The sequence below is a fragment of the Burkholderia vietnamiensis LMG 10929 genome (assembly GCF_000959445.1).
GTDB classification, from domain to species: domain Bacteria; phylum Pseudomonadota; class Gammaproteobacteria; order Burkholderiales; family Burkholderiaceae; genus Burkholderia; species Burkholderia vietnamiensis.
On sequence record NZ_CP009631.1, the window covers coordinates 1,079,341 to 1,530,491 of the forward strand.

420 protein-coding genes, 2 tRNA genes, 3 pseudogenes and 1 riboswitch (2 of these 426 only partly in view) are annotated in these 451,151 nt (G+C 67.9%); of the genes and pseudogenes, 248 read left to right on the plus strand and 177 right to left on the minus strand.

Annotated features, from left to right (window positions below; genetic code table 11):
- The 5 genes from AK36_RS14895 to rfaE2 all read left to right on the plus strand — a co-directional run.
- Positions 1–192 carry the end of an enoyl-CoA hydratase/isomerase family protein gene (locus tag AK36_RS14895; RefSeq protein WP_045578741.1) on the plus strand. The gene continues 636 nt to the left of window position 1, outside the view, so the window shows 192 of its 828 coding nt (coding positions 637–828); its start codon lies off the left edge, out of view; the stop codon is at positions 190–192.
- Between the two features lie 76 nt (positions 193–268).
- A complete protein-coding gene (locus AK36_RS14900; RefSeq protein ID WP_011886159.1) occupies positions 269–1,030 on the plus strand; it encodes a PhaM family polyhydroxyalkanoate granule multifunctional regulatory protein in 762 nt (253 codons plus the stop codon).
- Between the two features lie 28 nt (positions 1,031–1,058).
- Positions 1,059–2,285 carry a patatin-like phospholipase family protein gene (locus tag AK36_RS14905; RefSeq protein WP_011886158.1) on the plus strand — a complete coding sequence of 409 codons (1,227 nt, stop codon included), beginning with the start codon at positions 1,059–1,061 and terminating at the stop codon, positions 2,283–2,285.
- Positions 2,286–2,843: 558 nt separating this feature from the next.
- Positions 2,844–3,722: a ferritin family protein gene (locus tag AK36_RS14910; RefSeq protein WP_011886157.1), complete on the plus strand. Its 879-nt coding sequence runs from the start codon at positions 2,844–2,846 to the stop codon at positions 3,720–3,722.
- A gap of 159 nt (positions 3,723–3,881) precedes the next feature.
- Positions 3,882–4,367 (plus strand): D-glycero-beta-D-manno-heptose 1-phosphate adenylyltransferase, encoded by a 486-nt coding sequence (gene rfaE2, locus AK36_RS14915; RefSeq protein WP_011886156.1) that lies wholly within the window; start codon positions 3,882–3,884, stop codon positions 4,365–4,367.
- A gap of 19 nt (positions 4,368–4,386) precedes the next feature.
- Here the strand turns inward: rfaE2 and AK36_RS14920 are convergent, their stop codons facing one another.
- The 5 genes from AK36_RS14920 to AK36_RS14940 all read right to left on the minus strand — a co-directional run bounded on the left by AK36_RS14920 (position 4,387) and on the right by AK36_RS14940 (position 9,419).
- Positions 4,387–4,629: a hypothetical protein gene (locus AK36_RS14920; RefSeq protein WP_011886155.1), complete on the minus strand. Its 243-nt coding sequence runs from the start codon at positions 4,627–4,629 to the stop codon at positions 4,387–4,389.
- A gap of 63 nt (positions 4,630–4,692) precedes the next feature.
- Positions 4,693–5,481, minus strand: a complete 789-nt coding sequence (locus tag AK36_RS14925; RefSeq protein WP_045578742.1) for a type III pantothenate kinase — start codon at positions 5,479–5,481, stop codon at positions 4,693–4,695.
- Entirely contained in the window at positions 5,478–6,398 is a 921-nt protein-coding gene (locus AK36_RS14930) for a biotin--[acetyl-CoA-carboxylase] ligase (RefSeq protein ID WP_045578743.1), read from the minus strand. The genes AK36_RS14925 and AK36_RS14930 overlap by 4 nt, the downstream gene beginning before the upstream one ends.
- Positions 6,399–6,492: 94 nt before the next feature.
- The gene (locus AK36_RS14935) at positions 6,493–7,338 is read right to left on the minus strand and encodes a tetratricopeptide repeat protein (RefSeq protein ID WP_034192575.1); all 846 of its coding nucleotides are present in this window, start codon (positions 7,336–7,338) and stop codon (positions 6,493–6,495) included.
- 14 nt (positions 7,339–7,352) lie between these two features.
- Positions 7,353–9,419, minus strand: coding sequence for a bifunctional 2',3'-cyclic-nucleotide 2'-phosphodiesterase/3'-nucleotidase (locus AK36_RS14940; RefSeq protein WP_045578744.1), 2,067 nt, complete (start codon positions 9,417–9,419; stop codon positions 7,353–7,355).
- A gap of 283 nt (positions 9,420–9,702) precedes the next feature.
- Between AK36_RS14940 and AK36_RS14945 the strand changes: the two genes are divergently transcribed.
- The 10 genes from AK36_RS14945 (at position 9,703) to AK36_RS14990 (ending at position 19,129) form a co-directional block, all read left to right on the plus strand.
- A complete protein-coding gene (locus tag AK36_RS14945; protein ID WP_011886150.1) occupies positions 9,703–10,827 on the plus strand; it encodes an MlaE family lipid ABC transporter permease subunit in 1,125 nt (374 codons plus the stop codon).
- Positions 10,824–11,732 (plus strand): ABC transporter ATP-binding protein, encoded by a 909-nt coding sequence (locus tag AK36_RS14950; RefSeq protein WP_011886149.1) that lies wholly within the window; start codon positions 10,824–10,826, stop codon positions 11,730–11,732. Before AK36_RS14945 ends, AK36_RS14950 begins: the two co-directional genes overlap by 4 nt.
- A 28-nt stretch (positions 11,733–11,760) precedes the next feature.
- Complete coding sequence (locus AK36_RS14955; RefSeq protein WP_011886148.1) at positions 11,761–12,690, plus strand: MlaD family protein; 930 nt, start codon at positions 11,761–11,763, stop codon at positions 12,688–12,690.
- Between the two features lie 121 nt (positions 12,691–12,811).
- Entirely contained in the window at positions 12,812–13,435 is a 624-nt protein-coding gene (locus AK36_RS14960; RefSeq protein ID WP_011886147.1) for an ABC-type transport auxiliary lipoprotein family protein, read from the plus strand.
- Positions 13,436–13,454: 19 nt separating this feature from the next.
- Positions 13,455–14,606, plus strand: a complete 1,152-nt coding sequence (locus AK36_RS14965; protein WP_045578745.1) for a VanZ family protein — start codon at positions 13,455–13,457, stop codon at positions 14,604–14,606.
- A 210-nt stretch (positions 14,607–14,816) separates the two neighbouring features.
- Complete coding sequence (locus AK36_RS14970) at positions 14,817–15,134, plus strand: (2Fe-2S) ferredoxin domain-containing protein (RefSeq protein ID WP_011886145.1); 318 nt, start codon at positions 14,817–14,819, stop codon at positions 15,132–15,134.
- A gap of 13 nt (positions 15,135–15,147) precedes the next feature.
- A complete protein-coding gene (locus AK36_RS14975) occupies positions 15,148–15,792 on the plus strand; it encodes an alpha/beta hydrolase (protein WP_011886144.1) in 645 nt (214 codons plus the stop codon).
- A 740-nt stretch (positions 15,793–16,532) separates the two neighbouring features.
- Entirely contained in the window at positions 16,533–17,846 is a 1,314-nt protein-coding gene (locus AK36_RS14980) for a D-alanyl-D-alanine carboxypeptidase family protein (RefSeq protein WP_045578746.1), read from the plus strand.
- 48 nt (positions 17,847–17,894) lie between these two features.
- Complete coding sequence (locus tag AK36_RS14985) at positions 17,895–18,821, plus strand: D-amino acid aminotransferase (protein WP_045578747.1); 927 nt, start codon at positions 17,895–17,897, stop codon at positions 18,819–18,821.
- Positions 18,821–19,129, plus strand: a complete 309-nt coding sequence (locus tag AK36_RS14990; protein WP_011886141.1) for an HP0495 family protein — start codon at positions 18,821–18,823, stop codon at positions 19,127–19,129. Before AK36_RS14985 ends, AK36_RS14990 begins: the two co-directional genes overlap by 1 nt.
- Positions 19,130–19,160: 31 nt before the next feature.
- On the opposite strand, the gene AK36_RS14995 is transcribed toward AK36_RS14990, so the two are convergent.
- Complete coding sequence (locus AK36_RS14995; RefSeq protein ID WP_011886140.1) at positions 19,161–20,132, minus strand: transcriptional regulator GcvA; 972 nt, start codon at positions 20,130–20,132, stop codon at positions 19,161–19,163.
- A gap of 102 nt (positions 20,133–20,234) precedes the next feature.
- On the opposite strand from AK36_RS14995, the gene AK36_RS15000 reads away from it, so the two are divergent.
- The 7 genes from AK36_RS15000 (at position 20,235) to AK36_RS15030 (ending at position 26,309) form a co-directional block, all read left to right on the plus strand.
- Entirely contained in the window at positions 20,235–20,561 is a 327-nt protein-coding gene (locus AK36_RS15000; RefSeq protein ID WP_011886139.1) for a DUF2917 domain-containing protein, read from the plus strand.
- A gap of 83 nt (positions 20,562–20,644) precedes the next feature.
- Positions 20,645–21,400, plus strand: coding sequence for a lipoyl(octanoyl) transferase LipB (gene lipB, locus AK36_RS15005; protein ID WP_034192532.1), 756 nt, complete (start codon positions 20,645–20,647; stop codon positions 21,398–21,400).
- The gene (gene lipA / locus AK36_RS15010; protein ID WP_011886137.1) at positions 21,393–22,385 is read left to right on the plus strand and encodes a lipoyl synthase; all 993 of its coding nucleotides are present in this window, start codon (positions 21,393–21,395) and stop codon (positions 22,383–22,385) included. The genes lipB and lipA overlap by 8 nt, the downstream gene beginning before the upstream one ends.
- A gap of 283 nt (positions 22,386–22,668) precedes the next feature.
- A complete protein-coding gene (gene tauA, locus AK36_RS15015) occupies positions 22,669–23,685 on the plus strand; it encodes a taurine ABC transporter substrate-binding protein (RefSeq protein ID WP_011886136.1) in 1,017 nt (338 codons plus the stop codon).
- Between the two features lie 39 nt (positions 23,686–23,724).
- The gene (locus AK36_RS15020; RefSeq protein WP_045578748.1) at positions 23,725–24,522 is read left to right on the plus strand and encodes a taurine ABC transporter ATP-binding protein; all 798 of its coding nucleotides are present in this window, start codon (positions 23,725–23,727) and stop codon (positions 24,520–24,522) included.
- Positions 24,522–25,484 (plus strand): ABC transporter permease subunit, encoded by a 963-nt coding sequence (locus AK36_RS15025; RefSeq protein ID WP_045578749.1) that lies wholly within the window; start codon positions 24,522–24,524, stop codon positions 25,482–25,484. Before AK36_RS15020 ends, AK36_RS15025 begins: the two co-directional genes overlap by 1 nt.
- Positions 25,485–25,577: 93 nt before the next feature.
- Entirely contained in the window at positions 25,578–26,309 is a 732-nt protein-coding gene (locus AK36_RS15030) for a UPF0149 family protein (RefSeq protein WP_045578750.1), read from the plus strand.
- A 60-nt stretch (positions 26,310–26,369) separates the two neighbouring features.
- Here the strand turns inward: AK36_RS15030 and ggt are convergent, their stop codons facing one another.
- A complete protein-coding gene (gene ggt, locus AK36_RS15035; protein ID WP_045578751.1) occupies positions 26,370–28,262 on the minus strand; it encodes a gamma-glutamyltransferase in 1,893 nt (630 codons plus the stop codon).
- 228 nt (positions 28,263–28,490) lie between these two features.
- On the minus strand, positions 28,491–29,453 hold the full coding sequence (locus AK36_RS15040) for a LysR family transcriptional regulator (protein ID WP_014723717.1): 963 nt from the start codon (positions 29,451–29,453) through the stop codon (positions 28,491–28,493).
- 260 nt (positions 29,454–29,713) lie between these two features.
- Here AK36_RS15040 and AK36_RS15045 point away from each other — a divergent pair, with 260 nt between their 5' ends.
- From AK36_RS15045 to AK36_RS15070, 6 genes are all read left to right on the plus strand, one after another.
- On the plus strand, positions 29,714–31,849 hold the full coding sequence (locus tag AK36_RS15045; protein ID WP_045578752.1) for a 3-hydroxyacyl-CoA dehydrogenase NAD-binding domain-containing protein: 2,136 nt from the start codon (positions 29,714–29,716) through the stop codon (positions 31,847–31,849).
- Between the two features lie 29 nt (positions 31,850–31,878).
- Positions 31,879–33,075: an acyl-CoA dehydrogenase family protein gene (locus tag AK36_RS15050; protein WP_045578753.1), complete on the plus strand. Its 1,197-nt coding sequence runs from the start codon at positions 31,879–31,881 to the stop codon at positions 33,073–33,075.
- A gap of 14 nt (positions 33,076–33,089) precedes the next feature.
- Positions 33,090–34,250 (plus strand): acyl-CoA dehydrogenase family protein, encoded by a 1,161-nt coding sequence (locus AK36_RS15055; RefSeq protein ID WP_045578754.1) that lies wholly within the window; start codon positions 33,090–33,092, stop codon positions 34,248–34,250.
- Positions 34,251–34,722: 472 nt separating this feature from the next.
- Positions 34,723–36,012, plus strand: coding sequence for a dicarboxylate/amino acid:cation symporter (locus AK36_RS15060; protein WP_014723711.1), 1,290 nt, complete (start codon positions 34,723–34,725; stop codon positions 36,010–36,012).
- A 4-nt stretch (positions 36,013–36,016) separates the two neighbouring features.
- Positions 36,017–38,050 carry a sensor histidine kinase gene (locus AK36_RS15065; RefSeq protein WP_014723710.1) on the plus strand — a complete coding sequence of 678 codons (2,034 nt, stop codon included), beginning with the start codon at positions 36,017–36,019 and terminating at the stop codon, positions 38,048–38,050.
- Positions 38,051–38,117: 67 nt separating this feature from the next.
- Positions 38,118–39,473, plus strand: coding sequence for a sigma-54-dependent transcriptional regulator (locus tag AK36_RS15070; protein ID WP_011886125.1), 1,356 nt, complete (start codon positions 38,118–38,120; stop codon positions 39,471–39,473).
- A gap of 103 nt (positions 39,474–39,576) precedes the next feature.
- Here the strand turns inward: AK36_RS15070 and AK36_RS15075 are convergent, their stop codons facing one another.
- On the minus strand, positions 39,577–40,113 hold the full coding sequence (locus AK36_RS15075; protein WP_011886124.1) for a peroxiredoxin family protein: 537 nt from the start codon (positions 40,111–40,113) through the stop codon (positions 39,577–39,579).
- A gap of 162 nt (positions 40,114–40,275) precedes the next feature.
- On the opposite strand from AK36_RS15075, the gene AK36_RS15080 reads away from it, so the two are divergent.
- Positions 40,276–40,848 (plus strand): hypothetical protein, encoded by a 573-nt coding sequence (locus AK36_RS15080; RefSeq protein WP_014723708.1) that lies wholly within the window; start codon positions 40,276–40,278, stop codon positions 40,846–40,848.
- Between the two features lie 322 nt (positions 40,849–41,170).
- Here the strand turns inward: AK36_RS15080 and AK36_RS15085 are convergent, their stop codons facing one another.
- Positions 41,171–42,889: a YifB family Mg chelatase-like AAA ATPase gene (locus tag AK36_RS15085; RefSeq protein WP_045578755.1), complete on the minus strand. Its 1,719-nt coding sequence runs from the start codon at positions 42,887–42,889 to the stop codon at positions 41,171–41,173.
- 419 nt (positions 42,890–43,308) lie between these two features.
- Complete coding sequence (locus AK36_RS15090) at positions 43,309–43,560, minus strand: accessory factor UbiK family protein (protein WP_011886121.1); 252 nt, start codon at positions 43,558–43,560, stop codon at positions 43,309–43,311.
- Positions 43,561–43,918: 358 nt separating this feature from the next.
- Between AK36_RS15090 and AK36_RS15095 the strand changes: the two genes are divergently transcribed.
- The 7 genes from AK36_RS15095 to ptsP (AK36_RS15125) all read left to right on the plus strand — a co-directional run bounded on the left by AK36_RS15095 (position 43,919) and on the right by ptsP (AK36_RS15125) (position 51,339).
- Entirely contained in the window at positions 43,919–44,257 is a 339-nt protein-coding gene (locus tag AK36_RS15095) for a P-II family nitrogen regulator (protein WP_006398175.1), read from the plus strand.
- A gap of 33 nt (positions 44,258–44,290) precedes the next feature.
- Positions 44,291–45,805 carry an ammonium transporter gene (locus AK36_RS15100; RefSeq protein WP_014723706.1) on the plus strand — a complete coding sequence of 505 codons (1,515 nt, stop codon included), beginning with the start codon at positions 44,291–44,293 and terminating at the stop codon, positions 45,803–45,805.
- Positions 45,806–46,048: 243 nt separating this feature from the next.
- Entirely contained in the window at positions 46,049–47,338 is a 1,290-nt protein-coding gene (gene gshA / locus AK36_RS15105) for a glutamate--cysteine ligase (RefSeq protein ID WP_011886119.1), read from the plus strand.
- Between the two features lie 25 nt (positions 47,339–47,363).
- Positions 47,364–48,320, plus strand: a complete 957-nt coding sequence (gene gshB / locus AK36_RS15110) for a glutathione synthase (RefSeq protein ID WP_045578756.1) — start codon at positions 47,364–47,366, stop codon at positions 48,318–48,320.
- Positions 48,321–48,551: 231 nt separating this feature from the next.
- Complete coding sequence (locus AK36_RS15115; RefSeq protein WP_011886117.1) at positions 48,552–49,022, plus strand: PTS sugar transporter subunit IIA; 471 nt, start codon at positions 48,552–48,554, stop codon at positions 49,020–49,022.
- Positions 49,023–49,097: 75 nt separating this feature from the next.
- Complete coding sequence (locus AK36_RS15120) at positions 49,098–49,367, plus strand: HPr family phosphocarrier protein (RefSeq protein WP_006477716.1); 270 nt, start codon at positions 49,098–49,100, stop codon at positions 49,365–49,367.
- Positions 49,368–49,566: 199 nt separating this feature from the next.
- Positions 49,567–51,339 carry a phosphoenolpyruvate--protein phosphotransferase gene (gene ptsP / locus AK36_RS15125; protein WP_014723702.1) on the plus strand — a complete coding sequence of 591 codons (1,773 nt, stop codon included), beginning with the start codon at positions 49,567–49,569 and terminating at the stop codon, positions 51,337–51,339.
- A 71-nt stretch (positions 51,340–51,410) separates the two neighbouring features.
- Here the strand turns inward: ptsP (AK36_RS15125) and AK36_RS15130 are convergent, their stop codons facing one another.
- From AK36_RS15130 to gpmA, 3 genes are all read right to left on the minus strand, one after another.
- Positions 51,411–52,163 carry a HesA/MoeB/ThiF family protein gene (locus AK36_RS15130; protein ID WP_011886115.1) on the minus strand — a complete coding sequence of 251 codons (753 nt, stop codon included), beginning with the start codon at positions 52,161–52,163 and terminating at the stop codon, positions 51,411–51,413.
- A 127-nt stretch (positions 52,164–52,290) separates the two neighbouring features.
- Entirely contained in the window at positions 52,291–53,832 is a 1,542-nt protein-coding gene (locus AK36_RS15135; protein ID WP_011886114.1) for a S41 family peptidase, read from the minus strand.
- 248 nt (positions 53,833–54,080) lie between these two features.
- Positions 54,081–54,827 carry a 2,3-diphosphoglycerate-dependent phosphoglycerate mutase gene (gene gpmA / locus AK36_RS15140; RefSeq protein ID WP_011886113.1) on the minus strand — a complete coding sequence of 249 codons (747 nt, stop codon included), beginning with the start codon at positions 54,825–54,827 and terminating at the stop codon, positions 54,081–54,083.
- A 145-nt stretch (positions 54,828–54,972) separates the two neighbouring features.
- Here gpmA and AK36_RS15145 point away from each other — a divergent pair, with 145 nt between their 5' ends.
- From AK36_RS15145 to AK36_RS15165, 5 genes and pseudogenes are all read left to right on the plus strand, one after another.
- Positions 54,973–55,395 carry a rhodanese-like domain-containing protein gene (locus AK36_RS15145; RefSeq protein ID WP_011886112.1) on the plus strand — a complete coding sequence of 141 codons (423 nt, stop codon included), beginning with the start codon at positions 54,973–54,975 and terminating at the stop codon, positions 55,393–55,395.
- Positions 55,392–55,652: a glutaredoxin 3 gene (grxC, locus tag AK36_RS15150; RefSeq protein WP_011886111.1), complete on the plus strand. Its 261-nt coding sequence runs from the start codon at positions 55,392–55,394 to the stop codon at positions 55,650–55,652. The genes AK36_RS15145 and grxC overlap by 4 nt, the downstream gene beginning before the upstream one ends.
- 108 nt (positions 55,653–55,760) lie before the next feature.
- Positions 55,761–56,240 (plus strand): protein-export chaperone SecB, encoded by a 480-nt coding sequence (secB, locus tag AK36_RS15155; protein ID WP_011658008.1) that lies wholly within the window; start codon positions 55,761–55,763, stop codon positions 56,238–56,240.
- Between the two features lie 26 nt (positions 56,241–56,266).
- The gene (locus AK36_RS15160) at positions 56,267–57,265 is read left to right on the plus strand and encodes an NAD(P)H-dependent glycerol-3-phosphate dehydrogenase (protein WP_034192543.1); all 999 of its coding nucleotides are present in this window, start codon (positions 56,267–56,269) and stop codon (positions 57,263–57,265) included.
- Positions 57,266–57,386: 121 nt separating this feature from the next.
- A pseudogene (locus AK36_RS15165) lies at positions 57,387–57,946 on the plus strand (O-acetyl-ADP-ribose deacetylase).
- Here the strand turns inward: AK36_RS15165 and trmL are convergent.
- Positions 57,919–58,389: a tRNA (uridine(34)/cytosine(34)/5-carboxymethylaminomethyluridine(34)-2'-O)-methyltransferase TrmL gene (gene trmL, locus AK36_RS15170; RefSeq protein ID WP_014723697.1), complete on the minus strand. Its 471-nt coding sequence runs from the start codon at positions 58,387–58,389 to the stop codon at positions 57,919–57,921. The pseudogene AK36_RS15165 and the gene trmL sit on opposite strands and share 28 nt — an antisense overlap.
- A 117-nt stretch (positions 58,390–58,506) precedes the next feature.
- A complete protein-coding gene (locus AK36_RS15175) occupies positions 58,507–59,319 on the minus strand; it encodes a ComF family protein (protein ID WP_045578757.1) in 813 nt (270 codons plus the stop codon).
- An 82-nt stretch (positions 59,320–59,401) separates the two neighbouring features.
- On the opposite strand from AK36_RS15175, the gene AK36_RS15180 reads away from it, so the two are divergent.
- The 8 genes from AK36_RS15180 to AK36_RS15215 all read left to right on the plus strand — a co-directional run bounded on the left by AK36_RS15180 (position 59,402) and on the right by AK36_RS15215 (position 66,469).
- Positions 59,402–60,367 carry a methyltransferase domain-containing protein gene (locus AK36_RS15180; protein WP_045578758.1) on the plus strand — a complete coding sequence of 322 codons (966 nt, stop codon included), beginning with the start codon at positions 59,402–59,404 and terminating at the stop codon, positions 60,365–60,367.
- A gap of 195 nt (positions 60,368–60,562) precedes the next feature.
- Positions 60,563–61,087 carry a DUF2244 domain-containing protein gene (locus AK36_RS15185; protein ID WP_045578759.1) on the plus strand — a complete coding sequence of 175 codons (525 nt, stop codon included), beginning with the start codon at positions 60,563–60,565 and terminating at the stop codon, positions 61,085–61,087.
- 53 nt (positions 61,088–61,140) lie between these two features.
- The gene (coxB, locus tag AK36_RS15190; protein WP_011886104.1) at positions 61,141–62,727 is read left to right on the plus strand and encodes a cytochrome c oxidase subunit II; all 1,587 of its coding nucleotides are present in this window, start codon (positions 61,141–61,143) and stop codon (positions 62,725–62,727) included.
- A 43-nt stretch (positions 62,728–62,770) separates the two neighbouring features.
- Complete coding sequence (gene ctaD / locus AK36_RS15195; protein ID WP_011886103.1) at positions 62,771–64,378, plus strand: cytochrome c oxidase subunit I; 1,608 nt, start codon at positions 62,771–62,773, stop codon at positions 64,376–64,378.
- 92 nt (positions 64,379–64,470) lie between these two features.
- On the plus strand, positions 64,471–64,611 hold the full coding sequence (locus tag AK36_RS33975) for a cytochrome oxidase small assembly protein (protein WP_006760728.1): 141 nt from the start codon (positions 64,471–64,473) through the stop codon (positions 64,609–64,611).
- A 35-nt stretch (positions 64,612–64,646) separates the two neighbouring features.
- A complete protein-coding gene (locus AK36_RS15205; protein WP_011886102.1) occupies positions 64,647–65,255 on the plus strand; it encodes a cytochrome c oxidase assembly protein in 609 nt (202 codons plus the stop codon).
- Between the two features lie 16 nt (positions 65,256–65,271).
- Positions 65,272–65,472: a DUF2970 domain-containing protein gene (locus AK36_RS15210; RefSeq protein ID WP_011886101.1), complete on the plus strand. Its 201-nt coding sequence runs from the start codon at positions 65,272–65,274 to the stop codon at positions 65,470–65,472.
- Between the two features lie 139 nt (positions 65,473–65,611).
- Entirely contained in the window at positions 65,612–66,469 is an 858-nt protein-coding gene (locus AK36_RS15215; RefSeq protein WP_011886100.1) for a cytochrome c oxidase subunit 3, read from the plus strand.
- A gap of 238 nt (positions 66,470–66,707) precedes the next feature.
- On the opposite strand, the gene AK36_RS15220 is transcribed toward AK36_RS15215, so the two are convergent.
- A complete protein-coding gene (locus AK36_RS15220; protein ID WP_011886099.1) occupies positions 66,708–66,917 on the minus strand; it encodes a twin transmembrane helix small protein in 210 nt (69 codons plus the stop codon).
- A gap of 84 nt (positions 66,918–67,001) precedes the next feature.
- On the opposite strand from AK36_RS15220, the gene AK36_RS15225 reads away from it, so the two are divergent.
- The 5 genes from AK36_RS15225 to AK36_RS15245 are packed head-to-tail and all read left to right on the plus strand — an operon-like array spanning position 67,002 to position 71,084.
- Entirely contained in the window at positions 67,002–67,712 is a 711-nt protein-coding gene (locus tag AK36_RS15225) for an SURF1 family protein (protein ID WP_011886098.1), read from the plus strand.
- A gap of 60 nt (positions 67,713–67,772) precedes the next feature.
- Positions 67,773–68,399, plus strand: coding sequence for an SCO family protein (locus AK36_RS15230; RefSeq protein WP_014723691.1), 627 nt, complete (start codon positions 67,773–67,775; stop codon positions 68,397–68,399).
- Between the two features lie 25 nt (positions 68,400–68,424).
- Complete coding sequence (locus tag AK36_RS15235; RefSeq protein WP_014723690.1) at positions 68,425–69,537, plus strand: COX15/CtaA family protein; 1,113 nt, start codon at positions 68,425–68,427, stop codon at positions 69,535–69,537.
- Positions 69,538–69,545: 8 nt separating this feature from the next.
- Positions 69,546–70,448: a heme o synthase gene (cyoE, locus tag AK36_RS15240; protein WP_011886095.1), complete on the plus strand. Its 903-nt coding sequence runs from the start codon at positions 69,546–69,548 to the stop codon at positions 70,446–70,448.
- A gap of 18 nt (positions 70,449–70,466) precedes the next feature.
- On the plus strand, positions 70,467–71,084 hold the full coding sequence (locus tag AK36_RS15245; protein WP_014723689.1) for an SCO family protein: 618 nt from the start codon (positions 70,467–70,469) through the stop codon (positions 71,082–71,084).
- Between the two features lie 161 nt (positions 71,085–71,245).
- Here AK36_RS15245 and AK36_RS15250 read toward each other — a convergent pair whose 3' ends face one another.
- Positions 71,246–71,536: a YciI family protein gene (locus tag AK36_RS15250; RefSeq protein ID WP_011886093.1), complete on the minus strand. Its 291-nt coding sequence runs from the start codon at positions 71,534–71,536 to the stop codon at positions 71,246–71,248.
- Between the two features lie 200 nt (positions 71,537–71,736).
- Between AK36_RS15250 and AK36_RS15255 the strand changes: the two genes are divergently transcribed.
- From AK36_RS15255 to nagE, 10 genes are all read left to right on the plus strand, one after another.
- A complete protein-coding gene (locus AK36_RS15255; protein ID WP_045578760.1) occupies positions 71,737–73,305 on the plus strand; it encodes a methyl-accepting chemotaxis protein in 1,569 nt (522 codons plus the stop codon).
- Between the two features lie 184 nt (positions 73,306–73,489).
- Entirely contained in the window at positions 73,490–74,305 is an 816-nt protein-coding gene (locus AK36_RS15260; protein WP_011886091.1) for a MetQ/NlpA family ABC transporter substrate-binding protein, read from the plus strand.
- Positions 74,306–74,509: 204 nt separating this feature from the next.
- A complete protein-coding gene (gene imuA / locus AK36_RS15265) occupies positions 74,510–75,217 on the plus strand; it encodes a translesion DNA synthesis-associated protein ImuA (RefSeq protein ID WP_011886090.1) in 708 nt (235 codons plus the stop codon).
- Positions 75,150–76,637: a Y-family DNA polymerase gene (locus AK36_RS15270; RefSeq protein WP_045578761.1), complete on the plus strand. Its 1,488-nt coding sequence runs from the start codon at positions 75,150–75,152 to the stop codon at positions 76,635–76,637. Before imuA ends, AK36_RS15270 begins: the two co-directional genes overlap by 68 nt.
- A 6-nt stretch (positions 76,638–76,643) precedes the next feature.
- Positions 76,644–79,859: an error-prone DNA polymerase gene (locus AK36_RS15275; RefSeq protein WP_011886088.1), complete on the plus strand. Its 3,216-nt coding sequence runs from the start codon at positions 76,644–76,646 to the stop codon at positions 79,857–79,859.
- Between the two features lie 403 nt (positions 79,860–80,262).
- Positions 80,263–80,997: a GntR family transcriptional regulator gene (locus AK36_RS15280; RefSeq protein WP_011886087.1), complete on the plus strand. Its 735-nt coding sequence runs from the start codon at positions 80,263–80,265 to the stop codon at positions 80,995–80,997.
- A 134-nt stretch (positions 80,998–81,131) separates the two neighbouring features.
- Positions 81,132–82,235 carry an N-acetylglucosamine-6-phosphate deacetylase gene (gene nagA, locus AK36_RS15285; protein WP_011886086.1) on the plus strand — a complete coding sequence of 368 codons (1,104 nt, stop codon included), beginning with the start codon at positions 81,132–81,134 and terminating at the stop codon, positions 82,233–82,235.
- The gene (locus AK36_RS15290) at positions 82,228–83,235 is read left to right on the plus strand and encodes an SIS domain-containing protein (protein WP_045578762.1); all 1,008 of its coding nucleotides are present in this window, start codon (positions 82,228–82,230) and stop codon (positions 83,233–83,235) included. Before nagA ends, AK36_RS15290 begins: the two co-directional genes overlap by 8 nt.
- A 15-nt stretch (positions 83,236–83,250) precedes the next feature.
- Positions 83,251–85,863: a phosphoenolpyruvate--protein phosphotransferase gene (gene ptsP, locus AK36_RS15295; RefSeq protein ID WP_045578763.1), complete on the plus strand. Its 2,613-nt coding sequence runs from the start codon at positions 83,251–83,253 to the stop codon at positions 85,861–85,863.
- Positions 85,864–85,951: 88 nt separating this feature from the next.
- Positions 85,952–87,727 (plus strand): N-acetylglucosamine-specific PTS transporter subunit IIBC, encoded by a 1,776-nt coding sequence (gene nagE, locus AK36_RS15300; protein WP_045578764.1) that lies wholly within the window; start codon positions 85,952–85,954, stop codon positions 87,725–87,727.
- A gap of 183 nt (positions 87,728–87,910) precedes the next feature.
- On the opposite strand, the gene AK36_RS15305 is transcribed toward nagE, so the two are convergent.
- From AK36_RS15305 to rpoH, 6 genes are all read right to left on the minus strand, one after another.
- Positions 87,911–90,418 (minus strand): family 20 glycosylhydrolase, encoded by a 2,508-nt coding sequence (locus AK36_RS15305; protein ID WP_045578765.1) that lies wholly within the window; start codon positions 90,416–90,418, stop codon positions 87,911–87,913.
- Between the two features lie 563 nt (positions 90,419–90,981).
- Positions 90,982–91,104: a cytochrome bd-I oxidase subunit CydX gene (gene cydX, locus AK36_RS31190; RefSeq protein ID WP_014723679.1), complete on the minus strand. Its 123-nt coding sequence runs from the start codon at positions 91,102–91,104 to the stop codon at positions 90,982–90,984.
- A 54-nt stretch (positions 91,105–91,158) separates the two neighbouring features.
- A complete protein-coding gene (cydB, locus tag AK36_RS15315; protein ID WP_011886081.1) occupies positions 91,159–92,295 on the minus strand; it encodes a cytochrome d ubiquinol oxidase subunit II in 1,137 nt (378 codons plus the stop codon).
- A 31-nt stretch (positions 92,296–92,326) separates the two neighbouring features.
- Entirely contained in the window at positions 92,327–93,907 is a 1,581-nt protein-coding gene (locus AK36_RS15320; RefSeq protein WP_011886080.1) for a cytochrome ubiquinol oxidase subunit I, read from the minus strand.
- Positions 93,897–94,175 (minus strand): cytochrome oxidase putative small subunit CydP, encoded by a 279-nt coding sequence (gene cydP / locus AK36_RS15325; RefSeq protein ID WP_011886079.1) that lies wholly within the window; start codon positions 94,173–94,175, stop codon positions 93,897–93,899. The genes AK36_RS15320 and cydP overlap by 11 nt, the downstream gene beginning before the upstream one ends.
- Positions 94,176–94,514: 339 nt before the next feature.
- Positions 94,515–95,450: an RNA polymerase sigma factor RpoH gene (gene rpoH, locus AK36_RS15330; RefSeq protein ID WP_014723678.1), complete on the minus strand. Its 936-nt coding sequence runs from the start codon at positions 95,448–95,450 to the stop codon at positions 94,515–94,517.
- 360 nt (positions 95,451–95,810) lie between these two features.
- On the opposite strand from rpoH, the gene AK36_RS15335 reads away from it, so the two are divergent.
- Together AK36_RS15335 and AK36_RS15340 are read left to right on the plus strand one after the other, a co-directional pair.
- Positions 95,811–96,380, plus strand: a complete 570-nt coding sequence (locus AK36_RS15335; protein WP_011886077.1) for an acyloxyacyl hydrolase — start codon at positions 95,811–95,813, stop codon at positions 96,378–96,380.
- A gap of 45 nt (positions 96,381–96,425) precedes the next feature.
- Complete coding sequence (locus AK36_RS15340) at positions 96,426–96,809, plus strand: nuclear transport factor 2 family protein (protein ID WP_011886076.1); 384 nt, start codon at positions 96,426–96,428, stop codon at positions 96,807–96,809.
- A 140-nt stretch (positions 96,810–96,949) separates the two neighbouring features.
- Here the strand turns inward: AK36_RS15340 and leuA are convergent, their stop codons facing one another.
- Both leuA and ybiB read right to left on the minus strand, forming a co-directional pair.
- A complete protein-coding gene (leuA, locus tag AK36_RS15345; protein ID WP_045578766.1) occupies positions 96,950–98,596 on the minus strand; it encodes a 2-isopropylmalate synthase in 1,647 nt (548 codons plus the stop codon).
- Positions 98,597–99,044: 448 nt separating this feature from the next.
- On the minus strand, positions 99,045–100,022 hold the full coding sequence (gene ybiB / locus AK36_RS15350; RefSeq protein ID WP_011886074.1) for a DNA-binding protein YbiB: 978 nt from the start codon (positions 100,020–100,022) through the stop codon (positions 99,045–99,047).
- A 194-nt stretch (positions 100,023–100,216) separates the two neighbouring features.
- On the opposite strand from ybiB, the gene maiA reads away from it, so the two are divergent.
- Positions 100,217–100,861 (plus strand): maleylacetoacetate isomerase, encoded by a 645-nt coding sequence (gene maiA / locus AK36_RS15355; protein WP_011886073.1) that lies wholly within the window; start codon positions 100,217–100,219, stop codon positions 100,859–100,861.
- Positions 100,862–100,945: 84 nt separating this feature from the next.
- On the opposite strand, the gene ftsY is transcribed toward maiA, so the two are convergent.
- Positions 100,946–102,079, minus strand: a complete 1,134-nt coding sequence (ftsY, locus tag AK36_RS15360) for a signal recognition particle-docking protein FtsY (RefSeq protein ID WP_011886072.1) — start codon at positions 102,077–102,079, stop codon at positions 100,946–100,948.
- Between the two features lie 201 nt (positions 102,080–102,280).
- On the opposite strand from ftsY, the gene rsmD reads away from it, so the two are divergent.
- The 3 genes from rsmD (at position 102,281) to AK36_RS15375 (ending at position 103,830) form a co-directional block, all read left to right on the plus strand.
- A complete protein-coding gene (gene rsmD / locus AK36_RS15365; protein ID WP_011886071.1) occupies positions 102,281–102,895 on the plus strand; it encodes a 16S rRNA (guanine(966)-N(2))-methyltransferase RsmD in 615 nt (204 codons plus the stop codon).
- A 111-nt stretch (positions 102,896–103,006) separates the two neighbouring features.
- Positions 103,007–103,504 (plus strand): pantetheine-phosphate adenylyltransferase, encoded by a 498-nt coding sequence (coaD, locus tag AK36_RS15370; RefSeq protein ID WP_006398238.1) that lies wholly within the window; start codon positions 103,007–103,009, stop codon positions 103,502–103,504.
- Between the two features lie 59 nt (positions 103,505–103,563).
- Positions 103,564–103,830, plus strand: coding sequence for a YfhL family 4Fe-4S dicluster ferredoxin (locus AK36_RS15375; RefSeq protein WP_011886070.1), 267 nt, complete (start codon positions 103,564–103,566; stop codon positions 103,828–103,830).
- A 70-nt stretch (positions 103,831–103,900) separates the two neighbouring features.
- Here AK36_RS15375 and hisC read toward each other — a convergent pair whose 3' ends face one another.
- From hisC to AK36_RS15415, 8 genes are all read right to left on the minus strand, one after another.
- The gene (gene hisC, locus AK36_RS15380; RefSeq protein WP_045578767.1) at positions 103,901–104,968 is read right to left on the minus strand and encodes a histidinol-phosphate transaminase; all 1,068 of its coding nucleotides are present in this window, start codon (positions 104,966–104,968) and stop codon (positions 103,901–103,903) included.
- A gap of 133 nt (positions 104,969–105,101) precedes the next feature.
- Positions 105,102–105,701, minus strand: a complete 600-nt coding sequence (gene pth, locus AK36_RS15385) for an aminoacyl-tRNA hydrolase (RefSeq protein ID WP_045578768.1) — start codon at positions 105,699–105,701, stop codon at positions 105,102–105,104.
- A 117-nt stretch (positions 105,702–105,818) separates the two neighbouring features.
- On the minus strand, positions 105,819–106,424 hold the full coding sequence (locus tag AK36_RS15390) for a 50S ribosomal protein L25/general stress protein Ctc (RefSeq protein ID WP_011886067.1): 606 nt from the start codon (positions 106,422–106,424) through the stop codon (positions 105,819–105,821).
- 161 nt (positions 106,425–106,585) lie between these two features.
- Entirely contained in the window at positions 106,586–107,548 is a 963-nt protein-coding gene (locus AK36_RS15395) for a ribose-phosphate pyrophosphokinase (protein ID WP_011886066.1), read from the minus strand.
- Positions 107,549–107,592: 44 nt separating this feature from the next.
- Positions 107,593–107,669 (minus strand) — tRNA-Gln (locus tag AK36_RS15400).
- A 53-nt stretch (positions 107,670–107,722) separates the two neighbouring features.
- Positions 107,723–108,604, minus strand: coding sequence for a 4-(cytidine 5'-diphospho)-2-C-methyl-D-erythritol kinase (gene ispE, locus AK36_RS15405; protein ID WP_045578769.1), 882 nt, complete (start codon positions 108,602–108,604; stop codon positions 107,723–107,725).
- A gap of 27 nt (positions 108,605–108,631) precedes the next feature.
- Complete coding sequence (gene lolB, locus AK36_RS15410) at positions 108,632–109,252, minus strand: lipoprotein insertase outer membrane protein LolB (RefSeq protein ID WP_011886064.1); 621 nt, start codon at positions 109,250–109,252, stop codon at positions 108,632–108,634.
- The gene (locus AK36_RS15415; protein WP_045578770.1) at positions 109,252–111,075 is read right to left on the minus strand and encodes a tetratricopeptide repeat protein; all 1,824 of its coding nucleotides are present in this window, start codon (positions 111,073–111,075) and stop codon (positions 109,252–109,254) included. The genes lolB and AK36_RS15415 overlap by 1 nt, the downstream gene beginning before the upstream one ends.
- An 86-nt stretch (positions 111,076–111,161) precedes the next feature.
- Here AK36_RS15415 and mutM point away from each other — a divergent pair, with 86 nt between their 5' ends.
- Positions 111,162–111,989, plus strand: coding sequence for a bifunctional DNA-formamidopyrimidine glycosylase/DNA-(apurinic or apyrimidinic site) lyase (gene mutM, locus AK36_RS15420; RefSeq protein WP_045578771.1), 828 nt, complete (start codon positions 111,162–111,164; stop codon positions 111,987–111,989).
- A gap of 37 nt (positions 111,990–112,026) precedes the next feature.
- Positions 112,027–113,133, plus strand: coding sequence for an A/G-specific adenine glycosylase (mutY, locus tag AK36_RS15425; RefSeq protein ID WP_011886061.1), 1,107 nt, complete (start codon positions 112,027–112,029; stop codon positions 113,131–113,133).
- A gap of 117 nt (positions 113,134–113,250) precedes the next feature.
- Here mutY and AK36_RS15430 read toward each other — a convergent pair whose 3' ends face one another.
- From AK36_RS15430 to kdsD, 11 genes are all read right to left on the minus strand, one after another.
- On the minus strand, positions 113,251–113,889 hold the full coding sequence (locus AK36_RS15430; RefSeq protein WP_011886060.1) for an LON peptidase substrate-binding domain-containing protein: 639 nt from the start codon (positions 113,887–113,889) through the stop codon (positions 113,251–113,253).
- Positions 113,890–113,916: 27 nt separating this feature from the next.
- Positions 113,917–114,825, minus strand: a complete 909-nt coding sequence (gene rapZ / locus AK36_RS15435) for an RNase adapter RapZ (protein ID WP_034192566.1) — start codon at positions 114,823–114,825, stop codon at positions 113,917–113,919.
- 75 nt (positions 114,826–114,900) lie between these two features.
- Positions 114,901–115,869 (minus strand): HPr(Ser) kinase/phosphatase, encoded by a 969-nt coding sequence (gene hprK / locus AK36_RS15440; RefSeq protein ID WP_006483133.1) that lies wholly within the window; start codon positions 115,867–115,869, stop codon positions 114,901–114,903.
- Between the two features lie 129 nt (positions 115,870–115,998).
- The gene (locus AK36_RS15445; RefSeq protein ID WP_011886058.1) at positions 115,999–116,511 is read right to left on the minus strand and encodes a PTS sugar transporter subunit IIA; all 513 of its coding nucleotides are present in this window, start codon (positions 116,509–116,511) and stop codon (positions 115,999–116,001) included.
- 194 nt (positions 116,512–116,705) lie between these two features.
- A complete protein-coding gene (gene hpf, locus AK36_RS15450) occupies positions 116,706–117,065 on the minus strand; it encodes a ribosome hibernation-promoting factor, HPF/YfiA family (protein ID WP_011886057.1) in 360 nt (119 codons plus the stop codon).
- Positions 117,066–117,223: 158 nt separating this feature from the next.
- Positions 117,224–118,729, minus strand: a complete 1,506-nt coding sequence (locus AK36_RS15455; RefSeq protein WP_045578772.1) for an RNA polymerase factor sigma-54 — start codon at positions 118,727–118,729, stop codon at positions 117,224–117,226.
- Positions 118,730–118,891: 162 nt separating this feature from the next.
- Complete coding sequence (lptB, locus tag AK36_RS15460; RefSeq protein ID WP_011886055.1) at positions 118,892–119,668, minus strand: LPS export ABC transporter ATP-binding protein; 777 nt, start codon at positions 119,666–119,668, stop codon at positions 118,892–118,894.
- Positions 119,665–120,330 carry a lipopolysaccharide transport periplasmic protein LptA gene (gene lptA, locus AK36_RS15465; RefSeq protein WP_011886054.1) on the minus strand — a complete coding sequence of 222 codons (666 nt, stop codon included), beginning with the start codon at positions 120,328–120,330 and terminating at the stop codon, positions 119,665–119,667. The genes lptB and lptA overlap by 4 nt, the downstream gene beginning before the upstream one ends.
- Before the next feature lie 20 nt (positions 120,331–120,350).
- Positions 120,351–120,965: an LPS export ABC transporter periplasmic protein LptC gene (lptC, locus tag AK36_RS15470; RefSeq protein ID WP_011886053.1), complete on the minus strand. Its 615-nt coding sequence runs from the start codon at positions 120,963–120,965 to the stop codon at positions 120,351–120,353.
- Between the two features lie 3 nt (positions 120,966–120,968).
- Positions 120,969–121,505 (minus strand): KdsC family phosphatase, encoded by a 537-nt coding sequence (locus tag AK36_RS15475; protein ID WP_011886052.1) that lies wholly within the window; start codon positions 121,503–121,505, stop codon positions 120,969–120,971.
- On the minus strand, positions 121,505–122,488 hold the full coding sequence (gene kdsD, locus AK36_RS15480) for an arabinose 5-phosphate isomerase KdsD (RefSeq protein WP_014723665.1): 984 nt from the start codon (positions 122,486–122,488) through the stop codon (positions 121,505–121,507). The genes AK36_RS15475 and kdsD overlap by 1 nt, the downstream gene beginning before the upstream one ends.
- Before the next feature lie 125 nt (positions 122,489–122,613).
- Between kdsD and AK36_RS15485 the strand changes: the two genes are divergently transcribed.
- The 5 genes from AK36_RS15485 to purU all read left to right on the plus strand — a co-directional run bounded on the left by AK36_RS15485 (position 122,614) and on the right by purU (position 127,805).
- The gene (locus AK36_RS15485) at positions 122,614–124,620 is read left to right on the plus strand and encodes a monovalent cation:proton antiporter family protein (protein ID WP_045578773.1); all 2,007 of its coding nucleotides are present in this window, start codon (positions 122,614–122,616) and stop codon (positions 124,618–124,620) included.
- A 118-nt stretch (positions 124,621–124,738) separates the two neighbouring features.
- Complete coding sequence (locus tag AK36_RS15490; protein ID WP_011886049.1) at positions 124,739–125,305, plus strand: adenine phosphoribosyltransferase; 567 nt, start codon at positions 124,739–124,741, stop codon at positions 125,303–125,305.
- A 34-nt stretch (positions 125,306–125,339) separates the two neighbouring features.
- Positions 125,340–125,954, plus strand: coding sequence for a LysE family translocator (locus AK36_RS15495; RefSeq protein WP_011886048.1), 615 nt, complete (start codon positions 125,340–125,342; stop codon positions 125,952–125,954).
- Positions 125,955–125,959: 5 nt separating this feature from the next.
- Positions 125,960–126,817 (plus strand): NUDIX hydrolase, encoded by an 858-nt coding sequence (locus AK36_RS15500; RefSeq protein ID WP_014723663.1) that lies wholly within the window; start codon positions 125,960–125,962, stop codon positions 126,815–126,817.
- Positions 126,818–126,920: 103 nt separating this feature from the next.
- Positions 126,921–127,805 (plus strand): formyltetrahydrofolate deformylase, encoded by an 885-nt coding sequence (purU, locus tag AK36_RS15505; RefSeq protein ID WP_045578774.1) that lies wholly within the window; start codon positions 126,921–126,923, stop codon positions 127,803–127,805.
- A gap of 101 nt (positions 127,806–127,906) precedes the next feature.
- Here the strand turns inward: purU and AK36_RS15510 are convergent, their stop codons facing one another.
- Entirely contained in the window at positions 127,907–128,989 is a 1,083-nt protein-coding gene (locus AK36_RS15510) for an AI-2E family transporter (RefSeq protein ID WP_014723662.1), read from the minus strand.
- A gap of 257 nt (positions 128,990–129,246) precedes the next feature.
- Positions 129,247–132,132, minus strand: a complete 2,886-nt coding sequence (gene uvrA, locus AK36_RS15515; protein WP_011886044.1) for an excinuclease ABC subunit UvrA — start codon at positions 132,130–132,132, stop codon at positions 129,247–129,249.
- Positions 132,133–132,394: 262 nt separating this feature from the next.
- Between uvrA and AK36_RS15520 the strand changes: the two genes are divergently transcribed.
- The 7 genes from AK36_RS15520 (at position 132,395) to AK36_RS15550 (ending at position 139,019) form a co-directional block, all read left to right on the plus strand.
- Positions 132,395–133,582: an MFS transporter gene (locus AK36_RS15520; protein ID WP_014723660.1), complete on the plus strand. Its 1,188-nt coding sequence runs from the start codon at positions 132,395–132,397 to the stop codon at positions 133,580–133,582.
- A gap of 103 nt (positions 133,583–133,685) precedes the next feature.
- Positions 133,686–134,237, plus strand: a complete 552-nt coding sequence (locus AK36_RS15525; protein ID WP_011886042.1) for a single-stranded DNA-binding protein — start codon at positions 133,686–133,688, stop codon at positions 134,235–134,237.
- A gap of 225 nt (positions 134,238–134,462) precedes the next feature.
- Complete coding sequence (locus tag AK36_RS15530) at positions 134,463–135,227, plus strand: ParA family protein (RefSeq protein ID WP_011886041.1); 765 nt, start codon at positions 134,463–134,465, stop codon at positions 135,225–135,227.
- Positions 135,228–135,678: 451 nt separating this feature from the next.
- On the plus strand, positions 135,679–136,260 hold the full coding sequence (phaP, locus tag AK36_RS15535) for a TIGR01841 family phasin (protein ID WP_011886040.1): 582 nt from the start codon (positions 135,679–135,681) through the stop codon (positions 136,258–136,260).
- Between the two features lie 307 nt (positions 136,261–136,567).
- The gene (locus AK36_RS15540) at positions 136,568–137,749 is read left to right on the plus strand and encodes an acetyl-CoA C-acetyltransferase (protein WP_041493836.1); all 1,182 of its coding nucleotides are present in this window, start codon (positions 136,568–136,570) and stop codon (positions 137,747–137,749) included.
- Between the two features lie 226 nt (positions 137,750–137,975).
- Positions 137,976–138,719, plus strand: a complete 744-nt coding sequence (gene phbB, locus AK36_RS15545) for an acetoacetyl-CoA reductase (RefSeq protein ID WP_011886039.1) — start codon at positions 137,976–137,978, stop codon at positions 138,717–138,719.
- A gap of 99 nt (positions 138,720–138,818) precedes the next feature.
- Positions 138,819–139,019, plus strand: coding sequence for a hypothetical protein (locus AK36_RS15550; protein WP_011886038.1), 201 nt, complete (start codon positions 138,819–138,821; stop codon positions 139,017–139,019).
- 255 nt (positions 139,020–139,274) lie between these two features.
- Here the strand turns inward: AK36_RS15550 and AK36_RS15555 are convergent, their stop codons facing one another.
- From AK36_RS15555 to AK36_RS15600, 10 genes are all read right to left on the minus strand, one after another.
- Positions 139,275–139,595, minus strand: coding sequence for a hypothetical protein (locus tag AK36_RS15555; protein ID WP_011886037.1), 321 nt, complete (start codon positions 139,593–139,595; stop codon positions 139,275–139,277).
- Complete coding sequence (locus tag AK36_RS15560; protein ID WP_045578775.1) at positions 139,592–140,119, minus strand: hotdog family protein; 528 nt, start codon at positions 140,117–140,119, stop codon at positions 139,592–139,594. Before AK36_RS15560 ends, AK36_RS15555 begins: the two co-directional genes overlap by 4 nt.
- Entirely contained in the window at positions 140,116–140,934 is an 819-nt protein-coding gene (locus AK36_RS15565; RefSeq protein ID WP_045578776.1) for a beta-ketoacyl synthase chain length factor, read from the minus strand. The genes AK36_RS15560 and AK36_RS15565 overlap by 4 nt, the downstream gene beginning before the upstream one ends.
- Positions 140,931–142,160 (minus strand): beta-ketoacyl-[acyl-carrier-protein] synthase family protein, encoded by a 1,230-nt coding sequence (locus tag AK36_RS15570; protein WP_041493988.1) that lies wholly within the window; start codon positions 142,158–142,160, stop codon positions 140,931–140,933. Before AK36_RS15570 ends, AK36_RS15565 begins: the two co-directional genes overlap by 4 nt.
- A 63-nt stretch (positions 142,161–142,223) precedes the next feature.
- Positions 142,224–143,117 (minus strand): polysaccharide deacetylase family protein, encoded by an 894-nt coding sequence (locus tag AK36_RS15575; protein ID WP_045578777.1) that lies wholly within the window; start codon positions 143,115–143,117, stop codon positions 142,224–142,226.
- Positions 143,114–145,648, minus strand: a complete 2,535-nt coding sequence (locus AK36_RS15580) for an MMPL family transporter (protein ID WP_041493890.1) — start codon at positions 145,646–145,648, stop codon at positions 143,114–143,116. The genes AK36_RS15575 and AK36_RS15580 overlap by 4 nt, the downstream gene beginning before the upstream one ends.
- A complete protein-coding gene (locus AK36_RS15585) occupies positions 145,645–146,307 on the minus strand; it encodes an outer membrane lipoprotein carrier protein LolA (RefSeq protein WP_045579427.1) in 663 nt (220 codons plus the stop codon). The genes AK36_RS15580 and AK36_RS15585 overlap by 4 nt, the downstream gene beginning before the upstream one ends.
- Positions 146,308–146,336: 29 nt before the next feature.
- Positions 146,337–147,311, minus strand: coding sequence for an LpxL/LpxP family acyltransferase (locus tag AK36_RS15590; RefSeq protein WP_045578778.1), 975 nt, complete (start codon positions 147,309–147,311; stop codon positions 146,337–146,339).
- Positions 147,308–149,086: an AMP-binding protein gene (locus tag AK36_RS15595; RefSeq protein WP_045578779.1), complete on the minus strand. Its 1,779-nt coding sequence runs from the start codon at positions 149,084–149,086 to the stop codon at positions 147,308–147,310. Before AK36_RS15595 ends, AK36_RS15590 begins: the two co-directional genes overlap by 4 nt.
- A 52-nt stretch (positions 149,087–149,138) precedes the next feature.
- Entirely contained in the window at positions 149,139–149,783 is a 645-nt protein-coding gene (locus tag AK36_RS15600; protein ID WP_014723648.1) for a COG4648 family protein, read from the minus strand.
- A gap of 603 nt (positions 149,784–150,386) precedes the next feature.
- Between AK36_RS15600 and AK36_RS15605 the strand changes: the two genes are divergently transcribed.
- From AK36_RS15605 to loiP, 5 genes are all read left to right on the plus strand, one after another.
- On the plus strand, positions 150,387–150,647 hold the full coding sequence (locus AK36_RS15605) for a phosphopantetheine-binding protein (protein WP_011886027.1): 261 nt from the start codon (positions 150,387–150,389) through the stop codon (positions 150,645–150,647).
- Between the two features lie 108 nt (positions 150,648–150,755).
- The gene (gene fabG, locus AK36_RS15610) at positions 150,756–151,472 is read left to right on the plus strand and encodes a 3-oxoacyl-ACP reductase FabG (protein WP_045578780.1); all 717 of its coding nucleotides are present in this window, start codon (positions 150,756–150,758) and stop codon (positions 151,470–151,472) included.
- Between the two features lie 158 nt (positions 151,473–151,630).
- Positions 151,631–151,867 carry a hypothetical protein gene (locus AK36_RS15615; protein ID WP_034194786.1) on the plus strand — a complete coding sequence of 79 codons (237 nt, stop codon included), beginning with the start codon at positions 151,631–151,633 and terminating at the stop codon, positions 151,865–151,867.
- A 116-nt stretch (positions 151,868–151,983) separates the two neighbouring features.
- The gene (locus tag AK36_RS15620) at positions 151,984–152,799 is read left to right on the plus strand and encodes a glycosyltransferase family 2 protein (protein ID WP_034194787.1); all 816 of its coding nucleotides are present in this window, start codon (positions 151,984–151,986) and stop codon (positions 152,797–152,799) included.
- A 137-nt stretch (positions 152,800–152,936) separates the two neighbouring features.
- Positions 152,937–153,698, plus strand: a complete 762-nt coding sequence (gene loiP, locus AK36_RS15625; RefSeq protein WP_011886023.1) for a metalloprotease LoiP — start codon at positions 152,937–152,939, stop codon at positions 153,696–153,698.
- Between the two features lie 111 nt (positions 153,699–153,809).
- Here the strand turns inward: loiP and AK36_RS15630 are convergent, their stop codons facing one another.
- Genes AK36_RS15630 through AK36_RS15645 form a run of 4 tightly spaced genes read right to left on the minus strand, consistent with a single transcriptional unit; the run spans position 153,810 to position 158,523 of the window.
- A complete protein-coding gene (locus AK36_RS15630; RefSeq protein ID WP_034194788.1) occupies positions 153,810–155,510 on the minus strand; it encodes a lactate permease LctP family transporter in 1,701 nt (566 codons plus the stop codon).
- A gap of 48 nt (positions 155,511–155,558) precedes the next feature.
- On the minus strand, positions 155,559–157,004 hold the full coding sequence (locus AK36_RS15635) for a LutB/LldF family L-lactate oxidation iron-sulfur protein (protein WP_045578781.1): 1,446 nt from the start codon (positions 157,002–157,004) through the stop codon (positions 155,559–155,561).
- The gene (locus tag AK36_RS15640; protein WP_011886020.1) at positions 157,001–157,726 is read right to left on the minus strand and encodes a LutC/YkgG family protein; all 726 of its coding nucleotides are present in this window, start codon (positions 157,724–157,726) and stop codon (positions 157,001–157,003) included. The genes AK36_RS15635 and AK36_RS15640 overlap by 4 nt, the downstream gene beginning before the upstream one ends.
- Positions 157,723–158,523, minus strand: a complete 801-nt coding sequence (locus tag AK36_RS15645) for a (Fe-S)-binding protein (protein WP_041493889.1) — start codon at positions 158,521–158,523, stop codon at positions 157,723–157,725. The genes AK36_RS15640 and AK36_RS15645 overlap by 4 nt, the downstream gene beginning before the upstream one ends.
- A 133-nt stretch (positions 158,524–158,656) precedes the next feature.
- Between AK36_RS15645 and AK36_RS15650 the strand changes: the two genes are divergently transcribed.
- The 4 genes from AK36_RS15650 (at position 158,657) to AK36_RS15665 (ending at position 163,002) form a co-directional block, all read left to right on the plus strand.
- Positions 158,657–159,373, plus strand: a complete 717-nt coding sequence (locus AK36_RS15650) for a FadR/GntR family transcriptional regulator (protein WP_011886018.1) — start codon at positions 158,657–158,659, stop codon at positions 159,371–159,373.
- A 314-nt stretch (positions 159,374–159,687) separates the two neighbouring features.
- On the plus strand, positions 159,688–161,310 hold the full coding sequence (locus AK36_RS15655) for a phospholipase D family protein (protein ID WP_034194792.1): 1,623 nt from the start codon (positions 159,688–159,690) through the stop codon (positions 161,308–161,310).
- A gap of 151 nt (positions 161,311–161,461) precedes the next feature.
- Positions 161,462–162,235 (plus strand): class II aldolase/adducin family protein, encoded by a 774-nt coding sequence (locus tag AK36_RS15660; RefSeq protein WP_045578782.1) that lies wholly within the window; start codon positions 161,462–161,464, stop codon positions 162,233–162,235.
- A 332-nt stretch (positions 162,236–162,567) separates the two neighbouring features.
- Positions 162,568–163,002: a CHRD domain-containing protein gene (locus tag AK36_RS15665; RefSeq protein ID WP_011886015.1), complete on the plus strand. Its 435-nt coding sequence runs from the start codon at positions 162,568–162,570 to the stop codon at positions 163,000–163,002.
- 373 nt (positions 163,003–163,375) lie between these two features.
- Here AK36_RS15665 and AK36_RS15670 read toward each other — a convergent pair whose 3' ends face one another.
- Positions 163,376–164,218, minus strand: coding sequence for an EcsC family protein (locus AK36_RS15670; RefSeq protein WP_011886014.1), 843 nt, complete (start codon positions 164,216–164,218; stop codon positions 163,376–163,378).
- 104 nt (positions 164,219–164,322) lie between these two features.
- Here AK36_RS15670 and AK36_RS15675 point away from each other — a divergent pair, with 104 nt between their 5' ends.
- Together AK36_RS15675 and AK36_RS15680 are read left to right on the plus strand one after the other, a co-directional pair.
- On the plus strand, positions 164,323–165,918 hold the full coding sequence (locus AK36_RS15675; protein WP_011886013.1) for an MFS transporter: 1,596 nt from the start codon (positions 164,323–164,325) through the stop codon (positions 165,916–165,918).
- A gap of 35 nt (positions 165,919–165,953) precedes the next feature.
- Positions 165,954–166,400 carry a MarR family winged helix-turn-helix transcriptional regulator gene (locus AK36_RS15680; protein ID WP_014723633.1) on the plus strand — a complete coding sequence of 149 codons (447 nt, stop codon included), beginning with the start codon at positions 165,954–165,956 and terminating at the stop codon, positions 166,398–166,400.
- 106 nt (positions 166,401–166,506) lie between these two features.
- On the opposite strand, the gene AK36_RS15685 is transcribed toward AK36_RS15680, so the two are convergent.
- Both AK36_RS15685 and AK36_RS15690 read right to left on the minus strand, forming a co-directional pair.
- Entirely contained in the window at positions 166,507–167,088 is a 582-nt protein-coding gene (locus tag AK36_RS15685; RefSeq protein ID WP_045578783.1) for a DJ-1/PfpI family protein, read from the minus strand.
- Positions 167,089–167,253: 165 nt separating this feature from the next.
- Positions 167,254–168,534, minus strand: coding sequence for an amino acid deaminase (locus tag AK36_RS15690; RefSeq protein WP_045579428.1), 1,281 nt, complete (start codon positions 168,532–168,534; stop codon positions 167,254–167,256).
- 119 nt (positions 168,535–168,653) lie between these two features.
- On the opposite strand from AK36_RS15690, the gene AK36_RS15695 reads away from it, so the two are divergent.
- The 3 genes from AK36_RS15695 (at position 168,654) to AK36_RS15705 (ending at position 171,558) form a co-directional block, all read left to right on the plus strand.
- Positions 168,654–169,592 (plus strand): MurR/RpiR family transcriptional regulator, encoded by a 939-nt coding sequence (locus tag AK36_RS15695; protein WP_014723631.1) that lies wholly within the window; start codon positions 168,654–168,656, stop codon positions 169,590–169,592.
- Between the two features lie 2 nt (positions 169,593–169,594).
- Positions 169,595–171,076: an N-acyl-D-amino-acid deacylase family protein gene (locus AK36_RS15700; protein ID WP_014723630.1), complete on the plus strand. Its 1,482-nt coding sequence runs from the start codon at positions 169,595–169,597 to the stop codon at positions 171,074–171,076.
- A gap of 95 nt (positions 171,077–171,171) precedes the next feature.
- Positions 171,172–171,558 (plus strand): RidA family protein, encoded by a 387-nt coding sequence (locus tag AK36_RS15705; protein WP_045578784.1) that lies wholly within the window; start codon positions 171,172–171,174, stop codon positions 171,556–171,558.
- Positions 171,559–171,652: 94 nt separating this feature from the next.
- On the opposite strand, the gene queF is transcribed toward AK36_RS15705, so the two are convergent.
- Entirely contained in the window at positions 171,653–172,477 is an 825-nt protein-coding gene (queF, locus tag AK36_RS15710) for an NADPH-dependent 7-cyano-7-deazaguanine reductase QueF (RefSeq protein WP_011886006.1), read from the minus strand.
- 12 nt (positions 172,478–172,489) lie between these two features.
- On the minus strand, positions 172,490–174,013 hold the full coding sequence (ilvA, locus tag AK36_RS15715) for a threonine ammonia-lyase, biosynthetic (RefSeq protein ID WP_045578785.1): 1,524 nt from the start codon (positions 174,011–174,013) through the stop codon (positions 172,490–172,492).
- 599 nt (positions 174,014–174,612) lie between these two features.
- Between ilvA and AK36_RS15720 the strand changes: the two genes are divergently transcribed.
- The 23 genes from AK36_RS15720 to AK36_RS15830 all read left to right on the plus strand — a co-directional run bounded on the left by AK36_RS15720 (position 174,613) and on the right by AK36_RS15830 (position 202,228).
- Entirely contained in the window at positions 174,613–178,632 is a 4,020-nt protein-coding gene (locus AK36_RS15720; RefSeq protein ID WP_011886004.1) for a DUF3683 domain-containing protein, read from the plus strand.
- Positions 178,633–178,697: 65 nt separating this feature from the next.
- Positions 178,698–179,141 carry an HIT family protein gene (locus AK36_RS15725; protein ID WP_011886003.1) on the plus strand — a complete coding sequence of 148 codons (444 nt, stop codon included), beginning with the start codon at positions 178,698–178,700 and terminating at the stop codon, positions 179,139–179,141.
- Positions 179,138–179,551, plus strand: coding sequence for a gamma-butyrobetaine hydroxylase family protein (locus AK36_RS15730; protein WP_011886002.1), 414 nt, complete (start codon positions 179,138–179,140; stop codon positions 179,549–179,551). The genes AK36_RS15725 and AK36_RS15730 overlap by 4 nt, the downstream gene beginning before the upstream one ends.
- Before the next feature lie 52 nt (positions 179,552–179,603).
- Positions 179,604–180,335: a bifunctional demethylmenaquinone methyltransferase/2-methoxy-6-polyprenyl-1,4-benzoquinol methylase UbiE gene (ubiE, locus tag AK36_RS15735; protein WP_011886001.1), complete on the plus strand. Its 732-nt coding sequence runs from the start codon at positions 179,604–179,606 to the stop codon at positions 180,333–180,335.
- 50 nt (positions 180,336–180,385) lie between these two features.
- On the plus strand, positions 180,386–181,411 hold the full coding sequence (locus AK36_RS15740) for a Tim44 domain-containing protein (RefSeq protein WP_011886000.1): 1,026 nt from the start codon (positions 180,386–180,388) through the stop codon (positions 181,409–181,411).
- A 161-nt stretch (positions 181,412–181,572) separates the two neighbouring features.
- Positions 181,573–182,199, plus strand: a complete 627-nt coding sequence (locus tag AK36_RS15745; protein WP_011885999.1) for a ubiquinone biosynthesis accessory factor UbiJ — start codon at positions 181,573–181,575, stop codon at positions 182,197–182,199.
- Between the two features lie 12 nt (positions 182,200–182,211).
- Positions 182,212–183,789: a ubiquinone biosynthesis regulatory protein kinase UbiB gene (gene ubiB, locus AK36_RS15750; protein ID WP_011885998.1), complete on the plus strand. Its 1,578-nt coding sequence runs from the start codon at positions 182,212–182,214 to the stop codon at positions 183,787–183,789.
- 17 nt (positions 183,790–183,806) lie between these two features.
- Positions 183,807–184,433, plus strand: a complete 627-nt coding sequence (locus AK36_RS15755) for a class I SAM-dependent methyltransferase (RefSeq protein ID WP_045578786.1) — start codon at positions 183,807–183,809, stop codon at positions 184,431–184,433.
- A gap of 95 nt (positions 184,434–184,528) precedes the next feature.
- Positions 184,529–184,870 (plus strand): FmdB family zinc ribbon protein, encoded by a 342-nt coding sequence (locus AK36_RS15760; RefSeq protein ID WP_014723622.1) that lies wholly within the window; start codon positions 184,529–184,531, stop codon positions 184,868–184,870.
- A 61-nt stretch (positions 184,871–184,931) separates the two neighbouring features.
- Positions 184,932–185,582 carry a DUF502 domain-containing protein gene (locus AK36_RS15765; RefSeq protein ID WP_011885995.1) on the plus strand — a complete coding sequence of 217 codons (651 nt, stop codon included), beginning with the start codon at positions 184,932–184,934 and terminating at the stop codon, positions 185,580–185,582.
- A gap of 67 nt (positions 185,583–185,649) precedes the next feature.
- Complete coding sequence (gene aspS / locus AK36_RS15770) at positions 185,650–187,452, plus strand: aspartate--tRNA ligase (protein WP_014723620.1); 1,803 nt, start codon at positions 185,650–185,652, stop codon at positions 187,450–187,452.
- A gap of 157 nt (positions 187,453–187,609) precedes the next feature.
- Complete coding sequence (nudB, locus tag AK36_RS15775; protein ID WP_045578787.1) at positions 187,610–188,104, plus strand: dihydroneopterin triphosphate diphosphatase; 495 nt, start codon at positions 187,610–187,612, stop codon at positions 188,102–188,104.
- Positions 188,101–189,375, plus strand: coding sequence for a cardiolipin synthase ClsB (clsB, locus tag AK36_RS15780; protein WP_045578788.1), 1,275 nt, complete (start codon positions 188,101–188,103; stop codon positions 189,373–189,375). Before nudB ends, clsB begins: the two co-directional genes overlap by 4 nt.
- Before the next feature lie 189 nt (positions 189,376–189,564).
- A complete protein-coding gene (locus AK36_RS15785; RefSeq protein WP_011885991.1) occupies positions 189,565–190,164 on the plus strand; it encodes a TetR/AcrR family transcriptional regulator in 600 nt (199 codons plus the stop codon).
- A gap of 57 nt (positions 190,165–190,221) precedes the next feature.
- The gene (locus AK36_RS15790; protein ID WP_034192699.1) at positions 190,222–192,009 is read left to right on the plus strand and encodes an acyl-CoA dehydrogenase C-terminal domain-containing protein; all 1,788 of its coding nucleotides are present in this window, start codon (positions 190,222–190,224) and stop codon (positions 192,007–192,009) included.
- A gap of 113 nt (positions 192,010–192,122) precedes the next feature.
- The gene (locus AK36_RS15795) at positions 192,123–194,558 is read left to right on the plus strand and encodes a 3-hydroxyacyl-CoA dehydrogenase/enoyl-CoA hydratase family protein (protein ID WP_045578789.1); all 2,436 of its coding nucleotides are present in this window, start codon (positions 192,123–192,125) and stop codon (positions 194,556–194,558) included.
- 26 nt (positions 194,559–194,584) lie between these two features.
- A complete protein-coding gene (locus AK36_RS15800; protein ID WP_011885988.1) occupies positions 194,585–195,784 on the plus strand; it encodes an acetyl-CoA C-acyltransferase in 1,200 nt (399 codons plus the stop codon).
- A gap of 91 nt (positions 195,785–195,875) precedes the next feature.
- Positions 195,876–196,643, plus strand: a complete 768-nt coding sequence (locus AK36_RS15805; RefSeq protein WP_034192697.1) for an enoyl-CoA hydratase — start codon at positions 195,876–195,878, stop codon at positions 196,641–196,643.
- A 515-nt stretch (positions 196,644–197,158) separates the two neighbouring features.
- A complete protein-coding gene (cyoA, locus tag AK36_RS15810) occupies positions 197,159–198,049 on the plus strand; it encodes a ubiquinol oxidase subunit II (protein WP_014723614.1) in 891 nt (296 codons plus the stop codon).
- A 3-nt stretch (positions 198,050–198,052) separates the two neighbouring features.
- A complete protein-coding gene (gene cyoB, locus AK36_RS15815; RefSeq protein ID WP_011885985.1) occupies positions 198,053–200,065 on the plus strand; it encodes a cytochrome o ubiquinol oxidase subunit I in 2,013 nt (670 codons plus the stop codon).
- The gene (gene cyoC, locus AK36_RS15820; RefSeq protein ID WP_011885984.1) at positions 200,065–200,676 is read left to right on the plus strand and encodes a cytochrome o ubiquinol oxidase subunit III; all 612 of its coding nucleotides are present in this window, start codon (positions 200,065–200,067) and stop codon (positions 200,674–200,676) included. The genes cyoB and cyoC overlap by 1 nt, the downstream gene beginning before the upstream one ends.
- A complete protein-coding gene (cyoD, locus tag AK36_RS15825; protein ID WP_011885983.1) occupies positions 200,677–201,009 on the plus strand; it encodes a cytochrome o ubiquinol oxidase subunit IV in 333 nt (110 codons plus the stop codon).
- 52 nt (positions 201,010–201,061) lie between these two features.
- Entirely contained in the window at positions 201,062–202,228 is a 1,167-nt protein-coding gene (locus AK36_RS15830) for a fatty acid desaturase (RefSeq protein WP_011885982.1), read from the plus strand.
- Here the strand turns inward: AK36_RS15830 and fdhD are convergent.
- Positions 202,213–203,076: a formate dehydrogenase accessory sulfurtransferase FdhD gene (gene fdhD, locus AK36_RS15835; RefSeq protein WP_232356056.1), complete on the minus strand. Its 864-nt coding sequence runs from the start codon at positions 203,074–203,076 to the stop codon at positions 202,213–202,215. The two genes, AK36_RS15830 and fdhD, sit on opposite strands and share 16 nt — an antisense overlap.
- Positions 203,077–203,155: 79 nt before the next feature.
- Between fdhD and AK36_RS15840 the strand changes: the two genes are divergently transcribed.
- The gene (locus AK36_RS15840) at positions 203,156–203,638 is read left to right on the plus strand and encodes a nitrate reductase associated protein (protein WP_045578790.1); all 483 of its coding nucleotides are present in this window, start codon (positions 203,156–203,158) and stop codon (positions 203,636–203,638) included.
- A 34-nt stretch (positions 203,639–203,672) separates the two neighbouring features.
- On the opposite strand, the gene AK36_RS15845 is transcribed toward AK36_RS15840, so the two are convergent.
- Positions 203,673–204,068: an acyl-CoA thioesterase gene (locus tag AK36_RS15845; protein WP_014723611.1), complete on the minus strand. Its 396-nt coding sequence runs from the start codon at positions 204,066–204,068 to the stop codon at positions 203,673–203,675.
- A 172-nt stretch (positions 204,069–204,240) separates the two neighbouring features.
- On the opposite strand from AK36_RS15845, the gene AK36_RS15850 reads away from it, so the two are divergent.
- Positions 204,241–206,112 carry an ABCB family ABC transporter ATP-binding protein/permease gene (locus AK36_RS15850; protein WP_045579429.1) on the plus strand — a complete coding sequence of 624 codons (1,872 nt, stop codon included), beginning with the start codon at positions 204,241–204,243 and terminating at the stop codon, positions 206,110–206,112.
- Between the two features lie 249 nt (positions 206,113–206,361).
- On the opposite strand, the gene murU is transcribed toward AK36_RS15850, so the two are convergent.
- Both murU and AK36_RS15860 read right to left on the minus strand, forming a co-directional pair.
- Positions 206,362–207,081 carry an N-acetylmuramate alpha-1-phosphate uridylyltransferase MurU gene (gene murU / locus AK36_RS15855; RefSeq protein ID WP_045578791.1) on the minus strand — a complete coding sequence of 240 codons (720 nt, stop codon included), beginning with the start codon at positions 207,079–207,081 and terminating at the stop codon, positions 206,362–206,364.
- A gap of 22 nt (positions 207,082–207,103) precedes the next feature.
- Positions 207,104–208,153, minus strand: a complete 1,050-nt coding sequence (locus tag AK36_RS15860) for an aminoglycoside phosphotransferase family protein (RefSeq protein WP_011885976.1) — start codon at positions 208,151–208,153, stop codon at positions 207,104–207,106.
- Between the two features lie 223 nt (positions 208,154–208,376).
- On the opposite strand from AK36_RS15860, the gene AK36_RS15865 reads away from it, so the two are divergent.
- The 4 genes from AK36_RS15865 to rsmA are packed head-to-tail and all read left to right on the plus strand — an operon-like array spanning position 208,377 to position 214,024.
- The gene (locus tag AK36_RS15865; RefSeq protein WP_034192694.1) at positions 208,377–210,737 is read left to right on the plus strand and encodes an LPS-assembly protein LptD; all 2,361 of its coding nucleotides are present in this window, start codon (positions 208,377–208,379) and stop codon (positions 210,735–210,737) included.
- Between the two features lie 51 nt (positions 210,738–210,788).
- Positions 210,789–212,147 (plus strand): peptidylprolyl isomerase, encoded by a 1,359-nt coding sequence (locus AK36_RS15870; RefSeq protein ID WP_011885974.1) that lies wholly within the window; start codon positions 210,789–210,791, stop codon positions 212,145–212,147.
- 11 nt (positions 212,148–212,158) lie between these two features.
- The gene (gene pdxA, locus AK36_RS15875) at positions 212,159–213,145 is read left to right on the plus strand and encodes a 4-hydroxythreonine-4-phosphate dehydrogenase PdxA (protein WP_011885973.1); all 987 of its coding nucleotides are present in this window, start codon (positions 212,159–212,161) and stop codon (positions 213,143–213,145) included.
- A 48-nt stretch (positions 213,146–213,193) separates the two neighbouring features.
- The gene (gene rsmA / locus AK36_RS15880; RefSeq protein ID WP_034192693.1) at positions 213,194–214,024 is read left to right on the plus strand and encodes a 16S rRNA (adenine(1518)-N(6)/adenine(1519)-N(6))-dimethyltransferase RsmA; all 831 of its coding nucleotides are present in this window, start codon (positions 213,194–213,196) and stop codon (positions 214,022–214,024) included.
- A gap of 324 nt (positions 214,025–214,348) precedes the next feature.
- On the opposite strand, the gene AK36_RS15885 is transcribed toward rsmA, so the two are convergent.
- Positions 214,349–215,284, minus strand: a complete 936-nt coding sequence (locus AK36_RS15885) for a DMT family transporter (protein ID WP_011885971.1) — start codon at positions 215,282–215,284, stop codon at positions 214,349–214,351.
- Positions 215,285–215,700: 416 nt separating this feature from the next.
- Here AK36_RS15885 and gloA point away from each other — a divergent pair, with 416 nt between their 5' ends.
- Positions 215,701–216,090, plus strand: a complete 390-nt coding sequence (gloA, locus tag AK36_RS15890) for a lactoylglutathione lyase (protein WP_011885970.1) — start codon at positions 215,701–215,703, stop codon at positions 216,088–216,090.
- Between the two features lie 86 nt (positions 216,091–216,176).
- Here gloA and AK36_RS15895 read toward each other — a convergent pair whose 3' ends face one another.
- From AK36_RS15895 to glyQ, 5 genes are read right to left on the minus strand one after another with little or no spacing between them, the layout of a single operon-like run.
- Positions 216,177–217,064 (minus strand): M48 family metallopeptidase, encoded by an 888-nt coding sequence (locus tag AK36_RS15895; RefSeq protein ID WP_045579430.1) that lies wholly within the window; start codon positions 217,062–217,064, stop codon positions 216,177–216,179.
- Positions 217,065–217,110: 46 nt separating this feature from the next.
- Positions 217,111–217,875, minus strand: a complete 765-nt coding sequence (locus AK36_RS15900) for a lysophospholipid acyltransferase family protein (RefSeq protein ID WP_011885968.1) — start codon at positions 217,873–217,875, stop codon at positions 217,111–217,113.
- A gap of 43 nt (positions 217,876–217,918) precedes the next feature.
- On the minus strand, positions 217,919–218,482 hold the full coding sequence (gene gmhB / locus AK36_RS15905; RefSeq protein WP_011885967.1) for a D-glycero-beta-D-manno-heptose 1,7-bisphosphate 7-phosphatase: 564 nt from the start codon (positions 218,480–218,482) through the stop codon (positions 217,919–217,921).
- Positions 218,483–218,491: 9 nt separating this feature from the next.
- Complete coding sequence (gene glyS / locus AK36_RS15910) at positions 218,492–220,591, minus strand: glycine--tRNA ligase subunit beta (protein WP_034192691.1); 2,100 nt, start codon at positions 220,589–220,591, stop codon at positions 218,492–218,494.
- Between the two features lie 22 nt (positions 220,592–220,613).
- A complete protein-coding gene (glyQ, locus tag AK36_RS15915) occupies positions 220,614–221,618 on the minus strand; it encodes a glycine--tRNA ligase subunit alpha (RefSeq protein ID WP_011885965.1) in 1,005 nt (334 codons plus the stop codon).
- Between the two features lie 355 nt (positions 221,619–221,973).
- Between glyQ and AK36_RS15920 the strand changes: the two genes are divergently transcribed.
- A complete protein-coding gene (locus tag AK36_RS15920) occupies positions 221,974–223,602 on the plus strand; it encodes a tetratricopeptide repeat protein (protein WP_034192690.1) in 1,629 nt (542 codons plus the stop codon).
- Positions 223,603–223,718: 116 nt separating this feature from the next.
- Here the strand turns inward: AK36_RS15920 and lnt are convergent, their stop codons facing one another.
- The 7 genes from lnt to miaB form a co-directional block, all read right to left on the minus strand.
- The gene (lnt, locus tag AK36_RS15925; protein WP_045578792.1) at positions 223,719–225,419 is read right to left on the minus strand and encodes an apolipoprotein N-acyltransferase; all 1,701 of its coding nucleotides are present in this window, start codon (positions 225,417–225,419) and stop codon (positions 223,719–223,721) included.
- A 56-nt stretch (positions 225,420–225,475) separates the two neighbouring features.
- Positions 225,476–226,363: an HlyC/CorC family transporter gene (locus tag AK36_RS15930; protein WP_011885962.1), complete on the minus strand. Its 888-nt coding sequence runs from the start codon at positions 226,361–226,363 to the stop codon at positions 225,476–225,478.
- Between the two features lie 312 nt (positions 226,364–226,675).
- The gene (locus tag AK36_RS33980) at positions 226,676–226,825 is read right to left on the minus strand and encodes a hypothetical protein (RefSeq protein ID WP_164716012.1); all 150 of its coding nucleotides are present in this window, start codon (positions 226,823–226,825) and stop codon (positions 226,676–226,678) included.
- Positions 226,826–226,895: 70 nt separating this feature from the next.
- Complete coding sequence (locus AK36_RS15935; protein ID WP_011885961.1) at positions 226,896–227,528, minus strand: gamma-glutamylcyclotransferase; 633 nt, start codon at positions 227,526–227,528, stop codon at positions 226,896–226,898.
- Positions 227,529–227,542: 14 nt separating this feature from the next.
- A complete protein-coding gene (ybeY, locus tag AK36_RS15940; RefSeq protein ID WP_041493888.1) occupies positions 227,543–228,319 on the minus strand; it encodes an rRNA maturation RNase YbeY in 777 nt (258 codons plus the stop codon).
- A 172-nt stretch (positions 228,320–228,491) separates the two neighbouring features.
- Positions 228,492–229,538 carry a PhoH family protein gene (locus tag AK36_RS15945; RefSeq protein WP_011885959.1) on the minus strand — a complete coding sequence of 349 codons (1,047 nt, stop codon included), beginning with the start codon at positions 229,536–229,538 and terminating at the stop codon, positions 228,492–228,494.
- Between the two features lie 33 nt (positions 229,539–229,571).
- On the minus strand, positions 229,572–230,945 hold the full coding sequence (gene miaB, locus AK36_RS15950; RefSeq protein WP_011885958.1) for a tRNA (N6-isopentenyl adenosine(37)-C2)-methylthiotransferase MiaB: 1,374 nt from the start codon (positions 230,943–230,945) through the stop codon (positions 229,572–229,574).
- Between the two features lie 404 nt (positions 230,946–231,349).
- On the opposite strand from miaB, the gene AK36_RS15955 reads away from it, so the two are divergent.
- Together AK36_RS15955 and ribB are read left to right on the plus strand one after the other, a co-directional pair.
- Positions 231,350–232,042, plus strand: coding sequence for a helix-turn-helix domain-containing protein (locus tag AK36_RS15955; protein WP_011885957.1), 693 nt, complete (start codon positions 231,350–231,352; stop codon positions 232,040–232,042).
- A 164-nt stretch (positions 232,043–232,206) separates the two neighbouring features.
- Positions 232,207–232,355, plus strand: a riboswitch (FMN riboswitch).
- 118 nt (positions 232,356–232,473) lie between these two features.
- Positions 232,474–233,184, plus strand: a complete 711-nt coding sequence (gene ribB / locus AK36_RS15960) for a 3,4-dihydroxy-2-butanone-4-phosphate synthase (RefSeq protein WP_011885956.1) — start codon at positions 232,474–232,476, stop codon at positions 233,182–233,184.
- Between the two features lie 88 nt (positions 233,185–233,272).
- On the opposite strand, the gene AK36_RS15965 is transcribed toward ribB, so the two are convergent.
- From AK36_RS15965 to glpD, 4 genes are all read right to left on the minus strand, one after another.
- Positions 233,273–233,959: an HAD family hydrolase gene (locus tag AK36_RS15965; RefSeq protein ID WP_011885955.1), complete on the minus strand. Its 687-nt coding sequence runs from the start codon at positions 233,957–233,959 to the stop codon at positions 233,273–233,275.
- 533 nt (positions 233,960–234,492) lie between these two features.
- Entirely contained in the window at positions 234,493–235,209 is a 717-nt protein-coding gene (locus AK36_RS15970) for an MIP/aquaporin family protein (protein ID WP_011885954.1), read from the minus strand.
- Between the two features lie 92 nt (positions 235,210–235,301).
- Positions 235,302–236,804, minus strand: coding sequence for a glycerol kinase GlpK (gene glpK, locus AK36_RS15975; RefSeq protein ID WP_011885953.1), 1,503 nt, complete (start codon positions 236,802–236,804; stop codon positions 235,302–235,304).
- Between the two features lie 118 nt (positions 236,805–236,922).
- Positions 236,923–238,446 carry a glycerol-3-phosphate dehydrogenase gene (gene glpD / locus AK36_RS15980; RefSeq protein ID WP_045578793.1) on the minus strand — a complete coding sequence of 508 codons (1,524 nt, stop codon included), beginning with the start codon at positions 238,444–238,446 and terminating at the stop codon, positions 236,923–236,925.
- Positions 238,447–238,607: 161 nt separating this feature from the next.
- Here glpD and AK36_RS15985 point away from each other — a divergent pair, with 161 nt between their 5' ends.
- Complete coding sequence (locus AK36_RS15985; RefSeq protein WP_045578794.1) at positions 238,608–238,976, plus strand: hypothetical protein; 369 nt, start codon at positions 238,608–238,610, stop codon at positions 238,974–238,976.
- Positions 238,977–239,074: 98 nt separating this feature from the next.
- Here the strand turns inward: AK36_RS15985 and AK36_RS15990 are convergent, their stop codons facing one another.
- Both AK36_RS15990 and AK36_RS15995 read right to left on the minus strand, forming a co-directional pair.
- On the minus strand, positions 239,075–239,272 hold the full coding sequence (locus AK36_RS15990) for a hypothetical protein (protein ID WP_011885950.1): 198 nt from the start codon (positions 239,270–239,272) through the stop codon (positions 239,075–239,077).
- Positions 239,273–239,572: 300 nt separating this feature from the next.
- The gene (locus tag AK36_RS15995) at positions 239,573–240,352 is read right to left on the minus strand and encodes a DeoR/GlpR family DNA-binding transcription regulator (protein ID WP_011885949.1); all 780 of its coding nucleotides are present in this window, start codon (positions 240,350–240,352) and stop codon (positions 239,573–239,575) included.
- A 301-nt stretch (positions 240,353–240,653) separates the two neighbouring features.
- Here AK36_RS15995 and AK36_RS16000 point away from each other — a divergent pair, with 301 nt between their 5' ends.
- From AK36_RS16000 to AK36_RS16010, 3 genes are all read left to right on the plus strand, one after another.
- Positions 240,654–242,294, plus strand: a complete 1,641-nt coding sequence (locus AK36_RS16000; RefSeq protein WP_011885948.1) for a gamma-glutamyltransferase family protein — start codon at positions 240,654–240,656, stop codon at positions 242,292–242,294.
- 390 nt (positions 242,295–242,684) lie between these two features.
- The gene (locus tag AK36_RS16005) at positions 242,685–243,512 is read left to right on the plus strand and encodes a ferritin-like domain-containing protein (protein ID WP_045579431.1); all 828 of its coding nucleotides are present in this window, start codon (positions 242,685–242,687) and stop codon (positions 243,510–243,512) included.
- Between the two features lie 67 nt (positions 243,513–243,579).
- The gene (locus tag AK36_RS16010; RefSeq protein ID WP_043291532.1) at positions 243,580–244,089 is read left to right on the plus strand and encodes a hypothetical protein; all 510 of its coding nucleotides are present in this window, start codon (positions 243,580–243,582) and stop codon (positions 244,087–244,089) included.
- On the opposite strand, the gene AK36_RS16015 is transcribed toward AK36_RS16010, so the two are convergent.
- The 3 genes from AK36_RS16015 to AK36_RS16025 all read right to left on the minus strand — a co-directional run bounded on the left by AK36_RS16015 (position 244,083) and on the right by AK36_RS16025 (position 247,755).
- Positions 244,083–245,543: a DEAD/DEAH box helicase gene (locus AK36_RS16015; RefSeq protein ID WP_045578795.1), complete on the minus strand. Its 1,461-nt coding sequence runs from the start codon at positions 245,541–245,543 to the stop codon at positions 244,083–244,085. The two genes, AK36_RS16010 and AK36_RS16015, sit on opposite strands and share 7 nt — an antisense overlap.
- A 129-nt stretch (positions 245,544–245,672) precedes the next feature.
- On the minus strand, positions 245,673–246,971 hold the full coding sequence (locus AK36_RS16020; RefSeq protein WP_014723593.1) for a c-type cytochrome: 1,299 nt from the start codon (positions 246,969–246,971) through the stop codon (positions 245,673–245,675).
- Positions 246,972–246,990: 19 nt separating this feature from the next.
- Positions 246,991–247,755 (minus strand): c-type cytochrome, encoded by a 765-nt coding sequence (locus tag AK36_RS16025; protein WP_034192684.1) that lies wholly within the window; start codon positions 247,753–247,755, stop codon positions 246,991–246,993.
- Positions 247,756–248,129: 374 nt separating this feature from the next.
- Here AK36_RS16025 and AK36_RS16030 point away from each other — a divergent pair, with 374 nt between their 5' ends.
- On the plus strand, positions 248,130–249,065 hold the full coding sequence (locus tag AK36_RS16030) for a copper resistance D family protein (RefSeq protein ID WP_014723592.1): 936 nt from the start codon (positions 248,130–248,132) through the stop codon (positions 249,063–249,065).
- A 126-nt stretch (positions 249,066–249,191) separates the two neighbouring features.
- Here AK36_RS16030 and dgoD read toward each other — a convergent pair whose 3' ends face one another.
- Positions 249,192–250,340 carry a galactonate dehydratase gene (dgoD, locus tag AK36_RS16035; RefSeq protein WP_011885941.1) on the minus strand — a complete coding sequence of 383 codons (1,149 nt, stop codon included), beginning with the start codon at positions 250,338–250,340 and terminating at the stop codon, positions 249,192–249,194.
- 134 nt (positions 250,341–250,474) lie between these two features.
- On the opposite strand from dgoD, the gene AK36_RS16040 reads away from it, so the two are divergent.
- The gene (locus AK36_RS16040; protein WP_011885940.1) at positions 250,475–251,179 is read left to right on the plus strand and encodes a FadR/GntR family transcriptional regulator; all 705 of its coding nucleotides are present in this window, start codon (positions 250,475–250,477) and stop codon (positions 251,177–251,179) included.
- A gap of 251 nt (positions 251,180–251,430) precedes the next feature.
- Positions 251,431–251,778, plus strand: coding sequence for a GFA family protein (locus AK36_RS16045; RefSeq protein ID WP_014723591.1), 348 nt, complete (start codon positions 251,431–251,433; stop codon positions 251,776–251,778).
- Between the two features lie 45 nt (positions 251,779–251,823).
- Here the strand turns inward: AK36_RS16045 and AK36_RS16050 are convergent, their stop codons facing one another.
- The gene (locus tag AK36_RS16050; RefSeq protein ID WP_045578796.1) at positions 251,824–254,916 is read right to left on the minus strand and encodes a transglycosylase domain-containing protein; all 3,093 of its coding nucleotides are present in this window, start codon (positions 254,914–254,916) and stop codon (positions 251,824–251,826) included.
- A 304-nt stretch (positions 254,917–255,220) separates the two neighbouring features.
- On the opposite strand from AK36_RS16050, the gene AK36_RS16055 reads away from it, so the two are divergent.
- The gene (locus AK36_RS16055) at positions 255,221–255,613 is read left to right on the plus strand and encodes an MAPEG family protein (protein ID WP_011885937.1); all 393 of its coding nucleotides are present in this window, start codon (positions 255,221–255,223) and stop codon (positions 255,611–255,613) included.
- Positions 255,614–255,770: 157 nt separating this feature from the next.
- Here AK36_RS16055 and AK36_RS16060 read toward each other — a convergent pair whose 3' ends face one another.
- Positions 255,771–256,082 carry a cupin domain-containing protein gene (locus tag AK36_RS16060; protein WP_034192682.1) on the minus strand — a complete coding sequence of 104 codons (312 nt, stop codon included), beginning with the start codon at positions 256,080–256,082 and terminating at the stop codon, positions 255,771–255,773.
- 90 nt (positions 256,083–256,172) lie between these two features.
- Positions 256,173–256,856 carry a DJ-1/PfpI family protein gene (locus AK36_RS16065; RefSeq protein WP_034192681.1) on the minus strand — a complete coding sequence of 228 codons (684 nt, stop codon included), beginning with the start codon at positions 256,854–256,856 and terminating at the stop codon, positions 256,173–256,175.
- A gap of 117 nt (positions 256,857–256,973) precedes the next feature.
- On the opposite strand from AK36_RS16065, the gene AK36_RS16070 reads away from it, so the two are divergent.
- The 3 genes and pseudogenes from AK36_RS16070 to AK36_RS34305 form a co-directional block, all read left to right on the plus strand.
- Complete coding sequence (locus tag AK36_RS16070) at positions 256,974–257,942, plus strand: GlxA family transcriptional regulator (RefSeq protein WP_011885934.1); 969 nt, start codon at positions 256,974–256,976, stop codon at positions 257,940–257,942.
- Between the two features lie 196 nt (positions 257,943–258,138).
- Positions 258,139–259,113, plus strand: coding sequence for a LysR family transcriptional regulator (locus tag AK36_RS16075; protein ID WP_045578797.1), 975 nt, complete (start codon positions 258,139–258,141; stop codon positions 259,111–259,113).
- Between the two features lie 61 nt (positions 259,114–259,174).
- A pseudogene (locus tag AK36_RS34305) lies at positions 259,175–259,325 on the plus strand (IS256 family transposase); the annotation flags it as partial.
- A 30-nt stretch (positions 259,326–259,355) separates the two neighbouring features.
- Here AK36_RS34305 and AK36_RS16080 read toward each other — a convergent pair.
- On the minus strand, positions 259,356–259,934 hold the full coding sequence (locus tag AK36_RS16080; RefSeq protein ID WP_045578798.1) for a hypothetical protein: 579 nt from the start codon (positions 259,932–259,934) through the stop codon (positions 259,356–259,358).
- 414 nt (positions 259,935–260,348) lie between these two features.
- On the opposite strand from AK36_RS16080, the gene AK36_RS16085 reads away from it, so the two are divergent.
- The 19 genes from AK36_RS16085 to AK36_RS16165 all read left to right on the plus strand — a co-directional run bounded on the left by AK36_RS16085 (position 260,349) and on the right by AK36_RS16165 (position 272,972).
- Positions 260,349–260,717, plus strand: a complete 369-nt coding sequence (locus AK36_RS16085; RefSeq protein ID WP_045578799.1) for a hypothetical protein — start codon at positions 260,349–260,351, stop codon at positions 260,715–260,717.
- A 15-nt stretch (positions 260,718–260,732) separates the two neighbouring features.
- Positions 260,733–261,164, plus strand: a complete 432-nt coding sequence (locus tag AK36_RS16090) for an STM2901 family protein (protein ID WP_045578800.1) — start codon at positions 260,733–260,735, stop codon at positions 261,162–261,164.
- Entirely contained in the window at positions 261,164–261,538 is a 375-nt protein-coding gene (locus tag AK36_RS16095; RefSeq protein ID WP_045578801.1) for a DUF1493 family protein, read from the plus strand. The genes AK36_RS16090 and AK36_RS16095 overlap by 1 nt, the downstream gene beginning before the upstream one ends.
- A gap of 603 nt (positions 261,539–262,141) precedes the next feature.
- A complete protein-coding gene (locus tag AK36_RS16100; RefSeq protein WP_045578802.1) occupies positions 262,142–262,459 on the plus strand; it encodes a hypothetical protein in 318 nt (105 codons plus the stop codon).
- Between the two features lie 82 nt (positions 262,460–262,541).
- The gene (locus AK36_RS16105; RefSeq protein ID WP_045578803.1) at positions 262,542–262,721 is read left to right on the plus strand and encodes a hypothetical protein; all 180 of its coding nucleotides are present in this window, start codon (positions 262,542–262,544) and stop codon (positions 262,719–262,721) included.
- A 29-nt stretch (positions 262,722–262,750) separates the two neighbouring features.
- The gene (locus AK36_RS16110) at positions 262,751–262,972 is read left to right on the plus strand and encodes a major capsid protein (protein WP_045578804.1); all 222 of its coding nucleotides are present in this window, start codon (positions 262,751–262,753) and stop codon (positions 262,970–262,972) included.
- Between the two features lie 74 nt (positions 262,973–263,046).
- The gene (locus tag AK36_RS32985) at positions 263,047–263,310 is read left to right on the plus strand and encodes a hypothetical protein (protein ID WP_144410646.1); all 264 of its coding nucleotides are present in this window, start codon (positions 263,047–263,049) and stop codon (positions 263,308–263,310) included.
- 338 nt (positions 263,311–263,648) lie between these two features.
- Positions 263,649–265,145, plus strand: coding sequence for a virulence factor TspB C-terminal domain-related protein (locus AK36_RS32990; protein WP_106919323.1), 1,497 nt, complete (start codon positions 263,649–263,651; stop codon positions 265,143–265,145).
- 118 nt (positions 265,146–265,263) lie between these two features.
- Positions 265,264–265,542 (plus strand): DUF2523 domain-containing protein, encoded by a 279-nt coding sequence (locus AK36_RS16115; protein ID WP_045578805.1) that lies wholly within the window; start codon positions 265,264–265,266, stop codon positions 265,540–265,542.
- Positions 265,539–266,447, plus strand: a complete 909-nt coding sequence (locus AK36_RS31205; protein WP_080938679.1) for a zonular occludens toxin domain-containing protein — start codon at positions 265,539–265,541, stop codon at positions 266,445–266,447. Before AK36_RS16115 ends, AK36_RS31205 begins: the two co-directional genes overlap by 4 nt.
- On the plus strand, positions 266,444–267,886 hold the full coding sequence (locus AK36_RS16125) for a type II secretion system protein GspD (RefSeq protein ID WP_167343727.1): 1,443 nt from the start codon (positions 266,444–266,446) through the stop codon (positions 267,884–267,886). Before AK36_RS31205 ends, AK36_RS16125 begins: the two co-directional genes overlap by 4 nt.
- Before the next feature lie 286 nt (positions 267,887–268,172).
- Positions 268,173–268,532 (plus strand): hypothetical protein, encoded by a 360-nt coding sequence (locus AK36_RS16130; protein WP_144410647.1) that lies wholly within the window; start codon positions 268,173–268,175, stop codon positions 268,530–268,532.
- Positions 268,533–268,548: 16 nt separating this feature from the next.
- The gene (locus AK36_RS16135) at positions 268,549–268,890 is read left to right on the plus strand and encodes a hypothetical protein (protein WP_045578809.1); all 342 of its coding nucleotides are present in this window, start codon (positions 268,549–268,551) and stop codon (positions 268,888–268,890) included.
- Between the two features lie 74 nt (positions 268,891–268,964).
- Positions 268,965–269,744, plus strand: a complete 780-nt coding sequence (locus AK36_RS16140) for a rolling circle replication-associated protein (protein ID WP_045578810.1) — start codon at positions 268,965–268,967, stop codon at positions 269,742–269,744.
- A complete protein-coding gene (locus tag AK36_RS16145) occupies positions 269,744–269,962 on the plus strand; it encodes a DUF4224 domain-containing protein (RefSeq protein ID WP_045578811.1) in 219 nt (72 codons plus the stop codon). The genes AK36_RS16140 and AK36_RS16145 overlap by 1 nt, the downstream gene beginning before the upstream one ends.
- Positions 269,963–270,191: 229 nt before the next feature.
- Entirely contained in the window at positions 270,192–271,043 is an 852-nt protein-coding gene (locus AK36_RS16150) for a tyrosine-type recombinase/integrase (protein ID WP_230943446.1), read from the plus strand.
- 7 nt (positions 271,044–271,050) lie between these two features.
- Positions 271,051–271,257 carry an antitoxin VbhA family protein gene (locus AK36_RS16155; RefSeq protein ID WP_045578813.1) on the plus strand — a complete coding sequence of 69 codons (207 nt, stop codon included), beginning with the start codon at positions 271,051–271,053 and terminating at the stop codon, positions 271,255–271,257.
- A gap of 541 nt (positions 271,258–271,798) precedes the next feature.
- Positions 271,799–272,107, plus strand: a complete 309-nt coding sequence (locus tag AK36_RS16160) for a helix-turn-helix transcriptional regulator (RefSeq protein ID WP_009910420.1) — start codon at positions 271,799–271,801, stop codon at positions 272,105–272,107.
- Positions 272,085–272,972 (plus strand): reverse transcriptase family protein, encoded by an 888-nt coding sequence (locus AK36_RS16165; RefSeq protein ID WP_224383366.1) that lies wholly within the window; start codon positions 272,085–272,087, stop codon positions 272,970–272,972. The genes AK36_RS16160 and AK36_RS16165 overlap by 23 nt, the downstream gene beginning before the upstream one ends.
- A gap of 104 nt (positions 272,973–273,076) precedes the next feature.
- Here the strand turns inward: AK36_RS16165 and AK36_RS16170 are convergent.
- From AK36_RS16170 to AK36_RS16185, 4 genes are all read right to left on the minus strand, one after another.
- Positions 273,077–273,153, minus strand: a tRNA-Met gene (locus AK36_RS16170).
- 128 nt (positions 273,154–273,281) lie between these two features.
- On the minus strand, positions 273,282–274,940 hold the full coding sequence (locus tag AK36_RS16175; protein ID WP_011885931.1) for an MFS transporter: 1,659 nt from the start codon (positions 274,938–274,940) through the stop codon (positions 273,282–273,284).
- A gap of 216 nt (positions 274,941–275,156) precedes the next feature.
- Positions 275,157–276,704 (minus strand): sensor histidine kinase, encoded by a 1,548-nt coding sequence (locus AK36_RS16180; protein WP_045578814.1) that lies wholly within the window; start codon positions 276,702–276,704, stop codon positions 275,157–275,159.
- A gap of 17 nt (positions 276,705–276,721) precedes the next feature.
- Positions 276,722–277,453, minus strand: a complete 732-nt coding sequence (locus AK36_RS16185; RefSeq protein WP_011885929.1) for a response regulator transcription factor — start codon at positions 277,451–277,453, stop codon at positions 276,722–276,724.
- A 188-nt stretch (positions 277,454–277,641) separates the two neighbouring features.
- Here AK36_RS16185 and recA point away from each other — a divergent pair, with 188 nt between their 5' ends.
- From recA to AK36_RS16230, 9 genes are all read left to right on the plus strand, one after another.
- Positions 277,642–278,712, plus strand: a complete 1,071-nt coding sequence (recA, locus tag AK36_RS16190; RefSeq protein ID WP_011885928.1) for a recombinase RecA — start codon at positions 277,642–277,644, stop codon at positions 278,710–278,712.
- On the plus strand, positions 278,712–279,569 hold the full coding sequence (gene recX, locus AK36_RS16195) for a recombination regulator RecX (RefSeq protein WP_045578815.1): 858 nt from the start codon (positions 278,712–278,714) through the stop codon (positions 279,567–279,569). Before recA ends, recX begins: the two co-directional genes overlap by 1 nt.
- Before the next feature lie 146 nt (positions 279,570–279,715).
- Positions 279,716–280,324, plus strand: coding sequence for a DUF2889 domain-containing protein (locus AK36_RS16200; RefSeq protein ID WP_011885926.1), 609 nt, complete (start codon positions 279,716–279,718; stop codon positions 280,322–280,324).
- Between the two features lie 68 nt (positions 280,325–280,392).
- Complete coding sequence (sucC, locus tag AK36_RS16205) at positions 280,393–281,559, plus strand: ADP-forming succinate--CoA ligase subunit beta (RefSeq protein ID WP_011885925.1); 1,167 nt, start codon at positions 280,393–280,395, stop codon at positions 281,557–281,559.
- 68 nt (positions 281,560–281,627) lie between these two features.
- A complete protein-coding gene (gene sucD, locus AK36_RS16210) occupies positions 281,628–282,509 on the plus strand; it encodes a succinate--CoA ligase subunit alpha (protein WP_011885924.1) in 882 nt (293 codons plus the stop codon).
- Between the two features lie 159 nt (positions 282,510–282,668).
- A complete protein-coding gene (locus AK36_RS16215; protein WP_011885923.1) occupies positions 282,669–283,373 on the plus strand; it encodes a TerC family protein in 705 nt (234 codons plus the stop codon).
- Between the two features lie 98 nt (positions 283,374–283,471).
- Positions 283,472–284,068, plus strand: a complete 597-nt coding sequence (locus AK36_RS16220; RefSeq protein WP_011885922.1) for a pilin — start codon at positions 283,472–283,474, stop codon at positions 284,066–284,068.
- Between the two features lie 153 nt (positions 284,069–284,221).
- Entirely contained in the window at positions 284,222–286,000 is a 1,779-nt protein-coding gene (locus tag AK36_RS16225) for a PglL family O-oligosaccharyltransferase (protein ID WP_043291527.1), read from the plus strand.
- Between the two features lie 407 nt (positions 286,001–286,407).
- Positions 286,408–286,758: a TonB family protein gene (locus tag AK36_RS16230; protein ID WP_041493884.1), complete on the plus strand. Its 351-nt coding sequence runs from the start codon at positions 286,408–286,410 to the stop codon at positions 286,756–286,758.
- 170 nt (positions 286,759–286,928) lie between these two features.
- On the opposite strand, the gene AK36_RS16235 is transcribed toward AK36_RS16230, so the two are convergent.
- The 4 genes from AK36_RS16235 to moaC form a co-directional block, all read right to left on the minus strand.
- On the minus strand, positions 286,929–288,095 hold the full coding sequence (locus AK36_RS16235; RefSeq protein WP_045578816.1) for a WD40/YVTN/BNR-like repeat-containing protein: 1,167 nt from the start codon (positions 288,093–288,095) through the stop codon (positions 286,929–286,931).
- 79 nt (positions 288,096–288,174) lie between these two features.
- Positions 288,175–289,122 carry a hypothetical protein gene (locus AK36_RS16240; protein ID WP_034192670.1) on the minus strand — a complete coding sequence of 316 codons (948 nt, stop codon included), beginning with the start codon at positions 289,120–289,122 and terminating at the stop codon, positions 288,175–288,177.
- Complete coding sequence (locus tag AK36_RS16245; protein WP_045578817.1) at positions 289,115–291,802, minus strand: type VI secretion system Vgr family protein; 2,688 nt, start codon at positions 291,800–291,802, stop codon at positions 289,115–289,117. The genes AK36_RS16240 and AK36_RS16245 overlap by 8 nt, the downstream gene beginning before the upstream one ends.
- 117 nt (positions 291,803–291,919) lie before the next feature.
- The gene (gene moaC, locus AK36_RS16250; protein ID WP_034192668.1) at positions 291,920–292,408 is read right to left on the minus strand and encodes a cyclic pyranopterin monophosphate synthase MoaC; all 489 of its coding nucleotides are present in this window, start codon (positions 292,406–292,408) and stop codon (positions 291,920–291,922) included.
- A 324-nt stretch (positions 292,409–292,732) separates the two neighbouring features.
- On the opposite strand from moaC, the gene AK36_RS16255 reads away from it, so the two are divergent.
- Positions 292,733–294,427, plus strand: coding sequence for a M48 family metalloprotease (locus tag AK36_RS16255; protein ID WP_045578818.1), 1,695 nt, complete (start codon positions 292,733–292,735; stop codon positions 294,425–294,427).
- 30 nt (positions 294,428–294,457) lie between these two features.
- On the opposite strand, the gene AK36_RS16260 is transcribed toward AK36_RS16255, so the two are convergent.
- From AK36_RS16260 to AK36_RS16285, 6 genes are all read right to left on the minus strand, one after another.
- Positions 294,458–295,081, minus strand: a complete 624-nt coding sequence (locus tag AK36_RS16260; RefSeq protein WP_045578819.1) for a DUF2946 family protein — start codon at positions 295,079–295,081, stop codon at positions 294,458–294,460.
- Positions 295,074–296,111 carry a hydrolase gene (locus AK36_RS16265; protein ID WP_011885915.1) on the minus strand — a complete coding sequence of 346 codons (1,038 nt, stop codon included), beginning with the start codon at positions 296,109–296,111 and terminating at the stop codon, positions 295,074–295,076. The genes AK36_RS16260 and AK36_RS16265 overlap by 8 nt, the downstream gene beginning before the upstream one ends.
- Before the next feature lie 34 nt (positions 296,112–296,145).
- The gene (locus AK36_RS16270; RefSeq protein ID WP_006749968.1) at positions 296,146–296,592 is read right to left on the minus strand and encodes a nuclear transport factor 2 family protein; all 447 of its coding nucleotides are present in this window, start codon (positions 296,590–296,592) and stop codon (positions 296,146–296,148) included.
- A gap of 115 nt (positions 296,593–296,707) precedes the next feature.
- Complete coding sequence (gene waaF / locus AK36_RS16275; RefSeq protein ID WP_045578820.1) at positions 296,708–297,745, minus strand: lipopolysaccharide heptosyltransferase II; 1,038 nt, start codon at positions 297,743–297,745, stop codon at positions 296,708–296,710.
- Between the two features lie 139 nt (positions 297,746–297,884).
- Complete coding sequence (locus tag AK36_RS16280) at positions 297,885–298,079, minus strand: zinc-finger domain-containing protein (protein ID WP_006749970.1); 195 nt, start codon at positions 298,077–298,079, stop codon at positions 297,885–297,887.
- Between the two features lie 50 nt (positions 298,080–298,129).
- Positions 298,130–299,053 carry a branched-chain amino acid transaminase gene (locus AK36_RS16285; protein ID WP_034192665.1) on the minus strand — a complete coding sequence of 308 codons (924 nt, stop codon included), beginning with the start codon at positions 299,051–299,053 and terminating at the stop codon, positions 298,130–298,132.
- Positions 299,054–299,260: 207 nt separating this feature from the next.
- On the opposite strand from AK36_RS16285, the gene AK36_RS16290 reads away from it, so the two are divergent.
- The 3 genes from AK36_RS16290 to AK36_RS16300 all read left to right on the plus strand — a co-directional run bounded on the left by AK36_RS16290 (position 299,261) and on the right by AK36_RS16300 (position 301,812).
- Entirely contained in the window at positions 299,261–300,016 is a 756-nt protein-coding gene (locus AK36_RS16290) for an AzlC family ABC transporter permease (protein WP_011885912.1), read from the plus strand.
- Positions 300,013–300,336 carry an AzlD domain-containing protein gene (locus AK36_RS16295; RefSeq protein WP_011885911.1) on the plus strand — a complete coding sequence of 108 codons (324 nt, stop codon included), beginning with the start codon at positions 300,013–300,015 and terminating at the stop codon, positions 300,334–300,336. The genes AK36_RS16290 and AK36_RS16295 overlap by 4 nt, the downstream gene beginning before the upstream one ends.
- A 279-nt stretch (positions 300,337–300,615) precedes the next feature.
- Positions 300,616–301,812: a phosphoglycerate kinase gene (locus AK36_RS16300; protein ID WP_011885910.1), complete on the plus strand. Its 1,197-nt coding sequence runs from the start codon at positions 300,616–300,618 to the stop codon at positions 301,810–301,812.
- Between the two features lie 157 nt (positions 301,813–301,969).
- Here the strand turns inward: AK36_RS16300 and AK36_RS34565 are convergent, their stop codons facing one another.
- Positions 301,970–302,098 carry a hypothetical protein gene (locus AK36_RS34565; RefSeq protein ID WP_257785811.1) on the minus strand — a complete coding sequence of 43 codons (129 nt, stop codon included), beginning with the start codon at positions 302,096–302,098 and terminating at the stop codon, positions 301,970–301,972.
- Here AK36_RS34565 and pyk point away from each other — a divergent pair.
- The 6 genes from pyk to AK36_RS16330 all read left to right on the plus strand — a co-directional run bounded on the left by pyk (position 302,097) and on the right by AK36_RS16330 (position 308,874).
- Positions 302,097–303,533: a pyruvate kinase gene (pyk, locus tag AK36_RS16305; RefSeq protein WP_011885909.1), complete on the plus strand. Its 1,437-nt coding sequence runs from the start codon at positions 302,097–302,099 to the stop codon at positions 303,531–303,533. The two genes, AK36_RS34565 and pyk, sit on opposite strands and share 2 nt — an antisense overlap.
- Before the next feature lie 297 nt (positions 303,534–303,830).
- Positions 303,831–304,895, plus strand: a complete 1,065-nt coding sequence (gene fba / locus AK36_RS16310) for a class II fructose-bisphosphate aldolase (protein ID WP_014723568.1) — start codon at positions 303,831–303,833, stop codon at positions 304,893–304,895.
- A 229-nt stretch (positions 304,896–305,124) separates the two neighbouring features.
- Entirely contained in the window at positions 305,125–306,015 is an 891-nt protein-coding gene (locus AK36_RS16315) for a phosphoribosylaminoimidazolesuccinocarboxamide synthase (RefSeq protein ID WP_014723567.1), read from the plus strand.
- Between the two features lie 16 nt (positions 306,016–306,031).
- Complete coding sequence (purE, locus tag AK36_RS16320; RefSeq protein WP_011885906.1) at positions 306,032–306,553, plus strand: 5-(carboxyamino)imidazole ribonucleotide mutase; 522 nt, start codon at positions 306,032–306,034, stop codon at positions 306,551–306,553.
- 75 nt (positions 306,554–306,628) lie between these two features.
- A complete protein-coding gene (locus tag AK36_RS16325) occupies positions 306,629–307,825 on the plus strand; it encodes a 5-(carboxyamino)imidazole ribonucleotide synthase (protein ID WP_045578821.1) in 1,197 nt (398 codons plus the stop codon).
- Positions 307,826–307,836: 11 nt separating this feature from the next.
- A complete protein-coding gene (locus tag AK36_RS16330; RefSeq protein WP_011885904.1) occupies positions 307,837–308,874 on the plus strand; it encodes an L-threonylcarbamoyladenylate synthase in 1,038 nt (345 codons plus the stop codon).
- Between the two features lie 99 nt (positions 308,875–308,973).
- Here AK36_RS16330 and AK36_RS16335 read toward each other — a convergent pair whose 3' ends face one another.
- From AK36_RS16335 to dacB, 3 genes are all read right to left on the minus strand, one after another.
- Complete coding sequence (locus tag AK36_RS16335) at positions 308,974–310,110, minus strand: SGNH/GDSL hydrolase family protein (RefSeq protein ID WP_045578822.1); 1,137 nt, start codon at positions 310,108–310,110, stop codon at positions 308,974–308,976.
- Between the two features lie 95 nt (positions 310,111–310,205).
- A complete protein-coding gene (locus AK36_RS16340) occupies positions 310,206–311,120 on the minus strand; it encodes a sterol desaturase family protein (protein WP_011885902.1) in 915 nt (304 codons plus the stop codon).
- A gap of 576 nt (positions 311,121–311,696) precedes the next feature.
- Complete coding sequence (dacB, locus tag AK36_RS16345; RefSeq protein ID WP_045578823.1) at positions 311,697–313,238, minus strand: D-alanyl-D-alanine carboxypeptidase/D-alanyl-D-alanine endopeptidase; 1,542 nt, start codon at positions 313,236–313,238, stop codon at positions 311,697–311,699.
- A gap of 183 nt (positions 313,239–313,421) precedes the next feature.
- Between dacB and AK36_RS16350 the strand changes: the two genes are divergently transcribed.
- The 7 genes from AK36_RS16350 (at position 313,422) to AK36_RS16380 (ending at position 319,159) form a co-directional block, all read left to right on the plus strand.
- Positions 313,422–314,084 carry a response regulator gene (locus AK36_RS16350; RefSeq protein WP_011885900.1) on the plus strand — a complete coding sequence of 221 codons (663 nt, stop codon included), beginning with the start codon at positions 313,422–313,424 and terminating at the stop codon, positions 314,082–314,084.
- A gap of 3 nt (positions 314,085–314,087) precedes the next feature.
- Positions 314,088–315,428: an ATP-binding protein gene (locus AK36_RS16355; RefSeq protein ID WP_045578824.1), complete on the plus strand. Its 1,341-nt coding sequence runs from the start codon at positions 314,088–314,090 to the stop codon at positions 315,426–315,428.
- Between the two features lie 100 nt (positions 315,429–315,528).
- A complete protein-coding gene (locus tag AK36_RS16360) occupies positions 315,529–317,013 on the plus strand; it encodes a DegQ family serine endoprotease (protein WP_011885898.1) in 1,485 nt (494 codons plus the stop codon).
- A gap of 108 nt (positions 317,014–317,121) precedes the next feature.
- Positions 317,122–317,559: a carboxypeptidase-like regulatory domain-containing protein gene (locus tag AK36_RS16365; protein ID WP_011885897.1), complete on the plus strand. Its 438-nt coding sequence runs from the start codon at positions 317,122–317,124 to the stop codon at positions 317,557–317,559.
- Positions 317,560–317,688: 129 nt separating this feature from the next.
- Complete coding sequence (locus AK36_RS16370) at positions 317,689–318,048, plus strand: DUF427 domain-containing protein (RefSeq protein ID WP_011885896.1); 360 nt, start codon at positions 317,689–317,691, stop codon at positions 318,046–318,048.
- 28 nt (positions 318,049–318,076) lie between these two features.
- Complete coding sequence (locus tag AK36_RS16375) at positions 318,077–318,769, plus strand: SRPBCC family protein (protein WP_045578825.1); 693 nt, start codon at positions 318,077–318,079, stop codon at positions 318,767–318,769.
- A gap of 126 nt (positions 318,770–318,895) precedes the next feature.
- Positions 318,896–319,159, plus strand: coding sequence for a tyrosine-protein kinase Wzc (locus tag AK36_RS16380; RefSeq protein WP_014723560.1), 264 nt, complete (start codon positions 318,896–318,898; stop codon positions 319,157–319,159).
- Here the strand turns inward: AK36_RS16380 and AK36_RS16385 are convergent.
- Positions 319,114–320,115, minus strand: a complete 1,002-nt coding sequence (locus AK36_RS16385; RefSeq protein ID WP_011885893.1) for a helix-turn-helix domain-containing protein — start codon at positions 320,113–320,115, stop codon at positions 319,114–319,116. The two genes, AK36_RS16380 and AK36_RS16385, sit on opposite strands and share 46 nt — an antisense overlap.
- 152 nt (positions 320,116–320,267) lie before the next feature.
- Between AK36_RS16385 and AK36_RS16390 the strand changes: the two genes are divergently transcribed.
- The gene (locus AK36_RS16390) at positions 320,268–320,933 is read left to right on the plus strand and encodes a cysteine hydrolase family protein (protein WP_045578826.1); all 666 of its coding nucleotides are present in this window, start codon (positions 320,268–320,270) and stop codon (positions 320,931–320,933) included.
- Positions 320,934–321,040: 107 nt separating this feature from the next.
- Here the strand turns inward: AK36_RS16390 and AK36_RS16395 are convergent, their stop codons facing one another.
- On the minus strand, positions 321,041–321,682 hold the full coding sequence (locus tag AK36_RS16395; RefSeq protein ID WP_011885891.1) for a TetR family transcriptional regulator: 642 nt from the start codon (positions 321,680–321,682) through the stop codon (positions 321,041–321,043).
- Positions 321,683–322,088: 406 nt separating this feature from the next.
- On the opposite strand from AK36_RS16395, the gene AK36_RS16400 reads away from it, so the two are divergent.
- Genes AK36_RS16400 through AK36_RS16410 form a run of 3 tightly spaced genes read left to right on the plus strand, consistent with a single transcriptional unit; the run spans position 322,089 to position 328,084 of the window.
- Positions 322,089–323,345: an efflux RND transporter periplasmic adaptor subunit gene (locus AK36_RS16400; protein ID WP_011885890.1), complete on the plus strand. Its 1,257-nt coding sequence runs from the start codon at positions 322,089–322,091 to the stop codon at positions 323,343–323,345.
- A gap of 15 nt (positions 323,346–323,360) precedes the next feature.
- Positions 323,361–326,561, plus strand: coding sequence for an efflux RND transporter permease BpeB (gene bpeB, locus AK36_RS16405; RefSeq protein WP_011885889.1), 3,201 nt, complete (start codon positions 323,361–323,363; stop codon positions 326,559–326,561).
- On the plus strand, positions 326,561–328,084 hold the full coding sequence (locus tag AK36_RS16410) for an efflux transporter outer membrane subunit (protein WP_011885888.1): 1,524 nt from the start codon (positions 326,561–326,563) through the stop codon (positions 328,082–328,084). Before bpeB ends, AK36_RS16410 begins: the two co-directional genes overlap by 1 nt.
- A 242-nt stretch (positions 328,085–328,326) precedes the next feature.
- Here the strand turns inward: AK36_RS16410 and AK36_RS16415 are convergent, their stop codons facing one another.
- Positions 328,327–329,703 carry a nucleobase:cation symporter-2 family protein gene (locus tag AK36_RS16415; protein WP_011885887.1) on the minus strand — a complete coding sequence of 459 codons (1,377 nt, stop codon included), beginning with the start codon at positions 329,701–329,703 and terminating at the stop codon, positions 328,327–328,329.
- A gap of 461 nt (positions 329,704–330,164) precedes the next feature.
- Here AK36_RS16415 and AK36_RS16420 point away from each other — a divergent pair, with 461 nt between their 5' ends.
- Positions 330,165–331,601, plus strand: coding sequence for a xylulokinase (locus AK36_RS16420; RefSeq protein ID WP_045578827.1), 1,437 nt, complete (start codon positions 330,165–330,167; stop codon positions 331,599–331,601).
- Positions 331,602–331,882: 281 nt separating this feature from the next.
- Positions 331,883–332,731, plus strand: coding sequence for an S-formylglutathione hydrolase (gene fghA, locus AK36_RS16425; RefSeq protein WP_034192657.1), 849 nt, complete (start codon positions 331,883–331,885; stop codon positions 332,729–332,731).
- A 117-nt stretch (positions 332,732–332,848) separates the two neighbouring features.
- On the opposite strand, the gene AK36_RS16430 is transcribed toward fghA, so the two are convergent.
- Genes AK36_RS16430 through AK36_RS16445 form a run of 4 tightly spaced genes read right to left on the minus strand, consistent with a single transcriptional unit; the run spans position 332,849 to position 335,949 of the window.
- Positions 332,849–333,631, minus strand: a complete 783-nt coding sequence (locus AK36_RS16430) for a metal ABC transporter permease (protein ID WP_014723551.1) — start codon at positions 333,629–333,631, stop codon at positions 332,849–332,851.
- Positions 333,624–334,511, minus strand: coding sequence for an ABC transporter ATP-binding protein (locus AK36_RS16435; protein WP_045579432.1), 888 nt, complete (start codon positions 334,509–334,511; stop codon positions 333,624–333,626). The genes AK36_RS16430 and AK36_RS16435 overlap by 8 nt, the downstream gene beginning before the upstream one ends.
- Before the next feature lie 13 nt (positions 334,512–334,524).
- Positions 334,525–335,439 (minus strand): metal ABC transporter solute-binding protein, Zn/Mn family, encoded by a 915-nt coding sequence (locus AK36_RS16440; protein WP_011885881.1) that lies wholly within the window; start codon positions 335,437–335,439, stop codon positions 334,525–334,527.
- Between the two features lie 48 nt (positions 335,440–335,487).
- The gene (locus tag AK36_RS16445) at positions 335,488–335,949 is read right to left on the minus strand and encodes a Fur family transcriptional regulator (protein ID WP_045578828.1); all 462 of its coding nucleotides are present in this window, start codon (positions 335,947–335,949) and stop codon (positions 335,488–335,490) included.
- A 327-nt stretch (positions 335,950–336,276) separates the two neighbouring features.
- On the opposite strand from AK36_RS16445, the gene AK36_RS16450 reads away from it, so the two are divergent.
- The 8 genes from AK36_RS16450 (at position 336,277) to AK36_RS16485 (ending at position 344,639) form a co-directional block, all read left to right on the plus strand.
- Positions 336,277–337,053 carry an L-iditol 2-dehydrogenase gene (locus tag AK36_RS16450; RefSeq protein WP_045578829.1) on the plus strand — a complete coding sequence of 259 codons (777 nt, stop codon included), beginning with the start codon at positions 336,277–336,279 and terminating at the stop codon, positions 337,051–337,053.
- A gap of 72 nt (positions 337,054–337,125) precedes the next feature.
- Positions 337,126–338,082, plus strand: a complete 957-nt coding sequence (locus AK36_RS16455; protein ID WP_045578830.1) for a sugar kinase — start codon at positions 337,126–337,128, stop codon at positions 338,080–338,082.
- A complete protein-coding gene (locus tag AK36_RS16460) occupies positions 338,070–339,428 on the plus strand; it encodes a D-tagatose-bisphosphate aldolase, class II, non-catalytic subunit (RefSeq protein ID WP_045578831.1) in 1,359 nt (452 codons plus the stop codon). Before AK36_RS16455 ends, AK36_RS16460 begins: the two co-directional genes overlap by 13 nt.
- 117 nt (positions 339,429–339,545) lie before the next feature.
- Positions 339,546–340,871, plus strand: coding sequence for an ABC transporter substrate-binding protein (locus tag AK36_RS16465; protein ID WP_011885876.1), 1,326 nt, complete (start codon positions 339,546–339,548; stop codon positions 340,869–340,871).
- Between the two features lie 112 nt (positions 340,872–340,983).
- Positions 340,984–341,931: a carbohydrate ABC transporter permease gene (locus AK36_RS16470; RefSeq protein ID WP_045578832.1), complete on the plus strand. Its 948-nt coding sequence runs from the start codon at positions 340,984–340,986 to the stop codon at positions 341,929–341,931.
- Positions 341,928–342,779, plus strand: a complete 852-nt coding sequence (locus AK36_RS16475) for a carbohydrate ABC transporter permease (RefSeq protein WP_014723543.1) — start codon at positions 341,928–341,930, stop codon at positions 342,777–342,779. Before AK36_RS16470 ends, AK36_RS16475 begins: the two co-directional genes overlap by 4 nt.
- Positions 342,776–343,474 carry an HAD family hydrolase gene (locus tag AK36_RS16480; RefSeq protein WP_011885873.1) on the plus strand — a complete coding sequence of 233 codons (699 nt, stop codon included), beginning with the start codon at positions 342,776–342,778 and terminating at the stop codon, positions 343,472–343,474. The genes AK36_RS16475 and AK36_RS16480 overlap by 4 nt, the downstream gene beginning before the upstream one ends.
- A 55-nt stretch (positions 343,475–343,529) precedes the next feature.
- The gene (locus tag AK36_RS16485) at positions 343,530–344,639 is read left to right on the plus strand and encodes an ABC transporter ATP-binding protein (RefSeq protein ID WP_045578833.1); all 1,110 of its coding nucleotides are present in this window, start codon (positions 343,530–343,532) and stop codon (positions 344,637–344,639) included.
- A 201-nt stretch (positions 344,640–344,840) separates the two neighbouring features.
- Here AK36_RS16485 and AK36_RS16490 read toward each other — a convergent pair whose 3' ends face one another.
- The 6 genes from AK36_RS16490 to kynB form a co-directional block, all read right to left on the minus strand.
- On the minus strand, positions 344,841–345,839 hold the full coding sequence (locus tag AK36_RS16490; RefSeq protein ID WP_174479786.1) for a sugar-binding transcriptional regulator: 999 nt from the start codon (positions 345,837–345,839) through the stop codon (positions 344,841–344,843).
- A 36-nt stretch (positions 345,840–345,875) separates the two neighbouring features.
- Positions 345,876–347,357, minus strand: a complete 1,482-nt coding sequence (gene xylB / locus AK36_RS16495) for a xylulokinase (RefSeq protein ID WP_014723539.1) — start codon at positions 347,355–347,357, stop codon at positions 345,876–345,878.
- A 140-nt stretch (positions 347,358–347,497) separates the two neighbouring features.
- Positions 347,498–348,892, minus strand: coding sequence for a D-arabinitol 4-dehydrogenase (dalD, locus tag AK36_RS16500; RefSeq protein WP_011885869.1), 1,395 nt, complete (start codon positions 348,890–348,892; stop codon positions 347,498–347,500).
- Between the two features lie 396 nt (positions 348,893–349,288).
- Entirely contained in the window at positions 349,289–350,206 is a 918-nt protein-coding gene (kynA, locus tag AK36_RS16505) for a tryptophan 2,3-dioxygenase (RefSeq protein WP_011885868.1), read from the minus strand.
- A 65-nt stretch (positions 350,207–350,271) separates the two neighbouring features.
- On the minus strand, positions 350,272–351,522 hold the full coding sequence (gene kynU / locus AK36_RS16510; RefSeq protein ID WP_085954491.1) for a kynureninase: 1,251 nt from the start codon (positions 351,520–351,522) through the stop codon (positions 350,272–350,274).
- A 26-nt stretch (positions 351,523–351,548) separates the two neighbouring features.
- Positions 351,549–352,190, minus strand: a complete 642-nt coding sequence (gene kynB, locus AK36_RS16515; protein ID WP_045578834.1) for an arylformamidase — start codon at positions 352,188–352,190, stop codon at positions 351,549–351,551.
- Between the two features lie 130 nt (positions 352,191–352,320).
- Here kynB and AK36_RS16520 point away from each other — a divergent pair, with 130 nt between their 5' ends.
- Positions 352,321–352,821, plus strand: a complete 501-nt coding sequence (locus AK36_RS16520; RefSeq protein ID WP_006477992.1) for an Lrp/AsnC family transcriptional regulator — start codon at positions 352,321–352,323, stop codon at positions 352,819–352,821.
- Here the strand turns inward: AK36_RS16520 and AK36_RS16525 are convergent.
- The 4 genes from AK36_RS16525 to AK36_RS33720 form a co-directional block, all read right to left on the minus strand.
- Complete coding sequence (locus AK36_RS16525; protein ID WP_011885865.1) at positions 352,808–353,317, minus strand: flavin reductase family protein; 510 nt, start codon at positions 353,315–353,317, stop codon at positions 352,808–352,810. The genes AK36_RS16520 and AK36_RS16525 overlap by 14 nt on opposite strands.
- Positions 353,318–353,731: 414 nt before the next feature.
- A complete protein-coding gene (locus AK36_RS16530) occupies positions 353,732–354,397 on the minus strand; it encodes a hypothetical protein (RefSeq protein ID WP_014723533.1) in 666 nt (221 codons plus the stop codon).
- The gene (locus AK36_RS16535) at positions 354,394–355,800 is read right to left on the minus strand and encodes a selenium-binding protein SBP56-related protein (RefSeq protein ID WP_045578835.1); all 1,407 of its coding nucleotides are present in this window, start codon (positions 355,798–355,800) and stop codon (positions 354,394–354,396) included. The genes AK36_RS16530 and AK36_RS16535 overlap by 4 nt, the downstream gene beginning before the upstream one ends.
- Before the next feature lie 110 nt (positions 355,801–355,910).
- Entirely contained in the window at positions 355,911–356,105 is a 195-nt protein-coding gene (locus AK36_RS33720) for a hypothetical protein (protein WP_126220429.1), read from the minus strand.
- A 236-nt stretch (positions 356,106–356,341) separates the two neighbouring features.
- On the opposite strand from AK36_RS33720, the gene msrA reads away from it, so the two are divergent.
- On the plus strand, positions 356,342–356,902 hold the full coding sequence (msrA, locus tag AK36_RS16540) for a peptide-methionine (S)-S-oxide reductase MsrA (RefSeq protein WP_045579433.1): 561 nt from the start codon (positions 356,342–356,344) through the stop codon (positions 356,900–356,902).
- 66 nt (positions 356,903–356,968) lie between these two features.
- On the opposite strand, the gene AK36_RS16545 is transcribed toward msrA, so the two are convergent.
- The 3 genes from AK36_RS16545 to pdxH all read right to left on the minus strand — a co-directional run bounded on the left by AK36_RS16545 (position 356,969) and on the right by pdxH (position 360,283).
- Positions 356,969–358,267, minus strand: a complete 1,299-nt coding sequence (locus tag AK36_RS16545) for a DUF72 domain-containing protein (protein ID WP_045578836.1) — start codon at positions 358,265–358,267, stop codon at positions 356,969–356,971.
- A 23-nt stretch (positions 358,268–358,290) separates the two neighbouring features.
- Positions 358,291–359,511, minus strand: coding sequence for an SAM-dependent methyltransferase (locus AK36_RS16550; protein ID WP_014723528.1), 1,221 nt, complete (start codon positions 359,509–359,511; stop codon positions 358,291–358,293).
- A gap of 127 nt (positions 359,512–359,638) precedes the next feature.
- The gene (gene pdxH / locus AK36_RS16555) at positions 359,639–360,283 is read right to left on the minus strand and encodes a pyridoxamine 5'-phosphate oxidase (RefSeq protein ID WP_014723527.1); all 645 of its coding nucleotides are present in this window, start codon (positions 360,281–360,283) and stop codon (positions 359,639–359,641) included.
- Positions 360,284–360,412: 129 nt separating this feature from the next.
- Here pdxH and tcdA point away from each other — a divergent pair, with 129 nt between their 5' ends.
- Positions 360,413–361,270 carry a tRNA cyclic N6-threonylcarbamoyladenosine(37) synthase TcdA gene (tcdA, locus tag AK36_RS16560; RefSeq protein ID WP_034192646.1) on the plus strand — a complete coding sequence of 286 codons (858 nt, stop codon included), beginning with the start codon at positions 360,413–360,415 and terminating at the stop codon, positions 361,268–361,270.
- Positions 361,271–361,301: 31 nt separating this feature from the next.
- Here tcdA and trxA read toward each other — a convergent pair whose 3' ends face one another.
- Both trxA and AK36_RS16570 read right to left on the minus strand, forming a co-directional pair.
- A complete protein-coding gene (gene trxA, locus AK36_RS16565; protein ID WP_034192645.1) occupies positions 361,302–362,147 on the minus strand; it encodes a thioredoxin in 846 nt (281 codons plus the stop codon).
- A 52-nt stretch (positions 362,148–362,199) separates the two neighbouring features.
- Positions 362,200–363,081, minus strand: a complete 882-nt coding sequence (locus AK36_RS16570) for a pirin family protein (protein ID WP_045578837.1) — start codon at positions 363,079–363,081, stop codon at positions 362,200–362,202.
- A 513-nt stretch (positions 363,082–363,594) separates the two neighbouring features.
- Here AK36_RS16570 and AK36_RS16575 point away from each other — a divergent pair.
- A complete protein-coding gene (locus tag AK36_RS16575) occupies positions 363,595–364,473 on the plus strand; it encodes an EamA family transporter (RefSeq protein ID WP_174479792.1) in 879 nt (292 codons plus the stop codon).
- 115 nt (positions 364,474–364,588) lie between these two features.
- Here AK36_RS16575 and AK36_RS16580 read toward each other — a convergent pair whose 3' ends face one another.
- Together AK36_RS16580 and AK36_RS16585 are read right to left on the minus strand one after the other, a co-directional pair.
- Complete coding sequence (locus AK36_RS16580) at positions 364,589–366,106, minus strand: N-acetylmuramoyl-L-alanine amidase (protein ID WP_011885826.1); 1,518 nt, start codon at positions 366,104–366,106, stop codon at positions 364,589–364,591.
- A complete protein-coding gene (locus tag AK36_RS16585; protein WP_014723523.1) occupies positions 366,088–366,639 on the minus strand; it encodes a bifunctional tRNA (adenosine(37)-N6)-threonylcarbamoyltransferase complex ATPase subunit type 1 TsaE/phosphotransferase in 552 nt (183 codons plus the stop codon). The genes AK36_RS16580 and AK36_RS16585 overlap by 19 nt, the downstream gene beginning before the upstream one ends.
- Positions 366,640–366,656: 17 nt before the next feature.
- Here AK36_RS16585 and queG point away from each other — a divergent pair, with 17 nt between their 5' ends.
- The 3 genes from queG to xerD are packed head-to-tail and all read left to right on the plus strand — an operon-like array spanning position 366,657 to position 369,371.
- Entirely contained in the window at positions 366,657–367,883 is a 1,227-nt protein-coding gene (queG, locus tag AK36_RS16590) for a tRNA epoxyqueuosine(34) reductase QueG (protein ID WP_034192642.1), read from the plus strand.
- A gap of 58 nt (positions 367,884–367,941) precedes the next feature.
- Positions 367,942–368,412 (plus strand): methylated-DNA--[protein]-cysteine S-methyltransferase, encoded by a 471-nt coding sequence (locus tag AK36_RS16595; protein ID WP_011885823.1) that lies wholly within the window; start codon positions 367,942–367,944, stop codon positions 368,410–368,412.
- Positions 368,409–369,371 carry a site-specific tyrosine recombinase XerD gene (gene xerD, locus AK36_RS16600; protein ID WP_011885822.1) on the plus strand — a complete coding sequence of 321 codons (963 nt, stop codon included), beginning with the start codon at positions 368,409–368,411 and terminating at the stop codon, positions 369,369–369,371. Before AK36_RS16595 ends, xerD begins: the two co-directional genes overlap by 4 nt.
- A 15-nt stretch (positions 369,372–369,386) precedes the next feature.
- On the opposite strand, the gene AK36_RS16605 is transcribed toward xerD, so the two are convergent.
- On the minus strand, positions 369,387–370,949 hold the full coding sequence (locus AK36_RS16605; protein ID WP_011885821.1) for a class I adenylate-forming enzyme family protein: 1,563 nt from the start codon (positions 370,947–370,949) through the stop codon (positions 369,387–369,389).
- Between the two features lie 244 nt (positions 370,950–371,193).
- Here AK36_RS16605 and ybaK point away from each other — a divergent pair, with 244 nt between their 5' ends.
- Both ybaK and plsY read left to right on the plus strand, forming a co-directional pair.
- Positions 371,194–371,685: a Cys-tRNA(Pro) deacylase gene (gene ybaK / locus AK36_RS16610; RefSeq protein ID WP_011885820.1), complete on the plus strand. Its 492-nt coding sequence runs from the start codon at positions 371,194–371,196 to the stop codon at positions 371,683–371,685.
- 176 nt (positions 371,686–371,861) lie between these two features.
- Positions 371,862–372,500 carry a glycerol-3-phosphate 1-O-acyltransferase PlsY gene (gene plsY, locus AK36_RS16615; protein ID WP_045578839.1) on the plus strand — a complete coding sequence of 213 codons (639 nt, stop codon included), beginning with the start codon at positions 371,862–371,864 and terminating at the stop codon, positions 372,498–372,500.
- 84 nt (positions 372,501–372,584) lie between these two features.
- Here plsY and AK36_RS16620 read toward each other — a convergent pair whose 3' ends face one another.
- Positions 372,585–373,070, minus strand: coding sequence for a YajQ family cyclic di-GMP-binding protein (locus AK36_RS16620; RefSeq protein WP_011885818.1), 486 nt, complete (start codon positions 373,068–373,070; stop codon positions 372,585–372,587).
- A gap of 134 nt (positions 373,071–373,204) precedes the next feature.
- Between AK36_RS16620 and murB the strand changes: the two genes are divergently transcribed.
- Positions 373,205–374,254: a UDP-N-acetylmuramate dehydrogenase gene (murB, locus tag AK36_RS16625; protein ID WP_045578840.1), complete on the plus strand. Its 1,050-nt coding sequence runs from the start codon at positions 373,205–373,207 to the stop codon at positions 374,252–374,254.
- A 114-nt stretch (positions 374,255–374,368) separates the two neighbouring features.
- Here the strand turns inward: murB and argF are convergent, their stop codons facing one another.
- The gene (argF, locus tag AK36_RS16630; RefSeq protein ID WP_011885816.1) at positions 374,369–375,298 is read right to left on the minus strand and encodes an ornithine carbamoyltransferase; all 930 of its coding nucleotides are present in this window, start codon (positions 375,296–375,298) and stop codon (positions 374,369–374,371) included.
- A 414-nt stretch (positions 375,299–375,712) separates the two neighbouring features.
- On the opposite strand from argF, the gene AK36_RS16635 reads away from it, so the two are divergent.
- Complete coding sequence (locus tag AK36_RS16635) at positions 375,713–376,033, plus strand: DUF3579 domain-containing protein (protein ID WP_011885815.1); 321 nt, start codon at positions 375,713–375,715, stop codon at positions 376,031–376,033.
- 140 nt (positions 376,034–376,173) lie between these two features.
- Here the strand turns inward: AK36_RS16635 and rpsT are convergent, their stop codons facing one another.
- Positions 376,174–376,446 (minus strand): 30S ribosomal protein S20, encoded by a 273-nt coding sequence (gene rpsT / locus AK36_RS16640; RefSeq protein WP_006482211.1) that lies wholly within the window; start codon positions 376,444–376,446, stop codon positions 376,174–376,176.
- Between the two features lie 304 nt (positions 376,447–376,750).
- On the opposite strand from rpsT, the gene murJ reads away from it, so the two are divergent.
- Entirely contained in the window at positions 376,751–378,301 is a 1,551-nt protein-coding gene (gene murJ / locus AK36_RS16645) for a murein biosynthesis integral membrane protein MurJ (RefSeq protein WP_011885814.1), read from the plus strand.
- Positions 378,302–378,309: 8 nt separating this feature from the next.
- Positions 378,310–379,152, plus strand: a complete 843-nt coding sequence (locus AK36_RS16650) for a SirB1 family protein (RefSeq protein WP_011885813.1) — start codon at positions 378,310–378,312, stop codon at positions 379,150–379,152.
- 150 nt (positions 379,153–379,302) lie between these two features.
- On the opposite strand, the gene adk is transcribed toward AK36_RS16650, so the two are convergent.
- From adk to lpxK, 4 genes are all read right to left on the minus strand, one after another.
- Positions 379,303–379,965: an adenylate kinase gene (adk, locus tag AK36_RS16655; protein ID WP_014723515.1), complete on the minus strand. Its 663-nt coding sequence runs from the start codon at positions 379,963–379,965 to the stop codon at positions 379,303–379,305.
- 207 nt (positions 379,966–380,172) lie between these two features.
- On the minus strand, positions 380,173–380,964 hold the full coding sequence (kdsB, locus tag AK36_RS16660; protein WP_014723514.1) for a 3-deoxy-manno-octulosonate cytidylyltransferase: 792 nt from the start codon (positions 380,962–380,964) through the stop codon (positions 380,173–380,175).
- A gap of 111 nt (positions 380,965–381,075) precedes the next feature.
- The gene (locus AK36_RS16665) at positions 381,076–381,279 is read right to left on the minus strand and encodes a Trm112 family protein (RefSeq protein ID WP_006750935.1); all 204 of its coding nucleotides are present in this window, start codon (positions 381,277–381,279) and stop codon (positions 381,076–381,078) included.
- Positions 381,260–382,288, minus strand: a complete 1,029-nt coding sequence (gene lpxK / locus AK36_RS16670) for a tetraacyldisaccharide 4'-kinase (RefSeq protein ID WP_011885810.1) — start codon at positions 382,286–382,288, stop codon at positions 381,260–381,262. The genes AK36_RS16665 and lpxK overlap by 20 nt, the downstream gene beginning before the upstream one ends.
- Positions 382,289–382,738: 450 nt before the next feature.
- Between lpxK and xseA the strand changes: the two genes are divergently transcribed.
- A complete protein-coding gene (gene xseA, locus AK36_RS16675; RefSeq protein WP_011885809.1) occupies positions 382,739–384,121 on the plus strand; it encodes an exodeoxyribonuclease VII large subunit in 1,383 nt (460 codons plus the stop codon).
- A gap of 239 nt (positions 384,122–384,360) precedes the next feature.
- A complete protein-coding gene (gene sodB / locus AK36_RS16680) occupies positions 384,361–384,939 on the plus strand; it encodes a superoxide dismutase [Fe] (RefSeq protein WP_014723511.1) in 579 nt (192 codons plus the stop codon).
- Between the two features lie 118 nt (positions 384,940–385,057).
- Here the strand turns inward: sodB and chrA are convergent, their stop codons facing one another.
- Complete coding sequence (gene chrA / locus AK36_RS16685; RefSeq protein ID WP_045578841.1) at positions 385,058–386,275, minus strand: chromate efflux transporter; 1,218 nt, start codon at positions 386,273–386,275, stop codon at positions 385,058–385,060.
- Positions 386,276–386,399: 124 nt separating this feature from the next.
- Complete coding sequence (locus AK36_RS16690) at positions 386,400–387,107, minus strand: Crp/Fnr family transcriptional regulator (protein ID WP_011885797.1); 708 nt, start codon at positions 387,105–387,107, stop codon at positions 386,400–386,402.
- An 81-nt stretch (positions 387,108–387,188) separates the two neighbouring features.
- On the opposite strand from AK36_RS16690, the gene AK36_RS16695 reads away from it, so the two are divergent.
- Both AK36_RS16695 and AK36_RS16700 read left to right on the plus strand, forming a co-directional pair.
- Complete coding sequence (locus AK36_RS16695; protein WP_011885796.1) at positions 387,189–387,713, plus strand: Mpo1 family 2-hydroxy fatty acid dioxygenase; 525 nt, start codon at positions 387,189–387,191, stop codon at positions 387,711–387,713.
- A 135-nt stretch (positions 387,714–387,848) separates the two neighbouring features.
- On the plus strand, positions 387,849–388,451 hold the full coding sequence (locus AK36_RS16700; RefSeq protein ID WP_034192636.1) for a class I SAM-dependent methyltransferase: 603 nt from the start codon (positions 387,849–387,851) through the stop codon (positions 388,449–388,451).
- Positions 388,452–388,466: 15 nt separating this feature from the next.
- On the opposite strand, the gene AK36_RS16705 is transcribed toward AK36_RS16700, so the two are convergent.
- Entirely contained in the window at positions 388,467–389,741 is a 1,275-nt protein-coding gene (locus tag AK36_RS16705) for an EAL domain-containing protein (protein ID WP_011885794.1), read from the minus strand.
- A 222-nt stretch (positions 389,742–389,963) separates the two neighbouring features.
- Positions 389,964–391,403, minus strand: a complete 1,440-nt coding sequence (gene mdtD, locus AK36_RS16710) for a multidrug transporter subunit MdtD (RefSeq protein WP_045578842.1) — start codon at positions 391,401–391,403, stop codon at positions 389,964–389,966.
- A gap of 211 nt (positions 391,404–391,614) precedes the next feature.
- Between mdtD and AK36_RS16715 the strand changes: the two genes are divergently transcribed.
- The gene (locus tag AK36_RS16715) at positions 391,615–391,938 is read left to right on the plus strand and encodes a DUF2917 domain-containing protein (RefSeq protein WP_014723505.1); all 324 of its coding nucleotides are present in this window, start codon (positions 391,615–391,617) and stop codon (positions 391,936–391,938) included.
- Here the strand turns inward: AK36_RS16715 and AK36_RS16720 are convergent.
- A complete protein-coding gene (locus AK36_RS16720) occupies positions 391,911–393,143 on the minus strand; it encodes a citrate/2-methylcitrate synthase (protein ID WP_045578843.1) in 1,233 nt (410 codons plus the stop codon). The genes AK36_RS16715 and AK36_RS16720 overlap by 28 nt on opposite strands.
- A 138-nt stretch (positions 393,144–393,281) precedes the next feature.
- Between AK36_RS16720 and AK36_RS16725 the strand changes: the two genes are divergently transcribed.
- A complete protein-coding gene (locus AK36_RS16725; protein ID WP_045578844.1) occupies positions 393,282–394,673 on the plus strand; it encodes a CoA transferase in 1,392 nt (463 codons plus the stop codon).
- A gap of 21 nt (positions 394,674–394,694) precedes the next feature.
- Here AK36_RS16725 and AK36_RS16730 read toward each other — a convergent pair whose 3' ends face one another.
- The gene (locus AK36_RS16730; protein ID WP_034192708.1) at positions 394,695–395,441 is read right to left on the minus strand and encodes a GntR family transcriptional regulator; all 747 of its coding nucleotides are present in this window, start codon (positions 395,439–395,441) and stop codon (positions 394,695–394,697) included.
- A 157-nt stretch (positions 395,442–395,598) separates the two neighbouring features.
- On the opposite strand from AK36_RS16730, the gene AK36_RS16735 reads away from it, so the two are divergent.
- Complete coding sequence (locus AK36_RS16735; protein ID WP_011885789.1) at positions 395,599–396,444, plus strand: aldo/keto reductase; 846 nt, start codon at positions 395,599–395,601, stop codon at positions 396,442–396,444.
- A 202-nt stretch (positions 396,445–396,646) separates the two neighbouring features.
- Here the strand turns inward: AK36_RS16735 and AK36_RS16740 are convergent, their stop codons facing one another.
- From AK36_RS16740 to AK36_RS16755, 5 genes are all read right to left on the minus strand, one after another.
- A complete protein-coding gene (locus AK36_RS16740; protein WP_045579434.1) occupies positions 396,647–397,669 on the minus strand; it encodes a HoxN/HupN/NixA family nickel/cobalt transporter in 1,023 nt (340 codons plus the stop codon).
- 183 nt (positions 397,670–397,852) lie between these two features.
- The gene (fusA, locus tag AK36_RS16745) at positions 397,853–399,964 is read right to left on the minus strand and encodes an elongation factor G (protein WP_034192633.1); all 2,112 of its coding nucleotides are present in this window, start codon (positions 399,962–399,964) and stop codon (positions 397,853–397,855) included.
- Between the two features lie 217 nt (positions 399,965–400,181).
- Positions 400,182–400,682, minus strand: coding sequence for a DUF192 domain-containing protein (locus tag AK36_RS16750; RefSeq protein WP_014723499.1), 501 nt, complete (start codon positions 400,680–400,682; stop codon positions 400,182–400,184).
- Positions 400,683–400,841: 159 nt separating this feature from the next.
- Positions 400,842–401,054 carry a hypothetical protein gene (locus AK36_RS31225; protein ID WP_072465376.1) on the minus strand — a complete coding sequence of 71 codons (213 nt, stop codon included), beginning with the start codon at positions 401,052–401,054 and terminating at the stop codon, positions 400,842–400,844.
- A 301-nt stretch (positions 401,055–401,355) separates the two neighbouring features.
- Positions 401,356–401,934 (minus strand): pseudouridine synthase, encoded by a 579-nt coding sequence (locus AK36_RS16755; protein WP_011885785.1) that lies wholly within the window; start codon positions 401,932–401,934, stop codon positions 401,356–401,358.
- A gap of 284 nt (positions 401,935–402,218) precedes the next feature.
- Here AK36_RS16755 and icd point away from each other — a divergent pair, with 284 nt between their 5' ends.
- Together icd and AK36_RS16765 are read left to right on the plus strand one after the other, a co-directional pair.
- Complete coding sequence (gene icd, locus AK36_RS16760) at positions 402,219–403,475, plus strand: NADP-dependent isocitrate dehydrogenase (RefSeq protein WP_011885784.1); 1,257 nt, start codon at positions 402,219–402,221, stop codon at positions 403,473–403,475.
- A 280-nt stretch (positions 403,476–403,755) separates the two neighbouring features.
- A complete protein-coding gene (locus tag AK36_RS16765; RefSeq protein ID WP_014723497.1) occupies positions 403,756–405,984 on the plus strand; it encodes an NADP-dependent isocitrate dehydrogenase in 2,229 nt (742 codons plus the stop codon).
- A 105-nt stretch (positions 405,985–406,089) separates the two neighbouring features.
- Here the strand turns inward: AK36_RS16765 and AK36_RS16770 are convergent, their stop codons facing one another.
- Complete coding sequence (locus AK36_RS16770) at positions 406,090–406,314, minus strand: hypothetical protein (RefSeq protein ID WP_011885782.1); 225 nt, start codon at positions 406,312–406,314, stop codon at positions 406,090–406,092.
- Positions 406,315–407,010: 696 nt separating this feature from the next.
- Between AK36_RS16770 and AK36_RS16775 the strand changes: the two genes are divergently transcribed.
- On the plus strand, positions 407,011–408,609 hold the full coding sequence (locus AK36_RS16775; RefSeq protein WP_045578845.1) for a multicopper oxidase family protein: 1,599 nt from the start codon (positions 407,011–407,013) through the stop codon (positions 408,607–408,609).
- A gap of 178 nt (positions 408,610–408,787) precedes the next feature.
- Here AK36_RS16775 and AK36_RS16780 read toward each other — a convergent pair whose 3' ends face one another.
- Positions 408,788–408,991 (minus strand): cold-shock protein, encoded by a 204-nt coding sequence (locus AK36_RS16780; RefSeq protein WP_004196460.1) that lies wholly within the window; start codon positions 408,989–408,991, stop codon positions 408,788–408,790.
- 546 nt (positions 408,992–409,537) lie between these two features.
- On the opposite strand from AK36_RS16780, the gene clpS reads away from it, so the two are divergent.
- The 4 genes from clpS to AK36_RS16800 all read left to right on the plus strand — a co-directional run bounded on the left by clpS (position 409,538) and on the right by AK36_RS16800 (position 414,533).
- Positions 409,538–409,852 carry an ATP-dependent Clp protease adapter ClpS gene (clpS, locus tag AK36_RS16785; protein WP_006398529.1) on the plus strand — a complete coding sequence of 105 codons (315 nt, stop codon included), beginning with the start codon at positions 409,538–409,540 and terminating at the stop codon, positions 409,850–409,852.
- Positions 409,849–412,149: an ATP-dependent Clp protease ATP-binding subunit ClpA gene (gene clpA / locus AK36_RS16790; protein WP_011885780.1), complete on the plus strand. Its 2,301-nt coding sequence runs from the start codon at positions 409,849–409,851 to the stop codon at positions 412,147–412,149. The genes clpS and clpA overlap by 4 nt, the downstream gene beginning before the upstream one ends.
- Positions 412,150–412,252: 103 nt before the next feature.
- Positions 412,253–413,632 carry an amino acid permease gene (locus AK36_RS16795; protein WP_045578846.1) on the plus strand — a complete coding sequence of 460 codons (1,380 nt, stop codon included), beginning with the start codon at positions 412,253–412,255 and terminating at the stop codon, positions 413,630–413,632.
- Positions 413,633–413,762: 130 nt separating this feature from the next.
- Positions 413,763–414,533 carry a COG4705 family protein gene (locus tag AK36_RS16800; protein WP_011885778.1) on the plus strand — a complete coding sequence of 257 codons (771 nt, stop codon included), beginning with the start codon at positions 413,763–413,765 and terminating at the stop codon, positions 414,531–414,533.
- Between the two features lie 55 nt (positions 414,534–414,588).
- On the opposite strand, the gene dut is transcribed toward AK36_RS16800, so the two are convergent.
- The 5 genes from dut to AK36_RS16825 all read right to left on the minus strand — a co-directional run bounded on the left by dut (position 414,589) and on the right by AK36_RS16825 (position 420,804).
- Positions 414,589–415,035, minus strand: coding sequence for a dUTP diphosphatase (gene dut, locus AK36_RS16805; RefSeq protein WP_011885777.1), 447 nt, complete (start codon positions 415,033–415,035; stop codon positions 414,589–414,591).
- A 54-nt stretch (positions 415,036–415,089) separates the two neighbouring features.
- Positions 415,090–416,301, minus strand: a complete 1,212-nt coding sequence (gene coaBC / locus AK36_RS16810; protein WP_011885776.1) for a bifunctional phosphopantothenoylcysteine decarboxylase/phosphopantothenate--cysteine ligase CoaBC — start codon at positions 416,299–416,301, stop codon at positions 415,090–415,092.
- A gap of 67 nt (positions 416,302–416,368) precedes the next feature.
- Complete coding sequence (gene lspA, locus AK36_RS16815; protein WP_011885775.1) at positions 416,369–416,869, minus strand: signal peptidase II; 501 nt, start codon at positions 416,867–416,869, stop codon at positions 416,369–416,371.
- Positions 416,870–416,871: 2 nt separating this feature from the next.
- Positions 416,872–419,709 carry an isoleucine--tRNA ligase gene (gene ileS / locus AK36_RS16820; RefSeq protein WP_011885774.1) on the minus strand — a complete coding sequence of 946 codons (2,838 nt, stop codon included), beginning with the start codon at positions 419,707–419,709 and terminating at the stop codon, positions 416,872–416,874.
- A gap of 102 nt (positions 419,710–419,811) precedes the next feature.
- On the minus strand, positions 419,812–420,804 hold the full coding sequence (locus tag AK36_RS16825; RefSeq protein WP_011885773.1) for a bifunctional riboflavin kinase/FAD synthetase: 993 nt from the start codon (positions 420,802–420,804) through the stop codon (positions 419,812–419,814).
- Between the two features lie 122 nt (positions 420,805–420,926).
- Here AK36_RS16825 and purN point away from each other — a divergent pair, with 122 nt between their 5' ends.
- The 6 genes from purN to nadC all read left to right on the plus strand — a co-directional run bounded on the left by purN (position 420,927) and on the right by nadC (position 428,021).
- Positions 420,927–421,589 carry a phosphoribosylglycinamide formyltransferase gene (purN, locus tag AK36_RS16830; RefSeq protein WP_011885772.1) on the plus strand — a complete coding sequence of 221 codons (663 nt, stop codon included), beginning with the start codon at positions 420,927–420,929 and terminating at the stop codon, positions 421,587–421,589.
- The gene (locus AK36_RS16835) at positions 421,586–422,848 is read left to right on the plus strand and encodes an RsmB/NOP family class I SAM-dependent RNA methyltransferase (protein ID WP_011885771.1); all 1,263 of its coding nucleotides are present in this window, start codon (positions 421,586–421,588) and stop codon (positions 422,846–422,848) included. The genes purN and AK36_RS16835 overlap by 4 nt, the downstream gene beginning before the upstream one ends.
- A gap of 18 nt (positions 422,849–422,866) precedes the next feature.
- Complete coding sequence (locus AK36_RS16840; protein ID WP_011885770.1) at positions 422,867–424,258, plus strand: mechanosensitive ion channel family protein; 1,392 nt, start codon at positions 422,867–422,869, stop codon at positions 424,256–424,258.
- Positions 424,259–424,478: 220 nt separating this feature from the next.
- A complete protein-coding gene (locus AK36_RS16845; RefSeq protein WP_011885769.1) occupies positions 424,479–425,675 on the plus strand; it encodes a DesA family fatty acid desaturase in 1,197 nt (398 codons plus the stop codon).
- 331 nt (positions 425,676–426,006) lie between these two features.
- Positions 426,007–427,143 carry a quinolinate synthase NadA gene (gene nadA / locus AK36_RS16850; protein ID WP_034192626.1) on the plus strand — a complete coding sequence of 379 codons (1,137 nt, stop codon included), beginning with the start codon at positions 426,007–426,009 and terminating at the stop codon, positions 427,141–427,143.
- A complete protein-coding gene (gene nadC / locus AK36_RS16855; protein WP_045578847.1) occupies positions 427,140–428,021 on the plus strand; it encodes a carboxylating nicotinate-nucleotide diphosphorylase in 882 nt (293 codons plus the stop codon). Before nadA ends, nadC begins: the two co-directional genes overlap by 4 nt.
- A gap of 78 nt (positions 428,022–428,099) precedes the next feature.
- Here nadC and nadB read toward each other — a convergent pair whose 3' ends face one another.
- The 4 genes from nadB to radC form a co-directional block, all read right to left on the minus strand.
- Complete coding sequence (gene nadB, locus AK36_RS16860; protein ID WP_011885766.1) at positions 428,100–429,686, minus strand: L-aspartate oxidase; 1,587 nt, start codon at positions 429,684–429,686, stop codon at positions 428,100–428,102.
- A gap of 172 nt (positions 429,687–429,858) precedes the next feature.
- Positions 429,859–430,026: a 50S ribosomal protein L33 gene (gene rpmG / locus AK36_RS16865; RefSeq protein WP_006478046.1), complete on the minus strand. Its 168-nt coding sequence runs from the start codon at positions 430,024–430,026 to the stop codon at positions 429,859–429,861.
- 17 nt (positions 430,027–430,043) lie between these two features.
- The gene (rpmB, locus tag AK36_RS16870) at positions 430,044–430,277 is read right to left on the minus strand and encodes a 50S ribosomal protein L28 (RefSeq protein ID WP_004186391.1); all 234 of its coding nucleotides are present in this window, start codon (positions 430,275–430,277) and stop codon (positions 430,044–430,046) included.
- Positions 430,278–430,516: 239 nt separating this feature from the next.
- On the minus strand, positions 430,517–431,293 hold the full coding sequence (gene radC, locus AK36_RS16875; protein WP_011885765.1) for a RadC family protein: 777 nt from the start codon (positions 431,291–431,293) through the stop codon (positions 430,517–430,519).
- Between the two features lie 135 nt (positions 431,294–431,428).
- Here radC and AK36_RS16880 point away from each other — a divergent pair, with 135 nt between their 5' ends.
- The 8 genes from AK36_RS16880 (at position 431,429) to AK36_RS16915 (ending at position 438,752) form a co-directional block, all read left to right on the plus strand.
- Entirely contained in the window at positions 431,429–431,884 is a 456-nt protein-coding gene (locus AK36_RS16880) for an FKBP-type peptidyl-prolyl cis-trans isomerase (RefSeq protein WP_011885764.1), read from the plus strand.
- A gap of 2 nt (positions 431,885–431,886) precedes the next feature.
- Positions 431,887–432,867 carry a 4-hydroxy-3-methylbut-2-enyl diphosphate reductase gene (gene ispH, locus AK36_RS16885; RefSeq protein ID WP_011885763.1) on the plus strand — a complete coding sequence of 327 codons (981 nt, stop codon included), beginning with the start codon at positions 431,887–431,889 and terminating at the stop codon, positions 432,865–432,867.
- 270 nt (positions 432,868–433,137) lie between these two features.
- Positions 433,138–433,971 (plus strand): hypothetical protein, encoded by an 834-nt coding sequence (locus AK36_RS16890; RefSeq protein ID WP_011885762.1) that lies wholly within the window; start codon positions 433,138–433,140, stop codon positions 433,969–433,971.
- Between the two features lie 211 nt (positions 433,972–434,182).
- A complete protein-coding gene (locus AK36_RS16895; protein ID WP_011885761.1) occupies positions 434,183–435,133 on the plus strand; it encodes a branched-chain amino acid ABC transporter permease in 951 nt (316 codons plus the stop codon).
- 19 nt (positions 435,134–435,152) lie between these two features.
- The gene (locus AK36_RS16900; RefSeq protein WP_011885760.1) at positions 435,153–436,322 is read left to right on the plus strand and encodes an ABC transporter permease subunit; all 1,170 of its coding nucleotides are present in this window, start codon (positions 435,153–435,155) and stop codon (positions 436,320–436,322) included.
- 24 nt (positions 436,323–436,346) lie between these two features.
- Positions 436,347–437,123, plus strand: coding sequence for an ABC transporter ATP-binding protein (locus AK36_RS16905; protein WP_011885759.1), 777 nt, complete (start codon positions 436,347–436,349; stop codon positions 437,121–437,123).
- The gene (locus AK36_RS16910) at positions 437,123–437,839 is read left to right on the plus strand and encodes an ABC transporter ATP-binding protein (RefSeq protein WP_011885758.1); all 717 of its coding nucleotides are present in this window, start codon (positions 437,123–437,125) and stop codon (positions 437,837–437,839) included. The genes AK36_RS16905 and AK36_RS16910 overlap by 1 nt, the downstream gene beginning before the upstream one ends.
- Positions 437,840–438,080: 241 nt before the next feature.
- The gene (locus tag AK36_RS16915; RefSeq protein WP_011885757.1) at positions 438,081–438,752 is read left to right on the plus strand and encodes a DUF2278 family protein; all 672 of its coding nucleotides are present in this window, start codon (positions 438,081–438,083) and stop codon (positions 438,750–438,752) included.
- A 29-nt stretch (positions 438,753–438,781) separates the two neighbouring features.
- On the opposite strand, the gene AK36_RS16920 is transcribed toward AK36_RS16915, so the two are convergent.
- The 3 genes from AK36_RS16920 to AK36_RS16930 form a co-directional block, all read right to left on the minus strand.
- Positions 438,782–439,237 carry a GNAT family acetyltransferase gene (locus AK36_RS16920; RefSeq protein ID WP_011885756.1) on the minus strand — a complete coding sequence of 152 codons (456 nt, stop codon included), beginning with the start codon at positions 439,235–439,237 and terminating at the stop codon, positions 438,782–438,784.
- A gap of 13 nt (positions 439,238–439,250) precedes the next feature.
- On the minus strand, positions 439,251–440,435 hold the full coding sequence (locus AK36_RS16925; RefSeq protein WP_011885755.1) for an acetylornithine transaminase: 1,185 nt from the start codon (positions 440,433–440,435) through the stop codon (positions 439,251–439,253).
- Positions 440,436–440,727: 292 nt separating this feature from the next.
- Positions 440,728–441,759 carry a CDP-6-deoxy-delta-3,4-glucoseen reductase gene (locus AK36_RS16930; protein ID WP_045578848.1) on the minus strand — a complete coding sequence of 344 codons (1,032 nt, stop codon included), beginning with the start codon at positions 441,757–441,759 and terminating at the stop codon, positions 440,728–440,730.
- 106 nt (positions 441,760–441,865) lie between these two features.
- Between AK36_RS16930 and AK36_RS16935 the strand changes: the two genes are divergently transcribed.
- The gene (locus AK36_RS16935) at positions 441,866–442,903 is read left to right on the plus strand and encodes an NAD-dependent epimerase/dehydratase family protein (RefSeq protein ID WP_045578849.1); all 1,038 of its coding nucleotides are present in this window, start codon (positions 441,866–441,868) and stop codon (positions 442,901–442,903) included.
- Here the strand turns inward: AK36_RS16935 and AK36_RS16940 are convergent.
- A complete protein-coding gene (locus AK36_RS16940) occupies positions 442,886–443,074 on the minus strand; it encodes a hypothetical protein (protein ID WP_011885752.1) in 189 nt (62 codons plus the stop codon). The genes AK36_RS16935 and AK36_RS16940 overlap by 18 nt on opposite strands.
- Before the next feature lie 105 nt (positions 443,075–443,179).
- Positions 443,180–443,896 carry a pseudouridine synthase gene (locus AK36_RS16945; protein ID WP_045578850.1) on the minus strand — a complete coding sequence of 239 codons (717 nt, stop codon included), beginning with the start codon at positions 443,894–443,896 and terminating at the stop codon, positions 443,180–443,182.
- Positions 443,897–444,002: 106 nt separating this feature from the next.
- Here AK36_RS16945 and AK36_RS31230 point away from each other — a divergent pair.
- Positions 444,003–444,119, plus strand: a pseudogene (locus tag AK36_RS31230) (DinB family protein); the annotation flags it as partial.
- Positions 444,120–444,229: 110 nt separating this feature from the next.
- On the opposite strand, the gene AK36_RS16950 reads toward AK36_RS31230, so the two are convergent.
- Entirely contained in the window at positions 444,230–445,129 is a 900-nt protein-coding gene (locus tag AK36_RS16950) for an SDR family oxidoreductase (RefSeq protein ID WP_045578851.1), read from the minus strand.
- A 44-nt stretch (positions 445,130–445,173) separates the two neighbouring features.
- A complete protein-coding gene (locus AK36_RS16955; RefSeq protein ID WP_045578852.1) occupies positions 445,174–445,911 on the minus strand; it encodes an SDR family oxidoreductase in 738 nt (245 codons plus the stop codon).
- 120 nt (positions 445,912–446,031) lie between these two features.
- Here AK36_RS16955 and AK36_RS16960 point away from each other — a divergent pair, with 120 nt between their 5' ends.
- The 4 genes from AK36_RS16960 to AK36_RS16975 all read left to right on the plus strand — a co-directional run.
- Positions 446,032–446,934: a LysR family transcriptional regulator gene (locus tag AK36_RS16960; RefSeq protein WP_011885748.1), complete on the plus strand. Its 903-nt coding sequence runs from the start codon at positions 446,032–446,034 to the stop codon at positions 446,932–446,934.
- Positions 446,935–447,111: 177 nt separating this feature from the next.
- On the plus strand, positions 447,112–448,140 hold the full coding sequence (gene istA / locus AK36_RS16965) for an IS21 family transposase (RefSeq protein ID WP_041494180.1): 1,029 nt from the start codon (positions 447,112–447,114) through the stop codon (positions 448,138–448,140).
- Positions 448,137–448,910, plus strand: coding sequence for an IS21-like element ISBcen13 family helper ATPase IstB (gene istB / locus AK36_RS16970; protein WP_011881749.1), 774 nt, complete (start codon positions 448,137–448,139; stop codon positions 448,908–448,910). Before istA ends, istB begins: the two co-directional genes overlap by 4 nt.
- A gap of 1,230 nt (positions 448,911–450,140) precedes the next feature.
- Positions 450,141–451,151, plus strand: the 5' portion of a protein-coding gene (locus AK36_RS16975) for a hypothetical protein (protein WP_045578853.1). The gene runs 330 nt beyond the window's last position; only the first 1,011 of its 1,341 coding nucleotides appear in the window; its start codon is at positions 450,141–450,143; its stop codon lies beyond the right edge, outside the window.

Sequence of the window (451,151 nt, forward strand, 5' to 3'; positions counted from 1 at the left end):
GCGCACGGCTCGCAGTCGGCGATCCGCTGGACCAAGTACGCGCTGAACAACTGGCTGCGCAGCGCCGGGCCGACCTTCGATTCGTCGCTCGCGCTCGAATTCATGGGTTTTTCCGGGCCGGACGTGCAGGAAGGCATCCGTTCGCTGCGCGAGCGGCGCGCACCCGATTTCTCCCCGGACGCGCCGTTCTGACGCGCGCTATGATCGAATCACACGCGGCGCGGCCCGTGCCGGCCGCTTCGCTCACCCAGTCAACCAGGATGCCCGTATGACGACCGATGCCCCCGGCTCCAATCCTTTCGCCGGCTTCGCCGGCTTCAAGCCCGCCGACATGCTCGACCGGATGTGGGACATGATGCGGATGTCGCCGTTCGGCGGGATGGCGTCGTTTCCCGGCGCCGCGTCGGGGCTGCCGCCGTCGCTGTCGAGCATGTCCGACATGATGACGCCGCTCACGAGCGTCGAGGAGCTCGACAAGCGGATCACCGATCTGCGCGCGGTCGAGCAGTGGCTCAAGCTCAATCTCGGCATGCTGCAATCGGCGATCCAGGCGCTCGAGGTGCAACGCGCGACGCTCGCGACGCTGCGCGCGTTCGGCGCGTTCGCGCAAAGCTCGATGTCGGCCGCCGAGGAAGCCGCGGTCGCGGCGGCGCAGGCCGCGTCCGCGCCGCGCGCCGAGGCGAGCCAGCCGGCGCCGGACGCCGACGCGCCCGCGGCCGGCGACGCCGCGCAGCAGCCGTTCGATCCGGCCGGCTGGTGGAACCTGCTGCAGACGCAGTTCAACCAGCTCGCGAGTCTCGCGATGGCGCAGCCGGGCGCGCAGCCCGGGGCGCCGGCCGACGCGGCGCCCGAGCCGGCCGCGGGTGCGCCGGCACCGGCGGCGGCTGCGGCACCGGCTGGGTCGGCGGGCGCGGGCGCAGCCGCGCCACGCAAGCCGGCCGCGAAGCGGGCGAAGCCGGCCGGCTCGGCGGCCGCGCGCGCGGCCGCGGCGTCGTCGCCGGAAACGCGTCCGCCGAAGCGCTCGACGTGACGCTTCGCACCTAGCCTGCAGGCCGACCATGCGACTCGCGCTCGTGCTGATGGGCGGCGGCGCACGCGCCGCGTATCAGGTCGGCGTGCTCAAGGCGCTGGCCGAGATCGCGCGCGAGGCCGATCCGCTCCGGCATACGACGCCGTTCGCGGTGGTCTGCGGGTCGTCGGCCGGCGCGATCAATGCGACGTCGATCGCGAGCCACGCCGACGATTTCTCGCACGGCGTGCGGCGCCTGCTCGAGTTCTGGGAGCCGCTGCGCGCCGACTACGTGTATCGCACCGACTGGCTCGGCATCGCGGCGGCGGGCGCGCGCTGGCTCGCGACGATGACGTTCGGCTGGGCGGCGCGCCGCTCGCCGCGCGGGCTGCTCGACAACGCGCCGCTCGCGCACCTGCTGCAGCGCGAGCTGAGCTTCCACCGGATCGAGCAGATGCTCGAGAGCCGGCTGCTGCATGCGCTGTCGATCACCGCGCTGAGCTACTCGAGCGGCCGCCATCTGACCTTCTACCAGGCCGCCGAGCCGATCCAGGCATGGCGGCGCGCGCAGCGCACCGCGCGACTCGTCGATCTGTCGGCGTCGCACCTGCTCGCGTCGTCGGCGATTCCGTTCGTGTTCCCCGCGGTGCCGCTCGTGCTCGACGGCCAGATCGAATACTTCGGCGACGGTTCGATCCGGCAGGTCGCGCCGCTGTCGCCGGCGATCCACTTCGGCGCGGACCGGATCGTCGTGATCGGCGCGGCGGATCCGCGGCCGGAAATCCCGGCGCCGAACGGCTCGGGGCTGGTGCGCGGCTATCCGACGCTCGCGCAGATCGGCCAGCAGGTGCTCGCCAGCGTGTTTCTCGACTCGATCGGCTCGGACATCGAACGCATCGAGCACATCAACCGGATGATCGAACACCTGCCGCACCAGGTCGAACTGGACAGCGGCTGGCGGCACGTCGACGTGCTCGCGATCGCGCCGTCCGAGCGCATCGAGCTGATCGCCGCGAAGCACCTGAAGCAGATGCCGGTGACGATGCGCGGGCTGCTCGGCGCGGTCGGCGGCAGCCAGCCGGCCGGCGCGTCGTTCGCGAGCTATCTGCTGTTCGAGGAGGCGTTCACGCGCGAACTGATCGAACTCGGCTACCGCGACGGCCGCGCGCAGCGCGACACGCTGGCCGCATGGATCGCGGGCGCCGACGGCGGCAGCGCGGCGGTGCCCGGCGCCCGGTCCGAAGACGGTCGGCCGGCTGGTGAAATGCGGGTCTGATGCGATGTCGCGCGGCTCGACGCGGCGCGACCGCGCGAGGCCGGTGACGTCGAGCACAGTCGCCCCACCGTTTTCCAGCTGCGCGGCGACTGCGAGCAGTGCGCCGGCGCAGGCGCCCGTTGTGTTTCGCGACGCGCGCCCCGCGACCGTTCGTCGCACCGCCATTGGCGGCGCGCGACCGGGCGGGCGTCTCGGAACCGTCATGCCCGCGTGCTATCATGGCCGCCGCCGTATACACCATATCGAGCAGTCTGCTTGCCGGCCGCTGTGCGCGATTCCGCCTGGAGCCGCGTCGCGCCGGGCAGGTTCGCCAACGGGCCGGCTTGCGCCGGCCACCACATCGGGCACGCGCAGCCGGTTCCGTTCGAACGGAGCGGGGCCGCGGCGTGCTTCAGGGCGGCAGCGCGGCCGCCCGGCTGCCGGACGTGGAATCTGCGTCCGGGGGCCGGTTTCCCGCGTAAAATTAGAGTCTTGGCTGCAAAAAGCGCGTTCGCGCGCCGCTGCGGCAACAGTCACGTTTAGAGAAGTCGCATTGCGCAGAACAGGGGTGGGACCATCATGAACACCATGCTTTATCCGGAACTTTACAGGTCGCTCGAGGCAGTCCGCTGGGACATGGAGAAGGACATTCCGTGGGACAAGTTCGACGCATCGCTGCTCACCGACGAGCAGGCGAAGACGATCAAGATGAACGCGATCACCGAATGGTCGGCGCTGCCCGCGACCGAAATGTTCCTGCGCGACAACCAGCACGACAGCGATTTTTCCGCATTCATGAGCGTGTGGTTCTTCGAAGAGCAGAAGCATTCGCTGGTGCTGATGGAATACCTGCGCCGCTTCCGGCCGGAAATGGTGCCGACCGAAGAGGAACTGCACGCGGTGCGCTTCGAGTTCGATCCGGCGCCGCCGCTCGAAACATTGATGCTGCACTTCTGCGGCGAGATCCGCCTGAATCACTGGTATCGCTGCGCGGCCGACTGGCACACCGAGCCGGTGATCAAGCACATCTACGAAACGATCTCGCGCGATGAAGCGCGCCACGGCGGCGCGTATCTGCGCTACATGAAGAAGGCGCTGAACAACTGCGGCGACGTCGCGCGCGCGGCGTTCGCGAAGATCGGCGTGCTGATGGCGTCGGCGCGCCGCACCGAGAAGCCGCTGCACCCGACCAACCTGCACGTGAACCAGGCGCTGTTCCCGCGCGACACCGTGCAGTCGCGCCTGCCCGATCCGGAATGGCTCGAGCGCTGGCTCGACGAGCAGATCCGCTTCGACGGCGAGTGGGAAAAGAAGGTCGTCGACCGCATCCTGCACAACCTGTCGATCCTGTTCGAGCGCACCTTCGCGACCGCGCAGGAGCTGAACCGCTATCGCAAGGAAGTCACGAACCGCCTGCAAGCCGAAAGCGGCCCGTCGTCGGCCGCGCAGCCGGCCTGAGGCCGCGCGGCGTCGCAGCCGGCGCGATGCTGCGCCGGCCGCGTTCGCCGTCGTTCGACGCATGAAGCCCGCCCGGTGGTCCGGCGGGCTTTTTATCTGGCGCCGCCGCGTTGCGTCGCGACGCGCAGCGTGTGCCGCCCACGCCATCCGACCTTCATCATGCCCGCTACTTTCGAACGCAAGCTGATCACCCGCGACGCGCTGGTCGCCCTGCGCGCCTCGCTGCCTTCGCCCGTCGTCTTCACCAACGGTGTGTTCGACATCCTGCATCGCGGCCACGTCACGTATCTCGCCGATGCGAAGGCGCTCGGCGCCTGCCTGATCGTCGGCGTGAACAGCGATGCGTCGGTGCGCATGCTCGGCAAGGGCGACGATCGCCCGATCAATCGCGACGACGACCGGATGGCGCTGCTCGCGGCGCTGGAGAGCGTCGACTGGGTCGTGAAGTTCGAGGAGAAGACGCCGGTGTCGCTGATCGAGGCCGTCCGTCCGGACATCCTCGTGAAGGGCGGCGACTACGACATGGACGCGCTGCCGGAGTCGGCGCTCGTGCGCGGCTGGGGCGGGCGCGCGCTCGCGATTCCGTTCGAGCACGATCGGTCGACCACGGCGTTGCTGAAGAAGGTGCGCGCGCAGCAGCCTTGAGCCGCCGCGCACCGCACCGTCACGGCGCCGAGGCCGGCAACGGCTCCGCAGTGACGGCCGGCGCGGCGATCGGCGCGCCGATCACCGGCTGATCGGTCGCCTGCGCGAGCGGCGTTGCCCGCAACACCTCCGGATGCACCTGCCGCTCCAGCACGCCCGGTTCGCGCGGGCCGGCCGCCGGCAGCGGCCCGAACACGCCGCGCACCGCGACGAACGCGAGCATGTTGGCGAGAAAGAGAACAGCGATCAGCCAGCGCAGCATCGTCGACACTCCTCTTCATGGTTCAGTCGTTCCGCCGTCCGGCGCAATGCCGTCCGGGGTGCGTCAGTCCCGCGCCGCGCCCTCCGCGGCAATCAGCGCGAGCCCGGACAGAATCAGCCCGTCGTGCCGCGTATGCGGCAGCGTCAGCGCGCGCGCGACGTCGTCCGCCGCGCCGCCCGCCAGCACGAGCCGCACCGGCGCCTGCCACGCGGCGGCGAGATCGCGGCACGCGCGTTCGATCAAACCCGCCTGCGCGTACAGGCAGCCGGCCGACAGCGAGCGCGGCGTGTCGATCTGAAACGGTTCGGCGCGCGCGTCGGCGAGCAGCCCGCTCGCGATGTCGGTGCTCAGCGTCGGCAACTGTGCGGTGTGCGTGCCGAGCGCGCGCATCATCAGCGCCCAGCCGGGCGCGATCAGCCCGCCGGTGAAGCGGCCGTCCGCGCGCAACGCTTCGAGCGTCGTCGCGGTGCCGAACGTCGCGATCAGCAGGTGCTCGTCCGGGAACGCCGCATGGGCGCCGATCAGGCCGGCCCAGCGATCGCTGCCGAGCTGCTCGGGCGACGTATAGCCGTTCGTCACGCCGCACTGCGCGGCGCGCGCGCGGATCGTCGTGCGCGGCAGCGCCGGCCACTGCGCGTCGAGCAACGCGTCGAGGCGGGCGGCCACGTCGGCGCCCGCGACGTTCGAGATCCACGCGCCTTGCGGATGCGGCAGCGCCGACCAGTCGGGATCGGCGCCGCCGTCGCGCGTATGGCCGAACGCGCCGCTCGCGACGAGCGTGCGCTGCGCGTCGGCGAGCGCCCATTTGATCCGGCTGTTGCCGGCGTCGATCAGCAGATGCGGTGCGCTCATTGCGCTTCGCGCAGCGACACGTCGCCGGCGGCGATCGCCTGCACGCCGTCCGGCGTGTCAAGCAGCAGGCGGCCGGTCGCGTCGATGCCCGTCGCGATGCCGCGCGCGCGCTCGACGCCCTGTTCGAGCAGCACGACCTCGCGTCCCGCATAGGCGTGCAGCGCGTGCCAGCGCGGCACGAATGGCGCCAGCCCGTCGCTCGCGAACTGGGCGAGCGCCGGCGTGAGCGCGTTCAGCGCCGCAGCGAGCGTGTCGGTGAGATTCGCCGATGCGCAAGCCGCGGACAGCGCGGCCGGCGGCAACCCGCTCGCGAGCGCCGCGTCGCGCGCGCGCAGCGCATCGACCTGCGCGGCGACCGCTTGCGCGCCGCGCACGTTGATGCCGAAGCCGATCACGACCGCGGTGGCGTCGTCGGTGTTCCACACCGTCTCGATCAGGATGCCGGCGAGCTTGCCGGCGATGCGCGTGGTGTCTCCTTCGGTGCTGGTCAGCAGCAGGTCGTTCGGCCATTTGAGCGCGACGCGCGTGCCGCCGTCGAGCGGCAGCGTCGCGAGCCCTTCCGCGAGCGCGACGCCGATCGCGATGCTCAGGCCGCCGAGCGCGTCGACGGGGCGCGGCACGATGCAGCCGACCGAGCACAGCAGCGCGTTGCCGGGCTGCGCGAACCATGGACGGCCTTGCCGGCCGCGGCCGGCCGTCTGCTCGAACGCGACGCGCACGAGCGGCGCGGGCAGCGCGTTCGCGGTGCGCGGCAGCGCCTTCAGGCGGTTTGCCAGGTCGGCGTTGGTCGAGCCGGTGGCGGCGACGATGTCGAGCGGCCACGCGCGCGGCGCGGCGTCCAGATGGGCGTCGAGCCGGTTGCGCGCGATGTGCGCGTCGCCGGCTTCGGGCTTGTCGGAGGAGGTCGGGGCGTTCATGGCGCCTATTGTAGCGACAGGGCGCGGCCGCGCGTGCCGGGCGGCGCGTCGGGCGGGAGCGTGCGATCGGCGGTCGCACGCTCCCGCCCCGCCGTCACGGCGCGATCACCGGATGTTTCAATGCATGCGCGGTTTCGATCCACTGCGCGTGGAACTCGGTCGCGTCGGGCCGCAGCCCCAACTCGCCGTTGCGATACGCCATCGCGAGCGTCTGCACGGCTTCCGGCAGTTCATGCTCCGCCGCGCGGCGATACAGCGCGAGCGCGCGCGCTTCGTCGCGCGGCACGCCGCTGCCGTCGCGGTATGCGTTCGCGAGCATGAAGTCCGCGGCCGGGATGTCGGCGCGCGCGGCGCGCTCGAACCACTGCGCGGCCCGCGCGGGATCGGCCGCGGTGCCGTAGCCGCTGCGGTAGATCAGCCCGAGGTAGTACGCGGCCGCCGCTTCGCCGTGGCCGGCCGCTTCGCCGAGCAGCGCGCGTGCGCGCGCGTAGTCCTTCGGCAGGTCGCCGCTGCCGAGCAGCAGTGCCTTGCCGAGCGCGAGCTGCGCCCGTCGTGCGGCCGGTGCGTCGGCTTGCCCGTCGGCCCGTGCCGCGGTTTCGAGCCAGTTGCGCCCCTCGTCGCGCAGCCCCGCCTCGCGCGCGTCGACTAGCGCGATGCCGAGCGCAGCCTGCGCGTCGGCCGAGCCGCGGCGCGCGAGCGTGCGCAATTGCGCGAGCGCGTGCGGCTCGACGGCCTGCGCGACCATCGCCTGCCACTCGTCGATCTGCGCGGCGCTCGGCGCCGGGCCGGCCGCGCGCCAGCCGGTCGCCGCGACCACCGCCGCGACGGTCACGGCCGCCGCCGCCAGCAACGCGGCCGGCGGCAGCTTCGCGCGCACGAGACGCCGCACGGCGGCGGGGAAACCGGCCTCGGCCGGCCGCATGGTGCGGATCGGTTGCATCGTGGCTCGCGTCGTCATTGCGTGAGGTCGATCTCGTAGATGGCGAGGTTCTTGCCCGAGCCGTCGTCGGCGGCGACCTGCGTGAGGCCGGTCAGGCCGGCGGCCGTCGCGTCGGCGAGCCGGTTCGGCGCCGACGTGAACCGCACGTGCGCGAGCGAGCTGGCGAGCTTCGTGAAGCGCCAGCTGCGCTGCGCGCCGTCCGCCGCGCGCGTGATCGTGCCGCGCTTCTTGATGAACGCGATCAGCACGTCGCGGTTCGCGTCGGGCGACGCGAAGATCGTCTTGCTGCCGTCGAGGCCCGGGAAGTTGCCGCCGCCGCTCGCACGGTAGTTGTTGGTCGCGACGATGAACTGCGCGTTCGGGTCGAGCGGCGCGCCCTTGTACGTCAGGTTGCGAATGCGGCTGCCGACCGGCTGAGTGACGTCGATCTCGTAGGCGAGGTCGGCCGACGTGAACATGTCGAAGTTGTAGCCGGGGAAGCTGCTGACGAGCGGCTGCACGGTCGCCTTGGTCGGGTCGATCGTGTTGAAGCGCCTGGCGGCCGTCTCGAGCCAGTTCTTCACGTCGGCGCCGCTCACCTTCACCGCATACACGGTGTTCGGATACAGGTACAGGTCGGCCGCGTTGTTGATCGCGAGCGCGCCCGGCGCGACGTCGGTGTAGTCGCTGCCGCCGCCGAAGCCGCTCTTGAACGGCGCGCTCACCGACAGCACCGGCAGCGACGCGTACTGCGGCAGGTTCGCCTGCACGTAGGTCTTCACGTAGTCGGCCTGCGCCTCGTTGACGATCTGGATCGCGCCCGGATCGCCGACGTCCGCGAAGTACGAGTTCATCCGGTAGTCGGTCGAGCCGATCGGCGTCTTCACGTAGTCGATGGTCGCCTGGTGCTCGGCCGCGATCGCCGCGGACACCGACGGATCGGCCGCGACGTAGCTCTTGTCGGCGTTCTGGATCGGCCGCGCCTCGACGGTGGTCTGCGACTTGTCGACGCTCCAGGTCTTGCCGTCGAACTTCAGCCCGAGCTTGATCACGCCCAGATGCTTGCCCCAGTAGTTCGCCATCACGGTCGGCACGCCGTTGACGGTGCCCTTCACCTTGTCGACGCCCGGCAGGTTGAACTGCGCGACCGTGCTGTTCGCGTCGGGGAACACCTGGTGCGAATGGCCGATCAGCATCGCGTCGATGCCCGGCACGGTCGACAGCCACCAGCTGCCGTTTTCCATCGTCGGCGAATACGCCGTGTTGTCGAGCCCGCCGTGCGAGATCGCCACGACCAGATCGGCGCCCTTCGCGCGCATCTCGGGGATGTACTTCTCCGCCGCTTCCTTCAGGCCGGTCGTATAGACCTTGCCGTCGAGCCAGCGTTTGTCCCAGCTCATGATCGCGGGCGGCGTGAAGCCGATGATGCCGACCTTCACCGGCGCGCTGACCGTCTTGCCGTCGGGCGTGACGGCCGTGACCGTGCGCGTGAGGATCGTGTACGGCGTGAACAGCGGCGCGTTGGTCTTCGCGCTGATCACGTTGGCGAGCACCTGCGGGAAGTTCGGCCCCGCGCACTTCTTCTGCTGCGCGGGGGCCGGCAGCCCGTCGACGTCGAACGTGTTGCCGGTGACCTGCGACAGGTACGGCAGCCCGTAGTTGAATTCGTGGTTGCCGATCCCGCCGCCGTCGAATCTGGCGGCGTTCATCACCTTGTAGATCGCGAGCGTCTGGTCGCAGCCGAGCGGCTTCACGAGCGCCTGGTAGTCGGCCAGCGCGGTGCCCTGGATCGTGTCGCCGTTGTCGAGCAGCAGCGAGTTCGGATACTGCGCGCGCGCCTGCGCGATCAGCGTCGACACGCGCTCGAAGCCGAGCGAGTTGTCGGCGGCGAGCTTGAAATAGTCGTACGACAGCACGTTGGTGTGCAGGTCGGTCGTTTCGAGCAGCGCGAGCGTCGCCGTCGTGCCGGCGGGCGCCTGGGCCTGCGTTTGCGGCGCCGAAGCGGTGACGTCGTCGCCGCCGCAACCGGCGAGCGCGAACGCGAGGGAGGCGAGCGCGGCGGCGGTGCGCACGCGGCGGCGGGAAAGCGGGGGGAGACGCATCGATTGTCCTGTTCGGGTTCTGTTCTATGGGTCACGCGGTGCGCGGCGCGATGGCGGCGCGGGTGCCGACGGCCTGATGTGCGGCGCGTGAGAGTATCGAAAGGAAACATGACGGAAGAATGAAAGGTGGCGCGCCGCAGGCAGCGCAGGCACCGAAGGCACCTCAGGCGCCATTCGCCGCGGCAATGCGCCGCCGCACGGGCGTGGGATGGGCATCGTCACGTCGCGGCGCCGGGCGGTTCGATACAATGGGCGCTGACATTTTTTTGCAAACAACCCGCCCTTGGACATCGACACTCCTCCCGGGCTGTCCGTCGACGCCGGCGAACAGGGCCAGACGGTGCGCCTGTACGGCCAGTGGACCGCGCTCGCGCTCGCCCGCAATCGCGGCGCCATCACGCGCCGCGTCGCGGGCCTCGCGTCCGCGCGCCCGCGCGAATGGGATCTGTCGGGCATCGAGCGGCTCGACCACGTCGGCGGCCAGGCGCTGTGGCGCGTATGGGGCCGCAAGCTGCCGGCCGGCGTCGAGCTGAGCGACACGCAGCGCACCATCTTCGAGCGCATCGAGCGTCTCGACAGCCAGCGCGAGGCGCCCGAGCGCGTCGTGCGATTCGATCCGGTCACGCGCCTCGGGCTGGCGATCTTCACGTTCGGCGAGCATCTGCAGGGCGGCATCGCGATGTTCGGCCGCGTGATCCTCGACGCGCTGTCGGTGCTGCGCCGGCCGCAGACGATGCCGTGGAAGGAAACCTCGGCGAACATCTACAGCGCCGGCGCGCAGGCGCTGCCGATCACCGCGCTGGTCGCGTTCCTGATCGGCATCGTGCTCAGCTATCTGTCCGCGCAGCAGCTGCAGATGTTCGGCGCGAACCGCTACATCGTGAACATCCTCGGGCTGTCGGTGATCCGCGAGCTCGGCCCCGTGTTGTCGGCGATCCTGGTCGCGGGCCGCTCGGGCTCGGCGATCACCGCGCGGATCGGCGTGATGCGCGTGACCGAGGAGCTCGACGCGATGCGCGTGATGGGCATCCCGCACGGGCTGCGGCTGGTGCTGCCGCGCGTGCTGGCGCTCGGCGTCGCGATGCCGCTGCTGGTGATGTGGACCAACATCATCGCGCTGACCGGCGGCGCGCTCGCCGCGAAGTTCGTGCTCGCGATCGACTTCAACTATTTCGTGCGTTCGCTGCCGGGCGTCGTGCCGATCGCGAACCTGTACATCGGCGTCGGCAAGGGCGTCGTGTTCGGGATGCTGATCGCGCTGGTCGCCTGTCATTTCGGCTTCCGGATCAAGGCGAACTCGCAGAGCCTCGGCGAAGGCACGACGACGTCGGTCGTCACGTCGATCACGGTCGTGATCCTCGCCGACGCGGTGTTCGCGATCCTGTTTCAGAACGTGGGGCTCGGATGAGCACGTCTGACCATCCCGCCGCGCAGCCCGCGGCAGCCGGCGCGGGCGCGGCCGGCGCCGCACCTGGCGCGCCCGGCGGCGAGCTCGTGATCGAGGTGCGCAACCTCACCAAGCGCTACGGGCGCAACATCGTCCACCAAAAGCTCGACTTCGACGTACGGCGCGGCGAGATCGTCGCGATCGTCGGCGGCTCCGGCTCGGGCAAGACGACGCTGGTGCGGCAGATCCTCGGCCTCGAGCGGCCGACGTCGGGCACGATCAAGGTGTTCGGCGAGGATACGTCGACGATCGACGAAGCGAGCGCGCGGCTGATGCGCACGCGCTCGGGGATGCTGTTCCAGCAAGGCGCGCTGTTCTCGTCGATGACGGTGTTCGACAACATCGCGCAGCCGCTGCGCGAGCTCGGCCGCGTGCCGGCCGACCTGCTGCACGACATCGTGATGCTCAAGCTCGAGATGGTCGGGCTGCCGGGCAAGCATGCGTCGAAGATGCCGGCCGCGCTGTCGGGCGGGATGGTCAAGCGCGTCGGCATCGCGCGCGCGATCGCGCTCGAGCCCGAGCTGCTGTTCCTCGACGAGCCGACGGCCGGCCTCGACCCGCAGGCCTCCGACGAATTCGTCGAGCTGATCGGGACGCTGCACCGCACGCTCGGGCTGACCGTCGTGATGGTTACGCACGACCTCGACACGATGGTCGCGCTGTCGACGCGCGTCGCGGTGCTGGCCGATCGCAAGGTGCTGGTCGCGGCGCCGGTCGAGGAGGCCGCGGGCGTCGACCATCCGTTCATCCACGAATATTTCCTGGGGCTGCGCGGGCGCCGCGCATTGCAGGCGCTGCCGCCCGAGCGGCGCGCGAAGCTGCCGAAGGCGGCCCTCGAACCGGCGCTGTCGAGCGTCGAGCTGTAGACGAACGCATCAAGCAAGGAACCCGCGAATGGAAAACAAATCACACGCGTTCTGGGCCGGCCTGTTCACGATCGCGCTGACGCTGGCGATCGCGGGCACCGTGTTCTGGTTCAACGTCGACCGCACCGTGCGCGTGCCGTACGACCTGCTCGCGCGCACCAACGTGACGGGCCTGTTCCCCGATGCGGCCGTGCGCTTTCGCGGGCTCGACGTCGGCAAGGTGCAGTCGATCGGCTTCGACCGTACCCATCCGGGCCAGATCCGCATCCGGATTCTCGTCGACCACGACGCGCCGATCACGCAGTCCACTTACGGCAGCCTGGGCTTCCAGGGCGTCACGGGCATCGCGTTCGTGCAGCTCGAGGACACCGGCCGCGACCTCGCGCCGCTGCCGTCGTCGTCGAAGTCGATCGCGCAGATTCCGATGCGGCCGAGCCTGTTCGACCAGATCCAGGAGCGCGGCGACGTGCTGCTGCGGCAGCTCGAACAGGCGGCCAAAAGCGCGAACGAGCTGATGTCGCCGGAGATGCGCGCGCAGCTGCTCGCGACGGCCGCGAGCCTGCAGCACGCGGCGGACGGCGCGGCGGCCCTGTCGAAGCAGCTCGAGCCGGCGGTGGCCGCGCTGCCCGACACGATGCATCAGGTCGATCGCGCGATGGCGTCCGCGAACACGCTGCTGCAGCCGAACGGCCCGCTCGTCGCGAACCTGAACAAGGCCGGCTCGGCGGCCGAGCAGGTCGGCGTCGCGCTGAACGACCTGAACGCACGCGTGCAGTACGACACGCTGCCGCGCTTCAACGCGCTGGCGGGCAGCGTCGGCGATGCGTCGCGGCAATTGAAGGACGTCGCGGGTGAACTCGGCCGCAATCCGAGCAGTCTGTTGTTCGGCTCGCCCGGCCCCGCGCCGGGCCCCGGCGAGGCGGGCTTCGTCTGGCCGGGTACGACGGCCGCGAAGTAGCGCGCCGCCATGCGCTGCCGCCCGCTGTAACCCGCCGCCGCCGCGGCCGCCGTCGGTCGGCGGGCCGCGACGCCCGCGCGACGACGTCATCGAAACCGGAAACCTCATGCAGGAACATGCCATGCCACGAATCCTCGAACGCGCGCTGCGCCCGGCCGCGACCGCGCTCGCGCTGCTGACGCTCGCCCTCGCCGCCGGCTGCGCCGGCAACAGTGCGGCGCTGTCGAACGTCCGCTACGACCTCGGGCCGGCCGCGACGGTCGGCTCGACCGGCACGGGCTCGGCGCTGAAGGTGCTCGACATCGCCGCGCCCGACGCGCTCGACTCCGACAAGTTCGTCTACCGCCTCGCGTATGCGGACGCGCAGCGCACGGCCGTCTATCGCGACAGCCGCTGGACCGCGCCGCCCGCGCAACTGCTCACGCAGCGCCTGCGCGCGGCGTTGTCGTCGCGCGGCGCGGTGCTCGAAGGCTCCGACGGCGTGCGCGCGCCGACGCTGAAGGTCGACCTGACCGAGTTCGAGCAGGTGTTCGACGGGCAATCGCAGAGTCACGGCGCCGTCACCGCGCGCGCGACGTTGATGCAGGACGGCAAGGTGCTCGGTCAGCACACGTTCGTCTCGCGCGCGCCGTCGAGCACGCCCGATGCGGCCGGCGGCGCGAGCGCGCTGGCCGCCGCGAGCGATGAGCTGGTCGCGCAGATCGCCGCGTGGGTCGGCGTGCAGGCGTACGCGGGCACGCCGTGACGCGCGCCGCGCCGCCGCGATGAACGCGATACGCATGCCGCGCGCCTCGTCGCTCGCGCTGCAGGCGTTCGCCGCGTACGCGGCGCTCGTCGTCTATGCGTCGCTGTATCCGTTCGAAGGCTGGGTGTCGCTCGGCATCGGGCCGTTCGACTATCTGTTCGCGCCGCTGCAGCGTTACGTGACCGTGTTCGACGTGGCCACCAACGTGCTCGGCTACATGCCGTTCGGCGCGCTCGGCGTGCTCGCGCTGCATCCGCGCTGGCGCGGCGTCGCCGCGACGCTGGTGGTGACGGGGCTCGGCGTGCTGCTGTCGGGGACGATGGAGGCGCTGCAGACCTATCTGCCGACGCGCGTCGCGTCCAATCTCGATCTCGGCGCCAACGCGCTCGGCGCGCTGCTCGGCGCGTCGCTCGCGGCGCCGGCCACCGGCGCGCTGCTCGATCGCGGCGCGTTGCGGCGGCTGCGCTTCGCGTGGTTCGAGGCCAACGGCGCGACGCCGCTGCTGCTCGGCGCGCTGTGGCCGTTCGCGATCCTGTTTCCGTCGCCGTTCCTGTTCGGCATCGGCGACTGGCCGGCCGCGCTGTGGGAGCGCGCGGACCGGTCGATGCAGGACGCGCTGCTCGCCTGGCTGCCGGCCGCATGGCACGTGAGCGAATGGCCCGAGCGCGTGGACGGCTGGCTGTCCGATTCCGGATGGGAAGCCGCGCTCGGCGCGCTGATGCTGTTCGCGGCGCTCGCGATCGCGTCGCTGCCGATGCGCCCGAGCGCGCCCCGCGTGCGGCTGCTGATCGCGTTCGTCGCGGCCACGCTCGCGCTGAAGGCGGCCGCGACCTTCATGCAGTCGAGCACCGGCCTCGTCGTCGTGTGGGCGACGCCCGGCGCGCGGCTCGGCATCGAGCTCGGCTTCGCGGCGGCGCTCGTCGCGCTGCGCGTGCCGCCCGCGTGGCGGGCGCTGCTGGCGGCCGTCGCGCTGCTGGCGGGCGTCGCGCTCGTGAACCTGCTGCCGGTGAACCCGTTCTTCGACTTCACGCTGTCGGGCTGGCGGCAGGGCCGCTACGTGCACTTCAACAGCCTCGCGCGCTGGCTCGCATGGATCTGGCCGTACGCGGCGCTGCTCTGGCTCGGCCAGCGCGTCGAGCATGCGTGGCTGCCGGGGCGGGGGCGGCGCTGATCGGTGCTGACCGGTGCTGACCGGTCCTGACCGGAGCTTGACCGGAGCCGGGTTGGTGCTGCGCCCGGGCGGCGCCGGCTCGCCGCCCGGCGTTCCGGCCGCCGACGTTGCCGCGCGCCGGTCGCTATAATCGAGCGCACCTCCGTTGCACCTGCGACGGCTCTCGCCCCTCTTTGCGTCCGGCATCGCGCCGGGCCGCTCGTCACCATCATGGATTCCTACTACCAGCACCACGTCTTCTTCTGCCTGAACCAGCGCGAACCGGGCGCCGAGCGTCCGAGCTGCGCGCAATGCGACGCGCAGACCATGCAGGAATACGCGAAAAAGCGCGTGAAGGAACTGGGCCTCGCGGGGCCCGGCAAGGTTCGCATCAACAAGGCCGGCTGCCTCGACCGCTGCGAGGAGGGGCCGGTGATGGTCGTGTATCCGGAAGGCACCTGGTACACGTACGTCGATCAGGCGGACATCGACGAGATCGTCGAATCGCACCTGCGCGACGGCAAGGTCGTCGAGCGCCTGAAGATCTGAGCGGGCGGCCCGGATGAACGTTCATACGCAGAAATCGCTGATCGCCGGCCCGGTCGGCCAGATCGAAATCGCGGTCGACCTGCCCGACGCCGTGCGCGAGCGCAGCGCCGCGCCGCGCGGCATCGCGCTCGTCGCGCACCCGCATCCGCTGTTCGGCGGCACGATGGACAACAAGGTCGCGCAGACGCTCGCGCGCACGCTGGTCCAGCTGAACTACGTGGTGTACCGGTCGAACTTCCGCGGCGTCGGCGCGACCGAGGGCGTGCACGACAACGGCATCGGCGAGGCCGACGACCTGCTCGCGGTGCTCGCGCACATGCGCGCGCAGCCGGGCCTCGCGGAGCTGCCGCTGGTGCTCGCCGGGTTCTCGTTCGGCACCTTCGTGCTGTCGCATGTCGGCAAGCGGCTGCGCGACGCGGGCGAGGCGATCGAGCGGATGGTGTTCGTCGGCACCGCGGCGAGCCGCTGGCAGGTGGCCGAGGTGCCGGAAAACACGCTCGTGATCCACGGCGAAACCGACGACACCGTGCCGATCGGATCGGTCTACGACTGGGCGCGGCCGCAGGAGCTGCCGGTCGTCGTGATCCCCGGCGCCGAGCATTTCTTCCATCGCAAGCTGCACGTGCTCAAGCGCATCATCGTCGACGCGTGGCGTTGAGCGGTTGAACCGAACCGGCCGCGATGTCTCGCGGCTGGGTTGTCGGGTTCTTGGGTTGCCGTCCGACGGATCGACTGCCCGGTAGTCTTGCGGCTCGACAGAGCGATGGGCAGCCGTACAGTCGTACAGCCGTACAGAGCGAGAGTCCGATAGCTCGATGGCTCGATGGATCGACGGATCGACGGCTTGTCAGATCGACAGATCGACAGATCGACGGCTCGCCCGACCGACAGGGCGACAGCCGGGCAGGGCAATAGAACGACCGCCCGTCTACGAGCCCGCCCCCGCACATCCCCATCCCGCACACCCCCGCCCCGCACCACCCACCCCCGCCGCCACGCTTCGAAATCCGAACGGCCGCGCAACTTGCACGCCGCCTGCACGCGCCTTTCGCGCGGCTTCGACGACGCTTGCCCGCTACGCAGCCGCGCTATCCTGCGCGAGCCGATGTGCGCCGACTTGCCGCCCGACTCGACGCCCGGTTCGCGAAAACGCCGTTCGCGGCCACGTATAATGGCCGCATTTCGCGTCGCCGGCGGCCCGGCTGGCCCATGCGGCGCTCGTTTCTCCGCCGCTGCGCCCGCTCGCGCGCGGCCGCGAACCGAACGCGTCCGCACGAGTCCAACCGCCGCGTTTCGCGCCGTCCGACGCAGTCGGGCGCATGCCCGGAACGCCCGCCGCCTTGCCGTTCAACCGTGCGCATTTCGCGCCGCACTTTCTGCCATCAGCCTGAATCGATCATGCGTCTGTCTTCCCAAGGCCTCAAGTCTCTCGCTTCTTCCATCGCCTTCGGCACCGCCGCGCGCAACGTCGCGCTGGGCGTGATGCTGCCCGTCGCGCTCGCGTCGACGATCGTCGTCGCCGAGGCGAAGCCGGCCGCCAAGGCCCGTGCCGCGCATGCCGCGCCGGCCGCCGCCGAGCAGTCCACCGGCGCGCCCGCGACCTTCATGCCGGGCGCGGTGCCGCCGCCGGGCGTGAACGCGCGCTCGTGGGTGCTCGTCGATGCGACCAGCAACACGGTGCTGGCATCCGGCAACGCCGACGAACGCGTCGAGCCCGCATCGCTCACCAAGCTGATGACGGCCTACCTCGTGTTCGAAGCGCTCGACAAGAAGAAGATCTCGATGGAGCAGATCGTCACGCCGAGCGAGGCGGTACGCCGCGTCGGCCGCGACGAGTCGCGCATGTTCATCGAGGCGAACAAGCCGGTGTCGGTGCACGACCTCGTCTACGGGATGATCATCCAGTCGGGCAACGACGCGGCGATCGCGCTGGCCGAACTGGTCGGCGGCAGCGAAGGGCAGTTCGTCACGCTGATGAACGACGAGGCGCAGCGCCTCGGCATGAAGGGCACGCACTTCGCCGACGTGAACGGCATGCCCGACCCGAACCACTACACGACGGCCGGCGACCTCGCGAAGCTGTCCGCGCACCTGATCCGCGATTTTCCGCAGTACTACGGGATCTTCTCGGAGAAGGAATTCAAGTACAACAACATCCGCCAGGGCAACCGCAACCGCCTGCTGTGGCTCGACCCGACCGTCGACGGCCTGAAGACCGGCCATACGCAAGCGGCCGGCTACTGCCTGATCGCGTCGGCCAAGCGCGCGATTCCGGGCGTCGACGGCCAGCGCCGCCTCGTGTCGGTGATGATGGGCGAGCCGAAGGAGGGCGACCGCACCGCCGACAGCATGAAGATGCTGAACTACGGCTATAGCGCGTTCGACTCGGTGCGTCTGTTCAAGGGCGGCCAGGCGATGTCGACGCCGCGCATCTACAAGGGCAAGGCCAACACCGTGCAGGTCGGCGTGAAGGGCGACCAGTGGGTGACGGTGCCGCGCGGCTTCGGCGACAAGGTGAAGACGGAAGTCGACGTCAACGCGCCGCTGATCGCGCCGCTCGCCGAAGGCCAGCAGGTCGGCACGGTGAAGATCGTCGCCGACGGCAAGGCGCTGTCGGAATTCCCGATCGTCGCGCTGCAGGCGGTGCCGGAAGCCGGCATCTTCGGCCGCATCTGGGACTCGATCCTGCTGATGTTCAGCAAGAAGAAGTAAGCGCGACGGGCCTTTGTTTCCACGACTTCATCCCCATCTGATATCGCCATGAGCCAAGCCGAATTCGAACCGATCGTGTACCTCAGCGTGTCGTCGCAGGAGGAGCTGGTGCCGCTGTCGCAAGCGCGCGTGCCGGTGCTCGACCGCGGGTTCATCTTCGGCGACGGCGTGTATGAAGTCGTGCCCGTCTACGCGCACGACGGCGCGCACGTGCCGTTCCGGATCGATCAGCATCTGGAGCGGCTCGCGCGCAGCCTGAAGAAGATCGGCATCGACGATCCGCACGACGCGCCCGGCTGGCGCGCGCTGATCGAGCGCGTGGTCGAGGCGAACGCGCCCGGCCTCGGCGACGGCCATGCGCTCGTCTACCTGCAGGTCACGCGCGGCGTCGCGAAGCGCGGCCATGCGTTCCCGGCGCACGCGGTGCCCACCGTGTTCGCGATGACGAGCCCGCTGCGCCTGCCGTCGGCGGACGAGCGCGCGCGCGGCGTGCGCTGCGTGACGGCCGAGGATCGCCGCTGGCTGCATTGCGACATCAAGTCGATCTCGCTGCTCGGCAACGTGCTGATGGCGCAGCATGCGGCGGAGCGCGACGCGTTCGAGACGATTCAGTTGCGCGACGGCAACGTGACCGAAGGATCGTCGTCGAACGTCTGGATCGTGAAGAACGGCGAGCTGTTCGCGCCGCCGCGCAGCAACAGGATTCTCGAAGGCATCCGCTACGCGCTGCTCGAGCAGCTGGCCGACGAATGCGAAGTGCGGTTCGTCGCGCGCGAGATCAGCGAGGTCGAGCTGCGCGCGGCGGACGAGATCATGCTCACGTCGGCCACGAAGGAAATCCTGCCCGTCACGTCGCTCGACGACCTGCCGGTCCACGGCGGCACGCCTGGGCCGGTATTCGCGGCGTTGTACGACGCGTACCAGCGCGCGAAGGCGCGCGAGTTTGAACAGTTTGACCTAACCCGGAGAAAGTGATGAGCGAACCGACCAAAACCATCGAGGTAACCGGCGCGATCGATGCGCGGAAGGAGTCGCTGCTCGAGTTTCCGTGCGATTTCCCGATCAAGATCATGGGCAAGGCGCACCCGGAGTTCAAGGACACGATCTTCAAGGTCGTGTCCGTGCATGACAACGAGATCGACGTCGAGAAGATCGAGGAGCGCGCATCGAGCGGCGGCAACTACACGGGCCTGACGATCACCGTGCGCGCCACGAGCCAGGCGCAGCTCGACGACATCTACCGTGCGCTGACCGGCCATCCGATGGTCAAGGTCGTGCTGTGACGATGCGCGTGCGCATTCTCGTTCGCGCGCCCTAAGCGCTGCCCGTCCTTTCCTGCGCGCGCGCGGCGGGGAGCGCACTCGCCGCGTGCCGCGCGTCCAGTTCGTCGCAGCGCCGCCGGTATTCGGCGACTTCCTGCAGCAGCCACGCCCTGAACGCCTGCACGCGCGGCGTGGCGATCAGCGGCGGCGGACACACGAAAAAGTAGTGCCACGGGCTCGGCCCGGCGATGTCGAACAGCCGCACCAGCCGCCCGGCGAGCAGATCGTCCACCGCGAGCGAACGGCGCACCAGCGCGATGCCCTGGCCCTCGATCGCGGCCAGCAGCAGGTTCGACGAATCCTGATACAGAATTCCCCGCTTCGGCTCGGTCAGCGTATCGAGCCCGGCCGCGTTGAACCACGGCCGCCACAGCTCGTCGTCCGAGCGCAGCAGCCGGTAGTGCGCGAGATCGGCGGGCGTCTGCGGCAGCTTGCCGCCGTTCAGCGTCGGCGAGCATGCGGGAAAAAACACCTCTTCGAACAGCGGCTCGACATGCAACCCCGGATAGTTGCCGGAGCCGAAGCGGATCGCGAGATCGACGTCGTCGCGCGCGAAATCGGTCAGCGAGTTGGTCGACTGCAGCTCGACGTCGATTTCCGGATGCCGCTCGATGAACGTGCCGATGCGCGGCGTGATGAAGCGCGCGGCGAACGACGACAGCATCGACACCACCAGCCGCCGTCCGCGGTCGCTCGCGCGCACGTCGCGGGTCGCGTCGGCGATCACCATCAGCGCGGCGCGCACCTGCTGCGCATAGCGCATCCCGGCGTCGGTCAGGCACAGCCGCTTGCCGTTGCGCGTGAACAACTGCACGCCGAGCTCGTCCTCGAGCGCGCGCACCTGGTGGCTGACCGCGCCGTGCGTGACGTACAGCTCGTCGGCGGCGCGGGAGAAATTCTCGTGACGGGCGGCGGCTTCGAACGCGCGGATCGCGTTCAGCGCGGGCAGCTGGCGGAGGTCCATTTGCTAATTTTCCTCACATCGACGTGAAAATTGGTCGTTTGGTCGGGCGCCCCTGGATGACTACGATTGTAGCCATCGAAGCATTTATTGGCGGAGACGATCATGCAAGAAATTTCCTCAAGCATCACGTTCGAAATCCCCGCGGGCGAAACCGTGCCGATGAAGGTGCAACGCAGCACGCGCCTGACGGTGCAGCGCGGGCCGTTGTGGGCGACGCGCAGCAACGACGTCGAAGACTACTTCCTGGTGGACGGCGAGACGCTGCGGCTGCGCCGCGGCGAGCGCCTGTGGCTGAGCGCGGAAAGCGCGCAGGGCGCGTACGTCGCGTTCTCGGTGTCGCGCCCGGCGGCCGAGGTCGCGCGCGGTGCGCTCGCGCGGCTGCGCGAGCGCGTGAGCGCGTTGCTCCACGACGGCTGGCGCACCGTCTGACGCGGCTTTCGTCGGACGGATGCGTGCGATCCGTCCCCTTCCGCTGCCGGCGGGACCGGTGGGTTTTCGGTAAACTACCGTCCATGTCCGTCTCGCCGGTTGCCATCGTGTCCACGCCCGTCGCTGTTTCCGCATCGCCCGCCGGCTCGCCGGCTCAGCACGACGCGCCGCTCACCGTGCGCTGGCGCGGCACCGAGGCATACCAGACCAGCTTCGACGCGATGCGCGCGTTCACCGATGCACGCACCGCCGAGACCCCCGACGAGATCTGGATCGTCGAGCATCCGCCCGTCTACACGCTCGGCCAGGCCGGCGACCCGGCCCATCTGCTGGTGGCCGACAGCGGCGTGCCGCTCGTGAAGGTCGACCGCGGCGGGCAAATCACCTATCACGGCCCCGGCCAGATCGTCGCCTACCTGCTGCTCGACTTGCGCCGGCGCAAGCTGATGGTCCGCACGCTGGTGACGCGGATCGAAGAGGCCGTGATCGAAACCCTCGCGGCGTATAATCTCGCTTCGGTCCGCAAGGCGGGCGCGCCCGGCATCTACGTGGCATCCGGCGTGCACGAGGGCGCGAAGATCGCGGCCCTCGGCCTGAAGATCCGCAACGGCTGCAGCTATCACGGGCTGAGCCTGAACGTGAAGATGGATCTGCGCCCGTTTCTCGCGATCAACCCGTGCGGCTATGCCGGACTGGAAACCGTCGACATGGCGAGCCTCGAGGTTGCCGCCGACTGGAACGACGTCGCCCGCACGCTGGTCGGGCGCCTGATCGCCAACCTCGACGGCGCATCCGCGGCCGCCGACAAGCCGCACGCACTGGAACATTCGAATGACTGACGTTACCGCTTCCCCCGCCCCGGCCGATCCGGCCGCGACCCCTGCCTACGATCCCACCGCCAAGCAGAAGGCGCAGGCGAAGACGGCGCGCATCCCGATCAAGGTCATTCCGATCGAGAAGCTGAAGAAGCCCGAGTGGATCCGCGTGAAGGCGGCCACCGGCAGCTCGCGCTTCAACGAGATCAAGACGATCCTGCGCGAGCACAACCTGCATACCGTGTGCGAGGAAGCGAGCTGCCCGAACATCGGCGAATGCTTCGGCAAGGGCACCGCGACGTTCATGATCATGGGCGACAAGTGCACGCGCCGCTGCCCGTTCTGCGACGTCGGCCACGGCCGTCCCGATCCGCTCGACGCTGATGAGCCGAAGAACCTCGCCCGCACGATCGCCGCGCTCAAGCTCAAGTACGTGGTGATCACGAGCGTCGACCGCGACGACCTGCGCGACGGCGGCGCCGCCCACTTCGTCGAGTGCATCCGCGAAACGCGAGCGCAGTCGCCGGACACGCGCATCGAGATCCTGACGCCGGACTTCCGCGGCCGTCTCGATCGCGCGATCTCGATCCTGAACGCCGCACCGCCCGACGTGATGAACCACAACCTCGAAACGGTGCCGCGCCTGTACAAGGAAGCGCGCCCGGGCTCGGACTACGCGCATTCGCTGAAGCTGCTGAAGGACTTCAAGGCGCTGCATCCGGACGTCGCGACCAAGTCGGGCCTGATGGTCGGCCTCGGCGAGACCGAAGAGGAAATCCTGCAGGTGATGCGCGACCTGCGCGCGCACGACGTCGACATGCTGACGATCGGCCAGTATCTGCAGCCGTCGGAGCACCATCTGCCGGTGCGTGCATACGTGCACCCGGATACCTTCAAGATGTACGAGGAAGAAGCGTACAAGATGGGCTTCACGCACGCGGCCGTCGGCGCGATGGTGCGCTCGAGCTATCACGCCGATCTGCAGGCGCATGGGGCCGGCGTGGTCTGAGCGTCGCGTCTTCGCATCATGCGGGCGCCGCAGGTGTGCGCCGCCCGTCATGCAGTCAAAGCAAGCCCGCAGCGATGCGGGCTTGTTCGTTTTGGGGTGCGTTACAGGCACCGGCTGTCCGCGCACGCCGATCGTCGCCCGTGCGGATGCGCGATCCAATCGAACGTGCAAAGCAAAGCTGAAACGCCGTCGATAGCTTCGCAGGATAAGTTCGCTCCCGCCGCGCGCAAAGCTCGTAAAGTCGGCTCTCCCGCAGCAATGCCCGTATTCGAAGGAGAGCCGCATGTCCCGTTTCAGCTTCATCCGCCGCGCCGTCGTCGCGCTGACCGCCTTTGCCGCGCTCGGCGCGGCGCACGCCGAATCGCGCGAAGTCGTGATCGCGTACCAGGACATGGTCGTGCCGTGGCGCTACGCGCAGGCGAGCGGTGAAGTCGAGAAGGCGACCGGCTACAAGGTCACGTTCCGCAAGCTCGACAGCGGCGCCGACGTGATCCGCGCGCTCGCGTCGGGCTCCGTGCAGCTCGGCGAGGCCGGCTCGAGCCCGATCGCGGCCGGTCTGTCGCAAGGGCTCGACATTTCGTTGTTTTGGGTGCTCGACAACATCAACGACGCCGAGGCGCTGGTCGCGCGCAACGGCTCCGGCGTGACCAGCATCGCCGCGCTGAAGGGCCGGAAGATCGGCGTGCCGTTCGTGTCGACGTCGCACTTTCATACGCTGGTCGCGCTGCAGGCCGCCGGCGTGAACCCGAACGACGTGAAGATCGTCAACCTGCGTCCGCCGGAAGTCGCGGCCGCGTGGGCGCGCGGCGACATCGACGCGACCTACATCTGGGATCCGGTGCTCGCGAAGGTCAAGCAGTCGGGCACCGTGCTGACGACCTCGGGCCAGGTCGCGAAGCAAAGCGGCAAGGCGACCTTCGACGGCTTCGTCGTGAGCCGCAAGTTCGCGCGCGAGAACCCCGAGTTCGTCGCGCGTTTCGTGAAGGTGCTCGCCGCCGCCGATGCCGATTACCGCGCCCATGCGGCCGCGTGGAAGGTCGGCTCGCCGCAGGTCGCGGCGGTCGCGAAGGTGTCCGGCGCGAACGCGCAGGACGTGCCGGCCAGCCTCGCGCTGTACGCGTTCCCGACGCCTGCCGAGCAGGCGTCGCCGACGTGGCTCGGCGGCGGCGCGCAGTCGGGCGCCGCGAAGTCGCTCGCGGCCACCGCCGCATTCCTCAAGACACAGGGCACGATCCAGACGGTGCTGGCCGATTATTCGGTCGGCGTCGATCCGCAGTTCGTGCAGAAGGCGGCGCGCTGAGCGCCGCCGCGCCGGCGCACCCTCGCGGAGGCTTCGATCATGAGCACGCTGGAAGTTCGGCAGTTGTCGGTCGCCTATCCGGGCGAACGCGGTCGGCCGACCACGCACGCGCTTGCGCGCGTCGACCTGCAGATCGACAGCGGTGAATTCGTCGTCGCGCTCGGCGCGTCCGGATGCGGAAAGACGACGCTGCTGAACTGCATGGCCGGTTTCGTCGCGCCCACGACGGGCGAGGTGCGCGTCGACGGCGTGCCGGTCCGCGGCCCCGGCGCCGATCGCGGCGTCGTGTTCCAGAAATATGCGCTGCTGCCGTGGCTCGACGTGCTCGGGAACGTCGCGCTCGGGCTGCGCTTCGCGCGCATGCCGAAGGCCGAGCGCGAAGCGCGCGCGCGCGAGATGCTCGCGCTCGTCGGCCTCGAGCGCCATGCGCATGCGCGCGTCTACGAGCTGTCGGGCGGCATGCAGCAGCGCGTCGGCATCGCGCGGGCGCTCGCGAGCGAGCCGCGCGTGCTGCTGATGGACGAGCCGATGGGCGCGCTCGACGCGATGACGCGCGGCACGATGCAGGCGCTCGTGCTCGACGTGTGGGCGCGCACCGGCAAGACGGTGTTCTTCATCACGCACGACGTCGAGGAGGCGCTGTTCCTCGCGACGCGCCTCGTCGTGATGACGCCCGGCCCCGGCCGCATCGCGCAGACCTTCGAGCTGCCGTTCGCGCGACGTTACGTCGCGTCGCGCGATGCGCGCGCGGTGAAGTCGTCGCAGGAATTCATCGCATGGCGCGAGCGGCTGATCGCCTATCTGCACCGCGACGACGCCGTCGCGCCGGCCGCGTGATGCAGGAGCTCGCGCGGCACGGCGCGTCCGTCGGGCGCGTGCGCATCGCCACATTGGACAGGCAGGACGACATGAGTATGCAGGATTCGTGGGCGGCCGATCGAGCGGCCGATCGAGCGGCCGCCGACTTCGACGGGAACCGGCCGGCGCCGCAGCGGCGCGTGCGCGCGTCGCATCGCTACCGGCTGCCGGGGCAAGGCAACACGTCGGCGCTGAGCGCTGCGACGCTCGCTGCGCTGGCCGCACTGTGGTGGATCGCGACGCATCGGCAATGGCTGCCGCCGCTGTTCCTGCCGGCGCCGGAGGCGGTGTGGCGCGCGTTCGTCGACGCGGCGCACGGCCGCATCCAGGGCGGGCTGCCGTTGTCCGAGCATCTGATGTGGAGCGCCGCGCGCGTGTTCGGCGCGTTCGCGTTCGCGACGGCGATCGGCGTGCCGGCCGGCATCCTGATGGGCGTGAGCCGGATCGCGCGCGGCGTGCTGGATCCACTGCTGGAGTTCTACCGGCCGCTGCCGCCGCTGGCTTATCTGCCGCTCGTCGTGATCTGGTTCGGCATCGACGAGACGGCGAAGCTCGTCGTGATCTTCCTCGCCTGCTTCGCGCCGATCGCGATGGCCGCCCGTGCGGGCGTGCGCGCCGCGACGGTCGAGCAGATCAACGCCGCGTATTCGCTCGGCGGCAACTTTGCGCAGATCGTGCGCCACGTCGTGCTGCCCGCCGCGCTGCCGGAGATCCTCACCGGGCTGCGCATCGCGATCGGCTTCGGCTGGACGACGCTCGTCGCCGCCGAGATGGTCGCCGCGACGGCCGGGCTCGGGCAGATGGTGCTCAACGCGTCGAGCTTTCTGCGCACCGATATCGTCGTGATGGGCATCCTGATCATCGGCGCGATCGCGTGGCTGTTCGATCTCGCGATGCGGTGGGTGGAGCGGCGTGCGGTGCCGTGGAAGGGGCGCGGGTGAGGCGTCGCACGGCCGTGCCGGAGCCGCCTTCGCGAGCATGATGAGCGGGCGGGGCGGGTTGCCCGCCGCCGCCTGCTGTCATACGATGCCGACATGATGAAATCCCTCACGCCAGCCGAACTCGACGAACTCGGCACATTCCTGATCTCCGATGTCGCGTCGGAAGAAACGCTGACGCTCGCCGGGCTCGACGGCTACTTGACCGCGATCGCGGCCGGCCCTGTCACGCTGCTGCCGAGCCAATGGCTGGGCGGCATATGGGGGCCGACGGACGACGACGCACCGAATTTCGAGACGATGGAGCAGGCGCAGCGCGTGCTGGGTCTGCTGATGCGACATTACAACGGCATTATCGGCAGCCTGGAGCGCAATCCCGACGCGTTTCGGCCGGTGTTCGACACGGTCGTCTATGCCGACGACGCGCGTGAATATCGCGATGCCGAGGCCTGGGCATTCGGCTTCATGCAGGCGATCGCTCTGTCCCGGGAATACTGGCAGCCGCTCTTCGACGATCCGCAAGGCCAGGCATGGATGCGGCCGCTTCGCCTGCTCGGCGGGGACGAAGGGGCCGCCGACGAAGTTGCGCCCGCCGACGCGCAGCTGATGCTCGATCCGTCCGGGCGGGAAACTCTGGCCGACCGGATTCCCGCGGCCGTCGCCGGCATCTATCGTTACTGGTTGCCGTATCGCCGCGCCGTGCACGAGCGGCGCGTTGCCGCGACAGCGCAGCGTTCGGAACCGAAAATCGGGCGCAACGATCCCTGTCCGTGCGGCAGCGGCAAGAAGTTCAAGAAATGCTGCGGCGCGGCCGCCACGCTGCACTAAGCGCGCGCCTTACTTCACGCATCCACGCAGCCGACGGCAGGCGCTGACCGGCGTCAGCCGTCATTCCCCCAGCGCGACGCCTTCGCGCCGCGGGTCGGCGCCGCCGAACCACACCGTCTGCCCTTGCACGTTCAGCCGCTGGATGCCCTGCAGCCCCGAGTTCATCTCGACGACGCGCACGTCGTGGCCGCGCCCTTTCAGCCCGTCGACGAGCGCCTCCGACACGCGGCCGCGCTCCAGTTGCGTCGGCCCGTTCATCGACCCGAAGTTCGGCAGCGCGATCGCCTGCTGCATCGTCATTCCCCAGTCCATCACGCCGATCAGCGTCTTCGCGACGTGATTGATGATCGCGGGGCCGCCGGCCGAACCGACGATCATCGTCACCTGCCTGGTCTTCCGGTCGAACACGAGCTCCGGCGACATCGCCGAGCGCGGCCGCTTGCCCGGCTGCACGCGGTTCGCGACCGGGCGCCCGTGCTCGCTCGGCACGAACGAGAAGTCGGTCAGCTGGTTGTTCAGCATGAAGCCGCGCACCATCAGCCGCGAACCGAACGCATCTTCGACGCTGGTCGTCATCGACAGCGCGTGGCCGTAGCGGTCGATGATCGCGATGTCGGACGTGGACGGCAGTTCGGCGCTTCGATCGTCGGCGAGCGCGAGCGTCGCGCCCTGCGGCGTGCCGGGCTGCGCGACGCCCATGCTGGTCTCGCCGACCAGCCGCGCGCGCTGCGCGAGATACGCCTTGTCGGTGAGGCTCGCCCAGCTGCCGCCCGGCAGCGGCGCGAAATCGGGATCGGCGACGTAGCGCGCGCGATCCGCGTACGCGAGGCGCCCGGCTTCGCTGAACAGATGCGCGGCGAACGGCGTCGGCTCGTAGCCGACGTCGTTGCGAACCGGCTTCTGCGCGCCGATCTGCTGCCAGTCGGGCATTGCTTCCAGGATGCCCAGCATCTGCGCGATCGCGAGGCCGCCCGACGACGGCGGCGGCATCCCGCACACCACCGAGCGCCGGTAGTCGGTACACAGCGGCGCACGCACCTTCGCCTTGTAGCGCGCGAGATCCTGCAGCGTCAGCAGGCCGGGGTTGGTCGGATGCCGGCGCACCTTCGCGACGATGTCGCGCGCGATCGGCCCGGTGTAGAGCGCGTTCGCGCCGCGCTCGGCGATCTGGCGCAGCACGGCCGCGAGCGCCGGGTTCTTCAGCACGGTGCCGGCCGCCTTCGGCGTGCCGTCCGGGTTGTAGAAGTACGCGCGAGCGGTCGGGTCGTTCATCAGGTACTTGTCGTTCGCGATCAGCATCGCGAGGCGCGGGCTGATCGTGAAGCCGCGCTCCGCGAGCCGGATCGCGGGCTGGAACAGCCGCCGCCACGGCAGCTTGCCGTGCGCGCGGTGCGCGGCGTCGAGCATCCGCAGCACGCCCGGCGTGCCGACCGAGCGCCCGCCGACGACACCGTCGTAGAAGCTCAGCGGCTGGCCCGTCGGGCCGTAGAACAGCCGCTCGGTCGCGGCGGCCGGCGCGGTCTCGCGGCCGTCGTACGCCTGCGTCGCGTTGCCGTCGAAGTACAGCATGAACGCGCCGCCGCCGAGCCCGGACGACTGCGGCTCGACGAGCCCGAGCACCATCTGCGTCGCGATCGCCGCGTCGATCGCGGTGCCGCCGGCCTTCAGCATGTCGTAGCCGGCTTGCGCCGCGAGCGGGTTCGCGGCCGCGATCATGAAGTGCTGCGCGGTCCAGCCCGGCTTGTCGGTCCAGCCGGACGACGGCTCGGGTGCCTGGACGCCCGGCAGCGGCACCGCGCCGCCCGACGCCGCGGCGACCGGGACGACCGCGCCCGACGATGCGGACGGCGACGTGCAGCCGGCGCTGAACGCGACCAGCGCGACGAAGGCGAGGCCCGCGAGCGCGGCAACGGGCGTCCGGGGACGCGAAGGCGGACGAATCGGGGCGGACATTGAACCCTCGGCAACGTTGAATTCGAAGGACGTGTGGGTGTGGGGGCATGCACGCGGGGCACGGCGCACGGCGCACGGCACACGGCACACGGCACACGGCACACGGCACACGGCACGCGCGCTGCAATGCGCCGCACGGCGCACACAGCACACACGCGAAACGCATCCAGCATGCCAAGCGCATGCGACATCCGACACGCGCGCGCCCATCCCACACCGAACGGCGCGCTATTTTCGCCGCGCGCCCGGCCGCTTGTCATCAGACAGGAAACCCTGACGAATCGCGCCGGGCCCGCGCCGGCCGGCCTTGCCGGCCTGTTCGAGGATGAACTCTATGAAGGTCGCGGTCGCGCGCGTGTGGTGGCGGTTCGGCATGTACAGCATGTACATGTGCGTGCCGAAGATGCTCAAGCGGTACGCGTCGAGCGACGTGACTACCGCGCCGCGCCGCAGGTCGTCCTGCACCACGTAGTCGGGCACGATGCCGACGCCGATCCCCGCGAGGATCGCCTGGCGCAGGAACAGGAAGTTCTCGGAGATCAGCGTAGGTTCGAGCAGCACCTCGTGGCGCTCGTCGCCGAGATACGCGGCGATCCGCAGTTGCCGCCCGAGCACCGTCGCGGTGACGACCGGCGCGGCGCTCAGCGCGTCGAGGCTCGCCGGCATCCCGTGCGCAGCGGCGAACGCGGGCGATGCGCAGGCGACGTAGCGCACGGCGCCCATGTCGCGCGCGACGAGGTTCTGCGGCGGCTCGGACATCACGCGGATCGCGATGTCGACCTCGTCGCGCATCAGATCCTCGACGCGATTCTCGAACACCACGTCCAGCACGATGCCGGGATGCAGCCGCTTGAACGCGAGCAGCCAGTCGGACATCACCATCTGCCCATAGCCGCTCGGCACCGACAGCCGCACGCGGCCCTGCAGGTCCTGGCCGAGCGTCGTCACCGATTCCTGCGCGGCCAGCAACTCGTTGCGGATGCGCCGGCCGTGCTCGTACAGCTTCAAGCCGATCTCGGTCGGCTCGATGCGGCGCGTCGTGCGGCGCACGAGCTGCTGGCCGATCGAGCGTTCGAGCTGGTTCAGCCGGTAGCTGACGTTCGCGCGGCTCATCTTGAGCCGCTGCGCGGCCTTGCTCAGATTGCCCGCATCGAGGATCTCGACGAGCAGCGTCAGCGCATTCAGGTCCATCCGCGAGGTCTCCCGGTCCGTCCCGTGCGACGGTTCGAACGCATTCAATGTCAAGTCGGACTTGACAGCTTGTAAAGGCATGAGGGAATTGTCAATGAATCTCGATCAATCGAGAATCCAGTGATGCCCGGCCGTCGCAGCGGATCGCTTGCGCTGCGCGGCATGAACGGCATGCACGCGATGCCCGTCGCGCGAACCTGCGCCGCCGTCCGGCCCGGGGAAACGTTCCGGCACACCGCGCGCACCGAACCGGAGACACGATGAATTCAACCGCTTCCCCCGCACCGGCCCGCGCCGGTTGCGTCACGCACGAGCGCCGCGACGCGCTGCTCGTCGTCACGATCGACCATCCGCCCGTCAACGCGCTGTCCGCCGACGTGCGGCGCGGCCTGGCCGATGCGCTCGACGCCGCGCAGGCCGATCACGCAGTCCGCGCGGTGCTGATCGTCGGCGCCGGCCGCAACTTCATCGCGGGCGCCGACATCCGCGAATTCGGCAAGCCGCCCGTGCCGCCGTCGCTGCCCGACGTGTGCGAGCGGATCGAGTCGAGCGCGAAGCCGGTGGTGGTCGCGCTGCACGGCGCGACGCTTGGCGGCGGCCTCGAGGTCGCGCTCGCCGCGCATTACCGGCTCGCGTTGCCCGGCGCGAAGCTCGGGCTGCCCGAAGTCACGCTCGGCCTGCTGCCCGGCGCGGGCGGCACGCAGCGCACGCCGCGCCTGATCGGCGCGAAGGCCGCGCTCGACCTGATGCTGACCGGGCGCCACGCAAGCGCGGAAGAAGCGCGCGCGCTCGGCCTCGTCGATCGCGTCGCGCGCAGCGACGACACGCTCGCCGAAGGTCTCGCGTATGCGCAGGAGCTCGTGTCGCTCGGCGCGCCCGTGCGGCGCACGCGCGATGCGCAGGGGCTCGCCGAGCGCACGGCCGCGCAGGCGGCGCTCGATGCCGCGCGCGCCGAGCTGCCGAAGAAGTCCCGCGGGCTGTTCTCGCCGGCGAAGATCGTCGACGCGGTCGAGGCCGCGCTCACGCTGTCGTTCGACGCGGGAATGAAGCTCGAGCGCAGCCTGTTCCTGCAATGCCTCGACAGCCCGCAGCGCGCGGGCCTCGTGCATGCGTTCTTCGCGGAACGCGAGGCCGCGAAGGCGCCCGAGGCGCGCCGCGCGAGCGCGCGTGCCGTCGAGCGGGTCGGCGTGGTCGGCGGCGGCACGATGGGCGCCGGGATCGCGGTCGCGGCGCTCGACGCGGGCCTGCCGGTGACGATGATCGAACGCGACGACGCGTCGCTCGCACGCGGGCGCGCGCACGTCGAAAAGGTGTACGACGCGCTCGTCGCGAAGGGCCGCATGACGCCGGACGCACGCGCGGCGCGCGTCGCGCGCTTCGACGGCAGCACGCGTTACGACGCGCTCGCGCAGGCCGACGTCGTGATCGAGGCCGTGTTCGAGGACATGGCCGTGAAGCAGGCGGTGTTCGCCGAGCTTGCGCGCGTGTGCAAGCCCGGCGCGGTGCTCGCGACCAACACGTCGTATCTCGACATCGACGCGCTCGCCGCCGGCATCGACCGGCCGGCCGACGTGATCGGCCTGCATTTCTTCTCGCCGGCCAACGTGATGAAGCTGCTCGAGATCGTCGTGCCGAAGCGCGTCAGCGCGGAGGTCGTCGCGACCGCGTTCGCGCTGGCGAAGCAACTGAAGAAGACGCCGGTGCGCGCCGGCGTGTGCGACGGCTTCATCGGCAACCGGATCCTCGCCGTCTATCGGACCGCGGCCGACTACCTGATGGAGGACGGCGCGTCGCCGTACCAGATCGATCGCGCGGTGCGCGGTTTCGGCTTCCCGATGGGGCCGTTCCAGGTCGTCGATCTCGCGGGCGGCGACATCGGCTGGGCCACGCGCAAGCGCCGCGCGGCGACGCGCGATCCGCGCGCGCGCTACGTGGAGATCTCCGACCGGCTGTGCGAGCGCGGCTGGTTCGGCCAGAAGAGCGGCCGTGGCTATTACCTGTATCCGGACGGCGCGCGCGTCGGCACGCCGGACCCGGAGGTCGACGCGATCGTCGCCGCCGAGCGCGCGAAGAAGGGCATCGTGCCGCGCAGCTTCAGCGACGACGAGATCCTGCGCCGCTACCTCGCCGCGATGATCAACGAAGGCGCGAACGTCGTGCACGAGCGGATCGCGCTGCGCCCGCTCGACGTCGATGCGGTGTTCCTGTACGGCTACGGCTTTCCGCGCCATCGCGGCGGCCCGATGCACTACGCGGACACGGTCGGCCTCGCGAACGTGCTCGCCGACATCCGCGCGTTCGCGAACGAGGATCCGCTGTTCTGGAGGCCGTCGCCGCTGCTCGTCGAGCTGGTCGAGCGCGGCGCGGATTTCGCGAGCCTGAACCGCATCGACTGAACGCCCACCGCATCTGCCACGGACCGAACATGGACCTCAATTTCACTCCCGAAGAGGAAACCTTCCGCACGCAAGTGCAGCGCTTCCTGCAAGCCGAGCTGCCGGCGCGCCTCGCGCGCAAGGTGAAGGGCGGCCTGCACCTGACGCGCGACGACATGCGCGAATGGCACGCGATACTGAACGCACGCGGCTGGCTGGCGAGCCACTGGCCGCGCGAATACGGCGGCCCCGGCTGGAGCGTCGCGCAGAAGTTCCTGTTCGACAACGAATGCGCGCTCGCCGGCGCGCCGCGCATCGTGCCGTTCGGCGTGAACATGCTCGGCCCGGTGCTCATCAAGTACGGCAGCGAGGCGCAGAAGCGCCACTGGCTGCCGCGCATTCTCGACGGCACCGACTGGTGGTGCCAGGGCTATTCGGAGCCGGGCGCCGGATCCGACCTCGCGTCGGTGAAGACGAGCGCGGTGCGCGACGGCGCGCACTACGTCGTGAACGGCCAGAAGACCTGGACCACGCTCGGCCACTACGCGAACATGATCTTCTGCCTGGTGCGCACCGCGACCGACGTGCGCAAGCAGGAAGGCATCAGCTTCCTGCTGATCGACATGAACGCGCCGGGCGTCGACGTGCGTCCGATCATCACGCTCGACGGCGAGCACGAGGTGAACGAGGTGTTCTTCACCGACGTGCGCGTGCCGGTGGAAAACCGCGTCGGTGAAGAGAACCGCGGCTGGACCTACGCGAAATACCTGCTCACCTACGAACGAACCAACATTGCCGGCGTCGGCTTTTCGACGGCCGCGCTCGAGCGGCTGCGCAGCGTCGCCGCAAAGCTGACGAAGAATGGCCGGCCGCTCGCCGACGATCCGCTCTTCGCGGCGCGCGTCGCGCGCGTCGAGATCGAGCTCGAGAACATGCGGACGACCAACCTGCGCGTGCTCGCGGCGGTCGCGGGCGGCGGCGTGCCGGGCGCGGAAAGCTCGATGCTGAAGATCCGCGGCACGCAGATCCGCCAGGAGATCACCGCGCTGATGCGCCGCGCGATGGGGCCGTACGCGCAGCCGTTCGTCGAGGAGGCGCTCGACGCCGAGCACGACGGCGCGGCCGTCGGTCCTGACGAAGCGGCGAGCGCCGCGCAGCAGTACTTCAACAATCGCAAGCTGTCGATCTTCGGCGGCTCGAACGAGATCCAGAAGAACATCATCGCGAAGATGATGCTCGGGCTGTAACGAGGAACGCGACGATGGATTTTCAGCACACGGAAGACCGGCGGATGCTGGCGGACACGTTGAACCGCTTCATCGCCGAACAGTATGCGTTCCCGGTGCGCGACCGCATCGCGCGGTCGCCGCAAGGGTGCGACCGCGCGATGTGGCGGCGCTTCGCCGAACTGGGCGCGGTCGGCGCGCTGTTTCCGGAGGCGGACGGCGGCTTCGGCGGCGCGGGTTTCGATATCGCGGTGGTGTTCGAATGCCTCGGCCGCGGGCTCGTCGTCGAGCCGTTTCTCGGCGCGCTGCTCGCGGGCCGCGCGCTGCTGCTGGGCGGTGGCGGCGGCGGCGCGCAGCGCGAACGGCTCGCGCAGTTGATCGACGGCCGCGCGTGCGCCGCGTTCGCGCACGACGAACCGAGCTCGCACTACGAACTGACGACCGTGCGCACGCGCGCCGAGCGCAGCGGCGACGGCTGGGTGCTGACCGGTGCGAAGGGCGTCGTCGACCAGGCCGCGCAGGCGTCGTTCTTCGTCGTCAGCGCGCGCACGGCCGGCCGCGACGACGACGCGCACGGCATCGGCCTGTTCGTCGTGCCGGCCGATGCGCCTGGCGTGTCGTGGCGCGACTACCGGAAGATCGACGGCGGCCGCGCGGCCGAAGTGCGCTTCGAACGCGTCGCGCTGCGCGGCGATGCGGCGCTGGTCGACACGCACGACGCGGCCGCCGGCGACGACGGGCAGGGCGCCGCGCTGCTCGAACGCGTGCTCGGCTACGGGCTGCTCGCGCTGTCGGCCGAGGCGCTCGGCGCGATGGACGTCGCGAAGGAGGCGACGCTCGACTATCTGCGCACGCGCCGGCAGTTCGGGATGCCGATCGGCAGCTTCCAGGCGCTGCAGCACCGGATGGCCGACCTGCTGCTCGAAGTCGAGCAGGCGCGCTCGGCGGTGATCAACGCGGCCGCGCAGCTCGACGCGCCGCGCACGGTGCGCGAACGCGCGCTCGCGGCGGCCAAGTACAGCATCGGCCGGATCGGCACGCTGGTCGCGGAGGAGAGCATCCAGCTGCACGGCGGGATCGGGATGACGTGGGAGCTGCCGCTGTCGCATTACGCGAAGCGGCTGGTGATGATCGATCACCAGCTCGGCGACGAGGACCATCATCTGGCGCGCTACATCGCGCTGTCGAAACGATGACGGCACGGCGCGTGGATCGAGACGACGGGCAGCCAGGCGAAGCGCGCGCTGCCGCTCGCCGGCCTGAAGGTGCACGATCTTCCGCGCGTGCTCGCGGGCCTCGCCGCCCGGCACTGAATCGTCGGACGAAACCGGAAATCCGTCCGGATCGCCGGACGGATGTTTTCCGGAAATCCGGAATGCCGGATTTCCTCGCCTTCCGAATTATGAGAAATACAATAAAAACAATGGCTTGACGGCTTGCGGAAAGCTGGCATCGACCTTGCAATATGGAATGCACGGCCGTCCACCGGCCCGACTATTACATCAAGGAGACAATCGATGACCACTGCCTTCCACCCCCTTCGGATGTTCTGAGGCATCGCTTGTTGCGGCACGGCAGCCGCGCGGGCGAATGGCCTTATCCCCTGAGACATTCGCCTGCGCGCGTGACGCCGTTTCCACCGGCTCATCTACACCAGCAGGAACCATCGTGAAGAAGAAACCCTTCTACAAAGTGCTTTATGTGCAGGTGATCTTCGCCATCATCGTCGGCGTGATCCTCGGCCACTTCTATCCGGCGCTCGCCACCGACATGAAACCGCTCGGCGACGGCTTCATCAAGCTGATCAAGATGGTGATCGGCCCGATCATCTTCTGTACGGTCGTCACCGGCATCGCCGGCATGGAGGACATGAAGAAGGTGGGCCGCGTCGGCGGCAAGGCGCTGCTGTACTTCGAAATCGTGTCGACCTTCGCGCTGCTGCTGGGCCTCGCGGCCACGCACCTGCTGCGTCCGGGCGTCGGCTTCAACATCGATCCGGCGACGCTCGACGGCAAGGCCGTCGCGTCATACGCGGCGAAGGCGCACGGCCAGTCGACGGTCGACTTCCTGATGCACATCATCCCGAACACGATGGTCGACGCGTTCGCGCAGGGCGAAATCCTGCAGATCCTGCTGATCGCGCTGCTGTTCGGCAGCGTGCTCGCGCACCTCGGCGAGCGCGGCAAGATCGTCACCGACTTCATCGACGGGCTCACGCGCGTGCTGTTCGGCATCGTGCACATCGTCACGAAGCTGGCGCCGATCGGCGCGTTCGGCGCGATGGCGTTCACGATCGGCAAGTACGGCGTCGGCTCGCTGGTGCCGCTGCTCAAGCTGATCGGCACGTTCTACCTGACGTCGATCGTCTTCGTGCTGGTCGTGCTCGGCACGATCGCGCGCTTCACGGGCTTCTCGATCGTCCGCTTCGTGTCGTACATCAAGGAGGAACTGCTGATCGTGCTCGGCACCAGCTCGTCGGAAGCCGCGCTGCCGCAGCTGATGGAAAAGCTCGAGAAGGCCGGCTGCTCGCGCTCGGTCGTCGGCCTGGTCGTGCCGACCGGCTATTCGTTCAACCTCGACGGCACCAACATCTACATGACGATGGCCGTGCTGTTCATCGCGCAGGCCACCAACATCGAACTCACGTGGATGCAGCAGCTCACGCTGCTGGCGGTCGCGATGCTGACGTCGAAGGGCGCGAGCGGCGTCACCGGCGCGGGCTTCATCACGCTCGCCGCGACGCTCGCCGTCGTGCCGACCATCCCGCTGTCGGGCATGGTGCTGATCCTCGGCATCGACCGCTTCATGAGCGAATGCCGTGCGCTGACCAACATCGTCGGCAACGGTGTCGCGACGGTCGTCGTGTCCGCGTGGGAGAAGGAGCTCGACCGCAACAAGCTGCGCGATGCGCTGAAGGGCAACCGCGACGTCACGCCGACCGAGACGGCCGGCGTCTGACGGCGTGAGCGAGCAGGCGGTGCCGCCCGCGGGCGGCGCGCCGCGCGGCGGTGCGGGCGGTGCGGGCGGCGGGCGGGACGCCTATGACACAATAGGCGATCCGCATCGCCAGGAAGTCTCGTCCGTGAAGCGCCGCCTGTACATCCTCGTCGTGCTCGCCGCCGCACTCGCGGCGGCTTGCGCGCTGACGTGGAGCATCACGTGGCAGCGCGGCGTCGCCGAGCTGCAGCGCAACGCCGCGGTGCGGGTCAACCGCACGACCAGCGCGCTGAAGAGCACGCTCGATCGCTACGAGTCGCTGCCTTATCTACTCGGCAGCCATCCGTACGTGCAGGACCTGCTGGCCGAGCCGCAGCGCGCCGACCTCACCGCGCGCGCCAACCGCTATCTCGAAGATCTCAACGAACACGCGCACGCGACCGTCACCTACGTGGTCGGCGCGGACGGCCTGTGCGTCGCAGCCAGCAACTGGCGCGCGCCCGACAGCTTCGTCGGCATCGAATATCGCTTCCGGCCGTATTTCATCGACGCGATGAACGGCCGGGTCGGCCGCTTCTTCGGCATCGGCACGATCTCGCGCGATCCCGGCTACTACATCTCGCAACCGGTGTGGCGCGACGGCAGGATCGCCGGCGTCGTCGTCGTGAAGCTCAACCTCGAATGGTTCCAGGGCGCCGACGCCTCCGAGCCGCTGGTGGTCGCCGACGATCACGGCGTCGTGTTCCTGTCGTCCGTGCCCGCGTGGAAATATCACACGCTGCATCCGTTGACCGAGCCGGTCGCCGCGTCGATCTACGAGACGCGCCAGTACGCGCAGCAGCCCGTCACGCCGCTGCCGCTGCGCGTCGAGCAAGTGCTGGGCGCCGACGCGGAGATCGTCCGCGTGGGCGCCGGCCGGCGCGCGCCGCGCTTTCTCGCGAGCAAGCGCCGGATCGGTGAGCCCGACTGGCTGCTCGTCACGCTCGCGCCGCTCGCCCCCGTCGACGCCGACGCCCGCAACGCAACGATCGTCACCGGCTTCGGCTTCGTGTCGATCGCGCTGCTGGCGTTCTACTGGCGCATGCGTCGCGCCCGCGTGCGCGAGATGATCCGAGGCCGCGCGCTGCTGCAGCAGGCGTATGCGGAGCTGAACCGGCGCGTCGAGGAGCGCACGGCCGATCTGTCGCAGGCCAACGCGCAACTGCAGAAGGAAGTCGGCGACCGGATTCGCGCGGAGCAGGAGTTGCGCGCCGCGCACGACGAGCTGATCCAGGCGAGCAAGCTGGCCGCGCTCGGCCAGATGGCGGCCGGCATCACCCATGAACTGAACCAGCCGCTCGCGGCGCTGCGCAGCTTCTCGGACAACACGCGCGTGCTGCTCGACCGCGGCGAGCAGGGCGCCGCGCGCGAGAACCTCGAGGCGATCGCCGCGCTGACCGAGCGGATGGGCAAGATCACCAACCAGCTGAAGCTGTTCGTCGGCCGCGCGAAGCCGCGCAACGAGCGGGCGCTCGTCGTGCGCGCGCTGCGCAGCGTGCTCGCGCTGCTCGGCGAACGGATGCGCGGCGTCGCGCTCACGCTGACGCTGCGCGATGCGACCGTGGCGCCGGCGCAGGACGCGCCGCTCGATCTCGCGGGCGACTATCCGGAGCTGGTCGCGCGCTGCGAGGATCTGCGCCTCGAACAGGTGCTGATCAATCTGCTCGGCAACGCGCTCGACGCGGTCGGCGGGGCCGCTGCGGCGGCGGTCGTTGCCGCGCCGGCGATCGACGTGACGATCGTCGTGTCGGCCGCGACGCTGTCGATCGAGGTGCGCGACAACGGCCCCGGCATTGCGCCGGACCTGCTGCCGCGCCTGTTCGAACCGTTCTTCACGACCAAGGAGATGGGGCGCGGGCTCGGGCTCGGCCTCGCGATCTCGTCGTCGATCGCGAGCGACGCGGGCGGCGCGCTGACCGCGCGCAACGCGCCGGACGGCGGCGCGCTGTTCGTCTTGACGCTGCGGCGCGCGCGCACGCATCATCCGGACGCGGCGTCCGAGCCGATCGGCTCGCGCTAGGCCGCACCACCGGCATCAACGAGAGCCGCGCACGGGTCGCGCGGCGTGTCAGGAGCGAGTGACCAAGATGGCCAACCGGCTGCAAGTGATCTATATCGAAGACGATGCGCTCGTGCGCCGGGCGAGCGTGCAGAGCCTGCAGCTCGCCGGGTTCGACGTCGCCGGGTTCGAGTCGGCCGAGGCGGCCGACAAGGCGCTCGTCGCGGAGAACGCCGGCGTGATCGTCAGCGATATCCGGCTGCCCGGCGCGAGCGGGCTCGACCTGCTCGCGCAGTGCCGCGAGCGCGTCCCGGACGTGCCGGTGATCCTCGTCACCGGCCACGGCGACATCTCGATGGCCGTGCAGGCGATGCGCGACGGCGCCTACGATTTCATCGAAAAGCCCTTCGCGGCCGAGCGGCTGATCGAGACGGTGCGGCGCGCGCTCGAGCGGCGCGAGCTGGTGCTCGAGAACCATGCGCTGCGGCGCGAGCTGGCCGGCCAGAACATCGTCGCGCCGCGCATCATCGGCCGCAGCCCGGCGATCGAACAGGTGCGCAAGCTGATCGCGAACGTCGCGCCGACCGATGCGTCGGTGCTGATCAACGGCGACACGGGCGCCGGCAAGGAGCTGATCGCGCGCAGCCTGCACGAGCTGTCGCCGCGCCGCGACAAGCCGTTCATCGCGGTGAACTGCGGCGCGCTGCCCGAGCCGATGTTCGAGTCGGAGATGTTCGGCTACGAGTCGGGGGCGTTCACCGGCGCCGCGAAGCGCCGCGTCGGCAAGCTCGAATACGCGTCCGGCGGCACGCTGTTTCTCGACGAGATCGAGAGCATGCCGCTCGCGCTGCAGGTGAAGCTGCTGCGCGTGCTGCAGGACGGCGTGCTCGAGCGGCTCGGCTCGAACCAGCCGATCCGCGTGAACTGCCGCGTCGTCGCGGCCGCGAAGGGCGACATGAGCGAACTCGTCGCGGCCGGCACGTTCCGGCGCGACCTGCTGTACCGGCTCAACGTCGTGACGATCGCGCTGCCGCCGCTCGCCGAGCGCCGCGAGGACATCGTGCCGCTGTTCGAGCACTTCATGCTCGACGCGGCCGTGCGCTACGGGCGGCCGGCGCCCGTGCTGACCGACCGCCAGCGCGCGAGCCTGATGCAGCGCGACTGGCCCGGCAACGTGCGCGAGCTGCGCAACGCGGCCGACCGCTTCGTGCTCGGCGTCGCCGACATGCCCGAGCAATCGGGCGCGAGCGACGACGACGCGGAGCACGACCAGACGCTGAAGGAGCGCGTCGAGCAGTTCGAGCGCGCGGTGATCGCGCAGGCGCTGAACCAGACGGGCGGGGCGGTCGCGGCGACGGCCGACCGGCTGCATGTCGGCAAGGCGACGCTGTACGAGAAGATGAAGCGCTACGGGCTGTCGGCGAAGGGCGACACCGACCGCTGAAAATGAAAGCGGACCGCGGAACCGGGCTGGCCGGTCGGGCGGTCCGCTCTGGCGAGCTGCGCGCCGTGGGCGGCGCGGTCGTTCGGTTCGGGTGGGGCGGCGCTCAGGCCGCGTTGCCGTCGAGCGCCTTCTTGAGCAGTGCGTCGAGCTCCGCGAATTGCGGCGCGCCGACGTAGCGCTTCAGGATCTTGCCGTCCTTGTCGACGACGAAGGTCGTCGGCGTCAGCTGCACGTTGCCGAACTGCTTGGCGACGCTGCCGTCGTCCAGCGCGACCTTGAACGGCAGCTGGCGCGTCTGTGCATAGTTCGCGACGTACATCGGCGGGTCGTAGTTCATCGCGACCGCGACGAATTCGAGCCCCTGGCCCTTGAAACGGTTATAGGTATCGACCATCTGCGGCATTTCCTGCATGCAGGTGGCGCAGCTCGTCGCCCAGAAATTGACGAGGTAGACCTTGCCCTTCAGGTCGCCGCCGGTCGACACCTTTTGGCCCGACAGCAGCGTGAAGGTGGCGTCCGGCACGGTGGACTTGCCGTTGAACGCGAAGAAGCCGGCAACGGCGATGGCCGCGACGACGACGGCCGCGGCGATATAGCGGGCGCGGCCGGTGCGGCGTTGGGCGGAAGGCGTGGTGTTCATCTGGGTGCTCTCGGAGTCGGTCGATGATGCGGATCGATGCGAAGGACGGCGAAATTCGGCGATCATTCTAGCGCGAATGCGGCTGGCGCACCGGCCGCCGCTACGCGTGTCGGCCGCCGGCTTCGGCGGATAATACGCGTTTCGCCTGTCCCCATCACTGCCATGCCGAAGCACGCCGCCGATTCGTCGAGCCCCTTTTTTCGCCCGCTGCGACACTGCGCGGCGCTTGCATGCGTGAGCGTCGTGCTGGCCGCGTGCTCGCCGTCGTATGACTGGCGCACGCTGCACAACGACGCGGGTTATACGATCGACCTGCCGGCGAAGCCGACCGTCGAAAACCAGCCGGTGGCGGTGGGCGGCGCGACGATGCCCATGCGGATGCAGGCTGCGCATGTGGCCGGCGCGGTGTTCGCGGTCGGCACGCTGACGCTGCCGGACGAGCGTGAAGAGACCCGCCGTGCGGCGCTCGAATTCCTGCGCGCCGGGCTGTCGCGCAACCTCGACGGCACGCCGGCCACGGCCGCCGTGCGCGTGCCGCTCGCGGCGGGCGGCGCGGTGGACGGGCTCGAGTTGCGCATCGCCGGCGCGGCGAGCGGCGGCGACCACGCGCGCCGGACGATCGTCGCGCGGCTCGCCGCGCGCGGCCGCCACGCATACCAGGCGGTCGTGATCATGGACGGCCCGCTCGCGCAGGAACAGCTCGATCAATTTTTCGGCTCGTTCAAACTCGACTGAAGCCGACGCGCGGACACCCGCCGCGATTGAAAGTTCGTTCGCAGCTTTCGCCGCTAATCGCCGGATTTTGCGGGGATTTTCCGGCTATCCACAGCGCATGTGGATAACTTTGTTGAAAAGTTGACCGGATTGCCCGCGAAGCCGCACCGGGCGGCCTTCACGCGCATTTGGCCTTCGCCGCGCCGTTTCGTAAAATTCAATGGAAACAAAGAGATAGCGACGAGTGATGACACGGTTGCCGGCGCTGCCCGTGGCCCGGCTGGATTCGCGAAATTGTGCATAAGTCAAGTCTTGACAGCGCAATTTTGTGATCGGGCCGCGCTCACAGCGCGGTGAGCGCGCGCCGGTAGCGGATCGCCTCGGCGATCTGCGCGGCCGTCGGGGACGGATCGCCGGCCAGATCGGCGATCGTGCGGGCGACCTTCAGCACGCGGAAATACGCGCGCGCCGACCAGCCGAAGCGCTCGCCGGCCTCGCGCAGCAGCCGCTCGCCGTCGTTGGTCGGGCGGCACAGGTCGTCGGTCTCGCGGCCGCTCAGCATGTGGTTCGTCTTGCCCTGCCGCGCCAGTTGCACGGCGCGCGCCCGCGCGACGCGCTCGGCGACCACGGCGCTCGGCTCGCCGGGCGCCGACGCGCGCGCCGCGAGTTCGGCCACCGACAGCGCGGGCACGTCGATCTGGATGTCGATGCGATCGAGCAGCGGCCCGGACAGCTTGCGCAGATAGCGCGTCGCGACGTCCGGTGCGCAGCGGCAGCGTCCGGAAGGATCGCCGTGCCAGCCGCACGGGCAGGGGTTCATCGCGGCGATCAGCTGACAGGCGGCGGGAAAATCGGCTTGCTGCGCAGCGCGCGAGATCGTGATGCGGCCGCCTTCGAGCGGCTCGCGCAGCATTTCCAGCACGTGCCGGTCGAATTCGGGCAGCTCGTCGAGAAACAGCACGCCCAGATGGGCCAGCGTGATCTCGCCCGGTTGCGGCGGGTTGCGGCCGCCGACCAGCGCGGCGGCGCTCGACGAGTGGTGCGGCGAGCGGAACGGCCGCCGCCGCCAGTGCGCGGGCGAGAAGCCGAGGCGGCTCGCCGACAGCAGCGCGGCGGAGGTCAGCGCCTCGTCGTCGGTCAGTGGGGGCAGCAGGCCGGGCAGCCGCGCTGCCAGCATCGACTTGCCGGCGCCGGGCGGACCGATCATCAGCATGTGGTGGCCGCCCGCGGCGGCCACTTCGAGCGCGCGTCGTGCGCCCCGCTGGCCGACGACGTCGGCGAGATCAGGCGCGGCCGGTGCCGGCAAGCCGTCGACGCACGGCGCCGCGACCGGCACGAGTCGCGCGTCGGGCGCACCGGAGAGGTGCGCGCAGAGCGTGGGCAGGTCGGGGGCGCCGTACACGATGACGCCCGGTACGAGCGCAGCCTCGGCGGCGCTGTCGAACGGTAGGTAGAGCTCCGGCGCTCGCGCGTGGGGTTCGGGTGCGATATTGGCGGCGGAGTTTGAGTCGGAGCCTGAGCAGGCGCCTGTGCCGAAGCCGGCACCGGAGCCGGAGCCAGAGCCGGAGCCAGAGCCAGAGCCAGAGCCAGAGCCAGAGCCAGAGCCAGAGCCAGAGCCAGAGCCAGAGCCAGAGCCGAAACCATCGCGGGTTGCGTCGGCGCGTCCGTCGCGCGCCGTGCCGCAGGCCATCGCGAACGCGCCGCGCATCGGCCGCAGCGCGCCCGTCAGCGACAGCTCACCGGCGAATTCGCGGCCAGCCAGCGCGTCGACCGGGATCTGGCCGTTGGCCGCGAGAATGCCGAGCGCGATGGGCAGGTCGAAGCGGCCGGATTCTTTCGGCAGGTCGGCCGGTGCGAGATTGACGGTGATGCGCCTGACCGGGAAGTCGAATCCGCAGTTCTGCAGCGCGGCGCGCACGCGCTCGCGGCTTTCGCGGACTTCGACGTCGGGCAGGCCGACGATCGAGAACGACGGCAACCCGTTGGCAAGATGGACTTCGACGGTGACGTCCGGCGCGCGGCCGGCCGCCGGCGCGCGACTGCGCACCACGGCGAGCGACATGGCGAGGCTCCTGTGTATGAATCGGACGGCTACGGGCGTGCGAGGCCGCCTGCCTTCGGAAATCGGAGAGTCAGGGCGTGCGTGCCGGCGTGGCGCGGAAAAAAACGATGAACTGCGAAGAACGAAGGACGGCGAAGAGCGAGGGACAGCGAAGAGCGAAGGACAGCGAAGAGCGAAGGACAGCGAAGAGCGAAGGACAGCGAAGAGCGAAGGACAGCGAAGAGCGAAGGACAGCGAAGAGCGAAGGACAGCGAAGAACGACGAACAGCGAAGATCTAAGGCCAGCAGAACCCGACGAACAGCATAGGACAGCGAACAGCAGGCAGTGCAAACCTCCCCGGACCGCTCGCCGGTGCTACCGGCGCGGGCGAGCGCCACGCGAAGCGGCCCGCGCCCGGCCGGTCAGCCGGTGCGGCGCGTCAGTCCTGCGACGCCGCGAGCCTCGACTCGAGTTCCGCGACGCGCTTCTCGAGCTCCTCGAGACGCACGCGGGTGCGGGCGAGCACCTGCGCCTGGGTGTCGAATTCCTCGCGCGTGACGAGATCGAGCTTCGAGAAGCCTTGCGTCAGCATCGCCTTCACGTTGCGCTCGACATCCTTGGCCGGCGAGTTTTTCAGCAGGTCGCCGACGCGCGACTGCAGATCGTTGAAAACATCGCTGGGTTGTTTCATGTGATTCCCCTTCGTTGCACAAAAAGTGTGCATCTTCAGTTGCGTACGTGCCCATGATGCACGCATGACCGGAAATGGTGCGCCGGCGGCGCGAATTCCGGGCATGGCGCCCGCATGGGTGAATGGCCCGGTAAACCGGGACGTGCGTGCACTCTAGCAACGATCCTTTCGGTGCGCCAGCAAACCGCGCCACGTTGGCCATTCGGCCGGGCTCGCGGACCTTTCAACGGCTGGTGCGACCCCGCTCCGGAGCCGTTCGAACCGGCGGTCGCGCAAACATGGCATGCGAGTTGCTGAGGAGAGAACCGTTACAACATTCCAAACCAATTCGACGGGACAACCCAGCGAGAGGACTTTCATGAAACTCATTACCGCAATCATCAAGCCGTTCAAGCTCGATGAGACGCGCGAGGCGCTCTCCGCGCTTGGCGTCTCCGGCATCACGGTGACGGAGGTGAAAGGGTTCGGGCGCCAGAAGGGGCACACCGAGCTGTACCGCGGCGCGGAGTACGTCGTCGATTTCCTGCCGAAGATGAAGATCGAGGCCGCGGTGTCCGACGATCTGGTCGACCAGGCCGTCGAGGCGATCGAGCGGGCCGCACGCACCGGCAAGATCGGCGACGGGAAGATCTTCGTCACGCCGATCGAGCAGGTGATCCGGATCCGGACCGGGGAGACAGGCGCTGACGCGCTGTAACAGACAAAGACAAGCGACAAGAGGAAACCCGAGATGCGCAAACTTCTGATGTCCCTGCTGATGGCAGGCTCGCTGATCGCGGCCGGTGTCGGCCCCGCGCTTGCTGACGATGCGGCCTCCGCCGCCGCTGCGTCCGCGCCTGCCGCCACGGCTTCCGACGCGTCGGCCGCCGCCGCGCCGGCCGCTTCTGCTCCGGCCGCCACGGACGCCTCGGCGCCCGCCGCCGCCACCGCACCCGCTTCGGGCGCTGCCGACGCATCGGCTGCCGCCGCCGCGTCCGCGCCCGCCGCCCCGGCAGCGCCGACCGCACCGTTCTCCGTCGATTCGTCGAAGATCAGCGCCGGCGACACCGCGTGGATGCTCACCTCCTCCGCGCTCGTGCTGTTCATGACGATCCCCGGCCTCGCGCTGTTCTACGCGGGCATGGTCCGCAAGAAGAACGTGCTCGCGACCGTGATGCAGAGCTTCGCGATCACCGCGCTGATCACGGTGCTGTGGACGGTGGTGGGCTACAGCCTCGCGTTCACGCCGGGCAACGGCTTCATCGGCGGCCTGTCGCGCGTGTTCCTGCACGGGATGAACTACATCAAGGGCGACAAGGCGACCACGCTGACCGTCAGCCATCTGGCCACGACGATCCCCGAGTCGGTCTACTTCGTCTATCAGATGACGTTCGCGATCATCACGCCGGCGCTGATCTGCGGCGCGTTCGCCGACCGGATGAAGTTCTCCGCGATGCTGGTGTTCATGGCGCTCTGGTCGCTGATCGTCTATGTGCCGATCGCGCACATGGTGTGGGAGCCGACCGGCTGGCTGTCGGCAGACGGCGTGCTCGACTTCGCGGGCGGCACGGTGGTGCACATCAACGCCGGTATCGCAGGCCTGATCTCGTGCCTGGTGCTCGGCAAGCGCGTCGGCTACGGCCGCGAATCGATGGCGCCGCACAACCTGGTGCTGACGATGATCGGCGGCTCGATGCTGTGGGTCGGCTGGTTCGGTTTCAACGCGGGTTCGGCGGTCGCGGCTGACGGCCGTGCCGGCTTCGCGATGCTGACGACGCAAGTCGCGACGGCATGTGCGGCGCTCGGCTGGATGTTCGCGGAGTGGGTCGCGAAGGGCAAGCCGTCGGTGCTCGGCATCGTGTCGGGCGCGGTCGCGGGTCTGGTGGCGATCACGCCGGCAGCCGGCTTCGTCGGCGTGACGGGCGCACTGGTGATCGGCATCGCGGCCGGCGTCGTGTGCTTCTGGTCGGCCACGTGGCTCAAGTCGAAGCTCGGCTACGACGATTCGCTCGACGCATTCGGCGTACACGGCGTGGGCGGGATCCTCGGCGCACTGCTGACCGGCGTGTTCGCGGTCAAGGACATCGGCGGCGCGGACGGCAGCCTGCTGCTGCAGGCGAAGGGCGTGCTGATCACGCTGGTCTACAGCGGCGTGCTGAGCTTCGTGCTGCTGAAGCTGATCGACATGACGATCGGCCTGCGCGTGACCGAAGAGGAAGAGCGCGAAGGTCTGGACGTGATCCTGCACGGCGAACACGTCGAGTAAGTCGTACGATTCACGGCGGGCCGCCACGCATGCGGCGCCCGCCCCGAATGAGCGCAGCGACTTCAGCCCGCCCACCCGGCGGGCTTTTTTTCTCCTGTCGTGCGCTGCCGTAGCGCATAACCCTGCAGACTATCGGGTCAATAGCCGAAATCTCCCCTCCAAATCCTTGTGAAGCCGGGAACAATCCCCAAATGGGCAAGGCAATTGCTCTACAATCTTCATTCTCCCGCTCGCGAGTGATTCATGGTTCCCCACCTGGTTACTGCGTTGAATGGTCCGCTGCTCGAGCTCGAGCAGAAGATCCTCGACGCGACGCCTGCAATCGAACGCTGGTTCAGGCTCGAATGGCAGGAACACACGCCGCCGTTCTATTGTTCGGTGGACCTGCGCAACGCCGGCTTCAAGCTGGCGCCCGTCGACGCGAACCTGTTCCCCGGCGCATTCAACAACCTGCCGTCCGAAGTGCTGCCGCTCGCCGTCCAGGCCGCGATGGCCGCGATCGAGAAGATCTGCCCGGACGCCAAGAATCTGCTCGTGATCCCCGAGTTGCCGACCCGCAACGCGTTCTACCTCGAGAACGTCGCGCGGCTCGCGACGATCATGCGTCAGGCCGGCCTGAACGTGCGCTTCGGCTCGCTCGATCCGAGCATCACCGACATGACGCCGATCACGCTGGCCGACGGCCAGAAGATCGTGCTCGAGCCGCTCGAGCGCTCGCAGCGCCGCCTCGGCCTGAAGAATTTCGATCCGTGCTCGATCCTGTTGAACAACGACCTGTCGGCCGGGATTCCGTCCGTGCTGGAGAACCTGCACGAGCAGTATCTGCTGCCGCCGCTGCACGCCGGCTGGGCCGTGCGCCGCAAGTCGACGCACTTCTCGTGCTACGACGACGTCGCGAAGAAGTTCGCGAAGATGGTCGGCGTCGATCCGTGGATGGTGAACCCGTACTTCGCGCACGTCGAAGGCGTCGATTGGCAGGCGCATGAAGGCGAGCAGGCGCTCGCCGACGCGATCGACAGCGTGCTGAAGAAGATCGCGCGCAAGTACCGCGAATACGGGATCAGCGAAAAGCCGTACGTCGTCGTGAAGGCCGATGCGGGCACCGCCGGACGCGGCGTGATGACGGTGCACGACGCGGCCGAGATCGGCCGCATGTCGAAGGCCGAGCGCGCGCAGATGGCCGAGTCGAAGGCCGGCCTCGCGGTGCGCGACGTGATCGTGCAGGAAGGCGTCTATACGTTCGAGCGCGTCGGCGACGAAGTCGCCGAGCCGGTCGTGTACATGATCGACCGCTATGTGGTCGGCGGCTTCTACCGCACCCACGGCGGCCGCGAGCGCGACCAGAACCTGAACGCGCCGGGCATGCATTACGTGCCGCTCGGCTTCGAGCACACCGCGCTGCCGGATGCCGGCGCGAAGCCGGGCGCCGCGCCGCCGAACCGCTTCTACATGTACGGCGTCGTTGCACGGCTGGCGCTGATCGCATCGTCGATCGAACTCGAAAAGACCGATCCCGAAGCCATCCAGGTGTAACGGCTTCGCTACGTACAGGACCCGCATGGACATTCTCTTTATCGCCGACCCGCTCGATCGCTTCAAGATCTACAAGGACTCGACCTACGCGATGATGGCGGAGGCCGCGCGCCGCGGGCATGCGATCTACACGTGTCAGCCGCACCAGCTCGCGTGGACGGGCTCGGGCGTCGAGGCCGACGTGCAGCGCGTGACGATCGTCGGCGACACGGCCGACCTGCATCGCCATCCGTGGTACGAGGCGGCCGCGCACGAGTCGCGCCAGCTGACGTCGTTCGGCGCGGTGCTGATGCGCAAGGATCCACCGTTCGACATGGAGTACGTGACGGCCACCTGGATGCTCGAGCTCGCCGAACGGGCGGGCGCGCACGTGTTCAACAAGCCGCAGTCGATCCGCGATCATTCGGAGAAGCTCGCGATCGGCGAGTTTCCGCAATTCGTCGCGCCGACCCTCGTCACGCGCGACGCGGCGCGTCTGCGTGCGTTTCATGCCGAACACGGCGACGTGATCGTGAAGCCGCTCGACGGCATGGGCGGAATGGGCGTGTTCCGCGTGAAGGCCGACGGGATGAACCTCGGCGCGATCATCGAGATGCTCGGCCATGACGGCACGCGCTCGCTGATGATTCAGAAGTTCATTCCGGAGATCAAGGCCGGCGACAAGCGCATCCTGTTGATCGCGGGCGAGCCGGTGCCGTATTCGCTCGCGCGGATTCCGCAGGGCAGCGAGGTGCGCGGCAATCTCGCGGCCGGCGGGCTCGGCGTCGCGCAGCCGCTGACGCCGCGCGATCGCGAGATCGCCGAGATGCTCGGCCCGGTGCTCGCCGCGCGCGGGCTGCTGCTGGTCGGGCTCGACGCGATCGGCGACTGGCTGACCGAGGTGAACGTGACGAGCCCGACGTGCTTTCGCGAGATCATGGAGCAGACCGGCTTCGACGTCGCCGCGATGTTCATCGACGCGCTGGAGCGGGCGGCCGCGTAGCCCGCTTTCGCGCGCAATCCCGGCGGCGGCCGCGCAGGTCCACCGCTGCCGGAGCGGTTCGACCGCTGCCGGAGCGGTTCGACCGGCCTGCTACAATGCCCGCCTGCCCGGTGCCGCGACCAGCGCGCCGACGGCCCGGCGGTCGGGCCGAAACCGTTGCAAGGCTGAACATGACACGTTTTCCCCACTCGCTATGCTCGTTGCCCCGCCACGGGGCGGAGGCAGTCTGACATGGCCGGGATCCTGATCATCGCGCATGCGCCGCTCGCCACCGCGTTGCGCGACTGCATCGCCCATATCTACGGCGGCGTGCCCGCACGCATCGGCTGCATCGACGTACTCGCCGACAGCGACCCCGCCCAGGTGATGGCGTTCGCGCATGCCGAGCTCGCACGGCTGCGGGAAGAAAACGGCGTCGTCGTGCTCACCGACATGTACGGTGCGACGCCCGCGAACATCGCCGGGCAGCTCGCGAAGCTCGAGAACGTGCGCGTGCTGGCCGGCGTGAATCTGCCGATGCTCGTGCGCGCCGTCTGCTACCGTTCCGTGCCGCTCGACAAGCTCGTCGACAAGGCGCTGTCCGGCGGCGCGAAGGGCGTCCACGAAGTGGCGGCCGGCACGCCGCCGCCGCCGTCCGAAGCCGGCTGCGGGCAGTGCGCGCCGATTCCGCCCGAGCCGCAGCCGCGCACGGAATCGCACTGACGCCCCGTATTCACGTTTTAGACTGACCCGCCGACGGCACGTCGCCGGCGGCCTCGACCGACCCGACCGAGAATCATGCTTCAACAAGAAACCACCATCGTCAACAAATTGGGGCTGCATGCGCGCGCATCGGCCAAGCTCACGCAACTGGCCGGCAACTTCCAGTCGGAAGTCTGGATGACGCGCAATGGGCGCAAGATCAATGCGAAGAGCATCATGGGTGTGATGATGCTGGCGGCCGGCATCGGCAGCACGGTCACGATCGAGACCGAAGGTCCGGACGAGCGCGAAGCGATGGACGCGCTGCTGAAGCTGATCGCCGACAAGTTCGGCGAGGGTCAGTGAGCGTCGCGGGATCGTTGCCGTTTCCGAGCAGAATGCCGCGTTTCCCGCGGCATTTTTTTCGCGCGCGGCATTGATGCGGAAGGTGCAATGCTGCACTGCTCGCAGCCAGCGGGCAGGCGCGGAATTTATAATCGCTGACCGGGGTCATAAGCGCATCGCAGCAGTGTGCCGCGGCTTTTCATGTACAGAGGAGGTGCGCGTGTCCTTCACGCTGCATGGCATTCCCGTCTCACGTGGTATCGCGATCGGGCGAGCGTATCTGATCGCGCCGGCGGCGCTCGACGTCGCCCATTACCTGATCGACACGAGCCAGATCGATGCCGAGGTCGAGCGTTTTCGCGCGGCGCGCGAGGGTGTGCATCGCGAGCTCGAGGCGCTGCGTGCCGACCTGACCGACGACACGCCGACCGAAGTCGGCGCATTCATCGACGTCCACGCGATGATCCTCAGCGATGCGATGCTCGTGCAGGAGACCATCGACCTGGTCCGCACGCGACGCTACAACGTCGAATGGGCGCTGACCGAGCAGCTCGAGCTGCTCACGCGTCACTTCGACGACATCGAGGACGAATACCTGCGCGAGCGCAAGGCCGACATCGAGCAGGTCGTCGAGCGGGTGCTGAAGGCGCTGGCCGGCGCGCCGTCGGCGTCGCAGGCGCTCGACCGTGCCGCCGCGCAAGGCCAGAACGAGATGATCGTGGTCGCGCACGACATCGCGCCGGCCGACATGATGCAGTTCAAGTCGCAGTCGTTCCAGGCCTTCGTCACCGATCTCGGCGGCCGCACGTCGCACACGGCGATCGTCGCGCGCAGCCTCGGCATTCCGGCCGCGGTCGGCGTCCAGCATGCGAGCGCGCTGATCCGCCAGGACGACCTGATCATCGTGGACGGCGACCAGGGGATCGTCATCGTCGATCCGGCGCCGATCGTCCTCGAGGAATATTCGTACCGGCAATCGGAGAAACTGCTCGAGCAGCGCAAGCTGCAGCGGCTGAAGTTCTCGCCGACGCAAACGCTGTGCGGCACCAAGATCGACCTGTACGCGAACATCGAGCTGCCCGACGACGCGAAGGCGGCCGTCGAGGCAGGCGCCGTTGGCGTCGGCCTGTTCCGCTCCGAGTTCCTGTTCATGCATCAGAAGCAGATGCCGGAGGAGGAGGAGCAGTTCGCCGCGTACAAGCGCGCCGTCGAATGGATGAAGGGCATGCCGGTGACGATCCGCACGATCGACGTCGGCGCGGACAAGCCGCTCGAGGCGCTCGACGAAGGCTACGAGACGGCGCCGAACCCGGCGCTCGGGCTGCGCGCGATCCGCTGGAGCCTGTCCGAACCGCAGATGTTCCTCACGCAACTGCGCGCGATCCTGCGCGCGTCCGCGTTCGGGCAGGTGAAGATCCTGATCCCGATGCTGGCCCACGCGCAGGAGATCGACCAGACGCTCGACCTGATCCGCGAGGCGAAGCGCCAGCTCGACGATGCGGGGCTCGCGTACGATCCGAACGTGCGCGTCGGCGCGATGATCGAGATTCCGGCCGCGGCGATCGCGCTGCCGCTGTTCCTGAAGCGCTTCGACTTCCTGTCGATCGGCACGAACGACCTGATCCAGTACACGCTCGCGATCGATCGCGCGGACAACGCGGTCGCGCACCTGTACGACCCGCTCCATCCGGCGGTGCTGCATCTGATCGCCTATACGCTGCGCGAGGCGAAGCGCGCGGGCGTGGCGGTGTCGGTATGCGGGGAAATGGCCGGCGATCCGGCGCTGACGCGTCTGTTGCTCGGCATGGGGCTCACGGAATTCTCGATGCACCCCAGCCAGTTGCTGGTGGTCAAGCAGGAGATCCTGCGGGCGCATCTGAAGGCGCTCGAGAAGCCGACGGCCGACGTGCTGGCCGCGTTCGAGCCGGAGGAAGTGCAGGCGGCGCTCCAGCGCCTGGCGGTCGCCGAGCCGCGCGCGGACGCGGCGGCTTAGGCCGCGGGCCGCCACGCCTGCAATGGCGGCGCGACGTCATGCAGGCGCCCGCGGGCGCATGCATGACGCAATCAGTGCCGGCCGCCGCATACCGGGCAGTCGGCCTGTCGCGCGATCTTCATCGTGGTCCATTCCATCCGCAGCGAATCGAGCATCATCAGCCGGCCGTTGAGCGTCGTGCCGAACGCGCCGATCACGCGCAGCGCCTCGGCGGCCTGCATCGCGCCGATGATCCCGACCGTCGGCGCGAACACGCCCATCGTCGCGCACGCGACTTCCTCGAACGGCTGGTCTTCCGGAAACACGCACGCATAGCACGGCGCGGCCGCGTCGCGGAAGTCGAACGTGCTGATCTGGCCGTCGAAGCGCAACGCGGCGCCCGACACGAGCGGCACGCCGTGCGCGACGCACGCGCGGTTGATCGCATGGCGCGTCGCGAAATTGTCGGTGCAGTCGAGCACGACGCTCGCACGCGGCACATGTTCGTCGAGCCATGCATCGTCGGCGCGCAGCGCGGCCGCATGCACCGTCACTTCCGGGTTCAGCTGCGCGAGCGCGTCGCGGCCCGACTCGACCTTGCTGCGGCCGACCGACGCCGTCGCGTGCAGGATCTGCCGCTGCAGGTTAGTGAGATCGACGGTGTCGGCATCGGCCAGCGTGATCGTGCCGACGCCGGACGCCGCGAGATACATCGCGGCCGGCGAGCCCAGGCCGCCCGCGCCGACGATGAGCGCATGCGCGTCGAGAAAGCGCTGCTGCGCGTCGATGCCGATTTCGTCGACGAGGATGTGGCGGGAATAGCGAAGGAGTTGATCGTCGTTCATGGAGTGTCGGGCGCCGCATGCCGGCGGCGGCGCGCTTGCCTTGGCGTCTGTCTGCGTATTCTAGGCGCACATGAAAAACGGGCCATCGCGGTCTTCCCGCGATGGCCCGTCGGATGCCGGCCGAGGCTTACTGCGGCGCGGACGCCGGCTTCGGTGCGGCTGCCTTTGCGCCCGACGCCTTCGCGGCGGACGCGGCCTTGCCGGCCGGGCTCTTGGTCGTGCTTTCGGCGAGCAGCGACTTCGATTCCTGCACCGGCTTGCCTTCGAGCTTGTTCAATGCCTGCTGCATCATGAAGTCGTCGGCGCTGCCGAACTCGATCGGCTTGCGATCGCGATCCTTCTGGCGTTGCTCCGGCGTCTTCTTGTCGTTCTGCTCTTCGAGCAGGCGCAGCTGATCCATCCGGCGCTGCTCGCGCTCTTCCTGTTCCTTCTTCTCGTTCGGATCCTGCGTGTTCGCGAGGTGGTTCGTGTAGTCGACCTCGCGCGTCACGAGCACGTCGTCCGGATCGCCGTCCGCGTACTGATCGACCGGCACGTCGGGCGTGATGCCCTTGTTCTGGATCGAGCGGCCGCTCGGCGTGTAGTAGTAGGCAGTCGTCAGGCGCAGCGCCGTGTCGGCCGTCATCGGGCGCACCGTCTGCACCGAGCCCTTGCCGAACGTCGTCTTGCCCATGATCTGCGCGCGCTTCGAATCCTGCAGCGCGCCGGCGACGATTTCCGACGCGGACGCCGAATACGCGTTGGTCAGCACGACCATCGGCACGGTCTTGAAGATCGGCGGCAGATTCTTCAGCGGATCGCCGTCGAACGAGGGCAGACGGTAGTTGTCGTAGGTGTCGCGGTAGACCTGCTTCGAATCCGGGATCTGGCCGTTGGTCGACACGACGACGGAATCCGGCGGCAGGAACGCGCCGGCGACGCCGACCGCGCTCTGCAGCAGGCCGCCGCCGTTGTTGCGCAGATCGAGAATCAGGCCCTTCAGGTTCGGCTGCTGACGCGCGATGTCCTGCAGCTTCGCGGCGAGGTCGGGCGTCGTGCGTTCCTGGAAGCTCGTGATCCGGATGTAGGCGTAGCCCGGGTCGAGCATCTTCATCTTGACGCTCTGGACCTTGATGATCGCGCGCGTGACCGTGACCGGGAACGTGCGGTCGTCGCTCTTGCGGAAGATCGTCAGCGTGACCTTGGTGCCCGGCTCGCCGCGCATCTGCTTGACGGCCTTGTCGAGCGTCATGCCGCGCACCGGCTTGTCGTTGATGCGGGTGATCAGGTCGCCCGGACGGATGCCGGCGCGGAACGCGGGCGTGTCCTCGATCGGCGAGATCACCTTGACGAGGCCGTCTTCCTGCGAGATCTCGATGCCGAGGCCGGCGAAGCGGCCCTTGGTCTGCTCCTGCAGTTCGTCGTAGTCGGTCTTGTCGAGGAACGACGAGTGCGGATCGAGGCTCGACACCATGCCCTTGATCGCCGCCGTCAGCAGCTTCTTGTCGTCGACCGGCTCGACGTACTCGCGCTTGATCTGGCCGAACACTTCCGCGAACAGACGGAGTTGGTCGAGGGGAAGCGGCGCCGTGGCCGTCTGCTCGGCCGACGCCGAAATCTGCAGCGTGGCGAATACGCCCGTGGCGAGGCCCGCGGCAATCAGGCCGATGTTCTTCAATTTCATTCGCATAGAGAGTCTGGTGCGGTCGGGAAGCGCGTGGCGGTAGCGGGGATGTAGCGGACAAGTATAACTGTTCGTCCGATTACTCAGTGCAACGGTGCGAAACCGGTGCAAAACCGGTGCCAAGCGGCTCCGGCGCCGCACCGCCGCACGCGCGGCGGTGTTCGAAAGCCGCTTCGACAGCGCCGGGGCGGCAAAGGTTCGCGTCGCCCGCCGGGCAGGCCGCGCGCAGCGCGGGCCGCCCGGCGCGACGGGCGTCAGCCCGCCTTGCCTTGCTTCGCGACGGCGGCCTGCGCCTTCGCGATCGCGTCCTGGTCGCCCAGGTAGTAATGCTGGATCGGCTTGAGGTTCTCGTCGAGTTCATAGACGAGCGGCACGCCGTTCGGGATGTTCAGGCCGACGATGTCGCTGTCCGAGATGCCGTCGAGGTACTTGATCAGCGCGCGCAGCGAGTTGCCGTGCGCGGCGATCAGCACCTGCTTGCCGGCGCGCACGGCCGGCGCGATCGACTCGTTCCACAGCGGCAGCACGCGCGCGACCGTGTCCTTCAGGCATTCGGTGAGCGGCAGCTGCTCGCGCGGCACCTTCGCGTAGCGCGGATCGCTGAACGGCGCGCGTTCGTCGGTCGGCTCGAGCGCGGGCGGCGGCGTGTCGTAGCTGCGGCGCCAGACGAGGACCTGGTCGTCGCCGAACTTCGCGGCCGTTTCGGCCTTGTTCAGCCCCGACAGTGCGCCGTAGTGGCGCTCATTCAGGCGCCACGAGTGAACGACCGGCAGATACATCAGGTCCATCTTGTCCTGCACGTGCCACAGCGTGCGGATCGCGCGCTTGAGCACCGACGTGTACGCGATGTCGAACGTGTAGCCGGCCTCCTTGAGCAATGCGCCGGCCTGGTAGGCTTCGTTGCGGCCCTGTTCGGTCAGGTCGACGTCGACCCAGCCGGTGAAGCGGTTTTCCTTGTTCCACGTCGATTCGCCGTGGCGGATGAGAACGAGTTTGTACATGGATCTTGCGGTCGGTAGTGATAGGGAAGCGGGGCGCGTCGCGCGGCTCCCGATCGGGGTCCGCCATCGCGCAAGACGGTTATTTTATAATGGCGGGATTGTCCTTTCCCGATTTCTCTCTTTCTTCTCTTTCCGGCGGCATTCAGTGACGTTCTTTACTCAATACACGAACTTGGCCCTCATCGCGATCCTGCTGGTTTCCGGCGGCCTGCTCGCGTGGCCCGTGCTGCGTCGCGGCCGCGGCGGCCTGTCGGCTGCGGAAGCCACGCAGCTCATCAACCGCCGCAACGCGGTCGTGATCGACCTGCGCGCCGCGCCCGAATTCGCCGCCGGCCATCTGCCGTCGGCGCGCCAGATCGCCGCGGGCGAGCTCGGCGCGAAAATTGCGCAGATCGCCAAGAACAAGAGCACCCCGGTGCTGCTCGTCTGCCAGAACGGCCAGCAGTCGCAGAAGGCGGCGCGCGAGGTCGAGGCGGCAGGTTATGCCGAGGTGCACGTGCTCGAAGGCGGCGTCGCCGCGTGGCAGCAGGCCGGGATGCCGGTCGTCAAACAAGGAGTGGCGAAGTGAACAAGGTTCTGATGTACAGCACGCAGGTGTGTCCGTATTGCATGCAGGCCGAGCGTCTGCTGAAGCTGCGCGGCGTCGAGCAGATCGAAAAGGTGCTGATCGACCGCGATCCGGCCCGCCGCGAGGAGATGATGACGCGCACGGGCCGCCGCACGGTGCCGCAGATCTACATCGGCGACACCCACGTCGGCGGTTACGACGATCTGTCGAAGCTCGATCGCGAAGGCGGCCTGTTGCCGCTTCTGCAAGCGGCCTGATTAGGGCAGAATGGCCGCCGGCCGCGCCGCGGCTCTTGGCGCGCAGGATCCAACCGCGGCGGCCGGCATCGAGCCGGGCCGCCTCGTCACCACTTTTAGGGAAACACCATGTCCGACGTCGAAAACCAACCGTTCTTCAACATCCAGCGCGTCTACCTGAAGGATATGTCGCTCGAGCAGCCGAATTCGCCGGCGATTTTCCTCGAGCAGGACATGCCGTCGGTTGAAGTCGAAGTCGACGTCAAGGCGGAGCGCCTCGCGGAAAGCGTGTTCGAAGTCGTCGTGTCGGGCACCGTCACCGCGAAGGTCAAGGACAAGGTCGCGTTCCTGATCGAAGCGAAGCAAGCCGGTATTTTCGACATCCGCAACATTCCGGACGAACAGCTCGATCCGCTCGTCGGCATCGCTTGCCCGACGATCCTGTTCCCGTACCTGCGTTCGAACATCGCCGACGCGATCACGCGTGCCGGCTTCCCGCCGATTCACCTCGCGGAAATCAACTTCCAGGCGCTGTACGAGCAGCGTCTCGCGCAGCTTCAGCAGCAGGCCGGTGCGGCCGGCGCGCCGAACGGCACGACGCTGAACTGACGTTTCACTCCGGACCGGTGCTGGGTATGAAAGTAGCCGTTCTCGGCGCCGGTGCCTGGGGCACCGCGCTCGCGGGCCATCTGGCCGCGCGGCACGATACGCTTCTCTGGGCGCGCGACGCCGCGCTGATCGCCGGGCTACAGGCCCGGCACGAAAATTCCCGCTATCTGGAAGGCATCGCGCTGCCCGATGCGCTGCGCTACGACGCCGATCTCGACGCCGCGCTCGCGCACGGCGCCGCTGACGACGCGTTGTGCGTGATCGGCGCGCCGGTGGCCGGGCTGCGCACGCTGTTGCGCGCAATGCGCGACGCGCGCTGCGTACCGGCGCACGTGGTGTGGGTGTGCAAGGGCTTCGAGGCCGACACGCATCTGCTGCCGCACCAGGTGATCGCGGCCGAGCTGCCCGAGCAGCGCAGCAACGGCGTGCTGTCGGGGCCGAGCTTCGCCCGCGAGGTCGGGCTCGGGCTGCCGGTCGCGTTGACGGTCGCCAGCGCGTCGGCCGCGTGCCGCGAGCGCACGCTTGCGGCGTTCCATCACGGCGCGATGCGGATCTATACGGGCGACGACGTGGTCGGCGTCGAGGTCGGCGGCGCGGTGAAGAACGTGCTGGCGATCGCCACCGGCATCGCCGACGGCCTCGGGCTCGGGCTCAATGCGCGCGCCGCGCTGATCACGCGCGGCCTCGCCGAAATGTCGCGCCTCGGCGTGGCGCTCGGCGGCCGGGCGGAAACTTTCACGGGCCTCACGGGCCTCGGCGACCTGATCCTCACCGCGACGGGCGACCTGTCGCGCAATCGCACGGTCGGGCTGCAACTGGCGTCCGGCCGCTCGCTGGCCGACATCCTCGGCGCGCTCGGCCACGTGGCCGAAGGCGTGCGCTGCGCGCAGGCGGTGCTCGCACTCGCGCACGCGCAGGCGATCGAAATGCCGATCACCGAGGCCGTGTGCGGCGTGCTGTTCGACGGCGTCGCACCGCGCGATGCGGTGAGCGGGCTGCTGCGCCGCGACGCGCGCGCCGAATGACGCGCTGACGCGTCGGTGCGGGCGCAGCGCGCCGTTCTCGCGCCCGCGTGCCTTCGCGCAACGCGCGCGGCGCGAAAGCGCATTACGCTCGAACCGTCGCCATAGCTTTCGGGAGAGCGTCATGCTGCAGATCGGTTCCACCGCGCTCGACGCGCAACTCGTCGACATCACCACGCTCGACGTCGACGCGATCGTCAACGCCGCGAACGGCTCGTTGCTCGGCGGCGGCGGCGTCGATGGCGCGATCCATCGCGCGGCCGGCCCCGGGCTGCTGGCCGAATGCCGTACGCTCGGCGGCTGTGCGACCGGCGACGCGAAGCTCACGCGCGGGCACGGGCTGCCGGCGCGCTACGTGATTCATGCGGTCGGCCCCGTCTGGTACGGCGGTGCGCGCGGCGAGCCGGGCTGCTCGCGTCGTGCTACCGGCGCGCCATCGAACTCGCCGAAGAAGTCGCCGCGACGTCGATCGCGTTTCCGGCGATCAGTTGCGGCGTGTACCGCTATCCGGCTGAAGACGCCGTCGACATCGCGGTCGGCACGGTAATCGACATGCTGCCGCAGGCGCCGAACCTCGCACGTGTGGTGTTCGCGTGCTTTGCGCCGGACATCTACGACCTCTATCGCGCGCATCTAGCGCGGCCGCGCGCCGCCGTTCAGGCGCCGCCTTCGAAGCCGGCCTGACGCCAAGCCTCGAACACGACCACGGCCACCGTATTCGACAGGTTCAGGCTGCGGTTGCCGGGCCGCATCGGCAGGCGCACGCGCTGCTCGCCCGGAAAGCGCTCGAGAAGCTCGGCCGGCAGTCCGCGGGTTTCGGAGCCGAACACGAACCAGTCGCCCGGTACGAACGCGTGGTCGTGGAAGCGCCCCGAGCCGCGGGTCGTGAACGCGAACATCCGCGCGGGATCGGGCGACTCGGCCGCGACGAACGCGTCCCAGTCGCGGTGCACGCGCATTTCCGCGTATTCGTGATAGTCGAGGCCCGCGCGGCGCATCTTCGCGTCGTCGAGCGGGAAGCCGAGCGGCTCGATCAGATGCAGGCGCGCGCCGGTGTTCGCGCACAGGCGGATCACGTTGCCGGTGTTCGGCGGAATTTCGGGGGCGACGAGAACGACGTTGAACATGGGTTGGGTCTGGCTGGGCCGGCCGGGGCGGAGCAACGCTGCTGCTCCGCCCCGGCCGGCCGGTTCGTGGCGGCCGGCGCCGCATCCGGGCGGCCGGCCTCTTTGCTGTCCATCTAATTAATCCCTCGCGGTGCGCAGCGCAACCAGATTCGTCACGCGCACGGCGCCCGCCGCCTTCAATGCATGCGCGGCGGCCGCGAGCGTCGCGCCGGACGTCATCACGTCGTCGACCAGCGCAACGTGACGGCCGGCGAGCTCGCCCGTCACCGCGAACGCCGCGCTCACGTTGTCGCGCCGCGCGCGGCGGTCGAGCCGCGACTGCGGCGCGGTCTCGGTCACGCGTTCGAGCAGCGCCGCGTCGGCGCGCACACCGAGCTGGCGCGCCAGCGGTCGCGCGATCGCCCACGCCTGGTTGTAGCCGCGTGCGACCAGCCGCCCGCGCGCGAGCGGCACCGGCGCGATCACGTCGAAGCCGCTCGCGCGGCGCAACGTGTCGGTGTCGTCGATCCGCGAGGCGAGCCGCGCGGCGAATTCCGCACCGAGCGCGAGGCGCGCGCGAAATTTCAGCCCGCGCGCGAGCCCGTCGAGCGGTGCGCGGTAATCGGCGAGCGCGAGCGTCGCGTCGAACGGCGGCGGCGTCGCGCGGCATCCGTCGCAACGGTAGGCGGACGTCGCGTCAGCGCCACCGTGTCGGCTGCCCGGCCTGCGCATGCTTGCGCGACCGACGCCCAGCGGTAGCGCACAGACCTCGCAACGCAGCCGCGCTTCATTCCAGTACGCGGCATCGCAGGCTTCGCAAATGACGTTATGTGACAAATTGCCGCACAGCGCACACCGATTCGGCAGCGCGGCTGCAATGACGTGTGTCAACAGCATGCGAGCATGCGACAAAACGACGCGCGTGACGCGCGCCGACGAACGGCCGTCCATCGCCAACACTCCGCAGGTGCCCGCTCGCTGAAGGCCGCGAGGCGAGCGAGTATACTTCGGGCTCTTCGCCAGTGTGCCCGACATGTCCCCAGCTTCGACTCCAACCGGCCGTCCGGCCAATGACGCCCGGCGTTTGCGGCGAATCTTCGATCGTCGCGCGGCCGCATTCGACGCCGTTGCGTTCCTGCCGCGCGAGATCGCGCAGCGGATGAACGAGCGGCTCGAATACATCAAGGTGAGCCCCGCGGCCGTGCTCGATGCGGGCTGCGGCCCGGGCGACGACCTGCCGGCGTTGCGCGCGCGCTTTCCCGAAGCGCCGGTGTTCGGCGTCGACCTGTCGGGCGCGATGCTGGCGCGCGCGGGCCAGCGCGAAGTCGAGCAGACCAGCTGGCGCCGCTGGCTGCCCGCCTCGCTCGGCCGCGCGCTGGGCCAGCGCGGCGCGCGCGTCGCACAGGCCGACTTCTCGGTGCTGCCGTTCGCGGCCGGCGCATTCGACCTGATCTGGTCGAATCTCGCGCTGCACTGGCATTCGCGTCCCGATACCGTGTTTCCCGAATGGCAGCGCGTGCTGCGCGTCAACGGCCTGCTGATGTTCAGCACGCTCGGCCCCGATACGCTGCGCGAGCTGCGCGCGGCCTGCGCGGACGCCGAAGCGGCGCTCGGCATCGCGCCGCCCGTCGCGCGCGTGATCGATTTCGTCGACATGCACGACCTTGGCGACATGCTCGTCGAGAGCGGCTTCGAGATCCCCGTGATGGACCAGGAAGTGCTCACCGTTACATATAAGACGCCCGATTCGCTGCTGGCCGACGTACGTCGCTGGGGCGCGTATCCGTTCGAGCGCGTCGCGCCGCAGCGCGCGACGCGGCGCTTTCGCGCGGCGCTCTGCGAGGCGCTGGAAGCGCGCCGCCGCGCGGACGGCACGATCGCGCTGACGTTCGAGGTGATCTACGGCCACGCGTGGAAAGCCGTGCCGCGCACGACCGCGGACGGACACGGGATCGTGCGCGTCGAGGATATCGGCAAGGGGCGTCCGAAGAATCGGTGAAGCGGTAAAGAGCGGTTTTGTTATGTCAGAAATTAGCGGCGCGAAGCGCGGTCGAAGTGATCCGAAAAACGGCCAGGAGGCTTGTGGCGCTTGGCTCGCGGGCCGATAGTCGCTTGCTTGTGGATGCCATTGAACGCGCCTATAATGCGTCAGCTTGTCGCCCCGGGGTCCCCGCAATACGGTGCGACGAGTCCGATGCAGGCATGCATCGCATGCCATTCGCGTGAGGCGGCGATGGAAGCAGCGAGTGTTTTGGCGGAGTCGACGAACGGCGAACCGGTCATCGCAGACTGGCTCATGAAACGCAACTGTTCGGTATCGCCGCGGCAGTTCGTGCTGTTTTACGTGTCGCTCGCGGGCTTCTCGCTGGTGATCGCGGCATTGCTGATGTGGCGGGGAGCGTGGCTCGTCATGCCCTTCACCGGGATCGAATTGCTGGCGGTAGGCGTCGCGTTCGCGATCTATGCGCGCCATGCAGTCGATTACGAGCGTATCAGGCTGTTTCCGCACCGGCTCGTGATCGAGCGGATGGATGCGGAGCGGTTCACGCAGATCGAATTCAACCCGCGCTGGGTGCGGGTCGAGCCGGGTGCGACGCCACGCGATCCGATTCGACTGGTATCGCGCGGGCAGACCGTCGTAATCGGGCAGCATCTCGCGCAGTACAAGCGTGCGCAGTTCGCCGACGAACTGCGCGTGTCGCTCAGGCGCTGCGGCTGACGAGGCGCAGGCACCGGCCCAGGGCCGGAGGCTTGCGACGGGGGAGGGTTTGAATGGAAATTTTGGGTAAGGATGCTATGAAAACAATCAAGCGAGCCCTCACGGGCGTGCTGGCATGCAGCGGTCTGCTCTTTGCCGGCGCTGCTCTGGCGGTCGGTGATAGCCCGGGCGGCCCCCGCGTCAACGAGATCAACTTTCAGCCGCCGGTCACGAAGATCGCCGAGGAGCTCTACGATCTCCACACGATGATGCTGATCCTCTGTACGGTGATCTTCGTCGGCGTGTTCGGCGTGATGTTCTATTCGATCTTCGCGCACCGCAAATCCAAAGGCCACAAGGCCGCCAATTTCCATGAAAGCACGACCGTCGAAATCATCTGGACGATCGTGCCGTTCATCATCGTCGTGCTGATGGCGCTGCCGGCCACGAAGGCCGTCGTCGCGATGAAGGACACCACCAACGCCGATCTCACCATCAAGGTCACCGGCTATCAGTGGAAGTGGGGCTACGACTACGTGAAGGGCCCGGGCGAGGGCATCAGCTTCCTGTCGACGCTCAGCACGCCGCGTGACGAAGTGATGGGCAAGAAGCCGATCACCGAAACCTATCTGCAGGAAGTCGACAACCCGCTCGTCGTGCCGGTCAACAAGAAGATCCGGATCATCACGACCGCGAACGACGTCGTCCACTCGTGGTACGTGCCCGCGTTCGGCGTGAAGCAGGATGCGATCCCCGGCTTCGTGCGCGATACGTGGTTCAAGGCCGACAAGGTCGGCACGTTCCGCGGCTTCTGTACCGAACTGTGCGGCAAGGAACACGCGTTCATGCCGGTCGTCGTCGAAGTGCTGTCGGACGAAGACTACGCGAAGTGGGTCAGCGCGCAGAAGGGCAAGCTCGCGAACGCAGCGGTCGATCCGAACAAGGTCTACACGATGGCCGAACTCGTCGCGCACGGCGAGGAAGTCTACAAGGCGAACTGCGCGGCCTGCCACCAGGTGAACGGCAAGGGCCTCGGCGCGTTTCCCGCGATGGACGGCAGCGCGATCGTGAACGGCCCGATCGCCGGCCACGTCGAGCGCGTGCTGCACGGCAAGGGCGCGATGCCGTCGTGGGCGTCGCTGTCGGACCTCGACATCGCATCGGTCATCACCTACGAACGCAATTCGTGGGGCAACCACAAGAACGACCTGCTGCAACCGAAGCAGGTAGCCGACGCACGCAACGGCAAGATGCCGGAAGACGCAGCAGGCGCGGCCGCACCGGCCGACGCGGCATCGGCGCCGGCGCAAGCCGCGTCGGGCGCGGCAGAGCAGCCGGCCGCAGCGGCGGCAGTGTCCACGGTCTACTTCGAAACGGGCAAGAGCGTGCTGCCGGCCGACGCGAAGGCGGCGATCGCCGCCGCGGCCGACTATGCGAAGGCGCATCCGGACGCGAAGCTCGCGCTGTCGGGCTTCACCGACAAGTCGGGCTCGGCCGACGCCAATGCGGAGCTCGCGAAGCGCCGCGCGCAAGCCGTGCGCGATGCGCTGAAGGCTGCAGGCGTGGCGGAAGACCACATTGTTCTCAAGAAGCCGGAAACGATCACGGGCGGCGCCGACGCGAAGGAAGCGCGGCGCGTCGAGATCGGGCCGGCGGCTTGACGTGTCGCTGAGTTAGTCGACGTATTCGCATTAGGAGATTCTCATGTCTAGCATCGGGCACGACGTAGCCGCGGGCCACGCGCACGACGACCACGCGCACGAAACACCGCACGGCTGGCGCCGCTGGCTGTTCGCCACCAACCACAAGGACATCGGTACGCTGTACCTGCTGTTCTCGTTCATCATGTTCCTGTCGGGCGGCGTGATGGCGCTCGCGATCCGGGCCGAGCTGTTCGAGCCGGGCCTGCAGATCATGCGTCCGGAGTTCTTCAACGAACTCACGACGATGCACGGGCTGATCATGGTGTTCGGCGCGATCATGCCGGCGTTCGTCGGCTTCGCTAACTGGATGATTCCGCTGCAGATCGGCGCATCCGACATGGCGTTCGCGCGGATGAACAACTTCAGCTTCTGGCTGCTGCCGGTCGCGGCCGTGCTGCTGGTCGGTTCGTTCTTCGCGCCGGGCGGCGCGACGGCCGCCGGCTGGACGCTGTACGCACCGCTGTCGACGCAGATGGGCCCGGGCATGGACTTCGCGATCTTCGCGGTCCACATCATGGGCGCGTCGTCGATCATGGGCGGCATCAACATCGTCGTGACGATCCTGAACATGCGCGCACCGGGCATGACGCTGATGAAGATGCCGATGTTCGCATGGACCTGGCTGATCACCGCGTACCTGCTGATCGCCGTGATGCCGGTTCTCGCGGGCGCGATCACGATGGTGCTGTTCGATCGCCACTTCGGCACGTCGTTCTTCAACGCGGCAGGCGGCGGCGACCCGGTGATGTACCAGCACATCTTCTGGTTCTTCGGCCACCCCGAGGTGTACATCATGATTCTGCCGGCGTTCGGGATCGTGTCGCAGGTGATCCCGGCGTTCGCGCGCAAGACGCTGTTCGGCTACAGCTCGATGGTGTACGCGACCGCGTCGATCGCGATCCTGTCGTTCATGGTCTGGGCGCACCACATGTTCGCCACGGGCATGCCGGTCACCGGTCAGCTGTTCTTCATGTACGCGACGATGCTGATCGCGGTGCCGACGGGCGTGAAGGTGTTCAACTGGCTCGCGACGATGTGGCGCGGCTCGATGACGTTCGAAACGCCGATGATGTTCGCGATCGGCTTCCTGTTCGTGTTCACGTTCGGCGGCCTGACGGGCCTGATGCTGGCGATGGCGCCGCTCGACATCCAGTACCACGGCACTTACTTCGTGGTCGCGCACTTCCACTACGTGCTGGTGGCCGGTTCCCTGTTCGCGCTGTTCGCGGGCTGGTACTACTGGTCGCCGAAGTGGACGGGCTGGATGTACAACGAGACGCGCGGCAAGATCCACTTCTGGTCGTCGATGATCTTCTTCAACCTGACGTTCTTCCCGATGCACTTCGTCGGCCTCGCGGGCATGCCGCGTCGCTATGCGGACTACCCGGCGCAGTTCACCGACTTCAACCAGATCGCGACGATCGGTGCATTCGGTTTCGGCCTCGCGCAGGTGTACTTCCTGTTCGCGGTCGCGCTGCCGGCCTACCGTGGCGGCGGCGACCTCGAAAAGGCGTCGGACAAGCCGTGGGACGGCGCGACGGGCCTCGAATGGACGGTGCCGAGCCCGGCTCCGTTCCACACGTTCGAGCAACCGCCGCACGTGGAATAAGTTACGCCGTGCGTTCCGCCGCTGCCTGCCGTGCAGGCAGGCAGCGGCGGACGCCGGACCGAAGTTTCAGCGCAGTTTCAGCGAAGTTCCAGATGAACCGGAATCCACAAGAAAGACGAACGCCCGAGCAGATTCGCGCGGGCAACAAGCGGCTCGGCCTCATCCTGCTCGTCATCGCCGCCGTTTTCTTTGTGGGTGTCGTGATCAAGCAGTGGTGGCTGTCCACTCACTGATGCAGCAACTGACGCAGTAGCGAGGAAGTAGTCGTATGTCGAAGCCGGAAGAAGGCGCCGTCGATCGGGCGTTCAATCGTTCGATGCTGGTGAAGCTCTTCGTCGTCGCCGCACTGATGTTCGGCTTCGGCTTCGCGCTGATTCCGATGTATCGCGCGATTTGCCAGATCACCGGCATCAACAATCTGGTGCAGCGCGATGTCAGCGCACGCGAGGCGAAGAGCTCGCAGGTCGACTACGGCCGCACGGTGTCGGTGGAGTTCGATGCGAATGCGCGCGGCCCGCTCGGTTTCAAGCCGGAGCACAACAGCCTCGACGTGCATCCGGGCGAGCTGACGACGATCGTCTACGACGTGACCAACGGGCAGGCCCGGTCGGTGGTGGCGCAGGCGATTCCGAGCTACGCGCCGAAGCAGGCGACGGAGTTCTTCAAGAAGATCGAGTGTTTTTGCTTCACGCAGCAGACGCTGGCCGCGAACGAGTCGCGCAAGATGCCGGTGGTGTTCGTGATCGATCCGAAACTGCCGAAGGACGTGAAGACGATCACGCTGTCGTACACGTTCTTCGAGCTCAATACGCCGGCCGCGCCGGCGCCGGCGCCGCGCAAGAGCGCGGAGCAGGGCGCGGCGAAACCGGCCGCATGACCACGGAGACGGGGCGATGACGGAGACCAAGCGGAGCGGGACGTTCGGCCAGGCGGTACGGGCGGTGTTGTGGTCGTTCTTCGGGGTGCGCAAGCGGCGCGATCTCGAAGCCGATGCGACGCAGCTCAATCCGTTGCACGTGCTGATCGTCGCGTTGATCGCGGCCGGCATGTTCATCGGCGTGCTGATCCTGATCGTGCGTGCGGTCGTGGGCTGACGCCCGCGGCGACGAAAGAATGCAGTGCGTGGCGCCCCGGGCGCCGCGTACGGGAAAGAGTGGCGGCCGTCGCGCCGCGCCAGAAATAAGACCGGAGCGGTTTCCGGTACACAAATTGGACTGAAGTGGAGAATCAAGCATGAGCGGTCAAAACCAGACCCCGTACTATTTCGTGCCGCATCCGTCGCAGCATCCGATCAGCGCGGCCGTCGGCCTGCTGGTCATGCTTGGGTCGGTGGCGCTGTGGCTCAACGGTCACGACTGGGCGCCGTTTACGGCGCTGCTCGGGCTGCTGTGGCTGCTCTTCACGCTGTATCACTGGTTCGGCGACGCGATTTCCGAGTCGGAAGGCGGTCATTACGGCAAGAACGTCGACAAGTCGTACCGCTGGAGCATGAGCTGGTTCATCTTCTCCGAAGTGATGTTCTTCGGCGCATTCTTCGGCGCGCTGTTCTACGCCCGTGAAATCGCGCTGCACCAGCTCGGCAGCCTCGACTACAAGCTGATCTGGCCGGACTTCTCCGCCGTGTGGCCGAACGAAGGGCCGGGCGCGCTCGCCGGTCACTTCAAGACGATGGGGCCGTGGCCGATCCCGACGCTGAACACCGCGCTGCTGCTGTCGTCGGGCGTCACGCTGACGATCTCGCACCATGCGCTGCGCGACGATCACCGCAAGAAGGCGATCGCATGGCTCGCCGCGACGCTCGTGTTCGGTGTCTGCTTCCTGTTCCTGCAGGGCTTCGAGTACTACCACGCGTACAACGAACTGAACCTCACGCTGAATTCGGGAGTCTATGGCTCGACGTTCTTCCTGCTGACGGGCTTCCACGGTTTCCACGTGTTCCTCGGCGGCACGATGCTCGCGGTGGTGCTGGTGCGGATGATCCGCGGCCACTTCAAGCCGGATCACCATTTCGCATTCGAAGGCGCCGCGTGGTACTGGCACTTCGTCGACGTCGTCTGGCTCGGCCTGTACGTCGTCGTCTACTGGCTGTAAATGGAACGACGGCCCGCGCAGCGATGCGCGGGCCGTTTCAGATTGGCGGGGTGCGGGCAGCTGACGGTTGCCGCGCGCCCGACGCCACCGGGCGCCGCCGCGACTCAGTCAGGCGGCGCTTTTGCTTGGCGGCGCCGGTGTGCGGCGATATGTCACAGTGGCTGCTGTGGCCCCGGCAGACGCAGCACCGGCTGCCGCAGCGTCGGTTGCCGCGGCATCGGCCGCCGCACCGAATCCATCAACGCCCGATGGGCAGGCCGGTCGAATGGATCCAGCCCATCCAGTTCGCGAACAGGATGAACAGGAACAGCGACACCGACAGCCCGACGCGGGTGGCGAGCGACCAGGCCATGCGTTTCGTGTGGCCGCGGTCGTGCATCATGAAGTAGAGCGCCGAGCCCATGCTGGCGATGATCAGGACGAAGGCGATGGGAACGAGGATGTGCATGACACGAACCGGACGACGGCAATTCGACAGGAAGCGGATAATTATCTCACTTCGCTTTCGCGGCTGCGGCCGGTGGGCGGCGCGATGAAGATCCGCTGGCTGCCCGCGCTGCTGATACTCGCCGTCGTCGCCGCGGCGATCCGCCTCGGCTTCTGGCAGCGCGACCGCGCGCATCAGAAGGAGGCGCTGCAGGCGGACATCGTGCGCTACGAGCACGCCGCGCCGGTCGACCTGGGCGCGCAGCCGGTTGCGCTGGCGTCGATCGAGTTTCACCGCGTGCGGGCGAAAGGCCGCTTCATGCCCGAGCAGGTGGTGTTCCTCGACAATCGGCCGTATAACGACCAGCCGGGTTTTTACGTCGTGATGCCGTTTAAACTCGCGGGCGGCGGCGTCGTGCTGGTGAATCGCGGCTGGCTGCCGCGCAACATCGCCGATCGCACGGCGATCGAGCCGTTTTCGACGCCCGCGGGCGACATCGAGATCGAAGGCATCGCGCGCGCCGACGCGTCGCGTGCGTTCGAGCTCGGCGAAGGCGGCTCGGCCGCGCACCAGAAGATCCGCCAGAACCTGGACGTGGCCGCGTATGCGAAGGAAACCGGCTTGCCGCTGCAGCCGTTCGTGATCCAGCAGACGAGCGACGACGGCGACCGGCTCGTGCGCGACTGGCCGGCCGCGACGACCGGCGTCGAGCGCAATTACGGTTACATGTTTCAGTGGTGGGGCATCGCCGCAGCCGCGCTCGGTTTCGGCCTGTACGCCGCGCGGCGGGCGGCGAAGAAGTCGGCCGACGCGTGAGCGCGGTGCCCGGACGCGGCGACGGCGCCGCGGGTTCGTTTCGAGAGGTTTGATTTGTCCATGCAATCTTCCCGTCAGGGTCCGGCCGCGACGCCGGTTTCGCCGGCGGCGCGCAAGCGCGGCCGCTGGATGCTCGTGCTGCTCGGGCTCGTGTGCGCGGCGCCGATCATCGCGTCGTACTTCACCTATTACGTGATCAAGCCGAAGGGCGGCTCGACCAACTACGGCACGCTGATCGAGCCGCAGCGGCCGATCCCGGCCGACCTGCAGGTCACCGACGAAACCGGCAGGACGGTGCCGCTGGCGTCGCTGCGCGGCGTGTGGCTGTTCGTGATGACCGACCGCAGCGCATGCGACGATGCCTGCGCGCAGAAGCTCTATTTCATGCGCCAGATCCGCGTCACGCAGGCGGGCGAGCGCCACCGGCTGACGATGGTGTGGCTGCGCAGCGATGCGGGCGCGATTCCGCCGAAGGTGCTCGAGGCCTACCCGGACACGCGGCGGCTGGTCGCCGATCCGGCCGCGGTCGCCGCATGGCTGCCGGCCGACGCGGGCACGACGGACAGCGACCACCTCTACCTGGTCGATCCGAACGGCAACCTGATGATGCGTTTCCCGAAGAACCCGAACCCCAGCAAGATCAAGACGGACGTCACGAAGTTGCTGAAGTGGTCGAGCATCGGTTAAGGCGACACAACGAGGCACACATTCGATGTCGTATCTACTGCAACTCGGCCTGATCGGCCTGTGCATCGCGCTGCTGCCGCTGTCGTACGTGTGGGTGAAGGCCGACGACGACAAGTTCCGCAAGCTGGTGTGGGTCACCACCTTCATGACGCTGGACCTCGTGATGTTCGGCGGCTTCACGCGTCTCACCGATTCGGGCCTCGGCTGCCCCGACTGGCCGGGCTGCTACGGCACGTCGTCGCCGTTCATCGCGCACGCGGCGATCACGGCCGCCCACCAGGCGATGCCGAGCGGCCCCGTCAGCATGTCGAAGGCGTGGATCGAGATGATCCACCGCTATTTCGCGATGGCGATCGGCGTGCTGATCATCGCGCAGGTGGTGATCGCGTGGTCGGCGCGGCTGCGCCGCCGCCCGCTGTCGGTGTCGCCGTGGTGGCCGACGAGCCTGCTGCTGCTGATCGTCGTGCAGGGCGCGTTCGGCGCGTGGACCGTCACGATGAAGCTGCAGCCGGTGATCGTCACGACCCATCTGCTGCTCGGCCTCGCGCTGCTCGGCACGCTCGGCTGGCTCGCGGCGCGGCAGACGCCGCTGCCCGCGCATGATCCGGAGGCCGGCCGCTACCGCGCCGCCGCACTCGCCGCGCTGGTGTTGCTGGTCGTGCAGATCGCGCTCGGCGGCTGGGTGAGCACGAACTACGCGGTGCTCGCGTGCACCGACTTCCCGACCTGCAACGGCCAGTGGATTCCGCCGATGAATTTCGGCCAGGGCTTCCATCTGTGGCGCGCGCTCGGGATGACGAAGGACGGCGACGCGATCACGCAGGACGCGCTGGTCGCGATCCACTGGACGCACCGCACGTTCGCGTTCGTCGTCGTCGCGTATCTGGTCGCGTTCGCGCTGAAGATGCGCCGCTTCGAGTCGCTGCGGCGGCCGGCGAACGGCGTGCTGCTGGTCGTGCTGCTGCAGTTTCTGACGGGCCTGACCAACATCGTGCTGCAGTGGCCGCTGCCGGTCGCCGTCGCGCACAACGGCGGCGCCGCGATCCTGCTGCTGCTCGTCGTCATGTTAAACTTTCGCATCCTTTCAAGCCGCCCCGGCCGTGTCGTGCAGCCCGCGCGCGACGCCGCCCCGGCGTGACCGCCCCCATGCAAAGCATCCTCTCCCAATCGCCCGGTAGCCGGTTTTCGCAGTACATGGCGCTGACGAAGCCGCGTGTCACGCAGCTCGCGGTGTTCTGCGCGGTGATCGGCATGTTCCTCGCGACGCCGGGCATGGTGCCGTGGCGCGTGCTGATCGGCGGTACGGTCGGCATCTGGCTGCTGGCCGGCGCCGCGTTCGCGATCAATTGTCTGGTCGAGCAGAAGATCGACGCGATGATGCGCCGTACCGCGTGGCGGCCGTCCGCGCGCGGCGAGATCACGACGCCGCAGATCCTGCTGTTCTCGGCCGTGCTCGGCAGCATCGGCGCATGGACGCTCTACACGTTCACGAACCCGCTGACGATGTGGCTGACGATCGCGACGTTCGTCGGCTACGCGGTGATCTACACGCTGCTGCTCAAGCCGATGACGCCGCAGAACATCGTGATCGGCGGCGCGTCGGGCGCGATGCCGCCGGCGCTCGGCTGGGCCGCGGTCACCGGCGCGGTGCCGGGCGACGCGTGGATTCTCGTGCTGATCATCTTCGTGTGGACGCCGCCGCATTTCTGGGTGCTCGCGCTCTATCGCCGCAAGGATTACGAAAACGCGGGGCTGCCGATGCTGCCGGTCACGCACGGCGAGCAATACACGCGGCTGCACATCCTGCTGTACACGGTGATCCTGTTCGCCGTCACGCTGATGCCGTTCATTTCCGGCATGAGCGGCGCCGTCTACCTGACGAGCGCGGTGCTGCTCGGCGCGGTGTTCCTCGCGTATGCGTGGAAGATCTACCGCGACTATTCGGATGCGCTCGCCCGCAAGGCGTTCCGCTACTCGATCGTCTACCTGTCGCTGCTGTTCGCCGCGCTGCTCGTCGATCACTATGCGCGCCCGTTGCTCGGCGTGTAACTGCACGGTTTGAACGCAATGCTCCATTCACGGTTCGGGCGCCGCGCGCGCCAAGGCTGGCTGCTCGCGTGCGCGTTCGCCGCCGCGACGCTGCTCGCCGGTTGCGACAACGCGCCGAAATTCCAGAATCTCGACATCACCGGCAATACGCAGTTCGGCACCGACTTCTCGCTGCCCGACACCGCCGGCAAGGTGCGCACGCTCGCCGACTTCAAGGGCCGCGCGGTCGTGATGTTCTTCGGCTATACGCACTGTCCGGACGTGTGCCCGACCACGATGGCCGAGCTGTCCGAGGCGCTGAAGCAGCTGGGCCCCGATGCGGCGAAGCGGGTGCAGGTGCTGTTCGTCACCGTCGATCCGGAGCGCGACACGCCGGCGCTGCTCGGCCAGTACGTGCCCGCGTTCGATCCGTCGTTCATCGGGCTGCGGCCGGCCGACGAAGCGCAGCTCAAGAAGGTCACGAAGGACTTCCGCGTGTACTACGCGAAGGTGCCCGGCAAGACGCCCGGCAGCTACACGATGGATCACACCGCCGCGAGCTACGTGTTCGATCGCGACGGCAAGCTGCGCCTGTTCGTGCGCGACGGCCAGGGCCCCGGCCCGTGGGTCCACGACCTGAAACTGCTGGTCGACTGAGCGGCGCCAAGCCGCCTCGGCGCCTCAGCGCGCGGGCCGCTGCCCGGCGCGACGCGTGACGGCGCCGCCGTCACGCCTGCTTCCCTCTTTCCTGTCCGATCGCGATGCACGATGCGCGTGCGCACGTCGTGCGCGCGTGCGTTCATGCGCCGCCGCGTCGGTCACGGCAGCGCCGGCACGTTGAAACCCTGCGCGGCGCGCGTGATCCGGAATTCGGTGACGCGATAGGTCGCGAGCCCTTCGGTCACGAACGGATCGGTGGCGAGAATCGCGTCGAGTTCGTCGCGGTCGATGCGCGCGGCGAGAATCACGCCGCCTTCGCGCGGCACCTTCGGCCCCGCCGCGATGAAGATGCCGCGCTCGAACAGCGGCTGCAGATACGCGCGATGGCGTTCGAGTGCATCGTCGATGCGCTCGAGCGACGCATGGTACTGGATGTCGATGACGTACATGGATGATCCCGGAATGGCGCCGGCGCGCTGCGCGCCGGCCAGCCGGTCTTTGTAGCACAGGCGCGCACCGGTGTCGTGCCGTGCGCCGGCCGGTTGTATTCAAGTCGTAAGCGTCGCTGCCGTAAATACGTACGCAACCGTTTGCGCGCGGCTGGCCGTCGGCGCGCAGCGGGGCATGACTTCGACAACAAGGCACGTAGATGAGCAGAATGAGTTTGAACCGCAAGCTGTGGCTCGCGCTTGCGCTGGTATGGATCGGTCTGCTGGGCGTAGGCGCATGGAGCGCATATGAGACGCGCGCGACGATGCTCGCCGAACGCAAGCAAGGCATCGCGAATCTCGTCGATTCGGCGGCCGGCATCGTGGCCGCGTATCACGCGCTCGCGCAGAGCGGCACGCTGCCCGAGGCCGACGCGAAGCGCGACGCGCTCGCGAGCCTCGCCGCGATGCGCTACGGCGAGTCGGGCTACGTGTTCGTGATGGATTCGAAGCCGGTCGTGCTGATGCACCCGACGTTGCCGAAACTGGTCGGCACGCAGGTCGGCGATTATCTCGATCCGGACGGCAAGCCGCTGTTCGTCACGATCCTGAACGCCGCGAAGGCGACCGGCAGCGGCTTCGCCGAGTATCGCGGGCGACTGCCGCACAGCGAGACCGCGGTGCCGAAGATCAGCTACGTGACGCGCTTCGCGCCGTGGGACTGGAACATCTCGAGCGGCGTGTTCCTGAAGGACATCGATACCGTCTACTACCGCACGCTGTTCGGCCACCTCGCGGTCGTGCTGGTGATCGGCTTCGTGATCAGCGCGGCGATGCTCGTGATCATCCGCAACGTGCGCGGCAGCCTGGGCGGCGAGCCGGACGAAGCGGCCGCGCTGGCGGCCCGCATCGCGCAGGGCGACCTCACGCAGCCGGTGCCGGTGCGCGCGGACGACCGCACCAGCATGATGGCCGCGATGCGCGACATGCAGGCGCGCCTGCAGGCGACGATCGGCGGGATTCGTCAGTCGGCGGAGTCGATCGCGTCGGCGAGCCGCGAGATCGCGTCGGGCAACAACGACCTGTCGCAGCGCACCGAGGAGCAGGCCGCGTCGCTCGAGGAAACGGCCGCGAGCATGGAGCAGTTGACCGCGACGGTGAAGCAGAACGCCGACAACGCGCGGCAGGCGAGCGGGCTCGCGAACAACGCGTCGGAGATCGCGCGCACCGGCCACGACGTCGTGAGCCGCGTGATCGGCACGATGGGCCAGATCGACGACAGCTCGCGCAAGATCGCCGACATCATCGGCGTGATCGAGGGCATTGCGTTCCAGACCAACATCCTCGCGCTGAACGCGGCGGTCGAGGCGGCCCGCGCGGGCGAGCAGGGACGCGGCTTCGCGGTGGTCGCGGGCGAGGTGCGCTCGCTCGCGCAGCGCAGCGCGACGGCCGCGAAGGAGATCCGCGCGCTGATCGTCGATTCGGTCGAGCGCGTGCGCAACGGCTCGGCGCTGGTCGGCCAGGCCGGCACGACGATGGGGGAGATCCTGCAGGCCGTCGCGCGTGTGACCGACATCATGGGCGAGATCGCGGCCGCGTCGGAGGAGCAGGCAAGCGGCATCACGCAGGTCGGGCGCGCCGTCACGCAGATGGACCAGGTGACGCAGCAGAACGCGGCGCTCGTCGAGGAGGCCGCGGCCGCCGCCGCGTCGCTGCAGGAGCAGGCCGGGCGGCTGCGCGAGGCGATCGGCGCGTTCCGCGTCGCCGAGGCGGCCGGCGGCGCGCGCTGACTCATCCGGCCGGCGGCCGGTGGCCGTGGCGGCGGTCGTTCGTCGGCCCCGTTGCGGTGCATACATATATGAGCGGGATGTATTTCACTTCCGCGCGATCCTGTGACACCATTTGCCCCTTCCTGCGAGTCCGGGGATACCCGTATCGCGCCCCTATTTCAGTTAGCAACGAAGTGAGAAACAGATGAAGCGTCGCAGTCTCCTGAAGGTATTTTCCGTGGTGGCCACCGGTGCCGCGCTGACGCTGTCGGCGGGCGCCCACGCCGAAGACAAGGTGATCAAGGTCGGCACGGTCGCCGGCCCGGATGCGCAGGTGTGGCAGGTCGTGCAGAAGGTCGCGAAGGAGAAGCAAGGCCTGAACGTGAAGGTCATCGAGTTCAACGACTACGTGCAGCCGAACGCGGCGCTCGACGCGGGCGACCTCGACGCGAACAGCTTCCAGCACCAGCCCTACCTCGACAGCCAGGTGAAGCAGCGCGGCTACAAGATCGTCAGCGCGGGCCTGACCTACATCTCGCCGATCGGCGTGTATTCGAAGAAGTTCAAGGCGCTGAAGGATCTGCCGCAAGGCGCGAAGCTCGCGGTGCCGAACGATCCGTCGAACGAGAACCGCGCGCTGCTGCTGCTGCAGACGCAAGGCGTGATCAAGCTGAAGGCCGGCGCCGGCACGGGCGGCAACAACGCGACGGTGCTCGACATCGCCGAGAACCCGAAGAAGCTGAAGATCTCCGAGCTCGACGCCGCGCAACTGCCGCGCGTGCTGTCGGACGTCGACGCGGCCGTGATCAACACCAACTACGCGCTCGCCGCGAACCTGCAGCCGACCAAGGACGCGATCGCGCTCGAATCGCTGACGAGCCCGTATGCGAACCTGATCGCCGTGCGCGCGAAGGACAAGGACCAGCCGTGGGTGAAGAAGCTGGTCAGCGCGTACCAGTCGCCGGAAGTGCGCGAATTCATCAAGAAGCAGTTCAAGGGCTCGATGGTCGCGTCGTTCTGAACGCCGCACACCGGTCCGATTGCCGACCCGAAGGGCCTGCCGCGCGCAGGCCCTTTTTCATTGGGGCGGGTGCTGGCCCGTGGCCGCTGGCGGCGCGTGCGGCATGCGCTGCGTTCATCTGACGAAAGGCCGGTTTCGTGCCGAGACTGTGCGACGCGGGCGCATTGCCATATACTGTATATCCATACAGTTGTGGGTGGCGTCATGCTCGCATCCTCCATTTCTCCCGAATCCCTTCATCCGTCGCTGTGGCGCGGCTCGCAGCTCGCGCGCGGCGGCCCGCGCACGATCGACACGGGCTTCGCGTCGCTGTCCGCCGAGCTGCCGGGCGGCGGCTGGCCGGTCGGCGCACTCGTCGAGCTGCTGGCCGCGCAGCCGGGCTGCGGCGAGATGCGCCTGCTCGCGCCCGCGCTCGCGCAGTCGGTCAGCGCGCGGCGTCCGCTCGCGCTGGTCGCGCCGCCCCATGCGCCGCATGCGAGCGCGCTGGCCGCCCTCGGCGTGCCGTCCGATGCGCTGCTGTGGCTGCGCGCGGGCAGCCGTACCGACGCGTTGTGGGCCGCCGAGCAGGCGCTCAAGACGGGCTGCTGCGGAGCGCTGCTGCTGTGGCAGGACGCGCGGCCCGATGCACTGCGGCGCCTGCATCTGGCGGCCGCGCGCACCGGCGACACGCTGTTCGTGATGCTGCGCGCGCTGTCGGCCGTGCGGCAGCCGTCGCCGGCCGTGCTGCGCGTCGCGCTGCATCCGGTGCCGGGCGGCGTGTCGCTCGACATCGTCAAGCGTCGCGGGCCCGCGCGCAGCGAACCGCTCGCGCTCGAATTGCCGTCGCCCATCGTGGAGAGCCGCTATGCGCGTCTTGCTCGGCATCCATCTGCCGCGCCTGCCGCTCGACGTGTGCGCCCCGCCGCCGTCTGACGCAGAAGCCGGCGCGGCCGGCTGCGCGGTGCTCGAGCAGGGCGTCGTGCTGATTGCCGACGCGCCCGCGCGCCGGCACGGCGTGCGCGCGGGCATGAAGCGCGGCGGCGTGCTGACGCTCGCGCCCGGCACGCGGCTCGTCGAGCGCGATCCGGCGCGCGAGGCCGACGCGCTGCGCGCCGTCGCGCTCGCGTTGCTGCGCTTCTCGCCGTGCGTCGCGCTCGACGACGAAGCGACGCTGATCGTCGACGTCGGCCCGAGCCTGCGGCTGTTCGGCGGCTTGCCGTCGCTGTGCCGCCAGGTGCGCGCGACGCTCGCGGCGCTCGGCTATGCGGCGCACCTGTCGGCCGCGCCGACCGGGCGCGGCGCGTGGCTGCTCGCGCGCACGTCGGCGCGTGCGCGGGTGCGGCGCCGCGTGGCGCGACCGGCTTCGCTCGGCCGCACGCTCGATCGGTTGCCGTGCGTGCTGCTGCCGGATGCGCGTCCGTATGCGGGCTGGCTCGACGGGCTCGGCTGCCGCACGCTCGCCGATCTGCGCGCGCTGCCGCGCGCCGGGCTGCAGCGCCGCTGCGGGCCCGCGCTGCTCGCGGCGCTCGATCGCGCGTACGGCGATGCGCTCGAGCCGCTCGCATGGATGACGGTGCCGCCCGTCTTCGACGTGCGGCTCGAGCTGCCGGAGCGCGTCGAATACGCGCAAGCCGTGCTGTTCGCCGCGCAGCGGCTCGTGGTACAGCTCTGCGGCTGGCTGGCCGCGCGCCAGCTGTCGCTCGCCGCGATGACGTTCGATCTCGAGCACGAGCGCGGCCGCCAGGCCGTGCCGCCGACCGCGCTGGAGCTCGCGTTCGCCGCGCCCGTGCGCGACGAAGCGCACTTCATGCGGCTGCTCGGCGAGCGGCTCGCGCGCGTCGAGCTGCCGGCCGCGGTGATCGCGGTGCGGCTGAAGGCCACGCGCGTCGAATCGGTCGCGCCGCCGGCCGACGATCTGTTTCCGGAGCCGGGCGGCACGCGCGAGACGCGCGCGCGGCTGTTCGAGCTGCTGTCGGCGCGGCTCGGCGCGGACAACGTGCTGCGCGCGGCGCGCGTCGCCGATCACCGTCCGGAGGCCGCCAACCGCTGGCTGCCGCTCGACGCGCAGGCGGGCAAGGCCGCGGCCGGGCCGCCCGACGCGCCGCCGCGTCCCGCATGGCTGCTGGCCGAGCCGTTGCCGCTGCTGATGCGCGGCGAGCGGCCGGTATTCCATACGCCGCTCAGGATGATGTCGTCGGCCGAGCGGATCGAAGGCGGCTGGTTCGACGGGCAGCACGTGGCGCGCGACTACCACGTCGCGCACGACGAAGCGGGCGCGTGCTACTGGGTGTTCCTCGAGCGTTCCGAAAGCGCGGCCGAGCCGCGCTGGTTCCTGCACGGCCTGTTCGGGTGAGCGACGATGGCCGCGCAAATCACCTGGCTGCCCGACTACGCGGAGTTGTTCTGCCGCTCGAACTTCTCGTTCCTGCATGGCGCGTCGCATGCGGAGGAGCTCGTCGCGCGCGCGGCGGAGCTCGGCTATCGCGGCCTCGCGATCACCGACGAATGCTCGCTGGCCGGCGCGCCGCGCATGCATGTCGCCGCGCAGGCGCAAGGGCTGCCGCTCGTCGTCGGCGCGTATTTCGCCGTCACGCCCGATGAGGTCGCGCCGGGCCACGATCCGGGGCCCGGCGCCTTCGGGCTCGTGCTGCTCGCGCAGAACCGCGAGGGCTACGGCAATCTTGCCGAGCTGATTTCCTGGCGGCGCATGGCGGCGCCGAAGGGCACCTACACGCTGACGTCGCGGATGCTGTCGGCGCCGCCTGCGGCGTTCGCGCACCTGCGCGGCATGCCCGACTGTTTCGCGATCCTCGTGCCCGTGTATCCGGTGCGCGCCGACGTGCTCGATGCGCAGGTCGCATGGTTTCGCGCGACCTTCGGCGAGCGCGCGCGGCTCGGGCTCGTGCAGTTGCAGCGCGCGCTCGACGGCGCGCAGCGCGAGGAGATCCGCGCGGCCGGCGAGCGGCGCGGCGTGCCCGTCGTCGCGCTCGGCGACGTGACGATGCACCGGCGCTCGTGCAAGCCGTTGCAGGACGTGATGACGGCGATCCGCGTCGGCATGCCGGTGGCCGAGTGCGGCTACGCGCTGGCGCCGAATGCCGAGCAGCACCTGCGGTCGCGGCAGCGCATCGGGCAGCTGTACTCGCCGGACGAGATAGCGCAAACCTGCGAGATTCTCGACGCGTGCGATTTCGAGCTCGGCTCGCTGCGCTACGAGTATCCCGACGAGATCGTGCCGGCGGGGCTCACGCCGACGCGCTATCTGGAACAGGAAACCCTCGCCGGCGCGCGCGCGCGTTATCCGCGCGGGGTGCCGGAGAAGGTCGCGAAGCTGATCCGCCATGAGCTCGACCTGATCGCGAAGCTGAGCTACGAGCCGTTCTTCCTGACCGTCTACGACATCGTCAAATTCGCGCGCAGCCGGAACATCCTGTGCCAGGGCCGCGGCTCGGCTGCGAATTCGGTCGTCTGCTATTGCCTCGGCATCACCGAGGTCGATCCCGATCAGAGCACGATGCTGTTCGAGCGCTTCATCAGCGAGAAGCGCGGCGAGCCGCCCGACATCGACGTCGACTTCGAGCACCAGCGCCGCGAAGAGGTGATTCAGCACATCTACCGGAAGTACGGCAAGGATCGCGCGGCGATCGCCGCCGCCGTCTCGACCTACCGCCCGCGCGGCGTGCTGCGCGAAACCGGCAAGGCGCTCGGCGTCGATCCGATGCTGGTCGACCGCGTCGCGAAGGCGCACCGCTGGTTCGACGGCAGCCGCGATCTGCTGAAGCAGTTCGCGTCGACCGGGCTCGATCCGGCCACGCCGCTGATCGCCACGTGGGCCACGCTCGCCGCGCGGCTGCTGAACTTTCCGCGCCACCTGTCGCAGCACTCGGGCGGCTTCGTGATCAGCCGCGGCAAGCTCACGCGGCTCGTGCCGGTCGAGAACGCGGCGATGGACGGGCGGCGCGTGATCCAGTGGGACAAGGACGATCTCGAAGCGCTCGGCCTGATGAAGGTCGACGTGCTCGCGCTCGGCATGCTGTCGGCGCTGCATCGCGCCTTCGACCTGCGCACCGCGTGGCGCGGCCCGCAGCCGGACGGCGAGCCGTTCACGATGAAGCACGTCCCGCAGGACGACGAGGCGACTTACGACATGATCTGCCGGGCCGATACGGTGGGCGTGTTCCAGATCGAGTCGCGCGCGCAGATGTCGATGCTGCCGCGGCTGAAGCCGCGCAACTACTACGACCTCGTCGTCCAGGTGTCGATCGTGCGGCCCGGGCCGATCCAGGGCGGCGCCGTGCATCCGTACCTGAAGCGGCGCCGGATCATGTCCGGCGAGGAGCAAGGCAAGGTCACCTATCCGAGCGACGCGCTCAAGGAGGTGCTCGAGCGCACCCTCGGCGTGCCGATCTTCCAGGAGCAGGTGATGCAGATCGCGATCGTCGCGGCGGGCTTCACGCCGGGCGAGGCCGACGAGCTGCGGCGCGCGATGGCCGCGTGGAAGCGCAAGGGCAATCTCGAGAAGTATCACGACAAGATCGTCGAAGGGATGCTCGCGCGTAATTACACCCGTGAATTCGCCGAGCAGATCTTCGAGCAGATCAAGGGCTTCGGCGAATACGGCTTCCCCGAAAGCCACGCGGCCAGCTTCGCGAAACTCGCGTATGCGAGCAGCTGGCTCAAGTGCCACGAGCCCGCGATCTTCGTCGCGGCGCTGCTGAACAGCCAGCCGATGGGTTTCTATGCGCCCGCGCAGCTCGTGCAGGACGCGAAGCGCCACGGCGTGCAGGTGCTGCCGGCCGACGTCACGCAAAGCGGCTGGGAGACGTCGCTCGAAGCGCTGCCCGGTCAGCCGCCGCCACACGGCCAGCCGGCGGTGCGGCTCGGCCTGGCGCTCGTGCGCGGGCTCGGCGAGGCGGCCGCGCGGCGCATCGAGGCCGCGCGCGCGGCCGGCCCGTTCGACAGCGTCGACGCGCTCGCGCGCCGCGCGCAGCTCGAGCGGCGCGATCTCGAGGCGCTCGCCGCCGCGAACGCGCTGGCGGCGCTCGCCGGCCATCGCCGCGACGCATTGTGGCAGGCCGTCGCCGCGGCGCCCGAGCGCGACCTGCTCGCCGCCGCGCCGATCGACGAAACGGAGCAGCCGGCGCTCGGCGCGCCGTCCGAAGCCGACGACATCCTCGCCGACTATCACACCATCGGCCTGACGCTGAACCGCCATCCGGTCGCGCTGCTGCGGCCCGCGTTGCGCGCGCAGCGGCTGTCGTCCGCGGCCGAGCTGCGCGACCGTCCCGACGGCCGGCTCGCGCGCGCGTGCGGGCTCGTGATCGCGCGGCAGATGCCGGGCACCGCGAAGGGCGTGATGTTCATGACGCTCGAAGACGAAACGGGCTGCGTGAACGTGATCGTGCGGCCCGAGCTGCTCGCCCGGCAGCGGCGCGAAACGCTTGACTCGCGGCTGCTCGCTGCGTCGGGCGTGTGGCAGGTCGTCAGCGACGTGAGGCACCTCGTCGCGCAGCATTTCGAGGATCTGACGCCGCTGCTCGGCGGCCTGCGCACGTCGAGCCGGGAATTTCACTGAGGGCGCGACAGAGGGCGGGGCGTGTCGATTGCCGCTCACCGCTCACCGCGAAACGCTCATCCATACACCGGTCATCCCGGCTCACCCGCACCCCGCTCGGTCGCATGCATACCAGTGGCCCTAACTGGTTCTATTCCGGTATCGTTTTTGCCTCGTTTCGCACGCCGAGGCGAGGCTGCAACCCGTCCCTTTGCATACCACTCCGGGTAAATACCTATCCCGCATCGCCTTGTAAACAAAGGACTTATTGCGACTAAACCGCTTGTCGGACAAGGCTTTCCGCGATTTCCACGAGTCTAATACCAGTTCGTTGACTGGTATTATTGTGGTTATATAATGCGTTCACTTTCGACGGCTCGACGGCTCGACGGCTCGACGGCCGTCGTCCGACCCGCAAAGGCATATGGAAACCGGCTGCTCCGAACTGGCGCCCGATCCCCTCGACGACACGCCGCTGTATCTGCAGCTCGCCCGCAATCTGGCGAGCGCGATCCACGCTGGCGCGTGGCGCGCGGGCGAGGCGCTGCCGTCGGAGCGGCTGCTGTCGGACACGGTCGGCGTATCGCGCATCACGGCGCGCCGCGCGCTCGCGCTGCTGGTCGAGCAGGGGCTGATCCGGCGGGTGCGCGGGGCGGGCAGCTTCATCACGCCGCGCGTCGCCGATCCGCTGTCGCGGCTCGTCGGCTTCACCGAGAAGATGCGGCAGCGCGGCTTCATCCCCGATTCGGTGTGGCTCGCGCGCACGCTGCGCGTCGCGAGTCGCGACGAAATCGCGCATCTGGGGCTCGCGCCGGGCGCGACGGTCGCGCGGCTCGAGCGGCTGCGCCGCGCGGACGGCACCGTGATGGCCGTCGAGCACTCGACGCTGCCGGCCGCGGTGCTGCCCGATCCGCAGGCGCTCGGCGCATCGCTGTACGACTATCTGGAGGCGCGCGGGTCGAGCGTCGTGCGCGCGCTGCAGCACTTTCGCGCGGCCAACGCGACGCACGAGATCGCGAAATGGATGGGCGTGAAGCCGGGCGCGGCGCTGCTCGTGATCAGGCGGATCGGCTATGGCGCCGATCAGCGCGCGCTCGAAGTGACCGAATCGTATTGCCGCGACGACTATTACGACTTCGTCGCCGAACTGAAACGCTGACGCGCGAGACTGCGCGCGCCACACGACTGGAACGCAATGCAACGCAACGGAACGCAATCGCGCGCAATGCATCCCAACGAACTGGCACATCGCGACGCGGCGCTCCGCGTCACCGGATCATCAAGAGAAACGTCATGCTGACTGGCAACATCCTCACCCCCGACGGCTGGATTCACGGCTCGCTCGACAGCGAGAACGGCCGCATCACGATGGTCGACGGCACGCCCGCCGACCCGGCCAACAACGACGCGCCGTACATCCTGCCCGGCTTCATCGATCTGCACGTGCACGGCGGCGGCGGCGCCGACGTGATGGAAGGCGGCGACGCGATCGAGACGATCGCGCGCACCCACGCGCAGTTCGGCACGACGAGCCTGCTCGCCACCACGATGACCGCGCCGCGCGACGAGCTGATGGAAGTCGTCGCGAACCTCGGCACCGCCGCGCGCGCGCGCACGCCGGGCGGCGCACGCGTGCTCGGCGTGCATCTCGAAGGGCCGTACATCAACCCCGGCAAGCTCGGCGCGCAACCGGACGCGGCCGTGTCGGCCGTGCTCGACGAAGTGCTGAAATACCTGTCGATCGCGCCGATCCGCGTGGTCACGCTTGCCCCGGAGATCGCCGGCCACATCGAGATCATCGGCGAGATGGCCGCGCGCGGCGTGCGCGTGCAGCTCGGCCACTCGCTCGCGACGTACGACGACGCGGTCACCGCGCTCAAGCACGGCGCGTGCGGCTTCACGCATCTGTTCAACGCGATGTCGCCGCTGCATCACCGCAACCCCGGCCTCGTCGGCGCGGCGCTCGCGCATGCCGAGTACGCGGAAATCATCCCCGACCTGCTGCACGTGCATCCCGGCGCGATCCGCGCGGCGCTGCGCGCGATCCCGCGCCTGTACGTGGTGACCGACAGCACGTCGGCCACCGGCATGCCCGACGGCGAATACCGGCTCGGCAGCCAGCACGTGACCAAGTGCCTCGGCGGCGTGCGGCTCGCCGACGGCACGCTCGCGGGCAGCACGCTGACGATGGATCAGGCGCTGCGCAACCTCGTGTCGCTCGGCCTGCCGATCGCCGACGTGTCGAACCGCATGTCGCGCTACGCGGCCGACTACCTCGGCATCGCGGACCGCGGCCGCCTTGAGCGCGGCGCATGGGCCGACCTCGCGGTATTCGATCGCGACCTGAACCTCACCGCGACCTACGTCGAAGGAGAATCGATTGTCGAATATGCTTAAGGAAGCGCGCGAGGCCGCCCAGGTCGTCGCCGCGCAGCTCGCCGATACCGCGCGCGTCGAGGCGCTCGCCGGCCAGCTGCTCGATCACCCGCCGGCCGTCGCGCTGACGGTCGCGCGCGGCAGCTCGGATCACGCCGCCAGCTATTTCGCGAGCCTGACGATGAGCCGCCTCGGCGTGCCGGTCGCGTCGCTGCCGATGTCGGTCGCGACCTTGCAGCAGGCGCCGCTGAAGGTGCACGACCAGCTCGCGCTCGCGTTTTCCCAGTCGGGCCAGAGCCCCGATCTCGTCAACACGATGGCCGCGCTGCGCGAAGCTGGCGCGCGGACCGTCGCCGCCGTCAACGTGCTGCCGTCGCCGCTCGCCGATGCGTGCGAGCACCAGTTGCCGCTGCTGGCCGGCCCCGAGCTGTCGGTCGCCGCGACCAAGAGCTATATCGCAATGCTGTCGCTGTCCGCGCAGATCGTCGCGTTCTGGCAGCGCGACGCCGCGCTGGTCACCGCGTTGCGCGGCCTGCCCGACGTGCTCGCGCAAGCGGGCCGGCTCGACTGGTCGGCGGCGGTGGCCGCGTTTTCGGGCATCGAGCGGATGATCGTGATCGGCCGCGGCCTTGGCCTCGCGATCGCGCAGGAAGCCGCGCTGAAGCTGAAGGAAACCTCGGGCATCCAGGCCGAGGCATTTTCGAGCGCCGAAGTCCGGCACGGCCCGATGGAGCTGATCGAGCGCGACTATCCGCTGCTCGTGTTCGCGCCGCCGGGGCCGGAGCAGGCCGGGCTGCTGCAGCTCGCGCAGGACATGCGCGCACGCGGCGCGGCGGTGCTGCTCGCCGCGCCCGCCGGCACGCCGGGCGCGAACCTGCCGCTCGCGCAGTCCGCCCATGCGGCGCTCGATCCGATCGCCGCCATTCTGTCGTTCTACGTGATGGCGGCCGAGCTCGCCGTCGCGCGCGGTCGCAATCCCGACACGCCGCGTCACCTGAACAAAGTCACCGAAACGCACTGATAGCCGAGACAGCCGATGAGACGCGCCGAGGAGTCCCAGTTGAAGAGTTCCGCCCAAGATCAGATCGTCCTGCTCGCCCCGCTGAGCGGGCCGATCGTCGCGCTGGCCGATGTGCCCGATCCGGTGTTTGCCGGCGGGATGTTCGGCGACGGCATCGGCATCGACCCGCTCGCGGGCCGGCTCGTCGCGCCGTGCGCGGGCGTCGTGTCGCATCTGGCGCGTACCGGCCATGCGGTGACGATCACGACGCCGCAAGGCGCGCAAGTGCTGCTGCACATCGGCATCGACACCGTCGAGCTGAACGGGCAGGGCTTCACCGCACGCGTCGAGGACGGCGCGCACGTCGCGCCGGGCGACCTGCTGATCGAGTTCGATCAGGACGTGGTCGCACGCAGCGCGCATTCGCTCGTGTCGGTGATCGCGATCGCGAACTCGGATGCATTCGACGTCGTCGAGCGCGCGAGCGGCTTCGCGACGGCCGGCGAGACGCCGCTGCTGACGCTGCGCGCCAACGGCGCAGCGGCCGGGCAGGCCACGCAGGCCGCTCATGCGACCGCGACCGCGACTTCGGCGCACGAAGTGCGCCGCCAGATCGTGCTCACGCAGCCGGGCGGCCTGCATGCGCGCCCGGCCGCGCGGGCGCGCGAATCCGTGCGCGGTTTCGACGCGACGGTCGACGTGCAGTTCGACGGCCGTCACGCGTCGATCGCGAGCGTCGTGGGCCTGCTCGGCCTCGGCGCCGGCGAAGGCGCGACGGTCGAGCTGATCGGCCGCGGCGCGCATGCGCAGCAGGCCGTCGACGCGGTCGCGCGCGAGCTGCTGCGCGAAGCGCACGGCGAAGTGGAAGAGACGCCGGCACGGCTGCGCTCGCCGGCGCCGCCGACGCTGCGGCACGACGACGGCGCGGCGCGCGCCGGTGCGCCCCTCGATCCGAACACGCTCGCGGGCGTATGTGCGGCGCCCGGCATCGCGGTCGGCACGCTGGTGCGGCTCGACGATGCCGACATCGTGCCGCCCGAACCGGCGAGCGGCACGCCCGCGTCGGAAAGCCGCCGCCTCGACCAGGCGCTGAAGGCGGTCGACGCCGAACTCGGCGAAACGGTGCGCAACGCGTCCGCGCGCGGCGCGGTGGGCGAGGCCGGCATTTTCGCGGTGCATCGCGTGCTGCTGGAGGATCCGACGCTGGTCGACGCGGCGCGCGACCAGATCAGCCTCGGCAAGAGCGCCGGCTTCGCGTGGCGCGCGACGATCCGCGCGCAGATCGACACGCTGTCGCGGCTCGACGACGCGCTGCTCGCCGAGCGCGCGGCCGATCTGCGCGACATCGAGAAGCGCGTGCTGCGCGCGCTCGGCCACACGAGCGGCGTGACGCGCGCGCTGCCCGACGAGGCTGTGCTCGCCGCCGAGGAGTTCACGCCGTCGGACCTGTCGTCGCTCGATCGCGAACGCGTGACCGCGCTCGTGATGGCGCGCGGCGGCGCGACCTCGCATGCGGCGATCATCGCGCGCCAGCTCGGCATCCCGGCGCTCGTCGCGGTCGGCGATGCGCTGTACGCGATTCCGGACGGCACGCAGGTCGTCGTGGACGCGAGCGCGGGCCGGCTCGAACACGCGCCGAGCGCGGTCGACGTCGAGCGTGCGCGCCACGAACGCGAGCGCCTCGACGGCGTGCGCGAAGCGAACCGCCAACATGCGCGCGAAGCCGCCGCGACGGCCGACGGTCGCGCGATCGAAGTCGCCGCGAACATCGCGACGCTCGACGACGCGAACACCGCGCTCGACAACGGCGCCGATTCGATCGGGCTGCTGCGCACCGAGCTGATGTTCATCCATCGTCAAACCGCGCCGAGCGTCGTCGAGCACCGGCAGAGCTACCAGTCGATCGTCGACGCGCTGCAGGGCCGCACCGCGATCATCCGCACGCTCGACGTCGGCGCGGACAAGGAAGTCGACTATCTGACGCTGCCGCCGGAGCCGAATCCGGCGCTCGGCCTGCGCGGCATCCGGCTCGCGCAGGTGCGCCCCGATCTGCTCGACGATCAGCTGCAGGGCCTCCTCGCGGTGAAGCCGTTCGGTGCGGTGCGCATCCTGCTGCCGATGGTTACCGACGCGGGCGAACTCGTGCGGCTGCGCGCGCGCATCGACGAATTCGCGCGGGCGCAGGGCCGTACCGAGCCGATCGAGGTCGGCGTGATGATCGAGGTGCCGTCGGCGGCGCTGCTTGCCGATCAACTCGCACGGCACGCGGATTTCCTGTCGATCGGCACCAACGACCTCACGCAGTACACGCTCGCGATGGACCGCTGCCAGGCCGACCTCGCCGCGCAGTCCGACGGCCTGCATCCGGCCGTGCTGCGCCTGATCGACATCGCGGTGCGCGGTGCGGCGAAGCATGGCAAGTGGGTCGGCGTGTGCGGCGCGCTCGGCGGCGATCCGCTCGCGGTGCCGATCCTCGTCGGCCTCGGCGTGACCGAGCTGTCGGTCGACCCGGTGGCGGTGCCGGGCATCAAGGCGCGCGTGCGCCGTCTCGATTACCAGCTGTGTCGCCAGCGTGCGCAGGATCTGCTCGCACTCGACTCGGCACAGGCGGTAAGGGCAGCAAGCCGCGAGGTCTGGCCGCTCGACTGAACGTCGACGGCGGGCGCGCGACCCGTATCACCACGAAAGCAATTAGGTCAACGACGCTTCACGACGAGACAATGGACTGGAGGACTGAATGGACGGGAATCCGTTTCTGAAGATACAGGGGCTGGGCCGCGCCCTGATGCTGCCGATCGCGGTGTTGCCGGTCGCCGGCATCCTGCTGCGCCTCGGCCAGCCGGACGTGTTCAACATCAAGATGATCGCCGACGCCGGCGGGGCGATCTTCGACAACCTGCCGCTGCTGTTCGCGATCGGCGTGGCGGTCGGCTTCGCGAAGGACAACAACGGCGTCGCGGCGCTCGCGGGCGCGATCGGCTATCTGATCGAAACCGCGATCATGAAGGACATCGATCCCAAGCTGAACATGGGCGTGCTGTCCGGGATCATCGCGGGCGTGGTGGCGGGCTTGCTGTACAACCGCTACAAGGACATCAAGTTGCCCGACTACCTCGCCTTCTTCGGCGGCAAGCGCTTCGTGCCGATCATCACGGGGCTCGCGTGCGTGGTGCTCGGCATCGTGTTCGGCTATGTGTGGCAGCCGATCCAGCATGCGATCGACGCGGCCGGGCAATGGCTGACGACCGCGGGTGCGATCGGCGCGTTCGTGTTCGGCTTCCTGAACCGCTTGCTGCTCGTCACGGGCCTGCACCACATCATCAACTCGCTCGCGTGGTTCGTGTTCGGCAACTTCACGCCGCCGGCCGGTGGCGAGATCGTGCACGGCGACCTGCACCGCTTCTTCGCGGGCGATCCGACCGCGGGCACCTTCATGGCCGGCTTCTTCCCGATCATGATGTTCGGCCTGCCGGCCGCGTGTCTCGCGATGCTGCACGAAGCGCCGAAGGAGCGCCGCGCGATGGTCGGCGGCCTGCTGTTCTCGATGGCGCTCACGTCGTTCCTGACCGGCGTGACCGAGCCGATCGAGTTCAGCTTCATGTTCCTCGCGCCGGTGCTGTACGTGATCCACGCGGTGCTGACCGGGCTGTCGCTCGCGATCTGCCAGATCCTCGGCGTGAAGCTCGGCTTCACGTTCTCGGCCGGCGCGATCGACTACGTGCTGAACTACGGGCTGTCGACGAAGGGCTGGATCGCGATTCCGCTCGGCATCGCGTACGGCGTCGCGTACTACGGGTTGTTCCGCTTCTTCATCCGCAAGTTCAACATGGCGACGCCCGGCCGCGAGCCGGCCAGCGCCGATGCGGCGGCCGAATCGTACGCGTCGGGCGGCTTCGTCGCGCCGGCCGGCGGCGCGGCTGTGGCGGCCCCGCGCGCGCAGCGCTACATCGCTGCGCTCGGCGGTGCGGGCAACCTGACGGTCGTCGACGCCTGCACGACGCGTCTGCGCCTGAGTGTCGTCGATCCGGACAAGGTGTCGGAGCCGGAGCTCAAGGCGATCGGCGCGCGCGGCGTGCTCAAGCGCGGCGGCAACAGCGTGCAGGTGATCATCGGGCCGGAGGCCGACATCATCGCCGACGAGATGCGGGCGGTGATCGGCAGCGGTACGGCTGGGGCCGCAGCCGCAGCGCCGGCCGCGGCCGCGCAATCGACGGCGCAAGCGGTCACGGGCGCGGCGGCCGGGCCGCTCGATCCCGATCCGCTGCGCTGGCTCGCGGTGTTCGGCGGCGCGACCAACGTCGCAGCGCTCGACGCGATCGCGACCACGCGGCTGCGCGTGGTCGTGCGCGACGCATCGGCCGTCGATCGCGAACGGCTCGGCACGCTCGACGCCGCATGGGTGTCGCCGGACACATTCCACATCGTCTGCGGCAATGCGGCCGCGCGCTATGCGCAGCAGCTCGGCGCACGCCTGCCGTCGACCGGGGGCGGCGCGGCCGCGCAACCGGCCTGACGCGACGCTGCCGGTCTGTCTGCGTTGCCGCAGCGGGCCGGCTGCCGGCCCCAGTACGAAAACGGCTTGCGACCGATGGGGCGCAAGCCGTTTTTACTTTGGGGGCGGTGCCACTGCTCAGTGTTCAGTGCCGGTGCTCCGATCCGCCTCGCGCCTCGCCCACCCCGTGCAACTGCGCGCCCCTTACGGGTTCGTCACCGTGAAGCTCGGCTTCCGATAACCGATCCCCGCACGGTCGAGCTTCGGCAGCTCGCGCTGGACGACGAGCGTCGCGAAGCCGGCCCAGTCTCGCTGGAGTGCCGCGGTGTCGACGTGATGCGTGTCGCCGCGCTTGTAGCGCACGCCGGCCGCATAGGGCAGCTCCCAGTCGGCGCGATGCCACGCGCGTTCGGCGAGTGCGAGCAGCCGCGGATACACCATGTACTCGAGGAATGTGTCGTTGCGCATCACCTCGCCCCATGCCTGCCCCTGGATGCCCTCGATGCGCGGCGCGGGGCCCGTGCCGGTCGCCTCGAACGCGTTGCCGTCGCGATCGCCCATCACCTCGGCGTTCTGCGGCAGGTTCTCGGGCGCGAGCGAGAACACCTTGTACTCGTCGGTTGCCTGCGACCCCCAGTAATAGCCACGCTCGCGCGGATTCAGCGTGTACGGGAAGTCGAAGTACAGGTAGTCGGGCAGCGCGAGCACGGTCAGATAGCCGGCGTTGCTGAGGTCGCGCGCGCTGTCCGCCGCGCCCCAGAAGATCGTGTCCCACAGCGACACCATCACGTGACGCGTACTGAAATCGCGCGGCCCGCTCGCGTGCTTGATGCCGTCCTGCCACGCGGCCATCGTGTCGATCCCGTTCGCGTCTACCGCCGCGCTGACCTGTTTCGCGAAGCGCGTCGGCAGCTCGTCGATCGAGCGGATCTCGCCACCCTGCAGCAGCGCCGCGCACGCGGGCGAGCGCGCCCACGGCTTGTCCTGTGCGGCGAGGTCGATGCGCCCCTTGTTCGGATCGGTGCCGTTCAGCGGCTGGAAGCCGCCGCCGAGCAGGATGTTCTTCGCTTCGTCGCCGCCGAAATGCCAGATCCGCAGCGGCGCCTGCGCGTCCGCGTGCATCGCCGCGATCTCGCGGATCACCTTCGACGCGAAGTTCAGCGCGCCCGGCACGCACGGGTTCAGATCGCTGCGTCGATCGTAGAACTGCACCGTGGTCAGGTTCGACGTGTCCTGCGGGTCGAGCAGCCGATACGCGTTCGCCTCCTGGTCGCGGCCGGCCGCATGCAGGCGCCGGTAGCGCGCTTCCATCGACACGACGGCCGCGCGCGCGTGGGCCGGCATGTCGATTTCGGGAATCACCTCGACGAAGCGGTCGGCCGCGTAGCGCACCAGCGCGACGTAGTCGGCGCGCGTCAGATAGCCGCCGCCCGAGCGGTTGTCCGGACCGGAGCCGAGCTGCGGCAGCAGGCAACGCGTCTCGGACGGATCGTGACAGCGGCGCGCGCCGATGTCGGTCAGCTCGGGCAGCCCGGGGATCTCGATGCGCCAGCCTTCGTCGTCGGACAGGTGCAGGTGCAGCCGGTTGAGCTTGTACGCGCTCATCTGGTCGATCAGGCGGCGCAGCGTCGCCGGATGCTTAAAGTTGCGCGCGAGATCGACGTGCATGCCGCGATGCGTGAAGCGCGGCGCGTCCTCGACGAGCAGTGCCGGAACCGGGCCGCCGCCGGCCGGCGCGAGAGAGAACAGCGTCTGCACGCCGTAGTAGAGGCCGGCGCGATCGTAGCCTTCGACGAGCACGCCGCGCGGCCCGATCGCGAGCCGGTAGCCGCCCGGCGTCGCGATGTCGGCCGGCAGCCGGCGCGGCGCGACCACGCCGCGCACGCGCGCGCGGGCGCCGTCCAGCCCGAGCGTCGCCGCGCGTTCGCGCAGCGCCGCGACCTGCGCATCGGGCAACTCGGGCAGCACCAGCTCGACGCCGCGCAGCTCGAGCGCGCCGGGCAGCCGCTGCTCGCGCTTCACGCTCGGCAGCGTGCGGCTCGCGTCCGGCCGCGCGGCCACCGGCGGCGCATTGCCGGTCGAGCTGTTCTGCGCATCGGCCGGCAGCGATTCGACGTAGCGCAGTTCGTCGTCGGTATCGTTGTAGCGCAGCACCGCCGGCGGCGCGCCGTCGACCACCACATACGGGCGCGGTATCACGTCGCTGTAGCGTCGCAGCCAGTATTCGGCGACGAACGGCAACGCGATGCGCTCGCCGGGCGCGAGCCGCAGCGAGCCCGGCTGCGGCGTCAGCTCGTACAGGTCGCCCGTGAGCCGCCGCAACGCGAAGCCCGGACGATCGATACGCAGCAGCCGTCGGATGCTGTGCAGATAGAGCTTCCAGCCGCCGTCGGCGATCGGCTGGTGGCCGCGGTTCTGCAGGAACAGGCGGCCGGTCGCGCAGGCGGCGCCGTCGGCGCCGAGATCGGCGCACGGCACGCCGGCCGCCGCCGCATGGTTGTTGTCCACGGCGACGCGCAGCGCGAGGCCGTTCGACAGCAACGCGGCGAGGTCGGCCGGCTGCATGGCGGGCCGCGCGATGCCGGCGGCCGGCACGACCACCGAGGCGGCCACCGAGCCGGCGCCGGCCGGCACGGGTTCGGCGCGGCTTGCGGACGGCAGCAGCGCCGCGATCAGCACGCCGGCAAACAGGAAGGGCAACGGGCGTTTCATTGGAACTCCTGAGAAAAAGGGTGGCGCCGCGGCGGCGTCGGATGACGTCGCTGCGATCGGGTCTTTCAACGGAGCTGCGGGGACATCGACGCGCGGTGCGAGCGGATCGCCCCGCGCGGGTTCGGCACGCGACGCGCGTGCATTACGGAACGGGAGGCGGGCGCGCGTGCCGATCGGGGCGGCCGGCGCGTGACGCGGTGTTCATCGAGGGAGAGCGGCCGCGGCGGAGTCGACGCGGGGGTCGTGGCCGCGCTGCGCCAGGCCGGCCACGCGATACGCCGCTGCACGGCGATCAGCCGCTGCGTGCGGCCGGCGAAACGGCGCGCGTGCGCGCGCCTGACACGGGATGCGCATGTCTGCCCCACCAGATGGATCCGGCCTCGCGGCGGCCGTGTCCAACGATCTTATGAAACCTTTGATTGGTATTAAAGTGGTATCAATCTGGCGCTAAATTGGCATCGGCGTCACCGGCATGCGCGCCGCGTGCGGACGAAAAAAAACCTCGCGCGAGGCGAGGTTCTTTCCGGACGACGGCGGCGCAGCGATCTGCCGCCGTCCGCGGGTCAGTCGCGGCGCGTACGCACCGCTGCTTCCTGCGGCTTCTGCCGCGCTTCGAGCCACATCGCGTTGACGATGCCGAACGACAGCGCGACGCCCATACCGAGAATCCAGCTGAAATACCACATGGTCCGACTCCTTGCGAAACGGTGGACGAGGGCGCCGTGCGCCCCCGGCCGAGTTCAATACATCGAGTGCTTGTTCTCTTCGAGCGCCTGATGCGTGACCTTGCCGCGCATCACGCGATACACCCAGCCCGTGTAGAGCAGGACGATCGGCAGGAACACGATCACCGCGATCAGCATCACCTGCAGCGTCTTGTGGCTGGACGTCGAATCCCAGACGGTCAGGCTGCTACGCGGGTCGAGCGACGACGGCATGATGAACGGGAACATCGAGAAGCCTGCCGTCATGATCACGCCGGCGATCATCAGGCCGGTGCAGAAGAACGCGGTCTTTTCCTGCTTCGAGCCGGCGAGCAGCAGCGCAAGCAGGCCGCCCGCGATGCCGACGACGGGCGCAGCGATCATCCACGGGAATTCGTGGTAGTTCGACAGCCACAGGCCCGAGCCGGCGGCGACGTCCTTCAACAGCGGGTTCGCGACCGTGTCGGTCGGCGCGGCATGGGTGATGTGGAAGCCGCCGATGTACGACGCGACCAGCACGCCGGCCAGCACGAACAGCACGACGGCGAGGAACGACGACACGCGCAGTGCGACCGACGCGCGGCGCGCGATCGCGCCGTCCGTCTTCATCTTGATGAATGCGGCGCCGTGCGCGACGAGCATCGTGAGGCTGACCAGCCCGCAGAGCAGCGCGAACGGGTTCAGCAGCGCCCAGAAGCCGCCGTAGTAAGTGACGCGCAGGTCGGTGTCGAACTGGAACGGCACGCCTTGCAGCAGGTTGCCGAACGCGACGCCGAACACCAGCGCCGGGACGAAGCCGCCGACGAACAGCGCCCAGTCCCAGCCCGCGCGCCAGCGCGGATCGGGCCGCTTGCTGCGGTAGTCGAAGCCGACCGGCCGGAAGAACAGCGCGAACAGCACGAGCAGCATCGCGAAGTAGAAGCCGGAGAACGATGCGGCGTAGACGAGCGGCCAGGCTGCGAACATCGCGCCGCCTGCCGTGATCAGCCACACCTGGTTGCCTTCCCACGTCGCGCCGACCGTGTTGACGATGATGCGGCGTTCGTCGTCGGTCTTGCCGAGGAACGGCAGCAGCGCGGTTGCGCCCATGTCGAAGCCGTCCGTGACGGCGAAGCCGACCAGCAGCACGCCGACGAGCAGCCACCAGATCAGCTTGAGAGTTGCGTAGTCCATAGCGATTCCTTGTTCCGTTGCGAGGGCGTGCTCAGACCGAGGCACGCTCGCCAGCCGGGGCGAGTTCGTGGTGATAGCGGCCGGTATGCAGCGACGACGGGCCGAGGCGCGCGTACTTGAACATCAGCTTGATTTCGATGATGAACAGTGCCGTGTAGAACAGCACGAAGCCGGCGATACTCAGGTACAGGTCGTTCACTTGCAGGCTGGACGAGGACAGATGGGTCGGCAGCACGCCCGCGATCGTCCACGGCTGACGGCCGAGCTCGGCGACGATCCAGCCGAATTCGATCGCGATCCACGGCAGCGGGATCGCCCACACCGCATAGCGGAGGAACCAGCGGCGGTTGTCCTGCAGCAACTGACGGCGCGCGCACAGCCAGAACGCGGTAACGAACGTCGCGACGAACAGGAAGCCGAGAGCCACCATGATCCGGAACGAGAAGAACACGGGCGCCACCGGCGGGATCGTCTTCTTCGCCGCGGCCTTGATCTGGTCCGGCGTCGCATCGGTCACGTTCGGCGTGAACTGCTTGAGCATCAACCCGTAGCCGAGATACTGCTTGTGCTGGTCGAACAACGCGCGGGTTGCGTCGCTCTTGTCGCCCTGCTTCATCTTCTGCAGTGCGCCGTACGCGATCATCCCGCTCTGGATGTGCTCCTCGCTGAGCTTGGCGAGATCGCGCAGGCCGGTCACCGGTTCGTCGATCGAGCGCGTCGCGATCAGGCCGAGCGCGTACGGGATCTTGATCGCGTAGTCGGTGCGCTGTTCTTCCTGATTCGGCATGCCGATCAGCGTGAACGAGGCGGGCGCCGGCTGCGTTTCCCATTCGGATTCGATCGCGGCGAGCTTCATCTTCTGCACTTCGCCGGTCGTATAGCCCGACTCGTCGCCGAGCACGATCACGCACAGCGTCGCCGCGAGGCCGAAGCCGGCCGCGACCGCGAACGAGCGCAGCGCGAAGTCGACGTCGCGCTTGCGCAGCAGGTACCACGACGACACGCCGAGCACGAACATCGCCGCCGACACGTAGCCGGCCGACACGGTATGCACGAACTTGACCTGCGCGACGGGGTTGAACACCACGTCGAACAGGCTCGTCATCTCCATGCGCATCGTCTGGTAGTTGAACTCGGCGCCGACCGGATTGTTCATCCAGCCGTTCGCCACCAGAATCCACAGCGCGGAGAGGTTCGAGCCGAGCGCGACGAGGAACGTCACGATCAGGTGCTTGACCTTCGACAGCCGGTTCCAGCCGAAGAAGAACAGGCCGACGAACGTCGATTCGAGGAAGAACGCCATCAGGCCTTCGACCGCGAGCGGCACGCCGAAGATGTCACCGACGTAGTGCGAGTAGTACGACCAGTTCGTACCGAACTGGAATTCCATCGTGATCCCGGTGGTCACGCCCATCGCAAAGTTGATACCGAACAGCTTGCCCCAGAACTGCGTCATGTCCTTGTAGACCTGTTTGCCGGTCATCACGTATACCGCTTCCATGATGACGAGCAGCCAGGACATGCCGAGCGTCAACGGCACAAACAAGAAGTGGTAGAGCGCCGTGATGCCGAACTGCAGACGTGACAGATCGACTACTTCGCTACTTATCATGGTGGTCTCCCTCGGTGGATGCAGGCGCCGGCACCGAGAGCAGCTTCTCGGCGACGACGGCAGGCGGAAGCGACATGTGCGCAGCCTGCGGATGATTGAAAAATGCGTACTTGAGCGACATCAGGAGGATCAGCTTGACGATCAATAGCAGCGTGATGTCGCGCATCAATGTGGGCCCTCGCGCCCACGCGACGATGCGCGTGCGCCAGCCGATCGGGGCGGCGGCCTGCGCGGGGGGCGGCGCAGGCTCTTTATTGATCGAGATCAAGGTAATTATCCTGAATCGACGTGTGTGGTTTGGGGGCGACTTTACGTCGGATTTATGACCGCAATGAAGGTGTTTTAATCCTTTTAAGCCGACATGCCAATTTTAGATTGCGCGCCTTACGATGCCGAGTGTCGCGCTGCGGCAGACCGTCGCGAACTGCCGGCCAAAGATTGAGGCAGATCAAGGTTGTGCGGAAGGGGCTCGCAGCCTGCCGATACCCAATCGAATATGTCTATTAACGGCGGAAAGGCGGCAATCATAAGTGCAAAAAAAAACCGCTGCCGTTTGGCAGCGGTTTTTGCGTGAAGCGCGCTGAATTGCCGGTGCTTATGCCGGTGCTTATGCGTACTCGGCGAGTGCAGTGCGCATCTTTTTCATTGCGCTCGCTTCGATCTGACGAATGCGCTCTGCGGACACGCCGAACTCGGCCGCGAGGTCGTGCAGCGTCGAGCCGCCCGAGCCGTCGTCGTCGACGTTCAGCCAGCGCGCCTCGATGATGCGACGGCTGCGCGCGTCGAGTGCCTCGAGCGCTTGCGCGATGCCGTCCGTTTGCAGCATGTCGCGTTGGCGCGCGGCGAGCACGGCGGTCGGCTCGTTGTGCGAGTCGGCCAGATACGCGATCGGCGCGTATGCTTCCTCGCCGTCTTCGACCTGGCCTTCGAGCGCGATGTCGCCACCCGACAGGCGCGTTTCCATCTCGGTCACTTCTTCGCGCTTGACGTTGAGCTCCTGCGCGAGGCCGTCGATTTCCTCCGGCGTCATCGCCTGCATGCTCTTCTTGTGGCTGCGCAGGTTGAAGAACAGCTTGCGCTGCGCCTTCGTCGTCGCGACCTTCACCATGCGCCAGTTGCGCAGGATGTACTCGTGGATCTCCGCCTTGATCCAGTGGATCGCGTACGACACCAGGCGCACGTTTTGCGCAGGGTCGAACCGCTTCACCGCCTTCATCAGGCCGATGTTGCCTTCCTGGATCAGGTCGCCGTGCGGCAGGCCGTAACCGAGATAGTTGCGCGCGATCGACACGACGAGCCGCAGGTGCGACAGCACGAGCTTGCGTGCCGCGTCGAGGTTGTTGTCCTCGCGGAACTCGGTCGCATACCGGCGTTCTTCCTCGGCGCTCAGCAGGGGAATCCGGTTGACGGCCTGGATATAGGCGTCGATGTTGCCCAACTGGCCCGGCAACAGCGATTGGGTTGCGAGCGCCAGCGAGCCTGCCGATGCGGCCTTGGCCGGCGTCGGGCTCAGGGTGTTCGGAAGGGTCAGGGCGTGGCTCACTAAAAACTCCTTTGGAATCAGGGACAAACCCCTGGTCTCGGACGAGATTCCGAGTCTCATCTTAGCACTCCCGTAATCCGAGTGCTAATTCCTTAGAGCGCGGGTGGGCATCGAAGTTCCCGTTTTCTATCGGAATGTCCATGTCGATAGTATATCGTGCGACTCGCCAACTCGGGCGAAGTTCCGTAAAGCGTTGTTTCTGTTGGTAATCAGTACAGGTTTTCGATTTTTGTTGTTTCGGAAGCAAACCATTTCACTTCGTGATGCCGATCCGAAAAGTCCTTTACCATACCATTCTGTTCGCTCGGGCCCGGCCGGTGCGGCAAGGCCCACATTCAACCCATAAAGTTGGAGTGTTAGATGAACAACAAGAAGAACCGTCGGCCCCGTAGCCGGCTTGCCCTGCATGCGTTGCTCACGGCGTCGCTGCTGGCCGGATCGGGAGCCGCGTGCGCCGATCGTTGGGGGATTCAGGCCGGCGGCGGTTTCTCCGATCGCCACGGCGTCGACAAGGGCGATCTCGGCGTCGTGTGGGATCCGGGCTGGAACTGGTGGGAAATCGGCGGGTGGCACTTCGCTTTCGTGGTCGAAGGGCATGCCGGCTACTGGCATACGGGCGGCAACGTCCACAGCAACATCGGCGAATTCGGGGTGACGCCGATGTTCCGCTTCGTCAAGAGCGCGGGGCAGATCCGTCCGTTCATCGAGGCCGGCGGCGGCGTGCGGGTGCTCACGCATCCGACGATCTCCGATCATTTCTCGCTGTCGACGGCGTTCCAGTTCGCGCCGACCGCAGGCGTCGGCGTGGAGTTCGGCCAACGGCAACAGTATCAGGTCGGCTACCGTTTCGAACATGTGTCTAACGCGGGTATCAAAGAGCCGAATCCTGGTATAAATTTCCACCAGTTCTACCTGCAGTACAACTTCTGATCCGCACGCCCGCCCACGGCGGGCGCGTTGCCGAGGAGTCAGGCGATGGCGAAGGTGGTCGATGCGATTCGCGCACTCGAGCGCGATCGGTTCCGAGCGATGGTCGATGGGGACGGCGAGGCGCTCGACGCGCAATTGTCCGACAAGGTGTTCTTCGTGCACACCAACGGCAAGCGCGAAACCAAGCAGCAGTTCATCGACGCCATCGTCGCCGGCCGCCGCCGCTACCGCCAGATCGAGATCCAGTCGCAGGACCTGCTGCCCGTCGGCGACGCAACGTGCGTCGTCACCGGGCGCGCGCTGATCGAGATGGAAACCAACAACGGCGGCCTGGTGTTTCCGATTGCCTATACGGCCGTCCATACCCATGAGCACGGGCAGTGGCGTCTGCTCGCGTGGCAGGCGACGCGATGCGCGACCGAGACATGAGCGCGCGTGGCGCTCGTTTTCGTGTCCCGACCGAAGCGGCTTTCTGAGCCGCTTTTCATTGGCCCGTGCAGCGCGGATCGCGCGGTGCACGGGCGGTCACGCACCGCTCGCTGACCTTTGAACCTGTTCCCGCAGCCCGCTCAAGCGGCCGCACGGCGGTCGGCGCAGTGCCACGCCGACCGGTTGATCGCGCTCACGAGCGCATCGAGCGCGGCGCTCGCCACGTCGGCATGCACGCCGACGCCATGCCGCAGCGGCGCATCGCCGACCCGGCAGCCGACCGATATCGCAATCCGGCCGTCCGTCGTGCGCGTGTGTTCGCACGACGCGACCTCGATCGGTGCGCCGGCGGCACTCGCGAAGGCCGAGGCCGCCTGCTGCACGACCTCTTCGGGCGCGGCGTTGGCCGGCGCTGCGTACGCGAGGTCGCGATTGCTCCAGCGCGCCGTATCGCCGTGGCGCGCGGCCGGCCCGTCGGTCTCGAAGAATTCGCGAGCGAACAGCGCGCAGATCGCGTCGCCGGTCACTTCTTCGCCGGAGGCGTCGGCGAGCGTCTGCACGGCGTGGCTGAACTCGATCTGCACGCGCCGCGTCGGCGTGAAGCCCATCCCGCGTTCGAGCAGGAACGTCGCGCCGCCCTTGCCGGACTGGCTGTTCACGCGGATCACCGCGTCATAGCTGCGGCCGAGGTCGGCCGGGTCGATCGGCAGATACGGCACTTCCCATACGGCGTCCGGGCGCTGCTGCGCGAAGCCCTTGCGGATCGCGTCCTGGTGCGAGCCGGAGAAGGCGGTGAACACGAGATCGCCCGCGTACGGATGGCGCGGATGCACCGGAATCTGGTTGCAGCGCTCGACCACGCGGCGCACCGCGTCGATGTCGGAGAAATCGAGGCCGGGGTCGATGCCCTGCGTATAGAGGTTCAGCGCGAGCGTGACGAGATCGACGTTGCCGGTGCGCTCGCCGTTGCCGAACAGGCAGCCCTCGATGCGATCGGCGCCCGCGAGCAGCGCCAGCTCGGCGGCGGCTACCGCGGTGCCGCGATCGTTGTGTGGATGCACGGACAACACGATGCTGTCGCGGTACGCGAGATTGCGGTCCATCCACTCGATCTGGTCGGCGAACACGTTCGGGGTCGCCGCTTCGACGGTCGCCGGCAGGTTCACGATCATCTTGTGATCGCGCGTCGGCCGCCAGGCTTGCGCGACGGCGTCGCACACTTCGCGCGCGAACGTCAGCTCGGTCATGCTGAAGGTTTCCGGCGAGTATTGATAGGTCCAGTGCGTGTCCGGGCGGGCGGCCGCGTGCTCCTTGATGAGCCGCGTGCCGTCGACCGCGAGCGCCTTCACGTCGTCCTTCGACATCCCGAACACGATGCGCCGGAACGACGGGCAGATCGCGTTGTACAGATGCACGATCGCGCGCGGCACGCCGTCGAGCGCATCGAACGTGCGTGCGATCAGGTCTTCGCGCGACTGCACGAGCACTTCGATCGTCACGTCGTCCGGAATGCGCTTTTCGTCGATCAGCTTGCGGACGAAATCGAAGTCGGTTTGCGATGCCGACGGAAAACCGACTTCGATTTCCTTGAAACCGATCGCGACCAGCATGTCGAAGAACTCCAGCTTCTGCTCGATGCTCATCGGCTCGATCAGCGACTGGTTGCCGTCACGCAGGTCGGTGCTCATCCAGACCGGCGCACGCTCGATGGTGCGGGTCGGCCAGCGGCGGCCATTGATGCGGACGGGTTCGAACGGACGGTACTTGTCTTGCGGATTGCGCTTCATCTTCTGGACCTCGGGTCTCAAGTCGCGAGCGAAGACGGGCGGCATGGGCGACGGTTGGCGCTGCCTCGCACCGGCGCGCGCAACGCGCGCAGCAGATGCGGATGATCTTCGCGAATCGACCGACGGATAGACGGACGAATGCTGACGACTTCGGGTTGTAAAAACTGCGAGAAAGGTGCTGCGAGGAACTGCAGGGAGGGACCGTGCGGACAGCACACGGCGCTAGGACAGCCTTAGGCTAGTCGTAGCGATAGCGACCGCGCTAGGCGGCCGGAGGTAATTCGGAGGGTGTTCGGAAAGGAACGCATGGCGAGAACTCTATGCCAGGATGCCTGCGCGTGTCAAATGGTCGGGTAAATCGCGGCTTGGATGATCGGCCGAATGGCCGGCACGACAGCGGCCGATACGTCAGCGGCCGGCACGACAGCGCGCCGCCCGCGGAGGCCCGTCACGGTGCGAGCCGCGTCAGCCGCACGATCGTTTCGACCTGACGCGCGAGCGCGTCGGGCACCGGCACCTCGCCGCGCAGCACGGCGCCGGTCCACGCGGCCGTCGTCGCGGCGTCGCGCGATTCCGGCAGCGCGACGGGCGGCGCGTCGTCCGACGAGCGCTCGGCCGCGATCAGCGTGTCGCAGATGCCGTCGTGCAGCCAGTCGACCTGCACCTGGCGGCGCGTGTCGGCCACCGCCTCGCCTTCGGTGCCGCGCGCTAGCAGCGCGCCGCCGAGCGCCGCTTCCGGATGCTCGCGAAACAGTTGCGCGAGGCTGTCGCGGTACGGCGGATGCGTGTAATTGACGAGCCGCAGGCCGGCCGGCGCGAACGGCTGCAGGATCTTGACCAGCGTATGCGTGGAGTTGCGCACGCCGAGCACGGCGCGCAGCGACAGCAGACGCGCAATGCGCGGCGCCAGCACGTCGATCGGCGCGAAGGCGACGCGGCGTTCGGCGAGCGTGTCTTCGATTGCGTCGTGCGAGCTTGCCGACGCGATCGACAGCGCCGCAAAGATCTCCGCGCTGGTCACCCGGCCGGGATCGCGCTCGACGCCGTGCACCAGCACCGGCACGCCTTCGCGCGCGAGCAGCAGCGCGAGCAGCGGCACGAGATTGGGTTGCTTGCGCGCGCCGTTGTAGCTCGGGATCGACACCGGCCGGAACGCCGCGTCCTGCACGTGCACGGGTTCGAACGACGCCTGTGCGGCGGCCAGCATCGCCGCCAGCTCGTCGGCGGTTTCGCCCTTCAGTCGATATGCGATCAGGATTGCGCCGAGTTCGACGTCCGACACGCGCGCATCGAGCATCGCGCGATAGAGCTCGAACGTGTCTTCGGCCGACAGCGCGCGTGCGCCGTGCGGACCGCGGCCGATTTCCTTGATGAAGCGGGCGCACGGGAACGGCGAAGCGGCTGTGGAGTCTTGGGAAGCGGTCATCGTGACGGGGCGGGCGGCCGGCATCGGGCCGCGCGCTGAGCGGTGAGGAATGCCCGAGTATCGCACGGGCGCGCGTCGCGCAAGCGCGGCCGCGTATGCCGACGCGGTGCGGCGCGCTAAACTCGGAGTCCCCGGCGGCGCATCGCGGCTTCCGCCCGGCGGCGCCGGCCGAATACGATTACGAGAGACAACCGATGAAGCTCTACAGCTATTTCCGCAGTTCCGCGTCTTACCGCGTACGGATCGCCCTGAACCTGAAGCAGCTGCCGTTCGACACGGTGCCCGTGCACATGCTGCGCGACGGCGGCGAGCAACTGAAGGACGCGTACCGCGCGGTGAATCCGGATGCGGTCGTGCCGACGCTGATCGACGGCGACGCGACGCTGCAGCAGTCGCTCGCGATCATCGAGTATCTCGACGAAATGCACCCCGAGCCCGCGTTGCTGCCGAAGGCGCCGGCCGACCGCGCGTATGTGCGCGCGATCGCGCTGCAGATCGCGTGCGAGATCCATCCGCTGAACAACCTGCGCGTGTTGAAGTACCTGAAGCACACGCTGCAAGTGTCCGAGGACGCGAAGAGCGAATGGTATCGGCACTGGATCGACGCGGGCTTCGCGTCGCTCGAGACGCGTCTCGCGAACGATCCGCGCACCGGCAAGCTCTGCTTCGGCGACTCGCCGACGCTCGCCGATATCTGCATCGTGCCGCAGATGTTCAACGCCGACCGGTTCTCGATCGATACGACGCGCTTCCCGACGCTGCGGCGGATCGCCGATTATGCGTCGACGCTCGATGCGTTCAAGGCTGCCGCGCCCGGTGTGCAGCCCGACGCCGAATGATGGCCGGCTGACGTCGCCGCGGCCCGCCGCCGCCAATGAAAACGGGCGCCCGAAGGCGCCCGTTGCAGGACGTGTCGACGGCGTTCAGCCGAGCAGCGCGTCCGCGAATTCCACCGCGTTGAACGGCTGCAGGTCCTCGACCTTCTCGCCGACGCCGATGAAGTAGACGGGCACCGGACGCTGCCGCGCGATCGCGGCGAGGATCCCGCCCTTCGCGGTGCCGTCGAGCTTCGTGACGATCAGCCCGGTGAGGCCGAGCGCATCGTCGAAGGCCTTCACCTGCGTGAGCGCGTTCTGGCCGGTGTTCGCGTCGATCACGAGCAGCACCTCGTGCGGCGCGCCGTCGTGCGCCTTCGCGATCACGCGCTTCACCTTTTTCAGCTCCTCCATCAGGTGCAGCTGAGTCGGCAACCGGCCGGCCGTGTCGGCCATCATCACGTCGATCTTGCGCGCGCGCGCGGCGCTGACCGCATCGAAGATCACCGCGGCCGGATCGCCGCTTTCCTGCTGCACGACCGTCACGTTGTTGCGCTCGCCCCAGACGGCCAGCTGTTCGCGCGCGGCCGCGCGGAACGTGTCGCCCGCGGCCAGCAGCACCGACTGGTCGAAGCTCTGCAGATGCTTCGCGAGCTTGCCGATGCTGGTCGTCTTGCCCGCGCCGTTCACGCCGGTGATCATCATCACGAGCGGCTGCGCGCGGCCGAGCATCAACGATTTCTCGAGCGGCTGCAGCAGCTCGACGAGCAGATCGTGCAGCGCCGCCTTCACCTGCTGCGGGTCGGTCAGCCGGCCCACGCGCACCTTCTCGCGCAGCGCGCCGAGCAGGTATTCGGTCGCATCGACGCCCGCATCGGACATCAGCAGCGCGGTTTCGAGCTCCTCGTACAGGTCCTCGTCGATCTTCGTGTTGACGAACACGCTGGTGATGCTCGAACCCGTCTTCGCGAGCCCCGATTTCAGGCGCGACAGCCAGGACTTCTTCGCGGACGCGTCCTGCGTCGGCGGCGGCACGATCTCGACCGCTTCGACGACTTCGTCGCTGCCGTCGTTGGTGGGCGTGACCGTCATCACGACGGCGGGCGCGCGCGCAGTGTCCGCCGCTCGCGCGGCGGGGGCCGGCGCAGCGGACGGCTCGTCCGGCTGCGGCGCGTCGGCCGGTTGCGATTCCGCGGAGTCGGGCTCCTGCGTTTTCTTGAATCGTTTGAAGAAGCTGAACATGGTTTGACGTCGGGAAGAGGGCGGGGGCCGGCATGGCGGCGCGCCGGGAGGCGTCGGGCGTGCGCACGGCGGCCGAAACCGAGCATTTTATCAGTGCGGCGAGACAGTCGCGTCAGCCGTCGCCGCCGCTGTGGTAACGTGCGCCTGTTTGGCGGCACGCCCGCGTGCGCGCCCCCGTCTCCCCCGTCGTCGATACTCCGTATGTCCCGTTCCTCTTCCGGCCGCCCCGCGGCCTCTGCCGGCCGCGGCAAGCCGCACACGATCCGCATCATCGGCGGTGACTGGAAACGCACTCCGCTCGCCGTGCTCGATCTCGACGGCCTGCGGCCGACCCCCGATCGCGTGCGCGAGACGCTGTTCAACTGGCTCGGCCAGGATCTCGCCGGCCGGCGCTGCCTCGACCTGTTCGCGGGCACCGGCGCGCTCGGCTTCGAGGCCGCGTCGCGCGGCGCGGCGAGCGTCGTGATGGTCGAGCGCCACCCGCGCGCGGCGCAGCAGCTTCGCGCGATCAAGGACAAGCTGGGCGCGCGCTCGGTCGAGGTCGCGGAAGCCGACGCGCTGCGGCTCGCGGCCGGGCTGACGCCGGGCGCGTTCGACGTCGTGTTCCTCGATCCGCCGTTCGGCGAGCCGGCCGTGCTGGCGCGCGCGCTCGCGCTGGCGGCGCCGCTCGTCGCGCCGGACGGCGCGCTGTACGTCGAAACCGGCGAGGCGCTGGAACCCGATGCGCACGAAGCGCTGGCCGGCTGGCAGGTGGTGAAGCACGGCAAGGCAGGCGCGGTTCACTATCATTTGCTGCAACGCGAAAATGATGAATAATGCGCGTTCCATACGAGGCGGCGCGCCCCAAAGGCGACGCAAGCCCATCTCGGCAGCCACGTGCGCACGGCACGGCTGCCACCCCGTTGGCGTGATGACAGGAGGAGCGACATGGTAGTCGCCGTGTATCCCGGTACGTTCGATCCGCTGACGCGCGGGCACGAAGACCTCGTGCGGCGTGCGTCGAGCATTTTTGATACGCTGGTGGTCGGCGTCGCCGACAGCCGCGCGAAGAAGCCGTTCTTCTCGCTGGAAGAACGTCTGAAGATTGCGAACGAGGTGCTCGGTCACTATCCGAACGTGAAGGTGATGGGCTTCAAGGGCCTGTTGAAGGACTTCGTCCGCACCAACAACGCGCGCGTGATCGTGCGCGGCCTGCGTGCCGTGTCCGATTTCGAATACGAGTTCCAGATGGCGGGGATGAACCGCTATCTGCTGCCCGACGTCGAGACGATGTTCATGACGCCGTCCGATCAGTACCAGTTCATCTCCGGCACGATCGTGCGCGAAATCGCGCAGTTGGGCGGCGATGTCAGCAAGTTCGTGTTCCCGTCCGTCGAGAAGTGGCTGACCGAGAAAGTCGCCGCGATGGGAGGCCCGGCCGCATGACGCGGCGCCGGCCGGTTTCGCCCCGAAGCCGGCCGCGGGCTTGAAGAAGTGAGATCAGTATGGCTTTGATGATTACCGACGAGTGCATCAATTGCGACGTGTGCGAGCCCGAGTGCCCGAACGGCGCGATTTCGATGGGCCCGGACATTTACGTGATCGATCCCGGCAAGTGCACCGAATGCGTCGGCCATTTCGACGAACCGCAGTGCCAGCAGGTGTGTCCGGTCGAATGCATTCCGCGCGATCCGCAGCATGAGGAATCGCACGCGCAGTTGATGGAGAAGTATCACGCGTTGATCGCCGCGAAGGGCGACGGCGCGCAGTGATGTCGCGGTGACGCGGGCGCGTCACCGTTTCTTCGGCCGGCGCAGCCGCGCGCCGGCGTCCTTCCGGTGTTCAGCCGATCATTTCACGCAAGGCCGCGACGAGCGCGTCGCATTCGGCATCGGTGCCGACCGTGATGCGCAGATGCTGGTCGATGCGCGGCGCGCGGAAATGCCGCACGAAAATCTCCCGATCCTTCAGCGTGGCCGCGAGCGTGCCCGCATCGTGCGCCGGATGGCGCGCGAACACGAAGTTCGCGGCCGACGGCACGACGTCGAAACCGAGCGCCTCGAGCGCGTGCGTGAGCCGCGTCCGGCTGTCGATCACGCGACGGCAGGTCGCGGCGAAATAGTCGGTGTCCTCGTATGCGGCCTGCGCGGCGACCTGCGCGAGCCGGTCGAGCGGATACGAGTTGAAGCTGTCCTTCACGCGGTTCAGCGCATCGATCAGATCGACATGGCCGAACGCGAAGCCGACGCGCATGCCCGCCAGCGAGCGCGCCTTCGACGTCGTGTGCACGACCAGCAGGTTCGGATGGCGATCGATCAGCGTGATCGCCGATTGCGCGCCGAAATCGACATAGGCCTCGTCGATCAGCACGACCGACGACGGGTTCGCCGCCGCGATTCGTTCGATGTCCGCGAGCGGCAGCGCGCGCCCGGTCGGCGCGTTCGGGTTCGGAAACAGCACGCCGCCGGCGTCGTCGAGATAGTCGTCGACGCGGATCGAGAAATCGTCCGCGAGCGGCACGATGGCCGTCTGCACGCCGTACAGCCGCGCGTAGGTCGGGTAGAAGCTGTACGAGATGTCCGGGAAGCGCAGCGGCCGGTCGTGCTTGAGCAGCGCGTGGAACGCGTGCGCGAGCACTTCGTCCGAGCCGTTGCCGACGAAAACCTGTTCGGGCTTGATGCGGTGATGGGCCGCGACCGTCTCGCGCAGCGCACGCGCGAGCGGATCGGGATAGCGGCGCAGCGTGTCGCCGGTGTCGCCGAGTTCGCGGGCGATCGCCGCGACGACGCGCGGCGACGGCGGATAGGGATTCTCGTTGGTGTTCAGCTTGACGGGGTGTGCGAGTGCGGGCTGTTCGCCCGGCACGTAAGGCACGAGTTGCTGAACGACGTCGCTCCAGTAACGGCTCACCGCTTGGCTCCTGACAGGCAAAACAGCCAGAGTACCGCATGTGAGCGCTGCGGTGCGCAATTGCGCCGACGGCGCACGGACGCGCGGCGCGTCAGCCGGGCCGCGCGTGGTGCGGCGCCGGTGCTGCGGCCGGTCAGTTGCGATGCAGCTGCATCGTCGCGCGGTCGAGCTCGCCCTTGACGATCATCGGCATCACGGCGAGCGCGCGCTCGATCGATGCGTCGATCACGTCCTGCTCCTCGCGTCGCGGCGGCTTCAGCACGAAGTTCGCGACGTCGGGCTTCGCGCCGGCACGTGCGCCTTCCGGGATCAGATCGCGCGGATGGCCGATGCCGATGCGCAGCCGCCAGTACTGCTGCGACGACAGGTGCGCGGAGATGTCCTTCAGCCCGTTGTGGCCGCCGCTGCCGCCGCCGAGCTTCAGCTTCACGGTGCCGGGCGGCAGATCGAGCTCGTCGTGCGCGACGAGGATCTGATCTGGCAGGATCTTGAAGAAACTCGCGACCGCGACGACCGACTGGCCGGAACGGTTCATGTAGGTTTGCGGCTCGAGCAGATGCACTTCCTCGCCGTGCAGGCGCGCTTTCGCATAAAAGCCGTGAAAGCGGCGCTCGTCGCGCAGCGTCGTGCCGGCCTCGCGGGCGAGCTGGTCGATCAGCCAGAAGCCGGCGTTGTGGCGCGTCGCGGTGTATTCCGCCCCGGGATTGCCGAGGCCGACGATCAGTTTGATCATGACGTTTCGTAGGCGGCAGCGCCCGCCTGGGCGCAAAAAAGAAAAACCCGCCGGGCGAGCCGCGGCGGGTTGCGTCGACCGTTTCGTGAAACGGATCGAATGGCGCGTGGGCAGCCGTTAGGCAGCCGGCGTTTCGCCTTCTGCTGCGTCCGACACGGCACCAGCCGGGACCGTCGCCGAGGCGACAACCGGGTTTTCCGCGTCGACGTGCGCGACCAGCGCGACGCCGTTCGGCAGTGCGATGTCCTTCGCGTGCAGCGACTGACCTGCTTCGATCTTCGACAGATCGACTTCGAGGAATTCCGGCAGAGCCGACGGCAGGCACTCGACTTCGATTTCCGTCGTGACGTGCGAGACGATTGCGCTCGACAGCTTCACTGCCGGGCTGACTTCGGCGTTCAGGAAGTGCAGCGGCACCTTCGTGTGCAGCTTCTTCTTCGCATCGACGCGCTGGAAGTCAACGTGCAGCACCAGTTGCTTGAACGGGTGGTATTGCACGTCGCGCAGCAGAACCTGTTGCGACTGGCCAGCGATTTCCAGGTCGAGGATCGACGCGTGGAAAGCTTCCTTCTTCAGTGCGTGCCACAGCGCGTTGTGATCCAGTTCGATCTTTTGCGGGGCAGCTTCGCCACCGTAGACGATGCCCGTGGTCTTACCGGCGTTGCGCAGGCGGCGGCTCGCACCCGTACCTTGCTGTTGGCGCTCGAAAGCGACGACTTTCATGTGATTCTCCATTTGCTGCCCGCGACCAGGCAGTAAAACGGGGCCGGCGAAATGGCGGCCCCCGATAAAGCGGACGGGGTTTCGTCTATCCCGTCCGATTGTGCAAAAAGCGAAGCGTCACCGCTTCGCTTTCTGCGCATTCGTTACGTGTCGTTCCGCGATCAGGATTCCGCGAACAGCGACATCACCGAGTCGCCGCGGCGAATCCGCGAGAACGTTTCGGCCAGCAGGCTCGCGCTCGTCAGCGAGCGAATCTTCGAGCAGGCCAGCGATTCTGCCGACAGCGGGATCGTATCGGTGACGACCAACTCGTCGAGTGCCGATGCGGCGATGCGCTCGGCGGCGCCGCCCGACAGCACCGGGTGCGTCGCGTAGGCGAACACCTGCTTCGCGCCGCGATCCTTCAGCACTTGCGCGGCCTTGCAGAGCGTGCCGGCCGTATCGACCATGTCGTCCATGATCACGCAGGTGCGGCCTTCGACTTCACCGATGATGTTCATCACTTCGGCGACGTTCGCCTTCGGACGACGCTTGTCGATGATCGCGAGATCGCAGTTCAGCTGCTTCGCGAGCGCGCGGGCGCGCACCACGCCGCCGACATCCGGCGACACGACGAGCAGATCCGAGTAGTTCTGCTTGCGCAGATCGCCCAGCAGGATCGGCGTTGCGTAGATATTGTCGACCGGAATGTCGAAGAAGCCCTGAATCTGGTCGGCGTGCAGATCCATCGTGATGATCCGCTCGACGCCGGCGATTTCCAGCATGTTCGCGACGATCTTCGCCGAGATCGCGACGCGCGCGGAACGCGGGCGGCGATCCTGGCGGGCGTAGCCGAAGTAGGGGATGGCAGCGGTGATCCGGCCGGCGGACGCACGCTTGAGCGCGTCGACCATGATCATCAGTTCCATCAGATTGTCGTTGGCCGGCGCGCACGTGGATTGCAGGACGAAGACGTCCTTGCCGCGCACGTTTTCCTGGATCTCGACCTGGATCTCGCCGTCGGAGAACCGGCTGACCATTGCTTTGCCGAGGGGAATACCAAGGATATTGACGACTTCCTGGGCGAGCGCGGGGTTCGCGTTGCCAGTAAAGACCATCAAGCCATCATGGCTGTGGCTGCTCATCGTGCACCTGCTTCAGGCTTAGGCGGGAAATGCGGGAAAATTTTTGGCAGGGGAGGAAGGACTCGAACCCTCGCATGCCGGAATCAAAATCCGGTGCCTTGACCAACTTGGCGACTCCCCTACACTTAACTGATAACTTCGCCGGACTCGTAGGCCATCCGACAAAGCGAAACTTCATGACGCGAAAGCGAAGAGCGGATGCTCGTTCAGGCTCTCGGCAACTGCACCATTCCAACCGGTGGGCAGATTGGCTTTCACCGCTTCTGCCTCGTGCCTGCTTCGAAACACCGCAAACACGCTTGCTCCGGAGCCGGTCATCCTTGAAGGGGTCACATTATACAACCATTTGACCACCTGTGCAACTTCCGCGTACTTACTTGTCACAACTTGCTGCATATCGTTCCGGCCGAAACTGTCTGGCCATCCCGCATCGCTGTTACGCCGTGCAAGAAAGTCAGCAATTGTGACTGGCTTTGTGTCCCTTGTCAACAGCTCGTCTGAAAAAATCTCAGCGGTGGCGACATGAACTCGCGGCGTCACAACCAGGAACCAGCGAGTCGGCAATTGTACCTCAGCTAATTCTTCTCCGATACCCTCTGCGAACGCATTTTTTCCGAAAACGAAGAACGGCACGTCCGCGCCGAGTTTCACCGCGAGCGACTGCAGCTCCGCACGCGAAAGGTCGAGTTGCCACAGACGGTTCAGCGCGAGCAGCGTCGTCGCCGCATCCGAGCTGCCGCCGCCGAGGCCCGCGCCCATCGGCAGGCACTTGTCGATCTCGATGTCGACGCCCGCGGCGGTGCCGGTGTGCGCTTTCAGCAGGTTCGCCGCGCGCACGACGAGATCGCTTTCCTCTGGCACGCCCGGCACGTCGGTCGCGCGTGCGACGCGGCCGTCGTCGCGCAGCGTGAAGTGCAGCGTGTCGCCCCAGTTCAGCAACTGGAACACGCTCTGCAGGTCGTGATAGCCGTTCGGCCGGCGGCCGGTGATGTGCAGGAACAGGTTGAGTTTCGCGGGCGCAAGGCAGTTGCGCAGCGAGCGGGTCGAATCGGTCATGCGTATGTCGGGGCTAGGTTCACGTGCTCACTGGTCGAGCACGAGCTTGATGTCGAGTGGCGGCGTCGCGCGCACGAGGTTCACGCGTTTGACGCCCGTGGCCGGCGCGTCCGCGTAGGCGAGGTAGTCGATCGTCCAGCCGTCCTGGCGGATCTGCGTGACGCGCGCGGCGTCGGCCGGATCGCGCTGCGTCTGCGCGGGCGTCGTGGGCGCGGGCGTTGGCAGCAGCCAGTAGCGCAGGCCGGCGAGCGGCAACGCGAAGCCGAGCGTGTTCTGCATCAGCTCGCCGACGTCGGTCGCATATTGCGGCTGACGGTTCGGCAGCTCGAGCGACGCGGCCTGCGGCGTCGATTTGACGACGGCGAGCGTCTGGCCGAGCGGGCTGCGCAGTTCCAGCGATACGTCGTCGCCGTGCTCCTGCCAGTCGAAGTTGCCGTACACGTTCTGTTGCCGGCCGAGGCGGTCGTTGTACTGCACCGCGAAGCGGCCGTGATACGCGTGCGTCGCGGCCGTCTGCAGCACGGCGTCCGACGGCGCGTTCGCCGCCGGCGGCGTGCTCGCGCAGCCGGCGAGCGCGAGCGCCGCGCCGGCCGCAGCCAGCGCGCGCTGCGCGCGGAAAGACGGGAAAAGCATCGGGAACATCCGCATCAAAGGCCGTTGACCTGCAAGCGCTTCAGCGTCTGCACGAGCGTCTCGTTGTCGGGCTCGAGCTGCTGCGCGGCACGCCACGCGTTGCGTGCGTCTTCCTGCGCGCCGCTCTTCCACAGCACTTCGCCCAGGTGCGCGCCGATCTCGGCGTTCGGCTGCAGCTCGTACGCGCGCCGCAGCACCTTGGTCGCGCCGGCCGTGTCGCCCATCCGGTATTTCACCCAGCCGAGGCTGTCCATGATGTACGCATCGTTCGGCGCGAGCGACAGCGCCTTGTCGATCAGCTTGTTCGCCTCCGGCAACCGCTGGTTGCGATCGGCCAGCGAATAGCCGAGCGCGTTGTATGCCTGCGGATTGTCGGGCTGCGTGCGGATCAGCTCGCGCAGCTGCTTTTCCATCGTCGCGTAGTGGCCGGTCTTTTCGGCCGCCATCGCGTAGTCGTAGCGCAGGTCGGGATCGTCCGGGAAGTCCTGGACCGCCTGGCTGAGCCGTGCCTCGGCTTCCGTGTAGCGCTTCGCGGTGAACAGGATCGACGCGTCGGTGCGCGCGACCACGGCCGCATCGCGCGGATCGCTGATCGGCAGATCGTCGAGCACCTTGCGCGCCTCGTCGGTCTTGCCCTGTTTCTGCAGCAGCTGGGCGCGCGTGATCTGCGCGGGCAGGTAGTGCTGGCTCGTCTGGTCGACCTTGTCGAGCCACTGCGACGCCTGCGCGTCGTTGCCCTGCTCGATCGCGATCTGCGCGAGGTAGATGTAGCCCTGGCCGACGTCGAGGTTCGGCTGCTTCGTGCCGAGCTGCACGTACTGTTTCAGGTACGCGCTCGCATCGTCGAGCTTCTTCTGCTGGATCTTGATCAGCGCGAGCGCCATCAGCGGCGTCGGATCCTTCGAATCGAGCTTGCGCATCGACTCGAACTGCTTTTGCGCGTCGTCGAGGCGATCGTCGGCGAGATACAGCTGCGACAGCGCGAGCCGCGCATCGCGCGACTTCGGATTCTGCTGAACGTATTTCTCGAACGAAGCGATGCCGGCCGCGCGCTCCGCGGGCCCCATCTGCGACAGCATCAGCGCGGCCGGCAGGTAGTCGGGGCGGATCTGCAGCGCCTGCTTCAGCGATTGCGCGGCGCCTTCCTTGTCGTCGACCGCGAGCTGCTGCCGCGCGATCGCGAGCTGCGCCTCCGGCCGGTTCATGTCGTTCTTCAGCATGTCCTTCAGCACCGCGAGGCCGCCGACGCGGTCGGCGCCGCGCACCAGCAGCGCCTGCAGCGCGAGGATCGCCTGACCGCGCGTCTCGCCGGTCGCGCGCGCCAGCTCGCGGGCGAGCATCGGCTGCGCGTCGGCGGGCTTGCCGGCGAGCACCAGCAGCGCCGCGTCGACTTGCGACGCGCGATTCGAATCCGGCGCGTACTGGAGCCACAGATTGGCCGCCGACAGCGCGTCGGCCGGGCTTTGCGCGCCCAGCGCGATCTCCGTCGCACGCTGCGCCATGCGCGGATCGCGCGTGTCGCGGGCGAGCGCGAGGTAGGTCTGGTAGGCCGGCGCCGGCTGGTTGCGCTGGAGCGCGACCTCGGCGGCCAGCACCTGGTAGACGATCTGGCTCGTCAGCGGAACGGCCGGGAGATTCTTCTTCTCGTCCGGCATCATGTGCTCGAACGCGCCCTGCGACTGCGCGTCGTCCGATGCCGGAGCCTGCGCGTGAGCCGGGAGGGCGGTGAGGGTCCATGCGGCGAACAGCGCGGCGCCGAGCGCACGGCGGACCGGGAAGGCGCGCGCGCCGCGCGCGGCGGCGGGGCGCTTCAGAAGCAGCTTCGAGGGCAGGGTCATGGAAATCCGTTCGATGTTTCAACCGATTGTAACGCGCTCGCTACAATACACGCACGATCGTGAATCCCGTCTCAGACCCGCAAAACATGCCAGAGTTGCCAGAAGTCGAAGTCACGCGCCGGGGCATCGCGCCCTTTGTCGCGGGCCGCCGCGTCGAGCGTGTCGACGTCCGCACCGCGATGCTGCGTTGGCCGGTGCCGGCGGACCTCGCCGAGCAATTGCGCGCGCGCGAGGTGCTCGCCGTCGAGCGTCGCGGCAAGTATCTGCTGTTCGAAGTCGACGCCGGCTGGTTCATCGTCCATCTCGGGATGACCGGCACGCTGCGCGTGCTGCCGGTGGCCGGCGTGCCGGTTGCGGCCAAACACGACCACATCGACTGGATCTTCGACGAATTCGTGCTGCGCTTTCGCGATCCGCGCCGCTTCGGCGCCGTGCTGTGGCACCCGCGCGAAGCCGGCGACGTGCATGCGCATCCGCTGCTCGCGAGCCTCGGCGTCGAGCCGTTCTCGCTCGCCTTCACCGGCGCGCTGCTGCATGCGCGCACGCGCGGGCGCACGGTGTCGGTCAAGCAGGCGCTGCTCGCGGGCGACATGGTCGTCGGCGTGGGCAACATTTATGCGTCGGAGAGCCTGTTTCGCGCCGGCATCCGGCCGACGACCGCGGCCGGCAAGGTGTCGCTGCCGCGCTATGAGCGGCTCGCCGACGCGGTGCGCGCGACGCTCGCCGACGCGATCGAACGCGGCGGCAGCACGCTGCGCGATTTCGTCGGCAGCAACGGCGAAAGCGGCTATTTCCAGCTCGACTGCTTCGCGTACGACCGCGCCGGGCTGCCTTGCCGCGTATGCGGCACGCCGATTCGCCAGATCGTGCAGGGGCAGCGCTCGACCTATTTCTGTCCGACCTGCCAGCGTTGAGCTGCGCGTCGTAACCTCTTTCCGAAACTTCGAACACTTGAAGCCGCCCCGCATCGCTCCCGCTCCGTTCCCCGTCACGCCGCTGCACCGCACCTTCGCCACGCGCCTCGTCGCCTGGCAGCGCGTGCACGGCCGCCATGACCTGCCGTGGCAGAACACCCGCGATCCGTACCGGATCTGGCTGTCGGAAATCATGCTGCAACAGACGCAGGTGTCGACGGTCGTTCCGTATTACACGCGCTTTCTCGAGCGCTTTCCCGACGTCGCCGCGCTCGCGGCCGCGCCGTCCGACGACGTGATGGCGCTGTGGGCCGGCCTCGGCTACTACTCGCGCGCGCGCAATCTGCATCGCTGCGCGCAGGTCGTCGTCGCCGAGCACGGCGGCGTATTCCCGTCGACGCCGGACGGGCTTGCCGAGCTGCCGGGCATCGGCCGCTCGACGGCCGCCGCGATCGCGTCGTTCGCGTACGGCGCGCGCGCGACGATCCTCGACGGCAACGTGAAGCGCGTGCTCGCGCGGGTGTTCGGCGTCGAAGGCTTTCCGGGCGACAAGCGCGTCGAGAACGACATGTGGGCGCTCGCCGAATCGTTGCTGCCGGATGCCGCGAATGCGGCCGATGTGAGCGCGTACACGCAAGGGCTGATGGATCTCGGCGCGACGCTGTGCGTGCGCGGCAAGCCGGATTGCGCGCGCTGTCCGTTCGCGGGCGACTGCGTCGCGCAGTCGACGGGGCGCCAGCGCGAACTTCCGGCAGCCCGGCCGAAGAAGGCGGTGCCGACGCGCAAGACCTGGATGCTGGTGTTGCGCGACGGCGATGCGGTGCTGCTCGAGCGGCGTCCGCCGGCCGGCATCTGGGGCGGGCTGTGGTGCCTGCCGCAGGCCGACGGCGATGCGGCGCTCGCGGCGCTGGCGCAGGGCTTCGGCGGCGGCGGCCCAGTGCCGCTCGCGCCATTCACGCACACCTTCACGCATTTCCGGCTGGAGATCGAACCGCGCCTGAGCGACATGACGCACGGCGGTCAGGCGCAAGCGGCGGCGCTCGATGCCGACACCGCGTGGGTGCCGCTCGCCGGCCTCGATGCGTACGGCGTGCCGGCGCCGGTGCGCAAGCTGCTCGATGCGTTGAGCGGGCCGCTGTTGTGACGAAACGGTGACGAGGCGGCGCGTGCGTTCAGTACGCCGCGACGCCGCTCCGCGCGCTCGCGCCGCGGCTTCGATCCGCCACGTGAAGCCGATAGAAAACCGACGCGCGTCCTGCGCTCAAAGCCATCCGTGCCGATCGAGCACGTGATGCACGGCGTCGATCCGGGCGCCGACGTCCGGAAACTCCATCAATTTCTGCCGCGCGCGCAGGTCGAGCGGCAGCAGCTCGGCGAGACGGTTGGACACCCAGCTCGGGTCGTCGAGGCGGAACGGCTCGCAAAACGGCAGCTTGTTGTCGGGCTCGGACTTCTTCAGCGCGTCGATGATCCGTTCGAGCACCTCCGCGCACGAGCCGAACTGCGCGAGCGCCTGTTCGCCTTCGAGCGGGATGTCGTCGGGGAGCGCCTGCGCGATGCCGACCAGCAGCCCGTTGCCTTCGACGCGATACGACAGCAGCTCGAAGCGCTGCGTGCCGATCGCCTGCATGTAGAGCATGCCGAACTCGCCGGTGTCGCATTCGGTGATGCGCGCCATGCAGCCGATGGTCTCGGGCACCGACACGGCGCCGTCCTGCGCCACTTCGGGGCCGCTCTTGAGCAGGCACACGCCGAACGGCGCGTCGTCGCGCAGGCACGCGCGGCACATGTCCAGATAGCGCGCCTCGAACACCTTCAGCGGCAGCCAGCCGCCGGGGAACAGCACCGTGTGCAGCGGAAACAGCGGCAGGTCGATCAGGGTCGTCGATAAGGTGGACATGGCGCGCTGGCGAGAGAGGCGGTGTCGCTAAGGTCGGTGGACGTCGGCGACGAGCCGCGACGACGCGTCGACATCCACCGGCGCGTCACGATGCCGCACGATCACGTTCGCATCGTGCGCGAGGCGCGCGGCGAGCGTTTCCGCGATGAACACCGAGCGATGCTGGCCGCCGGTACAGCCGATGGCGACGGTCAGATAGCTGCGGTTGTCCTCGCGAAAGTGCGGCAACCATTTCATCAGGAACGCATGGATGTCGTCGATCATCTGATGGACGATCGGCAGTGCGTCGAGAAACGCGATGACCGGCTGGTCGAGCCCGGTGAGCGGGCGCAGCTCGTGGTCGTAGTACGGATTCGGCAGCGCGCGCACGTCGAACATCAGGTCGGCGTCGAGCGGCACGCCGCGCTTGAAGCCGAACGATTCGAACATCACCATCAGGTCGTTGTTCTTCTGCTCGATGAAGCGCTTGACCCAGGTGCGCAGCACGTTCGCGCGCAGCGTGCTGGTGTCGATCTGGTGGCCGAATTCGGCGAGCGGCGCGACCAGCTCGCGCTCGCGCTCGATCGCTTCCTCGAGCGACGACAGCAGCCCGACGTTCGCGTCGTGGGACGGCGAGCCGGACAGCGGATGGCGCCGGCGCGTTTCGGAAAAGCGCTGGATCAACGACTGCGTGCTCGCGTTGAGGAACAGCACGCGCACGTCGTGCTCGAGCGACAGCGCGCGGATCAGGCCGGGCATTTCGTCGAGCGACGCGCTCGAACGCGCATCGATCGCGACCGCGAGCCGGTGCTGGCCATCCTCGGCGAGGTAGCGGGCGAGTTCGGGCAGCACGTGCGGCGGCAGGTTGTCGACGCAGTAGTAGCCTGCGTCCTCCAGCGCGTTCAGCGCGACGGACTTGCCTGAGCCGGAGATGCCGGTGATGAGGACGATGCGCATGGGAAGCAGAGAATCCTGACGTTTCATCATAGCACCGGCTCGACGCGTCGGCGCTGCGTGGCCGGCGCGCGAACGCTATACGAGCTTGCCGGGGAACTGACTGTCGGGATCCTGCATCGCGAGCCGTTGCCGATCCATGAAATCGCGCAACGTGTCGATGCCGCGCAGCTGCAGGATCGTGTTGCGCACGGCCGCCTCGACGAGCACCGCGAGGTTGCGGCCGGCCGCCACCTGGATCGTGACCTTGCTGATCGGCAGGCCGAGCACGTCGACCGTCTGGCTTTCGAGCGGCAAGCGCTGGAATTCGCCGTCCGGCCGGCGCACCAGCTGGACGATCAGCTTCAGCTTCATTTTCCGGCGCACGGCGGTTTCGCCGAAGATCGTCTTGATGTCGAGCAGCCCGAGGCCGCGCACTTCGAGCAGGTTCTGCAGCAGCGGCGGGCAGCGGCCTTCGACGAAATCGGGACCGAGGCGGACGAAATCGACGGCGTCGTCGGCCACTAGGCCGTGACCGCGGCTGATCAGCTCGAGGCCGAGCTCGCTCTTGCCGAGCCCCGAATCGCCGGTGAGCAGCACGCCCATCCCGAGGATGTCGAGGAACACGCCATGCAGCGTCGCGCGCGGCGCGAGGATGCGCGACATGTAGAGCCGCAGGCTGTCGATGACCGCGGCCGCGGACATCGGCGTCGTGAACAGCGGCGTGGACGAGCGCGTGCAGCGCAGCACCAGCTCGGGCGGGGCGGCCGCGCCGCCGGCCACCACCAGGAACGGCGGCTCGAGCGCGATCAGCTCGGCCATGTGGCGCGAACGGTCTTCGTCGGTCTGCCGCTGGTAGTAGTCGATTTCAGCTTCGCCGAGCACCTGGATCCGGTTCGGGTGGATCAGGTTCAAGTGGCCGACGAGGTCGGCGCTCGACGTCGCGTTGCCGACCGTGTCGGCCGAGAAACCGCGCTCCCAGCCTTCATGCCCCGTCAGCCAGCTGAGCTTCAGCGTGGCCGCGTTGTCGTCGAAGATGCTCTGGGCGTTGATGCTGGACGTATCCATGACTCTCGTCACTCCAATGAGCCGGTGCATGCGCACGGCGACGGGCGTCGCCATGCCGGACCGGCGCCGGGCGGCCCTGGACGGCGGCGCGTGCCGCCGGGTTCTGGGGAATGTTCCGCCCGGATCAACTCAAGGTTGCCACTGAGTGAGCAGGCGATGCAACTCGGCGATATCCGTTTCGTTGTGCAGACGCTCGCGCGCGTCTCGATCGGACAGCAGCTGCGCGATCTCCGACAGGATCTCGAGGTGCTGCTGCGTGGCTTGCTCGGGCACGAGCAGGAAGATCAGGAGCCCGACGGGCTGGCCGTCGGGCGCCTCGAACGGGATCGCCTCGGCAAGCCGGACGAAGGCGGCGAGCGGATGCTTGAGACCCTTGATGCGCCCGTGTGGAATCGCGACGCCTTCGCCGAGCCCGGTCGAGCCGAGGCGCTCGCGCGCGAACAGGTTGTCCGTGACGGTGCTGCGGGCGATGCCGTTCTGATTCTCGAAGATCAGCCCCGCTTGCTCGAAGACGCGTTTCTTGCTGGTGACGGAGAGGTCGATGACGACGTTCTCAATGGGCAGGATTTTGGCTAGGCGATTCATGTTGGCAGGCGAGTGGGCGGCCTGGGGTCTCCTTGCTGCGGCAGACTGATTTTCCATGTTCGGCGATATCAAGGCGGTCGGCTTCGGCAGCCTGCAACGCAGCTACCGCGCGCCACGCCCCCCGGCGATAACCGGCACATTATAGAGCACAGCCGCGTGCATGGCGCAGCATGGACGGACCGGTCGCACCACGGCCCCGAGGGCACAAAAAAAGCCCGGCGAACCGGGCGATGTGCGTGTTGCGGTAAAGGTTATTGCGGCGGCAGTTCGATCTGGTCGACCGACGGCTGGAGCTTGATCGGGTCGTGCGCATGGGTCTGCAGACGCTCCATGTGCTTGACGACCTGGCGATCCAGCTTGTCGATCAGCAGATCGATCGCTGCGTACAGGTTGCCGTTCGCGCTTTCGACGAAGATGTCCTTGCCCTTCAGGTGCAGGTTGATTTCCGCGCGCTGCTGCTTGTCCTTTTCCTTGTGGTTGTCGACCGAGAGGATCACAGTGCCATCGATGACCTGATCGCTATGGCGTAGCACCCGGTCCAGCTTGGTGATCACGTATTCGCGAATTGCAGGCGTGACTTCGAGATGATGTCCACTGATCTTCAGGTTCATAGTGCTTCTCCAAGCGAGTGACCACCCGGCCGCATCGAGGCGGCGCTCCGGTCGACTTGCCCTGCCGCACATGGCGGCGTAATCGCGGACAGGTCGCCCGGCCTGTTCCCCGTATGCGCGGTGGCCGGAACACGCCTGCCGCCGGGCAGGCAGCAGGCTTAAAGAGATTTGCGCAGATTCACTGCCGGGATCCTGAGGGCTTCGCGATACTTCGCGACCGTGCGGCGCGCGACCACGAATCCCTGTTCTGCCAGCAGCTCGGCAATGCGGCTGTCCGAAAGTGGCGACTTTGGGTCTTCAGCTCCTATCAGTTGCTTGATCAGGGCTCGGATGGCGGTCGACGATGCGGCGCCTCCGGTGTCGGTCGAAACGTGCGATCCGAAGAAGTACTTGAACTCCAGCGTCCCGAACGGGGTCAGCATGTACTTACCGGTTGTCACACGGCTGACAGTCGACTCGTGTAGGCCCAGCGTATCAGCTATTTCCCGCAAAACCAAGGGGCGCATGGCAATTTCGCCGTGCGCAAAGAAGTTCTTCTGACGTTCGACAATAGCCTGCGCGACACGCAGGATCGTGTCGAATCGCTGCTGGATATTCTTGATCAGCCAGCGTGCTTCCTGCAGCTGTTGCTTCAACGATCCGGTCGACGGATCGCCGCGGCTGTTGCGCAGAATGTTCGCGTACAGGTTGTTGATCCGCAGGCGCGGCATCACCTCCGGATTGAGCTCCGCGAGCCAGCCCTGGCCGGCCTTCTTCACGATGATGTCGGGCACCACGTAGTCGGCCTCGGCCTTGCCGTAGGCCGCGCCCGGGAACGGCTCCAGCGAGCGGATCAGCGCGTGCGCGTCGCGCAGCGCGTCGTCGCTCGCCTTCAGTTGCTTGCGCAGCCGCGTGAAGTCGCGCGCGGCGAGCAGCTCGAGATGCTGCGAGACGATTTCCAGCGCGAGCGTGCGGGTCGGGGACGGATCGAGCCGCAGCAGTTGCAGCTTCAGGCATTCGGACGCCGAGCGCGCGCCGACGCCGGCCGGATCGAAGCTGTGCAGCAGCGCGAGCGCCGCATTCAGCTCGTCGCAGTCGACTTCCAGTTCGGGCGGCAGGTCGGCCAGCACTTCGTCGAGCGACGCGGTCAGGTAGCCGTCGTCGTCGAGCGATTCGATCAGGAACATCACGAGCGCGCGATCGCGCGGGCTGGCCTGCGTGACGCGCAGCTGCGCGGACAGATGCTCGCGCAGCGATGTGGCGGCTTCCTGGACCTGCAGCGGCGGGAGATCGTCGTCGTCCGACGCGCCGCTCGAGCGGCCGAATTCGTCGAGATTCCATTGCGGGCCGTCGCTCGTGTCGCCCGAGCCATAGCCGTCGTATTCGTCGGTGGCGGCCGGCTCGTCGCGTTCGGCGCGCTCGCTCGACTGGCCGCTGCCGTTCATGCTGCCGGACTCGCCGTTCGGGGCGGGCGGCGTCTGCGCGATCAGCGATCCGTCGGCTGCGACGCGCAGCGGGCTCGCGATCCATTCGTCGTCGCTTTCCAGCAGCGGATTCTGCGCGACGGCCATCGCGACTTCCTGCTGCAGCTCGAGCGTCGACAGCTGCAAAAGCCGAATCGACTGCTGCAGCTGCGGCGTCAACGCAAGGTGTTGCGACAGGCGGAGTTGGAGGCTGGCTTTCATGGCGAGGAGGGAGTCATACCGGCAGTTTGCCACGACCCAGCCGCGTTGAGCCATCCGCGATTACGCGCGGCGCGGCGTCAGGCCGCGGCAGGGCCGCTGAGCGGGCACGCGGGCGCGGCCCCGCGCGGCGTCGCCGGGCGGGGGCGGCCAGCCATGGGGAAGTTACATCCGGAAGTGTTCGCCGAGGTAGACGCGGCGCACGCTCTCGTTCTCGATGATTTCGCTCGGCGCGCCGGCGGCGAGCACCGAACCGTCGCTGATGATGTAGGCGTGATCGCAGATGCCGAGCGTTTCACGCACGTTGTGATCGGTGATCAACACGCCGATGTTGCGTTGCTTCAGGAACTTGACGATCTTCTGGATCTCGAGCACCGCGATCGGGTCGACGCCCGCGAACGGTTCGTCGAGCAGGATGAAGTTCGGGTTGGTCGCGAGCGCGCGTGCGATCTCCACGCGACGGCGTTCGCCGCCCGACAGCGACAGCGCCGGATTGTCGCGCAGGTGGCCGATCTGCAGCTCGTCGAGCAGCGCCTCCGTGCGCGCCGCGATGGCGTCCTTCGACAGGCGCTTGCCGTCTTCGCCGTGCTGCAGCTCGAGCACCGCGCGGATGTTTTCCTCGACGGTCAGCTTGCGGAACACCGACGCTTCCTGCGGCAGATACGACAGGCCGAGCGACGCGCGCTTGTGGATCGGCAGCAGGCTGATCGAGCTGCCGTTCAGCGAGATCTCGCCCGCATCGAGCGGCACGAGGCCGACGATCATGTAGAACGACGTCGTCTTGCCCGCGCCGTTCGGGCCGAGCAGGCCGACCACCTCGCCGCTCTTCACGTCGAGCGACACGTCCTTGACGACGGTGCGCGAGCCGTAGCGCTTCTTCAGGTTGCGCACCACGAGCGAGCTCGTGGTGCCGGCCGGCTGGCGATTCGGAAGTGCGTTCATTGGGCGGGCGCTCCCTGGATCGTGGTCGACGGCGACAGCTTCGCCGGCGCGCCGTTCAGGGGACCGGGGCCGCCGTTCTTCGGCGACAGCATCGCGCGCACGCGGCCGTTCGGGTTGCCCGGCGCGGCGACGTCCTTGCCGCCCTTCGCGGTGTAGAAGTCGCGCTGGCCGTCGTACGTGATCACGCTGCCGTGCACGGTGTCCGCGATCGTCGACGTGCCCTGCAGGCGGCGCACGGTGGCGGCCGTCGTCAGCGTGGTCAGGTCCTGCTTGCCGTCGTAGTCGATGCGCTCGGCGTCGCCGTCGATGTATTCGTCGAGGCCTTCGCGCTTCTGGCGGAACGTCGCGTGCTTCTTGCCGCTGCCGAACGACGTCGCGTACTGGTAGCCTTCCGGGTCCTGCCGCACTTCGACGCGGTCGCCGGTGATCTTGATCGTGCCCTTCGTGATCACGACGTTGCCGGTCGCGACGGTCACCTGCTTCAGGTCGTCATAGGTCAGGTTGTCGGCCTCGACGTTGATCGGCTTGTTCTGGTCGGCCTTCTCGGCATGGGCGAGCGGCGCCAGCCCGACGAGCGGGAGCGCCACGAGCGTCGCGACGAGCGCGGCGCGGACGGCGCGCGCAGCGCCGCCGGAATTCTGTCGAGGGAACGGTTCGTTCATGCAGTCACGTGAGGGATGCGTCACCTGGGTTGACCTTTCGAGCCGCCGGACGTGTCCGTGGCGGCGATCGTGCCGCGCACGTTGCCGTAAAGCTCGATGACCCGGGTGACGTTGTTGTACTTCATGCCGTCGGTCGCGTTGACGAGCGACAGGCCGCGCTGAAGTTTAACCGGCTTTTCGGTCTGGATCACATCGTCGTTGACCAAGATCCGGAAATGCTGCGAATCGGCCTGCATCTGCGGATCGCCGCCGCCGGCCACGCGCAGGATGCGCGCGTCGTCGTACAAGTCGACGATCGACACGTCGCCGTTGACCGTGCCGCGCTTCGCGGTGGTCGTGACGACCGGCTTGCCGGGCTGGAACGCGCGCATCGCCGGATCGGTCAGGTCGCTGTCGTCGGTGTCTTCGTAGTGGACCAGCTTCGCGGCCGTCAGCCGGTACTGGGTCGTGCCGGTCTGGTCGAGCTCGGTGACCGAGAAGTTGTCGGCGAAATAGTCGGGCGTATGGCGCTTCGGTTGCGCGGCGCCTTCGCCGGGCGGCGGCAGCGTCGCCTGCAGCAGCCACCACGTGATGCCCGCGAGCGCGGCCACCGCGACGAGCGGCAGCAGCTGGGTCCAGCGAAATTGCGGATTCATCGGTCAGACTCCGCACGCGGCGGCGAGCAGCGCATCGTAGCGGCGCTGCGCGCGCAGGATCGCGTCGCACACTTCGCGCACCGCGCCGTGACCGCCGCGGGCCTCGGCCACCCAGTGTGCGCGCGCGATCACCTCGGGGTGCGCATTGGCCGGCGCGGTCGCGAAGCCGCAGCGCAGCATCACGGGCAGGTCGGGCCAGTCGTCGCCCATGTAGCCGCATGCGTCGGCGCCGATGCCGAGCGAGCCGGCCAGATCGGCGAACACGGCCAGCTTGTCCTCGACGCCCTGGAACAGGTGCGCGATCTTCATTTCCTTCGCGCGCGCCGCGACGATCTCCGAACGGCGTCCGGTGATGATCGCGGTCGCGATGCCGGCTTCGCCGAGCAGCTTCACGCCATGGCCGTCGAGCGAATTGAACGACTTCATCGCGTCGCCGGCCGCGGTAAACAGCAGGCCGCCGTCGGTCAGTACGCCGTCGACGTCGAAAATCATCAGCTTCACGCGGCTCGCGCGTTCGGCCGCAGTCAGCGCTGCGCTCATCAGATCACCTTCTTCGAAAACAGGTCGTGCATGTTCAGCGCGCCGATCAGCATGCCGTTTGCATCGACCACCAGCATCTGGTTGATCCGGTGGCGCTCCATCAGTTCCACGGCTTCGACCGCGAGTTGGTCCGGGCCGATCGTGCGCGGCGCGCGCGTCATCACGTCGACGATCGGCAGCGTGCGGAAGTCGCCGTCGCGCGCGAGCACGCGGCGCAGGTCGCCGTCGGTGAAGATGCCGGCGACGCGGCCGTCGGGATCGACCACGGCCGTCATGCCCAGGCGCTTTTCGGTGATCTGGAACAGCGCGTCCGACAGCGTCGCGTCGAGCCCGACGCGCGGCACGTCGGCACCGCTGCGCATCACGTCGCGCACGTGCGTGAGCAGACGGCGGCCGAGCGCGCCGCCCGGATGCGAGCGCGCGAAGTCCTCGGAGCCGAAGCCGCGCGCATCGAGCACCGCGACGGCGAGCGCGTCGCCGAGCGCGAGCGCGGCCGTCGTGCTCGCGGTGGGCGCGAGGTTCAGCGGGCAGGCTTCCTTCGACACGGCGGCGTTCAGGTGCACGTCGGCGAGCTTGCCGAGGCTCGATTCGGCGCGGCCCGTGATCGCGATCAGCTTCGCGCCGATCCGCTTGACGAGCGGCAGGATCGCCACGAGCTCTTCCGATTCGCCGGAATACGAAATGCCGATGAAGACGTCGTCGGCGGTCACCATCCCGAGGTCGCCATGACTCGCTTCCGCCGGATGGACGAAGAATGCAGGCGTACCGGTGCTGGCCAGCGTGGCCGCGATCTTGCGGGCGATATGCCCTGATTTGCCGATGCCGGAGACCACCACGCGCCCGCGGCAGCCGAGCAGCAGTGCCACGGCCTGGACGAAGTCGCCGTCGAGCTGGTCGCGCAGCGCGCGCACGGCATCCGCCTCGATGTCGAGCACGTCGCGGGCGAGCGCGAGCGCCCGATCATCATTGATTTTCGCTATCATGCGCGGAGTATAGCAAAGGCGTTTGTTCGCCGCGCCGCGCCTTCGGACTCGTCCGATGCCGCTTGCCTACCGCCACCACCCGCGCCCGCATTGCCGTGGCCCCGACGAACGAGGACGCTTCGCCTGTGATTTCCCCGCTCGAAATGACGCTGCTGCTGCTGCTGGCTTCGGTGGTGGGCGTCGTCGTATTTCGCTCGCTGAACCTGCCGCCGATGCTCGGCTATCTGACCGTCGGCATTCTGGTCGGCCCGCACGCGTTCGGCGTCGCCGCGGACCTCGAGCGCGCCGAGCATCTTGCCGAATTCGGCGTCGTGTTCCTGATGTTTTCGATCGGCCTCGAGTTCTCGCTCGCGAAGCTACGGGCGATGCAGCGGCTCGTGTTCGGGCTCGGGCTGCTGCAGGTGGTCGCGACGCTCGTGCTGGCGGTCGTGCTCGGCGCGCTGTTCGAGCGCTGGGTGCACATCGCGTGGCAGGGCAGCGTCGCGCTCGGCGGCGCGCTCGCGATGTCGTCGACGGCGATCGTCTCGAAGATGCTCGCCGAGCGGCTCGAGATCGAGACCGCGCACGGGCGCAACATCTTCGGCGTGCTGCTGTTCCAGGATCTCGCGGTGGTGCCGCTGCTGATCGTCATCGCGGCGTTCGGCGCCGAGTCGTCGAAGGATCTCGCGATCACGCTCGGCTTCGCGGCGGTCAAGATCGTGATCGCGCTCGCGCTGCTGCTGATCGTCGGGCAGCGCTTCATGACGCGCTGGCTGAACGTCGTCGCGCGGCGCCGCTCGCAGGAGCTGTTCGTGCTGAACCTGCTGCTCGTCACGCTGGGCGCCGCGTTCATCACCGACCGCTTCGGCCTGTCGCTCGCGCTCGGCGCGTTCATCGCCGGGATGCTGATCGCCGAGACGCCGTTCCGCCATCAGGTCGAAGAAGACATCAAGCCGTTTCGCGACGTGCTGCTCGGGCTGTTCTTCGTAACGACCGGGATGCTGCTCGATCCGCGCGTGATCTGGGAGCATCCGTTGCTCGTGCTCGGCTTCTTCATCGGGCAGATCCTTTTCAAGGCGACGACGATCGCGGGGCTCGCGCGGCTGTTCGGCGCGACGCCGGGCGTCGCGATGCGCACCGGCATCGGCCTCGCGCAGGCCGGCGAGTTCGGCTTCGTGCTGCTGAACCTGATCCTCGACCGGCACCTGGTCGATGCGACGCTGCTGCAGGCGATCCTCGCGTCGATGCTGCTGTCGATGCTCGCCGCGCCGTTCCTGATCCAGAACGCCGACCGGATCGTGATGCGGCTGTCGTCGACCGAATGGATGCAGCAGTCGCTGCAGATGACGCGGATCGCGACGCAAAGCCTCAAGCAGCGCGGCCACGTGATCATCTGCGGCTACGGCCGCGCGGGGCAGAACCTCGCGCGCATGCTCGAGCAGGAAGGCATTCCGTACGTCGCGCTCGACCTCGATCCCGATCGCGTGAGCGCCGCGGCGACGGCCGGCGAATCGGTCGTGTTCGGCGACGCGGCGCGCCGCGAGTCGCTGCTCGCGGCCGGCATCCATCGCGCGGCGGCCGTCGCGATCACGTATGCGAACACGCCGTCGGCGCTGCGCGTGCTGCACCACGTGCACGAGCTGGCGCCGACGCTGCCGGCGATCGTGCGCACCGTCGACGACGCCGATCTCGAGAAGCTGCTCGCGGCCGGCGCGACCGAGGTGATTCCGGAGATCGTCGAGGGCAGCCTGATGCTCGCGTCGCATACGCTGGTGCTGGTGGGCGTGCCGATGCGCAAGGTCGTGCGGCGCGTCGAGGAGATGCGCGACGAGCGCTACAGCCTGCTGCGCGGCTATTTCCACGGCGCGGACGATGCCGACGACGACGATCACGAGCAGGTGCGGCTACAATCGGTGCCGGTCGACGCGCGCGCCGACGCGGTCGGGCGCTCGCTGGAGGAGCTCGGGCTGTACGTGCTCGGGATCGAAGTCACGGCGATTCGCCGGCACGGCATTCGCGGCGTCGAGCCCGATCCGCAGACCAAGCTGCGCGCGAGCGACATCGTCGTGCTGCGCGGGCTGCCCGAGGCGCTCGCGATTGCCGAGGAGCGGCTGTCGCGGCTGCGGCGCGAGCCGCCGGCCGCGGTAGCGTGAAGCCTCGAAGCCTCGAAGCCTCGAAGCCTCGAAGCCTCGAAGGGCGACCCAACAACCTGACCCGCATTAATTCGAAACGGTGCGCGATCGTCGCGCACCGTTTTTTTCGGAGAGTTTCATGCCGCATTCGTCGTCGGGCGCGCCGCTCGATCCGGTCGCCTTCATCCACAGCCAGATCCGCACGGTGCCCGACTGGCCGCAGCCGGGCGTGATGTTCCGCGACATCACGACGCTGCTGCAGAGCCCGAAGGCGCTGCGCATCCTCGTCGACCTGTTCGTCGAGCGCTATGTCGATGCGAAGCTCGACTACGTCGCGGGCCTCGACGCGCGCGGCTTCATCATCGCGCCGATCGTCGCTTATGAGCTGAGCGTCGGCTTCGTGCCGATCCGCAAGGTCGGCAAGCTGCCGTACAAGACGTGCTCGGAATCGTACGACCTCGAATACGGCAGCGCGACGGTCGAGATCCACGAGGACGCGTGCCGCCCCGGCGACCGCGTGATCATCATGGACGACCTGATCGCGACCGGCGGCACGATGATGGCGGGACGCAACCTGCTGCAGCGGCTCGGCGCGGTCGTCGTCGAAGGCGCGGCGATCATCGACCTGCCGGACCTCGGCGGCTCGACGCTGCTTCGCAACGCAGGGCTGCCGATCTACACCGTCACCGAATTCGCCGGCCACTGAACCATCGAGCGCCGGCTCACGCCGCGAGGTCACGATGCCCAACTTCATGCTGTTTCTCGCCACGTCGATCGCGATCACCTTCGCGCCCGGCCCCGACAACCTACAGGTGCTCGCGCGCGGCATCTCGCAGGGCCGCGCGGCCGGCTTCGTCGCCGCGCTCGGCTTCACGGCCGGGATCCTGTTCCATACGACGCTCGCGGCGCTCGGCGTCGCGGCCGTGCTGCGCTCGTCGCCGGTCGCGTTCCAGATCCTGAAGCTCGCGGGCGCCGCGTATCTCGTGTGGATCGGCATCAAGGCGCTGCGCAGCCAGGGGCTCGCGAACGCGCATGCGCGCCCGCCGCAGCCGCTCGGCGCGATCTTCCGGCAGAGCGTGATCGGCAACCTGATGAACCCGAAAGTCACGCTGTTCTTCGTCGTGTTCCTGCCGCAGTTCGTCGATCCGCACGGCGCGCAGCCGGTGACGCTGCAGATGTTCGAGCTCGGCGCGCTGTTCATGCTGCAGACGGCCGCGATCTTCTCGCTGTTCGGCGTCGGCGCGGGCGCGATCGGCGCGTGGCTGAAGCGCCGCCCGAAGGCCGGCGTGTGGCTCGACCGGATCGCCGGCGCGACCTTCATCGCGATCGGCATCCGCGTGGCGCTGAAGGACTGACGCCGATGACGTTCCCCTGCATTGCGGCCGCGCGCCGCTTCGATCCGGCCGCGCACCTGCGCTTCGAGATCGCCGGCCGCGAGGTCGGCTGGGTGCGGCGCGCAGACGTCGCGAAGCTGGCCCGCTGGCCCGACGTGTTCGAGCTGAGCGACGCGCGCGTCGTGCTGTCGGCGCGCTACGACACGGTCGACGCACGCAGCATGGCGCTCGCGAGCGCGATCGGCGCACTGGCCGCGGAAGGCGCGATCCCCGGCTGGCGCGACGAGATCTATGCGATCCGCAACCGCTTCGACGATCCGCCGCTCGCCTATATCGAGCGCGCCGCCGCGCGCTTCTTCGGCACGCAGACTTATGCGGTGCACCTGAACGGCATCGTAGAATATGCGGCCGCGCCGGGCGCGCCGGCCGTGCCGCAGATGTGGCTCGGCCGCCGCAGCGCCACCAAGGCCACCGACCCGGGCATGCTCGACAACGTCGTCGCGGGCGGCATCGGCTGGGGGCTGGGCGTGCGCGAGACGCTCGCCAAAGAGTGCTGGGAAGAGGCCGGCATGCCGGCCGAACTGGCGGCGCGCGCGGTCGCGGGCCGCGCGGTGCAGGTGTTGTGCTCGCTGCCCGAAGGCACGCAATCCGAACTGATCTTCGTGTACGACCTGCCACTGCCGCGCGACTTCGCGCCGCACAACCAGGACGGCGAGGTGGCCGAGCATCTGCTGGCCGGCGTTCCGGAAGTGCTCGGCTGGCTGCGCGAAGGCCGCGCGACGATGGATGCGAGCCTCGCGATGCTCGACACGCTGCTGCGCCACCGCTGGCTGGCAGCGGCCGACGCCGACGGCATGGATGCGCTGTTCGCGCCGCCCGCCTGAGCCTCAGCCGCGTGACCCGCGCGATGCCGTGGCGGGCGCGGCCGGCGTCGCAGCCGAACCCACGGCCCAATTGACGAATACCGAAACGAAGGGAGTAGCGGTCATGTCGACCGATCACAGCTTTATCTTGAAACTGTCGTGCCCCGACCGGCACGGCATCGTCCACGCGGTCTCGGGCTTCCTGTTCGAGCGCAGCAACAACATCCTCGATTCCGCGCAGTTCGGCGACAGCCGCAGCGGCGAGTTCTTCATGCGCGTGCACTTCGAGCAGGATGCCGACGGCGTGGATGCCACGGCCGCGCTCGACACGCTGCGCCGCGAATTCGCGCCGCTCGCCGAGCAGTTCGAGATGCGCTGGGAGCTGCACGACGCGGAGGTGAAGCCGCGCGTCGTGATCATGGTGTCGAAGATCGGCCATTGCCTGAACGATCTGCTGTTCCGCTATCGCACCGGCCAGCTGCCGATCGAGATTCCGGCGATCGTGTCGAACCACAAGGAGTTCTACCAGCTCGCCGCCAGCTACAACATCCCGTTCCATCACTTTCCGCTCGTCGGCGGATCGTCGGACGCGGCGAAGGCCGCGCAGGAAGCCCGCGTGCTGGAGGTGATCGACGAGCACCGCGCCGATCTCGTCGTGCTCGCGCGCTACATGCAGATCCTGTCGCCGAACATGTGCGAGCAGCTCGCCGGCCGCGCGATCAACATCCATCATTCGTTCCTGCCGAGCTTCAAGGGCGCCAAGCCGTATTACCAGGCGTTCGACCGCGGCGTGAAGCTGATCGGCGCGACCGCACACTACGTGACGACCGACCTCGACGAAGGCCCGATCATCGAGCAGGAAGTCGAGCGCGTCGACCACAGCATGACGCCCGACCAGCTGACTGCGATCGGCCGCGACGTCGAGTGCGTGACGCTCGCGCGCGCGGTGAAGTGGCACGTCGAGCACCGGATCGTGCTGAACGGGACCAAGACCGTCGTGTTCCGCTGAGCGACGCATCGCGCCGGCCGCTTGCAGGCGCGCCAGCAAAAACGCCGCGCTCGGTCACGAGCGCGGCGTTTTTTTCGCAGGCCGGGCGGCGGCGCGCGGCGTCAGATCAGCCGCAGCATGTACAGCTCGCGCTTCACGTACGCGTAGAAGATCGGCGCGGCGATCACGCCCGGCAGCCCGAACGCGGCCTCCATGATCAGCATCGCGAGCAGCAGCTCCCATGCGCGCGATTCGATCTGGCCGCCGATGATCTTCGCGTTCAGGAAGTATTCGAGCTTGTGGATCACGATCAGGAACGCGAGAGACGCGATCGCGGTGCCCATGCTCACCGACAGCGACACGGCGACGATCAGCGTGTTCGAGACGAGGTTGCCGATCACCGGCAGCAGCCCGACGATGAACGTGACGAGCACGAGCGTCTTCGACAGCGGCAGCCGCTGCTGGAAGATCGGCAGCGCGACGAGCAGGTAGATGCCGGTGAACGCCGCGTTGATCGCCGAGATCTTGATCTGCGCGAACACGATCCGGCGGAACGATTCGGCGAAGCGCGACACGCGCGTGACGAGCGCCGTCGACAGCGGCCGGCGTACCTTGCCATGTTCGACGCCGATCGCGATCATCGCGCCGATGACCATCCCGAACAGCACGTGGCCGAAGCCGCGCGCGACGCTCTTGCCGCCTTGCTGGAGCTGGTCCATGTGCGAGTGCATCAGCAGCGCGGCCTTCGCCTTCATCTGCTCGACGTCGACCGGCAGCAGGTTGGCGATCCACGCCGGCGTGCGCGCGCGCGTCTGCTCGACGATCTGCATCAGCTGGCCGAGCAGGCTCTGCAGGTTCGGCACCGTGTGCTCGAAGTGCTGGATGATGCCGATCGTCAGGCCGGTGAGGCCGCCGACGATCGCGATCGACAGCAGCACGACGGCGACCCAGCGCGCGCGCATGCTGGTCGTATGCCGTTCGATCGCAGGCGCGATCGTGTGGATCAGCTGGTAGACCAGCAGGCCGGCCAGCAGCCCGCCGAGCAGCTTCAGCTCGATCACGGCCACCATCGCGACCAGCGCGAACAGGTAGCTGCCGATCTCGATCGCCGACAGCTTCGGCAGGCTGAAGTCGCTCGTCAGCCGCACGCTGCGCAGGTGCGGCTCGCGGTTCTGCGCGTCGCGCGACTCTTGTTGCTTCTCCATCATGGATTCCTGTCGTTCGTGTGGCGTGCCGCGCGGTGGGCGGCAGGACCGCGGTTGCCGCGCGCCGCACCGGATTGGTGCGGAGGGCGAACCTTACGACCGTAAAGTATAGCTGCCATTATGGTCCGCCACGGGACGGTTTGGCTCGTGGTGTAAACGCAGAAGGGAAAACCGCAGAAGGGAAAACGCGCAGGGCGCCCGGCGTGCGGGCCGCCGAGGGCGCGCGGCCGGGCGGCCGCGCGCGGGAACGGAACGTGTCAGCCGGCCGCCGTTTTGCGGGTCGGCCGCTTGAGCAGCGGCGCGAGATACTTGCCGGTGAAGCTGGCCTTGGTCTTCGCGACCTGCTCGGGCGTGCCCTGGGCGATGATCTGGCCGCCGCCCGCGCCGCCTTCCGGACCGAGGTCGATCACCCAGTCGGCCGTCTTGATCACGTCGAGGTTGTGCTCGATGATCACGACCGTGTTGCCCTGGTCGCGCAGCCGGTGAATCACCTCGAGCAGCAGCGCGATGTCGTGGAAGTGCAGGCCGGTCGTCGGCTCGTCGAGGATGTACAGCGTGCGGCCCGTGTCGCGCTTGGACAGCTCCAGCGACAGCTTCACGCGCTGCGCCTCGCCGCCCGACAGCGTCGTGGCCGACTGGCCGAGGCGGATGTAGCCGAGGCCGACGTCGAGCAGCGTCTTCAGCTTGCGCGCGATCACCGGCACCGCGCTGAAGAACTCGTACGCGTGCTCGACGGTCATGTCGAGCACCTCGCTGATGTTCTTGCCTTTGTACTGCACCTCGAGCGTCTCGCGGTTGTAGCGCTTGCCGTGGCACACGTCGCACGGCACGTAGACGTCCGGCAGGAAGTGCATCTCGACCTTCAGCACGCCGTCGCCCTGGCACGACTCGCAGCGGCCGCCCTTCACGTTGAACGAGAAGCGGCCGGGATCGTAGCCGCGCTCCTTGGCGGTCGGCACGCCCGAGAACAGCTCGCGGATCGGCGTGAACAGGCCCGTGTAGGTGGCCGGGTTCGAGCGCGGCGTGCGGCCGATCGGCGACTGGTCGACGTTGATCACCTTGTCGAAATGCTCGAGGCCCTCGATCGCCTCGTACGGCGCCGGCTCGGCCGACGAGCCGTACAGATGGCGCGCGACCGCGTGATACAGCGTGTCGTTGATCAGCGTCGACTTGCCGGAACCGGACACGCCGGTGATGCAGGTCAGCAGCCCGATCGGCAGCTCGAGATCGACGTGCTTCAGGTTGTTGCCGTGCGCGTCGGCGATGCGCAGCATCCGCTCGGGATCGGGCGCGATCCGCTCGTCCGGATACTCGATCGTGCGCTTGCCGACCAGATACTGGCCGGTCAGCGACTGCGGGTTCGCCTGCACCTGCTTCGGCGTGCCTTCGGCCACGATCACGCCGCCGTGCTCGCCGGCGCCCGGCCCCATGTCGACGACGTAATCGGCGGTGCGGATCATGTCCTCGTCGTGCTCGACGACGATCACCGAGTTGCCGAGGTCGCGCAGGTGCTTGAGCGTCGCGATCAGCCGGTCGTTGTCGCGCTGATGCAGCCCGATCGACGGCTCGTCGAGCACGTACATCACGCCGGTCAGGCCCGAGCCGATCTGCGACGCGAGCCGGATGCGCTGCGCTTCGCCGCCGGACAGCGTTTCGGCGCTGCGCTCGAGCGACAGGTAGTCGAGGCCGACGTTGTTCAGGAAGGTCAGGCGCGCGACGATTTCCTTGATCACCTTGTCGGCGATCTCGCGCTTCGCGCCCTCGAGCGTCAGGCCGTCGAAATAGCCGAGCGCGTCGCGCAGCGGCCAGCCGCTGATCTCGTAGATGCCGCGCGCGTAGTCGCCGGTGCCGACCCGCACGTGGCGCGCCTCGCGGCGCAGCCGCGTGCCGTCGCACGACGGGCACGGCTGGTTGTTCTGGTACTTCGCGAGCTCCTCGCGCACCGCGGCCGAATCGGTCTCGCGGTAGCGCCGCTCGAGGTTCGGGATGATCCCTTCGAACACGTGCTCGCGGATCGTCGTGCGGCCGCGCTCGTTGATGTACGAGAACGGGATGGTCTGCTTGCCCGAGCCGTACAGCAGCACCTTGCGGATCTTCTCGGGGAGATCTTCGAACGCGGCGTCGATGTCGAATTCGTAGAACGCCGCGAGGCTCTGCAGCATCTGGAAGTAGAACTGGTTGCGGCGGTCCCAGCCCTTCACCGCGCCGGCGGCGAGCGACAGCGACGGGTGCGCGACGACGCGCTTCGGATCGAAGAACGTGATCTGGCCGAGGCCGTCGCATTCCGGGCACGCGCCCATCGGGTTGTTGAACGAGAACAGGCGCGGCTCGAGCTCCTGCAGCGAGTACGAGCAGATCGGGCACGCGAACTTCGAGCTGAACAGGTGTTCGCGCTCGGTGTCCATCTCGAGCGCGATGGCGCGGCCGTCGGCGAGGCGCAGCGCCGTTTCGAACGATTCGGCGAGGCGCTGCTTCATGTCCGGGCGCACCTTCAGGCGGTCGACGACCACGTCGATCGTGTGCTTGTCGTTCTTTTTCAGCTTCGGCAGCGAGTCGACCTCGTAGATCTTCGCGACGCCTTCGTTCGCCGTGCCGCCGCCCGAGCGCACGCGAAAGCGCACGAAGCCCTGCGCCTGCATGTCCTCGAACAGCTCGGCGTGCTCGCCCTTGCGGTCCGCGACGACCGGCGCGAGGATCATCAGCTTGGTTTCCTCGGGCAGCGCGAGCGCGGCGTCGACCATCTGCGACACGCTCTGCGCCTCCAGCGGGATGTCGTGGTCGGGGCAGTACGGCGTGCCGACCCGTGCGAACAAAAGTCGCAGGTAGTCGTGGATTTCGGTGACCGTGCCGACGGTCGAACGCGGGTTGTGGGACGTCGCCTTCTGTTCGATCGAGATCGCGGGCGACAGGCCTTCGATCAGGTCGACGTCGGGTTTCTCCATCAGCTGCAGGAACTGGCGGGCATACGCGGACAGGCTTTCGACGTAGCGGCGCTGGCCCTCGGCATAAAGGGTGTCGAACGCGAGCGACGACTTGCCCGACCCCGACAACCCGGTAATCACGACCAGCTTGTGGCGCGGCAGGTCGAGATTGACGTTTTTCAGGTTGTGGGTGCGTGCCCCACGGATACGGATCTGTTCCATGAACCTGGCCAAATGGAGGGAACCAAACCTGCTACTATAACGGCTTTTCGAGGCCGTCGTTGGGGGTCCCAGCCTTTGCAGCAGCCGGTCGACGCGCTGCCCGCGCGGGTGAAAGCGGCCTTGCCGCACGGCTGCGCGGCGTCCTGCAAGGTGCGCCGGAAAGCTTCCCGAAAGCGCCTGCCCGGCTTGGCCGGGGCGCTGGCCCTGATCTTTCGCCGCCCGCCGCCGGGCGGACATTCCGATCATTCGAAATTCATTCCCGATGTCCAATCCGTCCGCCACGTCTTCCCGCATGACTGCGCCCGAACTGCGCGCGACCGCGTCGCTCGCGGCGATCTTCGCGCTGCGCATGCTCGGCCTGTTCATGATCATGCCGGTGTTCTCGGTCTATGCGAAAACCATCCCGGGCGGCGACAACGTGCTGCTCGTCGGGCTCGCGCTCGGCGCCTACGGCGTCACGCAGTCGCTGCTTTACATCTTCTACGGGTGGGCGTCGGACAAGTTCGGCCGCAAGCCCGTGATCGCGACCGGCCTGCTGATCTTCGCGCTCGGCAGCTTCGTCGCCGCGTTCGCGCACGACATCACGTGGATCATCGTCGGCCGGGTGATCCAGGGGATGGGCGCGGTGTCGTCCGCGGTGCTGGCGTTCATCGCCGACCTGACCTCCGAGCAGAACCGCACGAAGGCGATGGCGATGGTCGGCGGCTCGATCGGCGTGTCGTTCGCCGTCGCGATCGTCGGCGCGCCGATCGTGTTCCACTGGGTCGGCATGAGCGGGCTCTTCACGATCGTCGGCGTGCTGTCGATCGTCGCGATCGGCGTCGTGCTGTGGATCGTGCCCGACGCGGCGCGGCCCGTGCACGTGCCGGCGCCGTTCGGCGAGGTGCTGCACAACGGCGAACTGCTGCGGCTGAACTTCGGCGTGCTGGTGCTGCACGCGACGCAGACCGCGCTGTTCCTGGTCGTGCCGCGGCTCCTGGTGGACGGCGGGCTGCCGGTCGCGTCGCACTGGAAGGTGTACCTGCCGGTGATGGGGCTCGCCTTCGTGATGATGGTCCCGGCGATCATCGTCGCGGAGAAGCGCGGCAAGATGAAGCCGGTGCTGCTTGGCGGCATCCTCGCTATCCTGATCGGCCAATTGTTGCTCGGCAGCGCACCGCATACCATTCTGATCGTGGCCGCGATCCTCTTCGTGTACTTCCTGGGTTTCAACATCCTCGAAGCGTCGCAGCCGTCGCTCGTGTCGAAGCTCGCGCCCGGTTCGCGCAAGGGAGCGGCCACGGGCGTCTACAACACCACGCAATCGATCGGGCTCGCGCTCGGCGGCATCGCGGGCGGCTGGCTGCTGAAGCACGGCGGCGCGAACACCGTCTTCTATGCGTGTTCGGGGCTCGTGGCGGCGTGGCTTATAATCGCGGCCAGCATGAAAGCCCCGCCGCGCAAGGCCTGAACCCTCTTTTCGGGCACGCACGGACGGCGCTCGGCGGCTTGCTCGGCGGGCCGCTCGGAGCACCTTCGCGAGCGGTCCGGCATCGAATTTATTGGAGAAACACATGGCATCCGTCAACAAGGTCATCCTCGTCGGCAATCTCGGCGCCGATCCTGAAGTCCGTTACCTGCCGAGCGGCGACGCGGTTGCGAACATCCGTCTCGCGACGACCGATCGCTACAAGGACAAGGCGAGCGGCGACTTCAAGGAAATGACCGAGTGGCACCGCGTCGCGTTCTTCGGCCGGCTCGCCGAGATCGTCAGCGAATACCTGAAGAAGGGTTCGTCGGTCTACATCGAGGGTCGCATCCGCACGCGCAAGTGGCAGGGCCAGGATGGCCAGGATCGCTACTCGACCGAGATCGTCGCCGACCAGATGCAGATGCTCGGCGGCCGCGGCGGTGCGGGCGGCGGCGGTGGCGGCGGTGACGAAGGCGGTTACGGCGGCGGCTACGGTGGTGGCGGCGGCAGCCGCGGCGGCGAGCAGGCGGAACGCGGCAGCCGTGCCGGCGGCGCATCGCGCGGCGGTGCGGGCGGTGCAGGTGGCGGCCAGAGCCGTCCGAGCGCGCCGGCAGGCGGCGGCTTCGACGAGATGGACGACGATATTCCGTTCTAAAGCGGACCGACGGCATCGCGTACCCGAAGGGGGCCCGGCGGCCCGAGTCGAGCGAATCGCTCGGCGCGGACCGCCGGGCCCTTTGCCGTATACGTGCCGCGCGCCCGACACGCCGCGGATGCCGCCCGCAATCGTGCGCAATCGCGCGCATCTGATCGATGTCACGCGGCCGCCATGATTGACCGGCTAAGCTCGTCTCTTCGACGTTCGATCGAAGGAGACGCAATGCGGCGGGTCGTATTCAACCAGAAGGGCGGCGTGGGCAAATCGACGATCGTCTGCAACCTGGCGGCGATCAGCGCCAGCGAAGGGCTGCGCACGCTCGTGATCGACCTCGACGCGCAGGCGAACTCCACGCACTATCTGCTCGGCGATCGCGCGGCCGATGCGCGGCCCGGCGCCGCCGAGTTCTTCGAGACGGCGCTGACGTTCAACTTCCGGCCGATCGACGTCGCCTCGTTCATTCATCCGACGCCATTCGACGGGCTCGACGTGATGCCCGCGCACGCGGACCTCGACACGCTGCACGGCAAGCTCGAGTCGCGCTACAAGATCTACAAGCTGCGCGACGCGCTGAACGAGCTGGACGGCTACGACGCCGTCTACATCGACACGCCGCCCGCGCTGAACTTCTACTCGCGCTCGGCGCTGATCGCGGTCGAGCGCTGCCTGATTCCGTTCGACTGCGACGACTTCTCGCGCCGCGCGCTGTACACGCTGCTCGAGAACGTGAAGGAAATCCAGCAGGACCACAACGCGGCGCTCGAGGTCGAAGGCATCGTCATCAACCAGTTCCAGCCGCGCGCGAGCCTGCCGCAGCAGCTGGTCGACGAACTCGTCGGCGAAGGGCTGCCGGTGCTCGCGTCGCGGCTGTCGGCGTCGGTGAAGATTCGCGAGTCGCACCAGCAGTCCAAGCCCGTGATTCATCTCGAGCCGGCGCACAAGCTCGCGCAGGAGTTTCGCGCACTGCACCGCGAGTTGGCCGGGTGAATCTGCGCCGGCAATAATCGGAATCATCCGATCATTTAAATGCGTATTAGTAATCCCGGCAACGGTTTCAGAATAAATCGGAAAAACGATTACATGAGAAATGGACGCATTCAAATGCGACCATTTTTCGAATATCGGGAATAATGACGGGGTAAATATTGCGTCTCGTCGTGCCGCGGCATGCTGTAAAAAGGTAAAAGCGCTCGTCGGCAATGCGGTGCAACGCCGCCATGCAAGCCTGAGGACGCCTTGCGGCGTCGGTCATTTCGAGGCATAAGGGTTTTTACCTATCATTAATGCCATTTAATTGACAATTAAACGTTCTAGAATGGCCTTCCTCAACTTCTCGAGCTCAATGGAGTTGCGGGTTGTCAATAAGGAAGCGGGCCGTCGATCTGCCTTCCATTTTCCATTACGTCGTCTCTCGCATTGCCAAACAGGAGCGTGCCCGATGTCCGTATTTGCCCCCGAAAAATTCGCCGCCGATTATCAGTCCGGTATCGCAGCCTGGTTTGCGATCGCGCGTCCGGCGATCAGCGGCTTCGAGGCCGTCGTCGAACTCAATCTGCAAGTGGCCCGGACGGCGCTCGCTGAGTACGAGGACAAGCTGAAGAACGCGTTCAACGCGAGCAACCCGGCGGCTGGTTTCGCGCAGCAGGTCGCCGCGCCGCAGGAAGCGGCCGGCAAGGCAGCCGCGTACGGTCGCCATCTGTTCGACATCGCGGTGTCGACGCAGGCCGAGTGGGCCAAAGTCGCTCAGGCGCAGTATGAGGAGACCGACAAGCGCGTGAAGGACGTGGTCGGCGAGCTGACCAAGCACGCACCGGCCGGTTCGGGCGCCGTGGTGGCCGCACTGAATTCGGCGCTGTCCGCGGCGACGGCCGCGGCCGACTCGATGCGCGCGGCAACCGGGCAGGCGATCGAGGCCGCGCAAAGCGGCTTCGACGCGGTCAGCGACACGGCCGCGCGCGGCGCGAAGCAGACTGCCGCAGCCGCCCGCAAGGACGCCGCTTCGCGCGAATCGGCGGCGTGATCGCGGGTCGCGACACGCGCGACACGAACACGATCGCTCGATCGCCACGGGAGCCGCGTGCCGGCCGTCGCGTGTGCTGCGCGGCGGCCGGTGCGCGCGGTCGGCTTGCGGCGCGATGTCCGGGAACGGCCGGAGCGCGCGGAGGTGCTGCGTATCGCTTTCGCGGTGTGCGACGCATCCGCTCTGACGGTCGCGCTGCGCGTCCGCACGCGCGGCCGCACGGCGCCGAGGCGCGGCAGTCTGCGCGCCGCCCGCCCACCGCCGCGCATCCCCTATCGACCCATTGATTTCAACGCAGGAACAGAACATGACGGACGTAGTGATCGTATCGGCCGCGCGGACCGCGGTCGGCAAATTCGGTGGTTCGCTCGCGAAGGTTGCGGCACCGGAGTTGGGCGCGACGGTGATTCGCGCGGTGCTGGAGCGCGCAGGCGTGCAGCCCGATCAAGTGAGCGAAGTGATCATGGGCCAGGTGCTGGCGGCGGGCTCGGGGCAGAACCCGGCGCGTCAGTCGCTGATCAAGGCCGGGCTGCCGACGGCGGTGCCGGGCATGACGATCAACAAGGTGTGCGGCTCGGGCCTGAAGGCGGTGATGCTGGCGGCGAACGCGATCGCGGCGGGCGACGCGGAGATCGTGATCGCGGGCGGCCAGGAGAACATGAGCGCGGCGCCGCACGTACTGCCGGGCTCGCGTGACGGGTTCCGGATGGGCGATGCGAAGCTGGTCGACACGATGATCGTCGACGGGCTGTGGGACGTGTACAACCAGTACCACATGGGCATCACGGCGGAGAACGTCGCGAAGGAATACGGGATCACGCGCGAGGAGCAGGACGCGTTCGCGGCGCTGTCGCAGAACAAGGCGGAAGCCGCGCAGAAGGCCGGCCGCTTCGCCGACGAAATCGTGCCGGTGTCGATTCCGCAGCGCAAGGGCGAGCCGCTGCAGTTCGCGACCGACGAGTTCGTGCGTCACGGCGTGACGGCGGAATCGTTGGCGGGGCTGAAGCCGGCGTTCGCGAAGGACGGCTCGGTGACGGCGGCGAACGCGTCGGGGCTGAACGACGGCGCGGCGGCGGTGCTGGTGATGTCGGCGCAGAAGGCGCAGTCGCTGGGGCTCACGCCGCTGGCGCGCATCAAGGCGTACGCGAACGCGGGCGTGGATCCGAGCGTGATGGGCATGGGCCCGGTGCCGGCGTCGCGGCGCTGCCTGGAGCGCGCGGGCTGGACGCCGGGCGATCTGGACCTGATGGAGATCAACGAGGCGTTCGCGGCGCAGGCGCTGGCGGTGCACAAGCAGATGGGCTGGGACACGTCGAAGGTGAACGTGAACGGCGGCGCGATCGCGATCGGTCACCCGATCGGCGCATCGGGCTGCCGGATTCTGGTGACGCTGCTGCACGAGATGGTCAAGCGCGATGCGAAGCGCGGGCTGGCGTCGCTGTGCATCGGCGGCGGGATGGGCGTGGCGCTCGCGGTGGAGCGCGCGTAAGCGCATGAGCGCGATTCGACGCTCGAGCATGGAGGCGGCGCAGCCTGCGCCGCGCGCGCACGAAGCAGCGGCTTCGCGCGCGATACGTTGCCAACAACAAGCGTGATGTTCCGGGATGCGCCGTGTCCGCGCCGCGGGCGCGGACGCATCGCAGCGGCGGGGCGGCGGCATCGGCGGTGCGGCCGTCTCGCGTGATTGTCTACTTTTCTTGTCGGTGACAAACAGGATGACTAAGCGAATTGCAGTTGTGACGGGTGGAATGGGCGGCCTCGGCGAAGCGATCAGCATCCGGCTGAGCGATGCGGGCCACCGGGTCGTCGTCACGTATTCGCCGGGCAACAGCGGCGCCGATCGCTGGCTCGGCGCGATGCATGCGGCCGGCCATGAATTCGACGCGTACCCGGTGGACGTGGCCGACCACGATTCGTGTCAGCAGTGCGTCGAGAAGATCGTCCGGGACGTCGGCCCGGTCGAAATCCTGGTGAACAACGCGGGCATCACGCGCGACATGACGCTGCGCAAGCTCGACAAGGTGAACTGGGACGCGGTGATCCGCACCAACCTCGACTCGGTGTTCAACATGACGAAGCCGGTGTGCGACGGCATGGTCGAGCGCGGCTGGGGCCGCATCGTCAATATCTCGTCGGTGAACGGCTCGAAGGGCTCGGTCGGGCAGACCAACTACGCGGCGGCGAAGGCCGGCATGCACGGCTTCACCAAATCGCTCGCGCTCGAAGTCGCGCGCAAGGGCGTGACGGTGAACACGGTGTCGCCCGGTTATCTCGCGACGAAGATGGTGACGGCGATCCCGCAGGACATCCTCGATACGAAGATCCTGCCGCAGATCCCGGCGGGTCGCCTCGGGCAGCCGGAGGAAGTCGCGGCGCTGGTCGCGTATCTGTGCTCGGAGGAGGCCGGCTTCGTGACGGGCTCGAACATCGCGATCAACGGCGGCCAGCACATGCATTGACGCGTGGCGGCCCGGCCGCGCACGGCCGGGCCGCGTTCCCGCAGTATCCAGCGCCGGCGCGGTAGGCACGCCGCGCCGGCCTCGCATTCCGGAGGAGGCATGGGCGACACCTGGACGGGACTCGTGATCGGCGGCTCGGCGCTGGCCGTCGCGCTGACGATGGCGATCGCGCTGCACTGGCTCGAGCGGCGCCGCGCGCGGTTGCTGCGCAATTTCGATCATCGCGATTGCTGGGTCGTCGCGTATGGCAGGCGTCTTGCGCGTCGGCCGGTACGGCGCACGCGCAGCGGCGCGCGGTGAGGGCGGCGGGGTGAGCACGTAGCGGCAGGCGATGGCGGCTGCGGCGCGCTTACGTACCGTGCCGCAGCCCGGCGCCCGTAGCCCGCAACCTGCAACCCGCGAGCTCGGCGGCGGTGCGCCGCTCGCTCGCAGTCAATCGCGCTCACTCGCCGTGCGTCTGCGCGCCGTCGCCCGAATCGCCCTTGCGAAAAATCCGCTCGGTCGTGCATTTGGCCGCATCCCAACCCTCGCGCAACGCCTGCGCGATGCCGTGGCTCACTCGCCGCGCGTCTGCGCGCCGTCGCCCGAGTCGTTCTTGTGGAAGACCCGCTTGGTCGTGCGCTTGGTCGCATCCCAGCCCTCGCGCGACGCGTGCGCGATGCCGTGGCCGACCGCCTTCGCGGCGCTCGCGGTCGCATGGCCGAAGCTGCGCGCGGCCTCGCCGGTCTTGTGCGCGGCTTCCTTCGAATCGCGCTTGATGTCCTGCTTCACTTCCGACATGTCCGCGTGCGCGATCGGGCTGATCAGCGCGACGACGAACGCGGTGCAAACGAACTTGCGTGCTTTCACGACGTGGTTTCCTTCGGATTGATTCATCGGGCCTCCATGCGATCGCCGTGCGGCGCGGCCGATGCGCCGGCCGCCGCTGCATCGAGCATCACCGCCGCGCGTCCGCGCAGCAGCACGCGCTCGCCGCAGCGCAGCGCGAAGTCGTACAGCACCGTGCGGTCGTCGCCGCCGATGCGCTCTGCCTCCACGACGAGCGGCAGCTCGAACGTGTCGAGCCGATCGACGAACGCATCGACGTTGCGCACGCTCGCGAGATAGCCGGCGCGCGGACGCGCCCGTTCGTCGTGCGCGCCGAGCAGCGCGCCGTGCACGGCCATCGCCTGCGCTGCATATTCGATGCCGCACACCGACGCGAGCCGGCCGTCGCGACGCAGCGGATGGTGCGCATCGCGGTGGCTCGTCGCGCTGCAGCGGATGCGCACGGCGTCCCACGCGTCGACGCGCTCGAGCATGCACATCGCGCCCGCGTGCGGAATGCGCGCGGCGATCCATTCGCGATCGAGCGTCGTGGTCGACATCGGCGGCTGCGGCGTAGGGTCGACGGTCGTCATCGCACACGCTCCATGGCCGCATCGGCCGGCGCGACATCGACCTGCACGCGCGTATCGTCCAGATAGTCGAGTACGACGCGCGTCGCACGCCGCGCGGCCAGCGCATCGAGCAGCGGCAACGCACGCGCGGCCGGAATGCCGGCGCGCAGCGCTTCGAGCGCGGGCAGCGCGAGCGGCGTCGCCGCGGCATCGGTGAGCGCCACGTCGATGCGCGCCAGCGTGCGCTCGCTCGGCTGCGGCGCGAACACCAGCGCGACGCCGAATGCGTCGACGATCGGGCGCACGCTGCGCAGCGGCTCCGGATAGTCGGTGTCGTAAGCGATCAGCAGGATCGGCACGCAGTCGACCGCCACCTGGCACAGGCTCTCGAGGAGGCCCGCCGCAAAGCTGCCGTCGTGCGCGCACAGCACGTTCGACGTCGCCATCGCGCGGGTCGCGATGCTCCAGTAGCCGGCCGGCGCATTGTGTACGGAGTTGTGGAAGCGCGTCGGCGACAGCTGGCGATCGTCGCCGGCCAGCGTTTCGCAGATCGCATGGCAGTTCTGGCCATCACCGCCCGACGCGCTGAACACGGTCGCAAGCGTCGCCGCGTCGCGCCCGCTCGCCGCCGCGGCTTCGAGGCCGGCTGCCAGCGCGACGCGCACGACCGGGCCGGTGCGCCGGCGTTCCGCCGGCGGCAAGCCGGCCGGCGGCGGCAACACGGTGCGCGCGCTCGCGTAGGGCGCGTGGCCGGCGAGGACGGCGGCCGCGTGCGGCCAGTCGTTCAGCCCCGGGCCGACCAAGCCGATACCTTCGATGAATGCGCTGAGCGTCATGTCGGCTCCCGGCGGTTCGCGCTCGCATGGTCGGCGCGGCCGAACACCAGCGTACAGTTCGTGCCGCCGAAGCCGAACGAATTGGACAGCGCCGTGCGCATCTGCGCCGCGCGGCTCGCGAGCACGTAGTCGGCAGCGAGCGCCGGATCGGGTTGCGTCGTGTTGACGCCGGCCGGCACGAACCCCTCGCGCAGCGCGAGCGCGGTGATCACGGCTTCGAGCGCGCCGGCCGCGCCGAGCGTGTGACCGGTCGCGCCTTTGGTCGAACTGCACGGCGTGCGCGCGAGCAGCGCACCGACTGCGCGACTTTCGGCGGCGTCGTTGCTCGGCGTCGCGGTGCCGTGCAGGTTCACGTAGTCGATGTCGGTCGCGTCGAGGCCGGCCGATGCGAGCGCCTGTTCGATCGCGAGGCGCGCGCCGAGTCCTTCGGGATGCGGCGACGACATGTGATGCGCATCGCTCGATTCGCCGATGCCGAGCAGCAGGATCGCATCGTCGTCGAGTGCGTCGCGTTCAGCGGGCACGCGCTCGAGCAGCGCGAACGCGGCGGCCTCGCCGATCGAGATGCCGTCGCGCGCCACGTCGAACGGCCGGCACGGCTGACGCGACAGCAGTTCGAGCGAATTGAAGCCGTACAGCGTGGTCAGGCACAGCGTGTCGACGCCGCCGACCACGGCCGCGTCGATCAGCCCCGCCTCGATCATCCGGCGCGCGGAGCCGAACACCTTCGCGCCGGACGAGCAGGCGGACGAGATCGCCGTCGCCGGCCCGCGCAGCCCGCAATACGCGCGCACGAACGCGGCGGCCGAATACGGGTTGTGCGTATGCGCGTAGCGGAAGTTGGCCGGCAGCGCGCCGCTCGCGGGATCGCGCCGCATGTACGCGCGTTCCGTTTCGAGGATGCCCGACGTGCTGGTGCCGACGAACACGCCGACGCGCTGCGCCCCGTATCGCGCGACGGCCGCCGCGACGCGCGCGTCGAAGCCGTCCTGCACGAGGGCGAGCTGGGCGAGGCGGTTGTTGCGGCAGTCGAAGTCGGCGAGATCGGCGCGCACCGGCTGCGCATCGAGCCCGTCGACGGCGCCGATCCACGTGTCGAGTTCGGCGCGCTCGAAGCGACATGGCGAGAGCCCGCCGCGCGCGGTGCGCAGCGCATCGACGGTCGCGTCGACGCCGCGGCCGATGCAGCTGGTGCTGGTGAAGTGCGAGAGCAGGAGAGGGTTCACGAGGATCGCATCCGGGAGCCGGAACGCGCGCGGCAGCAACGCCGGCCGGCGCGTCGGGCGTGGTCAGAGTTTATCAAACGGGGTCCCTTGCAGGCCCGGCCGGACGCCCGCTGCGGGCGGCTCGGCCGCGGCGGCGGCGCGCAGCGTGGTCCACTGCAATTGCGCGTCGGCAGCCGCGCGCAGCAGCGCGGGCAGCACGTCGAGCACGACCGGTACGCCGCGCGCATCACGCGCGGCGTGCCCGTCGTGCACGAGCAGGATGTCGCGCGGCGCGAGGCCGTGGAGCAGCCGCTGCGCGACGATGCCCGCGTCGCGCGTGCGCGTGTCGAAGCCGCGGCGCGTCCAGCTCGCGAGCTGCAGGCCGAGCTCGCACAGCACCGGCTCGAGGAACGGATTGCGCAGCCCGGCCGGCGCGCGAAAGAACTGCGGGCGCGTGCCGGTGAGTTCGGTCAGCGTCTGCTGCGCGGCCGCGATCTCGCGCCGCAGCGCGGCGGGCCCCGTCAACGAGAACGTGTGACGATGCCGCTGGCTGTGGTTCTCGACCGCGTGACCGCGCGCGACGATCGCCTCGATCCAGCGCGGATGCCGACGCGCGAGATCGCCGATGCAGAAGAACGTCGCGCGCGCGTCGTGGCGCTCGAGCAGGTCGAGCACGCGCGGCGTGACCTCGGGGTCCGGGCCGTCGTCGATCGTCAGCGCGATCCGGCGGCCGGCGTCGGCCGGCAGCCGCGTCCAGTTCGGGCCGAGCAGCGTACTGCGCGGCCACAGGCCGGCCGCCGTCAGCGCGGCGTGCGACGCGAACACGCTGCCGACAGCCCAAGGCCACGCGCCCGGTTGCGCGAGCACGGCCGCGAGCGCGCCCGCATGCAGCGCGACCGTGCCGGCGATCAGCGGCGTCGGCTTCCAGCGGCGCGCAGGGCCGCTCGGGTGCCGCCCATTGGCCGACGGCTCGTTCATGAGCGACCTCCTGTCTGATTGTGATGCGGGCGGTGCGCGGGCGGTGCGTCCGGTGCTTCCGATGCTTCGGCAGTGTCCGTCGCCCGCGGCGAGAGGATCGCCGCGAACGCGAGCGCGAGCATCGCGCCAGGGCCGACGGTCAGCCCGAAGGTTTCGAGCAGCGGCACGTGCGACAGCGCGAGCAGGCCGAAGCCCGCCACCGTCGCGGCGTTGGCGACCAGCAGCGACACGAGCGTGTACGGCGTCACCGGTTGCGCATCTTCGCGCTTGCAGAAGAACAGCGCATAGTTCGACCCGACCGCGACGATCAGCAACATGCCGACCAGATGCAGAATCGTCAGCGGCACACGGGCGAGCGCGAACGCGGCTGCCACCACCAGCACGGCCGCGACCAGCGGCGCGAGCGCGCGCAGCGCGCGACGCGGCGAGCGCAGCGCGATCAGCAGCAGCACGGCGATCGCCGCGAAGCCGGCCAGCGACAGCCGCAAGTCCTCGCGCACGTAGTCGACGTACAGGCGATCGGCTTCTGCCTTCAGGTCGACGAACAACGCATCGCGCACGCCGGCGCGCGCGACGGCCGCGCGGATCGCCGCCGTGTCGAGCGCGGCCGCGGCATCGGGCGCCGCCGCGGCCGACGACGCGCTGCGTGCGCGATCCGCCGCGCGCAGCGGCAGCATCGCGTTCCAGCGGCCGTTGCGCTCGGTCAGCAGTGCATCGACGGCAACGGCCATCGAGGTTCCGCGCAAGTCGGCGCGCGTGAGCAGCGGCGCGCGGCGCGCGGCGTCGACATCGGCGATGAACGGCGCGAACAGCTCGGGCTTCACGGAAACCGGCTGATTCGCGACCGCGTCGCGCATGCGGGCGGCGAGCACGTCGGCGGCCGGCAGGCTCGCCTGCCGCGCGCGCTGCGCGGCGTCGCTCGGCAGATAGCGGGCGGGCGTTTCGAAGCCGGCGAGCGCGCCGCGATCGACGAGCGGCTGCAACTGCCCGGCGACCTGCTCCGCGCGTTCGAGCGCCGCCTGTTCGCTCGGCGCCGAGATCACGACGAGATAGCGCACGTCCGGGGCGCCGACGTCGGCCCGCAGCCGTGCATCGAGCGCCTGCGCGCTCCCGGGGACGGGGCTGAGCGCGGCAAGCTCGCGGCTCCACAGGCCGTCGCGATGGATGACGAGCGTCGCGCACGCGGCCGCGACGAGCAGCGCGAGCGGCCAGCGCAGCCGCGGCGCCGCGGCCGCCGCGCGCGCGAGCAGCGCGCCGAGCCGCGACACGTCGCGAATCGCGACGTGCTCGCCGCGCAGATGCGGCAGCACGAAGCGCGTGACGAGCGCGGCGGCCGTCAGGCCGGCGATCGAATACAGCCCGAGCTGCACGAGACCCGGAAAGCCGGAGAACAGCATCGACGCGAACCCGCACACGGACGTCAGCACGCCGAGCCGGATCGTCGGCCAGTACGCGGCGATCCATGCGCGGGTCGCGTCGCCTGCGCGCGCGACGTTGCGCGAATCGGCGCGCGCCGACTGGACGAACAGGTAGATCGAGTAGTCGACGGCTTCGCCGATCAGCGTGGTGCCGAAGCCGAGCGTGAGCCCGTGGACCGTACCGAACGCGACGCCGACCGCGGCGATGCCGGCCGCGATGCCGGTGAGCACCGGCAGCAGCCCGAGCGCGAGCGTGCGCGGCGAGCGGTACAGCGTGAGCAGCAGCGCGACGATCAGCACGATGCTCGCCGTCGACAGCCGCTCGACGTCGTGGCGGATCGTGTCGCGCGTATCGACCGAGAACACGCCGGGGCCGGTCATCGCGAGCGTGTAGGCGGCGCGGTCCGGCAGCGTCTGCGTCGCCGCCCCGAACGCGCGCCGCACGGCGTCGAGCGCGCGCGCCTGCGCATCGGTGTCGGCGCCGGCCGCGGCCGTCTGCACGACCAGCACCGCGCGCGTGCCGTCGCGCGACGCCCACACGCCGTCGCGCAGCGCGGGCTGGGCGCCGTTGTCGAGCTGGTCGACGAGCGCCGTCACCTCGCCGGTCGGGTCGCGCGGCAGCAGCGCCTTCGCGACGAGCCCCGCCGACGAACTCAGCAGGTCGAGGCTGTCGCCGAGCGCGCGGTGCAGGCCGTCCGCGCTGAAGCGTTGCGGGTTCACCGCCGGGCTCAGCAGGTAGCGATGATCGAACACGAACTGCCGGTCGCGCGCGTCGTTCGCGGCTTCGCCGTTGTTCACCGCCGAGAACTGCCGATCGTCGCGCAGCGTGCGTGCGATGCGCCGCGACAGCGCGGCGCGCGTGGCCGCATCGCCGCCGTCGATCGCCACCAGGATCAGCCGCGACACGATCCCGTCGCGCAGCTGGTCGACGAGCACGCGCTGCGCGGCGCTCGGCGCACGCGGCAGGAACGCGGACAGATCGGCGGTGAAATTCGCGCGGGCGATCGCCGCCGCGCACGCGACCAGCGCCAGTGCCCATACGAGCACCGCGGGTTGCCGCCAGGCGGGCGAATGCCGTGCGACGGGGCCGGCCGAGCGGGGGCGCTCGTTCATCGGTTCGCGGGCGCCGGTTGCAGGCGCATCGTCGAATGGTCGCCGTCGGCCTGCCGGATCGCGACGCTGCGCAGCACGTCGCGCGTGCCGTCGAGCGTGATCGAGCTGACGACCTTCAGCATCCGCGCATCGAGCGGCGTGAGCGTGAGCGTCCAGTCGTCGCCGTGTCCGTCGACCACCACCTTGTAGAGCTGTTCGAGCGCATAGCGATTGCCGGCGAGCGTCGCGCGGATGCTGTCGATGAACGCGCCCAGCTCGGGATAGCGCGCGAGCGCGAGCGCGTATTTGCGGTCGTTGCGCTCGACGGTGAGCATGTCGCCGTCGACCACGAGATGCTCGGGCTTCGGGCGCAGCGTGTGCTTCTCGAGATGGTCGGGCGCGACGAACACGAGCTCGCCCGACGATTCCAGCGGCTCGGCCGCGATCGACAGCGTCTTCGTCTCGGTGAAGGTCGCGCGGCCGGATTTGTGCTGCGCGAGCGTCGCCATCAGCCGGTCGAGCGTCCACGCGGGGCCGGCGTCGGCCGCGTGGGCGGGCAGCGCGCAGGCCGCGGCCGCCGCGATGACGAGCGTGCGGGCGGCGCCGCGTAGCGCATGGAGCAGCGTGAACGACGGCAACGACGACGACCGCGGGGGGCAGGGCCGCGGCAACGACGACATCGACGATGCCAACGAGCGACGAACGGCGATCATGTGTCGGAATCCCGGGTGGCCGGCAGCTCGGTGCACGCGCGCGCATCGTCGCCGCGCGCGGCGGCATCGCCCGTCTGCCAGAAATCGAAATAGTTGAACCAGTTGTAAGGCGCCGCGCGGCAGTACCGGTCGACGAGGCCGACGTAGCGCGCGAGCGCCGCATCGACGGCCGCCGCGCGCGTGTCGCGGCGCACGTCGGAGAAATCGGCGATCGTTTCGAAATGGACGTCGTAGCGGTTGCCGTCGCGGTACAGGCCGGTCATGAACAGCACCGGGCGCCGCAGCATCGCGGCCATGTGCAGCGGCCCGAGCGGAAACGCGGCCGGTGCGCCGAGCAGCGGCAGCCGGCGCAGCGACGCGGCCGCGTCGTCGAGCAGCGTGCGATCGGCGAGCATCCCGACCATGCAGTTCGCGTCGAGGCGCTCGCGTACCTTCAGCATCGAATCGATCCGCCCGAGCGGAATCACTTCCGGCGTCGCGGCCGGATTCACCGCGGCGAGCGTCGCGTTGATCTTGCGCGCGTTTTCCTCGTACATCGTGACGACGACGCGCAGGTCCGCACGCGTGCGCCCGATCGCGCGCACGACTTCGAAGCTGCCGAGGTGCGCGCCCAGCAGAAACGCGCCGCGCCCGCCGGCGAGCGCTTCGTCGACGTGCGCAGCGCCGTGCAGCCGGATGTCGAACAGGTCGAAGCGGCCGTTCATCAGATAGATGCGGTCGTGGATCGTCGTCGCGAACGTGAACACGTGCCGGTACACGTCGCGCCATCGCGCGGGACGGCCGAGCGCGCGGCGCAGGTAGTCGCGCGACGCCGCGCACGCGGCCGGCGAGAACAGCACGAAGTACGTCGCGATCGCATGCAGCACGACGCGCGACGGCCGCCGGCCGAAGCGCAGCGACAGCCAGGTCATCACGCGCAGCAAACCCGCATGGCTGCGTTCCTGGCGTTCGGCCCACGCGGTGCGCTTCATGGCTGTCCGCCGTCGTGCGTGGCGGGCGGCGCGGCCAGCACGGCGCTCGCGACGTCGCGCGCGCCGGCGCGCAGCGTGAAGCGGATCGCACCGTTCGCCGCCGCCTCGAACGCGAGATCGAGCGGCTCGCCGGGCGCGACCGGGCTCAGGAATTTCGCGGACGCGAGCCGCCACGTGTCGAGCGGCCGGTTCAGCGACGCGCCGAGCGCGGCGATCGCGTGGTCGAGGAGCACGACGCCCGGCACGATCGGATGGCCGGGGAAATGGCCGGGCAGCGCGGGATGGTCGGCCGCGATCGTGAAGCCGAGCCGCGTCTGCGGCGCGCAGTGCGTACGCGCGGCGGCGGCGCCGGTGCGCACGTGGCGGGCGACCAGCGCGGCCAGCGCGTCGCGCGGCAGCTTGCCCGTTTCATTGCGCGGCAACGCGTCGACGAACACGAGCGGACGCGGCATGAACGCCGGATCGATCCGTTCGCGCAGCGCGCGCTGCAGATCGGCCGCGGCGAGCGTCGGCGCGACGACCAGCGCGACGAGCCGCGTCACCGGTTCGCGGCGCGCATCGGCGTCGGCCGGCGCGGCTTCGTCGGGCATGAAGAACACGCCGTCGACGACGCCGGCAATCGCGTTGAGCTGATGATTCAGATAGGCGAGCGACGTGCGCTTGCCGGCGATGTTGACGAGGTCGGCCTTGCGGCCGTGCAGCAGGAACCGGCCGTCGCCGAGCAGTTCGAGCGCGTCGCCCATCGGCACCGGCGCCTCGACGTGGCCGCCCGACGCCCAGACGGTCGGGCCGCCGTCGTCGCCCGCGGCGTCCGCGCCCGGCCGGTCGAGGGCGTCGCGCACGTCCAGCCGGATCTCGGGGAACGGTTGCCACGCGGCGCCCTGCGACGTGCGGCGCGTCGCGATCTGGCCGGTCTCGGTGCTGCCGTAGATTTCGACGAGCGGCGCGTCGAGCGCGGCTTCCGCTTCGCCCGCGAGCTTTTCCGACAGCGGCGCGGTGGCCGACAGCACGAGCGCCGCGCGCGGCAGCGCGTGGCCGGCCGACAGCAGCGCGCGCAGATGCACCGGCGACGTGACGAGCACGCGCGGCTGCGGGAGCGCGGCGAGTTCGTCGCGGATGTCGCCCGGATAGAACGGTTGCCGGTTGCTGAACGCGAGGCCGCCGATCAGCGCGAGCAGCACCGTCGATTCGAAGCCGTACATGTGCTGCGGCGGCACGGTGCCGATCAGCGTGGCCGCACGCCCGTCGAGCAGCGCGAGGCGTTCGGCCGCCGCGCGCACGCAGCCGACCAGGCCGCCCCACGTCTTGCGATGCGGCACCGGCGTGCCGCTCGAACCCGACGTGAACACGTACGCGACGAGCCGCGACGCGTCGATCTGCGGCACCACGCACGGCGCGGCGTCGTCGTCGCCGCCTGCGTGCGCGGCGGCTTCCGGATACGTGAAGCGCGGCAGGTCGATCGTGCAGTCCGGCGCATCGTGCAGGCAGAACGCATCGGGTGCGAACGACGCGAGCTGGCGCACCATCTCCGGCGTGTGCGTCGACGGCAGCAGGCTGACCTTGCCGGCGACGAGCGCCGCGCACAGGCCGACCGCGAAGCGGTAGCGATCGCGGCACACGTTGAACACGTGGCCGCCGGCGGGCAGCACGGCGGCGACGCGTGCGACGTCCGCGACGAACGCGCGCACGCTGACGGGCGCACCGTCGCGCCAGGCGATCGTCTGGTCCGGCGACGAATGGAATACCAGCGGGAATACCAGCGGGTGAGTCGGCATAAATCGGTTGAAGCGTGAGGCAGTGGCCGGCGCAGCCGCGCCGGCCTTGGAATCATCGCGACGGCTGGGTCGACGCGCGGTACGCGCGCATCGAGTCGGCCATCGTCGTGCGCGCGTCGCCCGGCAGCGCGACGCGCCGGCACGCATGCTCGGCGGCGAACATCACGGCGACGAGCGGCAACGACAGGTAGTTGGCGAAGGTCGACCACGCGGCGATCGGCGCGGTCGCGAACAGCAGCGTCGACACGGCCGCGATCGCGACGAAGAACAGCGCCCACGCGAGCGTGATGCGCCGCGTGTAGCGCGCGACGGCCGGCGTGATCTCGCCGTGAATCATCGCCGCGAAGCGCGTGCACAGCGGCACCTGGCCGGCCATCAGCGTGCGGCCGAACAGCAGCGCCATCGCGACGTTGAAGCTCGCGTGCTCGAGATACAGGCCCCATTCGAAATGGCGTGCGAGCGGGACGCGTGCGGCCCACAGCGCGCCGGCGACGAGCAGCCACACCGGCACGAGCGCCGCGCGTCGCGGCGAGCGCAGCGCCGCACCGAGCGCGAGCAGCAGCGGCGGCACCAGCGCCATCGCGAGGCCGAAGCCGTGCGCGCCCGGCGTCGCGGCCGCGTAATGCGCGCCGATCTGATACGCGGCGACCGCGGCCAGCGCGCCGGCGCCGCGCGCGATGGCGAGCGGCGTGCTCATCGCGGTGCTCCCGCTGCGCGGCGCGCCCGCGCACGGCCGATGGCCGCCGCGGTAGCGCGGCGTACGGCTGGACGGACGGGAGCGGGGCGAATGAACGGGCGCGGCATGGCTGCTGGAAACATCGTGCGGATCGTCGCCCCACGCGTGCGTCGGGCTGTCAAAGGTCTTACGAAAAAGTCTTACGAAAAGGCTTGCGAACCATGGCCCGAACGCAGTCCGGGCCGGTGGTGACGCACGCACATTTTAGGGCCGCGGCGCGACGCTTCGTGATGGGCGCGGCCGGGTTTTGTAACGGATTGTATGGCGGCCGCGCGCACGCGTCGCTGCGGCGATTCATTTCGAGTCGAAGCGGCGCAAGCGTCTCGTGCGATCGGGACCTCCAACTGGCCCGCGCGCGGGCCCTTCAGTCTGTAACCATTCGCGGTATACGCCCCGATATCCGTTCGTCTAGAATCCGCGTAACTTTTACACATGGTCCCCCATAACGCAGGCGGGGAAGCCGGCAGACGCTGGCGCGACGGCGCTTCGCACGCGCCGCGCGGGCACGGCGGCTGCCGGTTCGATGCGCCTTTCGCTGCCCCGGGCCGCCTGCCCGCAAGCATGATGAACGCACTGGAACAAGAGCTCGCCACGCTGATCATCGGCGAACTGAATCTCGAAGACGTCTCGCCCGACACGGTGACGGCCGCGACCGCGCTGTACGGCGAGGGCTTCGGGCTCGACTCCATCGACATCCTCGAAATCGCGCTGCTGATCTCGAAGAAGTATGGCTTCGAGCTGCGCTCGGACAACCCGGACAACCAGCAGATCTTCTCGAATCTCGGCGCGCTGGCCGCCTACGTCGCCGTGCATCGCACGAAGTGACGGCGGCGCGATACGGCACGCCATGGACGACGGCACGCGGCGACGCCTGCGGCACGATACGAGGCGGCGGCGTCGCTCAACGCGACGTGCAATGAACGGAGCCATTCGATGCGGGCGCTCGTAACGGGCGGCAGCGGCGCACTGGGGCAGGCGATCTGCACGGCGCTCGCGCAGGCCGGCCATGAAGTGTGGGTGCATGCGAACCGGAATCTCGCCCAGGCGCAGGCCGTCGCGCAGCGGCTCGTCGCGGCCGGCGGCGCCGCGCACGCGATCGCGTTCGACGTGACCGACGCCGACGCGACGCTCGCCGCGCTCGCACCTTTCATCGACGGCGCGCCGGTGCAGATCCTCGTCAACAACGCGGGCATTCACGACGACGCGCCGATGGCCGGCATGTCGCGCCGCCAATGGCACGACGTGATCGACGTGACGCTCAACGGCTTTTTCAACGTCACGCAGCCGCTGCTGCTGCCGATGATCCGCACGCGGCGCGGGCGCATCGTGAACATCGCGTCGGTCGCCGGCGTGACCGGCAACCGCGGGCAGGTCAACTATGCGGCCGCGAAGGCCGGGCTGATCGGGGCGACGAAATCGCTGTCGCTCGAGCTCGCGTCGCGCGGCATTACCGTGAACGCAGTCGCGCCCGGCATCATCGGCTCGCCGATGGCCGGCGACGCGTTCCCGATCGAACGGATCAGGCAGCTCGTGCCCGCGCAACGCGCAGGCCGGCCCGACGAAGTCGCGGCGATGGTCGCGTATCTGGTGTCCGATGCGGCCGCCTATGTGACCGGGCAGGTACTGTCGGTCAACGGCGGGCTTGCATGACCGCGCGTGCGTCCCACGCCGCGCCGCTTGTTGAGGAAATCGAAGTGTCAGTGCAACTAGTCGGCGCCGAACGGCGCGTGTGTTCTCCGTCCACCGTCCCGGCCGCAGCCGCAGCCCCGTATGGCGCGCGCGCCGTGCGTCGTGGCGGCGGTCGTGCCTTGCGACTCGTCCGCAGCGCGGAGGCGCGGCTCGCCGCGCCGCAGCACGGTACGCAACGGCGCGGCGACGCGTTCCGGCAGACGTTTCCCGGCGCGCGCGCCGCGATCGAAGGCGTGCTGCGCGACGCGGCCGGCCTGGGCGTACGCACGTCGTTCGTCCACGCCGATGCATGCGGCGGCAATCCGCCGGTCGAGATCGACGCGAGCGCCGCCCATCCGCCGGAGCATCGGTCGTGAAGCGCGCCGGCCTGTTGCTGCGCGAGCCGTCGCCCGGCATCGACGAAGCCTGCCGGCAGTCGCCCGCAGGTCATACACTTTTGTCAGGATCATCGTCTTCGCAATCGGTCGTTCCCATGTCCCAGCTGCACGCGTCGACCACCCATCTCGTGCTGATCCCGAGCTACAACCCCGGCGTCAAGGTCGACACGACCGTACGCAACGCGCGTGCGCAGTGGAACCCGGTGTGGGTCGTCGTCGACGGCAGCACCGACGGCAGCGCCGAGCGGCTGCAGGCGATGGCCGAGCGCGATCCCGGCCTGCGCGTGATCGTGCTGCCGCAGAACCGCGGCAAGGGTGCGGCCGTGCTCGCCGGGCTCGACGCGGCCGCCGCGAGCGGCTTCACGCACGTGCTGACGATGGATTCCGACGGTCAGCATCCGGCCGAGCTGATTCCGCAATTCATGGCCGCGTCGCAGGCGGCGCCGGACGCGATGGTGCTGGGCCTGCCGAAATTCGACGCGAGCGCGCCGCGGCTGCGCGTGCAGGGCCGGCGCCTGTCGAACGGCTGGGCCGACCTCGAGACGCTGTGGGCCGGGATCGGCGATTCGCTGTACGGCTTTCGCGTGTATCCGATCGCGCCGCTCGCCGCGATCATGCACCGGCAGCCGTGGATGCGCGGCTTCGACTTCGATCCCGAAGCGGCCGTGCGGCTTTGCTGGGCCGGCGTGCGGCCGATCCGCATCGACGCGCCGGTGCGCTATTTCGGCGCCCACGAGGGCGGCGTGTCGCATTTTCACTACGGTCGCGACAACGCGCTGCTCGCATGGATGCACGTGCGGCTCGTCGCCGGCTTCGTGCTGCGGCTGCCGCTGCTGGCCGCGCGGCGGCTGACGCGCCGCTCGCGCCGCGCGTTCGACCGGCCGCGACGCGGCGATCGACCGTCCCGCTGACCGTCAATCCGTTAACTATTGTTACTTCCGGCCGATTGCGCCGGTAATGGTCCTGTCATTAGACGTAAACGTCTGGTAATTTTCTGCCGGATTATGCAAAATCGCCGCTCCCAAATAAAACTACCGAGGGTTACGGAATGCATATCAAGAAAGCGGCGGCAGCGTGTGGCGTGGCGTTCCTGTTGAGCGCGTGCGGCGGGGTGCAGAACCTCGACGCGAACGGCCTGACGTCGGCGGGCACCAGCCTGTTCAAGGCGGCGACGCTGTCGGACAGCGACATCGCGGCCCTGTCGAACGACTCGTGCAAGGCGAGCGACGCGGAATCGAAGATCGCCGCGCCGAACAGCGCGTATTCGAAGCGTCTGACGAAGGTGATGAAGGGCTTCGGCGACATGACGCTGAACGGCCAGAAGATCAACTACAAGGTCTACGTCACGAAGGACGTCAACGCGTGGGCGATGGGCAACGGCTGCGTGCGCGTGTACAGCGGCCTGATGGACATGATGAACGACGACGAGCTGCGCGGCGTGATCGGCCATGAAATGGGCCACGTTGCGCTGGGCCACTCGAAGAAGGCGATGCAGACGGCCTACGCCGTCAGCGCGGCGCGCACGGCGGCCGGCGCGGCCTCGCCCGGCGTCGCGGCGCTGACCAGCTCGCAGCTCGGCGACATCACCGAGAAGTTCATCAACGCGCAGTTCTCGCAATCGCAGGAAAGCGCGGCCGACGACTATTCGTTCGACCTGATGAAGCAGAAGAACATGAGCCAGAAGGGCCTCGTCACCGCGTTCCAGAAGCTCGCGCAGCTCGACGGCGGCAAGAGCTCGATGATGAGCTCGCACCCGTCGTCGACGAGCCGTGCGCAGCACATCCAGGATCGCATCGCGAAGGGCAGCTGATCGCCGTTGCCCGCCGCGCGGCCCCGGCCAGGCCCGCGCGTTCGGATGAACAAAACCCCATGCCCTCGCGGGCATGGGGTTTTTGTTTGTGGCGAGCGCCGCGCGAGGGGCTTACGGCACCATGCCCGGCAGCAGGTAGGCCTGTACGAGCGTGATCACGCCGACGATCACCGCGAACAGCAGGCTGTGGCGCACCGTGAAGCGGAACAGCTCCGACTCCTTGCCGACCAGGCCGGTCGCCGCGCATGCGACGGCGATCGATTGCGGCGAGATCATCTTCGCGGTCACGCCGCCCGTCGTGTTGGCGGCGACGGCCAGCGTCTCGGGCACGCCGAGCTGGTGGGCCGTGGCCTGCTGCAGCGAGCAGAACAACGCGTTCGACGACGTGTCCGAGCCGGTCAGGAACACGCCGAGCCAGCCGAGGAACGGCGAGAAGAACGGGAACGCGGCGCCGGTCGCGGCGAGCATCAGCGCGAGCGTCGACGACATCCCCGAGTAGTTCGCGACGAACGCGAACGCGAGCACCAGGCCGATCGACAGGATCGGGCGCGTGAGCTCCTTCAGCGTCTCTCCGAACGTGACGAGCGCGTCGCGCGGCTTCATCCGCAACAGCACCATCGAGATCAGCGCCGTCACGAGGATCGCGCTGCCGACGGCCGACAGGAGGTCGATCTTCAGCACGGCGTCGAGCACCTTCGGCGCAGCCGCGATCGGCGCGCCCTTCACGACCAGCTGGTCGAGCCCGGCGACGTGGAATTTCAGCACGGTTGCCGCGAGCGGGCCGTGCGCCGCGAACAGCGCCTTGAACGGCGCGAGGCTCCAGACGGTCACGACGGCCGTCAGGATCAGAAACGGCGACCATGCGCGCACGGTCTGCGCGAGCGAGTACGGCGACGCCTGACGGCTCGAGCCCGCGGCGTTGCCGCCGGCACCGAAGCCGGCGAGCGCGGCGCCGCCGCCGGACGTGACGACGCTGCCGGCCGTCGCTTTCGCGCTGCTCGGCTGCCAGACCTTCAGGAACGTGGCGAGCGACACGAGGCTGACGAGCGACGACGTGATGTCCGGCAGCTCGGGCCCGATATGGTTCGACGTGAAGTACTGCGTGACCGCGAAGCTGCCACCCGCGACCAGCGCGGCCGGCCAGGTCTGCCGCACGCCGCGCAGCCCGTCCATCATGAACACGAGCCAGAACGGCACGGCGAGCGACAGCAGCGGCAGCTGGCGGCCGGCCATCGCGCCGATGTGGAACGCGTCGATGCCGGTCACCTGCCCGGCGACGATGATCGGAATGCCCATCGCGCCGAACGCGACCGGCGCGGTATTCGCGATCAGGCACAGTCCGGCCGCGTGCAGCGGCTTGAAGCCGAGGCCGACGAGCAGCGCGGCTGTGATCGCGACCGGCGCGCCGAAGCCGGCCGCGCCTTCGAGAAACGCGCCGAACGAGAAGCCGATCAGCAGCATCTGCAGCCGCTGGTCGTCGGTGATCGACAGCACCGACGCACGGATGATGTCGAACTGGCCGGTCTTCACGACGATCTTGTACAGGAACACCGCCGCGACGATGATCCACGCGATCGGCCAGAGGCCGTATGCGAAGCCGAAGCCGGCTGCCGCGAGCGCCTGCCGCACGGGCATCCCGTAGGCGAGGATCGCGACGCCGAGCGACAGCAGCAGCGTGATCGCGGCGGCCGCGTGCCCCTTCATCCGCAGTGCGGCGAGCGCGACGAAAAAGAAGATGATCGGAATCGCGGCGACGAACGCCGACAGCCCGAGGCTGCCGAGCGGCGTGTAGATCTGGTGCCAAACCTGCATGGTGGTCTCCTCCATGGATTGCTGTTGGTACGGGTTTTGAATGGGCGGCTATTCGGGTTGTCCGCGCGCGCGCAGCAGGTCGGACAGGCTGCGCGGCGCCGGCTCGAGCGGCGTGCGGTGCCGGGTCCAGCCGAGTTGCTTCGCCGGCGTCAGCGCGCGCAGCCGCGTCGCGGCCCAGCGGAACGCGCGATACGCGCGCGGATGCGCGAACGCGCCGGACCAGAAGCGCCACACGAGGTCTTCCGCCCGGTTGTAGTTGGCGCCCTGGCCGCGCAGCGGGTGCGCCACGGCCTCGTCCGGCTTGCGGTTCGCCTCGGTGCGCAGCCGCACCAGCAGCTGCGGGATCGGAATGCGCACCGGGCACACCTCGCCGCATGCGCCGCACAGCGTCGATGCGCTCGGCAGGTCGGCCGTCGCATCGAGGCCGAGCAGGTGCGGCGAGATGATCTTGCCGATCGGGCCGGGATAGGTGGTCCCGTACGCGTGGCCGCCGATGCGCGTATAGACGGGGCAGTGGTTCATGCACGCGCCGCAGCGGATGCACTGCAGCGTCGCGCGCAATTGCTCGTCCGCGTAGGCCTGCGTGCGGCCGTTGTCGAGCAGCACGAGATGCAGCTCGCGCGGGCCGTCGCGTTCGCCGTCGCGGCGCGGGCCGGAGATCAGGTTGAAGTAGGTCGTGATCGCCTGGCCGGTGGCCGAGCGCGTCAGCAGGCTCGCCAGCGGCACGATGTGTTCGAGCTTCTCGACGACCTTCTCGATGCCCATGATCGCGATGTGCGTGTCGGGCACTGTCGTCGACAGCCGGCCGTTGCCCTCGTTCTCGACGAGCCACAGCGTGCCCGTGTCGGCCGCCGCGAAATTCACGCCGGACAGGCCGATGTCCGCTTCCGCGAACGCGCGGCGCAGCGCGCGCCGGCCGGTCTGGATCAGCGCGTCGACATCCTCCGTGTAGCGGGTGCCGGCGATGTGCTGCTCGAACAGCGCGGCGATGTCGGCGCGCGTCTTGTGGATCGCCGGCATCACGATGTGCGACGGCTTCTCGCCCGCGAGCTGGACGATGAACTCGCCCATGTCGGACTCGATGCAGTCGACGCCGCGCTCCGCGAGGTAATGGTTCAGCTCGATCTCCTCGCTCGCCATCGACTTGCCCTTGATCACGCGGCGCGCGTTGCGCGCCTGCGCGATGCCGAGCACGATCGCGTTCGCGTCGTCGGCCGTCTCGGCCCAGTGCACCTGCACGCCGGCTTCGGTGAGCTTCGCCTCGAGCCGTTCGAGCAGCGCCGGCAGCTGCGCAAGCGCATGGCGGCGCACGGCTTCGCCGACGTCGCGCAGCTGCTCGAGCTCGGCGCCGTCGGGAAACTGGCTCGCGCGCTTGCCTTGCAGGAAGTCCATCGCGCCGCGAAAGCTGCGGCGCAAGGCGGGATCGTCGAGCGCGGCGCGCGCGCGGGTCTTGAAGTCGCCGGGGGCGACGAAGTGCAGCGGCTGGTCGCTCATCGCGGCAGCTCCTGGAAAGCGGGTGCGGCGGATGCATCGGCCGGTTCGGTGACGATCACGACCCACAGTTCGCGCGGGCCGTGCGCGCCGTACGCGAGCGTCTGCTGGATGTCGGAAGTCTTCGACGGGCCCGATACCAGCACGAGGTTGGTCGGCATGCCGGCATGCCAGCGCTCGGCGTGCACGGCCGCGTGCAGGTCCGCGTGCAGCGTGCGCGCGTGCACCAGTGCGACGTGCAGCGGCGGCACCAGCGACACCGTGCGCGGCGTGCCGGCGTCGGGCGCGAGCACGACGGTGCCGGTCGCCGCGATGCCGGAGCGCGCCACCGTGAAGCCGGCGTCGATCGTGTCGAACAGTTCGGTCTTCCACGCGTCGATTGGGCGATCGAACGGCACCGGCGCGACCGTCTCGGGCAGCGCGTGCGCGAGCGCCGCGGCTTCGGCGCGGGCCGGGTCGAGCAGCAGCCGCCGCACGCCGGCCGCCGCGAGCTTCGCGGCGAGTTGGGCGGGCCATGCGTCGGCGCTCGCGCACCAGACGTCGGTATGCGACGCGGCGAGCGCGGCCTGCATCGTCTGCACCAGCGTGTGGAGATCGGCGGCGAGCGGGGCGCGCTGCGCGGCGTAATGCTCGCCGATGCGCGTGTCGACCGCGGCGCTCGCGTGCCCGGCGACGCCGGGCGCGGCGGCGCGCAGCCGCGCGAGGATCGCGTCGCGGGCGCTCATTGTGCATCTCCGCTCAGCGACGCCGCGCCGGCCGTGCGGCGCCACAGGAAGCTCGCGAGGTGCTCGACGGCGAGCTTCGCGCCGGCCTTGTCGGCCGCATGGCCGATGTTGAGCAGGCAGCCGCAGTCGGCCGACACGAGCCGATCGCAGCCGGTCGCGCACGCCGACGCCACCTTGTCCTGCACCATCGCGCCCGAAATATCGGGGTGTTTCAGCGAGAACGTGCCGCCGAAGCCGCAGCATTCCGATTCGCGTTCATGTTCGACGCGCGTGACGCCCGGCAGCGCATCGACGAGCGCGACGCCGTGGGCGCGCGTGCCCATCTCGCGGCGGGCCGCGCACGACGTGTGCAGCACCACGCGTTCGTCGGGGCCGGCTGGCGGCGCGATGGCGTCGAGCCGCACGTGCAGCACGTTGACGAGGAATTCGGCGAGTTCGTAGGTGCGCTCGGCGATCGCACGGGCCTTGGGGCCATGCACTGGATCGTCGGCGAACAGGGTCGGCCAATGGTGCCGGATCATGCCGGCGCAGGAGCCGGACGGGACGATCACCGGCCACGCGTCGCCGAACAGGTCGAGCTGCGCGGCCGCGACGCGGCGCGCTTCGTCGGGATTGCCGCTGCTGTAGGCCGGCTGCCCGCAGCAGCTCTGGCCGCGCGGATAGTGGACGGTCAGCCCTTCGCGCTCCAGCAGCCGGACCGCGTCGAGGCCGGCTTCCGGCACGAACAGGTCGACCAGGCAGGTCGCGAACAGGTACACGTGCGCGGGGGCGACAGCGGGGTAGGGCCTTGGGTTCATGTCTCGCTCCAGGTACGCCGTCCCGGCATCTGCATGCGGGCGGCCATTTCGCTGCATAATTCCCGCGACGGCGCCGGAGCTCAAATTGGTTGGGCCAATCGACGCGACAGCGATACGAAACGGGGAGACGGCAATGGCGGCGATGACGGCACGGGGCCGGACCGAAGTGGTGATGCGCAAGATCGAGACGGCGCTGCTCGACGGCACGTGGCCGGCGGGCGCGCGGCTGCCGGCCGAGCGCGTGCTCGCGCAGCAGTACGGGGTCGCGCGCAATACCGTGCGCGAGGCGACCCAGCGGCTCGTCGCGCGCGGGCTGCTGCAGAGCCGGCGCGGCGCGGGCGTGTTCGCGACCGACCAGTTGCGCGCGGGCATCGCGTCGCCGTGGGGCCAGCTGGTCGCCGATCATCCGGCGCTGCGCGACGACATCCTCGAATTCCGTCGCGTGCTCGAAGGCGCGACCGCGTATTTCGCCGCGCTGCGTGCCGATGCGAACGACCGGCGCCGGATCCGCGGGCTGCTGCGCGAGCTGGAGACTGCGCATGCGAACGACGACGCGGTCGTCGAGGCGTCGGCCGACGCGAAGCTGCACGAGGCGATCGCGCTCGCGTCGCACAACACGATGTTCCTGCACCTGCATACGAGCGTGCTCGGGATGCTGCGCGAACACATTTCGATCAACGTCGCCGGGATGACGACCGACGACGAGCAGGCATCCGAACTGCTGCTGCAGCAGCATCGTGTGGTGTGCGATGCGATCTGCGCACACCGGCCCGAGGAGGCGCGCACCGCGATGCAGACCCATATCGACTACGTGCGCAGCCACTTCGAGCGCAACGGCGCCGCGTCGTGAGATTGGTTGGACCACGGCGCCTGTGGCCCGTGCCTGAACGCGCTGGCGGTGGGGTGGTGCGAGGGGCGGGGGCGGGGTGCCGGGTGCGCTCGTAGTACGGTCGAAGTGCAGTCGAAGTACGGCGGAGGTGCGATGGAAGTACGGCGGAAGCGCGATCGAACTACGCTCGAACCAAGGTCTCGGGGGCGCCCGAACGCCGCTCGACGCGCGATTGACCGGCTCGTCGGGCGCCCACTAGAATCGGTCGGAACTGCCCGTGCGCCGCGCGCCGCGGCGCTCACGTGCCCGTTGACCCGACTGTCGAGGAAGCCTCCGTGCTCACGTCTTTGATCCGGCACGCGCCGGCCGCGCCGTGTTGGCGCGCCGTGTGCCGCCTGGCCCGCGCGCTGGTCGTCTGCGCGCTGCTGCCGCTCGTCGCGTGCGCGACGCACCCGCCTGCGACGTCGCTCGAGCGCTCCGTGTCCCACGCGCTGCCGGCCGATGCCGCGACGCCGCTGCGCACGGCGCTGGCCGCACCGGAAGCCGCACATCCCGGGCAGTCGGGCTTCCGCCTGCTCGCCGACGGCGCCACCGCGCTGCAGATGCGCATCGCGCTCGCGCGGGCGGCCACGAAGACGCTCGACATGCAGTACTACATCGCGACCGAGGACACGACCGGCAAGCTGTTGCTCGCCGCGGCGCTGTACGCGGCCGATCGCGGCGTGCGGGTGCGGATGCTGGTCGACGACCTGAACTTCCGCGACATCGACCGCGTGATGGCCGCGCTCAATACGCACGGGAACATCGAGATCCGCGTGTTCAACCCGTTCGGCGCGTCGCAGTACGGGATGGTCGAGCGCACGGCCAATTTCTTCACGCGGCTCGACAGCTTCACGCGCCGCATGCACAACAAGGCGATGATCGCGGACAACCAGCTCGCGATCGTCGGCGGCCGCAATCTCGGCGACGAATACTTCAGTGCGAGCCCGACGCTGCAGTTCCGGGATCTCGACGTGCTCGCGGCCGGCCCGGTGACGAACGATATCTCGAAGAGCTTCGACGACTACTGGGCGAGCGCGAGCAGCTATCCGTTGCGCGTGCTGAACCACCAGCGCTTCGATCCGAAGGATCTCGACGCGGTGCGCGACGAGCTGCGCGAGCACTGGCGCAACAACGCCGACCCGTACAACGCGAAGCCGTTGAACGCCACGCCGCTGGCGCGCCAGATCGCGCGCGACGAGCTGGAACTCGTGTGGGCGCCGGCCGAGTTCAAGGTCGATGCGCCGGACAAGATCGCGCAGCCGACCGACACCTACGTGAGCCCGCCGATGCAGCGCCTGGCGGACCTCACGCGCGGCGCGCGCACGGAATTTCTCGCGTTTTCGCCGTACTTCGTGCCGCACGACGCCGGCGTGAAGATCCTCGGCGATACGGCCGCGCGCGGCGTGCGCGTCGCGATCGTCACGAATTCGCTCGCGGCCACCGACGCGGTCGCGGTGCAGGCCGGCTACGCGCCGTACCGCGTGCCGTTGCTGCAGCGCGGCGTCGAGTTGTACGAATTCAAGTCGCAGCCCGAGCAGCCGCCCGCGCGGCTGTTCGGCTCGCGCTCGCGTGCGAGCCTGCATGCGAAGGCGTACGTGATCGACCGGCAGATCGTCGTGATCGGCTCGCTGAACCTCGACCCGCGTTCCGCACACCTGAACACCGAACTGGCGCTCGTGATCCACAGCCCGCAGCTCGCGCAGCAGGCGGCGGCGATCTTCGCGCACGTGACGCAGCCCGACCAGAGCTATCGCGTGACGCTCGCGCCGCAGCCGGGCGGCGGCCCGCCCGCGCTCGAATGGACGGGCACCGACGGCGGGCAAACCACCACCTATCACGTCGACCCGCATGCCGGGCTGCTGCGCAACGTGATGACCGGCGTCTTCATGCTGCTGCCGGTCGACGATCAGTTGTAACGGCGGCGCGGCTCCGGCAAAACCCGTGTTACCGAGGTGTCGGCACAGGCGATATAGTTGCTCGCACAACGATACGCGCAGCGTCGCGGGCCGGACCCGAGGCGCCGCCCGCGCGTGCCGCAGCCGCGCCCGTGCGCAACCGGAGTGCCCGATGCAACGTGTACCGAACCAGCCGTTCACGCGTCCCGCCCGTTTCTCCGAAGCCGAATGGCAAGCGCGTGTGCAGCTCGCGGCCGCCTACCGGATCTTCGCTCACCTCGGCTGGACCGAGCTGATCTACAACCATATCTCACTGCGCGTGCCGGGCGCGGACGGCCACTTCCTGATCAACCCGTTCGGGCTCCATTACCGCGAGGTGTGCGCGTCGAATCTCGTGAAGGTCGACGTCGACGGCAACGTGATCGGCCATTCCGACTGGCCGATCAATCCGGCCGGCTTCACGTTCCACGGCGCGATCCATGCGGCGCTGCCCGACGCGCACTGCGTGATGCACGTGCACACGACGCCGACGATGGCCGTGTGCTGCGCGCGCGATGGCCTGTCGTTCTCGAATTTCTATTCGGCGCAGCTCTACGGGAAGGTCGCGTATCACGATTTCGAGGGCATCACCGTGCATGCGGAGGAGGGCCGTCGGATCGTCGCGAGCGCGGGCGGACGGCCCGTGCTGCTGCTGCGCAACCATGGGCCGGTGACGATCGGTGCGACGCTCGCGCACGCGTTCTCGCTGATGTGGCTGCTCAATCGCGCGTGCGAGGTGCAGGTGGCGACGCACGCGATCGGCGAGCCGTTGCCGATCGAGCCGCCGGTGCTCGACCGGTGCGTGCGCGATTCGCTGAATTTCGATCCGAAGCACGGTGCGGGACAGGACGCGTTCGACGCGCTGCAGCGTATCGTCGATCGTATCGATCCGGGGTATCGCGCGTGATGGATACGCGGGTGATGCGTAACTGCGGCGGGGCAGATTGCTTGGGGCTGCTTGCCGACGCCCGACGCCGAAGCGGCGGACGAGGCGGGTATCGCGTGCGCGACGAGCAAAAAAAAACGCGGCCGGCTGGCCGCGTGAATACTCGCAGACTCCTTCGGACGAAGGAAACAAGCAACTGTGAGACGGAGTGTAGCGAAAGGCCGCGTGCGGATTCAGGCGTTGCGCTGCAAAGGTCCCTTCCTGGATTCGGCACGCTGCCGGATCGGCGCCGATCGACTACCATCACGTAGCGCCCCGGCCGCGGGGCGTACCACGTCGTACAAGGAGGATTCATGCCGAAGTTGCGTTTGCTCCAGGTGGCGTTGCTCACGGGCGTTCTGGCGGCCGGCAGCGCCGCCGCCGAAACGGTGCGTCTGTCCGCGAACCTGCAGCCGTCGAGCGAGGTGCCGCCCACCGCGACCAAGGGTGCCGGCGCGGTCGACGCCACCTACGACACGGCGACCCACCTGCTGCGCTGGACCGTCACTTACGAAAACCTGACGGGGCCGGCGACGGCCGCACATTTCCACGGTCCCGCGCCGGTCGGCCAGAACGCCGGCGTGCAGGTGCCGATTCCGAAGGACGAGCTCGCGAGCCCGATCAAGGGCTCGAAGGAGCTCACCGACGCGCAGGTGGCCGAGCTGACGAGCGGCAAGTGGTACTTCAACGTGCATACGAAGGCGCATCCGGCCGGCGAGATCCGCGGGCAGGTGATGCCGGCGAACTGATGCGCGCGGCGGCGTTTGACATATAGGGTGTCGAAGGCGGGTGGCGAGTCGGTCGAGATGACGTGTGGCTCGACAGGCCGCCGCTCGGGCAGATGTAAGCGCCGATCGCGCCGCAGGCGCGCGATGCTCGACCGCCAGTCGGCGAACCGGCGAACCGCCCGAACCGCCCGAACCGCCCGAACCGCCCGAACCGCCCGAACCGCCCGAACCGCCCGAACCGCCCGAACCGCCCGAACCGCCCGAACCGCCCGAACCGCCCGAACGCCCGAACGCCCGAACGCCCGAACGCCCGAACGCCCAACGCCCAACGCCCAACGCCCAACGCCCAACGCCCAACGCCCAACGCCCAACGCCTCGCACCCACCCCCGCGCTTCACCGCGCCGGCGCGCCGTCGATCGCCTGATACGCGGCCCGCACGGCCGCCGCGCCGTACTTGCGCTCGAGCCGGCGCACGGTGAAGTGGCCGTGCGCCATCTGCTGGAAGTGATCGATGAACAGCGTGTTGACGGTCGCGCCGAGCACCGCGCCGATCGCCGGGATCGACTTCGCGGCCATCTGCTCGGTCACCTGCACGGAAAAACGTGACGCGACCGTCTGCACCAGCTTGAACACCGCCGCCGAGCTGTGCGCGGCCACACCTTTCGTCGCGATGTCGGACGACGCCTTCGAGATCGCCTGCGCGAGCGCGCCGCGCAGCACGAAATAGCCGAGATCTGCGTCCTCTTCCCGCTTGTCCGTGTCGCCGCCCATGCCGAGCACGGCCAGGCACTGCAACTGCGTGTCGACCGCCGCGAGATCCTCGCCCTCGCTGCGCGCGATGTCGCACACCGAGCGGAAGATCAGCGTGGTCGTGACCGGCAGCTCGACCGGCAGCGCGAGGAAGCCGAACGCGCCGCCGGCCGCGCCGGTCGTCGCGACCGCGAGCTTGTGCAGCAGGTTGCTCGGCTTGTCGGGCTCGGCATCGGGCGCAGGCGGCTTGCCGAGCGTGCGCAGCGCGATGTTCAGGCACTTGCGCAGCGCGAGCTGTGTCGCATCGTTGATCTTGCCGGTCGCGAACGTCGGCAGCCGCCCGATCATCTTCTCGACCGGCGCACCGAGCACGCTGGTCAGCTTCAACGTCAGCGACGGGCTTTCCAGCACCTGCTTCGCGCGCCGCAGCGCGTCCTGGTCCTGCGGCGACAGCGTCGCCGCAGGCGTGATCGAAATCGGTTCCATCGTTCTCCCTGGCGGCACGCCGCCCATCCCATGCCCGCGTAGATTACTCCGACGTGCTACACTTTCGCGATTGTTTGACACGTCAAAGATTGCATCAACAAAAAATGCCGGTCCATACTGCCGCCCACCATTCCAGCGGGCAACTTCTGCCGTTTCGCGAGTCGCTGCTCGCGATGATCGGGATCTCGTTCGTCACCATGCTCGTCGCGTTCGACCAGACGGTCGTCGGCACCGCGTTGCCGACCATCGTCGCCGAGTTGCGCGGCTTCGACCTGTACGCATGGGTCGCGACGTCGTACCTGCTCAGCTCGGTGATCACCGTGCCGATCTTCGGCCGCCTCGGCGACTATTACGGCCGCAAGCCGTTCGTGATCGTGTCGATCGTCGTGTTCACCGGCGCGTCGGTGTTGTGCGGGATGGCCAACGACATGCTGTACCTCGTGCTGGCGCGCGGCCTGCAAGGGATCGGCGGCGGCATGCTGGTCGGCACCGCGTTCGCGTGCATCCCCGACCTGTTCCCCGATTCGGTCGTGCGGCTGCGCTGGCAGGTGCTGATGAGTTCGGCGTTCGGCATCGCGAACGCGATCGGGCCGTCGCTCGGCGGGTTCCTGACCCAGTCGTTCGGCTGGCGTTCGGTGTTCTACGTGAACCTGCCGATCGGCATCCTGTCGCTGTTCTTCGTGTGGCGCTACCTGCCGCACCTGCGGCACGTCGAGCACGACCGCAGCATGCGGCTCGACTGGCCCGGCGCCTTGCTGATCGCGCTGTCGCTCGGCGCGCTGCAGCTGTTCGTCGAATGGCTGCCGAAATACGGCTTGATGAGCTGGGCGTCGCTGCTGCTGGTAGTCGCGCTCGGCGCGGGCATGGCGTTGTGGCACTGGGAGAAGCGCTGCGCGCAGCCGATCCTGCCGTTCGACATGTTCGGCAACCGCGCGCTGTCGGCGCTGTTCGTGCTCGCGATGCTCGCCGGCTTCTCGATGTTCTCGCTGCTGTTCTATGCGCCGCTGCTGTTCCAGGGCGGCTTCGGGATGTCGCCGAAGGCGGCGGGGCTCGTCATCACGCCGCTCGTCGTGTTCATCACGATCGGCAGCATCATGAACGGGCGCGTCGTCACGCGCATCCGCCATCCGAACGCGATGCTGCACGTCGGCTTCGGGCTGTTCGCGTTCACCTGCGCGGGTGTCGTCGTGTCGACCCACACGACGCCTGGCTGGATGCTCATGGTCTTGATGGTCGCCGGCGGGATCGGGCTCGGCTTCGTGCTGCCGAACCTCACCGTGTTCGCGCAGCAGACCGCCGGTCGCGAGCACCTCGGCATCGCGACCGCGCTCCTGCAATCGCTGCGCATGGTCGGCGGGATGATCGGCACCGCGCTGACCGGCACGCTCGTCAACCAGATGTATTCGAGCGGCGTGCACGATGCGCTGGCCGGCGACCGCGCGCTGCAGTGGCATGCGCAACTCGCCGATCCGCAGATCCTGATCGACCGTGCGGCGCAAGGCCGTCTGGTCGCGGAGCTGACGGCGGCCGGGCATAATGGCGCGCTGCTGCTGGAGGCGGCCCGCGAATCGCTCGTCGGTGCGATTCACCTGGGCGTCGCGATGGCGGCCGTCGTCGCCGTGGTGTCGGTGTGGCAATGCCGCCGCGTGCCGCCGATCGCGCTGCGACGCAAGGTCGAACCGCATGTCGCGGCCGATTGAAACGATTCACCGAATGAACGAGTAGGCATCAGCGCATGGAAGAACCGGACCGCATCGCGATCTTGCAGCAATTCGGACGCACGTATCGCGCGTTCATGAGCGCGTTCGAAACGCACGTCGGGCAGCCGATGCCGCGCTGGCGCATCATGGTGGCGCTGCACACGCTGGACGGCCAGGCGTCGCAGAAGAAGCTCGTCGAGGTGCTGCGCATCGATCCGGGCGCGCTCACGCGCCAGCTGAAATCGCTCGATGCGCTCGGCTGGATCGAGCGCGCGTCCGATGCCCGCGACAACCGGGTGACCAACGTCACGCTGACCGCCGCCGGGCGGGCGGCGTTCGACGCGTGCCTGCCGCGCCGCAAGGCGTTCCTCGACCGCACCGTCGCGCAGTTGCCGGACGACGTGCTGACCGCGCTGTCGGGCGCGCTGGCGATGCTGGAGTCGCGGATCGCGGAGGTCGGCTCGACGCCGTCTCCGCACTGAAGGGCGGCGACCGGCGCGGCGCGGCGGGCCCGAGAGCCCACCGCCCGGCGCCGGCCGGCGCTCGTCACATCACTTCATTTCCGTTCTACGGGCACGACGACTTCGCTCACAGCTCGATGCGCGTGCCGAGCAATGCGAGGAACTGCGCGAGCCATGCCGGATGCGCGGGCCACGCGGGCGCGGTGACGAACGGCGCGTCGGTCACGGCCGCATCGACCGGAATGTCCGCATATTCGCCGCCGGCGAGCTTCACTTCGGGCGCGCAGGCCGGGTAGGCCGAGATGCGCTTGCCGCGGATCACGTCGGCGGCCGCCAGCAGCTGCGCCGCATGGCAGATCGCGGCGATCGGCTTGCCGGCCTGCGCGAACGCGCGCACCAGCGCGATCACCTTCGCATCGAGACGCAGATATTCGGGCGCGCGGCCGCCGGCGATTGCGAGCGCGTCGTAGCTCGACGCGTCGACGTCGTCGAAGCTCGCGTTCAGCGTGAAATAGTGGCCGGGCTTTTCGGTGTAGGTCTGGTCGCCTTCGAAATCGTGGATCGCGGTCTTGATCTTGTCGCCGGCGTGCTTGCCGGGGCACACGGCGTCGACGCGATGGCCGACGGCCTGCAGTGCCTGGAACGGCACCATCGTTTCGTAGTCTTCGGCGAAATCGCCGGTCAGGAACAGGATCTTCTTCGCGGCCATGGCACTCTCCATTCAACGGCGTTGAAGGGCCGTTCGCGCGGCGAGCGGCGCACGGCCGCCGCGGCGGCGATGCGGCCCCGAGGACGAATGCGCAGTGTACTCCGCCCGCTCGAAGCGTGCGTGACGGCCACCCGCGGCGGGGCGGTGCCACGCGCGGGCGGCGTGTCAGAAGAACGTTTCGACGACTTCCGTCACGCGGTACTGCGGATCGACGACGAGCAACTGCCGCCATTTGTCGAACGTGAGGCACGGGTGCGAGATGTCGAACGCGACCATGTCGCCGACCTTCACATCCGCGCCCGGCGGGATCTGCAGATACGCGTGCTGGTCCATCATCCCCGTCACGGCCCAGCCTTCGGTGGCGGCCAGCTCGCGCGGCGCGCTGTCGCGGCCGGGGCGGAAATGGCGCGCCGGCTCCGGCATGCCCGCGTCGAACGCCGCGTCGCGCTTGCCGAGCGCGACGATCGCGCGGTCCGGTTCCGGCACCGACTGCACGTACGCCCACAGCTGCAGCGCCGGCAGCAGCCCTTCGCCCATCCTGCGTGCGATCGGATTGCGCGCGAACACGTCCGCTTGCGCCTTCCTGTAGATGCCGACGTCATGCGTCAGATAGCAGCCCGGACGCAGCACGATCTCGGCGAAACCGGCGTCGGACGCCTTCGCGAATTCCTCCGCGACCACGTCGTACCACGCGGAGCCGGCCCCCGACAGGATCGCCGGCGTGCGCGCGAAGCGGCCGGCTTCGGCCAGTTCGCGCGTGAGTGCGACCGCGTGTTGCAGGAACGTGCGGATCTCGCCTTCTTCCTTCAGCACGCCTTCGTAGAGTTCGATGCCGGCCAGCTTCAGCGTGTCCGGATGGCGGGCGATCGCATCGAGCACCGCCTGGCGCTGCGCAGCGTCGCGCACGCCGGCGCGGCCACCCGGCACGCCGAGCTCGAGCAGCACGTTCAGCGTCTTGTTCGCCGCGCCGAAAAAGCGGCCGAGCTGCTCGACGCCATCGACGGAATCGACGAGGCAGAAGAACTCGAATTCGGGATCGGACAGCAGCCCCGCGATGATCGTCATGTTCTGGCGGCCGACCAGTTGGTTCGCCAGCAGCACGCGCCGCACGCCGCCGTGATACGCGGCCTGCGTCTGGTGCGCGGTCGCGAGCGTGATGCCCCACGCGCCGGCCGCGAGCTGGCGGCGGAACAGCTGCGGCGCCATCGTCGTCTTGCCGTGCGGCGCGAACTGCGCGCCGTACTGCTGGACGAACGCCTGCATCCAGTTCAGGTTGTGTTCGATCCGGTCGGCGTACAGCACGGCCGCGGGCAGGCTGACGTCCTCCGCGAGCAGGTTCCACTCGAGGCGGCCCGCTTCGTCGAGCGGCACGCTCGCGCTCGGCACGTTGCCGAGGCCCTTGCCCAACGGATCTATTTTCGGCTCCTGATAGTTTGTAACTTTCATGTCGTCCCGCTCCATCATCACTATGCATTGCATCAAAGTTGACATGCCGATGGTACCGAAAGTAGCATCGGCGCGGTGATGTTATTTAGTAACACGATGCGCGCCAGCGCTTTCCACCGATGAATTCCCCCGTCTCGCGGGCCGCGTCACGCGCGGCCGCCCAGTCATCCGCGCAGCTTGCGCAGCCGGCCGTCGACATCGTCGCACGCATCACCGAATGCGCGCCCGAACTGCGCGACGCCGAGCGCAAGGTCGCTGCGTTCATCCTCGCCGATCTGGCGCGCGCCGCGCATGCCAGCATCGGCGCGCTTGCGCGCGACGCGCAGGTGAGCGTCGCGACGGTCACGCGGTTCGCGAAGGCCGTCGGCTGCCGCGACGTGCGCGAGCTGAAGGTGCTCGTCGCGCAGGCGGCGGCGGTGGGCCGGCGGTTTCTGGCGCCGTCCGACCAGCCGCACGCCGACGATACGAGCCCGGCATCGGTGGTCTACGACGAGATCTGCGTCGCGCTCGCGCACAACCACCAGCTGCTGCGCAACACGTCGTTCGACGCGGCGGCCGATCTGCTCGCCGGCGCGCAGATGATCTACGTGTACGGGCAGGGCGGCGGCTCGACCGCGCTCGCCGACGAGCTGCGCTTTCGCCTCGTGCGCTTCGGCCGGCCGGTCGCGAGCTACCAGGACAGCCTGCTGCAGCGGATGGTGTCGGCGACGCTGTCGCGCGACGCCGTGGTCGTCGCGCTGTCGGTGAGCGGGCGCGTGCCGGAGCTGCTCGACAGCTGCCGCGTCGCGAAGCGCTACGGCGCGACGCTGATCGCGATCACCGCGCCGGCTTCGCCGCTCGCGAAGCTCGCCGATCACCTGATCCCGGTGGTCGCGTTCGAAACCGATTTCATCTACAAGCCGTCGACGTCGCGCTACGCGATGATGATGGCGATCGACGTGCTCGTGACCGGCGTCGCGCTGCGGCTCGGCGATGCGGGCCGCGAATCGCTGCGCCGCATCAAGCATGCGCTCGACGCGCATCGCGGCGGCGGAGATCGTCAACCGGTAGGAGACTGACCATGCATTCGCATCCCGAAGCCGCCGATACGCTGATCGTCGGCGCGCAGCTGTACGACGGCACGGGCGCGCCGCCCGTCACGCGCGACGTCGCGATCCGCAACGGCGCGATCGCGGCGATCGGCAACCTGTCGAACTGGCTCGCCGAGAGCGTCGTCGATGCGAACGGCCGCGCGCTCGCGCCCGGTTTCGTCGACGTGCACACGCATGACGACACGCACGTGATCCGCGCGCCGCAGATGCTGCCGAAGATCTCGCAGGGCGTGACGACCGTGATCGTCGGCAATTGCGGGATCAGCGCGTCGCCGGTCACGCTCGCCGGCGACCCGCCCGATCCGATGAACCTGCTCGGCGAGCGCGACGCGTTCCGCTACCCGACCTTCGCCGCCTATGTCGCGGCGGTGAACGAAGCGCGCCCGGCGGTCAACGTCGCGGCGCTCGTCGGGCACACGGCGCTGCGCAACAACCAGATGGACCGGCTCGACCGCGCGGCGACCGACGGCGAAATCGCCGCGATGCGCGCGCAGCTCGACGAGGCGCTCCAGAACGGCGCGCTCGGTTTGTCGTCGGGCCTCGCCTACGGCTCCGCGTTCGCGGCGCCGACCGAGGAAGTGATGGCGCTCGCCGAGCCGCTCGCGAAGGCGCGCGCGCTGTATACGACGCACATGCGCACCGAGTTCGACGCGATCCTCGATGCGATGGACGAGGCGTACCGGGTCGGGCGGCACGCGCAGGTGCCGGTCGTGATCTCGCATCTGAAGTGCGCGGGGCCGTCGAACTGGGGGCGCAGCACCGAGGTGCTCGCGTCGCTCGACGGCGTGCGCCGCCTTCAGCCGGTCGGCTGCGACTGCTATCCGTACAGCCGCAGCTCGTCGACGCTCGACCTGAAGCAGGTGAGCGGCGACATCGACATCACGATCACGTGGTCGGCGCCGCATCCGGAAGTCGCCGGCAAATTGCTGAAGGCGATCGCGGCCGACTGGGGCGTGACCGAGCAGGAAGCCGCGCAGCGTATCCGTCCGGCCGGCGCCGTATACCACAACATGTCCGAGGACGACGTGCGGCGCATCCTGTCGCACCCGGCGACGATGGTCGGCTCCGACGGGCTGCCGAACGATCCGCTGCCGCATCCGCGCCTGTGGGGTGCGTTCCCGCGCGTGCTCGGCCACTATGTGCGCGACACGAACCTGCTGCCGCTGGAGGAGGCGATCCGCAAGATGACGTCGCTGTCCGCGCGGCGCTTCGGGCTCGCGCGTCGCGGCGAGGTGCACGTCGGCTACCACGCGGATCTGGTGCTGTTCGATCCGGCCCGCGTGATCGATGCGGCGACCTTCGAGCAGCCGCAGCAGCCGGCGCACGGCATCGACGCGGTGTGGGTGAACGGCGTGCTGACCTACGAGAACGGGCAGCCGACCGGCGCGCGCGCGGGCGGCTTCGTGGCGCGTGGCGAGCGTTCTGCGGCCGCCGCCGATGCGGCCTTCTGAGCGCGGCAGGCAGGTCGAGATTCGGCGTGTGCCGCGAGCGGCGCGCGCCTTCGCAATGAAATGGAACTGAACCGGAACTGAAACGGAGTGAAACGATGAAGCGATATGGCGTGGGCGAAGCGAAGGGGACGGGCGGCCAGGTGATGCCGTTCGCGCGGGCGGTCGAGGCCGACGGCTGGCTGTACGTGTCGGGGCAGACGCCGATGGTGAACGGCGAGGTCGTCGAAGGCGGGATCGTCACGCAGTCGAAGCAGGCGATCGAGAACCTGATCGCGATCCTGAAGGAAGCCGGCTACGGCCTCGAGGACGTCGTGCGCTGCGGCGTGTGGCTCGACGACGCGCGCGATTTCGCGTCGTTCAACAAGGTGTTCGTGTCGTACTTCGGCGCCAACCCGCCGGCCCGCGCGTGCGTGCAGTCGAGCATGGTGATCGACTGCAAGGTCGAAGTGGACTGCATCGCGTACAAGGCGCCGGCGAAGTAACGCGGCCGCGCTGCTGGTCGCAAGTCAAACAGCCCCGCCGGTGCAAACCGGCGGGGCTGTTGCGTTCAGGGCCGCGCGCAGCGGCCGGTGCGCGTCACTGCCGCGCTGTGCGCGCGTTGTCCGGCATCGACTGGTTGTAGTTGGTGCGGAACGGGTTGATGTCGAGCCCGCCGCGGCGCGTATAGCGCGCATACACCGCGAGCTTCAGCGGTTTGCACGCCTGCAGGATGTCGAGGAAGATGCGCTCGACGCACTGCTCGTGAAAGCCCGTGTGGTTGCGAAACGAGATGATGTAGCGCAACAGCCCCGCGTGATCGATCTGCGGGCCGACGTAGTGGATCTGCACGCTGCCCCAGTCGGGCTGGCCGGTGACCGGGCAGTTCGAGCGCAGCAGGTCGGACACCAGCGTCTCCTCGACCGGCGCTTCGTCGGCGGCGGCCGACAGCAGCGACGGATCGGGCTCGTACACGTCGGTGTCGAGGTCGAGGCGGTCGAGCGACAGCCCGTCGAGCTCCTCCATCTGCAGCTTGCCGAAGTCGTGCGGCGACACCAGCTGCACCGACACGCTCGCGCCGCACGCGGCCGACACGTCGCGCTTGAGCACGTCGCGCACGGCATCGACGGAATCGAACTTCGATTGCGCGAACGAGCCGAGATACAGCTTGAACGACTTCGATTCGACGATGTTCGGCGATTCTGCCGGCACGTAGAAGGTCGCGACCGCGAGCTGGGGCTTGCCGCGCGCGTTCAGCCACGACAGCTCGTACGCATTCCAGATGTCGGTGCCGAAGAACGGCAGCGCGGCGGCGATGCCGAGCTGCTCGCGCGCGCCCGCGCGCGGGATCGGAAACAGCAGCGACGCGTCGTACTGCGCCGCGTAGACGGTGGCCTTGCCGAGCGGGGAATGTTCGGGGTTCATGGCACGCAACCTTTACGACAGGAACAGGCGGTAGGCCGGATTGGCGCTCTCTTCGACATACGGATAGCCGAGCGCGGCCAGGAAGCGTTCGAACTCGGCGCGATCGGCCTGCGGCACCTGCAGCCCGACCAGGATCGAGCTGTAGTCGGCGCCCTGGTTGCGGTAGTGGAACAGGCTGATGTTCCAGTCCGGCGCCATCGACGACAGGAACTTCATCAGCGCGCCCGGCCGTTCCGGAAACTCGAAGCGGAACAGACGCTCGTCGAGCGCCAGCGGCGAGCGGCCGCCGACCATGTAGCGGATATGCTCCTTCGACAGCTCGTCGTGCGTCAGGTCGACCGTCTTGAAGCCGTGCGCGTCGAAGTTCGCGGCGATCTCGGCCGACTCGCCGCGCCGGCGGATCTGCACGCCGACGAAGATGTGCGCCGATTTTTCATCGGCGATCCGGTAGTTGAACTCGGTCACGCTGCGGTCGCCCACCAGCGAGCAGAACCGCTTGAAGCTGCCGCGCTCCTCGGGGATCGTGACCGCGAACACGGCTTCGCGCGCCTCGCCCACTTCCGCGCGTTCGGCCACGAAGCGCATCCGGTCGAAGTTCATGTTCGCGCCGGAGGTGACCGCGACGAGCGTCTGATTCTCGATCCCTTCGCGTTCCACGTAACGCTTGGCGCCGGCGACCGCCAGCGCGCCGGACGGCTCGAGCACGCTGCGCGTGTCCTGGAACACGTCCTTGATCGCCGCGCACAGCGCGTCGGTGTCGACGGTGACGACGCCGTCGAGGAATTCGCTGCACAGCCGGAAGGTCTCCTCGCCGACCAGCTTCACCGCGGTGCCGTCGGCGAACAGCCCGACTTCGCTGAGCTCGACGCGTTCGCCCTTCTGCAGCGACTGCGCCATCGCGCACGAATCCTCCGCCTGCACGCCGATCACCTTGATCTCGGGCCGCACGGCCTTCACGTACGCGGCGACGCCCGACGCGAGCCCACCGCCGCCGATCGGCACGAAGATCGCGTGGATCGGCCCCTGATGCTGCCGCAGGACTTCCATCGCGATCGTGCCCTGGCCGGCGATCACGTACGGATCGTCGAACGGGTGCACGAACGTGAGGCCGCGCTCCTGCTGCACCTTGAGCGCATGCGCGTACGCATCGCTGTACGACTCGCCTGCCTGGATCACCTCGACGCTCGGGCCGCCGTGCGCGCGCACCGCGTCGACCTTCACCTGCGGCGTCGTGACCGGCACGACGATCACCGCCTTCACGCCCATGCGCGCCGCCGAGAACGCGACGCCCTGCGCATGGTTGCCGGCGGACGCGGTGATCACGCCGCGCGTGAGCGCGTCGGCCGGAATGTGCGCCATCTTGTTGTACGCGCCGCGCAGCTTGAACGAGAACACCGGCTGGTTGTCCTCGCGCTTCAGGTAAATGGGGTTGCGCAGCCGTGTCGACAGGTTGCGGGCCGGTTCGAGTTCCGTCTCGCGTGCGACGTCGTAGACGCGCGCGGTGAGGATTTTCTTCAGGTAGTCGTGGGATGCCATGGGCGCTCGCGGGCAGTGCGAAAAGCAGAGGGTAAAGGATCAATGATAGCGCCAAGGGTCCGCCTGCACGCAAGCGACGTGCCGGCGGCAGCTTCGCCGCGCGGCGCGCACGACGCCGTTTGTGGCCAGCCATGCCGTGCTTGCCGGGTCAACTGCGCGGCTAAACCGCGGTTTAACCGCGCGGTTACCGACCGGCCGGCCGGCGAATGCCGGCGCGAAGCGGCGTCGAGCCAGGCCTGGCGCGGCTTGCGGCGAAAGCCCCACGACCTGTCCGGCGTGCCACGGACGGCCCGATCATGGGTTAGAATTCCGTTTTGAATCAAGGATCGGAAGATGCAGAGGCACCCTCGGATCGCCCCGTTGAAGCCGACGCCGCGCGCTGCCAGCCCCGCGGCGCAGCGGCATGCGCGCCGCGCGCGATCGTGCTGATGGCGCCGAGTGCCGCCAGGCCCTGCCGGCCCGGATCGGTGAGTCTCCACCCGTTCCGGCCCCCTGCGAGATAGTCGCGCGCCTGGCACCAGAACAGATTTCCCCAAGATTGCGCCCACGCGCTTGCCGACGCCCGTGCACGGTGTATCGGCCCTCCGAGTCGTCCGAACATGAACGCACCACAAGTTTTCGATCCGCATGGCGCGGCCGCCGCCGTCGCCGCCGACCCCGCGCCCCGTCTGCGCGAGATTCCCTACAACTACACGTCGTTCTCCGACCGCGAGATCGTGATCCGCCTGCTCGGCGAGGACGCGTGGTCGGTGCTCGACGAGCTGCGCGCCGAACGCCGCACGGGCCGCTCGGCACGGATGCTGTACGAAGTGCTCGGCGACATCTGGGTCGTGCGCCGCAACCCGTACCTGCAGGACGACCTGCTCGACAACCCGAAGCGCCGCGCCTTGCTGATCGAGGCGCTGAACCACCGGCTGACCGAGATCGGCAAGCGCCGCCGGGCCGACCTCACCGAGCATCGTGACGACGCCGGCCGCGAGCGCGCCGGCCGCGTCGAGATGCTCGAGGCCGCCGCGCAGCGCGCGGTCGACGAGTTTGCCGACGAATTCGACAAGATGGCCGACCTGCGCCGCCGCGCGACCAAGGCGCTCGGCCGCTGCACACAGAAGGACAACATCCGCTTCGACGGGCTGTCGCGCGTGTCGCACGTGACCGATGCGACCGACTGGCGCGTCGAGTACCCATTCGTCGTGCTGACGCCCGACACCGAAGCCGAGATCGCGGCGCTCATCAAGGCCTGCTTCGAGCTCGGCCTGACCGTGATCCCGCGCGGCGGCGGCACCGGCTACACGGGCGGCGCGGTGCCGCTCACGCCGTTCTCCGCGGTGATCAACACCGAGAAGCTCGAGCAGCTCGGCGCGGTCGAGCTGACCGAGCTGCCGGGCGTCGCGCACAAGGTGCCGACGATCTTCTCCGGCGCGGGCGTCGTCACGCGCCGCGTGACGGAAGCGGCCGAAGCGGCCGGCTACGTGTTCGCGGTCGACCCCACGTCGCTCGACGCATCGTGCATCGGCGGCAACGTCGCGATGAACGCGGGCGGCAAGAAGGCGGTGCTGTGGGGCACCGCGCTCGACAACCTCGCCTGGTGGCGGATGGTCGACCCGGACGGCAACTGGCTCGAAGTCACGCGCCACGAGCACAACCAGGGCAAGATCCACGACATCGCGGTCGCGCGCTTCGAGCTGAAGTGGTTCGACGGCGCGTACGCGCCGGGCGAGAAGCTGCTGCGCACCGAAATGCTCGAGATCGAAGGCCGCCGCTTCCGCAAGGAAGGGCTCGGCAAGGACGTGACCGACAAGTTCCTCGCCGGCCTGCCGGGCGTGCAGAAGGAAGGCTGCGACGGGCTGATCACGTCCGCGCGCTGGGTGCTGCACAAGATGCCCGCGCACACGCGCACCGTCTGCCTCGAATTCTTCGGCCAGGCGCGCGAGGCGATCCCGAGCATCGTCGAGATCAAGGACTACCTGTTCGAGACGTCGAAGCAGGGCGGCGCGATCCTCGCGGGCCTCGAGCACCTCGACGAGCGCTATCTGCGCGCGGTCGGCTACGCGACCAAGAGCAAGCGCAACGCGTTCCCGAAGATGGTGCTGATCGGCGACATCGTCGGCGACGACGCCGATGCGGTCGCGCAGGCGACCTCCGAAGTGATCCGGATGGCCAACGGCAAGAGCGGCGAAGGCTTCGTCGCGGTCAGCGCCGAGGCGCGCAAGCGCTTCTGGCTCGACCGCAGCCGCACGGCCGCGATCGCGAAGCACACCAACGCGTTCAAGATCAACGAGGACGTCGTCATTCCGCTGAACCGGATGGGCGAATACACCGACGGCATCGAGCGGATCAACATCGAGCTGTCGCTGAAGAACAAGCTGCAGCTGGTCGACGCGCTCGAGGCGTTCTTCCGCGGCGGCAACCTGCCGCTCGGCAAGACCGACGACGCGAACGAGATCCCCAGCGCCGAACTGCTGGAAGACCGCGTGCAGCAGGCGCTGGAGCTGCTCAAGCGCGTGCGTGCGCGCTGGGAGTTCGTGCGCGACCGGCTCGACCAGCCGCTGCGCGAGGCGCAGCACTACCTGGTGCAGCTCGGCTACGAGGCGCTCGCCGAGAAGTTCGCCGATCGCGCCGACGAGCAGCCGGGCGCGAGCGTGTTCCACGTCACGCAGGACCGCACGATCCGCATCTCGTGGAAGCAGGAGATCCGCGCGGAGCTGCGCGCGATCTTCAACGGCGGCGCGTTCAAGCCGATCCTCGACGAAGCGCAGGCGATCCACAAGCGCGTGCTGCGCGGCCGCGTGTTCGTCGCGCTGCACATGCACGCGGGCGACGGCAACGTCCACACCAACATCCCGGTCAACTCCGACAACTACGAGATGCTGCAGGACGCGCATGCGGCCGTCGCGCGCATCATGACGCTCGCGCGCTCGCTCGACGGCGTGATCTCCGGCGAACACGGGATCGGCATCACGAAGCTCGAGTTCCTGACCGACGACGAGATCGCCGAATTCCGCGCGTACAAGCAGCGCGTCGACCCGAACGGCCGCTTCAACAAGGGCAAGCTGCTCGACGGCGCGGATCTGCGCAACGCTTATACGCCGAGCTTCGGGCTGATGGGTTACGAGTCGCTGATCATGCAGCAGTCCGACATCGGCGCGATCGCCGATTCGGTGAAGGACTGCCTGCGCTGCGGCAAGTGCAAGCCGGTGTGCGCGACCCACGTGCCGCGCGCCAATCTTCTGTACAGCCCGCGCAACAAGATCCTCGCGACGTCGCTGCTGGTCGAGGCGTTCCTGTACGAGGAGCAGACGCGCCGCGGCGTATCGATCAAGCACTGGGACGAGTTCAACGACGTGGCCGACCACTGCACGGTGTGCCACAAGTGCGCGACGCCGTGCCCAGTGAAGATCGACTTCGGCGACGTCACGATGAACATGCGCAACCTGTTGCGCAAGATGGGCAAGAAGAAGTTCAACGCCGGCAATGCGGCGGGGATGTTCTTCCTGAACGCCACCAATCCGCAGACGATCAACGCGGCGCGCACCGTGATGATGGGCGTCGGCTACAAGGTGCAGCGCTTCGCCAACGACATGCTGAAGAAGGTCGTCACGAAGCAGACGCAGCATCCGCCGGCGACGACCGGCCGGCCGCCGGTGGTCGAGCAGGTGATCCACTTCGTCAACAAGAAGATGCCGGGCAACCTGCCGAAGAAGACGGCGCGTGCGCTGCTCGACATCGAGGACAACAAGATCGTGCCGATCATCCGCAACCCGAAGTCGACGACCGTCGATTCGGAAGCGGTGTTCTACTTCCCCGGCTGCGGCTCCGAGCGCCTGTTCTCGCAGGTCGGCCTCGCGACGCAGGCGATGCTGTGGGAAGCGGGCGTGCAGACGGTCCTGCCGCCGGGCTACCTGTGCTGCGGCTATCCGCAGCGCGGCTCGGGCCAGTACGACAAGGCCGAGAAGATCGTCACCGACAACCGCGTGCTGTTCCACCGCGTCGCGAACACGCTGAACTACCTCGACATCAAGACGGTGGTCGTGTCGTGCGGCACCTGCTACGACCAGCTCGCCGGCTATGAATTCGACAAGATCTTCCCCGGCTGCCGGATCATCGACATCCACGAGTTCCTGCTCGAGAAGGGGATGAAGCTCGACGGCGTGACGGGCACGCGCTACATGTATCACGACCCGTGCCACACGCCGATCAAGACGATGGACCCGGTCAAGCTCGTCAACGAGCTGATGGGCGCGGAGAAGGACGGCTACCGGATCGAGAAGAACGACCGCTGCTGCGGCGAGTCGGGCACGCTGGCCGTCACGCGTCCGGACGTGTCGACGCAGGTGCGCTTCCGCAAGGAAGAGGAGATCCGCAAGGGCGCGGCGAAGCTGCGCGGCATTCCCGTCATGGCCGACGGCGCGCCGGCGCCGGCGGCCGCGAGCGGCCCGGACGTGAAGATCCTGACGAGCTGCCCGTCGTGCCTGCAGGGCCTGTCGCGCTACAACGAGGACGCGAACCTCGAGGCCGACTACATCGTCGTCGAAATCGCGCGCCAGGTGCTCGGCGAGAACTGGATGGCCGATTATGTCGCACGTGCGAACAATGGCGGGATCGAGCGCGTACTGGTCTAATGCGGGCATGCAACGAGAGCGGGCGCCGGCGTTGACGAGCCGGCGCCCGTGCACAGGGAGCGACGATGGAATGCGTGTTTTGCCGTGAAGACGGCGGCGAGGTGCTCTGGCAGGACGACGTGCTGCGGGTCGTCCTCGCGACGGCCGAGCACGACTACCCGGGCTTCTGCCGCGTGATCTGGCGCGCGCACGTGGCCGAGTTCTCCGATCTCGGCGAGCCCGAGCGGGCACATCTGATGCGCATCGTGTACGCAGTGGAGCGCGCGGTGCGCCGCGTGATGCAGCCGAACAAGGTGAACCTCGCGAGCCTCGGCAACATGGTGCCGCACGTGCACTGGCACGTGATTCCGCGCTTCTCGAACGACGCGCACTTTCCGCAGCCGGTGTGGGCGCCGCGCCAGCGCAGCGTGTCCGAGGCGTTGCTGCGCGCGCGCGCGGCCCAGGCGTCGCTGCTGCACAATGCGGTGCGCGAAGAAATTCAACGAACCCCCGATTCGAGGCAGGCATGAGCGGTTTGACTTCCACGACGCCGATTCCGTCCGGCGTCGTCGTGCACGCGGTGTCGCGCGTGCTCGAATTGCAGTACCCGAACGGCGAGAGCTACCGGATTCCGTTCGAGCTGATGCGCGTCTATTCGCCGTCGGCCGAGGTGCGCGGCCACGGGCCCGGCCAGGAGACGCTGCAGACCGGCAAGCGCGAGGTGACCATCACCGCGCTCGAGGGCGTGGGCAACTACGCGCTGCAGCCGACCTTCTCCGACGGCCATTCGACCGGCATCTATTCGTGGGATCTGCTGTATGAACTGGCGACGCAGCAGGATGCGCTGTGGCGCGACTATTTCGACAAACTGAAGGCGGCGGGCGTCGAGCGCGATGCGCCGATGCAGGCGGCCCCCGCGCCGCACGGCCACTGCCACTGAAATCGACGGCGCCCGCTCGGCGCCGTCTTGCCATTTACTGAGGATCAACGCGATGAGCAAAACCCACTTCGGCTTCGAAAGCGTCGAGGAAACCGAAAAAGCGAAGAAAGTGGCGGGCGTGTTCCATTCGGTCGCGAGCAACTACGATCTGATGAACGACCTGATGTCGGCCGGCATGCACCGCGCGTGGAAGGCGTTCACGATCGCGCAGGCGAACGTCCGCCCCGGCTTCAAGGTGCTCGACATCGCGGCCGGCACCGGCGACCTGACCCGCGCATTCGCGAAGGCGGCCGGCCCGACGGGCGAAGTCTGGCACACCGACATCAACGAATCGATGCTGCGCGTGGGCCGCGACCGGCTGCTCGACAAGGGCGTCGTGACGCCGTCGCTGCTGTGCGATGCGGAAAAGCTGCCGTTCCCGAACAACTACTTCGACGTCGTCACCGTCGCGTTCGGGCTGCGCAACATGACGCACAAGGACGCCGCCCTCGCCGAGATGCGCCGTGTCGCGAAGCCCGGCGGCCGCGTAATGGTGCTGGAATTCTCGAAAGTGTGGGAGCCGCTGAAAAAGGCCTACGACCTTTATTCTTTCAAAGTATTACCGTGGCTTGGCGACAGGTTCGCGAAAGATGCCGACAGTTATCGGTATCTTGCTGAATCTATCCGGATGCATCCCGATCAGGACACCCTCAAGACGATGATGGAACAAGCGGGTCTCGACGCCGTCAAATATTACAATTTGTCAGGTGGCGTGGTAGCTTTACACGTAGGATCCAAGTACTAAAGGGACTAAAGGGTTCTATCCCTACATTCGTCTTACATCTGGAGAAGCTGATGTCCGAGTCGCGTTCGTTGTTCAACCGTAGCAAGCCGTCGAAGCCGTGGGCTCGACGGGTCGGCACGCTGCTGATGGTCGGCCTGCTCACGGCCGGCACGTTCGCATCGCTCGACGCCGAGGCGCGGCGCATGGGCGGCGGGCGCAGCATCGGCCGCCAGAGCTCCACCGTCACGCAGCGTCAGGCCACGCCGCCCGCCCAGCAGCCGATGCAGCAGGCCGCGCCGGCGCAGCGCACCAACCCGGCCGCTCCGGCGCCGGCCGCGCAGCCGAACCGCTCGCGCTGGCTCGGGCCGATCGCCGGTCTCGCGGCCGGCCTCGGCATCGCGGCGCTGCTGTCGCACTTCGGTCTCGGCGGCGCGTTCGCGAGCATGATGGCGAACGTCATCGTGATCGCGCTGCTCGCGATGGTCGGCATCTGGCTGATCCGCAAGTTCATGAACCGGCGCCGCCCGCACGAGCCGGCGTATTCGGCTGGCGGCTCGGCGTCGTCGGCGGGCGGTTATGCCCAGGGTTCGTCGTTCCAGCAGGGCAGCGGCGGCAACTACGCGGGCAGCGGCAGCAGCTATGCCAACGAGGCGCAAAGTGTGTTCGGCGGCGGTGCGGCGGCCGCGGGCGCGGCAGGCGCGCTCGGCGCGGCGCCGCTGCAGGTGCCGGCCGGCTTCGACACCGAAGCGTTCCTGCGCAGCGCGAAGGTCTACTTCGTGCGCCTGCAGGCGGCATGGGACCAGGGCAACATGGCCGACATCCGCGAGTTCACGACGCCCGAAATGTTCGCCGAGATCAAGATCGACCTCGATTCGCGCGGCAACGAAGCGAACCAGACCGACGTCGTGCAGCTCGACGCGGAACTGGTCGCGATCGAGGATCGCGGCATCGAGCAGGCGGCGAGCGTGCGCTTCCACGGGCTGATCCGCGAATCGGCGAACGCGTCGGCGGCACCGTTCGAAGAGGTGTGGAACCTGTCGAAGTCGGGCGGTCAGGGCTGGCTGCTCGCGGGCATCCAGCAGCTGAACACGCACTGAACGCAGCCGGCGGCCGGCTTGCCGGCTGCTGGCGACGGTCGCCGCAGTGCGGCCGCTTGCCGCCGGCGCGTGCGGTCGAGCGCAGTCTGCCGACGATCCGACGTTACAATAGAAACCCGCGTGGGCGCCCGGCCTGCGCGGGTTTTTTCTTTCCCAGCCCGATGACCTTTGCCGCCAAGCCTTTTGCTGCTGCCGTCAATCACCTGCTCGCGCGCGAATCGTGGGCGCGTGACCGCCTGATCCCATACGCGGGCAAGACCGCCCGGCTCGTCGTGCCGCCCGTCACGCTGACGCTGCTGGTGCAGCCCGACGGCTATCTGTCCGCGGTCGACGCGCACGATGCGCAACGCGTCGACGTGTCGATCGCACTCGCCGGCGATACGCTCGCCGCGTTCCTGCAGGGCGGCCAGGCCGCCGTGATGAAGCACGTGAAGATCGAGGGCGACGCGGAGTTCGCGACGCAGATCGCGAAGCTCGCCGAGCACCTGCGCTGGGAGCCTGAGGAAGATCTCGCGAAGCTGGTCGGCGACGCGGCGGCGCACCGGATCGCGACGGTCGTGCGCGACGCCGGCGCACGCGCGCGCCGCACCGGCCGCAACGTGCTCGATTCCGTCGCCGAGTACTGGCTCGACGAGAACCCGCAAGTCGTCCGGCGCACCGCGCTCGGCGGCTTCGACGCCGAACTGGCGCGGGCGCGCGATGCGCTCGCGCGCGTCGAGAAACGGATCGAGCGACTCGAACAAAAAATCGGCGCGCGTGCGGGTTCCAGCCTGCGCGGCGCGCACTGAGGGCCGCAGCGCATGCGCATTTTACGTTTCATCAAGATTGTCTATACCGTCATCCGTTTCGGCCTCGACGAGGTGATGCTGTCCCGGATCGACGACCGGCGCGTGAAGCTGCTGCTGCGAATCACGACGATCGGCCGCCGCTATTCGTCGCCGCCCGCGGTGCGGCTGCGTCACGCGCTCGAGAGCCTCGGCCCCATCTTCGTGAAGTTCGGGCAGGTGCTGTCGACGCGCCGCGATCTGCTGTCGGTCGATTTCGCGAACGAGCTCGCGAAGCTGCAGGACCAGGTGCCGCCGTTCGACTCGGCGGTCGCGATCGCGATCATCGAAAAGTCGCTCGGCGCGCCGGTCGACGAGCTGTTCGACGAATTCGAGCGCGAGCCGGTCGCGAGCGCGTCGATCGCGCAGGTGCATTTCGCGAAGCTCAAGCAGGGCGTGCACGCGGGCAAGGCCGTCGCGATCAAGGTGCTGCGTCCGAACATGCTGCCGGTGATCGATTCCGATCTGGCGCTGATGCGCGACATCGCGACGTGGGCCGAGCGCATGTGGGCCGACGGGCGGCGCCTGAAGCCGCGCGAGGTCGTCGCCGAGTTCGACAAGTACCTGCATGACGAGCTGGACCTGATGCGCGAAGCCGCGAACGGCAGCCAGCTGCGCCGCAACTTCGCCGGGCTCGACCTGCTGCTGGTGCCCGAGATGTTCTGGGATTTCTCGACGTCGCAGGTGCTCGTCATGGAGCGCATGACCGGCGTGCCGATCAGCCAGGTCGAGACGCTGCGCAGCGCGGGCGTCGACATCAAGAAGCTCGCGCGCGAAGGCGTCGAGATCTTCTTCACGCAGGTGTTCCGCGACGGTTTCTTCCACGCCGACATGCATCCGGGCAACATCCAGGTGAGCCTCGATCCGAACACGTTCGGCCGCTACGTCGCGCTCGATTTCGGGATCGTCGGCGCGCTGTCCGATTTCGACAAGAACTACCTCGCGCAGAACTTCCTCGCGTTCTTCAAGCGCGATTACCATCGCGTCGCGACGCTGCACCTCGAATCGGGCTGGGTGCCGCCCGAGACGCGCGTCGAGGAGCTCGAAAGCGCGATCCGCGCGGTGTGCGAGCCGTACTTCGACCGCGCGCTGAAGGACATCTCGCTCGGCCAGGTGCTGATGCGCCTGTTCTCCACGTCGCGCCGCTTCAACGTCGAGATCCAGCCGCAGCTGGTGCTGCTGCAGAAGACGATGCTCAACGTCGAGGGGCTCGGCCGTTCGCTCGACCCCGAGCTCGACCTGTGGAAGACCGCGAAGCCGTATCTCGAGCGCTGGATGACCGAGCAGATCGGCCTGCGCGGCTGGTACGAGCGCTTCAAGGTCGAGGCGCCGCAATGGAGCAAGACGCTGCCGCAGCTGCCGCGCCTGATCCACCACGCGCTGGCCGAACGACAAGATGGCACGCGCGCGGCGAGCGACGATCTGATGCGTCAGATCCTCCTCGAGCAGAAGCGCACCAACCGGCTGCTGCAGGCGCTGCTGATCTTCGGTCTGGCCGTCGGCGTCGGCGCGCTCGTCGCGCGCGTGCTGCTCGCGCTCACGTACGGCGCATGACCGACAGGAGCCGAGCGATGTCCAACCCGACCCAACCGCCGCCGCCGAGCGCCGCCGACTTCGCGACGCGCGATCCGGCCAATGCTTCGTTCTGGGACGAGCGCTTCGCGCGCGGCGTGACGCCGTGGGAATTCGGCGGCGTGCCCGACGGGTTCCGCGCGTTCGCGCAGCGCCGCGCGCCGTGTACGGTGCTGATTCCAGGCTGCGGCAGCGCGCAGGAGGCCGGCTGGCTCGCGCAGGCCGGCTGGCCGGTGCGCGCGATCGATTTCGCCGAGCAGGCGGTCGTCGCCGCGAAGGCGACACTCGGTGCGCATGCGGACGTCGTCGAGCAGGCGGATTTTTTCGCGTACCAGCCGCCGTTCGTCGTGCAGTGGGTGTACGAGCGCGCGTTCCTGTGCGCGCTGCCGCCGAGCCTGCGCGCCGGCTACGCGGCGCGGATGGCCGAACTGCTGCCGGCCGGCGGATTGCTGGCCGGCTATTTCTTCGTGATGAAGAAGCCGAAGGGGCCGCCGTTCGGCATCGAGCGCGCCGAGCTCGACGCCTTGCTGGCGCCCTCGTTCGAACTGATCGAGGAGCTGCCGGTGACCGATTCGCTGCCCGTGTTCGATGGGCACGAGCGCTGGCTCACGTGGCGCCGTCGCTGAACGCCGCGCGTCGCTGCCGTTGCCGGAGCGCGCCGGGGTTTCGGCTATAATTCAAGGTTTTGCAAGCCGTTTCCAGTTTCTGCGGGAAAAATATCATGCCGATCTACGCCTATCGATGCGAAGCGTGCGGTTTCGCGAAAGACGTGCTCCAGAAGATGAGCGATGCGCCGCTGTCGCAATGCCCCGAATGCGGGAAGGATGCTTTTCGCAAGCAGGTCACCGCCGCCGGCTTCCAGCTGAAGGGTTCCGGCTGGTACGTCACCGATTTCCGCGGTGGCTCGGGCGGCACCAGCGCGCCGGCGTCGACGTCCGGCGAAGCGGGCAGCGCCGCGGGCGGTGCAGCCCCGGCTGCGGCCGCGCCGGCTGCCGCGAGCACCGAAAGCACGACGACGAGCGCCGCGCCGGCCCCGGCCGCGACGCCCGCCGCCGGCACTTGACAGTCGCGGCCCGGCCGGGCCGCGCTCACACCGCGCTCGAGGCGCGGTTCATTGACGGCAGATGATGAAAAAGACGACCCTGAAATCGGTGTTTCTGACCGGCCTGCTGGTCCTCGTCCCGCTTGCGATCACGCTGTGGGTGCTCGGCCTCATCATCGGCACGATGGACCAGACGCTGCTGCTGCTGCCCGAGTCGTGGCAGCCGGAGCGGCTGCTCGGCTTTCACCTGCCGGGCATCGGCGCGGTGCTGACGCTCGCGTTCATCTTCGTCGTCGGGCTGGCCACGCGCAACTTCATCGGCCAGAAGCTCGTCACGTGGTGGAACGCGGTGGTGCGCCACATCCCGGTGGTCGGCCCGATCTACACGAGCGTCAAGCAGGTGTCGGACACGCTGCTGTCGAGCAGCGGCAACGCGTTCCGCAAGGCGCTGTTGATCGAATACCCGCGCCGCGGCTCGTATACGATCGCGTTCCTGACCGGCACGCCGGGCGGCGACGTGGTCAACCATCTGACGGAAGAATTCGTGAGCGTGTACGTGCCCACGACGCCGAACCCGACGTCGGGCTTCTTCCTGATGCTGCCGAAGAGCGAAGTCATCGAACTCGACATGTCGGTCGATGCCGCGCTCAAGTACATCGTCTCGATGGGCGTCGTGGCGCCCCCGGCGCCGGTTCCTGCGCCCGCCCGCCGTCCCGTCGAGCCGCCGCTGTAACCAACGTATCATCGCCCGGGCCGCGCGCTGCGGCGCCCGTTGATCAAACCGAACGAAAGCAAACATCATGTCGATGCGTACTGAATACTGCGGTCTCGTGACCGAACACCTGCTGGGCCAAACCGTGTCGCTGTGCGGCTGGGTGCAGCGCCGCCGCGATCACGGCGGTGTGATCTTCATCGACCTGCGCGATCGTGAAGGCCTCGTGCAGGTGGTCTGCGACCCGGATCGCGCGGAAATGTTCGCGACCGCCGAAGGCGTGCGCAACGAGTTCTGCGTGCAGATCAAGGGGCTGGTGCGCAACCGTCCGGAAGGCACGGTCAACGCGGGGCTGAAGAGCGGCAAGATCGAAGTGCTGTGCCACGAGCTGATCGTGCTGAACGCGTCGGTCACGCCGCCGTTCCAGCTCGACGACGACAACCTGTCGGAAACGACGCGCCTCACGCACCGCGTGCTCGACCTGCGCCGCCCGCAGATGCAGCACAACCTGCGTCTGCGCTACCGCGTCGCGATCGAGGCGCGCAAGTACCTCGACGAGCAGGGCTTCATCGACATCGAAACGCCGATGCTCACGAAGAGCACGCCGGAAGGCGCGCGCGACTACCTGGTGCCGTCGCGCGTGAACGCGGGCCAGTTCTTCGCGCTGCCGCAGTCGCCGCAGCTGTTCAAGCAGCTGCTGATGGTCGCGAACTTCGACCGTTACTACCAGATCACCAAGTGTTTCCGCGACGAGGACCTGCGTGCCGACCGTCAGCCGGAATTCACGCAGATCGACTGCGAAACCTCGTTCCTCGGCGAGCAGGAAATCCGCGATCTGTTCGAAGACATGATCCGTCACATCTTCAAGACGACGATCGACGTCGAGCTCGACGCGAAATTCCCGGTGATGCCGTACTCGGAAGCGATGGCGCGTTTCGGCTCGGACAAGCCGGACCTGCGCGTGAAGCTCGAATTCACCGAGCTGACCGACGCGATGAAGGACGTCGACTTCAAGGTGTTCAGCACGCCGGCCAATGCGAAGGACGGCCGTGTCGCGGCGCTGCGCGTGCCGAAGGGCGGCGAGCTGTCGCGCGGCGACATCGACGGCTACACGGAATTCGTGCGCATCTACGGCGCGAAGGGCCTCGCGTGGATCAAGGTCAACGAGAAGGCGAAGGGCCGCGACGGCCTGCAAAGCCCGATCGTCAAGAACCTGCACGACGCGTCGATCGCGGCGATCCTCGAGCGCACCGGCGCTGAAGACGGCGACATCATCTTCTTCGCGGCCGACCGCGCGAAGGTCGTGAACGACAGCCTCGGCGCACTGCGCCTGAAGATCGGCCACTCGGAATTCGGCAAGGCGAACGGCCTCGTTCAGGCCGGCTGGAAGCCGCTGTGGGTCGTCGACTTCCCGATGTTCGAATACGACGACGAAGACGCGCGCTACGTCGCCGCTCACCACCCGTTCACGAGCCCGAAGGACGAGCACCTCGAGTACCTCGAGACCGATCCGGGCCGTTGCCTCGCGAAGGCGTACGACATGGTGCTGAACGGCTGGGAAATCGGCGGCGGCTCGGTGCGGATCCACCGCGAGGAAGTGCAGAGCAAGGTGTTCCGCGCGCTGAAGATCGGTGCGGAAGAAGCGCAGGCGAAGTTCGGCTTCCTGCTCGACGCGCTGCAATACGGCGCGCCGCCGCACGGCGGTATCGCGTTCGGTCTCGACCGCATCGTCACGATGATGGCCGGCGCCGACTCGATCCGCGACGTGATCGCGTTCCCGAAGACGCAGCGCGCGCAGGATCTGCTCACGCAGGCGCCGAGCCCGGTCGACGAGCGCCAGCTGCGCGAGCTGCACATCCGCCTGCGCCAGCCGGAACAGCCGAAGGCGTAAGTTCGCAGTCATGCGTGTGCGCGGCGACGCGCACACGCGCACCCGATGAAAGAGGCGCATCCGATGCGCCTTTTTCGTTTTTTGCGGTACAGTCGCAGCACTTGCCGCCCGTTCCGGCACAGGCCCGGCGCACGGCCCTGTGCCGCATGAAACAACGATGACGAAGCCGCCGAAAATCCCCGAATCCGTTCTCGTCGTGATCTACACGCCCGAACTCGACGTGCTGGTGATCAAGCGCGCCGATCAGCCCGACTTCTGGCAATCGGTGACCGGCTCGAAGGACACGCCCGACGAGCCGCTCGCGCTCACCGCCGCGCGGGAAGTCGTCGAGGAAACCGGCATCGCGGTCGGCTCGCACGACGTGCCGGCCGCCGCGCTGACCGACTGGCGCCATCGGATCGAATACGCGATCTATCCGCAATACCTGCATCGCTATGCGCCGGGCGTCACGCGCAACGTCGAGCACTGGTTCGGGCTGTGCGTGCCGCGGCGTGTCGACGTGACGCTGTCGCCGCGCGAGCACGTCGACTACGCGTGGCTGCCGTACCGTGAAGCGGCCGCGCGCTGCTTTTCGCCGTCGAACGCCGAGGCGATCCTGCAACTGCCGGTGCGCGTCGCGCTCGCCGGCGCGACGTACGGCTCGTCCGCATGAATGGGCAGGCCCGCAAGCGCTTCGCGCAATTGCGGCAGATGTTCCTGCAGGAGCGCGGCTCCGCATCGCGGCTCGCGTTCACGACCGGCAACACGGTGCGGCTGTGCGAAACCGGCGCCGAATTCTTCCACGCGCTGATCGAGCGGATCGACGCGGCGCGCGAGCAGGTGATGCTCGAAACCTACATCTTCTGCGACGACGCGGCCGGCCGGCCGGTGTCGGACGCATTGATCCGCGCGACGCAGCGCGGCGTGCGCGTGCGCGTGATCACCGACGGCGTCGGCACCGCGCGCCTGCCGCTGTTCGACGCCTGGGCCGCGGCCGGCGTCGAGCACAGCATCTACAACCGCTATCTGTTCGGCCGCTTCGGCTTCTCGCGCACGCACCGCAAGCTCGCGGTGATCGATCATGCGGTCGCGTTCTGCGGCGGCATCAACATCGTCGACGACTACACGCAGGGCAGCGCGACGCTGCCGTTTCCGCGCTGGGATTTCGCGGTCGAGATGGCCGGGCCCGCGGTGGCCGACGTGCGCGCCGCGTTCGAGCTGCAATGGCACCGCATCCGCTTCGGCCACAAGCCGTATGCGCAGTACGCGGCCGGGCTGCATGGCGGCGAAGCGTTCCCGGACATGTTCCGGCGCTGGATGCGCAACCATCGCTGGATCAAGGCCGGCGCGCTGCGGGTCGTGACCGAGCCGAGCGTCGCGTTCGTCGCGCGCGACAACGTCGTGAACCGCCGCGCGATCGAGAAGGCGTATCTCGCCGCGATCGGCAAGGCGCGCGCGCAGATCCTGCTCGCGAATCCGTATTTCATGCCGGGTCGCAAGCTGCGCCGCGCATTGACGCGCGCGGCGCGCCGCGGCGTCGACGTGCGCATCCTGATCGGCCGCAAGGAGTTCACCGCGCTCGACGCCGCGGTGCCGTTCCTGTACCACGCGCTGCTGCGCGCCGGCGTGCGCGTGGCGGAATACGACAAGACGATCCTGCATGGCAAGGTGGCCGTGATCGACGACAATTGGGCGACGGTCGGTTCGTCGAATCTGGACGCGTTGAGCCTGATGTTGAACAATGAGGCCAACGTGGTGCTGGTGCGCTACGACACGGTCACCAACGAGCTGCGCGACGCGATCGGCGCCGCGTTCGCCGAAGGCCGCGAAATCGACGCCGCGCTGTACGCGACGCGGCCGCGCATCGAGCGTATCCTGAACTGGCTCGCGTACAACACGTACCGCCTCGTGATGAAGGCGCTGACGGTCGGCGGTTACGACTAAGCGCCCGCTTCAAAAATCTGTCCGCACGTTCGTGCGGAAAAGCCGCTCCGGTCCCGCCGGAATCGCGCAAAATAGCGGCTCGGTTAGACACCGGTTTCTAATAATTTCCTTGTTTCACGAGCGGCCGCACTCAATAATAGTACGGCCGTTCGATTTTATTCGACCCCCCGAACGGTTACAGAAAAAGCTATGCGAAAAGGCGAACAGACGCGTGCCGCGATACTCGAAGCTGCTTTGGATCTCGCCAGCCGTGACGGGCTGGAGGGGCTGACGATCGGCCTGCTGGCCGAGCGCATGCAGATGAGCAAGAGCGGCGTGTTCGCGCACTTCGGATCGCGCGAGGATCTGCAGGTCGAGGTCGTCCGCGAATATCACCATCGTTTCGAGAACGAGGTGTTCTTTCCGAGCCTGCGCGAGCCGCGCGGTTTGCCGCGCCTGCGGGCGATGCTGGCGCGCTGGATCGAGAAGCGCATCCAGGAGGTGACGACTGGCTGCATCTACATCAGCGGGGCCGTCGAGTACGACGACCGGCCGGACAGCCCGGTGCGCGAGCAGTTGATCGCGAGCGTGACCGCCTGGCGTGCCGCGTTGCTGCGCGCCATTTCGCAGGCGAAGGAAGAGGGCCATCTGCGTGCGGATTCCGATCCGGACCTGATGCTCTTCGAGTTGTACAGCTTCACGCTCGGCCTGCATCACGACGCACGCTTCCTGCATTCGCCGGATGCCGTGCGCCTCACGTGGGCCGCGCTGGAAAAGACGATCGTTTCGTATCAGAGCGAGAGCCGTTAGCGGCGCGGGAACCGCCGCCAGGAGCTCGAGCCGTTTTGCCCACCTTTGGAGAGAGTCATGGGACAGTACGCCGCGCCGCTGCGCGACATGCAATTCGTGTTGCACGAGCTTCTGAACGTCGAAGCCGAGGTCAAGCAAATGCCGCGGCATGCGGACCTCGACGCCGACACGATCAACCAGGTCCTGGAGGAAGCGGGCAAGTTCTGCTCCGAGGTGCTGTTCCCGCTGAACCAGGTCGGCGATCGGGAAGGCTGTACCTATGAAGGCGACGGCGTCGTGAAGACGCCGACCGGCTTCAAGGAAGCGTACCGCCAGTACGTCGAGGCCGGCTGGCCCGCGCTCGGCTGCGACCCGGAATACGGCGGCCAGGGCCTGCCCGCGTTCGTCAACAACGCGCTCTACGAAATGCTGAACTCGGCGAACCAGGCCTGGACGATGTATCCCGGCCTGTCGCACGGCGCGTACGAATGCCTGCACGCCCACGGCGCGCCGGAGCTGCAGCAGCAATATCTGCCGAAGCTCGTGTCCGGCGAATGGACCGGCACGATGTGCCTGACCGAGCCGCACTGCGGCACCGACCTCGGCATCCTGCGCACCAAGGCCGAACCGAACGGCGACGGCTCGTACTCGATCAGCGGCACGAAGATCTTCATCTCGAGCGGCGAGCACGACATGTCGAAGAACATCGTCCACCTCGTGCTCGCGCGGCTGCCGGACGCGCCGCAAGGCACCAAGGGCATCTCGCTGTTCATCGTGCCGAAGTTCATTCCGGACGCGTCGGGCGAGCCGGGCGAGCGCAACGGCATCAAGTGCGGTTCGATCGAGCACAAGATGGGCATCCACGGCAACTCGACGTGCGTGATGAACCTCGACGGCGCGAAGGGCTGGATGGTCGGCGAGCCGAACAAGGGCCTCAACGCGATGTTCGTGATGATGAATGCCGCGCGCCTGGGCGTCGGCATGCAGGGCCTCGGTCTCACCGAAGTGGCGTACCAGAACTCGCTGACCTACGCGAAGGAACGCCTGCAGATGCGCTCGCTGACCGGCCCGAAGGCGCCGGACAAGCCGGCCGACCCGATCATCGTCCACCCGGACGTGCGCCGCATGCTGCTCACGCAGAAGGCCTATGCGGAAGGCGCGCGCGCGTTCACGTACTGGTCGGCGCTGCAGATCGACAAGGAGCTGTCGCACGCCGACGAAGCGGTGCGCAAGGAAGCCGCCGACCTCGTCGCGCTGCTCACGCCGATCATCAAGGCGTTCCTGACCGACAACGCATTCGAGTCGACCAACCACGCGATGCAGATCTACGGCGGCCACGGCTTCATCTCCGAGTGGGGCATGGAGCAGTACGTGCGCGACGCGCGGATCAACATGATCTACGAAGGCACGAACTCGATCCAGTCGCTCGACCTGCTGGGCCGCAAGGTGCTCGGCGACATGGGCGCGAAGCTGAAGAAGTTCGGCAAGCTCGTGACCGAGTTCGCGGAAGCCGAAGGCGTGAAGCCGGAGATGGCCGAGTTCATCAACCCGCTCGCCGACATCGGCGAGAAGGTGCAGAAGCTGACGATGGAAATCGGCATGAAGGCGATGCAGAACCCGGACGAAGTCGGCGCGGCTGCCGTGCCGTACCTGCGTACCGTCGGTCATCTGGTGTTCTCGTACTTCTGGGCGCGCATGGCGCGCATCGCGCTCGATCACGAAGCGTCGGGCGACCCATTCTACAAGTCGAAGCTCGCGACGGCCCGCTTCTACTTCGCGCGCCTGCTGCCCGAAACGGCCGCGACGATCCGCGCCGCGCGCGCCGGTTCGAAGACGCTGATGGAAGTCGACGAATCGCTGTTCTGACGCGAGTCCGGGCGGTGCGCATCGCGCGCCGCCCGAACGCAACGGTTCCTGGTACTCACTTCGCCGCGCAGCCCTCATAACCCGCGCTGCACGGCACTATCCGGAGACATCCCGTGAGCAATTTTCTGATTCGCAAGGTCGCCGTGCTCGGCGCCGGCGTGATGGGCGCGCAGATCGCCGCGCATCTCGTCAACGCGCGCGTGCCGGTGCTGCTGTTCGACCTGCCGGCCAAGGAAGGCCCGAAAAACGCGATCGCGCTGAAGGCGATCGAGAATCTGAAGAAGCTGTCGCCCGCGCCGTTCGGCGTGAAGGACGACGCGAAATACCTCGAAGCCGCGAACTACGAGGACGACATCGCGAAGCTGGCCGAATGCGACGTCGTGATCGAAGCGATCGCCGAGCGGATGGACTGGAAGCACGACCTGTACAAGAAGGTCGCACCGCATATCGGGCCGAACGCGATCTTCGCGACCAACACGTCGGGGCTGTCGATCACGAAGCTGTCCGAAGGCTTCTCCGACGAGCTGAAGGCACGCTTCTGCGGCGTGCACTTCTTCAACCCGCCGCGCTACATGCACCTCGTCGAGCTGATCCCGACCGCGCATACGCGCCCGGAGATCCTCGACCAGCTCGAGACGTTCCTGACGAGCGTCGTCGGCAAGGGCGTCGTGCGCGCGAAGGACACGCCGAACTTCATCGCGAACCGCGTCGGCATCTTCTCGATCCTCGCGGTGATCGCCGAGGCCGCGAAGTTCGGCCTGCGCTTCGACGAAGTCGACGATCTGACCGGCGCCCGCCTCGGCCGCGCGAAGTCGGCGACGTTCCGCACCGCGGACGTGGTCGGCCTCGATACGATGGCGCACGTGATCAAGACGATGCAGGACAACCTCGCCGACGATCCGTTCTTCCCGGTCTACGAAACGCCCGCGGTGCTCGCCGAACTGGTGAAGCAGGGCGCGCTCGGCCAGAAGACCGGCGGCGGCTTCTACAAGAAGGAAGGCAAGGCGATCAAGGTGCTCGACGCGAAGACGGGCGCCTACGTCGACTCGGGCGCGAAGGCGGACGAAACCGTCGGCCGCATCCTGAAGCGCCCGCCGGCGGAACGCCTGAAGCTGCTGCGCGAGACGGACCATCCGCATGCGCAGTTCCTGTGGTCGATCTTCCGCGACGTGTTCCACTACATCGGCGTGCACCTCGAGTCGATCGCCGACAACGCGCGCGACGTCGACCTCGCGATCCGCTGGGGCTTCGGCTGGAACGAAGGTCCGTTCGAAGGCTGGCAGGCCGCCGGCTGGAAGCAGGTCGCCGAGTGGGTGCAGGAAGACATCGCGGCCGGCAAGGCGCTCGCCAACGTGCCGCTGCCGTCGTGGGTGCTCGAAGGCCCGGTCGCCGAGAAGGGCGGCGTGCATACGGCCGAGGGCTCGTGGGCGCCGGCGTCGAAGCGCTTCGTGCCGCGCTCGGATCTTGCCGTCTACGGCAAGCAGGTGTTCCGCGCGCCGCTGCTCGGCGAAACTGGCGCGGACCCGAAGACCTACGGCAAGACGCTGTTCGAAACCGATGCGGTGCGTGCATGGGTCGACGACCGCGCGGGCGAGGACGACGTCGTGATCGTGTCGTTCAAGTCGAAGATGAACACGATCGGGCCGAGTGTGATCGACGGCCTCGTGCAGGCGATCGAGCTCGCGGAGCAGGATTACAAGGGCGTCGTGATCTGGCAGCCGACGTCGCTGAAGCTCGGCACGCCGGGCGGTCCGTTCTCGGCCGGCGCGAACCTCGAGGAGGCGATGCCCGCGTTCATGATGGGCGGCGCGAAGGGCATCGAGCCGTTCGTGAAGAAGTTCCAGGAAGGCATGCTGCGCGTGAAGTACGCAAACGTGCCGGTGGTCGCGGCCGTGTCGGGCATCGCGCTCGGCGGCGGTTGCGAGCTGATGCTGCACAGCGCGAAGCGCGTCGTGCACGTCGAGAGCTACATCGGGCTCGTCGAAGTGGGCGTCGGCCTCGTGCCGGCCGGCGGCGGCCTGAAGGAAGCGGCGCTGCGCGCGGCGGACGCCGCCACGGCTGCGAACGCGACGACCGACATCCTGAAGTTCGTCACGAAGTCGTTCGAGAACGCGGCGATGGCGAAGGTGTCGAGCTCGGCGCACGACGCGCGCGCGATGGGCTACGTGAAGCCGTCCGACACGATCGTCTTCAACGTGTTCGAGCTGCTCGACACCGCGAAGAAGGAAGCGCGTGCGCTGGCCGCGACCGGTTATCGCGCGCCGTTGCGCGCGAAGGACGTGCCGGTCGCCGGCCGCTCGGCGATCGCGACGATCAAGGCGTCGCTCGTCAACATGCGCGACGGCCGCTTCATCAGCGACCACGACTTCCTGATCGCGAGCCGCATCGCCGAAGTGGTGTGCGGCGGCGACGTCGAAGCCGGCAGCCTCGTCGACGAGCAATGGCTGCTCGCGCTCGAGCGCCGCGCGTTCGTCGAGCTGCTCGGCACGCAGAAGACGCAGGAGCGGATCATGGGCATGTTGCAGACCGGCAAGCCGGTGCGTAACTGAGTGAGCGAGCCGACAAGGAGCTTCAAATGAGCAAACAACTGCAAGACGCATACATCGTCGCCGCCAGCCGCACCCCGATCGGCAAGGCCCCGCGCGGTGTCTTCAAGAACACGCGCCCGGACGAGCTGCTGGTTCACGCGATCAAGTCGACGATCGCGCAGGTGCCGGGCTTCGACACGAAGCTGATCGAGGACGCGATCATCGGCTGTGCGATTCCCGAAGCCGAGCAGGGACTGAACGTCGCGCGCATGGGCGCGCTGCTTGCCGGGCTGCCGCAGACGGTCGGCGGCGTGACGGTCAACCGCTTCTGCGCGTCGGGCATCACGGCGCTCGCGATGGCGGCCGACCGCATTCGCGTCGGCGAGTCGGAGGCGCTGCTCGCGGGCGGCTGCGAATCGATGAGCATGGTGCCGATGATGGGCAACAAGCCGTCGATGTCGCCGCACATCTTCGATCGCAGCGAAGACTTCGGCATCGCGTACGGCATGGGCCTGACCGCCGAGCGCGTGGCCGAGCAGTGGAAGGTGAGCCGCGAAGACCAGGACGCGTTCTCGGTCGAATCGCACCGCAAGGCGCTCGCCGCGCAGCAGGCCGGCGAATTCGGCGACGAGATCGCCGCGTACACGATCACCGAGCGCTTCCCGAACCTCGCGACCGGCGAAGTCGACGTGAAGACCCGCGAGATCGCGCTCGACGAAGGCCCGCGTGCCGATACGTCGCTCGAGGGCCTCGCGAAGCTGCGCACGGTGTTCGCGAACAAGGGCTCGGTCACGGCCGGCAACAGCTCGCAGACGTCCGACGGCGCGGGCGCGCTGCTGGTCGTGTCGGAGAAGGTGCTGAAGGAGTTCAACCTGACGCCGCTCGCGCGTTTCGTGAGCTTCGCGGTGCGCGGCGTGCCGCCGCAAATCATGGGCATCGGGCCGAAGGAAGCGATCCCGGCCGCGCTGAAGGCAGCGGGCCTGAAGCAGGACGACATCGACTGGATCGAGCTGAACGAGGCGTTCGCCGCGCAATCGCTGGCGGTGATCCGCGATCTCGGCCTCGATCCGTCGAAGGTCAACCCGGTGGGCGGCGCGATCGCGCTCGGCCATCCGCTCGGCGCGACCGGCGCGATCCGCGCGGCGACCGTCGTGCACGGGCTGCGCCGCCGCAACCTGAAGTACGGGATGGTCACGATGTGCGTCGGCACCGGCATGGGTGCGGCGGGCATCATCGAACGCCTGTAAGCGGGACGCGACGAGCAGCGACGACGGTGCGCGGGCCACGAGCTCGCGCACCGTTTTTCATTCCGGTAGAGGAAAGTCAAAGGAGACGGTTGTGGCCGAAATTCAAGTGGAGCGCGCCGACGGCGTGATCACGATCACGATCGCGCGTGCGGCGAAGAAGAATGCGCTCACCGCGGCGATGTACCAGACGATGGCCGATGCGCTCGCCGATGCGCACGAGGACAACGCGATCCGCGCGATCCTGCTGCGCGGCAGCGACGGCAATTTCAGCTCGGGGAACGATCTCGAGGATTTCCTGAAGGCGCCGCCGACGGACGAGCACGCGCCGGTGTTCCAGTTCCTCGGCCGCATCAGCGGCGCGGCGAAGCCGATCGTCGCGGCGGTGCCGGGCATCGCGGTCGGCGTCGGCGTGACGATGCTGCTGCACTGCGATCTCGTCTATGCGGCCGACACCGCGACGTTCTCGCTGCCGTTCGCGCAGCTCGGGCTGTGCCCGGAGGCCGCGTCGAGCGTGCTGTTGCCGCGGCTGGCCGGACATCAGATCGCCGCCGAAAAGCTGCTGCTCGGCGAGCCGTTCGACGCGCTTGAGGCGCACCGGATCGGCATCGTCAATCGCGTGCTGCCGGCGGCCGAACTCGACGCGTTCGCGGCGAAGCAGGCCGCGAAGCTGGCGGCGCTGCCCGCGTCGTCGCTGCGCGTGACGAAGGCGCTGCTCAAGGATACCGGCGGCGTCGCGGTGGCCGCGCGGATGGCGGAGGAGGCTGCGCATTTCTCGGCGATGCTGCGCGCGCCGGAAGCGCGCGAGGCGATGACTGCCTTTTTCGAGAAGCGGAAGCCGGATTTTCGACAATTCGACTGATACGTGGCGCGAACGCTTCGCGATCCAGAACGAGCGCGCGGCTCGGCGCGGCCGAGCGCGACGCTCGGGCCGCGCCGGCGGCTCGCCGCCCGGCGCGTAATCTGCGCGTAGGGAAGACGCGCCGAGCGGCATCTCGGTTCGATCCCGCGTCGCCGCGCGTTCGCGTGGCACGCCATACCGCGGCAATCGTCGCCGATCGCCGCGCGCGATCGTCCCCCATATCTACCGTGCTCCCCGCCGACACCCGCGTCGCGGTGTAGCGCCTTCGGGCCTGCCCCCAGCCTGAACGCGGCCCGGCGCCGCGCCGCGAGCCCAAGCGAAAGCGGCAACCGCCAAAAATCCCGCCCCGCCTACCGCGACCGTCTCCCGCTCGCAACGGCAAACCTTGTCCGCCATCAAGTTGCGCTGCCGCAAATTTCCGTACAGTTCGCGGTCGGGTCGCCGCGGCCGGCTGCGTCGCGCGAAGGCGGCGCGCGACCGCTGGTACTCCTCAACGACAATCAGGCGAACGAACAATGATCGGACGAATCACCGGCGGGGCGCGTGCGGCACCCGCCATCGGGCTGCTGGCTGGACTCGCCGGATGCAGCGACCTCCACGTGCTCGATCCGAAGGGTGCCGTCGGCGTCGCGGAAAAGTCGCTGATCGCGACGGCCACGTGGACGATGCTGATCGTCGTGGTCCCGGTGATCCTGCTCACGCTGTGGTTTGCATGGCGCTATCGCGCATCCAACCGCAACGCCACCTACGCGCCGAACTGGTCGCACTCGACCGCGATCGAAGTCGTGATCTGGACGGTCCCGACGCTGATCATCCTGTTCCTCGGCGTGCTCACGTGGCGCACGACGCACGAACTCGACCCGTACCGGCCGCTCGAGTCGTCGGTCAAGCCGATCGACGTCGAAGTCGTCGCGCTCGACTGGAAGTGGCTGTTCATCTATCCGCAGCTCGGCATCGCGTCGGTGAACCAGCTCGCGATTCCCGTCGGCACGCCGGTGAATTTCCGCATCACGTCGGATTCGGTGATGAATTCGTTCTTCATCCCGCAACTCGGCACGCAGGTCTATGCGATGGCCGGCATGCAGACGCGCCTGCACCTGATCGCCGACGAAGCCGGCGACTACGCCGGCGTGTCCGCCAACTACAGCGGCCGCGGCTTCTCCGACATGAAGTTCCGCACGCTCGCCGAGCCGCGCGAGCAGTTCGACGCGTGGGTGCAGAAAGTGAAGGCGTCGGCGGACCGGCTCGACATGACCGCGTACGGCACGGTCGCGCAGCCGAGCGAGAAGGCGCCGGTGCGCTATTTCTCGTCGGTGGACCCGAAGCTGTTCCACAACATCATCGCTAAGTACAACAACGGCCATGTCCTCGATCCGAAGGACGCCGCCTGCACGACGAAGGGGTAACGCATGCTAGGCAAACTCACACTATCGGCGATCCCGTTCGATCAGCCCATCATCATGGGCGCGAGCGCGTTCATGGGGCTCGTCGTGCTCGGCATCGTCGCCGCGCTGACGGTGACCGGACGGTGGAAATGGCTGTGGAGCGAGTGGCTGACGTCGGTCGACCACAAGAAGATCGGCGTGATGTATCTGATCGTCGCGGTGCTGATGCTGCTGCGCGGCTTCGCGGACGCCGTGATGATGCGCCTGCAGCTCGCGCTCGCATACAACTCGCCCGGCTATCTGCCGCCGCATCACTATGACCAGGTCTTCACCGCGCACGGCGTGATCATGATCTTCTTCATGGCGATGGCGCTGCTGGTCGCGTTCTTCAACCTGATCGTGCCGCTGCAGATCGGCGCGCGCGACGTCGCGTTCCCGTTCCTGAATTCGCTGTCCTTCTGGATGACGGCGGTCGCCGCGATCCTGATGAACATCTCGCTCGTGATCGGCGAATTCGCGCAGACGGGCTGGCTCGCCTATCCGCCGTTGTCGGAGCTGCAGTTCAGTCCGGGGGTAGGGGTCGACTACTACCTGTGGGCGCTGCAGATCTCGGGCGTCGGCACGCTGATCACCGCGATCAACTTCTTCGTGACGATCGTCAAGATGCGCGCGCCCGGCATGACGCTGATGAAGATGCCGGTGTTCACGTGGACGGCGCTGTGCTCGAACGTGCTGATCATGGCGACGTTCCCGATCCTGACGGTCGCGCTCGCGCTGCTCGGGCTCGATCGCTACCTCGACATGCACTTCTTCACGAACGATGCCGGCGGCAACGCGATGCTGTACCTGAACCTGATCTGGGCGTGGGGCCATCCGGAGGTGTACATCCTCGTGCTGCCCGCGTTCGGCATCTATTCGGAAGTGATCGCGACCTTCGCGAAGAAGCCGCTGTTCGGCTACAAGACGATGGTCTACGCGTCGTGCGTGATCATGGTGCTCGCGTTCCTGGTGTGGCTGCATCACTTCTTCACGATGGGCTCGGGCGCCGACGTCAACGCGTTCTTCGGGATCATGACGATGGTCATCGCGATCCCGACCGGCGTGAAGATCTTCAACTGGCTGTTCACGATGTACCGCGGCCGCATCGAATTCACGACGCCCGTGCTGTGGACGATCGGCTTCATGGTGACGTTCACGCTCGGCGGGATGACCGGCGTGATGATGGCGATTCCGGGCGCCGACTTCGTGCTGCACAACAGCCTGTTCCTGATCGCGCATTTCCACAACGCGATCATCGGCGGCGTCGTGTTCGGCTACTTCGCAGGCGTGCATTACTGGTTCCCGAAGGTGTTCGGGTTCCGGCTCGACGAGAAGTTCGGCAAGCGCGCGTTCTGGTGCTGGTTCCTCGGCTTCTACGCATCGTTCGTGCCGCTGTACGTGCTCGGCTTCATGGGCATGACGCGCCGTCTGAACCACTACGACAACCCGGCATGGCATCCGTGGCTGGTGGCCGCCGCGTGCGGCGTCGTGCTGATCGCGCTCGGCGTGCTCTGCCAGGTCGCATCGGTGTGGGTCGGCTGGCGCAATCGTCACCAGCCGCAGTATCGCGACGCGACCGGCGACCCGTGGAACGGCCGCACGCTCGAATGGGCGACGTCGTCGCCGCCCGCGGTCTACAACTTCGCGGTGATCCCGAACGTGCACGAACTCGACGAGCTCGCGTATCGCAAGGCGAAGGGCCTCGGGCTCGGCCTCGGCAAGAACGTCCGCTACGACGACATTCACATGCCGTCGAACACGAGCGCGGGCTTCTTCGTCGGCATCTTCAGCCTGTTGCTCGGCTTCGCGCTCGTCTGGCACATCTGGTGGCTCGCGATCGCCGCGCTCGTCGGCATCGTCGCGACGGTGGTGCTGTACAGCGCGCAGGACAACGACGGCTATTACATTCCGGCGGACACCGTCCGCCGCATCGAGGAACAACGCGCGGGCGTGCAGCTCGGCGCCGCGGCGCCGGAAGTTGAACTGGAGACGAACTGATGTCGTATCAATCTCTGTCGGGCGCCGCCCCTCATGCGGCCGCGCACCACCATCCGCCGTCGCATTCGGTGTTCGGCTTCTGGCTGTACCTGATGACGGACTGCGTGATCTTCGCGTCGCTGTTCGCCACGTTCGCCGTGCTCGGCAACCAGTTCGCGGGCGGTCCGACCGCGAAGGACCTGTTCGACATTCCGGGCGTCGCGCTCGAGACGGCCGCGCTGCTGCTGTCGAGCATCACGTACGGCTTCGCGATGCTCGGCGCGCAGCGCCGCCGGCGCGGCGCCGTGTTCGTGTGGCTCGCGGTGACGTTCGTGCTGGGCGCCGCGTTTCTCGCGATGGAACTGCGCGAGTTCTCGCACCTGATCGCCGACGGCGCAGGCCCGCAGCGCAGCGCGTTCCTGTCGGCGTTCTTCGCGCTGGTCGGCACGCACGGGCTGCACGTGGCGGTCGGCCTGTTGTGGATGGTAGTGCTGGTCGTGCAGATGGCGCGCGGCTCGGGCATGACCGAGCGCGACGTGCGGCGTCTCACGTGCCTGAGCCTCTTCTGGCACTTCCTCGACATCGTCTGGATCTGCGTGTTCTCCTTCGTCTACCTCGCGAGCGTGATCTAAATGGCTCATTCGGAACTCATCCACCACGACGAAGCGCACGGCACGGCCCGTGGCTACGTCGTCGGCTTCGTGCTGTCGGTGCTGCTCACGGCAGCGTCGTTCGGGCTGGTGATGGCTGGCGTGCTCGCGCCGAAGGCGGCGGTCATCGCGCTCGCGGTGCTCGCGTTCGCGCAGATCCTCGTGCATCTGGTGTGCTTCCTGCACATGAACACCGCGTCGAGCCAGCGCTGGAACGTGATGGCGTTCAGCTATACGGTGCTGACCGCGCTGATCCTGATCGTCGGGACATTGTGGGTGATGCACAACGTCAGCATGAACATGATGTCGCGCTAAGCGGCGCGGCTTCCCCTTTTCAGGCGCGCGTACCGCGCGCCTTCTCCGCATCATGAACAATCACGATACTCATACTCCGGTTCGCGCCGACGAGCCGATCCCGCATCGCAAGGTCATCCGCGCCTGGCTCGTGCCGTTCGCCACGCGCGAGATCGCGCGCCCGATCCTGCTGCTGGTGCTCGATTACCTGCTGCTGTTCGCCGCGTTCGCCGGCGCGCTGCTGCTCGGCTCGATCGTCGGCAAGATCGTCTGCGGGATGGCGGCCGGCTTCATCACCGGGCGACTGTTCATCATCGGGCACGACGCGTGCCATCAGAGCCTCACGCCGAACCGCGGGCTGAACCGCTGGCTCGGCCGCATCGCGTTTCTGCCGTCGCTGACGCCATACAGCCTGTGGGAAGTCGGGCACAACGTCGTGCACCACGGCTATACGAACCTGAAGGGCTTCGACTTCGTCTGGGCGCCGCATACGCCGGCGGAGTTCGCCGCGCTGTCGCCGACGCGCCGGCTGCTCGATCGCATCTACCGGAGCGGCTGGGCGCCGGGCCTCTACTATCTCGTCGAGATCTGGTGGCTGCGGATGTACTTCCCGAGCCGCGGCTATATCGGCGCGTCGCGGCCGGTGTTCCGGCGCGACTGCCTGCTGGTGACGGCCTTCGCGGCCGTGTGGATCGCCGCCGTCGTCGCGGTCGCGCTGCGCACGCATCAATCGGTCGCGCTGCTGCTCGCGACCGGCGTGCTCGTGCCGTTCCTGTTCTGGTGTTCGATGATCGGCTTCGTCGTGTACGTGCACCATACCGACCCGCGCATCGCATGGCACGCGAACCGCGCCGAATGGTCGAACGCCGCGCCGTTCGTGTCGACCACGCTGCACCTGACGTTCCCGTTCGGCATCGGCGGCCTGCTGCATCACATCATGGAGCACACCGCGCATCACGTCGACATGAGCGTGCCGCTGTACCGGCTCAAGCCGGCGCAGACGAAGCTGGAAGACATGCTGCCCGGCCGGATCGTCGTGCAGCGCTTCAGCCTGCGCTGGTACTTCGACACGGCGCGCCGCTGCAAGCTCTACGACACCGACCTCAAGCTGTGGACCGACTATCGCGGCAAGCGCACGAGCGATGCGGCGCCCGAGGTGCGCACGGTGCAGCGTGCGGCGTCCGATGCGGCCGACACGGCGAACCATGCGCCGGCCGCGACCGCTCACGCGGTGCCGTAATCCACGTGGCCGGTCTCGCGGCAGAAGCTCACCAGCCGCAGGCCGGCCGTCTTTGCGATCGTGACCGCGAGCGACGACGGCGCCGAGATCGTCGCGACCATCGGAATGCCGACGCGCGCCGACTTGCGCACCAGTTCGTAGCTCGCGCGGCTCGACAGAAACACGAAGCCGTCGGTCAGGTCGGCGCGCGCGAGCACCAGCGAACCGATCAGCTTGTCGAGCGCGTTGTGGCGGCCGACGTCCTCGAACGCGGTGCGGATCGCGCCCGTTGCATCGCACCACGCGGCCGCATGCAGGCCGCCGGTCAGCTGCGTGAGCGCCTGATGGGCCGGTAGCGCGCGGGCGGCGCGCGCGAGCGCGTCGGGCGCGACGCGCGCGAGAAAGCCGGTGTCGGGCACGCGCTCCGGCGCGAGATCGAGCAGGTCGATGCTTTCGATGCCGCACACGCCGCAGCCGGTGCGGCCGGCGAGCGCGCGGCGCCGCTCCTTCAGCGCGGCGAACGCCTGCTGGACCACTTCGAGGTGCACCTGCGCATACGGCAGCGGCGCGTCGGCGTGCACGCTCACGTCGATGTCCTTGATGTCGCTGCCGCGCTCGACGATCCCTTCGGAGATCGCGAAGCCGACCGCGAACGCCTCGAGGTCGCGCGGCGTACACATCATCACCGCATGCGAGATGCCGTTGAAGACGAGCGCGACCGGCCATTCCTGGCCGACGTAATCGTGCGCGGCCTCGACCGCGCCGCCGCGCGTGCGACGCACCGGCAACTCGATCGCGCCGCGCGGTTCTTCTGTGTCAGTCGGATTCACGGGCACTCCGGTGGATGGGGCGGTTGCGGCGTCGATCATGTCGGCCGCGCGCGCCCGGAGGTTCTAAAATACCTCAGGCAGGCCGGCCGCGCCGGCATCCGACACTCAGGTAACGACCATGGGACTCAGCGACGCTCCGCTGCTATTCGATTTCGAACACGATTCGTCGGAAAACCTGACGTACATCCCGATGATCGTGCGCTTCAATCTCGACCGCTTCGGTCTGCGCATCTCGCTCGAGCAGTGGCAGCTGCTGCCGCTGGAGGACCGCAAGCTGCTCGCACGCTTTCCCGCCGACGACGATACCGCGATCGAGCCCAATTTCGATCACGCGCTGTTCGAGATGCTGCGCACGCATGCCGATCTCGAGCCGTCGTGGTTCCAGCCGGACGAGCAGCCGGGCTGGCGCGACACCGGCTCGGTGCCCGACGCGCTGGTGCAGCAAAGCGCGCTGGCCGGGCTGCTGCCGCCCGCGCTGGCGCAGTGGCAGCAGCTCGCGCCGTTTCAGCGCTACGTGCTGATGAAGCTGTCGCGCAAGCCGACGCTGAACCACGATTTCGTGCCGGCGATGCGCGAGTTCGGGCTGGCGGCCGCGCACTGACGCGCCTGCCGCGGCCCGTCGGCGCAGCTGCCGGTCACAGCGGCGGCAGCGGCCGCGGCTTGCGGTCGGCGCCGGTTGCGACGTAGGTGAGCGTGGCTTCGGTGACCTTCACGATTTCGCCCATCAGCCGCATGCGCTGCGCGTACACCTCGACGTCGACCGTCACCGACGTGTTGCCGGTGCGCATGATCGTCGCGTAGAAGCTCAGCACGTCGCCGACGAACACCGGCTGCTTGAACACGAACGAATTGACCGCGACCGTCGCGACGCGGCCGTTGGCACGCTGGCTCGCCGGAATCGAGCCGGCGATGTCGACCTGCGACATGATCCAGCCGCCGAACACGTCGCCGTGGACGTTGGCGTCGTGCGGTTGCGGGACGACGCGCAGGGCGGGCTGTTTCTGCGGGAGCTCGAGGATCGGATCGGTCATGGCGGGGCTTTCATCCTGTAATAAATGCGCCGCCGCGCGCAGCCCGGCCGGCCGGGCCGCCGGCAGCGGCGCGTAGCGGCTTCTGCGACAATACAACGACCATAAATTGTACGAGAAAGCGGGCGAGCGGGCCGCCGCAGCCATGCGCCTGACGCCGCCGCCGATCCTCCCCATGCGCCGATATTCCGCTTCCGGCGAGCCCGCGCCGGCTCCCACCGGGCCCCGCAACGACTGGCAGACCATCCGCTCGCTGCTGCCTTACCTCGCGACCTACAAATGGCGCGTCGCGCTCGCGCTCGGCTGCCTGATCGGCGCGAAGGTCGCGAACCTCGGCGTGCCGGTCGTGATGAAGCGCATCGTCGATCATCTGTCCGCCGTGCAGCAGCTCACCGCGCTCGGCCGCGCCGAGCAGTCGGCCGGCATCGTGCTCGCGGGCGGCGTCGGGCTGCTGGTGGTGGCCTATGCACTGGTGCGGCTGTCGACGTCGCTGTTTACCGAGTTGCGCGAAATTCTGTTTTCGAAGGTGACCGAGAGCGCGGTGCGCCAGCTCGCGCTGCAGGTGTTCCGGCATCTGCACGGGCTGTCGCTGCGGTTCCATCTCGAACGCCAGACGGGCGGCATGTCGCGCGACATCGAGCGCGGCACCCGCGGCATTCAGCAGCTGATTTCCTATTCGCTGTACAGCATCCTGCCGACGCTCGTCGAGGTCGGCCTCGTGCTCGGCTTCTTCGTGGTCAAGTACGAAGCGTATTACGCGTACGTGACGTTTGCGGCGCTCGTCACCTACATCGTGTTCACCGTGAAGGTCACCAACTGGCGCACACACTTCCGCCGCACGATGAACGAGCTCGATTCGCGCGCGAACTCGCGGGCGATCGATTCGCTGATCAATTACGAAACGGTCAAGTACTTCGGCAACGAGGAGTGGGAGACGCAGCGCTACGACGAGAACCTGAAGCGCTACCGCCAGGCCGCGATCCGCTCGCAGAATTCGCTGTCGCTGCTGAACTTCGGGCAGCAGGCGATCATCGGCACGGGGCTCGTGTTCATCCTGTGGCGCGCGACGCAGGGCGTGCTGGCCGGCAAGCTGACGCTCGGCGATCTGGTGCTGATCAACACGTTCATGTTGCAGTTGTACATCCCGCTGAACTTTCTCGGCGTCGTCTATCGGGAGCTCAAGCAGAGCCTCACCGACATGGACCGGATGTTCGGGCTGCTGTCGGCTGCGAAGGAAGTCGCGGATCTGCCCGACGCGCGCGCGCTCGCGGTGGCCGGCGCGCAGGTGCGCTTCGAGCACGTGAACTTCGCATACGAGCCGGCGCGGCCGATCCTGCACGACGTGTCGTTCACGATCGATGCGGGCACGACGACCGCGGTGGTCGGCCATAGCGGGTCGGGCAAGTCGACGCTGTCGCGGCTGCTGTTTCGCTTCTACGACCTCGACCGGCACACGGGCGGCGCGATCCGGATCGACGGGCAGGACATCCGCGACGTCACGCAGGATTCGCTGCGCGCGTCGATCGGCATCGTGCCGCAGGACACCGTGCTGTTCAACGACTCGATCTACTACAACATCGCGTACGGCCGCCCGAGCGCGAGCCGCGACGAAGTGATCGCGGCCGCGCGCGCCGCGCACATCCACGACTTCATCGAAAGCCTGCCGAAGGGCTATGACACGCCGGTCGGCGAGCGCGGGCTGAAATTGTCGGGCGGCGAGAAGCAGCGCGTCGCGATCGCGCGTACGCTGCTGAAGAACCCGCCGATCCTGCTGTTCGACGAGGCGACTTCCGCGCTCGATTCGCGTTCGGAGCGCGCGATCCAGCAGGAGCTCGACCAGATCGCCCGGCACCGGACCACGCTGGTGATTGCGCACCGGCTGTCGACGGTCGTGCATGCGCAGCAGATTCTCGTGATGGACCGCGGGCGCATCGTCGAGCGCGGCACGCACGACGAACTCGTGCAAGCGGACGGGCTGTATGCGCAGATGTGGACGCTGCAGCAACAGCGTGCGGCGACGGGTGGGGAGGCGGCGGAGGCTGCTTGAGTTGTTGCTTGAGGTGTTGTTTGCGAGCGCGGATGTTGCGGTGCGTGCCGAGGGCGCGCGCTACGCTGCGGGCGGTGAGGCGGTGAGGCGGTGAGGCGGTGAGGCGGTGCGCCGTTATCGCCGCGTTGCCCGGCGCGGCGATCCGCGCCGATTCAAGGCCTGCCGGTGGTCGTCGACCGCCGGGACGATGCCGCCGCATGCGGCACCCGCCCACCGCGTCGCGTCATGCCGCGCCGCCCCGCGTATCGATCAACCCGCGGCCCGCAGCCGCGCATCGAGTTCACCGAGCTGCGCCGGCGTGCCGACGTTCTCCCACACGCCGTCGTACCGTTCGCCGGTCGCGCGGCCCGCTTCGATCGCCGCACGATAGTACGGCGTCAGCGCGCGCCGCGTGCCGGGTTCGAGATCGCGGAACATCCGCGTGTCGTACAGGCCGATGTTGCCGAACGTGAGCCGCGCGAGGCCGTCGAGCGACAGGCGGCCGTCGTCGCCGAGCGCGAAGTCGCCGGCCGGATGGAACGGCGGGTTCGGCACCATCACCAGGTGCATCGCGGGCGCTTCGAGCGCGGCCATCGGCGCCGCGCGCGACGCGAGCGTGCGGTAGTCGAATTCGCAGAACACGTCGCCGCTGACGGCGGCGAACACCGTCGGCCGGCCGTCGCGCTCGAGCAGCGGCAGCGCCTGCGCGATGCCGCCGGCGGTCTCGAGCGCTTCGCGCTCGGCCGAATACGCGAGCCGCACGCCCCAGCGCGAACCGTCGCCGAGCGCCGCCTCGACCTGCGCGCCGAGCCACGCGTGGTTGATCACGATCGTGTCGATGCCGGCGCGCGCGAGCGCCTCGATCTGCCAGACGATCAGCGGCTTGCCGCCGGCTTCGAGCAACGGTTTCGGGCGGGTGTCGGTCAGCGGGCGCATCCGTTCGCCGCGCCCGGCGGCGAAGATCATCGCGGTGGTCAGGGTCGTGCTCATGTTCGGCAGGTCGTGCGGGCGCTCAGAACGTGTAGCCGACATCGGCCGCGCCCTTGCCCTCGAGCTCGTCGAGCAGCTTCGCGAACGGCACGAGCGGGCGGTAGCGCAGCGCGACCTTGCGCGCATAGGCGACGAAGCGCGGCAGGTCGGCCAGGTAATGCGGCTTGCCGTCGCGATAGTTGATCCGCGCGAACAGGCCGAGAATCTTGATGTGGCGCTGCAGCCCCATCCATTCGAGCTGACGGTAGAACTCGCCGAAATCCGGATCGACCGGCAGGCCGGCCTTCTTCGCCTTTTCCCAGTAATACGCGAAGCAGTCGAGCTCGAACTCCTCGTCCCAGCTGATGAACGCGTCGCGCAGCAGCGACACGACGTCGTAGGTCAGCGGCCCGTACACGGCGTCCTGGAAGTCGAGCACGCCGGGGTTCGGCTCGCACACCATCAGGTTGCGCGGCATGAAGTCGCGCAGCATGAAGCCCTGCGGCTGCGCGCGGGCGCTCGCGATCAGCAGCGCGAACGTGCGGTCGAGCGTGCCGCGCATCGCGTCGTCGACCGGTTTGCCGAGGTGCCGGCCGATCAGCCATTCGGGCAGCAGCTCCATTTCGCGGCGCAGGAACGCCTCGTCGAACGGCGGCAGCACGTCGGGCGCCGACGCCAGCTGGAAGCGGATCAGCGCGTCGAGCGCGGCGCGCATCAGCCCGCGTGCGGCAGCCGGGTCCGCCGGATCGAGCACCGAGATGTACGACGTGCGGCCGAGGTCGGTCACGAGCATGAAGCCGGCGTCGAAGTCGTGGGCCAGTACCTCGGGCACGTGGTTGCCGGCCGCGGCGAGCAGTTGCGCGACCTGGACGAACTCACGGCACTTCTCGGGCGGCGGCGCGTCGACCGCGATCAGCGAGCCGCCCGGGCTGTTTGCCGACGCGACGCGGAAATAGCGGCGGAAACTGGCGTCCGAAGACGCGGGCGCGAGGGTGGACAGATCGAGCGCGTGGCGCTCGGCGAGCGGGCGCAGCCACGCGGTGAGCGCGTCGAGGCGGGCGTCGGGCTGGGATGCGGCGGATGGGGGCGTCATGAAACTCGGCGGAGGGGGGAACGTCTTGCCATATAATACCCCACGACTTTTTTGACGCGCCCCGCGTCAGCTTCCGCCGCACCGGCCAGTTGCCTGTCGCGCCGTCCGCCCGCTCGCCTTCCCGGTTTGCGCTCAGCCGCAGTCGCGGTGCGACGGTGCGGCCCGCCGAGCGCGGCGGTGCCGTGCAGCGACGGTTGACAAGGGGCGATTCGCCAAACGATAGATGCCGCCCAAACCGCTATTCCCGAATGTCTTCCCCGGTGACGGGGCGCCGCGCAAAAGGCGGCTCGCGCTCGCGCTCCTGGCCGTGCCCGGCCTCGTGCCGGCCGTGTCGTACGCGCAGTTGTCGGGCGCGGCCGCGCAACCGCAGCCGCTCGGCTCGCCGTGGGACCTGCGCCTTGCCCCGCAGCTCGAGGATCACCCGCTGAAGGACGGCGCGAAGCCGGCCGCCTTCGTGATCGCCGACCACACGAGCGGCACGGCCGAGCAGGATCTGGCCGCGAAGGGCTCGGCCGAGCTGCGCCGCGGCGACGCGGTCGTGAAGGCCGACGCGATCCACTACGATCAGGACACCGACATGGCCGACGCGTACGGCCAGGTGAGGGTGATCAACGGCGGCACGTCGTTCGCTGGCCCCGAGGCGCATCTGAAGGTCGAGGCGAACCAGGGCTTCATGACGGCGCCGAAGTACCACTTCAACGTGACGGGCGGCTCGGGCAGCGCGGAGCGCGTCGACCTGCTCGACAGCGAGCGCTCGGTGTTCGTGAACGGCACCTACACCGCGTGCCAGTGCGCGACCGATCCCGCGTGGTACATCAAGGGCAGCCGCTTCGACTTCGACACCGGCGCCGACGAAGGCACCGCGCGCAACGGCGTGCTGTTCTTCCAGGGCGTGCCGATCTTCGCGAGCCCGTGGCTCACGTTCCCGCTGTCGGGCGACCGGCGCAGCGGCCTGCTGCCGCCGACCTTCTCGATGAACTCGAACAACGGGTTCGAGCTGTCGCTGCCGTACTACTTCAACATCGCGCCGAACCGCGACCTGACGATCACGCCGCGCATCATCTCGCGGCGCGGCGTGCAGACGGAAGCGACGTTCCGCTATCTGTCGCCGTCGTACTCGGGCACGTTCACGGCCAACTACCTGCCGGACGACCGCCTCGCGCACCGCAACCGCTACGCGATCTACTGGCAGCACCAGCAGAACTTCGGCAGCGGTTTCGCCGGCTACGTCTACTACAACAAGGTCTCGGACAATACCTATCCCGAAGACCTTGGGTCGATGAACCAGTTCATCAACGGGACGCAGACGCTGTACCAGCAGGAAGCCGGCATCACGTACAACAAGGGTCCGTGGTCGGTGCTCGCGCGCTACCAGCACTGGCAGACGCTGCCGCCGTCGATCTCGCCGTACAGCCGCGAGCCGCAGTTGAACGTGAAGTACACGAAGTACAACGTCGGCGGCTTCGACTTCGGCGCGGAAGCCGACTATTCGCGCTTTCGCATCACGACCGCCGATTCGACCGAAGGCGACCGGATCGTCTTCAATCCGTACATCGCCTACGGCGTGTACGGGCCCGGCTACTTCGTCGTGCCGAAGGTCCAGTACCACCTCGCGTCGTACGACCTGAACCATCTGTCGTCGAGCACGCCGAACAGCCCGAAGCACTTCACCGAGTCGATCCCGACCGTGAGCTTCGACTCGGGCCTGATCTTCGACCGCTCGGTCCATCTGTTCGGCCAGGACTTCATCCAGACGCTCGAGCCGCGCCTGTACTACGTCTACACGCCGTATCGCGACCAGTCGAACGCGCCGCTGTTCGATACCGCCGAGTCGGATTTCGGGCTCGCGGAGATCTACCAGCCGAACACGTTCGTCGGCAACGACCGGATCGCGGACGCGAACCGGATCACGGCCGGCCTGACCTCGCGCTTCATCGATCCGCGTACCGGCGACGAGCGCGCGCGCTTCGTGGTCGCGCAGCAGTACTACTTCGCCAATCAGCGCGTGGCGCTGAACTCGAACCAGAGCGGCGTGCTGGCGCGCCATTCCGACCTGATCGTCGGCGCGGCGCTGAAGCTCGGCTCCGGCTTCATGTCGGAGACGGCGTTCCAGTACAACCAGAACAACAACCAGCTCGTGAAGTCGAGCATCGGTTTCGGCTTCAGCCCGGGCGAGCGCCGCGTGATCAACGTCGGCTACCGCTATACGCGCTCGAACACGACGCTCGACAACCAGCCGATCAACCAGTTCCTGGTGTCCGCGCAATGGCCGCTCACGCGGCGCCTGTATGCGGTCGGTCGCTTCAACTACGACCTGGCCGCCGATCGGGTCGTCGACGGTCTGCTCGGCTTACAATACGACGCGGATTGCTGGGCGCTCGGCGTCGGGATCCAGCGGTACGCGAACGGCGTGAACACGTCGGGGCAGCAGAACTCGTCGACGCGCTTCATGATGCAGCTCACGTTGAAGGGGCTGTCGAGCATCGACAACGGGCTCGTCGCCGCCTTCCGCGCCGGCGTGCCGGGCTACCAGCCGCTGCCGTCCGCGCCGCCGCCGATGTCCCGCTTCAGCAACTACGAGTAACGCCGGCTTGTCCGCACCGGTCAGCACGCTTTCAATGGAGTATCAGTGGCAATGAAGAAAACCCTTCGTTTCGCGGCAGTCGTGTCCAGCCTCGCCGCGTCCGCCGCGCTGCTCGCCGCTGCGCCGGCCGCGGCGCAGGCGCTCGGTTCGCAAGGCGCGCAACTGACCGACGAAGTCGTCGCGGTCGTCAACAACGACGTGATCACGGGCCGCGAACTCGACCAGCGGGTCGGCCTAATCGCGCGCCGGCTGCAGCAGCAGAACGCGCCCGTGCCGCCGGCCGAACAGTTGCGTGCGCAGGTGCTGAACCAGATGGTGCTCGAGCGCATCCAGGTGCAGAAGGCGAAGGACGACGGCATCCGCATCGACGACGCCACCGTGCAGTCCACGCTCCAGCGCCTCGCGCAGGCCAACGGCATGACGCTCGACCAGTATCGCGCGCGCCTGGAGGCGCAAGGCGTGCCGTGGAGCGTCTTCACGAGCGATGCGCGCACCGAGCTGATGCTGTCGAAGCTGCGCGAGCGCGAGGTCGACGGCAAGATCACCGTGTCGGACGCCGAGGTCGCGAACTACATCGCGAGCCAGCGCGGGCCGAACGCGTCGCAGCAGCAGGATCTGCGCTTCCAGCACATCTTCATCAAGGCGCCCACCAACGCGCCGCAAGCCGACATCGAAGCCGCGCAGAAGAAGGCCGAGGCGCTGCTGCAGCAAGCGACGTCGGGCGCCGATTTCGAGAAGCTCGCACGCAACAATTCGGAAGCGAACGACGCGAAGAAGGGCGGCGACCTCGGCTTCAAGGCACCGAGCACGCTGCCGCCTGACGTCGTCGCGGCCGCGTCGAAGCTGCGTCCCGGCCAGGTCAATCCGACGCTGATCCGCGTGCCGGACGGCTTCGAGATCATCCGGCTGGTCGATCGCCGCCAGAGCCAGGGCGCGAGCGCCGCGGCGCCGAAGATCGTGCAGACGCACGTGCGCCACATCCTGCTGCGCGTCGGCGAAGGCAAGTCGGAAAACCAGGCGCGCCAGCAGCTGCTCGACATCCGCAAGCAGGTCGAGGCCGGCGGCGATTTCGCGAAGTTCGCGCGCACTTACTCGCAGGACGGGTCGGCGTCGCAGGGCGGCGATCTCGGCTGGATCAGCCCGGGCGAGACCGTGCCGGAATTCGAGCGCGCGATGAACAACCTGCAGGACGGCCAGATCAGCCAGCCGGTGCGCACCGAGTACGGCTATCACCTGATCCAGGTGATCGACCGGCGCGAGGCCGAAGGGTCGGTGCAGCAGCAGATGGACATCGCCCGCCAGGCGATCGGCCAGCGCAAGGCCGAGCAGGCATATGCCGACTGGCTGCGCGAGCTGCGCGACTCGTCGTACGTGCAGTACAAGATCGACGGCGTCGGGCCGGCGAACTGAGCGAGCTTCAGATGACGGCAGCCGCGTTGCAGATCGCGATCACGACTGGCGAGCCCGCAGGCGTCGGCCCTGAGCTGACCGTGCAGGCGTTGCAGGATGCCGCGCGGCGCTGGCCGGACGCGCAGTTCACCGTGCTCGGCGACGCCGCGCTGCTCGACGCACGCGCGGCGGCCGTCGGCGCCGACCGTGCGGTGCTCGCGGGCGGCCCGGTGTCGGTGCAACATCATCCGCTCGCGGCGCCCGCGCACGCGGGCACGCTGGACGCGGCCAACGGCCGCTACGTGCTCGCGCTGCTCGACGCGGCGATCGACGGCGCGCTGGCCGGCCGCTACGACGCGATCGTCACGGCCCCGCTGCAAAAGAGCACCATCAACGATGCCGGCGTACCGTTTACCGGCCATACCGAATACCTGGCCGAACGCACGCACACGCCGCGCGTCGTGATGATGCTGGCCGGCACCGGCGAGCGGCCGCTGCGCGTCGCGCTCGCGACCACGCATCTGCCGCTGAAGGACGTGTCGGCCGCGCTGACGATCGACGGGCTCGTCGACACGCTCGCGATCATCGATCGCGACCTGCGACGCGACTTCGGCCTCGCGGCGCCGCGCATCCTCGTGACGGGGCTGAACCCGCACGCCGGGGAGAACGGCTATCTCGGCCGCGAGGAGATCGACGTGATCGCGCCGGCGCTGGCCCGCGCGAGCGAGCGCGGCATCGATGCGCGCGGCCCGTATCCGGCCGACACGCTGTTCCAGCCGCGCTATCTGGCCGGCGCCGATTGCGTGCTGGCGATGTTCCACGATCAGGGCCTGCCCGTGCTGAAGTATGCGACCTTCGGCGAGGGCATCAACGTCACGCTCGGGCTGCCGATCATCCGCACGTCGGTCGATCATGGCACCGCGCTGGATCTGGCCGGCACCGGCCGCGCCGATCCGGGCAGCATGGTCGCGGCGCTCGACACGGCCGTCACGATGGCGCGCCATCGCCGCGCATCCTGACGCGCGTAGTTCCACCTCATTCGTCGCATTTTTGGTTTTTCTCAGTCGATGTCGAACAGCAGACAGCACCAAGGCCACTTCGCGCGCAAGCGCTTCGGGCAGAACTTCCTCGTCGATCACGGTGTGATCGACTCGATCGTCGCGACGATCGGCCCCGTGCGCGGCCAGCGGATGGTCGAGATCGGCCCGGGCCTCGGCGCGCTGACCGAGCCGCTGATCGCGCGCGTCGCCACGCCGGAGTCGCCGCTGCACGCAGTCGAGCTCGACCGCGACCTGATCGGGCGCTTGCAGCAGCGCTTCGGCGCGCTGCTCGAACTGCACGCGGGCGATGCGCTCGCGTTCGACTTCGGCTCGCTCGCGGCGCCGGGCGACGCGCCGTCGCTGCGAATCGTCGGCAACCTGCCGTACAACATTTCGAGCCCGCTGCTGTTCCATCTGATGACGTTCGCGCCTGTCGTGATCGACCAGCATTTCATGCTGCAGAACGAAGTGGTCGAGCGGATGGTCGCGGAGCCGGGCACGAAGGCGTTCTCGCGGTTGTCGGTGATGCTGCAGTACCGCTACGTGATGGACAAGATGCTCGATGTGCCGCCGGAATCGTTCCAGCCGCCGCCGAAGGTCGATTCGGCGATCGTGCGGATGATTCCGTACGCACCGCACGAACTGCCGGACGTCGATCCGGTGCTGCTCGGCGAACTCGTCACGGCCGCGTTCTCGCAGCGCCGCAAGATGCTGCGCAACACGCTCGGCGAGTATCGCGACACGATCGATTTCGACGCGCTCGGCTTCGATCTGGCGCGGCGCGCGGAGGACGTGAGCGTGGCCGAATATGTCGGCGTCGCGCAGGCGCTTGCCCGCGCGCGCAACGTCGCGCAGTGACGCAAGCGCACGGGCGACCGTGCGCGGGTTCGGGGTTCGGAAGGCTGCCTTTGAGGGTGGCTTTTTTGTTTTTGGGGCGGATGCGGCGTGCTGGCTGCGGCGTTTGCGGATGCAGATGGGGTGGCGGGTGTGGTCGCGGCTACTGTTGAGGCTGCGGATGCGATGACGCATGCGGCTGAGCTACCGTTCCAGTCCCAGTCCCAGTCCCAGTCCCAGTCCCAGTCGTGGTCCCAGTCTTGGTCTTGGTCGTCGCCTCCGCCTTCGCCTTCGTCGCGACCGGCGCGATCAGCGCCTTTGACCCCTCCGGCTCGCCGCCAAGCCCCGCTACGCGCGCCGACGCGCCGGTGCGTTGACCAGCGCGATGCCCGTCAGCACGAGCGCCGCGGCCGACATGAAGCGCCAGCCGACCGATTCGCCGAGCAGCAGCACGCCGAACGCGACGCCGAACAGCGGCGACAGGAACGTGAACACCGACAGCCGCGACGCGCTGTAGCGGGTCAGCAGCCAGAACCACGACAGATAGCTGACGAACGCGACGATCACCGACTGATACGCGAGGCTCGCGAGCGCGAGCGGTGTGACGCGCGCGAACGAGATCTGGCCGAGCAGCGCGGCGAGCGCGAGCAGCACGGCAGCCGACACCGCGAGCTGGTAGAACAGCGTCTTGCTGGCGCTGACGCGGGCGAGCGACGTCGAGCGCACGACGACCGTCGTCGCGGCCCACATCGCGCCGCCGAGAATGCCGAGTGCATCGCCGGCCAGCCCCGCGAGCACCGACGTGCCTGGCGCGCGCGGTTTCAGGAAGCCGTCCGCGAACGCGAGCGCGATGCCGGCGAACGCGAGGCCGACGCCGGCCCACTGTATCCGCTGCAGCCGCTCGCCGGGCGCGAACAGATGCAGGCCGAGGGCCGTGAAGCACGGCGCGGTGTACAGGAAGATCGCCATGTGCGACGCGCTCGTCAGCGTCAGCCCGAAGAACACACAAACGAACTCGCCGGCGAACAGCGCGCCGGCCGCGATGCCGGGCCCGAGCGTGCCGTCCGCGCGGAACAACGGCGTGCCGCGCGAGCGTGCCCAGCCCCACAGCAGCAGCGCGGCGATCACCGAGCGCAGCCCGGCCTGGAACATCGGCGCAATCGCGGCGTTGGTGCTCTTGATGGCGACTTGCTGGAAGCCCCAGATCGCGCACAGCAGCAGCATCACGCCGACCGCGCGTGCGTCCAGCGCGCCGCGCGTCGGCGATGCGGCGAGCGCGCTCATCGGCGGACCTCGCCGGCGTGACGCAGGACGGGCAGCGAACGAGACGGGCAGACGGCGCGTTGTTGGCGAACGAGTTGGCGATTTCGCACGGCGGGCAATGTGGCTGAATGGGAAGAGGCGGCGCGGGCCGGCGGCGGGCGGATGCCCACGTTTGGTGCGACGTGCGACGATGTTACCCGATCGATGGACTTGCCGGCGAGCCTCCGGCGGAGCGGTGCCGGTCCGCGCGTGGGCGCAGGCGGTCGGGTGATGGTCTCAAGCACGTCCGAACGCCGCCCAAAATCCCGCCCGATCGCCCCGGAACCGTGACAGCACCGCCCGCAAACCACCCCCAACCCCGCGCCTCCACCCCCGGCGGGATTCACCCGTCTCCGGTAGAATTTCCGGTTCCGGAAAGTCCCCACAGGAGTACACAGATGCGTTTGCTGCATACGATGCTGCGAGTCGGCGATCTCGACCGCTCGATCAAGTTCTACACCGAATTGCTCGGCATGAAGCTGCTGCGTCGCGACGATTATCCGGAAGGCCGGTTCACGCTCGCATTCGTCGGCTACGAAGCGGAAAGCACGGGCACCGTGCTCGAGCTGACCCACAACTGGGATACGCCGTCCTACGATCTCGGCAACGGCTTCGGCCATCTTGCGGTGGAAGTCGACGATGCGTACGCGGCTTGCGAGAAGATCAAGGCGCAGGGCGGCAAGGTCACGCGCGAAGCGGGCCCGATGAAGCACGGCACGACCGTGATCGCGTTCGTCGAGGATCCGGACGGCTACAAGATCGAGTTCATCCAGAAGAAGGCGCACTGAGCGCAGTGCGCGCCGCGAGCAATGAAAAACGGGCGATGCCGCAGGATGCGCATCGCCCGTTTCGCTTCGCGGTGCGAAGCTCGGCGTTACAGCGACGGCAGCAGCTCGGGCGGATGATGCTTGAGCGTGTGCCGTGCTTCGCGGAATTCGGGGAAGATCGATTCGACGGTCTGCCAGAACGCCGGGCTGTGGTTCATTTCGCGCAGATGCGACAGCTCGTGCGCGACGACGTAGTCGATGATCGACATCGGGAAGTGGATCAGCCGCCAGTTCAGCCGGATCCTGCCGTCGCTCGAGCAGCTGCCCCAGCGCGTCGCAGCCGACGACAGCGCGTAGGTCGAATACGTGACGCCGAGCCTTTGCGCATAGACGGCGAGGCGCTCGCCGAAGATCCGCTTCGCTTCGCCTTGCAGCCAGCCCTGCACGCGATCCTTGATCTGCTGCATGTCGGCCTGAGCGGGCAGCGGCAGCGACAGCCGCAGCGTGTCGGTATCGAAGGCGACGGCGCTCGCGCCGAGCGCGATCGTCACCGTCTTGCCGAGATACGGGAGTTGCGCGCCGTCGCGCCAGTCGATCTGCGGCAGCGCCCGCTGTTCGGTGCGGGTCTTCCACTCGGCGAGCTTCGCGAAGATCCAGCGCTGCTTTTCGGCGATCGCCGCTTCGATGTCGGTGAGCGTGACCCAGCGCGGCGCGGTGATCGACAGGCCGCTGCCGTCGATCGTGAAGCCGATCGTGCGGCGCGCCGAGCGCTTGAGCCGATATTCGAGCACGCGGCTGTCGATCGCGAACGTGCGCACGCGCGAGCGATCGCGCGCAGGCCCCGGATCGAGCGGCGCGGCAGGCGCGCCGGCCGCGGGCGTGGCAGGTGTAGCCGGCGCGGGCGACGCGGCTGCCGGCCCGTCGAACAGCGGCAGGTCCATCTGGCGATGATCGAGGGCCACGACGGCAGGCCGTGGCCGCGGACGCTTCTTCATCAGTTCGCTTCGTTTCGTCGTACGCAACGGCTGCAGTCCGCGGGAGTCAGACGCGCGCGGCATCGCGCGTGCCGGCATTGCCCGCCTGCCGATAGGCATCGGGATCGATGCGGCGCATTTCCGCTTCGATCCAGGCTTCGACCTGCGAGTTCAATACGTCGGGCGTCTTGCCTTCGACCGGAATCGGTTTGCCGATCGACACCGTGACGACGCCCGGAAATTTCGTGAACGAGTTGCGCGGCCACACGCGACCCGCGTTGTGCGCGATCGGCACGACCGGCGTGCCGGTCTCGATCGCGAAGCGCGCGCCGCCCGTCTTGTACTTGCCCTGCTTGCCGACCGGCGTGCGCGTGCCTTCCGGAAACATGATCATCCACGCGCCTTCGGACAGGCGCTTCTTGCCCTGGCGGATCACCGACACGAACGCGTTCTTGCCTTCCTTGCGGTTGATGTTGACCATGTGCAGCAGCCCGAGCGCCCAGCCGAAGAACGGCACGTACAGCAGCTCGCGCTTGAACACGTAGCAGAGCGGCTTCGGCATCAGCGCCGGAAACGCGAGCGTTTCCCAAGCGGACTGATGCTTCGACAGCAGCACGGCCGGCCCGTCGGGCAGGTTCTCCATCCCTTCGATCCGGTAGCGGATGCCGTTCAGCCAGCGCACGACCCACAGCGTCGACTTGCACCAGCCGGCCGCCATCCAGTAGCGGGCGTCGGGGCGCATGAACGGAAAGGCGATGAAGCACGCGGTCGCGTACGGCACCGTGTACAGGATGAAGTAGATCAGCAGCAGCAGGGAGCGGACGAAGCGCATCGGCGTGGGTCTGACAGTAGGGAGGATGCGCGCGGCCGCCGCATCACTCGTGTTCGTGTGAAAGGAAGTCGAGCGCGAACGCGCGCAGGTCGTCGTGGACCTTCGTGCCGGCCGGCAGGTTGCCGGCGGCGAGCGTCTTCTTGCCCTTGCCGGTCAGCACCAGGTGCGGCCGGAAGCCGGACGCGACGCCGGCCTGCAGATCGCGCAGCGAATCGCCGACTGCCGGCGTATGACCGGGATCGATCTCGAAGCGCTCGGCGATCATCTGCATCATGCCGGGCTTCGGCTTGCGGCAGTCGCACTGATCCTCGGCCGTATGCGGGCAGAAGAACACCGCGTCGATGCGCGCGCCGACCGCGGCCGCCGCGCGATGCATCTTCAGATGCATCGCGTTGAGCGTGGCCATGTCGAACAGCCCGCGGCCGATGCCGGACTGGTTGGTCGCGACCACCACGCGGTAGCCCGCGTGATTGAGCCGCGCGATCGCCTCGAGGCTGCCGGGCAGCGCGACCCACTCGTCGGGCGTCTTGATGAACGCATCCGAATCGACGTTGATCACGCCGTCCCGGTCGAGGACGACGAGCTTGCGGTTGGGGCTGGTCGGCATCGTCGGGCCTTAAGCGGCGAGCTTCGAGATGTCGGCGACGCAGTTCATCTGCTGATGCAGCGCAAACAGCAGCGCGAGACGGTTCGCGCGCAGCGCCGGATCTTCCGCGTTGACCATCACGTCGTTGAAGAACGTGTCGACGGGCGCGCGCAGCGCGGCGAGCGCCGACAGCGCGCCCGTGTACGCCCGCGCGTCGAGCTGCGACTGCACGTGCGGCGTGACCGCGGCGAGCTGCTCGTGCAGCGCCTTCTCCGCGGCCTCGACGAGCAGCGCCGGCTGGACCGCGCCGTTCACGCCGCCTTCCGACTTCTTCAGGATGTTCGAGATCCGCTTGTTGGCGGCCGCGAGCGCTTCGGCTTCCGCGAGGCGCGTGAATTCGCGCACCGCGTCGAGGCGCGCGACGAGATCGTCGACGCGCGTCGGATTCAGGCTCAGCACCGCGTCGACTTCGCCAGCCGTGTAGCCGCGTTCGCGCAGCAGGCCGCGCAGGCGGTCCATGAAGAACGCGAAGATCGCGTCCGTCGCTTCGGCGACGCCCGGCACCTGCTCGAAGCGCGCATGCGCGGTGCGCAGCAGCGACACGAGATCGAGCGGCAGCTGCTTCTCGAGCAGCAGGCGCAGCACGCCGAGCGCGTGGCGGCGCAGCGCGAACGGGTCCTTCTCGCCGGTCGGCGCGAGGCCGATGCCCCAGATGCCGACGATCGTCTCGAGCTTGTCGGCCAGCGCGACGGCGGTGGACACCGGCGTGGTCGGCAGCGCGTCGCCCGAGAAGCGCGGCTGGTAGTGCTCCGCGCACGCGAGCGCGACGTCGTCGGGCTCGCCGTCGTGGCGCGCGTAGTAGGTGCCCATCGTGCCCTGCAGCTCCGGGAACTCGCCGACCATGTCGGTCAGCAAGTCGGCCTTCGCGAGGCGCGCGGCACGCTTCGCATGCGCGACGTCCGCGCCGATCGCGGGCGCGATCTCGCCGGCCAGCGCCTCGAGGCGCTCGACGCGCGCAAGGGCCGAGCCGAGCTTGTTGTGATAGACGACGTTCGCGAGCAGCGGGACGCGCTCGGCGAGCGGCTTCTTCTTGTCCTGCTCGAAGAAGAACTTCGCGTCGGCCAGGCGCGGGCGCACGACGCGCTCGTTGCCTTCGATGATCTCACCGGGCGTCTTCGTCTCGATGTTCGACACGATCAGGAAACGCGAGCGCAGCTTGCCGGCGATATCGGTCAGCGCGAAGTACTTCTGGTTCGTCTGCATCGTGAGGATCAGGCATTCCTGCGGCACCTGCAGGAATTCGTCCTCGAAGCGGCACGGATAGACGACCGGCCATTCGACCAGCGACGTCACTTCGTCGAGCAGCGCGTCGGGCATCACGACCGTGTCGCCGTTCGCGTGCTCGTTCAGTTGCGTGCGGATCGTCTCGCGGCGATCGGCGAAATGCGCGATCACGCGGCCCTTGTCGCGCAGCGTGTCCGCATACGCGCGCGCATGCTGGATCGCGACGAGGCCGTCGGACAGGAAGCGATGGCCGAGCGTGGTGTCGTCGGCGTCGACGCCGAACGCGGCCACCGGCACGACGCGATCGTCGTGCAGCACGGTCAGGCGATGCACCGGGCGCACGAACTTGACGTCCGTGCCGTCCGGGCGCTGATAGGTCATGACCTTCGGGATCGGCAGCTTCTCGAGCGTTTCGTCGAGCGCGGCCTGCAGGCCGTCGGCGAGCGTCGCGCCGGCCGCCGAGTAGTTGACGAAGAACGCCTCGGCCTTGCCGTCGTGCGCGCGCTCGAGCTCGGCGATCGTCAGGTCCGGGTGGCCGAGCGCCGCGAGCTTCTTCGCGAGCGGGGCGGTCGGCTTGCCTTCGGCGTCGAGCGCGACCGACACGGGCAGCACTTTTTCGCGGACCTGCCGGTCCGGCGCGACGGCGCGCACGTTCTGCACGACCACCGCGAGGCGGCGCGGCGTCGCGTAGCGTTCGAACACGAGTTCGCCTTCGACGAGGTCGCGCGCCGCGAGGCGTTGCGCGAGACCTTCGGCGAATGCGTCGCCGAGGCGCGCGAGGGCCTTCGGCGGCAGCTCTTCGGTCAGCAGTTCGACGAGCAGGGGAGCGGGATGGTTATGCGTCATGTCTTGAATGAGTCTCGTCTCGTCAGTCCTGATCGATCTTGCGTTCGACCTTCAGCGGCGGCGCCCATGCCGGCTGCGCGGCGTCCTGGGCGTCGGTGGTGAGGCCCGGCACGCCCGGCGGATTGCCGAGCATCGGGAAGCCGAGCTTCTCGCGCGAGTCGTAGTAAGCCTGCGCGACGAGACGCGACAGCGCGCGGATGCGGCCGATGTACGCCGCACGTTCGGTGACCGAAATCGCGCCGCGCGCGTCGAGCAGGTTGAACGTGTGACCGGCCTTCAGCACGAGCTCGTACGCGGGCAGCGCGAGCTGCGCGTCGATCATCTTCTTCGCTTCCGCTTCGTAGCTGTTGAAGAACGTGAACAGCAGATCGACGTTCGCGTGCTCGAAGTTGTAGGTCGACTGCTCGACCTCGTTCTGGTGGTACACGTCGCCGTACGACAGGCGGCGCAGCTCGGGGCCGTTCGGGCCTTGCTCCTCCCATTCGGTCCACACGAGGTCGTACACGTTCTCGACCTTCTGCAGGTACATCGCGAGGCGTTCGAGGCCGTAGGTGATCTCGCCGAGCACCGGCTTGCAGTCGAGGCCGCCGACCTGCTGGAAATACGTGAACTGCGTGACTTCCATCCCGTTCAGCCACACTTCCCAGCCGAGGCCCCACGCGCCGAGCGTCGGGTTCTCCCAGTCGTCCTCGACGAAGCGGACGTCGTTCTGCTGCAGGTCGAAGCCGAGCGCTTCCAGCGAGCCGAGGTAGAGATCGAGGATGTTTTCCGGCGCCGGCTTCAGCACGACCTGATACTGGTAGTAATGCTGCAGGCGGTTCGGGTTCTCGCCGTAGCGGCCGTCCTTCGGGCGGCGCGACGGCTGCACGTAGGCGGCGCGCCACGGCTCGGGGCCGACCGCGCGCAGGAACGTGTGGACGTGCGACGTGCCCGCGCCGACTTCCATGTCGATGGGCTGGAGCAGAGCGCAACCCTGCTTGTCCCAGTAGGACTGCAGCGTCAGGATGATTTGCTGAAACGTAAGCATGAAGAGCCTTCGTGGCGCTGGCGCTCCGTTGCGGGCGGCGCTCCGGGCAACGCCCGGAGGGTCGGCTCGCGCGGCGGCGCGGCTTGTTAGTGTGCTGAAACGTGCAATTTTACCGGATCGGCGAGCGGATGCGGCCGGAACGCCGCCGATGCGCTGCCGATGCGCTGCCGATGCGCTGCCGGCGGGGTTCCGGCGCGCCGGGCGCGGCGTGTCGATACGCGCGGCGCGCGCGGTCGTACGGCGTCGCGACGCGCATGCCGCGCCGGCTTCTGCGCGCCGTTGCGCGACGTCTTGCGGGCGTTAAGATGCGCGTATTGCGGCGCTCGCCGCATGTCCGCTCGCCTATCCCGATCGCATGCAAGACTCGAACGAACTCCTGATTCCGCTGCTGCCGCCGCTGCTCGCGCTGCTCGGCCACGCCGCCGACGCGCGTGCGCGCGGCGATGCCGATGTGCACGCACTGTGGCTGGCCGCGGCCGGCCAGCTGCACGCCGCCGATAGCGCGGCGCTCGCGCAGCTGACCACGACGCTCGTCGCGCGGCAGCGCATCGCCGACGCGCTCGCGCTGGCAGAATGCGCGGCGCGCGTGCATCCCGGTGTCGCGGCGCTGTTCAACCACGGCTACGCGCTGCAGATGGCCGGCCGTCACGCGGACGCGGTCGCGCCGTACCGCGCGGCCTATGCGCTCGATCCGCGCTGGCCGTCGCTGCGCAACAACCTCGCGATCGCGCTGCGGCTGTCGGGCGGCGATCGCAACGAGGAAATCGCGCTGCTCGACGCGGCCGTCGAGGCCGATCCGTACGACGTGCAGGCGTGGATCAACCTGGTCGTCGCGCGGCTCGCGGCGCTCGACCTCGACGGCGCGCTCGCATCCGCGGCGCGGCTCGCGGAGATCGCGCCCGACAACGCGCTCGCGCTGAACAACATCGCGATGGCGATGAAGGAGGCGCAGCGCTGGGACGACGCCGAGCGCTACGCGACGCGTGCGTGCGAACTCGCGCCCGACGACGCATCGTTCCGTTTCAACCTCGCGATCATCCAGCTCGTGCGCGGCAATTACGCGGCCGGCTGGCGCGGCCACGAGGCGCGCTGGGACGGCGCCGGCGAGCTGCGCGGCCGCCGCCCGGCGCTGCCGGGCCCGCGCTGGCAGGGCGAGCCGCTCGCCGGCAAGACCTTGCTCGTCTGGGGCGAGCAGGGGCTCGGCGACGTGCTGCAGTTCGCGCGCTTCGTCGCGCCGCTCGCCGAGCGCGCGCACCGCGAAGGCGGCCGGCTCGTGTGGAACACGTTTCCGCAGCTCGGCACGCTGATGCAGCGCAGCCTCGGCGCGCACGTGGACGCGTTCAGCGCCGGCGGCGGTGTCGACACGCTGCCGCCGTTCGATTACGAGGTGCCGCTGATCGGCCTGCCGTTGATGCTCGGGATGGAGACGTCGACGCTCGGCGCGTCGGTGCCGTACCTGCATGCGGAGCCACATGCGCGCGACGCGTGGCGCGCGCGGCTCGCGGGCGAGCGGCGGCTGAAGGTCGGGCTCGTGTGGACGGGCAGCGCGGGGCACCAGCGCAACCCGTTCCGGCGCGTCGGGCTCGCGCGCTATGCCGATGCGTTCGGCGGCATCGACGGCGTCGCGTTTTATTCGCTGCAGCCGGGCGCGGATGCCGATGTCGCCGCGGCGCGCGCGGCCGGTTTCGCGATCGAGGACTTTACCGCCGAGCTGAAGAGTTTCGACGACACGGCGGCGTTCATCGGCGCGCTCGATCTAGTGATCACGGTGTGCACGTCGGTTGCGCATCTGTCGGGCGCGCTCGGCGCGCGCACCTGGGTCGCGCTCGACGTGAATCCGCATTGGCCGTGGCTGCTCGATCGCACCGACAGCCCGTGGTATCCGAGCGCGACGCTCTACCGGCAGCCGACGTTCGGCGCATGGGCGCCGGTGATGGACGCGCTCGCGCGCGATTTGCGTGGGCTCGCGGCTGGGCGGGGTTGAGGGGCTGGCAGCCGCTGGGGGTAGCGGCTCGCATTGGCGGCTGGTCTGAGCGATCAGCCTGAACGACTGGCCTGAGGGCTCAGATGGATCGGCCGGTCCGAGCGACCAACCCCCGCTCACACGTCGCCGTCCCCGTCGCGCATCGCCCGCTCGCGGCGGCGCAGCCCCGGCCCGAACGTGAAGCCGAACGCGAGCAGCATCAGCGACACGGCGAGCACGACGGCGTTGCCGCTCGTCACGTACGGCGTGAAGCCGCTGGTGCCTTCGATCCGCACGTCGAGCGAGCCGATCGTGTATGGCTTGAGCTGGCCGAGCACGCGGCCGCGTGCGTCGATCGCGGCCGTCATCCCGGTATTGGTCGAGCGCAGCATCGGCCGGCCGGTTTCGAGCGCGCGCATGCGGGCGATCTGCAGATGCTGGTCGAGCGCGATGGTGTCGCCGAACCACGCGAGGTTCGTCACGTTGACGAGCACGCCGGGCGGCTGCGGGTTGTCGCGGATCGTCGCGGCGATCTCCTCGCCGAACAAGTCCTCGTAGCAGATATCGGCCATCACCGGCTGGTTGTGAACGAGGAACGGCTTCTGCACCGGTGCGCCGCGCGCGAAGTCGCCGAGCGGCATCTTCATCAGGTCGACGAACCAGCGGAAGCCCCACGGAATGAACTCGCCGAACGGGACGAGATGGTGCTTGTCGTAGTGGTAGATGTCGCGCGAATGCGGCGTCACGCCATACAGGCTGTTCGTGTAGTCGACGTAATGGCCGTCCGGCGTCACCGATGCGCCGACCGCGCCGAACAGCACGGCCGAGCCCGTCGTGTCGCTGAACTTGCGGATCGCGACGGCGAACGGCTCGGGCAGCTCCTGGATCATCACCGCGATCGCGGTTTCCGGCGTGACGATCAGGTCGGCCGGCTTCTCGACGATCATCTGCGTGTACATCTTGATCGCCGCGTCGATGCCTTCCTGCTCGAACTTGATGTCCTGCTTCACGTTGCCCTGCAGCAGCCGCACCGTGAGCGGCGCGTTCGCGGGCACGGTCCAGCTCGCCTGCGACAGCCCGATGCCGAGCGCCGCCAGCGCGACCGCCAGCATGGCCGGCGCGGCCGCCCGGATCGCGGGCGCGCGTGCAGCGCCGGGAGCACCAAGCTCGGCGGTGCGCGGCCGGCGCGCGGCGACGAGCGCCTGCACGGCCAGCGCGGCGAACAGCGCGAGCACCCATGCGATCCCGTACACGCCGACGACCGGCGCGAACCCGGCGAGCGGCCCGTCGACCTGCGCGTAACCGCTCGCGAGCCACGGAAAGCCGGTGAACACGGTGCCGCGCAGCCATTCGCCGAGCGCCCATGCGCTCGCGAACGCGAACGCGCCGTGCCACGTCGGCGCGAACGGCCGCGGGTCGGGCGCGCGGCGATGCCACGCGTGGCCCGCGCAAAACGACCACAACGCGGCCGAAAACGCCGGGTACAGCGACAGGTACAGCGCGAACAGCACCAGCGCGCCGCCCGCGAGCGGCGCGGCCATCTCGCCGTACACGTGCATGCTGATGTACAGCCACCAGATGCCGCTGATGAAGTTGCCGAACCCGAATGCGCCGCCGGTGAGCGCGGCGCCGCGCCAGCTCGACGTGCGCGTGAGCTGCGCGAAGAACCAGACGAATACGGCGAGCTGCAGCCAGCCGCCGTGCGGCGTCGGCGCGAAGCTGAGCGTATTGGCCGCGCCGGCGAGCAGCGCGGCCGGATAGTGCCAGCGCGGCAGCGCGCGCCCGGGGGCGGGCGCGAGGAGGCCGCCAGCCGGGCGGGACGGGATCGGATCGTCCATGTGAAGCGAAAGAGGGCGAGCGGTTGAGGAAGGCGCGGCCGGCGCGGCCGGTCAGGTCAGTCGTCGTGCGAGGTTTCGGCGCGCCGGCTCGCGAGCGGGTTGCGGCGCACCAGCAGCACGTGGACCTGCCGCGCATCGCCGCGCTGGATCTCGAACACGAGGTTGCCGAGCTGCAGCTTCTCGCCGCGATGCGGCACGCGGCCGAAATGATGGGTGATCAGCCCGCCGATCGTGTCGACCTCGTCGTCCGGGAAGTCGGTGCCGAAGGTCTCGTTGAACTGTTCGATCTCGGTGAGCGCGCGCACGCGGTAGCGGCCGTCGGGCGCCGAGATGATGTTGCCGGCCTCTTCGTCGAAGTCGTATTCGTCCTCGATGTCGCCGACGATCTGCTCGAGCACGTCCTCGATCGTGATCAGGCCCGCGACGCCGCCGTATTCGTCGACGACGATCGCCAGATGATTGCGGTTCACGCGGAAGTCGTGCAGCAGCACGTTCAGGCGCTTCGATTCGGGGATGAACACCGCCGGGCGCAGCATGCCGCGCACGTCGAATTCTTCCTCGGCGTAAAAGCGCAGCAGATCCTTCGCGAGCAGCACGCCGATCACGTTGTCGCGGTTCTCCTCGAACACCGGATAGCGCGAGTGCGCCTTCTCGAGGACGAACGGGATGAAATCTTCGGGCTTGTCGGTGATGTTGATCGCGTCCATCTGCGCACGCGGCACCATGATGTCGCGCGCACACAGGTCGGACACCTGGAACACCCCCTCGATCATCGACAGCGAATCGGCGTCGATCAGGTTGCGTTCGTGCGCATCCTGGAGGATTTCCAGCAGTTCCGTCCGGGATTCCGGCTCGGGCGAGATGAAGTCGGTCAGGCGCTCGAGCAGCGAGCGCTTTTCTTGCGGTTTGTCGATTGGCTTACGACTGGGATACGAATCGTTCATGGTGGTGCGCCCGGATCATGCCGGGGCGCGCGGTCACGGAGTAGGGAAGGATACACCAAGGGCATGGCGCGGCCGTGTCACCGGCCGTCCGGCCAGGCCGGGCGGCCCGCGCGTCGGCCGGGACTCGACCGCGCGCGGCACGGCGGCCCTGCTTCGGGTCCATCCTATCTCAGAAAGGGCCGGCAGCGCAGCGAAGGCAAAAATACCCGGGCGGGAGCGGGTGCGGCCGGCGGCCCGAGGCCCGAGGCCCGAGGCCCGAGGCCCGAGGCCCGCGCGGCGGCATTTCGTCGCGCCGGCCCGGCGGGCGCCGCGTCAGAAGCGCATGCCGGCCGAGCAGCCGCCCGCGGCCGCGCCGTTGGTCGCGGCGCCGCCGCAGCCGAACATTCCGCAGCCCGACACCGCGACGCTCGCGGCGATCAGCAGCGCGGCGACGATGCAGCGCGATCTGGTTGACGGTTTCATCGTGGCCATCCTGGTTCGAATGCAGGGGCGCGGCGGCGCGCTCGCCCGGCGCGGACCGGCGTGCGGCGCCTCACCGGCATCGCGAGAGCAGCGCTTCCAGCGCGCGATCGGGGATGCCGCTCGCGCGCAGCGCGTCGACGGTGCGGCTCACGTAATCGAGCGTCGTGCCGTAGCGGCCCGCCGCGCTGTCGAACACCGCCTTCACGACGGGGTCGGGCAGCTTGCCCGTGTAGGTGGGCGCGTCGCGGCGCATCACGAACGCGAGCGCCTGCACGCGTTCGCCGGTCTCGAGCGAGCACGGCAGCCAAGCGGGCCGGTACGAGCCCATCGGCATTTCGCGTTTCCACAACGTCTCGAGATGCGGCTGGGCGGTCGGGCCCGCGATCCGGAATGCGATGCCCGCGCAGGAGCCGCCGCGATCGAGCGCGAGCACGAGGCCCGGATGCTCGGGCGTGCCGCGGTTCACGCGCGACCACAAATAGAGCCCGCGGTGATAGCCGTGCACCTTGCCGCGCACGGCGGCGACCGTCGGCAGCCCGGGGTTCCAGATCAGCGACCCATAGCCGAACAGCCACAGGTCTTGCCGGCCGTCCCAATCGCGCATCGTGTGCGCGAGCGACGCGGCGAGTTCCTCTTCCGTCAGCAGCCGGCCCTCGCCGATCGACGGCGGGTAGGCGGGCGGCAGCAGCGCGGCGTGGTGCATGGTGCGGACGGCGTTTACTGGTACGGGTTCGGGAAGCCCAGCTTCGCGAGAATGTCGATTTCGAGCGCTTCCATTTCGGCGGCGTCAGCGTCGCTCGTCTCGTGGTCGTAGCCTTGCGCGTGCAGCGCGCCGTGGACCAGCAGGTGCGCGTAGTGGGCCGCGAGCGGCTTGTTCTGCTCGCGCGCTTCCTTTTCGACGACCGGGCAGCACAGCACCAGATCGCCGATCACGGTGCCGTCCGGCGCCGGATCGTAGGCGAACGTCAACACGTTGGTCGGATAGTCCTTGTGGCGATAGCCGGCGTTCAGCGTGCGGCCTTCTTCCTCGCCGACGAAGCGCACGGTGAGCTGCGCGCTCGCGAACAGCGCCGGCTCGATCCATTCGGCGATCAGCTTGCGCTTCGGCAGCGTCTTGCGCAGCTCGGCGGTGATTTCGTCGCCGTATTGCACGGACAGTTCGAACTCCAGTTCGCGGCCGCCTTCATCCATTTCTTCGTCGCGCGGCGCGAGTTCGGCGCCGACGTGCAGCGTCACGCTGTCGTAGTGCTCGGGCTGCAGCGCGAGCTTCGCGCGCATGGTCGGATCGTTGTGCTGAGCGACGATCGCGACGGCCGCGTCGCCCGAGCTGCCCGACAGGTCGAACATCAGGCTGCGGCCATCCGGGAAGTCGATTCGCAGCCCTTGCGCGTTGACGCTCCGGGCCTTGCCCTTCGCATCGAACAGGGAAACACGGGGGGATTCTGGCGCGGCAGACTGCGCGCGCCCGGACTTGCGAGAACGGGATGATTTCATGACTGGGGCGGCGATTGGAACGCGTTGAGGATACACCAAACGGCCGATCGCACCCGAATGCGCCGCGTCCGGACGCGGGTGAAAAAATGCCCGGCGCGCCGTCGGGCGGGCCGGGCCGGTGGCTGCTGCGGCGCGCGGGCGCCGCAGCAGCGTCACGCGTCGTCAGGCGTCCTCATGCGTCCTTGTGTTGCGCGTGGAAGTCGTCGTACGCCTCGACGATGCGCGCGACGAGCGGATGGCGCACGACGTCCGCGCTCGTGAAGCGCGTGAGCGCGATCCCGCGCACGTCGCCGAGCACCTGCTGCGCCTCGACGAGCCCGCTCTTGTGTCCGCGCGGCAGGTCGACCTGGCTCGTGTCGCCGGTGACGACGGCCTTCGAGCCGAAGCCGATCCGCGTGAGGAACATCTTCATCTGCTCGGGCGTCGTGTTTTGCGCCTCGTCGAGGATGATGAACGCGTGGTTCAGCGTGCGTCCGCGCATGTACGCGAGCGGCGCGATCTCGATCATCTGGCGCTCGAACATCTTCGCGGTCTTGTCGAAGCCGAGCAGGTCGTACAGCGCGTCGTACAGCGGCCGCAGATACGGGTCGACCTTCTGCGCGAGGTCGCCCGGCAGGAAGCCGAGCCGCTCGCCGGCCTCGACGGCCGGGCGCGTCAGCACGATCCGCTTGACCTGGTCGCGCTCGAGCGCGTCGACCGCGCATGCAACCGCGAGGTAGGTCTTGCCCGTGCCGGCCGGTCCGATGCCGAACGTCACGTCGTGCTGCAGGATCTGCTTCAGGTATTCGCGCTGCGCGGGCGTGCGGCCGCGCAGGTCGGCGCGCCGCGTGTACAGCTTCGGCGCGGGCTCCTCGTCGGGCGCGGCGTCGTCGAGCGCCGCCGCCGGTTCGTCGAACGGATGGTCGGGATCGCCGCGAAAGCGCACGTCGACCGTGTGCTGCCGGCCGTTGCCGGCGGTGTGACGCACTTCGACCAGCGCGAGCTGGATGTCGTCGACCGACAGCGGATCGCGGGCGCGGTTGTAGAAGTTCTCGAGCGCCGCGAGTGCGAGCTTCGCGCCGCGGCCGCGGATCGTGATCCGGTGGCCGCGCCGCGCGAGCGTCACGTCGAGCGCCTGTTCGATCTGCCGCAGATTCTCGTCGAGCGGGCCGCAGAGGTTCGCGAGGCGCGCGTTGTCGTCGCGCGGTGCGGTGAATTCCAGTGCTTGGACGGTCTTCAAAGTAGCGTCGGGCTCCTGTGGAACGTCAGTCGGTCAGTGGGTGGCCGCGCTCGCGTCGTCGCTCACGAGCAGCAGCTCGCCGCGCAGCGAGTGCGGGTACGCATGGTTGATCTTCACGTCGATCATCTGGCCGATCAGGCGCGGGTGCGATGCGAGCGGTGCCGGGAAGTTCACCACGCGGTTGTTCTCGGTGCGGCCCGACAGCTCGTTCGGATCCTTGCGCGACGGGCCTTCGACGAGAATGCGCTCGACCTTGCCGACCATCGACTGGCTGATGCGCGCGACGTTCTCCTCGATGGTCGCCTGCAGATGTTGCAGGCGTTTGAGCTTGACCTCGCGCGGCGTGTCGTCGTGCAGGTTGGCGGCCGGCGTGCCGGGCCGCGGGCTGTAGATGAACGAGAAGCTGGTGTCGTAGCTCATCTCGTGGACGAGCGCCATCATCTTGTCGAAGTCGTCTTCGGTCTCGCCGGGGAAGCCGACGATCATGTCGGTCGACAGCGACAGGTCGGGGCGGATCGCACGCAGCTTGCGGATCACCGACTTGTATTCGAGCACCGTGTAGCCGCGTTTCATCGCCATCAGGATCCGGTCGGAGCCGTGCTGGACCGGCAGGTGCAGGTGGCTCACGAGCTTCGGCACCTTCGCGTAGGTGTCGATCAGGCGCTGCGTGAACTCCTTCGGATGCGACGTCGTGTAGCGGATCCGCTCGATGCCCGGAATGTCGGCGACGTATTCGATCAGCGTCGCGAAATCGGCGATGTCGGCCGAGCCGGCGCTCAGCGCGCCGCGGTACGCGTTCACGTTCTGGCCGAGCAGCGTCACTTCGCGCACGCCCTGATCGGCGAGGCCGGCCACTTCGGTCAGCACGTCGTCGAGCGGGCGCGACACTTCATCGCCGCGCGTGTACGGGACCACGCAGTAGCTGCAGTACTTCGAGCAGCCTTCCATGATCGACACGAACGCGCTCGGGCCTTCGACGCGCGCGGGCGGCAGATGGTCGAACTTCTCGATCTCGGGGAACGTGATGTCGACCTGCGCGCGGCCGCTCGCGCGGCGCGCGTCGATCATCTGCGGCAGGCGGTGCAATGTTTGCGGGCCGAACACGAGGTCGACGTACGGCGCGCGCGACACGATCGATGCACCTTCCTGGCTCGCGACGCAGCCGCCGACGCCGATCAGCAGGCCGGGCTTCGCTTCCTTCAGCTCGCGCACGCGGCCGAGATCGGAGAACACCTTTTCCTGCGCCTTCTCGCGCACCGAGCACGTGTTGAACAGGATGATGTCCGCGTCTTCGGGCGTGTCGGTCTTCTCGAGGCCTTCGGCCGCATTCAGCACGTCCACCATCTTGTCCGAGTCGTACTCGTTCATCTGGCAGCCGAAGGTCTTTACGTAAACTTTCTTGGTCATGGGGTTCGCCGTTCGCAGTGGTTGACCTGGGGGCGTCGTCAAGGGTGAATCGGGACGGCCGCGCGCTGCATGCACGCTGCATGATATGGCGCGCATGGGACAGGACAGGCCGTCGGGAAAGCTTTCCATTATAGCTTTTCGCGGCCCGCCGGACCGGTGGCCGGTTGCGGGCGCGCGCCGCCGTGCCGGTGCGTTCCGGCCCCTTGCTGGCCCCATCCCGGCAAGGGGCGAGCACAGACGTCGCGCGGAACACCCATTGCGCCGCGCTGCTGATAACGGTGTGAAGATAACTTCGTTTGCCCGCTCCGGGCCCGGTGATAGCGTGTCGATACGCGCCGTGCATGGCGCACTCCGATTCCGGCTTACCCCATTGCAGGGCCGCATCGCGGCCCGGAGGTCATGCTATGTCTACACCCCTGGCGCTGGTGCGCGACGTGTCTTCGTTCGAGTCCGGCGACGCCGCCGGCGCGCGGACGTCCGCTTCGCTCGACGCGCTCGAGCACGTCGTCGGCGTGAATCTCGCGCGCCTGCGTGCCGAGCGGCAACTGTCGCTCGATGCGCTCGCGCGGTTGTCCGGCGTGTCGCGCGCGATGCTCGCGCAGATCGAATCCGCGCGCAGCGTGCCGTCGATCAAGGTTCTCTGCAAGATCGCCGCGGCCCTGAAGGTGTCGGTCGCCGCGTTCCTGCGCCGTCACGCGGTGAACGGCTTCGAGCATCTGGCGGCCGAGCGCGCGGTGCGCGTCGTCAGCTCGAACGGCCGCTTTTCCGCGCGCGCGCTGTATCCGGAAGGCGAACCGGCCGCGGCCGAGTTCCACGAGCTGCGCATCGCGCCGCTGCATACGGAGCCTGGCACGCCGCGTGCGCCCGGCACGACGATCAATCTGGTGGTCAGCGAGGGCACGCTCGAAGTCAGCGTGCATGACCGTCGCCAGCTGCTCGCGACCGGCGACGCGATCGTGTTCGACGCCGACCAGCCGTACAGCCTGCGCAACCCCGGCGACAGCGATGCGCGCGCGTTCCGCGTGACGGTCGGCCCCGAGGCGCCGCCGCGCTGGCACGTGCGCGATGCGGCCGCGGCCGGCTCGGCGGCCGGCTGATTGCGCGCGAACGCCGCGATTGCCGCGGCGGGCGTCGGGCCGTAGCGGCGACTTCGTTAGACGGTGTCGCCGGTAAGGGTATAGCCGCGGTTCGCTGCGCGGCGTTTGCAGCTGAGGTATGCTTTGCCCGCTGGTTCCGGGATCGATGTCCCGGCCGGCAATCAGTGCGTCTTCAGGGCGGGGCGAAATTCCCCACCGGCGGTAGGCTGGCGAAAGCCGGCGAGCCCGCGAGCGCCCGCGCAGCTGCGCGGGGTCAGCAGATCTGGTCGAATGCCAGAGCCGACGGTCATAGTCCGGATGAGAGAAGATGTGCAGATAGTCATGTCCGTCAGGGCCGCTTCGCCGTGCGTGCGTAGCGGATTGTCGTTCTGTCTGTTTGCAATGCCCTGAAACGTTTTTCGCCCAAATCGTAATTGCGAGGAGCGTTTCACATGTCCTTCAAGTCCGTTTCGTCGGCACCCGCCGACGCCTTTGCCGATCTCCCGTTGCTCGAATCCGAACCGGTGCCGCCGCGCATCGCCGCCGCGCTCGACGCGTTGCGCGCGGGCCGCGCGGTCGTGTTGCAGGACGATCACGACCGTGAGAACGAGGCCGATCTGATCGTCGCCGCCGAGCGCATCACGCCCGAGACGATGGCGCTGCTGATCCGCGAGTGCAGCGGCATCGTGTGCCTGTGCCTGACCGACGACAAGGTCCGCGCGCTCGAGCTGCCGCCGATGGTGCAGACCAACGAGAGCCGCAACGGCACCGCGTTCACCGTGTCGATCGAGGCGCGCGAAGGCGTGCATACCGGCGTGTCCGCGGCCGACCGCGTGACGACGATCCGCGCGGCGATCGCCGACGATGCGAAGCCGTACGACATCGTCCGCCCCGGCCATGTGTTCCCGTTGCGTGCGCAACCGGGCGGCGTGCTCGCGCGCCGCGGTCACACCGAAGGGACGATCGATCTGTCGATCCTCGCGGGCCTGAGGCCGGCCGGCGTGCTGTGCGAGCTGATGAACCCGGACGGCACGATGACGCGCGGCGACGACGTCGAGCGCTTCGCGCAGCAGCACGGGCTGCCGATGCTGACGATCGCCGAACTCGTGGAATTCCGCGAGGCGCTGGCGGCCGCGCGCGAGCGCTGCTGCGAGCCGGCCTGAGCGTGGCGCACGGGCGCGTCGTTGCGCCCGGCGCACCGCGTGCGCGCAGCCGCGCGCACCAGTCGATTTATCGCGCGGCGGCCAACCGTCAGGACTGCACGTCGCCGAATTCGCCGCGTACGCCGGCCGCGACGAGCGCCGGCAGTTCGTCCATCCGGCGCATGATGCGCGTGATGCCCATCGCGCGCAGCGCGTCCGCGTAGTTGTCCGGGATGTGGCTCGCGCCGACGAACGCGATCGTCTTCATGCCGGCCGCGCGCGCCGCGTTCAGTCCCGACACGCTGTCCTCGACGACGACGCAGCGCGTCGGCTCGACGCCGAGCGTCTGCGCCGCATGCAGATAGACGTCGGGGTAGGGCTTCGGTCGCGCGACCTGCTCGGAGCTGAACACGCGATCGCCGAAGATCTCGGTGAGTGCCGCGCGCTTGAGCGAGCTGCGCACGCGCACGAGCCGGCTGTTCGATACCACCGCGGCCGGCAGGCCGACCTGCATCAACGCGTCGCGCACGCCGGTGATCGGCGCGAGCGATTGCGCGAGACCGGTCTCGATGTTGTGCTCGACGGTTTCGATGAAGTTCTCCGGCATCCTGATCCCGAACCGCGCTTCGAGCCCCGCGAGAAAGCGTGACGTCTGCTGGCCGAAGGCCGACTTTGCAGCGTCTTCGAAATCGAGGTGGGGGAACGTGGCGGACAGCGTGTCGAACAGGACGCGGTCGGCGATGACTTCGCTGTCGACGAGCACGCCGTCGCAGTCGCAGATAAGGTGATCGAGCATGATGAAGAAGATGCGGGGTGTCGGCGACGCCGAACGTGCCGCCATGATACGTGTTTTCGCGATGCGGCCAGCGGGCTTGGGGGATGTGCCGGCGGCGTGCGGCTGACAGATTCGGCTTCGGTGCAGATGATTGGCGACTGCGGCGAGCGGCGTCGGCTGGGTGCCGGCATGCGGGGGCGGGCCTGGCGTCGCTGCGCATGCGAGGCCGCCGTGGCGCGACGCGGCTCGCCCTCGCAATGCCGGGCGCGAGGCAGGCCAGATTCGGCTTCGAGGTAGATGAACGGCTGCCGCGGCGGGTGGCTTCGGCCGGGTGTCGGCATGCGTGAACGGGATGCGCGTTGACGAGCATGCGGAACCGCCGTGACGCGACGCGGTTCGCCACCGGCGATGCTGGCCGCAGGCAGCGGCGGCAGCAGCGGGCGTCACCGGCGCACTGCGCCGTGACGCCGCGTGAGGAGTTCATGAAGCGCGCGACGGCGGCCGCCGCGCGCCGTTTCGAAACCGCCAACCGCCAACCGCCGCCGCCGCCGCGCTCAGGCCATCGCGTGCAGGCGCAGATACAGGCCGGCAGCCGCGGCGCCGCCGAGCAGCGGGCCGATCACCGGCACCCACGCGTAGCGCCAGTCGCTGTCGCGCTTGCCGGGAATCGGCAGCAGCGCGTGCATGATGCGCGGCGACAGGTCGCGCGCCGGGCTCATCGCATAGCCGGTCGGGCCGCCGAGCGAGATGCCGATGCCGAGCACCAGCAGGCCGACGGGCAGCGCGTCGAGCGCGCCGAGGCCGACCTGCGGCGACGCAAGGTACAGCACGCCGAGGATCAGCACGAACGTGCAGATCGCTTCGGTCAGCACGTTGTGCGTGGTGCTGCGGATCGCGGGCGCCGTGCAGAACACCGCGAGCTTCAGGTCCGCGTCGGCTTCGTTCGCGAAGTGCTGGCGATACGCGAGCCACACGAGCAGCGCGCCGGCCATCCCGCCGAGCATCTGCGCGATGACGTAGCCGGCGACCTTCGACCACGCGAACTTGCCCGCCAGCGCGAGACTGATCGTGACGATCGGATTCAGGTGCGCGCCGCTGAACGACGCGGTCACGTAGACGGCGACGAACACCGCCATCGCCCAGCCCATCACGATGACGATCAGGTCCGCGCCTTTGCCCTTGGTCTTCGCAAGCAGCACGTTTGCGACCGCGCCGTTGCCGAGCAGCACGAGGATCGCCGTGCCGATGAATTCCGCAATATAAGGTGACATGTTGTCTCTCTTGGAGTGCGGCGGACTCGCGCATTGCGCGGCCCGCCGGTGTTGTTGTATTTCGTTTGGACGTGTTGCGGCCAGCGCCGCGCTTACTGCGTGTCGTCGGCCCACGCCTTGGCCGCGCGCACCGCGCGCTGCCAGCCTGCCATGCACTGCTTGACCTGCTCCTTCGGCATCGACGGCGAGAAGCGGCGATCGAGCTGCCACTGGCTGCGCACTTCGTCGAGGTTCTTCCAGTAGCCGATCGCGAGGCCCGCGAGGTAGGCCGCGCCGAGCGCGGTCGTCTCGGTGATCTGCGGACGCACCGCGTCGACGCCGAGCAGATCGGCCTGGAACTGCATCAGCAGGTTGTTCGCGCTCGCGCCGCCGTCGACGCGCAGCTCGCCGATGCTGATCCCCGAGTCGGCTTCCATCGCGGCCAGCACGTCGAGCGACTGATACGCGATCGCGTCGAGCGCCGCGCGCGCGAGATGGGCGGACGTCGTGCCGCGCGTGACGCCGAACACCGAGCCGCGCGCGCGGGCATTCCAGTGCGGTGCGCCGAGGCCCGCGAACGCCGGCACCAGATAGACGCCGTCGGTATGCGGCACGCGCGCGGCCAGCGCTTCGATTTCGGCGGCCGTCTTGATGATGCCCATCCCGTCGCGCAGCCATTGCACGACCGCGCCCGCGATGAAGATGCTGCCTTCGAGCGCGTACTGCACGTCGTCGCCGATCTGCCAGGCGATCGTCGTGACGAGGTTGTTCCTCGACTCGATCGGCTTGTCGCCGGTGTTCATCATCAGGAAGCAGCCGGTGCCGTAGGTGTTCTTGACCATGCCCGAGGTCGTGCACATCTGGCCGAACAGCGCCGCGTGCTGGTCGCCCGCGATGCCCGCGAGCGGAATCTTCGACGCGAACACCGTCGTCTTCGTATGGCCGTAGATTTCCGACGAAGCCTTCACTTCCGGCAGCATGCTGCGCGGGATGTCGAGCAGCTCGAGCAGCTCGCTGTCCCACTCGCGCGTGTGAATGTTGAACAGCATCGTGCGCGATGCGTTCGTCACGTCGGTCACGTGCAGCTCGTGCTTCGTGAAGTTCCACACGAGCCAGCTGTCGACCGTGCCGAACGCGAGCTTGCCCTGGCGCGCCTTGTCGCGCGCGCCCGGCACGTTGTCGAGAATCCAGCGGATCTTGGTCGCGGAGAAGTACGAGTCGATCGGCAGGCCGGTCTTCGCGCGCACCTTCGCCTCGAGGCCCTGCTGCTTGAGCGAATCGCAGAAGTCGGCGGTGCGGCGGTCCTGCCACACGATCGCGTTGTAGACCGGCTGGCCGGTTTCGCGATCCCAGACGATGGTCGTCTCGCGCTGGTTGGTGATGCCGATCGCCGCGATCGACGTGCCGTTCAGGCCCGTGCGCGTGACGGCTTCGGCGGCGACGCCGGCTTGCGTCGACCAGATTTCCTGCGGGTCGTGCTCGACCCAGCCGGGTTGCGGGTAGATCTGTTCGAATTCCTTCTGGGCGATCGAAACGATGTTGCCCTGGCGATCGAACAGCATTGCGCGGGAGCTCGTCGTGCCCTGGTCAAGCGCGAGGATGTACTGGTCCTGCATGTCTCTCATCTCCATCCGTGGATCGGCGTAGTTGTGATGCGCGCCGCATATTACGCGGCGCGTCGGTGAATCGACATCGGTAAGGCCACTGCAAATGCAAACTGCAACTGCAAACGGGTCAGGCGTGCGGCGCGTGTGCGGCGGTGAACCACGCGTCGAGCGCGGCCGTCACCGCGTCGAGCGTGCCGGGCGCGACGTGCAGGCCGAGCTTCGAGCGGCGCCACAGCACGTCCTGCGCGCAGGTGGCCCACTCGACGTCGCGCAGGTAGCGCAGCTCCGCGTCGAACAGGTCCGGTGCGACTTCGGCGCCGAGCTCGGCGAGCGACTGCGCGCCGTCGAGCATGCGCTCCGCGCGTGTGCCGTACGCGCGCGCATAGCGGCGCGCGAGCGCGGCGGGCAGCCACGGGTGGCGTGTCGCGAACGCGTCGGCGAACGCGTCGAACTTCGCGTCGGGGATGTCGCCGCCGGGCAGCGGCGCGCCGGCCGTCCACGTCGGCGCGTCGCGGCCGAGCGCGCGGCACAGCATGTCGCCGGCTTCCTCCGCGAGCTTGCGGAAGGTCGTGATCTTGCCGCCGAACACCGACAGCAGCGGCGCGCCGGCGCCGTCGTCCATCTCCAGCCGGTAGTCGCGCGTGACGGCCGACGCGTTCGCCGCGTTTTCGTCTTCGAGCAGCGGGCGCACGCCCGAATAGGTCCAGTGCACGTCGGCCGGCGAGATCTTGCGTTTGAAATAGCGATTGATCGACTCGCACAGATACTGCGTCTCGTCGCGATCGATCGCGACCTTCGCGGGATCGCTCGTGTATTCGACGTCGGTCGTGCCGATCAGCGTGAAGTCGTGTTCGTACGGGATCGCGAAGATGATCCGCTTGTCCGGATTCTGGAAGATGTACGCGTGGTCGTGCTCGAACAGGCGGCGCGTGATGATGTGGCTGCCCTTCACGAGCCGCACGCTGTGATGCGCGCCGCGGCCCAGCGCGCCGTGCAGCACCTCGCCGACCCACGGGCCGGCCGCGTTCGCGACCGCGCGGGCGTGGACGACGCGCATCGAGCCGTCGGCAAGCTGGAGCCGCGCTTCCCATGCGTCGCCGACGCGCTGCGCCGACACGAGCTTGGTGCGCGTGAGGATCTCGGCGCCGCGCTCCTGCGCGTCGAGCGCGTTCAGCACCACGAGACGCGCGTCGTCGACCCAGCCGTCCGAATAGACGAAGCCGCGCTTGATCGAGTCGATCAGCGGCGCGCCGGCCGCGTGGCGGCGCATGTCGATGCCGCGCGAGCCGGGCAGCAGCTCGCGTTTCGCGAGGTGATCGTAGAGAAACAGGCCGACGCGGATCAGCCACGCCGGCCGCAGGTTCGGCATATGCGGCATCACGAAGCGCAGCGGCCACATGATGTGCGGCGCCGCGCGCAGCAGCGTTTCACGCTCTTGCAGCGCCTTGCGGACGAGGCCGAACTCGTTGTATTCGAGGTAGCGCAGGCCGCCGTGAATCAGCTTCGTGCTGCACGACGACGTGTGCGACGCCAGGTCGTCCTGCTCGCAAAGCAGCACCGACAGGCCGCGGCCCGCCGCATCGCGCGCGATGCCGGCGCCGTTGATGCCGCCGCCGACGACGAGCAGATCGTAGCGATTCGGTTGTGTCACCTGCTGTCCTTATCGTCTGATGGAAATTGGCGAACATGAAATGTTCGAATTCGAAATTTAACGAACGGAATCGAAAAAGTAAAGTTCGAAAAAGCGGGCCAGTGGCGCGCGGCGCGACCGCGGGCGATACTGACGCAATCGACCGTTTCGCGAGGTGAATCATGCGTATTGGGATGTGGGCGGGCGCGTGCGCCGTGTTGCTGGCGGGGTGCGGCGTCGGTGTGCCGCCGCTGGCGGGCAACTGGCGCGCGCCGTCGTTCGTCGACCTGGAGACGAGCTGCGGCGGCGCCGCGCGCGATTGGGGCGACGACGCGGTGCCGGTCTATTCGACGCTGTACGACGCGTACGTGGCGAAACGCTATCGGGGGCTGACGGAAACGAACTATTGTGCGTTCGTAAACGAACTTTCAGCGCGCTACGCGGCGCCGAACTCGGCGCAGCGTGCCGCGTGGATCGCGTATTTCAACGGCGCACGCGCGCAGGCCATCAGTTGGCGCGCGACGGTCGATCCGACGCTGCGCGGCGGCTGACGCGCGAACGCACGAAGGGCGGCAGGGAGGCGGAAAGCGGCGCGGCCGGGAATCCGGCCGGCGCGCGGGTCATCTGGAACGGCGGTGCGGCGGGCGCTTCATGAATAGCGGTATTTGATGGATCGCAGCGCGGCGTCGCCGGTTTCGGTCACGCAATATCGGCGTCCCGATCCCAGGCCTTCCAGCCGGACGAGTTGCTGTTCGAGCAGCGCGTCGAGTTCATCGCGCTCCATGTCGCCCTGGTCGGGGGCGTCCTTCACAAGCAATAGCGTGGCGAATTCATGCGGACTCAGCATCGTTCTCTCCATGGCAACCGGTCTGCCCGCGCGGCTGGCGTGAACGCCGGTGCGCGATACCCCGCGGGTAGGGCTTGGGGGGAAAAGCTGCATTCGCCGGCCGGGATGTCGCATATGCGCTGCCAGGAGCGGATCGTGCGACGGGCCGGGGAACTGGAGTCTAGTCGAGCGTGCGGGCAACGACAAATCGTGCCCCGTTAATTTTCCGTTTGACACAGGCGCGCGCCGCAAGCGGTTCGGCCGGCGCGCGAACTTCTTGATTTCACTTGAAGTTTCGCGTGCGGTGCAGCATCGCGGCGGTCATTCGGCGACGTACACCTGGGTGCCGGCGGCGGCCACCGTGTCGGTCATCTCGGGCGGCAGCGGCTTGTCGGTGAACAGCGCGTGCACCTGGCTCAGGTGCCCCTGGCGCACCAGCGCGGGACGGCCGACCTTCGAATGATCGGCGACCAGGTAGACGGTGCGCGCATGCTGCATGATCGCCTCGGCCACGCGCACCTCGCGCGTGTCGAAGTCGCGCAGCGTGCCGTCGGCCTCGATCGCCGACGTGCCGATGATCGCGTAGTCGACCTTGAACTGGCGGATGAAGTCGATCGCGAGCTCGCCGACGATCCCCTTGTCCCACGGCCGCACGATGCCGCCCGTGATCAGCACCTCGCAGTCGGGGTAGCCGCTCATCATCGACGCGACGTTCAGGTTGTTCGTGATCACGTGCAGGCCGTGATGGCGATTCAGCGCGCGCGCGACTTCCTCGGTCGTCGTGCCGAGGTTGATGAACAGCGATGCCTGATCGGGGATGTGCGACGCGGCCAGCGCCGCGATGCGCCGCTTCTCGTCGTGGAACATCCGCTGGCGCGCGGTGTAGGAGACGTTCTCCGAGCTGGTCGGCAGGCTCGCGCCGCCGTGGTAGCGGCGCAGCAGGTTCAGGTCGGCGAGCCAGTTCACGTCGCGGCGGATCGTCTGCGGCGTGACCGCGAAGTGCGACGCGAGATCGTCGACGGTCACGAAGCCGTCGCGCTGCACCCATTCGAGCAATTCCTGCTGGCGCGCGTTGAGGGTGAGGCGGGGATCTCGGGTCATGGCTCGGCGGTCGAATCGTGGTGCGGACCGGATATTGTAAGGGCGCGAACCGCGTTCGCAGCGGCCGGCGGCGCACCACGGCCGCGGATACAGTTCGCAGGTGCATGATTTCATGTCGCAAATGAATTTGCGCGAGCACGCGGATCGCGCTGCAATGACGGACCGTTCGCGCGCGGGGCGGGGAGCTCGAGTGGGGGCCGGAACGGCGCTGGAACGGCTCGCGAGCGGAGTCCGAGCCCGAGCCGAGGCCGAACCCCGCGCCCCGCGCGCTCATCCCAGCTTCCAACGAGGTGGAACCGACATGACAGGCTTCGACTGGCACAACCCGTATCCGACGACCCGCATCCCCGTATTCGCGCGCAACGTCGTGTCGACGTCGCATCCGCTCGCCGCGCAGGCCGGGCTGCGGATGCTGTGGAAGGGCGGCAACGCCGTCGATGCGGCGCTGGCCGCCGCGGCCGCGATCACGGTGGTTGAGCCGGTGTCGTGCGGGCTCGGCGGCGACGCGTTCGCGCTCGTATGGGACGGCGAGCGGCTGTCCGGGCTGAACGCGTCGGGCGTCGCGCCGGCGGCGTGGAATCCCGACTACTTCCGCCGGCGTCACGGCGAGGATGCGCACGGCATCGCCAAGCAGCCGACGCGCGGCTGGGACACCGTCACGGTGCCGGGCGTGATCGCCGGCTGGGAAGCGCTGCACGCGAAGTTCGGCTCGCTGCCGTTCGCCGATCTGCTCGAACCGGCGATCGAGCACGCGGAGCGCGGCTATTCGGTGTCGCCGATCGTCGCGCACAAATGGGCGGCCGCCGTGCCCGAGCTGCACGCGCTGCCGGGCTTCGCCCAGACCTTCATGCCGCGCGGGCGCGCGCCGCTCGTCGGCGAGCGCATGTGCCTGCCGGACCATGCGCAGACGCTGCGCACGCTCGCCCACGACGGGCCGCGCGCGTTCTACGAAGGCGCGCTCGCCGCGCGGCTCGCGGCGTTCGCGCGCGAAGGCGGCGGCGCGCTGACCGAGGCCGACCTGCGCGCGTACCGGCCGGAATGGGTCGAGCCGATCGGCAAGCGCTTCGGCCGCCATACGGTCCACGAGATTCCGCCGAACGGGCAGGGCATCGCCGCGCTGATCGCGCTCGGCATCGCGGAGCACGTGGGCGTGACCGACTGGCCCGTCGATTCGGCCGATTCGCAGCATCTGCAGATCGAGGCGATGAAGCTCGCGTTCGCGGACGTCTATCGCTACGTCGCCGACCCGCGCGCGATGGACGTGACGCCGGCCGAGATGCTCGACGACGCGTATCTCGCCGAACGCGCGAAGCTGATCGACCGCACGCGGGCGACGCACTTCGCGGCCGGCCGCCCGCATTCGGGCGGCACGATCTACCTGTCGGCGGCGGACGAGCGCGGGATGATGGTGAGCTTCATTCAGTCCAACTACATGGGCTTCGGTTCGGGGCTCGTCGTGCCCGGCACGGGCATTGCGCTGCAGAACCGCGGGCACGGTTTCTCGATGGATCCGCGCTCGCCGAACGTGGTCGCGGGCGGCAAGCGGCCGTTCCATACGATCATCCCGGCGTTCGTCACCGAGCAGGTCGACGGGCGCACCGAGGCGGTGATGAGCTTCGGCGTGATGGGCGGCGACATGCAGCCGCAAGGCCATCTGCAGACCATCGTGCGGATGCTCGGCTACCACCAGCAGCCGCAGGCCGCGTGCTGCGCGCCGCGCTGGAAGGTCAACCGCGACTTCACGCTCGACGTCGAGGCGACGATGAACCGGCAGACCGTCGACGCGCTCGCCGCGCGCGGCCATACGATCAAGTCGGTCGACGATCCTTACATGGATTTCGGCTCCGGGCAGTTCGTCTGGCGCCTCGATCCCGACGATCCCGAGCGCGGCTACGTGGCCGCGAGCGACAGCCGCCGCGACGGCCTCGCCGCCGGTTTCTGACGGAACGCTTCCAGTCGGTGGCGGCGCCGATCCGAGGGCGATCGGCAAAACAGCCAACCAGCCGACCAGCCGACCAGCCGACCAGCCGACCAGCCGACCAGCCGACCAGCCGACCAGCCGACCAGCCGACCAGCCGGCTTGACGTGGCGCATGTCGTGGCACGTGCGGGGTTCGAAGAACCCGTCTAACGAAGCGCAACATGGCGGGTGGAACTGCGCGCGCCGGGTACGGTCAGTGGTTGAAGCACGAACATAAATCTCCGGCTAAGATGCCAGGATGGTTCGGCCGGACCAAGTCACTATAAATGCAAGCAAAACGTCGCCTGCGGGCGCCGGGCCGGTGCCGAAGGGAAGGGCCGGCGCGCCGCGCGACGACTGGGAGCGCAACACCATGCCTACTGAAACGACGCATGTCATGCCGTGGCGTATCGAGGACATCGATCTGAACCGGATCGATCGTCAGCGTGCCGCCGCGAACGAGGATCTGCTGCTGCTGTTGTGCGCGTCGTCGTTCATCGAAAGCGGCTCGGATCTCTACACGAGCAATCTGAGCGAGTTCTTCAACGACGATCCGGAAGTATCCGCGTGGCTCAACAGTGCGTGGGAGCACGAAGAATTGCAGCACGGGCGCGCGCTGAAGGCGTACATCGCGCACGTGTGGCCCGAGTTCGACTGGGATGCCGCGTTCGCGAATTTCTTCGCCGAGTATTCGAAGACCTGCTCGGTCGACGCGTTCGAGAAAACCCGCGCGCTCGAGATGGTCGCGCGCTGCGTCGTCGAGACGGGCACGGCCACGCTCTATCGCGCGATCAACGAATGCTCGGACGAGCCCGTGCTGAAGGAAATCACCGACAACATCCGCTCGGACGAAGTGCGCCACTACAAGCACTTCTTCAAGTTCTTCAAGAAGTACAACAAGCTCGAAGGAAACGGCCGGCTCGCGGTGCTCGGTGCGCTGATGCGCCGCGTGATGGAGATCAAGAACGAGGACTCCGAGATCGCGCTGCGCCACGTGTTCGCGGTGCGCTATCCCGATCGCGTCGGCGACAATCAGTACAACCGCGAGCGCGCCGCACGCATCAGCTCGCTCGTGCGGCGCAATCTGTCGGCCGACATGTGCGTGAAGATGCTGCTCAAGCCGCTCGACCTGCCCGCGAAGATCCAGCCGAGCGTCCACTATCCGCTCACCAAGATCACGCGGCACGTGTTCATGCGCTGAGCCCCCGGCGCGGCCCGTCGCGCGTATGCTGTCGCCTCGTGTTTCGCTTTCCACCGGGCCCGCCATCATGACCGATACCCATCGCCACGCGCTCGAACAATGGACGTTCGACGCGTGGCCGTCGGCCGTCGTCTCGCTGTTCGACGGCACCGCGCTCGAGCGCCATGCCGACGTTGCGGCGTCGCTGCTCGTCGCGACCGACGACGGCCAGCTGCGCACGACGCTGCTGAGCGCGGGCGAGATCTTCGCACGCGACGCACACACGCTGCTGCTCGCGCTATGGCCGCAATCGCGTGCGGCGCGCGCGCTCGCGCAGCGGCGCGCGGCCGCGCTGACGCTCGTCGCCGACGGCGCGTTCTTTCAGGCACAACTGAGTATCGAACCGCTCGACGCGGATGTCGGCGGCTTGCGCGGATTCGCTGCGACGATCGCACACGGCGATGCGCAGCGGGTCGGCTATGCGCGTCTCGCGACGGGTGTCACGTTCGCGCTGGAAGGGGAGACGCGCGCCGAGGTGCTCGCGCGCTGGCAACGCCAGATCGAGCACCTGCGGCGCGCGGCCGCGCGGCTTCAGTGACCGCGCTGGCCGCTGCGCGACGAACGGTTGCGGTTCGGGTGCGCGGCATTGCCGTTGGCGGGACGTGCGCCGTTGCCGCCGCCGGCCGGGCGGCCGCCGCCGTTGGCGTTACCGCTCGCACCGCCGGCCGCGCGCGGCTTGGCCGCCTTCGCGGCCTTCGGCTGCGCGTTGGCGTCGCGCTTCGCGCCGGCCTGGCCTGAGCCGCCCGCACGCGGCTGACGATTCCCACCGCCGCCGCCACCGCCGCCACCGTTGCCGCCGCCGCGCGGCTGCTGGCCGCGACGCTGCTGGATCGGCTCCGGCTTGACGTTCGGATCGGGTTCGAAGCCCGCGATCACTTCCTGCGGAATCTCGCGCTTGATCAGCCGCTCGATGTCGCGCAGCAACTGCTTCTCGTCGACGCACACCAGCGACACCGCTTCGCCGGTCGCGCCCGCGCGGCCCGTGCGGCCGATGCGGTGCACGTAGTCTTCCGGCACGTTCGGCAGGTCGAAGTTGACGACGTGCGGCAACTGGTCGATGTCGATCCCGCGCGCGGCGATGTCGGTCGCGACGAGCACTTGCAGCGTGTTGTTCTTGAACTCGGCCAGCGCGCGCGTGCGGGCCGACTGGCTCTTGTTGCCGTGGATCGCCATCGCGCTGATGCCGTCCTTCGTCAATTGCTCGGCGAGCCGGTTGGCGCCGTGCTTGGTACGCGTGAACACGAGCACCTGGAACCAGTTGTGCTCGCGGATCAGATGCGTGAGCAGATCGCGCTTGCGATCGCGATCGACCGGGTGGATCTTCTGCGCGACGGTTTCCGCGGTCGTGTTGCGGCGTGCGACTTCGATCAGCGCCGGCGAATCGAGCAGGCTGTCGGCGAGCGCCTTGATCTCGTCGGAGAAGGTCGCCGAGAACAGCAGGTTCTGCCGCCGCGGCGGCAGCTTCGCGAGCACGCGCTTGATGTCGTGGATGAAGCCCATGTCGAGCATCCGGTCCGCTTCGTCGAGCACGAGGATGTCGAGATCCGACAGGTCGATCGTCTTCTGCTGCATGTGGTCGAGCAGACGGCCCGGCGTCGCGACGACGATGTCGACGCCGCGCTTGAGCGCGTCGATCTGCGGATTGATGCTGACGCCGCCGAACATCACGGTCGAGCGCAGCTTCACGTACTTGCTGTACGCGCGCACGCTTTCCTCGACCTGGGCGGCGAGTTCGCGCGTCGGCGTGAGGATCAGCGCGCGCACCGCACGCTTTGCGCCGCGATGCTCGGTGTAGAAGGTATGCAGCCGCTGCAGGATCGGCAGCGTGAAGCCGGCGGTCTTGCCGGTGCCGGTTTGTGCGCCGGCGAGCAGGTCGCCGCCGCCGAGGACGGCGGGGATCGCCTGCTGCTGGATCGGGGTCGGCGACGTGTAGCCGAGCTCGTTGACCGCCTTGACGAGCGGTTCGGCCAGGCCGAGAGATTCGAAAGACATAGATACCACTCTTGAGTTTTATGATCGGCGACGCCTCGCGCGGCCAGCGCGGGGAAGTGACGTCGCCAAAAGCAAAGGGGCGCGGCTGCGGTTTCCCGCAGCCGCGCCCCCGTCTGTGTCGCGCGTTATTTAGTCAAGCGGCGCGGAACGCAGGTCGCTCACCTGTTGCGGCGAGATCGGCGTACCGTTGTTGCCCCACGACATCCGGATATACGTGACGACCGCCGCGACTTCCTGGTTCGACAGCGATTGCGCGAACGGCGGCATCCCGTACGGACGCGGATTCTTGAACGTGCTCGGCGGATAGCCGCCATTCAGCACCATGCGGATCGGGTTGACTGCCGATTCCATCACGATCGAATGATTGCCCGCGAGCGGCGGATAGGCCGGCGGCTTGCCCGCGCCGTTTTCGGCGTGGCAGGTCGCGCAGTTGTCGGCGTAGATCTTCTTGCCCTGGTCGAACAGCGCGTTGCCGAACTGCTTCGACGGCTCGTATTGCATGTTCTTCGGCGCTTCAGCCTTCTGCGGGATCGACTTCAGGTACGTCGACATCGCGCGCGTATCTTCGTCGGTCATGTACTGAAGGCTGTTGTGCACGACGTCGGCCATCGGGCCGAACACCGCGCCCTGGTGCGACACGCCGGCCTGCAGCAGGTCGGACAGCTCCTGCACGTGCCAGTCGCCGAGGCCGAGTTCCTTGTCGTTCGTCAGCGACGGCGCGTACCAGTTCTGCAGCGGGATCAGGCCGCCGGCGAACGCCGCGGAGTTCACCGGGCCGCCCATCATGTTGATCGACGTGTGGCACATCGAGCAGTGGCCGAGGCCTTCGACGAGGTAGGCGCCGCGATTCCATTCGACCGACTTGGTCGGATCCGGCTTGTATTCGCCTTCCTTGAAGAACAGCGTGCGCCAGCCGATCAGCAGGTTGCGGTTGTTGAACGGGAACTTCAGTTCGTGCGGACGGCTCGGCACCGACACCGGCGCGACCGAGCGCAGGTACGCGTAGATCGCGTCCGAATCGGCACGCGTGACCTTCGTGTAGCTCGCGAACGGGAAGCCGGGGTAGAGCAGGCTGCCGTCCTTCGAACGGCCGGTGTGCATCGCGCGATAGAAGTCGTCCGACGTCCACTTGCCGATGCCGTCCTTGTCGTCCGGCGTGATGTTCGGCGTGTACATCGTGCCGAACGGCGTCGCCATCGGCAGGCCGCCGGCGAACGGCTTGCCGCCGCGCACCGTGTGGCACGCGATACAGTCGCCGACGCGCGCGAGGTATTCGCCCTTCTTGATCAGCGCGGCCTGGTCGGCCGGCGTTGCGGCGACGGCGGCAGCGCCGTGCAGCGTATCGTTGCCGGGCCACAGGACGGGCACGAGAGCGGCAGCCGCGACGATCGCGACGGCCGAGAGTGCAAACAGGGACTTGCGTTTCATTGTGTCTGTCTCCCTTGCCTTATTGCGGTTCGCTGCCGCAGGCGAGCGGAGTCTTCATCGAACGCGCCGGAGCCGGCACGGGGTTGGCGGGCGCCGGTTGTGCGGCGAGCCACGCGGTCACGGCCGTCACGTCTTCGTCGGACAGCTTCGACGCGATCTCGTGCATGCAGTCGGGCGCCTTCGCGCGACGGTTGCCCGAGCGCCATGCGCCGAGCTGTGCGCTCAGGTAATCGGCGTGCAGACCGACGAGACCCGGGATCGCCGGCTGCATGCCGGTCAGGCCCGCGCCGTGGCAGGCCACGCAGGCCGGCAGCTTGCGCGACGGATCGCCTTGCATCACGAGTTGCTTGCCGCGCGCGAGCGTGGCGGCCGGCAGCGTCGGCTTGGCCGGCGTCGGGTACGGCGGACGCTCGGCCGAGAAGTGCTCGGCGATCTCTTTCAGGTAGTCGTCGTTCAGGTACGTCAGCAGGTAGTTCATCGGCGGGTACTTGCGCCGGCCGTCACGGAAGTTGACGAGCTGGTTGTACAGGTACTCGGCCGGCTTGCCGGCAAGCCGCGGGAAGTAGTCGTTGTCGGTGCCCTGGCCGTGGACGCCGTGGCATGCGGTACAGCCGCGCACGCGCTCGGCCATCGTATCGGGTGCCTTGAGCGGCGCCTGCTGCGCGTGCGCTTGCTCCGTGGGCTTGGTCTGCGCTTGGGCAGCGCTCGTAAGGCCCGCGCCGCCGATCAACAGAACGGCGAGCAGCGGACGGAAGAGGCGTCTTGAAGACACACGAGACTCCATGTTTATTCGTCGGGGACCTGTCCGGGCTACGATCGGCTCGGCGCATGGACGGCAGGACAGCCGGGCTGCTGCGACGCGGCATTCTATCACCGATGGGTAATGACGGCTATTTGGCAAAAGGACGTCGGTTCCTGCCTGTTTGCGACTTGCGACAATTTGACGCGCTTTATATGGTCGCAGTCTGAACCGGCGTGCGCGTTGGCCGTCGAAGACCGTACACTCGCGGGTCGCGCGGCGCCGCCTCCGCCGCTGATCCAGTCATTTCTCCCGTTTCCGGATTCATCGATGACGTTCGTTACCGTGCCGTTGCCGTCTTCTCCCTGTCGTTGCACTCGCAGCCGTATCGCCCGCAGCCCGTTTCGCGGAGGTCGCGCATGACGAGGTTCGACAGTCTGTGGATCGGGCAGGTCGCGCTGGCGGCGTTGATGGACGCGACCTTCGCGATGGCGGCCGGCTCGGCGCTGCTCAAGGCGTGGCTCGGCAAGGACGGCGCGCGGCCGGTCGTCGCGCCGTCGCACCCCGCATGGCTGCGCGCGCAACATTCGCTCGTCGCGGCCGCGCTGGCGCTCGTGCTCGCCGATCTCGGCTGGCTGCTGTACGAGGCCGCGTCGATGAGCGGCACGGGGCTCGGCGGCGCATTCGGCGCGCTGCCGAAGGTGCTCGCGCAGACCCACGTCGGCTTCGCGTGGAGCGTGGCGTTCGCGGGCGCCGTCGTGCTGGCGATCGTCGCGCTTGCCAAACCGGACGGCCCGCTCGCGCACGCGGTGCTGTGGCTCGCCGTCATCGCGATCGCGGCCGGCAAGGCGTCGCTCGGCCATGCGGCCGACACGGGCGCGCTGTCGGCGGCGGTCGGCGTGCAGACGCTGCATCTGCTCGCGACCGCGGTGTGGGGCGGCCTCGTGCTGGCGGGCGGGCTCGCGGTGCTGCCGACGCTCGGCTCGTCGGTCGCGCGCGGCGCGCTGATCCGGATCGGCCAGCAGCTGTCGCGCACGTCGACGATCGCGGTGGTGTTCGTGCTCGGCACCGGCGTGCTCAACGCGCTGCGCGGGCTCGGCGGCTCGCTCGCGCCGCTCGACGGCAGCACGTGGGGGCGCGTGCTGCTGCTCAAGCTGCTGCTGGTCGCGCTCGCGCTGGTGCTCGGCGGCCTGAACCGCTTCTCCGCGTTGCCGCGGCTGCGCCGCACCGCGTCGACCGAAGACGCGCATACGTTCCGCAACATCCTGCATCTCGAGGCGCTGCTGATGATCGGCGTGTTCGTCGCGGCCGCGGTGCTGTCGTTCAGCGTGCCGGGCTTTGCGGCGCTGGGCTGACCGCAGTTCGGCGCAGCCGCGCGCGCGGCCCGCGCACGGCGCAGATGCAACGACGGCCGCCCGTTCGGGCGGCCGTCTCGAATGCGACGCGCGGCGGGCGCACCGCGCCGCGCGTGCCGCCTTGCTTCACCACTCGGCGACGCTGCCGTCGCTGTGGCGCCATACCGGGTTGCGCCAGCGGTGGCCCGTCTTCGCCATTTCGCGCACCTTCTCCTCGTTGACGTCGATGCCGAGCCCCGGCCCTTGCGGGATCGCGACGAAGCCGTCGTCGTAGCGGAACACCTCGGGATTGCGCAGATAGTCGAGCAGGTCGTTGCCCTGGTTGTAATGGATGCCGAGGCTCTGTTCCTGGATGAACGCGTTGTAGCTGACCGCATCGAGCTGCAGGCACGCGGCCAGCGCGATCGGGCCGAGCGGGCAGTGCAGCGCGAGCGCGACGTCGTAGCTTTCCGCGAGCGTCGCGATCTTGCGGCACTCGGTGATGCCGCCCGCGTGCGACGCGTCGGGCTGGATGATGTCGACGTAACCGCCCGCGAGGATGTGCTTGAAGTCCCAGCGCGAGTAGAGCCGCTCGCCGAGCGCGATCGGCGTGTTGGTCTGGTTCACGATGTCGCGCAGCGCTTCGGCGTTCTCCGACAGCACCGGCTCCTCGATGAACATCAGCTTGTACGGATCGAGCTCCTTCGCGAGCACCTTCGCCATCGGCTTGTGCACGCGGCCATGGAAGTCGACGCCGATCCCGACGTGCGGGCCGACCGCGTCGCGCACCGCCGCGACGTTCGCGATCACCTGCTCGACCTTGTCGTAGGTGTCGACGATCTGCAGCTCTTCCGAGCCGTTCATCTTCACCGCCTTGAAGCCGCGCTCGACGACCGCGCGCGCGTTGTTGGCGACGTCGCTCGGGCGGTCGCCGCCGATCCACGAATACACCTTGATGCGCTCGCGCACCTGGCCGCCGAGCAGCGCGTGCACGGGCACGCCGTGATGCTTGCCCTTGATGTCCCACAGCGCCTGATCGACGCCGGCGATCGCACTCATCGTGATCGGGCCGCCGCGGTAGAACCCGGCGCGATACATCACCTGCCAGTGATCCTCGATCAGCAGCGGGTCCTTGCCGATCAGGTAATCGGCGAGTTCCTGCACCGCGGCCTCGACCGTGTGCGCGCGTCCTTCGACGATCGGCTCGCCCCAGCCGACGATCCCTTCGTCGGTTTCGATCTTGAGGAACAGCCAGCGCGGCGGGACGACGAAGGTTTCGAGGCGGGTGATTTTCATGTCGCGAGTCTCCGAAGGAGGCCGGCGCGCCGTGCGATTGCGGTGCCGGCCGAATACATGACGGTGATCCTAGCGTAGCGTGCTAAAAAATAGTATTAATAGCACTATTGTGCAGATAGTGGGCAGTCGCCGCATTGCCCGCCCAACGGAGAACGATCATTCAACGCGACCTGCATGGACAGACGGCGTTCCGGCTTGCGACGGCGATCCTGCGCGGCGACTATCCGCCCGAATCGCTGCTGCCGCGCGAGGCGGACCTGATGGAGATGTTCGGCGTGAGCCGCACGGTGTTGCGCGAGGCGCTGCGCACGCTGACGTCGAAGGGGCTGGTCGAATCGCGGCCGAAGGTCGGCACGCGCGTGCGGCCGCGTCGCGCATGGAACCTGCTCGATGCCGACCTGCTCGACTGGTACGCGCGTGTCGCGCCGCCGATCGCGTTCGCGCTGAAGCTGCAGGAGATGCGCGAGATGATCGAGCCGCATGCGGCCGCGCTGGCCGCCCGCGCGCACGGGCCGGGCGGGTTCGACGCGATCGAGGCGGCGGTGCGCGCGATGGCGGCGGCGCGCAACGTCGACGAATGGGTGCGCGCCGACCTGCGCTTTCACATGAGCGTGCTCGAGGCCGGCGGCAACGAGCTGCTGGTGCCGCTCGGCGCGCTGATCGACCGCACGCTGGAGGCGCAGCTGCATCTGAACGCGCGGCGCGCTCACGTGTTCAACGCGTCGCTCGCCGAGCATACGGCCGTCAGCGATGCGATTCGCGGGCGCGACGAGGACGGCGCCCGTCGCGCGATGGCCGCGCTGCTCGCGGTGACGCGCGCGCGCATCGAGCGCTCGTGACGGCCGGGGCGGTCGCGCCGGCGCGCCGTCGGCGGCTGCGCGCGCTGCGTTCAGACCGATTCGTCGCGAGCGGAATGCCGGTCGGCGCGGTCATGTGACGCGTTCGTCGCGGCTGCCGCGATTGACGTCGCGGCGGCTCGCAGTACGTTGCGGCCGGCGCGGCGGCGCGCTACTGTGCTCGCTCGAGCGCATCCGCGTGACGGCGTCCCGCCGTCATGCGTCGATGCGCCGGTGCCGCTTCGGAGATCACCATGCTGTATCGCGGAAGCTGTCATTGCGGCGACGTGAAGTTCGACGCCCAAGGCGACCTGCAGGGCGTAATGGCCTGCAATTGCTCGATCTGCCGGCGCAAGGGCGCGCTGTTGTGGTTCGTGCCGCGCGCTCACGTCACGTTCTCGACGCCCGACGACAACCTCGCCACCTATACGTTCAACCAGCACATGATCCGGCATCGCTTCTGCAAGCGCTGCGGGATCCACACCTTCGCCGAGGCCACGCATCCGAACGGCACCGAGATGGTCTGCATCAACGTGCGGTGTCTCGAGGATGTCGATCCCGACGTGCTGCCGGTCACGCATTACGACGGCCGCTCGCGTTGAAGCGCGCGGCGCAGCTCGGCACCGGCGCGCGACGCGCCGCGGCCGTCACGACGGTAGCGGCTGCGGCGTTTCGGCCTGCGGTGCGTCGCCGGCCGTCCGTGTGCCAGCCGTCGCCGGCCGCTCGATCAGCGGTGCGAGCGCCGGCGCCATCGACTTCAGCAGCTGCACGGCCATCGCGCTCGTGAAGTCGTAGCGCGCCGCGTACGGCTCGTGCGCGGTCGCGGTCAGCACGCCGAAGAATCGGTCGCCCAGCACGAACACGAACGTGCCGCTGCGGTTGACCTTGCGCGATTCGATCAGCCGCGCGCCGCGTGCGTACACGTTGAAGCGCTGGTCGCCCGTCCCCGTCTTGCCGTACACCTCGAGCGTCTTGCCGTCGGGTAGCGTGAAGCCGCCCGCGAGGCGCCGTGCCGTGCCGTTCAGCACCACGTCGCGCAGCAGCGTGTGCGCCACGTTGACGATCTCCGGCGGCAGCAACGGCTGCGGTTGCGCGGCCGCGCGCACGAAGCGGGTTTCGTACGGCGTGCCCTTCGCGAAATCGAGGCGCGTGATCGTCTCGGTCGGCGCCTTTTGGCCGCCGTTCGCGATCAGCCCGATCAGCTTCGCGAGCGCGTCGGGCTGGTCGCCCGATGCCCCGATCGCGGCCGCGTACGACGGCGTGACTTCGGCGAACGGGTAGCCGAGCGCGCGCCACGCCTTCGTGATCTCTTCGTACGCGCGCAGCTCGACCATGTGGCGGATGCGCCGGTCCTGGGTTGCGTGGTAGCGCGTCTTGTAGAGCCACGAGTAGGTGTAGACGCGTGCGTCGCGGCTGTCGCGCTGCACGTCGCCGAGCGAGGCGTTCGGGTGCGCGCGCAGATAGTTGAGCGTCCACAGCGCGAGCGGATGGACGCTCGCGATGTAGCCGCGGTCGTTGAGGTTGAAGCGGTCGATCGCGTACTTCGCGTAGAGCGCGGCGAGATCGTCGTCGGACAGCGTCGCGGCCGGCGTGCCCTTCAACTGCGCGCGCATCTGCCCATCGAACCACGCGCGCGGCTCGTTCGGCGCGACGCTGCGCAGCACCGTCGCGATCTTCGCCGGCGACTTGCGCACGTCGCGCAACATCAGCGCGAGCGCGTCGTCGGGCGCCTTGCCCGCATAGCGGGTGTAGTAGCGCTTCACGTAGACCTTGCTTTCGCCGTCGACGAATTGCGCGAGGTAGTGCTTGCGCTGCTCGGGGTCGCCGAGCCACGACGACGACGGGCCGGCCGCCTTCAGCATCTCGTAGTGCACGATGTCGCGCATCAGCCGCACGAACACGAGGTTCACCGAATGCTCGAACGCCGTATGCAGCGTGAGGATGCGGCCGTTGTCGGACTTCTCGAAGTTCGAGAACACCTGCGCGCCGCCGCCCGTGTAGAACACGTCGGGGCTCGCCGAATACTTGCGCTCGACCGCCGCGTCGAGCATCGCCTGCAGCGAGCGCTCGCGCGTATGCGACAGGTAGTCGACGGCCCAGCGCGACAAGCCGTCGAGCGGATCGAGCTTCACCTGCGCGAGCTGCGCGTTCGACAGGCCGCCGTAGCGCGCATGCAGCTCGGTCACGATCTGCAGGTAGGTGATCAGCGTGCGCAGCTTCGCCGTCGAGCCGAGGTTGATGCGACCGCCGCGATTCACGTCGAACGGCTGGTTCACGCTGTCGGTCTGCACGCGCAGCAGGTTCGCGCCGTTGCGATGCTCGTACAGCGTGAAGCTGTACGTCAGGTGTGACGGATCGTCCTTCGGCGCGAGCATCTCGAAGCCGTACAGGCCGGCGGCCTGCGCGCCGTCGCGCGTCGACGCCTGCGCGAGGCGTTCGGCGACCGCCTGCTGCACGCCGTTGTCGAGCGTGCTGGTCGCTTCGAGATCGAGCTGATCGAGCTGGTACAGGTCGCTGATGCCGAGCGCGGACAACAGCGACGCGCGCGCCGACGACACCGCCTTGCGCGACACGAACGACTGCACGCGCGCGGCCGGCGGCGGCGCGCTGCGCTCGATCGACGCGGCGAGCGCCGCATCGCGCAGCGCGGGCGAGATCACGCCGCCGTTCGCGAGCAGCCTCAGGTAGCTGTCGGTCAGCTTCTGCAGCGCCGGATAGCCGCGATTCAGGAAGAACGACGGCGCGCGTTGCGCGATGATCAGCGATAGCACCTCGCGGAACGCCTTGCCCTGTGCGTCGACGTTGTCGCCGGTGGTCGGCGCTGACAGGATCCGGTTCACGTCGTTGAAGTCGCGGCCGTACCACGCGGCGAGGCCGTCGCCGATGCCGGTGATTTCGCCCACGTGCGCGCGCGCCGCGAGCGGCACCGAATTCAGATAGCGCACCAGGATCGCGCGGCGCGCGAGCATCGTCTGCGGGCCGTTCAGGTACGCGAGCACCGACGCGGACGCGATCTGCCGCAGCTTCTCGGGCGGCGTCGCGGTGCGGCCGTCGGGCGAATGGCGGAACTTCTCGATCTGCGTCGCGAGCGTGCTGCCGCCCGGGCGCGCCTGATGACGGTTGACCACGTGCATCGCCTGGTCCGCCAGCGCGCGGCTGAAGCGGCCCCAGTCGATCGCCGGGTTGCGGTTCGGCTGGTTCGGGTCGAGCAGATAACGATCCTCGATGAACATCAGCGCGTCGGCGACCACGCGCGGCACCGCGTCGAAATCGGCATACACGCGTTGCGGGAACACGGTCGCGAACAGCGGCGCGCCGGTCGAATCGAACAGCATCAGCCCGGACTGGTCCTTCTCTTCATACGGGAGGAACAGCCCGCGATCGGCGAGCGACAGCATCCGCTGCGAGTCGCGGGCCTGCTTGCCGACGACGAAGCCGCGGGCGAGCAGCCGTTGCTGAAACGCGGGAATCATCGAGTAGCCGAGGCGCTCGTCGTACGGGCCGTTGGCGGGGAAGCGGATGTGGTCGCTCGGGCCGGCCTCGACCGTGTAGCTGAGGTCGCGGGTGAGTTCCGACAGGTAGTGCGCTTGCAGGCGCGACGTCTGGATCTCGGTTATCACCAGCCGGGCGACGATCGCGATCGCGATCAGCAGCGCGGCCAGCAAAGACCACTTGACCCACGTCCAGACCGATGCACTCCCGGTCATGCGCGGCAGGATGCGATTCAGCGGCCGATTCATGGCGGCGTCTCCCTGAAGGCGCAGGCTCCGGCCGCACCTCATAAAGGACTAGTGTAGTCCTCCGCAGCGGGCTGCCAAGGGTGTTCACTACCGAGATGCGCGGATGCAACGCACGTGTCCGGCGCGGGCCGTCGGCCGGGCGCGCTGCACCGCGTCCGTGCGTGGGGCGCGGGCGACAAATCGGGTTCGATCCCGTTGCCGCGCGACGGTACTACGGGTTGCGGCAAGGGTGGCGCGGCGCCGCTGCGGTACGATCGGCGGACCGCGGCGCCGTGCCGCCGTGCCCGCATTGGCGAGGACCACCATGTCGATCCATCCCGTCGCGCTCTTTTGTACGGCGATTCTCGGGCTGCTGTTGTTCGGGCTCGGGCTCGTCGTGTCGGTGTCGCGCTTTCTTCACACCACGGGTTCGGGATGTCTGCCCGATCCGACCGACCGGTTGCACAAGGTCGTGCGCGCGCACGGCAACACGGCCGAATACGCGCCGTTCCTCGCGGTGCTGTTCCTGTATGTCGGCGCGCATGCGCCGTCTCGCGCGATCCTGTCGCTGATCGTCGCGGCGACCGTGTGCCGCTGCCTGCTGGTGGTCGGATTGATTGTCTGGCCGACGATGGCCAGACCCAATCCGGTGCGCTTCACCGGCGCGTTCGGTACGTATCTGTGCGGCGCGGCGCTGTGCGTATCGTTGTTCTTCTGAGCGAGCGCGCGGCGGCGCGAACGCGGCGCCGGTGATGGGTGTTCGGTGCAGCGCGCGTGCGTGTTACAGCACGCTGCGTGCGAATGCGCTCGCCGTGGCGGCACGTCGCAATCTGAACCGGCCAGCCGCGACCGACGAACCGGCGCGGCGTGCGTGGTCAAACGCTGCCTGCGGATTCGATCACGAGGATGCGCGCTTCGCCGAGCGGATGCGCGACGTGTTCGGTGCCGATCGTCGCGTGGAACAGGTCGCCCGTTTCGAGCACCGTCGCGCGTTCGATGCCGGCTTCGCGATAGCGCATCTCGACGCGGCCGTCGAGCACGGCGAATACTTCTTCGCCGTCGTTCACGTGCCAGCGATACGGCCGATCGGTCCAGTGCAGCCGGACCGTGATGCCGTTCAGGTTCGCGATGTCGAGCGCGCCCCACGGGCGCGCAGCGGTGAAGGTCGTGCTGCGGATGATGTTCATCGACGGGTTCGCAGGTGCGGTTGGAATTTCGCAGGGAGCGACGAGGCCGTGCGGCCTCGGATCAGGACGTGGATTCGACGCGTTATCGCACTATCGCGCCATCGCACGCAATGCCGCGTCGATCGTCTGCCGGCGTTTTTCGAGGCCGGCCGCCGAGCGCTGCGTCACGCGCTCGAGGACCGACGCCGGCGCGGTATCCGGCGAGCCCGCGTCGAACGGCGGGGCCGGCGCATATTCGAGCGCGAGTTGAATCGACTGCGCTTCTTCGACGCCGGCGAGTTCCGCCGCGATCGTCAACGCGAAATCGATGCCGGCCGTCACGCCGCCGCCGGTGATCAGATTGCCGTCGCGTACCACGCGCTCGCGCACGGGCACCGCGCCGAGCGGCTCGAGCAACGAGTGAAACGCCCAGTGCGTCGTCGCGCGGCGGCCTTTCAGCAAGCCCGCCACGCCGAGCAGCAGCGCGCCGGTGCACACCGACGTGACGTAGCGCGCGGTGGCCGCGCGTTGGCGCACGAACGCGATCGTCTGCGCATCGAGCAGCAACTCGTTGATGCCGATCCCGCCCGGCACGCAGATCACGTCGAGCGGCGGGCAATCGTCGAACGTGCAGGTCGGCGCGAGTGCGAGGCCGCTGCTCGATGCGACGGTGTCGCGCGATTTCCAGACCAGATGGACGGCCGCATCGGGCAGTGACGCCAGCACGTCGTGCGGGCCGGTGAGATCGAGTTGCTGGACGCCCGGAAACACGAGAAGGCCGATATGCAGGGTCATGCGAACACTCCGGAAGAGAAGGACAAGCGCCGCTGCCGGCGCACGATGGACAGATCGATTCTAGGCGCGTAGTGTTTGGCGAAATTGCCATATCGCCCACGTTTTAAGCCAATCGCCATGCATGCCGCTCCCCGTTCGATCGTCGTCCTCGCGTTCCCTCGTGCGCAGTTGCTCGATGTGAGCGGGCCGCTGCAGGTGTTCGCGTCGGTCAACGAGCTCGCGCAGGAGCGCGGGCAACCGGCGCCCTATGCGCCGCGCGTCGTGGCGGCCGATGGCGGGCCGGTGGAGACGTCCGCCGGGCTCGTCGTGATGGCCGATTCGCTGCGCTCGGCCGGACGGCCGGATACGGTGATCGTCGCCGGCGGCAAGGGCGTGCATGCGGCGTCGCGGGATGCGCGCACGGTGCGCTGGGTGCGCCGGCAGGCGCAGCACGCGCGACGCGTCGCGTCCGTATGCACCGGCGCGTTCCTGCTGGCGGAGGCCGGCCTGCTCGACGGGCGGCGCGCCGTCACGCACTGGGCGCGTTGCGACGAATTCGCCGCGCGCTATCCGAACGTGCGCGTCGAGCCCGATCCGATCTTCATCCGCGACGGCGCGCTGTGGACGTCGGCCGGCGTGACGGCCGGCATCGATCTCGCGCTTGCGCTCGTCGAGGAGGACCTCGGGCGCGCGATCGCACTCGACGCCGCGCGCGAACTCGTCGTGTTCCTGAAGCGGCCGGGCGGGCAGGCGCAGTTCAGCGCGATGTTGTCGATGCAGCGCACCGACGACCGCTTCGGCGAACTGCATGCGTGGATCGCCGAACACCTCGCGGCCGATCTGTCGGTGCCCGCGCTTGCCGAGCGCGTCAGCATGAGCGAGCGCAGCTTCGTGCGTCACTATCGCGCGGGCACCGGCCGCACGCCCGCGCGGGCGGTCGAACAGATTCGGATCGAAGCGGCGCAACGGCTGCTCGGCGAGACCGACTGGCCGATCAAGCGGATCGCCACGCGCTGCGGCTTCGGGTCGGAGGAGACGCTGCGGCGCAGTTTCGTGCGTGTGCTCGGTGTGTCGCCGCAGGGGTATCGGGAGCGCTTCGTGCGGTGATGGGGCGAGGCGGGATGCTCACGATGCGATTACCGGATGTGGTCGGGTGCGATGTGAGGCAATCGCATGGAAGTCGCGCACTTTGAGGCCGAGGCGGCGCGTACTGTTCGGGCTTGCGGAACAATGGGCCGGGGCTTGTGCCGCGGCCGGTGGGCGCTCTATTCTGTCCTGTTGGCGATTCGTACAGGGGCGCAGCATGGACCGCATTCAGGCAATGGAAGTTTTCACCCGCGTGGTCGACGCGAACAGCTTCACGCGCGCGGCGGACACGCTCGCGATGCCGCGCGCGTCGGTGACGACGATCATCCAGAATCTCGAGGCGCTGCTCGGCGTGCGCCTGATGCATCGGACGACGCGCCGGCTGTCGCTGACGCCGGAAGGTGCGGCGTACTACGAGCACTGCATGAAGATCATCGCGGAGATCGCCGAAGTCGACGCGAGCTTCCAGACCGGGAACCGCAAGCCGAGCGGCGTGCTGCGCGTGCATATGCCGAACTCGCTCGGGCGGCGTGTGGTGTTGCCGTCGCTGTCGATCTTTCGGCAGCGCTTTCCCGACATCGCGCTCGATCTCGGGCTGTCCGACCGCTATGTGGATCCGGTGGAGGAGGGGATCGACTGCATGATCCGCGTCGGTCCGCTGGAGGATTCGTCGATGGTCGCGCGACGGATCGGCATGCTCAAGCGCGTGACCTGCGCGTCGCCCGACTATCTGGCGCGTCATGGCGAGCCGCAGGAGATCGCCGATCTGGCCGACCATCATGCGGTGAATTTCCGGGCGAGCCACGGCGCGCGTCCGATTCCGTGGGTGTTCATGATCGACGGCAAGCCGGTCGAGGTGCGGATGGCCGGCACCGTCACCGTGAACGATTCGGATGCGTACGTGACGAGCGGCCTCGAAGGGTTCGGGATGATCCAGCCGACGCTGTTCATGGTGCTGCCGCATCTGCGCGACGGCTCGCTGGTGGAGGTGCTGCCCGAGTGCAATCCGAAGCCCAAGCCGATCTCGATCGTTTATCCGCACAACCGGCATCTGTCGCAGAAGGTGCGCGTGTTCGCTGACTGGATCTCGGAGCTGTTCGAGGCGACGCCGTCGCTGGAGGGCGGGGAGAATTGGCGCGGGAAGGGGCGGGCGGGAGGGGCGGAGGTGCAGAGGGGGGCGGTGGTGGTTTGATTCGCGGGGGGCAACGGAACTACCGTTCTATGACCGATGCAACACTACAGTAGCCAAGAAGATCAAGAACCCGAAGGCGCCAAAGCTGTTTCTCAATGAACTGATCGATCAGTTGCTTGCCCAGATTCAGGGCAAGGATGCCGGGGTGCTTCCGGGCGAATTGAGCTGCCGGCCAGCTCAAGAAGCAGCAACTGGCCGAACGAGCCTCTGCGGAAAAACGCGGCTTTTGAGTTTGAAATGATTTAGGCCTTGCCCATTCGATAGTGCTCTAGCAGATCTTCGTTCCCGGAAAGGACCTCCACCATCATTTGAAGCATCAAGACTGGTCCCGGGACGATTGCCGCCTCATCGATCTCCCGCCCGTCAAAATCGGGATTGGTCGGAATCTCAACGTTCACCACCCACCAGACCTCGATTTTTCTTAAGATTGTGATCAAATCATGGAAAATCTCTATGTGGTCGAAATCCACCGTGCCCGTCACAATCGATGGCAGTTCGTGAGCTAGCTTGTTCCGAATCGACTTGATGCGTTCGAAGGTCGCAAGATCGCCAAGATCGATTGCGCCATACTCGGTCAACCAATCGAGCGATGCGTACAGGGTGCTTTTGTTGCGAGCGAGAACTTTCGAGCGATATTCGCCGCTGAACTGGTATGTACCAGGCTCGAGACCAATGCTTTCAATGTTGTAGAAATCGCGGATACGCCCGACGATTGATTGCCTCAGAAGCTCAAAGGCGGTGATGTAGAGCGACGCCGAGATGAGCTTTTCTTGCATCACCGCTGGCGTCAGCAACTGTTCCCATTGCTCGTTAGCGGGCATAGGTCGTGAACTCCGTTAGATCGGCGGCGCCGTTTTGATGGCATCTAGCTTGCCGGCAACGTCCTCGGCACGCAAGTGCGTGTATCTGCGAGCGATGCTCAATGAGTTAGGTCGCTTCGGGCATTGGGCGACGGACCACCCGTTGACACATGTCCGTGCGTTTCAGGAGCAGGATGCGGCGCTACCAATCTGGCTTCGCGGCAGATTGGGAGACGATGGCTGCGTACGTGCAAGGTAGGACGTCCACGTGCTGCTGAGGCGAGGGCGGAGGTAGCAGAACGTCGAAAGGCCGTGCGACTTGGCGCTGATGTTGGATGCGATATGCATTTTGGATGTAGGGTGCGGATACGTTAAAATCGGACAAATCGGGTGAGGGTCTCGATTTGTGTTCGAAAAATAAACAATGGAATAGTTATGCATCCGATTCTTGCAAAATCGTTCGGCGGTCTATCAACGCAGTATTACGTTCGTCAGTTTCTGTTTGGGCTGATTTTCCCGGCACTTCTTCTTTTTGTTCTGAGTCGTGGGTCGAAGCCGGTGGCTATACCGGTGGGTGCGTTGCTGTTCTTCGCGGTTAACTGCTTTCTTTATCCTTATTCGCGATTCGTTTACGAGGGCATCGTTGACTACATCGTTGGGCGGAATGTTTTCTTCCTGCCTGCGCTAGTTGTGTTGTTCTTTAAGTGGATGACGATGGCGCTCTGCTGGAGTTGCGCGATCTTTATTGCACCGGTCGGGCTTCTGTACCTGTATGTTCGTAACAGTCGTCAGTCGGCGATCTGAGGTGGATGGACAGCAATGAGCGAAAATCGATATAGATTCGGTATCCATCAGAACCTGAGGCCGGTGGATTTGTTCGTCTACGTGGCGTTGGATGAGACGCAGAAACAGCTTGGACTGGATGATTTGGGGGCTGCTGCGGCCGTGTTGCTCGGTCAGGCTGACGTGCCTGCGCCGGGCAAGTTTGTCGGGGCTACGGCAGGTACATCCGTAGCCTCGTTGGCTGCGCGCAAGCTGTTGCCTTTCAAGGTTGCGGTGCGGCTGCCGATGATTACCGGCGTGGGGCTTTCCGGGATTCGTGTTGCGTTTACTCGGAACCTTGGTGCTTGGGTCGGGCGTTTGATTCCTGTTGCCGGGGAGATGTTCTTGGCAGTGGATGTGGTGCTGATCATGCGCAACACGGTGATGGCCTATAACCGTGTCGTTAAGCCGGAAGATAGGGTGTTGTGATGGAAAGTGATGTTTGGGAACGTCTTGAGACGTTTGCTCGGGAAGAGCTGGGTCGGCCGTTGTTCGGTGGACGGCTGGATTTGCTGCCCACGTCACGTCTTGAAGAGGACTTGGGGCTGACGGGGGAGGATGCTGTCGAATTCATCGACAAGTGGGCTGAGACGTTCAGCGTCCAGGTGCGGGATTTTCCGTATCGACGCTATTTCCGGCCAGAAGGTCAGGAAATGTTGTCGGGGTTCCTCGGCTTGTTTTCGAAGCGGTATCGCCGGCCGGCTGTCGTTCCGTTGACGCTCGGGATGCTCGCTGAGGCAATGCAGTACGGACGGTGGGATACGTCGGTGATCGAGGCTGCGGCTGCCCGAGGGGGCGGATGAGAGAGAGGGATGCGCGGTTGAATCTTCGTTGAACCGCTGAAAAGAAAAAAGGCTCAGCTTGCGCTGAGCCCTTTTTGCATTTGGTGGCGAATCAGGGACTCGAACCCCGGACCTGCGGATTATGATTCCACCCCAAAAGAGAATTAAAACATGGGGTTGGCGCGATTTCAGCTCCTCAAATACTGGTAAGCGAAGGGGCGCGGAGGCTTGCAAATACGTGCGTCAAGGTTCGATTGCGGTGCGTTTCTCATGCGGTACTGAGCGGGCCGGTGCTCGTTGTTATCGACGCATGTTTCCGTCGCTTAGGTGGAATTTCCAGAAGAATTTTAATTGATAGACGGAAAATATTTTTATTGAGTGTTGTTGCTCGATAGATTTTTGATGACATGAAAAATCATCAACGAAATCAGTTGGTTGGTTGAATGTTTGCTAGACATTGATTTTCGTACTTGATTGTCTTCTGTTGCTTTTGTCTATCACATTGGGCGATCTGTTGTTCACTTATCAATGTTCACAAGATTGAGCGTGCGCATTGTTTTGCGTATTGTTCGATCACGCATCGCACGATGCGCTTTCGATAGACACCTAAACGTGAGAGAGAAAATGTCCAGCAAACAAAAAGTCACGATTCTTGCAATCAATGTTCGTAGTGGCGTTAGTGCGAAAACGGGTCGGCCTTATACGATTCGTGAGGCGCAATGCATTTTGGAGCAGGAGATCGAAGGGCAGCGGAGCGTGGTCGTCGGGGTGATCAATCTGCCCGATGCGCTGGCTGACCGTGATTCAGGGGAATATCTGGCTGATTTCGCGTTGGCTCAGGGTAGCGGGCCGGACTCGGGGAAGTTGGTGCCTCGTATCGTTTCGTTGGTGCCGTTCGGGATGCCGAAAGCGAAGCCGGCTTCGGGGGGCGCGACCGTCTGACGGAGGCACGCATATCGTTTGACGGTGTTGTGTCCAGTCATATCAGGACTGCTTATTTATTAAGAGATGGAGGTGGCTGGATATGGACCGTCTGTCGGCCTTTGCGGTGGACCCGGTGTCGACGCAGCTCATGTTGCTGAATCTGCTGCTGTTCGTGCATCTGGTCTGCAAGGGGGTGGAGTACGTGACGCGCGTTGTGTCGCGCCGCGATCCGCCGAAGAAGTCGATTCGTTCGAATGTGGCTCGGTCGGACGAATCCTAATCAGTGAGCCGTTTTTGAGGAGTTGGTAGATGAAGAACCTGAAGAAAAAACTTGCCATCGTTGCTGCTGGCGGTGCTGCTGCTCTGCTGTCGTCGGCGTCGTTCGCGCAAGCGTCGGGTGTGGACGTGACGCCGATCGTTGCCTCGATTAATGGCGTCGCACCGTCGATCGTGACGATTGGTGGTGCGGTGCTGGCGATCGTGGTGCTGGCGTGGGGCTACAAGACGGTGAAGGGCTTCCTCGGTCGTTGATCGGGGTTCCGGCGAGGAAGTTAAGGGCGTTCGGGCGACTGAGCGCCCTTTTTTGAGGGCTCTTAGGAGGCCGTATGGCGGTATCCGGTGTCGTGTGTGGGCCGGGTGGTCAAGCCGGTGTGACGTATGCGGAGTTGTATGGGGCGCAGATCGAATGTGGGGCTGATTCAAACGGAAATACGTTGTATTTGCAGGTGTCAACGTTGGCTGGCGATCAGCCAGTGTCCGGTGGCGAGATTGTAGGGTTGCAGATTGGTGCGGCGTGTCTCGGTGTCCTTGCGGTTGCTTGGGGCATTCGTGCATTGATGAGTTTTCTCAATTCATCGGGAGATGCGTGATGGTTTCGAGGCGGTATGTTGTGCGGTCGGCATTTGTTGCTGCTCTGATTGCTGCTGTTGGGGGCTTCGTTCTGGGCATGTGTTACCGAATTAATGAGTTGTTTTGGAGAGTGGCTGTTGGATTAGGTGGTGATGTTGCGATAGTGGGAGATTTTGTGCAGTTGCTCTGTTTGGTCGGGGTGGTGTCGTTTGCGGTTGGGGGATTTTTGTCGATGACGCCGGACTTGGTTTTGGAAGTGATCGATCGGCGGAGGGCGAAATGACGTGGTTTTACGAGTGCGTCGGAATTGTGGTCGCGACGCTGCTGTTGGCCGGTTACATCATCTTCGGTTGACACTATGTTCAAGCGATTCGTTATCGCATTCGCGCTCATTTCGATGCTATGTCATCAGCAAGCGGCGAATGCTCAGGCGTTGGCCGTATTGGAGCCGGTATTCAACGGCGTGATAAATCGAGCTGTTGGTGGGGCGATTCTTGCGAATCTAGAGCGGCGCGGCCTTGTTACTGCGGCTAACGATGCCGTGTTCCAGAGCACGATGAAATGGGTTGGTCAGGCTGCGAACGATGCGTCGTATGTTGGGGCAGCGGCGGGGACGGTCGCAAGTATTGCCGGTGCGCCGGTGTGGCTCGCTACTGCGGTAGGTGTTGGTGCGCTGGCGGCTGCTGGTGCTGTGGCTTGGGGGGTGTATGAGTTGACGCAGAGTGGTACGGCGTCGGCTCCTCAGTTGACGCTGACTCCGACGACGACTGCGACTGCTCCGGGCGGTGCTTCGTCGCCCAATGGGGCTTCTTCACCGGGCGGTGCTTCGTCTCCGAGTGGTGGTAGTGGACCGGTTCAGGAGGTGCCGGCGGGTGGCGGGCTTTATTCCGGGCCTAGCAAGGTGACACCGGGATACGGTGCGTTGCCGTCGAACTATCAGTTTTATGTGGCGACGTATTACGCCGGTAACGCCGTTGTTGGAGCCTGTAGTTCTCAACGCGATTGCGTGGTGCAGGCGGCGCTTTTTGACTCTCAGCATTGCGCGCCTCCGGTGACCGCGTTTTCTGGTGCTAGCGGTTGTCAGATCGTTGTTGATGCGGCGCCGTCGTCGGGGATTGTCGCGTCGGATGGTGTGACCTTAAACAGGTACGTCGGGCACTTGACTTACACCGATGCGAATTCGGTGGTTCAGAGCTTTGATGACGGGTATTGGGTTTATGAGAACCCTGGTTATGTGCCGTCGACCCAGCCTCAGCCGGTTACGGGAACGCTCACGCAATTGCCGATCACGAATGACATGCTGACGGCTCCTGCGCCGAATGAGCTTACGTCTCAGCTCGCGGAGAAGCTTTGGGAGAAGGCGTCGGCGATGCCTGGTTATAACGGATATCCCTATTCGTCGGTCAATCCAGTTTCAAGCGCGGATCTCGCGTCGTCGGGCCAATCTCCGACTTGGAGTGATCTGGTCGAGGGCACGCCCAAAGCATCCGTGTCTGATTCAACGGTGTCGATTGCTCCGGATTTCTATCCGTCAACCGGCACGGGTACAGGTACGTCACCGTCGAACAGCTCGGGTTGCGTGGCTGGCTCTCAATTGGCTGGCTGTGTGCCGCTTGGTGATGTTCCTGCATCTGCTCCGATACCAGCGAGTGAAACGTCGATTCCGTTTACGCCGTGGTCTATCGGTTCGGTCGACGGTACGTGTCCTGCGCCTCAAACCGTTCGCATTTTTGACGCTGACTATTCATTTTCTTTCGACCCGTTCTGCACAGTGGTGCAGAAGCTGAGGCCGCTCGTGTTGGCTCTTTGTGCGTTGGCTGCTGCGTTCATTGTCGCGATGGGGGTGTCGTTATGAGGATGCTGTTCGTATTTGCGATCGTAGTAAGTGTGTGGTTCGGTTGGATGCTTGGATCGGCGGGGCATTCGTCGCGTGATGCGGTCGACGTGGTGCACGGCGTTACGGGGTATGAGCGATGACATGGGCGACGTTTCTTCTGAGCTTAGTTCAGCCGATCATCGTCCAGGCGCTGATTGCGCTCGGTGTCGGTGTGGTGACGGTCGCGGGAATCGATGCCGCGCTGAATCAGACTATGGACTGGATGACTTCATCGGTTGGCGGGCTTCCGTCCGACTTGGCGAACATTTTGGCGATGGGCGGTGTGTTTCAGGGGATCGGCTATATCGGTGGTGCGTTTAGCGCGCGCGTGGCTATGGCCGGGGTGTCGAGCATGAAGAAGTTTTTCGTGAAATGAGCATTGACCTTGTGACGGGCACGCCCGGTAGCGGCAAGACACTGCATACCGTAGACCGTTTGCGGCGAGAAGCGAAGGCAGGGCGGCGGATTTTGGTCGATGGGATTCGTGATTTAGCAGTCGATCACGTATTGGTTGACGAGCAGTGGATCAGAAAGTGGTGGGAGCATTGTCAGCCAAATGATTTGATCGTGATCGATGAAGTGCAGCGCATTTGGCCTCCGGTTTCGGTGAGCGTGAAGCCGACTGAGGATATTGAGAAGCTGCACGTGCATCGCCATTTCGGCGTGGATTTCATTTTGATCACGCAGCATCCGCAGCGTTTGAATAAGACGATCCGTGATCTCGTCGGACACCATGTTCACGTGCGGCGTTTGTTCGGCGGCCGAAGAGCGATGTTGTATGAGTGGGATCACGCGCATAACCCGCAGAGTTTGGCGGGTGCGGTTAAGAGGCCGTGGTTTTATCCGAAGGATGTATTTCAGCTCTATACGAGCGCTGAGCTGCATACGAAACCGAAGGCGGTGATACCGAAGGCGCTGATCGTGTTGCCGATTGCGGCGGTTTTCGCGGTCGTTTTAGGGTGGAAAAGCTTCAAGAGTGTGAGTAGCGGTTTCGGTATTAGTCCGGCTGCATCGGTCGCAAGTGGTGCGAGCAGTGCCTCGGTCGGTAGTGGTCCCGCTAGGGCTGGTGGGAATGGCGGGTCGAGTAAGTGGCGTGTTGCGGGTCAGTATTCAGTAGATGGGCGCGGCTACGTTTTGCTGACTGATAGCGATGGTCGTTTTCGCCGTGAGTCGGCGGATGGCTTTCGTGGCGAAACATTGGACGTTAGTGGCACGGTGGATGGGGAGCGTGTAGCTGTTTGGACGGGCAGCGTAGGTGGTGCGACAGGGGCGCGGAAATGAGAAACATCGTTGCTGATCGGTCTTGTCGAGTGAAAGGTGGCCGCGCGTCGAGTTTCGCTGGTGGACTGTTGTTCGCGTCGTCCGTGTTTGCCGCTGGTGTTCCACCGTTGCCGACGTTACCGGGTTTCGGGGTGTCCGCGCCATTGTCTGCGGGGCCGGTGTCAGTTGCGTCGCCTGATTCGTTGCCGAGCGTGCCGCTAAAGCCGCTGCCTCGGGTGAAGGGCGGGGCGTTCGATCTGCGGTATGTGAGCGTTGGTCAGTTGGTCGATCTGTTGTACGGCGATGCAATGCACGTGCCGCACGTGATCGATTCGGAGGTGTTGCAAGACGGTCGGCTGGTGTCGTTTCAGTACGACGGCAAGTCGGGCGATCTTCGGTCGTTCGTGAAGGTGTTTCTCGATTCGCAAGGCTTCAAGGTTGAGACGCGAGACGGTGTGGATTTTGTATCGCGGAAGGCTGCATCGGAGGTCAAGGCGCCGGATCGAGAGACGTTCGTATATCGCCCGCGCTTTCGGACGGCGGACTATCTGGCGAGGGTGTTACAGCCGCTGTTTTCGGGGCGTATGACGGCTGCTGCGGGTGGTGCTTCGGCGTTGCCCCTAGGAGACGTTGCGCAAGTGCCGGTAGCTGCGTCTGGCGTTGCTGCGGCTCCCCCGCGTACGGTTGCGTTGCCGTCGGCGCGTCCGTCGATCTCGGCGGGTGACGAGCTGGTATTCAGCGGAGAAGCGTCGGAGATTCGCGATCTGAAAAAGGTGATTGCCGAGTTGGATCGTGAGGCCGGCGAGGTTGTTGTGCGCGGCTGGGTGTATGAGGTGTCGGACGTCAATTCACGTAATTCGGCGTTCAGCATCGCGGCGAACGTGTTGGGCGGCAAGCTCGGTTTTTCGAACGGATCGACCGATGCTGATCCTACGGCGTTGCGGTTCTCGAGCACGGTGCTTGATGCGGCGATTTCGGCGCTCGATGCAGACAGTCGGTTCAAACAGGTGAGCGATCCGCATGTGCGGGTGGTGTCCGGCGAGCGGGTGAGGCTCAACGTTGGCGCACAGGTGCCGACGCTGGGGAGCATCAGCTATCAAGGGCAAAGCGGGACGCCGGTGCAGTCGGTCGAGTATCAGGACGCCGGTTTGATATTCGATGTTCAGCCGGTAGTGCTCGGTGATGCGATACAGGTCCGCTTATCTGAGCAGCTATCGAGTTTCGTTGCGACGACAACCGGCGTGAATAACTCGCCGACGAAAAACACGCGGGAAATGTCGACGGTTGTGAATATGAAGGATGGTGAGGTCATCGTGCTCGGTGGGCTTGTGCAGGATCAGGACACGTCGTCGCGCAATTCGATTGGTTGGTTGCCGAGCTTTCTCGATGGAAGGTCGGGTTCGAAAGGGCGTACAGAAGTGCTGTTGGTGTTGCAGGTGAGCAAGGTGTCGGACCTGTAACGAAGCGGTAGCGGTCGCGCTGCGGTCAAGGCTCGCGTAGCGACCCGGAGGGCTTGGCCTTGACGGCAGCTATACCGCTGCACGCTCTGGCGATGGGTTGTGTCGGCCATAGGACGGCACAACCCATGCCGAACAGCGCGCCGGTTGGGTGCGAGCGATTGGAGTGGGGAGTTTGGGGGTAATCGCTGCGGGCGGCTCGCCAGGCGCAGCGGGAGCGCGCAAGGCGGGCCGCGCGCAGCGCGGCCCCTAAACTTGTATCAGGGACACTTAACGTATGAGGGCGGCAATGGTGCGCGATATCGCTGCGGATATGAGCAGAAAGATGGGCGGCTTGTTTGAGGTTTCGTTTGAGGGTAACTGCGTTTTGTTGGGTGTAGTTCGCGGTCTGACCTTGTGGACCTCGGAGGGGCGACTACCGGTCATGGTCGTGAGGCGTGGTGCCGATATGTGTTTGGTTGCTGGTCCGTTTGTGCTGCTTGACGTAGATGAGAGTGAAGGCCCGGATAAGCATTGGGTGTATTTGAGATTGGAGGGATTGGACGGCCGGTGCGTTCGCCGTTTTCGTACGGCGGAGTTGCTAAAGCGCTGGCTAGACGATGTACGCGGGCGGTTGCATGTGGCGTTTCACGGTGAGTTGGTGGTCTGATGTTGAGGAAACCGATATGTCAGTGAACGAATCTCCGGCCCTTGGCGCGATCTATTTCGATCGCGGAGTGCAGTTGGTGGCTGTTTTCCCTAAGTTGCTTGTGGAGGCGCCGCAAGGTCGCGCTCCGGTAATGGTGGTGAAGCGGAAGCGTGATTTTTACGTGGTTGCAGGGGCGTTGATTCTGGTGACGCTCGATGGTGGCGTCCGTCGTACGCCCTGTTGGTTTCAGTTTGAGCGAATCGGCTTCGATGGCGAAGGGGTTCGGCGGTTTGGTTCGCTGGATCAAGTGCAGGCGTGGATCGCTCGTACGTTGGTCGGACGCGCTGAGCGGGAGCTGTTTGAGTCGATTTTTATGTAGGCCAGTAAAAGAAAAAGCCCTGACCGCGGCAACGGTGCAGGGCTCGGACAACAGCATTACAAGGACTAGTTGCAATGCACGACGAGAGTATAGGTGATTTCTCGGCGTTTAGCCGGGAGTGGGTGGTTCGTGGCCGGAACTTCGGGGATGGGCTGGTCGAGGTGACTGTTGATCGGTTCGATCGGTACTTGGGCGCGTTGTCGTTGAACGCTAGACCGAAGGCGAAGCGCGGCGAGTCGGATAACAGCGAAGCGAATCTTAAGGACGCGGAGCGAAGGGCTAAACAGCAGGTGCGGCTTCGCTGTAAGGCGATTGGTGCTGATCGCATGATCACGCTGACGTATCGCGAGAATATGCAGGACAAGGCGCGTGCAAAGCGAGATTTCGATCGTTTTCGTCGACGGGTGTCCCGAGTGGCCGACTTTCACTACGTTGCCGTGCTTGAGCGTCAGGAGCGTGGTGCGTGGCATGTGCACATCGCGGTGAAGGGGCGGCAAAATTATCGGGTGTTGCGACGAATTTGGTTAAGCGTCGTTGGAGTCGGGAACGGCAATATTCATGTGCGCAACCCGTTTCGAGAAAAGGGGTTGAGGCACAAGCTGGCGTCGTACCTCGCGAAGTATATTTCGAAGGATTTTTCTGAGCACAAGCTTAATGAGAAGCGGTATTGGACAAGTCGAGGCGTGGTTGTGCCTGAGGTTGTGCCGATCGATCACATCGTGTCGGATAGTCCTGTTGGTGCGTTGCGAATTGCGTTTGAGGCGGCGATGCGTGTTGGTGCGACGCTGGATCGGTGTCAGACGTATTGGAATGAGGCGTTAGGGTGTTTTTGGCTTTCGACTCGGGAGGCGTGATGGATGTCGAGACGTTTCTCTCGGTCGAGGAGGTGGAGGTTTTGACGGGGCGTAAGTTGAAGTCGAAGCAAATCGATGCGCTTCGTCGCATGGGGATAGCGTTCTATGTGAACGCTGCTGGTCGGCCGATTGTGGCTCGGTCGACGATCGAGGGTAAGCGCGAGAATGCTCCTCGAGCCGTGCGACGCGGTTGGGAGCCGCGTGTGATTATTGGATGAAATGGGCCGACGTAGAACGAAGAATCTCAATCTCCCGCCCCGTATGCGAGCACGGACGCAGAGGAGCGGTGTCGTTTACTACTATTACGACACGGGCGGCGTTCCGCGTAAGGAAATTCCGTTAGGTTCGGATTTTGTCGAGGCCGTGCGGAAGTGGTCGGAGTTGGAGCTGGATAACCGGTCGCGTCATACCGAGCTGGTGACGTTTCGGTATGCGGCCGAGCGGTACATGAGGGACGTGTTGCCGCTGAAATCTCGGCGGACGCAGCGCGACAATCTGGTCGAGTTGGAGAATCTGTTTAAGTTCTTCGATGATCCTCCGGCGTTGTTGAGCGACGTTCGGCCGGTGCATGTTCGTCAGTACTTGTCCTGGCGGATGGAACAGGCGAAGGTATGGTACGTCGAGCGAAAGAAGCTGGTGCCTGAGAAGGCCGGACATGTTCGCGCGAATCGCGAGATTGCACTGTTTTCCCACATCTTTAACTTCGCGCGCGAGCACGGCCTAACCGATGCGACGAATCCTAGTACCGGAGTTCGCCGAAACAAGGAGACCGGACGCAACGTGTACGTCGAGGATGATGTGTTTCAGAAAGTTTGGGAGGCTGCTGATCAGCCGTTGCGCGATGCGATGGATCTTGCGTATCTGACGGGGCAGCGGCCGGCCGATACGCTCAAGTTTGATGAACGCGACATTAAAGACGGCGAGCTGTGGGTTGAGCAGGGCAAGCGCGGTAAACGTCTCCGGATTTCGGTTACGGGGCGGTTGGCGGATGTGTTGGAGCGAATTCGCGGTCGGAAGAAGGGGTACAAGGTCGTCAGCACTGCGCTAGTGGTGAATGAGGCCGGCGAGCGGTTGATGGCGGACGCGCTCCGGTTTCGGTTTGATCGTGCGCGCGAGCTGGCGGGTGTGCCAAAGGACGCGTTCCAGTTCCGGGATCTTCGCGCGAAAGCGGGGACAGATAAAACCGAGTTGGCCGGCGATATTCGAGCGGCGCAGCGTCAGTTGGGGCACAAGTCGCTTGCGATGACCGAGCACTACGTGCGCGAGCGCAAGGGTGATAAGGTCGATCCGACGAAGTGAGGGTGATATGGCGGGAAAGCTGAATTCGATCGAGCGCCAGCGTGAGCTGCGGGAGCGGTTTCGTCAGGCGGACGCAATTTCGCGGTTGGAGGGGTATGAGCCGGGCCATTTCGAGGAGACTCAGAAAGAGCGGTTGATCGCTGGGGAGATCACCACTGAGGAGTTCGTCACTGTTATGGCTGCCCACGTTCGTGGCGATGTGACAGATCGGTGAGTCGTGCAATCAGTGTGCGAACATGTTTCGCTCGCAGCGAAATATTTCTTGAAATGGCGAACTCGATTGGCTATATTGGTCGTGAGGCTAACAGAGACAACTGTCGTGTCTGTGGGGTGTGTAAGCACCCTGTGGGGCCGCAAGGTCCTGTCTTTCGCTAGGCCGTGTGCCGTGCGCCGTGGAGCCGAGTATCTGGACGGACCATGACGATGCTGCCGATGCGAGCATGCCCGGGACGACACCGGGCATGCATTGGGAATAGAGGGGAAAACCTGCCGTTTGCTCTGCTTGGTTACGGACGACAGCCACGATCTGCGCATTTCGCTCAGACCGGTGGTGTAGCCAAGGAGAACAACCATGCATCATGTTCGAAAGCCTCCCAAACGGCGGGGGCCGAGGAGCCGGGTCAAGTCGTGGTTGACGCGTCCGGAGACGATCAAGGTGGCTGTTGCCATCTTGCAATTGATCGATCTGGTCGTGAAGATTTTCGACAAGCCCTGAGGCAATTCGGCACCCCTTTATTTCAAACCGGGAATGAACCATGTTGTACCGAGCATTGAAACTACTGAGGACGTACCATCAGCTCACGCAGGTCGAGCTGGCGAAGCGTCTTGGCATTTCGAACTCGTATCTAAGTGAGATCGAGAAGGGTGATAAAGCACCTGGCTTGGACTTGCTTGGCAAGTATTCGGAAGTGTTCAAGATGCCGACGTCGTCCATTTTGCTCTTCTCTGAAACCATGGAAGGAGAACGGACGCGTGGCGGTAAGCTGCGTATTGCCGCGGCGGACAAGATTCTGCGTCTCCTTGAATGGTTAGAAGAGCGCGATGAAATCGAAAAACACGCCTGAGCGCTATGCGCTCCATCAATCCCCGCTGTATCGCTTGAGGGGGAAAGGGCAGTTCGAGAAGGTAGTGGGTGTCGCGTGGAGCGCAGTTAGCAAGCTACTCGCTTCCGATTGCTACCGAGTCTGGGAAAACGATAAGGGACGGGAGATCCAGCAGCCAATCGGTTGGCTGGGTCAAGTCCACGGCCGCATAGGTAAGCTGCTTTCCCGGATTGAACTGCCCGACTATCTGTATTCGCAAAAGGGGCGTTCATACGCTGACAACGCTCGACAGCATGTCGGGTCAACGCCTCTCATCAAGACTGATATCCACAAGTTCTATCCGAGCACCACGCGGCAGATGGTCTATCGAATGTTTCTCGTGGATTTTATGTGCGCGGAGGACATTGCCCATCGTCTAGCCGATATTTGCTGTTATCGGCAGGAGCATCTTCCGACGGGAAGTGCGTTGAGCGGCCGGGTCGCTTTCTTTGCGGCAAGGCATATGTTCGACGATATCGCCGAACTGGCAGAGGGCGAGCAATGTCGAATGACTGCTTACGTAGACGATGTAACGATTTCGGGACCGGCCGCCACGAAGAAGCTGTTGGGCGAGGTTCGGAAGGTGGTTAGTAGGTACGGCTATAAGACCAAGCAGAAGAAATCGAAAACCTATGCCGCGACGTCGGTCAAGGTTGTCACGGGCGCGGTTGTGGTTGAACGCGAGCTGCGACTTCCAAACGAACGGCATCGCAAGATATGGCGGACGAAGCAGGAGCTGTTGCGTTGTGGCGGTGAGGAAAAGGCGAAACTGATGCGGGCCTTAAGGGGCCGGCTGCAGGAAGCAAGTCAGATTCTGGACAACCCTGGCGCGGAGCCGCGTGGCTAAGATTCGCGATGCAGGTGTGGTTGCCTGCATGCTGTTTGCGGAGCATGGGCTGGTTTGCGGAGCAAAGAAAAAGGGCCCAGCTTGCGCTGAGCCCTTTCTGCATTTGGTGGCGAATCAGGGACTCGAACCCCGGACCTGCGGATTATGATTCCGTCGCTCTAACCGACTGAGCTAATTCGCCGAAGACTTGAATTATGTAGATCTACCGCCCGGCTGTCAACACCTTTTTCGATCTTCCCCGAAAAAAGTTGCCGACCGTCTCATGCCGGCGCCGACCGCGCGGGCGAAACACCGCCCGCGCACCCGTCGTCAATCCTGCGCGTAGATGTTCGAGTTCTTCGTGTCCTTCACGAACAGCACGCCGATCACGAACGTCGCCAGCGCGATCACGATCGGATACCAGAGCCCCGAATAGATGTCGCCCTTCGCCGCGACGATCGCGAACGCGGTCGCGGGCAGGAAGCCGCCGAACCAGCCGTTGCCGATGTGATACGGCAGCGACATCGACGTGTAGCGGATCCGCGTCGGGAACATCTCGACCAGCATCGCGGCGATCGGCCCGTACACCATCGTCACGTAGATCACGAGGATCGTCAGGATCACGATGGTCATCGGCCAGTTCAGTTGCGCCGGATCGGCCTTCGCCGGGTAGCCGGCGCCCTTCAGCGTCGACGCGAGCGTCTTGTCGAACGCCGCGCCTTGCGCCTTCGCATCGGTGGCTTTGCCGTCATAGGCCGGGATCACCGTGTCGCCCACCTTGATCTGCGCCATCGTACCGGCCGGCGCCGCGACGTTCTCGTAGTTCAGGCCGGCTTTCGCGAGCGCGCTCTTCGCGATGTCGCACGAGCTCGTGAACTTCGATGTCCCCACCGGATTGAACTGGAACGAGCAGGTGGCCGGATCGGCGAGCACCGTGATCGGCGCCTTCTGCGTCGCGAGTTCGAGCTGCGGGTTCGCGTAGTGCGTGAGCGCCTTGAACAGCGGGAAGTACGTGAGCGCCGCGATCAGGCAGCCGGCGAGGATGATCGGCTTGCGGCCGATCTTGTCCGACAGCGAGCCGAAGAACAGGAAGAACGGCGTGCCGATCAGCAGTGCGATCGCGATCAGGATGTTTGCGCTTGCACCGTCCACCTTCAGCGTCTGCGTGAGGAAGAACAGCGCATAGAACTGGCCCGTGTACCAGACGACGGCCTGGCCGGCGGTCAGCCCGACGAGCGCCAGAATCACGATCTTCAGGTTCTTCCACTGGCCGAACGCTTCGGTCAGCGGCGCCTTCGACGTCTTGCCCTCGGCCTTGATGCGCAGGAACACCGGCGACTCGTTCAGCTGCATCCGGATCCACACCGACACCGCGAGCAGCAGGATCGACGCGACGAACGGCACGCGCCAGCCCCAGTTGCCGAACGCTTCCTCGCCGATGAAGGTGCGCACGCCGAGGATCACGAGCAACGACAGGAACAGGCCGAGCGTCGCGGTGGTCTGGATCCACGCGGTGTAGAAGCCGCGGCGGTTGGCCGGCGCATGCTCGGCGACGTAGGTCGCCGCGCCGCCGTACTCGCCGCCGAGCGCAAGGCCCTGCAGCAGCCGCATCGCGATGAAGATCACCGGCGCAGCAATGCCGATCGACGTGTAGCCGGGCAGGAAGCCGACCACGAAGGTCGAGATGCCCATGAGGACGATCGTCACGAGGAACGTGTGCTTGCGGCCGACCAGGTCACCGAGGCGCCCGAACACGATCGCGCCGAACGGGCGCACCGCGAAGCCGGCCGCGAAGCCGAGCAGCGTGAAGATGAACGCGGCAGTCGGGTTGACCCCGGAGAAGAAGCTCTTGCTGATGTAGGCCGCGAGTGATCCGGCCAGATAAAAGTCGTACCACTCGAACACGGTGCCGAGCGACGACGCGAAGATCACCTTCTTTTCTTCGCCCGTCATCGGCGAGTGCGAAATTTGCTCGCCTAGCGTTGCCATGAATCGTCTCCAAGTCCCTTGATATAGATGTGCGGCCGCTTTGGGAGGGCGGGCCTGACGACGATTATTGGCACGGAAACTTACGGCGCACTGACTCGCATGCACAAATTGACTGCGCGTTAACCCGCGACGAATCGGTGGTTTCGCGGCCCGATCGTGCCGCAAACAGGCGGTAAAACACCGGTTTCGCCGCGATTCGTCACGCGCCTGTCAGGGTTAATCCGCAGCGCTGCCTGACAGCGGCAGGCTGATGCGCACCAGCGTGCCCGCGAGGCGCGGCGTCTGCTGGTACACGTGATCGTCGAGCGTCAGCGTGCCGCCGTGCTGCTCGGCGATCTCGCGCACGATCGACAGCCCCAGGCCGCTGCCGTCGCCTTCGCGGCCGAGGATCCGGTAGAAGCGCTCGACCACGCGGCCGCGTTCGGCCGCCGGGATGCCGGGGCCGGTGTCCTCCACTTCGAGGTGGACGCGCTGCGCGTCGCGCTCGGCGCGCACGCGCACCGTGATGCGGCCGCCGTCGGGCGTGTAGCGGATCGCGTTGTCCACCAGGTTGCCGAGCATTTCGCGCAGCATCATGGGGTTGCCGTCGACGTTGAGCGGCGCGTCGTCGTCCGGGCCTTCGTAGCCGAGGTCCATCCCCTTCGCGAGCGCGGCCTGCACCCAGTCGCGCACCGTGCGGCGCGCGAGCTCGGCGATCTCGACCGGCTCCAACGTCAGCCCGCTCGCGCGGTTCTCGGCGCGCGCCAGCGCGAGCAGTTGCGTGACGAGCCGCGCGGCCTGTTCGGAACTGGTCGCGATCTGCTCGAGCGAGCGCTGCACGTCGGGCGGCACCGGATGACGCAGCGCGAATTCGGCCTGCGTGCGCAGCCCGGCGAGCGGCGTCTTCATCTGGTGCGCGGCGTCGGCGATGAAGCGCTTCTGCAGCGCCATGTTCTGTTCGAGGCGCGCCAGCAGATCGTTGAACGACGTGACGAGCGGCTCGATCTCGGGCGGCGCGCGCTGCGCCTCGACCGGCGACAGGTCGTCGGGCCGCCGCGCGCGGATGTGCGCCTGCAGCGCGTTGAGCGGCGCGAGCCCGCGCGACAGCCCGAACCAGACGAGCAGGATCGCGAGCGGCAGGATCACGAACTGCGGCAGGATCACGCCCTTGATGATGTCGTTCGCGAGCGCGTTGCGCTTGTCGAGCGTCTCGCCGACCTGCACGAGCACCGGCTGCGGGCCGCCCGGCGTCGGCAACGCGACGGTCGTGTACGCGACGCGCACGTCGTTGCCGCGCAGCAGATCGTCGCGGAACACGACGACGCCCGGCGGCGGCCGGTCTTCTTCGCGCGGCAGCGGCATGTCGGCCTCGCCCGCGACCAGCTCGCCGCGCGTGCCGAGCACCTGGAAATACACGCTGTCGACGTTGTCCGCGCGCAGGAAGTCGCGCGTCTGCTGCGGCAGCGTCAGCTCGGCGACGCCGTTGACCGGGTGGATCTGCCGCGCGAGCACGTACGCGTTGGTCTCCAGCGCGCGATCGAACGGGCCGTTGGCGATCGTCTTCGCGACCAGATAGGTGACGGCGATGCTCATCGGCCACAACAACAGGAGCGGCGCGAGCATCCAGTCGAGGATCTCGCCGAACAGCGAGCGCGGGCGCGCGGCCTCGGGCGTCTCGGTTTCGTCGGGCGGCGCGAACGGGTTCTCGTAGCGCGCATCGCGCGCGGCGTCGGCGGCGGACGGTTGTTCGCCGGCCGAAGGGCGGGAATGGACCGGCGAGGCCATCGCGGCGACGGCCGGGCTCAGCGCAGCGGCGTGCCGGCCGCCGCGGGCGGCGCAGCGGCAGCCGGGTCGGCCGGCGCCGCGGGCGCGGCTTTCTCGAGGCAGTAGCCGAGGCCGCGCACGGTGGAGATCCGCACGCCGCTCGGCTCGATCTTCTTGCGCAGCCGGTGTACGTACACTTCGATCGCGTTGTTGCTGACTTCCTCGCCCCACTCGCACAGATGGTCGACGAGCTGCTCTTTCGACACGAGCCGGCCGATGCGCTGCAGCAGCACTTCGAGCAGCCCGAGCTCGCGCGCGGACAGGTCGAGCACGCGCTCGTTCGCATACGCGATGCGGCCGACCTGGTCGAACGCGAGCGAGCCGTGGCGCACGACGGTCGGGCCGCCGCCGGCGCCGCGCCGGGTCAGCGCGCGCACGCGCGCCTCGAGCTCGTTGAGCGCGAACGGCTTGGCCATGTAGTCGTCGGCGCCGAGGTCGAGCCCCTTCACGCGCTCGTCGACGCTGTCGGCGGCCGTCAGGATCAGCACGGGGAGGTTGGAATTGCGCGCGCGCAGGCGCTTGAGCACGTCGAGCCCGGACATTTTCGGCAACCCGAGATCGAGGATCAGGAGGTCGAAGCTTTGCATCGACAGGGCGGTATCGGCGTCGACGCCGGTCTTCACGTGGTCGACCGCATAGCCCGATTGGCGGAGTGACCGGGTGAGGCCGTCCGCGAGTATGCTGTCGTCTTCGGCGATGAGAATTCGCATGTTGCTGACCGATGGCCGGCGGGCGGGCGCGCCGGCGCGGCTGTCTCCGAACTGATCCGTGTACAACGCAGCCTGCATTGCGGGCTTGCATAAAACACTGTTTTTTTATACAGTGTCTGCATTCGTGGGCAGCGCTTGAAGCGGGCGCGCCTCTGACAGACGCTGCTCATCATAGCAAAGGACGATTCATGGAAGATAGCAAGAAGGGCTCCGGGATGACCGCCGAGAAGAGCAAGGCGCTGGCGGCCGCACTCGCGCAGATCGAGAAGCAGTTCGGCAAAGGGTCGATCATGCGGATGGGCGACGGCGACGTGAAGGAAGACATCCAGGTCGTCTCCACGGGCTCGCTGGGCCTCGATATCGCGCTCGGCGTCGGCGGCCTGCCGCGCGGCCGGGTGGTCGAAATCTACGGTCCGGAATCGTCCGGCAAGACCACGCTCACGCTGCAGGTGATCGCCGAGCTGCAGAAGCTGGGCGGCACGGCAGCCTTCATCGACGCCGAGCACGCGCTCGACGTCCAGTACGCGGCGAAGCTCGGCGTGAACGTGCCGGAGCTGCTGATCTCGCAGCCGGACACCGGCGAACAGGCGCTCGAAATCACCGACGCGCTCGTGCGCTCGGGCTCGATCGACATGATCGTCATCGACTCGGTCGCGGCACTGGTGCCGAAGGCCGAAATCGAAGGCGAGATGGGCGATTCGCTGCCGGGCCTGCAGGCGCGTCTGATGTCGCAGGCGCTGCGCAAGCTGACGGGCACGATCAAGCGCACGAACTGCCTCGTGATCTTCATCAACCAGATCCGGATGAAGATCGGCGTGATGTTCGGCAACCCGGAAACCACGACGGGCGGCAATGCACTGAAGTTCTATTCGTCGGTGCGTCTGGACATCCGCCGGATCGGCTCGATCAAGAAGAACGACGAGGTGATCGGCAACGAAACCCGCGTGAAGGTCGTCAAGAACAAGGTATCGCCGCCGTTCCGCGAAGCGATCTTCGACATCCTCTACGGCGAAGGCATTTCGCGTCAGGGCGAGATCATCGATCTCGGCGTGCAGGCGAAAATCGTCGACAAGGCCGGCGCCTGGTACAGCTACAACGGCGAGAAGATCGGTCAGGGCAAGGACAACGCGCGTGAATTCCTGCGCGAGAATCCCGAAATCGCACGCGAGATCGAGAACCGCATTCGCGAGTCGCTCGGTGTCGTCGCGATGCCCGATGGCGTGGTCGACGAAGCCGAGGCGATGGACGAAGAAGAGTGATGGCAGGGCGCCGAGGGCAGGCCGGCGAACCGGAAGCGAGCGACACGTCCGACGTGACGGGGCGCTCCGGCCGGCGAGCCGCATCCTCGGGCACCGACCGGCGCAGCGCGGGCAGTCGTGCCGCGCATCGCACCGAAACGAGGGCATCCGACGATGCCCTCGTTTCGTTTGAGATTGCGCCGCCGGTCGATCCGTTCGACGACGACGAATCGTTCGATGCGCACGACCGGTCGCGTCGGCGCGTGTCGGGCATCGGCATCCTCGGCGCGCGCGCGGCCGATGCCGCGGCGCCGGTCACGGAAGATGTCTACACGCGCAGCAGTCAGCATCCGCGCCGCACGCGTCGCGCGTCCGGCGGTGCTGCCGGCGAGCCTTCCGCCACCGCCGAGCGCAAATCGTCGAAGCCGCCGCGCTCGCTGAAGGGCCGCGCGCTCGGCTATCTGTCGCGGCGCGAGTACAGCCGCGCGGAGCTGGCCCGCAAGCTCGCACCGTACGTCGGCGAGGACGAATCCGTCGAGCCGGTGCTCGATGCGCTGGAGCAGGAAGGCTGGCTGTCCGACGCGCGCTTTGCCGAGAGCCTCGTGCATCGTCGCGCATCGCGTGTCGGCGTCGCGCGCATCGTGAGCGAACTGAAGCGCCATGCAGTCGGCGACACGCTCGTCGAAGAAGTGAATGCTCAATTGCGCGAGACCGAATTGACCCGCGCGCAGGCCGTCTGGCGCAAGAAATTCGGTGCGCTGCCGCAAACTCCGGCGGAGCGCGCGAAGCAGGCGCGCTTTCTCGCGGCGCGGGGCTTCTCGAGCGCGACCATCGTGAAGTTGCTGAAGGCCGGCGACGATCTCCCGATCGACGACTGACGGGCTCCGTCGCGCGCGCTGCGCGCGATTTTGCTGCAACGCAACCGCTTCCGGACAGGCGGGAATACCCGCCGTCGCGCGCCCATGCCTCAGATACCCAATATGCTAAAATCCACGGGTTTTCCTCTTCGGCCTCAACCTCCAGCATGCCGCTATCCGAGCCCGTGCCCCGTCAGTTGCGACATCGACGCGCAATCCGAGCGGAAGCCTACGAGCGCGGCGACGGCTTGTGGGACATCGAAGCCTGCCTGACCGATCACAAGCCGCGCGATGTTGCGCTTGCGTCGGGCATTCGGCCCCAGGGCTTGCCGATTCACGAACTCTGGCTGCGCGTGACCATCGATCGTGACCTCAATGTCGTCGACGCCGAAGCGTCCTCGGAATGGGTTCCCTATCCCGGTCACTGCCAATCTGCTCCTCCCGCCTATCGGGCCCTCATCGGGCTCAACCTCTTCCGCAATTTCCGCCGTAACGCGAACCGGCTGCTCGCCGGCGTCGCAGGCTGCTCCCACCTCACCGAACTGTGCGCCGTGCTGCCGACGGCGGCGATCCAGGCGTTCGCCGGTGACGTGTGGAACGTGCGCGAGGAAGGCGGCGAAGGGCCGGGCCACGGCGTGGAGCACGTCGAGCCGCCGTTCCAGCTCGGCCGCTGCCAGGCGTTGCGGTTCGACGGCGAAGTCGTGCGGCAGTATTACCCGCGCTGGTATGGTCCGATCCGGCCCGATATGCGCGTTGAAGGCAGCACGAAGGAATGAACGGAAATCATTCGAAGAAGCGTCTTAAGCGACATTTCATCCATCTCTCAGACTGAAGGGAATCACGCATGAAGATTCACGAGTACCAGGGTAAGGAAATCCTGCGGAAATTCGGAGTCGCGGTACCGCGCGGCAAGCCGGCGTTCTCGGTTGACGAGGCCGTCAAGGTGGCAGAAGAGCTGGGCGGCCCGGTGTGGGTCGTGAAGGCTCAGATTCACGCGGGTGGTCGCGGCAAGGGCGGCGGCGTGAAAGTCGCGAAGACGATCGAGCAGGTTCGCGAATACGCGAACCAGATCCTCGGCATGCAGCTCGTTACGCACCAAACGGGTCCGGAAGGCCAGAAGGTCAACCGTCTGCTGATCGAAGAAGGCGCCGACATCAAGCAGGAGCTGTACGTCAGCCTCGTCGTCGATCGCGTGTCGCAAAAGATCGTTCTGATGGGTTCGAGCGAAGGCGGCATGGACATCGAGGAAGTTGCGGAAAAGCATCCGGAACTGATCCACAAGGTCATCGTCGAGCCGTCGACGGGCCTGCTCGACGCGCAGGCGGACGACCTCGCCGCGAAGATCGGCGTGCCGGCTGCATCGATCCCGCAAGCGCGCACGATCCTGCAAGGCCTGTACAAGGCATTCTGGGAAACCGACGCGTCGCTCGCCGAAATCAACCCGCTGAACGTTTCCGGCGACGGCAAGGTCACCGCACTCGACGCGAAGTTCAACTTCGACTCGAACGCGCTGTTCCGCCACCCGGAAATCGTCGCGTACCGCGATCTCGACGAAGAAGATCCGGCTGAAATCGAAGCATCGAAGTTCGATCTCGCGTACATCTCGCTCGACGGCAACATCGGCTGCCTCGTGAACGGCGCAGGCCTCGCGATGGCGACGATGGACACGATCAAGCTGTTCGGCGGCGAGCCGGCGAACTTCCTGGACGTCGGCGGCGGCGCGACGACCGAGAAGGTCACCGAAGCGTTCAAGCTGATGCTGAAGAACCCGGGCCTGAAGGCGATCCTCGTGAACATCTTCGGCGGCATCATGCGCTGCGACGTGATCGCGGAAGGCGTGATCGCCGGTTCGAAGGCCGTGAACCTGAACGTGCCGCTCGTCGTGCGCATGAAGGGCACGAACGAGGACCTCGGCAAGAAGATGCTGGCCGATTCGGGCCTGCCGATCATCTCGGCAGACAGCATGGAAGAGGCTGCGCAGAAGGTCGTCGCGGCTGCGGCAGGCAAGTAAGCGCGCTCAATGAACACGCATGGCGGCGCGGTGTGCACGCGACGCCAATCGAACAGAGGTCAAAATACATGTCGATTCTGATCAACAAGGACACGAAGGTCATCACGCAGGGCATTACCGGCAAGACCGGTCAGTTCCATACGCGCGCCTGCCGTGAATATGCAAACGGCCGCGAAGCGTTCGTCGCGGGCGTGAACCCGAAGAAGGCCGGCGAAGATTTCGAAGGCATTCCGATCTACGCAAGCGTCAAGGAAGCGAAGGCTGAAACCGGCGCGACCGTGTCGGTCATCTACGTTCCGCCGGCAGGCGCAGCTGCAGCGATCTGGGAAGCGGTCGAAGCCGACCTCGATCTCGCGATCTGCATCACCGAAGGCATTCCGGTGCGCGACATGATCGAAGTGAAGGACCGCATGCGTCGCGAAGGCCGCAAGACGCTGCTGCTCGGGCCGAACTGCCCGGGCACGATCACGCCGGACGAGCTCAAGATCGGCATCATGCCGGGCCACATCCACCGCAAGGGCCGCATCGGTGTCGTGTCGCGTTCGGGCACGCTGACGTATGAAGCCGTTGCGCAACTGACGGCACTCGGCCTCGGCCAGTCGTCGGCGGTCGGTATCGGCGGCGACCCGATCAACGGTCTGAAGCACATCGACGTGATGCAGATGTTCAACGACGATCCGGATACGGATGCGGTCGTGATGATCGGCGAAATCGGCGGTCCGGATGAAGCCAACGCCGCTCAGTGGATCAAGGACAACATGAAGAAGCCGGTGGTCGGCTTCATCGCGGGCGTCACGGCGCCTCCGGGCAAGCGCATGGGCCACGCCGGCGCGCTGATCTCGGGCGGTGCGGACACGGCCGAAGCGAAGCTGGAAATCATGGAAGCGTGCGGCATCACCGTCACGCGCAACCCGTCGGAAATGGGCCGTCTGCTCAAGAAGGCGCTGTAAGTTCCGCGTGGTTCGTCCTGCAAGAAACGCCGGCCCAGCCGGCGTTTTTTGTTATGCTCGCGAAATTAATTTGTAAGCCGGGGCGCATGCGCACTGCGTGTGCCGACGACCAACCGGGCCGCCCGTCGGGCGGCCGTCATCCTGCACCTGCCGCCACTCATGCCTGAATTCCTGACGTCGCTGCACTGGGGCGCCGTGTTGCAGATCGTCGTCATCGACATCCTGCTCGGCGGCGACAACGCGGTCGTGATCGCGCTCGCGTGCCGCAACCTGCCGGCCAATCAGCGGCTGCGCGGCGTCGTGTGGGGCACGGCCGGCGCGATCATGCTGCGCGTCGCGCTGATCGCATTTGCAGTCACACTGCTCGACGTGCCGTTCCTGAAATTCGGCGGCGGCCTGCTGTTGCTGTGGATCGGCATCAAGCTGATGGCGCCGGCCGCCGACGCGCACGACAACGTCAAGCCGGCCGATCGGCTGTGGGACGCGGTGAAGACGATCGTGCTCGCCGACGCCGTGATGAGCCTCGACAATGTGATCGCGATCGCGGGCGCGGCCGAGCAGGCCGATCCGCAGCACCGGCTGGCGCTGGTGATCTTCGGGCTGATCGTGAGCGTGCCGATCATCGTGTGGGGCAGCACGCTGGTGCTGCGGCTGCTCGATCGCTTCCCGATCATCGTCGCGTTCGGCGCCGGCCTGCTCGGCTGGATCGCGGGCGGTTTGATGGTCCACGATCCGGTCGGCGATGGCTGGCCGGTGCTCGATACGCCGGCCGCGATCTACGGCGCGAGCATTGCCGGCGCGCTGTTCGTCGTCGCCGCCGGCTTCCTGCTGCGGCGCCGCCGCGGCATCCCGCAAGCGCATTGACGGTTGGCCGTCAGGCCGAGTGTCGGCCGCGCGGCCCGCTGGCTACGATCGAAACGCCTGCCCGATTCGGCAGGCGTTTTTCGTTTCTGGAGCCAGTCATGTTCGAAGCCTTTTCCGTTTCCCTGTTTCGTCGCTTTGCCGCCGATATGCGGCGCGCGCGCCGGCCGGTGCCGCGCTGGCATCCGGCCGGCTTCACGCTGATCGAGCTGATGATCGTGCTCGCGATCGTCGGCGTGATCGCCGCCTACGCGATACCCGCTTATCAGGATTACCTCGCGCGTTCGCGGGTGGGCGAGGGGCTCGCCCTTGCGTCGTCCGCGCGCCTTGCGGTGGCCGACAACGCCGCGAGCGGCGCGGCCCTCGACGGCGGCTACAGCGCGCCGGCCGCGACCCGCAACGTCGAATCCGTTCGGATCGACGGCGACACCGGCCAGATCACGGTTGCGTTCACGGCCCGCGTCGCCGCGGCGGGCGCGAATACGCTGGTGCTGGTGCCGTCGGCGCCGGACAAGGCCGACGCGCCGACCGCACGCGTGCCGCTCAAAAAGGGGACGATGCAGGCCGGCGCGATCGCGTGGGAGTGTTTTGCCGGCGGCAAGGACGCTTCGTCGCTGCCGGCGCCCGGCGCAGGCCCGATGCCGGCCGAGGCGGCGACCTTGCCTGCGAAATATGCACCGGCGGAATGCCGCGCGTAACGGCAGGCATGCGCGGGATGGTGCGGGCGGCACGCATCGCGGGGTGCCGGCCGGCCCGGGCCGGCCGCACATGGCGGCTGCCGGGGCGACGGCTCCCGCACAGAGTGGGGAAAGTTTTGTATAGTGCGCCGGTTGCTGACATCCGGTTCGCTCATGCCTTCTACTTTTTCCCGCTCGTTGTCGCTCGTTGCGCTGGCTGTCGCGCTGATCGTGCCGTACTCGATCACGAACCATACGTATCCGATTCCGACGTTCTATTCCGAGTTCGCCGCGCTGGTGCTGTATCTGCTGGTCGGGGTTTCCGTCGTGCTGCTCGCGCGCACCGGCCGCCCGGCCGAACCGTTCGCGGCGCCGGCCGCATTCGTCGCGCCGCTCGGGTTTGGCGCGGTGCTGCTCGCGCAGGTCGCGCTGTTGCCGCTGAAGGTGCCGTCGATGAACTGGCTGGCGCTCGGCTATCTGGCCGCGGCGCTGGTCGCGATGCAGGCCGGCTACATGCTCGCGCGCGGGGGGCTCGCCGAAGCCACCGCCCGGATGATGGCGGGCGCGTTGCTCGTGGGCGGAGTGTTCGCGGTTGCGACCCAGATCGTCCAGTTGTTCCATTTCGAGTCCGCGCTGTCGCCGTTCGTCGTGGTGTACAGCATCGCGGTCGACCGCCGGCCGTACGGCAACATGGCGCAGGCGAACCACCTCGCGACCTATATCGCGTTCGCGCTCGCCGGCGCGCTTTATCTGGTGCAGACCCGCCGCCTCGCGGTGTGGGCATGGCTCGCGCTGTCGATCGTGCTGTCGGCCGGGCTTGCGCTGACCGTGTCGCGCGGGCCGTGGCTGCAGGTTGCGGTGATGGTCGTCGCCGGTTTCTGGATGGCATGGGTCGAGTCGCGCCGTGCGCCGGGCAATCGCCGTGCGTGGCTGATCCCGGTCGTGCTGGCGCTGGCGTTCGTCGCGGTGAACGTCGCGGTGCGCTGGGCCAACGTGCATTTCCATCTGGGGCTCGCCGAATCGGCGGCCGAGCGCATGCGCGACGCGGGCCAGATTGCGCCGCGCCTTGCGCTGTGGAAGTACGGGCTCGCGATGTTCCGCGAGCATCCGCTGCTCGGCGTCGGCTGGGGCGAATTCCCGTCGCACCAGTTCGCGCTTGCGCGCGCGCTCGGCGGCGTCGAGATCGCGAACAACTCGCACGACATCTTCATCGACCTGCTCGCGAAGTCGGGCCTCGTCGGCCTCGGCGTGCTGGCCCTCGCGCTCGTCGCGTGGTTCGTGCGTGCGGTGCGCGCGCCGCAGTCGAGCACGCGCGTGTTCGGTTTCGCGCTGATCGGCGTGCTGCTGATGCACGCGCTCGTCGAGTATCCGCAGCAGTACATGTTCTTCCTGCTGCCGGCGATGTTCGTGATCGGGCTGCTCGACGTGAAGCCGCTGCGCTGGCTGCCCGGCCGCGCGGCGTTCGCGCTGTTTGCGGTGCTGTCGGTCGGCGGCGTGCTGGCGGCGGTGCCGGTGCTGCGCGACTACCAGCGCGCCGAAGTGCTGTATTACGGCACCGAGCCGGCCGTGCAGTATCGCGATGCGCCGTCGTTGCTGTTCGGCGCGTGGGGCGACTACGGGGCGGCGACGCTGTTGACGATTTCGCCGGACAACCTGCCGCTGAAGCTTGCCGCGCACGAGCGGGCGATCGCGCTGCTGCCCGGCGAGACGGTGCTGCGCCGTTATGCGGCGCTGCAGGCGCTGGCCGGTCGCGAAGCCGACGCGCTCGATACGGTCGAGCGGCTGCATGTGTTCGCGAAGGAATTGAAGGACTGGCCGCAGCAACTGGCGTTGCTGTACAAGCTGTGCGACGAGCAGCCGGGGCTGAAGACGTTCAAGGCAGCCGTCGTCGCGAAGTACGGTGAAGTGCCGGCCGACGCGGAAGACGACGACTCCGAAGACGATTCGGAATAACGCGCGCCGCGCCGGGCGGGAAGTCCCGGCGCGCGCCGGATCGCGGTGAAGCGGCGGTGCGGTGGCGGCTCGTGACGGCGCGCACATTGCTTCCCGTCGCGAACGGGTAGCGACGGAATCGCGCGATTCGCGTCAACCATTGTCAAATCGTCGCCACGGGAAAGACGGCACGTGCACAATGCGCGGAAGCGCTCGCGTGCGCGCGGCGATGTCGGCCGCACGAGCGAGCGCAGGTCCGCAGATCCGGGAGCCTGCCTGGAACGATCGCGGCCGATGCCACGCGCGGCCTGCGGCCGTAGCGGGCGCCGGTCCGATGGCCGCGGCGCGGGGCGATGCTGGCGGTGCGGCGGACGATGTCCGCCGGCGCGACGCTCGCCTGGAACAGTACTGAAGAACGATATTCGACCATGGCCCTTCGCTCGACCCTTCTGATCCTGCCGGCCGTCGCCGTGCTGTTTTCCGGCTGCGCGATGCTGTCGTCGTCGCAGGAAAGCAAGCTGACCTGCCACATTCCGCGCGCCGTCTATCCGGACAATGCGAAGCCGCTTACGCGCCGAGTCACCGTGCTCGTACGCGCGCTGATGACGACGTCCGGCGAAGCGCAGAACGTGACCGTGACGACGAGCAGCCGCAACGCGGCGGCGGACCGCGCGGCCGTCGACGCGATGACGCATGCGAGCTGCGCGCAGACCGGCGCGACCGCGAATCCGTTCCTGCTCACGCAACCATTCGTGTTCGAGCCGCGGCGCGGGGAGTAGTGGGGGCTGGTGCGGGTGATCGTGGTGTGGCGCACCGGCCGGTTGTGGTCGTTGACTGCCTGCCGGCGCGCCGCGGCCACGTCGCGCTTCGCCGCTTCGTCGAGTGGCCTACGCTCGGTGTCGCGGCAGCAGGTTCGCTCTATCGGCGCGCGAGCGCGCCGTTCGCGCGATCAGAAGGTGCGCTTTTTCAGCGTATATCCGTGCAACCAGTACAGCGTGTTGGTCTGCGCGTCGAAGTAACCGCCTTGTGCAACCTTGTCGGCGGTTTGATCCCACGACTTACCGCCGTCGGTGCTGGTGAACGTGAGGTCGATCGGCGCACCGCCGCGACTGCCCGAGTTCGGGTCGGTGGCATAGACGAGCAGGAGGCCGTCACGGCCGACGCTCAGGCTGTCGAGCCTGAGCGTCTCGTCGAACGTGCGCAGTTGGCGCACCGACTCCGGATGGTCGTTCGTCCACATGGAAATGGCGCCCACCCGGCGGCCGTTGTCGCGACTCTCGCCGTTCTGCGGCTTGTCCAGACGTGACAGCGCGTACAGCGAATAGTGTGTCGCCGGTCCCGGCGTGGTATCGAGCGCAGTGATGACCTGGCCCGGCAGTTCGGTTTCGGTCACGAAGGCGTGCTGCTCCCAGTCGAGCCGGCCGATCACGCTGTGCGCCGGCGTCTCTGCAGTGGGAGCGATGGAGTAGGCGACACGCAGCACACCGTCAGGGCCGAGGCTCACCGCATTGAAATTCTTGCGCGTCTTGCCGGCGACGCGCGCCTCGACCGGCACGTCGATCGCCTGCCACGTGTTGCCGCCGTCCGCGGTGCGCCATACTCGCGGGCCCCAGCCGATCGCGTAGCCGCGCTGCGGATCGATGAACAGCAGGCGGCCGATGTTCTGGTTTTCGGGCCATTGCAGTTGCGACCACGTTTGGCCGCCGTTGAGCGATTTCCACAGCTTCGTCGTCTGAGGCGCATCGCCGCCATGTGCCTCCGGTGCCTTGTAGTTCATCCATGAGGTGCTGATGAACTGAACCGACCAGTCTGGCGAATACCACCATGCGGCATTCTGGCCGACTTGCTGGAACTGGCGTTTCATCCCGCCGTCGATGGTCCCGCGAAGGAAGCTGATCGTCATGCGGTTCAGCAGCTCGCCTGTGTCGTTCATCCAGGCTTCGGTCGGCTCGGGCCGCTGCGGTTCGTTCGATTCAGCGGTGGGCTTGAATGTCACCTGGGGATTGGCGAGCTTGACGCTCATCACGTCGTTGCCCTTGATGCGGAAGCTGCCGCCGCCATACGGTGTGTCGTTCCGCATGAAGTTGGTCGAGATCGTTTCCCAGCTCGTTGCCATATTTACGTACCCGTATGTTGCAATGGCCAGGGCAACGAGGCTCCCGGCGATCCATTTCCATCGTTTGAGTTTTAGCATGTCACTTGTTTAGCAAACGTTCCAGCGCCCGGCTGACTTCGTCGGACGTGTCCGAACTCCATTCGCGTGCTTTCCTGGCCACGTCTGAGCCCCACTCTCGCGCCTGGTCGGCCGCTTCCGAACTCCAATCGTGCGCCTTTTGTTTGGCGACCGGGATACCCGCGTCCCACGCTTGCTTGAGCGTCCGGCCATCGCCCCATTCCTGAAGATTCGGCCGCATGCCGATCTTGGTTAGATCCGCGACCGGTAGACCGGCCAGCCCACCGTCCAGATAAGCCAACGGGTGGGTGACAAAGGCGAAAGTCTTGAACGTGTCCCCGTTGTTTTCGAGTTCGAGTTCGTATCGTTCCACTTGCATTGAAAGCTCACCGTTGCCCGGCTTCGCACTCTTGAATGCGATCTGGTCTCCCTGCATGTTTTGCTGCAGCCCGATTTCGATGTAGCGCTGAAGCCACCACCGGGCGTTTTCCAGCCATTTCTTTCCTTGAGCCGTTAGAGTGGGATAAAGATTCTTGCCGTAGTCCGAACAATAGTAATAGCCGTAACTCACGTAGTAATCGGGCGGTTTGTGCCCGCAACCGATATGGCGCATCATGAAATTGCCGTGGCGCGACCAGTCGGAATCTGTACTTTTCAGTTCGATCAGCTTTTCCCGTCGATGTAGCAGGCGGCGCGCGACTTCCTTGTCTTTCCATGGATCCCACGAGGTCGCGAATTTCTTCACGGTTTCCCATGCACTCGATTTGCTGACCTTTTCGACCGTCTCCCAGTACTCGCCGTGCAGCGGCTGGTAGTAGAAGGGACACGTGCCGACAATGGAATCTGCGGCCGGTGGTGCGTACTTGTCGCAGATATTGATCGCCACCTTTGGACGATCCTTGTAGCCCGTCGGCGTCAGCATCCCGGAGCCGGTGCCGAGTACGTTCTTGTCCGGTTGCCCGTCAGCCATTCGATTTCCCCAAAAACTTGACGACGACGTCGTGCGGCACGTGGCTCTGCGTGAGCCCCGTCTCACCGGCCGCGTTGGTGACGCCTTCTGAGATCAACTTCCCGTTCGAAAACATCTGATACCGAGTGTTCGCAACCGGGATGTCGGTGCCGGCCCAGTGCGCGATGAAGGCCTGATCGTAGTTGCCCGTCGAGTTGGGCAGTGTCGGCATCGTTTGCGCCAGATGCGTGGGCCCGCTGAATGCGTGTTGCGCACCCTTGACGTCGATCTTGCCGGGCGCATGGACTTCAATGTTGCCGTCCGCGATCCGGATGTAAGCGCCGCCGGACGTCAAGAGGATCTCCTTCGCCGCAGCGCCTTCGAGTGCCCCGGTGGCCGCGATCAGCTTCAGCGTTTTCTGGGCGGTCAGCTCGATGTTGTCAGCCTGTGCTTGCACTTCAACCCTGCCCTTGCCGGCGAACAGCTTGATCCCGGCGTTCTGGGCGAACAGGCTGATGCGGTCGATCACGCTGGCGACCAGCGATTTCCCCGCGGCGACATGCGTGCTTTGCCCGCTGACGACGTTGATGTGCCGGTCCGCAGCAACATGCACAGATTGTTGTGTCGACATCCCGATGCCTGCCGGACTGCCGAACAGCATCACAGGTTCCTTGAACGCATTGGCGATGCCCGTGCCGCCGCCGGCGGTTCTGCCGCCCGACGTGCTGCCGGTCACGCTGCGTTGAGTTGCATCGGTGAACTGCTTCAGTGCCGAATGCCCGGACTCGAGCGGCTCCGCTCGATGCTGCGTGCTGACATCCGACATGGCTTCCATCAGGCCTTCCGCCCGAACGAGCTGTTGCTGCGTTTCCTGAACGTCGAGCGGTTGGCTTGCCGGCTGCTTCTCGTGCGTCGTGACGTACAGGCCGCGGTTCGCGCGCACTGCGCCATATGCGTCCGACCGCAGGTCGAAGCCGCTGCCGAGATAGCTGCCGCGATTATTGCCTGCGTGCTCGATCAAATAGCCGAGATGCAGATGCGCATTGGTCTGGCTGCTATACAGGTGTACGCGATTCTGCGACGTCGCATCGTCGAGGACCAACTGGTTGTACCCGACGCCCGCATATTCCTTGGAGCGATATCCGGACAGGATGCCGTTGCTGTGCCATTGCGGACTTGTTGCGCCGTTATAGACCTTGCCTACGATGATCGGTCGATCGCAGTCGCCGCCGACGAAGTCGACCAGCACCTCCTCGCCGCTGCGGTGTGGATGAACGGCGCCGTAGCCATTTCCGGAATCCGACGTCGTGGCACGTAGCCAGCACGACGCCTTCTCGTCACCGTCGTTCAGGCGATCCCAATGAAAGCGGACTTTGACACGGTTTAGTGCATCCGTGTGAACCTCTTCGCCCTGCGGTGCGACGACGATCGCCGATTGCAAATGCATCGTCGGCTTCGCATGCTCGAACGGGCTGCGAAACGGTACGGTCGTGCGCTGTGCTTCCACGCGAATCTGAAAGAAGCCCTCGCTACCATCGGAATGACGGACGCGCGACAGGGCGGAATCTGTCGCGTGCACGATGCTGTCGATCTCCGCCTTCAGGCTATGAGGAAAAACCGCCTGCTCGTCCGCCACGGGGAGGTTGTTGACAATGACCCACGCCGTCTCGATTACGGCGAATTCGCGCTGGCCGGGATCGTCCTTGTCGTGTTCGGGGTGATCGGCGAATTGGAACGTGCGCCCCGCGTCCATGCGCCGCACGCCGCCGACGCCGTGAAAACGCTTCGCGCGCGACTCCTGATCCTCCATCCAGAGCTTCGACAGATGGTCGCCGCGGGATTGCTCGGCATACGTATGCGCGCCCGTGTATTCATAGACCTCCAGCTGCTGCGGGAGGTCGCCCTGGTTCGCGATCGTCGGCGTGTGAGTGGCCTTCGGATTCGCGGCGGTGGGCGGCTGCTTGTAGTCGAACGTGCGCGTGGCGCGCTCGACGCTCCGCAGCGTACGAGTGCCAGAGAAATGGACGAGTGTGTCGGCTTCGTCGCTTGTACCCGCGCGATGAAAATGCACTACTCGTGGCGACAGCGCGGGCAGCGCGTCGAGGCGGTCGACGATGACGAACCGGTGCGACTTGCCGTCTCGGTCCTGTTCCCAGAAACCGTACAGGCCTTCGGATTCCATCAGCCGGTGCACGAAATTCCAATCGTCCTCGTCCTGCATGCAGAACGAGCGAATTGGTACCGGCTGGTAGAGCCTGAAGGCGAAGCGTCCCTTTGCCTGCGGATGCTGGTTCAGTACGTCGGCAATGATGTCTTCCGCGGACTGATCCTGCCAGATGCGCTGGTCGCGGCGGAACTTAAGGAAATGCAGGAACGATGCAAAAGCAATCTGGTAGTACGTGACACCGCTGTCCGACCCGAGCCGGCGAGCGGAATGCACGTAGCCGTGGTGAGGCGCGTACGATTGATCGCTCTGCTGTATCCACAGCGTCACCGGCTGCGCGATCAGCTTCTTGAGCTCGATGTTGTCGGATACGGAAACCGCATCGACGATAAACTCGAATTGGCGCCCGAGTCGCGACCACCCCTTGACGCGGTGCGGCAACAGTATGTCGGGGCCAAGCGGCGTATCTAGTTTGACAAGGCGCTCATGCTGGACCGGCCTGCCCAGCATCGCGCTTCTCAACATGTTCGAATTCATTACCAGGACTCACTCTTTTTGTTCTGCTGGTCACACGCTCTCTCGTGTGGAATCCACCAATTGTATGAGATAAAGGCGCTGGAATCTCCCCTCGCGGACCGACAGCCTTTCTCGCCCTCAACCCCCCGCATCCTCCGCCGTCCAATCGCCCGACTTCCCGCCGCGCTTCTCCCTGACGCTCACATCGGTGATCACCATCCCGCGATCCACGGCCTTGCACATGTCATACACGGTCAGCAGCCCGACCTGCACGGCCGTCAGCGCTTCCATCTCGACGCCGGTGCGCCCGAACGTCTCGACCTGCGCGACGCAATGCACGCCGGGCAGCGCGTCGTCGAGTTCGAAGTCGACCGCCACGCGCGTCAGCGCGAGCGGATGACACAGCGGAATCAGATCGGCCGTGCGTTTCGCGCCCTGAATCGCGGCGATCCGCGCGACGCCGAGCACGTCGCCTTTCTTTGCCTTGCCGTCGCGGATCAGCGCGAACGTCGCGGGCAACATCCGGATCGTGCCGCGTGCAACCGCGACGCGCTGCGTTTCCTGCTTGCCGCCGACGTCGACCATATGCGCATGGCCGGCGGCGTCGAAGTGGGTAAGTCCTGACATGTCTGGCTCCAGTGGAACGCACGCGCGTGCGAGCGCGTACATCGATCCTGCTTCACGGCCGGCCGGGGCGTTCGATCCGCTATCCGCTTCCCGCTCTCCGCGCCGATCCAACGTTTCAACGGGCGCCTATCATAGCAGCGGCCTCTGCGGCCTCTGCGGCCTCTGCGGCCTCTGCGGCCTCAGCGCCCTCGACGGCGCCGCGCGCACCGGCGGCCGATGCGCCGCAACGAACCGTCGCGATCGCCCCGGTACAATGACCCGATTATTCGGACCACACGCCGCGATGCGCGCCGGGCGCGCGGAAGGCGCCGCTTTCACTCTGCCATGCGTGTCAAACAGTTGCTTGCCGTGTTGCTGTCGGCGGCGCTCGTGCTGCCGCCGAACGGCTATGCGCAGCGCGCGTCGGCGCCGCCGCTCGAGTCGGCGGCCGGCGCGTCGCCGTCGATCTCCACCGTCCCGTCCGGCATCGCGACCGGCGTGTTCGGCACCTACGGCGGCGCGGAAAGCCGGTTCTCCAGCGCCGACGGCGCCTCCGCGCCCGTCGCGAACCTGCGCGCGCCGTTGCGCGCACTGGAACTGCCCGATCTCGGCGACGGCTCCGGCGGCTCGCTCACGCCGCAGGCCGAGCGCCGTCTCGGCGAGCGCGTGATGCGCGAGGTGCGGCGCGACCCCGACTATCTCGACGACTGGCTCGTGCGCGACTACCTGAATGCGATGGCGGCGCGGCTCGCGGCCGCGGCGGCCGCGCGCTTCATCGGCGGCTACATGCCCGACTTCGACCTGTTCGCGGTGCGCGACCCACAGATCAACGCGTTCTCGATGCCGGGCGGCTTCATCGGCGTCAACAGCGGCCTGGTCGTTGCGACGCAGACGGAATCCGAGCTCGCGTCGGTGGTCGGCCACGAGATGGGCCACGTGCTGCAGCGGCACATCGCCCGCATGATCGGCGCGAACGAAAAGACCGGCTACACGGCGCTCGCGACGATGCTGCTCGGCGTGCTGGCCGGCGTGCTCGCGCGCAGCGGCGATCTCGGCAGCGCGATCGCGATGGGCGGCCAGGCATACGCGGTCGACAACCAGCTGCGTTTCTCGCGCTCGGCCGAGCGCGAGGCCGATCGCGTCGGCTTCCAGCTGCTGGCGGGCGCCGGCTATGACCCGTACGGGATGCCGGGCTTCTTCGAGCGGCTCGATCGCGCGTCGATGGGCGACGCGGGCGTGCCGGCCTACGCGCGCACGCATCCGCTGACGGGCGAACGGATCGCCGACATGGAAGATCGCGCCCGCCGCGCGCCGTACCGGCAACCGCGTCAGTCGGCCGAATACGGCTTCGTGCGCGCGCGGCTGCGGGTCCTGCAGAACCGCGCGCCGACCGACATCGCCGCCGAGGCGCACCGGATGCAGCTCGAGATCGACGATCGCACCGCGCCGAACGTCGCGGCGAACCACTACGGCATCGCGCTCGCGAACACGCTGCTCGGCCAGTACGACGCCGCGGACCGCGCGCTCGCGGCGGCGCGCGGCGCATTCGAAGCCGGCGAACGGCGCGCCGACGATCCGACGACGAGTTCGCCGAGCCTCGACGTGCTGGCCGCGGATCTCGCGCGCCGCGCGGGTCGTACCGACGACGCCGTGCGGCTGGCGGCGCTCGCGCAACGCCGCTGGCCCGCGTCGCATGCGGCGATCGTCGCGCACCTGCAGGCGCTGATCGCGGCGCGCCGCTTCGCCGAAGCGCAGACGCTGGCCCGCACGCAGGCGGACGCGGACCCCGAGCAGCCGGACTGGTGGGACTACCTCGCGAAGGCGAGCGACGGCAAGGGCGACGTGCTCACGCGGCGCCGCGCGCTCGCGGAGAAGCTGGCGCTCGACGGCGCGTGGCCGTCGGCGATTCGGCAGTTGAAGGAGGCGCGCGACGCGAAGGACGTGTCGTTCTACGATCAGTCGATCATCGGCGCGCGGCTGCTGGAATTCGAGGCGCGCTACAAGGAAGAGCGCGAAGACGAGAAGAACGGCCGCGGCTGACGACCTTCACACCTATGTGGCGACCGTGCGTCAGCCTTCGCCGCCGCCCGGATCCGCTGCAGCGGCGGTGTCGCGTGCGCGCTGCGCGGGGCTCGCGACGAAGCCGAAGGTCGCGGGCACGTCGGCGCGAGCGATGCTGCCGAGCGGCAGCGTGCGGCCGTCGCGCCAGCGCAGCACGGGCGGCGTCGCGTCGAAATCGGCGTGATCGGCAAAGAGGCCGAGATCGTGATCGTGCAGCACCGCGACGCGCGGCGGCGCGTTCGCAGCGCCCGCCGCACCCGCCGCACGAAACAGCACGCCGCCCGCATCGTCGAGCCACGCGGCCTCGGGCTCGAACGGCGCGCCGGTGTGATCGACGAGCTCGAGCTGCCCGTCGCGTTCGACGAGGCGCACGACCCACGGCGTATAGGCGAGCTCGACATAGACGCGCTGCGGGCCGTTCTGGAAGAACCACTGCCCATGCGCGTCGCATGCGTAGTTGCGGGCGATGAATGCGTTCAGCGCGTCATGCCGCACGGGCGAGCCGAGCTCGCCGGCGGCCTGCGCGGCGTCGTCGCGCAGCCGCCATGCGCCGCGCCGGTCGAGCAGCAGCCAGCCGGTGCAGTGCGGAACGTTCGGCCATTTGGCGATGGCCTGTCGGACGATGTCATCCATGGTCGACGAATTTCGAGCAATAGCCGAACACACGCGCCGACAGCCAGTCGAGTCGGCCGGGGAACGGCCCGGTCATGAATCCCGCGTGACCGCCGTGCGCCGGCTGATCGAGCTCGACGGCCGGCGACACGTCGGCGGCGCTCGGCAGCGCGGATTCGGGCAGGAACGGATCGTTGCGTGCATTGAGGATCAACGTCGGCACGTCGATCGCGCGCAGCAGCGGGCGCGTGGTGGCTTGGGTCCAGTAGTCGTCGGCGTTCGCGAAGCCGTGCAGCGGCGCGGTGACGACTTCGTCGAAGTCGCGCATCGTGACGGCGCGCAGCATCGCGTCGCGGTCGAACAGCCCCGGATATTGATCGAGCTTCGCGAGTGCCTTGCGCTTGAGCGTCTTGAGGAAGCTGCGCGTATAGACCATCGCGAAGCCCTGCGACAGCGCGCGGCCGCCCGCATGCACGTCGATCGGCGTCGAGATCGCCGCGGCCGCGTGCACGATCGACGTGTCGCTGCGATGCTCGCCGAGCCAGCGCAGCAGCACGTTGCCGCCGAGCGACACGCCGGCCGCGACGATCGGCCCGCGATGCTGCGCGGCGAGCCGGCGCAGGATCCAGTCGACTTCGGCGCTGTCGGCGAGATGATAAAAGCGCGGCTGGCGATTCAGCTCGCCGCTGCAGCTGCGAAAGTGCGGGACGACCGCGTGCCAGCCGTTCGCCTGCGCGGCGGCCATCATCGCGAGCGCATAGTGCGAGCCGGAGCTGCCCTCGAGGCCGTGGAACAGCACGAACAGCGGCGCATCGGGCGCCGGCGCCGCGCTGTCGAGGTGCGCGACCCAGTCGAGATCGATGAAGTCGTGGTCGGGGGTTTCCCAGCGCTCGCGTCGGTACGCGACGGCCGGACGCCGCGCGAACAGCGCGGGCACGATGGTCTGGACATGGCTGTTCGGCAGCCAGCGCGGTGCGCGATAGCGCAGTAGGTCGTCGGCGGGGGCCGAGGCCCCGGTCAGCGGCGAGGTAGGCGGGGAGGCCGTACTCATGATCGCCCTGCTAGTGCGTTGCTACGTTGCTTCGTCAGTGCAGCGGACCCTGCCCGTGACGGATCTTCGCGGCGAATTGTCCGGCCGCCTGTTCGGGAATCGGGCTCGCGTGGATATGCGCGATGCGCCACTCGCCACGCTCGTGAATCATCACGTACGTCGCGAACACCATGTCGGGTTCGGCCGTCAGGTCGGCCTGCTGATGGGCCTCGGCGATCGTATAGACGACGGTGCCGAGACTGTCGTACACGCGGATGTCGAGCGGCTCGATCGTCACCGGGCGGGTGGCGAGCCGGTTCGCGAGGCCGCTGCGGATCTGGTCGAGGCCGTGCAGATGCTCGCCGTCGGCCCACACGCAGCTGGCGAAGTCCTCGTCGATCCACAACCCCAGCAGCGCGTCGAGATTGGCGTCGGCGACGGCCTGGTAGTAAGCGTTCAGCGTATCGGCGGCGGCTTCGAAAAGGCGGGCAAAACGTGGCATCGGGGTTATCTCTCGCGCGCGTCGCGCGCCGTATTCAGCACGGCGGCCCGGATGAGGCCGCCGTACACCGGTGAATCGGATTGCCCGGCGCGTCGTGCGACGCCGCCGGCCAGGGTCAGCGCTGCCCGACGAGCATGCCGCGCAAGTCGCCGAATACCTGCTCCGGGCCGAGCTCGCGCAGGCAGTTCAGATGGCCGAGCGGGCATTCGCGTTCGAAGCAGGGACTGCATTCGAGATGCAGCCATTGTACCTTCGCCAGCTCCGACAGCGGAGGGGTGTGGCGCGGATCCGTCGACCCGTACAGCGCGACGAGCGGCCGGCGCAGCGCCGCGGCCACGTGCATCAGCCCGGAATCGTTGGTGACGACGGCGTTCGCGCGCGCGATCAGCGCACATGCCTCGGACAGCGACGTCTGCCCGCACAGGTTGCGCACGTTCGGCGCGTGGTCGGCGATCGCCTGCGCGGCCGCGGCGTCCTTCTGCGAGCCGAGCGCGACGATCTGCGTATACGGGAACGACTGGTGGACGATCGTCGCCAGCGTCGCGAAATGCTCGGGCGGCCAACGCTTGGCCGGGCCGTATTCGGCGCCCGGGCAGAACACGACGAGCGGCTTGCGCGTATCGAGATTGAAACGCGCCGACACGCGCGCCGTCTCGTTCAGATCGGCGTCGAGGCGCGGCGCGGGCAGCGTCTTCATCGACTCGGGCAGCTTCGCGCCCGGCGCATAGGCGAGCGCCGCGTAGTGGGTCGTCATCGGCGGCCGCTCGGCCGACTTGTCGGGGTTCGCGTGCCGCACGTTCAGCAAGCCGTAGCGGTGCTCGCCCGTGTAGCCGATCCGCAGCGGGATGTTCGCGAGCCACGGGATCACGGCCGACTTCAACGAATTCGGCAGCACGTACGCCGCGTCGTAGCCGACGTCGCGCAGGTCGCTCGCGAGCTGCCAGCGGCGCAGCAGCTGCAGCTTGCCGTGGGCGAGGTCGGTCGCGTAGACATCGTGGATCTCCGGCATCCGCTCGAGCACCGGCGCGACCCAGCTGGGTGCGACGGCATCGATCGCGATGCGGGGATGGAGCTTCTTCAGCAGCGCAAAAAGCGGCTGCGCCATCAATGCGTCACCGATCCAGTTCGGTGCGATAACCAGCGCTCGACGCATCAGGTCGACTTCCGATGTCGTAATGAAGCACGGCGCGCATGCACCGCGTTCGGGTTGTCAGAAAGGGAAAAGGGCGGCGCGCCGGAAACTCCGGCGGCGCCGCCTCGCGTGCGACGGGCCCGCAGGCCCGCGGCCGGGCTCAGTGGCCCTTGACCACCTCGCCGTCGCGCAGCTTGTAGCGCGTGCCGCAGTACGGGCAGCGTGCCTCGCCGTGCGAGACGTCGATGAACACGCGCGGGTGCGCGCTCCAGCGCGCCATGGCCGGGTTCGGGCAATACGCGGGGAGGTCCTTGGCCGTCAGTTCGACCAGCGGCATTTCCTTGATTTCGCTCATGAGACTTTCTCTAATCACTCTTTTTGTGGGCGGTCGGCGGCGCGGCGCGCTCAGACCTTGGACAGCCAGTGCGCGTACTTCGCGTTCTTGCCCGACACGATATCGAAAAACGCCGACTGGAGCTTTTCCGTGACCGGGCCGCGTGCGCCGCTGCCGATGGTGCGGTTGTCGAGCTCGCGGATCGGCGTGACTTCGGCGGCCGTGCCCGTGAAGAACGCTTCGTCGGCCGTGTAGACCTCGTCGCGCGTGATGCGCTTCTCGATCACCTCGATGCCGGCGTCCTTCGCGAGCGTGATGATCGTGTCGCGCGTGATGCCGTCGAGGCACGACGACAGGTCGGGCGTGTAGAGCTTGCCGTGGTTGACCAGGAAGAAGTTTTCGCCGGAGCCTTCCGACACGTAGCCGTCGACGTCGAGCAGCAGCGCTTCGTCGTAGCCGTCGGCCGTGGCTTCCTGGTTCGCGAGAATCGAGTTCACGTACCAGCCCGAGGCCTTTGCCCGCACCATCGACACGTTGACGTGGTGGCGCGTGAACGACGACGTCTTCACGCGGATCCCCTTCGCGAGGCCATCCTCGCCGAGGTAGGCGCCCCACGGCCAGGCCGCGATCGCGACGTGGATCGTGTTGCCCTTCGCGGACACGCCGAGCTTTTCCGAGCCGACCCAGATGATCGGGCGCAGGTAGCACGATTCGAGCTTGTTTTCGCGCACGACTTCGAGCTGCGCGGCTTCGAGCGTTTCCCGGTCGAACGGCACGTCCATCTGGAAGATCTTCGCCGAATTCAGCAGCCGCTTCGTGTGCTCGCGCAGGCGGAAGATCGCGGTGCTGCCGTCGGCCGTCTTGTATGCGCGCACGCCCTCGAAGACGCCCATGCCGTAGTGCAGCGTATGGGTCAGGACGTGGATCTTGGCGTCGCGCCAGTCGATCAGCTTGCCGTCCATCCAGATCTTGCCGTCGCGGTCGGCCATTGACATAGGATTCTCCTGGAAGCAGTGGGGTGCTGCGGTGGTTGTGCAGCGTTGAACCGGAAAGACGCTTATTTTAGCGTCATTTGGCGCCGATCCGGTCGGTCGCCATGGGGCCGGGGCTATAATCGTCCGGTACCGATTCCAACGACGACGGGCCGTGCCGGCAGGAGACGCCGGAGCCCGGACGAACCGCCCGCTGCGGCCCGCCTCCCCATGCTCGCTCGCTTGTCCGCCACCGACCGCTTCGCGCTGATCCAGGGCGCGCGCGACTATTCCCCGACCTTGATGGCGATCCTCTCCTGGGGGCTCGTCACCGGCATCGCGATGAGCAAGTCGGTGATGACGCTCGGGCAGGCGAGCGCGATGTCGATCCTGGTGTACGCGGGTTCGTCGCAGCTCGCGGTGCTGCCGCTGCTCGTCGCGAAGCTGCCGCTCTGGACGATCCTGCTCACCGCCACGATGGTCAACATGCGCTTCGTGATCTTCAGCGCCGGCCTCGCACCCCATTTCTCCTACCTGCCGCTGTGGCGGCGCGTCGCGATCGGCTATTTCAACGGCGACGTGATCTACCTGCTGTTCCAGAAGCAGGGCTTCGCCTACGGCCACGTGCCGGGCAAGGAGGCGTACTTCTGGGGGATGGCGCTCGCCAGCTGGGCGTCGTGGCAGGCGTCGTCGCTCGCCGGCATCCTGCTCGCGAGCTTCTTTCCGGCGAGCTGGGGGCTCGAGCTGGCCGGCACGCTCGCGCTGATTCCGATCATGGTGTCGGCGGTCGCGAACCGCTCGACGCTCGTGGCGGTCGCGGTGGCCGGCATCGTGTCGCTCGTGCTGTTCGACCTGCCGTACCGGCTCGCGCTGCCGATCGCGGTGCTCGCGGCGCTGGCCGCCGGCTGCACCGCCGATTTCTTCGTCGAGCGCGCCGACTGGCGGCGCATCCGTACCGAAATCGTGCACGAGAAGGAGAGCGAGTGAGTGCGACCGAAATCTGGCTCGTGATCGTCGGGATGACCATCGTCACGGCCGTCACGCGCGCGTTGTTCCTGATCGGCGGCGAGCGCACCGTGCTGCCCGAGCGCGCGCAGCGCGCGCTGCGCTATGCGCCGGCCGCCGCCTTGGTTGCCGTGGTGCTGCCCGACGTGCTGGAGACGCCGGCCGGCCTGTCGTTCGCGCTGACCAATCATCCGTTTTACGCGGCGCTCGCCGGCCTCGGCTGGTTCCTGTGGCGCCGCAGCATGCTCGGCACGATCGTCAGCGGCATGCTCGTGTTCACCGTGCTGCGGATCCTGTTCTGATGAATCGCGGCGGCGGCCGGCCGGCGCCCGGTGCGCCGGCGCCAGCGGATTGCTGCATTGCAGCAGCATGCCGCCGGCCGCCCGCGCTCCCAAATAGGCGGAATTCGGCCGCGCACGGTCAGTCTGCCGGGTGGATCGGCTAGAATGCCCGTTCGAGATTTTTACCCGTGCGCGTCATGCGAACCGCCAGCCACGGCCGCATCCGGCGCCCTTTCGCGGCAGCCCGCGCACGTCCAGCGTGAAGCCCCTTTCCCCATCCACTACTTCAATCTGTCCACCATGAGCCAAGTCAAGCGTCTTACCGACCTGATCGCCGCCGGCCAGCTCGCCGGCAAGCGGGTGTTCATCCGCGCCGACCTGAACGTCCCGCAGGACGATCACGGCAACATCACCGAAGACACGCGCGTGCGCGCGTCCGTGCCGGCGATCCGCGCCGCGCTCGACGCCGGCGCGGCCGTGATGGTCACGTCGCACCTCGGCCGCCCGACCGAAGGCGAATTCAAGCCGGAAGACTCGCTCGCGCCGGTCGCGAAGCGTCTGGCCGAATTGCTCGGCCGCGACGTGCCGCTGGTGTCGAACTGGGTCGAGAACGGCGTGAACGTCGCGCCGGGCCAGGTCGTGCTGCTCGAGAACTGCCGCGTGAACAAGGGCGAGAAGAAGAATTCGGACGAGCTCGCGCAAAAAATGGCGAAGCTCTGCGATATCTACGTGAACGACGCGTTCGGCACCGCGCACCGCGCCGAGGCCACCACCCACGGGATCGCGAAGTACGCGCCGGTCGCCTGCGCGGGCCCGCTGCTTGCTGCCGAACTCGATGCGCTCGGCAAGGCGCTCGGCAACCCTGCGCGTCCGCTCGTCGCGATCGTCGCGGGCTCGAAGGTGTCGACCAAGCTGACCATCCTGAAGTCGCTGGCCGGCAAGGTCGACCAGCTGATCGTCGGCGGCGGCATCGCGAACACGTTCATGCTCGCGGCCGGCCTGTCGATCGGCAAGTCGCTCGCGGAAGCCGATCTGGTCGCCGAAGCGAAGGCGATCATCGACGAGGCGCGCGAGCGCGGCGCGTCGGTGCCGATCCCGACCGACGTCGTGACGGCCAAGGAATTCTCGCCGACGGCCGCGGCCACGGTGAAGCAGGTCGCCGACATCGAAGCGGACGACATGATCCTCGACATCGGTCCCGATACGGCCCGCGCGCTCGCGAGCCAGCTCGAGAAGGCCGGCACGATCGTGTGGAACGGCCCGGTCGGCGTGTTCGAGTTCGACCAGTTCGGCAACGGCACGAAGACGCTTGCCGACGCGATCGCCAAGTCGTCCGCGTTCTCGATCGCGGGCGGCGGCGACACGCTGGCGGCCATCGCGAAGTACGGCATCCACGACCAGGTCAGCTACATCTCGACGGGCGGCGGCGCATTCCTCGAGTTCCTCGAAGGGAAGAAGCTGCCGGCGGTGGAAGTGCTGGAAACGCGGGCGGCCTGAGCGTGGCGGTGCGCGCAGGGGTGACGAAGGCCGCGCGCTCCGCGACAGCGGAGCAGCGGGCCGGCGCGGGCAAGCGCAAACGCGCGCCCGCGCGGGCGGACACCACCCCGCGCGCAGCGGCGGCCGCCGGCGACGCGGTCGTGCAGCACCATGAGATTCAGAACAAAGCGATGCCGGGCGCAAGCACCGGCACGCTCCCCGGGACGGCCGCCGCTGGGCTCGCCGATTCCGGCTCTCGCAGCGTTTCACCCAGCGCATCAACCCTGATCCAGATGAGGAGTTTCATGCAGCGCGCCACCAAGATAGTCGCCACGATCGGTCCGGCCTCCAGTTCGCCGGAGATTCTGCTGCAGATGATGCAGGCGGGCCTCGACGTCGTGCGGCTCAATTTTTCGCACGGCACGGCCGACGATCATCGCCAGCGCGCCGAGATGGTGCGCGAGGCCGCCCGCAAGGTCGGCCGCGAGATCGCGATCATGGCCGACCTGCAGGGTCCGAAGATCCGCGTCGGCAAGTTCGAGAACGGCAAGACCACGCTGGCGCCGGGCCAGGCGTTCATCCTCGACGCGGGTTGCGAGCTCGGCAACGACGAGCGCGTCGGCCTCGACTACAAGGAACTGCCGCGCGACCTGAAGCCGGGCGACCTGCTGCTGCTGAACGACGGCCTGATCGTGCTGACCGTCGAGCGCGTGCTCGGCGAGGAGATCCACACGATCGTCAAGGTGGGCGGCGAGCTGTCGAACAACAAGGGCATCAATCGTCAGGGCGGCGGCCTGTCGGCGCCCGCGCTGACCGCGAAGGACATGGAGGACATCCGCACCGCGATGTCGCTCGGCGCGGATCTCGTCGCGGTGTCGTTCCCGAAGAATGCCACCGACATGGAAATGGCGCGCCAGCTCGCGAACATCGCGGGCGCGCCGTACGGCATCAAGCCGAAGATGATCGCGAAGATCGAGCGCGCCGAGGCGATTCCGGCGCTGCAGAGCATCCTCGATGCGTCCGACGGGATCATGGTCGCGCGCGGCGACCTCGCGGTCGAAGTGGGCAACGCGGCCGTGCCGGCGCTGCAGAAGCGGATGATCCGGATGGCGCGCGAGTCGAACAAGCTCGTGATCACCGCGACGCAGATGATGGAATCGATGATCCACGCGCCGGTGCCGACGCGCGCCGAAGTGTCGGACGTCGCGAACGCGGTGCTCGACGGCACCGACGCGGTGATGCTGTCGGCCGAAACGGCCGCCGGTAAGTATCCGGTCGTCACGATCGAGACGATGGCGGCGGTGTGCGTCGAAGCGGAAAAATCGGAGCACGTCGAACTCGACAAGGATTTCCTCGACCGCACGTTCACGCGTATCGACCAGTCGATCGCGATGGGCGCGCTGTTCACCGCGTATCACCTGGGTGCGAAGGCGATCGTCGCGCTGACCGAATCGGGCGCGACCGCGCTGTGGATGTCGCGTCACTACACGCACGTGCCGATCTTCGCGCTGACGCCGCGCGTCGGCAGCGAGCGCACGATGGCGCTGTACCGCAACGTGACGCCGCTGCACGTCGACTTCAACAGCGACCGCGACGCCGCGCTGCAGGCGGCGCTCGAGATGATCGTCAAGCAGGGCTACGTGCAGCACGGCGACATGGTCGTGCTGACCGTCGGCGAGCCGATGGGGCAGGCGGGCGGCACCAATACGCTGAAGATCGTGCGGGTCGGCGAGCACTATTGAGCGCCGGGCTGGCCGGGTTGCGTCGGGCCGTCGGCCCGGTCGATCCGGCACCGTTTGGACCGAAAAGCCGCGTGGGGTCGGATGCCCCGCGCGGCTTTTTTTCTGTTTTTTGGCGGATTGTGCCGTGCCACGGTAACAAATTGCGAGCGGGCGCGCCGGCGCGGTCGGAATCGGCGGCGCTTCGCGATAAAATGCCGCTATTCGACGCTCAGCCGTGCCGTGCCGCCCCGTTTCAGGCGGGAGCGAGCGCCGCGCCGGCGTCAGGGCGCACCGGTTTTCATTCCAAGGAGTTCCACAATGCCTCTCGTATCAATGCGTCAATTGCTGGACCACGCGGCAGAGCACGGTTACGGCCTGCCGGCCTTCAACGTGAACAACCTGGAGCAGGTCCAGGCGATCATGGCGGCGGCGGACCAGGTCGGCGCGCCCGTGATCATGCAGGCATCGGCCGGCGCGCGTAAGTATGCTGGCGAGCCGTTCCTGCGCCACCTGATCGAAGCGGCGGTCGAGTCGTATCCGCACATCCCGGTCGTGATGCACCAGGACCACGGCCAGTCGCCGGCCGTGTGCATGGCCGCGATCCGCAGCGGTTTCACCAGCGTGATGATGGACGGTTCGCTCGAAGCCGACGGCAAGACGGTCGCCTCGTACGAGTACAACGTCGACGTGTCGCGCAAGGTCGTCGAGATGGCGCACTCGATCGGCGTGACGGTCGAGGCGGAACTCGGCGTGCTCGGCTCGCTCGAGACGATGAAGGGCGACAAGGAAGACGGCCACGGCGCGGAAGGCACGATGACCCGCGAGCAGCTGCTGACCGATCCGGAACAGGCTGCCGACTTCGTGAAGCTCACGCAGTGCGACGCGCTCGCGATCGCGATCGGCACGTCGCACGGCGCGTACAAGTTCTCGAAGAAGCCGACCGGCGACATCCTGTCGATCCAGCGCATCAAGGAAATCCACGCACGCATTCCGAACACGCACCTCGTGATGCACGGTTCGTCGTCGGTGCCGCAGGAGCTGCTGGCCGAGATCCGCGAATTCGGTGGCGACATGAAGGAAACCTACGGCGTGCCGGTCGAGGAAATCCAGGAAGGCATCAAGCACGGCGTGCGCAAGGTCAACATCGACACCGACCTGCGTCTCGCGATCACCGGCGCGATCCGCCGCTACCTGTTCGAGAACCCGGGCAAGTTCGATCCGCGCGACTACCTGAAGCCCGCGCGCGAAGCCGCGAAGAAGGTCTGCGTCGATCGCTACCTCGCGTTCGGCTGCGAAGGCCAGGCCGCGAAGATCAAGCCGGTGTCGCTCGACAAGATCGCCGAACAGTACAAGTCCGGCGCGCTCGCGCAGGTCGTGCGCTGAGACTGTAGTACGATTGCCCCGCCCGGCGTGGTCGCCGGGCGCGGCGGCTGCCCGCGGCGGACCTGATCCGGCCCCGGCAGCCGTTCCGTCCGGCCGAACGAGGGCCGGCCGGCAACCGCCCGGCGCGTTCGCGCCGGCGGTTCGCCGACGCATTGCAAGACCGCCGTTCCCGCCTGCCGCGGGGAACGGCGTTTCCCTTTTTGTTTGGCTCCTTATCTGCGAAAAGACGATGTCTACCCTTTACGAATCCACGCTCCGCTCGCTGCCGCTCCTCGGTCGCGGCAAGGTCCGCGACAACTACGCGGTCGGCAACGACAAGCTCCTGATCGTCACGACCGACCGTCTGTCGGCATTCGACGTGATCATGGGCGAGCCGATTCCGAACAAGGGCCGCGTGCTGAACCAGATGGCGAACTTCTGGTTCGACAAGCTCGCGCACATCGTGCCGAACCACCTGACCGGCGACGCGCCGGAAGCGGTCGTCGCGGCCGATGAAGTCGAGCAGGTCAAGGGCCGCGCGGCGGTCGTCAAGCGTCTCGAGCCGATCATGATCGAAGCGGTCGTGCGCGGTTATCTGGCCGGCAGCGGCTGGAAGGAATACCAGGCCTCGGGCGCGGTGTGCGGCGTGGCGCTGCCGGCCGGCCTGCAGAACGCGCAGAAGCTGCCGGAGCCGATCTTCACGCCGGCCGCGAAGGCCGAGCTCGGCGAGCACGACGAGAACATCACGTTCGAGGAAACCGAGCGCCGCATCGGCACCGAGCTGGCCGCGACGATCCGCGACATCTCGATCCGCCTGTACAAGGAAGCGGCCGACTACGCGGCGACGCGCGGCATCATCATCGCCGACACGAAGTTCGAGTTCGGCCTCGACAACCACGGCAAGCTGTACCTGATGGACGAAGTGCTGACCGCCGATTCGTCGCGCTTCTGGCCGGCCGACCAGTACCAGGTCGGCACCAACCCGCCGTCGTTCGACAAGCAGTTCGTGCGCGACTGGCTCGAGGCGCAGCCGTGGGGCAAGACGGCGCCGGCGCCGGCGCTGCCGGCCGACGTCGTCGCGAAGACGGCCGCGAAGTACCAGGAAGCGCTCGAGCGCATCACCGGCCAGCCGCTCGCGTAAGCAAGGACACATCGACATGACTGAAGTCCAGACTGCCCACACGCACAGCGCGCCGCTCGTCGGCGTGCTGATGGGTTCGAGTTCCGACTGGGACGTGATGAAGAACGCGGTCGCGATCCTGCAGGAATTCGGCGTGCCGTACGAAGCGAAGGTCGTGTCCGCGCACCGGATGCCCGACGAGATGTTCGACTATGCGGAGAAGGCGCGCGAGCGCGGGCTGCGTGCGATCATCGCGGGCGCCGGCGGCGCCGCGCATCTGCCCGGCATGCTGGCCGCGAAAACCACGGTGCCGGTGCTCGGCGTGCCGGTCGCCAGCAAGTACCTGAAGGGCGTCGATTCGCTGCACTCGATCGTGCAGATGCCGAAGGGCGTGCCGGTCGCGACGTTCGCGATCGGCGAGGCCGGCGCCGCGAACGCCGCGCTGTTCGCGGTGTCGATCCTGTCCGGCACGTCGGTCGACTACGCGAACCGGCTCGCCGCGTTCCGCGTGCGCCAGAACGAAGCCGCGCACGCGATGGTGCTGCCGCCGCTCGCTTGACGGCGCGCCGGCGGCCGCGCGTCGCCTGACTTTCCCCACTGCGGCGGGCCGCGCCCGCCGCGATCGATCACTGACATGACCGCAACTCCTGATTCCGTTTCCCCGATCCTGCCCGGCGCGTGGCTGGGCATGGTCGGCGGCGGCCAGCTCGGCCGCATGTTCTGCTTTGCCGCCCAGTCGATGGGCTATCGCGTCGCCGTGCTCGATCCCGATCCGACGAGCCCGGCCGGGTCGGTAGCCGACCGCCATCTGCGCGCGGCCTACGACGACGAAGCCGCGCTCGCCGAGCTGGCCGCGCTGTGCGAAGCCGTGTCGACGGAATTCGAGAACGTGCCGGCCGCGAGCCTCGATTTCCTCGCGCGCACGACGTTCGTCGCGCCGGCCGGCCGCTGCGTGGCTGTCGCGCAGGACCGCATCGCGGAGAAGCGTTTCATCGAGGCATCCGGCGTGCCGGTCGCGCCGCACGTCGTGATCGAGTCGCCGGCCGCGCTCGCCGCCCTCGACGATGCCGCGCTCGATGCGGTGCTGCCCGGCATCCTGAAGACCGCGCGGCTCGGCTACGACGGCAAGGGGCAGGTGCGCGTGAGCACCGCACGCGAAGCGCGCGACGCGCACGCGGCGCTCGGCGGCGTGCCGTGCGTGCTCGAAAAGCGCCTGCCGCTGAAATACGAAGTGTCGGCGCTGATCGCGCGCGGCGTGGACGGCCGCTCGGCCGCGTTCCCGCTCGCGCAGAACGTACATCACGACGGCATCCTCGCACTGACGGTGGTGCCGGCGCCGGCCGCCGATGCCGCGCGTGTCGAAGAGGCGCAGCAGGCCGCGATCCGGATCGCCGACAAGCTCGATTACGTCGGCGTGCTGTGCGTCGAATTCTTCGTGCTGGAAGACGGCTCGTTCGTCGCGAACGAAATGGCGCCGCGCCCGCACAACTCCGGCCACTACACGGTCGATGCGTGCGCAACCAGCCAGTTCGAGCAGCAGGTGCGCGCGATGACGCGCATGCCGCTCGGCAACCCGCGCCAGCATTCGCCGGCCGCGATGCTGAACATCCTCGGCGACGTGTGGTTCCCGAACGGCGCCGATGCCGAGCCGGTCACGCCGCCGTGGGACACGGTCGCGGCGATGCCGGCCGCGCATCTGCATCTGTACGGCAAGGAAGAGGCGCGCGTCGGCCGCAAGATGGGTCACGTGAACTTCACGGCCGAGACGCGCGACGACGCGGTCGCGGCCGCCAACGCGTGTGCGCAGCTGCTGCGCGTGCCGCTCGACTGAGGCGCCGGCCGATGTCCATCGCGCTCCCGAACACGGTGACGCCCGCGCAGATCGACGCGGCCGCGGCGCTGCTCGACGCCGGGCAGCTCGTCGCGTTCCCGACCGAAACCGTGTACGGGCTCGGCGGCGATGCGGCGAATCCGGAAGCCGTCGCGCGCATCTACGCGGCGAAAGGGCGTCCGGCGAACCATCCGGTGATCGTGCATCTGCCGCCCGGCGGCGATCCCGGCTACTGGGCCGCCGACGTTCCGGCCGATGCGCGGGCACTGATCGACGCGTTCTGGCCGGGCCCGCTGACGCTGATCCTGAAGCGCCATCCGCGCATCCCGGATGCCGTGAGCGGCGGCCAGGATTCGGTCGGTCTGCGCTGTCCGTCGCATCCGGTCGCGCAGGCGCTCTTGGCCGCGTTCAGCGCGCGCCGCGGCGGCCACGGCGGCGTGGCCGCACCGTCCGCGAACCGTTTCGGCCACGTGAGCCCGACCACGGCGCAGCACGTGCGCGACGAATTCGGCGACACCGTGCACGTGCTCGACGGCGGTGCGTCCGAAGTCGGGATCGAATCGACGATCGTCGATCTGTCGCGCGGCTTTCCCGCGCTGTTGCGGCCCGGTCACGTGACGCCGCAGCAGATCGCCGACGTGCTCGGCCGCGCGCCGCGTCTGCCCGATGGCAGCGACGCGACCGCGCCGCGCGCGTCCGGCACGCTGAAGGCGCATTACGCGCCGCGCACGCCGCTCGCGCTGCTGCCGTTCGACGCGCTCGAGCCGTTGCTCGCGGCCGCGCAGGCGGACGGCGAACGCGTCGCGCTCGTCGCACGCGCGTCGCGTGCGGGGCGCTGGGCGCAGGCGGACGGCGTGCACTTCATCGCCGCGCCCGAAGATCCGCACGCATATGCGCGCGATCTGTACGGGATGCTGCGCGCGCTCGATCGCGCGCAGGTCGCACGCATTCTCGTCGAGAAGCTGCCCGAGACCGTCGAGTGGATCGCGGTCAACGACCGGCTCGGCCGCGCGGCCGCGGCGTTCGATGCGGGGGACGCGGCCGACTGACCCGGCTCGCTTCGGCCGCTTCGACGCGCACTGCAATGAAAAACGCCTGACCGGCGACTCGCCGGTCAGGCGTTTTCGTATCGGCGTGCCGCGAGCGCGTTACTTGCCGACGCCGGACTTCGCGATCTGCTGCTCGACGTACTGCGCGAACAGCGCATGCAGGCGCGTCGTCGGGTGCACGGTATCGGCGAACATGTAGGTCTGGTCCGCGTTCGGGACCGTGTAGGTCTGCGGCGAGCAGAACAGCGACGAGCCGAACGCGGTCGCGTTCGCGACGCCGTACTGCGTGGCCGCCTGGACCATCGCCTTCAGGTTGCACGCGGTGTCGGTGTTCTTCACGCTGAAGCCGTTCGCCTGGTAGTTGGCCGCGATGCCGTCCTGCCACGTGAACGTATCGACCAACGCGTACTTGGTCGGATCGACCTGCAGCGCGGCGAGCGTGCCGGCCAGCGTCTGGTTGAAGAGGCCCGACAGTTGCGTGAACGCGGCCTGCGTGCCGCCTTGCAGCGCAAGCGGCGTGCCGCCGATGTCCGGCACGTTCGACACGAACACGTGCGTCGCGCCGGCCGCGACGATCTGCTGGACGAGGCCGCCGAGCTGCTGCGCGGCGAGGCCGATCGCCTGCGCGGCCGCCAGTTGCGCGGCCGGCGTGTTGCCTTGCGCCTGCGCGACCTGCGCCTGATAGAAGATGTCGTTCGCGCCGCCGTTGATCAGCACGATCTGGCCGGCGTTGAAGCTGCCGTGCTGCGCCAGGTACTGCTTGACCTGATCGGCGATCGGCGTGGTGGTGGCCTGCGCATAGTCGGGGTTCGGCACGCTGGCGTCCGCATGGCCGATGCCGGGCTGCAGCGTCACGCGCGAGCCGCCCTGCGCGTAGCCGAGGCCGCCGGTCGCCTGCAACGGGATGCCGAAGCCGCCCTGGTTCGCCGGCTGCAGCGTGTCGCCGTAGTACTGCGCGACGTTCTGCGTCCACACCTGGCCGGGGTTGGTCGTGAAGCGGCCGCCGCCGAAGCCGAGCTTGATCTGCGAGTAGGTGCCGACGTCCGACAGGCTGTCGCCGAACGACACGACCTGCATTTTCACGCCGGACGGCGGCGTGTTCGATGCGCTGCTGCTGTTGTCGTCGCCGCCGCCGCAGGCGGCGAGCAGCGCGAGCGCGGCGCCCGCGATCGCGACCTGGGCGGTGCGCAGCAGGCGTTGACGGTTGCGCGACGGAGTGGATTGTCGTGACTGCATCGATGGATCTCCTCGTAGATATGGCCCGATGTGTTGTGCATCTGCCGTGTGCCCGCTCAGGTTCGGGCGGCACGGCGGCCGTTGGCTGAAGCGGTTTATTGGTCGCGCACGGCCGCAAGCGGCACGGTGCGCGGATCATGGTTTGCGGCCTCGGCGATCTGCGCATGATAAGCGCTCGCCCATTCGGGCGGGCCGAAAATCGCGCGCAGCCGGTTGCGCCATCCGTGTACGCGCAACGCGTCGGCCGCCATCGACACCCACTCGTGAAACGTCGCGACGAGCGGGTTGTTCGAGCCGAGCGGCTCGACGATTCCGTATTGCGGCGGATCGTCGGCCGATTCGTCGACGTAGCTGCCGAACAGGCGATCCCAGATCACCAGCACACCTGCGTAATTGCGGTCGATGTAGCGCGGGTTGCGCGCGTGGTGCGCGCGATGGATCGACGGCGTGTTCAGCACGTATTCGAGCCAGCCGAGCTTGCCGATCGCCTGCGTATGGACGAAGAACTGGAACGCGAGGTTGATCAGCACGATGCCGACGATCTGCTGCGGCGGAAAGCCGACGAACGCGAGCGGCAGCCAGAACACCCACATGCCCGCGACCGGATACATCAGGCTCTGGCGGAACGCGGTCGAGAAGTTCATCCGTTCGGACGAGTGATGCACGACGTGCGCGGCCCACAGCCAGCGCACGCGGTGGCTCGCGCGATGGAACACGTAGTAGAGGAAGTCCTGGCCGACGAACAGCACGGCGAACGACAGCCAGCCGTCGTGCCAGGTGAACAGCCGGAAATGTGCGTAGCAGTACGCATAAACGGGGATCACGAACAACCATGCGAGCTTGTCGGCGCCCTGGTGCATCAGCGCGAGCGCCGCGTTGCACAGCGTGTCACGCCACGCATAGACGTGGTCCTGTGCGCGCGTGCGGGCGAGGTGCCAGGCTTCCCACGCGATGCACAGCAGGAAGACGGGCGCCAGCGCGAGCAGAAGCAATTCGACGTCGAATCGCATGGGCGTGTCTCCTCCTTTCCCCTGCAGGCCGTCAGGCCGGGCACGTGGCCCGTTGTAGATATCGTCAGGCCAACAGCCTACGCAATCGCCACGCGCTAGGCGAGGGGGCAGCGTAGAGGGTTCCCTCAGAGGACAGGGTTTCTACGGAAGCCGCGCCACGCGGGGCCGGGCGGTGTGGCACCGTTTTGCCGGCACGGCGTGCGGGCGGTGCGCGGCGTGCCTGTGGCCGTGGCCGTTTCAAACCGAGGCCGGTGCTTTCGACGGTCGCGCGGAGGATGCGGGATGGGGTTATTGGCGGGCGAGGGTGAGGCGTGTCGCAGCGCGCTTTCGTACGTGGCGGCTAGTGCGGCACTAGCGCGTGCAGCGGGCGCCGGTAGGCAACAGCAGGCAGCACGAAGCACGCGTCAGAGGGAGCACTCAGGTAGCAGAAAGAGGACACCGGCAGCCATCGGTAGCCGCCGGCTGACACCACATGCCGCCAGCCGCCCATGCAGCGCCGCAGGCCGAGCAACGGATCAACGGAGCAGGCCGCAGCTCAACCGAACCCAAGCTACAGCACCGCCCCGCATGACACCGTCAATGCGCGCCCGCGTAGATCCATTCGAGCAGCGTATCGTGCGCGGCGCGCGCGGCTTCCGCGTGCTCGTCGTTGATGAAGCTCACGACGACGTAGCTCTGTCCGTCGGCGCCCGCGACGTAGCCGGCAATCGCGCGCACGTCGCGCAGCGTGCCGGTCTTGATGTGGGCATTGCCGAGCACGCCCGCGTTGGTGAGCCGGTTCTTCATCGTGCCGTCGATGCCGGCGATCGGCAGCGAATCGACGAACGTCTGCGCGACCGGGCTCGCGTTCGCGGCCTGCAGCAGCGCGGCGAGCGACAGCGCGCTCACGTGCTCGTCGCGCGACAGCCCCGAGCCGTTCTCCAGTTCCAGCTCGGGCATCGCGATTCCGCTCCTCTGCAGGAACGCGTGAATCGCACGGCTCGACTGCTCGGGCGTCGCGGGCGGCTTGCCGGCCACCGCGCCGATCGTGAGGAACAGGTTGCGCGCCATCACGTTGTTGCTGAACTTGTTGATGTCGTACACGATGCTGCCGAGCACGGGGCTGTGGTGCACGGCGAGCGGCCGCGCGGTGTTCGGCACCTTGCCTTCGTCGACCGGGCCCGCGATCGTGCCGCCGTCCTGCTGCCACAGCGCGAGGAAGCCGCGCGCGAAGAACGCCGTGTGGTCGAGGATCGCGAGATTGGTCGTGTGCGCGCCGCAGCGCAGCGGATAGTCGCCGGAGAACGACGCGGTCATGATCCCGCCCGCCGTGCCCGCGCCCGACAGCGTCGGGCGTGCGGCCGCGGCCGCCGCGCCGCACGATCCGCCGCCCTCGACGAGCTGGTTGTCGATCGACAGGTTCGCGAGCGGCGGCAGCACGTCGACGGCCACCTTGCCGTCGTCGCCCGGCGTGACCGTGAACGACACGGCCTTGAACGCGTACAGCAGCGGATCGGGGCCGACGTTGTACGGCGCGCTCACGTCGTCGTCGAACGACGGCAGGTCGCGCGTCGACGCCGCGAAATAGCTCTTGTCGAGCACGAGGCGGCCGGCCACGCGCCGCACGCCGGCCTTGCGGATCTTGTCGACGAGGTCGATCAGCTCTTCGGGCACGAGCTTCGGGTCGCCGGTGCCCTTGATGTACAGGTTGCCCTGCAGCGTGCCGTCCGGGTCGATCGGCCCGTCCGCGTACGCGGTGGTGCGCCAGCGGTAGTCGGGGCCGAGGATCGACAGGCCGGAGAACGTCGTGACCAGCTTCATCGTCGACGCCGGCAGCATCGGCCGGCTGCCGTTCCACGCGATCAGCGGCTCGGGGTCGCCGACGCGCTCGACGACGACGCTGATCGCGGATGCCGGCACGTTCGCGCGCTGCAGCGCGACCAGCACGGACGCCGGCAGGCCGGCCGCGCGCGCGGCGGGCGACACGACGACGGTCTTGCGTGCGTCCTTGTGGAGTTTCTTGCGGGCATGCGCGGGCGGCGCGAACGCAAGCGCGGTGCAGGCGGCGACGACGGCGGCCGTGCGCGCACACAGACGGGTGCGGCTGACGAACCGGGCGGACAGAGCGGAAATCGGCATGGGCGAATACGGGAAAGACACGAGGCTTCGAGCGGGGGCGCGCGGCGCCGGAGCGCACATTGTAGAGACAAGTGCGCATGCGCCACACGCGTGTCGCCTTACTGTTGCATTGCAGACGGCGCAAGCGAGCCGCGGCGCTACAATGGTCGCCATGTTTCACTCGTCCCATGGGTTCCGGTTCCGATGCGCATTCTGCTTGTTGAAGACGACCGCATGATCGCCGACGGCGTGCGCAAGGCGCTGCGCGCCGATGGCTTCGCGGTCGACTGGGTGCAGGACGGCGACGCGGCGCTCACGGCGCTCGGCGGCGAGACGTACGACCTGCTGCTGCTCGACCTGGGCCTGCCCAAGCGCGACGGCATCGACGTGCTGCGCACGCTGCGCGCGCGCGGCCTGGCGCTGCCGGTGCTGATCGTCACCGCGCGCGATGCGGTCGCCGATCGCGTGAAGGGCCTCGACGCGGGCGCCGACGACTACCTCGTCAAGCCGTTCGATCTCGACGAACTCGGCGCGCGCATGCGCGCGCTGATCCGCCGCCAGGCCGGCCGCAGCGAATCGCTGATTCGCCATGGCCCGCTCACGCTCGATCCGGCGTCTCACCAGGTGACGCTCGACGGCGCGCCCGTCGCGCTGTCCGCGCGGGAATTCGCGCTGCTCGAGGCGCTGCTCGTGCGGCCCGGCGCGGTGCTGTCGAAAAGCCAGCTCGAGGAGAAGATGTACGGCTGGGGCGAAGAGATCGGCAGCAACACGGTCGAGGTCTACATCCATGCGTTGCGCAAGAAGCTCGGCTCGGACCTGATCCGCAACGTGCGCGGCCTCGGCTACATGGTCGTCAAGGAAAGCTGACGCGTGAGGTCGATTCGTCATCAATTGCTGATCTGGCTGCTCGCGATCGTCGTCGCGGGCGTGGGCAGTGCCGGCTGGCTGATCTACCGGCAGGCGCTCGCCGAAGCGAACGAGCTGTTCGACTACCAGCTGCAGGAAATCGCGGCGGCGCTGCCGTCCGAACCGTTCTCGCAGGTGTTCGGCTCGCGCACCAACGGCGACGAAGGCATCGTGATCCAGATCTGGAATCGCAACGGCGTGCTGATGTACTTCTCGCATCCGCGCGCGCCGATCGCGCCGCGCGCGGAGCTCGGCTTCTCGACCGAGCGCACCGATCGCGGCGAATGGCGCGTGTACGGCGCGATCGTCGGCGACAACGTCGTGCAGCTCGCGCAGCCGCTGTCGGTGCGCAACCGGCTCGCCGCGAACGTCGCGCTGCGCACGCTGTGGCCGCTGATCGTGCTGTTGCCGTTCCTCGGTGCGGCGGTCTGGATGATCGTCGGGCGCGGCCTCGCGCCGCTCGGCCGCGTGACGCGCGCGGTGGAGGCGCGCCGCCCGGAAGCGCTCGATCCGCTGCCCGACGCGGGGCTGCCGCTCGAGGTGCAGCCGCTGGTGCGCGCGCTGAACGGGCTGCTCGCGCGGCTGTCGGCCGCGCTCGACACGCAGAAGGCGTTCGTCGCCGATGCCGCGCACGAGCTGCGCACGCCGCTCGCCGCCGTGCAGATCCAGGCGCAGCTCGTCGCGCGCGCGAAGGACGATGCGGCGCGCCGCGAGGCGGTCGCCGATCTGCAGGACGGCGTCACGCGCGCGACGCGCCTGACCGAACAGCTGCTCGCGCTCGCCCGCGCGGAGCCCGACGGCGCGTCGGTGCGCGAGCCGATCGACCTGCACGCGCTGCTGGCCGAATGCGTGGCCGCGCACGCGCCGCTCGCGCAGCGGCGCGGCATCGACCTCGGCTTCGAGGAGGCGTGTGCGGCGACCGTCGTCGCGGACGTCGGCGCATTGCGCGTGATGTTCGGCAACCTGCTCGACAACGCGGTGAAGTACACGCCCGACGGCGGGCGCATCGACGTGTCGCTGACGCACGACGCGGCCGGCCGCGCATGCGTGCAGATCGCCGACAGCGGCCCCGGCATCCCGGCCGAGGAGCGCGAGCGCGTGTTCGACCGCTTCTATCGCGACAGCTCGGCGCGCGCGCGGGCGGACGTGTCGGGCAGCGGGCTCGGGCTCGCGATCGTCAAGCGCGTCGCGGCGCAGCAGCGCGCGACGGTGTCGCTCGGCGATGCGGCCGCCGGCGGCCTGCTCGTGAGCGTCGTGTTCCGCGAGGCCGACACGGGGGCGCAGGCACGGTCGGCATCTGCGTAACCGTTCTCGCGCGGGGCTGCTTAAGCCCCGCTTAAGGGCGATTAAGCCTCCTTTAAGTCAGGGTCGTTACGCTGCGACCTAACAACGAGGAGGTCTCACGATGAACACCCGATTCCTTGCGCGTGGCGCCGTTGCGGTCGCCGTTGCTGCTGCGCTGTCCGCCGGCTACGTCGCGGGCACCCGCCATGCCGATCCGCAGATCATCACGCCCGCGCAGGCCGCCGCGCTGATGCCGGCCGAGGCCGCGGCCAAGACCGGCATTCCCGATTTCTCCGGGCTGGTCGAAACCTACGGCCCGGCGGTCGTGAACATCAGCGCGAAGCACGTGGTCAAGCAGGTGTCGCGTCGCGTGCAGCAGCCGCAGCTGCCGATGGATCCGAGCGACCCGTTCTACCAGTTCTTCAAGCACTTCTACGGCCAGGTGCCGGGCATGGGCGGCGACGCGCAGCCGGACGACCAGCCGAGCGCGAGCCTCGGCTCCGGGTTCATCGTCAGCCCCGACGGCTACATCCTCACCAACGCGCACGTGATCGACGGCGCGAACGTCGTCACCGTCAAGCTGACCGACAAGCGCGAGTACAAGGCGAAGGTCGTCGGCTCCGACAAGCAGTCCGACGTCGCGGTGCTGAAGATCGACGCGAGCGGCCTGCCGACCGTGAAGATCGGCGACCCGGCGCGCAGCAAGGTCGGCCAGTGGGTCGTCGCGATCGGTTCGCCGTACGGCTTCGACAACACGGTCACGTCCGGCATCATCAGCGCGAAGTCGCGCGCGCTGCCGGACGAGAACTACACGCCGTTCATCCAGACCGACGTGCCGGTCAACCCCGGCAACTCGGGCGGCCCGCTGTTCAACCTGCAGGGTGAAGTGATCGGTATCAACTCGATGATCTATTCGCAGACGGGCGGCTTCCAGGGCCTGTCGTTCGCGATCCCGATCAACGAGGCGATCAAGGTCAAGGACGAACTGGTGAAGACGGGCCACGTGAGCCGCGGCCGCCTCGGCGTCGCCGTGCAGGGGCTGAACCAGACGCTCGCAAGCTCGTTCGGGCTGCCGAAGCCGGACGGCGCGCTGGTCAGCTCGGTCGATCCGAGCGGCCCGGCCGCGAAGGCCGGCCTGCAACCGGGCGACGTGATCCTCGCGGTCAACGGTTCGCCGGTGGCCGATTCGACGTCGCTGCCCGCGCAGATCGCGAGCCTGAAGCCCGGCTCGCAGGCCGACTTGCAGATCTGGCGCGACAAGTCGAAGAAGTCGATCAGCGTGACGCTCGGCGCGATGACCGATGCGAAGCTGGCGTCGAACGACGGCGGCCCCGTCGAGCAGGGGCGCCTCGGCGTCGCGGTGCGGCCGCTGACGCCGCAGGAGCGCAGCGCGACGAACCTGTCGCACGGGCTGATGGTGCAGCAGGCGGGCGGCCCCGCGGCCAGCGCGGGCATCCAGCCGGGCGACGTGATCCTCGCGGTGAACGGCCGGCCGGTCACGAACCCCGAGCAGTTGCGCGACGCCGTCAAGGGAGCGGGCAACAGTCTTGCTCTGCTGATCCAGCGCGATAATGCACAGATCTTCGTGCCGGTCGATCTGAGCTGACCGGCGGCGGCCGCCTCAGGCCGGCTCGACCGGTCTGGGCGGGCGTCGCCGGGTGTCCGGCGTCGTCGGCACCCGTGATGCAGTGTTCCGACCCGAAAGGAGAGAGCCATGCAACATCTACGCAACGTATCCCGATTCGCGGTGGCCGTCGCGCTGGCCGCGGGCGTCGCCGTCGCGGCGCCCGGCGCCTACGCGCAGTCGGACGGTTTGCCGGAGGCGAGCCAGCAGGGCGATGTCAGCTATGTGTCGGGCGGCATCGGCAAGGATCAGTCGACGGCCTTCGAGCACAACGAATCGGCGTGGCCGCTCGCGCTGCGCTTCACCGGCAAGGGCGGCGAATATCTGGCCGACGTCCATGTGCGGATCGTCGACGCGAAGGGCGCCGAGGTGCTGAGGACCGACGCGCGCGGGCCGTACATGCTTGTGAAGCTGCCGCCGGGGCGCTACACCGTCCATGCGTCGTACCAGGGCAGCGACGAATCGCGCGCGGTCACGGTGGGCGCGAAGGGCGGCACGAAGGCGGCGTTCCAGTGGAGCGCGCAGTAGCGCGGCGGCCCCGTCGCGGGGCGCGCAATCGGACCGAGTTTCGCCGATAATGAAAGCCACGGCCGCGTGCCGTGGCTTTTTCGTTTCCTGCGCCCGGCCTCGATGCCGCGGCCGCCCGGAGGAACAACGATGTCCGATGCCGCCGACCGTCGCCTCGAAATCGTGCCGAACCGCCATCGCGTGCGCGTGATTCACCGCGGCATCACCTATGCCGATTCGCTCGGCGCGCTGACGGTGCGCGAGACCGGTGCGCCGGACACCCATTACCTGCCGCGCGGCGACGTCAACATGCATCGGCTGGTGAAGTCGAGCGTCACGACGGCCTGCCCGCTGCGCGGCCTGGCCGTGTATTTCGATCTGCAGACAGAAGACGGCGTGATCCGCAGCGCCGCATGGAGTTACGAGGAACCAGGGGAGACGGCGTTCGCGCTCGCGCACTACGTCGCCTTCGATGTCGCACGGATCGACAGTCTCGTCGAGACGTCCTGATGCGACGTGTGGTCATCGGGGAGGCATCATGGAACTGAACGACACGTTACGCGTTCCGCTCGCGCCGGCGGTCGTGCGGGACGCGCTCGAGGATCTCGCGTTGCTGCGCGCGAGCTTCGACCATTGCGAATCGTTCGCGAAGCTCGCGCACGGCGAGTTCGCGCTGACGATCACGGTGCCGCTCGGCCCGCTGCGCGCGCGCTACGACGTGCGCGCGCATTCGGCCGGCCAGCAGGACGACGCGCGGCGCGTGATCAGCTTCAAGGCGCGGGCCGATGGACTCGGCGCGCTGCGCGGGCAGGTCGAGCTCGCGCTGCTGCCGGGCGACGACGCAACCACGACGCAGATCGACTACGTGGTGTGGGCGACCGCCAGCGGGCCGCTCGCCGAGCTGCCGGGCCGGCAGATCGAGCGCGCGCTGCACCAGTGGACCGACGATTTCTTCCGCGAATTCGGTGCGGTCGTGCAGGCCAAGCATGGCCTCGTGCCGAACCGTGCGGCGTCGAGCGCGCCGCGTCGCCAGCATGTGTTCCTGCGGCCCGCGTCGCTGATGGCCGCCGCGAAGCGGCCGCTGCCGCATCTCGGCGGCGCGCTGAGCGGCCGCGCGGCCAGTGCGGTGCAACCGCGCGCATCGGGGCCGCTGCCCTTGTGGGCGTGGGCCGCGATCATCCTGTTCGTTGCGGTGCTGTTGTACGCGGCGCGCTGGATCAACGGCGCCTGAGCCGTTGCGTCGCAGGGAGCGTGGGCTGCGCGCCGGCAGCCCGGCGCTCAGGCCGCGCGATGACCGCGACTTTTCCCCTCCGTCATATGCACGTCCGCGCCGTTCAACGACGGCCGCTTCAAGACGGTGCTCGACGCCGCGGCGCGGCGCTACGACATCGTCATCGTCGATCCCGCGCCGATCCTCGCGCTGCACGATGCGGCGAGCATCGGCCGCCGCGGCACGACACTGCTGCTGTGGCTCGGTGTGCCGGGCTTCACCGTGCACGCAGGGCGGCTGACGATCGACGAACCTAACCCCGGCGAAACCGTGTCCGCAGCCGCGGCGCTTTTGGGCGATCGGCCCTACCGCCGCCCGCCGGGCGCCGCGCCGCGAAATTCCCGCCGATAGGCCGACGGCGACGTGCCGAGCGTGCCCGCGAAATGCTGGCGCAACGACACGCTCGACCCGTAGCCGGCCGCCTGCGCGATTGCGTCGATCGATTGTCCGGTGGTTTCCAGCAGATGCTGCGCGTGGGTGAGCCGTTCGGCGTGCAGCCACGCCGTGACGGTCGTCCCCGTGGCCTGACGGAAGCGGCGCGTGAAGGTGCGCCGGCTCATCAGCACGCGCGCCGCGAGCGAATCGACGCTGTGCGCGACGTCGAGATGCGCGCGCACCCAGTCGAGCAGTTCCGCGAGCCGCGCGTCGCGCGGATGCGCGGCGACCGGTTGCGGCACGTATTGCGCCTGGCCGCCCTGGCGATGCGGCGGGATCACGAGCCGGCGCGCGATGCGGTTCGCCGCGTCGGCGCCGAAGCGTTGCCGCACGACGTGCAGGCAGCAGTCGAGCCCCGCCGCCGTGCCGGCCGACGTCATCAGGTTGCCGTCGTCGACGTACAGCACGTCGGGGTCGAGCTTCACGCGCGGAAAGCGCCGCGCAAAATCGTCGGCCCAGGCCCAGTGCGTGGTGGCCGGGCGCTCGTCGAGCAGACCCGCGGCGGCGAGCACGTACGCGCCCAGACACAGCCCGACGACCTGCGCGCCGCGCGCGGCGGCCGCGCGGACGGCGTCGACCAGCACGTCGGGCGGCGCTTCATCGGGGTCGCGCCATGCGGGCACGATGACGATGTCGGCGTCGGCGAGCGCGTCGAGACCGTGCGGCGCGGTGATCGTGAAGCCGCCGGTGGTCGCGAGCGGGCCGCGCTCGGCCGAACACACGCGGAAATCGAATACGGGCGTCGCGGCGGCATCGCGCTCGTTGCCGAACACGACGGACGGCACCGACAGGTGAAACGGGCTGATGCCGTCGTACGCGATCACGGCGACGACGGTCGGGGCGAGGGCGGCGGGCGACGCGGCGGCGGGCATGACGGGCTCCGGAATGGCGATGGCCCGATTCTATCGAAGAATGGCAAACGGGCCACTGTCCGGCCGCGCGGCGCGACCCGACAATGCCTCGCATCGCGTCGCTGGCCGCTCCGCTCCGGAGCAGCGCGGCGCGGCCGATTTTGGAGCTTCCCATGTCGAACGCCACGCCGTCGTCCCCGTCGTCAGTCGTTTCCCGCCGTGCCCTCATCGTGATCGACGTGCAGAACGAATACGTGAGCGGCAATCTGCCGATCGAGTATCCGCCGCTCGACGTGTCGCTGCCGAACATCGGCCGGGCGATCGACGCCGCGCATGCGGCCGGCGTGCCGGTGATCGTGGTCCAGCACGTCGCGCCGGCCGGCGCGACGATCTTCGCGCCCGGCACCGACGGCGTCGCGCTTCACCCGGTCGTGGCCGAGCGTCCGTATGCGCATCTGATCGTGAAGGCGCAGGCCAGCGCGTTCGCCGCGACCGACCTCGCCGCATGGCTCGACGCGCGCGGCATCGACACGCTCGCGGTCGTCGGCTACATGACGCACAACTGCAATGCGGCGACCGTCCTGCACGCGGCGCACGCGGGGCTCGGCGTCGAGTACCTCGCCGATGCGACCGGCGCGTTGCCGTACGAGAACGAAGCGGGGGCGGCGAGCGCCGAGGAGATACACCGTGCGTACACGGTCGTGTTCCAGTCGAATTTCGCGGCGGTGATGTCGACCGACGCGTGGATCGCGGGCCTGGGCGGCGCGGCGATGCCTGCGCACGATTCGGTGGCGGCGTCGAACCGGCGGGCGCGGGCGCGGCGCGCGCAGGCGGCCTGAGCGGATGGGGTAGTTGAAAAGTCGATCGGACGGCGCGGTGCGCTCGCGATCGATTCAATCGCAGCACATGATGGGGCGATGAACCGCGCCGTCCCCGCGCCCCCCCGTCATCCCCCCGTCTTCAGCATCGCCGGGCTATAACGCATCATGTCGAAGCAGCCGTCGACCAGCTGCTCCGCGTGCTGTTCGGCGTCGATCTCGTCGGGCAGCATCAGCATGTCGCGCACGAAGCCGCTGACGAGCGTATGCAGCATCAGCGTCGCGCGCCACGTGTCGAGCCGCTCGGGCAGCAGCTTGAGCTGCACGGCGAGCGCGAGATCGGCGTCGAGCGCGTGCAGCGCCTCGCTCATGCCCGCGCGATTGCGCTGCAGCAGGGGCTCCAGGTCGGCCACGTATTCGCACTTCATGAACAGGATGCTGAACACGCGCCGCAACTGCGGATCGCGCTGCACGCCCAGCAGGCACCAGATCAGGATCTTGCGGATCTTTTCCAGCGGATCGGCGCCCGGCGCATCGGGCGGCATCCGCTTCAGCTCGTCGATCGGCAGGAACACGCGGTCGAACATCGCGTCGAACAACTCGCTCTTGTTGGCGAAATGCCAGTAGATCGCGCCGCGCGTGACGCCGGCGTGCTGGGCGATGTCCGCGAGCGACGTGTGCGACACGCCTTTCTCGAAGAATACGTGTTCGGCGGCGTCGAGAATGCGGTTGCGCGTCTCGAGTGCCTCCTCCTTGGTGCGTCTGACCATGTGCAGGCCTGAATGGATCGATCGTAGGTGTGAATATGGAGGCTGCAACCCCCCGTTGCCGCTGCGGCGGCCGCCATGCTCACAATTCGTAATGTTTCGTAAGACTCAGCATGCGTGACGAGCGTAGGGGCTTTTTTACATACATCCGTGAATGTATATACAATACCACCCTACGATCGAATGACCCAAGGGGCAATCAGTTAATATCCCACTCTGCTGATTCCCGCCAAAGTACCAGGCCGCATTGCGGCATCGCGTCGGCCCGGAAGCCTCGTGCCGACGTACCGTATCCAGTAGTCCAGTAGTCCCGTAATTCAGGTGTTCGATCAGCGCCGCAAGGCGCATCCGTGTGACGCTCGGTCCGGGCGCCGCACTCATTCCAATGGTTATACACAGAGGTCGCTCCATGCGCGTCGAACGGGTTCCATACCGCTTACTCACTGTCGCGACGGCCGCCGTTTTCCTGGCCGCGTGCGGGAAAAAAGAATCGGCACCGCCGCCGCAAACGCCGGAAGTCGGCGTCGTCACCGTCCAACCGCAAGCCGTACCGATCTACACCGAACTGCCGGGCCGCACCAGTGCGTTCCTCGTCGCGCAGGTCCGCGCGCGGGTCGACGGCATCGTGCTGCGCCGTGAATTCGTCGAAGGCAGCGACGTGAAGGCCGGCCAGCGCCTCTACAAGATCGATCCGGCGCCGTATCTCGCGCAACTGAACAGCGCGAAGGCGACGCTCGCGAAGGCGCAGGCGAACCTCGTCACGCAGAACGCGCTGGTCGCGCGCTACAAGGTGCTGGTGGCCGCCAACGCGGTCAGCAAGCAGGACTACGACAACGCGGTGGCCACGCAGGGCCAGGCCGCGGCCGACGTCGCAGCCGGCAAGGCAGCGGTCGAAACCGCGCAGATCAACCTCGGCTATACGGACGTCGTGTCGCCGATCAGCGGCCGCGTCGGCATCTCGCAGGTGACGCCGGGCGCTTACGTGCAGGCGAGCCAGGCGACGCTGATGTCGACGGTGCAGCAGCTCGATCCGGTCTACGTCGACCTGACGCAATCGAGCCTCGAGGGGCTGAAGCTGCGCCAGGACGTGCAGAGCGGCCGCCTGAAGACGAGCGGCCCCGGCGCGGCGAAGGTGTCGCTGATCCTCGAGGACGGCAAGACCTACCCGGTGCCCGGCAAGCTGCAGTTCTCCGACGTGACGGTCGACCAGACGACTGGCTCGGTCACGATCCGCGCGGTGTTCCCGAACCCGAACCGCGTGCTGCTGCCGGGCATGTTCGTGCGCGCCCGCATCGAGGAAGGCGTGAACGAGAACGCGTTCCTGGTGCCGCAGATCGGCGTCACGCACGACCAGAAGGGCCAGGCGATCGCGATGGTGGTGAACGCGAGCAACAAGGTCGAGCCGCGTCCGCTGAAGACGACCGGCATGAACGGTCAGAACTGGATCGTCGAAGGCGGGCTGAACGCGGGCGACCGCGTGATCGTCCAGGGCGGCGACAAGGCGCGTCCGGGCACGACGGTGAAGACGGTCGCCGCGCAGCTGCCGGCAGCCGATGCCGCATCGGGTGCAGCCGCATCCGCCGCGCCGGCCGCCGCCGGTTCCGGTGCCGCAGCCGCGTCGGGCGCCGCGCCGGCCAGCGCCGCCGCTGCGTCGAGCGCGCAATAACAGGGAGCCTGCTTCATGGCAAAGTTTTTTATCGATCGCCCGATCTTCGCGTGGGTGATCGCCATCATCCTGATGCTGGCCGGGGTCGCGGCGATCTTCTCGCTGCCGATCGCGCAGTATCCGACGATCGCGCCGCCATCGATCCAGATCACCGCGAACTACCCGGGCGCTTCCGCGAAGACGGTGGAAGACACGGTGACGCAGGTGATCGAGCAGCAGATGAGCGGCCTCGACAACTTCCTGTACATGTCGTCGACGAGTGACGACTCGGGCAACGCGACGATCACGCTGACCTTCGCGCCGGGCACCAACGCCGACATCGCGCAGGTGCAGGTGCAGAACAAGCTGTCGCTCGCGACGCCGGTTCTGCCGCAGGTCGTGCAGCAGCTCGGTCTGTCGGTGACGAAGTCGAGCAGCAGCTTCCTGCTGGTGCTCGCGTTCAACTCCGAAGACGGCAGCATGAGCAAGTACGACCTCGCGAACTTCGTGGCGTCGCACGTGAAGGATCCGATCAGCCGGTTGAACGGCGTCGGCACCGTCACGCTGTTCGGCTCGCAGTACGCGATGCGGATCTGGCTCGATCCGAACCGCCTGACGAACTACGGCCTCACGCCGGTCGACGTGTCGAGCGCGATCACCGCGCAGAACGTGCAGATCGCGGGCGGCCAGATCGGCGGCACGCCGGCCAAGCCCGGCACCGTGCTGCAGGCGACGATCACCGAATCGACGCTGCTGCAGACGCCCGAGCAGTTCGGCAACATCCTGCTGAAGGTCAACCAGGACGGCTCGCAGGTGCGCCTGAAGGACGTCGCGCAGATCGGCCTCGGCGGCGAGAACTACAACTTCGACACCAAGTACAACGGTCAGCCGACCGCCGCGCTCGGTATCCAGCTCGCGACCAACGCGAACGCGCTCGCGACCGCGAAGGCCGTGCGCGCGAAGATCGACGAGCTCGCACCGTTCTTCCCGCACGGCCTCGTCGTCAAGTATCCGTACGACACGACGCCGTTCGTGAAGCTGTCGATCGAGGAAGTGGTCAAGACGCTGCTCGAAGGCATCGTGCTCGTGTTCCTCGTGATGTATCTGTTCCTGCAGAACCTGCGCGCGACGATCATCCCGACCATCGCCGTGCCGGTGGTGCTGCTCGGCACGTTCGCGATCATGTCGCTGGTGGGCTTCTCGATCAACACGCTGTCGATGTTCGGCCTCGTGCTCGCGATCGGCCTGCTGGTCGACGATGCGATCGTGGTGGTGGAGAACGTCGAGCGCGTGATGGCCGAAGAGGGCCTGTCGCCGAAGGAGGCGACCCGCAAGGCGATGGGCCAGATCACCGGCGCACTCGTCGGCGTGGCGCTGGTGCTGTCGGCGGTGTTCGTGCCGGTCGCGTTCTCCGGCGGTTCGGTCGGCGCCATCTACCGGCAGTTCTCGCTGACGATCGTGTCCGCGATGGTGCTGTCCGTGCTCGTCGCGCTGATTCTGACGCCGGCGCTGTGCGCGACGATCCTCAAGCCGATCCCGCAGGGCCATCACGAAGAGAAGAAGGGCTTCTTCGGCTGGTTCAACCGCACGTTCAACAACAGCCGCGACAAGTATCACGTCGGCGTGCACCACGTGATCAAGCGCTCGGGCCGCTGGCTCATCATCTATCTGGTCGTGATCGTCGCGGTCGGCCTGTTGTTCGTGCGCCTGCCGAAGTCGTTCCTGCCCGATGAGGACCAGGGGCTGATGTTCGTGATCGTGCAGACGCCGTCGGGCTCGACGCAGGAAACCACCGCGCGCACGCTCGCGAACATTTCCGACTATCTGCTGAAGGACGAGAAGGACATCGTCGAGTCCGCGTTCACGGTCAACGGCTTCAGCTTCGCCGGCCGCGGCCAGAACTCCGGTCTCGTGTTCGTGCGACTGAAGGATTACTCGCAGCGTCAGCACGCGAACCAGAAGGTCCAGGCGCTGATCGGCCGGATGTTCGGGCGCTACGGCAGCTACAAGGACGCGCTGGTGATCCCGTTCAACCCGCCGTCGATTCCGGAACTCGGTACGGCCGCCGGCTTCGACTTCGAGCTGACGGACAACGCCGGTCTCGGCCACGACGCGCTGATGGCCGCCCGCAACCAGCTGCTCGGGATGGCCGCGAAGGATCCGACGCTGCAGGGCGTGCGTCCGAACGGGCTGAACGATACGCCGCAGTACAAGGTCGACATCGACCGCGAGAAGGCCAACGCGCTCGGCGTGACGGCCGATGCGATCGACCAGACGTTCTCGATCGCGTGGGCGTCGAAGTACGTGAACAACTTCCTCGACACCGACGGCCGGATCAAGAAGGTGTACGTACAGGCCGACGCGCCGTTCCGGATGACGCCGGAAGACATGAACATCTGGTACGTGCGCAACGGTTCGGGCGGGATGGTGCCGTTCAGCGCGTTCGCGACCGGTCACTGGACCTACGGTTCGCCGAAGCTCGAGCGCTACAACGGCGTGTCGGCGATGGAGATCCAGGGTCAGGCCGCGCCGGGCAAGTCGACCGGTCAGGCGATGACCGCGATGGAAGGGCTCGCGAAGAAGCTGCCGGTCGGTATCGGCTACTCGTGGACCGGCCTGTCGTTCCAGGAAATCCAGTCGGGCTCGCAGGCGCCGGTGCTGTACGCGATCTCGATCCTGGTCGTGTTCCTGTGTCTCGCGGCGCTGTATGAAAGCTGGTCGATCCCGTTCTCGGTGATCATGGTGGTGCCGCTCGGCGTGATCGGCGCACTGCTGGCGGCGACGCTGCGCGGCCTCGAGAACGACGTGTTCTTCCAGGTCGGTCTGCTGACCACGGTCGGCTTGTCGGCGAAGAACGCGATCCTGATCGTCGAATTCGCGCGCGAACTGCAGATGACGGAGAAGATGGGGCCGATCGAGGCCGCGCTGGAAGCGGCGCGTCTGCGGCTGCGTCCGATCCTGATGACGTCGCTCGCGTTTATTCTCGGCGTGATGCCGCTCGCGATCAGCAACGGCGCGGGTTCGGCGAGCCAGCACGCGATCGGTACGGGCGTGATTGGCGGGATGATCACCGCGACGTTCCTCGCGATCTTCATGATCCCGATGTTCTTCGTGAAGATCCGCGCGATCTTCAGCGGCGAGAAGGAAGACGCCGACGAGGCGCTGCGTCTGGCTCAGGAGCACTCGCACCACGAAGAGACGCCGGGCACCGGCGACGAAGGCAACAAGGGACAGTGATGATGCAAAAACACGCTTTGACTGCAATCGCGGTCGCGCTGCTTGCCACGGGCTGCACGATGGCGCCGCATTACACGCGGCCCGACGCGCCCGTCGCGCAGGCGTATCCGGCCGGCGGCGTCTACGCGACGCAGCCCGCTGCGGCCGGCACGCGCAGCGCCAACGGCCAGGCGGCGAGCGCCATCGGCTGGCGCGAATTCTTCGCCGATCCGCGCCTGCAGCGGCTGATCGAGATCGCGCTGAACAACAACCGCGACCTGCGCGTCGCGGTGCTGAACATCGAGGCGTCGCGCGCGCAGTACCAGATCACGCGCGCGGGGCTGTTCCCGACCCTCGACGGCACCGGCTCCGGCAACATCCAGCGCTATCCCGCGGGCGTGTCGACGACGCGCCAGCCGCTCATCACGCGCACCTACAGCGTCGGGCTTTCCGCGTCCTGGGAGCTCGACCTGTTCGGCCGCGTGCAGAGCCTGAAGGACCAGGCGCTCGCGCAGTACCTGTCGACCTCGTATGCACGGCAGGCCACCGAGATCTCGCTCGTGTCGCAGGTCGCGGACCAGTATCTGACGCTGCTGTCGACCGAAGACCTGCTGAAGGTCACGGAGAACACGCTGAAGACCGCGCAGGCGTCGTACGACCTGACCAAGCTGCAGTTCGACAACGGTACGGGCTCCGAGCTCGATCTGCGTCAGGCGCAGACGGTCGTCGAGCAGGCGCTCGCGAACCAGCAGGCGCAGGCGCGTGCGCGGGCGCAGGCGGTGAATGCGCTGGTGCTGCTGATCGGCGAGCCGCTGCCGGACGATCTGCCGGCCGGCATGTCGCTCGACGCGCAGAACCTGCTCACGGATGTGCCGGCGGGCCTGCCGTCGGACCTGCTCACGCGTCGTCCCGACGTGATGCAGGCCGAGCAGACGCTGCTGGCCGCGAACGCGAACATCGGCGCGGCGCGCGCGGCGTTCTTCCCGCGCATCTCGCTGACGGCCGCGTTCGGCACCGCGAGCCCGACGCTCGGCGGGCTGTTCAAGGCCGGCACGGCGGCGTGGTCGTTCGCGCCGCAACTGACGATGCCGATCTTCGAAGGCGGGCAGAACATCGCGAACCTGAACCTCGCGAACGTGCAGAAGCGCATCGAGATCGCGAACTACGAGAAGGCGATCCAGTCGGCGTTCCGCGAGGTGTCGGACGGTCTTGCCGCGCGCGGCACGTACGATCTGCAGATCGCCGCGCTCGAGCGCAACGAGCATGCGCAGCAGCGTCGCTTCGATCTGTCGGACCTGCGTTACAAGAACGGTGTCGACAGCTATCTGTCGGTGCTGACCGCGCAGACGGATCTGTATTCCGCGCAGCAGTCGCTGATCAGCGCGCGCCTCGCGCGCTGGACCAACCTCGTCGATCTGTATCGTGCGCTGGGCGGCGGCTGGATTCAGCACGCCGGCGAGACGCCGCGCGCGCCGGACGTGACGGAAGGCTACGACAAGGCGGCCGCGCCGGCGCCGGCATCCGCCGCGGCGACGAACGGGTAGGCGCGCCGGCGTACGGGGGCAACGCTCCCGTACGCCGTTATACGCGTATGCGACAACGCCACGGACGGAGGTCCGTGGCGTTTCTTTTTGCGCGACCGCTCGGCGTGGCGATGTCGCGCGCAAGCCGGCGATCGCGCGTATCGCGGCCGCCGTCGCGTGCATGTGCTCGTAGGTCCCAAAAGCAGAACGCCACGGCAAGCCGTGGCGTTCTGCGCTTCCGGTACGCTGCCGGCCGGAGCCGGTCAGTGATGCACGTCGGCCGGGCGTCCGTCGAAGTCGTGGCCGGCGCGGCGAATCTCGCAGCGCGCGTCCTTCTCGCCTTTGACGCCGTTGAACACGATGTTCAGCAGTACGGCGGAAGCCGATGCGAGCAGGATGCCGCTGTGCAGGATCGGTGCGAGCGCGGGCGGCAGCTTCGAGAAGAAGTGCGGCGACACGACCGGCACGAGGCCCATGCCGACGCTCACCGCGACGATGAACAGGTTGTGCGTGTTGTTCACGAAGTCGACCTTCGACAGCACCTTGATACCGTTCGCGGCCACCATCCCGAACATCACGATGCCCGCGCCGCCGAGCACGAACGGCGGCACCGACGCGACGACCTGCGCCATCTTCGGGAACAGCCCGAGCAGCACCAGGATCACGCCGCCCGTCGCGCATACGTAGCGGCTCTTCACGCCGGTCACGCCGATCAGGCCGACGTTCTGCGAGAACGACGTATGCGGAAACGAGTTGAAGATGCCGCCGATCAGCGTGCCGAGGCCGTCGACGCGCAGCCCGCGCACGAGGCGCTCCTGGTCGACCGGCCGATCGACCATGTCGCCGACCGCGAGGAACATGCCGGTCGATTCGATGAACGTGACGAACATCACCGTGACCATCGTCGCGATCGACAGCGGGTCGAAGTGCGGGATCCCGAAATGAAACGGCATCACGAAGCCGACCCACGGCGCGTGCGCGACGCCATCGGTATTGACGCGGCCGATCGCGAACGCGATCGCGAAGCCGGCGACGATGCCGAGCAGCACCGAGATGTTCGCGATGAAGCCGCGACCGTACTTGTTGATCAGCAGGATCAGCGTGAGCACCAGCAGCGACAGGCCGAGATACACGGGGCTGCCGTAGTCGGGGTTGCCGACGCCGCCGGCCGCCCAGTTGATCCCGACCTCCATCAGCGACAGCCCGATCACCGCGATCACGGTGCCGACCACGACCGGCGGGAAGAACCGCAGCAGCTTGCCGATCGTCGGCGCGAGCACGATGCCGATGATGCCGGCCGCGATCGTCGAGCCGAAGATGTCGAGCATGCCGAGGCCGGGGTTGGTGCCGATCGCGATCATCGGGCCGACCGCCGCGAACGTGCAGCCCATGATGACGGGCAGGCGGATGCCGAAGATCCACAGGCCGAGCGTCTGGATCAGCGTCGCGATGCCGCACGAAAACAGATCGGCGCTGATCAGGAACGCGATCTGGTCTTTCGGCAGCTTCAGCGCGCCGCCGACGATAAGCGGCACGGCGACGGCGCCGGCGTACATGACGAGGACGTGCTGCAGACCGAGCGTTACCAGCTTGCCGGTCGGCAGCACCTCATCGCACGGATGGACCGTGTTCGATTGCATCTGTCTCACTCCATGATCTTGTTTTCGGGGTGGTACGAAGTTATGCGGAATGCACCATCGCAACAAGAGCACTGGGTTCTATTCCGTTCTTTGCTGGTTCGATATGCCGTCAGGGCAGGCGATTGGGTGTCGATCATCGGGAAACTCACGCGGGAGCAAGGTTTCCCACTTTTATAGCCGTTCAAAATAGCGCGGACCCCCATGTCAAATATGGCCGGCCTTATGGTCTGTATCGCCGCGCCGGCATAGTGGCAAAAACGACCTGGCGGAAATCGCGCCGGGTTAACCCGCGCGCCGAGGTTTTTGCCGGCGCGGCAGGGGACGCGCAGCATGCGCGCGCGGCGGCGTCGCGTTGCGGCCGTGTCGCGTTGCCGTGGCGTCGAAAAAACCGCGGCGAAGCGGGGCGCGCGGCGCGATCCCGCTATCATCGACATCCGTTCATTCGAATACTGCGTCCCGTCATGCGCCTGCTCGGAATCGACCTCGGCACCGGCTCCGTCAAACTCGTCACGCTCGATGCCGACGGCGTCGAGCGCGCGGTCGCGAGCGAACCTTATGCGTTGTCGTCGCCGCGGCCCGGCTGGGCCGAAATCGCGCCCGACACGTGGTGGCAGGCGCTCGTGCGCGCCGCTGCGCGGCTGCCGTCGGCGGAACGCGAGCAGGTCGCCGCGATCGGCTTCTCCGGACAGATGCACGGCGTCGTGCTGCTCGACGCCGTCGGCCGGCCGGTGCGGCCCGCGTTGTTGTGGCCCGACACGCGCGCGGTGCGCGAAGCCGCTGCGTCTGCGTGGCCCGACGCGCCGAACCCCGTCGCGCCGGGGATGGCCGGCCCGCTGCTGAGATGGCTCGCCGTGCACGAGCCGCAGTCGCTGCGCGCCGCGCGCCACGCCGTGCAGCCGAAGGACTGGCTGCGCACCGCGCTCGGCGGCGAGCTCGCCGCCGATCCGAGCGACGCCTGCGCGACCGCGCTCGCGACGCCGGACGGCGCATGGGAGACGGCGCGCATCGACGCGCTCGGTTTGCCGCTCGACGCATTTGCGCCGCCGCGGCCGTCTGGCGCGCGCTGCGGCGTGCTCGACGCGAAGGCCGCGGCCGCGCTCGGCTTGCCGACCGGCGTGCCGCTGGCGACGGGCGCGGCCGACACCGCGTGCGCGGCGCTCGGCAGCGGGCTCGTCGCGGCCGGCGACGCGTTGCTGACCACCGGCAGCGGCGGCCAGATCGTCGTGCTCGCACACGCGTTGCCGCCCGCGCGGCGCGGGCTGCATCGCTATCGCACGGCGGCCGGCGGCGGCTACTACACGATGGCCGCGATGCAGAACGTCGGCCTCGCGCTCGAGGCCGTGCGCGGCTGGCTCGGCTATGCGCACTGGGCCGATGCCTATGACGACGCGTTCGCGCAGCCGGCGTCGGAGCGGCTTGGCTTCCTGCCGTACCTGAGCGGCGAGCGCTCGCCGTGGATGAACCCCGACGCACGCGGCGGCTGGCTCGGTCTCGGGCTCGGCGACACGCGCGGCGTCATGATGCGCGCGGCGTTCGAAGGCGTCGCGTTCGCGCTGCGCGCGGGGCTCGATGCGATTCGCGACGCGAATCCGGCCGATCCGGTCGCGACGTTGCGGCTCGCGGGCGGCGGCTCCGTCGACCCGCGCTGGCGCCAGTTGCTCGCCGATGCGCTCGGTGCGTCGCTGGAGGCGGTCGATTGTCCGAACGCGGCGACGCGCGGCGCGGCGCTGCTCGCGGGCGTCGCGCTCGGACATTGGCGCGAGGACGCGCTGCGCGCACTCGCGCCGGCAGCGTCGCCGGTCGCGGCGCCGCGCGACGATCGCGCGCTGGCCGGGCGATATGCGCGCTTCATCGATCTGTATGCGCGAACCGACACGTGGTTCACGAGCGGCGTTTAAACTCGCGCACATGCCGGCGCGAGCCGGCGCATGCTGGCGATGACGTGTCGTGGCAAGCGGGCGGCCGATTCACGCGTGCGACAGTCGGCGCAATCGAGGATCATGGCGGCCACGATGGGGTTGCGGGGACGGTTGCCGGGGCGGTCTCGTTGCGGTTGGAGTTGCAGTCGACGCCGCCCCGCGCGCACGCCACCACGCACGAAGCTCGCCGACGGCTTCAACCGATGAACGCGGGCGATTCGATTGGCCCGGTCACGCAGTATTGAACGGAAGGGAATCCCATGCTCGAACTCATTTCTTCGCATGCTTGCCACTGCGGCGAGCAACGCTTCTATCGCCACGATTCGAAGGCGATCGGCCTGCCGATGAAGTTCTCGGTGTACCTGCCGCGCCAGGCGTCGCACGGTCGCGTGCCGGCGCTGTTCTACCTCGCCGGGCTCACGTGCACCGACGAGACCTTCGCGATCAAGGCCGGCGCGCAGCAGTACGCGGCCCAGTACGGGCTGGCGCTCGTGATGCCCGATACGAGCCCGCGCGGCGCGGGCGTGCCGGGCGAGACCGACGCGTGGGATTTCGGCGTCGGCGCGGGCTTCTACGTCGATGCGACGCAGGCGCCGTGGTCGACCCATTACCGGATGGAGTCGTACGTGACCGACGAGCTGCGCGCGCTGGTCGCGGCCGAGCTGCCGATCGACGGCACGCGGCTCGGGATCTTCGGCCATTCGATGGGCGGGCACGGCGCGCTGACGCTCGCGCTGCGTCATCCGGGCCTGTACCGGTCGGTGTCGGCGTTCGCGCCGATCGCCGCGCCGTCGCGTTGCTCGTGGGGCGAGAAGGCGTTTACCGGCTATCTCGGCGCCGATCGCGAAGCGTGGAAGCAGCATGACGCGAGCGAACTGGTCGCGCGCGCGGATGCGCCGAAGTTCGACGAAGGCATCCTGATCGATCAGGGGCTGGCCGATCAGTTCCTCGCGAACCAGCTGAACCCCGACGTGTTCGAAGCCGCGTGCGAGAAGGCCGGTCAGCCGCTGACGCTGCGCCGCCATCCCGGCTACGATCACGGCTACTACTTCATCTCGACGTTCATCGCCGATCACATCGCGCATCATGCGCGCGTGCTGAATCCGTGAGCTTCGTCCCCGCTGCGTGACCTGCGGCGCGCGCCGCACGTCGCGCGCGCATGCCGCATAAGAAAACGCCGGCATGCGCGACGGCAAGCCGGCGTTGCGCGCCTCGTCGCGCGACGCTCAATGCCGCCGCAGCAGGCTCGCGCCGTACACGAGCGCGGACAGGGCCGTGATCCAGAAGCTCGTCGGCCAGTCGGTGTAATACGCGAGCGCGATGCCGACCCACGCTTCGAACAGCGCGAACAGCGCGGCGAGCAGCACGCCGGTCGACAGCCGCGTCGACAGGTTCTGCGCGGCCGCCGCCGGCCCGACCAGCAGCGTGAACACCAGCAGCACGCCGACGATCTGCGTCGCCGCCGCCACCGCCAGCGCACACACCGCGAGGAACAGCACCGACACCGTGCGCAGCGATACGCCCTTCGCTTCGGCGAGTTCCGGCTGCAGCGACGCGAACAGCAACGGCCGCGCGATCAGCGCCAGCGCGACGAGGCTCACCGCGCCGATGCCGGCGAGCGCCGCGAGCGTGTCGCGGCTGACCGCCAGCACGTTGCCGAACAGCAGCGCGGTGACCTGCGTCGCGAACGACGTGTAGAAATGCAGGAACAGCAAGCCGAAGCCGAGCGCGCCCGACAGGATCACGCCGATCGCGACGTCGCGGCCCGCGAGCCGTTCGCCGAGCGCGCCCATCCCGATGCCGGCCGCGAGCGTGAAGCCGACCATCCCCCAGATCGGCGAAATGCCGAGCAGCACCGCGCCGGTCGCGCCGGTGAAGCCGACGTGCGACAGCGCGTGGCCCGCGAAGGTTTGTCCGCGCAGCACGAGGAAGTAGCCGACGATGCCCGCGAGCACCGCGACGATCCCCGCCGCGGCGAACGCGTTGATCATGAAATCGTATTCAAACATCGTGCGAATGCCCGGGATGAGCGTGTCCGTGGTGTTGATGAGCATGTGCGCCGCCGCCGTGCGCGTGGCCATCGTCGTGCTCGTGTTCGTGGTCGTGCTTTTCGATCTCGACGTCGCCCGACATCACGAAGATCTTGCCGTTCACGCGCATCACGTCGATCGGCGAACCGTACAGGCGCGACAGCACCGGCTTCGTGATCACCTCGTCGACGGTGCCGAGCGCCGCGACGCCGTTGCCGAGATACAGCACGCGGTCGAGCGCGTTCAGCAGCGGATTCAGTTCGTGCGCGGAGAACAGCACGGTGATGCCGAGCTCGCGCTGCACGGTGCGCACCAGTTCGACGACGCCGCGCTGATGGTTCGGGTCGAGGCTGATCAGCGGCTCGTCGAGCAGCAGCAGCTTCGGATTGCCGAGCAGGCATTGCGCGAGCAGCAGCCGCTGCCGCTCGCCGCCCGACAGCTCGGACAGCGGCCGGCGCGCGAGCGTGGTCGCGCCGACCAGCTCGAGCACGCGGTCGACGTCGCGCCGCGTCGCGGCGCTCGTATGCGGCAGCCCCCAGCGGTGGCCGTCGGCCGCCATCGCGACGAAGTCGTAGCCGCGCATCCGGCGATTCGCGAGGCCGCTCCTGATCTGCGGCATGTAGCCGATCGACGCGTTGCCGCGCGCGAGCGCCACGCCGCCGACCGACAGCGTGCCGCCGCTGAGCGGCACGAGGCCGAGCACCGCGCGCATCAGCGTCGTCTTGCCCGCGCCGTTCGGGCCGAGCACGCCGACGAATTCGCCGGCTTCGATCGAGAAGCTGACGTCGCGCAGGATCGTGCGTCCGCCGAGTTCGAGCGTGACGCCCTCGAGTGCGAGTGCGGGGGGAGTGGCGTTCATGGCGCGATCGCGATCATTGCTTGCCGGCGGCCAGCGCAGCCGCGAGCGCATCGAGCTGGCCGGCCATCCATTGCTGGAACGTCTTGCCGGCCGGCTGCGTCTCGGTGACGCTCACGGTCGGCACGCCGCCGTCGCGCGCGAGCTTGAGCAGGCGCTTGGTCATCGGCGCTTCGGCCTGGCTGTTGTAGATCAGCACGCGCACCTGCCGCTTGCGCAGGTCGTTCTCGAACGCGGCGACGTCCTGCGCGCTCGCCTCGGTGTCGTTCATCGTCGCGAGCTGGAAGCGCTGGTTGCGCATGTCGAGGCCGATCGCATCCGACATGTAGCCGAACACCGGCTCGGTGGCCGTCACCGGCACGCCGTGGTACTGCGCGCGCAGCGCGGCGACCTTCGCGTCGATCGGCTGCAGCGACGCGACGAACTTCTGCAGGTTCGCGTCGTAGTCCGCCTTGTGCGCCGGATCGGCGCGGCCGAGCTCGGCCGCGAGCGCACGCGCGGCGGCCGGCATCGTCGCCGGCGCGTACCACAGGTGCGGGTTGTCGCCGGCCTTCTTGCCGACCAGATCGGCGACGACGATCGTCGCGCGCCGCGCCTGCGTCGAAGCACCAAGCAGCTTGGCCATCCACGGGTCGTAGTTCGCGCCGTTGTAGATGACGATCTGCGCGTGCTGCAGCGCGCGCGCCGTCTTCGGGCTCGCTTCGAACAGGTGCGGATCCTGGTCGGGATTGCTGAGGATGCTCGTGACCGCGACGTGGCGGCCGCCGATCTGCGACGCGACGTCGCCATAGAAATTTTCGGCGGCGACGACGTTGACGGTCGCGCTCTGTGCGAGCGCGGGCGTGGCGATCGACAGCGCGGCGGCGGCCACACCGAGCAGACGGACAAGCGACCGGGCGCGCCGCGGCGCGCGCTTCAGGGCAATGAACATGAAACTCCTCGTAGGAAGGGGCGGCGCTGCACGCCGCCCGATGCGGGATCAGCGTGACGCGGGCTTGCCCTTGCAGTGCCCGCACAGGCCGTTCAGCTCGACGACCTGGTGATGGACTTCAAAACCGTGCGCCGGCGCGCTCGCGGACAGCTGCTTCGCGAGGTCGCTGCCCGGAATTTCGACGGTTTCGCCGCAGGAATCGCAGATCAGGAACTGGCCTTCGTGCGGCACGCCGATCTCGCAGCACGCGAAGAACGCGTTCTTCGATTCGATCCGATGGATGAAGCCGTGCTCGACGAGGAAATCCAGCGCGCGATAGACGGTGGTCGGCGGGACGCGGCCGCGCTGCGGCTCGAGCTCCGCGAGCAGGTCGTACGCGCCGATCGGCCGCTGCGCGGCCAGCACGCGTTCGTAGACCTGACGGCGCAGCGGCGTCCACGCGAGCCCGTGCTCGGTGGCGAATGCGTCGGCCCGGGACAGGCGGGCGTCGATGGGCGTTGAGGTAGCCATGGCAGCAAGCAGGCAAGGTGACGGAGTACCGAGATGATATAACGTATCTCGCCGGTTTGCACCGCTCTTGCGGCGTCGCCGATGCGCGCCGCCGCACGCGCCCCGCCTCAGCCGCGCTGCACCGAACCCGCGCGCCTTTGCCGGACGGGCATGGACGGCCGCCGCCGTGCATCGGCGTGCCGCAGCGCATCATCGAAAGCCGCCGCGTCGCCTTGACAGCGCGAATCGCGTATCCGATCATTCGACCACAAACAGAGCAATTGATCGGCTGGCGAGCGTTCGCTCACCTCACGGCCCTCATGCAGCAGAACGAACCGGAGACACCCAGTGAGACTGGAACAGAAGGTCGCGGTCCTGACGGGCGCGGCAAGCGGCATCGGCGAGGCGGTCGCGCAACGCTATCTGGACGAGGGCGCGCGCTGCGTGCTGGTGGATCTGAAGCCGGCCAGCGGCTCGCTCGCGCGGTTGATCGAAGCGCATCCGGGCCGCGCGGCGGCCGTCACCGCGGACGTCACGCGGCGTGACGACATCGAGCGCATCGTCGCCACCGCGGTGGAGCGCTTCGGCGGCGTCGACATCCTCTTCAACAACGCGGCGCTGTTCGACATGCGTCCGCTCCTCGACGAATCGTGGGACGTGTTCGACCGGCTGTTCGCGGTCAACGTGAAAGGGCTGTTCTTCCTGATGCAGGCCGTCGCGCAGCGAATGGTCGAGCAGGGCCGCGGCGGCAAGATCATCAACATGTCGTCGCAGGCCGGGCGTCGCGGCGAGGCGCTCGTGTCGCACTACTGCGCGACCAAGGCGGCCGTGATCAGCTATACGCAATCGGCCGCGCTCGCGCTCGCGCCGCACCGGATCAACGTGAACGGCATCGCGCCGGGCGTGGTCGACACGCCGATGTGGGAGCAGGTCGACGCGCTCTTCGCACGCTACGAAAACCGCCCGCTCGGCGAGAAGAAGCGGCTCGTCGGCGAAGCGGTGCCGCTCGGCCGCATGGGCGTGCCGGGCGACCTGACGGGCGCCGCGCTGTTCCTCGCGTCGGCCGACGCCGACTACATCACCGCCCAGACGCTGAACGTCGACGGCGGCAACTGGATGAGCTGACATGCCGCCGCTCGCACGCGCCAGCCTGACGCAGCCGCCGCACGCGGCCGCCGTCGCACGAGGGCCTGCATGATGGCCGAGATCGTGATCGTCGGCGAACTGCTCGCCGAATTCGTCGCGCTCGAACGCGGTCAGGGCTTCGACGCACCGGGCCTGTTCGCCGGCCCGTTCCCGAGCGGCGCGCCGGCGATCTTCGCCGACCAGGCCGCGCGGCTCGGCGCTCGCGTCGCCTATGCGGGCTGCGTCGGGCGCGACGCGTTCGGCGATGCGATCGTCGCGCGGCTCGAGCGCGACGGCGTCGACGTCGCGCGCATCCGCCGCGTCGAGCGCCCGACCGGCACCGCGTTCGTCGCGTATCGGGACGACGGCTCGCGCAGCTTCGTGTTCAATCTGGCGACCAGCGCGGCCGCCTGCCTCGACGCCGGCGACGTCGATGCCGCGATGTTCGACGGCTGCCGCTACTTCCACGTGATGGGCTCGTCGCTGACGAGCGAGGCGGCGATCGCGGCGGTGCAGCGCGGGGTGATCGAGGCGGCGCGCGCGGGCGCGAAGGTGTCGTTCGATCCGAACGTGCGGCCCGAGATGCTGAGCTTCCCGCCGCTGCGCGCGGCGCTCGACGCGATGCTCGCCGCCTGCCATCTGTTCCTGCCGAGCGACGCCGATCTGCCGTTCTTCTGCGGGCCGCAGCCGGCCGAGCGCGCGATCGCCGGGCTGCTCGCCACGCATCCGCTGCTCGAGCGCGTCGTGCTCAAGCGCGGCGCGGCCGGCAGCGCCGCATTCGACCGGACGAGCCGCGTCGACGCGCCCGCGTGGCCCGTCGACGAACTCGATCCGACCGGCGCCGGCGACTGCTTCGGCGGCACGCTGGTCGCGGGCCTCGTCGCCGGCATGCCGACCGACGCCGCGCTGCGCCGCGCCAACGCGGCCGGCGCGATCGCGGTCACGCGGCGCGGCCCGATGGAGGGCAACAGCGACGCGGCCGAGATCGAGTGGTTCCTGACCGAGCGGGGTGTCGCATGCCCGGCCTGACGAGCACGGTCGAGCCGCCGCGCACCGCGCACGCGCACACCGTGCTGCGGATGATCTTCGACGCGAATCGCGGCGGCGCGCAGCGCGGCATCTATTCGGTCTGCAGCGCGCACCGGCTCGTGCTCGAGGCCGCGTGCGAGGCCGCGCGCGCGGACGGCTCGCCGCTGCTGATCGAGGCGACCTGCAACCAGGTGAACCACGTCGGCGGCTATACGGGGATGACGCCGGGCGATTTCCGGCGCGACGTCGATGCGATCGCGCAACGCTGCGGGCTCGCGCCGTCGGCGCTGGTGCTCGGCGGCGATCATCTCGGGCCGAATCCGTGGCGGCACCGCCGCGCGGCCGACGCGATGCGCGAGGCGGCTGCGATGGTCGCCGCATACGTCGAAGCCGGGTTCGAGAAGATCCACCTCGATGCGAGCATGGCGTGCGCGGACGATCCGGCGCGGCTCGACGATCGCACGATCGCCGCGCGCGCGGCGCAGCTTTGCCGCGCGGCCGAGAGCGCCGCGTCGCGCGCCGGCCTCGCGCCGGTCTACGTGATCGGCACCGAAGTGCCGACGCCCGGCGGCGAGTTGTCGGCCGACGGCGACGCCGACGGCGCGGCCATCGCACGCATCGCCGTCACGCGCAGCGACAGCATCGGCGCGACGCTCGATGCGCATCGCAGCGCGTTCGCGGCGGCCGGGCTCGACGACGCATGGACGCGCGTGGTCGCGGTCGTCGCGCAGCCGGGCGTGGACTTCGACGATCGCCACGTGCTCGACTACGACAGCGCGAAGGCCGCGGCGCTCGGCGCGAGCATCCTGCGCGTGCCGCGCCTCGTGTTCGAAGCGCATTCGACCGACTATCAGACCGAGCACGCGCTCGCCGCGCTCGTGCGCGATCATTTCGCGGTGTTGAAGGTCGGCCCCGCGCTGACCTTCGCGTTGCGCGAGGCGCTGTTCGCGCTCAGCTTCATCGAGGACGCGCTGATCGGCGACGTTGCGCTGCGCTCGCGGCTGCGCGACGTGGTCGACGCGGCGATGCGCGCGCAGCCCGAACACTGGGCGCCGTACTACCGCGGCGACGAGGCCGAGCAGCGGCTCGCGCGTCAGTTCGGCTACAGCGACCGGATCCGCTATTACTGGCTGCAGCCGGCCGTCGCGGCGGCGGTCGAGCAGCTGTTCGACAACCTCGCGCGCCAGCCGGTGCCCGAGACGCTCGTCGCGCAGTGGCTGCCGGACGTGTACGCGGCGTGCCGCGCGGGCGTGCTCGCGAAGGCGCCGCGCGCGTGGGTGCGCCACCGGATCCGCGACGTGATCGCGCACTATGCGCGTGCGTGCGGGATGCAGCGGCCGGTGTGACCGGCTGCGAACGAAGCGCAGCACGACGGATACAGCAAGACGCAACAACACGCACCACCAACGCAACACGCAACACGCACCACCGACGACAGTTCGAACAATCACAGGAGACATGCCATGCAACGAAAGACGCTCGATGCCGCCGTACGCTGCTTCGCCGGAGCCGCGCTCGCGACGGCTGCGTGCGCCGCGTGGGCCGGCACGCTGACGATCGCGACGCTGAACAACCCGGACATGATCGAGTTGAAGAAGCTGTCGCCGGCGTTCGAGAAGGCGAACCCGGACATCAAGCTGAACTGGGTGATCCTCGAGGAGAACGTGCTGCGCCAGCGCGCGACCACCGACATCACGACCGGCAGCGGCCAGTTCGACGTGATGGCGATCGGCACCTACGAGACGCCGCAGTGGGGCAAGCGCGGCTGGCTCGCGCCGATGACCGGGCTGCCCGCCGACTACGACCTCAACGACATCGTGAAGACCGCGCGCGACAGCCTGTCGTACAACGGCCAGCTGTACGCGCTGCCGTTCTACGTCGAAAGCTCGATGACGTTCTACCGCAAGGACCTGTTCGCGGCGAAGGGGCTCAAGATGCCCGATCAGCCGACCTACGACCAGGTCGCCGAGTTCGCCGACAAGCTCACCGACAAGTCGAAGGGCATCTACGGGATCTGCCTGCGCGGCAAGGCCGGCTGGGGCGAGAACATGGCGTACGTGTCGACGGTCGTGAACACGTTCGGCGGGCGCTGGTTCGACGAGAACTGGAACGCGCAGCTCACGTCGCCCGAATGGAAGAAGGCGATCGGCTTCTACGTGAACCTGCTGAAGAAGGACGGCCCGCCGGGAGCGAGCTCGAACGGCTTCAACGAAAACCTGACGCTGACCGCGTCGGGCAAGTGCGCGATGTGGATCGACGCGACGGTCGCGGCCGGGATGCTCTACAACAAGCAGCAGTCGCAGGTCGCCGACAAGATCGGCTTCGCGGCCGCGCCGGTCGCCGTCACGCCGAAGGGCTCGCACTGGCTGTGGGCGTGGGCGCTCGCGGTCCCGAAGACGTCGAAGCAGCAGGACGCCGCGCGCAAGTTCATCGCGTGGGCGACGTCGAAGCAGTACATCGAGATGGTCGGCAAGGACGAAGGCTGGGCGTCGGTGCCGCCGGGCACGCGCACGTCGACGTACCAGCGCGCCGAGTACAAGGCCGCCGCGCCGTTCTCGGAGTTCGTGCTGAAGGCGATCGAGACGGCCGACCCGAACGATCCGTCGCTGAAGAAGGTGCCGTACACGGGCGTGCAGTACGTCGGGATCCCTGAATTCCAGTCGTTCGGCACGGTGGTCGGGCAGGCGATCGCCGGTGCGGTCGCCGGGCAGATGTCGGTCGACCAGGCGCTCGCGGCCGGCCAGGCGGCGGCCGACCGCGCGGTGCGCCAGGCCGGCTACCGGAAGTAACGCAGGCCGCTCGCGCCGCGCCGTGGCGCGCACGTCGCGTGCGCCCCGGCCCGGCGCAGCGCAAGCGCGGGCAGGCCGCATCTGCCCGCGCATCAACCGGAGGAATCCGATCATGCGTCATCTACGTCTTCCCCTGAGCCACGCGCCGTCGGTCGGCGACGCGGCGACGCCGCCCGATGCGCCGCGCCGCGCGCGCGGCGGCGCGAGCTGGCTCGTGTCGCCGTCCGTCGCGGTGCTGCTGCTGTGGATGTCGATCCCGCTCGCGATGACGATCTGGTATTCGTTCTCGCGCTACAACCTGCTGAACCCGGACGTGAAGGGCTTCGCCGGCTTCGACAACTACCGCTTTCTCGCAACCGATCCGTCGTTCCTGCCGGCCATCTGGCACACGCTCGTGCTGATCGGCGCGGTGCTCGCGATCACCGTGGTCGGCGGCGTGCTGATGGCCGTGCTGTTCGACCGCAAGTTCTACGGGCAGGGCATCGCGCGGCTGCTCGCGATCGCGCCGTTCTTCGTGATGCCGACGGTCGCCGCGCTGATCTGGAAGAACATGATCCTGCATCCGGTGTACGGGCTCGTCGCGAACGCGATGCGCGCGCTCGGGATGACGCCGGTCGACTGGTTCGCCGACTACCCGCTCACCGCGGTGATCGCGATCGTCGCGTGGCAGTGGCTGCCGTTCGCGTTCCTGATCCTGTTCACGGCGATCCAGTCGCTCGACCAGGAGCAGAAGGAAGCCGCGCGCATCGACGGCGCCGGCCCGATCGCGATGTTCTTCTACATCACGCTGCCGCATCTGAAGCGCGCGATCGCGGTGGTCGTGATGATGGAGACCATCTTCCTGCTGTCGATCTTCGCGGAGATCTACACGACGACGGGCGGCGGCCCCGGCAACGCGACCACCAACCTGTCGTACCTGATCTATGCGCTCGGCCTGCAGCAGTTCGACGTCGGCCTCGCGTCCGCGGGCGGGATCATCGCCGTCGTGGTCGCGAACGTCGTGTCGTTCTTCCTGGTGCGGATGCTCGCGCGCAACCTGAAAGGGGAGTACGAGAAATGAGCGACCTGACTTTCGCAAGCCGGCCTGCGCCGGCCCCGTTCGCGCTCGTGCGCCGCGCGCTGCCCGGCGCGCTCGCGTGGCTGATCGCGCTGCTGCTGTTCTTTCCGATCTTCTGGATGGCGATCACCGCGTTCAAGACCGAGCAGCAGGCGTATGCGTCGACGCTGCTGTTCGTGCCGACGCTCGACAGCTTCCGCGAGGTGTTCGCGCGCAGCGACTACTTCGCGTTCGCGTGGAACTCGGTGCTGATCTCGGCCGGCGTCACCGTGATCTCGCTGCTGCTCGCGGTGCCGGCCGCGTATGCGATGGCGTTCTTCCCGAACCGCCGCACGCAGAAGGTGCTGCTGTGGATGCTGTCGACCAAGATGATGCCGTCGGTCGGCGTGCTGGTGCCGATCTATCTGCTGTGGAAGAACGCGGGGCTGCTCGATACCGTGTCGGGCCTCGTGATCGTCTACACGCTGATCAACCTGCCGATCGCCGTGTGGATGACCTTCACGTACTTCAACGAGATCCCGAAGGACATCCTCGAAGCGGGCCGCATCGACGGCGCGTCGACGTGGCAGGAGATCGTCTACCTGCTGATGCCGATGGCGCTGCCGGGCCTCGCGTCGACCGCGCTGCTGCTCGTGATCCTGTCGTGGAACGAGGCGTTCTGGAGCATCAACCTGTCGAGCTCGAACGCGGCGCCGCTCACCGTGTTCATCGCGTCGTATTCGAGCCCCGAGGGCCTGTTCTGGGCGAAGCTGTCGGCCGCTTCGCTGCTCGCGGTCGCGCCGATCCTGATCGTCGGCTGGCTGTCGCAGAAGCAGCTGGTGCGCGGGCTCACGTTCGGGGCCGTCAAATGACGGCGGCCGGCCATGAACCGAGCGTGCTGATCTGCGATTGCGACGGCGTGCTGATCGACAGCGAGGCCGTCGCCGCCGACGTCCTCGTGCGCGAGCTCGAGGCGCGCTGGCCCGGCGTCGACGCGCGGCCGGCCGTGATGCCGCTGCTGGGCCTGCGCATCGAGCGCGTGCTGGCCGGTGCGGCCGGCGCGCTCGGCCGCGCGCTGACGGACGGTGACGTCGAAGCGATCCGGCGCGCGGTCGAAGCGGCGGCCGTCAACGCGCCGATGGTCGACGGCATCGATGCGGCGCTGGCCGAGATCGCGCTGACCACCGCGTGCGCGAGCAACAGCTATCGCGCGTACGTCGAGGCGGCGCTCGCGCGTACCGGGCTCACGCGCTTCTTCGGCGACCGGCTGTTCTGCGCGGACGCGGTCGCGCGGCCGAAGCCCGCGCCCGACGTCTATCTCGCGGCCGCGCGCACGCTCGGCGTCGCGCCCGCGCAATGCCTCGTCGTCGAGGACAGCGCGACGGGCATCACCGCGGCGGCGGCGGCGGGCATGACCGTGCTCGGCTTCGTCGGCGGCGGCCACGCGTCGGCCGCGCAGATCGACGCGCTGCGCGGGATCGGCGCGCGCCACGTATTCGACGACATGCACGAGCTGCCCGGCTACGTCGCGCGCTGGCAGGCGACGGGCGCCGTGCTGCCGAACTAGCAACGATTGCGCGCCGCGGCGAACGCGGCGCATCACGAACGAACGGAGACAGATCATGGCAAGCGTGCACCTGCGCAACATCGCGAAGCGCTACGACGACACCGAAGTGCTGCGCAACGTGAACCTCGACATCGCCGACGGCGAATTCGTCGTGTTCGTCGGGCCGAGCGGCTGCGGCAAATCCACGCTGATGCGGATGATCGCCGGGCTCGAGGACATCTCGAGCGGCGAGCTGCTGATCGACGGCGCGAAGGTCAACGACGTGCCGAGCGCGAAGCGCGGCATCGCGATGGTGTTCCAGTCGTACGCGCTGTATCCGCACATGACGCTGTACGACAACATGGCGTTCGGGCTGAAGCTCGCCGGCGCGAAGAAGCCGGAGATCGACCAGGCCGTGAAGCAGGCCGCGAAGATCCTGCACATCGATCACTTGCTCGACCGCAAGCCGAAGCAGCTGTCGGGCGGCCAGCGGCAGCGCGTCGCGATCGGCCGCGCGATCACGCGCAAGCCGAAGGTGTTCCTGTTCGACGAGCCGTTGTCGAACCTCGACGCCGCGCTGCGCGTGAAGATGCGGCTGGAGTTCGCGCGGCTGCACGACGAGCTGAAGACCACGATGATCTACGTGACGCACGATCAGGTCGAGGCGATGACGCTCGCCGACAAGATCGTCGTGCTGTCGGGCGGCGCGGTGCAGCAGGTCGGCACGCCGAACGAGCTGTATCACGCGCCGTCGAACCAGTTCGTCGCGGGCTTCATCGGCTCGCCGAAGATGAATTTCCTGAAGGGCACGGTCGAGTCGGCCGATGCGGGCGGCGTGCTGGTGCGGTTCGACAGCGGCGCGACGCAGCGCGTCGCCGTCGATGCGGCCGGACTGCAGCGCGGCGCGGCCGTGACGGTCGGCGTGCGGCCCGAGCATCTGCTGGTGGGCGACGCGGCCGACGGCGTGGCAGCGCGGACGATGGCCGTCGAATCGCTCGGCGACGCCGCGTATCTGTATGCGGAGTCGCCGGTCGCGCCGGACGGGCTGATTGCGCGCATTCCGCCGCTCGATACGTACCGCAGCGGCGAGTCGCTGCATCTGCATGCGCAGGCCGGGCATTGCCATCTGTTCGACGAACAGGGGCACGCGTTCCGGCGCCTGGCCGCGCATGCGAAGGCGGCGTGAGCGGGTGCGGGGGCTTGGGGGCGGGGCTGTTGGCGAGGCTGTATTGCACGGCGGCGCGCCTAGCAGCAACGATCCGCGACGCACATCGGCCGACGATGCGCACGCATGGCGCAACGACGACGACCGAGCGCGCGCTCGTCCACCCCATGCTTCGCTAGCGATCGCCTGAAATCACGAAGCGGTCGCGATGACCGCCGCCCATCACGCGTCGAGCGCCGCCCGCGCGCAGCTCTCGTCGGTGACGAGCCCCGACAGCCAGCCGCCGCGCAGCGCCGCGATCACCGCGTCGCGCTTCTTCGTGCCGCCCGCGAACGCGATCGTCGGGCGCTTCGGCGGCGTGTCGAGCGCGACGCTCGTCACGCGCGCGCTGGTCGACACGTCGACCAGCTTGCCCTGTGCATCGATCGGCACGCCGAGCAGTTCGGCCACCGCGCCGCGCGCGGTCATCTCGTCGCGTTCCTGTTCGGTGATGAAGCCGTCCTCGTAGAGCGGGCAGTGCGGGCCGAGGTTGCCGACGCCGACGAACGCGACGTCGGCCTGCGCCGACAGCGCGTCGACGATCCGGTACAGCCGGTGATTGCACCATTGCGCGCGCTCGGCATCGCTGTCGGCGAACAGCGGCGCCGGCAGCAGGAAGTGTTTGCTGCCGGTCTTCTCGGAGATGTACTGCGCGACGTCGTAGCGGTTCGACGAGCCGTCGGCGGCGATCGCGCCGACCATCGACACGAGCCGGTGCTGCGGCCGGTCGATCTGCGCGATCTGCGCGACGGCCGCCTTCAGCGTGCGGCCGCTGCTGACCGCGATCACCATCGGCCGCGTCTCGTTCAGATACCGCTCCATCACCTGCGCGCCGGCGACCGCGAGCTTGCGGTCGATCGCCTCGGGCGCATCCGCATCGACGGGCACGACTTCGCACATCGTGAGCCCGTAGCGTTTCGACAGCTGCGCGCCGAGGTCCAGGCAGTCGGCGAGCTGGTGATCGACGCGCACGCGGATCAGGTTCTTCTCGACCGCGAACGCGACCAGCCGCTGCGCGACCGGGCGCGACACCTGCAGCTTCTCGGCGATTTCGTTCTGCGTGTCGCCGGCGACGTAGTAGAGCCACGCGGCGCGCGTGGCGAGATCGAGTTTTTCTGAGGACTTGGACACGATAGCGATTCGGTTCGGATCTGGGCAGGCCGTCGGGCGGCGCGGCGGCATCCACTGTAACGCATGCCGGGCGCGCCGCCGCGGCGCTCACGCGAGCCGCGCGCGCGACGGCTCGTACAGCGGACGCACGTGGCGATACAGCGCGCGGAACGCGTCGAGGCGCTCGCGCAGCAGCGCATGGCGCGCGGCGTCGGGCGTGTATTCGGCGCGCACCGGCGGCTTGGTCAGCACCGTCTGCGGATCGCCGCCGACGGCGAGCCAGCCGAGCCGCGCGGCGCCCAGCGCCGCACCGGTTTCGCCGCCGCCGTGCCGGCGCGTGCGCACGTTCAGCGCGTCGGCGATCAGCTGCGCCCAGAACGCGCTGCGCGCGCCGCCGCCGATCAGCGACAGCCGGTCGGTCTCGACGCCGGCCGCATGCAGCGCGTCGAGGCCGTCGGCGAGGCCGAGCGTCACGCCTTCGAGCACCGCGTAGCCGAGATGCGCGCGCTCGGTCGCATGCGTCATCCCGAAGAACACGCCTTGCGCATACGGATCGTTGTGCGGCGTGCGTTCGCCGGACAGGTAGGGCAGGAACAGCGGCGCCGTCGCGAGCGCGTCCGCGTCGAGCGCCTCGATCTCGGCGAGCAGCGCGGGCTCGTCGGTGCCCGTCAGCTTGCAGACCCAGCGCAGGCAGCTCGCCGCGGACAGCACGACGCTCATCAGTTGCCAGCGGTCGGGGATCGCATGGCAGAACGCGTGCACGGCCGACGCCGGATTCGGCATGAAGCGGTCGCCGACGACGCTCAGCACGCCCGACGTGCCGAGCGACACGAAGCCGTCGCCCGCGTGGATCGCGCCGATGCCGAGCGCGCTGGTCGCGTTGTCGCCGCCGCCGCCCGCGACGACGACTGCTTCGGACAGTCCCAGCTCGCGCGCGACGTCCGCGCGCAGCATGCCCGACGGCGCGTTGCCTTCGACGATGCGCGGCATCTGCGCGCGCGTCATGTCGCAGGCGGCGAGCAGCGCGTCGGACCAGTCGCGGCGCGCGACGTCGAGCCACAGCGTGCCGGCCGCATCCGATGGGTCGGACACCTTCGCGCCGGTCAGACGGAAGCGCAGGTAGTCCTTCGGCATCAGCACGCAGGCCGTCGCGGCGAACACGTCGGGTTCGTGCTTCGCGACCCACAGCAGCTTCGGCGCGGTGAAGCCGGGCATCGCGAGGTTGCCGGCGAGGGTGTGCAGGTCGGGTGCGCGCTCGGTGAGCAGCGCGCATTCGTCGGCGCTGCGCATGTCGTTCCACAGGATCGCGGGGCGCAGCACGCGGTCGTCGCGACCGAGCAGCACCGCGCCGTGCATCTGGCCCGACAGGCCGATTCCGCGCACCTGGGCGAACGCGTCGCGGTGCTGCGCGCGCAGCGCCGCGAGCGCGGCCAGCGTGCCCTGCCACCAGTCGTCGGGATGCTGTTCCGCCCAGCGCGGATGCGGCCGCGACACGCTGAACGGCGTGCCGGCGGTGCCGACCACGGTGCCGTCCGGGGCGAGCAGCAGCACCTTCACTTCCGAGGTGCCGAGGTCGATGCCGAGATACATGAGCGATCCGCTCCGTCAGTGAGGAGCCGCTACTTTAGCCGCACGCATGCGTGCATGCCAACGCAGGTTCGCCCGAATGCGCGGGTGTTTGCGTGCTGCCGTGGTGACCGCGGCCGCGGCCGCGGCGGCGCGGGGCGCGATCAGCGCTGCGCGAGCCATGCGTCCACGCGCGCGAGCGCGGTGCGCAGCGCGTCGAGCAGCGCCGCGTTGCCGGCGAGCGTGCCCCACAGCGCGCGCGATGCGCACAGGGCGAGCACCGGGTCGTCGGCGGCGACGATCGCGCGCGCGGCGCCTTCGTCCATCACGCCGTCCTGGTAGGCATACGGCAGCCGGCCGCGCGCCCAGCGCTCCAGAAAGCGCAGGAACAGCGCGGGCAGCACCGCGGTGGCGATCGGCGCGGCGCCGCGCGCGAACGATTCGGCGAGCGTCGGCGCGATGAAGCCGGGGATCTTCGAGAAGCCGTCGGCCGCGACGCGCTGGTTGGTGTCGAGCACGTACGGGTTGCCGAAGCGCTCGAGCACGACGTCGCGGTAGCGTTCGAGGTCGAGCGGACTCGGCGTGAGGCACGGGATCACGTCCTGCGTCACGTAGTCGTGCGCGAAGCGGCGGATCCCGGCGTCGTGCGTGCCTTCGTGGATATACGTGTGGCCCGCGAGCGTGCCGGCCCACGCGATGCAGCTGTGGGTCGCGTTCAGGATGCGGATCTTCGCTTCTTCGTACGGGTGCACGTCGTCCACCAGCTCCGCGCCGGCCAGCTCCCAGCGCGGGCGGCCGGCCGCGAAGCGGTCCTCGATCACCCACTGGATGAAGGATTCGGCCATCACGGGGCAGGCGTCGTCGATGCCGGTCGCCGCGCGCACGCGTTCGCGCACGTCCGGGGTCGGGCGCGGCGTGATGCGATCGACCATCGCGCTCGGCGTCGCCACGTGCGCATCGAACCACGCGAGCAGCGCGGTTTCGCCACGCTGCTCGAGGAACGCGCGCATCCCGGCGCGAAAGCGCGCGCCGTTGTTGCGCAGGTTGTCGCAGCTCTGCAGCGTGAGCGGGCCCGCGCCGCGCGCGACGCGTTCGGCCAGCAGCGCGGCGAGCGCGCCGTAGAGCGTCGTGCGCGCGCCTTGCAGATCGGCTGCGAGATCGGCGTTCGCGAGGTCGAGGCGGTTGTGCTCGTCGAGGTAGTAGCCGCCTTCGGTGACCGTGAACGACACGATCCGGCACGCCGGATCGGCGCCGGCGTCGATCAGCGCGGCCAGATCGGGCGACCACGGCAGCACGCGCGAGATCGCGCGGATCGTCTCGTACGCGCGCTCGCCTTGCGGCGTGACGGTTTCGAGCGTGTAGGCGCCGTGCTGGGCGGCGAGCGCGTCCATCGTCGTGCGCATGTCGTCGCGGATGTTACCGACGGTCAGCGTCCAGCGCTCGCCGGCCGGCACGGCCGCGTTCACGCGGTGCAGATACCACGCCTGGTGCGCGCGATGGAACGAGCCTGCGCCGATATGCAGCAGCACGGGCGGGTGCTCGGAAGGCGATGCGGTCATCCGGTGTCTCCTGTCGCGATCGGATGCCGGCCTGGCAGGGAAGCCGGCGATCCGCGCTGTCGAATACGATCATTTGCTCTACGTGTGAGCGAATGATCGTATTGGGGCGAGCGAAAGTCAAGGCGGGGACGGGGCATTTCGATGGTGCGGTGCGGCGGGGTGGGGCGGGGAAGCGGGCGGCGAATCAGGCGGCGAATCAGGCGGCGAATCAGGCGGCGAATCAGACCGGCGCGGCGGCGCAGATAGCGGCAGCGTGCCGAAGCGGCTGCACCGGCGCGCCACGGTGGCGGAGGAACGCGTCGAGCGTCGTCTGACCGCCCGCGCCGGCCTTGCCGCGCGCATATGATGCGGCCCGCTCGTCGTCACGACGCGCGGGCCGCGTGAGCCGCGCGTGCGCTACAGCGTGGTGCGCACGTGCCAGAGCTCGGGGAACAGCACGACGTCGAGCATCTTGCGCAGATACGGCGCGCCGCTCGTGCCGCCGGTGCCCTGCTTGAAGCCGATGATGCGCTCGACGGTCGTCACGTGACGGAAGCGCCACTGACGGAACGCGTCCTCCAGATCGACGAGCTCCTCGGCCATCTCGTACAGCTCCCAATGCTGCTGCGGGTGACGATAGACCTCGAGCCACGCGGCCTCGACGGTCTCGTCGTGGCGCATCGGCTGCGTCCAGTCGCGCTCGAGCCGCTCCGGCGCGATCGGGAAACCGCGCCGCGCGAGCAGGCGCACGACTTCGTCGTAGAACGACGGCGCTTCGAGCGTCGCGCGCACCTCGGCGAGGATCTCGGGCCGGTGCGCATGCGGCTGCAGCATCTGCACGTTCTTGTTGCCGAGCAGGAATTCGAGCTGCCGGTACTGGTACGACTGAAAACCCGACGACTGGCCGAGATACGGGCGCATCGCCGAATACTCGGACGGCGTCATCGTCGACAGCACGTTCCACGCCTGCACGAGCTGCTCGAGGATCCGCGACACGCGCGCGAGCATCTTGAACGCGGGCGGCAGCGCGTCGCCACGCACTGCGTCGAGCGCGCCGCGCAGCTCGAACAGCGCGAGCTTCATCCACAGCTCGCTGGTCTGATGCTGGATGATGAACAGCATCTCGTTGTGATCGGGCGAGAGCGGATGTTGCGCGTTGAGGATCGAATTCAGCGACAGGTAATCGCCGTAGCTCATCGACTTCGAGAAATCGAGTTGCGCGTTATGCCAGCCCGGCTCGCCCGCGGCATCGCCCGGCGCCTGATGAGCGGACGGCGCGGCGCGCGTGCCCGAGAACGGGCAGCCGGCCGGCGCGTCGTCGCCGGGAGGCTGCATATGACCAGAATTCACGACTTTCTCCAGATTTGCATGACGGGGCCCGGCGCGCCGGGCGTAACGGATCAGGTCACCGCGCCGCGCTCGGCGAACTCGGGCGCCTTCCACGCGTCGGTGGCGAGGATGTCGCGCAGCGTGTCGACGGCGTCCCAGACGTCGACGAAGCGCGTATAGAGCGGCGTGAAGCCGAAGCGCAGCACGTCGGGCTCGCGGTAGTCGCCGATCACGCCGCGCGCGATCAGCGCCTGCATGACTTCATAGCCGTGCGGATGCTCGAAGCTCGCCTGCGAGCCGCGCTGGTGATGCGCGCGCGGCGTGACGAGCTTCAGCGACAGCCCCGCGCAGCGCGCTTCGACGAGCGCGATGAACGCGTCGGTCAGCGCCAGCGACTTGCGGCGGATCGCCTGCATGTCGGTCTGCAGGAACACGTCGAGCCCGCATTCGACCATCGACATCGACACGATCGGCTGCGTGCCGCACAGAAAGCGCGCGATGCCCGGGTCCGGCGCGAACGCCGGCTGCATCGCGAACGGCGCGCGGTGGCCCCACCAGCCGGACAGCGGCTGCGAGAAATGCGCGTGATGGCGATGCGGCACCCACACGAACGCCGGCGAGCCGGGGCCGCCGTTCAGGTATTTGTACGTGCAGCCGACCGCGCCGTCGGCACGCGCGCCGTTCAGGTCGACCGGCACCGCGCCGGCGGAGTGCGCGAGATCCCACAGCATCAGCGCGCCCGCGTCGTGCGCGAGCTGCGTGACGGCCGGCATGTCGTGCATGTAGCCGGTGCGGTAGTTCACGTGCGTGATCATCGCGACGGCCGTGTCGTCGCCGAGCGCGGCCGGCAATTCCGCCGGATCGTCGATCAGACGCAGCTCGTAGCCGCCGCCGAGCTGCTCGATCAGCCCTTGCGCGATGTACAGGTCGGTCGGGAAATTCGAGCGCTCGGACACGATCACGCGGCGCTGCGGCGCGCGCTCGGCCTGATGGCGCAGCATCGCAGACAGCAGCTTGAACAGGTTGATCGAGATCGTGTCGGTCACGACCGTTTCGCCGGCTGCGCCGCCGATCAGCGTCGCGAGCTTGTCGCCGAGGCGGCGCGGCAGCGCGAACCAGCCGGCGGTGTTCCAGCTGCGGATCAGGCCTTCGCCCCATTCGGCGCCGATCACCTGTTGCGCGCGGGCGGCCGATGCGCGCGGCTGCGCGCCGAGCGAATTGCCGTCGAGATAGATCACGCCGTCGGGCAGCGCGAACTGGCCGCGCAGCGCGGCGAGCGGATCGTCGCGGTCGAGGGCGAGCGCGTCTTCACGGGTCTTGATCATGATGTCGATGAGGGGTTCGGTAATCAGGAGGAATGGCCGGGCAGCGCGCGCAGCACCGCACGCACGGGGCTCGCATCGAGCGTCGTGAACTTCAGCGGCAGCGCGATCAGCTCGTAATCGCCGGCCGGGACGTCGTCGAGCACGATGCCTTCGAGTATCGCCATCCGGTGCGCGCGCACGCGGTGATGCGCATCCATCGTCTTCGATTCCTGCGGGTCCAGCGACGGCGTGTCGATGCCGATCAGCTTCACGCCGCGGGCGGCGAGCAGGTCGATCGTCTCCGGCGCGACCGCGCAGAAATCGCTGTCCCACCGCTCGACGCTCGCGTGCGCGCAGGTGCGCAGCAGCACGCGCGGCGGCACGCGATCGAGCGCGGCCTCGACGTCGACCGGCTGCACGCGCGGCGCTGCGCCGACGCAGTGGATCACGCGGCACGGGCCGAGATACGCGCCGAGCGCCACGGCGCCGATCGGCGCGCCGTCGGCGTCGTTATGCAGCGGCGCGTCGCAGTGCGCGCCGGTATGCGGCGACAGCGTCAGGCGCGCGACGTTGACCGGCGAGCCGGCCTCCATCTGCCATACGCGCTCGACCGACAGCGGCGTGTCGCCCGGCCACACGGGCGTGGCGGGGCTGAGCGGCGGCGAGATGTCCCAGAGTGTGTCCATGGCATGACGAATCGGTGAATCGATCCTTCGAATGATAGGTGGACGCTCGCAGAAAGTGCTTGCGAAATAACCATGGACAATCCGCCGGATTGGCAGATAATTCGACTCAGAGGGAAAAGGGGGACCAAAAATGCATGCGATCACGCTCGATGCCACCGACTGCCGGATTCTCGCCGTACTGCAGGAGGAAGGCAGAATCAGCAATCTGGACCTGGCCGAACGCATCTCGCTTTCGCCGTCGGCCTGTCTGCGCCGGATGCGGCTGCTCGAGGAGCAAGGGGTCATCGAACACTACCGTGCGTGCCTGAGCCGCGAGAAGCTCGGCTTCGAGCTCGAGGCGTTCGTGCAGGTGTCGATGCGCAACGAGGAAAACCAGTGGCACGAGCGCTTCGCGGAAGCGCTGCGCGAATGGCCGGAGGTGGTCGGCGCGTTCGTCGTGACCGGCGAAAGCCATTACCTGCTGCGCGTGCTCGCGCACAACCTCAAGCACTATTCGGATTTCGTGCTGAACCGCCTGTACAAGGCGCCCGGCGTGATGGACATCCGCTCGAACATCGTGCTGCAGACGCTGAAGGACGAAGCGGGCGCGCCGGTCGGGCTGGCGCGCACGGGGGCGATCAAAGCGGTGTGAGCCCGTGGAAGCCGCCGCCGTGGAACACCAGCGGCGGCGCGGCGTCGGCTGCGGCGCGCACGCCGCAACGCTCGACTTCGCCGACGAAGATCACATGGTCGCCTTCGTCGTAGCGGCTGCGGTTGTGGCATTCGAACCAGGCGAGCGCGCCGTCGAGCACCGGCATGCCCGAGTTGCCGGCCGCGTGCGCGATCCCTTCGAAGCGATCGCCCTTGTAGGTCGAGAAACGCTTGCACAGGTCGAGTTGCGACGCCGCGAGCACGTTCACCACGTAATGGCTGTTGCTGCGGAATACGGGCGTGGACGCCGATTTGTGCGCGAGGCTCCACAGCACCAGCGGCGGATCGAGCGACACCGAGTTGAACGAGCTCGCGGTGATGCCGATCAGTTGCCCGGACGGCGCGCGCGTCGTGATGACGGTGACGCCGGTGGCGAACTGGCCGAGCGCCTGACGAAATGCGGCCGAGTCGAAATCGGGCGGAGTGGCGTGCTTCATCGGGCCGCCATCAACGACGAAACGGACGGGCGCGGCGCGCGGCGGATGCGACGGGCGCGGCGGACGAATGGCGACGGGGCCGGGGCGATCGGTTCGAAAGTGGTGCGCATGGCGCGATTCTAGCGGAATCGCGCGGGGCGGACCTCCGCGCCACGCCCAGCGCGGGGCGAGCGTGAGGTAGCGCACATTGGTGGGGGGCGTTGGCGCCATCGGGGCATCCGCAGCATTCGCGACACCGAATCGGCCGGCGGCATTCGGCATCCAGGGCATCCAACGGCGGCAACGGCGGCAACCGCGGCAACGGCGGCAGCGGCAACCACGCCAACTGCGGCATCCACGGCAACGCCGACATCCACGACGCCGCGCAGCCAGCTCACCGCCAGCGCCCCTTCCCGCCATACCGCAGCCATCCGCCTACCGCGCCGCGGCGAGCCCGAGCGACAGCGCCCCGGTCAGTATCAGGCTCGACGCCCATACGGCATCGAGATTGAACCAGCTGCGCGCGACGAATTTCAGCCCCAGATAACGGTAGACCAGCCACGCGAGCACGCCGCCCGCGCCGACCATCGCCGCCGCATGGACGGCCGCGACGACGAGCGCCGTGCCGAGATGCGCGTCGATCAGCGTGGCGGCCGCGCGATGGCCGGCATCCCGGTCCGGCCCGCAGAGCCCGAGATAGATCGGCACCAGCATCAGCCCCGCGCCGTGTGCGAGCGCGACGGCGAACGACCACAGCCCGAGCCGCGCCGGCGCGATGCGGGCGAGCGCGCGCGGGTGCCGGCGCCGGATCAGCAGCGCCGCGCCGAAGCCGATCACGAGCACGCTCGCGCCGATCCGGATCGCCGGCTGCCACGCGAGCAACGCGGCGAGCAGCCCGAACGGCAGCATCACCATGAACACGGCGAGCGCGTGGCCGAGTGCGAGATAGCCGAGCGCCGCGACGAGCGCGTCGACGCGGCGCGTCATCAGCGCGTTCGACACGGCGAGCGGCCAGCCCATCGCGGGGTTCAGCCCGTGGTAGACGCCGCTCGCGAGCACGGCCGCCCACAGCGCGAGCGACGCAGGCAGGGTGGCGCTCAACGCCTGACCGACGGGTAGCAGAAGGAATCGGTCGAGCAGTCGCCGCCGTCGAGCCGGATCTGATGCGCGCGATAGCCGTCGGGGAACTCGACCCAGTAGTCGTCGGCGAGCGTGAGGCCGCCGTCCGGCCCCGCGTGCGCGAGCACCTGCGCGGCCGGCACGCCGTCCGGATAGAACTGGTCGTCCCAGGTCGAGTACAGCGAGTTGGTCCAGTACACGCGCCGGCCGTCGCGGCTGACTTCGACCATCTGCGGGCCGCCCGCGAACGCGCGGCCGTTCGGATGCGGCGCGCGCCGCACGATGCCGCCGATGCGCACCGAGCCCACGAGCACCGGCCGATGCGGATCGGACACGTCGTACTGGCGCATCTCGCCGGTGCCCCAGCACGACACGTACAGGAAGCGATCGTCGAGCGACAGGTCGATGTCGGTCACGAGCGGCGGCACCGCGCCGAAGCCTTTCAGCAGCGGCGGCAATTCGTCGGCCGCGGCCGGCTCCGGCGGAATCGTCGCGGCCTTCTTCGCGTGGAACCTGCCGTCTTCGCGCCACCAGGTCCAGATCGAGCCTTCGAGTGTGGCCGTATCGACCACGACGCCGACGAACCCGTATTCGCGCGCCGGATCGTGCGCGGGCCGCACTTCGAGCGCCATCTGGTGCTGCGCGCCGAGGTCGATCGTCTGCACGTTGCGGCGCGCGCGCAAGTCCCAGAAGTGCAGACGGTGCCCGTAGCGGTTGGCGAGCAGGTCTTCCGGCACGATGCCGTTTTCGAATTGCGGCGGCAGCGCCCATTCGCTCGACACCATGTAGTCGCGCGGCAGGTTCCACCAGAAGTCGTAGTGCTTGTCCTGCGGGCCGCGGTCGATTTCCCAGCGGCCGAGCACGTCGAAGGTCTCGCAGTCCATGATGAAGATGCCGGGCGCGCCGTCGGTGCCGTCCTTGCCTGCGCCGCCGAGCGTGCTGACGTAGATGCCTTCCGGGCCGCAGTGGACCGTGTGCGGCCGCGAGTAGCCGGTCTTCGCGAACACTTCGTCGGGCTCGATGATCTTGTGGATGCGCGCCTGCGTCGGATGCGGCTTCGTGTCGATCACGTAGATGCGCGACGAGCGCAGGCCCGGAATGATCAGGAAGCGGCGCTCGAGAAAGGCGTGGCCCGTCAGCGGCGACAGCGACGACGAGCACGCATTCCACCCGAAGTGGTGAAACTCGTCGCCGGTGTGCGGCATCGTCACCGTGTGGACGATCTTCCCGTAGGTCGCCGAGCCGGGCTTCACGTCGATGACGGCGAGCGCGTCGGGTCTGGAAAAATCGGGGCTCAGCAACAACGTATAGGCGAACGCCTCGGGCGGCGCCTGCATCGCAAGCTCCGGTGAGGCGTGAAAGGTCGGATCGGGCCGCATGTTCATCGTGGTGCCTCCTGTCGGTGGTGTCGAATCACGGGTGCGCCGCGGTCCGGCCATGCGTGGGCAAGCGCTGCGCGGGGCGAACGCGCCGCCGCGGCGCGCGCTGCGGTACGTCAGGTGGAAACGGTGCGGAAAGAAGCGGCATCCGACGCGCGCCGCTCACGCACGCGTGTTGCGTCGCAATGCGATCGGATGAACGACGCGGCGCAATGCGCGTCGGTCGGTTCGCCTGCGAGGCGGACGGTATCTGCTAAGGCGTGCATATCGATGTTCCGGCGGATGACGTTGGCATCGGGGCGGGCATGCATCGGCGCTGCGTGCGGCCGCGGCGGGGCGCCGTCGCGGCGAAGCGTGCCTAAGTGTAGACGAGAAATGCGCGGCGGGTCGGGCGCGGCGCGCGCATGCCTGTCTGCCGGTTTTTCGTGCGAGTGAGATACTTGAACGCGTGCCGCTGCGCGCCGGGCGACCGGGCAGCGGCGATACGGACCGGCGAGCCGGGCACGCGCGCGTGCCGGCCGCTACCTTCAACGAGGTACTCAACTTCATGGTGAACGAGATGCTTGAAACCGCGACGCTCGGCGGCGGCTGCTTCTGGTGCACGGAGGCCGTGTTTCTCGACGTCGACGGCGTGACGGCCGTCCAGTCGGGCTATGCGGGCGGCCACACGCGCAATCCCGGTTATCGCGACGTGTGCGACGGCGATACCGGACATGCGGAAGTGGTGAACGTGACATTCGATCCCGCGCGCATCGGTTATCGCGAGATCCTCGAGATCTTCTTCGCGACGCACGATCCGACCCAGCTGAACCGGCAGGGCAACGACGTCGGCACCCAATACCGTTCCGTCGTGTTCACGCATTCTGATGCGCAGCGCGACACCGCGCTCGACGTGATCGCCGAGCTCGAGCGCGAGCAGGTGTTCGGGCAGCCGATCGTCACGCAGGTCGTGCCGCTCGACGGCAACTACTGGCCGGCCGAGGATTATCACCAGAACTATTACGCGCGCAATCCGGAGCAGGGGTACTGCTCGGTCGTGATCGGGCCGAAGCTCGCGAAATTCCGGCAGAAGTTCGCGCATCGGCTGAAGTCGCAGCGCGGCGCGTGAGTGGTACGTGAGGGGCGCGTGAGGAGCGCGTCACTCGGCGGCGGCTCGCTGTCCGCCGCTACGCCGCTACGCCGCTTCACTGCTCCACCGCGCACACGCGGCGACGATCTCCCGCGCGAGCGCAATGCACGACAGCGGCGCCGAGCCTTCCGCCTTGTTGTTGATCGTGATGATCACCGGCTGGCCGGCCAGCGCGTAGCGCGCGGCCAGCTCGGCGAGCGCCGAACGCGTGGCCGGGTCCTCGTCGACGAGCTGGTCGAACGGCTCGTACTTCGCCTTCGCCTGTTCGTACTTGAAACCGCCGTGCAGGCTCCAGCGCACGATCAGCGGGCCGGGCGCATCGCCGTCGAGCAGCGCGAGCGCGGCCGCCTGGCGCAGCGGGTCCGGCATGCGCGCATGCAGGCCGACGCAGTAGCGAACGCCGAGCGCCGCAAGCGTCCGGATGAAGCGCGGCGTGAGCAGGCAGGCGTCGCGGATCTCGATCGCGTAGCGCGTGCCGTCCGGCTCCGGCGGCAGCGGCGGCAACGCCGCGAAGAACGCGGCCAGCCGCTCGATCAGCGCGGCCGGGTCGGCGAGCAACTGATCGGGCATCGGCGAAAACTGGAACACCAGCACGCCGGCCTTTTTGCCCAGGCCATCGATGCACGGCTGCACGAATTCATGCGTCGCGAGCGCGGCGTCGAGGAACGTCGGGTTCGGTCCCGACGGTTCGCCGCGCCGGCCGCGCACCACGGCGTCCGTCACGGACGCGGGCGCTTTCACGACGAAGCGGAAATCGTCCGGCACCTGCTGCGCGTAGCGCAGATAGTCGGCCACCGACAGCGGGCCGTAGAACGACCGGTCGAGGCTCACGCTCCGGAGCAGCGGGTGCGCGCCATACGCGCCGAGCCCTTCGCGCGACAGCTTCGACTGCGCGAAGTCGCCGTCGAAGACGATGCCGTTCCAGCCGGGGAAGTACCACGACGACGTGCCGAGCCGCACGTTCGGCGGCAGCGCGGCCGCCAGTTCGGCGACCTCGGCGGACACCGGCGCGGGCGGCACGCCGCGCCCGCGCCGCGCGCGCTTCGGCGGTGCGGCCGGCGGAGGCGGCTCGTCCCACAGCAGGCCGGATTCAGGCGAGGGCGGTTCGGGGTCGTCGGTAGCGCGCGGCGACGCTCGATCAGCGCGCGCCGGGCGTCGTTCTTGCGGCGCCGCGTGCTCGCCGGCCGGTTCGGGATTGCCTGCGGCACCGGGGCCCGGGCCCGCGCATGCATCGTCGGCGGACGCGCCGAACAGGTCGAATTGCGCGTCGGCACCCGGTCCCGGCGTCCCGTCGCGCTGCTGTCGTTGCGGTCGCGCGTTGCGCCGCGTGCTGCCGTCACCCATGCATGCCCAGCGTGAAGCGCCGCCTAGCGCGGCAGCGCGTGTTCGTACATGTAGCGCCGCGACCACGGCAACGTTTTCGCGCTGCGGCCGGCCTTGCGGCACACGATCTGGAAGATCGACACGTCGTCGTGCTCGAACGCATACGCGCAGCCGGCGAGATACACGCGCCAGATACGGAATTTCTCGTCGTCGACGAGCCCGCGCGCCTGTTCGGCGTTCGCCTCGAAATTCTCCGTCCAGATTTCGAGCGTGCGCGCATAGTGCCGCCGCAGGCTCTCGATGTCGACCGCCTCGAGCCCGCCGCGCTGCGCCGCTTCGAGCGCGAGGCTGATGTGCGGCAGCTCGCCGTCCGGGAACACGTAGCGATCGATGAATTCGCCGCCGCCGAGCGCCGTTTCGCCGCTTTCCGCGTCGGTCGACGTGATGCCGTGGTTCATCGCGATGCCGTCGTCGGCGAGCAGCTCGCGCACGCGCGAGAAGTAGAGCGGCAGATTCTTGCGGCCGACGTGCTCGAACATCCCGACGCTCGTGATGCGGTCGAATTGCCCGTCGATTTCGCGATAGTCCTGCAGGCGGATCTCGATCTTGTCCTCGAGGCCGGCCGCCTTCACGCGCGCGGTGGCGAGATCGAACTGGTTCTGCGACAGCGTCACGCCGAGACACGTCGCGCCGAACTTCTGCGCGGCGCGCAGCACGAGCGCGCCCCAGCCGCAGCCGATGTCGAGCAGCCGCTGCCCGGGCTCGAGCTGGATCTTCGTCAGGATATGGTCGATCTTCTTGATCTGCGCGGTCGCGAGATCTTCATCGCCGTTCTCGAAGTACGCGCACGAGTACACCATGTTCTCGTCGAGCCACAGCTTGTAGAACTCGTTCGACACGTCGTAGTGGTACTGGATCGCCTTCTTGTCGGTGCTCTTCGTGTGATTGAAGTAGCGCCGCACGCGCGCGAGCTTGCTCGCGCTGGTGACCGTGCTGCGCGCGAGCGAGTAGCTGATGTTGATGATGTCCGACAGCCGGCCCTCGATGTCGATCTTGCCCTTCACGTATGCCTCGCCGAGGTTGTCGAGGCTCGGCTCGAGCAGCAGCGGCAACGCCGATGCGCTGTTGACCTTCAGCGTGACCTGCGGCGCGCTGAACGTGCCGAAATCGAGTTGCTCGCCGTTCCACAACACGAGGCGCGCCGGTAAGTTCGCCTTCGTCCGTACTTCGTCCGCCCACTGTGCCAGCTTCTTTTCCCAGAACATTTGGAATCTCCGTTTGTTCGTTGAATCGAATACAGCCAGGTTTTCTGACCGGGCGCCCGCATCTTGCGATGCGGGCGCCCGGTTGCAACACGAGATACGGCCGGCGCCGGCGCTGCTGCGGCGTCGCTTACGGCGCCAGGCGCGAGATCGACCAGCCCGTCGCCGCGGCGTCGTCGCGCGTATAGAGCAGTCGATCGTGCAGCCGCGACGGGCGGCCCTGCCAGAATTCGATCGCGTCGGGCACGAGGCGGTAGCCGCCCCAGTGCGGCGGACGCGGCGGATTTTCGCCGTAGCGGGCGGCGACTTCCTTCTCGCGCGCCTCGAGCGTCGCGCGGCTGTCGATCACCGTGCTCTGCTCGGACGCCCATGCGCCGATGCGCGAGCCGAGCGGGCGCGAGGCGAAATAGCGGTCGCTTTCGTCGGCGCTGGTCTTCTCGATCCGGCCTTCGATGCGCACCTGGCGCTCGAGCTCGATCCAGTAGAACAGCAGCGCCGCATGCGGATTGACGGCGAGGTCGTGCCCCTTGCGGCTTTCGTAATTGGTGAAGAAGACGAACCCGCGTTCGTCGACGGCCTTGATGAGCAGGATTCGGGCCGACGGCCGGCCGTCGTCGCCGACCGTGGCGACCGTCATCGTGTTCGGCTCGGGCAGCTTGGCGGCGAGCGCCTCCTTGAACCAGCGGTCGAACTGGACGAACGGGTCGGGGGCGGCGTCGGCCTCGTCGAGCGAAGCACGCGAATAGTTGATGCGGAGATCGGCGAGTGTCGTCATGTTATGCAAACGCTTCAATCGGGGGCCAGTATAGCGAACGCGCGAGAATCGTGCGTACACCGTCGCGAGGAAAGGCGGGGGAGTTCAGGCAAAATAGAGGGCCGCACGACTTACGTTTTCCTTGCTGCCATGCCCGCTGCCGACGCTGCCCTGCCCAGTTCCTCCGATCTTACCGCGAGCCCGCCGATCCAGCTTGACGTGGATCGCGAGCGCCGCTTCGGCGGTATCGCACGGCTGTACGGCGCGCCGGCGCTCGCCGCGTTCGAGCGCGCGCACGTGGCGGTGATCGGCATCGGCGGCGTCGGGTCGTGGACGGCCGAGGCGCTGGCGCGCAGCGCGGTCGGCACGCTGACGCTGATCGATCTCGACAACGTCGCCGAAAGCAATACGAACCGGCAGATCCACGCGCTCGACGGCAATTTCGGCAAGCCGAAGGTCGACGCGATGGCCGAGCGCATCGCGCTGATCGATCCCGCGTGTCGCGTGAACCGGGTCGAGGATTTCGTGGAGGCCGACAACTTCGACGCGCTGCTCGGCGGCGGCTTCGACTACGTGATCGACGCGATCGACAGCGTGCGCACGAAGGTCGCGCTGATCGCATGGTGCGTCGCGAAAGGGCAGCCGCTCGTGACGGTCGGCGGCGCGGGCGGGCAACTGGACCCGACCCGGATCCGCATCGACGATCTCGCGCTGACGATCCAGGACCCGCTGCTGTCGAAGGTGCGCGCGCAGTTGCGCAAGCAGCATGGCTTTGCGCGCGGTCCGAAGGCGCGCTTCAAGGTCAGCGCGGTGTATTCGGACGAGCCGCTGATCTATCCGGAGGCGGCCGCGTGCGACCTCGAGGACGGCGCGGAGCCGTCGGCCGCCGCGCACGTCGCGGGGCTCAATTGCGCGGGGTTCGGATCGAGCGTGTGCGTGACCGCGAGCTTCGGCTTCGCGGCCGCCGCGCATGCGTTGCGCGCGATTGCGGCGCGGGCCGTGCGCTGATCGGGAAACCAGCCAGCCCCCGCCTCCTCCATTAATTGAGCGCCATGCTCAGCTTGCGCCGCCACGCGGCGACCAGCTCGGGGCGGTCGCCCGCCAGTTCGAACACCGAAATCATCGTGCGGCGGCCGAGGTCGTCGCCGTACGCGCGGTCGCGCAACACGATCTCCAGCAACTGCTCGAGCGCGCCTTCGTACGCGCGACGCGCGATCAGGCTCTGCGCGAGGTCGAAGCGCGCGTCCAGATCGCCGGGATTCGCGGCGATGCGGGCTTCGAGCGCGTCGGTCGGCGGCAGGTCGGCCGTCGCGTCCAGCGCGTCGAAACGGGTCTTGATCGCCTGGTAGCGCGGATCGGCCTGCAGCGTCTGCGGCGACAGGCGCTCGGCCTCGGCACGCGCCGCGTCGACCTCGTTGTTCGCGAGCAGCAGTTCGATCAGGTCGAGCCGTGCGTCGTCGAAGCCGGGGTTCAACGCGAGGGCCGCTTCGAGGTGCGCGAGCGCGTCGTCGAAGCGTGACTCGGCGAGCGCGTATTGTGCGGCGCGGCGTTCGGCTTCGTCGGGCGCCGGCAGCAGCCGATCGAGGAACTCGCGCAGTTGGCCTTCCGGCAGCACGCCGATGAACTGATCGACCGGGCGCCCGTCGGCGAACGCGATCACGTGCGGGATGCTGCGCGTCTGGAAATGCGCGGCAAGCTCCTGGTTCTCGTCGACGTTCACCTTGACGAGCTTCCAGCGGCCGGCGTAATCGGCTTCGAGCTTTTCGAGCAACGGCCCGAGCGTCTTGCAGGGGCCGCACCACGGCGCCCAGAAGTCGACCAGCACGGGCGTGTCCAGCGACGCCTCGATGACGTCTTTCTCGAAAGTGGCAAGCGTGGTGTCCATGTCGTTCTCTGCAGTTCGAATGTGTTCAGGATGGGGGCGGCGCGCGCGTTTTTCAACGCGGCTTCGCTGCGGGCAGCGGAATCCACTCGGTTTCGCCGGGCACCTTGCCCATTTCCTGCTTCGTCCACGCCTGTTTCGCCCGCTCGATCGCATCGCGGCTGCTCGCGACGAAATTCCATTCGATGAAGCGCTCGCCGTCGAGCTTGTCGCCGCCGAGCAGCATCGCGCGCGCGCCGCCGCTGCTCGCGAGCGTGACGGTCGTGCCCGGCACGAGCACGGCCATCTGTTGCGCCGGCACCGGCGTGCCGTCGATCGTGAGGTCGCCGTCGACGACGTAGACGGCCCGCTCCTCGTGCGACGCGTCGAGCTCGAGACGGCTGCCGGCCGCGAACCGGGCGGCGACGTACAGCGTGCGCGAGAACGTCGTGACCGGCGAGCGCAGGCCGAAAGCGTCGCCGGCGATCACCGTCAGCGACACGCCGCCTTCGTCGCGCGTCGGCAGCGTGTCGGCCGCATGGTGCTCGAACGATGGCTCGGTGGTTTCGTGCGCGACCGGCAGCGCGACCCAGGTCTGGATCCCGTGCACGGTATGGCCGCTCTCACGCAGCGCGTCGGGCGTGCGCTCCGAGTGGACGATCCCGCGGCCGGCCGTCATCCAGTTGACGTCGCCCGGCACGATTTCCTGCAGCGAGCCGAGGCTGTCGCGGTGCAGGATCGCGCCGTCGAACAGATACGTGACGGTCGCGAGCCCGATATGCGGATGCGGGCGCACGTCGAGGCCGGTGCCCGGCGGCAGCGCCGCGGGCCCCATGTGATCGAAGAAGATGAACGGGCCGACGAGGCGGGCGGCGAGTGCGGGAAGCGTGCGGCGCACCTGCAGGTTGCCGATGTCGCGCAAGTGCGGTTTCAGCAGGGCTTTGATCGAATCGGTCATGACGGGTCTCGTGGGGAGCGGCGCGGTGCCGGTCATTGTACTGGGGCGGTGGCGGCGCGCGTGCGGGCAGCGTGGGCAATTCGGGGCGAGGCGGACGAGGTGAGGCAGACGAGGCGAGGCGGACGAGGCGGACGAGGCGGACGAAGCGCACGAAGCGCATGAGGCGAGGTGGGTGAGGTGGGTGAGGCGGGCGAGGTGGGCGAGGCGGGCGAGGTGGGCGAGGTGGGTGAGGCGGCGTGGCTCGGCGGCCGGGCGGCCGGGCCGCGACGGCGAAGCGGTGGGGCGGCGATGAGAAAGCGATTCGGATGCGGCGGCGAATCGGCGGTGCAGCGGCGGCGAATCGCAGCCGAATCGCCCGCGAAACGATGTCACCTCGCGGGCACGCACGATGCGCCGCACCGCTCGTCGCGGCACGGCGCGATTCGATGCGCCGCGCGGGTCGCGGATCGCGCCGCGAATTCGGTAGACTGGCCGGCTCGGCAGCCCGGCCGATTATCGAGGAGACTTCCCATGATGGCCCCGAAGGACCTGCTGCTTGCGCTGATCGTGATCCTCGCATGGGGCGTGAACTTCGTCGTGATCAAGGTCGGCCTGCACGGCATGCCGCCGATGCTGCTCGGTGCGCTGCGCTTCACGCTCGCGGCGGTGCCCGCGGTGTTCTTCGTGCGCAGGCCGCAGATCCCGTGGCGCATGCTGATCCTGTACGGCGCGACGATCCAGCTCGGCCAGTTCGTATTCCTGTTTACCGGCATGTACGTCGGGATGCCCGCCGGCCTCGCGTCGCTGGTGCTGCAGTCGCAGGCGTTCTTCACGCTGGTGTTCGCGATGCTGTTTCTCGGCGAGCGGCTGCGCGCCGAGAACCTCGCGGGGCTCGCGATCGCCGCGGCCGGGCTCGTCGTGATCGCGGTGCAGGGCGGCGCCGCGATGACGCTCGCCGGCTTCCTGCTGACCATCGGCTCGGCCGTGATGTGGGCGTTCGGCAATATCGTCACGAAGAAGGTCGGCCGCGCAAACCTCGTGTCGCTCGTCGTGTGGGCGAGCCTCGTGCCGCCGCTGCCGTTCTTCTTGCTGTCGCTGTGGTTCGAGGGGCCGCAGCGGATCGGCGCCGCGCTCGCGGGGCTGAACGGTACGTCGATCTTCGCGGTGGTCTATCTCGCGTTCGTCGCGACGCTCGTCGGCTACGGCTTGTGGAGCCGCCTGATGTCGCGCTATCCGGCCGCGCAGGTCGCCCAATTCTCGCTGCTGGTGCCGATCGTCGGGCTCGCGTCGTCGGCGCTGCTGCTCGACGAGCACCTGAGCCGCATGCAGCTGATCGGCGCCGCGCTCGTGATGGGCGGACTCGTGGTGAACGTGTTCGGTGGGAAGCTGCTGCGCCGCTTCGCGGCGTCGTGACGCGCCGGCACGCGGCGCGTGCCGGCGGCGGGAAAGGCAGGGGCGGGGAAGCCGGTGCAGGCGCGGGAAAGGTCGGCCAGGACGAGCGGGCCGTGCCGCTCGCACCGGCCGTACGTCAGGCCATCCGGTTCTTCGCGAGCGGCGGATTGGCCGCGAAGTAGCGCTTGATGCCGCGGAAGATCGCGTCGGCCATTTCCTCGCGATAGCTGTCGTCGTTGAGTCTGCGTTCTTCGTCCGGGTTGCTGATGAACGCGGTCTCGACCAGGATCGACGGAATGTCGGGCGCCTTCAGCACCGCGAACCCGGCCTGCTCGACCGAGCCCTTGTGCAGCTTGTTGATGCCGCCGACTTCCTTCAGTACGTAGTTGCCGTAGCGCAGCGAATCGCGGATCTGCGCGGTGGTCGACATGTCGAACAGCGCGCGGCTCACGGCCGCGTCCTGCGTCTTGATGTTGATGCCGCCGATCAGGTCGGATGCGTTTTCCTTGTTCGCGAGCCAGCGCGCGGCGGCGCTCGACGCGCCGTGGTCGGACAGCGCGAACACCGACGAGCCGCTCGCGGACGGCGTCGTGAACGCGTCCGCGTGGATCGACACGAACAGGTCCGCGCCGACGCGGCGCGCCTTCTGCACGCGCACGTTCAGCGGCACGAAGAAGTCGGCGTCGCGGGTCATCATCGCGCGCATGTTGGGCGCGCCGTCGATCTTCGCGCGCAGCTTCTTCGCGATGTCGAGCGCGACGTGCTTCTCGTAGGTGCCGGCGCCGCCGATCGCGCCCGGATCCTCGCCGCCGTGGCCGGGATCGATCGCGACCGTCAGCAGCCGCATCGTGCCGCCCTTGCCGGATTTCGGCGCGGTGAACTTGTAGGTGTCGGCGTCGTCGTCGCTGTCGTCGCGGCGCGCGATGACGGGCGGCGGCTTGACGGCCGGCTTCGCCGGCGTCGAAGGCGCGGCCTGCGGCGTGCGCGGCGCGGCCGGCGTGTTCTGCGCGAAGCGCTGGAAGAACGCGTCGCTGTTGTCGGCCGCGGCGGGCGGCGTGGCCGGGCCCGTGAGCCTCGACGGCGGCTGCATCTGTTGCGCGCGCGCGCTGTCGTTCAGCGCCTGCTCCTTGCGTTCGGTCTGTGCGATCAGGTCGGTCAGCGGATCGGGCGCGACCGCCGGATACAGGTCGAACACGAGCCGGTACTTGTAGGTGCCCACCGGCGGCAGCGTGAACACCTGCGGTTTCACCGACCCCTTCAGGTCGAACACCATCCGCACCACGTGCGGCTGATACTGGCCGACGCGCACCGACTGGATCTGCGGATCGTTTGGCGCGATCTTCGACACGAGGTCGCGCAGCGCCTGGTCGAGATCGAGGCCGTTCAGGTCGACGACGAGGCGGTCCGGCCCCTGCAGCAGCTGCTGGCTGTTCTGCAGCGGCTGATCGGATTCGATCGTGACGCGCGTGTAGTCGCGCGCGGGCCAGACGCGCACGCCGAGCACCGAAGATGCGTGCGCGACGCGCGGCGCGACGAGACCGAGCACCAGCGTCGACGCACCGGCGCGCAGGATCTGGCGGCGCCGCCAGTTGTGCGTCGCGGTGGCCGCCGATTCGATCGAGCGGAACGGTTTGATCAACATCTTTCGAGACATGCCTTTCCTGAAGCGCTGAACGCCCGGACGGTGAGGGCGCGGCCGTCGCCGTCCACGTCGAGCGAGAAAACCAGATCGGGCACGCCGAGTAGCGCGCCTGCCTGTTGCGGCCATTCGACGAGGCAGATCGCGCTCGAATTGAAATATTCGCGAAAGCCTGCGTCGGACCATTCGGCCGGATCGTTGAATCGATACAGATCGAAGTGATAGACCTCGAGTTCCCCGTCGTCGCGCGCGAACGCGTATGGTTCGACGAGCGTGTAGGTCGGGCTGCGCACGCGCCCCGTGTGGCCGAGGCCGCGCAGGATCGCGCGCACGAGGGTCGTCTTGCCCGCGCCGAGATCGCCGATCAGCTGGATCTGCAGCCCCGCGAACGCGTGGGTGCGCGCCAGCTCGGTGCGTGCGGCGTCGAGCGCATGCGCGAAGCGGGCGCCGAAGGCCTCGGTCGCCGCTTCGTCGGCGAGTGCGATCACGCGCTGCGCGAGCGGAGCGGGCAGCGTGTCTGCATGAGGCGGATGGGGCGTGGCTGGCATTCTCGTAAAATAGTGCGATGAACCGCTTACCGGAACTCGCCGCATCCGACGGCCCTTCGACTCGTGCCGAGGGCGCGGCGCCGTGCGCGCTCGACGATGCGGCGTTGACTGCGCTCGCCGCGCGCATCAGGGCGTGGGGGCGCGAATTGGGTTTCGGGGCGATCGGCATCAGCGATACCGATCTCTCGGATGCCGAAGCGGGCCTCGCCGCCTGGCTGGAAGCCGGGTACCACGGCGAAATGGATTATATGGCGAAACACGGGATGAAACGCGCGCGGCCGGCCGAACTTGTGGCCGGTACGCGACGCGTGATCTCCGCGCGGCTCGCCTATCTGCCGGCCGCGACGCTCGCCGCCGACGCGCCCGACGCGTCGTCCGCGCCGCACGACTGGCGCGCCCGCGAGCGCGCCCGGCTCGACGATCCGCAGGCGGCCGTCGTGTCGATCTACGCGCGCGGCCGCGACTATCACAAGGTGCTGCGCAACCGGCTGCAGACGCTCGCGGAGCGCATCGAGCGCGAGATCGGCGCATACGGCTACCGCGTGTTCACCGATTCGGCGCCGGTGCTCGAGGTCGAACTCGCGCAGAAGGCCGGCGTCGGCTGGCGCGGCAAGCACACGCTGCTGCTGCAGCGCGACGCGGGCTCGCTCTTCTTCCTCGGCGAGATCTACGTCGACGTCGCGCTGCCGACCGATGCGCAGACGGCGCCCGATGCGGCGCCCGAAACGCCCGGCGCGCACTGCGGCAGCTGTACGCGCTGCCTCGGCGCGTGCCCGACCGGCGCGATCGTCGAGCCGTATCGCGTCGACGCGCGCCGCTGCATTTCGTATCTGACGATCGAGCTGAAGGGCAGCATTCCGGAGCCGCTGCGGCCGTTGATCGGCAATCGCGTGTACGGCTGCGACGACTGCCAGCTCGTGTGCCCGTGGAACAAGTTCGCGCAGGCCGCGCCGGTCGCCGATTTCGACGTGCGGCACGGGCTCGATCGCGCGACGCTCGTCGAGCTGTTCGGCTGGGACGCCGAAACCTTCGACACGCGGATGCAGGGCAGCGCGATCCGGCGCATCGGCCACGAAAGCTGGCTGCGCAATCTCGCGGTCGGGCTCGGCAACGCGCTGCGTGCGCCGGCCGGGCGGCTCGCGCCCGCTGCGCGCGACGCGATCGTCGCCGCGCTGCGCGCGCGAGCGGACGATCCGTCGCCGGTCGTGCGCGAGCACGTCGAATGGGCGCTGCGCGCCGCATGAACGCGGCGTAAAGTGTCGTCGGCGCGGCGGCGCCGCGCGTTTCACCGGGAGGAGAATGATGTTCAACGCAGTGATCGACGCACCGTTCGGCAAGGTCGGCATCCGCACCGACGCGGCGGTGGTGCGCGAGATCGTCTATCTGCCCGAATCGGTCGGGTCGGTCGCACCCGATTCGCCGCTCGCCGAGCGTGCGGTCGAGCAGATCGAGCGCTATTTCGAGCGGGCGTCGGCACGCTTCGACCTGCCGCTCGCGCCCGTAGGCAGTGCCTTCCAGCAGCGCGTGTGGGACGTGATCAGCGACATTCCGCCGGGCACGGTGCTGACCTACGGGCAGGTCGCGAAGCGGATCGGCAGCGCGCCGCGCGCGGTCGGGCAGGCGTGCGGCGCGAACTACTTTCCGCTCGTGATTCCGTGTCACCGCGTCGTCGCGGCGGGCGGCCTCGGCGGTTTCGCGAACCACGACGACGGCGGTTATTTCCAGACAGTGAAGCGCTGGCTGCTCGCGCATGAAGGCGTGCCGTACCGATGAACGAACCGTTGCTTTCCCCCGCTTCCGATGCCGATGCCGCCGGCGATCCGCTCGCCGCTTCGCCGGCGCAGCTCGCGAGCCGCGCGTCGATCGACCTGTTCTGCGACGCGCTGTGGCTCGAGCACGGGCTGTCGCGCAATACGCTCGATGCGTACCGGCGCGACCTGATGCTGTTTTCCCAATGGCTCGCGGCCACCCACCACGCGGCGCTCGACTCCGCCGACGAAGCGATGGTGACCGGCTATATCGCCGCGCGCAGCGACGGCAAGGCGACGTCGTCGAACCGGCGGCTGTCGGTGTTCCGTCGCTACTACGGCTGGGCCGTGCGCGAGCATCGCGCGAGCGCCGACCCGACGTTGCGGATCGCGTCCGCGAAACAGGGCGCGCGGTTTCCGTCGACGCTGTCGGAGGCGCAGGTCGAGGCGCTGCTCGGCGCACCGGACATCGGCACGCCGCTCGGGCTGCGCGATCGCACGATGCTGGAGCTGATGTACGCAAGCGGGCTGCGCGTGAGCGAACTGGTCACGCTGAAGACCGTCGAGGTGGGGCTCAACGAGGGCGTCGTGCGGGTGATGGGCAAGGGCTCGAAGGAGCGCCTCGTGCCGTTCGGCGAAGTCGCGCACGGCTGGATCGAGCGCTATCTGCGCGACGCGCGGCCGGCGCTGCTCGGCGCGCGCGCGGCCGACGCGCTGTTCGTGACCGCGCGCGGCGACGGGATGACGCGCCAGCAGTTCTGGAACATCATCAAGCGTCACGCGCAGCGCGCGGACGTGCGCGCGCACCTGTCGCCGCACACGCTGCGGCACGCGTTCGCGACGCACCTGCTGAACCACGGCGCGGACCTGCGCGTCGTGCAGCTGCTGCTCGGCCACAGCGACATCTCGACCACGCAGATCTATACGCACGTCGCGCGCGAGCGGCTCAGGACGCTGCACGCGCAGCACCATCCGCGCGGCTAGCGCCGGCGCCGCGCGCTACGCGAGGTCGCGCAGCCGGTGTTTCAGCACCTTGCCGGTAGAGGCGGCCGGCAGCGCGTCGAGCACGCGGATGCGGGCCGGGCGCTTGTACGGCGCGAGGCGTTGCGCGCACCACGCATGCAGTTCGGCGTCGGCCGCCGTCGCGCCGGGCGCGAGCTCGACGAACGCGAGCACTTCCTCGTTGCCGTCGACCGCGCGCCCGATGACGGCCGCCTGCACGACGTCCGGATGTGCGTTCAGCACCTGTTCGACCTCCACCGGATACACGTTGAAGCCCGAGCGGATGATCAGCTCCTTGCTGCGGCCCGCGATCGTCACCGCGCCGTCGGCGTCCTGGCGGGCGAGATCGCCGGTGCTCAGCCAGCCGTCCGGCGACACGGCCGCGCGCGTCGCGTCCGCGTTGCGGTAGTAGCCGAGCATCACGTTCGGCCCGCGCACGCGGATTTCGCCGACCTCGCCGCGCGGCACGTCGGCGCCGTCCGGCGCGACGATCCGCATCTCGACGCCGGGAATCGGCGTACCGACCGAGCAGTCGGCGCGCGGCGCGTCGAGCGGCGTCTGCGTGATCGTCGGGCTGCTTTCGGTCATTCCGTAGCCGTTGTGCAACGGCACGCCGTACACGCGCTCGACGCGCGCCTTCAGGTCGGCGTCGAGCGGCGAGCCGCCCGAATACGCGAAGCGCAGCCGCGGCGCGCGCCACGCGTGCCTGTGCGTGTGCAGGTGCTCGAGCAGCTTCGCATGCATCGCGGGCACGCCCTGGAAGATCGTCACGCGTTCGTCGGCGAGCGCGACGCGCACGGCTTCGGGCGAGTAGCGCGGCGCGAGGCGCAGCGTCGCGCCTGCGTACAGGCTGCCGAGGCAGACCGACGCGAGCCCGTACACGTGCGACACGGGCAGCACCGTATAGACGACGTCGTCGGGCGACACGCGGCGCAGCGCGCTCGACGTCGCGGCGACGAACAGCAGGTTGCGATGCGACAGCATCACGCCTTTGGGCGCGCCCGTCGTGCCGGTCGTGTAGATCAGCGCCGCGCACTGAGCGGCGCCGTCGGCCGCGACCGGCTCGGCCGGCGCGTCGGCGTCGACGTGATGCGACCACGCGCCGATGTCGATCGGCAGCGCGTCGGCGGGCGCGGCGCGGTAGCGCGCGGCATGCGCGCGCGCATCGGGCGAGGCTTCGGTCGCGAACGCGATCAGCTTCGGGCGCGCATGCGCGGCGATCGCGTCGAGTTCGCTGGCTGCCAGGCGCGCGTTCGACACCAGCGCCCACGCATCGACGCGCGCGGCTGCGAGCAGCAGCACGATCTGCGCGACGCTGTTTTCCGCGACGATCATCACGCGATCGCCGCCGCGCACGCCGAGCGCGACGAGCCGGGCCGCGGCCGTGTCGACGGCCTCGGCGAGTTCGGCGTACGACAGGCGGCGCGCGTCCTCGATCAGCGCCGGGTGCGTGGGCGCTTGCGCGGCCCGCAGCGCGGGCACGTCGGCGATGCGAGCGGGCAGCGCGGCGAGCAGGGCCGCGACGTCGGGCGGCGCGGATGAGCGAACGGACGAGGACATGACGTCTCCATGAAGAAGGGCACGGGCAGCGGCACGGGCAGCGTTGCGAACGATCGTGCCATGGCGGCCGGGCCGCCACAATCGGCCATTCGGTCAATAGCGCGTCGCGATGTCCGCAATGATGGCGCAGCGGCCGGCCGGCTGGGCTGCGCCAGCGGGCCGCGAGTATACCGCCGACGTCCGCACGCGATCGTGCGATGGCGCAATGGCGCGCATGCCGGTCGTTCGCCATTAAAATGCGGCGATGAGCAAATCCAGACACGTGTCCGAAACCCCCGCGACCCAGTTGCTGCGCCGCCACGGCGTCGCGTTCGACGAATATCCGTACGACTACGTCGAGCACGGCGGCACCGGCGAATCGGCGCGCCAGCTCGGCGTGGACGAGCACTGCGTCGTGAAGACGCTCGTGATGGAAGACGAGCACGCGAAGCCGCTGATCGTGCTGATGCACGGCGATCGTACGGTGTCGACCAAGAACCTCGCGCGGCAGATCGGCGCGAAGCGCGTCGAGCCGTGCAAGCCGGACGTCGCGAACCGCCACTCGGGCTATCTGGTCGGCGGCACGTCGCCGTTCGGCACCCGCAAGACGATGCCCGTCTACGTCGAGTCGACCATCCTCGAATTGCCGACGATCTATCTGAACGGCGGCCGCCGCGGCTATCTCGTGAGCCTCGCGCCGGCGGTGCTCACGACGCTGCTCGGCGCGACGCCCGTGCAGTGCGCGAGCGTCGACTGAGGGTTTCACCTTCGTCGCACGCGCTGCACGTTCGGTAGAATGGGCGCCGTTTCGGCCGGTCGGCCCGCCCGGCCGGCCGCCGCGGCTCGTGTGTAACGCGGCCGCGCTTCACCGCGCGGCGCGCGTGCCTGCCCGGCCGCCCCCATCATCGATACGTTGAAAGAAGAGTTCTCCGCATGCAGATCCTGCTCGCCGCACTTGTTGCCTATCTGATCGGTTCGGTGTCGTTCGCCGTCATCGTCAGCGCCGCGATGGGCCTGGCCGATCCCCGTTCGTACGGGTCGAAGAATCCCGGCGCGACCAACGTGCTGCGCAGCGGCAACAAGAAGGCCGCGATCCTGACGCTCGTCGGCGACGCGTTCAAGGGCTGGTTCGCCGTGTGGCTCGCGCGGCACTTCGGGATGCCCGACGTCGCCGTCGCATGGGTCGCGATCGCCGTGTTCGTCGGTCACCTGTATCCGGTGTTCTTCCGCTTCCAGGGCGGCAAGGGCGTCGCGACCGCGGCCGGCGTGCTGCTGGCCGTGCATCCGGTGCTCGGCCTCGCGACCGCGCTGACCTGGCTGATCGTCGCGTTCTTCGTCCGCTATTCGTCGCTCGCGGCGCTGGTGGCCGCCGTATTCGCGCCGGTGTTCGACGTGTTCCTGTTCGGCACGCGCAACAATCCGATCGCCTGGGCGGTGCTGGCGATGAGCGTGTTGCTGGTGTGGCGTCACCGCGGCAACATCGCGAAGCTGCTGGCGGGGCAGGAGAGCCGGATCGGCGACAAGAAGAAGGCTGCGGCCGACGGCGGCGCGCAAGGCGGCGGAAAGGTCTGACGCGCGGTGTCGAGGCGTCGCGGCTGCCGCGCGGTGCGGCAGCCGGTGTGCGCGGCCGGCCGACTTGGCGGCCGGCGACGTCGCTCAGTCGCGGAAGTTGTTGAAGTCGAGCGGCGTGTCGGTCACGTCCTTGCGCAGCATCGCGATCACGCTCTGCAGATCGTCGCGCTTCGTGCCGGCCACGCGCACCGCATCGCCCTGGATGCTCGCCTGCACCTTGATCTTGCTGTCTTTCACGAGCCTGACGATTTTCTTGGCGAGGTCGCCCGTCACGCCCTTTTTCACGGTGACGATCTGCTTGACCTTGTCGCCGCCGATCTTCTCGACCTTGCCGTAGTCGAGGAAGCGCACGTCGACGTTGCGCTTCGCGAGCTTGCCGATCAGTACGTCCTTGACCTGGCCGAGCTTGAAATCGTCGTCGGCGAACAGCGTCAGCTCGCGCTCCTTCTGCTCGACGCGCGCGTCCGAGCCCTTGAAGTCGAAGCGTGTCGAGATTTCCTTGTTCGACTGCTCGATGGCGTTCTTCACTTCGATCATGTTCGCTTCGGAAACGACGTCGAACGATGGCATGGCATTCTCCCTTGAGGTGCGGCGCCCGGCTCACGCGCGGGCACTCGCTATAATTGCGGACTGTTTGCCATTTTACCGATGCCCCTGCGTTTGCCCAAGGCCGGCCGTCCGGCCGCCCGGCTGACGCCACGCGAATGCCGATGCCTCCTGACGATTCCCCGCTGTCGCTGCTTCCCGACCATCCGCTCGCCGCGCACAACACGTTCGGCATCGCCGCGACCGCGCGCTATGCGGCGCGCATCACGCACGCCGCGCAGTTCGAGGCGCTGCACCGCGATCCGCGCGTCGCGTCGCTGCCGCAGCTCGTGCTCGGCGGCGGCAGCAACGTCGTGTTCACGCGCGATTTCGACGGCGTCGTGCTGCTCGACGAGATCGGCGGCCGCCGCGTGGTGCGCGAGGACGACGACGCGTGGTACGTCGAAGCCGGCGGCGGCGAGCCGTGGCACGCGTTCGTCGCGTGGACGCTCGAGCAGGGGATGCCGGGGCTCGAGAACCTCGCGTTGATTCCGGGCACCGTCGGCGCGGCGCCGATCCAGAACATCGGCGCATACGGCCTCGAGATGAAGGCGTACTTCGACTCGCTGATCGCGGTCGAGCTGGCGACGGGACGCAGCGAGCGCTTCGACGCCGCGCGCTGCGCGTTCGGCTATCGCGATAGCTTCTTCAAGCGGGACGGGCGCGGCCGCTTCGCGATCGTCGCGGTGACGTTCCGGCTCCCCAAGCGCTGGACGCCGCGGCTCGGCTACGCGGACGTCACGCGCGAACTCGACGCGCGCGGCATCGCGCCCGACGCGGCCACGCCGCGCGACGTGTTCGATGCGGTCGTCGCGATCCGCCGCGCGAAGCTGCCCGATCCGCGCGTACTCGGCAATGCCGGCAGCTTCTTCAAGAACCCTGTGATCGACGCCGCGCAATTCGATGCATTGCGCGCGCGCGCGCCGGACGTCGTGTCGTATCCGCAGCCGGACGGCCAGGTGAAGCTCGCGGCCGGCTGGCTGATCGACCAGTGCGGCTGGAAAGGGCGCGCGCTCGGCGCGGCGGCCGTACACGAGCGGCAGGCGCTCGTCCTGGTGAATCGCGGCGGCGCGACCGGCGCCGACGTGCTCGCGCTCGCGCGGGCGATCCAGCACGACGTGCGCGTGCGCTTCGGTGTGGAGCTGGAGCCCGAACCCGTCTGCCTGTAGCGCGGCCTCGGGTCGCGCGGCGCGTGGGCTGTCGCGGCGAAAAAAAGCGCCGATCGACGATCGGCGCTTCTTCGTTCGCACGTGCCGCATTGCGCGGCGATGCGGCGGCTGCGTTCAGTGCTTGAGACGGCCCAGCAGCAGGAACTCCATCAGCGCCTTCTGCACGTGCAGGCGGTTTTCCGCCTCGTCCCACACGACGCTCTGCGGCCCGTCGATCACGCCGGCCGTCACTTCCTCGCCGCGGTGCGCGGGCAGGCAGTGCATGAACAGCGCGTCCGCGTTCGCGTAGCCCATCATTTCCTCGTCGACGCACCAGTCGGCGAACGCCTGCTTGCGCGCTTCGTTCTCCGCTTCGAAGCCCATGCTCGTCCACACGTCGGTCGTCACGAGATCGGCGCCCTTGCACGCTTCGTTCGGATCGTCGAACACTTCGTAGAACGGCGCGCTGTCGGGCGACACGAGCTTCATGTCGAGCGCGTAGCCCGGCGGCGTCGACAGGCGCAGCTTGAAGCCGAGAATCTGCGCGGCTTCGATCCACGTGTACAGCATGTTGTTCGCATCGCCGACCCACGCAACCGTCTTGCCGGCGATCGGGCCGCGGTGTTCGTAGTACGTGAAGATGTCGGCGAGGACCTGACACGGATGGTATTCGTTGGTCAGGCCGTTGATCACCGGCACGCGCGAGTTTTGCGCGAAGCGCGTGATCACGTCCTGCTCGAACGTGCGGATCATGATGATGTCGACCATCCGCGAGATCACCTGCGCGGAATCCTCGACCGGCTCGCCGCGGCCGAGCTGCGTGTCGCGCGTGCTCATGAACACCGCGTGGCCGCCGAGCTGGAAGATGCCGGCTTCGAACGACAGCCGCGTGCGCGTCGAGCTCTTCTCGAAGATCATCGCGAGCGTGCGATCGTGCAGCGGATGGTAGGTCTCGTAGTTCTTGAACTTGCGCTTCAGGATACCCGTGCGTTCGAGCACGTACTCGTAGTCTTCCAGCGAGAAATCCTTGAACTGCAGGTAGTGACGAATGGTTTTGGCGGTCATGAAACGAAATACGGCGGGTCTCACCCGGCAGCGGAGCCGGACGGCGCCGCCGTCGGATGTGGATAACTCAAAGCAGCATAATGGATTTTCCGTGCTTTGACGAGCCGTGGCGAAAAGCGGGGATGGATCGTCGCGCGGACGGCCCGCGAGTCGGGCAGTGGGGCTCGGCACGACGCGCGATGGCGCGCTGCGGTATAATTCAAAAGTTTTCTCCAGCCCGGCAGACAAGCCTCTTCGCGTACTGCCGGACACAAGCGGGTGCGCTGCACAAATCCGGTGCGGCGCGCTGGCGGCATGGCGCGACGGCCTCTTTTCGGGATGTCGGAGCATCTGCGCCGCCGTCCACTCCAGCTCGTGTTCGCATCTCCAGGCAGCGTCGCCTGGGCATTGCCGGGCCGTCACTTGGGTAACCACATGGCTGAAACCCCTCCGACCGAATTCTTCATCCAGGGCATCACGAAAGACGGGAAAAAGTTTCGCCCGAGCGACTGGTCGGAGCGTCTGGCCGGCGTGATGGCCTGTTTCGGGCCCGGTGCAAGCGGACCGAATGCACGGCTGAAGTATTCGCTGTACGTGCGCCCGACGATGCTCGGCGATCTGAAATGCGTGATTCTCGATTCGCGGCTGCGCGACATCGAGCCGATGGCATTCGATTTCGTGCTCAACTTCGCGAAGGACAACAACCTCGTCGTGACCGAAGCCTGCGAATTGCCGGACTACAACGACAAGAAGTGAGCGAGGCGCGCGACGCCTGCTTGCGCGTGGTGCCCATGCGGCCCGACGCGCGCGGCGCGCGCACAGCAAAAAAGCCCGCCTAGGCGGGCTTTTTCACGATCGCAGGAAACAGGGCGCCCGCCGAAGCGGGCACACCGGATTTACGCTGCTGCCTGCAGGCCCTTGACGGCTGCGGCGAGGCGGCTCTTGCTGCGAGCGGCCTTGTTCTTGTGAACGATCTTCTTGTCGGCGATCGTGTCGATCGTCTTCACGGCAGCCTTGAACAGCTCGGCAGCCTTTGCCTGGTCGCCGGCTTCAACAGCCTTGCGAACCGACTTGATCGCGGTGCGGAATTTCGAGCGCAGCGCCGAGTTGTGCGAATTTGCCTTCGCGGCCTGGCGGGCGCGCTTGCGTGCTTGTGCGGAGTTAGCCATGACGGTTCCTTATCCTGTCCTGTTTCCAGAGCTTGGAGCCTGACGGCCAAGCGCTGCTTTTCGATCCGTCCCCTGAGAACGATTGCCCAGGGGCGCATAAAAAAACGGTGATTTTAACCGAGGCCGAGACATGAAAACGACAGGCGCCGTGCATGTAACAGGCTCAGAAACCGGCGATTATAGCAACAAAATCAAGTGCGTGGCAAGCCGGAAGTGACTGGCGCCCGAGAGAGGCCGCGCGCGGCATGCGCTTTTCCGCATCCGTCCGTGCCGGCACACACAAGCCCCGTATAATAAGCGCCCCATGAATCTATTCCGAGCCCTGCTGACGGTCAGCGGCTTCACGCTGCTGTCGCGCGTGACCGGACTGGCCCGCGAGACGCTGATCGCCCGTGCGTTCGGCGCCAGTCAATACACCGACGCGTTCTACGTCGCGTTCCGCATTCCGAACCTGCTGCGCCGCCTGTCCGCCGAAGGTGCGTTCTCGCAGGCGTTCGTGCCGATCCTCGCCGAGTTCAAGAACCAGCAGGGGCACGACGCGACCAAGGCGCTCGTCGACGCGATGTCGACCGTGCTCGCGTGGGCGCTCGCCGCGCTGTCGGTGCTCGGCATCGCCGGCGCGTCGTGGGTCGTGTTCGCGGTCGCGTCCGGCCTGCACGCCGACGGGCAGGCGTTCCCGCTCGCGGTCACGATGACGCGGATCATGTTCCCGTACATCGTGTTCATCTCGCTGACGACGCTCGCGTCCGGCGTGCTGAACACCTACAAGAGCTTTTCGCTGCCCGCGTTCGCGCCGGTGCTGCTGAACGTCGCGTTCATCGCGGCGGCGCTGTTCGTCGCGCCGCACCTGAAGGTGCCGGTGTTCGCGCTCGCGTGGGCCGTGATCGCGGGCGGCGTGCTGCAGTTCATCGTGCAGCTGCCGGGCCTGAAGAAGATCGACATGGTGCCGCTGATCGGCCTCAACCCGGTGCGCGCGCTGCGTCACCGCGGCGTGAAGCGCGTGCTCGCGAAGATGGTGCCCGCCACCTTCGCCGTGTCGGTCGCGCAGCTGTCGCTGATCATCAACACCAACATCGCATCGCGGCTCGGGCAGGGCGCGGTGTCGTGGATCAACTACGCGGACCGGCTGATGGAGTTCCCGACCGCGCTGCTCGGCGTCGCGCTCGGCACGATCCTGCTGCCGAGCCTGTCGAAGGCGCACGTCGATGCCGATACGCACGAATATTCCGCGCTGCTCGACTGGGGGCTGCGCGTCACGTTCCTGCTCGCCGCGCCGAGCGCGCTCGCGCTGTTCTTCTTCGCGACGCCGCTCACCGCGACGCTGTTCAACTACGGCAAGTTCGACGCGCACACGGTCACGATGGTGTCGCGCGCGCTTGCGACCTACGGGATCGGCCTCGTCGGCATCATCCTGATCAAGATCCTCGCGCCGGGCTTCTACGCGAAGCAGGACATCAAGACGCCGGTGAAGATCGCGATCATCGTGCTGATCGTCACGCAGATCTCGAACTACGTGTTCGTGCCGCTGATCGGCCATGCGGGTCTGACGCTGAGCATCGGCGTCGGCGCGTGCCTGAATTCGCTGCTGCTGTTTTTCGGCCTGCGCAAGCGCGGCATCTATCAGCCGTCGCCGGGCTGGCTGCGTTTCTTCGTGCAGCTGACGGGCGCCGCGCTCGTGCTCGCGGGCCTGATGCACTGGTGCGCGATCAATTTCGACTGGACCGGCATGCGCGCGCAGCCGCTCGATCGCATCGCGCTGATGGCCGCGTGCCTCGTGCTGTTCGCTGCACTATATTTCGGTATGTTGTGGGTGATGGGCTTCAAATACGCTTACTTCAAAAGGCGCGCCAAGTGACCACCGCAATGACCCGCGTCCTTGATTACTTCAGCACGCTCGTGGCGGACGACGACAGTCTGCCCGTCACGGAAGCCGCGCTGTCGCTCGCCCAGGACGCGTATCCGGACCTCGACCTGCAGGGCACGCTGGCCGAGATCGACATGCTCGCCGCGCGGCTGCGCCGTCGGCTCACCGACGATACGGGGCTGAAGGACCGCGTCGCCGCGCTCAACGAGTTCTTCTTTCGCGAGCTCGGCTTTGCGTGCAATCACAACGATTATTACGACCCCGATAACAGCCACCTGAACGCGGTGCTGAAACGCCGCCGCGGGATTCCGATCTCGCTTTCGGTGCTGTATCTCGAGCTCGCCGAGCAAATCGGCGTGCCGGCGCGCGGCGTATCGTTTCCCGGCCATTTCCTGCTGCGCGTGACGCTGCCGGACGGCGACCTGATCATCGATCCGACCAACGGCCATTCGCTGTCGGAAGCCGAAATGGTCGAGATGCTGGAGCCGTACGTCGCGCGGGCGGCGGGCGCGGTCGACAGCGCATTGCGCGCGCTGCTGCAGCCGGCGACGAGCCGCGAGATCATCGCGCGCATGCTGCGCAACCTGAAGACGATCTATCTGCAGACCGAACGCTGGCAGCGGCTGCTCGCGGTGCAGCAGCGGCTCGTGATCCTGCTGCCCGAACAGCTCGACGAGGTGCGCGACCGCGGCTTCGCGTATGCGCGGCTCGATTACCTGCGCCCGGCGCTCGAGGATCTCGAGCAGTATCTCGGCGAACGGCCCGATGCCGACGACGCGACCGTCGTCGAATCGCAGGTGAGCGAGCTGCGGCAGCGCATGCAGCGCGACGGCGAAGACTGACGCTGCACGCGCCCGCACGGCTGCGGAGAACGGTAGCGCGCACAACGCCGAACGCGGCACGCCGCGCATCGCGGCCCGATGCCGGCCGCCACGGTCGAAAAAAAAGCCGCCCCGACGGGGCGGCTTGCGGCTCACGGCCGATCACGCTGCTTACTTCAGCGCTTCGAACGCACGCTCGCGGATTTCCTCGACGCTGCCGAGGCCCGAGATCTTCCGATACTGCGGCGCCTTCAGGCCGTTCTCCTCGCCGCGCTGCGCCCAGTCGCCGTAATACGTGATCAGCGGCTTGGTCTGCGCTTCGTACACTTCGAGGCGCTTCTTGACGGTTTCTTCCTTGTCGTCGTCGCGCTGGATCAGCGGCTCGCCCGTCACGTCGTCCTGGCCTTCGACCTTCGGCGGATTGAACTTCACGTGGTAGGTGCGGCCCGATGCCGGGTGCGTGCGACGACCGCTCATGCGCTCGACGATTTCCGAGAACGGCACGTCGATCTCGAGCACGTAGTCGATCGCGACGCCGGCTTCCTTCATCGCGTCGGCCTGCGCGATCGTGCGCGGGAAGCCGTCGAACAGGTAGCCGTTGGCGCAATCGGATTCCTTCAGGCGTTCCTTCACGAGGCCGATGATCAGCGCGTCGGGGACGAGCTTGCCGGCATCCATGTAGCCCTTCGCCTCGACGCCGAGCGGCGAGCCGGCCTTGACGGCCGCACGCAGCATGTCACCCGTCGAGATTTGCGGGATGCCGAATTTTTCCTTGATGAAGTTTGCCTGGGTGCCCTTTCCCGCGCCGGGCGCGCCCAACAGGATCAAACGCATGGTGATATCTCCGGTATGTAGATTCGTGTGGCGAGACGCTCAAGCGTCGGCGATAACGTGCGCGGGGCTTGCCTGGCGCGCGGCGGACCGGTCTGACGCGGCGCGTCGGCGATGGCGACGCGCGGCTGCCGGCACGGGCCGCGGCGGGGTCAAGCGAGGACGCGCGGGTCGCGGACGGCTCGCACAATCGCCTGATTATGCCACGGGTTATTTTGAACTCGGCCGAAAAAGGGCCTGCACGCGTGCGAGATCGGCCGGCGTATCGACGCCGGCTTCGGGTGCGCGCTCGGTAATCAGTACCGCGATGCGTTCGCCGTGCCACATCGCGCGCAGCTGTTCGAGCTGCTCGGCCTGCTCGATCGGCGCCTGCGCGAGCGACGGATAGGTGCGCAGAAAGCGCGCGCGATACGCGTAGAGACCGATGTGCCGATACACCGGAAAGGCCGGTGCGGGCATCGCCGCGACGTCGGGCCAGTGCGGCTGGTACGCGTCGCGGCTCCACGGAATCGGCGCGCGCGAGAAGTACATCGCGACGCTGCGCGCGTCGAGCGCGACCTTCACGACGTTCGGGTTGAACACGTCGGCCGCATCGTGGATCGGATGCGCGGCGGTCGCGATCGCGCAGTCCGGATGCGCGGCCAGGTGCGACGCTACGTCGCGCACCAGCGTCGGGTCGATCAGCGGTTCGTCGCCCTGCACGTTGACGACGACCGTGTCGTCACGCCATCCGAACGTCGCCGCGACTTCCGCGAGCCGATCGGTGCCGGACGGATGGTCGGCGCGCGTGAGCACCGCGTCGAAACCGTGATCGCGCGCGGCGTCGAGGACGGCCTGCGTGTCGGACGCGACGAGCACCTGCTGGGCGCCGGCTTCGCGGGCCCGCTCGGCGACGCGCACGACCATCGGCTTGCCGCCGACGTCGGCGAGCGGCTTGTTCGGCAGGCGCGTCGACGCGAGCCGGGCAGGAATGACGGCGATGAAGGGCTGCGGATGGGTCATCGGAACGGGGCGAAGAGAAGAGCGGGGCGGGCGGCGCGTCGAGTGCGGGCGGCCCGGCAGGGTTCGGCGCGCACGACCGCGGATGGCCGCGGTCGTGCGCCGCAGCGGCGTTCAGCTGCCGGCGGGGCCGGCCGGATCGACCGGCGTGCCTTCGACGGTCTGGCGCGCTTCGTCGACGAGCATCACGGGGATGCCGTCGCGGATCGGGTAGGCGAGCTTGTCCGCGTTGCAGATCAGCTCCTGCGCGGCACGGTCATAGTGGAGCGGGCCTTTGCAGATAGGGCACACAAGAATTTCAAGCAGGCGAGCGTCCACGGAGTTTCTCCACAACGAGGGCAATGAGGCGAGGATCGAGCGCGGCTTCGACGGGGACGACCCACAGCCGAGCGTCGCGCCAGGAAGCGCCCAATTTTACTGCATCCTTCTCGGTGATCAGGATCGCGTCGACGGCGTCGTCGACGAACGGATTGTCGGCGAACGCGTAATGGTCGGGCAGCGCGCGCGTCGCCGGCGCGAGGCCGGCCGCGCGCAGCGTCGCGAAGAAGCGCTCGGGCGCGCCGATGCCGGCCGCGGCGAGCACGCGCTCGTTCGCGAACTGCGACAGCGGACGGCGCAGCGTCGGCTGGTCGAGATGCCATGCGGCGCCCGGCGTGAGCGCGAGCGCGTAGGTGTCGGGCCACGGCGGCAGCGCGCCGCTGTACGGATCGTTGACGAGCGTCGCGTCGCGATGGCGCGACAGCGGCTCGCGCAACGGCCCGGCCGGCAGCAGGAAGCCGTTGCCGCCGAGCCGGTGGTCGAACACGACCAGTTCGACCGTGCGGGCGAGACGGTAGTGCTGCAGCCCGTCGTCGCTGACGATCACGTCGACCTCCGGATGCGCGGCGCGCAGCGCCTGCGCGGCCGCCACGCGGTCAGGGCACACCCACACGGGCGCGCCGGTGCGGCGGGCGATCAGCAACGGCTCGTCGCCGGCCGCGCTCGCGCGCGACGCGGCGGTGACGGCGGTCGGCGCCTGCACGTTCGCGCCGTAGCCGCGCGATACGACGCCCGGCGTGAAGCCGGCCGCGCGCAGGGCATCGACGAGCGCGATCACGGTCGGCGTCTTGCCGGTGCCGCCGACGGTCACGTTGCCGACCACGACGACCGGCACGCCGACGTCGACCGGCTGCTTCCAGCCCTGCGTGTACGCGGTCCGGCGCAGCGCCGCGCACAGGCCGAATACGCACGCGAACGGCGTGAGCGCCCACGCGAGCGCGCCGCGGCGCTGCCATTCGCGCGTGATGCGCGCTTCGAGCCGCGCGAGCGGGCCGCCGCGGGCGCTCATCGGGCCGGGCGCGGCGTGTCGTGCGCCGCGGCGTGGAACGGATTCGTCAACACGGATGCTCCGTTGGGCGGCGGATGCCGCTAGGTCTTCGGAAGGCGGCACTCTAGCGCGCCGCAGGCGCACGCGGCAAGCGCCGCCGGCCGACGCCGCTGGTGGGGCCGGATCGAGGTGGCCTGTGGACAACTCTGTGAAGAACTCCCCGTCCGCTCCCGCCGAATGCCCGTCGGACGGACATCGAATCGACTCCGAATCGCCTTGCAAGGTTTAAAAATATATAAAAATCAATGCGTTGCGAAGAATCGTCTGGCTTTTTCCGGGCTTTTCAAATGGTTTTGCCGGACGATTGTCGGAATGTGGAAACATTTTCAGCGGCGCGCCGCGGACGGTCGGCGCTGGACGCGGCGCGCGCGTCGGACTATCGTGTCGCCGCCAGCATTCATCCGACCGCTCATGCCTTCCGATACCCCTTTTTCCGCACCCGGCGCCTCGCGCGGCGGCGACGAAGTGATCCCCGTTTCGGCGCTCAACCGGGCGATTTCGACGATGCTCGAGCGCTCGTTTCCGCTGCTGTGGATCGCGGGCGAAGTGTCGAACTTCACGCGCGCCGCGAGCGGGCACTGGTATTTCTCGATCAAGGACCAGCAGGCGCAGATGCGCTGCGTGATGTTTCGCGGCCGGGCGCAGTATGCGGAATTCACGCCGCGCGAGGGCGATCGCATCGAGGTGCGCGCGGTCGTCACGATGTACGAGCCGCGCGGCGAGGTGCAGCTCAACGTCGAGGCCGTGCGGCGCACCGGGCAGGGGCGCCTGTACGAGGCGTTCCTGCGCCTGAAGGCGCAGCTCGAGGCCGAGGGGCTGTTCGCGCCCGAGCGCAAGCGGCCGTTGCCCGTGCATCCGCGCGCGATCGGCATCGTCACGTCGCTGCAGGCGGCCGCGCTGCGCGACGTGTTGACCACGCTCGCGCGCCGCGCGCCGCATCTGCCGGTGATCGTCTACCCGGCGCCCGTGCAGGGCGCGGGCGCCGCCGAGAAGCTCGTCGCGGCCGTGCAGACCGCGAACGCGCGGCGCGAGGTGGACGTGCTGCTCGTGTGTCGCGGCGGCGGATCGATCGAGGATCTGTGGTCGTTCAACGACGAAGCGCTCGCGCGGGCGATCGCCGCGAGCGAGCTGCCGGTCGTCTGCGGCGTGGGCCACGAAACCGATTTCACGATCGCGGACTTCGCGGCCGACGTGCGCGCGCCGACGCCGACCGGCGCGGCCGAGCTCGCGAGTCCGCAGCGCGCGTTGTTGCTGCGAGAGTTGAGCGAGCGGCAGCGTGCGCTCGCGCGCTGCGTCGCGCGCGGGCTCGAGCAGCGCGCGCAGCAGCTCGACTGGCTCGCGCGCCGGCTCGTCAGCCCGGCCGAGCGGCTGCAGCGGCAACGCGTCCACGTCGACCAACTGGCCGCGCGGCTCGCGTCGGCGGCGTCGCGCCCGGTGCGCGACGCGCGTGCGCGCTTCGCGCTCGCGCAGCTGCGCTGGCAACGCGCGCGTCCCGATCCGGCGCAGGCGCGTCACGTGCTCGCCGGTTTGTCGCAGCGTCTCGCGGTCGCGCTGCAGCGCCGCCACGAGCGCGACAGCGCGCGCGTGTCGGCATGCGCGGCGCGGCTCGAGGTGCTGAGCCCGCAACGCACGCTCGAGCGCGGCTACGCGGCGCTGATCGATGCGCAGACGGGCCGTGCGGTGCGCTCGCCGAGCGCGCTGAAGCCGCAGCGGCGCCTGACCGTGCATCTCGCCGAAGGCTCCGCCGACGTGTCGCTCGCCGACGTGCAGCCGCGGCTCACCGACACGATCTGACCGCCCGCGGCGGCTGCGCTGCGCACGTCGCGCGCACGTGTGCGCCGTGCGCGCGGCAGGCACGGATACTGCGCGCGCCATCGGCTCGGCCGATATCCGCCGGAGGCAGCGCCAGCGCCGATTTTCCGCATACCGCGGACGAATACCCGTGAGTTTGCGGGGATATTCGGACTCGCCTACAATCGGACGCTCGGCAGCATTCAACACAGCCCCCCTACATACTCAACGAAGGAATTGCCATGGCTCATACGCTCCCGCCGCTCCCGTACGCAGAAGACGCACTCGCGCCGACCATCTCGAAAGAGACGATCGAGTACCACTACGGCAAGCATCACCAGGCATACGTCACGAACCTGAACAATCTGATCCCGGGCACGGAATTCGAAAACCTGCCGCTGGAAGAGATCGTGAAGAAGTCGTCGGGCGGCATCTTCAACAATGCCGCGCAAATCTGGAACCACACGTTCTTCTGGAACAGCCTGTCGCCGAACGGCGGCGGCGCACCGTCGGGCGCGCTGGGCGACGCGATCAACGCGAAGTGGGGTTCGTACGACGCATTCAAGGAAGCCTTCACGAAGGCTGCGGTCGGCACGTTCGGTTCGGGCTGGGCATGGCTCGTGAAGAAGGCCGACGGTTCGCTCGACATCGTGTCGACGAGCAACGCCGCGACGCCGCTGACGACGGCCGACAAGCCGCTGCTGACGATCGACGTGTGGGAACACGCGTACTACATCGACTACCGCAACGCACGTCCGAAGTTCGTCGAAGCGTTCTGGAACATCGTGAACTGGGACTTCGCAGCGAAGAACTTCGCGTAAGTCCGCGGGTGCCGCGCGCCGTCACGGCGCGCCGTGTGCTCCAGCTAAAAGCCCTCGAAACGGAACGCTTCGAGGGCTTTTTCGTTTTCCGTCGCGCTGCGCCTCACGCGGCGCGGGATCAGATCAACGTCGTCGCCGCCCAGCCGAGCGCCGCGCTCGCGATCACGACGGCCCACGGCGGCACGCGCCAGAACACCAGCGCAATGAACGCGACGAGCGCGGCCGCGAAATCGCGCGACGACACGATCGTCTCGCGCCATACCGGCTGAAACAGCGCGGCGAGCAGCAGCCCGACGACCGCCGCATTGACGCCCGCGAGCGCCGCCTGCATGCGCGTGCTGCGGCGCAGGCGTTCCCAGAACGGCGCGGTGCCGGCGACCAGCAGGAACGACGGCGCGAAGATCGACACGAGCGCGAGCGTTGCGCCGAGCCAGCCGTTCGGCGCATCGCGCAGCGCCGCGCCGAGGAACGCCGCGAACGTGAACAGCGGCCCCGGCACCGCCTGCGCGACACCGTAGCCGGCCAGAAACGCCGAATCGCCGACCCAGCCCGGCGCGACGACGGCGGCCTGCAGCAGCGGCAGCACCACGTGGCCGCCGCCGAACACCAGCGCACCGGTGCGGAAGAACGCGTCGACCACCGCGAGCGCGTGCGAATGGAGCGCATCGGCCGCGAGCGGCAGCGCGACGAGCAGCGCGGCGAACAGCACGAGCCACAACGCGCCCGCGCGGTGCGAGACGTGCAGCGGCAACGGCTCGTGCGCGCCGCGCTCGGGCTGCGGCAGCAGCACGAGGCCGGCCACGCCGGCCGCCGCGATCACGACGACCTGCAGCCATGCGGCCGGCGCGAACAGCGCGACGCACGCGGCGAGCGCCATCAGGGTGACGCGGCGCGCATCCGGGCACAGCGTGCGCGCCATGCCCCACACCGCCTGCGCGATCACCGCGACCGACACGATCCGCAGCCCGTGCAGCGCGCCGGTCGCGACCGGCATGCCGGCCGCGTGCATGCCGAGCGCGACCAGCGTCATCGCGAGCGCGGACGGCAGTGTGAAGCCGAGCCACGCGGCGAACATCCCGGCATAGCCGGCGCGCGACAGCCCGATGGCCATCCCGACCTGGCTGCTCGCCGGGCCCGGCAGGAACTGGCACAAGCCGACGAGATCCGCATACGCGCGCTCGCTGAGCCAGCCGCGCCGCGTGACGAACGCCTCGCGGAAGTAGCCGAGATGCGCGACGGGACCGCCGAACGACGTGAGGCCAAGCCGCAGGAACGCGACGAACACGGGCCATGCGTGGCGCGGTGCAGCGGTGACGGTCGAGGTGTCGTGGTTCAAGAGTGGATTCGGGCAAGAGGTGAGAGGGGAGGCGTCGCCACGATAGCGGGATAGTGCGATCGTAACGACGGAAATGCGGCGCTGCGATAGCGCGGCGGCGTCATGCACGCGGCCGCAGCCGCCGTCACGGCATGTCGTCGGGCAGTCCGCTGGCGCGCCGCAGCGCGTCGAGGTCGACGATTTCGATTTCGCCGACGTGCAGCCGCACCGCGCCGTCCGCTTCCAGCGCCTTCAGCAGCTGGTTGGTGGTCTGCCGCGTCAGCGACAGCATTGCCGCCAGCTTCTCCTGCGACAGCCGGACCCGCGTGCGGCCGACGCTGACTCCGCCGTAGCCGTCCGCGATCATCGCGAGGCGCGCCGCCAGCCGCTGCGCGGCCGTCATCATGCTCAGCGATTCGACCGACACGAAGCTCAGCCGCAGCTTTTGCGCCATCAGCAGCGCGAACTCCCGCCAGTATTGCGGCGTCGCGTCGAGGATCGCGAGCAGCGCTGGCTGCGGCACGTGCAGCAGCAGCGTGTCGTCGAGCGCGGCTGCATCGTGGGTGCGCGCCAGGCCGTCGAACAGCGCGATTTCGCCGAACCACGTGACGGGCTCGGCAACCGTCAGCAGCGCTTCCTTGCCGTGCGCGTCGACGGCGCCTATCGTGATGGAGCCGCTCAGCACCGCATACAGCCCGCACGGCGGATCGCCGCGCCGGAACAGCGGATGGCCGGCCGGCAGGCGGCGCAGCGCGGCGCGCTCGAGCAGCGCCGCGCGCAACGCCGGCGGCAGCGCGGCGAACCACGGGTGCGCTTCGAGTTGCGGCAGGTACGGGGCGAGCGACGAGGTCATGGCGGCGCGATGTCGGATAGCTGACAGAGGTTCTCGGGCGTGACGCGCATCATAGCGCTCGATGACCGTTCAGGAGACGCGATGAAGACCCTCGAAGACCACCTGTCCCAGTATGCGGCCTACCACCGCGACGTGCGCAACATTGCGACCCATCTGGTGGGCATTCCGCTGATCGTGTTCGCGGTCGAAGTGCTGCTGTCGCGGCCGCTGCTCGGCACGCTGGCCGGCGTCGCGGGGTCGCCGGCGCTGCTGTTCGCGACCGCGTTCGCGGCGTTCTACCTGCGCCTGGATCTGCGCTTCGGGCTCGCGATGACCGCGCTGCTCGCCGTCGGCCTGTGGGCGGCGCACACCGTCGCGCTGTTGCCGACGGCGCGCTGGCTCGGCATCGGCATCGGCGCGTTCGTGGTCGGCTGGATCGTGCAGTTCGTCGGTCATTGGTTCGAGGGACGCAAGCCCGCGTTCGTCGACGATCTGATCGGGCTGGCGGTCGGGCCGCTGTTCGTCGTCGCCGAAGTGGCGTTTTTCGCCGGCCTGCGCGGCGACCTGCGCCGCGAAGTCGAGCGGCGCGCCGGGCCGCTGCGCGGCGGCGCGCATTCGCACGTGTGAGCGTCGCCCGCGCGGCAAGGGGGCAAGGGCGAAAGGGGGGCGGCGCCGGCCCGCTGCTGCGGCCGCGTATCGTGCGCGCGGCGCAGCGGCTAAGATGCTGAGTGCGTCATCCGACGCTTACGTGGAGCAATCGCCATGGTGGATCGCCCGACTCTGGATGCGTACGACACGCATGCCGCGCAATACGCGCAGGACTGGCTCGACCAGGCCGCGCCAGACGACATGTATGCGCTGCTCGAGCAGTATTTCACGCCGGGGCCGACGGCCGACGTCGGCTGCGGCGTCGGGCGCGACGCCGCGTGGCTCGCGTCGCAGGGATACGACGTGCGCGGCTACGACGCGAGCGCCGCGCTGCTCGCCGAGGCGCGCGCGTCGCATCCGTCGCTGACGTTCGAGCTCGCCGCGCTGCCGGCGCTCGACGGCGTGCCGTCCGGCGCGTTTCGCAACGTGCTGTGCGAGACGGTGGTGATGCACCTCGAGCATGCCGATGCGGCCGCGGCGGTTGCGCGGCTGGCCACGTTGCTGATGCCCGGCGGCACGCTGTATCTGAGCTGGCGAGTCGCCGGCAACGGCGCGCTGCGCGACGACCGCGGCCGGCTCTATACGCCGCTCGATGCGGCGCGCATGCGTGCCGCGCTCGGCGCCGGCATGGACGTGCTCGACGAGCACGAAGTGGTCAGTGCGTCGTCAGGCAAGCGCGTGCACCGGCTGATCGCGCGCCGCACGGCCACGGCATGAGCGCGGCCCGCGCGTTCATGCGCGGGTGAGCGCCGCTTCCCAGTTGATGTCGACGCAGAGCACCTGCATGCCCTGCGCGGCCGGCGCGGCGATCGACGCCGTCACGCACAGGTGCGCCTCGTTGATCGACAGGTACGGCGCCGTCAGATGTACGCGGCCCGGCGCGCGCATCGCTTCGATGAAGTACGGCCGGCGTTCCCAGCTCGCACCTTCCGAATGCAGCAGCGGCCGAAAGCGTTTCGCGCGCTGCGAAACGCTGCCGCGTGCGAGCACGTTGTCGCCGATCTGGCGGCCCGATGCGTCGAGCAGGAAGCAGCGCGCGGTCTCGGCCAGCCCGAGCACGCAGCCGGCCGCGTCGATCAGCGGTTCGCCCGCGGCGAGCTTGCGGCTCGCTTCCTCGAGCGCGGCGACGTACGGCGCGAGCCGTTCGGCCTGCGTGCGCTCGCGCTGCGCGACGCGCAGCCGCAACGCGGCCGACAGCGTATCCATGCAGCCGGCTGCGGCCTGCGGCTGCACCGGGTCGACACTCGGACCGGCGAAGTATTGTCCCTGCACGAAATCGACGTCGCACTCGAGCGCGATCAGCGCGTCGCGCTCGGTCGCGAGCCCGCCCATCAGCACGAGCTGCCCGGATTCGTGCAGCAGCGACACGAGCCCCGGCAGCACGCGTTCCAGATGCGAGTGTTCGCTCGCCTGCGCGAGGATGCCGCGGTCGAGCGTGACGATGTCCGGATGCAGATGCCACACGCGGTCGATGTTCGAATGCTTCGCGCCGAAGCCGCCGAGCGCGATCAGGAAGCCGGCCTTGCGCAGCCCGTCGACGATCGCCGCGTAGCGCGGCGTCTCGCCGCCGGCCTGCTCGGGCACCTCGAGCACCACGCGATGCGGCGGCAGCCCGAGCGCCTTCAGGTTCGCGAGCAGCGCGTCGCCGTAGATGGTGTCCATCAGCGCGGCCGGATGCAGGCTCAGGAAGAGCCATTCGTCGTGACTGTCGAACGCGTGGAAGTTACCGAGGTGCAGCGATTCGGCGAGACGGCCGAGTTCGAGCAGATCGCCGCGCCGCGCCGCCTGCGTGAACACCTCGTGCGACGCGACCTGCCGGCCTTCCTCGTCGTGCGCGCGCAGCGACGCGTGATAGCCGATCGCGCGGCGATGCGACACCGAGAAGACCGGCTGGAACACGCTGAATACGGTGTAGGCGCCGTACAGCACGGTGCGGCGCTTGCCGTCGTCGCCGGCAACGGGGCGGGGCGGCTGAAAGCCGGGGGGATCGATGTCGATCATGCTCATGATGTCGGCCGGAGGAAGACTGCCAGTTTACCTACAGAATAGGTCAGCAAGAAGCATGCACGGCATTGCGCCACGTGCAGCGGCCCGCCGCGGCTGTCTGCCGTGCGCCGCTGCGGCCCGATGCAGCGGCGCTGCACCGACATGGTGCGCCACGCGCCGTCGTGGCGATCGCGGGCGTGCCGTGGCGATCGTCGTCGAATTATCGGCGCCCGCCGGCGCGCATCATGTGCGTTCGGACGGATCGGTCTTGTGCTGCGCGCGGCCGCGGATTTCCGGCGCGAGCTGCGCGAAGATCCACGCGGACGCCGCGGTGATGATCCCGACGCAGACGAAGGTCGCGTGAAACGCCGGCAGCGTGTTGCTCGGCGTCACCGTGCGCAGCATCCCGGTGAAGGTGGCGAGCAACGCGCCCGCGACCGTGACGCCGAGGCTCATCGACAGCATCTGCACGAGCGAGAACAGGCTGTTGCCGCTGCTGGCGCCGCCGGTGCCGAGATCCTTCAGCGTCAGCGTGTTCATCGCGGTGAACTGCATCGAGTTGAAGCCGCCGAACAGCGCGAGGTGGACGACCTTCACCCAGACCGGCACCGTGTCGCGCATCAGCGCGAAGCTCGCCATCATCACGCCGACCATGATCGTGTTCACCAGCAGCACCTTGCGGTAGCCGTGCCGGGTGATCAGCTGCGTGATGATGGGCTTCGAGAACATGCCCGCGGCGGCGACCGGCAGCATCATCAGCCCGGCCTCGAACGCGGAATAGCCGAGGCTCACCTGCAGCAGCAGCGGGATCAGGTACGGCATCGCGCCGCTGCCGATGCGCGCGAACAGGTTGCCGAGCAGGCCGACGCTGAACGTGTGGATCCGGAACAGCTCGAGCGAGAAAATCGGCTGCGGCGCGCGCACCGCGTAGAGCCCGTACGCGACGAAGCACGCGAGGCTCAGGATCAGCAGCACGAGCACCGCCGCGTGCTGCATGCCGAGATCGGCGAGGCCGTCGAGCGACAGCGAGATCGCGACCATCCCGATCGTCAGCAGCAGATAGCCCTTCAGGTCGAAGCGGCCGACGGCCGGATTGCGCGAATCGGGCATCGAGTAGAACGTCGCGACGCAGCCGGCGATGCCGACCGGCACGTTGATCAGGAAGATCCAGTGCCACGACGCGATCTTCACGAGCCAGCCGCCGAGCGTCGGGCCGATCAGCGGGCCGATCAATCCCGGAATCGCGACGAACGACAGCGCGGGCAGATAGCGCTCGGCCGGAAAGGTGCGCAGCACCGCGAGCCGCCCGACCGGCAACAGCATCGCGCCGCCCACGCCCTGCACGACGCGGAACACGACGAGTTGCGACAGCGTATGCGCGTTCGCGCACAGCAGCGAACCGAGCGAGAACACGAGGATCGCGCTGAAGAACACGCGGCGCGTGCCGAACGTGTCGGCGAGCCAGCCCGACACGGGGATCATCACGGCCATCGTCAGCGAATACGCGATCACGACCGACTGCATCCGCAGCGGCGATTCGCCGAGGCTCACGGCCATCGACGGCAGCGCCGTGTTGACGATCGTCGCATCGAGCGTCTGCATGAAGAAGCCCGTTGCAACGAGCCAGAGCATCACGGTGAGGTTCTTTTCGCCGGGAGCGGCGGCGGGCGGGCGCTGGAACATGGAGTGGACCGATGGTGCGGGACAGCCGCCATTGTAGGGAAAGCCGCCGCACCCCGCAGAACGGGGCAGCCGCCGCAGCAGCGTCGAACGGACGCTCGTGCGCCGGCGCGCCGGTACAGTTCAGCCGAAACTGTCCGCAGGCGTATCTGTCGGCGTCGTGCCCGGCTCCGGAATACTGGAGCCATCGAAACCACGCGGACCGGAGGCGACCATGCGCGAACTGCGACTCTACGAAATGGACGGCAACGAACCGGCCGCGCGGTGGCGCATCGTCGATCGCACCGACCTGCACGTCGCCGACGGCGACCTGTGGGTGACGATCGAGGGCCGCCCGGCCGATTACTGGCTGCACGCCGGCGAATCGCTGGCGCTGCTGCCCGGCATGCGCGTGTGGGTCAGCGCGGCGGCCGGCGGTGCGGTGTTCGCGTTCGGTCCGCAGGCCGCGCGCGCTCGTCAGGCCGTGCCGCTCACGTGGCGCTGGCTCGACGCTGCGCGCGGCCGCGTGGGTCAGCCCGGCGCGTCGCTGCCGACGTAACGCGCGCGCGGCCGGATCAGCTTGCCGTCCGCATACTGTTCGATCGCATGCGCGATCCAGCCGGCCGTGCGGCCGGCCGCGAACAGCGTGAAGGCGGCGCCTGCGGGCAGCGCGAGCGTGCGCTCCAGCACCGCGAGCGCGAAATCGATCGTCGGCCGCAGGCCGGTCGCCGCCTCGACGCGAGCGGCCAGCGCGCCCGCTGCGCGCAGCGGCTGCCGTTCGGGCTGCGTCGCGCAAAGCGCATCGAGCAGCGCGCGTGCGCGCGGATCGCCGTCGGGATAGAGCGGATGCGCGAAGCCGGCCAGCGCCGTGCGCGCGCCCTCGCTGCGCTCGTCGCGCGCGAGCCGCTGCGCGAGGTAGCGATCGAGGTCGGCGGCGTGCGCCGCTTCGTCGAGCAGCGCACCGGCGCGCAACGTCTCGCCGCCGTGCCGCGGGCCCGACAGTGCGGCGAGCCCGCCCGCGATCGCGCCGAACAGATGGGTGCCCGTCGACGCGATGCAGCGCACCGCGAAGGTCGACGGGTTCAGCTCGTGGTCGGCGCACAGCACGAGCGCACGGCGCAGCAGATCGGCGTCGGCGCGCCGCCGGATGCCCCACGCGGCGGCGAGCTGCCGATGCACGGGCGCGTCGCGCGGCGCGACGCCGGCCAGCGCCGCGGCCGTCACGCGCAGCAGCAGCGCGGCGGTGTCGAGTTGCGCGTCGCATCCTGGCGCCCACCGGCCGGGCAGCGATGCGGCCGCGGCCGGCAGCAGCACCAGCGTGCGCTCGAGCGGCGCGAGATGCGCCCAGCGGCGCGCCCAGTCGCTCCATTGCGCGGCGTCGAAACCGGTCGACGCGAGCGACGCAGCGGCAAGCCGCGCCGGCGCGCAATCCCATAGCCGCGCGGCCGCTTCTTCGAGCGTCGCGTCGTGGGCGAGCGTGAGCGCATCGATGCCACGATAGTAGAGGCGGCCATCGGCGATTTGCGTGATCCTCGATTCGAGCACGGGCACACCCCAGTCGAGCGAGCGCTCGGCGACGCCGCCCGCGCGCTTCGCATCGGCGCGGCGGCGTGCGAGCAGACGCACTTCGTCCGCATCGTAGCGGCGGCGCTTGCTCGCGCCGTCCGGCAGCGAGCGCAGCAGGCCGCGACTCACGTACGCATAGAGCGTGCTGATGCTGACGCCGAGAATGTCCGCGGCTTGCGGCGCGCTGAGAGACCTCATTCGATCACTCCTGTCGGTGCGCATGAAGCGCGGCCCGGCTACAACTATTCGTTATGCGTTGATTCGCGCAATCAAGATTGATCGCGTCCGTCGCGAATTCTAGACTCGATTCCGTTTTCCCAACGGCGCACTCGCACGATGACACCCGAACTTGCATTGACCCGTTTGTGGCAACTCGCACACGGCGAGCCCGACGCACTGGCTCGCGTGACCGTGACCGGGCAGGACCCGACGTTGCCGTCCACCTTCCACGTCGGCACGCTGGCCGCGGCGACGATCGCGGCGGCGGGGCTCGCGGCCGCCGAATGTCATCGGCTGCGCACGGGCGTCGCGCAGCGTGTCGACGTGTCGCTGCGCGACGCGCTCGTCGCGTTCCGCAGCGAGCGCTATCTGCGCGTCGACGGCGGGCCGCCGCCGGAGCCGCGCCATCCGGTCACCGGCTTCTATGCGACGCGCGATGCGCGCTGGATCCAGTTGCACGCGAACTTCCCGCACCATCTGCACGGGATTCTCGACGTGCTGGGCTGCGGCCCGCAGCCCGATGACGTCGCCGCGGCGATTCGCACCTGGGACGGCGCGGCGCTCGATACCGCGCTGGCCGAGGCCGGCCTGTGCGCGGCCTTGATCAGGAGCGCAGACGAATGGGCCACGCACGAGCAGGCGCGCGCGCTTGCGGCGCTGCCGTTGTTCGAGATCGAGCGGATCGGCGACGCGCCGGTCGAGGCGATCGGCCGCGGCGAGCCGGACCGGCCGCTCGCCGGCGTACGCGTGCTGGACCTCACGCGCATCATCGCGGGGCCGGTCGCCGGCCGCACGCTCGCATCGCACGGGGCGCAGACGCTGCTCGTCAACGGCCCGCACCTGCCGAACATCGCGTCGCTCGTGATCGACAACGGGCGCGGCAAGCGCTCGACGTGGATCGACCTGCGCGACGCCGCAGGCGCCGCCGCGCTGCATGCGCTGGCGTGCGACGCGGACGTGTTCGTGCAGTCGTACCGCCCGGGCGCGCTAGCGGCACGCGGCTTCGCGCCCGAGGCGCTCGCGCAGCGGCGGCCGGGTATCGTCTGCGTGTCGGTGTCCGCGTACGGGCATGCGGGGCCGTGGTCGAAGCGGCGCGGCTTCGACAGCCTCGTGCAGTCGGCGAGCGGCATCGCGTGGCAGGAGCAGCACGCGGCCGGTGCGGCGAGCCCGCGCCATCTGCCGTGCCAGGCGCTCGACCACGCGACGGGTTATCTCGCGGCGTTCGGCGCGATGATCGCGCTCGCGCGGCGTGCGACGCAAGGCGGCAGTTGGCACGTGCGCGTATCGCTCGCGCAGACGGGGCGCTGGCTGCAATCGTTCGGTGTCGTGCCCGACGGCCTGCAAGCGCCGGAGTTCGCGCCGGACGACGTGCGCGACCGGCTGGAGCGGATGGCGTCGCCGTTCGGCACGATCGATGCCGTGCGTCCGGCCGAACGCCTGTCGGCGACGCCGCCGCGCTTCAAGCAACCGCCGGTGCCGCTCGGCAGCGACGACGCGCGCTGGCTGTGAGCCAAGGCGGCGCGCCCCGCGCTACCTGCGCAGTTCGACGACGAAGTCGTAGTAGTCGTTGCGGCAGTAGGTGTCGGTCAGCTCGATCGCGCGCTGGTCGGCCGTGTAGCCGATGCGCGTGATCAGCAGCAGCGCGTCGTGCGGCGCGATGCCCATCTGCTGCGCGATCTCGTCGCTCGCGTTGACCGCGCGGAAATGCTGCAGCGCGCGCACGATCGGCGTGCCGCGTGCTTCGAGATAGCTGTACAGCGAACCGCTGATCGCCTGCGGATCGGGAATCAGCGTGGCCGGAAACGTCGAGTTCTCGACGGCCATCACGATGCCGTCGGCGAGGCGCAGGCGCTTGAGCCGCGTGACCGATGCGGCCGGCGACAGGCCGAGCTGGATCACTTCGTCGCGGTTCGCCGGCTGGATCTCGCGCTCGAGCCATTGCGAGCTCGGCTTGAAGCCGCGGCGCTCGAGCATCTCGCTGAAGCTCGACAGCCGCGACAGCGGATCCTCGTAGCGCGGCTGGATGAAATTGCCGGCGCCCTGCGTGCGGCGGATCAGCCCTTGCTCGACCAGCAGCGCGATCGCCTTGCGCGCGGTGATGCGCGACACGCCGAGCGCTTCGGACAGCACGCGCTCGGACGGCAGCGCCTCGCCGGCCGCCCAGCGGTTGTCGTGGATCGCGTCGCCGAGCTTGCGGGCGAGCTGCAGATAAAGCGGCGTGTCGTTGTCGGGGTCGGGGCGCAGGTCCTGCCAGCGGTCGTCCGTGGGTGCCTTCATGGAATGGGTATCGATCAGGTTGCCGGCCATTCTAAGTCAACATGCGGTGCCGTTATAACGGGATTTTGCCCAGTAACAGGCGGGCCGCGCGGCGATTGACTACACTGGCCCATGCGTCGGCCGCGGGGTGCGGCCGACTATCCGCAGCGAGGAGCGCATGACAGACACGATCGCCACGGTCGTCCTGCCGAACGGTGAGACGATTCCGAAGCTCGGCCTCGGTACTTGGGAAATGGGCGAGCGGCCCGCCCGGCGCGCGGACGAGATCGCCGCGCTGCGCGAGGGCATCGCGCTCGGGATGACGCTGATCGACACCGCGGAGATGTATGGCGACGGTGCGACCGAGGAATTGGTCGGCGACGCGCTCGCCGGCCTGCGCGACGATGTCTTCATCGTCAGCAAGGTGTATCCGCATCATGCGAGCCGGCGCGGCGTCGTCGCTGCGTGCGACGCGAGCCTGAAGCGCTTGCACACCGATCGCATCGACCTGTACCTGCTGCACTGGCGCGGCTCGGTGCCGCTCGACGAGACGGTCGACGGCTTCGAAGCGCTGCGGCGCGCCGGCAAGATCCGCCATTGGGGCGTCAGCAATTTCGACACGTCGGACATGGCCGAACTCGTCGACGACGCGGGCGGCGGCGCCTGCGCGACCAACCAGATCCTGTACAACCTGGCGCGCCGCGGTCCGGAATTCGATCTGCTGCCGTGGCTGCGCGAGCGCCGGATACCGGCGATGGCGTACAGCCCGGTCGATCACGGACGGTTGCCGAAGCATTCGCCGCTCGACGAGATCGCGCGGCAGCGCGGCGTGTCGGTCATGCGCGTCGCGCTTGCATGGGTGCTCGCGCAGCCGCAGGTGATCGCGATTCCGAAGGCGTCGCGGATCGAACACGTGCGCGACAATCGTGCGGCGCTCGATCTCGTGCTGAGCGTCGACGAGCGCGCGCAGCTCGACGCGTACTTCCGTCCGCCGCGCAGCAAGCGCGCGCTCGAAATGCTCTGAAGCGATCGCGGGATGCGGTGCGCCGGTTGGTGGCGCCGCGGTTGCCGTTGTCGTTCGTTGCTGCGCACACGGACCGCCGTGTACCGCGCAGCTGGCGAGCCTCGCGCCATCGATCGACTACGCGCCGATATGCCGCACGACAGCGCCGGAAACACCGTCGCCGGTGTGCGCTCTGTTGCCGCGATGAAGCGTCCGACTCCGTTCAGCGCGCCGTCGTGTCGGCCGCGCGCGGCCAGCGATGACAGAGGATCGACGCGACCCAGGCGACGACGAACAGCGCGACGATCCCGTAGCCGAGCGCGCCGAAGTGCTGAGCGACCGCATCGAGCCCATCGCGCACGGGGCCGGTCAACGACAGCTTGTCCGCCAGCAGGCCGGCCGCCTCGATCCCGCCGACCGCCAGTGCCACGACCGCCGACACCAACGTGATGCTCGCGTTGTAGAGCAGCTTGCGTTGCGGGTCGTCCATCGCCCATCCGTACGCATGCATCATCAGCACGTTGTCGGTCGAGTCGATCAGCGTCATGCCGGCCGCGAACAGTGCGGGGAACAGCATGACCGCATAGACCGGCAGCGCGTGACTCGCGTGTGCCGCCGCGATCGCGAGCAGTGCGATTTCCGTTGCGGTGTCGAAACCGAGTCCGAACAGCACGCCGACCGGATACATGTGCCAGCTCTTCGACACGAACCGGAACAGCGGGCGCAGCAGCCGCGCGACGAAGCCGGCCGGGCGATGCGTATGCGTGCCGCCGTGCGCGTGACCGGGCGCGTGACCGGGCGCGCGGCGATAGCGCCGCCACACGTCGCGCAGGATCGCGAGGTTCATGCATGCGAGCACCAGCAGGAAGGCCGCCGACACCGCGGTGCCGAGCGTGCCGCCGAGTTCGCGGAACGCGTCGAAGCGCTCGCGCATCGCGAACGCGGTCAGCGCGACGCCGAGCGTCGCGGCGACCACGATCGTCGAATGGCCGAGCGAGAAGAACAGGCCGACCGTGACCGGCCGCCGGCCGTCGTGCATCAGCTTGCGGGTCGCGACGTCGATCGCCGCGATGTGATCGGCATCCACCGCATGACGCAGCCCGAGCCCGTACGCGACGGCGGCGGTGCCGAGCAGCAGCGGATGGTCGCGCAGCATCGCGAGCGCCCAAACCCAGACGGCCAAGTTGGCGGCGATCAAGCCCGCATACAGCATCAGCAGGCGGCGCAGGGCAGGGGTCGGCGGCATCGCGGCGTTTCCTTCGGACGAATCGAGCGCCGATTGTGTCACGCGAAAAAGTCGCCGGGTTCGCGGGTCGAAAACGCATGCCTGCGCGCGGACGAAAAAAAGCCCGTCCGGATTCGGACGGGCTGGACGGATTGCTGATTGCGGATGGCAGCTTGCCGCGCGGCGGCGCGCGCCGCCCCGCGCTTACTTCGTTTTCGCGTTGATCACGGCTTCCGACACGTTCGCCGGCGTTTCCGCGTAGTGCTTGAACTCCATCGTGTAGGTCGCGCGGCCCTGCGTCGCCGAGCGCAGCGACGTCGAGTAGCCGAACATCTCGGCGAGCGGCACTTCGGCGCGCACCAGCTTGCCGCCGCCGCCCGCGATGTCCTCCATCCCCTGCACGATGCCGCGGCGGCTGGAGAGGTCGCCCATCACGTTGCCCATGAAGTCCTCGGGCGTCTCGACCTCGACGGCCATCATCGGCTCGAGCAGCACCGGCTTCGCGCGGCGCATCGCTTCCTTGAACGCCATCGAGCCGGCCATCCGGAACGCGTTTTCGTTCGAGTCGACGTCGTGGTACGAGCCGAACACCAGATGCACCTTCACGTCGACGACCGGGTAGCCCGCGAGCACGCCGCTCTTGAGCGTGTCGACGATGCCCTTGTCGACGGCCGGGATGTATTCGCGCGGAATCACGCCGCCCTTGATCTCGTCGAGGAACTCGTAGCCCTTGCCGGGATTCGGTTCGAGCGTGATGACCGCGTGGCCGTACTGGCCGCGCCCGCCCGACTGCTTGACGAACTTGCCCTCGACGTCGGTCGCCGTGGTGCGCACCGTTTCGCGATACGCGACCTGCGGCTTGCCGACCGTCGCCTCGACGCCGAATTCGCGCTTCATCCGGTCGACCAGGATTTCGAGGTGCAGCTCGCCCATCCCGGAGATGATCGTCTGGCCCGATTCCTCGTCGGTCTGCACGCGGAACGACGGGTCTTCCTGCGCGAGACGGTTCAGCGCGAGGCCCATCTTTTCCTGGTCGGCCTTCGTCTTCGGCTCGACGGCCTGCGAGATCACCGGCTCCGGGAACTCCATCTTCTCGAGGATGATCGGCTTGGCCGGGTCGCACAGCGTATCGCCGGTGGTCGCTTCCTTCAGGCCGACCGCCGCCGCGATGTCGCCCGCGCGCACCTCCTTGATTTCCTTGCGCTCGTTCGCGTGCATCTGCAGGATCCGGCCGAGCCGCTCCTTCTTGTCCTTGGTCGCGTTCAGCACGGTGTCGCCCGACTCGACGACCCCCGAATACACGCGGAAGAAGATCAGCTGGCCGACGAACGGGTCGGTCATGATCTTGAACGCGAGCGACGAGAACGGCTCGTCGTCGCTCGGATGACGTTCCGCAGGCTTGTCCGGATCGGCGAAGTCGTGGCCGAGGATCGCGGGCACGTCGACCGGCGACGGCAGATAGTCGATCACCGCGTCGAGCATCGCCTGCACGCCCTTGTTCTTGAACGCGCTGCCGCACAGCATCGGCACGATCTCGTTGGCGATCGTGCGTTTGCGCAAGGCGCCCTTGATCTCGTCCTCGGTCAGCGATTCATGGTCGTGCAGGTACTTCTCGAGCAGCTCCTCGCTCGCTTCCGCGGCCGCCTCGACCATCTTCTCGCGCCACTCGTGCGCGAGCTCGACGAGATTCGCCGGGATGTCCTCGTACGTGAATTTCACGCCCTGGCTTTCGTCGTCCCACACGATCGCCTTCATCTTGACGAGGTCGACGACGCCCTGGAAATGATCTTCCGCGCCGATCGGAATCTGGATCGGCACGGCGACGCCCTTCAGGCGCTCGCCGATCTGCTTCTGCACGCGGAAGAAGTCCGCGCCGATGCGGTCCATCTTGTTGACGAACGCGATGCGCGGCACCTTGTACTTGTTCGCCTGACGCCACACCGTTTCGGACTGCGGCTGCACGCCGCCGACCGAGTCGTAGACCATGCACGCGCCGTCGAGCACGCGCATCGAGCGCTCGACCTCGATCGTGAAGTCGACGTGCCCGGGGGTGTCGATGATGTTGATGCGGTGTTCCGGATAGTTGCCGGCCATGCCCTTCCAGAAGGCCGTGGTGGCGGCCGACGTGATCGTGATGCCGCGTTCCTGCTCCTGCTCCATCCAGTCCATCGTGGCCGCGCCGTCGTGCACTTCACCGATCTTGTGGCTCACGCCGGTGTAAAACAGGATGCGCTCGGTCGTGGTGGTCTTGCCGGCATCGATGTGAGCGCTGATCCCGATATTGCGATAGCGCTCGATGGGGGTTTTGCGGGGCACGTGAACCTCCTGGTGGTTCGGATCGTAAGCGGGCCGGCAGATATGGCGGCCCGGACTGGAACTAGCGAGATTTAAAGGATAGCGCTTGTCCGTGGCTTTTGCAGATGCGGTCGGCGGCGGCCGAATCAAGGCGAAGGCCGGCGGGCGGCGCAAAAAAAGCCGGTGCGCCACGGGCGACCGGCTTGGTTCGATGCGCGGCGGTGCCGCCGCCGATGTATTACGGGGCCTTGGGCAGCCCGTCGAGCTTCATGCCCGGCTTGATGCCTTTCGCCGCGAACCAGCCCTTGCTCATTTCGAGCGCATAGACGCCGTTGTTGCGCGGGCAGTGGTTGTCGGTCGTCTCGGCCTTCATCTCGTCGATGTCGGTGACCGTGCCGTCGGCGCGGATGAACGCGATGGACAGCGGGATCAGCGTGTTCTTCATCCAGAAGCAGTGCACGGCGTTCTCGTTGAACACGAACAGCATGCCTTCGTTCGGCGCGAGCTGCGAGCGGTACATCAGCCCCTGTTCGCGATCGGCGTCGTTGGCGGCGACGGCCGCGTCGATCACGTACATGCCGGCGCGCAGCTTCACGCGCGGGAACTCGCTCGGCTGCTTCGCGCCGGGCGGCACCTGGGCGTGGACGGTCTGCATGCCGAGCGCGAGCACGGCGAGCGCGGCGGGAAACACGGCGGCGCGCGCAAGGCGGCCGAGCGACGAGCGCAGGGAGAGTCGCACAGCAAGGCTCCTATCGGGAAAACGAGACCCGCATGGTACGCGAAGCGTAGCGGCGGGCACAAAAGGAAAAAGGCAGATCGCCTCGCGGTGATCTGCCTTTCAACGCCGTAAGAACGGCAAGACTGCGTGTTCTTGACTGCGTTATTACAGCAAGCTTGCTTAGTTCGAAGCAGCTGCCGGAGCTTCGGCTTCGCTAGCTGCCTTCTTAGCTGCGTGGTGCTTCTTCTTTGCGTGGTGCTTCTTGGCAGCGTGCTTTGCCGGTGCCGAAGCAGCTGCCGGAGCAGCAGCCGAAGCAGCTTCCGGAGCCGAAGCTTGTGCGAAAGCAGCCGTTGCGAAGAGGCCAGCGACCAGAGCGGCGATCAGTTTGTTCATGTTGTGTTCCTCAGCTTTAGTTAATTAACCAAATGACCCGGCATAGGAGTCATGACGTCTAACGGTGCCATCCACCTTTCGGTTGACAGACGCTTCGAGAAATTTCTCATTGCGCTGCGGGCGCCGAATCGTATTCGAAGAAAACGTCACTTTCGTGACGCAAACGCGTAAATAACGGCTCGGCTGCCAATGCCGGATAGCTCAGGGTGGCATCTGCGTGGTTTAACGCGCGATCTTCGCGGGCGGTTGACGAAACAGATGACGAAAAAATCGACGATCGGCTTTCGGCCCAGCCGAGCCTTCAGTCGGCACGTGCGAAACCGTCCCACGGCGCTCGCGGCGGCAGCTCGATTGTTTCGCCCGGTGCAATGCCGAGCGCGAATATGTCCAGCACGCCGATGCCGACGCGCACGAGACGCAACGTCGGGAAGCCGACCGCGGCCGTCATCCGGCGCACCTGGCGGTTCTTTCCTTCCGTGATCGCGAGTTCGATCCACGTGGTCGGGATCGCGGCGCGGTAGCGGATCGGCGGCGTGCGGGGCCACAGCGCGGCGGGCGGCTCGATGAATTCGGCGCGGCACGGGCGCGTCACATAGTCGCCGAGATCGACGCCGCGCGCGAGCGCCTTCAGGTCGGCCGCGTCCGGCGCGCCGTCGACCTGCGCCCAGTAGCGCTTGACGAGCTTGTGGCGCGGCTCGGCGATGCGCGCCTGCAGTGCGCCGTCGTCGGTGAGCAGCAGCAGCCCTTCGCTGTCGGCGTCGAGCCGGCCGGCCGCGTACACGCCGGGCGTTTTTACCCAGTCGCCGAGCGACGGCCGCGTCTCGTGCGCGGAAAACTGGCAAATCGTGCCGAACGGCTTGTTGAGGGCGATCAAGGTCATGGCGGGGCGGCCCGCGGCCTGTCGTGCGCAAGGCGCGGGCGGCGCGGCGGGCGGTCTATGGCAAATGGCGGAATCTTAATGCATAATACGGAACGGCAAGTCCTCTGTCTTATATAAGACATAAGGGAAGACTTGATACGCAGCGTCGCGCTTCGTGCCGCCGGCCGCGGTTGGGGCGCTAGAATAGCGGCTCGCTGTTGCCGTCACGACGGTGGCAAGGGCCACCCGCCGCGCGCGCAGTTTCGACCAGCATCACCTGCTCAGCCACGTCACTGGAGTCGATCATGCCGTATCAGCACATCAAGGTTCCGGAAGGCGGTGACAAGATCACCGTCAACAAGGACTTCTCGCTCAACGTTTCCGATCAGCCGATCATCCCTTACATCGAAGGCGACGGTACCGGCTTCGACATCACGCCGGTGATGATCAAGGTCGTCGATGCGGCGGTCGCGCATACGTACAAGGGCAAGCGCAAGATCCACTGGATGGAGATCTTCGCCGGCGAGAAGGCGACGAAGGTGTACGGCCCGGACGTATGGCTGCCCGACGAAACGCTGCAGGTGCTGAAGGAATACGTCGTTTCGATCAAGGGGCCGCTCACGACGCCGGTCGGCGGCGGCATCCGCTCGCTGAACGTCGCGCTGCGCCAGGAGCTCGACCTCTACGTGTGCCTGCGCCCGATCCAGTATTTCAAGGGCGTGCCGTCGCCGGTGCGCGAGCCGCAGAAGATCGACATGGTGATCTTCCGCGAGAACTCGGAAGACATCTACGCGGGCATCGAGTGGGCGGCCGGCTCCGAGCAGGCGAAGAAGGTCATCAAGTTCCTGCAGGACGAGATGGGCGTGAAGAAGATCCGCTTCCCGGAAACCTCGGGGATCGGCATCAAGCCCGTGTCGACCGAAGGCACCGAGCGTCTCGTGCGCAAGGCGATCCAGTACGCGATCGACAACGATCGCAAGTCGGTCACGCTGGTGCACAAGGGCAACATCATGAAGTTCACGGAAGGCCTGTTCCGTGACGCCGGTTATGCGCTCGCGCAGAAGGAATTCGGCGGCGAGCTGATCGACGGCGGCCCGTGGATGCGCGTGAAGAACCCGAAGACGGGCGCCGAGATCGTCATCAAGGATTCGATCGCCGACGCGTTCCTGCAGCAGATCCTGCTGCGTCCGGCCGAATACGACGTGATCGCAACGCTGAACCTGAACGGCGACTACGTCTCCGACGCACTGGCCGCGCAGGTCGGCGGGATCGGGATCGCGCCGGGTGCGAACCTGTCGGACTCGGTCGCGATGTTCGAGGCGACCCACGGCACGGCGCCGAAGTACGCGGGCAAGGACTACGTGAACCCGGGTTCCGAGATCCTGTCGGCCGAAATGATGCTGCGCCACCTCGGCTGGACGGAAGCGGCCGACACGATCATCGCCGCGATGGAGAAGTCGATCCTGCAGAAGCGCGTCACGTACGACTTCGCGCGTCTGATGGAAGGTGCGACGCAGGTGTCGTGCTCGGGCTTCGGCGACGTGCTGATCGAGAACATGTAAGCGCCCCTCGCGGGCAGGCCGGCGCATGTCGGCGGCCCCGGCGCCTACTGCCGGCGTCGGGGCGTTTCACGAACGGCAGGTTTGTTGGCAGGACGGTCCGGCATGCGGGCCGCGGCGCCGCGAAGCGGCGTGCATGCCCTGCAAGGTAGAACATGACGGCCCTCGCAACACCACCGCCCGGCTAGCCGGCGCGCTCCTTTCGCGATCCACCCGGTCGCTCCCCCGCCGGTTACCGCCGGCGCTATTCAGCCCCAAATTTTCACGTAGCAACGCATCGACCATGTCCACTTCGCCCAAGATCATCTACACCCTCACCGACGAAGCGCCCGCGCTCGCGACCTACTCGCTGCTGCCGATCGTCAAGGCCTTCACGCACTCGTCGGGCGTCGCCGTCGAAACGCGCGACATCTCGCTCGCCGGCCGCATCATCGCGGCATTCGCCGACGTGCTGCCGCCGGAGCAGAAGGGTTCCGACGATCTGGCCGACCTGGGCCAGCTCACGCTGAAGCCTGAAGCGAACATCATCAAGCTGCCGAACATCAGCGCATCGGTGCCGCAGCTGAAGGCGGCGATCGCCGAACTCCAGGCTCAGGGCTACAAGCTGCCCGCCTATCCGGAAGAGCCGTCGACCGACGAGGAAAAGGCGGTCAAGGCCCGTTACGACAAGATCAAGGGCAGCGCGGTGAACCCGGTGCTGCGCGAAGGCAACTCGGACCGCCGCGCGCCGCTGTCGGTGAAGAACTACGCACGCAAGCATCCGCACAAGATGGGCGCATGGAAGCCCACGTCGAAGTCGCACGTCGCGCACATGACCGACGGCGATTTCTACGGCAGCGAGAAGTCGGCGCTGATCGCCGACGCCGGCAGCGTCAAGATCGAACTCACGACGACCGACGGCGTGAAGAAGGTGCTGAAGGAAAAGACGGCCGTGAAGGCCGGTGAAGTCATCGACGCATCGGTGATGAGCCGCAAGGCGCTGCGCAGCTTCATCGAAGCGCAAATCGCCGACGCGAAGGCGCAGGACGTGCTGTTTTCGGTGCACCTGAAGGCGACCATGATGAAGGTCTCGGACCCGATCATGTTCGGCCACTTCGTGTCGGTGTTCTACGGCGACGTGCTCGCGAAGCACGCCGACGTGCTCGCGCAGGCCGGCTTCAACCCGAACAACGGGATCGGCGACCTGTACGCGCGCCTGAAGGACCTGCCGGCCGATACGCGCGAAGCGATCGAAGCCGACATCAAGGCCGAGTACGCGGTGCGCCCGCGCCTCGCGATGGTCAACTCGGACAAGGGCATCACCAACCTGCACGTGCCGAGCGACGTGATCGTCGACGCGTCGATGCCGGCGATGATCCGCGATTCGGGCGGCATGTGGGGCGTCGACGGCCAGCTGCACGACGCGAAGGCCGTGATTCCGGACCGCTGCTACGCGGGCGTCTATCAGGCGGTGATCGAGGACTGCAAGCAGCATGGCGCGTTCGACCCGGTCACGATGGGCAGCGTGCCGAACGTGGGCCTGATGGCGCAGGCGGCCGAGGAGTACGGTTCGCACGACAAGACGTTCCTGATCCCGGCCGACGGCGTGGTGCGCGTCACCGACGAAGCCGGCAACGTGCTGCTCGAACATGCGGTCGAGTCGGGCGACATCTGGCGCATGTGCCAGACGAAGGACGCACCGGTGCAGGACTGGGTCAAGCTCGCGGTCAACCGCGCGCGCGCGACCGGCGCACCGGCCGTGTTCTGGCTCGACCCGGTGCGCGCGCACGACGCGCAGATCATCGCGAAGGTCGAGCGCTACCTGAAGGATCACGACACGAACGGCCTCGATATCCGCATCATGACGCCGGTCGACGCGACGCGCTTCTCGCTCGAGCGCATCCGTGCGGGCAAGGACACGATCTCGGTGACCGGCAACGTGCTGCGCGACTACCTGACCGACCTGTTCCCGATCATGGAACTCGGCACCAGCGCGAAGATGCTGTCGATCGTGCCGCTGATGGCCGGTGGCGGCATGTTCGAAACGGGTGCGGGCGGTTCGGCGCCGAAGCACGTGCAGCAGTTCGTCGAAGAAGGCTTCCTGCGCTGGGATTCGCTCGGCGAATTCCTTGCGCTGGCTGCATCGCTCGAGCACCTCGGCAACGCGTACCACAACCCGAAGGCGCTGGTGCTCGCGAAGACGCTCGATCGCGCGACCGGCAAGTTCCTCGATGAAAACCGCTCGCCCGCGCGCAAGGTCGGCGGCATCGACAACCGCGGCAGCCACTTCTACCTGTGCATGTACTGGGCGCAGGCGCTGGCGGAGCAGACCGAGGACGCAGCACTGAAGGCGCAATTCGAAGGCGTCGCGAAGTCGCTCGCCGACAACGAAGCGCGCATTCTGGAAGAACTCGGTGCGGCGCAGGGCAAGGCGCAGGCGATCGGCGGCTACTACCGTCCGGACGTCGCGCTGACGAGCCAGGCGATGCGTCCGAGCGCGACGCTGAACGCGATCGTCGACGCAGTCGCCTGACAGCGGCCGCATCGCGGCGACGGCAGCAGCCTGCGCGGCTCGCCGTCGCGCCGAACATGAAAACGCCCCGGTCGCCCGGGGCGTTTTGCGTTGCGGGGCGTTCATTCAGACGTGAACGATTTCCCATTCGGCGATTTCGTGCGGCACTTCGAGCGTGGCCGTGTCGAGGTCGGACAACTGCTCGCAGTCGCCGCGGGAGATGTGGTCGGCTGCGACTTCGGGGCACGAGAACGCGCCGAGCCGAGCGTTGCCGAAGCTGGCTTCCCAGCCGCCGTTGCCGGGCAGGATATAGAACGACCCGAGCGCCGAACCAAAGCGAAATCCCTTCATTTCCGTTCTCCCTATCTGATTGCAAGCGATTCTGTTGAGACGTCTGCCGGTTGGTCCGACTGTGGCCCGACGGGTGGTCCGTGTCGGGTGCCGTGTCGAACGTCGCGGCGAAGCGTCAGTGCATGGAACAAAGTCTACGTCTGCGGCCGCGTCCGATGGTGCGCGTAGAGTGCTTTTTCGAGAGAAAAATATTGCTTTATAAACATTGGCTTACGTCGTGTGTTTTGTATTGCGGAACGATTTTTGGCATCGCGAAACAGCGAATTTGTGCCCTGCACCACGAATTTTTATAACGCAAGGCGTTGTTCCGCATCGTGAAAAATTGGCGGATTTTCGACAGGGCGCGCCTGTCGCGCGGGTTAGGCCGGTAGATACAACCGGCGAACGCTGTGTCGATTGCGCATAGCGTGTGGTGTGGCCGGGCTCGTTGGAGCGGGGTCTGGAGCGCGTCGGGGCGTCGGGAATCGCGCGCAGGCGCCGCTCGAGGCAGGCGAGTCATGCGAGCCCCCGAGCGCTGCGGCGTATTGACGCGGGCAGGCCCTTGGCGGCCCGCGCTGCGCCGTCGCCCGAGGCTGCGGTTATGATGGCGCGGCCATCCGGTTTCTCGTCGCGGCGGGTCCATTACGCACCGGCGGCACCGGCGGCACCGGTGTCGCGGCGGCCGCGCGATACAGCACCCATAACGAGGAACGATTGATGATACGGAGAACCTTCCTGTCGCACGCGATCGGTGTCGCAGCCGCATCGCTGTTTGCACGCAGCGCGTGGGCGCAGCATGCCGCTCATGCGGGCATGGCCGGTATGGAACCGATGGACGACATGCCCGGCATGGCGGGGATGGCGGATCACGCGCAGCACGCGAAGCCGGCACCGGCCGCGCTCGCGGCCGCCGACGCGCTGCCGGCCGGCGCGCCGCTCGCACCGCTGCGCACGCTCGCGAACGAAAGCGGCGAAGCCGGCACGTTCCGCGCGACGCTGGTCGCGCAGCCGGTCGCGCGTCCGATGTTGCAACATACGCATCCGACGACCTTCTGGCAGTTCGGCGCGGGCACTGCCGGGCCGGTGGTCGGCCCGCTGATCGACGTGCACGAGGGCGACACCGTCGAAATCCGCTTCGTGAACAAGCTGCCGCAGCCGTCGACGATCCACTGGCACGGCCTGCCGGTGCCGCCCGAGCAGGACGGCAACCCGTCGGATCCGGTCGCGCCGGGCGCGTCGCGGGTCTATCGCTTCACGCTGCCGAAGGGCAGTGCGGGCACGTACTGGTATCACCCGCATCCGCACATGATGACGGCCGAGCAGGCGTTTCGCGGGCTGGCCGGTCCGTTCATCGTGCGTGCGGCCGACGATCCGCTCGCCGGCTGGCCCGAGCGCCACCTGTTCGTGTCGGATCTGAAGCTCGCGAGCGACGGCTCGATTCCGCCGAACGACATGATGGACTGGATGAACGGCCGCGAAGGCCAGTTCGCGCTGGTCAACGGCGCGCGCCGGCCGCGCATCGACGTCGCGGGCGACGAGCGCTGGCGGGTCTGGAACGCCTGCAGCGCGCGCTACGTGTGCGTCGCGTTCGACGACGGACGCGCATTCGAGCATGTCGGCACCGACGGCGGGCTGTTCGAAACGCCGCGTCGCGTGACGTCGCTGCTGCTGGCTCCGGGCGAGCGCGCGGAACTGCTGGTGCGGGCCGGCGATCGCGCGTCACGCGCCGTGCTGCAGGCGGCCGAATACGATCGCCGCAAGATGGCGATGTCGCACGACGGCGGCCGCGGCAGCCTGCCGCCCGATCCGGCGCTGCCGCTGGCCGACGTCACGTTCGCGCCGGCCGCCGCGCGGGCGCTGCCGGCCACGTTGCGCGCCGTGCCCGCGCCGGGCGAGCCGGTGGCGGACAAGGACGTCGCGCTCGGCGAGGCGATGGACATGAACGCGATGATGAGCGGCCCGGCGCACGGCCGGCCGGCCGGGATGCGCTTCATGATCAACGGCGCGACCTACGCGCCGCACCGGGCGACGCTGACGAGCCGGCGCGGCGAACTCGAGCGCTGGACGATCCGCAACACCACCGACATGGATCATCCGTTCCACTTGCACGGCACGCAGTTTCAGGTGACCGAACGTGCATCCGGCGGCACGCGCACGGCCGAGCCGTTCCGTGCCTGGCGCGATACGGTGAACGTGCGCAGCGGCGAAACCGTCACGCTACTGGTGAAGCAGGACATGCCCGGCGAGCGCATGTTTCACTGCCATATTCTGGAGCACGAGGACCTGGGCATGATGGGCACGCTGAAAGTCGTGTAACGGCGAATCATTTTGTTTCACGCGTATGAACGCATTCGATTTGCGTGTACGCGTGGACAATGCGCGTTCAATTATTGGGATTGAACGAAAAGGCCGGCCAATCGAATTAACGATTGGCCGGCCTGAAAAAAAGAAACCCGGCGCAATGCCGGGTTTCTTCGTCCGATATCCGGTGCCCTTACGCGGCCTGGATGTTCGACGCTTGCTTGCCCTTCGGCCCTTGAACGACCTCGAAGCTTACCTTCTGGCCTTCCTTCAGGGTCTTGAAGCCCTGCATGTTGATGGCCGAGAAGTGCGCAAACAGATCTTCACCGCCCTCGTCGGGAGTGATGAAACCGAAGCCCTTCGCGTCGTTGAACCACTTAACGATACCAGTTGCCATTTCCTACTTCCCCTGTCACACAGTCGCTGCTACTTACCACGAGCACGCTCGAAAAGCTAAACGACCGTAAATACAGCCGTTCCCCCCTCACAAGCTCACCTTCGGCCCTTTTCATTTCGCCAGCCGGCGAATGAAAAAAGGTGCCAGCTTGATTGTTGGCGCTCTTTATTTGAGTGTCAAGCGGAATTTTTAGACGTTTGGAGGGACGTTGTAAAGAACCCATTTTCAGGGTTTTTCCGGCTTTGCTTCGCAGCATGCCGCCGAGCGCGCGCACTTGAAAAGTCGCATAATCGGTTCATATACCAGGCTCGAGTGACACGCGATCGAGTCGTCCCGGCTTGTGGGATACTGGATGCGGATGCGACGGTCCGGTGCGGTTTCCTCCTGACGGTTCGTGTTCCGCGCCACGCGTGAAAGCCGGCACCGCAGCCGGCTTTCGTATGGCACGAAGACGATCGCGCGTCGTCGGGAACCACGAAGGGCGCCGGCCTGTCGGTCGGGTAATGGCAGGATTGCGGGCCTGTCCGAGTTGTTTAGAATGGGTGTATGGCGATTATCCCGGACAAGCAGGACAGCACCGTCCTGGAACGCAAGCAGCAGAAGCTCAAGCCGCCTTCGATGTACAAGGTGGTGCTGCTCAACGACGACTTCACGCCAATGGAGTTCGTCGTCATGGTCGTCCAGGAGTATTTCAAGAAGGATCGCGAGACGGCCACGCAGATCATGCTGAAGGTCCATCGCGAAGGGCGAGGGGTATGTGGGGTCTATACGCGGGACATCGCGTCGACCAAGGTTGAGCAAGTCGTTACCCATGCGCGGCAGGCCGGGCATCCGCTGCAGTGCGTGATGGAGGAAGCATGATTGCCCAGGAATTGGAAGTCAGCCTGCACATGGCGTTCATGGAAGCACGTCAGGCGCGCCATGAATTCATTACGGTAGAGCACCTGTTGCTGGCCCTGCTGGATAATCCGACGGCAGCCGAGGTGTTGCGCGCGTGTGCGGCCAATATCGAGGACTTGCGTCAGAACCTGCGCAATTTCATCCACGACAACACGCCGACCGTGCCGGGCACCGACGATGTCGATACCCAGCCGACGCTCGGTTTCCAGCGCGTGATCCAGCGCGCGATCATGCACGTCCAGTCGACGTCGAACGGCAAGAAGGAGGTCACCGGCGCGAACGTGCTGGTCGCGATCTTCGGCGAGAAGGATTCGCATGCCGTCTATTACCTGCAGCAGCAGGGCGTGACGCGTCTCGACGTGGTGAACTTCATTTCGCACGGCATCGCGAAGACGAACGGCGGCGAAGCCGCGAAGTCGACCGACGGCAATGCGGAAAGCGAAGACGCGAACGCGCAGAAGGAAACCCCGCTCGCCCAGTTCACGCAGAACCTGAACCAGATGGCGAAGGACGGCCGCATCGATCCGCTGATCGGCCGCGAGCCGGAGGTCGAGCGTGTGGTGCAGGTGCTGTGCCGTCGCCGCAAGAACAATCCGCTGCTCGTCGGCGAAGCCGGCGTCGGCAAGACGGCGATCGCCGAAGGGCTCGCCTATCGCATCACGCGCGGCGAGGTGCCGGACATTCTCGCGAACGCGCAGGTGTATTCGCTCGACATGGGCGCGCTGCTCGCGGGCACCAAGTATCGCGGCGACTTCGAACAGCGTCTGAAGACGGTGCTCAAGGAGCTCAAGGAGCGTCCGCACGCGATCCTGTTCATCGACGAGATCCACACGCTGATCGGCGCGGGCGCCGCGTCGGGCGGCACGCTCGACGCGTCGAACCTGCTGAAGCCCGCGCTGTCGTCGGGCACGCTCAAGTGCATCGGCGCGACCACCTTCACCGAATATCGCGGCATCTTCGAGAAGGATGCGGCGCTGTCGCGGCGCTTCCAGAAGGTCGACGTGTCGGAGCCGACCGTCGAGCAGACGGTCGCGATCCTGCGCGGGCTGAAGTCGCGCTTCGAGGAGCATCACGGCGTCAAGTATTCGTCGGGTGCGCTGTCGGCCGCGGCCGAACTGTCGGCGCGCTTCATCACCGACCGCCATCTGCCCGACAAGGCGATCGACGTGATCGACGAAGCGGGCGCCGCGCAACGCATCCTGCCGAAGTCGAAGCAGAAGAAGACGATCGGCAAGAGCGAGATCGAGGAAATCATCTCGAAGATCGCGCGCGTGCCGGCCCAGAGCGTGTCGCAGGACGACCGCAGCAAGCTGCAGACGCTCGATCGCGACCTGAAGAGCGTCGTGTTCGGCCAGGATCCGGCGATCGACGCGCTCGCGGCGTCGATCAAGATGGCGCGCGCGGGCCTCGGCAAGATGGACAAGCCGATCGGCGCGTTCCTGTTCTCCGGCCCGACCGGCGTCGGCAAGACCGAAGTGGCGCGCCAGCTCGCGTTTACGCTCGGCATCGAGCTGATCCGCTTCGACATGTCGGAATACATGGAGCGTCATGCGGTGAGCCGTCTGATCGGCGCGCCGCCGGGCTACGTCGGGTTCGACCAGGGCGGGCTGCTGACCGAAGCCGTCACGAAGAAGCCGCATTGCGTGCTGCTGCTCGACGAAATCGAGAAGGCGCATCCGGACATCTTCAACGTGCTGCTGCAGGTGATGGACCACGGCACGCTGACGGACAACAACGGCCGCAAGGCGGATTTCCGCAACGTCATCATCATCATGACGACGAACGCGGGCGCCGAGTCGATGCAGAAGGCGACCATCGGCTTCACGACGCGGCGCGAGACGGGCGACGAGATGAACGACATCAAGCGCCTGTTCACGCCGGAGTTCCGCAACCGTCTGGACGCGATCATCAGCTTCCGCTCGCTCGATGAGGAAATCATCATGCGCGTGGTCGACAAGTTCCTGATCCAGCTCGAGGAGCAGCTGCACGAGAAGAAGGTCGATGCGCTGTTCACCGACGCGCTGCGCAAGCATCTGGCCAAGCACGGGTTCGACCCGCTGATGGGCGCGCGGCCGATGCAGCGGCTGATCCAGGACACGATCCGTCGTGCGCTGGCGGACGAGCTGCTGTTCGGCAAGCTGGTGGCGGGCGGTCACGTGACGGTCGACGTCGACGAGAACGACAAGGTGCAGTTGTCGTTCGACAAGCTGGCGAATCCGCCGCACAAGCCGAACGAAGAGACGGTCGAAGTCGAGTAAGCGATAATTGGCAGTTCATGCGAACGGCGCGGGAAGTTCTCCGCGCCGTTTCGTTTTATCCGGCGCCAGCGGCGCCACGGCGGTGCAGGGGAGTGGTAACGCAGTGACACGACAACAACGATCGTTCGACAACATCGTCGCGCGCGAACAAGGGTTGCGCCACGCGCTCACATCGGGGCAGATGGCGATGATCGCGATCGGCGGCGCGATCGGCACGGGGCTGTTCCTCGGCAGCGGGTTCGCGATCGGACTCGCAGGCCCGAGCGTGCTGGTTTCGTATGCGATCGGCGCGCTGATCGCGCTGCTGCTGATGGGCGCGCTCGCCGAAATGACGGTCGCGCATCCGACGGCCGGCTCGTTCGGCGCCTATGCGGAGCACTACGTCGGCCCGCTCGCGGGCTTTCTGGTGCGCTACGCGTACTGGTTCGCCGTGGTGTTCGCGATCGGCACCGAGATCAGCGCGATCGCCGTGTTCATGAAGTACTGGTTTCCCGCCGTGCCCGGCTGGTACTGGGTGATCGGCTTCTCCGCGCTGCTGATCGCCGTGAACCTCGCGAGCGTCACGTTGTACGGGTCGGTCGAATACGCGTTCTCGCTGCTGAAGATCGCGGCGATCATCGTGTTCATCGTGCTCGGCGCCTATCTGGTGTGGTCGGCGCCGCCGGCGTCCGGCATCGGCTTCGCGAACTACACCGGCCACGGCGGCTTCATGCCGAAAGGGCCGTGGGGCACCTGGGTCGCGGTGATCGTCGCGATCTTCAGCTACATGAGCATCGAGGCGGTCGCGATCGCGGCCGGCGAGGCGCGCGATCCGCAGCATGCGGTCACGCGCGCGTTCCGCTCGACGGTATTCCGGCTCGTGCTGTTCTATCTGCTGACGCTGGCGCTGATGCTCGCGATCGTGCCGTGGACGCAGGCCGGCACCGACGAAAGCCCGTTCGTGAAGGTGATGGCCGCGACGCACGTGCCTTACGCGGCCGGCGTGATCAACTTCGTGCTGTTGATCGCGGCGCTGTCGGCGATGAACAGCCAGCTCTACGTGACGACGCGGATGATGTTCAGCCTGTCGCGCGCGCGGCTCGCGCCGGCGGTGTTCGGGCGGGTGGGCGACAACGGCGTGCCGCGTGCGGCGCTGTGGATCTCGACCAGCGGCGTCGCGGTCGCGGCCGTGCTGGTCGCGCTTTCGCCCGGCACCGCGTTCACCGTGATGATGGCGATCGCGATGTTCGGCGCGCTGTTCACGTGGCTGATGATCTTCGTCACGCACCTGCGCTTTCGTGCGCGCTACCGCGGCCCGGCGCTCGCGTTCCGCATGTGGGCGCATCCGTTCGGCAGCCTGCTCGGTGCGGCGCTCGTCGGCGCGATCCTGCTCACGACCGCGTTCACGCACGCATTCCGGATGACGATGGTGGTCGGCGTCGTGTTCGTCGTGCTGCTGACGCTCGCGTACGCGCTGCATTACCGGCACCAGCACGCGCGGTGATGCATGGCGGCACGCGGCCGGGCGCGCCGGCGAGCCGCTAAGCTTGCGTTAAGCCGGCGGCGCGTACAGTCGAACCCGTTCGCGATTCAGGGCCGCCTGGCGGCCCATCGCCATTCGCAAAGGGGTTCGGATGAAGAAGCTTCCTGAAATCACGCTCGCGTTCTGGATCATGAAGATCTGCGCGACGACGCTCGGCGAAACGGGCGGCGACCTGCTGTCGATGACCCTCGACGTCGGCTACGCGGCAAGCTCGCTGCTGCTGCTCGGTTTCTTTCTCGTCACGCTCGGCGCGCAGCTGCGGGCCACGCACTATCGCCCGGCGCTCTACTGGGCCGTGATCGTCGCCACCAGCACGGCCGGCACGACGATGTCCGACTTCATGGACCGCACGCTCGGCCTCGGCTACGCAGCCGGCTCGTCGATTCTCGTCGCGATCCTGCTGGCGACTTTCGCGGTGTGGCGGCTCAGCGGCGAATCGCTTTCGGTGGACCTGATCCGCACGCGTCGCGTCGAGCTGCTGTACTGGGTGGCGATCCTGTTCTCGAACACGCTCGGCACCGCGCTCGGCGACTTTCTCGCGGACAGTTCGGGCCTCGGTTTCGGCGGCGGCGCATTGCTGATCGGCAGCCTGCTCGCGGCGATCGTGCTCGCGCGCTATCTCACCCGCGTCTCCGGCGTGCTGTTGTTCTGGGCGGCGTTCGTGCTCACGCGTCCGTTCGGCGCGACGCTCGGGGACTGGCTCACGAAACCGGCCGCCAAGGGCGGCCTGGCACTCGGCACGGTCGGCTCGTCTGCCGTATTGCTCGGCGTGCTGGTCGCGATGGTGATCTACGCGAGCATCGCGCAGGCGCGGCGCCGCGAGCGGACACCCGTGCGCATCGCGCAAACGGCCGGCCGCTGAGCGGCACCCGGAAAAGCAAAAGGGCCCGCGCGGCCCCTTTTCGATGCGGCGCGGCTCAGTGCCGGCCGGTGCTGCCGAAGCCGCCTTCGCCGCGCTCGCTTTGCGCGAAGTCGTCGACGATGTTGAACTGCGCCTGCACGACCGGCACGATCACCAGTTGCGCGAGCCGTTCGAACGGGTTCAGCACGAACTCGCTCTGGCCGCGGTTCCACGTCGACACCATCAGCTGGCCCTGGTAGTCGGAATCGATCAGGCCGACGAGGTTGCCGAGCACGATCCCGTGCTTGTGACCGAGGCCCGAGCGCGGCAGGATCAGCGCCGCATAGCCGGGGTCCGCCAGATGGATCGCGAGGCCGGTCGGCACCAGCGTGGTTTCGCCCGGTTGCAGCGTGACGGGCGCGTCGAGGCACGCGCGCAGGTCGAGGCCTGCGCTGCCGGTGGTTGCATAGGCGGGCAGGTAGTCGCGCATGCGCGCGTCGAGAATCTTCAGATCGAGTTTCATGCGGTGGTCGAGTCGTTCGGTAGGGCGCGGCGGCGCGAGCCGCCGCGCGGGAGATCAGATCAGCCGGTTGTCGGGCAGGCGCCGCGCGATTTCGGCGACGAGCACGTGGGCGAGTTCGTCCTTCGGCGCGCGCGGCAGCGGCGTGAGGCCGGCCGCCTCGAACAGCACCACTTCGTTGTCGTCGCGGCCGAACGTCAGCGGGCCGAGGTTGCCGATCAGCAGCGGCACGTTCTTGCGCTTGCGCTTTTCGTCGCCGTGCACGTCGAGGTCGCCGCTTTCGGCCGCGAAGCCGACGCAGTACGGCGGATCGGGCAGCGCGGCGACCGACGCGAGGATGTCGGGGTTCTCGACGAACGTGAGCGCCGGCATCTTGCGATCGGCGGTCTTCTTCATCTTGTGCTCGGCCGGCTGCTCGACGCGCCAGTCGGCGACCGCGGCCACCGCGATGAAGATGTCCGCGTCCGATACCGCATGCATGACCGCGTCGTACATCTGCTGCGCGGTCTGCACGTCCTGCCGGTACACGCCCCACGGCGTGTCGAGCGCGACCGGCCCGGCCACCAGATGCACGTCCGCGCCGGCCTGCTGCGCGGCGCGCGCGAGCGCGAAGCCCATCTTGCCGCTCGAGCGGTTCGTGAGGCCGCGCACCGGATCGAGCGGCTCGAACGTCGGGCCGGCCGTGATCAGCACGCGGCGGTGCGCGAGCAGCTTCGGCGCAAAGTGCGCGACGATCGCTTCGTAGATCGCCTCGGGCTCGAGCATGCGGCCGTCGCCGACCTCGCCGCACGCCTGCGCGCCCGAATCGGGGCCGAGCACCGACACGCCGTCGGCCCGCAGCTGCGCCGCATTGCGCTGGGTGGCCGGGTTCTGCCACATCTGCCGGTTCATCGCCGGCACGACGAGCAGCGGGCAGTCGCGCGCGACGCACAGCGTCGACAGCAGGTCGTCGGCGAACCCGTGCGCGAGCTTCGCGAGGAAGTCGGTGGAGGCCGGCGCGATCACGATCGCATCGGCTTCGCGCGACAGGTCGATGTGCGCCATGTTGTTGTCGACGCGGGCGTCCCACTGGCTCGTGTAGACGGGCCGGCCGGACAGCGCCTGCATCGTGACGGGCGTGATGAATTGCGCGGCGGCTTCGGTCATCACGACCTGGACGGTCGCGCCGGCCTTCGTCAGCAGCCGTGTGAGCTCGGCGATCTTGTAGCAGGCGATGCCGCCCGTGAGGCCGAGGACGAGGTGTTTTCCTGCGAGTTCTGCGTGTGCCAACTCGGGTCTCCAAGGATCAAACGGAACGGCCGGCGTGAAGCCGGCCGTCGACACGGAGTATGCGCGCTCAGCGCGTGCCGCGCACGCGACGCAGTTCGTCGTAGATCAGCAGCACCGCGCCGACCGTGATCGCGGAATCGGCGAGGTTGAACGCCGGGAAATGCCAGCCGCCGAGATGGAAATCGAGAAAGTCGATCACGTGGCCGTACAGCAGCCGGTCGATCACGTTGCCGAGCGCGCCGCCGAGGATCAGCGCGAGCGACAGGCTGAACAGCCGCTGCTGGCCGTGCCGGCGCAACAGGTAGCAGATCACCAGCGTCGCGCCGATGCCGAGCGCGGTGAACGCCCAGCGCTGCCAGCCGCTCGCGGTCGACAGGAAGCCGAACGCGGCGCCGCGGTTGTACACCAGCACGAGATTGAAGAACGACGTCAGCGCATGCTGCGCGCCGTACGCGAACGTTTTCAGGATCGCGATCTTCGACAGCTGGTCGAACAGGATCACGATCAGCGAAATGCCGAGCCAGGGCGCGAGCGCGCCGCTGGCCGGTTTCGACAGGGTTTTCGCCATGGTTACGCAGCGCTCCGGATTTCGCCGTTTTCAAACAGGTTCGAGAAGCAGCGGCCGCACAGCGTCGGATGCTCGGCGTGCGCGCCCACGTCTTCACGGTAGTGCCAGCAGCGTTCGCACTTCTGGTACTTCGACGCCGCGACGTCGACGCTTTCGTGCGCTTCGTCGTCGACCTTCACGACGCTTGCCGCCGACGTGATCAGCACGAACTTCAGATCGTCGCCGAGGCTCGTGAGCGCGTCGTAGCGCGCGCCGCTCGCGTGCACGGCCACTTCGGCCTGCAGCGACGAGCCGATGCGGTTGGCGGTGCGGGCTTCCTCGAGCGCCTTCGTCACGTTGCCGCGCACGTCGCGCAGCAGCGCCCATTTCTCGATCAGCGCGGCCGCGCCGGCGACTTCCGGATACGCGTAGTACGTCTCCGTGAACACGGTGTCGCTCGCCGGCTGGAACACCTTCCATGCCTCTTCCGCGGTGAACGACAGGAACGGCGCGAGCACGCGCAGCAGCCCCTGCGTCAGATGGTAGAGCGCCGTCTGCGCGGAGCGGCGCGCGCGCGAATCGGCCGCGCTCGTGTACAGCCGGTCCTTCAGCACGTCGAGGTAGAAGCCGCCGAGATCTTCCGAGCAGTACGTCTGCAGCTTCGCGACGACCGGATGGAACTCGTATTTCTCGTAGTGGCCGAGCAGCTCCGTCTGCAGTTGCGCGGAGAACGCGACCGCATAACGGTCGATCTCGAGCCATTCGTCGACCGGCACCGCGTGCTGCGCGAAGTCGAAGTCCGACAGGTTCGCGAGCAGGAAGCGCAGCGTGTTGCGGATGCGGCGGTAGCCTTCCGTCACGCGCTTGAGGATCTCTTCGGAGATCGCCAGTTCGCCCGAATAGTCGGTCGACGCGATCCACAGCCGGATGATTTCCGCGCCGAGGCGGTTCGCGACTTCATGCGGATCGATGCCGTTGCCGAGCGACTTGCTCATCTTGCGGCCTTCGCCGTCGACCGTGAAGCCGTGCGTGAGCAGCCCCTTGTACGGCGCGCGGCCGTCGATCATCGACGCGGTCAGCAGCGACGAGTGGAACCAGCCGCGATGCTGGTCCGAGCCTTCGAGGTAGAGGTCGGCCGGGAACTGCAGCTGATCCTTGTGCGACCCGCGCAGCACGTGCCAGTGCGTCGTGCCCGAGTCGAACCACACGTCGAGCGTGTCGCGGTTCTTCTCGTAGAGGTTCGCGTCGTCGCCGATCAGCTCGCGCGGGTCGAGCGACTGCCACGCCTCGATGCCCGACTGCTCGACGCGCTTCGCGACTTCCTCGAGCAGCTCGAGCGTGCGCGGATGCAGCTCGCCGGTTTCCTTGTGCACGAAGAACGCCATCGGCACGCCCCATTGGCGCTGGCGCGACAGCGTCCAGTCGGGACGGTTCGCGATCATGCTGAACAGCCGCTGCTTGCCCCACGACGGGTAGAACGCGGTCGCGTCGATGCCTTCGAGCGCCGTTTCGCGCAGCGTCTTGCCGCCGGCGTGCGGCGTCACGTCCATGCCGGCGAACCACTGCGACGTCGCGCGGTAGATGATCGGCGTCTTGTGGCGCCAGCAGTGCATGTAGCTGTGCGTGTACTTCTCGCTGCGCAGCAGCGAGCCGGCCGCGCGCAGCGCCTCGACGACCTTCGGGTTTGCATCCCAGATCGACAGGCCGCCGAACAGCGGCAGCGATTCGATGTAGCGGCCGTCGCCCATCACCGGGTTGATGATGTCGGAGTCGGTCATCCCGTGCGACTTGCACGAGACGAAGTCTTCGATGCCGTACGCGGGCGACGAATGGACCACGCCGGTACCGGTGTCGGTCGTCACGTAGTCGCCGAGGTAGACGGGCGCGGTGCGCTTGTAGCCGGGGTGGGCCGAGGCGAGCGGATGGTGGAAGCGCAGGTTCGCGAGCTTCACGCCCGGCGCGGTCGCGACGATGCGGCCGGTCAGCTTGAAGTCGGCCATGCAGGCTTCGACGCGCTCCTCGGCGATGATCAGCAGCCCGCGCTCGGTGTCGACCAGCGCATAGACGATCTCGGGATGGAGGTTCAGCGCCTGGTTCGCCGGGATCGTCCACGGCGTGGTGGTCCAGATCACGATGCCGCCGTCGGCGCGCGGCAGCGCCGGCAGGCCGAACGCCTGTGCGGTCTTTTCCGGCTCCGCGAACGCGAACATCACGTCGATCGTCGGGTCGGTGCGGTCCTTGTACTCGACTTCCGCCTCGGCGAGCGCCGAGCCGCAGTCGAAGCACCAGTTCACCGGCTTGAGCCCGCGGTACACGTAGCCCTTCTCGATGATCTTGCCGAGCGCGCGGATCTCTTCCGCCTCGTTCACGAAGTTCATCGTCTTGTACGGATTGGCCCAGTCGCCGAGCACGCCGAGGCGCTTGAAGCCGACCTTCTGCTTCTCGATCTGCTCGGTCGCGTACGCGCGCGCCTTGCTCATCACTTCGGCGGCCGGCAGCGACTTGCCGAACTGCTTTTCGATCTGGATCTCGATCGGCATCCCGTGGCAATCCCAGCCGGGCACGTACGGCGCGTCGAAGCCGGCCATGTTGCGCGACTTCACGACGATGTCCTTCAGGATCTTGTTGACCGCGTGACCGAGGTGGATGTCGCCGTTCGCATACGGCGGGCCGTCGTGCAGGATGAACTTCGGCCGGCCCTTGCTGGCCGCGCGGATTTTCTCGTAGATGCCGCGCTCTTCCCACTCCTTCACCCACTGCGGCTCGCGCTTGGGCAGATCGCCGCGCATCGGGAACGGCGTGTCGAGCAGGTTGACCGGATACTTGGCCTGCGGTTTCGAATCGGCTTTCTTGTTGCTCATGGTGGGATCGCTATCTAAATCGGGGGACGCTCGAGCGTCGTGAATCGGGGATGCGCGCGGTTCGGCGGCGCGAGGGTGCGGCGCGCGGCGCCGCCGTCCGGATCAGCTAATTCGGTCGGTCGCCGACGTCGAGAAGCCGGTCGCGCGGCTGCCCGGTGCGCGTGCGCGCTCCACGAAATACGCGCGCGCGTTCGCGACGTCGAGCGCGATCGCGCGCGACAGCGCCTCGAGATCGTCGTATTTGGCCTCGTCGCGCAGCTTCTTCAGGAATTCGACGCGGATCAGCTTGCCGTACGCGTCGCCATGCCAGTCGAGCAGGTGGACTTCGAGCAGCACGCGGCCGGAATCGTCGACGGTCGGGCGCACGCCGAGGCTCGCGACGCCCGGCAGCGGCGCCGGCCCGAGGCCGTGCACCTGCACGACGAAGATGCCGGCGAGCGCCGGCCGCTTGTGCGCGATCGGCAGGTTCAGCGTCGGGAAGCCGAGGTCGCGGCCGAGCTTCAGCCCGTGCGCGACGTGGCCGCTGATGGCGTAGCCGTGGCCGAGCGCCTGCGCGGCCGCGTCGAGATCGCCGGCGGCGAGCGCCGCGCGCACGCCGGAGCTCGAAATGCGCGTGCCGTCGCTGCCGGCCACCGTGTCCATCTGCTCGACCTCGAAGCCGTGCAGCTCGCCGGCGGCCTTCAGCGTGTCGAAGGTGCCCGCGCGCTTCGCGCCGTAGCAGAAATCGTCGCCGACCATCATCCAGCGCGTGTGCAGGCCGCCGACCAGCGTGCGTTCGACGAACGCCTGCGGCGACTGGCTCGCGAACGTGTGGTTGAAGTGCTCGACGACGACGCGATCGACGCCGTGCTCGCGCAGCGCCTCGAGCTTGTCGCGCAGCATCGCGATGCGCGGCGGCGCGCCGGCCGGGTTGAAGAACTCGCGCGGATGCGGCTCGAAGGTCATCACGCACACGGGCAGCCCACGCGCGTCCGCTGCCGCGCGCACGCGCGCGAGCAAGGCCTGGTGGCCGCGATGGACACCGTCGAAGTTGCCGATCGTCAGCGCGCAGGGCGCGCGGCTCTCGGCGTTGGGCAGGCCGCGGAAGACTTTCACGATAGCGGATGCAGCGTCGGGGAATGAGCGGTGGAATGCCGCAAAGCAGAAGATTATAAACGTTCGGGCGGCCTGGCGGCCGAGAAGGCAGGAAACGCGGGGGCGAATGGTAAAATTCGCGGATGAAAAAACTCGTGATCCTGATTTCCGGTCGCGGCAGCAACATGGAGGCCATCGTCCGCGCGTGCGCGCAGGAACGCTGGCCGGCCCAGGTCGCCGCCGTGATCGCCAACCGGCCCGACGCGGCCGGCCTGGCTTTTGCCGCGTCGCACGGCGTGGCGACCGCGGTGGTCGACCATCGCGCCTTCGACGGCCGCGACAGCTTCGACGCGGCGCTGGCCGCCGAAATCGACCGCTTCGCGCCCGATCTCGTCGTGCTGGCCGGCTTCATGCGCATTCTCACCCCCGATTTCGTCAGACGATATGAGGGCCGGCTGCTGAACATCCATCCGTCGCTCCTGCCGAGCTTCAAGGGCGTGCACACGCATCAGCAGGCGCTGGACGCCGGCGTCGCGCTGCACGGCGTGACCGTGCATTTCGTCAGCCCCGAACTCGACAGCGGCGCGATCGTCGCGCAGGGCGCGGTGCCCGTGCTGGCCGGCGACGACGCCGCGGCGCTCGCGCAGCGCGTGCTGGCGGTCGAGCACGTGCTGTATCCGCGTGCGGTGCGCTGGTTCGTCGAAGGCAGCCTGCGCCTCGAGAACGGCCGGGCAGTGGTGGCGCCGCAAGAGGCGCGCTGGATTTTCGCGGATCAACCGCATACCGAAACGAGCGAGGGCGTATGAAGCTGCACGGATTTCTGATTGGCCAGACCGAGACCTTGCTGGCGGAGGTGCTCAAGTTCGCCGGCCCGGCCGACGCGACCACGAGCCGGTTCTTCCGCGCGCACCCGAAGCTCGGCCATGCCGAGCGCGGCGTGATCGCCGAGGCGGTGTTCGCGGTGCTGCGCCGCAAGATGGAGTTTTCGCACCTCGCCGAAAGCGGCACGGGCAGCCCCGCGCGGCGCCTGACGCTGCTGGGCCTGATGCAGACGCTCGGCCGCAACGCGCTGAAGCCGTTCGTGTCGGACAACGAGGCCGCGTGGCTCGAGCACGTGTCGAAGATCGACCCGGCGAGCCTGCCGGTGCGCGTGCGCACGAACCTGCCGGACTGGATCTACCAGGCGCTGTCGGCGCGTTTCGATGCCGACGAGCTCGCGCAGCTCGCCGCCGCGCTGAACTACCCGGCGCCGCTCGACCTGCGCGCCAACGTGCAGAAGGCGACGCGCGACCAGGTGATCGACGCGCTGCGCGCGAACGGTATCGAGGCGGGCGCGACGCCGTTCGCGCCGAACGGCGTGCGCGTGGTCGGCAAGCCGGCGCTCACGCGCCTGAAGCTGTTCGAGGAAGGCCAGATCGAAGTGCAGGACGAGGGCAGCCAGCTGCTGTGCTCGCTGGTCGCGCCGCGTCGCGGCGAGATGGTCGTCGATTTCTGCGCGGGCGCCGGCGGAAAGACGCTCGCGCTCGGCGCGATGATGCGTTCGACCGGGCGCCTGTACGCGTTCGACGTGTCGGAAAAGCGTCTCGCGAAGCTCAAGCCGCGCCTCGCGCGCAGCGGGCTGTCGAACGTGAACCCGGTGTTGATCGACAGCGAGCACGATGCGAAGATCAAGCGGCTCGCCGGCAAGATCGACCGCGTGCTGGTCGACGCGCCGTGCAGCGGGCTCGGCACGCTGCGCCGTAATCCCGACCTGAAGTGGCGTCAGACGCGCACGTCGATCGACGAGCTCGCGCCGAAGCAGGCGTCGATCCTCGCGAGCGCCGCGCGGCTCGTGAAGAAGGGCGGCCGGCTCGTGTACGCGACCTGCAGCGTGCTGGACGCGGAGAACGAGGCGATCGTCGAGCAGTTCCTGGCCGATCACCCCGACTTCGTGCTCGTGCCCGCGCAGAAGGTGCTGGCCGACCAGCGCATCGAGCTCGATACCGGCGACTACCTGTCGCTGTGGCCGCATCGCCACGCGACCGACGGCTTCTTCGCCGCGGTGCTCGAGCGGCGTGCGCAGTAACGACGGCGGGCCGGCATGATGGAGAGTCTGCAGAGCCGTCTGCTGTCGCACCGGCTGGCGTCGGTGATTCGCGATTTCCACCAGCCGGTGATGATCTGGCAGGCGGCGATCCTCGTCGGCGCGCTGTGCTTCGCGTGGCTCGCCGCGCGCTTCGCGCACGCGCGCATCGACGCGCGCCGCCGGGCGGCCGGCCGCGCGCCCGGCGCGGGCGCGCAGAGCCTGCAGCGTGCGCTGTTTCCGCTGTTCGGCGGGGTGTTCGTCGGCATCGCGGAGCTCGGCTTCGAGCCGTTCATGTCGACGTCGCTGCTGTCGCTCGCGCTGGTGCCGCTGTTCGGCATCGGCTTGATCTACGTGCTGTTCTTCTTCGCGCGGCGCGTGTTCGCGCGCGACGGACACACGCATGCGTGGCTGTCGATCGTCGAGAAGATCGTGTCGAGCGTCGTTTGGGTCGCGATGGTGCTGACCGTGCTCGGCATCCAGCGCGACGTGCTCGGCTGGCTCGACAGCGTGCAGTTTCGCGTCGCGAACGCGCATCTGACGCTGCTGTCGGTGATCTCCGGCGCGCTGTGGGTCTGCGTGACGCTGATGGTCGCGATGTGGCTCGGCTCGGTGCTGGAGGAGCGTCTTGCGCGCGCGACCACGCTCGACGCGAACCTGAAGGTCGTGATGTCGCGGGTCGGCCGCGCGCTGCTGGTGTTCGCGGCGGTCCTGATCGGCCTGTCGCTGGTCGGCATCGACGTGACCGTGCTCGGCGTGTTCGGCGGCGCGCTCGGCGTCGGCCTCGGCTTCGGCTTGCAGAAGATCGCCAGCAACTACGTATCGGGCTTCATCATCCTGCTCGATCGTTCGCTGCGGCTCGGCGATGCGATCAGCGTCGGCGGCCTGCAAGGCGTCGTCACGCAGATCCGCACGCGTTATACGGTCGTGCGCGGGCTGGACGGCAACGAGACGCTGATTCCGAACGAAAAACTGATCACGGACGTCGTGCAGAACCAGTCGTCGTACCTGACGCGCGGCTACGCGAAGCTCGCGGTCCAGGTCGCCTACACGAGCGACGTCGAGCAGGCACTCGCCTTGCTGGCAGAGGCTGCGCAGGGCGTGCCGCGCGTGCTCGACGAACCGGCGCCGACGCCGTATCTGGTCGGCTTCGGGGCGGACGGGATCGACCTCGAGCTGGGTTTCTGGATCGAGGATTCGGCGAAGGGCACGTCGGGCGTGCGTTCGGCCGTGAATCGCAACATCTGGCGGCTGTTCACCGAGCACGGCATCTCGATCCCGTTTCCGCAGCGGGAAGTGCGCGTGGTCGGGCTGCCGGAAGGTTTTGGTTTTGGCGCGACCGGCGTGGTGGCGGAAGGCTCGCCGGTTTCGGCCGATGCCAGCGCCCCGGCCGGGCATGCGTCGGCGGCGTAGCGGGGCGGGCCGCTGCGAGTCTGATGCAGCGGCGGCCACAATCGGATCGTTGGCCGTCGCCGGTCCGGAGGTGGACTATCGTCGTTGCGTCATGACAAGAAAATATTCATTTTTTACAAAGACTTGGAACGGTTGAAGTAAAATTCCGGTCTATACGCGGTATGCTTTCATTTTTCTGACGTCGGCTTGGCCGGCATCGCTCTCACCACAGGTAACTGCCTTGTTGAATTCCCTGCTCGATTTTCTTTCCCACGGGCTTCTGCGCTTTTCGTGGTGGCAGGTCGCGCTGTTCGCGCTGGCCGTCACGCACGTGACGATCATCGGCGTGACGGTGTATCTGCACCGCTGCCAGGCGCACCGCGCGCTGGAGCTGCATCCGATCGCCAGCCACTTCTTCCGCGTATGGCTGTGGATGACGACCGGCATGCTGACGGGTCAGTGGGCCGCGATCCACCGCAAGCATCACGCGAAGTGCGAAACCGAGGAAGACCCGCACAGCCCGCAGACGCGCGGCATCTGGAAGGTGTTCCTCGAAGGCGCCGAGCTGTATCGCGCCGAAGCGAAGAACGAGGAGACGATGCGCAAGTTCAGTCACGGCACGCCGAACGACTGGATCGAGCGCAACGTGTACTCGAAGTATCCGATCCTCGGCGTGAGCCTGATGATGGTGATCGACGTCGCGCTGTTCGGCGTGCTCGGTCTGACCGTGTGGGCCGTGCAGATGGTCTGGATCCCGTTCTGGGCCGCCGGTGTCGTGAACGGTTTCGGCCACTTCTGGGGCTACCGCAACTTCAACTCGGCCGATGCGAGCACGAACCTGTTCCCGTGGGGCATCGTGATCGGTGGCGAAGAGCTGCACAACAACCACCACACGTTCGCGACGTCGGCGAAGCTGTCGAACAAGTGGTACGAGTTCGACATCGGCTGGATGTACATCCGCATCATGTCGGCATTCGGCCTCGCGAAGGTGAAGAAGATCGCGCCGACGCCGCGCCTGAACAAGCCGAAGACGGTGCTCGATCAGGAAACGCTGCAGGCCGTGCTGTCGAACCGCTACGAAGTGATGGCGCGCTACGGCAAGGCCGTCAAGCGTGCGTACCGTCAGGAGCTTGCGCATCTGAAGGAGCTCGGTTCGCGTGACAAGTACCAGCTGATGCGCGGCGCGCGCAAGTGGTTCCACAAGGATGCCGACGGTCTCGACGAGCCGCAGAAGAAGCTGCTCCCGGAGATTTTCGCGAACAGCCAGAAGTTGCATACGTACTACCAGCTGCGCCAGGATCTGGCTGCGATCTGGGATCGCTCTACCGCATCGCGAGAACAGCTGCTCGCGCAATTGCAGGATTGGTGCCATCGCGCGGAACAAAGCGGCATCAAGTCGCTGCAGGAATTTGCGACGCGCCTGCGTCGCTACGCCTGATTCGAAATCGATTAGAATCTTAGGACGTCACAAACCCCGCGCTGGCGGGGTTTTTTCTTTTGGGCCGACGTTCTGTCCAGGTCGGATGAAGGCGGCGGAATAGGGTTGAAACTTCGGGCGACCGGGAAGTGTGGAGTTCACGTAGGCGCTGAAGCGCTAACGTGGGTCGACCGCGAAGCATGGGGCCTTCGTAAGCGCTAAAGCGCCAACGTGGGCCGACCGCGAAGCATGGGACCCACGTAAGCGCTAAAGCGCTAACGTGGGTCGACCGCGAAGCATGGGACCCACGTAAGCGCTAAAGCGCTAACGTGGGTCGACAGGAGATATGGAGATGGAATCGACGATCAAAGCCGTCGAGTACGACCGACCGGTCTCGGCCGGGACCGTCTGTAGCGTCGGGCAAGCATGGGCCAAAGTGCCGGATGCACCGTCCGCCGAAGAGCGCGCCGCTCTCAAGGCACGCATCAAGACGCTGCTCGCACGCGAAAAGGCCGTGCTGGTCGCCCACTATTACGTGGACGCCGAACTGCAGGAACTGGCCGACGAAACCGGCGGATGCGTCGCCGATTCGCTCGAAATGGCCCGCTTCGGCCGCGACCACGACGCACAAACGCTCGTCGTCGCCGGCGTGCGCTTCATGGGCGAAACCGCGAAGATCCTCAGCCCCGGCAAGCGCGTGCTGATGCCCGATCTCGACGCCACCTGCTCGCTCGACCTCGGCTGCCCGGCCGACGAATTCTCGGCGTTCTGCGACGCCCATCCCGATCGCACCGTCGTCGTCTATGCGAACACCAGCGCCGCCGTGAAAGCGCGCGCGGACTGGATGGTCACGTCGTCGATCGGCCTCGAGATCGTCGCCGACCTGCACGCACGCGGCGAAAAGATCATCTGGGCGCCGGATCGCCATCTCGGCAGCTATATCCAGAAGAAGACCGGCGCGGACATGCTGCTGTGGCAAGGCTCGTGCCTCGTGCACGACGAATTCAAGGGCATCGAGCTCGACTTGCTGCGCGCCGAATACCCGGACGCGAAGGTGCTCGTGCACCCCGAGTCGCCGGAAAACGTCGTCGCGCAGGCGGACGTCGTCGGTTCGACGACGCAGTTGATCGACGCCGCGGTGAAGCTCGATGCGACGCACTTCATCGTCGCGACCGATCTCGGCATCCTGCACAAGATGCAGCTCGCCGCACCGGGCAAGACCTTCATCGCCGCGCCGACGGCGGGCAACAGCGCAACCTGCAAGAGCTGCGCGCATTGCCCGTGGATGGCCATGAACGGCCTCGCGAACCTCGCCGACGTGCTCGAGCGCGGCCACAACGAGATCTTCGTCGATCCGGCGATCGCCGCGCGTGCGCGCGTGCCGATCGACCGGATGCTCGATTTCGCAGCGGCGCACAAGAAGCGCGTGCAGGCGAGCGGCGATCTGCAGCGCGATCAGCAACTGTTCGCGAACGTGGGGGCGGCATGAGCGACGCGGTATCCCCGCTGTTCGACAGCGTCCGTGTGCAATACGGCGCGGCATTCGACGAAGCGATCGCGCGCAACGTCGCCGACGCGATTGCCGAAGACGTCGGCGCCGGCGACCAGACCGGACGCCTCGTGCCGGCCGACGAGCGGCGGCGCGCGCGCATCATCGTCCGCGAGGAAGCGGTACTGTGCGGCGTGCCGTGGTTCGAGGCCGTGATCGCGCGCATCGATCCGTCGATCGTCGTGCAGTGGCGCTATCGCGAAGGCGACCGGATGACGGCCGACTCGACCGTCTGCGAGCTCGACGGGCCGGCGCGTGCGCTGCTCACCGCCGAGCGCAACGGCTTGAACTTCCTGCAGTTGCTGTCGGGCGTCGCGACGGCGACGCGCCGTTACGTCGATCGTGTCGAAGGCACGCGCGCGAAGATCCTCGATACGCGCAAGACGCTGCCGGGCCTGCGGCTCGCGCAGAAGTACGCGGTGCGCGTCGGCGGCGGCGAGAACCAGCGGCTCGCGCTGTACGACGGGATTCTGATCAAGGAAAACCACATCGCGGCGGCCGGCGGAGTGGGCGAGGCGCTCGACGCCGCGTTCGCGCTGAACGCCGGCGTGCCGGTGCAGATCGAGGTCGAGACGCTCGCGCAGCTCGACACGGCGCTCGCCCATGGCGCGCAGTCGGTGCTGCTCGACAACTTCACGCTCGACATGATGCGCGAGGCCGTGCGCGTCGCGGCCGGCAAGGCGGTGCTCGAAGTGTCGGGCGGCGTCAATTTCGATACGGTGCGCACGTTCGCGGAGACGGGCGTGGACCGCATCTCGATCGGCGCGCTGACGAAGGACGTGCGCGCAACGGACTATTCGATGCGCATCGTCGACTGAGCCCGACCTGTCGTCCGATATGAAAAGGCCGCCGGCGCTTGCACGCCGGCGGCTTTTTTTTGCGACCTGCGTAGCCGCTCAGCGGCGCGAGCGCGGCGTGAGCACGCTCGGCAGCGCCTTCGGCAGCGTGTGCGGCCAGTCGCGGCTGAAGTGCAGCCCGCGGCTTTCGCGGCGCGAATACGCGCTCTTCACGATCAGCGTCGCGACATCGACGAGATTGCGCAGTTCGAGCAGATCGCGCGTCACGCGGAAGTTCGCGTAATACTCCTGGATCTCGTCGCGCAGCAGCGACAGCCGGTGCTTCGCGCGTTCCAGGCGCTTGTCGGTGCGCACGATGCCGACGTAATTCCACATCAGGCGGCGCAGTTCGTCCCAGTTGTGCGCGACGACGACTTCCTCGTCCGCATCCGACACGCGGCTTTCGTCCCATGCGGGCAGCTCGGCCGGCGTCTGGGTGTCGAAGCCCGCCGCCTCGATCGCCTCGGCGGCCGCGCGGCCGATCACGAGACATTCGAGCAGCGAGTTGCTCGCGAGCCGGTTGGCGCCGTGCAGCCCGGTGTACGACGTTTCGCCGACCGCATACAGGCCGGTGAGGTCGGTGCGTCCGGCGAGGTCGGTGACGACGCCGCCGCACGTGTAGTGAGCGGCCGGCACGACCGGAATCGGCTGCTTCGCGATGTCGATGCCGAATTCGAGGCAGCGCGCGTAGATCGTCGGGAAGTGCTCGCGCAGGAACGCCTCCGGCTGATGGCTGATGTCGAGATACACGCAGTCGATGCCGCGCTTCTTGATTTCGAAGTCGATCGCGCGCGCGACGATGTCGCGCGGCGCCAGCTCGGCGCGCGGATCGTGCGCGGGCATGAAGCGCGTGCCGTCGGGCAGTTTCAGCAGGCCGCCTTCGCCGCGCACGGCTTCCGAAATCAGGAACGACTTCGCATACGGATGGAACAGGCAGGTCGGATGGAACTGGATGAACTCCATGTTCGACACGCGGCAGCCTGCGCGCCACGCCATCGCGATACCGTCGCCGGTCGCGGTGTCGGGATTGGTCGTGTACAGATAGACCTTGCCGGCGCCACCGGTGGCGAGCACCGTGTGCGGCGCCTCGATGGTGATCGTGCGGTCGTTGTCGACGTCGAGCGCGTACAACCCGTGACAGCGCCGGCCGGGCAGGCCGAGCCGGTCCGACGTGATCAGGTCGATCGCGTGGTGGTTCTCGAAGAACGTGATGTTCGGATGCTGGCGTGCGCGCTCGGACAGCGTCGCGAGCACCGCATGGCCGGTCGCGTCGGCCGCGTGGATGATCCGGCGGTGGCTATGGCCGCCTTCGCGCGTGAGGTGGAAGCCGAGTTCGGCCGCGTCGTCCTTCGTGAACGGCACGCCGTGGGAGATCAGCCATTCGATCGCTTCTCGGCCGTGCTCGACGATGTAGCGCGTCGCGCCTTCGTCGCATAGCCCGCCGCCGGCGACGAGCGTGTCGTCGACATGATTCTCGATGCTGTCCGCCGAGTCGAGCACGGCGGCGATGCCGCCTTGTGCGTAGTCGCTGGCGCCTTCCATCATCGATCGTTTCGCGATCAGCGCGACGCGCCGCGTGCTGGCCAGATTCAGCGCGACCGACAGCCCTGCCAGGCCGCTGCCGACGATCGCCACATCGAATTTCATGCTATCTCCATCGTTACGCTTCAGGTCTCGTGCGCTCCGTCGGCCGTCGCGACGGAAAGGGGAGAGCATACCGCGTCGGGCTTGCATGTGCGTGCGGAAACGTGCGCGCAAAACGAAAAGCCCCGCATGTGCGGGGCTTTTCGGTCGCCGTCAGGCTGCAGAAACCAGGAGATTACTTGATCTTGGTTTCTTTGTATTCCACATGCTTGCGGACGACGGGATCGAACTTCTTGATCGCCATCTTTTCCGGCATGTTGCGCTTGTTCTTCGTGGTCGTGTAGAAATGACCCGTACCAGCGGTCGACTCGAGCTTGATCTTGTCGCGTGCGCCTTTTGCCATGATTGTGCTCCTTGGGCTTAGGCTTCGCCGCGTGCGCGCAGGTCAGCGAGCACGGAATCGATGCCGTTCTTGTCGATCAGGCGCAGGCCGGCGTTCGAAACGCGCAGGCGCACCCAGCGGTTTTCGCTCTCTACCCAGAACCGGCGGTTTTGCAGGTTCGGCAGGAAGCGGCGCTTCGTCTTGTTGTTGGCGTGGGAAACGTTGTTGCCGCTCATCGGCGCTTTCCCAGTTACTTGGCATACGCGTGCCATGAGAGCACTCCTAATACGCTAAATTCGGGGTTCGATCGCCGGTGAAGGTTCTCATCGCACCGCCACGTGATCCATGGCTGCACTCAGAACGCCGAAGCCCTTACAGACAAGGCCCTTCGATGGCTAGAACTGGTTGGAAAAAAGACAGACGGCGATTCTAGCAGAAAAAGTTCAGAAAAATCAAACCTAATTTCGCGTTGCCGTCGCGGCGACCCGCAAACGGTTCGCCGGGCCACAGTCTACAGCCAACCGGCGCGTGCGAAGGAAAATGTATCGGCCGTGCCGACCACGACGTGATCGAGCAGCTTCGCGTCGACGAGCGCGAGCGCCTCGTGCAGCACGCGCGTGAGCCGACGGTCTTCCGCGCTCGGCTGCACGGCGCCCGACGGATGATTGTGCGCGATGATCAGCGACGCGGCATTGAGCATCAGCGCGCGCCGCACGATTTCGCGCGGATAGACGGCCATCCGCGTGAGCGAGCCGCGCGCGCTTTCCTCGACCTCGATGAGGCCGTGCCGCGCATCCAGATACAGCGTGACGAACACTTCGTACGGGCGCATGCCGATCCTGAGCCGCAGATAGTCCTCCACCGCGCCGGGCGAGTCGATCGGCATCCGCCTGCGCGCCTTCTCGACCAGCGCGCGCCGCGTGATCTCGGTCACGGCGATCAGCACCGCGGCGCGCGCGTCGCCGATGCCGGGATGCGTGGTGAATACGCCGGGCTGCGCATCGAGCATGTCGCGCAGCGAGTCGCCGAACCGGGCGAGCAGGGCGCGCGCGCTGTCGAACACGTCGCGGCCGCCGCCGCCGGTGCCGAGCAGCAGCGCGACCAGTTCCGCGTCGGTCAGCGCCGCCGGCCCGCGTTCGAGCAGCCGCTCGCGCGGCAGGTGCGGCTTCCAGTTCCGCGCGCGCCGCTTGCGCGGCCACTCGATGGCGACCCGGTGGGCCGGAGCGGGCGCGGGGTCCGCGAGGTCGCGACATTCCGTCGCCGGGGCGGCGACGCAGGATGAAGGCATGTTCGAAACTCCAATGGCGGCGGGCACGGGCGCGACGTCGTCGCACTTTCAGCCTTGCGCGCGAAGGTGACTTACAATATTGACTTTGCGCCGGGCCTTGCGGCCCGTTCGGGCGCCGACGAACACGAGTCATTCATGAGCCTCATCGATCTATCCGAAGTGAAGCCCGGTTCCCATGTCACGCTGCATTACCGGCTTGCGCTGGCCGACGGCGCCGACATCGTCAACACCTTTTCCGACAAGCCAGCCACGCTGCTGCTCGGCGCTGGACAACTGGCGCCGTCGCTGGAACAGATTCTGCTCGGGCTGCGGGTCGGCGACCATTCGACTTTTCAGCTAACGCCGGAGCAAGGGTTCGGTCCCCGCAATCCCGAGATGCTGCAGCGCGTGACGCTGTCGACGCTGCGTGAGAACGGCATGGTCGGCGAAGACTTCACGCCGGGCGACCTGATCGAATTCAACGCGCCGGACGGCGGCCGCTATGCAGGTGTGCTGAAGGAAGTCAGCGAAACCTCGGCCCTGTTCGATTTCAATCATCCGCTCGCGGGCCAAGCGCTCACGTTCGAAGTGAAAATCATCGGAATTCTGTAACCATGAGCAACACCGATACGCTGCCCGGGCAGACCGTCGCAGCCGATGCCGAAATCCTGCTGGCACAGCCGCGCGGCTTCTGCGCCGGTGTCGACCGCGCGATTGAGATCGTCGAGCGCGCGATCGCGATGCACGGTGCACCGATCTACGTGCGTCACGAAATCGTCCACAACAAGTACGTGGTCGAGGATCTGAGGAAGAAGGGCGCGATCTTCGTCGAAGAGCTCGAGGAAGTGCCGGCCGGCAACACGGTGATCTTCAGTGCGCATGGCGTGTCGAAAGCCGTGCGCGACGAGGCCGACGTGCGCGGACTGCGCATTTACGACGCGACCTGCCCGCTCGTCACGAAAGTGCACGTCGAAGTCGCGAAGATGCGCCAGGACGGCGTCGACATCGTGATGATCGGCCACAAGGGCCACCCGGAAGTCGAAGGCACGATGGGGCAGGTCGAGCGCGGCATGCATCTGGTCGAAAGCGTCGAGGACGTCCAGAAGCTCGAACTCGCCGATCCGGAGCGCATCGCACTCGTCACGCAAACGACGCTGTCCGTTGACGACGCAGCCGAAATCATCGGCGCGCTGAAGGCGAAGTACCCGAAGATCCGCGAGCCGAAGAAGCAGGACATCTGCTATGCGACGCAGAACCGTCAGGACGCGGTGAAGTTCATGGCGCCGCAGTGCGACGTCGTGATCGTGGTCGGCAGCCCGAACAGTTCGAATTCCAGCCGCCTGCGCGAAGTCGCGGAGAAGCGCGGCGTGGCCGCGTACATGGTCGACGCGCCCGAGCAGATCGATCCGGCGTGGGTCGCCGGCAAGCGCCGCATCGGCGTGACGGCCGGCGCATCGGCGCCGGAAGTGCTCGCGCAGGCCGTGATCGCCCGGCTGCGCGAACTCGGCGTGCGCAATGTCCGCGCACTCGAAGGCATCGAGGAAAACGTGGCGTTTCCGCTGCCGCGCGGGCTGAATCTGCCGCCCGCCGCCTGATTGTCCGCTCCGCTTTCGCAATACCCGAAGCGCGCCTCCCGGCGCGCTTTTTTTTGCACCGCGAAAATGCAGGCGCAACCATTATTCACACCATTGGTGCAACCGGGTTGCTATCCGCGCGATTAAGCCCCTCTCAAAATTGGTTGCAATGCAGGAAAACCCCATCGCATCAGGATTATTGGCGTCTTGTAAATGGAGTTACAATGCGCCCGTTTTCAGGCCGGAATGGCTTTGAAATCGGGTTTTGGCAAGGCGCGGGAGACCTATTCAATGCATGTGAAGTTGGTGTACGCCATGTCCGTCGCCGCACCGGTTGCAATGCTCGGCCGGGGCAGCAAAAAGAGCGATGGCAGGGCAGTAGTGGCATATGCGGTTCCGGCAGCCAACGACGTGCGCGTTGCCATCACCGGTCATGCGCGGCGGGCCGTGTGCCGCATCGCGCAATCGGACAGTGATACGGATAACGGGGCAGGTTTGGCGAGCGACGCATTCAACGCGCAGCGCCCGAAGCACGGCATGCATTCGGCACGGTGCGCCGCGCGCGGCAGCGCAACGGGCACGGCGATTGCCGCAGCCCGCGCGGGCAACCGCGAGGCGACGACGGCGGCACGCGGCACACCGCCGGCGCGTGCGCTTTGCGGCCAGATTCGCGGCAAGACCCGCGGCAACGCAGGCGACGTGCAGATGGCACCGCTCTCCTTTCATATCGATTCGACCTGGCAGCGTGTCGGCACGACGCATCGCGTCGTGGCCGGCGGCCTGTTTCGGTCCATGAATTCCGACGCGTGCCGGACGAAAGTCGGGCGCGTTCTTCGCGCAGCCGGTTCCGGCGCCGCGCGGGCAGCGGACGGCGGGCTTGCAGCGCAGGCGGCGCCGTTCGGCATCGGAGTACAAACCCTTGGCGACATCGGCGCGTGCGTCGCCAAGGTGGTCGAGCCCGCGGGCGACGCGGCGCGGAACCTGATCGGCCCGGACACGGCGTTCGCCGCGGCCCGGACGGAAAAAGGCACGGATTCCGGACAGCCGGACGCCGGGCGTGTCGGCACGCTGCCCTACGACTTCAAGGAGGCCAAGTACACCGTCCTCGACGTCGTGACGATTTAGCGACAGGACTCATGACGGCACCGAAACAGTGCGGTGCCGTTTTTGTATCCGCTCCGGCGGCAAGCCCGGCCGTACAGGCCGGGCGGTGCGCGCCGGGACGATCCACCCTTACCGGTATCGACTAGTACCCGCAGTGTCGCCGAGAAGGCGCGATTCCTCGCTTACCCGCGGGGCGCAACGTCATCCGGCAGCATGGGCCAAGGAGCTTTAAATGGATATTTTCATCCAACAGATCCTCAACGGGCTGGTGCTCGGCAGTGTGTACGCCATCATCGCGTTGGGTTACACGATGGTGTACGGCATTCTCGGCATCATCAACTTCGCGCACGGCGACGTGCTGATGATCGGCGCAATGGTCGCCCTGTCGGCGATCACCGTGCTGCAGAATCACTTCCCCCAACTCGGCAACGTCGCGACGCTGACGATCGGCCTGGGTATCGCGGCGGTCGTCTGCGCGTGCGTGGGCTACACGATCGAGCGCGTCGCATACCGGCCGCTGCGCCGCGCGCCGCGTCTCGCACCGCTGATCACCGCAATCGGCGTGTCGATCCTGCTGCAGACGGCCGCGATGATCATCTGGTCGCGTAACCCGCTGCCGTTCCCGCAATTGCTGCCGACCGATCCGATCAACGTGATCAAGGCAACCGACACGACGCCGGGCGCCGTGATCTCGGTGACCGAAATCGTGATCATCGCGGTGGCGTTCATCGTGATGGCCGGCCTGCTGCTGCTGGTGCACAAGACCAAGCTCGGCCGCGCGATGCGTGCGATCGCCGAAAGCCCCAACACCGCGAGCCTGATGGGCGTGAACCCGAACTTCGTGATCTCGGCGACGTTCATGATCGGCTCCGCGCTCGCCGCGCTGGCCGGCGTGATGATCGCGTCCGAATACGGCAACGTGCACTTCTACATGGGCTTCATCCCCGGCATGAAGGCGTTCACCGCGGCGGTGCTCGGCGGGATCGGCAACCTCGGCGGCGCGATGGTCGGCGGCGTGGTGCTCGGTCTGATCGAGCAGCTGGGTGCGGGCTACATCGGCAACCTCACGGGCGGCGTGTTCGGCAGTAACTACCAGGACGTGTTCGCGTTCGTGGTGCTGATCATCGTGCTGGTGTTCCGTCCGTCGGGCCTGCTGGGCGAACGTGTCGCGGACCGCGCGTAACGGAAGGGGAGCAAACAACATGACATCCATTCAACCGATCGAATCGTCGACGTCGCTCGTCGAAGAGCGCAACACGACGAAGACCGTCCTCATCGGCATCCTGACCGCGGCCTTCGTGATCGCCGCGCCGATCATCATCGGCTCGGCAGGCGGCAACTACTGGGTCCGCGTGCTCGACTTCGCGATGCTGTACGTGATGCTCGCGCTGGGCCTGAACGTCGTGGTCGGCTTCGCCGGCCTGCTCGACCTGGGCTACATCGCGTTCTACGCGGTGGGCGCCTACACGGCCGCGCTGCTGAGCTCGCCGCACCTGACCTCGCAGTTCGAGTGGATCGCGGCGCTCGCGCCGAACGGGCTGCACATCCCGTTCCTGATCATCGTGCCGATCGCGATGGCGCTGGCGGCGACCTTCGGGATCCTGCTCGGTGCGCCGACGCTGCGCCTGCGCGGCGACTACCTGGCCATCGTGACGCTCGGCTTCGGTGAAATCGTCCGGATCTTCATGAACAACCTCGACCGTCCGGTGAACATCACGAACGGCCCGAAGGGGATCACGGGTATCGATCCGGTGCACATCGGCGGCTTCAACCTGTCGCAGACGCACTCGCTCTTCGGCTTCCAGCTGCCGTCGGTCTACATGTATTACTACCTGTTCGTGCTGTGCTCGCTGCTGGTGATCTGGGTCTGTACGCGTCTGCAGCACTCGCGTATCGGCCGTGCATGGGCGGCGATCCGCGAAGACGAAATCGCGGCGAAGGCGATGGGCATCAACACCCGTAACGTGAAGCTGCTCGCGTTCGCGATGGGCGCATCGTTCGGCGGCCTGTCGGGCGCGATGTTCGGCGCGTTCCAGGGCTTCGTGTCGCCCGAGTCGTTCACGTTCTGGGAATCGATCGTCGTGCTCGCATGCGTCGTGCTCGGCGGCATGGGCCACATCCCCGGCGTGATCCTCGGCGCGGTGCTGCTCGCGATCTTCCCGGAATTCCTGCGTTCGACGATGAGCCCGCTGCAGCACGCGCTGTTCGGCCACGACATCGTCGACACCGAAGTGATCCGTCAGGCGCTGTACGGCCTCGCGATGGTCGTCATCATGCTGTATCGCTCCGAAGGCCTGTGGCCGGCGCCGAAGCATGAGGACAAGATCGCGAAACTGGCGAAGCGCAACAGCAAGAAGCCGGTGCGCGCTTAACCAACGGACAAGGGGATATCACACATGAGCGACAAGCAAATCCGATTGTCCGTCCAGGGCGTGAACAAGCGCTTCGGCGGCCTGCAGGCGCTGTCCGACGTCGGCCTCCAGATCAGGGAAGGCGAGATCTACGGGCTGATCGGCCCGAACGGCGCCGGCAAGACCACGTTCTTCAACGTGATCACCGGCCTCTACACGCCGGACTCCGGCGACTTCAAGCTGGACGGCCAGAACTACACGCCGACGGCCGTGCACCAGGTCGCGAAGGCCGGCATCGCCCGTACGTTCCAGAACATTCGCCTGTTCGGCGGGATGACGGCGCTCGAGAACGTGATGGTGGGCCGCCACGTGCGCACCAAGCACGGCCTGCTCGGCGCAGTGTTCCAGACGCCGGCCGAGCGCCAGGAAGAGCGCGAGATCAAGGAGCGCGCGATCGAGCTGCTCGATTACGTGGGCGTGCTGCAGTACGCGGACTACACGTCGCGCAACCTGTCGTACGGCCACCAGCGCCGTCTCGAGATCGCCCGTGCGCTCGCGACCGATCCGAAGCTGCTCGCGCTCGACGAGCCGGCGGCCGGGATGAACGCGACCGAGAAGGTCGAACTCACGCGCCTGCTCGACAAGATCCGCTCGGACGGCCGCACGATCCTGCTGATCGAGCACGACGTGAAGCTCGTGATGGGTCTGTGCAACCGGATGACGGTGCTCGATTACGGCAAGGTGATCGCCGAGGGTCTGCCGCAGGACGTGCAGAAGGATCCGAAGGTGATTGAGGCATATCTCGGCGCAGGGGTGCACTGATGGCAGCGGCAATGTTGAAAATCAAGGGCTTGCAGGTCAACTACGGCGGCATCCAGGCCGTCAAGGGCGTTGACATGGAAGTTCGCCAGGGCGAGCTCGTGACGCTGATCGGCGCGAACGGCGCAGGCAAGACCACGACGATGAAGGCGATCACCGGCCTGAAGCCGTACTCGGCGGGCGACATCGAGTACGAGGGCAAGTCGATCAAGGGCATTCCGCCGCACGAGCTGCTCAAGCGCGGCCTCGCGATGGTGCCGGAAGGCCGCGGGATCTTCGCGCGGATGTCGATCATCGAGAACATGCAGATGGGCGCCTATCTGCGCAACGACAAGGACCAGATCAAGAAGGACGTCGACCGCATGTTCGGCTTCTTCCCGCGTCTGAAGGAGCGTGCGACGCAGCTCGCCGGCACGCTGTCGGGCGGCGAGCAGCAGATGCTCGCGATGTCGCGCGCGATCCTGTCGAAGCCGAAGCTGCTGCTGCTCGACGAGCCGTCGATGGGTCTGTCGCCGATCATGGTCGAGAAGATCTTCGAAGTGGTGCGCGAGATCTCGAAGGAAGGGATCACGGTGCTGCTGGTCGAGCAGAACGCACGCCTCGCGCTGCAGGCCGCCGACCGTGGCTACGTGATGGATTCCGGCACGGTGACGATGGAAGGCGACGCGAAGCAGATGCTCGACGACCCGAAGGTGCGCGCCGCGTATCTGGGCGAATGACCGCCGCGGCGAGGCGCCGGCACATGCCGGCGCGTCGCCGGGTGCTTTCGAAAGGCTGTCACGGGATACCGTGGCAGCCTTTTTTCATGCGGTGCACCGCGCGGCGAACTGTGCGCGCGGATGCGACTCCATTGTCTCGACAGGGCGCAAGCCGGGCAGGCGAACGCCGGCAGGCGGCGCTGCGCAAACCGACACGCGGATTGCGTAGCATGGTCGATCCATCAGGACACGGAGAGCACGCATGAGTCTGGACTACGGTTTCGTGAAGGCGAAGGTGACGTCGGTGGCGCGGCTCAAGGGCTCGCCGCATGGCGGCGAGATCCAGTATCACGTCCACCTGACGCTCGCATTGCCGGGCGGCGACTGGGACGTCGCGATCAACGTCGGTACCAACGATGCGGACGACTTGCTGAACTACAAGCTCGTCTACGATTTCCACCATCCGCTCACGGCGACGCTCGCGGCGGCGGCCGAAGGCTATACCGATCTCACCGGGCAGAGCGCGCTGCCGGCGCTCGACTATCTGCGCAGCGACATCCTGAACGAAACGGGCACCTGGCGCGCGAGCGCGGTGATGGACGGCACCGAGCACGCGGAGCCGATTCCGTCGCTGCTGCGGCTCGTGAACGCGGCGCAGTCGCAAGGGCTCGACGTGGTCGTGTTCGGCCGCACGTATTCGGAAGGCAACGGGATTCACGACACGCACATGAACCAGGGCTCGACGGGCTCGAACTACCTGCATCGCGCCGGCGACGACCACAACGATCACAACGACGTGTGGCAGGACGGCGCGCTGTTCGTGCGCGTGAGCGAGTCGCAATGGGCCGCGTATTTCGCGGCGTTCGAGCAGCAGGCCGTGCCGACCGACGCGCTCGGCAACCCGCTGCCGGGCGCCGGGCCGATCACGCACTGACGCCGGCATGCGCCGGCGGGCCGGTGCCGTCAGGCAGCCGGCAGCGCCTTGCCGAAGGTGATGCGCTCCTCGACGCGATAGCCGAGCGCCGCATAGAAGCGGCATGCATCGTCGTTGCCCGGCAGCACCTGGAGATTGATCTTCAGGCAGCCGAGCGTGGCGAGTGCGCGCTCGGCATGATCGAGCAACGCGCGGCCGATGCCGAGTCGTCGCGCGTCGTTCGCCACGCCGAACGAGTAGAGCCAGCCGCGATGTCCGTCGAAGCCCGCCATCAGCGTGCCGACCAGCCGGCCGCCGCAGATCGCGACGAAGAACAGCTCCGGCTGCGTCGCGAACTTCAGCTCGATCGATCGCAGCGGATCGCGATGCGGCGGCGCGCCGGCCGCGCTGTAGTTCGGGAACGCGTCGCGCCAGACGGCGAGGACCGCTGCGGTGTCGGCGCGTTCGAACGGACGGATGGTGACGACATCGGCGGCGGCATCCATCGCGGCGGTCTCCTTAGAGCGTGTCGAGAATCGACCGCAGCATCGCCATCATCTGGTCGATTTCTTCGGTCGTGACGTTCAGCGCCGGCATGAAGCGCAGCAGGTTCGGACGCGCGGCGTTCAGCAGCAGGCCGTCGGGCTGCATGTCGCGTGCCTTCTCGACGATCTGCGGGCCGATGTCCTTGCCGAGCAGCAGCGCGCGCAGCATGCCTTCGCCGCGTTCGCCCTCGAAGCCGCGCTCCTCCGACAGCTCGAGCAGCTTGCGCTTCAGGTATTCGCCGCGCGCACGCACGCCTTCGAGGAAGCCGGGCGCAACGAGTTGCGAGATCACCGAATAGCCGGCCGCCGTCATCAGCGGGTTGCCGTTGTAGGTGCCGCCCTGGTCGCCGGCCTCGAACACCGCGACGTCGGCCTTCGACAGCAGCGCGCCGAGCGGTACACCGCCGCCGATGCCCTTCGCGAGCGTCATGATGTCCGGCTCGATGCCCGACAGCTCGTACGCGAACAACGTGCCGGCGCGGCCGCAGCCGCTTTGCACTTCATCGACGATCAGCAGCAGGTTGTGCTGCCGCGTCAGCGCGCGCAGCGCCTGCATGAATTCACGCGTCGCGGGGATCACGCCGCCTTCGCCCTGGATCGGCTCGAGCATCACGGCGACGGTCTTGTCGGTGATCAGCTTCTCGACCGACTCGATGTTGTTCAGCTCGGCCTTCGGGAAGCCCGGCACCTGCGGTGCGTAGATCGTGTCCCAGCCCGGCTTGCCGCTCGCGGACATCGTCGCGAGCGTGCGGCCGTGGAAGCTGTGGTCGAACGTGATGATCTCGTATGCGCCGTTCCTGAACTTGCGGCCCCATTTGCGCGCGAGCTTGATCGCGCCTTCGTTCGCTTCCGCGCCGCTGTTGGTGAAGAACACCTTGTCGAACACGCTGTGCTGCGTGAGCAGGCCCGCGAGCTTCGCCATCGGTTCGTTGTAGAACGCCGGCGACGGGTTCAGCAGCTTCTCGGCCTGCGTCTTCAGCGCTTCGACGATGCCGTCGTTGCAGTGACCGAGGCTGTTGACCGCCCAACCCTGGATGAAGTCCAGATAGCGCTTGCCCGTGTGATCGTAGAGCCACGAGCCCTTGCCGTGCGTAAACACGATGTCGGGGCGGTTCGTGATGTACATCAGCGAGTCGATCGGGTAATCGTTCAGGGGCATGGCAACAGACTCCAGCGGGCGTTGAAAGGGAAACGGGCAATAAAAAAGCCACGGAAGGCCGTGGCTGGTGGATCGAACAGCTTGTGCGTAACCGGTGAAGCGGAGGTGGGTTACGCGCGAGTCCGTGACGAGCCGGCGGCATCCGGGAGGAGCGGCGAGCGGCGACGTCGGAGAGCGGACAGGAAGCGGTTCATGTGCGCAAGCATAAGGCATCCCGCGCCCCACTGTAAACCGCCGCGATGCCACGGATGTGACACGGCGGCGCGCAGCGGGGCGCGCGTGCGCCCGGCGCTCAGACCGGATTCACGAGATCGGCGGCGCTCGTGAACGAGTCGGCGTAGAACTCGTCGGCCGGCAGCGCGTGGTGTTGCGTGAAGTCGCGCTGCGCCGATTCGACCATCACCGGCGCGCCGCATGCGTACACCTGGTAGCCGGACAGGTCGGGCAGATCCTCGATCACCGCGCGGTGGACGAAGCCGGTGCGGCCGGTCCACTGGTCGGCGTCTTCGGGTTCGGACAGCACCGGCACGTATTTGAAGTTCGGGATCTCGCGCGCCCATTGCTCGGCGAGCTCGCCGAGATAGATGTCCTTCTTGCGGCGCGCGCCCCAGTAGAGCGTCATCGGGCGCGTGATGCCCGCGTGCTTCACGTGCTCGATGATCGCCTTGATCGGCGCGAAGCCGGTGCCCGACGCGAGCAGCACGATCGGCTTGTCGGAATCCTCGCGCAGGAAGAACGTACCGAGCGGGCCTTCGAAGCGCAGGATGTCGCGTTCCTTCATCGCGCCGAACACGTGATCGGTGAACTTGCCGCCCGGCATGTGACGGATATGCAGCTCGATCGGGCCTTCCTCGTGCGGCGCGTTCGCCATCGAGTAGCTGCGGCGCGAGCCGTCCTTCAGGATGAATTCGACGTACTGGCCGGCCAGGTATTGCAGGCGTTCGTTCGCCGGCAACTGCAGCTTCACGATCATCACGTCGTCGCCGCGGCGCTCGAGCGCGGCGACCCGGCACGGCAGCTTCTTGACCTGCACGCCGTCGACGCCGGCGATTTCACGCACGTCGATCTCGAGGTCGCATTGCGCCTTCGAGCAGCACAGCAGCGCGAGGCCGCGCGTGCGTTCGTCGCTGGACAGCGCCGATGCTGCATGCGGGCCCTGTTCGATCTGCCCCGACACGATCTGCCCCTTGCAGGAGCCGCATGCGCCGTTCTTGCAGCCGTACGGAAGGTGGACGTTCTGGCGCAGCGCCGCCGCCAGCACGGTTTCGTCCGACTCGACCTGGAACTGCCGGCCGCTTTGCTTGAGAGTAACGTTGAATGCCATAGAACCGAATAGAACAAAATGGGGAAACCGTGCATGTCGCGCACGGCAGCTACAATGCAAAACCGTTGTGCGCCGCGCAACGGTGGCTACTCATTTCGCAACCAACATGATCGCGACTCGAATCCTTCGCCGGCCGCGCGCCTTGATCGTCGGCTGCGGCGACGTCGGGCTGCGGTGCGTCGCGCAATGGCGCGCCGCGCGCCGCGACCTGCGCATCGTCGCACTGACGAGCCATCCGGACCGCCGCGACGCATTGCGTGCGGCAGGCGTGACGCCGATCGTCGGCAACCTCGACCAGCGGGCCACGCTCGAGCGCATCGCGCGAGTCGCGCGCACGATCCTGCATCTCGCGCCGCCGCAATCCGACGGTCGCGACGACCGGCGCACTCGCGCGCTGATCGCCGCATTGTCCATGCCCGCGCGGCAGCTGCACGCGCCGGCGGTAGCGTCGGTCGGCCGGCTGCGCACGCTGCGCGCCGCGACCCGACAGGCCGGCGTGGCGCCGCGGGCAGCGCGTATTGTACCCGAGGCCCTTCGCGCGCCCACGCTCGTCTATGCCAGCACGACCGGCGTATACGGCGATTGCGGCGGCGCGCGGATCGACGAGACGCAGCCGCTGCGGCCCGCGAATCCGCGCGCGTTCCGGCGCGTGTCGGCCGAGCGTCAGCTGCGGGCGGCGACGGTGCGCGGCGTGGTGTCCGCCCGCATCGTGCGCATCCCGGGCATCTACGCGGCGAACCGCTTGCCGCTCGCGCGGCTCGAGCGCGGCACGCCGGCGCTGCTGCCGGCCGACGACGTCTATACGAACCACATCCACGCGGACGATCTCGCCGCGATCCTGCGGCGTGCGGCCGTGCGCGGCCGGCCGGCGCGCGCGGTGCACGCGTCGGACGACAGCGAACTGCGGATGGGAGAGTACTTCGACCGGGTCGCGCAGGCGTTCGGCCTGCCGCCGCCGCCACGCATCAGCCGCGCGGACGCCGAAGGCCGGCTCGAGCCGACGCTGTTGTCGTTCATGCGCGAGTCGCGGCGCCTGTCCAATGCCCGCCTCAAGGCCGAATTGTGCGTGACGCTGCGCTATCCGACCGTAGACGAATTCCTTCAAACGCTGGCGCAGCGTCGCGCGTCAGGTGAGGGCCGGTAGCGCCTCGATCAACAGGAAGCACAGCAACGCGCCGATCAGCGCGCCGATCAGGTTCGGGTGATAGCGGTGCTTCAGATGCATCGCGGCCAGCAGCGCGCCGATTGCCACGACACCGATGATTGCGAACGCGATCATCACGTACGACAGTTCGAAAGAGTGGTTGACGCCCATGATGTCTCCCCTGCTTCGCTGCTCGGACAGCTTGTGATTTGAGTATAGCGGGGGATCGGGCGGCCGCGATGCGCAGCGGCGTCGAACGGTCGTGCGGATTTTCCCTTACAGGGTTTCGACCGGATTGCGCAGCGCTGCCAGCTCAGCCTCTGCGAGCCAGCACCAGCTACCGGGCGCCAGCCCGGCCGGCAGCGCGAAACCGCCGATACGCTCGCGGTGCAGCGCCTCGACGCGGTTGCTGGCGGCCGCCACCATCCGCTTGACCTGATGGTATTTGCCTTCGAGGACGGTCAGCGCGAGCGTGTGGGTATCGCGTGCGACCGCCGCGACTGCCGCGATCGGCTTCGGCTCGCCGTGCAGTTGGACGCCGCTGCGCAGCGCGTTCAACTGGGTTTCGTCGAGCGGATGACGCACGGTCGCGACGTAGGTCTTCGGCACCTTGCGCTTCGGCGACGTGTACGCGTGCACGAACTGGCCGTCGTCGGACATCAGCAGCAGGCCGGTCGTGTCCTGGTCGAGGCGGCCGACGCACTGCACGCCGCGCGCGACGAGCGGCGCGGGCAGCAGGCTGAACACGCTCGCGTGGTGCTGCGGGTCGCGCGAGCATTCGTAGCCGGCCGGCTTGTTGAGCGCGAGATAGGCGCGCGCGTGATACGGCCACGCGGTGCCGTCGAGCGTGAACACGAGGCCGTCCGTGTCGAAGGCTGCGTCCGGGTCGGTCGAGCTCGCGCCCGCGACGGTGACGCGGCCCGATTCGATCAGGCCGCGGCACTGGCGGCGCGAGCCGAAGCCCTGCGTGTAGAGAATGCTTTCGAGGTCCATAGCGCGCGCATTCTATCAAGCGGCGGCGCAGGGACGGCATGAACGCGCATGCGTCGGTAAGCTGCCGGAACGCCGCGCGGCGCCCGTTCGTTCAGTTCGAGCGTACGGCGAGTTCGACGGCTGCGGTTCGCTGACCGTGCGCGGGCTCGTCCACTACCTGTGCCGCCACGACCGGCAGCATCTGGCCGGCATGCAGTGGCTGCTCGGCAAGATCGACGCGGCGCGCAGCCGCGCGCGCACTTCGCGCTCCATGCCGACCATGTTGCGCGCGTACGCGTACGGCGTGTCGCGCGCGCCAGCAGCACGGTGCCGGCCGGCCCGGCGCGCGAAGGATCAGCCGCCGACGCGCGGCGCGAGCAGATCGGCGAGCCCGATGTTCCTGAACATCTCGCGGCGGATGCGATCGCCGACGCGGAACACTTCCTCGGCGCCGTCCTGCGACGGGTCGACGAACACGCGGTAGGGGCGCTTGCCGGCCGGCGCCGCGACGAGTTCGGCAATGGCCGTGGCGACGGCGCCGGCGTCGGCGTCGGCCGGTTCGAGCGCGGCGAGGCCCTTCAACGCCTGATCGGCGAGACCCGCGTACGGCCCGCCGTCGTAGGCGGCCTGCACGGCGGTATCGGCCGGCTTGCCCGCATGGAGGAAGTGATTCGTGCCCCGGGTGAACGCGCCCGGCACGACGATCGACGTTTCGATGCCCCAGCGGGCGAGCTCGGCCGCATAGGACACCGCGAGCGAGTCCATCGCGGCTTTCGCGGCGAAGTAGGGCGCGAGGAACGGCGGGGTGCCGCCGCGCGCCGACGAGGACGACACCCACACGAGCAGGCCGCGGCCCTGGCGGCGCAGGTGCGGCAGCGCCGCGCGGTTCACGCGCTGGGTCGACACGACGTTGACGTCGTAGAGCTGCGCCAGCTGTTCGGGCGTGAACGCTTCGGCCGGCCCGAACACCATGTGACCGGCGTTGTGGACGACGATGTCGAGGCGGCCGTTGTCGGCGATCACGCGATCGATGGCGGCGTCGACCGATGCGTCGTCGCCGACGTCGAGTTCGACGCTGCGCAGATCGACGCCGTGTTGTTGCGCATAGGCGGCGACGGCGGCGACGCGCGGTGCATTGCGCCCGGCGCTCTCGCGCATCGAGGCGTAGACCGTGTGACCGGCGCGGGCGAGCGCCTGGGCCGTCAGCAAGCCGAAGCCGCTGGACGCGCCGGTGACGAGGACGACTTCCTTCATGAGCAATCTCCTGGCGGAAAGATGAGGGGGCGGCGAGCGGTCCGTCAGCACATGCCGCCGTTGGCGCGCAGGATCTGGCCGTTGATCCACGCGCCGTCCGGACCGGCGAGGAACGCGACGACGCGCGCGATGTCGTCGGGCTGGCCGAGCCGCTCGAGCGGGTTCAGCTTCGCGAGCCGATCGATAAGTTCGGGGCTCTTGCCCTGCAGGAACAACTCGGTCGCGACCGGTCCCGGCGCGACGGCGTTCACGCGGATGCCGCGCCCGCGCATTTCCTGGGCGAGCACCTGCGTCATGCTTTCGACCGCCGCCTTGCTCGCGACGTACAGCCCGTAGGTCGGCATGCGCATCCCGATTACGCTGGTCGACAGGTTGATGATCCGGCCGCCGTCGCGCACGCACTGCGCTGCCGCGCGGCATACGTTGAACGTGCCTTTCACGTTGATCGCGAACGTGTCGTCGAACACCGCGTCGTCGAACTCGGCGATCGCCGCGAGCTTCATCACGCCCGCCGAGTTCACCACCACGTCGATCCCGCCGAAGGCATCGCGGGCCGCGTCGAACAGCGAGGTGACGGCGGCTGGCTCGGCGACGTTCGCCTGCACGGCGATCGCCTGACCGTCGTCGGCGACGATCGCGTCGACCACTTCGCGGGCCGGGCCGGCGCTCCCGGCATAGTTGACGACGACCCGGAAGCCGTCCCGGGCGAGTTGGCGCGCGATTTCCGCGCCGATGCCGCGCGACGAACCTGTGACGATGGCGACCTGTTCCGATGTGCTCATGTTCTGCTCCTGTCGAGTGGATGAGTGCCGTTCGATCCGGCGACAGGACCACTGTAGGCTTCCTCGATAAATAAAAATAATGAATAATGATCAGTCAATGAATGACTAAAAGTATGTCTCATGGGATTCGACAGCAGATTGCTCAGCGGTATCGGCGTGCTCTCCGCGGTGATCGAGGCGGGTACCTTCGCGCGGGCGGGCGAGGCGATGGGGTTGACGCAGCCGGCGGTGAGCCGTGCGGTGGCGCGGCTGGAGGAGCGCGTCGGGATCCGGATCTTCAACCGGACGGCGCGTGCGATCACGCTGACCGACGAAGGGCGGCGCTTCTACGAGACGGTCGCGCCGCTGCTGGCCGGCATTGAGGAGGCGGCGCTCGACGCCGGCCAGTCGAAGGCGCGCGTGAGAGGGCGGCTGCGGGTCAACGTGGACGGCACGTTCGGCCACTACGTGCTGGCGCCGCGGATGGCGGAATTTCTCGATCGTTATCCGGAGCTGTCGGTCGAGATCAGTGTGCGCGACCGGATGGGCGACCTCGTCGCGGACGGCTTCGACGTGGCCGTGCGCTTCGGCATCCCGGAGCCGTCGTCATATCGCGCGCGATTGCTGCTCGAGACGCGCGTGCTGACGTGCGCGTCGGCGGCCTACATCGCGCGTCATGGCGAACCGCTGCACCCGCGGGATCTCGCTGACGGTCACCGGTGCGTGCTGATCCGCGATCCGGTGACCGGGCGGCCGTATGAATGGGAGTTTCATCGCGGCAACGAAGTCGTGCCGGTCGACGCCGCCGGCAGGCTGACGGTGAACGATACGGGCGGACTGCTCGGCGCGTGCCTGGGTGGCGTCGGCATTGCGCAACTGCTCGAACTCTATGCGCGGGACGTCCTGGCCGACGGAAGGTTGGTGCAGTTGTTGCCCGAGTGGGCGGACGAGACTTTCCCGCTTTACGCGTATCACCATGCGTCGAATCTCGTTTCGGCGAAGGTGAGGGTGTTTCTGGACTTCGTCCGCGAGCTGATGGTCTGAGCGCACCGGGCGGCTGGCCGCCGCCGGTTAGCCGATGCGCTGCGGAACGCGCGGCACCAACAAAAAACCCGCGAAGCGGCGAGCTTGTTGGGCGCAAAGTAATAATGAGCCACTTCGCGCGAAGTAAATCTAAGCCACCTTTCAGTACAGTCAGCCTTTTGCGCGCAAAGGCTGGCGATGCTCCAGAAGGAACAGTGGATGCAAATCCATGTGCTCAAAGCCCAAGGCGTATCGGAGCGCGAGATCGCGCGGCGCCTGGGCATTTCTCGCAACACGGTGGCGCGGTACCTGTCGGCTGAGGAAGTGCCGCGCTACAAGCCGCGTGAACCGCGGCCAACCAAGCTCGGAGCCTTCGAGGCGTACATCATCGAGCGCATGAGGGCCGCAGCACCGGAGATCATCGCAGCGCCGGCGCTGCTGCGCGAGTTGCGGGCGCGCGGCTACGAGGGCCAACTGCGAAGCCTGCAGGCTTTCATGAACACGCATAAGCCCATGCCGAAGCCCGATCCAGTCGTAAGGTTCGAGACCGAGCCCGGTCGGCAGATGCAGTGCGATTTCGTTGTCTTCCGACGAGGCACCGACCCGCTTTACGCCTTCACCGCCACGCTCGGCTTCAGTCGTTGGCGCTGGGCACACTTCACCACCGATGAACGCGCCGAGACGCTGGTTGCCTGTCATCATGCGCTGTTCGAAGCCTTGGGTGGCATTCCTCGCGAGATCCTTTACGACAACGCCAAGACCATCGTTGTCGAACGCGATGCTTATGGCGACGGCCAACATCGCTGGCACGCCGGCCTGCTCGATCTGGCCAAGCGGTACGGCTTCCTGCCCAGATTGTGCCAACCGTACCGCGCGCAGACCAAGGGCAAGGTCGAGCGATTCCACCGCTATCTGCGCGGCAATTTCTATGTGCCGCTGGCAAGCCAGCTTAAACAATCCGGCTTGATGCTCGATGCCGCGACTGCGAACGTCGAGGTGAGTAAATGGCTGCGCGACGTGGCCAACCAGCGCGTGCATCCGGTTACCGGGCAGGCACCCGCGATTCTGTTGGAGCAACGAGAACGGGCTTGCTTGCTCGATATGCCTGGCTACACATTGCCCCGATTGCCGGCTCGCGCCGTCGCTCGGCCGCGCGTTGATCCCGCGATGTCGATCCAGCACCCGTTGTCCGTCTACCAGCAATTACTGACCGAGGTGCGCGCATGAACTTGCAGCAGGAACGCATCGACGGGCACTGCCAAAGCCTGAAGCTCGAGGGACTCATGCACCGATACGTCGCTCTGGCCAGCGACGCGGCGGCCAAGCAATGGAGTTTCCTCGACTTCCTCGAGAACGCGCTCGCGCACGAACGAGAGACGAGGCAAGTTCGTTCGCGGCAAACACTGGTGCGCATGGCCGGGTTTCCCGCCATCAAGACACTGGATGACTACGACTACAGCTTCGCCGTCGGGGTCCCACGCGAGGCAATCGACGAGCTTGCCACGCTACGCTTCATCGAGCGAGGCGAGAACGCCGTGTTGCTTGGTCCGTCGGGCGTGGGCAAGACGCACCTCGCGATCGCCATCGGATATGCAGCGACGCAGGCCGGCATCAAGACGAAGTTCATCACGGCGGCGGATCTGATGTTACAGCTCGAGGCTGCACGCCGACAGGAGCGATACGACGCCGTTCTTCGGCACAACATTCTCGGCCCGAGGCTGCTCATCGTCGATGAGATCGGCTATCTACCGCTCTCGGGCGATCAGGCCAGTCACTTCTTCCAGATCGTCGCCAAGCGCTACGAGCGTGGCTCGATGATCCTGACCAGCAACCTGCCGTTTGCGCAGTGGGACGAAACCTTCGGCGGCAACACCACCCTCACTGCAGCGATGCTCGACCGCATCCTCCACCATGCCCACATCATCCAGATCAAAGGAGACAGCTACAGACTGAAACAGCAACGCAAAGCCGGGCACGTCCCGACATCGAAGAAGTAACGACTGGCTCAGTTTTACTTTGCGCGATCAGGCGCGAAGTGGCTCAGATTTCAAATGCGTTTGACAAGCTTGCGCGGGTGTCGACAGACGCAGCGCACGACGCTGCGAAAAACTGGTGCCAGGGCCGGAATGAAATAATTCTATGTGAGGCCCGTAATGTAAGGGTGTTGCTTGTGGAGTGTTGCTGAGTTGCCCCCAGAGTTGCCCCCCGCGCTTCTGGCAGCCGCAGAATTCATATCGCTCTGCTGCGTGTGCCGTTCGGGCGAGGTCGTTCAGAAGATACCAACAGGCGTATCGGAGTAGGCTCGGCCAGTCGAACGCCCGTGCCGTGCGGAACGTTGCTGTGCCGCCGGAAGTAAAAATATTTGGAGATTTGGAGATAGACGGATGTATCGGCCTGCAAGCCTTGTCTGGTAAGGCTGTGGTTATCTCCAAGACTATCTCCAAAGTACACATGTTCTTGGAGATAAAGTTGGAGACAGACTGCTGAGCTATGGCGTCCGCACGACGACGTTGAGAGTTGCCCTGCCTTCTGGAACGCTGCGCGCAAAGAACGCCCCGCGCGCCCACACCTACGAGCCGCCGTTACGCTAGAAAGTTACTTTGCAACCGTCGCATCACGTCAGTGATTGGCACGAGCAAGCGCGGCATAATCGCGACAAGACTGGTGATTCGGGGACTGAGATGTGCAAGTCCAGACCTGATCTCTCAGTCGGAGGCAGATCAGGTCTGAGATTGTCTAGACGTCACCTCATCAAGGGCCGTGATCGACCCGTTGCCGTCATTCAAGACTCCTCGATGGCACGTCCGTTGCCAAATGCGGGGGCAACCGGTCATTCGTTTCCGCCGGCACGCCTGTTGGTTTTCTGCCGCAACACCATCCACGCTATTCGCCAGCACACCCGTTCCTCGGGGGGCGCTCCAGATGCCGCCGTGATCAAACCAAGAGTCAGAGTTTTTTGACTTCGATCAGATTTCCTCAACCCGCAGCCCCCACATTGGGTTCGTGGACGGTGCGGTCCGCATCAGGAACCGCGGTGAGGGCCATAGACATGGTCTGACGCGGGCCATTAATAGACCGACGTATACGCTGTATTTTTCGAGTTGACGAAACGGCATTTCGTTATATTCTGAAAAATACTGAAAAAAAGGCGCCGACGGCAACATGCCGGCTTCATTGCCAACGAGCTCGGATGCGGGACCATCGAGAAGAATGACGAAGGGGACGCCATGGTCAATCGGATCAGAAGGTATTTCGTTGCCTTGTTTCTGCTGGCCGTGGCGGCGCTGTCGTTTTCCCCCGAGGCCACGGCAGTGCCGGCATTCGCGCGGCAAACCGGGCTCGCCTGCGTCGCGTGTCATGTCAGCTTCCCCGAGTTGACGCCCTTCGGCCGCTTCTTCAAGTTGACCGCCTACACGCTTTCCAACAAATGGACGATCCCGCTTGCAGGAATGGTCCAGGTATCCCAGACCAACACGCGCAGCATCAATAACGCCAATTATGATTTCGCTCGAAATCAGGACGTCGTGCTGCAGCAAGCGAGCCTCTTCTATGGCGGACGCATTGCCGGTCCGGTCGGCGCGTTTGCACAATGGACATACGACGGGATCGCTCACCACAGCGGAATCGACAATACGGATATCCGTGCCGCGGGACATTTCACGCGGGAAGATATCGATTTCATCTACGGCGTATCCGTCAACAATAATCCAACCGTTTCCGATGTCTGGAATACCACCCCTGCATTTGGCTTTCCGTATGCGTCGAGCAGCATTTCCCTAACTCCGACCGCAGGTACGCTTATCGATGGCGGCCTCGCACAACAGGTTGTCGGTATTTCCGCCTACGCTTTCTGGAATCGCACCATCTATGCGGAGTTCGGCTTCTATCGTACGGCCGACCAGATGTTTTCGGTGTTCCGGACCGGCCAGGACACTGCTACGCCCGGTGGCGTCAAGCGTCTGAAGGGCGCGAACCCGTACTGGCGGCTTGCTTACAACCGCGAGTTCGGGCCGCATTCTCTCGAAGTGGGCACCTTCGGCATGGTCGCTGACGTCTATCCGGACAACACCATCCCGACGACCCCAACCGATCGCTTCACCGATTTCGGCGTGGACGCCCAGTACCAGTACCTCACGCTGTCTCATGCATTCACGACCCAGATCGCGTTCATTCACGAAAAGCAGGACTGGAGCGCAAGCTTCCCGAGCGGAGGGATCGGTGCAGGGCCTACACCCACC

Bases quoted from the DNA above. Each gene is read 5' to 3' on its own strand.
- AK36_RS15090 (WP_011886121.1), bottom strand. From the start codon at position 43,560: ATGAAACAACCCAGCGATGTTTTCAACGATCTGCAGTCGCGCGTCGGC.
- AK36_RS16110 (WP_045578804.1), top strand. From the start codon at position 262,751: ATGAAGAACCTGAAGAAAAAACTTGCCATCGTTGCTGCTGGCGGTGCT.
- AK36_RS16315 (WP_014723567.1), top strand. From the start codon at position 305,125: ATGTCTACCCTTTACGAATCCACGCTCCGCTCGCTGCCGCTCCTCGGT.
- AK36_RS16025 (WP_034192684.1), bottom strand. From the start codon at position 247,755: ATGGAGTCTCGTGTGTCTTCAAGACGCCTCTTCCGTCCGCTGCTCGCC.
- glpK (WP_011885953.1), bottom strand. From the start codon at position 236,804: ATGCAGGACCAGTACATCCTCGCGCTTGACCAGGGCACGACGAGCTCC.
- AK36_RS15215 (WP_011886100.1), top strand. From the start codon at position 65,612: ATGAGCGGTCAAAACCAGACCCCGTACTATTTCGTGCCGCATCCGTCG.
- AK36_RS32990 (WP_106919323.1), top strand. From the start codon at position 263,649: ATGTTCAAGCGATTCGTTATCGCATTCGCGCTCATTTCGATGCTATGT.
- ispE (WP_045578769.1), bottom strand. From the start codon at position 108,604: ATGACCGATTCGACCCGCTCGCTGCGCAACTGCCTTGCGCCCGCGAAA.
- coaD (WP_006398238.1), top strand. From the start codon at position 103,007: ATGGTAGTCGCCGTGTATCCCGGTACGTTCGATCCGCTGACGCGCGGG.
- AK36_RS15720 (WP_011886004.1), top strand. From the start codon at position 174,613: ATGAACGCACCACAAGTTTTCGATCCGCATGGCGCGGCCGCCGCCGTC.
- AK36_RS15475 (WP_011886052.1), bottom strand. From the start codon at position 121,505: ATGAGCGCAGCGCTGACTGCGGCCGAACGCGCGAGCCGCGTGAAGCTG.
- AK36_RS16070 (WP_011885934.1), top strand. From the start codon at position 256,974: ATGCATGCCGCTCCCCGTTCGATCGTCGTCCTCGCGTTCCCTCGTGCG.
- AK36_RS15705 (WP_045578784.1), top strand. From the start codon at position 171,172: ATGAAGCGATATGGCGTGGGCGAAGCGAAGGGGACGGGCGGCCAGGTG.
- murB (WP_045578840.1), top strand. From the start codon at position 373,205: ATGCCGATGCCTCCTGACGATTCCCCGCTGTCGCTGCTTCCCGACCAT.
- dut (WP_011885777.1), bottom strand. From the start codon at position 415,035: ATGAAACTCGATCTGAAGATTCTCGACGCGCGCATGCGCGACTACCTG.
- coxB (WP_011886104.1), top strand. From the start codon at position 61,141: ATGGAAATTTTGGGTAAGGATGCTATGAAAACAATCAAGCGAGCCCTC.
- AK36_RS15520 (WP_014723660.1), top strand. From the start codon at position 132,395: ATGTCCAATCCGTCCGCCACGTCTTCCCGCATGACTGCGCCCGAACTG.
- AK36_RS15225 (WP_011886098.1), top strand. From the start codon at position 67,002: ATGAAGATCCGCTGGCTGCCCGCGCTGCTGATACTCGCCGTCGTCGCC.
- AK36_RS33980 (WP_164716012.1), bottom strand. From the start codon at position 226,825: ATGAAACCGTCAACCAGATCGCGCTGCATCGTCGCCGCGCTGCTGATC.
- AK36_RS15415 (WP_045578770.1), bottom strand. From the start codon at position 111,075: ATGACCCTGCCCTCGAAGCTGCTTCTGAAGCGCCCCGCCGCCGCGCGC.
- rsmD (WP_011886071.1), top strand. From the start codon at position 102,281: ATGTCCCGTTCCTCTTCCGGCCGCCCCGCGGCCTCTGCCGGCCGCGGC.
- AK36_RS15075 (WP_011886124.1), bottom strand. From the start codon at position 40,113: ATGAACACCACGCCTTCCGCCCAACGCCGCACCGGCCGCGCCCGCTAT.
- AK36_RS31205 (WP_080938679.1), top strand. From the start codon at position 265,539: ATGAGCATTGACCTTGTGACGGGCACGCCCGGTAGCGGCAAGACACTG.
- pyk (WP_011885909.1), top strand. From the start codon at position 302,097: ATGCAGCGCGCCACCAAGATAGTCGCCACGATCGGTCCGGCCTCCAGT.
- AK36_RS16270 (WP_006749968.1), bottom strand. From the start codon at position 296,592: ATGCCACGTTTTGCCCGCCTTTTCGAAGCCGCCGCCGATACGCTGAAC.
- dacB (WP_045578823.1), bottom strand. From the start codon at position 313,238: ATGCCGATTTCCGCTCTGTCCGCCCGGTTCGTCAGCCGCACCCGTCTG.
- lpxK (WP_011885810.1), bottom strand. From the start codon at position 382,288: ATGAGCGCCCGCGGCGGCCCGCTCGCGCGGCTCGAAGCGCGCATCACG.
- AK36_RS14920 (WP_011886155.1), bottom strand. From the start codon at position 4,629: ATGCTGCGCTGGCTGATCGCTGTTCTCTTTCTCGCCAACATGCTCGCG.
- AK36_RS14960 (WP_011886147.1), top strand. From the start codon at position 12,812: ATGCCACGAATCCTCGAACGCGCGCTGCGCCCGGCCGCGACCGCGCTC.
- AK36_RS14940 (WP_045578744.1), bottom strand. From the start codon at position 9,419: ATGCGTCTCCCCCCGCTTTCCCGCCGCCGCGTGCGCACCGCCGCCGCG.
- AK36_RS16090 (WP_045578800.1), top strand. From the start codon at position 260,733: ATGAGCGAAAATCGATATAGATTCGGTATCCATCAGAACCTGAGGCCG.
- AK36_RS16440 (WP_011885881.1), bottom strand. From the start codon at position 335,439: ATGTTCATTGCCCTGAAGCGCGCGCCGCGGCGCGCCCGGTCGCTTGTC.
- ilvA (WP_045578785.1), bottom strand. From the start codon at position 174,013: ATGGCATCCCACGACTACCTGAAGAAAATCCTCACCGCGCGCGTCTAC.
- AK36_RS31225 (WP_072465376.1), bottom strand. From the start codon at position 401,054: ATGAACAAACTGATCGCCGCTCTGGTCGCTGGCCTCTTCGCAACGGCT.
- AK36_RS15335 (WP_011886077.1), top strand. From the start codon at position 95,811: ATGAACAACAAGAAGAACCGTCGGCCCCGTAGCCGGCTTGCCCTGCAT.
- msrA (WP_045579433.1), top strand. From the start codon at position 356,342: ATGGTGAACGAGATGCTTGAAACCGCGACGCTCGGCGGCGGCTGCTTC.
- AK36_RS15495 (WP_011886048.1), top strand. From the start codon at position 125,340: ATGCCCAACTTCATGCTGTTTCTCGCCACGTCGATCGCGATCACCTTC.
- phaP (WP_011886040.1), top strand. From the start codon at position 135,679: ATGTCCGTATTTGCCCCCGAAAAATTCGCCGCCGATTATCAGTCCGGT.
- AK36_RS16690 (WP_011885797.1), bottom strand. From the start codon at position 387,107: ATGACCTCGTCGCTCGCCCCGTACCTGCCGCAACTCGAAGCGCACCCG.
- AK36_RS15695 (WP_014723631.1), top strand. From the start codon at position 168,654: ATGAATTCCCCCGTCTCGCGGGCCGCGTCACGCGCGGCCGCCCAGTCA.
- AK36_RS14930 (WP_045578743.1), bottom strand. From the start codon at position 6,398: ATGAACGCCCCGACCTCCTCCGACAAGCCCGAAGCCGGCGACGCGCAC.
- AK36_RS15340 (WP_011886076.1), top strand. From the start codon at position 96,426: ATGGCGAAGGTGGTCGATGCGATTCGCGCACTCGAGCGCGATCGGTTC.
- AK36_RS15675 (WP_011886013.1), top strand. From the start codon at position 164,323: ATGCCGGTCCATACTGCCGCCCACCATTCCAGCGGGCAACTTCTGCCG.
- lspA (WP_011885775.1), bottom strand. From the start codon at position 416,869: ATGGCGAAAACCCTGTCGAAACCGGCCAGCGGCGCGCTCGCGCCCTGG.
- AK36_RS16535 (WP_045578835.1), bottom strand. From the start codon at position 355,800: ATGAACATGCGGCCCGATCCGACCTTTCACGCCTCACCGGAGCTTGCG.
- AK36_RS15375 (WP_011886070.1), top strand. From the start codon at position 103,564: ATGGCTTTGATGATTACCGACGAGTGCATCAATTGCGACGTGTGCGAG.
- imuA (WP_011886090.1), top strand. From the start codon at position 74,510: ATGCTCGCATCCTCCATTTCTCCCGAATCCCTTCATCCGTCGCTGTGG.
- AK36_RS15275 (WP_011886088.1), top strand. From the start codon at position 76,644: ATGGCCGCGCAAATCACCTGGCTGCCCGACTACGCGGAGTTGTTCTGC.
- AK36_RS16280 (WP_006749970.1), bottom strand. From the start codon at position 298,079: ATGAGCGAAATCAAGGAAATGCCGCTGGTCGAACTGACGGCCAAGGAC.
- AK36_RS15725 (WP_011886003.1), top strand. From the start codon at position 178,698: ATGGAATGCGTGTTTTGCCGTGAAGACGGCGGCGAGGTGCTCTGGCAG.
- AK36_RS16140 (WP_045578810.1), top strand. From the start codon at position 268,965: ATGCACGACGAGAGTATAGGTGATTTCTCGGCGTTTAGCCGGGAGTGG.
- AK36_RS16055 (WP_011885937.1), top strand. From the start codon at position 255,221: ATGTCGATCCATCCCGTCGCGCTCTTTTGTACGGCGATTCTCGGGCTG.
- AK36_RS16485 (WP_045578833.1), top strand. From the start codon at position 343,530: ATGGCAAGCGTGCACCTGCGCAACATCGCGAAGCGCTACGACGACACC.
- AK36_RS16365 (WP_011885897.1), top strand. From the start codon at position 317,122: ATGCAACATCTACGCAACGTATCCCGATTCGCGGTGGCCGTCGCGCTG.
- AK36_RS15600 (WP_014723648.1), bottom strand. From the start codon at position 149,783: ATGAGCACGCCGCTCGCCATCGCGCGCGGCGCCGGCGCGCTGGCCGCG.
- pdxA (WP_011885973.1), top strand. From the start codon at position 212,159: ATGACGGCAGCCGCGTTGCAGATCGCGATCACGACTGGCGAGCCCGCA.
- leuA (WP_045578766.1), bottom strand. From the start codon at position 98,596: ATGAAGCGCAATCCGCAAGACAAGTACCGTCCGTTCGAACCCGTCCGC.
- adk (WP_014723515.1), bottom strand. From the start codon at position 379,965: ATGCGTTTGATCCTGTTGGGCGCGCCCGGCGCGGGAAAGGGCACCCAG.
- AK36_RS16700 (WP_034192636.1), top strand. From the start codon at position 387,849: ATGGTGGATCGCCCGACTCTGGATGCGTACGACACGCATGCCGCGCAA.
- AK36_RS15445 (WP_011886058.1), bottom strand. From the start codon at position 116,511: ATGGAAAATCAGTCTGCCGCAGCAAGGAGACCCCAGGCCGCCCACTCG.
- AK36_RS16400 (WP_011885890.1), top strand. From the start codon at position 322,089: ATGCGCGTCGAACGGGTTCCATACCGCTTACTCACTGTCGCGACGGCC.
- AK36_RS16395 (WP_011885891.1), bottom strand. From the start codon at position 321,682: ATGGTCAGACGCACCAAGGAGGAGGCACTCGAGACGCGCAACCGCATT.
- AK36_RS15565 (WP_045578776.1), bottom strand. From the start codon at position 140,934: ATGACGCTCAGCGCATTCATCGAAGGTATCGGCTTGGTCGGCCCGGGG.
- AK36_RS34565 (WP_257785811.1), bottom strand. From the start codon at position 302,098: ATGAAACTCCTCATCTGGATCAGGGTTGATGCGCTGGGTGAAACGCTG.
- plsY (WP_045578839.1), top strand. From the start codon at position 371,862: ATGCAGATCCTGCTCGCCGCACTTGTTGCCTATCTGATCGGTTCGGTG.
- AK36_RS15930 (WP_011885962.1), bottom strand. From the start codon at position 226,363: ATGAACGATTCGTATCCCAGTCGTAAGCCAATCGACAAACCGCAAGAA.
- AK36_RS16175 (WP_011885931.1), bottom strand. From the start codon at position 274,940: ATGGCAACGCTAGGCGAGCAAATTTCGCACTCGCCGATGACGGGCGAA.
- AK36_RS16460 (WP_045578831.1), top strand. From the start codon at position 338,070: ATGCCCGGCCTGACGAGCACGGTCGAGCCGCCGCGCACCGCGCACGCG.
- cyoD (WP_011885983.1), top strand. From the start codon at position 200,677: ATGGCTCATTCGGAACTCATCCACCACGACGAAGCGCACGGCACGGCC.
- cyoB (WP_011885985.1), top strand. From the start codon at position 198,053: ATGCTAGGCAAACTCACACTATCGGCGATCCCGTTCGATCAGCCCATC.
- ribB (WP_011885956.1), top strand. From the start codon at position 232,474: ATGTCCTTCAAGTCCGTTTCGTCGGCACCCGCCGACGCCTTTGCCGAT.
- ubiE (WP_011886001.1), top strand. From the start codon at position 179,604: ATGAGCAAAACCCACTTCGGCTTCGAAAGCGTCGAGGAAACCGAAAAA.
- AK36_RS16255 (WP_045578818.1), top strand. From the start codon at position 292,733: ATGCGTGTCAAACAGTTGCTTGCCGTGTTGCTGTCGGCGGCGCTCGTG.
- phbB (WP_011886039.1), top strand. From the start codon at position 137,976: ATGACTAAGCGAATTGCAGTTGTGACGGGTGGAATGGGCGGCCTCGGC.
- AK36_RS16300 (WP_011885910.1), top strand. From the start codon at position 300,616: ATGAGCCAAGTCAAGCGTCTTACCGACCTGATCGCCGCCGGCCAGCTC.
- AK36_RS16950 (WP_045578851.1), bottom strand. From the start codon at position 445,129: ATGAAGGAAGTCGTCCTCGTCACCGGCGCGTCCAGCGGCTTCGGCTTG.
- AK36_RS15185 (WP_045578759.1), top strand. From the start codon at position 60,563: ATGCAGGCATGCATCGCATGCCATTCGCGTGAGGCGGCGATGGAAGCA.
- AK36_RS16010 (WP_043291532.1), top strand. From the start codon at position 243,580: ATGACCGATACCCATCGCCACGCGCTCGAACAATGGACGTTCGACGCG.
- AK36_RS15665 (WP_011886015.1), top strand. From the start codon at position 162,568: ATGCCGAAGTTGCGTTTGCTCCAGGTGGCGTTGCTCACGGGCGTTCTG.
- loiP (WP_011886023.1), top strand. From the start codon at position 152,937: ATGCATATCAAGAAAGCGGCGGCAGCGTGTGGCGTGGCGTTCCTGTTG.
- AK36_RS16050 (WP_045578796.1), bottom strand. From the start codon at position 254,916: ATGAATCGGCCGCTGAATCGCATCCTGCCGCGCATGACCGGGAGTGCA.
- AK36_RS16605 (WP_011885821.1), bottom strand. From the start codon at position 370,949: ATGTCCTCGTCCGTTCGCTCATCCGCGCCGCCCGACGTCGCGGCCCTG.
- AK36_RS16960 (WP_011885748.1), top strand. From the start codon at position 446,032: ATGGGATTCGACAGCAGATTGCTCAGCGGTATCGGCGTGCTCTCCGCG.
- AK36_RS16245 (WP_045578817.1), bottom strand. From the start codon at position 291,802: ATGAATTCGAACATGTTGAGAAGCGCGATGCTGGGCAGGCCGGTCCAG.
- AK36_RS15320 (WP_011886080.1), bottom strand. From the start codon at position 93,907: ATGATAAGTAGCGAAGTAGTCGATCTGTCACGTCTGCAGTTCGGCATC.
- AK36_RS15680 (WP_014723633.1), top strand. From the start codon at position 165,954: ATGGAAGAACCGGACCGCATCGCGATCTTGCAGCAATTCGGACGCACG.
- AK36_RS16160 (WP_009910420.1), top strand. From the start codon at position 271,799: ATGTTGTACCGAGCATTGAAACTACTGAGGACGTACCATCAGCTCACG.
- AK36_RS15580 (WP_041493890.1), bottom strand. From the start codon at position 145,648: ATGAACGAGCGCCCCCGCTCGGCCGGCCCCGTCGCACGGCATTCGCCC.
- AK36_RS14985 (WP_045578747.1), top strand. From the start codon at position 17,895: ATGAGCCAAGCCGAATTCGAACCGATCGTGTACCTCAGCGTGTCGTCG.
- AK36_RS16920 (WP_011885756.1), bottom strand. From the start codon at position 439,237: ATGGATGCCGCCGCCGATGTCGTCACCATCCGTCCGTTCGAACGCGCC.
- fdhD (WP_232356056.1), bottom strand. From the start codon at position 203,076: ATGATCGACGCCGCAACCGCCCCATCCACCGGAGTGCCCGTGAATCCG.
- AK36_RS15255 (WP_045578760.1), top strand. From the start codon at position 71,737: ATGAGCAGAATGAGTTTGAACCGCAAGCTGTGGCTCGCGCTTGCGCTG.
- AK36_RS16580 (WP_011885826.1), bottom strand. From the start codon at position 366,106: ATGTCTCGAAAGATGTTGATCAAACCGTTCCGCTCGATCGAATCGGCG.
- AK36_RS16770 (WP_011885782.1), bottom strand. From the start codon at position 406,314: ATGAAGGGATTTCGCTTTGGTTCGGCGCTCGGGTCGTTCTATATCCTG.
- AK36_RS16890 (WP_011885762.1), top strand. From the start codon at position 433,138: ATGCATGTGAAGTTGGTGTACGCCATGTCCGTCGCCGCACCGGTTGCA.
- AK36_RS16360 (WP_011885898.1), top strand. From the start codon at position 315,529: ATGAACACCCGATTCCTTGCGCGTGGCGCCGTTGCGGTCGCCGTTGCT.
- AK36_RS16585 (WP_014723523.1), bottom strand. From the start codon at position 366,639: ATGCCAGCCACGCCCCATCCGCCTCATGCAGACACGCTGCCCGCTCCG.
- AK36_RS15985 (WP_045578794.1), top strand. From the start codon at position 238,608: ATGCGTATTGGGATGTGGGCGGGCGCGTGCGCCGTGTTGCTGGCGGGG.
- cydB (WP_011886081.1), bottom strand. From the start codon at position 92,295: ATGGACTACGCAACTCTCAAGCTGATCTGGTGGCTGCTCGTCGGCGTG.
- AK36_RS14990 (WP_011886141.1), top strand. From the start codon at position 18,821: ATGAGCGAACCGACCAAAACCATCGAGGTAACCGGCGCGATCGATGCG.
- AK36_RS16000 (WP_011885948.1), top strand. From the start codon at position 240,654: ATGACAGGCTTCGACTGGCACAACCCGTATCCGACGACCCGCATCCCC.
- AK36_RS15135 (WP_011886114.1), bottom strand. From the start codon at position 53,832: ATGCGAATGAAATTGAAGAACATCGGCCTGATTGCCGCGGGCCTCGCC.
- fabG (WP_045578780.1), top strand. From the start codon at position 150,756: ATGCGGGCGCTCGTAACGGGCGGCAGCGGCGCACTGGGGCAGGCGATC.
- cyoA (WP_014723614.1), top strand. From the start codon at position 197,159: ATGATCGGACGAATCACCGGCGGGGCGCGTGCGGCACCCGCCATCGGG.
- mdtD (WP_045578842.1), bottom strand. From the start codon at position 391,403: ATGTTCCAGCGCCCGCCCGCCGCCGCTCCCGGCGAAAAGAACCTCACC.
- AK36_RS15830 (WP_011885982.1), top strand. From the start codon at position 201,062: ATGAACAATCACGATACTCATACTCCGGTTCGCGCCGACGAGCCGATC.
- AK36_RS16415 (WP_011885887.1), bottom strand. From the start codon at position 329,703: ATGCAATCGAACACGGTCCATCCGTGCGATGAGGTGCTGCCGACCGGC.
- AK36_RS15555 (WP_011886037.1), bottom strand. From the start codon at position 139,595: ATGAATCAATCCGAAGGAAACCACGTCGTGAAAGCACGCAAGTTCGTT.
- AK36_RS16545 (WP_045578836.1), bottom strand. From the start codon at position 358,267: ATGGGTGACGGCAGCACGCGGCGCAACGCGCGACCGCAACGACAGCAG.
- gpmA (WP_011886113.1), bottom strand. From the start codon at position 54,827: ATGTACAAACTCGTTCTCATCCGCCACGGCGAATCGACGTGGAACAAG.
- aspS (WP_014723620.1), top strand. From the start codon at position 185,650: ATGTCGATGCGTACTGAATACTGCGGTCTCGTGACCGAACACCTGCTG.
- AK36_RS15095 (WP_006398175.1), top strand. From the start codon at position 43,919: ATGAAACTCATTACCGCAATCATCAAGCCGTTCAAGCTCGATGAGACG.
- dalD (WP_011885869.1), bottom strand. From the start codon at position 348,892: ATGACCGCATCGCCTTCCGAGCACCCGCCCGTGCTGCTGCATATCGGC.
- AK36_RS16725 (WP_045578844.1), top strand. From the start codon at position 393,282: ATGACACCCGAACTTGCATTGACCCGTTTGTGGCAACTCGCACACGGC.
- AK36_RS16045 (WP_014723591.1), top strand. From the start codon at position 251,431: ATGCTGTATCGCGGAAGCTGTCATTGCGGCGACGTGAAGTTCGACGCC.
- AK36_RS16755 (WP_011885785.1), bottom strand. From the start codon at position 401,934: ATGACCTTGATCGCCCTCAACAAGCCGTTCGGCACGATTTGCCAGTTT.
- AK36_RS16135 (WP_045578809.1), top strand. From the start codon at position 268,549: ATGTCAGTGAACGAATCTCCGGCCCTTGGCGCGATCTATTTCGATCGC.
- AK36_RS15085 (WP_045578755.1), bottom strand. From the start codon at position 42,889: ATGTCGCTCGCCGTGGTGCGCAGTCGCGCGCCGGCGGCCGGCCGCGCG.
- murJ (WP_011885814.1), top strand. From the start codon at position 376,751: ATGAATCTATTCCGAGCCCTGCTGACGGTCAGCGGCTTCACGCTGCTG.
- AK36_RS16325 (WP_045578821.1), top strand. From the start codon at position 306,629: ATGACCGCAACTCCTGATTCCGTTTCCCCGATCCTGCCCGGCGCGTGG.
- AK36_RS16765 (WP_014723497.1), top strand. From the start codon at position 403,756: ATGTCCACTTCGCCCAAGATCATCTACACCCTCACCGACGAAGCGCCC.
- ctaD (WP_011886103.1), top strand. From the start codon at position 62,771: ATGTCTAGCATCGGGCACGACGTAGCCGCGGGCCACGCGCACGACGAC.
- AK36_RS14935 (WP_034192575.1), bottom strand. From the start codon at position 7,338: ATGCAACCGATCCGCACCATGCGGCCGGCCGAGGCCGGTTTCCCCGCC.
- nagE (WP_045578764.1), top strand. From the start codon at position 85,952: ATGGACGGGAATCCGTTTCTGAAGATACAGGGGCTGGGCCGCGCCCTG.
- AK36_RS16390 (WP_045578826.1), top strand. From the start codon at position 320,268: ATGTCGAACGCCACGCCGTCGTCCCCGTCGTCAGTCGTTTCCCGCCGT.
- lptA (WP_011886054.1), bottom strand. From the start codon at position 120,330: ATGAACGAACCGTTCCCTCGACAGAATTCCGGCGGCGCTGCGCGCGCC.
- AK36_RS16430 (WP_014723551.1), bottom strand. From the start codon at position 333,631: ATGTTTGAATACGATTTCATGATCAACGCGTTCGCCGCGGCGGGGATC.
- miaB (WP_011885958.1), bottom strand. From the start codon at position 230,945: ATGACCAAGAAAGTTTACGTAAAGACCTTCGGCTGCCAGATGAACGAG.
- AK36_RS16230 (WP_041493884.1), top strand. From the start codon at position 286,408: ATGGCCCTTCGCTCGACCCTTCTGATCCTGCCGGCCGTCGCCGTGCTG.
- AK36_RS15995 (WP_011885949.1), bottom strand. From the start codon at position 240,352: ATGACCCGAGATCCCCGCCTCACCCTCAACGCGCGCCAGCAGGAATTG.
- xseA (WP_011885809.1), top strand. From the start codon at position 382,739: ATGCCTTCCGATACCCCTTTTTCCGCACCCGGCGCCTCGCGCGGCGGC.
- AK36_RS15230 (WP_014723691.1), top strand. From the start codon at position 67,773: ATGCAATCTTCCCGTCAGGGTCCGGCCGCGACGCCGGTTTCGCCGGCG.
- AK36_RS15550 (WP_011886038.1), top strand. From the start codon at position 138,819: ATGGGCGACACCTGGACGGGACTCGTGATCGGCGGCTCGGCGCTGGCC.
- AK36_RS16215 (WP_011885923.1), top strand. From the start codon at position 282,669: ATGCCTGAATTCCTGACGTCGCTGCACTGGGGCGCCGTGTTGCAGATC.
- AK36_RS15990 (WP_011885950.1), bottom strand. From the start codon at position 239,272: ATGCTGAGTCCGCATGAATTCGCCACGCTATTGCTTGTGAAGGACGCC.
- AK36_RS15040 (WP_014723717.1), bottom strand. From the start codon at position 29,453: ATGGACCTGAATGCGCTGACGCTGCTCGTCGAGATCCTCGATGCGGGC.
- waaF (WP_045578820.1), bottom strand. From the start codon at position 297,745: ATGCGTCGAGCGCTGGTTATCGCACCGAACTGGATCGGTGACGCATTG.
- AK36_RS15540 (WP_041493836.1), top strand. From the start codon at position 136,568: ATGACGGACGTAGTGATCGTATCGGCCGCGCGGACCGCGGTCGGCAAA.
- pdxH (WP_014723527.1), bottom strand. From the start codon at position 360,283: ATGACGACACTCGCCGATCTCCGCATCAACTATTCGCGTGCTTCGCTC.
- AK36_RS15955 (WP_011885957.1), top strand. From the start codon at position 231,350: ATGTCTACACCCCTGGCGCTGGTGCGCGACGTGTCTTCGTTCGAGTCC.
- AK36_RS15080 (WP_014723708.1), top strand. From the start codon at position 40,276: ATGCCGAAGCACGCCGCCGATTCGTCGAGCCCCTTTTTTCGCCCGCTG.
- AK36_RS16475 (WP_014723543.1), top strand. From the start codon at position 341,928: ATGAGCGACCTGACTTTCGCAAGCCGGCCTGCGCCGGCCCCGTTCGCG.
- AK36_RS14975 (WP_011886144.1), top strand. From the start codon at position 15,148: ATGAACGTTCATACGCAGAAATCGCTGATCGCCGGCCCGGTCGGCCAG.
- AK36_RS16260 (WP_045578819.1), bottom strand. From the start codon at position 295,081: ATGGATGACATCGTCCGACAGGCCATCGCCAAATGGCCGAACGTTCCG.
- rpsT (WP_006482211.1), bottom strand. From the start codon at position 376,446: ATGGCTAACTCCGCACAAGCACGCAAGCGCGCCCGCCAGGCCGCGAAG.
- AK36_RS16030 (WP_014723592.1), top strand. From the start codon at position 248,130: ATGACGAGGTTCGACAGTCTGTGGATCGGGCAGGTCGCGCTGGCGGCG.
- AK36_RS16005 (WP_045579431.1), top strand. From the start codon at position 242,685: ATGCCTACTGAAACGACGCATGTCATGCCGTGGCGTATCGAGGACATC.
- AK36_RS15100 (WP_014723706.1), top strand. From the start codon at position 44,291: ATGCGCAAACTTCTGATGTCCCTGCTGATGGCAGGCTCGCTGATCGCG.
- rfaE2 (WP_011886156.1), top strand. From the start codon at position 3,882: ATGCCCGCTACTTTCGAACGCAAGCTGATCACCCGCGACGCGCTGGTC.
- gloA (WP_011885970.1), top strand. From the start codon at position 215,701: ATGCGTTTGCTGCATACGATGCTGCGAGTCGGCGATCTCGACCGCTCG.
- radC (WP_011885765.1), bottom strand. From the start codon at position 431,293: ATGCCTTCATCCTGCGTCGCCGCCCCGGCGACGGAATGTCGCGACCTC.
- AK36_RS16595 (WP_011885823.1), top strand. From the start codon at position 367,942: ATGTTCAACGCAGTGATCGACGCACCGTTCGGCAAGGTCGGCATCCGC.
- AK36_RS15280 (WP_011886087.1), top strand. From the start codon at position 80,263: ATGGAAACCGGCTGCTCCGAACTGGCGCCCGATCCCCTCGACGACACG.
- AK36_RS16525 (WP_011885865.1), bottom strand. From the start codon at position 353,317: ATGAAGCACGCCACTCCGCCCGATTTCGACTCGGCCGCATTTCGTCAG.
- AK36_RS16290 (WP_011885912.1), top strand. From the start codon at position 299,261: ATGCTCGCTCGCTTGTCCGCCACCGACCGCTTCGCGCTGATCCAGGGC.
- AK36_RS16225 (WP_043291527.1), top strand. From the start codon at position 284,222: ATGCCTTCTACTTTTTCCCGCTCGTTGTCGCTCGTTGCGCTGGCTGTC.
- AK36_RS14980 (WP_045578746.1), top strand. From the start codon at position 16,533: ATGCGTCTGTCTTCCCAAGGCCTCAAGTCTCTCGCTTCTTCCATCGCC.
- AK36_RS15260 (WP_011886091.1), top strand. From the start codon at position 73,490: ATGAAGCGTCGCAGTCTCCTGAAGGTATTTTCCGTGGTGGCCACCGGT.
- purU (WP_045578774.1), top strand. From the start codon at position 126,921: ATGTCGACCGATCACAGCTTTATCTTGAAACTGTCGTGCCCCGACCGG.
- lolB (WP_011886064.1), bottom strand. From the start codon at position 109,252: ATGCGGATGTTCCCGATGCTTTTCCCGTCTTTCCGCGCGCAGCGCGCG.
- AK36_RS15640 (WP_011886020.1), bottom strand. From the start codon at position 157,726: ATGAGCGCCCGCGACGCGATCCTCGCGCGGCTGCGCGCCGCCGCGCCC.
- AK36_RS15160 (WP_034192543.1), top strand. From the start codon at position 56,267: ATGAAAGTAGCCGTTCTCGGCGCCGGTGCCTGGGGCACCGCGCTCGCG.
- ispH (WP_011885763.1), top strand. From the start codon at position 431,887: ATGAGCAACACCGATACGCTGCCCGGGCAGACCGTCGCAGCCGATGCC.
- AK36_RS15870 (WP_011885974.1), top strand. From the start codon at position 210,789: ATGAAGAAAACCCTTCGTTTCGCGGCAGTCGTGTCCAGCCTCGCCGCG.
- rpmB (WP_004186391.1), bottom strand. From the start codon at position 430,277: ATGGCACGCGTATGCCAAGTAACTGGGAAAGCGCCGATGAGCGGCAAC.
- AK36_RS15755 (WP_045578786.1), top strand. From the start codon at position 183,807: ATGTCCAACCCGACCCAACCGCCGCCGCCGAGCGCCGCCGACTTCGCG.
- AK36_RS16200 (WP_011885926.1), top strand. From the start codon at position 279,716: ATGCCGCTATCCGAGCCCGTGCCCCGTCAGTTGCGACATCGACGCGCA.
- AK36_RS16340 (WP_011885902.1), bottom strand. From the start codon at position 311,120: ATGCGATTCGACGTCGAATTGCTTCTGCTCGCGCTGGCGCCCGTCTTC.
- AK36_RS15595 (WP_045578779.1), bottom strand. From the start codon at position 149,086: ATGCCGACTCACCCGCTGGTATTCCCGCTGGTATTCCATTCGTCGCCG.
- AK36_RS15965 (WP_011885955.1), bottom strand. From the start codon at position 233,959: ATGCTCGATCACCTTATCTGCGACTGCGACGGCGTGCTCGTCGACAGC.
- AK36_RS16085 (WP_045578799.1), top strand. From the start codon at position 260,349: ATGCATCCGATTCTTGCAAAATCGTTCGGCGGTCTATCAACGCAGTAT.
- AK36_RS16385 (WP_011885893.1), bottom strand. From the start codon at position 320,115: ATGCCCGCCGCCGCGTCGCCCGCCGCCCTCGCCCCGACCGTCGTCGCC.
- AK36_RS16915 (WP_011885757.1), top strand. From the start codon at position 438,081: ATGAGTCTGGACTACGGTTTCGTGAAGGCGAAGGTGACGTCGGTGGCG.
- AK36_RS15030 (WP_045578750.1), top strand. From the start codon at position 25,578: ATGATGAAATCCCTCACGCCAGCCGAACTCGACGAACTCGGCACATTC.
- AK36_RS15745 (WP_011885999.1), top strand. From the start codon at position 181,573: ATGACCTTTGCCGCCAAGCCTTTTGCTGCTGCCGTCAATCACCTGCTC.
- rpmG (WP_006478046.1), bottom strand. From the start codon at position 430,026: ATGGCAAAAGGCGCACGCGACAAGATCAAGCTCGAGTCGACCGCTGGT.
- AK36_RS15630 (WP_034194788.1), bottom strand. From the start codon at position 155,510: ATGCAGGTTTGGCACCAGATCTACACGCCGCTCGGCAGCCTCGGGCTG.
- AK36_RS16780 (WP_004196460.1), bottom strand. From the start codon at position 408,991: ATGGCAACTGGTATCGTTAAGTGGTTCAACGACGCGAAGGGCTTCGGT.
- AK36_RS16145 (WP_045578811.1), top strand. From the start codon at position 269,744: ATGGATGTCGAGACGTTTCTCTCGGTCGAGGAGGTGGAGGTTTTGACG.
- AK36_RS14995 (WP_011886140.1), bottom strand. From the start codon at position 20,132: ATGGACCTCCGCCAGCTGCCCGCGCTGAACGCGATCCGCGCGTTCGAA.
- ybeY (WP_041493888.1), bottom strand. From the start codon at position 228,319: ATGAAATCATCCCGTTCTCGCAAGTCCGGGCGCGCGCAGTCTGCCGCG.
- ftsY (WP_011886072.1), bottom strand. From the start codon at position 102,079: ATGTTCAGCTTCTTCAAACGATTCAAGAAAACGCAGGAGCCCGACTCC.
- AK36_RS15685 (WP_045578783.1), bottom strand. From the start codon at position 167,088: ATGGCCGCGAAGAAGATCCTGTTCCTGACCGGCGATTTCGCCGAAGAC.
- AK36_RS15055 (WP_045578754.1), top strand. From the start codon at position 33,090: ATGGATTTTCAGCACACGGAAGACCGGCGGATGCTGGCGGACACGTTG.
- tauA (WP_011886136.1), top strand. From the start codon at position 22,669: ATGTCCCGTTTCAGCTTCATCCGCCGCGCCGTCGTCGCGCTGACCGCC.
- AK36_RS14970 (WP_011886145.1), top strand. From the start codon at position 14,817: ATGGATTCCTACTACCAGCACCACGTCTTCTTCTGCCTGAACCAGCGC.
- AK36_RS16180 (WP_045578814.1), bottom strand. From the start codon at position 276,704: ATGGCCTCGCCGGTCCATTCCCGCCCTTCGGCCGGCGAACAACCGTCC.
- AK36_RS15650 (WP_011886018.1), top strand. From the start codon at position 158,657: ATGGCGGCGATGACGGCACGGGGCCGGACCGAAGTGGTGATGCGCAAG.
- AK36_RS15390 (WP_011886067.1), bottom strand. From the start codon at position 106,424: ATGAAAGTCGTCGCTTTCGAGCGCCAACAGCAAGGTACGGGTGCGAGC.
- ileS (WP_011885774.1), bottom strand. From the start codon at position 419,709: ATGAGCAACAAGAAAGCCGATTCGAAACCGCAGGCCAAGTATCCGGTC.
- fba (WP_014723568.1), top strand. From the start codon at position 303,831: ATGCCTCTCGTATCAATGCGTCAATTGCTGGACCACGCGGCAGAGCAC.
- lnt (WP_045578792.1), bottom strand. From the start codon at position 225,419: ATGGACGATCCGATCCCGTCCCGCCCGGCTGGCGGCCTCCTCGCGCCC.
- AK36_RS16480 (WP_011885873.1), top strand. From the start codon at position 342,776: ATGACGGCGGCCGGCCATGAACCGAGCGTGCTGATCTGCGATTGCGAC.
- ybiB (WP_011886074.1), bottom strand. From the start codon at position 100,022: ATGACCGCTTCCCAAGACTCCACAGCCGCTTCGCCGTTCCCGTGCGCC.
- AK36_RS14965 (WP_045578745.1), top strand. From the start codon at position 13,455: ATGAACGCGATACGCATGCCGCGCGCCTCGTCGCTCGCGCTGCAGGCG.
- AK36_RS15900 (WP_011885968.1), bottom strand. From the start codon at position 217,875: ATGCGCTTCGTCCGCTCCCTGCTGCTGCTGATCTACTTCATCCTGTAC.
- cyoE (WP_011886095.1), top strand. From the start codon at position 69,546: ATGCAAAGCATCCTCTCCCAATCGCCCGGTAGCCGGTTTTCGCAGTAC.
- clsB (WP_045578788.1), top strand. From the start codon at position 188,101: ATGAATGGGCAGGCCCGCAAGCGCTTCGCGCAATTGCGGCAGATGTTC.
- AK36_RS15935 (WP_011885961.1), bottom strand. From the start codon at position 227,528: ATGCACCACGCCGCGCTGCTGCCGCCCGCCTACCCGCCGTCGATCGGC.
- tcdA (WP_034192646.1), top strand. From the start codon at position 360,413: ATGCCCGCTGCCGACGCTGCCCTGCCCAGTTCCTCCGATCTTACCGCG.
- AK36_RS14905 (WP_011886158.1), top strand. From the start codon at position 1,059: ATGCGACTCGCGCTCGTGCTGATGGGCGGCGGCGCACGCGCCGCGTAT.
- fghA (WP_034192657.1), top strand. From the start codon at position 331,883: ATGCTCGAACTCATTTCTTCGCATGCTTGCCACTGCGGCGAGCAACGC.
- queF (WP_011886006.1), bottom strand. From the start codon at position 172,477: ATGAACCCCGAACATTCCCCGCTCGGCAAGGCCACCGTCTACGCGGCG.
- AK36_RS16435 (WP_045579432.1), bottom strand. From the start codon at position 334,511: ATGAACGCCACTCCCCCCGCACTCGCACTCGAGGGCGTCACGCTCGAA.
- AK36_RS16570 (WP_045578837.1), bottom strand. From the start codon at position 363,081: ATGACCGATTCGATCAAAGCCCTGCTGAAACCGCACTTGCGCGACATC.
- gshB (WP_045578756.1), top strand. From the start codon at position 47,364: ATGGACATTCTCTTTATCGCCGACCCGCTCGATCGCTTCAAGATCTAC.
- AK36_RS15210 (WP_011886101.1), top strand. From the start codon at position 65,272: ATGACGGAGACCAAGCGGAGCGGGACGTTCGGCCAGGCGGTACGGGCG.
- AK36_RS16330 (WP_011885904.1), top strand. From the start codon at position 307,837: ATGTCCATCGCGCTCCCGAACACGGTGACGCCCGCGCAGATCGACGCG.
- istA (WP_041494180.1), top strand. From the start codon at position 447,112: ATGCTCCAGAAGGAACAGTGGATGCAAATCCATGTGCTCAAAGCCCAA.
- AK36_RS15490 (WP_011886049.1), top strand. From the start codon at position 124,739: ATGCCGCATTCGTCGTCGGGCGCGCCGCTCGATCCGGTCGCCTTCATC.
- cydX (WP_014723679.1), bottom strand. From the start codon at position 91,104: ATGTGGTATTTCAGCTGGATTCTCGGTATGGGCGTCGCGCTGTCGTTC.
- AK36_RS16900 (WP_011885760.1), top strand. From the start codon at position 435,153: ATGACATCCATTCAACCGATCGAATCGTCGACGTCGCTCGTCGAAGAG.
- recA (WP_011885928.1), top strand. From the start codon at position 277,642: ATGGAAGATAGCAAGAAGGGCTCCGGGATGACCGCCGAGAAGAGCAAG.
- queG (WP_034192642.1), top strand. From the start codon at position 366,657: ATGAACCGCTTACCGGAACTCGCCGCATCCGACGGCCCTTCGACTCGT.
- AK36_RS15895 (WP_045579430.1), bottom strand. From the start codon at position 217,064: ATGAAGAAGCGTCCGCGGCCACGGCCTGCCGTCGTGGCCCTCGATCAT.
- sucD (WP_011885924.1), top strand. From the start codon at position 281,628: ATGTCGATTCTGATCAACAAGGACACGAAGGTCATCACGCAGGGCATT.
- ptsP (WP_045578763.1), top strand. From the start codon at position 83,251: ATGAGACGCGCCGAGGAGTCCCAGTTGAAGAGTTCCGCCCAAGATCAG.
- AK36_RS15575 (WP_045578777.1), bottom strand. From the start codon at position 143,117: ATGAACGAGCCGTCGGCCAATGGGCGGCACCCGAGCGGCCCTGCGCGC.
- xylB (WP_014723539.1), bottom strand. From the start codon at position 347,357: ATGTATCTCGGCATCGACCTCGGCACCTCGGAAGTGAAGGTGCTGCTG.
- AK36_RS16895 (WP_011885761.1), top strand. From the start codon at position 434,183: ATGGATATTTTCATCCAACAGATCCTCAACGGGCTGGTGCTCGGCAGT.
- AK36_RS16720 (WP_045578843.1), bottom strand. From the start codon at position 393,143: ATGAGGTCTCTCAGCGCGCCGCAAGCCGCGGACATTCTCGGCGTCAGC.
- AK36_RS16620 (WP_011885818.1), bottom strand. From the start codon at position 373,070: ATGCCATCGTTCGACGTCGTTTCCGAAGCGAACATGATCGAAGTGAAG.
- AK36_RS15785 (WP_011885991.1), top strand. From the start codon at position 189,565: ATGCGAAAAGGCGAACAGACGCGTGCCGCGATACTCGAAGCTGCTTTG.
- AK36_RS32985 (WP_144410646.1), top strand. From the start codon at position 263,047: ATGGCGGTATCCGGTGTCGTGTGTGGGCCGGGTGGTCAAGCCGGTGTG.
- istB (WP_011881749.1), top strand. From the start codon at position 448,137: ATGAACTTGCAGCAGGAACGCATCGACGGGCACTGCCAAAGCCTGAAG.
- AK36_RS16410 (WP_011885888.1), top strand. From the start codon at position 326,561: ATGATGCAAAAACACGCTTTGACTGCAATCGCGGTCGCGCTGCTTGCC.
- AK36_RS16015 (WP_045578795.1), bottom strand. From the start codon at position 245,543: ATGTCTTTCGAATCTCTCGGCCTGGCCGAACCGCTCGTCAAGGCGGTC.
- AK36_RS15645 (WP_041493889.1), bottom strand. From the start codon at position 158,523: ATGAACCCAAGGCCCTACCCCGCTGTCGCCCCCGCGCACGTGTACCTG.
- AK36_RS16705 (WP_011885794.1), bottom strand. From the start codon at position 389,741: ATGAGCATGATCGACATCGATCCCCCCGGCTTTCAGCCGCCCCGCCCC.
- AK36_RS15840 (WP_045578790.1), top strand. From the start codon at position 203,156: ATGGGACTCAGCGACGCTCCGCTGCTATTCGATTTCGAACACGATTCG.
- AK36_RS15205 (WP_011886102.1), top strand. From the start codon at position 64,647: ATGTCGAAGCCGGAAGAAGGCGCCGTCGATCGGGCGTTCAATCGTTCG.
- AK36_RS16125 (WP_167343727.1), top strand. From the start codon at position 266,444: ATGAGAAACATCGTTGCTGATCGGTCTTGTCGAGTGAAAGGTGGCCGC.
- AK36_RS15020 (WP_045578748.1), top strand. From the start codon at position 23,725: ATGAGCACGCTGGAAGTTCGGCAGTTGTCGGTCGCCTATCCGGGCGAA.
- AK36_RS16285 (WP_034192665.1), bottom strand. From the start codon at position 299,053: ATGTCAATGGCCGACCGCGACGGCAAGATCTGGATGGACGGCAAGCTG.
- AK36_RS15530 (WP_011886041.1), top strand. From the start codon at position 134,463: ATGCGGCGGGTCGTATTCAACCAGAAGGGCGGCGTGGGCAAATCGACG.
- ubiB (WP_011885998.1), top strand. From the start codon at position 182,212: ATGCGCATTTTACGTTTCATCAAGATTGTCTATACCGTCATCCGTTTC.
- AK36_RS16880 (WP_011885764.1), top strand. From the start codon at position 431,429: ATGAGCCTCATCGATCTATCCGAAGTGAAGCCCGGTTCCCATGTCACG.
- pth (WP_045578768.1), bottom strand. From the start codon at position 105,701: ATGATCAAACTGATCGTCGGCCTCGGCAATCCCGGGGCGGAATACACC.
- AK36_RS16370 (WP_011885896.1), top strand. From the start codon at position 317,689: ATGTCCGATGCCGCCGACCGTCGCCTCGAAATCGTGCCGAACCGCCAT.
- rapZ (WP_034192566.1), bottom strand. From the start codon at position 114,825: ATGCGCATCGTCCTCATCACCGGCATCTCCGGCTCAGGCAAGTCCGTC.
- AK36_RS16105 (WP_045578803.1), top strand. From the start codon at position 262,542: ATGGACCGTCTGTCGGCCTTTGCGGTGGACCCGGTGTCGACGCAGCTC.
- uvrA (WP_011886044.1), bottom strand. From the start codon at position 132,132: ATGGAACAGATCCGTATCCGTGGGGCACGCACCCACAACCTGAAAAAC.
- AK36_RS16940 (WP_011885752.1), bottom strand. From the start codon at position 443,074: ATGGGCGTCAACCACTCTTTCGAACTGTCGTACGTGATGATCGCGTTC.
- AK36_RS15560 (WP_045578775.1), bottom strand. From the start codon at position 140,119: ATGACGACCGTCGACCCTACGCCGCAGCCGCCGATGTCGACCACGACG.
- AK36_RS15765 (WP_011885995.1), top strand. From the start codon at position 184,932: ATGATGAAAAAGACGACCCTGAAATCGGTGTTTCTGACCGGCCTGCTG.
- lipA (WP_011886137.1), top strand. From the start codon at position 21,393: ATGACTGACGTTACCGCTTCCCCCGCCCCGGCCGATCCGGCCGCGACC.
- AK36_RS16165 (WP_224383366.1), top strand. From the start codon at position 272,085: ATGAAATCGAAAAACACGCCTGAGCGCTATGCGCTCCATCAATCCCCG.
- AK36_RS16455 (WP_045578830.1), top strand. From the start codon at position 337,126: ATGGCCGAGATCGTGATCGTCGGCGAACTGCTCGCCGAATTCGTCGCG.
- glyS (WP_034192691.1), bottom strand. From the start codon at position 220,591: ATGACGCATAACCATCCCGCTCCCCTGCTCGTCGAACTGCTGACCGAA.
- AK36_RS15305 (WP_045578765.1), bottom strand. From the start codon at position 90,418: ATGAAACGCCCGTTGCCCTTCCTGTTTGCCGGCGTGCTGATCGCGGCG.
- AK36_RS33975 (WP_006760728.1), top strand. From the start codon at position 64,471: ATGAACCGGAATCCACAAGAAAGACGAACGCCCGAGCAGATTCGCGCG.
- AK36_RS16075 (WP_045578797.1), top strand. From the start codon at position 258,139: ATGGACCGCATTCAGGCAATGGAAGTTTTCACCCGCGTGGTCGACGCG.
- AK36_RS16065 (WP_034192681.1), bottom strand. From the start codon at position 256,856: ATGACCCTGCATATCGGCCTTCTCGTGTTTCCGGGCGTCCAGCAACTC.
- AK36_RS15850 (WP_045579429.1), top strand. From the start codon at position 204,241: ATGCGCCGATATTCCGCTTCCGGCGAGCCCGCGCCGGCTCCCACCGGG.
- purN (WP_011885772.1), top strand. From the start codon at position 420,927: ATGAAAAAACTCGTGATCCTGATTTCCGGTCGCGGCAGCAACATGGAG.
- AK36_RS16935 (WP_045578849.1), top strand. From the start codon at position 441,866: ATGATCGCGACTCGAATCCTTCGCCGGCCGCGCGCCTTGATCGTCGGC.
- AK36_RS15045 (WP_045578752.1), top strand. From the start codon at position 29,714: ATGAATTCAACCGCTTCCCCCGCACCGGCCCGCGCCGGTTGCGTCACG.
- AK36_RS16910 (WP_011885758.1), top strand. From the start codon at position 437,123: ATGGCAGCGGCAATGTTGAAAATCAAGGGCTTGCAGGTCAACTACGGC.
- clpS (WP_006398529.1), top strand. From the start codon at position 409,538: ATGGCGATTATCCCGGACAAGCAGGACAGCACCGTCCTGGAACGCAAG.
- AK36_RS15670 (WP_011886014.1), bottom strand. From the start codon at position 164,218: ATGGAACCGATTTCGATCACGCCTGCGGCGACGCTGTCGCCGCAGGAC.
- AK36_RS16155 (WP_045578813.1), top strand. From the start codon at position 271,051: ATGGCGGGAAAGCTGAATTCGATCGAGCGCCAGCGTGAGCTGCGGGAG.
- nadB (WP_011885766.1), bottom strand. From the start codon at position 429,686: ATGAAATTCGATGTGGCGATCGTCGGCAGCGGCCTGGCAGGGCTGTCG.
- AK36_RS15180 (WP_045578758.1), top strand. From the start codon at position 59,402: ATGTCCCCAGCTTCGACTCCAACCGGCCGTCCGGCCAATGACGCCCGG.
- gmhB (WP_011885967.1), bottom strand. From the start codon at position 218,482: ATGCCGACCAGCCCCAACCGCAAGCTCGTCGTCCTCGACCGGGACGGC.
- AK36_RS16220 (WP_011885922.1), top strand. From the start codon at position 283,472: ATGTTCGAAGCCTTTTCCGTTTCCCTGTTTCGTCGCTTTGCCGCCGAT.
- AK36_RS16465 (WP_011885876.1), top strand. From the start codon at position 339,546: ATGCAACGAAAGACGCTCGATGCCGCCGTACGCTGCTTCGCCGGAGCC.
- kynB (WP_045578834.1), bottom strand. From the start codon at position 352,190: ATGGACACACTCTGGGACATCTCGCCGCCGCTCAGCCCCGCCACGCCC.
- AK36_RS16925 (WP_011885755.1), bottom strand. From the start codon at position 440,435: ATGCCCCTGAACGATTACCCGATCGACTCGCTGATGTACATCACGAAC.
- AK36_RS15235 (WP_014723690.1), top strand. From the start codon at position 68,425: ATGTCGTATCTACTGCAACTCGGCCTGATCGGCCTGTGCATCGCGCTG.
- AK36_RS16550 (WP_014723528.1), bottom strand. From the start codon at position 359,511: ATGTTCTGGGAAAAGAAGCTGGCACAGTGGGCGGACGAAGTACGGACG.
- hpf (WP_011886057.1), bottom strand. From the start codon at position 117,065: ATGAACCTGAAGATCAGTGGACATCATCTCGAAGTCACGCCTGCAATT.
- AK36_RS14910 (WP_011886157.1), top strand. From the start codon at position 2,844: ATGAACACCATGCTTTATCCGGAACTTTACAGGTCGCTCGAGGCAGTC.
- AK36_RS16095 (WP_045578801.1), top strand. From the start codon at position 261,164: ATGGAAAGTGATGTTTGGGAACGTCTTGAGACGTTTGCTCGGGAAGAG.
- AK36_RS15025 (WP_045578749.1), top strand. From the start codon at position 24,522: ATGCAGGAGCTCGCGCGGCACGGCGCGTCCGTCGGGCGCGTGCGCATC.
- AK36_RS15290 (WP_045578762.1), top strand. From the start codon at position 82,228: ATGCTTAAGGAAGCGCGCGAGGCCGCCCAGGTCGTCGCCGCGCAGCTC.
- AK36_RS14925 (WP_045578742.1), bottom strand. From the start codon at position 5,481: ATGAGCGCACCGCATCTGCTGATCGACGCCGGCAACAGCCGGATCAAA.
- glyQ (WP_011885965.1), bottom strand. From the start codon at position 221,618: ATGCTTACGTTTCAGCAAATCATCCTGACGCTGCAGTCCTACTGGGAC.
- AK36_RS16735 (WP_011885789.1), top strand. From the start codon at position 395,599: ATGACAGACACGATCGCCACGGTCGTCCTGCCGAACGGTGAGACGATT.
- AK36_RS16080 (WP_045578798.1), bottom strand. From the start codon at position 259,934: ATGCCCGCTAACGAGCAATGGGAACAGTTGCTGACGCCAGCGGTGATG.
- AK36_RS16020 (WP_014723593.1), bottom strand. From the start codon at position 246,971: ATGAAACGCAAGTCCCTGTTTGCACTCTCGGCCGTCGCGATCGTCGCG.
- AK36_RS15430 (WP_011886060.1), bottom strand. From the start codon at position 113,889: ATGTCCACCTTATCGACGACCCTGATCGACCTGCCGCTGTTTCCGCTG.
- AK36_RS16335 (WP_045578822.1), bottom strand. From the start codon at position 310,110: ATGCAGTCACGACAATCCACTCCGTCGCGCAACCGTCAACGCCTGCTG.
- AK36_RS15635 (WP_045578781.1), bottom strand. From the start codon at position 157,004: ATGAGCGACCAGCCGCTGCACTTCGTCGCCCCCGGCGACTTCAAGACC.
- bpeB (WP_011885889.1), top strand. From the start codon at position 323,361: ATGGCAAAGTTTTTTATCGATCGCCCGATCTTCGCGTGGGTGATCGCC.
- mutM (WP_045578771.1), top strand. From the start codon at position 111,162: ATGCCAGAGTTGCCAGAAGTCGAAGTCACGCGCCGGGGCATCGCGCCC.
- nadA (WP_034192626.1), top strand. From the start codon at position 426,007: ATGGAATCGACGATCAAAGCCGTCGAGTACGACCGACCGGTCTCGGCC.
- hprK (WP_006483133.1), bottom strand. From the start codon at position 115,869: ATGGATACGTCCAGCATCAACGCCCAGAGCATCTTCGACGACAACGCG.
- AK36_RS16100 (WP_045578802.1), top strand. From the start codon at position 262,142: ATGTCCAGCAAACAAAAAGTCACGATTCTTGCAATCAATGTTCGTAGT.
- sodB (WP_014723511.1), top strand. From the start codon at position 384,361: ATGGCTCATACGCTCCCGCCGCTCCCGTACGCAGAAGACGCACTCGCG.
- AK36_RS15050 (WP_045578753.1), top strand. From the start codon at position 31,879: ATGGACCTCAATTTCACTCCCGAAGAGGAAACCTTCCGCACGCAAGTG.
- nagA (WP_011886086.1), top strand. From the start codon at position 81,132: ATGCTGACTGGCAACATCCTCACCCCCGACGGCTGGATTCACGGCTCG.
- AK36_RS16470 (WP_045578832.1), top strand. From the start codon at position 340,984: ATGCGTCATCTACGTCTTCCCCTGAGCCACGCGCCGTCGGTCGGCGAC.
- AK36_RS15730 (WP_011886002.1), top strand. From the start codon at position 179,138: ATGAGCGGTTTGACTTCCACGACGCCGATTCCGTCCGGCGTCGTCGTG.
- AK36_RS16575 (WP_174479792.1), top strand. From the start codon at position 363,595: ATGGCCCCGAAGGACCTGCTGCTTGCGCTGATCGTGATCCTCGCATGG.
- AK36_RS16350 (WP_011885900.1), top strand. From the start codon at position 313,422: ATGCGCATTCTGCTTGTTGAAGACGACCGCATGATCGCCGACGGCGTG.
- dgoD (WP_011885941.1), bottom strand. From the start codon at position 250,340: ATGAAAATCACCCGCCTCGAAACCTTCGTCGTCCCGCCGCGCTGGCTG.
- rsmA (WP_034192693.1), top strand. From the start codon at position 213,194: ATGTCGAACAGCAGACAGCACCAAGGCCACTTCGCGCGCAAGCGCTTC.
- moaC (WP_034192668.1), bottom strand. From the start codon at position 292,408: ATGTCAGGACTTACCCACTTCGACGCCGCCGGCCATGCGCATATGGTC.
- AK36_RS16740 (WP_045579434.1), bottom strand. From the start codon at position 397,669: ATGCCGCCGACCCCTGCCCTGCGCCGCCTGCTGATGCTGTATGCGGGC.
- AK36_RS14900 (WP_011886159.1), top strand. From the start codon at position 269: ATGACGACCGATGCCCCCGGCTCCAATCCTTTCGCCGGCTTCGCCGGC.
- AK36_RS33720 (WP_126220429.1), bottom strand. From the start codon at position 356,105: ATGCATGCCCGCCCCGATGCCAACGTCATCCGCCGGAACATCGATATG.
- AK36_RS15690 (WP_045579428.1), bottom strand. From the start codon at position 168,534: ATGAAAGTTACAAACTATCAGGAGCCGAAAATAGATCCGTTGGGCAAG.
- AK36_RS16945 (WP_045578850.1), bottom strand. From the start codon at position 443,896: ATGGACCTCGAAAGCATTCTCTACACGCAGGGCTTCGGCTCGCGCCGC.
- AK36_RS15800 (WP_011885988.1), top strand. From the start codon at position 194,585: ATGAGCAAACAACTGCAAGACGCATACATCGTCGCCGCCAGCCGCACC.
- murU (WP_045578791.1), bottom strand. From the start codon at position 207,081: ATGAGCACGACCCTGACCACCGCGATGATCTTCGCCGCCGGGCGCGGC.
- sucC (WP_011885925.1), top strand. From the start codon at position 280,393: ATGAAGATTCACGAGTACCAGGGTAAGGAAATCCTGCGGAAATTCGGA.
- AK36_RS15525 (WP_011886042.1), top strand. From the start codon at position 133,686: ATGGCATCCGTCAACAAGGTCATCCTCGTCGGCAATCTCGGCGCCGAT.
- maiA (WP_011886073.1), top strand. From the start codon at position 100,217: ATGAAGCTCTACAGCTATTTCCGCAGTTCCGCGTCTTACCGCGTACGG.
- AK36_RS15500 (WP_014723663.1), top strand. From the start codon at position 125,960: ATGACGTTCCCCTGCATTGCGGCCGCGCGCCGCTTCGATCCGGCCGCG.
- AK36_RS16905 (WP_011885759.1), top strand. From the start codon at position 436,347: ATGAGCGACAAGCAAATCCGATTGTCCGTCCAGGGCGTGAACAAGCGC.
- lptB (WP_011886055.1), bottom strand. From the start codon at position 119,668: ATGAACGCACTTCCGAATCGCCAGCCGGCCGGCACCACGAGCTCGCTC.
- AK36_RS16520 (WP_006477992.1), top strand. From the start codon at position 352,321: ATGCATGCGATCACGCTCGATGCCACCGACTGCCGGATTCTCGCCGTA.
- AK36_RS15790 (WP_034192699.1), top strand. From the start codon at position 190,222: ATGGGACAGTACGCCGCGCCGCTGCGCGACATGCAATTCGTGTTGCAC.
- AK36_RS15620 (WP_034194787.1), top strand. From the start codon at position 151,984: ATGTCCCAGCTGCACGCGTCGACCACCCATCTCGTGCTGATCCCGAGC.
- AK36_RS15120 (WP_006477716.1), top strand. From the start codon at position 49,098: ATGCTTCAACAAGAAACCACCATCGTCAACAAATTGGGGCTGCATGCG.
- xerD (WP_011885822.1), top strand. From the start codon at position 368,409: ATGAACGAACCGTTGCTTTCCCCCGCTTCCGATGCCGATGCCGCCGGC.
- AK36_RS16375 (WP_045578825.1), top strand. From the start codon at position 318,077: ATGGAACTGAACGACACGTTACGCGTTCCGCTCGCGCCGGCGGTCGTG.
- AK36_RS15590 (WP_045578778.1), bottom strand. From the start codon at position 147,311: ATGAAGCGCACCGCGTGGGCCGAACGCCAGGAACGCAGCCATGCGGGT.
- AK36_RS16695 (WP_011885796.1), top strand. From the start codon at position 387,189: ATGAAGACCCTCGAAGACCACCTGTCCCAGTATGCGGCCTACCACCGC.
- nudB (WP_045578787.1), top strand. From the start codon at position 187,610: ATGACGAAGCCGCCGAAAATCCCCGAATCCGTTCTCGTCGTGATCTAC.
- argF (WP_011885816.1), bottom strand. From the start codon at position 375,298: ATGACCGCCAAAACCATTCGTCACTACCTGCAGTTCAAGGATTTCTCG.
- AK36_RS16730 (WP_034192708.1), bottom strand. From the start codon at position 395,441: ATGAAGGCACCCACGGACGACCGCTGGCAGGACCTGCGCCCCGACCCC.
- icd (WP_011885784.1), top strand. From the start codon at position 402,219: ATGCCGTATCAGCACATCAAGGTTCCGGAAGGCGGTGACAAGATCACC.
- ggt (WP_045578751.1), bottom strand. From the start codon at position 28,262: ATGTCCGCCCCGATTCGTCCGCCTTCGCGTCCCCGGACGCCCGTTGCC.
- AK36_RS16115 (WP_045578805.1), top strand. From the start codon at position 265,264: ATGACATGGGCGACGTTTCTTCTGAGCTTAGTTCAGCCGATCATCGTC.
- AK36_RS16835 (WP_011885771.1), top strand. From the start codon at position 421,586: ATGAAGCTGCACGGATTTCTGATTGGCCAGACCGAGACCTTGCTGGCG.
- AK36_RS16150 (WP_230943446.1), top strand. From the start codon at position 270,192: ATGAGGGACGTGTTGCCGCTGAAATCTCGGCGGACGCAGCGCGACAAT.
- trxA (WP_034192645.1), bottom strand. From the start codon at position 362,147: ATGGACACCACGCTTGCCACTTTCGAGAAAGACGTCATCGAGGCGTCG.
- lptC (WP_011886053.1), bottom strand. From the start codon at position 120,965: ATGAATCCGCAATTTCGCTGGACCCAGCTGCTGCCGCTCGTCGCGGTG.
- AK36_RS15970 (WP_011885954.1), bottom strand. From the start codon at position 235,209: ATGTCACCTTATATTGCGGAATTCATCGGCACGGCGATCCTCGTGCTG.
- secB (WP_011658008.1), top strand. From the start codon at position 55,761: ATGTCCGACGTCGAAAACCAACCGTTCTTCAACATCCAGCGCGTCTAC.
- AK36_RS16185 (WP_011885929.1), bottom strand. From the start codon at position 277,453: ATGCGAATTCTCATCGCCGAAGACGACAGCATACTCGCGGACGGCCTC.
- trmL (WP_014723697.1), bottom strand. From the start codon at position 58,389: ATGTTCAACGTCGTTCTCGTCGCCCCCGAAATTCCGCCGAACACCGGC.
- AK36_RS16235 (WP_045578816.1), bottom strand. From the start codon at position 288,095: ATGGCAACGAGCTGGGAAACGATCTCGACCAACTTCATGCGGAACGAC.
- AK36_RS15245 (WP_014723689.1), top strand. From the start codon at position 70,467: ATGCTCCATTCACGGTTCGGGCGCCGCGCGCGCCAAGGCTGGCTGCTC.
- AK36_RS15865 (WP_034192694.1), top strand. From the start codon at position 208,377: ATGCCGCCCAAACCGCTATTCCCGAATGTCTTCCCCGGTGACGGGGCG.
- AK36_RS15585 (WP_045579427.1), bottom strand. From the start codon at position 146,307: ATGTCGTCGTTGCCGCGGCCCTGCCCCCCGCGGTCGTCGTCGTTGCCG.
- AK36_RS15115 (WP_011886117.1), top strand. From the start codon at position 48,552: ATGGCCGGGATCCTGATCATCGCGCATGCGCCGCTCGCCACCGCGTTG.
- AK36_RS16715 (WP_014723505.1), top strand. From the start codon at position 391,615: ATGCGCGAACTGCGACTCTACGAAATGGACGGCAACGAACCGGCCGCG.
- AK36_RS16930 (WP_045578848.1), bottom strand. From the start codon at position 441,759: ATGGCATTCAACGTTACTCTCAAGCAAAGCGGCCGGCAGTTCCAGGTC.
- kynA (WP_011885868.1), bottom strand. From the start codon at position 350,206: ATGCAGCCTCCCGGCGACGACGCGCCGGCCGGCTGCCCGTTCTCGGGC.
- AK36_RS16420 (WP_045578827.1), top strand. From the start codon at position 330,165: ATGCGCCTGCTCGGAATCGACCTCGGCACCGGCTCCGTCAAACTCGTC.
- AK36_RS16240 (WP_034192670.1), bottom strand. From the start codon at position 289,122: ATGGCTGACGGGCAACCGGACAAGAACGTACTCGGCACCGGCTCCGGG.
- AK36_RS14950 (WP_011886149.1), top strand. From the start codon at position 10,824: ATGAGCACGTCTGACCATCCCGCCGCGCAGCCCGCGGCAGCCGGCGCG.
- AK36_RS15920 (WP_034192690.1), top strand. From the start codon at position 221,974: ATGCAAGACTCGAACGAACTCCTGATTCCGCTGCTGCCGCCGCTGCTC.
- AK36_RS15860 (WP_011885976.1), bottom strand. From the start codon at position 208,153: ATGACGCCCCCATCCGCCGCATCCCAGCCCGACGCCCGCCTCGACGCG.
- AK36_RS15510 (WP_014723662.1), bottom strand. From the start codon at position 128,989: ATGGAGAAGCAACAAGAGTCGCGCGACGCGCAGAACCGCGAGCCGCAC.
- nadC (WP_045578847.1), top strand. From the start codon at position 427,140: ATGAGCGACGCGGTATCCCCGCTGTTCGACAGCGTCCGTGTGCAATAC.
- AK36_RS15070 (WP_011886125.1), top strand. From the start codon at position 38,118: ATGGCCAACCGGCTGCAAGTGATCTATATCGAAGACGATGCGCTCGTG.
- cyoC (WP_011885984.1), top strand. From the start codon at position 200,065: ATGTCGTATCAATCTCTGTCGGGCGCCGCCCCTCATGCGGCCGCGCAC.
- AK36_RS16840 (WP_011885770.1), top strand. From the start codon at position 422,867: ATGGAGAGTCTGCAGAGCCGTCTGCTGTCGCACCGGCTGGCGTCGGTG.
- clpA (WP_011885780.1), top strand. From the start codon at position 409,849: ATGATTGCCCAGGAATTGGAAGTCAGCCTGCACATGGCGTTCATGGAA.
- AK36_RS16775 (WP_045578845.1), top strand. From the start codon at position 407,011: ATGATACGGAGAACCTTCCTGTCGCACGCGATCGGTGTCGCAGCCGCA.
- AK36_RS15845 (WP_014723611.1), bottom strand. From the start codon at position 204,068: ATGACCGATCCGATCCTCGAGCTCCCGCAGAAACAGCCCGCCCTGCGC.
- kdsD (WP_014723665.1), bottom strand. From the start codon at position 122,488: ATGATAGCGAAAATCAATGATGATCGGGCGCTCGCGCTCGCCCGCGAC.
- AK36_RS15175 (WP_045578757.1), bottom strand. From the start codon at position 59,319: ATGGACGGCCGTTCGTCGGCGCGCGTCACGCGCGTCGTTTTGTCGCAT.
- AK36_RS15885 (WP_011885971.1), bottom strand. From the start codon at position 215,284: ATGAGCGCGCTCGCCGCATCGCCGACGCGCGGCGCGCTGGACGCACGC.
- AK36_RS16955 (WP_045578852.1), bottom strand. From the start codon at position 445,911: ATGAGCACATCGGAACAGGTCGCCATCGTCACAGGTTCGTCGCGCGGC.
- AK36_RS16060 (WP_034192682.1), bottom strand. From the start codon at position 256,082: ATGAACATCATCCGCAGCACGACCTTCACCGCTGCGCGCCCGTGGGGC.
- recX (WP_045578815.1), top strand. From the start codon at position 278,712: ATGGCAGGGCGCCGAGGGCAGGCCGGCGAACCGGAAGCGAGCGACACG.
- AK36_RS14955 (WP_011886148.1), top strand. From the start codon at position 11,761: ATGGAAAACAAATCACACGCGTTCTGGGCCGGCCTGTTCACGATCGCG.
- AK36_RS15395 (WP_011886066.1), bottom strand. From the start codon at position 107,548: ATGAGCAGCCACAGCCATGATGGCTTGATGGTCTTTACTGGCAACGCG.
- AK36_RS15740 (WP_011886000.1), top strand. From the start codon at position 180,386: ATGTCCGAGTCGCGTTCGTTGTTCAACCGTAGCAAGCCGTCGAAGCCG.
- AK36_RS16650 (WP_011885813.1), top strand. From the start codon at position 378,310: ATGACCCGCGTCCTTGATTACTTCAGCACGCTCGTGGCGGACGACGAC.
- AK36_RS15605 (WP_011886027.1), top strand. From the start codon at position 150,387: ATGAACGCACTGGAACAAGAGCTCGCCACGCTGATCATCGGCGAACTG.
- AK36_RS16800 (WP_011885778.1), top strand. From the start codon at position 413,763: ATGAAGAAGCTTCCTGAAATCACGCTCGCGTTCTGGATCATGAAGATC.
- AK36_RS15250 (WP_011886093.1), bottom strand. From the start codon at position 71,536: ATGTACGTCATCGACATCCAGTACCATGCGTCGCTCGAGCGCATCGAC.
- gshA (WP_011886119.1), top strand. From the start codon at position 46,049: ATGGTTCCCCACCTGGTTACTGCGTTGAATGGTCCGCTGCTCGAGCTC.
- lipB (WP_034192532.1), top strand. From the start codon at position 20,645: ATGTCCGTCTCGCCGGTTGCCATCGTGTCCACGCCCGTCGCTGTTTCC.
- AK36_RS15270 (WP_045578761.1), top strand. From the start codon at position 75,150: ATGCGCGTCTTGCTCGGCATCCATCTGCCGCGCCTGCCGCTCGACGTG.
- ybaK (WP_011885820.1), top strand. From the start codon at position 371,194: ATGAGCAAATCCAGACACGTGTCCGAAACCCCCGCGACCCAGTTGCTG.
- AK36_RS15760 (WP_014723622.1), top strand. From the start codon at position 184,529: ATGCCGATCTACGCCTATCGATGCGAAGCGTGCGGTTTCGCGAAAGAC.
- purE (WP_011885906.1), top strand. From the start codon at position 306,032: ATGACTGAAGTCCAGACTGCCCACACGCACAGCGCGCCGCTCGTCGGC.
- AK36_RS15455 (WP_045578772.1), bottom strand. From the start codon at position 118,729: ATGAAAGCCAGCCTCCAACTCCGCCTGTCGCAACACCTTGCGTTGACG.
- AK36_RS16445 (WP_045578828.1), bottom strand. From the start codon at position 335,949: ATGGCTACCTCAACGCCCATCGACGCCCGCCTGTCCCGGGCCGACGCA.
- AK36_RS16265 (WP_011885915.1), bottom strand. From the start codon at position 296,111: ATGAGTACGGCCTCCCCGCCTACCTCGCCGCTGACCGGGGCCTCGGCC.
- AK36_RS16490 (WP_174479786.1), bottom strand. From the start codon at position 345,839: ATGCCGCCGCGCCGCCCGACGGCCTGCCCAGATCCGAACCGAATCGCT.
- AK36_RS16635 (WP_011885815.1), top strand. From the start codon at position 375,713: ATGGCTGAAACCCCTCCGACCGAATTCTTCATCCAGGGCATCACGAAA.
- AK36_RS15660 (WP_045578782.1), top strand. From the start codon at position 161,462: ATGCAACGTGTACCGAACCAGCCGTTCACGCGTCCCGCCCGTTTCTCC.
- kdsB (WP_014723514.1), bottom strand. From the start codon at position 380,964: ATGACCCATCCGCAGCCCTTCATCGCCGTCATTCCTGCCCGGCTCGCG.
- AK36_RS15220 (WP_011886099.1), bottom strand. From the start codon at position 66,917: ATGCACATCCTCGTTCCCATCGCCTTCGTCCTGATCATCGCCAGCATG.
- AK36_RS15000 (WP_011886139.1), top strand. From the start codon at position 20,235: ATGCAAGAAATTTCCTCAAGCATCACGTTCGAAATCCCCGCGGGCGAA.
- AK36_RS15130 (WP_011886115.1), bottom strand. From the start codon at position 52,163: ATGAACGACGATCAACTCCTTCGCTATTCCCGCCACATCCTCGTCGAC.
- AK36_RS16130 (WP_144410647.1), top strand. From the start codon at position 268,173: ATGGTGCGCGATATCGCTGCGGATATGAGCAGAAAGATGGGCGGCTTG.
- AK36_RS15700 (WP_014723630.1), top strand. From the start codon at position 169,595: ATGCATTCGCATCCCGAAGCCGCCGATACGCTGATCGTCGGCGCGCAG.